Origin of the sequence: Sporosarcina sp. SG10008 (assembly GCF_044569405.1) — a bacterium.
In the GTDB taxonomy this organism is placed as follows: domain Bacteria; phylum Bacillota; class Bacilli; order Bacillales_A; family Planococcaceae; genus Sporosarcina; species Sporosarcina psychrophila.
The window spans coordinates 966543-1427915 of record NZ_CP172607.1 but is presented as its reverse complement, the minus strand read 5'-3'; the positions used below and the strand labels follow the sequence as shown (position 1 = coordinate 1427915).

The window sequence follows — 461373 nt, the reverse complement described above, 5'->3', positions numbered from 1 at the left end:
GTTTTGAAAGAAATCTATTTTTCAACCTTTCAGTTGATTGAATACGCATCTTTATCCCCACCTCAACATATAGCGGACTATATTGAATAGTCTTTCAAAGTATAGTACACTATACTTAATTAAATTAATTTATTAACTTCGGGAGGTAACACCTTTGACTAATCCAGATCTGCCAAATAAATTCCGATCAATCTTCGACTCTACCGAAACACCACGCACGTTTTTTGCACCAGGACGAATTAATCTAATTGGTGAACATACGGATTATAATGGAGGCCATGTATTCCCCGCCTCAATCTCATTTGGAACGTACGCACTTGCTCAAAAACGCAATGATCAAAAGTTACGTTTTTACTCGTTGAACTTCCCCTCTATTGGGACCATTGAATGTGATCTTGCCGATTTAGACTATAATGAAGCACATGATTGGGCGAACTTCCCCAAAGGTATGATTCATTATATGAAGGAAAGCGGACTCCAAATAACGACTGGAATGGATATCTTATTTTATGGTGACATTCCTACCGGCGCCGGGCTCTCCTCTTCTGCTTCTATTGAAATGGTCACTGGTGTCCTTTTGGAAGGACTATTTGATTTAAATATTGATCGTGTAAAGATGATTCAACTTGGGCAAAAAGTAGAAAATGATTATATCGGCGTCAACAGTGGAATTATGGATCAGTTTGCAATTGGTAAAGGTAAAAAAGGGCATGCCATCCTATTAAACTGCCAAACTTTAGCCTACAACTATGCCCCTATCGAGCTTGCTGACCATGTGATTATCATCATTAATACCAATAAACAACGAACACTTGCTGGTTCAAAATATAATGAACGTCGCGTGCAATGTGAACAGGCTTTGACGAACTTGCAAACAGATCTTCAAATTAAGGGGCTTGGTGACTTGACGAAAGAACAATTTGAACAACACAAACACCTTATTACTGATGAAACAAACCAAAAACGTGCAAAACATGCTGTCTATGAAAATCTACGGACTGTTGAGGCTCTTCAGCAATTACAACAAGGCAATTTAGAGGCATTTGGGCAATTAATGAATGAGTCACATAAATCTCTTCAACTGGATTATGAAGTAACAGGCATCGAACTAGATACGATTATCCAAGCAGCATGGGATCAACCAGGCGTTGTGGGCGCCCGCATGACAGGCGCAGGTTTTGGTGGTTGTGCAATTGCAATTGTTGAAATAGACAAAGTTGATAGCTTCAAGAACAATGTAAATAAAATATATAGAGGAAAAATTGGTTATGAGGCATCATTTTACACCGCTGCAATTGGTGACGGAGCAAGAGAACTTACTGAAGGAGTGTACTAAATGAGTGTATTAGTTCTAGGTGGAGCTGGATATATCGGTTCACATGCGGTTTATCAGTTAATTGATCAACAGACGGACGTCGTAGTGATTGATAATCTACAAACTGGGCACAGAGAAGCTATCCATCCTGATGCGACATTTTACGAAGGTGATAGTCGAGACATCGAGTTTATGCGTAATGTATTTACTAATGAACCTATTGATGCAGTTGTCCATTTTGCTGCGAATTCCCTTGTCGGTGATTCCATGGCAAATCCATTGGAGTATTATGATAATAATGTCTATGGCACACAAATATTACTGCAAGTGATGACAGAGTTTAATGTCAAAAAAATTGTCTTTTCATCAACAGCAGCCACTTACGGGGAGCCAGAATCTGTCCCAATCACAGAAGAGATGCCAACCAATCCGACAAGTACTTATGGCGAAACAAAACTGACGATGGAAAAAATGATGAAATGGTGCGAACAAGCCTATGGCATTCGCTATGTTGCTTTACGCTACTTCAATGTGGCAGGTGCACGGGAATCTGGAGAAATCGGCGAGGATCATCATCCTGAAACACATCTCGTACCAATCATTCTCCAAGCAGCACTCGAACAACGTTCAAATATCACTATTTTCGGAGAAGATTATGATACACCCGATGGCACATGTATCCGTGATTATGTCCATGTAGAAGACCTTATTCAAGCGCATCTTCTAGCACTTAATTATTTAAAAAATGATGGAGAAAGCGATATTTTCAATCTTGGCAGTAATCAAGGATTTTCAGTCAAAGAAATGATTGATACAGCACGAGCAGTTACAGGTAAAGAAATCCCTGAGAATTCAGGTAAACGTCGTGCGGGTGATCCTAGTATCCTAATCGCAAGCTCTGATAAAGCTGCCACTCTTTTAGGTTGGCAGCCAACGCGAACTTCAATTGAAAAAATCATTCAAGATGCTTGGAACTGGCATGTCAACAACCCAAATGGTTACCAGAAGGACGTGACAGCTAAATGATTTACTCAGATATTAGAGGACTCCTTCAAAAAGGTATCGAAGTGGGACTAATCGATACCGCTGATCAGAATTATGTGACGAATCAAGTACTTGCACTGCTCCATCTCGAATCTATGCCTGCAACAACTGAAGGCACAACAGATGATTCAATTCCAAATCTACTCGACAAAATTATTGCCTATGCTACCGAAAATAATGTCATTGACAATGTTTTTGATGACAAAGAAATACTTTCAGCCACAATCATGAATTGCTTTGTGGAAAGGCCATCTGTTATCAATGCAATTTTCCAGAAAAAATATAGTAACTCCCCAAAAAACGCAACAGATTATTTTTATGAATTAAGTAAAAACAGCAATTATATTCAGATGAACCGCATCAAGAAAAACATCCATTTTAAAGCTACAACAATCTATGGTGAAATGGATATTACCATTAACATGTCAAAACCCGAGAAAGACCCTGAACAAATCAAGAGAGAAAGCGAATTGAAACATGATGTTGATTATCCAAAATGTCTATTATGTATCGAAAACGAAGGATACGCTGGCCGGACAGGTTATCCAGCTAGGGCAAATCATCGTATCATTCAAGTACCACTTGTAAATGAAAATTGGTATCTGCAATATTCACCCTATGTTTATTATAATGAACATAGTATTTTACTTGCTGAAGAACATCGTGATATGAAAATTGGTAAGGATACTTTTAAACGGTTACTTACTTTTATAGAGAAATTCCCACATTATTTTATTGGCTCAAATGCCGATTTACCTATTGTCGGTGGCTCTATTTTGAATCATGATCATTATCAAGCAGGAAGTTATAATTTTCCAATGACAACTGCAACAACTGCACTTTCGTTTACGTTAGAAAACTTTCCAAACATAACTGCATCTGTCCTGGAATGGCCGTTAACAACCATTCGCTTGCAGAGCGATGAGATTGAGCCATTGATTCAAGCAGCTGACCATGTCCTTACCACATGGAAAAGTTATAGTGATGAGGAAGCGGATATCAGAGCCTTTAGTAATGAAACTCCACATAATACAATTACACCGATTGCCCGAATGCGTGCTAACAAGTTTGAACTCGATCTCGTCTTACGCAACAATCGAACAACTGAAGAACATCCACTAGGGATTTTCCATCCCCATGCAGATGTCCATCATATAAAAAAAGAAAATATTGGGCTTATTGAAGTAATGGGTCTGGCAGTTTTACCGGCTCGTCTTAAAGATGAATTAGCTGAAATCAAGAAGTTTTTACTCGATCAAACAACTTCTGTAGCCCCCTATCATCAACAATGGGCAGAGCAAATGAAAGCTAACTATGGAGAATTATCAAACCTAGAGCAAATTGAGTCCATTTTAGAAAAAGAACTTGGGATTAAATTCGCCAAAGTGCTTGGAGATGCAGGCGTTTTTAAAGTACAAAGTGAGTGTGAACGTTTCATCCAAACATTAAATAGGTAGGTGGCTAGCCAGATGAAAATAGAGACCCAAGATATACTGAATAAGTGGAAGTTGTATACATTAACAAATAATAACGGTATGACAGTAAGTTTTTTGAACTTCGGTGGTATCATCACTGACATAAGCGTTCCAAACAGGCATAATCAACTAGAAAATGTGGTCCTTGGCTATACAAATTATACCGATTATGAAGAAAACCCAAATTTTTTTGGTGCGATAATCGGCCGCGTTGCCGGAAGAATTCAAGATGCTTCATTTACTATCCAAGATCAACCATATTCATTGGCAGCAAATGAAGGTGGCCATCATTTACATGGAGCAGACGAAGGATTTCATCAAGTAATCTGGCAGTCTAGTCCCTTTCAGTCAGATGATACAGTTGGCGTGAAATTAAACCATAAAAGTTTAGATGGTGAAGGTGGATATCCTGGTACTATTGAAGTTGCTGTTACCTATACATTGACTAATAATAACGAGCTCATCCTTGATTATTCAGGAACATCCGATAAAACGACTGTGCTTACTATGACAAATCATTCCTATTTTAACTTAAGTGGAAATCTAGCCGCCACGATCCACAACCATCATGTTACAATGGAGAGTGATGACTTTGTTGAACTTGATACGGAACTAATTCCAACAGGTAAAAAAATCAATGTAGTGAATACGCCATTTGATTTCCGAACTGGAAGAAAACTTGTTGACGGCATTAACTCCATATCAACACAAAATAGGGTTGCTAATCATGGATATGATCATTACTTTATTCTCAATCAAACTCAACAACAAAACATCCGTGTAAAAGAAGAAACGAGTGGCCGCCTGATGACGATTAAGACCAACCAACCAGGCGTGGTTATGTACACATCGAATACTCTCGATGAAGGACTTAATCTAGCAGAAGGTAATTCAAAACCTTATTTAGGTGTCTGTTTTGAAACACAAGCCTCCCCTGCCTCATTGCATCACAAGGGCTTTCCTTCCGTTATCTTAGAGGCCCATGAATTATATGACAAACAAACAGTGTTTTCATTTGGCATTGAGGGCTAGATCCGCCTTATAGGGCAAGAACTACTTATTATCAACTATATATTGTATAAATGAACATCTATATAAACTGAGCGAAGCTGCTCGTCTTAGAGCGTGAGGCATCCCCGAGCGCAGTAGCGATTTTAATGAAATTCTTTACATCAACATATATAACTAAAAGGGGCTATTTCTATGAAGTTTGGAATTATCGGAACGAATTGGATTACAGATCGATTACTGGCAGCAGCTAAAGAACATCCCGAATTTAGTGTCGGTGCAGTCTATTCAAGGACTGAGGAGACAGGGAGAGCATTTGCAGAGAAACATAATATCGAACATGTGTATACAGATATGATAGAAATGTTTCAAAGCGGTGATATTGAAGCCGTTTATATTGCATCACCCAATGCGTTTCATGCAGAACAAAGTATTTTAGCTATGAATAATGGCATTCACGTTCTTTGCGAAAAACCCGCTGTCACTTCCTTAATTGAAATGGATCAAGTAATTAAAGCATCTAATGACCATCAAACAACCTATATGGAAGCAATGAAATCAACAGTTACACCTACATTTCTCAACTTAAAAGAGAACCTAGCTAAGATTGGTCCACTCCGACGATTCGTATTTCATTATAACCAGTATTCTTCGCGTTACGATAAATATAAGGATGGCATTATTGAAAATGCTTTTAAACCCGAACTGGGGAATGGCGCTAAAACAGACTTAGGGGTTTACTGTATCGCGCCTATTGTGCATCTAGTCGGCGAACCTAAATCTGTACTTAAAAATACTTATTTACTATCCACTGGTGCAGATGGTCAAGGAAGTATGATCTTAAATTACGATGAATTTGAAGCTGTTATTATGTACTCAAAAATTTCAGATTCCCATTCACCAAATGAAATACAGGGCGAGAATGGCGTCATCGAAATCGATAAAATCAGTGATCCGGAAAAAATTATTATTAAATACAAAGACGGTCAAACTGAGGATATTTCTATTAAACATGAATTTAATACTATGTACTATGAAGTTGAAGAGTTTATAAAATGCGTGAAAAATAATCAAATAGAATCTACAATTAATACGCATGAAATTTCTCGCAGTGTGACAAAAGTTCTTACTTTATAAAAAAAGGTTGTGCAGTATGAATTCAACATTCATACTGCACAACCTTTTTTATTACTTGTTACACTTATTCGATCTTTACTCAATCCTTACACTTTTCCCCGTTTCCGCGGCTTCGATAATACCCAATACTACTTTCAATGAGGCCAATGCATCTAACCCAGTAACAATCGGCTCTTGATCTAACCGGACACTATCAATAAATGCATCGATAACACCGCTATTTATTTGATTGTCATTCGTCTGGATTGATTCAAGCTGGTAGTTGATTCTTTCTCCTTCTTTCATAATCACTTCAATTGGGTAGTCAGGGTTATTATATATTTTTAATATGCCATTTGCACAGTAGATTGTCGTACTATTATCTTCTTCTCCATAATATGTCCATGAAAAGGTAGCCGTTCCAATTCGTCCTTGTTTCGTTTTTAACACACATACGATATTGTCGCATACTTCAATTGGATTTCCGTCTTTATCCACTTTATCAAGTGTTCCTTGCATAGCATTTACTTGATCAATTTCATCGTCTAATAAGTAGTGGAGTAAATCGATTTTGTGAATGCCTAAATCACCTGCTACACCAAAGCCAGATCGATCTTTTTTAAAGAACCAAGTTGAGTTTGTTTTATCCACTCCCCACTTTTCCGGTCCCGAGTGTCCAAACGTCGTCCTAAAAGTGAGCACATCACCCAATTGGTTTTTCTCTATTATTTCCTTCGCCCTTTGATGTGCCCGAGTTAATCGTTGATTATGATCAACCATCAGTTTTCTCCCCGATCTACTTTGGGCTTCAATTATTTTTTCTGCATGTTCGATTGTTAAAGCGATTGGTTTTTCACATAATACATGCTTTCCACTCAGTAATGCTTTTGTAGAAAAAATATGATGAAATTCATTCGATGAGCAGTCACTGATCACCAAAATAGAAGGGTCGGCTAGTAATTCTTCCACAGTTTCCGCTACACCACCGCCGAATAAATCTGCTAACGCTTGTGCACGTTCTATATTTCTATCATAAAAAATAATCTCACTAACATATGGATTGGCTTTATATTCTGGTGCATGCCGTAGTTTAGCGATTGAACCGCATCCAATAATTCCAACTTTTATTTTCAATTATACTCCTCCCCTCTATATTCTTTTTTGGAATATCAAATCATTTCTAATCGTTTTATGGTATTTTATCAAGATTATATTCGAGGTCTGCAATCTGAACAATAGCCCCGCTGTTTAATACCTATCTCATCCATCTTCGCTACCTTTCAATCATCCCCAATTTATCCTTTTCCACTTCTTCTCGAATGGACCAAAATTGTAAATCTAGTGCACCCGTGCTTTTTCCTCATCTAAATACTTCAAAACACTATCGCTTTCCCAGTCTCCGCAGATTCATAAATCGCATTAACAATCTTTTGAATAATTAACCCTTGTTCTGGCGTACTTAATGGGGTCTTGCCTTCCAAACAGCACGCTACAAATTGATTGATTTCAAGTTGATGTCCATTTACTTCTGGTAGATAAGCAGGAGTACTATCGATTAATGTGTTGTATTTCTCTTGATAAATTTTCAAAGGGAAAATATCGGCTCCCCCTTTATTCCCCATCAAGGAAACCTGCATCGTCTCATCTTTTTCGACATTTGCAGCAAAAGCAGTTTCCAAAGTTAAGGTAGCTCCATTTTTAAATGTCACCATACCAACAGCCATATCTTCTACTGTATAGTTTTCAAAGTCCCACTCACCAAACAGCCCTACTCCTTTTTTATGGCCAATTTGTTGATGGATTTTCCCCAATACAACTTCAGGCTCTGGATAGCCCATGAGATAGAGCGCGGTATCTAGCATATGAACGCCAATATCGATTAGCGGACCACCGCCTTGTAATTCCTTATTCGTAAATACCCCCCAACCCGGAATACCTCTCCTACGGATAGCATGAATGCGTGCTGAGTAAATATCGCCCATTTCTCCAGCATCAATAAACGATTTTGCGATTTCTACTTCAGGTCGATAGCGATAATGGAAACCGTACGTTAAAATTTTCCCTGAATCGCTAGCCGCTTTTACCATCAATTGTGCTTCTTCCACAGTCATTGCCGGTGGTTTTTCACACAACACATGACAACCTGCCTCAAGCGCAGCAATCGTGGCTTCTGCATGAAATTTATTAGGCACGCAAACGCTTATCGCATCTAATTCTACGTTCTTAAGCATTTCTTTATAGGAAGTAAAGACATGAGGAATTGTAAATTGTTCTGCAACTTGTTGTGCACGTTCCTCTACAACATCAGCAATAGCGACTATTTCCACCTTATACCCGCTGTTCAAATAATTAGGGATGTGTACACCACTTGCAATTCCCCCAGCACCAATGATTCCAACTCTCAATACACTCATTCATAACACTCTTTTCGTTTTGGATTGTCTATAAGTTGTTGTTGATCATTCAATACAGGTCTACTATATGAATACATGCATTAATTTACTCGTCAAAAAAATTGCGCTGCATGAAAATCTACCTCATACAACGCAACTTTTTTCCGTTTGTTACACCCACCACATATCAGTAGGCTGATCTTTTATCATTACAGATTTCAAATTCGTCACTGCACGTGAAAGCCCTTCATCAACTGACATTAACGGATCCTCATGTTCAATACTCACAACATAATCATAGCCATATGTGCGTAATGCACTCATCATATCCGACCAATCTTGGATACTATGCCCACATCCGACAGATCTAAATGTCCACGCGCGAGATTGCACATCTCCGTAGGGTTGCATATCTGTTAAGCCATGCATGTTCACATTGTCCTGGTCAATAAAAGTATCTTTGGCATGGAAATGATGAATGGCATTTTCTTTCCCTAAAATTTTAATAGCCGCAACCGGATCGATCCCTTGCCACCAGAGATGGCTTGGATCCAAATTGGCTCCAATGGCCGGTGAAGTTGCTTCTCTTAATTTCAACAGGGTATAAGGTGTATGTACTGAAAACCCACCATGAAGCTCAATCCCTATTTTTACACCGTGATCTTCCGCGAATTTCCCTTGTTCTTTCCAGTAAGGAATGAGTTTTTGCTCCCATTGCCAGTTATAAATATCCGAGTACTCTGTTGGCCATGGAGATATCGGCCAGTTTGAATGTTTTGAGCCCTCATGTGATCCCGGCGTTCCTGAGAATGTATTGACAACGGGCACATTTAATAACTGTGCTAGTTTAACCGTTTTCACGAATGTGTCATGAGCGTTTTGTGCGACTTGTTTATTTGGAGAAACTGGATTGTCGTGACAGCTGAACGCACTAATCGTTAATCCGCGGGACTGAATTTTATCAAGATACGCCTTCCGTTTATCCTCACTTGCAAGTAGCTCATCTACATTACAATGGGCATCCCCTGGATTTCCACCCGTTCCAATTTCTATTGCTTGTAAACCTGCATCTTTTACATAGTCTAGCATCTCTTCAAATGGCATTTGTGAAAATAAAACTGCAAATACGCCTAGTTTCATGAATCGTACCTCCAATGGTTAGTCAAATTTTGGTAAATCGTTTTGTTTCCATTGATTCCAAAGCCGCCAGAATTACCTCTAATGACTTCATACCTTCCTCGCCATTAATGAGTGGTTCAGTATCTTGCACAATCGAGTCCACAAAATGTTCGATGATGTGTGTTGTTGTTTGACCACCTTCGGCATTAGACTGAATTCCACCTAATTCATAGTTAACGACTTCACCATTTTTATACTGAACAATTAACGAATAGTTTGGATCATCTTCTAGACGTAATGTAGCATGTTCACCATAGATAATCGTGGAATTATCTTCTTTTGCCGTATAAGCCCAACTAGCTGCAAGTGTTCCAATCACACCGCTTTCAGATTTCAAAATACAAACGGCATTATCATCAACATCTGTATTTTCTTTCGCACTTGTTTCAATAAAACCAGCTACTTCGACAAATTCTTCACCAAGTAAGTAGCGAAGCAAATCAGCTTTATGTACGCCAAGATCCCCCATCGCACCAATAAAGGCTTGCTCTTTATTGAAGAACCAACTGTCTTTACCGTCAACACTCCATCCTTCAGGCCCGCCATGTCCAAATGCAGTTCTGAAGCTATAGATTTTACCTACCTCACCTTTTGCAATTAAATCTCGGGCCTTAGCATGCGATGCTACAAAGCGTTGATTATGCGCGATCATTAATTTTTTATTATTATTTTTTGCAGCTTCAATCATTTCCGTAGCTTCAACTCTCGATGTTGCCATCGGTTTTTCGCATAAGACATGACAGCCCGCTTGTAAAGCAGCAATGGAAACAGGAGCATGTAAATAGTTTGGTAAACAAACACTCACTGCATCCGGCTTTTCCACTTCAAATAACTTTTCATAGCTAGTATAAGCTTTTGCTCCATATTGTAGTGCAATCTCTTGTGCTCTTTCTTCGATAATGTCACAGACTGCGACAATTTCTACTCCGGAATGGCTATTAAATTCTCCTAAATGTCTATTTTTAGCAATACTTCCACATCCAATAACAGCAACTCGTAATTTCGACACTTTTTTCACTCCTCTTATTGTTTTCATTGAATATGAATATATATGTTGAAATTAAGAATCCCATTACATCCGCTACAGCGTGAGAGGCTGCTTCCTGCCTAAACCAAGGATTTTCCCCGCCAGCCTTAGGATTGCGGCTATCCCTTTAAGAGGGCTTCACTGAGTTATAAAAGTATTCATTTGTTCAACATATTAGTAATTTTCTCTAACGGTTTAGCATTGCCATAGATTGGCGTTGGTGTGTTCGAATTGGTAGCCCATTTTGCTGCATTACGAATCACCTGTTGCACATCTTTATTGTAGTATGTAGGATATGTTTCATGTCCTGGTCGGAAATAGAAGATCTTCCCTTTGCCACGCTTAAATGTTGCGCCACTTCTAAATATTTCCCCACCTTCAAACCAACTAACAAAGACTAGCTCATCAGGTGCTGGGATATCAAAATGCTCCCCATACATCTCTTCTTTTTCAAGTTCGATATACTCCCCGATGCCTTCTGTAATGGGATGGCTCGGATCAACAACCCATAATCGTTCTTTCTCATCTGCTTCGCGCCATTTAAGATCACAAGTCGTTCCCATCAACGTCTTGAATATCTTAGAAAAATGAGCCGAATGCAAAACAATTAAGCCCATACCTTCCAATACACGCTTCTTAACTCTTTCTACTACCTCATCTTGTACTTCATCATGCGCAAGATGACCCCACCAGACGAGTACATCTGTATCATTCAAAACCTCTTGCGTTAAACCATGCTCTGGTTCATCGAGTGTTGCTGTTTTTACATGTTGAGCGTCCTGTTGTAAGAAATCTGCAATTGCTCCGTGTATTCCTTTTGGATAAATACCCGAAACAACTGGATTTTTTTGTTCATGACGATTTTCATTCCATACGACGATATTCATAAATAGTTCCTCCTTCAAATAGTCTGTTGCACGAATTTAAGCAACCGGTTGCATTTATATATAAAATTACGTATTCTCCTTATTTACAAAGCTGAACACGAATTTCTTTCCACAATAACAGTTGGTATGATAACACTTTTTCTAAACATTTGCGGATCTTTCACCAGTTCGATTAAACAGTTTGCCGATTCATACCCTAATTGAAATATTTGTGTATCCACAGTTGTTAATGGTGGATTGGCTACTTTTGATATCACTGAATTATTAAAAACAATCATACTCATATCGTCTGGTACTTTAATGTTTTTCTCACTCAAAGCAGTCAACACAATTAACGCATTTAAGTCATCTGAGACAACTAATGCAGTAGGCGGTTCAGCTAAGCCCATTAATTCAGTGATAACTTGTTTCCCATGATGAGGATCGAATTGAATATTTTTGATATAGCCCTCTGATACAGCCAACCCCTGCGCTTTTACCGCTTGAATGAAGCCATTTAACCTGGCTTCACTTACTTCAAACTGATCATCTTCACCAATAAATGCGATCTTTTTATGTCCAAGGTTTAGTAAAAAATCAGTAGCTTCTTTCGCCGCTTGGACGTTGTCATTATCTACAAACATGATCTTACTGGATTGAATTAGAGGTTTGCCTATGACGACGAATGGAATACCAGATTCTATTAAATAAGGAACGACTTTATCATCTTTTTTTGAGTATAAAACGATCATGCCATCCACTCTTTTTCCGCGTACCATTTTTACAGTATCAGCAAAGATTTCTTCCTCAGATTCCCCTGTGGTTAAACTGATACTAAAGTCATGCTTGCTGCACAAGGCGCTGATACCCCGAATAACTTCTGGGAAAAAGGAGCTATGCATAAACTCTGACGTAGAGTTTTTCATAATAATACCGATTGTCTTCGTTGATTGTGTAGCAAGCATTTGCGCATTATAGTTTAAATGGTAACCCATTTCATCCATAACTTTTTGGACTTTTCGTTTCGTTTTCTCACTAATGAGGGGGCTATCTGAAATTACACGTGAAACCGTAGATGGGGCTACATTTGCTTGAGCCGCAACATCTTTGATCGTTACTGACATAACCTTCATCCTTTATAGTTTTATTTAACGGCACCTTCTGATACCCCTTCGATAATTTGCTTTTGCGCAAAGAAATAACCGATAATAACTGGAATCACGGCGATTGTTAACCCTGCTAATGCTAAATGCCATTGTTTTGTGTATTGACCAAAGAATAGGAACATTTTTATAGGAATTGTCGCACTCGAGTCCGATAATATCAGAGATGGTAATAAGTAATCATTCCAAATCCAAATCACATTTAATATTCCTACTGTAACTGAAATAGGCTTAAGTAATGGGAATATGATCTTCCAAAACACTTGAAATCTATTCGCTCCATCGATAATGGCAGCCTCATCCATTGAACTTGATATTCCAGTCATTGCACCATGATATAAAAATATAGATAAACTAGAACCAAATCCTAAGTACATAAAGATAAGGCCTGGACGATTCAACATATCCGCTTGTCCAAATAATGAGACAAGTGGAATCATAACTGATTGAAATGGAATTAACATAGCAGCAACAAAAACTAAGAAAATAATGCCACTAAGCTTACTCTTATTCCGTGCCAATGCATATCCCGCCATAGATGAGAAAATAATGATAATTCCTACACCTGAAACAGTAATTAGTATAGAGTTCAAAAGGGCACTCATAAAATCTAAATCAATAAAAGCCTTCACAAAGTTATCCATCGTATATTCTTTAGGTAATCCGAGTACATCCGTGAAAATTTCCCGCTTTGTTTTAAATGCATTAACAATCATTAAGTAAAAAGGTGAGAGCCATAATAAAGCAAGCAATAGGCCAAAAAATTCTATAATATATAAATTACGTTTACTTTGCTTCATTACAAATCCACCTCTCTTTTTTTATTAAAGTAAACTTGCGTGACGGCAACAGCGGCTATAATCAGGAAGAAAATAACGGCTTGCGTCTGGGCATAGGCCATTTTATTTTCAGTAAAAGCTGCTTTAACAATACTCATCGCAACCATTTGCGTGGAGTTATAAGGTCCGCCATTAGTCAACGACAGGTTTTGGTCATAGATCTGAAATGAACTAGACAGTGTTAAAAACATACTAACCGTAAATGCAGGTGCTACTAGTGGAAAAGTGATTTTCCAAAAACGCTGATAGCTAGATGCTCCATCAATTTCTGCCGCTTCAATCAAATCTTTTGGTATGTTTTCCAAGTAAGCAATATAAATAATCATAATGTACCCAGCCATTTGCCAAGATGTTAAAATGACTAGTCCCCAAAAGCCAGTTGCGGTCGTAGACAACCAACCTGTTAAGGCCTCAATTCCCAGCAAATCTCCTAATCTCCCAAAAACACTTATGAAAACAAACTGCCAAATGAATCCTAAAATGAGCCCACCAATTAAGTTTGGCATAAAGAAAACAGTTCGCATAAAACTACTCGTTTTCATTTTCCGTGTCACTAGCAAAGCTAGACCTAGTCCTAAAAAGTTAAGGAGTATGACGGAAGTTACTGCAAATTTAGTAGTAAACCATATCGCTGCTCTGAATTCTGCATCTTTAAATAAAGTGATATAATTCTTAAAGCCGACAAAGTCAGTTACTACCATACCATTCCAATTTGTAAAGGAGTAAATAACACCATAAATAAATGGGATAATAATCACAATACCTAAACTTAAAATCACTGGCATTAGAAATAACCAAAATGATAAATCACGGTTACGCATTACTTGCACCCCCAATATGTAGTACAGCTAACAAAAATTTGCATGAATTTTTGTTAGCTGTATTTTTCTGTAGATCAAATCATTTTCGTTCTTCTTCCCATTTAACTTGTACTTCATTAATCATTTCATCCCAAGCGATACCACCACTTAAATACTTTTGCATGCTAGCTCCAAGTACATTTTCACTCCAGCCCGTTGGAGCCCCCTGGAACACCCATCCTTGTATAGTGTTCCCCTTGGAAGCATATTCATAAATTGTTTGAGAAAGAGGATCTGCTATTTTAGATGAATCATAATCTTTATACGCAGGAATAAATTTAAAGTCTTCTAATACAGCATTTTTACCAGTCTCAGATGTATACATCCAATTCAAGAAATCTTTACTTGCTTGAACTACTTTTTCATCACTATTACTATTTACAGCCCAATACATCGGAACTCCGGCTGGAATATGACCTTCCAATCCTTCAACAGGAACTGGAATAATACCGATGTTATTTTCAGCTAATTCTGGATCCATATCATAAATCGAGTTATAAACCCAGTTACCTTGTTGAATGATAGCAACTTTTTCTAAAGAAAATAATTGTTCTACTTGTTGGGAGTAATCTAAGCTGAGAACAGGTTGAACAGAATATTTATTCTCCAGGTCAAGATGCCTTTTCAATTCATCACTTTTTTCAAATGCTATCGTCTTACCATTAAAAGCCTCTATAGCATCATTATTGAATTCTGGTGCAAAGAAGATGTTTGCTAAATGGTTTCCAATTACCCATTTTTCTTTAGCTGCAAGTGCAAATACAGCGTCGATGCCTAGTTTCTTCTTTTGGCTGTCCAATGACTCAACCGCATTCTCTAAATCGTCAAAAGTAATAATTTCATCTGGATTAATTCCAGCCTCTTTAAAAATTCTTTTATTATAAATTAAGCCATAGCCTTCTTGATTAAACGGCAATCCCAGAACTTCATCACCATTTCGCACAGTGTCTAGTGTACCTTCAAGGGCAATTTTTGCTGCATCTGTATCGGATACGTCTGCTAAATAGTCTTTATACTCTTCAACAGCAGATGGCCCACCTACATTAAAAATATCTGGTTCTTCACCTGAAGAAAATGCCGTTTTTAAAGATGCGCCATAATCATTTCCCCCACCGACAGTTTTAACATTAATCTTTACATCAGGATTTTCTTTTTCATATACTTCTACAAGATTTTCAAATTGATCTTTAATTTCTACTTTAAATTGAAAAATATCAACTGTTACCTGATCCCCAGATGCATTGTCTTTTCCTTCGCCTTCCGAACCTGAGCATCCGACTAATGCAAGACTAGAAATTAGAAATACGGAAACTAAACCCCAAAAACGCTTCTTTTTTCTCAATATAATCTCCCCTTTTTTGTTTTCCTCCAATGAAAGCGGTTGCACAATTTAATTCTAGTAGCCATTAATTATCGACTTATCCCCCTAGACCAATCATGAAACCGGTTGCATTGATTTACATCTTTAGACTAACATCCAATTTCTAATTGTGCAATACAAATAATTGATTTATTAGATTCCATTAAATTTTAGGTGATTTCAGTTTTTACTTTTATCAATTATTTTTAGGTAATTTCTATAAAAAGCGGAAAAGCATAAAAAGGCAATAAGCGAGCCTGTTAAAAAGGGAAGGAAGAATCTGAAAACGTTTAGGCTTATATATAGGACTACACCACTACTAATTGCCACAGCAATAAATAATACTGGACTTCCTATCGTTAGGAGAAATGTATTTTTTAATGCAGTAATCAACTTCATATGATAATGAACTGTAACCGAAAAAAGATTGATTGAAAAGACAAATAAGATAATACCCAAAATCATAAAAAGAAACATCAAAATACTACTTTTATCAACAAAATAATAGACATCTACCGCCCAAATCATCCAAGCTATTGTTAAAATAAGGCCACTTGAAGCACTTCTTTTATAATTTTCTTTATAGTACCGCCAATAAGTCTTGAAAAGATGACTACTATCTTCATCTTTAATAATCCACCCTCTTACCATCCCAAACATTGCGGTCGTTGCAGGGAAGAATAAAATTGGCATTAATAGTATTAAGGGAATCAATAAAAGGGGTAATTCTTCTATTTGTTCAATAAATAATAGATTTAAAAGCAAAAAAACAATTGGTATATTAAAGAGAATCCAAAATAGATTAATCAAAGAAAACTTCATAATCCATTCACTAATGGCATACAAGCCACCCATAAAACCCGTTTTGTTGTTCATACTTATATCACTCCCTATTTTCTAAATTGAATGGTGTCATCGTGTACAAATACCAAAAAGAGAGTTAACCACTTAATGTGATCACTCTCAATCATAGAAGTAACAAAAGGAGCTATCTCTCAAAGTTTCGACCTTCACAAAGCTTTATAGAGTATACTTTCTCTAGTCCTTGCTAGGAAAATGCAATGATGCCGCACCTAATAATCCTGCTTTATTACCAAGCGAAGCTTTCAATATTTCCACATTAGAAAAACTTTTCAACATTAATTCTTTTGCTTTATTAGTCACCATTGCTACTAATCTTTCTTGCTCCATGACCCCACCGCCTATAATAATCGCAGGAGGATTAAAGATATGTGTTAGTGAAACGAGGCCATATGCTACTTCAAGTACCCAGTCATTAAGAACCTCTTCTAATTTCACATCACCTTGTTCAAGGCCTTCAAAAATCTTTCGACCATTGATATATTTTTTATCAAGTTGCGATGCTTTTTTTACTAAAGCTGTGGTCGATCCATACATCTCGTAACATCCCACACAGCCACAATTACACTTCTCGCCTCCAGGATGCAAAATCATATGTCCAAATTCACCTGCACCTCCATTAAGCCCCTTATAAACAGTGGAATCAATTACTATTGCTCCGCCTATACCTGTTCCGTAAGTTAAGCATAAGAAATCGTTAAAGTTCTTACCAGCACCAAAATAGTTTTCCCCTAGTGCAGCCGCATTCACATCGTTCTCAACTTTCACAGGAACGCCGAACTTAGCTTCAAAAATCGCTTTTATTTTCATACCCGTATAATTTGGAAAATTTTCATTCGCATAAATGATAGAGCCCTCTTCACTATTTACTTGACTGGCTGTACTAATACCGATGGCATCAAATCCTGTATAAGCGTCTATGATTTTCGTGATTATATTATCAACTAAATGTGGTCCACCCTTCTCAGCTTCAGAATCGAATTCTTTAAAAGCAGAAGCATTCCCTTTCTCATCAGCTATACACATCTTAATAGATGTTCCCCCAATATCCACTGCTACTATTTTCATATATTCCATCCCTACATTTCTTATTTTTTATGCACTAAACTAGTTGAACTTGTCTGCGAATTAACTGTAGCACAAGTTTCTGATTCTATCCACCCAAATAAGAGACCTTTTAATACTTCTATCTGACACTCTAACAAATACTTCATACGTACTACTAGGACAACTACAAGGCGAAGTTTATGCAATTAATAAACGGGAGATTCCCCAACTAAAGGATTCTCCCGTTTCACCTAGATATCTGTATCAAATTCATTATAAATATATCTCTCGCCACTTTTTCCGTTCTTTTTCATTTAATTGTGCTTCGAGCGTCTCATCCCAGTGTTCTGACAGCGTATTCCACACCCTTGCATAGAGTAAATCCTCTGCCTCGTTATACATATGAAATTCAATGCATGGAACCAAATCGACTTGAATGTCAGAAGCAGATACAATTTCAGACACAACAATCTGAACGTTTCCTTCTCCTGATTCTACGCCCATCGCTTTAAGCGCATCTATGAGAACCGAATCCTCAAGCTTCGCTACAGACCAATCATCAATTTCGCTTTTAAAGCGATAAAGTTCCTTCTCTTCATACGCAATATTCTTTATTTCTCCATTCAGAAATGCTTGATGGCATGGACTGTAAAGCGCATGTGTAGAGCCATTTTCTGGTTCATGTACGAAAATACCCGTTTTAAACTGCCGGACCCCAACTTCTGTTAAAGAGTAAAAACCTTCTCTTTTTTCGATTACACCAGTTCTCGACATTTTATCAATCAAATCATTGATAAAAAGCTGTTCAACGAGTAGAATATCACTCAACTCTTCAGCAGTTGCAATATCGGCTTTTCCAAAAGCAATCAACATCATTTTCATCAGAATATCCACTTTCGTGCGCATAACGGTTTGGTAGACAATTTCGACTGAATTAACAGGTAAACTCCATGATAGAGAACCCTTTATTTTTACATTAAAGTCCTGTTGAAGTTCTTTTGTTAACCGTCCCTTTAAGTCATTCATACACAGGGATCCCCCTATAAATCATACTTTTGCAGTTCCTTCAAGATTCCTAAGCCCATTTTTCAATTTGATGCTTTCTAAAAGACGTCCATACATTTCCCTTGAACTTGGATGTTTTGTCCTCATCGTGAACATACCCGAACTCCCCACGATTATGAGCAACTCGCGTGCACGTGACAAAGCAACATTTAGACGCCTGTAATCCCTCGCAAACCCGATGTCACCACCCTTATCCTGGTGATTCCGAACGAAACTTAAAATAATGACGTCCATTTCCATGCCTTGAAACTTGTCCACTGAACCTGTTCTGCAATGTAGATGCTGCGGGATTAATTCTTGCTGAATTAACCGGTCTACTCTTTTCACCTGTTCACCATAGAAGCTTATTACACCAACACTTTTTTTGTCTTCCTGCTTCATTCTTCCAGCATTTTTCGCATTTTCAGTTGCCTTATCTAAATCCATCAAGAGTTTTTTTATCATCGTCAATTCAGCCTGATTAAAGCGACTAGTACCCCCTTTAACCTTCTCCTCGAAATACTTCGGTTCATTTGGCATGTCAAACCAGAGAAGATGATCTTTCCTATGCACATAGCGGGATTCCATCAAGTGATCACGAACAGAATCTGAGTCCGTTAAACCACACTGAAGACCATAATTTCCTTCTTTGTAAAAAGGCGTAATTGTTTCCATTATACTTTCGTGCATACGATACTGGATGGCTAGCATCGTTTTGTTTTGCTTCGGTAATGTTCTAAAAAGACGTTCAAATAATGATTCTTTCAACAATTTTTCTAGTTCATTCTTTTCTTCAGTATTGTCGCTCTCCTCAAGTAATTCCTCCAGTGTATCTTGCCCCATAAGTGGTGGTAACTGATGATGATCCCCCACTAAAATAATCTTTTTCCCTTTTAACATTGGTAGCAATAATTCGGGAGGTGTTGCTTTAGAAACTTCATCTATAATGACCACATCGAATGTCGGATACTCCTCCATGAAATCACGTCTCGCAGACGCGACGCAAGTTGTCCCTATGACATTCGCATGCTGTACATATAGTTTTCGGATTTCGTCAAGATCATATTCATTCGCTTCCGTGAGCAGTGTCCTCCATTCATTTTGAAGTGAATGGTTGATAGGCAAACGTTCTTTATCGATTTTGAGTTTCTTCACTTTTTTCGATAAAGTCATGAGTGAAGTTTGCGCTTGTTGACGCTGTTCTTCGGGATTCTGGGCTAGCAATTCCACTAAAGGTGCTAGTTGACTTTCCTGCTCCAGGCGCTCTGCATTTATCGAATCAAGTTCTTCACTTATGACTTGAAGCCTAGCTCTATTGTTTTGTAATCTTTGAGTATTAACGTCGACTTCACTGTTTTTAGCATCCAACTCATTGATATATCGTTTAAGTGTCGCCTTCTTATCCATATAGTCGGCATAGACTTGTTCTTTTTGCTTCAATTTTTCTTTCGCTGCTCTAAGTGATACCGTTTCATCGACAGTTCCAACTTCTTCTTGAATTTTTTCAGCAGTTCGCTGAAGGTCACTTAGCGTTATTTGGTGACTCTCCGCATTGCGCTGCATTGCGCTTCTTTCCTGTTCTATTTCTGATATAAATTGATTGGTATGATCAATTATTTCTGTCTTAATAACAGCAAACATTTTTTTGGCATCCAACCTAATTTGATTTTGTTTTTCCAAATTTCCGCCCTGTGTCTGCACATAATTCTTTCTTTCACGTAACATTTCTAAAGCAATCGCGATTTTATCAAGATTATCATATTTTTGAGCCGAATAATTCCTCGTTTCAAGACTACTTTTAGTCGCTGGATCGATTAGAAATTTCCCAACACGATCAATGAGCCCATGAATATCTGTTACTGAACTATACTTTTGGTTCACAGTTCTTTTAACTGCATTTGGCAAAAATCCATGCTCTTTCAACAAACGCTCTATCATCTCAATAGCCGCTAAAAGTCTTTTTTGTAATTCTTGCCATTCACTGTATTCGCCACTAGACGTGTCGGATTTAATTGAATCAATCAACTTATTTAATTCGGTCATTTTCCAATTCGTATTGAATGTCGGCACTATTCCGAAAAACTCTAGTCGATTTTTCAATAAGTCAATTTTGGTTATTGAATCTAACTGTTTCACAAACACATGAATAGTATCAATTTTATTGCTTTTTAGTTCCAGTTCTTTACCTATACTTGCGATAGCATTTTCTGACTCGTCAATCATGTGTATTGTTTGACGATAGCTTATGTAAAAACGCATTTGCTCTAATTGAGGTTCTAATTTCTCCATCTGTTCAATTGTCTCTGGACTCATGTTTTCAACTTGTATAACTTGTTCAAGTTGAGTGATTTCCTTGTTTAATGCGTCCGCTAATTTGTTGAAGTCAGCTTCATTTCCTACTAATTCTTCACATTCCTTTTTATAGATTACTGCTTTTTTACTGAGCTTCATGATTTCGCTAGAGAGGAGAAGATGTTGTGCTTCGGCCTCTTCTTTTTGCTTTATTTTTTCATCTAGCGACAGCAGGTCCTGTTGAAGTTTTTTCAATCGCACTTCACAATTCACTAACTCATCTTGAAGCTGTGCTTCTTTTTCAGTATTTGACTGAAGTTGATTATTCACTGCATCTAACGTTACGTTTTTCCAGTTCAAAGCTACATTTTCTTCAATAAACTTTTTTCCTTCTTCTTCAATACTATCTGTCCGACCGTAACGTAAAATCCGAATATCTTGATGCGTTAATAATCTACCGAGTGCATTGTCCACCGCTAGATTTGCTTGTGAGGCGACGAGTGTACGCAACCCCGCCTTGACATTTTGATGACAAATTTCAGAGATAACTGTCGTCTTTCCGGTCCCCGGAGGCCCTTGAATCACGTACAAATCATTTGACGTCATGGCCCCAGTTACAGCTTCTTGTTGAAACTCGTTTAATTCATTATGAAAAACAAGCTCTTGCTGTTTTTTTGAAATACGAACGACTGGCCGCTCCTCGAAAAGGACCTTTTCTAAATTTGCATTGGCAGCTAGACCATCTTGGAGATCTTTAAAACCTTTCCTTAATCTTTTTACTTGACTAAGTTCAGCAAAGTTACTAAATACAACTTCCTTATACGATTTCGGATGCCATTCATTCCGTCTTGCCATCTCTTTATAATTCCGACTCAGTTCGATTTCAATAACTTTCTTAGACCTATCTGTATTTATGACGCTACCTATGTCATTTGATAGCCCTTTCATCTTGGCAACAAAACCTTTAATTGTATTCCATTCATTTCCTTTTAACCCACTGCAAACAATACTCAGTTTACTGAAATCTTCATTAAAACTGGCCATTGAAAAAGTTGCTGTCAAATCTGCAACATCCGCATTACTTTCTTGAATTCGTAAATAACCTTCCCAGCTGGCAATTCTTTTCTTCACGTACTCAGAACGTTCTTGTGCAATCGGTAATTCTCTAATGCTTGTGTACAAATCGATAGGCATCGCGACGCCGGCACTACGGCCTACAAGAAACTTCAATCGTACTGGAAGACGTCTGTTCGTCTGTACGGGTTCTCTACGGCCCCTAACGTGGAAACCAGTCGCTAAAAAACCATCATTTTGATAAACACATTCCATTACAGCTACTCTATCGTTTAAACGCTTCGATAAAGCTTCGTTTGAGCCATTGTCGAAGAACAACGAAAAGGACATATTGCCCTGTCTATTATTGGGACGCTTTTCAATATGTACATCGAAGGCAACCTGCATCGAAAAAAAGGCGTGCTCATCCGTTGACCATTTTATGAGTTCTTTGCGTGCGTTAGCCGTAATTTCAAGCCCACAGCGCATCGCCACATTTATGGTTGATTTATGTCCCATTAAGCATGCCTTCCTTTCGTAAATTGGGTCTATTCTTAAGTATGACACTGTATTCAGGATAAATGTATACAATCACTCAATTGGTTCAATTACTAATAGAGGTGACAGTTAATCTGATTTATAAAGGCCACATTTCCAGACCTATATTTGGACAACTAAAAACTGATTGCTCCATATTCGGAAACAATCAGTCACAGGTTTTTCAATCTTATAATGAAGACAAGGATATTGCACCTAAAAGCCCTCGAATGTCTTCAACTTATAATTAAATCGTGATACTTATATTTTCAGGAATCTTGTACTCGATCTTTAATTCCTTTGTTGAAATAGTTTCTTCGATTACTATATTTAATAAATCCCCTTTAGTTAATTCAGGGATATAGGCATCAATTAGTATATAATTTTTCTGCTTCGTAGGCTCTCCGTTAAACGAATTACTGTTCTGATCAATTATCGTTATACGTGCTAATTCAAATTCTTTAGTCGGTTTCTCGAATCCCAATGTTAATTTTCCATCATTCACATTATAGGATGATGAAGAAATTTCTATATTAGACTGATTCTCAAGTTGCTTAGCAGTCTCATTATTACCAAGGTTCAACATGGCGACAACAATTACAAACAATACGCCTGTGGCAATCAGAACATTTTTTTCTGATAATTTCATTGGACACTCCTAAATGAGTTTTTATTTACAAATTAACATTTTACACTTTTTTTTGTATAAGTAAAGCCCTTTTCGTGGTACTATACTTAAATAGTATTTAAAAGGTACTTTATATCACTATTTTTTGCGCTCATTGGACAACTAATTATGAACTCTTTAACGCAAATAATAAACAGGAGATGTCCAAATGCGGCAAATTAATTCAAATCCCACACTTCTTAATAAGTTTATAATTCTTATTTCAGCGTCATTAAAAGGCTTTTCGCAAGTTATTTTAGTTGATAATGCTTTTTCAGGGTTTTTAATACTAATGGGGATTACGCTTCATTCACCATTTCTTGGTCTAATGGCTTTTCTTTCTTCTATAATAGGAACCCTAACCGCGCAGTATTGCGGTGGAGATCATTCGCTGATTCGGGCTGGAATTTACAGTTTTAATTCCGTTCTAAGTGGAATGGCGGCAGTTCTTTTTTTAACTGGGGGAAATCGCTGGCTGATTGCACTGATTGCCGCTGCAATTGCTGCTTTATCAATGGCTATACTAACGAAATGGATTGCTAAATGGGGAATCCCTATACTAACAGTGCCGTTCGTTTTTATTACTTGGATTGGGCTACTTGTTACTTACAGGACCGACGTGCTTCACATGGATCCTGGTTTCGTCATCAGCTCCCCCGCGCGTTGGAATTTACAAACTGAGGGAACGCCAACTTTATTAGTTGGATTGATAAAAGGAATCGGTGAAGTTTTCATCATTGACTCTCTTTTGACAGGCTCCCTAATTCTTGTAGGGCTTTTCTTGGCAGGTTGGCGATTTGGAGTTTATGCAATTATCGGTACGTTTGTATCCTGGCTTGCTGCTTATTTTATGGGTGTAGATGCGCAATCATTGAATTTAGGTTTATATAATTACAACGCTGTTTTGACAATCATAGCCGTCAGTCTCGTATTTGATAATAAACCAGAAAAAACGCCGCTGACTGGAATAGTAGCTGCCACCTTGACAGTTCCAATTACTGCAGGATTGGAGTTCCTTCTCGATCCACTTGGTCTGCCTGCGCTAACGTTCCCTTTCATCTTATGTACTTGGTTATTTATAGCAGCAAGAAAGTTATTTCCGAAAATCTAAAAAGTGCGCGTGCAGATGAGCTAGTTCTGCAGTCGCACTTTTTTAATGAATGGAACTAGTTCTGTGTGCCAATTATTGCTGATGTTAAAAGTGTAAACCATGTTATACTATCATCCAATAGAAAATTTTAATTTGTAAAGGATGAAATTTTTATGATATATGATGTATTTTTATTTGATTTAGACGATACATTGTTTGATTTTGGCGAAACAGAAAAACGTGCGTTCACTCACTCTTTCGAATCAAACGGCTTTCCGAATGGGTTGAAGGACTATAGGGATAGTTACAACGCAATCAGCAAGTTGCTATGGGATGATTTGGAACAAGCGCATATCACACTGATGGAGTTAAAAACAGAAAGGTTTAAGCGATTGTTCATGCAACACGGCCTCGATATGAATGCGGAAGTTTTTGGGCAAACTTATCTTGATAACTTGGGTAAAGAAGTTCATCTTATTGACGGTGTGACAGAAATGCTGAGTAGCCTTAAAGGTTCCAGATTGGCGATATTGACGAACGGATTTAAAGATGTTCAGTTAGCTCGAATCGGTGGATCAGTCTTAAAAAACTCTTTCGAAGCTATTATTACATCTGAAGAGGCAGGTTACCAAAAACCACAGTCAAAGATATTCGAGTATACATTCAATAAATTGCAACTAACAGATAAGTCCCGTGTCCTAATGATTGGGGATTCACTTTCATCTGATATTCAAGGCGGAAATAACTTTGGTATCGATACTTGTTGGTTCAATCCGCAACAAAAGAAAAACTCAACTACCGCTAAACCTACATATGAAATTCAGAACTGGAACGAATTCAATTTCGGTTTCCGGAACATTTATTGAAACAGAAAATCATGTCTTGTAAAAGCGTATTGGACAGCAAAAGTTGCTGAATCGGTACGCTTTTTTATACTTATGTCCTATTTTAGCCTAGTCCGGTGAATTTGGTTCTTTCAATTCACTATACCAACCTCTTCAGAATCAAGCGTAGTTTGAAGTTCAAAATAAAACAATAAAGAAGCATTACTGCAGAGACCTAGAATAGTTTTGGATAAAACTTTTTTATCGCAATATAATGACTATTAACCCCTCTATTGTTCGGTTAACTGAAAACATGTTAAACTTTCATTAGGGTATTAATTTGCAATTGTAAGATATTTTAAACAAGACATATAACTAGTAGAGAGTGGGAAATTCGTATGCAGGAACAACAATTGGCAAGAGGCCTAAAAAACAGGCACGTACAACTAATTGCCATTGGGGGAGCAATCGGAACAGGATTATTCCTTGGTGCCGGAAAGTCGATTCATTTAGCAGGACCCTCCATTTTATTTGCTTATTTGATTACAGGCATAGTTTGCTTTTTAATCATGCGCGCACTTGGAGAACTGCTCTTAACCAATTTGGAATATAACTCTTTTGTTGACTTTGTACAAGACTATATGGGGAATATGGCTGCGTTCGTTACAGGCTGGACTTATTGGTTCTGCTGGATTTCAATCGCAATGGCTGACTTAACTGCCGTTGGTCTGTATACCCAGTTTTGGTTCCCTACAGTGCCACAGTGGATGCCAGGATTAATTGCACTTGTCATTTTGCTATTTATGAATCTTGCAACTGTTAAACTTTTTGGCGAAATGGAATTTTGGTTTGCATTAATTAAAATCATCGCGATTCTTGGACTCATTGTTATCGGAATCTTCATGATTATAAAAGGTTTTTCTACCGATTCAGGTCCATCCAGCTTCTCTAATCTATGGAGCCACGGTGGTATGTTCCCTAATGGCATTCATGGCTTTATCCTATCATTCCAGATGGTTGTATTTGCATTTGTAGGCATTGAACTTGTAGGACTGACAGCAGGGGAAACCGAAGACCCGGAAAAAGTTATCCCGAAAGCAATCAATAATATTCCTATTAGGATTTTAATATTCTATATCGGTGCTCTGATTGTTATTATGAGTATTTATCCGTGGAACGCTATCAATCCACTGGAAAGCCCGTTTGTCCAAGTCTTCGTTGCAGTCGGTATCGCTGCAGCTGCTGGTATCGTTAATTTCGTCGTCCTAACATCTGCAGCTTCGGCATGTAACAGCGCCGTCTTCAGCACAAGCCGTATGATATACTCGCTAGCTAAAGATAATAATGCACCTGTACCATTTACAAAACTGACTACCAACAAAGTCCCTTCCAATGCACTGTTCTTTTCAACCGTTATTATTCTGATCGCTGTTGTTTTGAACTATGTGATGCCGGAAGGCGTATTTACACTGATTACAAGTATTTCTACAGTGTGTTTCATCTTTATTTGGGGAATAACTGTCATCTGTCATTTGAAATACCGTAAAACTAGACCAGACCTTGCGAAAGTGAACAAGTTTAAAATGCCACTTCATCCATTTTCCAATTACTTAATCCTTATTTTCCTTGCATTCGTTCTTGTCGTACTAGCACTTGCAGAAGATACACGTGTTGCTTTGTTCATTACTCCTGTTTGGTTCATTTTGCTGATTGCTATTTATCAAATACGAAAAAATAAGAACCAACGGAACAAAATACAAGTCCTGTGATTCGTAAATAGTCTTTTATAGTAAAAATGAAAATGCCCTGTCTCTTGTTTCGAGACAGGGCATTTTCTATCTGGTCATACCAATGTGTTGAACACCTAAAGTCTATTTGGTATTTTTCTTTTTAGCTCTTTCTTCCAGTTTGCTTTTTGGCTCTTCAGCGAATTCAGTATCTCCATAACCTTGAGGCGTTACACTAGTGGCTTTCTTCCCTTTATCGTTATTGTGATCACTATTGATATTTTTGTTTTTCGTCATTAGTTCTTTCACCTCCATTTAGACATTCTACAATTTTTTAGTTCAAATTATAGTATGTCCAAATGTTGTATATACACTCCCGTGAATATGCATTTAATCATACAACCTTTCATTTTAACCCAGCTACTTCTTCTTTCGATAATTGACGCCATTCACCAAGAGCTAACGTACCAAGGGGGAGTTTTTTAATCCTCACACGTTGTAAACGAGTGACATTAATTTGAAACCGTCTACACATTCTTCTAATTTGTCGGTTCAATCCTTGTGACAAGGTGATTCTAAAGCAATTATCATCTATTTGAATGACTTTACACGGCTTTGTTAGTACATTCCCCTTTTTTCTAGGGTTATAAATTTCCACGCCTTTAGCCATTTCATCTATAAACGCCGCGGTTATTTTTTTATCAACTGTGACCATATAGTCTTTTTCATTATTATTTTCTTCCAGTAAAAGCTCGTTTACAATGCTGCCATCATTCGTCAGAAGAATTAACCCTTCAGACTGCTTATCTAGACGTCCAACAGGAAAAATCCTTTCCGGGTAATTGACGAAATCGATAATATTCCCTTCAATTCGGCTCGCCGAGGTGCACGTCACACCCGGTGGTTTATTGAGCATAAGATAAATATCATTTTCTTTCGCTTTGATAAGTTGCCCATCCACTTCTACCCGGTCCCCTTCACAAATCACATGTCCTAGTGAAATCTGATTCCCATTCACAGTCACTTTCCCCTCTTTTATCAACACATCGACCTTTCGCCTGGAACAAAGCCCCGATGAACTAATAAATTGATTCAGCCTCATATTGTTTCCTCCATTTACATCGTAAACAATCTGTTTGCTCTTGATTCCGTTCAACTCCACAGATCATTGCTTACCCTATTTTACCACACTAAATTTACCGTATTCCCCCACATATATAAGGACCGTCTCATGACAGTAAATGACTAACAATTTCATTTAAAAGAATAAAAACACAAAAATAAATCAGCCATTCACATAAATGGCTGATTTTAACTATATTTCCGGAACCTAATTCTGAATTATGTTAGAATCCGATTCCATTCTCTTTTGTATGATTTTAAATACCAAATACATACTATGTTATTAAATTTAGGTTCATAAACGATCATCGGAATCCTGCTTATAATCCTCTTCCCAAAAATCAGCATTTTTTATGCCCAGCTTCTTGGGATCAAAAACAGGATCAAGCCCTAATTTCTTCTGACTTTCATAATCTTTCAAGGCAAGTAGCGCTGGTTTGGTCAGTAGTAAAATCGCAATGACATTCAGCCATACCATAATACCTAAACCCGCATCTCCAAGTGCCCAGGCCAACTCTGCCGTTCTGATTGTTCCCCAAAAAGTCATGATTAGAATGACGATTTTCAATATGAGCATGGCCATTTTCGTGTTCTTTTTTCGTATTAAATAAGCTATGTTTGTTTCTGCAATATAATAATAGGCCATGATTGTTGTAAAAGCGAAGAAAAAGAGCGCAATGGCTACAAAGCCTGCTCCAAAACCAGGAAGAGCACTGTCAACTGCTGCCTGTGTATATCCTGGGCCCTGTTCTACACCAGGGATATTATTGACGATATATGTTCCATCCTCTGCCTGTGTGTTATACATTCCCGTAAACAGGATCATAAATGCTGTCGCTGAACAGACGAACAATGTGTCAATGTAGACGGAAAAAGACTGAACCAAACCCTGTTTGACTGGATGGGATACTTCTGCCGCCGCGGCCGCATGAGCTCCAGTTCCCTGTCCTGCTTCGTTTGAGAATATTCCCCTCTTCACGCCCCACATAATCGCCATACCAATGATACCGCCAAAAGCGGAATCTATGGCAAAAGCACTTTTAAAAATCAATGCAAAGACTTCAGGTAATAGATTGATATTCATTACAATAATTACGAGTGCAACCAGCATATACCCCAATGCCATGAATGGAACGATAATCTGTGCAACGTTCGCAATTCGCTTGACTCCACCTAAAATGATGAAACCTAAGATAGCTACAATTACAAGCCCTGTTCCCCATTGGGGAATACTAAATGCATTATTCATCCCAACGGCAATTGAATTGGATTGGACACCTGGCATGAGGACTGCCATCGCAATTAGAGCAGCAATTGCAAATAGAGTTCCAAACCACTTCCATCCTATCCCTTTCTCAATAAAATAAGCTGGACCACCGCGATATTGTCCATCTTGTTTCACTTTGTATATTTGTGCTAGTGTGGATTCAACAAAGGCACTTGAGGCCCCAATGAAAGCGATTGCCCACATCCAAAAGACAGCTCCTGGTCCTCCGTAATAAATTGCCGTTGCCACACCCGCAATATTACCTGTCCCAACCCGCCCGGAAAGTGCAATCGATAACGCCTGGAAGGAGGAAATACCAGCATTTGAACTTTTCCCCTGAAACATCAATGTAACCATCTCTTTAATGTGCCTCACCTGCAAAAAACGCGTCAATACAGAAAATAATAAACCGACCCCAAGTAAAATATAAATGACTGGCGTACTCCATAAAATGTTATTCAGTCCATTTACAAAATCCTCCATTAAACACCCCTCCACCCTTTTTTAAATTTCCAGACAATACCTTCTGATTATATGATAGAATTTCAGTTTGTAGACGAGTTCTATTCGGTTTTTAGTAAGGCATTTTCTTTATGCGAAATTACTATCAACTCACATATCCATATAAACATACAAAAGATACCAGACATTCACTTACATACCTGATACTCTAATTATTAATATGCAACTGTAGTTTCTGCATAGCCTTTTAGTTATTTTGAAAATGAACGTAACTGTTCAGAGCGATAGATCATCATTCTTTGCTTGTTCAATTGGGCATTGTAATACATAGAAAGGGTGAAATTCTCGGCTGCAATTACTCTGTATTTTTTCAGAGGACCTCGAATAATAAATGGAATGGCATTATTCGAGGTCCGCTCTTCGCTCGCCAAATCTGAATTCAAACCGATTGCCAAGTAAAAGTAATGGACGTAAATTCGAGATTGTCTCATACATAATCATAGCCAGTATCTGTTTCAATTCGCCTTTCATTATTAAACAGAAAATGACGATTCAGGATTGGCATTCATCGCACTGATTATAAAAAATCACCTCGGCCGATTTGATTAAGCAAAATTTGAATTCGTCAATGCATCCTCAATATCGACTTTATATAGCGCTTCCTTTGACGTAGCTTTCTTAATCGTAAAATTGATGCAAACATATAAAGGTTTAAAAATTTCCCGATATCAATTACTAATCGGTATCCGAAATTTCTGGCTCCTAGTTCGGATGAAATACCAATTTGTATTTGTATCAGATACTTTTTCCCAAATAAATATCCCTGTCTATGTTCTGTTGACATAGACAGGGATATTTCCAATAATATCGCAACTTCACTCTGTTTCCATTATTTCTTCTTTTTTGAAGAACCTTTACTCTTACCCTTAATATTATTTTCAACAGATTTCTTTTCGACTGATACCTGTTCTTTTGAAAAGTCTGTCTCCTCCCCGAATTCTGTGTCGTAGTTGAGATTGTTAAAGTTGCGATGATTTGTATCCTCAACTACTTCTTCCATTGGTTTAAACAAAATCCCTAAGCAAACCAGTCCACTTAGACCAACAAGAACATAAATCACCCTTGACAAAAATGCCTCTTGCCCACCAAATATTGATGCTACTAAATCAAATTTAAAAATCCCAATTAAACCCCAGTTAATAGCACCAATAATTACTAATGCCAAAGCAATCCGTTGTATCGCTCTCATGAATTAACACCTCCTCCATATTACTATTCCGTTTTATAAACTAATCGCCGCCGCAATCACTAATGAAATGTTCTTTTTTCTCATCGTAAGATCTTTCCCGAGTGCTGTCTGGATGATACCTTCAGGAATGGTCACAATAAAAACAATTCATCCGTAAATCGCTAAGACTTGTTCTTATCTTCTGCCAATAGAGTGTTTTAATACATTAAATTATAATTCGTGAAAATCTAAAGACTAATCACGTTATTTTAATTTTCGATACCTATTAAGCAGGTCTAACGGGAGGATGTGAATGCTTAGCATTGACTGAATCCAATTATGCATTTATTGGTATGACAGGAAATATTACTTTTCAATAGTTCTTGTAAACTACTTTTTTGGGCCGAGTGCTTGTTCTTTTCTCCATAGATTGATTTCCTGTCGATTCACTAATTTGAGTGTGAATCAATGCATTAGTGTTTGTCTAGGTTAAATTTCAACGCCATATGACATGGATTAATGAAAAAATAGCCACTTTAAGATTTGGATTTCCATCTCTCAAAGCGGCTATTCGTATTGAATTAATAATCTACGCCTGATGCTTTTCCAAAAATGCCAGCATCAAGCTATATACTTTAATTTCATTCTCTTTTTTCGAGAACCCATGTCCTTCATCTTCCAAAACAAGATACTCGACATCACGGCCCTTTTCTTTTAATTTTGCAACGATTTGGTCAGACTCTTCTTTGACGACTCGTGGATCTTTTGCTCCTTGAATGACAAGCATAGGCTTTACCATGCCGTCTAAGTAAGTAACAGGTGAGTCTTTGATGAAACGTTCTTTATCGCGCTCGGGATCCCCAAGCCATCGTTCCATTATCGGCTTCCAGTGTGGTGGAACAGAGTTGATGAAGGTAAATAAATCAGACGGCCCGAAAATATCAACAACTGCTCTGAAATAGTCTGAATGTCGCCCATGCAATAATAGTGCCATGTATCCGCCATAGCTACCGCCGACAAGGAACAGCTTATTTCGGTCTGTAAACCCACTTTCAAACAACCACTCGATTCCAGCGATACAGTCAAGTCTTGGTCCCTCGCCCCAATCCAGCTCAACTAGCTTTGTGAATGCCGATCCATATCCTGTACTTCCACGGAAGTTCGGCGCAAAAATTGTATAGCCTCTATTAATGAAGCATTGGAACATCGAACGGAACATTTTCCGCTCAGCTGATTGCGGTCCACCATGTGGCCAGAAAATCGTATAACCGTTATCATTTTCGGGCTTCGCTTTGAACAATAAAGCCTCGATTTCCATTCCATCAAAGCTTGTATAGGAAACAATGTCTGGCTCCACCATATCCTCTTGACTTAATCCCAAGACACGATTGTTCGTCAATTGCTTCCACTCTACACCGTTAGACGATTGATAGACATTATGTGGTACGGTTGCACTGCGTCCTAATATATAAAGATTTCCCGATTTCGCCACTTGTATTTGTTCTATTATATCAACAGGCAACGAGCATTCTTCAACTTTGTCGGTGGCAACGTCATACCGATATAAAATATCTGTAACACCTTTGACAGTGATAAGATAGAACGCTTTGTTGTCCTTATCCCATTTAACCGATTGAATACTTTCCCCATCAAAGGCTAGGACTTTGGAAAACTCTTTGGATGTCAAATCGAACTTAGCCAAATACATTTCGTCGCTGTCGTAATCCGTTGCAAAGTAAATTGTTTCATTATCTGTGAAAACTGGTTCCATGGCAACATGGACCTTCTCTGGGTCCGGTGTAATGTTGAAGGTCTCTTCCCCCATCTTTACAAAGCCAACGATATATGTATTGGCAAATGCTCGTAAATAAACAAATGATTCTTCATTCTCGGATACTGCAGCTAGTTCGGTAGTTGATACTTCTCCGACATTCAGCAGTCTATCCTCTCCTGTTTCCAAGTTACGAATCCGTGTGTTCAAAAAAGATGGATTCTCTTTTGATGTCTCATAGTACACGCGCTTTCCGTCTGCACTCAGATGGCTAAAATAATACTTTTCAGATGCATCTCCTGTAATAAGCGGATGCGGCAATCCACCATCGTTTGGTATCGCATAAATTTGATAATTCTCATCTCCATCCTTATCAAATCCCGCTAACACATACCGGTTCTCTGGATCGAATTTTATAAAATTACATGATTCATCCCTATGAGCAAATAGATATGGATAAGTGTCCGGCAAATCCATCGCCCACAAATTCATTTTGCCATTTAAATTAGCGTTAAACACTAATCGCTTTTCATCGCTACTTACTGCAAAGTTTGTAATCGTATACGTACGGAAAAATTGCTCGACTGTTGGTTTCGGAAAATTAATCATTATGAACCCCCTAAATGGTAGTAAAGCAATTTCATTTCTTCCTATTAGTATACCATTTATCAGATAAAATAGAATACCACAAGGATTCCGCTTTTTGAGAGTGGTAATGACTTATTTTTTATTACACACATAAGCAAGCTGTGCCAAAAAAATTCAATAGAGAAAGGACATAAAAAGTAGAAATGATTATTATAGGTGCATTTTTTTGCAACTGTATATTCTAACGGAACTAATAGTCCACCATAGCCTACGGTGACAACTTTGACCTCTACCTCTTATAGGTGTCTCCTATACAATCGGGGGTACTATTTTAGTATTGCTTGGTGTACCAGCGTTCCCCCCCACCAACCAATGTCTAGATGGTTCTTCCATGAATGGTGCTAACACTATTTTCACCATTCATGGTACCGACCACTATCATCAGACGTATCAAGTTACTACAACCGTCTCACTACTTGCCGGCGCTAGACTGATGCTAAATGGTATTTCCTGATTCAATTGTTTCCCTCGCTTCGCTGTAGCTGCTGCATCAAGTTATATTTATAATTGATTTTCCCCTTGTCATACACACGTAAAAAAAGGTACTCATGTAATTCAATATACTTTAAATCATACTTAGTCCAGATACCCATAAGTTGAATTTCAAAATAAAAAAGCAGTGATTATCGCTTATTACCGACAATCACTGCTTTTTTAAGTAGCTCATTGTTGAATAGTGCTGTGTTCCCTATCGCTTGAAAAAAATTACCGAAAGCTTCAATTGTACTTCGTTTAGCAACTAACTCCTTGACTTTCATCTCCGGTCATTTTTTCTTTCGTTATTCCTATAGCGGTGACACCAGACTAACCGCTATAATCTAGGCTCTAGAATAAATAAGTTCCTCTCCATGATTCTTCAGCATATACAGACCTATATATGTTGCACTAATGATTCTATATAATGTCCAGCGAAGGCGCCTCATAGGGGTAGCCGAAGCAATAAGACTGACAGCGGTTTTCTGTCTGGCTTATTGCGAGAGGCATCCCCTAGCGCGGGCATTGTTGAGAGAATTCTTTATGTCAACATATATAGTCTAACTTCTGATTTCACCCATTCAAAAATCTTCCAAATCAGCAACAGAAATAGGAAATAACCTATGAACGAATAGATATGGTTCCATTGATTCTCATGATAAAAAAAACCTAATTGCATTGACTTTTTCTCAATGAATGGCACGAGTGCGCTAAGAAAAAAAGTAAAAATCAGCCTACTCCATTTTGACATTTTATCTACCAAATAAAGATATAGCCCTATTAACATAGGTAGGATGATTAATGTAAATACAATATTAATCGGAAATACATCTGGGAAAGGGCGAACCGGGAACTCATATAATTGTTTTCCAACAAAATACAAATCTAAATAGGTACCCAGTAAAGAAGCCACTAAAATAGATGGCAAATACAAGAATGCATTACGTGAAGATAGCCGTTTTCGCGATAGCGGCGAGTTCAAGCCTTTCAAGTGTTTCACAGTATTCACCCATCACCTTTCCATTAATCGGTTCTTTTACTTCTACTAGGTAATCAACAACACGCCAATGCTCGAACCAATCTCCAGTTTCCGCTTCGTGATGAGGGATGTTTTCCCACACATACTCAAGCCGCGGGCTATACAACCTAAGCGCTCCTTTTCTTAGCGCACAAGACTTTAACCTCCTCGTAATAGCCAATCCTGGCACCCCTTCGAACACATCATTAAAAACATCCGGCCAATAGTCCTTACGCGAACCAGTATGTGGGTGGGTAGTTGCCCAGCGATAAACTTTTTCTAATAGGTCTGCCTCATGAAATAGTAATCGATACAAATCCTTTCCGAGCATAATACGTTCATGTAGCGATCCAAATTGATGAAGCGTTAATCCCGTAAGAGGTGCCTTTTCAGTTGACTTTCCACTGTCAGTAAAGGGAAACAAAATTTGATTGAATGAAAGCAGATCCTGGAGTACGAATTCGAACGTCTGAAAAACCTTTCTTTGATAGAAGGAATTTCGCACGATTCTGTTCTCCAAATAATTTTGTTCATTAATTATGAGTGCAATCGCAAGCGTATAGGAATCACTTTCCTCCCAGAAACGATTCCAAATCACTTCCATAAAAGCAGAAACATTTAAGTAAGGCAACAAATAAAACAAATTCCGACTTTGAAATAGACTTTCTTCATATAATAAGAACTGCGGATATACATCTTGGAATATAAGCCAGTTCCCACGTTCCAAGAATGAATAGAAATCTTGTTTTGTTTTTTCATTCATAAGTCTAGAAAGGAACTCTCCTTTTAAATCCGTCATATTCCATCCGCCATTTCTCGAAACCATATGTCCTAGGAATGCCCAGTGAATTTCTGGCCGAAAAATATAGAAATCGAGGTAAGCTTTTGTTCTCGTCACATTATTCAGGTTCAACTGTTTCGTTTTTAAACGAATCAGTTGAAGAAGTTGCTGATCCCCCCAAGATAAGTGCTGTTCCTCCAGAATAGGAACAGAGTTATACTTCTTCAAATCAGCTTTAATTAATAGTAAACTTTCCGGAAGTTGTTGTTTTCCCCCTATTTTTCTTAATAAATTAAACACGGGCCGCCCCCCTACTAAAAATCATTCCTCCTTTAGGATTATGAATAGGGATATATAGATATGAATAACCTTTACTAAGGAGATGATGAGACGTTGACATATCGTACCGAACAGTTGATTAGCCAATTAGTCCAACAACTAAAAACTGACCAGACACCCGATGGTTCGTGGGATTACCCCTTTGAAACGGGTATTTCAACAGATGCCTATATGATTATTTTAGTAAGGACACTGGAAATAGATGATGAAAATTTAGTTCGCGAATTAACTGAAAGAATATTGAGTAAACAGGAGGCAAATGGCGCTTGGAAACTTTTCCATGATGAAGGTGATGGGAACATATCCGCTACGGTTGAAGCCTATTACTCACTTCTTTATTCAGGCTATGTCAGCAAGGAAGACTATAGATTGCTTGCGGCAAAAAAGTTTATTTTGGCAAACGGTGGTCTTGAAAAATCACATATGTTAACAAAAATCATGCTGGCGTTAACCGGTCAATATCCATGGCCCGCATATTTCCCAATACCGGTTGAAATTATCCTCTTGCCGCTCAATTTCCCCATCAATTTCTATGACCTTTCTGTGTATGGAAGAGCAAATCTTGCTCCAATTATGATTTTAGCAAATAAGAAATACGTAAAAACAACAAAAAGCAGCCCTAATCTATCTGAATTATTCCTTCCAGAGACAGCTGATGATTTTTTCAATATACAAGATATCCAAGAACTTTTTTCTATAATTGAACATGACCTTAAAAGTTTTCTGGGTTTATCTCAAACTTTCAATTCTTTAGCCATCAATCAAACAAAACAGTATATGCTCAATCACATTGAGCCAGATGGAACCCTTTACAGTTATTTTAGTTCTACGTTTCTTATGATATTTTCCCTGCTCTCTCTTGGTCACTCCAACAGCGACCCGATAATTTTAAAGGCGGTCCAAGGACTAAAAGCGATGCAATGCACGATTCATGGTCAGCAGCATATACAATATACAACTGCAACGGTGTGGAATACGTCCTTAATTAGCTACGCTCTTCAAAAAGCAGGAGTTCCTTCGACTGATTCAGTAATCGAAAAGGCAAGCGAATACTTGTTAGAGCAGCAGCAAACTAAATATGGCGATTGGGCGATTCATAATCCTGGAGTTTTATCCGGGGGCTGGGGATTCTCAGCTGTAAATACGATGAATCCTGATATAGATGACTCAACGGCTTCACTAAGGGCTATTTCACAGCTAGTTCAGAAAGACACTCGCATTCATCAAGCTTGGGACAAAGGAATTCTTTGGGTAATGTCTATGCAAAATAGTGACGGTGGATGGCCTGCATTCGAAAAAAATGTTGATAATCAATTATTGAACTTGCTTCCAATTGAAGGCGGTAAATTTTTATTGACAGATCCAAGCAGTGCCGATTTAACCGGTAGAACACTTGAATTTCTAGGTGAATATACGAACTTACCGAAAAATCATGACCTTATGAAACGCGGGGTAGATTGGCTAATTCATAATCAAGAAGTGGATGGTTCATGGTACGGGCGCTGGGGAATTTGTTTTATTTACGGAACATGGGCGGCAATTACTGGTCTTATCGCGGTAGGTGTAAGCCCAGGGAGTCCAACTATTCAAAAAGCTGTAAACTGGTTACTTTCGATACAAAATCATGACGGCGGTTGGGGAGAATCTTGCAAAAGCGACCTCGCATCTAAGTACATCCCTCTTGGTTCCAGCAACCTAACTCAAACAGCATGGGCACTGGATACACTCATTGCGGTTTCAGAAAAGGCAACACCCGTAATTGATGCAGGGATTTCCTATTTGCTAGAAACCTATAATAAAGTCGATTGGACGTTATTCTATCCGGTTGGACAAGGAATGGGTGGAGGTTTTTATATCCACTATCATAGCTATCAATATATCTTTCCTTTGCTTGCGCTTACCAATTACGAAAAAAAATTTCAAGGATAATTGTTTTTATTGTATATATAGGGCTTTTACGCCCAAAGTGATACGACCATCATTTTCTTTATAAAACCATGTATACGAATAATCGCGTCACCTGGGAGATTTTCAAAACTATATTGAATATCTATTTTTTCCACTGAATATGTTCCAGACCTCGTCAATAAACTTTAAATAATAACAATGAAGGGATGGAGAATTGAAACAAGTATTAATATTTGGTGCTACCATAATAATTGGAATCATTCTTGGGATAATCGCAACCTATATCATGAAATGAAAGAAAAATGACTGTTTGACTATCACAAACCATTTCTCAATCAAAGTATTCGTAATAGTCCAGTGAAAGGGAGCAATTATTCTTATTAGAAGGCCAGAAGTAACTTAGCACCCTTAATACTAAGTTATTTATGGTCCTTTTATTTTTCATCAAAATCAATATTATTAATAAAAGAGTTTTCTTTTGTAAACTGTTGGAATCTGCAGAAGGGATACTCTTTTTGAAAAGAAATTCAAAGAAGTTGACGGACTCTTTTATTAAGTCCATCAACTTCTTTGAATCATCTTTAAAACTATAATGCTACTTTTCCAGAATACTCATAACAATCTCCAAGCCATTCGGTAGATTTCATGAATAATTCATTTTCAAATGTGTAGCTTGAAAATGTATGATCTGCATCCTCAATATAATGCGTGTTTACTCGTTCAGGAACAAGTCTTTGTAGCAATGATGCAGAATAACGCGCAGCATGTTCTTTCGGTATATCCTTATCCTGTTGTGCATGAATGATCAACGCTGCCTCTTGGTACGAACGAATCGCTTCAAGAGGGTGATGGTTTTTCAAATCAGTTAAAAATGATTGACTCACATAAAACCCATGATAATCAACTACCCCATTTAGTGCCGCTGTTTTCATAGCGTTCTCGCCTAAAATTCCGGTAATATCTTTATAAGGTTTCCCAACTGGTGACCATAAAATAAGTTTACGAATTCGACAATCTACTGCAGCAGTTAATGAAGCTACAGCACCTCCAAGACTATGACCGATTAATATAATATTGTTTGCATCTATTTCAGGTAACATGGATACATAATTTAACACCGCCTGAACCTCACTTAATTGCTTCGTGACCGTAACATCCGCATAATCCCCGTCGCTTTCCCCACAACCACTAAAATCAAATCGAAAAACCGCATAACCCTTCTCTGTGAAATACCGTGCTGCTTTCACAAATAACCGATGTTCTCCGACTTTGCTACCGACAAATCCATGTAATAATACAATAAGCGGAACCTTTCTATGATGCACTCTTTCTGGAAGATGAAGAACCCCCGAAAGATAAAGTTGATTAGCATAAATTGAAATCGCTTTACTTGTCATAGTAAACACCCTTTCAAGGATACTCTCCAAATAAACTATTCTTACCTGTTTACTCGGTATTATACGTATGTAATTTAGAGAAGTCAATGAGTTGGCGCGAGATAGTTAAGCTTTCAATGGTACATCTTGTATAGGTTCCTTAAAAAACTTTGATATAAAAATGCCACAGGAGTTTTTATGTCCCCTGCGGCATTTTACTTATCATTCAAAAAACTAACTACTATTCAATCCACTAATCATTAATGGACTTCTTCACCAGCGATATTGATTAATGTAACAGATTCTTTTCTCGATTTCGCTACGACTAGACCAATAACAAATCCAATGATCCCCGTTACAACCCATCCCGCACCATTTTCAAATAAAGGGATAAATCCAAACATCGTATTGATGGCTTCTGGAAAAATAGTCGCCTCCTTTAAAGCATCAAGAATTGCAACAAAACCGACACCAATCACAGTTCCTACATAAACCGATTGATGGCCATTAAACAAGTTGTTTGCAAATATTAGAACGATTAAAGCAATTGCTATAGGGTAGAGTAAAAGCAAAATTGGAGACGCCAACGTCAGAATAGTCGTAAGTCCAAAGTTTGTAATAACTAGACCTAAAGTAGCGAATACTATCAACCACTTTTTATATGAAACAGTAGGCATAATTCTTTCAAAATACTCCGCAACAGCTGCTAAACAAGCAACGTTTGTTGTAATTCCTGTTAACAAAATAACAGTTCCAATAATATAAATTCCAAACTGTCCAAATAAGACGATAGCACTTTGCGCTAATACTTCTCCACCATTAGCCATATAGCCAATTGGATTGACACTGGAAGCACCTATCCATGCCATCGAGACTTGTAAAGCCACCAAACCAATAATTGTAATTATTCCAGCTTTAATAAATAACTTGGATACTTCTTTTTCAGACTTTATACCAAAGGCACTAATTGATTTGATGAATATTCCACCGAATACAAAAGCCGCGAGAACATCCATTGTATAATAGCCTTGGGTGAATCCTTTTAAGAAGGCACCCTTTATATAATCGCCCTGAGGTTCCCCAAAACTCCCCATAGGTGTAATAATGGACTTGCCAACAAGTACAATTAAGAGCACTACAAAAATCGGCGTTATGATTTTGCCTAAGCGATCCACAAACTTTGTTGTGTTCCATGATAGGTAAATCGTCAGGACTATAAATAACAACGAGAAAATAAAAAGAAAGAGACTGGTGTTTGATTTATCTAGCACTAACGGATTGATCGCAATTTCATAGACCACCGATGTTGTTCGTGGAACCACATAAATCGGTCCAAGCGTTAGGAATAATAGTATAGAGAATACTGTTGCAAATAGGGGATGTACCCTCCCCGCAAGTTTTTCAACAGTTCCTCCCCCACGTGTTAATGCAATAATTGCAAGAAGAACCATTCCAACACCTGTTATTAAGAATCCCCCCATCGCAATCCATGTATTTGTTCCTGCCTCTTGACCTAACATTGGCGCAAAAATAACGTTTCCAGCACCTAAGAACATAGCAAAAAGCATAAAACCAATCGCTATTAATTGTGAAAACGGCATTTTTTTCTCCATGTAAATTCCCCCTAAATTTCGCATCTAAAAATGCATATTTTCATATAAGATCGTTTAGCACATCCCCAAAAATAGCTAGCTGATATGCTTAGATCCTTTTCTTTTTACTGACTCTACCTAATAAAAATGCGCTAGCCCCAATACCAATCATTGTATTGGTCTTTTTATTGAACATCTGCTTCGCAACAAGATTAAGGTTTTGTGGACGCTCCGCCAGTCGACGCATGAAATAGCCATACCAATCTACTCCAAATGGTACATATGTACAGAATTTATACCCCTCATCCGCAAGCTCCAATTGTAATTCATTCCGAAAGCCATATAGCATTTGGAATTCAAACTTGTCCTTAGAGATATTATTATCTTTCGCAAACTTTTTAACATGATTGATAACATGATGGTCATGTGTTGCGATAGACGAAAATTTACCATTCAGCAAATGATATTCAATCAATCGAATGTAATTCTGATCAATGTCTTTTTTATCTTGATACGCTAAGTTTTCTGGCTCTTTGTAAGCACCTTTAACAATTCGCATGCGGTAGTCTTTGTATTTCTGAAGGTTTTCATCCGCCTCATAAAAATAGGCTTGGATAACTGTCCCGATATTTGTATAGTCATTTGAAAGCTCATCAATGATGTCAAAGGATGGCTGTAAATGTCCATAATCCTCCATATCGAAATTGATGAATATAGCATATTCGTTTGCTTTCGCAACAATTTCTTTTAGATTATCTAAGCAGAAATCATAGTCAATATCTAAGCCCAGCTGAGTAGGCTTCAAAGAAATATGCGCGTCCAACCCATGTCCATGAATCGCTTCGATGACTGCTAGGATTTGTGTTTTTGCCTCAATCGCCTCTTGCTTCTCGAAAACAAATTCCCCAAGGTTATCGATTGTTGCAGCAATACCTTTTGCATTTAATTGCTTTACGCTTTCTACCATTTGTTCAACGCTCGTTCCTGCAACAACTGACTGTGCCCCTAGTTTTAACCCCCATCGTTTTGCACCGCTATTCAAAACTTTGTTTTGTGACAGTAAAATAAAGAAATCTCTTGTTAATCCCATGATCAATACCTCCATTTTGTGTGATTACTATTAATTATTTTAATAAAAAACCTTCTACATATGGGTCTGTTGCATCCAATGAAAACTGATGAATCCCTGTCATCCATGCAGATCCAGTAATCTTCGGTATAATTGCTTTAATATTTTGGACTTCCGTATAATCAACGACTGCCCCTTTAAATCGTGATCCAATGATACTTTCTTGGATGATTTCTTCACCTTTGTTAAGATCTAACGTTGCTAGTTTCGCGCATGTCCCTGTTCCACAAGGCGATCTGTCAATTTGTCCGTCTCCAAAAACAACTGTATTTTTATAGTGATTCTTTTCTACTTCTAAACTAAATTCCACAAGGTCAACTGTATTAATTTCTGGAATTTCAGGATGTACTATTGTTAGTTGCTCATTCACAGCTTTCCTAATCGCAATACCGAGTGCCGCAATTTTATCTTGTTCTTCAATATTTAATTCCAAATTGAATTGCTTGGCATCCACAATTGCAAAGAAACTTCCGCCGAAAGCTATATCCAATTTGACATGCCCTACGCTATCTACTAAAACGCTTACATTCCTTTTCAACAAAAATGCGGGTACGTTAATAAAGGAAACTTCTTTAACTTTGTCATTTTCGTACACGATATAACATTCAACAACTCCAGAGGGTGTATCCAATATTACCTTGTCCCGTTTCTCAATCAGCCCTTGATCGATTGCTATTGTTACAGCCGCAATCGTTCCATGCCCACACATATTTAGATAGCCGCCACTATCCATAAATAATACACCAAGATCACATTCCACATTGCAAGGTTCGGTTAAAATTGCACCAAACATATTCAAATGACCTCTTGGTTCATGCATCAGCAGCTTCCGTATATGATCCATTTCAGTTTGCATATAGTTTTTCTTTTGCATCATGCTATTCCCTTGGATTGATGGGATCCCATCAATCACTATTCTGGCTGCTTCACCCATTGTATGGGCATCAATCGTCCGTATACTATTCCCTATCATCACCATAAAGCGTTTATACCTCCCAAGTACATAGTTATTTCTTGCTCACTACTATAATTGCAAGAAGCGTGCCAACTCAAAAAAGTATATCTAATCCCCATATTGCAATCGTTCGTATAATTCATTACAATAAGAACTGTTCATTAAGTTTACAGTATTGTAAATACAAAATTAACACTAACAACTTTACTCAGGGAGGATGTTGTAAGCAATGAATACTATCCCCATTGAACATTCGCACTATTATTTGAACACATTAATCGAAACGAGTTCTGATGCAATTGCCATTATTAACGCCTTAGGAGAAGTAGAATATTGGAATTCTCAAGCTGAACAAATTTACGGAATACCGCTGGCAGCTATAAAAAACAACAAGATTAGTACCTTTTTTAAAAAGGAAGATTTAAAGTTATTAGAGATTCTTGAAACGAAAAAGCCCGTTTATAATGTCTATCATCAACCCCTCCCGGATAAGCATGTCCTCATAAGCTCATCCCCTATTCTAGATAGTGATGGGAACTTAATCGGAGCCATTTCAATCGATCAAGACATAACAAGCATTGTAAAATTAAATGAAAAGTTATCATTAACAACTACAGAATTACAAAAGGTCAAACAACAATATAATTTACAGGGACAAATAGGTCCTTTCTCTGAAATTAAAGGACATAGTAGTGCCATACAATCCACAAAGGAATTAGCGTTAAAAGTTGCGAAGACAGATGCGACGGTGTTAATTCAAGGGGAAAGTGGTGTAGGTAAAGAACTTTTTGCACAAGGCGTACACGAAGCAAGCTTACGTAAAGATCAACCTTTTATCCCCATAAATTGTGGTGCAATTCCCGAAGCTCTTTTTGAAAGCGAGTTCTTTGGGTATGAAAAAGGATCTTTTACAGGCGCTCACAAGGACGGAAAAGCTGGAAAAGTGGAGATGGCTGACGGCGGTACATTATTTCTAGACGAAATTGGGATGTTACCTCTTGATATGCAAGTAAAGTTACTTCGTGTCTTACAAGAAAGAGAAGTTTCTCGAATAGGAGGCAACGTATCAATAAAAGTAAATAGCCGAATCGTCGCTGCAACTAATAGTAATTTAGAAGACATGATTAAAAAAGGGCTATTCCGCGAAGATTTATATTACCGCTTAAATGTTGTTACTTTGAAAATCTCCCCACTCCGAGAGCGAATCGAGGATATCCCAATTTTAGTCACTAGTTTCGTTCAAGAGTATTGCGCAAAATATCAAAAAGAAATACCCACACTTCTGAACAGCGCCATGGAGATGTTCATAAACTACCAGTGGCCAGGTAATATTCGAGAACTACGAAATGTTGTTGAACGAATGATTATCATTATTGATAATTCAACGATTCATGCAGAAGACATTATGGCTATATTCCCCGTCACAACTGACAACCTTGTAAACAAAAAAGGATTAGCCCAAGAGAAAGCTCAATTGGAACATGAGCGTATCAAAGAAGTACTTATTGAAACATACGGAAACAAAAGTGCCGCAGCAAAAAAATTAGGTATTTCGAGAGTCAGTCTTTATAATAAAATTAAACAGTATAATATTGATGTTTAAATTAAGGCGAACAGTTTCTACCTATAGTTCTTCGCAAAAAACAGAGTGAACTACCAAAATTGGTAGCCCACTCTGTTTTTCATCTTAATCAACAATATCCCATAGCTTTGCTTGAGCAAGATATGACTTCCGTACCTGCAAAGTGACTGTAATCACACCCGGATGACGACCGATTTCTATGGAGCCTAGACCGTAACACCGAATAGTTTCGCTGCATGCGCAAGACCATTGTCGGTCGCCACGTTTAAAGTGGGTCCTGTTCCGAAGATTCACTGAGCAAATGATTCCTTAAGCACTTTCATCCCCATATAGAATCGTCGAACTAATGATACAGCTTCATTTAATATTTCTTTTGTTTTAACCGGTTGGAACTTCACTAAATAATCGCTCCCTACACGCAATGACCGACTGATCATTGCGTTTTCACACTTTATTTAGGTTAGAATCCGCAAAAGGATACTCTTTTTGAAAAGAAATTGATTATATATGTTGATTTAAAGGATACCATTGAATTTACTGTGGCGCTCAATAAGGAGAGAGTTGTATTTCGGGGTGTGGATTGTAGAACACTTAGCGCTTTGGAGATGCCTTTTCCATACCTTCGATAGGGTGTTCATTATCGAGAGAAATGTGATTTTGAGATGAATATGCCGAGATTACAAGGCGATTACTACTTGATACTAATTGTATTCAAGAAAGACGCACTCTAGGTTGCAGATTCCATCACAGATAATGAAATGCGCTTTCTCAAATAGACCATCCAGCGCAGGCGCGTCTTCGTGCTAGCCGGAGCGATAAGACTGAAAGTGGTTTCCTTTCTGGCTTATCGCGGGAGGCATCCACAAAGCGTCGAAGCGGTATTAGGGGGAATCCTAATTCATTCCAATTACAAGGACTTTTTCCGAGATTCAAACTCCTATATACAGAAATGAAAATAACCCTAAGCACTCCATAAAAGGAGCCCTTAGGGTTATTAGTTGAATTAGTTGAAGAAATTGATTATATATCCTATTAGAATACCTATAACACCGAAATCAGAATCACCAAAAGTTGTACCTTCAAATCCAAGTGAACCTAGAACGGGCATCAACATTGCGGGAAGGAAACTGATTAACAATCCTTGTACAAAAGCACCAATTATAGCACCTCTACGCCCACCCACTGCGTTGCCGAATACTCCGGAAGCAGCTCCACAGAAGAAGTGTGGAACGAGTCCGGGGACGATAACAGCTAACCCTGCAAGCGGTAGTAAAAACATACTTAACAGTCCTGCTGCAAAGCTTGATAAGAATCCAATGATAACTGCGTTTGGTGCAAATGGGAATACGATAGGAACGTCTAATGCAGGTTTCGCATTTGGAACAATTTTATCTGCGATTCCCTTAAATGCAGGAACGATTTCCGCTATTAACATACGAACACCCGCCAAGATAATGAATACACCCGCGGCGAACGTAATTGCCTGTAACAATGAGAACACTAAGAAGTTTGCACCATCGCTCAGGTTTTCTTCAATGTATGTAGGACCAACAACCAAAGCAACCACAAAGAACATAATTGCCATTGTTAATGCCAATGCTACAGAAGAATCACGTAAGAACCCAAGTGATTTTGGCACTTTTACATCTTCAGTCGATTTCGTTTTGTCTCCAGTCAATTTAGCAACTTTAGCTGCTACAAAATAACCGAATGAACCGAAGTGACCTACAGCAATATCATCCGAGCCCGTAATTTCTCTTACTGTAGGTTGTAGCATTGCAGGTAGTAGAACCATTAATGCACCTAAAATAAGTGAGCCTACGATTACTATCATTACACTACCCATGCCCGAAGTTGACAGAACAGCAGCAAGTAAACAGGCCATGAACATTGTGTGATGCCCAGTTAAGAAGATGTATTTAAATTTCGTGTATCTTGCTATGACTATGTTAACCAGCATACCAATTAACATAATCATAGCTGTTTCAGCACCGAAAGCAGTTTGTGCCATAGCTACAATTGCTTCATTGTTCGGGATAACACCTTGAATATTGAATGCTTTTTCAAACATATTTCCGAAGATGTCAAGTGAACCTACTAATACAGCCGCACCTGCTCCAAGAATAATGAAGCCCATTATGGTTTTTAATGTTCCAGAAACAACATCAGTAATTGCTTTCTTCTGCAATAGTAAACCAAATAAAGCGAACAAACCAACCAAAATGGCAGGTGTTCCTAAAATATCCTTCATTATCAGATCAAACATATTATTGCTCCCCTAAGATATGAGAAGTCAACGCTTTCTGGATTTCAACTGCACTGACCATATTAATGATACCAATTGTTTTTCTATTACCGTCTTGCAATTGTTCCATAATTTCAGGGGTACCAATGTAGTAATCAGCTGCCTCTGATTTTGCACTCGCTAAGTCCATATTTTTGCATTCGGCATCAATATTCAATTCTTTTAGTGCTTTATTTACGTTCATTGACAGAATAAAACTCGTTCCTAATCCGTTCCCACACACTGCTAAAATTTTCATCTTATATTCCTCCTATGATTGCTTGTTTTAATCGTACTTTTCAATTTCTTATATAGAACGTTACAAACCTACTGAACTGAGAACTCTGAAACCAAGTCAAGAATATCCTGTTTTGTCTCCGCCTCCTTTAAATGTTGCAATTTAATAGGATCACTTAACAACTTTGTCAATTGAGCCAACGCCTTTAGGTGTGTTTGATTATCAATCGCAGCTAAACAAATAAATATTTCAACTTGATTGGCTTCACTGTTTAATAAGTGTGCAGATTTTTTTAGTTTCAACAAGCTCATTCCTAATTTTTTTACACCGAATTCTGGGCGTGCATGTGGGATTGCAATTTGCTCTCCAATGATAATGTACGGTCCCATTGTCTCAACGTTCTCAATCATTACCTCAATATATTGATTTGTAATTGAATCGTTTAACAGTAGCGGTTCTGCTGCTTTCTTGATTGCATCTTTCCAATTTTCGATTTCATCCATAAATTGAATATTTTCTTCGATTAATAAATCTTTTAGCACCGGTTGTTTCCTCCTCGTATTCAAGCTATCCTTTTGAAATAACGCGTGCTGCAATGCACTTTTTAACAACTCTGGCTGTTTGATGTCTGCATATTGGCGAACGATTTTCATTAATTCATCCGAAGTTGGATAATGGTAAGGCTGTTGAAGCGTCATCCCTTTTACCGTTTGGACGAGTTCATTCTTTTCCATTTCGCTCATGATCGGTCTAATCATATACAACGGTTTTTTTGTTTTAAGTAAAACAGTGGAAAATACTAAATCATACTTCGCTTCATCGAGATGCTGAAAGTCATAGGATGAAAGCGATGAAGTCCAATGAAATTGCGGAAAAAGCGATTTTAATTGGTTTTCTAGCATTATGCTTGAACTAATCCCATTTGGACAAACAATTAGAGCCCTGAATACTTTGCTTTGACTCTCACTATCCAATTTAAGTAACCCACCAAAATGAAGGGTAAGGAAGCCAACCTCATCTTCAGGTATTTTAATATTCAGCATTTCTTCAATAGGTTTTAGTACTTCCTTTACAACTGTAAACAAATCATGATGCTCTTCCTTAATTTCAGCAAGCAACGCATTTGTAATTGGTATTTTAAAGAGCATTCGGTAATAAGCCGGTTTAAAATGCAAATATAACGTTTCAATTGCTTTGTTTCTATCTAGCAATTGGATACATGCATAACGTTCAAAACTAACAACAATTTGTTCCGTGATTTCAAGCAGAGTATCAGTCCTAGTAGGGCTAACTTCTCCTTGGCATATACCGAGCAGCTGGATTGTTAGAAAGGATACTTCTTCCGGGTGAGTCGTATATCCTAAACGTTGCTGAATCAATCCCGAAACTATGAAAGCTTTTTTCTTTTCTAGAAAACTCACCGTATCCGGATAAATCAACACCCTTTTTTGTTGCCGTTGGCGAATATGGATCATTTGAAGTAAGTAAATAAATTCATCCAATCTTTCTTCAATGAATGCAAATGAATATTGCTGTTCAAAATCCTTCAAAATTTGCTGATAAAGATCATATTGATTCTCAAACTGTTGCTGCTGAAATATAAAAGTGAATTTCTCATGTGCATGTGGCTTAACTTTCAATATTGAAATCGCCTTGAGCATCAAATTCCGCTTATCTTCTTCTGATCCTTTTAAATGATATCCTTGCTCACGTGTATAGCGCATCTCAACTCGGAAATCGATACAAAACCGATTGACCCGTTTTACATCTGCACTGACAGTATTTTTACTAATTCCAAAAGTATTTTGAAAGTGAAAATTAGAAAGGGGTTCGCGCCTGATAAAGGTATATAACAAGATAATGATCACGCGTTCTTCCTGGTCAAAAGAAAATTGATTTGTTGTAAAATCTGTGTTGTTATCTTTCCAAAAATTAATAACCTCAGTTGGTATGAGAATTCGGTCATTTGAAATGCGAATCGGTGACATTCCCTCGCCAATTAAGTAGTTATTTATTTTTTCTACATCATATTGAAACTGACGTCCGGATAAGTTCAGCATGTCAATAAACCAGGATAGCTGTACTGGCTTCAATTTCATTAATTGGAAATATGTATTCAAGCTTCTGCTCTCCAACATAACTAGCTCCCCCTTACAAAAACTATACTCGAAAACGCTTTCACTTAATATTACATTTGGTCACAAAAGTTGTCTGAGTGTTCGTGTTCTATTGGTATTCACTTTTCTATCGTATTTAACTTTGGGCATTTCCACTTAATTTTAGGGATCTATATATGTTGAACAAATGAATACGGCGTATGCGCTTTACAAGGGCTTTTGGGAGGCCGCTAAAAAAAGTCCCAATACTTAGAACTAATTAGAATTCCCGCCAATACCGCTTCGACGCTTTGTGGATGGTCTATGTGAGAAAGAGCATTTCATAATTTGTGATGAGATCTGCAACCTGGAGTGCATCTTTCTTGAATAGAATTAGTAGCAACTAGTAATCACATTATAGTCTCGGCATATACATCTCAAAATCACATTTCTCTCGATAATGAATACCCTAGCGCAGGCGCGGAAAAGGCATCTCCAAAGCGCCGAGTGTTCTACAATCCACACCCCGAAATACAACTCTCTCCTTATTGAGCGCCACAGTAAATTCAATGGGATTCTTTAATTCAACATATATAGTACTAATACGTTAGTCCCAGGCACCCTTCACAGCGAGCCATTTGATAACAATAATTTGTCCATATAAACTTTCAAGTACTCTTAAAATACTTCAGTCAAAACTCCTTTATTGTAAAACATAAATACATGAATCGAGACCAAAGTAAGTAGACTTTCGTCCTCCATCCCCAGAAAATAGTATGCCCTTTTCAATGTACGATACGAAATCCTCTGGTCAATCAGACAGCGTATTCCATGCTCGTCCTATAATTTCCAAATCCTCTCCAAGCATAAACAGGCTCTAGCTCTTCATCCGCTAAAGAGACTGTAAATATCATGTATTCATCAATGTATTCGATCGATATACAGCGCTCTTGAAACTGATCGAAGTTTCCAGCTAGCTGCTTGTGGCATTTAGCATACACTTGCAATTCAACCTGACCCAATTTTCACCGCCAAAACACAGTACTGCTGCCCCAATTATACCTCGATTTCACTTTAATTCACCAAGGAAGCTTTAACTCCACTGACACATCAAACTTCATAAAAACATCGAAAAATATGGCTTTGTCGATTAATCCATGTGACACATCGTCATAATAATCGAATAGATTGAGCGGGGATCATTGGTTTAAAGAACTTGAAACTAACTTTCAAAGGAAGCAATTGAGAAATTCAGAAAGATGAATTGATTTTATTGCTTAATATAGAGTGCCACATGTGAAAGTGATTTTGTTTGGTATCCGTAGGTAGCATCCACTAACAAAAACGACCTCATCTATAAATAGATGAGGTCGTTTTTGTTAGTTAGATCAATTAATCTTCTTCTATTTCTTTACGGTTTTTCTTGAAAAGCTTGGATAATAGTTCGTAAGCGATCGGAACAACAATCAGTGTCAATAACGTTGAACTGATTAAACCACCGATTACTGTAATACCAAGACCTTTGGAGATCAAACCGCCACCGCCGCCTGATCCAATTGCTAATGGAATTAGTGCACCGATCGTAGCAATCGCAGTCATAAGAATTGGACGTAAACGCGTCACACCCGCTTCAAGAACTGCTTCACGCATTTTCAAACCGCTACGTTCCATACGGATAATACGGTCTACTAGTACAATCGCGTTCGTAACAACGATACCGATTAACATTAATAGCCCCATCATGACCGATACAGAGATTGTTTCACCCGCGATTAATAAACCAACAAATGAACCAATGACTGCAAATGGTAACGAGACGAGAATCGCGAATGGTGCGACGCCCTCACGGAATGTTACAACCAGGATGAAGAAGACAATTGCTACTGCCGCAAGCATTGCCACAATAAGTTGTGTAAATGTTTCCGTCATATCCGCTGCCACACCAGCAACACCGACCGTAACACCTTTAGGTAAATCAAGTTTATCAATTGCTTTATCTACTTCAGATGTCGCTTTTGAAATATCAGCATCAATGATTGTTCCTGAAACTGTTGCGTAATATTCACCTTGGCTTCGAGCAAGTGCATTTAACGTTGTCCCTTCCTCAACTGTTACCAGCTCAGAAAGTTTCATTGTCGTACCGAGTGCTGTCGGTATCTCTGTCGCCAAAAGATCATCGATTGATTTTGGTTGTACAGCTTCTTCTTGCTGCACGATTACTTCTAATGTATTTTTATCTTTTTCAACCGTTGTTAATACATCGTTTGTACGCATCGGGTTTAGCATCATGACGATTTGCCCCGTTGTTAAGCCATACTGCAGTAATTCATCTTGCTCTACTTTGAATTTGTATTCAACGTAAGCATCTTTTGCACTTGAAGAAACATCTTCTAAGCGATCGTTTTCATTTATAACACCTTCTACCATTTTTACAGCTTCATTTAGTTTATCTAAATTTTCACTGTAGAATGTGTAGCTAACCCCACCCGTAGGCATTGACATTGAAGTGAAGTCTTGGCTCTTCCATTCGCCTGATTGACCAATGTCGAACACATAGTCTTCAATTTCCGTACGAGCTTCCGCAAAGTTCTTCATATCCGGGTCGAAAATGAGGTACATTAAAGCGCCACCAGATCCTCCGCCCATCATCGCGGACATTGCATCGCCGGAATCAGTAACAGATAGTTGAACAATGTCAATATCTTTATTTTTCAATAACTTTTGTTCTACAATTTCAATATTTGCTAACGTATCTTCCATTAGCTCGCCTGTTTCCGGCGTGTACGTTAAGTACATCACTTTTTCTTCTTCACTACCCATAAAGCTAAAACCAATTAATGGCGTTAATGCCACACTGCCTGCCAACATAACGACAGCAATTAGTGAAGTAATGACTTTATGGTTTAATGTCCAGCCCAGAACACCTTTGTACCATGTAGCTAATTTACCGACCTCTTTATGGCGGCTTTCTGTCTTCTCACTATATAACTTTTTCTTAAATAAGAAGTGAGATAATGCAGGTACAATTGTAATGGCAACAATTAACGAAGCAACAAGCGCAAACGTCATTGTTAATGCAAACGGTAAGAATAGCTCACCGACCATACCACCAACGAAAATAAGTGGCGCAAATACCGCAACTGTCACTAATGTTGAAGACATGATTGGTTTGAACATTTCAATCGTCGCTTCACGCACAAGTGCCCGGCCTGATAATTTTTCTGTTTTTAAATGCAAACGACGATAAATATTTTCAACGACGACAATCGAGTCATCGATTACACGTCCGATGGCAACCGTAATCGCACCAAGCGTCATAATATTTAACGTAATACCCAACCAGTTTAGTAACAGTAAAGCCATGAAAATCGAAACTGGAATGGATATGATCGAAATAATTGTTGATTTGAAATCACGAAGGAACAGAAGAATGATTAAAATGGCGATCAAACCACCAAATAACGCTTTTTCAATCATCGTTGATACTGAAGCTTCAATTGGCGCACCTTGGTCAAGTGATACATCGATGACAAGACCGTCTATTGTTTTCTGTTCTTCTTTAATTAAGTCCTTCACAGCGTTTACAACATCAACTGTGTTTGCTTGTTGCCCTTTAATAATTTGAATGGCAATGGCATTTTCACCGTTTGTACGTGAAACCGACTCTTCTCTACCTACGACATCAATTGTAGCAATATCGCTAAGCTTCACAAATGGTGCTGTGTTTGTTGCGGATGGTGTTACAGGAATAAGCATTTCCTTTAATTCATCAGCAGTCATGAACTTGCCGTCTACTGAAACAGCTTGCTCACCTTCTTCAAACTCGTAAAGACCCAGTGACACAGCTAAATCACTTGCTTCGATCATTTGCTTGACTGTATCTGGCGTTATGCCCAGTGCAGCCATCTTTTCATCTTTATACGTAAGTTGCACTTCTTCAATATGCTGACCTGCAATCGTTGCAGATGCAATTCCATCGATTTTCTCGATTTTCGGAAGTAGTATTTCCTCTACTGTTGACGTTAATTCAACAATATCTTCTGTTTGACTACTTACACTTAGTGCGACAACCGGCATCATATTCATGCTAATTGCTGTAATCGTTGGCGCTTGTGCTCCTTCTGGTAAAGACACTGCATCTAGTGCGGAAGTTAATGCACGTTTCGCCTCTTCCATATCTATGCCATATTCGTATTCCACTTGAATACTTGACATATTAGAATAAGAATTTGAAAAAACGGCTTTCACATGTTCAAGATTGTCTACCGCTTTCTCTAATGGAATGGAGACATCTTTCATCACTTGCTCTGGAGTAGCTCCAGGATAGACACCCATTACCATTAAGTAAGGAATTGATATATCTGGCAACGTCTCCGTTTTCATTTGTGTACTTGAATATATACCGGATACAACAATGATAATTGTAAGTAGCCATACTGCTAATTTATTCTTTAGGACAAAATTGACTAACCCTTTCATTCTTACACCTTCCCCAAATTGACTTTACGAACTCAAATATTTATACTAATGACTAACGAGTCAGTTGTCAATGATAAACCCTAGGAGCGATATAATCATAATGATAAAAAAACAACTAATTATGGATAAGGCTTTAGAACTTTTTGCAGAACAAGGTTTTGAAGCTACCTCTGTACAACAGATAACAGCACATTGCGGGATTTCTAAAGGCGCCTTCTACCTATCTTTCAAGTCAAAGGACGAATTGATTTTAGCATTGATTGATCATTTTATGATCCAATTTATAACCAGTATTGACTACGAAGTCAATACCACGAAAAATGATGAAGATTTGTTATTCAATTTTTATTACACGACTTTCGATTCTTTTCATAAGCACTCTGACTTTGGCAAAATTCTTATTAAAGAACAAATGCAATCATTTAACGAAGAGTTCATCTTAAAAATTCGTGCATACGATCAATTGATGGAGAAAGTAATTTTATCGATGGTTGAACGATTATACGGCGAAGAAATTGAACAGATAAAGCACGATTTAATTTACTGCATTAAAGGCTTTATGAAAAACTATTCAGAGTTATTTTTATTCTATAACTTGCCATTAGATTCGAAATTACTTGCTCAATCGCTGGTTGAGAAAACGAATATACTAGCCAAGCACATTACCCTTCCATTTATTTCAAACGAGCTAGTTCAACTGTTTAAACAACCAATGCAGGAAGAAACAACAAAGGAGCAAATCCTTGAAATCATTGAACAAAATATAAAAGAAATTGAGGATTCTATTGAAAAAGAATCGTTAATTCTGCTTAAGCAACAGCTACTTAAACCTACTTTAAGTCCTGCTCTTGTGAAAGGGTTACTCGAAAACATTCGAAATCATCCTCATTGTAAATGGGTGGCTTATTTACTTCGGAATTATTTTGGGTTTTAAATGACATAGGATTAGACTTTTGGGCAGGTCAATTGTACTCGCCATTAATTATGGAAATACGAAACAAATCCTTGAATCTGCTCGGAATTTTTACAAAGATAACACTGACTTTAATGATAAAATCACCACTATTGATAGGAACGATGAAATAATTGCCCCAAAATCAACAAGACATAGTTGAGGAAGCAACAAAAGCGTTAATGCAAGCAGATAAAAATTCGATAGTCTATCAGACAAATAATGAACGCATTGTTATCGAAGTCCAAAAATCTACTGAGCTAAGAGGATTGGTCAGTTGAAAATTTGTATGAAGGTGTGCTACTTCTCACTTCATTTGAAATCTCCTTTAAGGGAAAACAACAACACTAGTGAATATCCCATAACACAATACTACAAAGAGCCCTTGGAAACTCTTACTGGAGTTCCCAAGGGCTCAAAATCTATTAAACATACTATTCAAATATAGGGCATTGTTTTGCTAAGATCTACACTAAGAAAAGGACAACAGGATCGTGAAAAATCAGTTGCAAAATGGAATATCCAGCGCGATCTTTTGCTTTGACATCAAGGACACCCAATAAAGGTAACATAAAGAATGGATTTATCATGTTGGGAAGTGCTTCTGAAGCATTGTATACTTGCACAATCCAGGCCATGCTCATATTTAATCCTTTTGCGGCAGCGAGCAAGTACGGCGCTTCCACAATCCACTTTCCACCGTCTGAAGGGAGTAACAACCCTAGAATGGCTGAGTATATTCCGGCAATAAATGGAGATTAGGTATTAAAACGAAAAAAGATGCGTATAATTCTTTTACGCTAAGAAATTTTCTGCAACTATTTACAGAAGATAGCTCTTTCTCTAAGTGAAAGTATTTATATACTAAATTAGGCATATAATTACGACACAATTCAGTATTAAGTGAGTAGGATATAAAGAAATTCCGAAATCAACGCGAACCCAGCCTTCTTAACTAACGCAATGCTAATACGTACCTAATACATCTGTTACAACACCTAAAAAAACGCTTGGATATTTAATATCTAAGCGTTTTTGAATAGATTGGCTACAAAATCCTAAACTTAAAATCTTACTTGCTACTATGCCAAATACGCTTCGCGGACTTCTTCATTAGTAATCAAATCATAGCCGTTTCCTTGAAGTTTTATTTCTCCTGTTTGAATAACATAACCTCTATGCGCAATTTGCAGCGCTTGATAAGCATTTTGTTCCACAAGTAAAATGGTTATGCCTTCTCGATTTAATTCTTTTATGATTTCAAAAATTTGTTCCACAATTATTGGGGCAAGCCCCATTGAAGGTTCGTCTAGCATTAATAAATCCGGTTCCATCATGAGTGCTCTCCCAATGGCAAGCATTTGCTGTTCCCCTCCGCTCATCGTACCGCCCTTTTGCTCGATACGATCTTTTAATTTCGGGAAATAGTGAAATACTCTTTCCATTCTTTCATTAATCACATTTTTATTTTTCACAGAGAATGCTCCCATTAGCAAATTCTCCTTAACCGACAGTTTCGAAAAAATCCTTCTACCTTCGGGAACATGAGCAATTCCTAATAAAGTCGTTTCATGGGCAGGCTTGTTTGAGATTTCCTGTCCATTATATATAATGTTGCCAGTCTTTACTTTCACCAATCCGCTTATGGTTTTTAGTGTGGTTGATTTTCCAGCTCCATTACTACCTATAAGTGTTACAATTTCTCCCTTTTTCACTAACACGTCTATACCCTTTAAGGCATGTATACCACCATAATAGGATTCAACATTTACTAATTGAAGCATATAGTGTCCCCCTATCCCGTTTGAATAGCTCCCGATCCTAGGTATGCTTCTATAACCTTTGGATTATTTCTGATGTTCTCAGGCTTACCTTCCGCAATTTTTTCGCCATGATCCAATACAACAATATGTTCGGAGATTTCCATGACGAGCTTCATATCGTGCTCAATCAAGATAACGGTTAGATTGAATTCATGTTTCATGCTCTGTATAAGCTGAGTTAGATTTTTTGTTTCTTTTGGATTCATGCCTGCCGCAGGTTCATCTAATAATAAAACCTTTGGATTAGCAGCAAGGGCTCTTGCAATTTCCAGTCTTCTTTGTGCGCCATAGCTTAGATTACATGCTTTTTCATTTAAAAGATGAGCTAGTCCTACATATTCCAATAAGTTATATGCATTCATTTCTGAAGCCTTCTCTTCCTTCCGAATGGCAGGAAGATTTAATAAAATACCCATTAGACCTGCTTTTAAATGGGTATGCATACCAACGAGGACATTTTCAAGTACTGACATTTCATTAAACAAACGGATATTTTGAAATGTCCTCGAAATCCCTTTTTTTGAAACGTCATGCGGCTTTAATCCGTTTATTTTTTCATTTTCAAGGAGGATTATGCCCGACGTTGGCTGATAAATACCGGTTATCATATTAAAAAATGTTGTTTTTCCAGCACCATTCGGTCCAATAACTGCTGTAATTGAGTTTTTCTCTACTGTCATTGATACATCTTGATTTGCTGTTAGACCGCCAAATTTTTTTGTTATATTTCGAACTTCTAAAATAGACAATTACTGCACCCCCTTCTGCTACAGCTTCTCATTTTCCGATTGTTCCTGCGTTGTTACTAACTTAGCTTTCCTATTTACTCCTTGTAAATCCTTTTCGATAAATATACGGTTTTTTGCTGGCAAGAGTCCCTTTGGTCTATATAAAGCAAAGAGGATTAATAGGGCTCCAAATATGAAACGTTGCATTTTAGCTGGTGATAATGCATATGGAATCGAAATTATCCCCGACAAGCTTAGTTGATTTAACCAATTTGTCATTTCCGTCAATACTTGGAGATTCAGAATCGTCATAACGGCCGCCCCAAGAATAACGCCCGGGACACTTCCCATACCACCCAAAACCACCATTACTAATATCGTAATTGACTCAAGTAGTGTAAAGCTTGTAGGGTCTACAAATGCTTGTTTAGCAGCAAAGACGACACCCATCATCCCTGAGAAGGTAGCACCAATCGCAAACGCCATTAGTTTTGTCCGAACTAAAGGTACACCCATAGCTTGAGCAGCTATTTCATTTTCCCTAACAGCCTTCCACGAACGCCCTATTTTGGAGTGTTCAAAACGACGAACTGTAAAGATCGTGAAAAATAGGAGAACAAGTACAATGTAATAAAATTGGCTAGGATATAGGAAATCGATCCCAAATAATCTAGGTGGAGTTACGGAAGAAATTCCCATTGCACCGTTTGTTATATTAATGGGGCGATCTAGATTATTAAATATAATTCTAATGATCTCTCCAAAACCTAACGTAACAATAGCTAGATAATCTCCCTTAACCCGGAGAACTGGAATTCCAAGTAGAATTCCAAACAACGCAGCTACCAATCCACCTATGATAATAAATAGCCAAAAGCTTTCTCCCGATAAAGGGAAAGTTCCAAATGGCATAAAATTAGATGCTTGCGCTGTAGCAAAAATACCATATGTGTATGCCCCAACTGCGAAAAATGCTACAAAACCCAAATCAAGAAGCCCAGCCATACCAACTACAATATTTAATCCTAAAGCCATAGCAATATAGATACCAACAAGTGTCGAAACTTCCATGTAAGATTGATAAGCATCACCATTACTAGCTGTGAACGGCAGTAAAAACACTAGTACAAAACCCGCTATCAACCATTTTGTGAGATTAGTAAACTTTGTAAAATATAGTAGTAATAACGAAGTTAATAGAAGTAGAAAGGCGGCAACTGACTTCTGTGCCGTATATAAACTTAGTGATGTAACTCCGATGTAAATTAGAAGAAAGATTCCATGCGCAAGTTTGTTTTGTTCATATTTTTTCCATAGAGTTTTCAATCTTCTCACCTACACTTTCTCAGTGACCGGTTTGCCTAATAAGCCCTCCGGTTTAAAAAGTAACACGATGATCAATATCGCAAACGCAAACACATCTTTGTATTCGGCACCAAATACTCCACCAGTTAAAAGTGTTAAATTAGCAGATGCAAACATTTCTAATACCCCAAGTAGTAAACCGCCAATCATTGCGCCACGAATATTTCCTATGCCCCCTATTACTGCCGCGGTAAATGCCTTCAACCCAAGAATAAATCCAATATAAGGATCTATGGTTCCGTATTGTACAGCAAATAATACCCCCGTTGCGCCCCCAAGAGCAGATCCTACAAAAAAGGTTATTGAAATAACTTTATTCACATTTACTGTCATCAAGGAAGCTGTTTCTCGATCTTGTGCAACAGCCCGCATCGCCATTCCCCATCTTGTCCTATTCACAAATATATCTAGAGCAATCATCATAATTACCGCTGTAACTAACACAATAATAAATGATGTTTTTATAGATGCATCATTAAAAATGGAACTTATGGAAGAAGTTTTAATCAAAACTTGTTCTGTAAAAAGACTAGGTCCCGTTACAATGTAGTTTCCTTTTGTTAATTCTGCTATGAATCTTACAACATCTTGTAATAAAAATGAAATGCCAATCGCTGTAATAAGCGGGATTAATCTAGGTGCATTGCGTAATGGTCTATATGCCAATCTTTCAATACCCATCCCCAAAAAACCTGTAAGGAAAGCAGTTACAATGAGTACAATAATTAGCATAACAATGGCAGGTAGCGCCGCCCCCCATCCAGTGCCTGTCATAAAGATTAATAGGGCTGTCCCAATAAAAGCACCTGTCATAAAGATTTCCCCGTGTGCAAAGTTAATTAATTCTAATATCCCATAAACCATTGTGTACCCTAAAGCAATTACAGCATACACAGTTCCTAGGGCAAGGCCATCAATCAAGACTTGCGGGATCGTTTGTATTATTTCGTTCAGCATAAGCTACCTCCTTGTCCAAGGTGTATAAAAGAAAGCGCAAGGCGCCGCACAGCTCCGACAGACATAAGCCGGTCTGACTTATGACCGAGGAGCTGGCGCCTGGAGCTAGACAGTCAAAATGAATCGTACCCTTCCAAGCTACTTAATTTTCGACTTCACCTTCTAATTGCGGTGGATAACTAGCTTCTTTATAATTAAAAATAAATACTTTTGCATACTTATTGTCGCCAATGTCATCAAAGCTTACTGTTGTCAACACACCTTGATAATCTTTTATTCCACGAACAGCATCTCTTACTTGCTCGCGTGTCGGCAATTTATTATTATTTGCTGTAATTGCATTCTCGATACCTTTTAATACCACTCCCATAGTGTCATAGCCGTATACTGAGTATGCTTCTGCATCACGATTGTTAATTTCTTTGTACCTTTCCATAAACTCTTTTCCAGCTTCTGATTCAGCAGGATCTCCTGCTAGAGTAGTAATGTACGTATTTTTAATTGCATCTCCAGCAATTTCAACGAGTGTAGAAGAATCTAATCCGTCTCCACCCATAATCGGGATATCAATACCTTTTTCTCTCGCTTGTTTTATTAATAGCCCGCCTTCTGCGTAGATTCCCCCGAAGTATACTAGATCTGGTTTCTTAGAAAGGATTTGGTTTAGAACTCCATTAAAATCTTTCTCTCCAAGCGTAATCCCTTCAAACCCAAGAATTTCAGCTCCTGCATCTTCAGCACCTTTTTCGAAGGCTTTCGCAAGCCCCGTACCGTATGCTGTTTTATCTTGAACGATAAAGATTTTCTTTGCTTTTAAAGTGTTAACTGCATAATCAGCCCCTGCTGGACCTTGAGAATCATCTCGAGCAACAATACGATTCACTGTTTTTAATCCTCTATCTGTAACTTCAGTTGCTGAGTTGGCTGGTGAAACCATTGGAATACTGTATTTTTCATATACTTCTGAAGATGGGATAGCAACACCTGAGTTGAAGTGACCGACAACTGCGAATATAGATTTATCTGCACCTATTAATTGAGCATTGGCCACCCCTTTTTTGGGATCGGCTTGGTCATCGAAAGGGACGAGTTGCAACTCAAATCCTAATTCTTTAAACTTTTCCTTTTGGTCGTCTAATGCAAGCTGTGCACCTAGCTTAATTACTTCTCCAATTGCGGCACTACCTCCTGATAGTGGTGTCTGAGTAGCGATTTTAATAATCGGTAAATCTTTTCCCCCAGTCGTTTTGGGCTTTGAACCACAGCCCACTAACATACCTACCACCAAAACTCCCGCTAACAATAAAGCTAAAGATTTTTTGACCTTCATGTTGACCCCCCATTCTTCTTAATTGAAGTACAAGCCTTTGTATATGTATATTGATTAGAAACAAGAATTAGGACAGATTATTCATTTTTATTTTCAGGAATTTAGTTCCAGTTAAGCACAATAATGAGAAATCCACAAAAGAATGTTTGTTTTGTGCCATATTCAATAAAAAAACCTCTCCCCAGTTCAACCAGTGAACCGAGAGAAGTCTATGATTTAAGCTGCCTACGGCAAATGTTAACTAAAGTTGGATGCAAGTCCAAGATATCCCGTTATTTTTACGGACGCGTAATGAATCTGTAATCAAATTGCTGTTGTACTTGCATATTCAGTTCTCTACTATTAAACGTATAGGCATTGACCAGTCAATGATTAATAGAAAAGGTGGCTGAAATACATAATGAGAAAAATTGCATGTTCACTACTTTTAGCAGGCACTTTAGTATTCGGAATGGCAAATAGCGATGTAGAAGCGAGCACGCATACAGTTAAAAATGGGGAGTCACTATGGAACATTTCAAAATCAAGCAAGGTATCCATAACCAATCTAAAAAAATGGAATAACTTAACGTCAGATTCACTCTATCCAAATCAAATCTTACAAACATCAGCTAAGAAAACCAATTCAGCGTCTAACGGCATTTCAGCAAAAAAGGGAACCTTTAAGACAAAATCCAATGTCAATGTGCGTTCCGCTGCTGGTACAACAAATAAGGTTGTTGCTAAGGTAAAAAAAGGGACGACGTTAACTGTTTCACAGCAAAAAAAGTTGGGGAACGATGTTTGGTTTCACGTAAAAGTTAACAAAACATCCGGATGGATACTTAGTTCTCTTTTAACAAGTGCAAACAAATCAACTTCCAAATCATCCACTGCTTCTCAAAACGTTGTTGATCAGGCAATGAAGCTAAGGTTTATACCCTACCTATTTGGCGGGACGACAAAAAACGGCTTTGACTGTAGTGGTTTCGTACAATATGCTTTCAAACAATCAGGGAAAAAAATCTCACGCACCACGCTTAGCCAATTTGCGCAATCGAAGAAAGTAACCTCGCCCAAACCAGGTGATTTGGTCTTTTTCAAAAATACATATCGTAAAGGCATTTCACACGTCGGCATTTACATTGGCAATAATAAGTTCGTGCATGCTGGGGGCAAGCAGTCGCAAGTAACAAGCTTAAGTAACAGCTACTGGAAATCAAAATTTGATAGTTTTAAACGGCTGTAAAAAGAAACCCTGACTCGTAAAACCAATGGAATCCGTTATGAATGCGATTATTCTAACAGCCGTATTATCTGCAGGTAACTCTGGCATGTATACGTCCACTCGCGTTCTTTGGGACTTGGCGCACGAAATAAAAGAGCTTCCAAATCGTACAAAATGGTTCCTGCTTGGTCCATTATTGGTGCTATTTCTATGTATTTTCATTATTTTAGATCAAAACTTTCAAGCTTTCATGGGTAGCGGAATTGATTGGAATAGCGTAGTCATTCCCTACGTCGGTTTACTATTGTTCTTAATCGTTTGGCTAGTCTATAAAGTAGAACACAAATCAAAATTGATTCCATTGAAAGACTGTGATTTTGAAAACAAATACCCATAAGTAAAACAGCTGAAAGAAAAGGAAATCCTTTTCTTTCAGCTGTTTTTTCCTTTTTGTAAAGAACCCCAACTTTCAGCTTGCCATTGTCTCAATGTCTCCTGTTATTTTGCGTTTCATTTCTGGAATTTGAGATTGATTTCAACGATTTCAGCACGGCTACCGATTCTAAGAGGGGGGCCCCATGTACCAAAACCAGAAGTTACGATTGAGTGAAGCTGACCTTTCATTATGTGGCCATAATGATTTTCAAAAATCCATCGAGTAATTAGATTAGCTGGAAATAGTTGACCTCTATGCGTATGTCCCGATAACAGTAAATCGATGCCACTGTCACTTGCCTCGTCAAATTCAACGGGCTGGTGGTCCATCATAATCATTGGTTTGTTTTGGTCTAAGTCGGCAACTAATGCAGTTGTTGTAATCCTACTCTTTGCCGCCAGATCTTTTCGACCAATGATGTAAAAGTCATCGGAAACGAGTGCTGTTTCGTCTGCTAGTACATGGATGCCGATTTTATCCATTTCGATAACTAATTGATCAACATCATTGCCATAATAATCATGATTCCCAGGTACTGCGTAAACGCCAAGTGGTGCATGAAGTTTCCCTAATATTTTCCCCATCTCTTTATCCAGGTATGGAGCAATGTAGTCATCGATAATATCACCAGGAATTAAGATTAGATCGGGGCGTAATACCTCAATTTCGGCAACTAAACGTTCCAAATGCTTTTCACCGACAATGCTTCCGAGATGAAGATCGGATACAACGACAAGTTTTAACTCTTTTTCTGTAGCTGGTTTGTCAATAGCTACCTCATACGTTGTGACAACGGGACTCCAAGCATTGTACGAACCGTAGATAAGCACAACAACAAAGAATAATATCGTCCCTAATCCGATTTGAAAAATCCATTTCTTTTTCAATAAGCAGATCGCGAGATTGATCAAAGGTAATAATAGTAAACTATAGCCAAAAATCACGAGCCAAAATCCGCCGATGAATTGGATAGGTACCCATGACCAAAACCGTCCGATGAAAAAGGACAAACTAAGTAAGATCATGAGCATTATATAGGTTTTCTTGAAGGCAGCAAATTGCGTTGTTTTCAGCCATACCCAGCCATTGTATCCGATATAAAAACATAACAGTAAATAGATCACTAAGACGAGCAAAATTAATAAAATAGTTGTAAATGACATCTGTTGTTTCCCTCACTTTATCACATCAATTACCGAACAAAGTTAGAGAGTAATGGTAACCGTAAAAATTGTTCCCTTCCCCTTCTCGCTTTGTATAGTTTTTTTAGCCATGAAGATCAATGATTATTTTTGCGATAGATAATCCTAGTCCGCCACGGTATTCACCTAAAAAAAGTACCTAAGTAACATCCAAAGATGCAACCAGGGTACTTTACTTTTAACTATTCTATCGTATTATTGTTCGCCGCTCAATTTAACAAGAATCTTCGCTTGCGTTTTGTCATTCGTTAACGCATCAAAACCTTTTTCAACAAGCTCTTCAAGCTCAATACAGCTCGTAATAATTTCTTTAGGGTTAATTTCGCCAGAATCCATCATATCAATTGTTTTCTGGAATACTGCAGGCTCATAAGCTAGTGTTGATGTAATTTTAATACCGGAAGCCGTTAAATCCATTGGTGAGAAGGAAACTGGTTTCGGGAATATAGATACAATAACAACCGTCCCCCTCGTTTTTGTGATTTTAATTGCCTGGTTCAACGTAATTTCTACGCCAGCTACCTCGAACGAGACATCAAAGCCTTCAGGTTCAATCTCTTTTCCAACTTCCAAAGGATTCACTTTACCTGAGTTGAACATATGTGTAGCTCCTACTGCCAACGCCTTTTCCAAGCGCTCTTCAGACAAGTCAAATACAACAATTTTGTTAGCACCCTGTGCTTTTGCAGCAATGATTGTCAATAATCCAATCGGGCCAGCACCAAATACAGCAACCGTTTGACCAGCTTGCAATCCGCCTTCTTTCACGGCCTGTACAGTAACTGCCATCGGTTCTACAAGTGCGCCTTCTTCAAGAGATAAACCTTTCGGAAGTGCATAAACGTTTTTCTCAGATACGACTGCAAAGTCTGCAAATCCACCGTCAGAACCTAGTCCAACAAACGTGAAGCCATCATATATATCATACTCAGACGATTTAGTGCCATATGTAATCAACGGATTGATAACGACACGATCTCCTGCTTTAAAGCGTGTCACATCAGAACCAACTTCCTCAACAATACCTGAAAACTCATGCCCTAACGTTAGTGGCGCTTCCTGGTTTGTCAATGGATCCGGACCATTTCCTGGAATTAATACTGGGCCTTCATGGTATTCATGCAAGTCACTGCCGCAAATACCAGTCCATGCCACTCGTACTTTTACATCATTTGCAAGAACTTCTTTCACTTCACGCTCTTCAACACGAATATCATTGGCTTTATACCATACTGCTGCTCTCATTGATAATTCATCTCCTTAAGTTGTTTGCATAGTTATCATACACCTAATTAAACAATTCATTAAACGATAGACTTATAATACGCGGATTGTATTATAAGAATTGTGTGCGCAACTGTTTCCAAACCCCTCTTCTAATCCCTTCCATCACCTATTTATGTTATCATTAACGTTGTTCAAAAAAAGAGGTTCGAAAACTCCCTCTCTAAAAAACTAAGGAGATGTTTTATAGTGAAAAATGAAAAAGCGGTTGTCGTCTTTAGCGGCGGCCAAGATAGTACGACATGCCTGTTTTGGGCATTGAAAAATTTCCGTGAAGTTGCTACGGTGACGTTTGACTATGGTCAGCGCCATTCTGAGGAAATCGAGTGTGCTAGAAAAATTGCAGATGAGCTTGGAGTATCGTTTAAAGTACTGGATATGAATTTGATCAACCAACTGTCAGCAAATGCCTTGACGCGAGATGATATCGAAGTGAATGAAGTAGTAGGTGAATTGCCGTCGACTTTCGTTCCAGGCAGGAATCATTTATTCCTGTCATTTGCCGCGGTCTATGCAGATGCGATAGGTGCTCGGCACTTAATTACGGGTGTCAGTGAAACGGATTTTAGCGGTTATCCTGATTGCCGTGACAATTTTATAAAATCGTTGAATGTGACACTGAATTTAGCTATGGACGGGCGGTTTGTCATCCATACGCCTTTGATGTGGCTCGATAAGTCCGAAGTTTGGGCTTTGTCTGACGAACTTGGTGCGTTCGACTTTGTGCAGAACAAGACACTTACTTGCTACAACGGAGTTCCGAGTACAGGCTGCGGGAAATGTCCTGCCTGTGTGTTACGGAATGACGGTCTCGCTACCTATTTATCTAAAAAGTCTGTAGGTGTCTCTGAATGATGCAGCAATTTTATCCGCAAGTTCAGCATTCATATCGTTTTGAATTAAACAAAGACATGCATTTTTCTGCGGCACATTTCATTCCAAGCGAAGATGCTGGAAAATGCCAAGTAATGCACGGTCATACGTATTACTTAAACATAACAATTGGAGGAAATGAACTGGATTCAATCGGTTTCCTGATTGATTTCAAGGAACTCAAAAACCTCATTCATGATAAATACGATCATTCTGTGTTGAATGATCATCCTGAATTTAAGAACAATTTCCCGACGACCGAGAAATTGGCAGAACAGGTTTGCAAATCAATCCAGGAAGTTCTTCTAACTAGAAACAACAAGCCTGTCTGCCTTCAAGTCATAGTCCGAGAAACGCCGACTAGCTATGTCATCTATCGTCCTGAACAGGAGGTAGTCCTATGAAGATTCCTGTTATGGAAGTATTCGGTCCGACTATTCAAGGCGAAGGAATGGTCATGGGGTTAAAGACGATGTTTGTTCGAACAGCTGGATGTGATTATTCTTGTTCTTGGTGCGATTCCAGTTTTACTTGGGACGGTTCGGGAAAAAGCACTTCGAAACAGCCGGCAGAAATCATAGATGAACTTAAAGCAATAGGCGGACAGTCATTTTCACATGTCACAATTTCAGGTGGGAACCCTGCCCTTCATAAAGGAATTGGGGAACTTGTCGATTTGTGCCACGAACAAGGTTGGAAGGTCGCAGTTGAAACGCAAGCTTCTTTTTGGCAGGATTGGTTATTGAAAATTGATGACATCACGCTTTCCCCAAAACCACCAAGTTCAGGGATGGTGACGGATTTCAGTAAACTGGATACGTTCATGGAGAAACTGATTGAAACGACTGCTACTTTGAAAGTCGTCATTTTCGATGAAAAGGATTTCAAGTTTGCGGAAGAGGTCCATCTGCGATATCCGGCGTTTCCTTTCTTTCTACAGACAGGAAATGACGATACGACGACAACTGACGATGCACTTCTCGTTTCGACATTGTTACAACGATATGAGTGGTTAATTGATTTAACAGTCCACTCCCCTATAATGAATGATGCCAAAGTGTTGCCACAATTGCATACTCTGCTATGGGGGAATAAACGCGGCGTCTGATAAGACTTATTCATTTCTCTGTGATCAGTATTGCATCTCTATTTTTGACATATAAAGATGATTTAATAAAGAACCAAGCGTCGGAATTGTTCTAATCCGACACTTGGTTCTTTTACTTGTGAAATTCACTATAAATCGATGAAGGCAGTTTTCTAAATTGATCGGTTTGTAAAGGCAATAAAAATAATAAAAGGTCCTCTTTTGTTCCCTTCCAATCTTCCATTCTCCCCATTGAAATCACTTCAACTATTACTTTTACAACAGATTGAGCCGACACGTTGTCATTTTCCACATCTAAATTTCCTCACTATTAGCCACAATATTAACGAAAAGATCCCAACATTAAAATGGTTACCAAATTTGCGATATGTTAAAATTCTATGATAAAATAAAATCATTCAAAGAAGAAACTATAAGAGCATGCTCTTATAATCAAATATTTGAAGTGAAAGTAGACCGTTAACACGTATAATCATTACCAATAAAGTTAATCTTCAATCAGAGGGGGGTTCTTCATCCCCCACTGATTGTTTAAAGAACTTAGGCTAAGTGCGCCACGTCCTGTGGCAAAGCCTAAGTAACCAACAGGGAGGAATGAACTGCAATTCCTCCTCGTTGGCCCTAACCATTCGGGCTTTTACGGGCATTTGATCCCCCACTTATTCTTCTTGTGTCCTTTAAGACTTGAAGTGGGGGTCTTACTGCCCGTTAATGCGGGATAAAACGTACTCGTTCTGAAAATTAGATAGTTTAAGGGGTCGTTTGAAGATGATAACGGAGAATAAAGAACAAACTATATTTGATCACGCTGGAAATAAAATAAAAACAGACAGAGAAATTGATATAATCACTAGATTCGAAGAGCCATTGATAGTAATTTTAGGTAATGTTTTAAGTAACGAAGAATGTGATGAACTAATCAAATTGTCAAAGGACAAAATGCAACGTTCAAAAATTGGGAAGACTCGTGAAATAGATGAACTGAGAACAAGTAGTAGTATGTTTTTTCAAGAAAGTGAAAGTGAAAACGAAACTGTTGCTAGAGTCGAAAAGAGAATTGCGACTATCATGAATATTCCTATTGAACACGGAGAGGGAATTCAAATCCTTAAGTATACTCCTGGTCAAGAGTATAAAGCTCATTATGATTTTTTTTCATCAACAAGTAAAGTAGCAAACAATAATAGAATTAGTACGCTCATTATGTACTTAAATGATGTAGAACAAGGCGGAGAAACTTTTTTCCCTAAACTGAATCTCTCAGTAACCCCACACAAGGGTATGGCAGTTTATTTCGAGTATTTCTATAGTGATGATGATTTAAACAAGTTAACTTTACATGGTGGAGCACCAGTTATAGCCGGAGAAAAGTGGGTCGCAACGCAATGGATGAGAAAACAAAAATTAAGATAAAAAGCGCTCAATATGAGTGCTTTTTATTTTGTTAAATTCCATCAAAATTGTAAAAAAAGCAGGAATGATAATAGAAAAAAGAAAGGAGTAGATAAGGGACATTGTACTTAATTTACGAAAAACGGAAACTGTTGCATCTCAATAATTGCGGGTATACTTAGCATAAGGGAGTCTAAAAGAAACGGAGGTCAATGAGATGAAGAGGAAAATTAGTAAATCAGAGTACCGTATCCTTGAGAAGGAATTCCTCTTTTTGGAACAAACAGGACAATTGGAAACAAATCAGGCACGCAAACTTCTAGCAGAATATTTGCCTACTGAGCGACTAAGTTTTGTACGGGTATTGCTAGTCATCGGAGCGATTTTAATCGGCGTTGGCATTCTTAGCTTCATCGCAGGTAATTGGCAAGAAATACCGAAACTTGCGAAGTTCTTACTATTATTCCTTGGGACAGCCGGCTTTTATGCAGGTGGTCATAAGATGGAAGATATTTACCCGAAAACTTCACGAAGTCTCTATTATATTGGTGTATTTGTGTTTGGCGCCGGGATTTTTCTAATTGGTCAAATGTTTAATCTGGGTGAAGGTGTTTATACAGATTTCTTCATGTGGGGCCTCGGTATTTTACCACTCGCCTATCACTTGAAAGACAAACTCATTTTTGCGTCTGCTAGCTTATTCTTCATCATTTACGGTTTCAAAGTGTTGAATGGAACGGTTGAATTACCTTATCTGCTTCTACTAATTATTCCGCTACTATTTTGGATGAATGAAAGACGGATGGGTCATTCCAAAGTTTTATTTATTTCCAATGTCATTTTGACTTTACTATTTTCATTCAATTTATTCATTTATTTTGATCTGCATGAAGTACTAATTTTATGTACATTCTTTGCACTTGGATTGTTTCTTGCCTTCTATCCATTTGGCCGATACCAGTTGCCATCCGAATGGCTTGGTTCAGTAGTCTATGGAATGGCGGGGCTGTTTCTGACTTTCCCAAGTACATGGGGGGATTTTATACCGGCAAACAATACAGGAATAGCAGCGATTATTTTCACAATCATTTTTTCAATAATACTGTTGTACTTCTTGAAGATTGGCAGTTTGCCAGCGGTTCTTATTGTGTGCACATTGATCTTCCGCTTCTACGCCGATTTGTCATATAATTTTATGCCAAAATCGTTATTCTTTATCGTTGGAGGCTTGATTTTAATCGGTTTTGGTTTTTGGTTCGAGAAAACTCGGAGAGGAACGGTGATTGCACATGAACATGATGAAAAATAAGGGTATTGGTTTCATTGTTGCACTAACTGTCCCCCTTCTCCTATTAATCGGCCTGACAGTCAAACCATTATGGACATTGACATACGGAGATGATATAGCATTGCTGACAGTGCCAGTAGATCCAAGAGATTTACTGTACGGTGATTATGTCACACTCCGTTATGAAATTGAGGAAGTTCCGAAAAATGAAATTTCGACTGTGATTTTGGACAAACTCAACAAGTCGGTGAATTCCAATGGGTTAACTGTTTACGGAAAACTTGTTAAGCAAGACGATATCTATGTGTTGGATAGTTTATCTGATAAAAAGCCTAGAGGTAGCGTCTATTTAACCGGGAAACTGAGCAGTTATGATTACCAGAATGTTGATGGTGTTAACGTCCATTCCATCGATTTTGGCTTGGAACGCTACTTCGTACCGGAAAACACCGGCAAAGAACTTGAAGATTTATCAGCGAAAGGCCGATTGATGGCGCACTTGAAAGTGAAAAATGGCTATGGGATTTTGCAGGAGATTTCTGCGGTTAAATAATGCATACACGCCTTCTATAAATTCACAATAACAGCACTAAGCACGGAATCAATTCAGATTCCGTGCCTAGTGCTTTTTAGCTATTCATTCAAAACCATGTCCTCGTTACCCAATACATCACTGCGTCTACACCGCTTGTTCGGTTAGCCCACAACGTAAATCGGCATTCCACTATATGTTACAAGTACTAGTGTCTCCATTTTCATTGATAATAGCAAAATCATGTTTTAGATTTCTGTACAAAAGTTATTCAGTGAAAGGATGCTACTCATAAATGGAAAAGGATTCATCTGTTACCCAAGTTCGGATATTCCCCAAATTTAATACAGATCTACTTGGTAAATGCACAAGGTGAAAGTAGACGCAGAATGATCGTGTTACGAATGTACATACAGATTGAACCACATCTGTTGATTAACTACATTCTTACATAAAGCACTTGTAAGAAATGCATAAAAGTCTACATTTTCGCTTGAACATTTCTTGCTCGCTTTGGACGAAACGATCACAACACCTTTACCGCGTGTCTATATTGTTCAAGTAAAAAATGCAACTATTTTTCAAGAAAGGTTGCAAGTGTAACTGCCTTACATTCGAAAAAGATATGCTATAAAGAAGGAGTAAGCAGTCATTTACTGATTAACTTTGGCCAATCAACACATGTAATATTGAACTGATGGATTGCAATATTTACTGAGTGATGACGCCGCAGAAGCTGATCTAATTAGGCATAATGCATCCCCTAGTGCCATATCAATCCAATGGATTTCTTTATTTCAACATTACTATTTAGAATTATTCGCGTTCAAATCTAACGAACAAAAAAAATTCACCTTATTGACACATAAGATAGTTTAATGTTAAATTAATATGGCTGTAAGTATTATCGTGGAAAAAGGTAATGAACATTTCGATATACGGAACGATCAAAGTACAAGAAAAAAGGATGGTTTAACTTAATGAATAACAAGAAAAAAATTCACTTTGGCTGGTGGTTACTCATCGGTGTGTCACTTATGGCGGCATTTACACGAGGTGGAATTAATAGCTCAGGTGCATTATTTTTAACACCCGTTTCTCAGGACTTAGGAATTGGTATGGGTAGTTTGACATTATACTTTAGTGTTTCTTCAATTGCTACAATGCTATTTTTACCGATTGCCGGTAAGATGATGGCGAAATATGACATCAGATTACTACTTATTGTCGGTGTAATTTTACAAGCTGGTTCTTTTGCTATGTTTGGCTTAATGGATTCAGTGTGGGGATGGTATTTATTCGCTATTCCAATGGCAATTGGTTCGGTTTTCGTTGCAACAATGGCTGGGCCAGTATTGATAAATAACTGGTTTAAAAAACATAATGGATTAGCAATGGGGGCCATGATGGCATTTGTTGGAATAGGTGGCGCTATCATCTCACCTATCGTTGGAAACCTTATTGCTAACAACGGTTGGAGATCCGCTTACATTACATTAGGACTTGTCGTAATGGCAATCGTTATTCCCATTATTATTTTAACAATCAGAATGGCACCTCAACAAAAAGGTCTGCTACCAATTGGCATGGACGAAGTTAAAAAAGGTGCAAGTGAAACTATAGTTGAGCCTAATAAAGGTGTAATTGCTGCTGTAGCAAGAAAATCTACTGCATTTTATGCATTAGTTATCTTTTTCTTCTTCATAACAGCAATTGCTAGCTTTGGTCAACATATTCCCACATTCACAATGGGTCTTGGTTACTCCGTTCAATTCGCCGGTAATGCATTAGGTATTTGGATGATTGGTATGCTAGTTGGATCTATCGTTTTTGGTTTCTTAAGCGACAAGATTGGCGCACGAAATACAGCCATCTTCTCAATGATTACGGGATTGGTTTCAATCGGAATGTTGCTTACGATTGCAGATAACTCAACAATTTTTATGATTGCAATCGGGATTTTCGGTGTTGTATCTGCATCGGTTGGAACACTCGGACCTATTCTTACAACTTCCCTTTTCGGCAATAAAGAATTCAGTCAAATTTATTCTACTGCTGCATTAGGACTAGCTGTTGCGGGTATCGTAGCTTTACCTGGATATGGGTTTGTATTTGAATTAACTGGTACTTACACATTAGTACTTTATACAATCGTTGCAATGCTTGTTTTCAATATAGTCTTTATCATCTTAGCGTTTAGAGGTAAAAAGAAACTTGAAAAAGCAGGGTTATGGAATTAATCTCATCTTACCTACTTGAATGAAAAATGCGTTAGAGCCTTCCGGGATACTTTCCAGAAGGCTCTTGTTTTTATTCAAAATTAAAAGTATTTACCGTCACCAAGGGCGATACTACAGCTCGGCTTAGTAACTATTTCTACGGATTACAAGCGAATGCCACCTGTAACGTTTGATTATCATAGACTGCAAGCGACTCTTCATTATCCATTACTGTCCAATTACTTTCATGAGTCATCATATCTTTTGTTAGATCATCTGACCATCGACATATGTTTGTGTTTCCATCATTCCTTTTTTATACTTGAGAGACTATGTATCGGAGGTTGTTATATTGAAGACTAACAGTAAGTCCATATTAATCAAAAAAGATTTAGAAACAGTTTGGAATGCCATTGCCAATGATGAAGTTTTTTCAATTTGGTATGCTCCAGGTTCCAAGTGGAACATACCCATTTTTAAGGCTGGAGAGCAAGCCACTTTCACATTGATGCCAAGTTCATACAATGATCTTAAAAAAGAGGAGAGCATGACAATGAAATTTACGATTAAAGAAGTCGTGCAAAATCAAAAATTTTCGTATTACTGGGATTCAAATCAAATACTTTTTTCGATTGAATTAAGCTCTGAACCTGACGGAACAAGAGTAGAATTTAACCAAGAAGGATTCGCCTATTCATTGGAAAATCTAAACGCATATTTGGAAAATCAAGAACTTCCCTATTCTTAATTTAAATCACACCTGTTGATTAACCAAAAGTAACCAGTTAATAACATGATTGGCAGCTTATTTAATTACGATGTGGGCGTAGAAAGCTCCAAAGTTCCAAAACGTATATATGATTAAAAAGAATTCTTTATTTCAACTCTATTGACGATTTTTCATGCTTAATCGGAAATGTTTGTACTTCATTATCAGGCTTGATTACTATTTTATTATTATCCGTTAATGTTATCTCAAGAGGATAGATGGCAGCTTTTTTATCAGAAAATAACCACTTCCTTCCTGGTTGAGTTAATAAAATGAATACCCCATTCTTTCTTTCACCCAAAAAATTAAGCATGTTTGTACTTATTGCATTATTGTCACGTTCAGTCACACCAATAACGGAAAGTTTTTCGCCCACACTTATAGCATCATCTACAGTTAAACTGATTTCACTAATATTTAAAATGCTTTTAATCGAAAATGCTTCCTTGCTATCTTTGGATACTGACTGTCTCGAAATGAACTCTACTATATTACCGGCTGGGTCATAAAAGTACAACGCATGAGCTGGTAAATGAACAAATTCAACTTCATCTTCCCCCTCTTCAACTAGTAGACTTACTCTTTCTTTCGTCCATACTTTTGCTTCATTAAATTTGTTAGCTGGTATGTTAAATGCAAAGTGGTAATAGGGATTGCCTTCTACTACTTTTGAGGAAAACTCTAATTCGCTTGTACCAATAGTGATTCGGAAGCTATTCTTATCTTCATTCAGTAAAGAAAAACCTAGTATATTAATATAGAAATTTTTCATTTGTACTAAATCTTTTGTAAACAAAACAACCGTTTTGATTTCCATTGCTATACAATCCCTTTTTTTAGTTTTTTGTGTTCTCTATTCCGCAACCAACTTGTTGAATGAACTGCATAACCAGCACGGAATTGCGGATTACCTCAAATGGGTCTTGCATCCAACTGATACGCCCTCACTATTTTTGATAATCAAGCAAAATCCCAGCAAATGTCTTAGTAATCATTTCCATTGCTGGCTCATGAAAATCAAATTTTTCATGGTGATGTGGGAACACCTTTTTAGTATCCTCCATTTTTGCACCGACAAAAAAATAGGCACCTGGAACTTGTTGCAGGTAATAGGAAAAGTCCTCGACTGGCATAATCGGTTGTGTTTCAATTACAGCATCACTACCAAATGTATCCGAAGCTGCTTTTCGAACGATGTCCACCTGCTCGGCATGATTCCAAAGTGCATCGTACCCTCTTTCAATTTGCACATCCACCTCACAACCAAGTCCGCGACCCACAGAACGTGCAAGATCCGTCAGACGTTCGCCGGCCAACGTACGCAACTCTTCATCAAAAACACGAATCGTCCCTTCCATCACTGCTTTTTCTGGAATGACATTATCTGCATCCCCAGCATGAAACTTCCCAATTGAAATAACAAGCTCTTTCATTGGATCTGTATTCCGGCTCACAATGGATTGAAGTGCAACCATGATGTGACTGGCTGCTAAAATTGGATCTGCTCCTTTTTGTGGTTCTGCCCCATGTGCTCCAGAACCATTTATAATAATCTTGACGGTATCTTCACCAGCTTGTAAATAACCGTCACGTACATAAACATGACCTGAATCCATAGTAGACTGAAGATGGGCACCGTAAATCGCATCCACTCCATCTAAACAACCATCCGCAATCATGGCTCTCGCCCCACCTGGCGGCAATTCCTCCCCGAACTGGTGAATGAGGATAATGGTTCCTTGCAATTGATCTTTCACTGCATTTACCGCTTTTGCAAAGCCTAATAATGCTGCAGTATGACCATCGTGTCCACAGGCATGCATAACGCCCGGTACGGTTGACTGGTACGGGATATCCTTTGCATCCTGGATTGGCAATGCATCGAAATCAGCTCGGAAAGCAATCGTTTTCCCCGACTTTCCTCCGCGTATTATTCCTACCACACCTCTCCCCCCAACTCCCCGGCGCACTTCGATTCCTAAGTCATCCAAGTAGTTGGCGATGAAGGCTGGTGTTTCAATTTCCTGATGTGATAATTCTGGGTGCATATGTAAATGACGACGCACCTGAATCATTTCTTCAATAGATTCCTCTATACTATTGATTAGTATTTCTTTTAACATCATCTAATCCCCTTTCCTTCAATGCATTTCTGAATAATAAACGAGTCACTTGACCTGTATCTAATCATAGATAAGCGAAAAAAGGAACTTCTCAGTACTTATATCTCCTATTTGTATAATTATACTTGTAAATGCATTTGAATGCATGTTATAATTTTCGACATCGCCAATACAAGTATCTAGTACATTCACCAATGAGTTAAAAATATATTGCTAATCTTCCAATAATAACGTATATTTTATTTACAAACAAATAATTATTCATTATTGAATACTGTTACCTCTAGGAAAGGTGGTCGTATGACAGGATTTTTCTTACATCCAAATTCAAAAGAAGAAATTATTGATTCGTATGATGAAGATATCATTGTTACTAATCACGCAGGTATTATCGTAAAAGCTTCACAAATTAGTGGACGCTATTACGGGATACGTGCTGAGGATCTCCTCGGAAAATCCGTATATGATTTAGAAAAAAGGGGTATTTTCTCTCCAGCTATTACTCCACTCGTCCTTCTACAAAAAAAGAAGGTAGTTGTCATACAAGCTACCCCTTCTGGACGAAAAGCACTTATTACAGGCGTGCCATTCTTTAATGAGTCAGGCGAAGTTGAATTTGTCCTTAGTTATTCCTATGAAGTAGCCGAACTTCTCGTCATTCAGGAATATATGAAAGAACTTGAAAATGAAATGTCCCTGGCAAAAGAGGAACTCTCGCTACTCCGAAAAGAGAATCTTACAATCGATGGATTGACGATGGAAAACAGGACGACACGAATTGCTTATGAAACCGCTAGGAATGCGGCCGCACTCGATGTTTCTGTCATCTTTTATGGAGAACAAGGAACTGGGAAAACAACAATGGCAAAGTTCATTCATAACGAAAGTAAGCGAAAAAATGGACCTTTCATTGAAATTGACTGCGAAACAATGCCGGAAGCGATGTTTGAACGTGAACTGTTCGGTGGAGAGTTCGAGCAAAGGGTAACGGGTCTGTTGACGTTAGCCCATGAAGGAACCCTCTATTTAAAGGGAATCGATAAGCTTTCGGTTCATCTTCAAGGAAAAGTTGCCAATGTACTGAAAGAACGTAGATTTACCCCTATAAATGCAACTACATTTTCTCCACTTGATGTGAGGCTAATTAGCTCAGCTGAAAATGCATTGACAGAATCAATTGCTGATAAAAAGTTCCATCAAGATTTGTATTACATGCTCCATATTGTTCCAATTCATTTAAAACCGCTTCGTGAACGTAAAGAAGATTTGAGTGCTTTGATTTCCATCTATTTAAGTCAGTTTTCAATTACACACACTACTACAAAGAAGCTCTCAGATGATGTCTTTAACCAGTTACTACTTCTTGATTGGCATGGAAACCATAGCGAACTCAAAAATGTTATCGAACGGTTGGTTGTCCAAAGTACTTCCCCTATTATCACGGCAAAAGACTTGCCTCCAGAATACCGTAAAAAAACAGACGATGACTTGTCTATTATTCATCTTGAAGGACGAACACTACCAAGTATTTTAGATGATGTTGAAATGAAAGTGTTAAGGGATGCGCAGGAGCGCTATCGTACAACGACTGAAATCGCTAAGTTCCTTGGAATAAGCCAACCTTCTGTCGTTCGCAAACTGAAAAAATATACCGATATTGAGTAGGAGGATTTACTGTGCAGCAAAAATTAGGAGAACAACAAGACTGGCTTCATATGGTCGACAACATTGGAAACTTTCTCGCACCAAGTATGGCAAAAGATCACCCGAACTTACCTGTTGTAAAAGCAGAAGGATGTTATTATTACGGCGCTGATGGTAAGAGGTACCTAGATTTCACTTCTGGCATTGCTGTCGAGAACGTAGGACATCGGCACCCTAAAGTCGTACAGGCGATCAAAGATAGTGCAGACCACCTTATTCATGGTCCATCAGGTGTTATCATATACGAATCCATCTTAAAACTTGCAGCCGAACTGCAAACGATTTTACCACCAAAACTCGATAACTTCTTTTTCGCGAACAGTGGCACTGAAGCAATTGAAGGTGCGTTAAAACTTGCAAAATATACGTCAAGAAGACCTTATATCGTTTCTTTCACTGGCTGTTTCCATGGACGTTCAATGGGCGCATTAAGTGTGACAACATCGAAAAGTAAATACCGGAAACATTTGCAGCCCACATGGCTTTCCTATCAGTTGCCATATGCACTGCCTGAATACCTTCCTGAAGGAGCAGATCCTGACGTCTTCTTCCCTGAAAAACTTGAGCAAGATGCGAAAAAACTATTCAACCACCAAGTAGATCCGGAAGAAGTCGCTTGTATGATTATCGAACCGATTCTCGGCGAAGGTGGATACATCATTCCACCAAAAGCTTGGCTGAAAAAAGTTCGGGAAATTTGTGACCGCCATGGCATTCTACTTATTTTCGATGAAGTTCAAACTGGATTCGGCCGCACAGGCAATTGGTTCGCTGCACAGACATTCGATGTCAAACCGGATATCATGGCGATCGCTAAAGGGATTGCCGCAGGGCTTCCGCTTAGCGCTACTGTTGCCTCGAAAGAACTAATGGACCAATGGCCGCTCGGCACACATGGAACGACCTTTGGCGGCAATCCTATCGCTTGTTCCGCTGCTCTCGCATCTCTTGAAGTGATGAAAGAAGAAAAGCTATTGGAAAACGCAACAGCAATGGGCGCCCATGCAGTGGAACGCTTACTTGAAATGAAACTACAACATCCAACCATAAATGACGTTAGAGGTGTTGGTTTGATGATTGGTATCGAGCTTGGCAATCCAGAAACGGGTGAACCTGACGGCGAAGCAGTAATGGCTGTCCTGGATGGTTGTCTCCACAAAGGTGTACTGTTCTATTTGTGCGGCAACTCTGGTGAAGTTATTCGAATGATTCCCCCGCTTACAATAACAAAAGAGCAGATCGATGACGGATTGACTGTATTGGATGAAGCTTTAACGGAATTTGAAAATAAAACAAATTAGAAATGGAGTGATTTATTATGAAAAAGTGGTCAGGGATTGCACTTCTACTCGTTCTAATGATGAGCGTACTTGTGGCATGTGGAACCAAAGATGAAGCAGATGGTGAGAAAACAGGTGCATCAGATACGAAGATACTTAAAATGGGAACTTCAGCAGATTATCCCCCATTCGAATATGTCGACACAGCAGTAAGTGATGAAATCATCGGTTTTGATATTGATTTGGCAAAAATGGTTGCCAAAGAACTAGGTTATGAATTAGAAATTGAAGACATGGATTTCAATGGTTTAATTCCCGCGCTCCAAGCAAAAAGCATTGATATGGTCGTTGCAGGTATGGATGGCAACAATGAAGAACGTAAAAAAGTAATTGATTTCTCAACTGCTTATTTTACAGCTACAAATCTAGTTATTACGATGAAGGACAGCAACATCAATAGCGCGGAAGATCTAAAAGGCAAAAAAATTGGTGCTCAAACGGCATCTGTTCAAGAAAAAGGTGCGAAATCACTTGAAGAACAATATGGTTACTCTGTTGAAAGCCGTGACCGCGTTCCGGATCTTTTCCAAGAAATCAAATCTGGTCATCTTGATGCAATCGTCATTGCAGATGTAGTGGCAAATGGCTATATCGAGTCAAATAAGGAACTGTCTAGCTTTGAACTTCCAGAGGAGCACAAATTAGGTTTATCAATGGCTTTCCAAAAAGACAGCGATTTAACTGCTGAATTTGACCGTGTCCTCAAGGAATTACAGGATAAAGGTGAAGTAGAGAAATTAGTTTTGAAATGGTTCAGTAACTAATTCACTCGGGAAAGAAAGGGATGTTAGCCCATGAATTTAGACTTTTCCCAAATTGCCCCCTCAATTCCTTATATTCTACAAGGAATTGGGGTCACTCTGAAAATTGTCGGCGTTGCAGCAATTATAGGTTTTGTAATCGGAATTCTTTTAGCGTTATGTAAAATTGGGAGATTTAAAGGACTAAAATGGTTTGCGGACATCTATACGTCCATTTTCCGTGGAACCCCATTGATTCTCCAACTTCTTTTAATCTATTATGGTACCCCACAGTTATTCGATATTAAAGTCACTGCATATACTGCAGCTGTCTTGGCATTCGGTTTTAATTCGGGCGCATACATTTCTGAAATTATTAGAGCCGGTATTTTAGCTGTAGATAAAGGGCAACTGGAAGCTTCAATGGCCCTCGGCATCCCTTATAAGAAAATGATGATGGATATTGTTTTACCGCAAGCTTTGAAAAACATCTTACCTGCTTTGATGAATGAATTTATTACCTTAACGAAGGAATCTGCGATTGTCACCGTCATTGGTGTAACAGATATTATGAGAAGATCGTATATCGTAGGCGGCAATACTTATCGTTATTTTGAATCGCTAATCTTCGCGGGTGTTATCTATTATCTGATGGTAATTGTTTTAACACTGATTGGTAAAGCGGTTGAAAGGAGGATGAGACGAAGTGATTAAAATTCAGGATCTTCGTAAAAACTTCGGAAAAGTTGAAGTGTTAAAAGGGATTTCAACCACCATTCAAAAAGGGGAAATCATTGCAATTATTGGTCCTTCAGGTTCTGGAAAATCGACATTTCTTCGTTGCATTAATTTACTTGAAACACCTACAAGCGGACATATATGGGTGAATGAAGCTGAAGTAACAAATCCCAAGGTCAATATTATGAAGGTGAGAGAGCAAGTTGGAATGGTATTTCAACAATTTAACCTCTTCCCCCATAAGACTGTTCTTGAAAACATTATCTATGCACCGATGATGGTCAAAGGAACTTCTAAGGATGTAGCAGAAGAACAGGGGCGAGAATTATTAAAAAAGGTAGGACTCGCTGAAAAAGAGAACGAACATCCAGTTCGATTATCGGGCGGACAAAAACAACGTGTAGCCATTGCAAGAGCTTTGGCAATGTCACCCGAAATGATGTTGTTCGATGAGCCAACTTCTGCCCTTGACCCTGAAATGGTGAAGGAAGTACTGGAAGTTATTAAATCGTTAGCACTTACCGGTATGACGATGGCGATTGTAACCCATGAAATGGGATTTGCGCGAGAAGTCGCAGATCGCGTGTTATTTTTGGACGATGGGCAATTAGTTGAAGACGCCCCCCCTGCCGCATTCTTTTCTGCACCAAAAAGTCAACGTGCACAAGACTTTTTAGAGAAGATATTATGATTGTATTAAACTAAAAAACCCAGTAACTCTGTCGATTAATTTCGCCTGAGTTGCTGGGGCTTTAGTTATTTACCTCGTTAAAATTGCATATCCACTTTACACCGAGTCAAATAAATGCCACTTAGATAGTAAAACTCTAAGTGACACGCTTTATATATTATTCAACTGTTCCAAGTTCTATGTTTGACTATCTGTATTCACTGACGACTCTTTTTCGGCGATACAAGAGCGTATCTTTCCCATTTCCTACTCTTCCATCGGTAATACATAATAATAGCACGCGTCCATTCATCTACAGTAATCGCTAGCCATACTCCAACGAGTCCAAGGTTTAATTCGAACACTAGAAAATAGCCTAATGGCAAACTCATCGCTACCATTGAAAAAGAACCAATGATAACCGGATATTTTGCATCTCCAGCTGCACGCAATGAGGAGATAATAACAATGTTCAACGTACGCCCGGTTTCTAGTAAAATACTAAGAAGTAAAACGGATGCCCCTATTTCAATGATTTCAGTGTTATCAGTAAACAACCTCATCAATGGATAGCGGAATATGATAACGAGTGTCACCATACATAACGTAAACAGAAATGCCCATTTGACACTTGTCCAAACACTCGTATATGCCTCGTCTTGCTCGTTTCCGCCAACAAACCTTCCAACAATAATCGCCGTTCCCATACCAATCGCAATCGCGAATAAATACGTAAACATTGATATGTTCACAGCATATTGTCTTGCTGCTAATGATTCCGCTCCTAAGTAAGTTACATAGTATAAGAAGACAATTTGACACCCTTGATACATCACCTGTTCGAATGCGGATGGAATGCCTATCTGTAATATTTTACGAATATATTCTTTTGACAATGTAATATAATAGCGGAACTCTACACGGTATTCCATTACTCGATAAAGTATCCAAAAGAAAACAATCAATGCAAGCAAGCGACTGACAACAGAAGAAATTGCTGCACCCTGTACCCCTAACTCTGGAAAACCAAAATTCCCGAAAATTAGTGCATAGTTGCCGACTACGTGAACAATGTTCATACCTAATGAAACAAACATCGTTTGTTTTGTAAAGCCATGTACACGAATAATCGCTGATAACGAATTAATAATAGCTTGTAAGAAAATCGCTCCGCCCACAATGATTAAATATTTTGAAGCATGCTCCAGTACATCGCCTTGTAAATTCATAGCAATCATCATGTTTTTTGAAAATATAACGAAAATAACACTCATAAGAAGACCGACAATTAAATTTAATGTAACCGCTAATGCTGAAATTTTGGATGCTTCAAGATACCTTTTCGAGCCGAGATATTGTGATACAACAATTGCCGCCCCGTTCCCAACAACTTCTAGGATGAGAATGGCAATATGAACATACTGATTTGCCGCCCCTACACCTGACACAGCATCATCTGACAATGCACTCAACATGAATGTATCCGCGATACCCATCAACATAAAAAGAAAGACTTCTAAAAAAATTGGCCATGTTAAATGAAATAAATTCAGTTTTTTGTCTGGTCTTTTTGCAGTTTCGGCTGATGCCATTACTACACTTCCCTTCTTTATCCAATTACATTCAAAGTATCTTACCATAAACCTTGAATGTAAACTATAAAGAATGTATGTTAATCGCTTTCATTTTTTCTGCAACAAAGCTATGTATAAACTGCGGAAATTTCACCGCAATTAAAAAAGTCTTCAATCAGTGGGGATTCTTCATCCTCCACTGATTGTTAGCATAACCATACGGGCTATTACGATTAGTTGACTCTCCACTTATTCTTCTCGTGTTTGAAGTGGGAATCTTACTGCCCGTTAATGCGGGATAAAACTTATTTAGGCCACCCCATCGATGTCTGGCCCTATTCAAGAAATGTTTCATAAGCCAATTGGATCACCTGTTCAAACAATTTGGTTCCGTGTTGGCGGACCCCCATTACTCACTACACCTTCTTTAAAATCTTCACTTCAAATCCTTTAAATAAACGCCATATATTTTCCATGGATTAAAGTCTAGTTTTTTATAAAAGTCCACTAAAATTGTCCAATCAATAATGATAGTTTCAGTGTTTCGTTCTTGTAAATAAGCTATTGCTGCTTGAACAATCGCTAATCCGTACCCTTGCTTTTGTTCATTCGCATCAATCCCTAATGGACCAATCCCACCGACCTCTTGTTCAAAAAGGGGACTCCAATAAATATTTTGTGCAATGAATGGCGAGTGGCTATCATTTATTCTACAAAAACCTATGATTTGACCTTTCTTTTTGACGACAACAAATTCTCGTCCATCCCCATTCATTTCAAAGTACTTCATCGTTTCATAGACCCATCTTCCGGGAAAACATCTTTCTAGAAATAAAATTAGATCAACTTCTTCCTCCTTTTTAAGGATTGTAAATACAACTGAATTATCAACAGGTAAGTCATATTTTTTATCCAGGTGATTAATCAAGTCATATGTGTCTACTCTTTTAGTGTAGCCATGTTTTTTCGCCAACTTTTGAGCATTCTTATATTGATCCGGTATACCCGAGAAATAGTGAAAGGGGTCACCACCCAATTGCATCTCCTCAACACCATTTCCTTTTAATTGTGCTTCTGCACGTTTAAGAAGCTTTGTTCCAAGCCCTTTCCCCCGGTGTGCACTGTCTATTAATAACACTTGGATCCACCCCCTTTTAGGATCCATTTTCACGTCTATTGTTTCTTGCCATCGTTTAGCAACTACAAATCCAATCACATGGTCTTGATCATCTACTGCGATATAAGAACCTTCATAGCTAACGTTCACGTCATTGAAACTATTCTGTATAAACAGCTCTTTACGCATCGGAAAATCTACGGCTAATTCTTTATTCCATAACTCTACTAGCTCTTCTAATCTATCGCGTTTCCAAGCAATGATTTTCATCTAGACCCCTCCACTACTGTAATGGTTATTCCTTTCCGAACGTTTCTTCCATTCGTTTAATCGGATCATCCATCATCTCCTCTCCCCATTCGACAACTTGATCCGCCTTTAGAAGTTCCTGTTTCAATTCTTCATAATCTACATTTTGGACAGCTATTTCATGTTTATAGGCAAGAGCTGCCGCCGTTCCTGCTGTCTGCCCAAGAATCATAAATATCGGCTCCATTCGAATCGAACCATAAGCAATATGTGAACTTGATAAGCAAACGGGAACAAGTAAATTCGTACATTCCTCAAACTTTGGACGAATGGAACGATACGAAATCGCATAAGGAGCAATTGGTACTTGAACATCTCCCTCATTCACACACCTGCCATCAATCACGACACGTCGGCAGTTATGAGAATCCATATGGAATGATGCCAAACCGATCGGATCATCAACAAATGTCTGCTTTAGACAATTATGATCTGTCATGACATAATCAGAAATCATTCTTCTTCCTTCACGGATATACAACTGATGTGGCCAGTTTCCCGTTTTTTCAAATTCATCTTTCGGTAATCCCCAGGCAGCTACTTCCTCACCGATTTCTACTGGTACACGTAAATCATTAGCTAAAAAGTACAACATCCCCAAATCATAATTCAAATGATCTTGAAAAATCTCCTCACGTCTATGATAACTACCTTCAGGCCAGTCATAATTCATCCCAAGATTGTCCGTCGAAATGGCGCCATAATTATTTAAATCGGATTTTCCGTTTGGCAACATCGTGTGAAGGTTCATCGCATCCCAAACACCCGCTTGAATATAACGAAGTAGAAGCTGATATCGATCTGATTCATAATGTGATGGCTTTGGAAATGGAATACGATTCTTTCGTTCCTTCGTCAAGCAAATCCGGAAATTATACGCTTGAATTCGATGATCTCCTTGCCCTTGATAACCTAACTGTTTGGGATCATCTTCTGTAATTCCCGGCAACAAACCACTCTCTGCCTCCCCCTCCACAACATAAGGATCAATCCACTTTTCAAATTTATGATGCGGTGCTCCAAATTGGACGCCATTATAAATCTCTTGATACGTTGCATTTGATTCTCGTCCAACAAAATAACTAACATCTGATTTAGCTAATAAATCACCTTCATAACTACAATCCATAAAGACTTTCCCTTTATAGCGAGACCCATTTTCCATTATAATTTCAATGATTGCCCCATTCTCTTTACTTACCTCTGCTAGATGTTGGTTTAAATAAACCGGGATATCATAATCTTTCATCCATTTATCAAATACATACTGAGCCGCCTTCGGTTCGAATTTCCATTGTTTCTCTTTTCGGTAGTACTTCGCTATTTCATTATAAAATTCTCTTGAAAGACCACCAACAGCATTTTCAGCGCCAAGATCTGTAGCTCCTAATCCGCTCGCAGTCATCCCACCAATATTTCTGCTAAACTCAATGATTGCTACAGTGAGACCCATTCTTGTCGCTTGAATAGCTGCCGTTATTCCCGCTGGTGTTCCTCCGTATATAATCAGGTTTTTTTCAATTAACGTTGGCTTGTTGACTTTTTTTGTTGGTACATAATAATGCAGATTACTAAAATCCATAAGTAAAACCTCCGTATATTCTGTTAGGCTTTATTGTTCTTCTTTTAATGCCCATGCAGTTGAATAAATCTCGGTTCCTTTTTTTAAATAATAGAAGTAGATCGACATCATTTCTTTTGTTGTAAATGATTTAAAATTATCCTTTGTCTGAATGACAAGTAATGATTCAGTCTCCGTCATATCCAGCTTCGCCAAATGCTCATATACATCGCGTAAATAGGAAGGTATCTTTAATTGACTCATCGGCTCACGGACTTTTTCTGGATCCACTACTCGAGCAGGAAAAAGTGGTGCATTCCACTTCGTATGCTGTGATAAAAGTTTTTCTAATTCGAGCAGCATCTCATGAAATGCTGCTTTATCCTCATTAAAAACAGTGAAATATTCTTCTGCAATCACTTCATATTTTTCACCCCAGGCAATCCTTGTGTATACGTAATTATTAAAATGGTGAATCCATTTCCAGGGGTAGTTAACTTCTAGCTCTGGATAGTGTTGTTTTTGATGCGTTGGTACAATTAAATTTAATACACCGTTTATAGTCAATTGTTTATAATCATGTAAATCTTGCTGTATTCTCATAAGAAGTGGCGGGAATAGCTCCGTTAACATAAAATGATCACTATAGTACTCAAGAACTGTTAACGATTTCCCGCATTTTTTCGTTTGCTCATTCCAGTCTTGCAATGTTTGATAGGCTCTAACTTGCCTAGAATCACTTGAATTTATGGCTGATGAATAATCCCTTCCCCAATAGGCATATAACGCATCGACTTGATCAGATGCTTCTGTTTGTTTTTCCCTTTCCAGCATGTTCCAAGACAACCCAGCATTGTACACAATATATTCTACTTCTACGTGTAATCCTTCTTTATCAAGCGCTTCTTTCATTTTTTCAGTAAATCGAATATATGTCGGTAAAAATCCACTCGCGTTTTTCTCGTCAATTCCGATATCTTCAGGCCACAACGATATTCTAGTAATCACTTTGTTTTCCAAACAGATAGCGACTATTTTTTGAATGACTTTATCCTGAAGATATGTATTTTCAGCAAAGAACTTTAGTTTCTCTTCTTGCTTGAGCATATTCTCGTTCGTATCCTTTTGTATCTCTCTAAGCAAGTAACTTAAACTATGACCGCCTAACGTCACTTGAACATCTCTTTTACGTAACGCAGAAGTTACGTATGATTTAACCTCATTCCATAAGAAGAACGTGAAGAAATATTCATTTTGTCCGTTTTTAACTCCCCAATCTATGAGGGTATTGATATAACCGGGATCATTAATGGTTTCAATAATATTTCCACGTCTAGCAAACATCGGTTCATGGATATATAGTTCTTCTTTCTTTGGTGAATGAGGGTTAACGATTGTTTCTTTGTCCAAATCAATCCACTGGTAACCAAACTGCTTTTTACAATACATATAAACACCATAGAGAATAGAACGGGGCTCATTCCCAATAATCCACATATCATGCTCTGATCTAATCAATGCAAAACCATCATCATTTAGTATGATTGTTTTTCTCATATCCTTCAAAGAATGATATTCGTTTGTTGTTAGCAGGATAACTCTATTCATGTTTTTATTAAGTGCAGTGAATTCCGCCTGGGCATCGATTGTACTTTCATGTCCTGCTTCTCTCATTAACCTTCTTAACTCTTCAACAGCGAACAAAACCGTTTCGTGATTATTCCAGTAAATAATTTTGTCTATGATTAACAACACCTTTCTTAAATATAGAAGTTGAAATAAAGATTCCCTTCAAATCCGCTACGGCGCTAGGGGATGTCTCCCGCACTCCCCCTTGTAAAGCGCCTTCACTCAGTTGATATAGTTATTCATTTGTTCAATATATAATGGAAGGTTTTACCCCTTTTCCATCAAACAACAAAAGGACACTACAGCTTCCTATCTTAATTGACGAAAACTAGTGCCCTTATTAGTGTCTATAACCTAATCGCCTTTTTAAATTTACTTGATTCATAGGCCGCCAATGAAACCTCTAATGATTTCAGTCCGTCATAACCTGTGATAGAAGGTTCTCTTCCTTCTTTTACACAGTTGATAAAATCATTTATTAATCCAAAGTCCATATCGTTTCCATAAAAAACATGTTGCAATGATTTTTCTCCACTGCTGAACATCCTAATATGTTCTTTTAATGCATCTACTTTCACTGTTTGCTTTGTCCCAATCACTTCAATCGTTACATCCCCCCATGTTGGGTACTCTGTAAAACGGGACCAACTTGCATCATGAGAAGCAATCACGCCGTTTTCAAATTCTAGTGTGAGAAGACCAGCATCATCAATAGCAATATCATGAAAATAGGAATCAATAATTGCATTGACCTCCGTTACTTCTACATTTAAATACCAGCGCATGATATCGACCATATGTACGGTATGATCTAATACAGCACCACCACCAGATTGTCCTTCATCAATAAACCAGTCACCAGGATTCTGCCCCCGATTGGTTGTCCGGAAAGCTATAATATCACCAAGTTCTCCGTTATCAATCATTTCTTTTACTTGTTGAATCGGTGAGCTAAAGCGTACAGGGTAAGCAATTTGCAAAATAACAGCATGATCTTTACATACCTGAATCATTTCCTTAGCATCTCTAAGATTCGTTGCAATTGGTTTTTCACAGAGGATATGTTTCTTTGCTTTCGCGGCATTTACAACCATTTCTTTGTGACGATTGTTTTCACTGCAAATAATGACAGCATCCATTTCCAATGCTAAAAATTCTGCTTGGTCACTGTAGTGGTCCGTATTATATGTTTTGACGACTTCTTGGCCCCTTTCAATATCTTCATCAAAGATGCCCACTAACTCAACGTTCGGTATTCTCTTTACGCCATCCGCATAACTGTATGCATGCATATGTGCAAAACTCATCATGCCAACCTTCATGAATGAGCACCTCCATTGAATAGGTTACTAAAATAATTCAATCGATTAACGAGCACCTGATCTACTTTCTGAGCTGTTGCTAAAATGGCATCGACCGAATAGGCTAATGGTAGAGACGCCTTACTTCCTTGCTGAATCGGTCTCATCTGATCACTATCAAATTCTAAGATCGTTTTAATTCCGCTCCATTCAAGCTCTATTCGCTCCTGATTAGTCACTGTATATTCAATATGCGCCATTGTTCCTCCACCAAAGTCCATCAAAATAATCGTATGTACTGGAATCACAGTTTGATCCGTTTGTTTTACTTGAATACGTTGAGGCTCCCCAAGCAATGACGATAATACATATAAATCGCCCGTGAGTAATGAATTGTTTTCATATTGCTTCACCATGCGTCTAAAACGAAAAACGCCTTTAGGTTTTTCTTCTTTATCGATCAACCCTTTTACTTTTTGATAAAATGGATAGTTTTCTAAATCAAAATACACATGCCATCCTAGACTTTGATGGTCAACTGTTAATTCAGTGAATGGAATATAAACTTCATTTCCGGCATCCGCTATAATTCCCATATACTCTTCAGAAACAGGTAACACATATGTAGTATCTTCATAAGTAGTATTATTTAATTGTTCAACCGACTCTATTAGAATTACATTTTCAACTGTATTACGAAAGTCGAGTTTCTCTAAGCTAGCAAATACAATTTTCATGATTACTTTCAACTCCCTATCTCAATAGGTTTCTTAAACGATTAACCGCTTCTTCATTAGCCATTTTCGCGTCGTCATGTCCTTCATATTCAATAGATAACCAACCATCATAATTCGAATTTTTTAATCCATTTACAATATAAGCGAGATCCACTTCACCATCACCTGGAATAACGCCGATTAGTTCCACCCCTTCTGATGAACGAAAGCCACGAAGTGACTCATTTTCTACTTTTTCACGAAAATCTTTAAAATGAACATGAACAATTTCATCTTTCAACCGCTTAAATGCTTCTGTCGGCTTTTCATGGACAAGCAAAAAATTCCCCGTATCAAACGTCGATTTTACAAAAGGACTATTCACCGCCTTTATAATCTCGCTTACTTGCTTACTCTTACCGGCTAATAAGCCATGATTTTCAATAGCTAAATAGATTCCCTCTTTTTCAGCTATTTCTGCACATTTCTTCAAACCTTCTATAATCCAGGCCGATCCATTTTCATATGTTAAGTCACCTTGGATATCGCCACAAAATACGCGAACAATTGTCGTTCCAAGTTTTTTCGCAACTTGAATACCGTGTAAAACCTTTGCCACTTCTTCAGCACGTTCTTCAACTGCTTCTTTCACAAAATTATTCGTGATATCATATGCAGACACTTGTAAATTATAGCTTTTCAATGCGGTAAGTACTTCTCCGATTTCTTCGTCTTTTTCGTCCTTATTCGTCCAATAAATATCGAGCAATTCCACCCCTTCCGTTGAAATACTGCTGGCATAGTCAATGAAATCGACAATCGACCAGTTTTCCTTCCGGATAGTGGATACCAAGCTATACATACTTACACTAATATTCATGCGATCCCTCCACGTCGATTGACTTTCACTAACGATAAAATTCTGCTGGCCACTCTAATTCAAAACCATCTGCTCTTAGCTGATCTTGAAACTCTGATAACAACAGTTTATTTTCACGAACTGTTTTGGGATCTGTGTTGTTCTTCATACAAAATGCAACTAATGCACCGCATGCCTCCCCTATACTCCACTCTGTTGGATGAAGGCGATAGCAACCGTTTGTTATATGTGTTGTTCCAATATTTTTACTACCTGCTAACAGGTTATCTGTTTCTTTCGGAATCAGCGCACCTAAAGGGATATGGAAGGGTAACGCTTTTATATCTAGATAGGTTCTCCCGGTCATACTTGGATGTAAATCGATGCTATATGAGCCAATCCCTATACGATCAACATATAACTTTCCTGTCTTCCCTTCATTAAAATCAGGTGAAACATCCTGCTCTACGATTGTGTATTCCGCTTTGATCCGTCTCGATTCCCTAATATAGGCTGCTTTTGCTAAGCCATCTTCAGTTGCGAATAGATCTTTACGAAGTTTCAACCCTGGATATCCTTTACTGCCATCAGGCCGCGGCGCTTCGGTTTGTAACCAATACAAAAGGGACAAGCTTAACTGTTTTGCTTGATAGATATGTTTCTCTTTTTCTACATCGGGCACATCGTAAATGTTACCTAAGAAATAATCACTTTGTGGCCAATTCATTAAGCTGACATCACCAGCATCGACTGGCGTATTAAACTGTTGCTTATCAAAGCTACGTCGGTATTCCCAAAGAGGGAAGCCTGTTTCTTCACGAAAAAGCGTATATTCTCTTTTCTCTTTCGTAATCGGATGTGGCGCAAAAAAGCTTAAATAGTTATCGGGCCATATAGCTGGATGGAATTCTTTCCAAAACTCGTACATCTCCGGCTTCGGTATCGTATGATTTTCTCCTAGCCGGTATTCCATACCAAGTACATATGTGAATGCTTGAATATCGTCAGAATCGGCTACTTTCATTGCATGCGGTTCATGTGTATCTGCTTTCGCTTCCGCACCTGTTACGTAATCGACAGCTGCTAACGGCAATAGATCCCCAGCTTCTGTAGCATCGATGAAATAGGGTGCAGTAACCACTTCTTCTTTTCCAGTTACAGTATTTTTATAGGTTACGCTAGTTAATGTTCTGCCATTTCTTTCAACCGAGGTAGCTACCGTGTTCAATACAATCGTAAGCTGGCTAGTTAAGACATATGGCAGGAGCATTTCATTCAATACATGTAGACTGACTCTCGGATCATGGCAAATGCTACTGACCAAACCATTCCCCGGATTAAATAGTGTTTTAGTAACTTTTACATCCATTGTTCGTAAATAAGTGTCTCGAACTTTTTTACGATAGTCTTGGTATCTCTTCGTTGAACCAAATTCTTCAATCCATTGATGTTCATCAGGCGGCACCCCTTGCGAAGTGACTTGACCACCGATCCAGTCGGTTTCTTCTGTTAACAAGACGTGTAATCCATTGGCACATGCCGATAACGCTGCTGCACAACCACCAAGTCCACCACCTATGATGACAACATCTTTATCCACCGTTTTCATTTATAAATATACTTCTTTGCCTGTTTTTGCTGACTCATAGACGGCATTCAACATTCTCATGATTTGCACACCATCAGCAACAGGTGCAATGGTTTCTTTTCCTTCTTTACAACAGTCAACGAAATGATTGATTTCGTTTTTAAAGGCTTTTTCAAAATCGAAGCTCAAATTATCAACTTGTGGTGTAACATTTAAAATCGTGTTGCTTTTCTCCGTTACCATCACTAATTTCGGTTCAATTTCTGCTCCACCTTTTTCACCAAACAATTTAACGTATAACTCATCCTCTTTGGCATGAAGTGTAAAGCTAACATCTACAAACAAAGAGGCTCCATTGTCAAACCGAATGAGTGCATTTGCTAAATCTTCCACATCATTTAATGCAGGGTCGTAATCAGCTGCTTGGTAGAACGATAGATTTTGTATATGGCTACGATTGCCTAACTTTGAATATGTATTACCACTAACTGAGACAGGTCGTGGTTTCCCCATCAGATACCAACAGATGTCAATCATATGGACACCTAAATCAATAAGCGGCCCACCACCAGATTTCGACTGATCGCTAAACCAGCCACCAGGATTACCCAGCCTTCTTAAACATGAAGCCTTGGCGTAATAAATTTCACCAAGTTCATCTTGGTCAATAAATTGCTTGAGTAGCTTTGTATTGTCTCCATGACGTCTGACAAACCCAACTTGTAGTACTTTACCGGATTTCTTAACCGCCGCTTCGACAGCTAATGCTTGTGCAACAGTCATAGATAATGGCTTCTCAACCAAAACATGCTTACCTGCTTCCAATGCCGCATTTGCAATCACTGCATGTGTGTTATTCCACGTACAAATACTAACCGCATCAATTTCCGGATTTTGCAATAACTCTTCATAGTTACTATATAGTTCAGTGACACTATAGCGCTCACCAACTTTGGCTAGACGCTGTTCATTGCTATCACATAACGCCACTAACTCTACTCTATCGTTTTTCATATATGGAATAATATGAAACTCGGAAATAGAACCTCCTCCAATCACACCAACTTTCAACATAGACATAACTCCCTTCTATATAATAGGAATAGTACGCGTTTAAATAGTTAAATTATTCAAAATACTAATTATATAAACTGAGTAAAGGCGCCTTACAAGGGATAGCCGAAGCGGATTTGATGGGAATCTTTACTTCGACTTATTAATAGTTAATAATCTTCGTCAATGTCGTTGACTTTTTATTGAACAACTCATCATAAGCAGCTGGCGCATCCTGAAAATCAACTTCATCCGTTAAAAATGATTGGACATTAATCCGCTTGTCATTTACTAAACGTAAGTACTCTGCCACATTTCTTCCCTCTGTCCAGCGTACGTAACCGTATGGATAATCGATTGCCTGTTTCTCATAAACTTGGTCATATCGTCCTGGCCCACCAGCGCGTGAAATAAGTATTTGCGCTTCCTTCGCAAACAGTAAATTTCTAGGAAAGTCCGGTTCAATGTCACCGACAATTACGACTTTCCCTTGATGTCGAATCCACTCTAAACTTTGATTTGTCAGCGATGAACGTTTACCACCTGCACATAATAGAACCGCATCTGCCCCATATTTTTTCGTACATTTCTCGATTTCGCTTTCCATCTCTGGGATAGTAGAAAAAGAACGAATACTCGTTTCTTCATGAAGCATTGCGGCTCTTTCTGCTTGAATATCGAAAGCAATCACATTATATGCAGCAGCATTGGCTATTTTAGCGATCATTTGACCAAGTAATCCTAGGCCAATAATAATAATTGTTTCCCCGAATTCTAGTTTTGCAATCCTTAGTGCATGTATTGCAATCGCACCAATTCCTGCTAAAGCTGCTTCCTTTGCCTCCACGCCAGACGGAACCTTTGCACATAATGTCGTTGGAACTAATAGACAGTCAGAATGCCCTACATATGGAGCACCATAACAGGCAACAATATCCCCTTTTTGATAATCTTCCACACCTTCACCACACTCCATAACAACACCAACCGCACTATAGCCTAATGTGATATCTCTATCCTCACTAATTCCAATCAAGCTTAGTTCAGTCCCAGGTGAAATGACCGAGTGCAGTGTTTTAATTAATAGATAGGAAGGTTTAATCGCCGGTTTCATACACTTAACAATATGAACATTTTGATTTCTCGTGACAATTGATTTCATTTCATCCGCTCCTTACTCTTTAAACCATTTGTCTAAGTTTTCTTTCACAAAAGCATCATCATGTAAATGCGGATAATCGACATACACACGATCTATTTCCTCCGATTGATTTGGGCTTAATTTTTCTTTATCAAGTAAGCACCAACGACCTTTCAACAGCCCTTGTCTTGCCAACACTTCACTAATACCTGCAATGCTCCCTTTAAATTGATTATTCGGGTCAAAAAAAGCAGCGTTTGCATCGGTTATTTCTTGCCCTAAGGTTAATAATTCGCTTGGAATGTCCTCTTTAGATCGAATGTTTTTTATCTTATTAAACATATCTACTGTTGTTTTCGTCCAGACTGACCAATGCCCAAGTAGCCCCCCGACAATCTGTTTCTCTATCTTTTTACCGTCTACATCAATACGGTAGGTCGTTAACAAGTCATTAACGATATTGTCATCATTTCCAGTGTAAATAGCTATTTCTTCATTTCTTTTGGAATGGCAAACCGCTCGAATCACATCGTGAGATTGATATCGATTAAAAGGTGCGATCTTTATGCCATGAACATTCGGTATATCAGCAAGCTTCCTCCAAAAATCATAGGAAAGAATCCGTCCCCCTACCGCCGGCTGCAAGTAAAATCCAATAACCGGGATAATCTCAGCAATTTTTTCAGTCCGATCAAGTAGCTCTTCCTCAGAAGCGTTGTGTAAACCTCCCATACTTAACAATCCAAGGTCATAGCCAATCGCTTTTATAAATTCCGCCTCATTAATCGCCTGTTCTATGGGACCACTAATTCCGCCAATTTTTATGAATGAATCGGGAACTAGTGCCTTCCTCATCTCTTCAATCGCAAGGGTTAATACTTTTTCAAATAAACTAAACTGCGGATCACGAATTTCAAACTGAGTTGTATGGACACCAACTGCTACCCCACCCACACCTGCATCAATATAATAGCGAGTAAGTGCACGCTGACCGGCTTCATCTAGTTGCCGTTCTTCTGTTAGGGCTAATGGATGCGCCGGAATAACAGTTCCCTCAAGTAATTGTTTTTTCACAGCAGGATTCAACATTTAAAATGCTCCTTTTCGTTCTTGAAAATGGGTTGGTTTATTATATGTTTCTCCATTATTCACTAACCACTCTGCCGTCATATCAATCATTTGTTGAAGTGTTACTTTTGGATAGCCAAATAACCGATGCGCTTTGGAAGCATTATTTAACAATGCTGTCGGCTGTTCTTCATTGTCATATATAGGTTTCTTATCAAATCGCGTTCCAAATTCTTCAGCCAACCAACGGACTGAAATAGTCTCCGGTCCAGTCACATTCACTATTTTCGGTGGAGTATCACAATGTAGCAAGGACCGTACTGCGTATTCGTTTGCATCTCCTTGCCAAATTACGTTTACACTCCCCATTGTTAAATCAATAGTTTTACCTTCTAAAACTTGTTGAGCGATTTCTACTAACACTCCATATCTCATATCAATTGCATAATTTAGTCGAAATAGAAGCAGTGGCGTTTCATTTTTACGAGAAAAGTTTGTTAGGATACGCTCTCTCCCTAAACAAGATTGTGCATACTCACCAATCGGACTAACAGCTGTCTCTTCAGAACAATTACCACTCACCACACTCGTCAGTGGATAAATATTACCAGATGAAAATGCAACGATACGTGAATTTTTAAACTTATTTGCAATCCTACCCGGTAAATAAGCATTCATTGCCCATGTGAAATGTTCATTGCCAGCTGTTCCAAATTTATTCCCTGCCATTAAAATAATATTTTTTACATCCGGGAGTGATTGTAGTTGCTCATCATTTAGTAAATCAACAGCGATTGTTTCAATTCCAAAGTCCTCTAACTCTTCTTTTAAACTGCCATTTGAAAACCGAGAAACGCCAATCACCTTCTTATCCAAACCCGCTTCATCAATCGCCCGTTTCGTCATCTTCGCTAATGTTGGTCCCATTTTTCCACCAATACCTAAAATTAAGATATCACCATCTACTAATCTAAGATCATTGATTAGTTCTGTTGATGGTTTCGTCATAAGATCTTCAAGCTCTGCAATTGTCTTCATTTCAACACTCCCTATTTTCATTTAATAAAAACTAGTTATCTGATACTTCTAAATTGCTATTCAATAGTATTGTATGTAGACTTTCATTAAAAGACAAGTCTTATTTGAGTCCTTTTATGTCGAATTTCTTTTATCATGCATTAGCGCTGTTATTTCTCATTTTTGACAGAATTACTAGAAGAAAGTATTATAAACAAAACATTAAGTTAAGAGACACTATCCCGTTATTTCACTTTTCTACAACGATAAGGAGGGAACTATTTATGCATAGAAAGAATAATGTACAAGATAATTCAGATATTAATATCGGTATCATCGGGCCAAAAGCACTTGTCGATCAAACACGGGAAACACTGAAAACGTTTCCAAACTTTAAACCTGTTTTTCGAATCATCGAACCTACTAGTCTTATCACAGAAATAACTAGGGAATTAATGAACGATGTCGAAGTATTAATGTTTACTGAATATCACTCATATAACATCGTCAAACAAGTTGTCGATTTTATAATCCCTGTGCATCATATGCCCTTAATGGGCACTGGACTTTACAGGTCATTATTTATCATTAAAAGTAGGTACAGTTTAAAATGCCTGTCCATTGATACAGTTGAAGAAAAGTATGTTGAACAAATTTTATCAGAACTTGAAGAAGTTAATTATGAACTTCTTATCTATAAAAACCCTTTACAAAGTACAATCATTGAGGAAATAGTACAATTCCATATTGGCAATTATCAGGACTATAATGCAATTGCACTTACAGGGATTCAGGACGTAGCGATTCAATTATCTGCTCGCCATATTCCCCATGAATGGGTAACACCTACTCAACAGGACATGATCGTTTCTTTGGAACGAGCCCTCTTAGCAACGAATACACGCAGAAATAAAGAATCGCAAATTGTTTTCGGTTTAATTAATATAGATAATTTCAAAGGCGTAACGGAAAAGTATTCTTCTGAGCATGATGTTCAATTATTAAAATTAACTATCCAACAAATGCTACTTGATTATATTAAACTGCTTGATGGGCATCTAATCAATTTAGGTGGAGAAGAATATTCATTCATTACCACCCGTGGTATTTTCGAACGTGAAACAAGGGGCTATAAATTCATTCCCTTACTCCAAGATATTAAAAATGAACTTGGCATTACGATAAGTCTTGGTGTCGGCTTTGGCCGTACCGCTGCCGAAGCAGGCAATCACGCACGATTAGCGCTCCGTCAATCAAAAGATTTAGGTGGAAACGTTTGCTATATTGTTCGTGAAGATCGCAGTGTCTTGGGGCCTGTCGATATAACAAGCCATAAACAATATGAAAGATATAATTTAGCCATTACAGACCCACATTTGTTAGATAAAGCTGAAAAGGCCGGGATGTCAGCTTCCTATATGACAAAATTAATGGCACGCGTTTCTAGGCATAAAAAAATTGATTATACTGCCCAAGAATTAGCTTCGACATTAAATGTAACCATTAGGAGCGCCAACCGAATTCTATTAAAATGGATGGATGCTGAACTGGTTGATATTGTTGGCGAAGAAAAATTATCGCACAAAGGAAGGCCCCGTCGTATTTATCGACTAAGCTTTATTGAGGAAGAGCAAAGATAACAAACAACTTTATAAGTCGATGGGAAAATCACTGTATTTTTCATCGGCTTTCATTTGACTACTAAAACCTCAGCTCTGAAAGATATAGTATTTTCACTGTTTGTTAAATAATTATTGTTTTTCTATAATGACTACTTTCGTTAGCCGCCTCAACGAAACGGATAACCTCTTTTGTTTCACTTAAAGGAACCCTCGAAATTCCATAGTGAAAAAAATCCATAATTTGCTCCAATAAACTAGCGTAATAAGGTTTTTGGTATAAATTAATATCGACATATTCGGTACCATTCTCAAAGTGAATCAATGCGCCAAACTGAGCGTTTCCTTTTCGATTACCTCTAACCGTTCCTATACGCCCATCCTTCCAAATGCCTGTAATAACGTCATGTTCTTTGTCTGTTATGGTCGTTACCGACTTTGCGCCTTGACCTAGAATAGTAAACAGCATCTCTATCATATGAATCCCATACCAAAAGAAGCCTTGTTGTTTATCCAGTAGTTCCATTGGTCCAAAACAATCAGCACCTATAACTCTTCCTCTATCCGAATTTCTAAGAACGTTTATTAAATTTTCTGCATAACGTAGCGCAGATGTACTCATAATGGGTGTCTGATTGCCCTCAGCTAATTGAATCATGGCGATAGCAACTTTTGAACTTAGACTAAAAGGTTTATCGATAAAAATAGGTTTTTTAAACGCAACAAGCTTTTGTAATTGCTCATGATGCACTGCCCCATCGACTGATTCCAACAAAATCGCATCACTTTCATGCGCAACTTCCTCAATAGAATCCACGATTTCAACATCAAAGCTATCCCTGAGTTCTCTAGTAAAGCCGTCAATCCGGGACATGCTAAGCTCGAAATTAGGTGATCCTCCTGGAAAAGCAATCACTACTTTTCCACCTTGCACATGGTATCTTTCACTCGGATCATTTAATAACTTGGTAAATGCCAACACATGCGATGTATCTAGCCCAATAATGCCGATTTTCAAAGTACAAACGGTATCCTCCACTCCTTTCTAATCATTTTCACCTATATAAGTTGAACAAATGAATACCTTATATACACTGAGCGAAGACGCTTTACAAGAGGCAGCTAAATCTCTAAGACTAGCGGCGAAACTGCTTGGCTTATGACAGAAGGCATCCTCTAGAGCCGAAGCTTATTCAGTGGGACACTTTATTTCAATCCTGACATTTGAATTCCTTCCGTAAAGTAACGCTGGAAGAATAGGAATATGAGGAAAGTCGGTATAAAAGAAACTGTCGAACCAGCCATTTCAATACCAAAGTTCCCTTCTTTCCCAAGCATTGAAGCTAATCCAAGCGTCACTGGGAACATTTTCTCTTGTGTTAAGTAAATCAGTGGTTGGAATAAATCATTCCAGTTTGAAATAAATGAAAATGTTCCCACTGTAGCTACAACAGGTATCGAAAGTGGCAAAATGACTTTGAAAAATATTTGTATATCATTCGCCCCGTCAATATATGCAGCTTCTTCCAAATCATTCGGTATATTTTGTAGAAATTGTCTAACTAAAAATACACCCATAATTCCCCATAACTCTGGAACAATCAATGCCCAATAAGTATTTATCCAACCGAAATCAGAGAACATAATGAATTTAGGTATAATTAATAGTTGCTGCGGAATCATGATAACTGCCATGAAAACCCAAAATACGATTTCTCGTCCTGGGAATTTCTTCTTCGCAAAAATATAGCCTAAAACCGCACAAAATATCATTTGACTCGCTACTGGAATGACGGTAATAATAACAGAGTTGAAAATCCATCTGATAAATATTCCGTCTCTCATTATATATAAATAGTTTTTCATTGTAGGATGGTCCGGTATCCAGAATAATGGATCTAATTGTGCATATTGAACATCCTTAAAAGATCCTAAAATCATAATAAGAAACGGCAATAGAAAACAAAATCCCAAAACAATTAACGCTATATACGAGATCATTTTTTTAAGCATTTTTTCAATCTCCTTTCTGCGGTCATCTACACATTAGTAATTATTCGATTCTTGTCCTAGATATTTTCTCTGTATAAGCGAGATAACTAGGATAATAAAAAATAATACATAAGAAAGTACAGCTGCATAACTTAAGTTAAGACTTGTAAATCCTTGTTCATACAAATAATATACAATGGTTGTCGTAGCATAATTCGGACCTCCACCTGTTAATAAATAAGCTGAATCGAAAATTTGGAACGAACCGATTGTTGTTGTTATTGCGACAAAAAAGTGAATGGGCTTTAATAATGGAAATGTTATCGTCCAAAATATTTTAAATGATGATGCCCCATCAATTCGTGCCGCCTCATACAATTGTCGATCAATCGACTGAAGTCCAGCAAAGTAATAAATCATCGTACTTCCGGCAACTTTAAATATACTCAAACCCGCTAAAACTGCTAGGGCTTGGCTAGAATTAGATAAAAACAATTGTGGTTCGATACCAATAAAACTAAGCAAGTAGTTGATCATTCCCGCCTCTGTACCTCTAAATAACCAACCCCAGATCCCGGCAATAATTACGAATGAAGTGATCACTGGCAAGAAAAAGATTCCTTTAAAAAATCCTGCTGATTTAACACCCGAATTGATAATTAACGCTAAAATTAACCCTAAGCCCATCGTTGGCACAATATAATATGCTGAAAATTTCACTGTATTCCAAATAGCTTTCCACGCCAATGAATCGGTCAAGAAGTACTTCCAATGTTTAAGTCCTACAAATTCCGGGTCACCAATTACTTTCCAATCCATAAATGTTAAATAAAAGCTCAATGCAAAAGGATATATCTGAAAGATTATGAAATGGATTAAAACAGGGATGAGAAAGATATATACGATAGCATTACGGTTCCACTCACGCTTCACTCTTTCTCCCAGTGGCAATTTACTCTTTTTAGAAGCTACTGCATTACTCAGTGTAATCACCCTTTCATATGTAAGTTAGTAACAGAGAGCTTGATCGTTTATTGATCAAACTCTCTGCTTTACTAACATTTTATTTGCCGATCTTACCTTCAATCGCTTTTGCGGCGGCATCTGCTGCTTCTTTTGGTGTTTTCTTCCCTTCCATCATTGTTTGAAGTTCAGCTTGTATTAACGGCATGATTGTACGTCCTTCTGGATGGATAACTCCCGGTAATGCAAATTGTGTATAATCCGCTAGCTGTGCAAGATATTTTTGCTCTCCAAAGATATCTTTAGCTGATTCTCTAGTAGGGATATACTGTGTGACTGTGTTAAATTTCTTCTGATTATCCGAATCCGTCACGACTTTGATAAATTCTGCTGCAGCTGCTGGATTATCCGTATTAATTGGCGCTACAAACATCCCTGTTGTTCCATATGTTAATTGTTCCTTATTTTTCATTGGTGGAGCAATAACGAATTCAAAAAGGTTTTGACTTAACATACGACTTACTGAAATACCTGAACCTTGAACTGCTAACATTTTTCCGCCTTCCCATAGTGCATCATGTTCTAATGCAGTAATTGAATCTTTCGGAATCCAGCCCTCGTTATACATTTTATTGATGAACTCAAATGCTTCCACTCCTGCTTCATTGTTAATTAATACTTCATTATCTGCCGTAATAACATCTCCGCCAGCTTGCCATAGGAATGGATATAACGTTCCATTCATTGATCCTCCACCTTGAAAACTTGTTGCATAAAAGCCCTTGTCTTTTGCTTTTTCAGCCCACTTTTCAAAATCTTCCCAAGTTGCAGGTAAATTTGCAGGATCTTCACCAATCGCTTTGATTACATCGACATTATATAAATATGTGTAGGCTTCTTGTAAGATTGGCAGTCCATATAACTCATCTTTCCAAGTTGTAGAAACTAACGCTGTATCTACAAAATCATCAATATCAAAGCCTTCTAAATAGGGATCTAACGCTAGTAACATACCCGCATCAGCGTACTGTGGCATCTGATCAGGTATTACGTAAAACACATCAGGACCATTGTTTGCTGCTAAAGCTGTAAGTACTTTTTGATCACGATTGGCCCATGGTATCTGTTCAAAATTTACTTTCACACCTGTTTGCTCTTCATAAGAAGCGATGACTTCATCCCACATCGCGCCCTCAGTTTCTTGATCGCCGGTAAATGGATGTGCCCAAACTGTTATTTCACCAGAGAGCCCCGTTTCCTTTTCTGTTTCTTCTCCCACCACTTCTGGTTTTTCTTCACCAGTTTCTTCTTTTTCAGCGCCAGTGTCAGTATCAGTAGAACTACATCCTACAATTAAAGCTCCAAGTAATAGTAATAATAGAAAAAATCCAATTCTTCTCATCTAAATAACCCCTCTCAAATTATATTGATTTGATTTAGTTATAATTGGTCTATTAAACTACAATATGAATTACCCCCCCTTTGCAATTCGGTAGCGACTCTCACTGCACAATATACTTTTCTCGGCTCTAAACCGATTGGGTAAGAATCTTTTGAGTACTCCTTCAAACTTTCTCTACTACAGTTAACAAAAATACTTGTGATTACCTTTTCAAAACAATTAAATAGACTGAAGTAATTGAATTGCGCGTCCATTTTTATCAGATTACATTATTTCTCATCAAGAGACAAGTCTCTAAAGCGTCTTTAATTGGGGACATGCGATTATTAATTTTTTAAAATCCTTCCATATTTGTGCATATTAATGGTTGCTAATTTCAATGTTTTTAATATATAGTTAACTATTGAGAGGTGATAGACATGGTTGGTTGGGAAAAATTTAATAGAATTTCTTATAGAATGATCGAGTTAGCTTATATTAATTTGCTTTGGATCTTTTTTACATTAGTTGGCTTAATTGCTTTCGGTATCTTTCCAGCTACAGCTGCCATGTTTGCAGTTGTCCGTAAATTAATTCGAGGTGAAGAGAAATTCAAAATACTTCCTATGTTTTGGACTTTATTTCGGACTGACTTTTTAAAGACAAATGGTTTTGGACTTATTTTTCTAGTCATTAGCTACTGCTTTTATTTCAATTTTTATTTCTTACAGTTAAATAGTGGTGAATTACAGTTTTTATTCCCCGTACTAATTTTCATACTTATTTCAAGCATCATCACATTACTATTTTTCTTCCCAGTCTATGTACATTTCAACTTAAAGTTCTTTCAATACATCAAACAGTCTTTCTTAATCGCAATTACATCTCCGATTGAAGTCATCACTATTGGCGCTTTAGCTGGTGGTATCTACTTTGTCTCTACACTTTTCCCTGGGATTATCCCACTATTTACTGGTAGCGTATTTGCATATATAGCTACACTAATAAGTTTCAAATCATTTGCTCGAATAGAGAAGAAGATAGGAGCACTAACTTAACGCTTTTTCCACAGATTTTTACATTGGCCCCATAAATGGTGCTCCTCTTCCCAAAAAGTAAACGCAGATGGGACTTTTCAGTAGTACTTTGTGAACGAATTAATTATAAACAAGCCAGCGGTTCAGTCGGATTAATCGACTGAATCGCTGGCTTATTAATTACTATTTGTGTGAATTACTATCAAGAAAAAGTACCAGATATAGAAACAAATAAGATTTATTTCCTTACCCATAGTTGTGCTTCTCACCTACTAATTATTCACCCTTACTGCAATTCGGCATGCCAGGAACTTTCCCACTCGCTGGCGTCAGTCTTTTTTTTCTGCACTGCTCTTCAAGCACCTTTGTTAACACGCGTTGAATAATAGCCGATTCGATTGTTGCAAATGCTGGATCGGCAAGGTTTGTTTTTTCTAGTGGATCCTTAGTAAGATTGTAGAGCTCATATTGCTCCGGAACTGGTTCTGTTTTTGTTATCGGCTCATAACAACCATTTTGTTCAGTTATGACTTTATCACTAGATCCTGGATTCGTCCAAAATTTTGGGTTGTCAAAATATCGGGCGAATTTCCATATCTCATCGCTCTTATCTATTCCAGTTTCTAGCTTAGTAATCACCGCCTCGATGTCATTCGGTTCAACAACCGATTTATAGGGTTTGCCCGTGATTGCATTTGTTTGATGTAAACCTTTGAATACATCATCATCTGTCATGAAATAGAGTGGTTCATTTGCACCAAAAAACCTTTCATGCCCATAAAATAATGGAGTCAAATTTCTACCAACTAACGGAAGTGCTTCGGTGTGATCTTTTGAAAGATTTTCACGGATTAAGTCTACGTTTATTCCCGTTAGTCCCAGCAATGTTGGAAGTATGTCGACATGGCTTGTTAGCATATTTGTATATTTAGCTCCTCTGAATAGGGTTGGATTATGAATGATTAATGGGACATGAATCGATTCTTCATACATATTATACCACTTTTGATAGAGTCCGCCATGCGCTCCCAGTTGTTCTCCATGATCAGACGTGAATACAATAATTGTGTTGTCATAGAAACTTGAGTTTTGAAGTGCGGTTAGGACCTTAAGCATTTCATTGTCGGCCTTTTTTTGTAAGCTGTAATACAATTGACGATAAAAATTATTGTCAATTATCGGTTGCAATGCTTTTGGATACGTAACACGATAGCTTTCCTGAGCAGATGGTTTAGTAAACAATGATTCCCCTACTGTTGGTGCCGGTGGGATGTATGGGAGAGTTGGGTCGACTTCAAAATTGAAATTCGGGGAAACTGCGGATAGCACTCCATATAACGCAATATCATGAGGGTTTATGAAGGAGCACTTTATAAACCAAGGTGTCATGTTATTCGTACACTTTGAAATTTCATGTAGGGATTCGATAAGCTTTACTGTTTCAGCAGCGTACACTTCATCCCGCCCACTTGTGCCTATTCCCGCAGACGAACCGGAATTTCGAGGATCCGCGCCATGGGGTTCCGGTCCAATCCAATCGGAGTATCCAAAGTTTTCGAGTCGGTTCGCTTTTTCATATATTTTTTCTTGCTCTTTATTTGGAACGCCAGTTGCTGGATTATAGCTAGGTAATGCATTATTCGTGCCCGGGATTAAGATATCCTCGTCTGAAGCATGCCATTTCCCTTTCCAAAATGTATCATATCCTGCAGATCGAAAGTAATCCCCCATCGTTGGAACAGTGTTTGGATCAAGCCAAAATACATCTGGGTCAAATGATCCCTTAGCAGCACCTGGCGTTTGAGTAACGCCGTGAAGCGAAGGATATTGTCCAGTATATAATGTTGCCCGGCTTGGTGAGCAGGCTGTACTCCCAGCATAATGATTATAAAACTCCATACCATTCTTCCGTAGTAATTCTTGCGCAACTAAATTTTCTTTTCGCCATTCCTTCAATTCCTTTGTTTCATAAACCGATGGAAAGCGTTCCTGATCAACCATTAAGAACAGAATGTTGGGTTGTTTCTTCTTGTAGGGATATTTTCTTTTGTAGGAATCCATTGTTATTATCACCCTTTCTAAAATCATAAGTACTTATATACCATATGTAGAAAGGCGTCGTATTGTATCAGTGATTTGCATAAGTCTTCTTAAATCAAAAAACTGACGTACCCATTTATAGGTCGTCAGTTTTCACTTCCAAGACATTCTCCATATAATCTTTACCCCATTCATACATTGTTTCTAGAATTGGCATAAGACTTCTACCATGTTCAGTAAGTGAATACTCAACTTTTGGAGGAACAACAGCATATACTTCGCGATGGACAATCAAATGGTCTTCAAGTTCACGCAATTGATTTACAAGCATCCGTTGGGTGATACCAGGTATGAGGGTCTTTAATTCACCGAAGCGTTTAGTTCCTTCCTTGCCAAGATGCCATAACACAAGCATTTTCCACTTGCCGCCAATAATAGCAAGCGTCAATTCTTTTTCACAATTAAACGCTTTCTCCCCTAAGTTCGGCATTTACTCCACCTCCATTCTCTATCATAGTATACTTTTCACCACTATGTATGAAAAAAGTACGTACTTTGAATTCAATCATATACAGACTTTATTAAAAACTAAATCATTAACTATTTCCTATTCGATAATCAGCGCTCTCTTTTAATTCCTTTCCTGCTTTGCACATTGCAATACCTAACTATCCTCGCATGTTATTCAGTTAGCTGTCTAGTAAAGCAACTTTGGTTACAGGATAGATATACTAAAAAAGTACACCGATAGTATGAATGAACAAAAGAACTGATTTCCTTTTCGAAAAAGCGAAATCAGTTCTTTTGTTTATTCTTTTAACCATCGCAGATTTGGTTGTACGATTAGCTCACATAAAGTTTGCACACTTTGGACTAGAAACAAATAAGTACCTTTATAGTCCGAAAATATCCCCATACAGGCTCGGTACATAGGTAAGAGATATCATTCCAAATTAGCATGTCGTCCATACATCACTTCAGAATTCAATCCTTTTTTCTCCATAAATCTCAAAATAACTGCATCATAAAATAAGAGAAGCGATTGCTCGAACAGTGATCCCATCGGTTGGATTGACTTCCCACTATTGCCTTCCCCTTTTGCTTGGGCGGGTATTTCAATTTTAATATCTGCCAACTTCCCAATTGTAGAATCAGGATTAATGGTAACAGCTACCACTGTTGCACCAATGCTCTTCGCTTTTTTAGTCATTGCAGCCAAACTTTGGGTCTCACCGGATCCAGAACCGACAATGAAAATATCATCTGGTTCTAGATTCGGAGTTACCGTTTCGCCTACAATATACGAATCAAGACCTACGTGCATCATTCGCATTACGAATGCCTTAGCCATGAATCCAGATCGTCCCCCACCTGCAACAAATACCTTTTTCGCACATAAAATTCCTTCTACTAATTTTTCGGCTTCTTCACTATTAATTAGATTAATGGTTCGCTTTAGCTCAGCCAAAATTTCATCTGCGTAACTTGTGGTGTTCATGTTACACCATCACGCCTTCTTTAATTAGCTTTTGAATTTGTGCAGCTTCTGCTTTTTTGTCGTCTTTACTTGTGATTCCACCACCAACAATGATTAGATCTGGTTGTGCTTTAATCACTTCTGGTAATGTCTCAAGCTTAATACCACCAGCAATAGCAGTTTTAGCATTTTTTACAATGCTTTTAATTGTGCGTAGGTCTGCGAATGAATCTTTACCTTCTGCTTGCAAATCATAGCCTGTGTGTACACAGATATAATCTACGCCCATCAAATCAAGCTCTGCAGCACGTGTTTTAATGTCTTTTACTGCAATCATATCGACCAATATTTTTTTACCAAGTTTTTTTGCTGCTTCAACAGCACCTTTAATAGATGAATCTTCTGCTTGCGCAAGAATAGTAATAATGTCAGCGCCTGCATCAGAAGCATTACCTACTTCATAACCTGCAGCATCCATGATTTTAAGGTCTGCAAGAACTTCTAGGTTAGGATATGCAGCTTTTACTTCTGCAACTGCTTTTAGTCCTTCTTTGTTTATAACTGGCGTACCGATTTCAACGATATCGATATATTCCTCTACTTCTTTAATAAGTTCGATGGCCTCTGGGATGTTAACAAGATCTAATGCTAATTGTAATTTCATTTTTTCATTCTCCTTTTATTCGTTTTTCGGTGCAAACTTAGTGTATATCCTAAAGTCAAAATTGTGAAGTACGCACTTTTAAATCACATACAGACAAATAGTATACTGTGAAAATCCTTTTAAGTAATGGAGTTACAAGATAACAAATTGATTTCATCATTTCATTACTGCCTCTAAGTCAATATATTGATTATAAAAAAGTTAAGTTTTCTTGAAAAAAATGAGTTCAGTGTCTGTTGACATTACTATCCTCTATATATGTTGAACAAATGAATACGGCGTATGTGCTTTACAAGGACTTTTGGGAAGCAACTGAAAAAATCCCGATACTTAGCACTAATTACAATTCCTTCCAATACCGCTTCGACGCTTTGTGGATGCCTCCCGCGATAAGCCAGAAAGAAGATCACTTTCGGTCTTCTCGCTCCGGCTACCACGAAGTCGCGCCTTCGCTATATAGTCTCTATATAGGGAAGCTCATTTCATTATCGGAGATTAGTGCAGCATGTAGTGCGTCTTTCTTCAATGAAGTTAGTATCAAATAGTAATCACATTATATTTCAATCCATACATCTCTAAATCACAACTCCGTTAATAATGAATTCCCCAGCGCAGGCGCGGTAGAGGCATCCCCAAAGCGCCAAGCGTTCTACAATCCACACCCCGAATTACAACTCTCTCATTAATGAGCGCCACAGCAGATTCAGTGTGATTCTTTAATTCAACATATACATAAGCCAACTGTTTCATTTTCACACTCCTTATCATTTCTTTTATAATTACAAGCTACAGTATACTTTTAGTCACTATATGATGGTAAAGTGCGTACTTACATTAATTGATCGCAGTTAGTATAGTGAGAACTGTTGCGATTATCATTCAAAGCTTAAACGGAATATTAATTGTAAAAGTAGGGGGAATCGAATATGGATACCGAAAATCCCTCTGAAAGAATTGATGTTAAACATTGTTTAACGGAATCCCAAGAGGAATGGATCATGCAAGACATGACTTTTATTTTATTTGGAGCAACGGGAGATTTAGCTCAACGAAAGCTATTTCCTGCTTTATATAATTTATTTCTCGTTGGAAAAATGCCGGATTCTATCTCAATAGTCGGTTTAGGTAGATATTATTGTTCTAACGAATTTTTTCAATCTAAAGTGGAAAAAGCACTCCGGTTATATTCCAGAAGAGCTGTTCAAACTTCTGGTTTGCAAGATTTCCTAACTAAGTTTCGCTACTTTGCATTTGATGCAACAGACCGTGGATCCTATCTGAATTTGTTCGAACTCATCAAAAACAGAGAAAACGAGTTAGATATACCAGAAAACCGACTTTTCTATTTGTCTGTCGCACCGAAGTTGGTTGATTTTATTACGTCAAATCTTTACGCAAATGGTATAAGTCAAACTTTAGGCTGGAAGCGAATCATAGTTGAAAAACCGTTTGGAAGTGACCTGAAATCGGCACAGCAATTGAATGATACTTTGAGCAAAGCCTTCAGCGAAAAAGAAATCTATAGAATCGACCACTATCTTGGAAAACCAATGGTCCAAAGTTTTGAAACCTTAGTACTAGCCAACCCAGCATTAGAAGCTTTATTAGATCATAAACAAATTTCCAATGTTCAAATCACAGCAAGTGAAACGGTTGGGGTAGAAACACGAGCTGATTATTATGATCAGGCTGGAGCCTTACGTGATATGGTTCAGAACCACCTTTTTCAGTTAGTGATGATGACAGCACTGCACCTCCCCGGGGAAGTAACGACCAAAGAAAACGAAATCAAGAAAATGGAAATCATAGAATCTCTTCGACCAATTCTTAAAGATAAAGTTTACCTGGATGTTGTTCGTGGACAGTACGAATCTGGAGCGATTCTTGATACACCAGTTGCTGGCTATAAAGAGGAGCCCGGGGTGAATGACTCTTCAATGAATGATACTTATTTTGCAGCGCGTTTATATATTGATAATCCGTCTTGGAATGGAATCCCAATTTATATACGCACGGGGAAGCGGATGGATAAGAAGTCTACACGAATTGTCTTTGAGTTAAAGAATAAGGTAGAAGAATCAAATGTACTTCAAACTGAAGAGATAACTCCTAATTTATTAACATTCGAGATTAGTCCAAACGAAAGTATATCTTTAAGGGTGAATATGAAAAATCCTTCTAGTAACCGTTTTTATCCTGTTTATATGAACCACTCGACCAATTCTAAAGACCAACCAGAAGCATATGAACTACTTCTATTTGATGCAATGCTCGGTAATAAAACATTCTTTGCCCATTGGAAAGAAGTCGAATTATCATGGAAGTGGATCCAACCGATTTTGGAGGCATTTCAGGAGGATATGTTGCCTTTATATCCTTACCCTGCTGGCTCTACAGGTCCAGAAGCAGCCAATCAACTATTGCAATCCAATCAATTTAATTGGTGGTAAATAAAAGATAAAGTCCAAAGGAGATAAAAAAATGACAGTTTCATTTGATTACACCAATGTTTTATCGTTCATGAAAAATAGTGAACTTGAAAATCTAAGCGGATTTGTAAAACAAGCTCATAACCAAATCCATCAACAAACAGGACCAGGTTCTGATTTCTTAGGATGGGTTGACTGGCCAGTTACCTATGATACAGAGGAGTTTACCAGGGTGAAGATAGCTGCTAAACGAATTCAACAACAGTCAGACGTGCTAGTTGTTATTGGTATTGGAGGTTCTTATCTGGGGTCTAAAGCAGCAATTGAAGCATTATCACATACGTTTCATAACCAAATCAAAGGTAATACGGAAGTATACTTTGCTGGACAAAATATCAGTTCTACCTACATCGAACATTTACTACATGTGTTAGAAGGGAAAGACGTTTCTATAAATGTTATTTCCAAATCAGGTACAACAACAGAACCCGCTTTAGCATTCCGTATTCTCCGTGAATATATGGAACAAAAGTATGGAAAAGAAGAGGCAAGAAGTAGAATTTATGTAACTACTGATCAAAATGAAGGTGCACTTCGAAACCTTGCTTACGAAGAAGGTTATGAATCATTTGTTATTCCGGATAACATAGGTGGGCGGTACTCAGTTCTGACGCCTGTTCGCTTACTTCCAATCGCAGTAGCCGGTCTCGATATTGACAAAATGATGGCAGGAGCAAAAGCCGCCTATATCAAATACGATGATCCCGTTCTCGCAACGAATGAAAGTTACCAGTATGCAGCGGTAAGAAATATTTTCTATAATAAAGGGAAATCAATTGAATTACTTGTGAATTATGAACCTGGTCTACATTATGTAGCTGAATGGTGGAAGCAGCTCTTTGGAGAAAGTGAAAGTAAAGATGAAAAAGGACTCTTCCCTGCATCAGTTAATTTTACAACGGATTTACATTCGATGGGTCAGTATATACAAGAAGGGCGTCGTCTTTTCATTGAAACAGTCCTACAGATAAAAAAGCCCCAAATTGAACGAACGATTCAAGATGATATAGACAATATTGACGGTTTGAATTTCCTATCAGGAAAAACAGTGGATGAGGTAAATAAGAAAGCTGCACTGGGTACTGCCCTCGCTCACATTGATGGAGGTGTTCCAAACTTGCTTATTGAGTTGGATGAACTCAATGAATTTACCTTTGGGGAAATGATATATTTCTTCGAAAAGGCTTGTGCAATAAGTGGAACATTGCTCGGGGTAAATCCATTTGACCAACCAGGGGTAGAAGCTTATAAACAGAATATGTTTGCGCTACTTGGCAAGTCTGGTTTTGAAGTAGAAAAACAAAGTTTAGAAAGTCGCTTAGATAAAATCAAATAACGTATACAAAGGAATGAGAGTAAAATATGATCAAACAACAAATGGGCGTTATTGGTTTGGGCGTAATGGGGATGAACCTTGCGCTAAACATCGAAAGTAAAGGCTATTCGGTAGCCGTCTATGATTATTGGACAGATCGAACAGATGAATTTTCCAACAAAGAAGCGAAAGATAAAGCTATTCATGGGAGCTACAGCATTGAAGATCTAGTCGCTTCGCTAGAAGTCCCACGTAAGATCTTATTAATGGTTAAAGCCGGGGAAACGACAGATACAGTGATCCAGTCCCTTGTCCCTCATCTTCAACAAGGGGATATTCTTATCGATGGAGGAAATACATTCTTTAAAGATACGAATAGACGGACAGCAACCTTAAAAGAATCAGGCATACATTTCATTGGTGCAGGTGTTTCTGGTGGAGAAGAAGGAGCTCGTAACGGCCCATCGATTATGCCTGGAGGCTCAAAAGAAGCTTACGAACAAGTGAAGCCCATTCTTGATGCTATTTCGGCAAAAGTTGACGGCATTCCCTGCAGTGCATATATGGGTCTCGATGGAGCAGGACATTATGTGAAAATGGTTCATAATGGCATTGAATATGGCGATATGCAACTGATTTCCGAAGCCTATTTCATCATGAAACATGCACTTGGTCTTGAAGCGCAGGAGTTGCATGAAATATTTTCAGAATGGAACAAAGGAGAACTCGACAGCTATCTCATTGAAATCACAGCAGATATTTTCACAAAGATGGATGAAGATACTGGGAAACCGCTCATTGATCAAATTCTAGATGTAGCCGGACAAAAAGGCACAGGAAAATGGACTAGCCAAAATGCGTTAGACTTAGGCGTATCCCTTCCAATCGTCACAGAGTCCGTATTTGCACGATTTATTTCTTCTATTAAGGGAGAGCGCGTTGCAGCAAGTAAACTACTAAAAGGCCCTGAACTGAAAAAGTATGTAGGTGATCCAAAAGAGTTGATTGAAGCGATTCGTAAAGCTTTATATATGAGTAAAATTTGTTCATATGCCCAAGGTTTTGCGCAAATGCGTGCAGCATCTGAGGAGTATGATTGGAAAATCCCTTACGGAGAAGTAGCCATGATTTTCCGTGGAGGATGTATCATTCGTGCCCAGTTCTTACAGAATATCAAAGAGGCATTTGATACTAACAGTGACTTGCCAAACCTTTTAGTTGATCCCTATTTCCAAGAAATAGTAGGAGACTATCAGATTTCGCTTCGCGAAGTAGTAGCCGTAGCCACTCAACATGGGATTCCAATTCCTGCTCTCTCAAGTGCATTGGCTTACTATGATAGTTACCGTACGGAGACATTACCGGCCAATCTTATCCAAGCTCAACGCGATTATTTTGGCGCACATACCTATGAACGCCTGGATAAAGAAGGCCATTTCCATACTGAATGGGCAAAAAACTAATTTTAAAGTAAACAAAAGTGCAAGCCCCTAGGCGCTGGAGTCTAGACGTGAAATAGCCTATTTCGCAGGTTATCCATAGTACGAGATTTTATAGTTTCCTAAGCTCTAAAAAAAGTACCGGGTACCGAAACGACTCATAATCGTTTTGGTACCCGGTATTTTTCACCATGTTTTCAAAAATTGAATCGTGCTGTTGCGTCCCGCTTCTATAAGTCCCTCTTTTGTTTCTTGATCCATATCAAATTGGGTTGCACTATAATCATCAACTGGGATGAAAATGATATTTCTTTCATGCTTTCGCGAAATATACCTTTCATCATGCGAATTTTTCATCGTCGAAAAAAGGGCTTCAAATAAATCTAAGGCATTGTCAATTTTATGTCCCGGCATTTCTTCTTGGCTACGACTTAACTTCAAACCAAGGACTGGACGTTCTGTATTTCCACCTTCGTCGTTAAATATCCACATAGGGAAGTTGCTCAACACCCCCCCATCCACAACAATCGTCTCTCCTTTCCCTACTTTTAATCGTACCGGTTCGAAGAAAAATGGAATTCCGCAACTCATGCGTAATGCACGAGCAATTGGAAACGTTTCTGCTGATATTCCATAGCCCTCCAAATCGTCGGGAAGCACAATCATTTTTCCATTCGTTAAATCCGAAGCAACAAGCTTTAGTTTTCCCGGCGGTAAATCTGAAAATGTATAGACATCTTTTGCTGCTAATTTTTCTAAAAACCAATTCTCCAAAGCATTACCTTGGTATAAACCAAGTCGCCAATACAGTTGAAACCATTTCATTAACGGTAAAGGAATTATTGTTTTCCGTGGATCAAGAAGCACCTGAAAATCTTGTTCATCCAGCATCTTTTCAATTTCCTTAGCCGAATAACCAGCCGCAATGAAACTGGCAAGAATTGCGCCCGCACTCGTTCCAGCTACACGATGAAATCGATACCCCTTTTCTTCGAGGACTTGATAAGCCCCAACTAACGCGAATCCTTTTAATCCTCCTCCTGAAAAAACTCCATCTATTAACATAGATAATCTCCCCCATTTCTATGCCTTGTTACACTGTAGGAGGAACGGGAGGAAATTAGAACGAACTTGTGGATTCAAACGCTAGGGAATGGGATGATTTTTATAGATATGCTTGGTTGAGTCTGACTTATGATTGGTTAAGTAGTATATATGATTGGTCGGGGCTGACTTATGATTGGTTGAGCAGCATATTTGATCGGTCAGGGCTGACTTATGATTGGTTGAGTAGCATATATGATCGTTCGCCTTAAAGATATAGTCGGTTTAACCAATTATGATGAAAGCTCAACCAAACGGCTTTCTATCGTTTTCTACTGCATAAAAAAAGAAGAGGCAAATGCCTCTCCCGTTGATTACTTTTTTTAACACATTTATATTTCGACTACGTGCCTGCTAACAATCTGTTGTATTTCTGAGCCGTCCAGTGTTTCCTTTTGCATTAATAGATCCACCAACTGTTTGAATTCTGACGCGTGTTCTTGAATGAGGTTTTCTGTTTTGCGAAGTGCTTCATCAAAAAGAATTTGCATCTTCGCTTCTTTCTCGCTTTTATTGAAAGTTAACGTGAAGCCGTTTTGTAATAAACCTGTATCAACCATGCGCTCGATGATTTCTTTCGCTTGTTGAACATCGCCACTTACGCCAATACTGTGTTCGCCAAGATATATTCGTTCGGCAACGCCACCAGCAAGGATCATACTGACTTGGTCTAATAATTCACTATACGTAGACAAGTGAAGCTCTTTCTGAATCGGTGCTACATACCCAAGTGCTTGGCCGCGTGGAATAATTGTTGCTTTCCTTACTGAACCAGGCTTTGTTACTGCAGCTACTAGCGCGTGACCGGATTCATGAATGGCTACTCTTCTCTTCGTCTCCGGGTCATTCATCGAACGGGAGGCGCTTCCAAGAATGGTGCGGTCAATTGCAAAGTCAAGATCACTCTTAGCAATTTGTTCACGTCCATCTCGAATTGCTCTTCTGCTCGCTGTTTTAAAGAGAGAACTCAGTTCAGCTCCTGAAAATCCTGATGTACTTTCGGCAAGAGTATCTAATGCAGCAAAGACTTCATCAGCCAACAGCTTACCTCTCGTGTGAATATCAATAATTTCTCTTCTTCCAGTCGTATCAGGTAAGGGTACTTGGAATGAATAATCGATTCGACCTGGACGAAGAAAAGCTTCATCTAACATATCTTTTCGGTTCGTTGCTGCAATGAATAGCACACCGTCGTTATTATTGCCACCATCTAGCTGAACAAGAAGTTCCGTTAATGTTTTTTCCGCTTCTTCCCCACCATGTGTTTTCCGTTTACCTGCAAGTGCATCGACTTCATCAATAAATATGACTGCTGGTCGTTGCTTTCTTGCATTTTCAAACAGAGATCGTACACGGGAAGCACCTACACCAACAAATAGTTCTGTGAACGCTGACCCGCTGGACGAAAAAAAGGTTGCTCCTATTTCGCGTGCAATTGCTTGTGCAAGTAAAGTCTTCCCAGTACCCGGTGGACCATATAAAAGAATCCCGTTGGGTGGCTGAATACCTACTTGGGCCGACCGTTTCGGATCTTTCACAATAGATAACGTCTGTAAAATCTCTTCCTTCATTTCTTCAGGAAGCCCACCAATATCTTGTAATGTTATATCGGGTAAAGGCGTCGATTTAGATGCGCTATTTTTCATAGAAGAGGCACCTACGCCGATCTTTCCTTTTTTATGAAGCACAATTAATGTAATGAGCAGCGTAATGAACACTCCTCCGAACAATAAACTACTTAATTTGCTTTGATCGGAATAGTTATATGATATATTATATTTTTCGACTAATTGTTCGACTAACTGGCTTTCAGGACGAACTTGAGTTACGTATTGCTCATCTTTCGTCTGTAAGAATAATGTTCCGTTAGACGTTTCTTTAAGCGATACAACTTGATCGTTTTGAGCTTGAATTGTTTTTTCCAATTCGGAAAACGATACTGCGATTCCTTTATTTGCATCAAAGAAGTACCACCCCACACTTGCTACTGTTCCAGTGACTAAGAGGACGAGAACCATAATCTTTGTTGCAAACTTCGAAACATGCTTCAAGCCTACGACAACTCCTTTTAGAATATACTTCTATTATAAGGGCTGATGAGCTATTATAACAGGTGGAATTATTGGATATGCTTGTACAAAGTATGAACGCTTGGTCGTTGGTATTAAACCCCATTAATTTATCACATAATAACAATGTTATCCACAGCACCTATGTCTGCTACACTATACTAGTAAGAAAATACCCGAATGATAGAGGAGAAAAAATGATTAAGAATATATTTACCAGTCTTTATTTAATCGCGGGCCTACTTATTTTTGCAGGTTGCGGTCAAAGTACAACACAGTCACCTATACCTGATAATGTAAATGGGGATTCCGAATTAGTAGAAGAACAAGCAAACGAAGAACAGAACAAAGTTGTTAAAGTGGAAGATGCAGATTCCATTGAACAGCAAAATCTACCACTCTCGAGGATGAAAGTTCATTACATAGATGTCGGACAGGCAGACGCCACATTGATTGAATACAACCAGGGTGATGAAGCATTTGCAGTACTCATCGATACCGGAGATTGGAGCTCCACAGAAGTTGTGTCCTATCTTCAAGCCCACAACATAACAGACATCGATATTGTCGCGATTACGCATCCCCATGCAGATCACATTGGGCAACTGGATAAAATCATCCGTACATTTGATGTATCAGAAGTATGGATGAATGGTGAAACTACGAATTCGCAAATTTTCACGAGTGCACTTGCTGCAATTGAAGACAATAACGTAGATTACTATGAGCCGGAGGTTGGCGATGTATTCGACATTGGGCCGCTAGAGGTTGCAGTACTTCATCCGAAATCTCTGTCAGGCGATACAAATAACAATTCGATTGCGATTCGTTTACAATACGGAGAGATTTCCTTCCTCTTTACTGGTGACAGTGAAGAGGAAGCAGAAAGTGAAATGCTTAGTAGTGGTGCAAACCTAAAGGCAGATATTTTACAAGTTGGTCACCATGGCTCGAAAACATCAACAACCGATAGTTTTCTAAAGGCCGTTCAACCAGATATAGCGATTTATTCGGCAAGTGTTGACAATCAATACGGACATCCGCATATCGAAACGATTAATCGGCTTGAAAAAAGCGGTGTTCTTGTTTATGGAACGGATATTCATGGAACAGTTATTGTCGAAACAGATGGCAAGACTTTTAGCGTCCATACAAATAACCAAGGGACTATAAAGCACACACCACCTGAAGTAGAAACTGAAGTTGTACCTACACCTGAACCAAAAAATGAGACACAGCCAGTTTCAAGTGCCTCATGTGTTAATATCAACTCAGCAAGTGAAGTGGAGGTACAGCGCATTATCCACATCGGTCCCGCCCGTTCACAAGATTTGATCCAACTCCGCCCTTACCAATCAGTTGACGATCTTAGTAAAATAAAAGGCATCGGACCTGCCCGGATTACCGACATTCTCACGCAAGGCATTGCGTGCATAGGAGGATAATTATGTATTTAGCATATCTCGATCGGTTCACAGACGACGATAAAGCACTTCTTTTAGTTGAAAAATTGCAGAAAGAATTCCATGTCGACATAAACACGCTCCCAATTGACAGCAAGGCTGGCACATGGTTTTCAGTTGAAATCCAAGGTGATGAAATCATTTCATTCCAAGTAGATGAAGGAAAAACAGCTGAAATGGAACAAGAAGTAGACGACAGAATACAACGGTTAAAATCCAAGAAAACCAGTCGCTTCAAACGAAACTAGTTGTAGTAACAACTGTCATAAATCAAAGAAAAGCTGTCGCGCCCATTGTAAAAAATGGATGTGACAGCTTTACTGTTTTACTGTTTTTTAGTTACATCTAGTCTTTCATTACCCATATAGAAAACGGCAATAACTGCAATTCCAACTGGTATAAGTGACCAGAGATATGTGGCTGAAATTGATGTAGACATTGCACTTACAATCACATCCAATATATCTGGGGGGATGTTGGCGCGAGCTTCTGGCTGAAATACCGTTTGGATATTTCCAAGTGATTCCGGACCGCCCTGCCCGTTTCCGCCAAGTTTCGCAAAACCAGTGGTCATTTCACTTGTTAGCAATTTCGTTTGAATCGCACCGAAGATGGTAATCCCGAGGGCAAGGCCTAACGAACGGAAAAACGAGTTCGTTGAGTTAGCCGATCCCCTATAGCGGTAGTCCATTTCATGCATCGACGCAGAGGGCAATAATGAAAATGAAAACCCTACCCCAAATCCAACAAGTACCATAAATAGGGATAATGCGATTCGTGATGTATCAGGTGTGATTGTGCTCATTAACACCATACCGATTGAATAAGCGATAACCGAGATCACCATGATATTGCGATACGATGTTTTCGTCTGCAATATTCCTCCAAGTGCACTTCCAGCGACCGAACCAAGAAGCATCGGCATAAGAATAATTCCCGCATTTGTGGCAGATCCACCGTATACAGCCTGCACAAAAAGAGGGATGAAAATTGTCAGGCCAATAAATGTAGCACCATATAAGAATGCCAGGGCCTGGGATGAAGCAAAAAGTCTGTTCTTGAACATCCAAAATGAAATGATTGGTTCTTTTGCTCTCGTTTCAGCCCATATGAAGACAATAAAAAAGACAATAAATATACTAAAAAGGGAAATACTTTGCCACGAAAACCACTCAAACTTTTTCCCACCCAACTCAAGCCCAAACATTAGGCTGACGACAGCTGTAACAAGTGTAATTGCGCCTAGCCAGTCGATTGTCTGCTTGATCGGTTGTGCAGCTTCTTTATAATAGCGAATGATCAAGAATAAAGAAATCGCGCCGATTGGAATATTGACGTAAAATACCCAGTGCCAGCTTATTGATTCCGTAATCCATGCGCCTAGCAAAGGACCTAGAACACTTGAAGCGCCAAATACAGCACCAAGAAGGCCTGTCATTTTACCACGCTGTTCAGGAGGAAATACATCAAAGACAATAGTGAATGCAATTGGTAATAATGCCCCTCCCCCAATCCCTTGGATCGCCCGGAATACCGCAAGCTGCGGAACCGTTTGTGCAAGCCCACAAAGAGCAGACCCAACTAAGAAAACAATGATACCAAATAAAAAGAACCTTTTTCGTCCATACATATCGGATAACTTTCCGAAAATCGGCATACCCGCAAGTACAGCTACTGCATAAGCAGACGTAATCCAAATGTAGCTGTCCACACCGCCCAAATCTCCCAATATTGAACCGAGCGCTGTCGCTACAATTGTATTATCCATTGCAGCCATTAATATTCCCAATAAAATCCCCGTCAAAACGAGGCGTAATCGTATCTTATCTTCCAATGCAGTCTCTCCTTCATTAAACACCGTTGTGAATTTTATAATGCTTTGCTTGTAAAAATGCCCAAACATTTCATAACTAAGTATACGAATTATAGCAGCAGAGTTTCTACATTACAATGCTGTTTCAACACTTATTTAAGTACTGATGCGAATTGTATTCGAGTAAATTTCAGGCTCTAAACTGTAAGAAACTAGAAGTCTTACTAATCTAGCTGGATCTTTCTTAATCTAATTGAAACTTAGACGTAAGGTTGAGCGTCTATATCCAGGTACACTTTTTCGAATGACACCAACTGGAGGAACTATAATGAATCGAGCAGATATGAAGAAAAATAAAAAACGTAGAAAATGGCCATGGGTCATTGCAGTAATCAGCCTAATAATCGGCGGTTTTGCATTGAATGTCTATTTTGACTTGACGTCAACGTTGAAAGCTATGTATAAACCAATTGACCGCGAATTATCTGAGAAGCGAGCAGAAGGAATTACTTTGGGTAACCAAGATCCGTTTTCAGTGCTTGTCTTGGGTGTTGATGAACGCGAAGGTGATAAAGGTCGCTCGGATACGATGATTGTAATGGCCGTTAATCCTAAGTTAAAAACGACGAAAATGGTCAGTATTCCAAGAGATACGTACACAGAGATCATTGGCCATGGAACCACAGATAAATTAAACCATGCGTATGCATTCGGTGGCATTCAGATGTCACTGGATTCGGTCGAGAATCTACTGGATATTCCCATTGATTATGTTATGGAAGTCAATATGGAAGGTTTCCAGACAATTGTAGATACCGTCGGCGGTATCAGTGTTAACAATCCTTTTGAATTTACACAGGATTCGATTCATTACGCTACTGGTGACATCACCTTGGACGGCAAAGAAGCACTATCCTATGTGCGGATGCGGAAAGGCGATCCTAACGGCGACTTCGGGCGTCAAGATCGACAGAAACAGGTAATTGAAGGAGTACTGCATGAAGGAACCTCCATAAAGAGTCTGTTAAAATACCGCAGTGTCTTCAATGCCCTGGGTGACAATGTAAAAACAAATATGACGTTCGAAGAAATGGTAGACGTCCAAAAGAATTACCGTGACGCGGCTGGTAAAGTGGAGCAACTTCATTTTGAAAAAGGTGAAGGCAAGCGAATGAACGGCGGTATATGGTATTACATTATGGATGAAACAGAATTACAGGAAGTTACAGGTACCATGAAGCAACATTTGGAATTGAATTAAAGTAATCCGCGGAATGTTAAACTCCGCGGATTTTTTGATGTTGTTTGCTATGGGTTTCCACTTGCTGCTTTTGAGTGTACCTACTGTTTCACGGATTTACCCGTCATTTCCGAACATACCCTCGGATCCACCAATAATTCTCTCTATACCCGCACTTGCCCATTTCCACGGATGACATACTTTGTCGTTGTCAACGCCTTTAATCCCATCGGACCCCGTGCATGCAATTTCTGTGTGCTAATTCCAATCTCCGCGCCATAACCAAATTCAAAACCATCCGTAAATCGAGTCGAAGCATTATGATAGACTGCGGCGGCATCGACATAATTCAAGAAAATCGTAGCATGCTTTTCATCATTGGTGATAATCGCTTCGGAATGCTTTGTCCCGTATTTGGTAATATGAGTAATTGCTTCCTCCATACTCGTTACAATTTTGACACTAACTGTTAACCCGAGATATTCCGTTGACCAATCTGATTCGGATGCAGCTCGCACCTTTTCACATTCTCGAACAACAGTTTCATCTCCGTATATCTCCACATCGTTCTCCTGCAATTTTTCGATAAGTCCTTTTCCATACAACGTAAACCACTTGTCATGGATTAAGATTGTCTCAATGGCATTGCAAACGGATGGACGCTGAATCTTTGCATTCAATGCAATATTAGTAGCCATTTCTAGCTCTGCTGATTCGTCAATATAGATGTGGCAATTACCCGCCCCAGTTTGAATGACCGGAACTGTTGCTTCACGAATTACTGTTTCAATAAGTGTTTTGCCACCCCTTGGAATTAGAACGTCCAAGTATTCATTAAGCCGGAACAGTTCTTTTGCCGTCTCCCTGCTCGTATCTTCAATTAATTGGATAGATATTTTGGGAACATCACTTTTATCAAGAGCAGCATGAATTGACTTTATAAGAGCCAAGTTCGAATATTTCGCAGAAGAACTTCCGCGTAAAATGACGGCGTTCCCCGTTTTAAGGGCAAGCGTCGCCGCGTCAACAGTGACATTCGGTCTCGCTTCATAAATCATACCGATAACGCCAATTGGTACCCGCTTCACTTCAATAAGCAATGCATTGTCTTTTTCAATGGTCTCCACTGTCTCTCCAATCGGATCCTGTAATTCGATTAACAGATGGATGGCATTCGCCATGTCTTCTATTCGTTTTCCAGTGAGTAGGATGCGGTCAAGAATTGCGTCAGTAAAACCTTTCGCTTTTCCATCGTCCAAGTCTTTCTGATTTTCAGCAAGTATGGACGTTTGATCGGCCACTAATTGTTCGGCAATTAATGCCAGTGCTTTGTTCTTTTGGTCGGTTGTGATGTTCACCAACGAATAACTTACTTCTTTTGCAGCTTTCCCTTTTAAGTGTACTTCGCTCATGCTAAATCCCCTCATTTCATATTTGTGCCCAGCGGTCCCGGTGAATGACTTCAACAGCCGATGAAACTAGTTCACCTTCTTTTTCCTTGTTTCTGTCTTCAATCGCGTTTCTTAATTCACCAGAAGAATAACTTACTTCTCCTTTACCTAAAATCCCATTCACGCCAAATACTTCAACAACGTCACCTTTGTGAAAATCCCCGTTTACTTTAACAACACCTGCAGGTAATAAGCTTTTTCCGTTATATAAAATAGCCACTTCCGCCCCTTGATCAACGTGAAGTTCACCTGTCGATTCGGAATGCAACACGATCCATTGTCTGCTCGTATTAATCTTAGCGATAGCTGGATTGGAAATATAGGTGCCGTCGCCTCCCCCCTGTAAAATCGTTAGTAGTTTATTCGAACCTTCTCCCCTTCCGATGAAAACGGAAACACCTAGTGATGTTGCTGTTTTTGCAGCTAGTAGTTTTGATTTCATGCCACCTGTTCCCACTTTTGATCCCGTATCGGCAGCTCCTTTTAGTAAGTCATCTGTAATCTGTTCAAGATAATCAAGTCGTTTCGCTAATGGATATTTGCGTGGATTTGATTCATAAAGTCCATTAATATCCGTTAAAATAATAAGCTGGTCCGCATGGAGAAAGCCACTGACAAGTGCTGACAGCATATCATTGTCACCGAAAGTCAGTTCTTCAACAGAGACTGTGTCGTTTTCATTAATAATGGGCACGATTCCGCGTTCCAACAGTTCCGTCATAGTCGCAAATGCATTTCTATAGCGCTCACGATTCGAAAAATCGATTCGTGTCAATAAAATCTGAGCTGGCACGATTCCATGAACACTAAACTTTTCAATATAAGATTGCATTAACAAACCCTGGCCCACCGCCGAAGCCGCCTGTTTCCCTTTGATTGTTATTGGCCGCGATGAATAGCCTAACTTTGCAAACCCAGCCGCGACTGCACCAGAAGAAACAAGGATCACTTCATGCCCTGCTTTACGTAGTACGGCAAGCGCATCGATATGATCGTTGAATTTCGTTTGATCGATTTCACCTTTAACATTTGTTAAAGAACTGCTTCCTATTTTCACGACAATCCGTTGTTTTTTCATTCCAATACCCCATTCCTTCTTGTGGTGGAAAACAAAAAAAAGCCCACTCGTCCTGATATTAAGGACGAAAGGGCTTAGCTTCCGCGGTACCACCATAATTGGATGCATGCGAACACATCCCACTTATCCCCATAACGCCGAGGGGGGCGCCTATGTTTTACATAAGACTACGAAGGTAGGTTCTGCGATTGTCGTGACGGAATCTTCCAGCTGATAAATTCCGCTCTCTTTCACAACATGGATTCGCATAGTAATCCTTCATCACCGTTCAAGTTTTAGAAGATTTTAAACTATCATACAACACTTAACTGAATTGTCAAGCGTGTATGAGTGAACTACTTTTACTTCAGATATTATGAACGGACAATGAATATCGTCACTGCCCCTCTAAAGTAATGACAAATAGTAATACTCCCATATGTCGGTGCCTTTTCAGGTATTGAAGTTCATTTTATTATGAGCAAGATGGTGACGAGAACAACAGGTAGAATTGCGAATAGAACGAATTTCTTATACATTTTTTCGTTAGTTCAAGCTTAGAACGTTTTTCAACTATTTAGAGCACCCTATAGATTATCCATAACATTTAATCTTTTAAACCATTCAGCATAGTTTCTTAAAATTAAACCGGCTTGCGCTGCGCTAACCAATTCAAAAGTTCTGTCGAAGTCATTGGCTTAGCAAAATAATAGCCTTGGAAGATTAACGACTCCGACTCTTGGCTTAGAAATTGTACTTGCTCTTCAGTTTCTACACCTTCTAGTACAATATCTAAATTTAACGTTCGACCGATTGCGAGAATTGCCTTGAGAATAGATGAATCTTTCTCAGATTGTGGTACATCGTCAATAAATGACTTATCTATTTTCAAAGTCGAAATCGGCAATCTTTTCAAGTAAGACAAAGATGAAACTCCTGTTCCGAAATCATCCAATGCTACAGAAAAACCTTTTTCTCGAAACGTATCGAGGGCTTTCACCGCATCTTCAATCGAATTCACTACACTCGTTTCCGTAATTTCTAATTCTAAATTATACGGTTCCAACTTATACTTTTTCACCATTTCCGTTAATACATTAAGTAGGATTGGTGATGTAACATAATCCCCAGGAATATTAATTGAAACGGGGTGTACTTGGAAAGTCGTTTTTCCCCACTCTGCAATCTGTTTGCAAACTTGCTCGATTATCCAGTTCGTGACGTCTCCTATTCGTGTGCTTTGTTCAAGTATTGGTATGAAAGTTACTGGAGATAGCATACCGTATTTCGGATGCTTCCAACGAATCAAAGCTTCAAACCCCGACAATTCATTAGTACTAGCCCTTACTTTCGGCTGATAAACCATGAATAATTGTCCTTCGTGCATCGCACCTTCTATACTCTCTAGGATTTCTTCTTCGAATGAATGAGAATGGATTGCATTATCAAAACGAATCACCTGGTAATCATAGCGTGTCGATGGATGCTCTAACACAGTAAGCGCTTCTGTATACAAACGCTTCGGATCCCGATGTTCTTCCGTAGTTGACATCGCGCAGACCGCTTCAATCTTAATTAATTTGCCATCGATTTCAGTCAGTGCTTTAAGTTGCTCTGCAACCTTATTCATGGTGCGTTCAAACTCAACGATTCCGTCCACCCCCTGAAGAAGAAAGACAAAACGCTTGCCCTGAAGCTGGTAAAGTTTCATAGAGGATGATGACCACTGAGAGAAAAAACGACCCAAATACTGAATAACTTTGTCTCCGAAAATATACCCTTGTTCAACATTGATTTTTTCAATGTCGGGGATATACCACATTGCAAGACTTCCATCATAAGAGGGACTGTTCAACATTTTCTCAAAGCTCCGCCTGTTTGGGATTCTCGTTAAGGACTCGAAATAGTTTACGCGGTAATCAATATACCGATCAATAAAACTCGATAATAGTAATAATAGCAGCAATAGACCCAAACCAATTGAAACTGTAATGTTAAGATAGTTCATATCCATTTGATGAATCTCATGCAGACTATCAATCTTGTCACGATGAATATAGTAAGTAGTCCCCATGAGTCCGGTATAATGCATGCTAGAAATTGCTAACCCCATAACGAGCGAAGTAACTGTTTTCAGGAGTTTATTTTTCAAAAGATGCTGAAGAGAAGAAAAAATGTAGATTGCGATAAAAGAAATACTAATTGCAATCGCCACAGATGCAGTAAAAATTGTGCGATCATATGTATAGATAGTATCTGATTCCATAGACGCCATCCCAATATAATGCATGGCAGAGATACCAATTCCCATTGCGACACCCGAAATCAAACTTAATCCAATCGTTTTTCGCGTGCGGTTGACTAAAGTAAACACTAAAAATGAACTTGCAATTGCTGGAATAATCGACAAAAATGTGAGCTCAGGTTTGTAAGTCATCGAAATGGGTAATAAATAGGCACCCATTCCAATAAAATGCATGGACCATATCCCGAACCCCAAAGCAACCGATGCTAATATGAGCCACAAATTTCGATGAAAAAAGCTATTCTCTTGCATTCGCTCATTCATTGATATCGCGGTATAGGAAGCAAAGCTCGCAATGATAACGGACAAAAGAATGATTGAAAAAGAGTATTCACCAACAACTACACTATATGATTCCATGGAAGGATGAGTAAACAAAATCGGTTCTCCTTTACAACTATTATAAGATAATTCTCTACTAATTATAGTTCTATATAATCATGTGTCAACCTGTTCCATTCTACCTTCAAGATTATTTCACAGCATTTCGAAAAAAGTTCCTATCTTCAGGTTAACTTTGGTTAATCAACACATGTTCAATCCGTAACAATAACATTCTGCAATCTAAGATATTACTATTTTGTTATTGTTGTAAAAAGTAGCAAACCCACCTTCTCTTCTTCCTATACCCAGTAAAAGCCCAATCGTCCTGGTATTAAGGACGAAAGGGCTTAACTTTCGCGGCGATAATTCCCTCTATGTTTTTGCATAAGATTACGAAGGCTAATGCAGGAGTTTGTGATGTTGGGATTCGCTAGCTGATAAATCCCATTCTCTTTCACACCTTATTGCCACATATTACTCCTTCTTCACCACTCAATTACCGATAGTTTCAAATAACCAAACAATACTAAATTTGATTTGTGAAGCATTGATTAATTCGAAGAATCTATTTTACCAACTGTTCCTTTTTTCCTTGCCCATGTGAAGATAATTGCAGCAATTAATGTGAAACCTAGGTAGCCCATCACTGGATAGACAGTACCAACAAGTGTGATGAATCCAATAAAACTCGCGCCGAACGCAGCTACACCAAAAATTGTAACGGCACCTTTAAAACGCACTGTTTCAGTTTTAACGATACGAGCTGAAAATGCGTATAACATTCCAACCGCTGTATTGTAAATCATCCCCAATAAGATAATGGACATAATTGCCCCCATTATAGGGCTAATATTATTTGCCAAAAACAGCATTGGCATCGGTACACTTGCAATCGCTTTTAACTGAGTCAGCATTGAGACATTGATAAGCAGGATGAGTAGTCCCAATCCAAGACCACCGATGATTCCACCCCATGCCGCAACCTTCTCATCCTTTACAGTGCCACCCATAACCGTGAGCATCGCGGCTCCAGCTGCCAAATTATAAGAGACATATAAAATTGCGCCCAGTAGCCAATGGGATGCACCTCTATTTTGAGTGACAACAGCGGCTGACAGATCAGCAGTTGCAAAGTCAAAATTTATTAATGAGTAAACTGTAATTACGATCACTATTAATAGTAAAAACGGAGTAAATGCTCCGATGAGTGTAATCACTTTTTGAACACTCAACGTTACCGTCAATATGGTTACAATCGCCATCAAAATACTTCCAATGAAACTAGGAATGCCAAATTGCTGTTCAAAAATTGCTCCAGCCCCTGAGAACATGACTACAGTTACCCCGAAAAGGAAAAATGTAATAATAACATCAACAAGTACCCCTAAATAACGACCACATATATGATAGATTACACGTTGATGAGACTTAGTTTGCAAACGACTTCCCAATTGTGTCAAGTTCATCCCTAAAAATGCAAATAAGACAGTTGCTACAAGTGTTCCAACGATACTAATTGGTCCAAAACTAGTGAAAAACTGTAAAATTTCCTGACCTGATGCAAATCCTGCTCCAACAATCACTCCGATAAAAGCTCCAGCGATTTGAAAACTTTTTCTCATAACTCATCCCCCGTTTTAGCCGCAGTGTCTCTTTATAGTCAAACTACTACAATAGATTTTATTTTCTGATTTCTCCAGTCAGAAAGGACGATTTAAGTCATCCTTCCCTACACCTATTCAGCCTTTCTCATCACACCTCATTCAGCTTTGAAGTGTAACTCGTCTACCGTGAATTTATTCATAGCTTTCAAGTTTGGTTCGTAACCTATTCCATATGCGGTTGGAACAGTAATATAGCCGTCCTCCACTACAACTTCTGGAGTAATAACGTCTTCCTCCCAGTAACGTGAGGATCCAGCAGTGTCCCCTGGTAATATGAAGTTTGGAAGTGTTGTGAGCGCTACATTATGCGCACGGCCGATTCCTGATTCCAGCATTCCGCCGCACCAAACAGGTATTTGACGTTCCATGCAATAATCATGAATTTTCTTCGCTTCAGTAAGACCTCCAACACGACCGATTTTAATGTTAATGATTTGCGTACTACCAAGCTCAATCGCTTTTCGTGTATCTTCAAGGGAGTGAATGCTTTCATCCAAACAGATTGGTGTTTTCAATTGTTTTTGTAATTTCGCATGGTCGATAATATCGTCTGAAGCAAGCGGCTGTTCAATCATCGTCAAGTTAAATTCATCCAGCTGTTTGAGAAGTTCAATGTCGTCCAATGTATAAGCCGAGTTGGCATCTGCCATAAGTGGCACATCCGGGAAATTCTTGCGCAACTCGCGGATTACATCAACGTCATAGCCCGGTTTGATTTTCACTTTAATACGCTTGTATCCCTCTTCCACAAAACCACGTACCGTTTCGACTAGATTAGCAATATTTTCATGGATCCCGATACTGATACCCACTTCAATTTTATCGCGTTCGCCACCAAGAGCCTTCGCCAATGTCAATTTGTTACGCTTAGCATAAAGATCCCAAATTGCGCCTTCCAAAGTGGATTTCGCCATATTATTTTTACGGATGGCAGCGAACAATTCACTTACTTCGTCGGGATGTCCGATTTCCCTTCCTAATACGATAGGTATCAGAAAATCACGGATCATATGTAAATTCGTTTCAAGTGTTTCTTCGCTGTACCAAGGCGAGTGAAATGCCACTGACTCCCCCCATCCCGTATTACCCAGCTCATCTTTCACTTCAAGTAACAGAAAATCTTTATCTTGGAACGTACCAAAACTAGTTGTGAACGGGTGCTTCATTCTCATTTTCATTTTTCGGATGTTGATTTCTTTTATAATCATTCGGATTCTCCTCTATTTTTTATTGTCAGTGGAATTGTGTTTCTTTTTACAAATTGATAATAATGAACGCCTTCTTCAGACCTATTCACTCCTAATAGCGCATAGCCAGAACCAAATAACGATTGAAAAACGGTCCTAATTTTCAATCGCCAGTCGAGCGCTAGTTCAGGTTCATTCTTTTTGATCGACTGAAATTGTTCTGGTACCGGAACTTCAACACCAACACTGTTTAACAGGACATTTTCCGAATCCACAACTAGTGTTGGATTTCCTTTATGGGATTTCTCAACTATAAATGGTCGATCATAGTCGGAAACTTGCGGTGTCCACTTGTCCTCGACCCTTTCGCTCGAAACCCACCATTCGACTTGAAGACGGTCTGATGGTAATCCTTTGTTCAAACCATCTTCCATTTCACCGTAACAATTCACTAAATAAGTATCGCAAATTGCGTACAGTTTCGACACATTTAAATAAGCATTGCGACTTTCCAATGGATCGAATGTCCAAGTAATCAAATTGTATCCCATTTCCTTGGCAATTTTACGCTGTTCATCCTTTAGCAACTTTCCGATTCCCATCAGTTGATAGTTCGGAAGAATGCCAAGCATATGTGAACATAAATACGGCTTACCATTGGTGAAACCCGGAAAACCATATGAAAAGCCAACGATTTCATCACCTAAGAAAGCGCCTAACAATAACCCGCCATTTTTCGCTGCCGTATAGGTTTGATGAGTCGGTATCGGTTCAAGGCCCCAGATTGCTCGTTCAAGCGATTGGACCAGGCGCATGTCTTCATTGGTTTCTAGTTTGCGAATGGATAGGTTGACGTCCATTTGGTTCACTTCCTTCTCTCTAACTGCCCGAATGAATGGATGACCGTTCGAACGAGTATTTCAATTCCGGTCAGTATACTATCATGATTGAATGTCATGTTGGGATGATGAAGGCCTGGCGATAAGTCGCAGCCAAGACCGAGCATTGTCGCTTTAACAGAAGGTCTTTTTAATGTGTAGTAATGGAAGTCTTCTCCGCCTGGTGTGACAATAGGCGGCACCAAAAATTGTTCCCCAACTGTTTCCCTTATCGCTTGTGCCATCATTTCGACAGCAGTGTCATCGACTTGGGCAGCTGCAATTTCCGCGATTATTTCATAATTAATGATAACATCAGACAGTTCTGCAACCGAACTAATCGCTTTATCAACTAAATTCATCAGTTTGTCCATAACCACGTTTGTTTGGGCGCGTAAATCCAGACTAAATACTGCACTTCCGGGAATGATGTTGGCTGACTCTCCACCCGCTTGGAACATCGTCATTTTTGCAGAATGCGGGACCATTGGGTCAACGTGGATGGAGTGGATTGCCTGTACGAGAAGTGCCATCACTTCTATGGCGTTTTGTCCAAGATGCGGTCTTGCTCCATGCGCATCTGTCCCCACGATTGTTCCTTTAATCATTTTTGCAGCACCATGCATAATGGCTGGGGATGCATAGCCATGACCGATTTCTTGAATCGGACGGAGATGGACACCATACAAATAGTCGATATCGTCAACGATCCCTTTTTCCACAAATGATAATGCGCCCGTCCCCTTTTCCTCAGCTGGTTGAAAAATCACTTTTAGTCGCCCGTTTTTCGGATACCTAAGCTTTTTCAAAACGAGTAAAGCGCCAATTGCAATCGTCATATGCGCATCATGTCCGCATGAATGGTTCGCTTGAAAGACCCCATCCACTTCCTGCCAGAGTGCATCGATATCTGTTCGAAGTCCAATACAAGGATCACCAGACCCCAGTGTTACTACAAGTCCCGTTGAATCGTCGAATGTCGTAACTTGAAATCCTTCATTCTCTAACAATTGTTGCAAATAATTTGTCGTCTCAAATTCCTGCCAACTAATTTCAGGATGTGAGTGTAAATGGTTAAAAACCTTTTCAACAATCGGCTTCATTTCTTGTAACACTGCTTTCATTTTCAATCAACTCCTTCAACAAATAAGAAATCGCTTGGTATCGATTGATACGTTTCACGTCTTTTTTCGAAACTGTCCTTCTCCTTCACGGACAATCCTGCAATAATCGCATTCATGAATGAAAATAGAGAAGCCGTTGCATCGAGCGTCGACTTGTTAGGCGAATAAATTGGAAATAACAAATCACTGAATGTATGAATTGGGGCTAACATTGAATCAGTAATTCCGATAATGAAAGCTTGTTGTCTATGTGCCAATTCCGCAATTTGAATTGTTTCTTTCAAGTATCGATGAAACGAAATGGCGATGACAACGGACTTATCGTTCATTTGACTGAGCGTTTGGATTACATCCTCCGTTTCTGGTCGTAACAGTCTGACATTTCCTTTCACTAAACCAAGCGTGTATGAGAGCCAATTAGCTGCAGTATACGAAGAGCGCAGGCCAAGAATATAAATGGTTTCTGCTTGAGAGAGCTGCTCGATTGCCTTTTCGTAGTCTTCTTCTTTAATTTGTTTCATCGTCTCTCCAATCGCTATTCGATCCCGCTCCATCACTTTTGTGAAAAAATGCGGTACCTGTTCAAGTTCCAGTTTAGATTTCTGATATGTTGTGAAGCTACTCTCTTGAAATAGCAATTGTTCACGGATGACCTTTTGTAGTTCCCCATAACCAGAGAGATGTAGGCTATAGCAAAAGCGAATGACTGTCGTTTCGCTGACACCGATTGTCGCCCCAATTTCTTGTGCCGTAGACATCGCAATATTTCTTGGGTTATCGATTATATAAGTCGCGACTTTTTTCTGGCTTTTTGACAATTGGTCGTAATACTCGTGAATCAGGTCCTTTAATTTCATCTTCACTCTTCCTTTTTGAAGTTATTCCGTCATTATCTTTACAAATGAAGTGCTGACTTCACAATTAATTATTTTATTACCTTAACATACTTGTTCGCGGAATACAATGTATTTTCTGATACTTATGCTTTCCTGGGAACCTTTAGCCTCTGTTTCAATTACTACTCGAAAATTATTTGCTATATATGTTGAATTAATGAATCCCATTGAACCTGCTGTGACGCTCAATAAGGAGAGAGTTGTAATTCCGGATATTAGGTTGTAGAACGCTTGGCGCTCAGCGAAGGCGCGACTTCGTGGTAGCCGGAGCGATAAGACTAAGGAGGGATGCAGTTCAATCCCTCCCAAGCGGTCTTCTTTCTGGCTTATCGCGGGAGGCATGCACAAAGCGTCGAAGCGATATTGGCGGGAATTCTAATTAGTTCTAAGTATTGGGACTTTTTCAGTGGCCTCCCAAAAGCCTTTGTAATGCGCATACGCCGTATTCATTTGGTCAACATATATAGAGGGGTTATACATACGTTAAATATGGTAAAATAGCTATGCGAGGTGGTTATATAATGAATGAAAACGAAAAAATTCTTGGGGATGAACGTCGCCAATTAATCGTCGATACGTTACAGACGTCCGATAAACCTATTACAGGAAGAATACTCGGAGAAATGACAAATGTCAGCCGTCAGGTGATTGTTGGAGATATTACATTGCTGAAAGCAAAAAACGAACCTATTGTCGCAACAAGTCAGGGCTATATTTATATGCATGTGCAAGCGGCACCCAAGAGAATCGAAAAGACGATTGTTTGCAAACATACTCCGGACCAAACGATGGAGGAGTTGAACATTTTTGTCGATAACGGCGTTACAGTAAAGGACGTCAAAATTGAGCATCCTGTCTATGGAGATCTTAGTGCGTCAATAATGGTTTCCAATCGGAATGAAGTAAAAGAATTCATCAAGCGAATCAAAGAGGCAGATGCTATTTATTTATCAAAGCTAACAGAAGGTGGTATTCATCTTCATACGGTATTGGCGGACGACGAAGAAAATATCAGAAAAGCGGAAGAAGCACTTAGAAAAGCTGATATTCTCGTCGAATGAAAAAATAAATCGGGAGTTTTATTTACAATCGGAGCAATTAGCATACAAACTTGAAAAGGTCGATTTCCCATACGAGAAATCGACCTTTTCAAGTTTACCAAAAAGTAATTGCCATCCATCTTCTCAAAATTGAATAGGGTATTCTTTTGATTCATTATCATCAACAAATTCTAAGTCCCTATATGACTTCATTCCATAATAATTTTAATGAAAAATTCATGTTCTTCATCTATACCTACGCAATATTGTTTATCAAGTGTTATTTTCATTGGAAAAATTTCAGATTTCTTTTCCGAGAACAGCCATCTTCTACCTATGCTAGCTAAAATAATAAAAACACCATTTTTATTTTCTTGCATAAAGTTTAAAGAAGAAGTAGTAATTGGATCATTATCACTATCAAAAATATTTATTTCTTTGAATTGCTCGCCAACCCTTTGTGAATCTTTTACAATTAAACCAATTTCACTGATATTCAAAATGTTATTTACTGCAAATGTCGATTCACTATTTGGATTTACATAGTATCGAGCTATGAGTTCTACTATATTTCCTGCTGGATCTTCAAAATAGCAAGCATGTGCAGGCCAAAATGAAAAATCAGCCTCGTCTTCTCCGTCTTCTAATAAAAGCGTTGTTTTTCCTTTTAACCATTCCTTCGCTTCTTGAAATTGATTGGGTGGAATATTGAATGCAAAATGATAATATGGTTCCCCTACTACATTTTCATTCGTGAATTCTAAAATGCTTGTTCCTACTTGAATTTGAAAACTTTTTGAACTTTCACCACAAAGAGGAAAACCTAAATATTGCGTATAAAATTCTTTCATTTTTTCTAATTTACCTGTTTGTAATGTCAGTATTTTTATTTCCATAAACAATATTCTCCTCATCAAGAAAATTTAATAGTTCATTTTTTAAATTCTATGTCACTTTTCCACTTATAATGCGTGTAAAATAATTGAATAGGCAAAGTAACTATTAATGCCAAAGTTAATACTATTTTTAGTGAATCAGAGATCTCAGAAATAAGTAGCATTATAATCAGAATAATACTAGGTGGAATCATCCATAAAGTCCTAATAAACTTTTTTCTATAATTCAATCTCCAATAAATTAAACCGCTATTACGACCATTTTTCAATGTAAATACCTCCGCATTATAAAACCACTAAGTAACATTAAGTAATAAAAGATTCTTTCTTCTGTTTTCGTCATAAAGTTAGTGCCATACATAAAAAGTTATCCCAGCTATTAAAGGTAATGAACCTGTATTAGCATCGATAAAGCATTCTCATAAATTCAAATCTACTTCCATTTGTCTCCTGCATAAATGTATCAACTTCATCAAACCCGATTTCCCTATATATTTTTATAGCTCTTTGATTGAAAGTTGCTACTGATAATGTTATTTTTTCTGGTCTGTATTTTGATTTAGCAAAATCCAAACCTGCTTGGACAAATCCCAAACCGTTGCCATTACCAGTTAAATCTGGTCTCATGCCTAACCCTATATCAATGGCGTTGTTAGCTACTTCATTAAAAGTATAGAAGCCTATAGCATCATTGTCTTTAGTAACAAAGAAGTTTGAGTCACCCCGTTTTTGAGCTTCTAAGAACTCAACTAAATCTTCTTTATCTGCTACCATATCGTAAAAAGAATATTCCGCATTATAGTGCCAATTATATGCAATCTCTTCCGCTTGTTCTTGTGTCATAATTTCAAACTTATATCCCACAATTATCCCCCTCTCAGTATTTCCAGACATTTCCAATCACAACTAACTGTCCGCAATAGATAAGTATTTATTGTTATCCCTGCCTTTTTCCTGTTCCACACGAAACGTGCTAGTTTTCTAGCAATCTGTGTTCCATCCCTTCAATCACTTTCTGTTGGTCAAGAATAATTTATAAGAGTCATAAACCTTTTTTATAATAAATAAGTGTCGTGCTGTCATTTATTTTCTTGGTTTCTCCTGTTTTTATAAAGCCCATCTTTTCATATAAATAACAATTACGTTTTTCTTCCGCTATAGTAGCCAACTCCCAACTAACCGCTTGAGGAAAAAGTCCCTCTATTTGTGATATTGCTTTCTGGGCAATTCCTTGCCCCTGGTATTTCGGTTGTATAAACATTGGGCTGATCCAAAATTCAGTTTCCTCTTTCCACCAGATACTAATAGCGCCAACAAGAATAGTATCCGATTTTATTTTATAAACTCCTCCTGACGTGTTGTTTATCCTTGTTATCATTCGCTCGATCGTTTCATTCGCAGGATTAGTATTGTAATCCTTATAAACTTCAAGTAATGGTAAAAATGCATTTACTTGTATATCAAAAAGAGATTGCGCATCAAATTCGTTTGCTTTTTCTAACGTAACTTCCATAACTGGTACCCCATTTCTACTAATAAAATCATTGTTATAGTGAATCAAAAGACAATATAGTGCTTCCAGTTCACAGTGAAATCTCCTACTACTAAAATCAATATTATCAATAGAAATAATCCAACTGGAATCATTAAGCTTATATAAGTTTCGCTCCATTTATACAGAGTTTTTCGCTTGCTTAAATACCTATCTATCATAAAGTAAATTAGAGCCGCGGGCAGACTAATCCAAAGTAATAATAATCCGAAAATCAAATGAAAAAGTAACGATAGAAAACACTCTAACTTTACTGACTCATTTTCCGTGAATTTGGATGAAAGTAAGTCGCTTACTAGAGAAGTAAACACCCCATATAGAAGAATGGCCGGAAAACTGTATAGAATATACCCTTGCGTTGTAACTAAAATCTTTCCCAAATATCGCCATAGTGAATACACGTTACTTTCGTAGAAGTATGGTGTTACTAACGCTAATAATATTGCATAAATAGGAACTGTAATCGCCGCAGTTATTAATTTTCTCGGCAACGCTCTGCTAATAACTTCTTTAACGCTCAATCTTCCCACCCTATCTGATAAGCAATTCGATCAGGCATTTCGTTTAATCATTTCTTCTACATAATCTACCAAAGTGCGATAAGATGAAGTTCCGTTTAGAAAGTGAGATGCCTCAATTACAGCCCCTAGCGAATTTAATTGAATTCTTTGTTTCGACATATTTAGTTCTTAATTTACTAATTTTCTAAAAAGATTTTTTCGGTAATCCCGTTCCATACTACCTTCAAAACCAGCTTCTCTTCTTGTTTCGTTGAAGGGCTATTAGAACTTAAACTTTTGTGTTGAAACTTACCTTTTTCGTTCAATGAAACATTGTTTGTACCAAAATTCAGCACTCCATCGGTGCTTGTTTCAACGAAATAATCAAAGGTTTTAACACTTTCTAACTCATTACCTTTATAAAAAATCTGAATTTCATATTGTTCATCTCCGTCAGTTTGGGCCACAGTCACTTCTGCCCACCAATTTTCGCCTTCACCAATGAATGTCAATTCTTTTGTTTGCCATGCACTAAAAAATACACTCATTGAAACTATGAGAATGAATAAAACTTTTTTCAACGCCTCCCCTTCCTTGCGAAACGATATAGTAAAATAAGAACTGCGATTGCAAACAAAGCAATTACGCTGATATATAATGGATTAAATATATCTGAGTTCTCCTTGTCAATAAGCGCTACATTGTTTCCACTGCTAGGATTCTTGTAACTTGTTTTTAGAAATTCAGCATAATAAGTTGCGATTTCTTCATTTTCATTATTTATTATGCCGTGAAGGACTTGAACCATACCATTTGGCCCTCCTACAGGTGTAAGAAATGTCGCAGAATCACTCTTTTCTAAAAACAGAAGAAACTCACCGCCTTCGTTCTGAAATCCCTCAGCCCAACCGACATCATACATGTCAATTCCAGCGATTATTTGTTTAGTAGCCTCTCCTTTATAAACATTTTCAACGGCAAACGTATATCCTTGAAAAATAAATTCACTGTCTATCGGCTTACTTGAAAAGTCGTAAGTTCCACTTATAACTACTTCAGCTTCGTCGCTAACTTCTTGCGGGTCCATCTCGATCCAACTTGTAGCAGAAACACTTACGCTTACTATCATCATTGATAAAAAGACAGTCATTACGAAAAGTCGATACACTAATCTTTTCATAAAGGCACCTTCCTTTTATTTATTTGACGCCTCTCGAGCAAGAAGGTTCATTATTAAGAATAATTTAATAACAATACAATGGAAATAAAAAAGCAATTCAAATTAAAGCAGTATAGCTTTAATATTTTTTTACAGGCTAATTAACCCCTAATAATTCCATGACTCATTCCAATCAGAACTTCTTTTCCGCTTTGATTATGATAAAAGGTAATCATGGTTATTGTCTTAAATTCAACTTCTGTTATCGTGAATTCACAAGTAATCGTGTCCCCTGACAGGGCGAAGGTAACCACTTAACATCTCTCTTGCAATATTAACTGAATCCCCGATACTCGCAGTAAAAGACCTTGTACATAAAGCTCCCTTTTTCATCTCATTCCATATGATATTTTCCCTTATCACCTATTACCTCTGAAAACTGTTGTGTTTCTTCCACATTAAACGTTTTTAATCACGTGAAAATAGCCCCAACTTTAAGCTTCATTATTCAATCGCTCCCACAATTAATCTGACTTCATTGAATAAAGAGTATCACTTTCAAGCTTGAATGAATAGTCACTCATTAACAATTACCTGTTAAAGATTACTTACTCTTATCGAAAAAGTTATTCCATTTTAAAATTTCCTCAACTTTGGAAAAGGTATTTAATCTTTAATATATAAAATAACCTTGTCTATGTAACTATCTATTTGTTTTCCGTAATTTACTTCTAAACATTCAAGGTTTAAAGGATTTTTACTAGCCTATCCCTGTTCCCTAAATGCAAATTCAGAGTCAACTTGACTTATTTGGCTAATTATACGTATACGTTCCTTTAGCCTTATTTGAATCACCTTAAAACCATTCAGATAGTATTCCACATATTTATACCTAACATAATGTTTCTTAAACAATCCTACTTTTTTAGTGATAAATAGCGTCCTCAAATAATTGGTACGATGAACTTTGGAATATCTAACTTCCCTTCCCGCTTTTACGATCAAAAATTATTCCCCTTTTTATTCCTACTGTCTAATTGTTTTAAGGACAAGGGGAAGACAATAACCCTTACACGAGGAATTTAGTTTCATACTGTAATTAAGAATAGGAGGTGAAAAAAATGGGATATCATGAAAATAATCATTTTGAGAAGAACTATTGTGAGAAGAAAAAGGATTCAAAAAGCATGGAAGCAAAATTAGAAGATATTTTGATACAACTTCAACAACAAAAGCAATGGCAATTACAGTATCAAAATCAAAATCAATACCAAAATCAATTACAGTATCAAGATCAAGACCAGAAGCAAGCTCAAGTCGATACTGATACAAGTACCTTCGAAAATATCGGAAGTCCAACAATCACAATTACTAATAACGTAGATGTTGTTGCAGTCGCTGTTGCCGTCGCAGCATTATTACAAGGTCCATTAGGAGCAGGTCTTTCTTTTGATACAGTAAAAGAATTGAAGAATATGCTTCAAGCATAATAGTATTTGTTTCACCTATATATATTGAATAATTGAATAGCTATATAAGCTGAGGGAAGGCGTCTTACACGGGTAGCCTCCTAGCGAATTTAATAGAATTCTTTATTTCAACATATATGATGAAATTTTTCTGCCACAAATTACTGAACTAACGTCCGTGAATACGAATAGCTTTGTAAGGTCTGACTTCTCTTTCCGCTTCTAGCTATTAAAACCCCAGTTTCCTTTTAATTTTTAATTATTAGTTTTTCAGGGTCAAAGAAGAACATAAAACTTACATGATGGATTTGATTTCATATTGTAATAAAGAATAGGAGGAGAAAAAATGGGAAATCATTCAAAAAAGTGTGATTGTTATCATTGTAATGAAAAGAATCATTATGATAAGTACGATTGTTGTGAGAAGAAAAAGGATTTAAGAAACATGGAAGCAAAATTAGATGATATTTTGATACAACTTCAACAACAAAATCAATGGCAATTCCAATATCAAAATCAATACCAGAAACAATTCCAGTATCAAGATCAAGATCAAAACCAGAAGCAAACTCAAGCTGATACTGATACAAGTACCTTCGAAAATATAGGAAGTCCAACAATCACTGTTACAAATAACGTTGATGTTGTTGCGGTCGCTGTTGCCGTCGCAGCATTATTACAGGGACCATTAGGAACAGGCATTTCTCTTGATGCCGTCAAAGAATTGAAGAATATGCTTCAAGCATAATAGTAATCGTTTCATCTAATTTGAATTTTCTCAGTAGCGGAGAATGCTTAGTTATATTCTCTGCTACTAATTACATAACTAATGTGTAATTAACATATACAATTCCTCTTTATCTTTTTGATGCAATAACTCGATTTCTATTTGTTCATCCACTTTAGATTTTATTCCATTCAATAAAACAACCAAGCTATCACCGGTCCAACGATAGAACCAATGATAGCGGAGAGCGTCATTGCAATGGAACTATAGGATGCTTCCTGCTCCCCGATTTCAATTGCTTTAGATGTCCCAAGAGCATGAGCTGCTGCTCCCAGTCCGATGCCACGACCGATTGCAGTATCGATACGAAACCATTTCAAAAATGTTGGTCCTAGAATGATACCGGTAAATCCTGCAATCATGACAAAAGCGATTGTTAGCGAAGTTGCTCCACCCAATGCCGAAGCAATCTGTATAGCTATAGGTGTTGTAATCGATTTAGGTAATAATGACAGAACGATTTCTTTTGAGAATCCTGCCATTTTTGCAAAAAGCACACCGCTTACCATACCAAAAAGAACGCCCGTCAATACACCACCAAGTATGGGAAGCATATTCTGTTTGATTAACTCCCTTTGTTTATATAAAGGGATGGCCAATGATACAATCGCGGGTCCCAGCAACAGGTCAACCCACTTTCCACCAAGCATATAGGTTTCATAAGGGACTTTGAAAAGAATGAGAATCAAAATAATGCCAACTGTTGTGGTTAGTATTGGTATGAAAAATGCTTTACGATACTTAAAGTATAACAAGTTCATAACAAGATAAACTGCAATCGTTACAATAACAAAGAGGATTGAATACATCATTACTTGCATGAAATTCCCTCCTTGTTAGCAGATTTCTTGGCAAGAAATTGACTTATATAACTAGAAATCCACATCGTCAAAAACGTGCTAATCATCGTGATTGGTATTAACAGAAATCCTTTTCCTGCAAAAACATGTCCGTAATTCATCACACCGACAGTCGCTGGGATAAAATATAATGGTAAATAAGATAAAAGAAAGAAAGAACCTGATTCAATCCATTCAAGCTGAAATACTTTCAATGAAAGGGCCGCCAACAATACTAAAAGTCCTATTATGCTTCCCGGAAGCGGCAAATGTAGAAAAACTTGAAGCCAGTTCCCCATCAAGACAAAACTGTACAAGACTATTATTTGAAGAACTATTTTTATGTATTTCATAGATAAATCCCGTCTCCTTTCGTATCAGTATAAAGATATATAAGTAAAATATCAAAGACGTAATGAAACTATTTCAAAAATAGAACGTATATTATCTATAACTACCACTCAAAAAACATAAGGAGGTTTTGTACATGTTTTCACCTTTTGGAGAAGCTATGTTTACGTTTGTTCCCATCTTTATCGGCGGAGTTGCAATTATCATTTTTGGTGGAATTATTTTCATTGCTGTGAAATCTATCGGTACGTGGAATTCAAATAATAACTCCCCTATACTGACAGTGCCAGCGGAAGTTGTTACAAAAAGAACCAAGACTTCCGGCGGATCAGGCGATTCATCGGCAAGTACTTGGTATTATGCTACATTTCAAGTCGACAGCGGAGATCGTATGGAATTAGCTGTAAACGGTTCCCAATATGGTATGTTGGCTGATGGCGATGTGGGAATGCTCACTTTCCAGGGGACTCGTTTTAGTGGATTTGAACGGGTAAATAATGGATAAATATTTTTTTACATAAGTTCAAGTATTGAATACGATGGATAAACCAAGCGATGGCATAGAAAAAACTGTAAGACTAGTCTGGCCAAGGGCAGAAGGCTTCCCCTAGTGCCCAAGCATATTTGAATGTAATCTTTACTTCAATTTATTTCTATATAAAAACCCCGAATCTAGACCCTTTTTCATAGGATCCAAGGTTCGGGGTTTATTGTAAAGAAGACTATTCGTCACTCTCTTTTGGTTTCTCTTTTCTAGGTAGCAGTTCGGGTGTCGAGTCGAGCTGATCAAGGAATGATCTCGATTTTAATCGAATCCCTACTTGCTCATCGTAAATTGTTCGGACGAGTTTTTTCATAAAGATTTTTGTCGTCTTCTTTAACGTCAAATTACCGACCCGATTAATGGGAACTGTATAAAAGGTTCGGATCAATTTCAATTGACTGGGTGAAATTCGAATCGCATGCTTATCTACATGGAAGCATCGATGACAAATGAAGCCGATTTGCATAAATGAAAAAGCAAATTCACCTTCTGTCGCTCCACAATTTGCACACTGATGAAGTATTGGATGGATACCAGCGATCGGCAACATTTTCCATTCAACAAATAATGCAATTGCTTCTGGATCATATTGTTCATTGATAGCGTGAAGCGCTTCATACAACAAGCTGTATATACCAGAAATTCGCTCATTATCCTCCGTTAACTTATCAATCAATTCAACAACATAACTTGCATAAGCTGTTGCTTCCAAGTCTTCACGAATATGCCGCATCGAATCAATGGGTTCGCCTTGTTCAAGCGTCCCCATTCCTCTACCCGTACGGATCAAGAATGAACCATGTGTGAAAGGCTGCGTCACAGCAGCTAGCCTGCTCGCCGGTTTCTTCGCTCCACGGGCCATTGCTGTCATCTTACCGCCTTCACGAGTAAACAGTGTCACAATTTTATTGGACTCACCGTACGGGATACCTCTTAGAATGATTCCTTCCCATTTGTTCAGCGAAGCAATCACCTCTTTGTCTAGCTTCAGGTGCCAGCTCCTCGGGTCACAAGTCATTTTACTGCGGAGGCTAAAAGACGCCTCCTCACACACTACTTTGTGCCTGTCGGAGCTATGCGGCACCTTACGCTTTTCTTTGTCTAGCTTCAGGTGCCAGCTCCTCGGGGTCACAAGTCATTTTGCTGCGGAGGCTAAAAGACGCCTCCTCACAAACTACCTTGTGCCTGTCGGAGCTATGCGGCACCTTATGCTTTTCTTTGTCTAGCTTCAGCGACCCAGACGCTCGGGTCATAAGTCATTCCAGCTATGCGGCAAAGTACGCCGCTCCGCAGGACGCGGCGAACTTAGGATGCGTTCAATTCATTAATACTCGTCTTCCCTAAATCCGAATTCCTTCAGATGGCCGGGTTTATTACGCCAGTCTTTCTGCACTTTTACCCACAACTCAAGAAATACTTTCGAACCAAGTAGCATTTCGATGTCATGTCTAGCATTTGTTCCAATTTCTTTTAGCAATGCACCTCTTTTACCGATGACAATACCTTTTTGGGAATCACGGTCGACAACAATTGTCGCCATAACATTTACCATTTCCCGTCCTTCTTCGCGTTCAATCTTCTCAATTACAACCGCTATGGAGTGTGGAATCTCTTCTCTCGTTAAATGCAATACCTTTTCACGAACTAATTCAGAAATGATGAATCGTTCCGGGTGATCCGTTACTTGATCATCTGGATAGTATTTTGGTCCCTCTGGTAAATATTTTATCATCGTCTCGAGAAGGCGTTCAACATTATTTCCGTTGATCGCGGAAATTGGCACGATTTCAGCAAAGTCATATTCTGCTGTATACGAAGTAATGATTTTGAATAATTCATCCGGATGAACAAGATCAATTTTATTAATGATAAGGAATACCGGTGTCTTTGAATTCTCAAGAAGTTCCATGATGAAGCGGTCACCACGGCCAATCGGCTCATCTGCATTGACCATGAACATGACCACATCTACTTCTTTCAATGTGTTACGGGCCGTTTTCACCATGAAATCACCAAGTTTATGTTTTGGCTTATGAATCCCCGGTGTATCGATGAATATGATTTGAGATTTTTCTGTCGTGACAACACCTTGCACTTTATTGCGAGTTGTCTGTGGTTTGTCACTCATAATCGCAATCTTTTGTCCGACTACATGGTTAAGAAATGTCGATTTACCTACGTTTGGACGTCCAATAATCGAGATGAATCCCGATTTGAACCCCTTTTTATTGTTCTGCTGCATATGAAAGATCCTCCTTTGAAAATGCGCCTGGTAATAATTTTGCTACAGTTGTTTCTTCAATGTCCCCTTTTAGGTTCGTGAGGTAGACAGGCATCGAGCCATTACAAAACTCCGCAATTACTTGTCTGCATGCTCCACACGGGGAAACAGGTCCTTCTGTATCTGCAACTACTGCAAGCGCTTTGAAGCTACGTACGCCGTCGGAAACAGCTTTAAAAAATGCTGTTCGTTCTGCACAATTGGTCATGCTATAAGCGGAGTTTTCAATATTACAGCCGTGATAGATAGTCCCATCGTCGGCTAACAACGCCGCTCCAACTGGGAATTTTGAATACGGGACATACGCTTGCTCCCGTGCTTTTTTCGATTCAGCAATTAATTTTTCTACATCCATAAAGACACCTCTTTAATTTAGTTAAACCATTTCGGAATAAATAACATTAAACCGATTATTGCACTTCCAATCGCATACACTAAGACCGCGCCTGCTGCGAGGTCTTTCGCTTGTTTCGCGAGTATATGACGTTCAGTTGTTAGTAGATCGACGACACGTTCGACTGCAGAATTCATCAGCTCAAGCGCCAGCATTCCGCAAATCAGAATAATGACGATGAACCACTCTGTCCGCGAAAGACCCGTCATAAAACCCGCTACAATGACGAGGATTGCGGCCATCACATGCACTTTCGTATTCCGTTCCGCTCCTATGCCATAACAAATCCCATTCCATGCGTAGACAAAAGATTGAAGGAACTTCCGCATTGATCAATCACCTCTCGAGTCCGAATGATGCGAGGATCTCCTTTTGCCTGCCGAACATCTCAGCTTCCTCTTCTTCAGTTAAATGATCATAGCCGAGAAGGTGAAGGAAGCCGTGAAGCGCAAGAAATCCAATTTCACGATTAAAATCATGTCCGTATTCCCCTGCTTGCCGCTCAGCTGTTTCTACTGAAATAAGTATATCACCTAAAGCGGTTGGCATGCCTTCTTCAGGAATAATAGCTACTTCACCTTCCGTTAATTCTTCGAGCGCAAATGAAATGACATCCGTCGGTACATTTTTACCGCGATAAGTTGCATTCACTTCCTGAATATCTGCATCTGTCATGAATGTTACCGAAACCTCTAATTCGCCTGCTAGTTCCTCTTCTTTAGCGGTATGGTTTAACAGCTTTCGGATTAAATCCTCGATTTTGTCATCAACTCTAGCTGTTTCATCCTCAAAATGTATTTCCAACATCTACTACTAGCTCCCTTCGTACTCACTTCGGATATTCAATCCGGTTATGGAAAATTCCATTTAACGTTTCACACATAACTCTTTCCGCTTTCTTCAATTCTTTCATAGAAAGATCGCATTCATCGAATTGTCCATCGTTCATTTTATCATTAATGATAGATCGTACGAGAGCTGCAATTTTTTCTGAAGTCGGTTCTTTCATTGATCGTACAGCGGCCTCAACACTATCTGCTATTGAGATAATTGCAATTTCTTTTGTTTGAGGTTTGGGTCCCGCATAACGGAAATCCTCTTCTTTTACATCTTCCCCAGATTCCTTAGCTTTAAAGTAAAAATACTTCAATGTACTTGTTCCGTGATGCTGACGAGCGATATCAATGATTTCTACTGGCATTTTATGCTTTTCCAGAAGTCTCGCACCGTCTTCTCCGTGGGCAATAATGATGTCCCTACTTTTTTCTGGTGGCAATGAATCATGTGGATTTTGACCAGCATGCTGATTCTCGATGAAGTAACCCGGTCTCAGCGTCTTTCCAATATCATGATAATAACTTCCCACTCTGGCAAGAAGTCCATTCGCACCAATCGATTCACATGCTGCGTCGGCTAAATTTGCGACCATAACGCTATGATGATAAGTGCCTGGCGTTTCGGTTAGTACTTTTTTCAGTAGCGGGTGATTCGGGTTCGATAGTTCGATAAGTCGCATATCCGATAATAGTCGAAAGGCAGATTCAAAAAATGGCATAAGCCCAATTGTAAGAGCTCCTGACAATATACCCGAAACAATTGCCGCTATCATATAATACACTAATTCCGTCAAATCGTAAGATGACTGTGTCATTAAGAGGTAAAATCCAATGAACATCATATTTGAAACAGAAACCCCTAAGCTTGTTCGTAAAATATTCGAACGTCTGCCGTTGTCACCGAGTAAATACAAACTGACAATACCTCCGAAAAGTATGTACAATGCGACTTCCATCTGAATGATTGCCGCGTAACCTTCTTGAAGAAGAATTCCTGCTGTTGCTGCTGTGATAATTGTCGTCATTAGTGCAAGTCGCTCGTTCGTCAGAAGCTTAATAAGCATTGGAGCGAGTGCTGTCGGAAACAAGAATGCTAATAGGACATCAAAGTCTTTTTCAATAAGGGAAATGAGTTTCATTATGATGACGAGCAGGAAAAAAACAACTAATACAATGAGCAATGCCTTTTTCTTTACAACCCTATTTTCACTCCAGGATAGGAAATGCATATAAATAATCGCACCGACAAACAGGACAAATAAAATGAGACCTGCCAGCGGTTTCATGGACGACTGATTTGACAATACGCCCGCAAGCTCTAATTGCCTGTATATTTCTTTGTCAATGACCTGCCCTTCACGGACAATCACTTGTCCTTGCAAGATACGGGTAGGTTCAACGCTTTCCCGCGCCTGCTCAACCCTAGCCTTTGTCATTTCCTCATGAATCGATTCCGTCTCTACTACCAGAGAGCGGCTAAGCGTTATTAGAGTCTGTAAGATTGAAGATGAAACTGAATCTGTGAGCCTAATTTTCCGATCTACCTCATAGCGGACTGTCGACAGATCCGCAGTTCGTACCGGCTTCGATAATTCCTCACCTAGTACACCTACTAATACGCTTTGCGCGTTCAGTAAAGCATCTGTACTCTGGGATAAAAGATTAACTATGGCGTCATCACTAAGTCGCAGACTAGGTTCTTCCTTTTCCAAACTGGAAAGTTTAGTGCGCATTTCTGCTACTAATTCTTTAGAGGGCTTAGTAGCTATCTCCGATGTAGTTTGATCAGGCTCATCTTGGTTTTTTACTTCGATTAGAAAATCGAATAAAGACGTAGCGATTGCTTGTCTATTTTTTACAACATCTTCTGAAAATACATAGGAAGGTCCTACTTCATTAGCGGCACGTTCTCTGTCCTGTTCGGTTTTTACTGCGTCCTCAACCGTTTTTAAGGAACGGATAGTATCTGGTGCAATTTGAAAAGCTTTCAATTCATACGTTTCTTTTTTCACACTGCCATACATGAATGAAAAAAGGAGTACAGTGGATAGGCCGATTAAAAATAAGGATAAATAATTGAATTTAAGTGATTTAAATAACTTTCTAATTGGTTGGAACATTGGAATCTCTCCCCCTGCTTCTCTATAGATATAATCAGAGTAGCGATGATTCTAAAGAAAAAGCAGTCACTTTCTATGACTGCTCCTGTTCGTATGCTTCAATTATTTTCGCAACAAGTGGGTGACGAACAACATCACCTTGCTCTAAGTACTGAAAGTGAATATCTCCAACTTTTTTAAGGATTGATTCTGCAACGATTAAACCGGATTCAGTGTTTCTTGGTAAATCAATTTGTGTTTTGTCGCCGTTGATAACCATTTTCGACCCAAAACCGAGACGTGTTAAAAACATTTTCATTTGTGCTTTTGTCGTATTCTGTGCTTCGTCCAGAATAATGAATGCATCATCGAGTGTCCGTCCCCTCATATAAGCGAGCGGCGCAATTTCGATTACCCCTCGTTCCATAAGTCGATCCGTTTGTTCCGCTCCCAGAACATCGTGTAGCGCGTCGTACAGCGGACGAAGGTATGGGTCAACTTTCTCTTTTAAGTCACCTGGAAGGAAGCCTAGACTCTCTCCTGCTTCAACAGCGGGACGGGTTAAGACAATTCGCTTCGCAGAGCCCGTTTTCATAGCTAAAACAGCTAGTACGACCGCTAAGTACGTTTTCCCCGTCCCAGCCGGCCCGATACAGAATACAAGATCTCTCGATCGAATTGCGCTGACATATTCACGCTGACCGATTGTCTTCGCACGAATCGCTTTACCTTTCATATTCCTTGAAATTTCTTCATCGTACAACTCTGCAAAGTATTCAATTGTGCCACTTTTCACCATCTCGAGCGCAGTCGAGACATCTCGTTGATTGATATTAATGCCTTTACGTATTACTTTCAACAACTGTTCCAAAAGCTCTTTAGCCGAATTCCTACTATCTTCAGCACCACTGATTGATATCGTGTCGCCTCTAGTTAATACTGAAACATTTAACTGCTCTTCAATCAGTTTCATATTCTGATCAGAAATTCCGAGAAGCATTACTGTTTCATTCGGGTCTTCAACATGTAGTTGAATCATTTGCTCATCCAATAGGCTCAGTCTCCTTGGGAATCAGTCTTTTTTCAGCAATATTGTCATTGATAAGAAACAATATAGTCCCTCTAACTTTATCATTATCGAATGTCACGTGTAAAACTTTTTCATCTTTAATAATTGCTTTCGAAAAAGATTCCGACATTAATTTGTTTTTTAATAAGGGAATTATAACTGTTTCTTCCATTCCCTCAATCAATTCAAAGTGCCCTGCGGTTTCCTCCATATATCTTTCTGTTTCGATGAAAGACCCTAGAGACCATCCTTCTTTACCTTGCTGCTTCCATGGGAGGTTAAAAGAATAGTTCACAATTTCCTCACCCTGTAACTGGAATTTAATTTTTTTCGGAAGAGTAAAGGTGTATTCAACCCAATAATCCGCATACACGGCACCATCCGCTCCAACAACTGTCGTTTTATCACCTTGTTCCAATATACCTGTGGCTAGCACGTCCCCTTTCTTTACAGTCTGATGAACATGGCCGACCCTTTCCCCTTTTTCTAACGCAAAACGCGTTATAACGCCTCCTGTACGCGCTACAAGGTGTGACGGTGATTCGTTCTCTTCAATAATGTTAGTTGTGGGTGGTGATAACATCGGAATAATTGTCAGAGACGTTCCAACTCGTCTAAATCTAACCCACGATAAAGCAGGATCATCGAGCATGAGCTCTCGTCGAATTTCACCTTCATCAGGAATTAAAGCTAAGGGTCTTAACAAAACGATAGAGCTTTTTTCAAGTTTCTGCTCAATTCTGTCCACTACTTCCGGCATATCCGATTCAACATCTACTGTCCAAAGGAAAAATGAGGCAACAAAAGGAATGAGACATGCGATTAGGAAACGGCTAGATGTGAAAAGTCCAATTGAGCCTGATTCAAGATTCGCAATTGAAATGGCTACTTTTAATCGATAATGCCTTCTGTTACGCCGGATAGCACGAAGTCCGCTACGATCTGTTTGAAAATATGCCACCCCATCGACAACTGATAGCGATGTAATTTTTGTTCCAATTGTGACAAGTTTAGTGAGGAATCCGGAAAGGTTGCCGTCGCCTGATATTTTGATAGCATACCTTTTACGCATTGCGCTCCGCTTCCTTGTCTGCACCTGTAGTCACATTCATTGTGGTAATTGAAGTGAATGTGAAAACAGCAACTTCTTCTGATAAAGTTTCAACTGTTAAATCAGTGCCTATCGCCTCAATCCTGTATTCACCACTGCTAATGATCGCGAAATCGGGGCCAAGTTTCAACAAAGAATAAGGGCCATTAATTCGTAATGAAGCGAAATCTTCAATTGTAACTGATGAACCGGTCTGAAATAGTCTTTTCAAAATATAAAACCCCCTATCCACATCGTATGATTCGGATAGAGGGTCAATGCTTATCTTTTTGATTTCGGTGGGCCATAAATTTCAGAGAACACAATGCCTTTCAGCAAGTCCCCTTGACTTTTCGGCATTAAATCGTGCGATTGTATAGCAGACACAGTTGGACGTTGACCACCATGTGCAGACAATCTTCCACTATGTCGATTCACGGATGAATCTGGGCGTTCGATGTGACGATTCGCTGATGAATTAGTACGTTCTTTTCTGTCAGCAGTTGGTCTTGCAGGTGGTACTACTACAGGAGCTGAAGGAACCGTTACTGTTGCCTGTTGCTGCTGTTTTGGCAGCTGGCGGATAGGTGGTTCCGCATCTGCTCCTGCCATTTCTCTCTGCAATTCACGGTACATCTCTTTTAATTTAGTTGTAGGACCCTCTGGAGCGTTCCCCGTTGCCGTGGACGGCTTAGGCTTTGGCTCCTCAGCTGGATCTTTTTTCTTGCCCCTAAAAAAAGATCCGACAATTGCCAAAATGATAAAAATGATTATCTGTTCCATTCGTGCATCCCCTTTCCAGGAAATGGCTCCTCAAGTATTAGTTCTTCTTAATTTCTGTAGATTCCTTATCTCCGCCAAAGTTACTGATGGAGTCACGCATTCCTGTATCTGCCTGGATATTTTTATAATTCACATAATCCATGACACCAATATTGCCCTTACGTAGCGCTTCTGCCATAGCAAGCGGAACTTCCGCTTCAGCACTGACAACTTTCGCACGCATTTCTTCAACTTTCGCTTTCATTTCCTGTTCGTTTGCAACTGCCATTGCACGGCGTTCTTCTGCTTTTGCCTGTGCAATGTTTTTATCAGCCATTGCTTGTTCAGTTTGAAGTTCTGCACCGATGTTTTTACCAATATCAACGTCTGCGATATCAATCGATAGAATTTCGAATGCAGTACCTGAGTCAAGACCTTTTGCTAGAACAGTTTGAGAAATCATATCAGGATTTTCCAATACTTTTGCATGGTCGATAGATGAACCGATTGTCGAGATAATACCCTCACCAACACGGGCAACGATTGTTTCTTCACCTGCACCACCGACAAGACGGTCGATGTTTGCACGTACTGTAATACGCGCTTTTGCTTTTACTTCAATCCCGTTCATTGCCACACCGGCGATGAATGGTGTTTCAATAACTTTCGGGTTAACGGACATTTGAACCGCTTCTAGAACGTCACGTCCTGCAAGATCGATTGCAGCAGCACGTTCAAATGTAAGTTCGATGTTCGCACGGTGTGCAGCGATCAGAGCATTGACAACACGGTCAACGTTCCCTCCCGCAAGATAATGACTTTCAAGCTGATTAATTGAAACATCGAGTCCAGCTTTATGTGCTTTAATAAGCGGATTAACAATTCGACTCGGAATAACCCGGCGAAGACGCATACCGATCAATGTGAATATACTTACTCTAACGCCTGCTGCCATTGCTGAAATCCACAGCGCCACAGGAACGAGTGTGAAAAATGCTGACAATACGATGATTGCTACAACTGCTATTACAACGACCATTACTAAACTTCCTGAACCTAAGAGTCCTGCCATTATTTAATTTCCCCCTTTTCTACTGATTCCCTGACTACAATCCGGGAACCTTCAACCTTTACAATGATAACATGTATTCCTTTAGCGATGTAGCTTCCTTCAGAAACAACATCGATTCGTTCTCCATCTAACTCAATTGCACCAGATGGTCTAAGTGCAGTCGATGTTTTTGCAATGCGTCCAAGCAATTCAACCCTGTTCACATTCGAAACATAACCACTTTCCGTATCAGTTGTATCCATTAGCACAACCTTGTTGAGCAAGTGCAGTTTTTTACCGAAAAATTTCATAATAATCACCATCCCTATAACAGCGATAGCAACCGCGATAAGGACAGAAATCGCCATATACATCGGATTGCCGCCCGCCATAATGATACTACCTATAATTGCGAGCGTTCCAATGACACCTGCTATACCATGGGGCAAGAAGAATTCCGCTACGATGAGAACGACCCCTATTAGAAACAGGATAATCGTTTCATAACCCGCAAGCCCGGCAACAAGATGTCCGTAAAAGAATAGAGCTAATGAACTAGCAGCCATCGTTCCGGCTACACCAAATCCTGGCGAGTACATTTCCAACACAAATCCAAGTCCCGCAATTGATAAAAGAATCGGTACAACGACCGGATGGGTGATGAAACGAGCAATACTTTCCGTAAATGTTTCATTTGTTGAAATGATTTCTGCATTTTCAAGCCCTGTTACTTTTAGCAATTCATTGAAAGATCCAACTGTTCCTTGACTGTAACCGACTTCTTTTGCTTCATCCGCTTTAAGCGTTAACAGTTTCCCAACTCCAGCCCGATATGCGGGTAAGTCAATATCAGGTTCTGCCATTGCTTCTGCATATTTCGGTTCTCGGTCTTTCTTCGACTCAGCAGCCGTTTTCATTTCCGCGACCCATAAACTATGAGCCTTAGCATCCGCCGCATTTCCCTCCGAATCAATTACTTGTGATGCGCCCATTGTGGCTGTAGGTGACATATAGATTTCATCGGCATAAAGCGCTATGAATGCACCAGCAGAGATTGCTTTATTATTAATGTAAGCGATTACCCGCAAATCACTTTCATTTATCAGCCTGGCAATTTGGTCGGCCGCATCAGTAAATCCACCCGGTGTATTAATCTCCAAGATGATCGCCTCTGCTCCCGCCGCCTCCGCTTCTGTAAATGACCGCTGTAAAAATGCGTACAATCCTTTCTCAACTACGTTCTCAACTGGCACTTTATAGACTTTCGAAGCTGCAGCTCCCGTTTCTAAGAGTGGGAATGCTAACACAGATACGAATAAAATGAACAGGAGAACCCTTCCTATCATTTTATGCATAGTATTTTTCACCTCTCTCTATAGATTCTATTATATCTCTATATACGTTCCAAATGCTCAGAAGTTTCACTTTCCCTTAATTTTTTTGTTTTATCTCATATACAAATAAACCGGAAAACCCATAAAGGATTTTCCGGTTTACCAAATTTTAATTTCAAAACAAGGTCGAACTCATCACCACAGGAAATCAGAATTTACGTTTCCTTGCAGCTTCAGATTTCTTTTTACGTTTTTCACTCGGCTTATCATAAAACTCACGCTTTCTTACCTCTTGTATTGTTCCACTTTTGGATACAGTACGTTTGAAGCGGCGAAGAGCATCTTCAAGCGATTCGTTTTTACGAACAACAGTTTTCGACATATCTCTTGTCCCTCCCTCCAAACACACTTCTAGAACATGACCAAGTGCCATGTACTCATAAATTATACCGCGGATTTAACTATAGGTCAATATAAAACTTTTAAATTAATAATCAGATTGTGATTCAAGACCCTGCATAATCTGAACGCCTGAACTGGCACCAATTCTTGTAGCTCCTGCGTCAATCATTTTCTTCATATCCTCTAAATTCCGGACACCACCTGAAGCTTTAACACCCATTTCAGGTCCGACAACTGCTCTCATTAACTTCACATCATCTTCAGTCGCACCGCCTGTTGAAAAGCCTGTCGATGTTTTCACGAAATCAGCACCCGCAAGGACAGAAAGTTCACATGCTTTCCTTTTTTCCTTATCCGTTAAAAGGGACGTTTCAATGATGACTTTAACAATTGCTTTTCCTTTTGCAGCATTAACTACCGCTTCGATTTCTTTTTTCACAGTTTCATCATCACCGCCACGAAGTGCGCCAATATTGATAACCATATCAATTTCATTAGCACCGTTTGTAATTGCGTCCCTAGTTTCAAACGCTTTTACTTCGGAAGTTGAAGCTCCTAGAGGGAAACCAATAACTGTACACACTTTAACAGGTGATCCTTCTAGCGCAGCAGCTGCTGTTTTCACCCATGTAGGGTTTACACAAACAGATGCAAACGTGTATTTTCGAGCTTCTTCACATAATGTTACGATTTCATTGTTCTTTGCGTCAGCTTTCAATAATGTATGATCAATGTAAGTTGCAAAATTTGTATTCAAATGAATACCTCCTCGAGTTGTCCGTACTTCTCACATCATATCAAGAACAATTCATTTCTGCACGAAAAAAGCTGTTTCTACTCAAAATAAAGTAGGAACAGCTTTTATGGAAACCTTAAACAAGTTGTATTTCTTCCTCCATAATGCGGACAAATTGCCCTTCGTTATATGGATAACCTGCTTGTGCAATTTTCACACGAACAATTTTCCCTACCATTGATTCATCGGCAGCGAAAACAACTTTCAAATAGTTATCTGAATAGCCTTCATACAGACCACTTTCCGGTTCAAGTTTATACTTCTCTTCTGGGATGACTTCAAGTACTTCATCTTCAAAAGTAGATGCATATTGTTTCGCTAGCTGATCATTCAATTCAATTAAACGGTGAACACGCTCGTTTTTCACTTCTTCCGGAACCTGATCTTCCATTCTAGCGGCAGGAGTACCAGTTCGTTTTGAATAAGGAAAAACGTGAAGTTCGGAAAATCTGTGATCACGAATAAAATTGTACGTTTCCATGAACTCTTCTTCTGTCTCACCTGGGAAACCGACGATGACGTCCGAAGTGATTGCTAGGTGCGGCAACGCTTCACGAAGTCTGTCTAGACGTTCTGCGAAAAACGCCATTGTATATTTCCGGCGCATACGCTTAAGCACCGTGTCTGAACCGGACTGAATCGGAATGTGCAGGTGGCGGACGATAGTTGTTGAATCTCGAAGAACATCAATTACTTCATCCGTCAGCTGACTCGCTTCAATCGAACTAATGCGAAGGCGTTTCAGTCCTTTGACTTGTGTTTCAAGGTCCCGAAGAAGACGAGCAAGATTGTAATCTTTCAAATCTTCACCGTAACCGCCCGTATGTATACCGGTTAATACAATTTCAAGGTAACCCGCATCAACAAGCTGTTGCGCTTGTCGAATGACTTCTTGTGGATCACGTGAACGCATTAGTCCACGCGCCCAAGGAATGATACAGAACGTACAGAAGTTATTGCACCCTTCTTGGATTTTGAGCGATGCACGTGTACGATCCGAAAATGTAGGTACGTCGAGTTCTTCATAAATCCTGTTTTTCATGATGTTGCGGACTGCATTGATTGGCTGACGCTCCGTACGGAATTCATCAATGAGTCCGAGGAGCTTTGTCCGATCTTGTGTTCCAACAACGATATCTACTCCCGGAATCGCCATAATTTCCGCAGGAGACGTTTGTGCATAACAACCTGTTACGCAAATTACAGCGTCCGGATTTTTCCGAACAGCACGACGGATGACTTGCCGGCTTTTTTTATCACCGGTATTCGTCACTGTACATGTATTAATGACATAAACATCAGAATTTTTTTCGAAATCCCCGCGGACATAACCGGCTTCTTTAAAAAGTTGCCAGATTGCCTCGGTTTCGTAATGATTCACTTTGCAGCCCAACGTATGGAATGCGACCGAAGACACAACTGCTCACCACTTTCATTCAAATTCGTATGACATTGCGGACAATAAATACAATGGAGCCGTTTCCGTCCGCAGTATTCGCGGACCTAACGCTATCGGTAAAAAACCTGCCGAACGTAGTGTTTCGGCTTCTGTCCTAGACAATCCGCCTTCAGGACCAAATACAGCAAGTACTGTTTGACCAGGTAATACACTTTTTAAACGGTCCGAAATTTTATGTGGATCCCCACTTTTCGCGTCTTCTTCATCAGCAACTAGAAGGACATCAAAGTTCTCTGATTCAGCGATTAACTGCTTAACAGAAAATGGATTTCGCACTTCCGGGATAACTGTGCGATGACATTGCTCAGCAGCTTCTTTGGCAATTTTGCGAAGCCGTTCAACTTTTTTGTCACCTTTTTTGTCATCCCATTTTACAATAGATCTCTCGGCTTGAAACGGAAAAATCCCTGCCATGCCGAGTTCCGTTCCTTTTTGAACGATTAAATCGAGTTTGTCACCTTTCGGGAGACCACAAGCTACCGTTACTTTAACAGGCATTTCGTTTGACTGAAGAGGTTCTCCTTTGCGACGGATTACGATGCCATCAGGTAAAAGCTCTGTAATTTGGGAGACGAAGGCTTCGCCATTAGTAACAGCGATGACGTCATCATCAACGGTCATTCGCATAACACGCGCGATATGTTTAGCGTCATCACCAGTAATTATTGCATTTCCATCTTCATCAAAAGGAGATTGCAGAAAATAGCGTTGCAAATCGTTACACGCTCCTTTTTTGAGCGATGATAGCAACCCAGTCTTCCATAAGTACAGATTCGACAATCTCAAATCCTTTGCTGATTAGGTCGTCTTTTACTAGATCACGTTTTTGTCCAATGATTCCCGAAACAATAAACAAGCCATTTTCCGGTAAAATTGAATACGCATCTTGCGAAAAGGAAATGATAACTTCTGCAAGGATATTCGCGATGATGATTTCAGCCGGCTCTTTTACAGAATCCAGAAGATTGCCGTGCTTCACTTCCACTGTTTCTTCAACATGATTCAGCTCAATGTTTTCTTTTGCAGCTACAACTGCAACCTGGTCCAAATCAAGTGCGTGGACACGTGAAGCACCTAGAAGTGCTGCCCCGATAGATAACACGCCTGAACCTGTTCCCACGTCAACAACTGTGTCTCCCGGCTTGACGTATTTCTCAAGCGCTTGTAAACACATTACCGTTGTAGGATGTGTGCCCGTTCCAAACGCCATGCCAGGATCAAGTTCAATAATCAATTCATCTGATTCAACAGGTTCATATTCTTCCCATGTCGGTACAATTGTAAAGCGTCCAGAAATTTTGACAGGATGATAGTATTTTTTCCAGGCAGTTGCCCAATCTTCTTCATCGACTTCATTTGTCTGAATGGCATTTTCCCCTGCGTCTATTCCGAATTCCGATAAACCTTTGATAGATTGGTCGATATCTTTCACCGTTTCAATAAGAAAAGTAGTGACTGGTAAATAGGCTTTTAAGATAACGCCATCTACTGGGAAATCGTTCTTGTCGAGTGCCCATATTTCACCGAACCGGTCTTCGTGGATTCGACTTGGATCTGCTGAATCTTCGATAACGACTCCACTTGCACCTGCTTCGTGTAAAATATTCGCTACTGCTTCAGTTGCTTCATGCGTCGTATGAATAGAAATTTCCGACCACTTCAAATGAATTCATCCCTTTCAGTCGCCTTTAATTGAACGTTTGATTTTATCGAACAGTGAACTTGAATACTCGTCAAGCGAATCGCCGCTAATTGCCGCAAATTCACGCATCAGTTCTTTCTGTTTTTCTGTCATCTTTTTAGGCGTCAACACTTTCACAACAACATGCTGATCTCCAATACCGCGGCCATGAACGTTTTTAACACCTTTACCTTTTAGGCGGAATCGTGTTCCTGTTTGCGTGCCTGCTGGGATTTTCAAATTCACATTGCCTTGTACAGTTGGCACTTCAATCTCATCACCGAGTGAAGCTTGCGGGAAGGAAAGGTTGAGTTCCAAATAGATGTCGTCGTCTTCACGGATAAATTTCTCATGAGCCCTGACGCGGAATACGATATATAAGTCGCCCGCAGGTCCACCTTTATGACCAGGTTCTCCCTGTCCAGATACCCGAAGCTGTTGTCCATCATCGACCCCCTCAGGAATCGTTACTTTAATCTTCTTCCTTTTCGTCACTTTACCTGCTCCGTGACAAGTCGAACATTTCTCAGGAATTATTTTTCCAGTTCCTTGACAATGCTGACACGCTCGACGATTAACCATTTGGCCAAGTGGCGTGTTTTGCGTAACGCTGATTTGACCCGAGCCGCCACAATGTGTACACGTCTTAGGTTTAGTCCCTTTTTTAGCGCCTGACCCATCACAAGTATCACAGTCTTCTTCTTTCGGTATTTCAACTTCCGTTTCCTTACCGAAAACAGCTTCCATGAAATCAATGTTCATCGAATACTGTAGATCGTCGCCTTTTCTAGGTGCATTTGGATCACGTCGTCGTGTATTTCCACCGAAAAACGAACTGAATATATCATCGAAGCCGAATCCATCAGCTCCGCTGGCTCCGCCACCAAAACCACCAAATCCTTGATTCGGATCCGTATGTCCGAATTGATCATAATTCGCTTTTTTCGAATCGTCGCTCAGCACTTCATATGCTTCGGTCACTTCTTTAAACTTATCAACTGCATCATCTGCTTTGTTCAAGTCTGGATGATATTTTTTTGAAAGCGAACGATATGCTTTCCTAATCTCATCTTTTGATGCCGATTTTGTTATACCAAGCACGTCATAATAATCTCTTTTACTCATTACTTCACTCTCCCGAAATACTTTGAATATCATCTATTATATCATTAAAAACTGAAAAGCGTAAGCGCCTGTTCAGCCTAAAAAAGCGCTAGAAGGCTTGAATTTAAAGGCATTCTTTGCCATTAAAGACTAGACTGAAGCTAGGTACTGAAGTATAGAACGCACAATAAAAATCGGAAAAGCCAAAGCCGGAATATCGGACTTTGACTTTTCCGTCAACGATCATTCTTATTTACTTTTTCTCGTCGATTACATCTTCAAAATCTGCGTCGACTATATCGTCGTCTTTAGGTTCGCCTGCGTTTTCAGCGCCTTCAGCAGATTCAGCTGCAGCTTGTTCATACAACTTCATAGTCATCTGTTGGACAATTTCATCCAATTTTTCTTTTTTAGTACGAATTTCGTCAAAGTCAGCAGCTTCGAGCGCAGTTTTCAACTCTTCTTTTGCTTCTTCGACACTTTTCACTTCTTCTTCTGAAACTTTTCCTTCAAGATCTTTCAATGTCTTTTCAGCCATGAATACAAGTTGGTCCGCTTCATTTTTCAAGTCCGCTTCTTCTTTACGCTTTTGGTCCGCTTCAGCATTTGCTTCAGCATCTTTCACCATACGTTCGATTTCTTCGTCAGTTAGACCTGAACTTGCTTGAATTGTAATATTATGTTCTTTTTGTGTTCCAAGATCTTTCGCTTTAACAGTAACAATACCGTTTTTATCAATATCGAATGTTACTTCGATTTGTGGAACGCCACGTGGTGCTGGCGGAATGTCCGTCAATTGGAAACGACCAAGCGTTTTGTTGTCCGCGGACATTGGACGCTCCCCTTGCAATACGTGAATATCAACCGCTGGCTGGCTATCAGCCGCTGTTGAGAATACTTGTGATTTGCTAGTCGGGATTGTCGTATTACGTTCGATTAGTTTAGTGAACACGTTACCCATTGTTTCAATACCAAGTGATAGAGGTGTTACGTCTAGAAGTACAACGTCTGTAACGTCTCCGCTTAAGATTGATCCTTGAACAGCTGCACCAAGTGCAACTACTTCATCCGGGTTAACACCTTTATATGGCTCTTTACCCGTTTCTTTCTTGATTGCTTCTTGAACTGAAGGAATACGAGTCGATCCACCAACAAGAATTACTTTGTCAATCTCAGATGCAGTAAGACCAGCATCTTTCATGGCCTGACGAGTTGGTACCATTGAACGTTCAACAAGGTGAGCAGTCAATTCATCGAATTTCGCACGTGAAAGTGAAACTTCAAGGTGAAGTGGACCTGCATCTCCTGCTGTAATGAAAGGCAATGAGATTTGTGAAGTTGTTACGCCTGAAAGGTCTTTTTTCGCTTTTTCAGCAGCATCTTTCAAACGTTGCATCGCCATTTTATCTTTCGATAAGTCAACGCCATTGTCTTTTTTGAATTCTTGAACAAGGAAGTCGATGATAACATCGTCAAAATCGTCTCCGCCAAGCTTGTTATCGCCCGCCGTCGATTTAACTTGGAATACACCGTCGCCAAGTTCTAGGATTGATACGTCGAACGTACCGCCACCAAGGTCATAAACAAGAATAGTTTCGTCTTCGTCCGTTTTATCAAGGCCGTATGCCAGTGCAGCTGCTGTTGGCTCGTTGATGATACGTTCTACTTCAAGGCCTGCAATTCTACCAGCATCTTGTGTTGCTTGGCGCTGTGCATCGCTGAAGTAAGCAGGGACTGTAATAACTGCTTTCGTTACTTTTTCTCCGAGATACTCTTCTGCATAACCCTTCAAATACTGAAGAATCATTGCTGAAACTTCTTGAGGTGTATATTCAGTGTCTTCTGCTTTCACTTTGAAATCTGTTCCCATATGTCGTTTTACAGACATGATTGTGTTTGGGTTTGTGATTGATTGACGTTTTGCTACTTCTCCGACTTGACGTTCGCCGTTTTTGAAAGCAACGACTGATGGAGTTGTACGGTTACCTTCCGGATTTGGAATAACTTTAGGCTCTCCGCCTTCATAAATTGCTACTACTGAGTTTGTTGTCCCTAAGTCAATACCGATAATTTTGCTCATAATCAAATTCCTCCTATATATATGCTACATTTTTTATTCGTTTACTTTAACCATTGCTGGTCTTAATACACGATCTTTCAACATATAACCAGCTTGCATTTGTTCAAGTACGATGCCTGCTGGTTTGTCTTCATCTGAACCCGTCATAATTGCTTGATGGAAATTCGGATCAAACTCCTGATCCAGCGCTTGGATTTCAACAAGACCTTCATCTTCAAGGGCTTGAAGGAAAGTACGATAAATCATATCTAATCCCGTCATCATCGTTTGAGCCTCTTCAGTTGTCGCTTCCACAGTAAGTGCCCGTGCAAAGTTATCAAGAACTGGTATTAGATTCGTCACGACGTTCTGTGCACGATACTTCTGTAGCGCTTCTTTATCAAGCGTAGCCCGTCTCTTGAAGTTTTCATAATCTGCTAGAAGTCGAAGTCGTTTATTCTCTTCTTCTTGTAGCTTTTCAGTAAGTTCTTGCACAATAGTCTCTTCCCCGTTTTCAACGATTTCAATCTCCTCAGTATCTTCACCTGATTCGATGATGTCGTCTGTATTATCGGGCGTTTCCATTACTACTTCTTCGTTCTCTTTAAATTCGTCGTTTACATTTGTCATTAGTCGTTCCTCCCTGCTGTTCCGCCGATTGTCAGTCTCGCCAATTCTCTGGACAAATCACTGCTCATTAAATCAAGCATCGTGATAACTCTTGCATAATCCATCCGTTTAGGTCCGATGATAGCGATGGAACCCGTCATATTGTCGCCGGCCGAATATGTCGCTGTAATCACACTACAATCTTCCATCGCATTGTGATTATTTTCAGAACCGATGCGGACATGAATTCCTGTCATACCTTCCTGAAAAAACGTCATTGCTGGTGCGCCCTTGTCCATTAATTCAAAAAATGTTTTCATCTTGTGAATATCATTGAATTCGGGTTGCTTCATCATATTCATTTTGCCGCCAAAAAACAGCCGTTCTTCCGGTTCGATTGAAATCGCCCGTTGGAATGAAGCGAACAAGTCGCCTGCATGGTGGATATGACGTTCCAGCACCATTTGCGTCTCCTGAGCAAGTATCTTCTGAATATGGACAAGCGGAGTACCAATGAGCCGCTCGTTCAGAATGTTTACCATTTTCTCAATATCTGACGCGGTGAAGCCTTCCGGTACATTGAAGAGTCTATTCTCAACACGTCCATTGTCCGTGACAATAATAGCGACAGCTGTCTTCTCATCTAGTGGAACGATTGAAAAACGCTTCACTGCATGTAGCGATGTATCGGGGCCGAGGAGAATCGACGTGTAATTCGTCAAATCAGACAAAATTGTCGCTGACTTTCGTATTAACTCTTCAGTCTCCACAATTTTTTCCCGAAAAACCGAACGCAGGTGAATACTGTCTTCCGTGTTCAACTTTTCTTTTGTTAATAGATTATCTACATAAAACCTGTACCCTTTTTCAGATGGTATTCTGCCGGATGAAGTGTGGGTCTTTTCAAGATAACCCATTTCTTCTAGGTCAGCCATTTCGTTCCGTATTGTCGCAGGACTAAATGGTGCTTCCGGCTTTTTGGATAGCTGCCTCGATCCGACAGGTTGTGCGGATTCGATGAAATCGTCAACCGTCAGTTGCAATATAAGCAATTGTCTGTTCGTCAACATAGTCATCACTCCTGTTAGCACTCTATAACTGCGAGTGCTAATACTACTGATAATTTAACAAATGCAGATCGAAGTGTCAACGAATTGACTCTGGATTATTTAAGAAATTGCTGAAATACATCGTTTCCTCTATAAACACCACGGTGCGTTAACTTAACCGCATCATCCAATCGCTCGACAAGTCCATCTTTAATAAGCGAGTGTAACGTTTCCCCGTAAACCTCTTCAAGTGACCGTCCGAACTTCTCTTGGAATAAAGAGATGGATACACCATTTGATTTGCGTAGGCCAAGAAACATTTCCTCCTCCATTGCTTCGATTGCAGTAACTACATGTGTCTGTTGGACGGGTCGTTCGCCCAATGCTGTTTTCTCCATATATTTCGCAATTGGTCCGATATTGGAATATCGGGTGCCATCTACATAACCATGTGCGCCTGCACCAACACCAGCGTACGTAGCATTTTCCCAATAGATGAGATTATGGATTGATTCGTGACCTGGAATTGCAAAATTACTAATTTCGTAACGTTTGCGTCCTTTACGCTCCATCTGTTCGATTAACATCGTGAACATTTCCGTTTCCATGTCTTCGCCTGGGAGTGGCAATTTGCCTTTATTCATCAAATTATAAAAGACTGTTTTTGGCTCGACAATCAACGAGTACCCTGAATAATGGGGTAGATCAAGGGCAAGTGCTTTATCAAGAGTATCCTGCCATTGCGCGATTGTTTGCCCCGGCAACCCGTAAATTAGGTCGATACTTATATTATCAAATCCGGCTTTTCTCGCTTCTCCTACAACACGTGCAGCGTCGTCTGGACCGTGCGTCCTACCGATTTTTGTCAATAAGTCTGCGTCGAATGACTGAACACCGATGCTCAATCGATCCACGCCGCCATTTTTCAGGACAATCAATTTGCCGAATGTTAGCTCGTCCGGATTTGCTTCCGTCGAAAACTCTTTCAATGAACTGACATCTACATATTCATGGATTATTTCAAGCAACCGTTCAAGCTGTTTTTCAGACAGCGAAGTTGGTGTGCCGCCTCCTAAGAATACCGTTTCCACTTCTTTGAATGAAATACCTTCCTGCCGCATGATCGCCAGTTCCTGACCCATTGATTCGATATATTCATCGACAGGCTGATTTTTGAAAAACACTTTATTAAAATCACAGTAATGACAAATTTGGTGGCAAAACGGAATGTGGATATACATACCCCTCATACCGTCACTTCCTTCCTTTAGTTAACGCCTTGATCAGGGCTTATGACCCCGAATTCCTACGCCTTAGAGTCTATACATGGAAAAGAAGAGGGCTCGTCGCCCCCTTCTTCATTTATTAATCCTCGTCCATCTCCAAGATAGCAATAAATACTTCTTGCTAATTGGATGTACTAACTTGTATCATACAGCATTATGATGTGTCACACAAAGCTTAAATCCCGTACACGACTACCCATCACTTCAACATATATAGATACCAATTGTAATCGTTATAAAATCAATCGAAAGAAGTGGTTTATAGCAACTTAAATGTAGAGGAGTTTTGTTTATGAAAAATCAAAAAGTCACATTAGCTATCTTATTACTGAATTTATTTATTGCCTTTCTTGGTATCGGGCTCGTTATTCCCGTTCTTCCTACGATCATGAATGAGTTAAACATTAACGGGACGGTCGTTGGCTACATGATGGCGGCATTTGCGATTACACAACTTATCGTCTCACCGTTTGCCGGGCGATGGGCTGACAAATACGGTCGCAAAATTATGATCGTGCTTGGCCTGTTTGTATTTGGTTTCTCGGAGTTTTTATTCGGGTTTGGTAAATCCGTTGAGGTACTATTTATCTCGCGCATGCTCGGCGGGGTCAGTGCGGCATTCATTATGCCTGCTGTAACAGCCTTTATCGCAGATATTACAACGAACGCCACAAGACCAAAGGCAATTGGCTATATGTCCGCCGCTATTAGCACTGGCTTTATTATCGGACCCGGGATTGGTGGTTTTTTAGCTGAAATTGGTACACGTGTACCATTCTATTCAGCCGGTGTACTCGGAGCGGTTGCTGCGATTCTTTCACTTATTCTATTAACAGAACCAGAACGCGTGACTGAAGATGCGCCTATCCCAGGACAAAAAACAGGATTTCGCCGGCTCTTCATCCCAATGTACGCTATTGCTTTCATTTTAATTTTCGTTTTGTCGTTTGGCCTTGCAGCGTTTGAATCATTTTTCAGCTTATTCGTCGACCATAAATTCGGCTTCACGCCAAAAGATATCGCCATCGTCATCACGGGTAGCGGAATTGTCGGTGCTCTTGCGCAACTATTGCTTTTCGATCGTTTATCAAAAAGCATTGGCGAAATTAATCTTATTCGCTACAGCTTAGCTGTATCAGCGATTCTTGTCCTATTGATGACCTTCGTAAGCTCGTACTTCACAATATTACTGACAACATTCTTCCTGTTTGTTGGTTTCGATTTAATACGCCCAGCCATTACATCCTATTTATCTAAAATTGCGGGCAATGAACAAGGCTTTATTGGCGGTATGAACTCAACCTTCACCAGTATTGGCAATATTTTTGGCCCGATAATCGGTGGTGTGTTATTTGACATCGACTTAAACTACCCATACTATTTTGCCGCAATCGTATTAGCAATCGGTACGATTATTGCACTGTTTTGGAAGAAGCCGAAGCATATAACGTTATAAATTGCATGAAGTGTATTTCTTTAGTAAAAAAACAAACGCAAAAGGTGACCGTTCCGTATGGAATGGTCACCTTTTGCTTGGAAATTCTTGTTCGCATCAGGATTTTCTTTATTTCATTTTTTAATCTCTACTACGTTTACCAGCCAAAGTTACAACGTTTGCGACGAGATTCTTTACAGTGACATTTCAACCTATCGTCGCGGTCACGATTACGGTCACAATGATGTTTATTATCACGATCAGACCTTACTTCACGACATTCACAAATCAACTCTACCCGCCGATTTCGATTTCGATTTTGATTTTCAAAACACATTTTCTATCCCCCCTTTGTTATTCTTTAAAGCTGGCCAGCCTTCTACGTATTATATGGACGAGTACGCGTAATGATTGGACGAACCATCTGGTGCAAACGAATTTTTTTATTTCCAACTCTTGTTTATTTCGTTAGAGAAAAGTGAACTATGTGAATACCACTAAGAAGGTGACTGTGTCTTGACTCATAAAAAAGAGACCCATCCACTATTGAATCTGTGGATGGATCTCTTTTTCTTTGAATGACTATGGAGGTCACTTTATACGCTATATAACAACTTTAAATTAACTTTTCCATCGTTATATTTGTAATTTCGTAGCCCAACTTTTCGTATAATCCTCGCGCAGTTTTGTTATGACCAAAAACATGAAGTCCAATCTTTTTCATTCCTAAATCCTTTGCAATACATTCAAGTTCTCGCATTGCTTCCTTACCGTATCCCAATCCTTGATATTGCTCAAAAATATTGAAATCATAAATAAAACCTTCATCCTTATTTGTAGGTGATTTTTGTGCGATCCATATCATTCCAACAATCTGTTCGGCGTTAAAGATAGAGAATAAGTAATTAAATTCGGATTCCTCATCTTTTGGCAATAGATCATCAAATGACTGCTTAGATAAATCAATCGCCTCATCTTCCTTCCAATTTCCAGAAGCGACCTTGTCTTTTGCATAGTCATCAATTGCACTACTAATATACTGCTGAAATTCCTGTTGATTCATTGATTTTAAAATAACCACTTGTTTTCCTCCCACTCCGGCGACCTATAGTTAAATATAATGATTATGGGGTACACATATCGCCATCTTTACTTTCATTATACAATTTTTATTAGTACAGATACATCGCAACATTCTTTAAAAATGAGCAAATTAACATCTACTTAATTAAGTTGATGGCTTTCGCATCATATATAGTTAATTAACAGACTTTATCGTACTATGAAACTACTATCAAATAGGAGGAGTAGTCTATTTGGATAGTATACTTTCACTCATCACTTTATTATCGGTGTTTGCATTTTTTTACTTTTTCATACAAACTATTATTGCCATAGTAAAAAAGGACAAGGTGCTGCGCAAAAAGCAGTTGAATTTTTTAGGTATCGCATTTGTAGTAATGTTCGTAGTAGTCAACCTATCCGATACTCCGACTAAGCCCGCAGATATAAAAGAGAGAGAAAAAACTACTGTAGTATATTAATAGCGGCGGAATCAGCTAAATGGGATGTATGGAACTACAACTGCTCAATCTGCTTTTCAGTCATAAATCCTCCCCTAATTATCGTCTACGAATTACCAAGCTTGTACGTCTGTTGATTAGTCCCTATCAATTCAGCCCCTTCCTTACCAACCAGCTGTTCTTTTGACTTACCTCTTGCCCTGGTACTCTTCTTGACTAACTAGCATGCATAAGCATCAGGAAGACCTTTTCAATCATCTCTTTTGATTAATTTCTACAGTCTTTTCCTCCTCAGTTGCAAGAATCTGTACTAAATTGCAGATTAGTATACATCATCTTTCAAAATCCCCCCTCATCCCAATTAACACGGAGTCACCTTTCTCTTTATGCGTCTTATTAGCATGTGGAGGATTCTCTGCACCTGGGCCTTACCGCCACTGATTACAATTCCGATAGTTCCGTTGTATCAATATTCAGTACCCCTTGGGAATTAATCTGCAATTCTTTCATTTTCTTAAAGAGGCTCCATTTATTAATCAATATCAAACCAGCTAGGTTTTGTATCTTTCAAGGATTTCCCTACCTCATTAATATCACTCAGCTTAGCGGACCACCTTTCCATTCAATAGCCTGTGTCAAATAAGGTATCCGCAATAAACACTCTTAGCAATTTGATGTGAGTCCTCTTTCTAGTAATCCAGCTAAACCATGAATACCTCGATGAGAAGTTTTAGGAGAAATCCGGATATAACCTCGAACTGCAGAAATATTAGCAGGTGTGTTATGTAAGTTGTTGAATTCACCAGTTGCAATTACACGATCATTGATTTCTTTGAATAAATCAGCATCACCATTAGATGCAAATGAGTATAAGAAACCAGTTGGCTCTGGATTATCTAAATTAACTCTATCGACAAAATCAACGAATGTTGGATAAAGTCCATTAGTTTCTGTTGCACTTGCATTCTTAATGTAGTTTTGGAACTGACCAAGATAAGCTGTTAATGCTAAACCATCATCAGACTTAGATGCATGATGCATTGCGATAGGATTGTTAAGTGTTGTGTTACTTAGCTTTCGACGGTACTCATGACCAAGCTGTTTGGCAACTGTGAAAGCAGTCCCACTTAATTGAGGTGCAGTAGCATATCGATCAGTTACAGTTTCGGTTCCAGATGCATGTGACAGCCATACTAATGCCATAGACACGTATGAATCGTAACCATTTGAGCCTAAGTAGCCTCTCATATGATCTTGAGAGTAATAAGTATTCCCATCGGTAGTACTTGAAGCGTTCAACTGAGAAACAGAAGATACACCAAGTTCAGTAAGACGAGCCTCAGATATTTGAGAAGAAATAAGAGCGAACGTTTGACTTACACCACCAACCCCAAGAGCAAGACCGATGATCGAGCTGAAAGTTGTTGGATTTCCGATTTTGTTAAGGTAGTCAGGGAATTGTTCGAAGTATTGATTTAATTGACCAGTACGCAATGGTGAGTTTGTAGAAATTCCACTTAACAGTTCAGATGTTTCAATAGTCTTGAGTTGTGACTTTGATTTTCCTAGTCCAACTGCTAAATAATAAGCCAATGAAGCAATGTGCGTGTAGATTGTGTTTAGTACACCAGTTGCTGCTTTGAAACCATCAGTTGTAGAAAGATCTGTAGCAATACCAATATCGAAGATTTGTAAGTCAGAAGAACCGTAGTTCTCTGCTAAACGAGCGATAGTTGTATGTGTAAAATCAAAGTCAGAAGTAGCTTGATTTTTCTCGGTAAATTTAGGGTTTTGAGCATAATAAATTGCGAGCTTTTGGAACATAATTTTTGCCCCTTCTTCTACATGAGTTCGGACTGTAGGGTCTAGGGATGATAGTAAAGTTAAATTAGCTAAGATGTTCGTATATCCCACTAAAATAAGACCAAATCCCGGATCTGTTTCAAATCCACCATCAATATAGCCAAGATCTTTTGAGTAGTTATCTAACGTCGGTTCAATAATACCATCTGAAACCGTCGGAGTTGAAAAGTACTTATTGCTTGTAGATACTCCATTGACTATTTCTTTCGAACCCGTAACACCGCTTGTGTTTTTAGTATAGCCAGTGATAGTAGGCGCTAGAGTAATGAAAGTATAAGACTTAGTCCCAACATGTGATCCTACACCAGAGACAGTTTCACCATTAATAATGGCTTCAATCTCTTGAAGGACCCCGGATTTTGTTCCCTTATCAGTAGTTTTTTCGTATAAAGCTGTTAGGAAAATTAATTGATGACCGATACGTTGTAGGGTCAAAGCAAAAAATCCAGTTTCGTTTAAACGTGATTTAAAAATACCAGCTTGTTCATGACGAGCCTGCAACGGTGAAAAGCCTTTTTCAAATTGTTCATCGAATACTTTACGTGACTCTGCAGCTGTTTCAAAATATGTCAAAATAAAATCTCTCCAATTCTATATATATTTTCAGAAGATAAAGTCCATTGCTTGTTTGTATTGAACTTAATTACTTTCAACGATGGCTCGTAGAACCAAAATCGCTTTCCTTTTGACGTTGTAGAAATTTCATTCGTGGATCGTGTAGAAATTCTTCTTCTAGGAATGTTCTGCCCATACACAACCGTTTTGACATTTCATTGATATCCCAAAACTTCGCGATTAGCCTCGTCCATTTTTCCATTCAAGTACTCTCTAATCAGATCCTAGTCAACTTCTACTCTGTCCTTCGCAATCGGCATGCAACCTTCATCTCCTTTTTACCCACGATACAGAATATACGTTCGTATTGCAAGTAAATAAAAAACACCTCGTGAGAGCTGCTTTTTTAGATAAATTTATTTAAACGATTCTAAAATTATTAACTTCATCTTTAGTGATTCCGTTTTCAGAGCACAGCTCATTTATAGCTCCTAATGCCCAATATTTTCTTGACTCGGCCTGATGTTGCGTAATCCAATTATCACTATCCAAGTTAAAAGCTGATTTCAATGATGGTGATATAATCCTATAAAGCATTAAAATCCCAACTTTTAATTGCTTGTCAAATGGAACACCTTCACCTAAAAACTAGTGCTATAGTGATAAATTTTTTCATTAAATTCAATGTTATTGAATTATTCAGAATACCATTTTTCATCAAATTCCAGGTTTAATGCTTTCCCTAAATATTCTCCAAATCTAACAAATCCTCTTCCTCTAGCTGTAATTATGTTACCATCCTGTACTACAATTTGTTCTGAATAATTCTCCAGGTTAAATACACCGGATTTTTCCATGTTTTCTTTTATAATCCCTACAGTATATTTTTTATCTCCTAAAACACCCGCTTTTGCTAATAAGAATGGTGAGCTAGATATACTTGCAATCACCGTTTCTTTAGTAACTACTTGTTTAATGAAATCAACTATTCTTTCTTCTTCATATAGCGACATAATATCCATACAACCTGGTAATAAGAGGCTATCTATTTCTTCGAAATTAATTTCATCAACTGTAGCGTCAGCTACACAAGATAACCCTGACTCACCTTTTATAGGTTGTTTGTTTAATCCAACCGTAATAACTTGTTTTTTTCCTTGCATTAATATAGATAAGGCTACAGTTAGTTCATACTCACTGAACTGTGGATACAATAAAACAGCTGTTTTTTTCACTAAGATTCCTCCTACTTAATATCTCTACTTAACCATACAAAGTATTTTACTTTCATATAAAAGTACACTTTCCTCCTTCAACCAATGGGCAAGTTTGGTGAAGGAGGAGAAGGTTTGGCTACATGAGATCAAACCATAAAACCATCTATTTGATCCTTGAACGGGTTTGTATACGCAATACACAACAGGTTTATACAACTCCGGTTCACGAAAGTCGTCATCCCCTAATTCTCCCTTTAATTAAATAAGAAAAAGAAGTTTGTTTTAAAAAACATTAAATATTTCGGCAATATCTCAATGAAGTATATCTTTCTCCATCAACAATTCCATGTCCATCAAATTCATGATTAAAAATAAATCCTTTTGCCTCATAGAAAGGAATTCCTTTTTGATTTTCCTTCGCAACGGAAACCCATTGTTCCGTTGCATTAAGCTCTTCTTTTTGTTGTTTGGTAATAGCATCTAATATCATTGTGCCAATACCTTCGTTACGTCTAGCAGGATTTAGATACAATACAAAAACTTCTCCAGAGGTATCCTCAATCATACCACCTCCACCCGCCCCAATCACTTTGTTCCCTTCTATTGCAACAAAATATCCTCCCCATTCCTTACTGGTTTCTAAAACCTCTTTTAGTATTCTTTCATGATTATAAAACTCTTTAATTATTCCTTTGATGTACATTTCAGAATGTGTTTCGCTGTATGTCGCCCAATAACCATCACTACAAACTTTTGATATTCCCTCAACATGATTAGGTTTGGCTTTTATAATATGTATCATAATTAATTCTCCTTTCGAATAATTAACCATCACTATTAAATATAACATTTATTGAATTAACTGCCCCGTCAATTAAAGAAGAACTGAGCTTTGTTCCCTATTCAATCTTATAAATATGAATACCTCTCTATTTCGACATACAAAAAAGCGACCTATCCATAATCAAATCTCCAGGCAGTTCTTATTTAACTCTTCCACAGACAACTGGACAAATAAAAAGAACCTCAATGGACGATCCCCCGTTGTCCGACTAAATCACCCTTTGGTGCAACAAGGTTTAGATTAGGAAACAGTCTAATTATTTAATTTTTCATTTATTTGTTGTAAGTGGTGAATATCATGTTTTAAAAAAAATTTTATAAAACATTCTACTGTGAACTGTCGTTTGCCTTTTCCAATTGTAAATCTAACATTACCCTCTTCTTTTGAGATACTTTCGATAAGTTCTTTTCGTGTTACAACGAAAGCACTTATAATAGATTTTACTGATTGGCCACTTAGAAATGATATTGCTTCCGTATTATGTTGGTCATGGTTTGGATATTCCGGCAAGGTTGCTCCATTTTTCATTTTCGGAACCATTATTTCCAAATTATACTTATCCCAATAATATAAATGCCCTACAATTTCTCTAATCGACCATTTTTTCTTACTAATAGGTTCAAGTAGCCGGGATTCTTGTATATCTTTTAATTTCGAAATGTCATCAATGGTTTTTTCGAATTGGATTAGTGTTTTATTCATTTTTTCCTCCTAAGTAAATATTATTTACCTCCCAGAATCCAATTGTACTTGTTGAACAAGAACAGAACAACGTTCTATATTCGTCCTTATCCATACGAATACCTCTTTAATTCGACAAACAAAAAAGCCCCTCGCGAGAGATGCTTTTTTCCGGGTAAAAGATATCAACTTATTTTTTGTCGAATGTTCTTCTTCCAAATAATTATTAATTATTTTCCTATGTTCATCGGAAGTTAATCCGAATTTATTATTAGGAATATTTATAGAAGTTAATATCCCCTCTATTTCTACTACTTCAGACTTTTCGTTGCTATTTTTCAATAAATTCGGCGGTTTCGGGTTATTAAGTTCGATCAACAACTTAGCAATACGGCTTCAACAGTCTGAGTACCTTACTCGCCGTTGATCCTATGTAGGTATTTCTTGCCACTCCAATCACAATGCCATTTCACACGATCAATTCCCCATCCGTATAGCTTCAAGACTTGAGCGACGTATTCAACAGTATTTTCTTCTGCAGCTAAATACTTCTGTTCACCACTTTCGCTGTAATATATTTCAATTCTGATGGATGCTCGATTGCCTTTGCCCTTACCATCCCTTGCATGATAAATACTACGTGTAAAAGGAATGGCTTGTACAGCTTGCTTGTCATCAATGGATACGTGAAAAGCCTACAATTGTGTCATTGCGAGTCATAGATGGCGCTACGTCGTATACATGATCTTTTAAAGCACCTTCTCTAGCTATTTTACCTGACATTCCTTTTTCGTAATTTGTGGAGATTGCTAAACCACAAATGGGATACAAGACCGGATAAAAACGAGATTTTGGAATGATGATTCCACTCCTGGTGTTGCTCCCTTACTTTTGCAAATCCCAGTTTTGACGACAATTAGTGAGTAGCTGCAAAATCACACCTATCTCCTTCGCAATCGCTGCATACTTCATACCGCTTCCCTCATTTCGTTTACCGCTTCTTCAGTAATTTCAGCAGGTTCTTTCCTCGCCACCTTTTTCACTTTTTCCACTTCTGCTTCAGAACATTCAATTATTGAATTCAATAACTCCTGACCGATTTCACACGTGTAATCAACCGCCCCGCAGCCGCATATATAGAGCGTGCTTTTATTATTACTTCCGACACCCTTACACTTTTCACATAACTCTTTTTTCAATGACTCAAGTTCAGCTAGTGAGTTCAGAAGAGCTTGCCGCAATGAAGCTGATTATTGTCTGCGCTGTTTTCTTTTTGGAATGGATGGCATATGGATTCACTCTTCCGTTGGTACATGAATCTCGTTATCCTGCAGTGAGTGGCACTTATTTTGGTCCTACTATTTTTATTTCTTTCTGAGTTGAATCCCCAGCATTCTTAATATATTTGAATATACTATTTAAGAGCTGTAGGTACACATGCGCGCTCTCTCTCACACTCGCTCATCGTGCCTACAGCGAATAAAGAATATTTTTTTACTAAACAAATGAACCAGACAATCGATAATTACCGGCATAGAATGAATTAATTCGTTTTAGGAGGTGTACTTTATGGGTTATGCAGGTTACGGATACGGTTGCGGACCTGAAAATCGTTCAGGGTTCGGTTCAGGATTTGCCTTACTAATTGTTCTGTTTATTCTTTTGATTATTGTTGGCGCATGTTTCTTAAACAACGGAGGAGACGACTGTTGAGTTTTGAGCTGATTACCAAATTTCGTTTCCCCTCCCTGTAAGGAATTAGCAGTACCTTCCCTTTATAAGTCAACAGTCCAGGAGTTAATACCATTTGGTACGGGGTACTACTTTTCTATGGAAACAGCACCCACTACTAAAATCCAGTCATTTAGGATATAGTGGTGACATATAGTATTGGGTTACCCCCACTTTTTGCTCACTTTCTAAGTTACAGCTTAGAAAGTGAGTTTTTTATTTCACGACTTTTAAGTATTTCGGCCGTGGTTTTCTTGCTTTTTGTACTTCATCAGTATCATTGTTCACGAGGATCTACTTACCATTGTCGTCCTCAGTCATCGTTTAAGTAGTGATGTCTTTCTCTTCAAGGAACTTCCTTCCATGATTCCTTTGCCGCCTTCTAAATAGCGTATATCACTCATGATGTCCATGTTTTCAATCGCGAAGAAACTAATTTTCCAGTTGTGAAATCCCCAAAAAAATTCTGATAGAGGTACGCTAAGGATTGAACAGGCAATGATTAACAAAGAAGGTGTTTGGGTTTTAGATCCAACAAAGGCTGCTTCCTCAGAAAGAGAAATTCATATTGGTCAAACCTTAGTGTATATATTAAAAAAGCACCGCATTTGGCTTATAAAGAATAAGCTAAAATACGGTGCTCACTATACTGAATCAAATCATGTATGCGTGAAGGAATGTGGAAGCATCGTCACGCCGTCTGTTATTAAATATAATACACAAAAAATGCAAGAAAAACTTGGAATTGAATTCAACTTCCATTCGCTACCCCACATTCATGCCACGATGCTCATGGAGAACGGCGCAAAGGTGAAAGACATCCAAGCGCGTCTTGGTCACAGTAGGTCTGCTATCACGATTGATACCTACTCACACTTAACGCAGAAGATGCAAAATGCGTCAGTTGATATTTTCGAACAAGCCATGCGTGATATTGAATAACTTGCCATCCCACTTTTTCAAAGGATGGCAAGGGGATGGCAAACGACCATTTCCGCAAGTTCTACAAACTCCAAAAGCCTATACCTAAAACGATTAATCCTCGTCCATCTTCAAGACAGCCATAAATGCTTCTTGAGGCACTTCAACCGATCCTACTTGTTTCATACGTTTTTTACCTTCTTTTTGTTTATCAAGAAGTTTACGTTTACGGGAGATATCTCCGCCGTAACATTTAGCAAGAACGTTTTTACCCATTGACTTGATTGTTGAACGTGCGACAATCTTTTGTCCGATAGCTGCCTGTACAGGCACTTCAAACTGTTGTCTTGGGATTAGTTTACGTAACTTTTCAACAATCGCTTTTCCGCGATCATATGAGAAGTCTTTGTGGACGATAAAACTGAATGCATCGACGTGCTCGCCGTTTAGGAGAATGTCCATTTTGACGAGTTTCGATTGTTTGTAGCCAATCAGTTCATAGTCAAGTGATGCATACCCTTTTGTACCAGATTTCAATTGGTCAAAGAAGTCATAGACGATTTCTGCAAGTGGCAGTTCATAAATGATATTGACACGTGTTGAATCCAGGTAGTCCATTGTCATGAAGTTCCCCCGTTTATGCTGGCACAGTTCCATAACAGAACCGACATATTCGTTAGGCACCATAATAGATGCTTTTACATATGGTTCTTCAACATAATCGACTTTTTGTGCATCCGGCATCATTGCAGGGTTGTCCACTTTCATTTCAGAACCATCTGTAAGTACGACATTATAAATAACACTCGGTGCTGTTGTGATCAAGTCTACATTGAATTCTCGTTCAATCCGTTCCTGAATAATCTCCATATGCAAGAGACCAAGGAATCCACAACGGTAACCGAAACCAAGTGCTTGTGATGTTTCTGCTTCGAATTCAAGTGCTGAGTCATTCAATTCTAATTTCTCAAGTGCATCACGCAGTTCATTATATTTTGATGTATCAATTGGATATAGTCCACAGAACACCATCGGATTCATCCGGCGATAACCAGCTAGCGGTTCGCTTGCAGGGTTTTTCACGCTTGTAATCGTGTCCCCAACTCGTGTATCTCCAACATTCTTAATCGAAGCGGATAAATAGCCAACGTCTCCGACAGTCAATTCATCTCGGGGTGATATTTTTGGTGTGAAGACACCTGTTTCAAGTACCTCGAAATCTTTACCAGTCGCCATCATGTGAATCTTATCGCCTGGCTTAACCGTACCTTGCATAATTCGAATATTAACAATAACCCCTTTGTATGGGTCATAATGCGAGTCAAAAATAAGCGCTTGGAGCGGAGCATCCGGATCCCCCAGTGGAGCTGGAACCTTTTCTACAATCTGTTCCAAAATATCTACGATTCCGATACCTGCTTTTGCCGATGCAAGGACTGCTTCTGAAGCGTCCAGCCCAATAACATCTTCAATTTCTTTTCTCACACGTTCCGGATCTGCTGCGGGTAAATCAATTTTATTGATAACCGGTAAAATTTCAAGCTCATTATCAATTGCCAAGTAAACGTTTGCCAGTGTTTGTGCTTCAATTCCTTGCGCCGCATCGACAACAAGGATTGCACCTTCACAAGCTGCAAGGCTTCGAGACACTTCGTATGTAAAGTCGACGTGTCCTGGCGTATCGATCAGGTGGAATGTGTATTCCTGCCCGTCTTTAGCTGCATACGTCAACTGCACCGCATTCAATTTGATTGTGATTCCGCGTTCTCTTTCAAGATCCATCGAATCCAACGTTTGTGTCTTCATTTCTCTTGCTGTTAACGTTTGGGTTTGTTCTAGAATACGATCCGCCAATGTTGATTTCCCGTGATCGATATGAGCGATGATGGAAAAGTTCCGGATATTCTTTTGACGTGCTGCTCTCTGTTCATGATTCATAGTCAGTTCACTCCTATTTTAGCTATATGAATTATAGCAGTGAACCGCGCATACTTCAATATTCGGCACGATTAGAATTTTCAATGACAGTTGTAGCCGCCTTCGCTAAGACAGCAATTGTTCGATTTAGTTGATCTTCAGTGTTGCCGATTCCTCCTAGTTCCACGACAAGAAGAGACGGATCAAGGTCCTGATTATACTTTCCATCAACACCTGGCCCGTGCTTCATGACTAGGTTTCGTGTTATCCCCGGTACAAGCAGTTCCATTTCATTCTTCAGTAGCACAGCATTTGCTCGATTACGCTCAAAGTTCGAATGTTCCATGCCTATAACAAATGCCACTTTCGCATATTGTTCATCATTGAACGCAATTGTTGTTATATCCGGACCAGCCGAATCCCTGTGAAGATCGATTATCAAATCATACTTTTTTTCCTGTATTTTCTTCTTGACATGTGGTCGGATTGCATTATAGGCACCGGTATGGGGCACCTCTACAGCTATCATATCCGTTTCAATTCCGTTGAATTGTAGTTGCGTTTTTAATTTCTCACCAAATTTTGTAATGTTTTCAGTTTGGTGGGATACAGTGATTTTTCCTTCTTTCGCCTGTGTCACAGGTTTAAAGGCTTCGTGGTAATGGGTGAAATAGAGTAACGCTTTCCCTTCTGCCTCTGATGCTTGTATTGGCATTAGCTCCGACTCTGGTTCTGGCTCTTTTTCTGTTTCTGTTTCTGTTTCTGTTTCCTCTTCCAAAATATTTGCGGCGTATACCATGTAAGTAGACTCTTTCACGAGATTAGAAGATTTCGCCGACTGTCCCTTCGGAAATGTTGTGATAATCATTGGAAACAGGAAGAGAAATAAGATAAGTGTGCCCCATATTTGCAGTGTTTTTTTCAAATGGCATCCCTCCGTGTTCCAACTATATGCGTTGGAACACGAGTTAATGACTGTTTTTTATAGTCGAAATCCAGTTCGTCAATGAATCGGCAAGTGATTCCGCATAAAGTGAAACCCATGAATCAATCTCTTTCGGAGAGACAAATGTCCGTAATTCATGGTTCGTCAACACTTCTTCAAACAACTGGATACGGTCTTCGTGCGGCCACGTCGCCCAATCACCAAAGATTGGTAGCAGATTAGCTCGGTCAGCATCCTTATTTTCAGTGTGCAGCCACGGCGTAACGGAAAGTCTTGATGAAGGACTGTCCTTCTCCTCTATTTTTGAAGCAATATAACCAAACATGGAATTGATGGCATCCGCTATTAGAACAGGACCGTCAACGACAGTCGGAATTCCGATTGCGATTACAGGTATTCCAAGTACTTCTTTTGAAATCTCTTTACGGCTATTGCCAACACCAGATCCTGGATGGATACCCGTATCCGTCAATTGAATCGTTCGGCAAAGCCTTGAACTATCTCTTGCCGCAAGTGCGTCGATGACGATAAGTAAGTCGGGTTTTATTTCAGTAACAAGAGCTTTTACAAAGTCCGATGTTTCCAAACCCGTTTGAATCGTCACACCAGGCGCATAGACGAATACTTCGCTGCCCTCTTCGGAATAATAGCCAGGCACAATATCTCGCAACCTGTCCATCGTCAGTGGGCCCACAGCATCGGGCGTGATGTCACGATTCCCAAGACCTATTAAAAGAATCTTTCCCGTTTTGAGCGTGGTAATATCCACAAGGATTTCATCCAGTTTTTCGATTAACACACGCGACATATCAGCAAGTCCTTCTCGATCATCCGCTGTAAGTGCCGGAACTGTCAGCGTAATATAAGTTCCCTGCTTCTTCCCGATCTTTTCCTCACCTTGCGCATCGACTTTTACAGAAGTCACAATGACCCGACCTAATCTTTTTTCGCCAAACAAAACCCCATCTGATTCTTTCAACTTATTTTTGTCATCCGCCGTCCGGTGACGGACTACTTCTTCACTCTCATCTAGAAGATCCGTTCGATAAAAATCATACTTCTCCATACAATCACCTCACCTTTAAGTTTGTGCGATGTGACTCAGAAATATTCTTTGTTCTTTGATTAATTATCCTGTCTCCAGCATGCTCTATGCTCAGGGCCGACAGAACGCTACGAACTATGCCACCACTTCTTTAAATTTCTAGTTGCTGGGGAATTAATAAAAATCTCGACTTGTAGATATTTTCTAACATAAGGATTTCACGTCCAGTACTTGATGGGGCTGAACAGATGCTTGCGCATTTGTTCTTGCAATCTGGCGCTTGATTTGATAAAATAATGCTTGTTGTGAAAGAGATATCCGAAACTTCGTGGAAACACTCTTGCCTTACCTGAAATTGGAGGTGAATGAAATGCCAAACATTAAATCTGCAATCAAACGCGTAAAACAAAGCAATGCTGCGAACGAGCAAAACTCGAATACAAAGCACGCGATGCGTACTGCTGTACGTAAAGCTGAAACTGCTCTTGACGCTAAAGACGAGAACGCTACTGGCCTACTAAGAGATGCGATCAAAAAAATGGATACTGCTGCACGTAAAGGCCTTATCCATAAAAATACTGCATCACGTCAAAAAGCACGTCTTACTAAAAAAGCACTTTAATTTTCAACCTAAGAAAGGCCGCCCGATTATCGGACGACCTTTCTTTTTTTATTGTCATTTTTTATTTTCTCAACGGCTCCATAAAGAACAACTCCAGAATTCGTTCTCTTTTCCCACTAGATGATTTCAATTTATAGTCAATGGCCGCAAGCTTACTTAAGATCAATAGCAAACGTTCAGAACTTGGCAGACTTCTATTCTCCATCATTAATTTCACACGGTACGGATGAACACTTAACGTTTTTGCAATTTGATGTTGCTGGTATCCTTTTTTCTGAAGTAAACCCACATGGACCATGAGCCTAACTTGACTTGCAATAAGTGAAGTCAACATGATTGGCTCTTCACCGTTACGTAATAAGTCATGGTAGATGGCCACGGTATTCGACACTTTTCCAGAAACGTAGGCATCTGTTAATCGGAAGACATCCATTTCTGGAGTCCGTGGTACGAGCGACTCAATTACATCTGCCGTAATATCCCCATTACCATTCAAATAGGTAGCCATTTTACCAATTTCAGATGACAAAGCAAGCAGGTCATCCCCCGCCATTTTCACGAGAAATTCTGCTTCAGTTGGTCCAATTCGTGATCCATTTGCCCCCGCTTCCTGCTGAATCCACGTGAACAGATCCTTCCCTTGCAGTCGTTTTGATTCTATGACAGTCGCATGTTCTTTTATTATTTTGGTAATCCGTTTTCGTGCATCCAGTTTTTCATATGGTGCTATAAATACAACTGTTGCCGTTGGTGATGGATTTGCCAGCCAAGCTTCCAACAGCTCCAAATTATGTGTCACTTTTTCTCTGGTTTTATCTGATGCTTTTAAAAATGATGCGTTTCCAGCTATAATTAATTTTCGGTCTTCAAGGAATGGTAGTGTATCCGCCTCTTCAATGACTGCTTCTACAGGTGTCTCATCCAAATCAAACCGAATGACTGATGCAGCATCAATGTCAGGTAATGCTTTTTTCAGCCGTGTAATTGTGGAGTCGAATAGATGTTGTTCGAGACCAGTCAATAAGTAGACCGGATCGATTTCCCCAGCAGCTATTTTTTTCCATATTGCATTTGCCACATTATTCACCTCTTCCAAATCGATTACGCCTCAGCGCAATTTCGTCCAAATTTTTAATTGCACTTGTGCCCGCAGGACCCGGCGATTTTAGTCTGGGTTCCCCTAATCAGCAAGAAACTTGCCCACCATCGATGTATAAGCGTTTTACCATTCATCCCACTGCTTATAATAGGGGGAACTTCTATATCTGACGCTTCGCTTTCAGTACAAAAAAATTGCTGAATCAAATTAAATACATTCCAATTATACAGTATAGCAAAACGACTGTATGGACAAATTGTGTCAGTTCCAGCCGGACATGTTTAAAAAGTTGATTGCTATGGATTTTTACCATGGAATCATCTATACTATAATGGAATCAGGAGGTGTAGCAATGAATGAGTTTGAACATGATGTACAGTCCAAACGTAATGATTTAATCGATTCAGGAATCGGCTTTGTAGTCGCTTTCGTAGCATTCTCAGCTATTTTTGTTATTGCTACTATAATCGACGTAGTCGCTGGCTAATATGTTTGAAAAAAACGGACAACACATCCTATCCAGGGTGTTGTGTTCGTTTTTTTATTTTTTCATACTCGAAACTTCGAAATGATCTTTTTTAACAGTTACAGTAACCGACCCGAATTCAGCGGTTGACATTGTTGGTAACCCCTTCTTTTCAAACGTTGCGACGACCTCAGGGTGAGGATGTCCGTATCTGCTGTTTCGACCTGCCGAAAAGATGGTTAGTTCTGGACGAAGCACGTCGACAAATGGCTCCGTACTCGATGTCCTGCTGCCATGATGCCCTGCTTTCAAAATGACGGGACCGAAATCAGAATGCCCGTAGTCGCGAAGAAATTGAGCTTCTCCCTCTTTTTCCATATCTCCTGTCAATAAAAACGAAGGTCCCGATGTTTTCATGAAAAGGACAAGTGAACTTGCATTCCCATCATATTTCCCTTCTTTAGGTGCCACATAATGAAAATCCGAGCTTCCTTTTGTCCAAGAGACTCCTTCTTTCATCGACAACATCGGAATGCGTTTGTCCCCTACAATCTGTATGATTTCTTTCATCGCTACTTCAAATTCACTTCCTGGTGCAATATGAATTTCACCAACTGTCAGCTCTTCTAAAACTTCATCTGCCCCTTCCATATGATCCGCATCGGCGTGAGAAATAATTAGTTTATCAATTTTTGCAATACCTCGGCCTTTCAAATAAGGAACAACGATTTTTCGACCTACTTCAAACTGCTTTGTAGGCGTTTTCCAATTCGGGTCGCCAAATGTAATGGTTCCGCCCGCGTCAATCACATATACCGCTTGCCGATAAGGCAATTCGATAACGATACTGTCCCCTTGTCCGACATCTAAAAATGTTACCTTTAACGAGCTGTCCATGTAAGGTATGAAATGAATGACGAGTGCAGGCACGAGCACAATTGGCAACGACTTAAAAACATTGGCCCCTTCTTCACTGCGCATAAAGAACAGCAAGACTCCTGCTACAGCTATAGATGTCCAAAGCGCATCCGGTTTTCCTGGAGTCCATAGTTGATAGGGTAAAGAAGATATCCAACTTGTTACTCCTCCTACGATTTCCCTGAAAGGCTCATATACCATGAATAATAGACCAGCAACCTTCGGCAATATCGATGTCATGATTAGTAAAACAATGTTTGCTGGCAAAATAATGAGTGAATATAGAGGTACATAAACAAGATTAACAACAAATGATGAAATCGACAGCTCATGAAAATGAAATAGTAATACTGGATACAAAGAAAGTTGGCTGATTGACGTGACGAGAAACGATACACCAAAAGCAGTCTTTGCCTTGGCTAAAATACCGGAAGAATAGACGAGTGAACAAGCTGCCAAGTAAGACAACTGAAAACCTGGCTGAAATAGAATAAATGGTTGATAGAGGATAAAACAAGCTGCACTTATCGCCAGTGCATCATCCAGTCTCACCTTCACCCTCCCTGACGACGCGAGAAGGACGAGTATAGTCACCGATACCGCACGCCAGACTGAAGGTGCCCCTCCAGCCATAACGGCATACAGAGGCAACAGTGCCATAACAAGTGTATCAATTGTTTCTTTCCTTATAGTTGCTCTTAGTAGCAATTCCCGCAACATGAATGTAAGCAGTCCGACGTGCAACCCTGAAATCGCAAAAAGATGTGTAATGCCAAGCGTCCGATAACTTGATGCCAGTTCTTCATCCATCCCGCTTCGATCACCAATAAGCAAAGCTTCAGCTTCCACTTTCAGCGTCTCAGGGAATGTAGCCCCGATATGATTTTTCACTTTCCGCCTCTGTCCAGATAATCGTGTACTGATACCAGAATTTTTTTCTACCTGAATAATCGTCTCCGATTCAAATAGCCCTGATGCTCCATACATTCTCATATACTTCGTCATGTCGAAAGAATAATCATGTGAAGGAATATCCGGTTTGCGAAATGAACCTGACATCGTGAATGTCACGGACGGGATATTCATCTCAAGAAAACGAGTTTTTTGTTGTTCACTGCTAATTGTATAGATGGCGTATACTGTTTCACCGGTAGATGTTTTAGCAAATCCCTTCATCTTGCCACCATCAATTTTCACATTATCGGTCCAAGAGATGCTAAGGGTTGCATCGCCGGGTTCTTTGATTATAGGAATCGTCGCTGAAATATAGAAAAAAGAGAAGGTAGCGGTCGCAACCGCGAGGATAGGTGTGAGGAAATCTTCTTTTCTACTCAAGAAGATGGGAAGAAGAAATAAATTACAGAGTAATAGATAAACCGGACCGTATACAGCAAATGCTGATACGGCGACCGGGATTGCTAAATACATGAAACGTACACGTGAAATCATTTGTCGAATAAGCTATCCACCCTTTTTTTATAGGGGGCAAGTTCTTCATTCCCAGCGCCTAGTGCCTGCATTTTTAGAAGCATTTCATTGATAAGTTCTAACTTACTTTCGCTGGAAAAGTCGACTTTCTTTTCATCGAACGGAATATGCTGAACGGAAACATCCGACTGTGTAAATAACTTTAATGCATATTCGTCGTTTTTATAATCTGTTGCATAGATGACATGCTTAATGCCTGCTTGAATAATTGCTTTCGAACATTGTAGGCATGGGAAGTGCGTCACATACAGCGTTGATCCTGCAACAGGTATGCCATACTTCGAACATTGCAGCAATGCATTCATCTCTGCATGGATTGTCCTCACACAGTGGCTCTCAATGACATAGCAACCATGGTCAATACAGTGGTCTCCCCCTGATATGGAACCGTTGTAGCCGCCTGCAATGATCCGGTTATCTCTTACAATTGATGCTCCGACAGAAAGTCTTGTACATGTACTTCTTACTGCTAATAGATGGCACTGGGCCATAAAAAACTGGTCCCACGTTATTCGCTCCATTGTGAATGCCTCCAATATTTATTTCGTTTAATATGTTTCCCTACTATATAGGCTATATGAAAGATTCCACTCCATACCGCTTCGGCTACCCCTGGAAGGCGCCTACGCTAAGCTCTTATATGAAATTCAATAGTTCAATTAATATAGAATGTACTCCATTTAATTCACAGTAATCTGAGATTCTAGTTTTTCAAATGTTTTCTGACCGATTCCAGACACTTCCATCAATGATTCCGGTGATTTAAAATCGCCATGATCCGTTCGGTATTGAACAATTGCTGCCGCTTTTGAGGGTCCCACACCTGGGATCGTCATCAATTCTTTTTCATCCGCGGTATTAATATTGACTTTTCCGTCATCTTGGGGCGCACTTGCACCGCTTAATGGAGTGAAAGAAATATCTAGTACTTCTTCTCCTATGATCGGTACATAGACGACGAATTCATCCGCCAGTTTCATAGCATGGTTCAACATTCTAGAGTCAGCGTTTGGTAAATAGCCGCCTGCTGCGTTTATAGCATCTATCAGGCGGTCTCCATCTTGCATCGAATAGACACTGGGGTGCCTAACAGCGCCTTTCACATCGACAACGATGGGAGCTGGAGCAATTTGAATACTACTTACAATTTCTTCTTCAATCTTTTCTTCAATCAATTCAGGGAATGGGTTTTGTTCGCTCATGACAAACGTATTATCGTCAGCCTGTCCTTTGGGGAAGAACAGAAAAGCGGATATGACAGCGATTGCTGCAATTGGGGTTATAATCTTACGCCATTTACCGGATACAAACGAAAGAAACAGTACAGTCACCCTTTCTTCGGCGGCATCCATATGGAGTACATTCAACTATAAATGAATGCCGACCAAAAATCAAATCTGCCTTGGCGTATTTGCGTCCAGATCAAGTAAAGAAGTTAGCCAAAGAACGTCGCATCCTTGCGACAATGGCTAACTGACCTGCATCACGCAGGCCTGACCTTGCTCGATAATTCATCTGAAAATCTGTGACATCCGTCGGAGGCTTAATTTTATTCAGTGAGGGCTAACCCCTCACCGAATAAAATGAAAAGGTTTATTTTCTGACTTGGAAAAATATTCGTTCGCTTTCTTCGTGTGGCGCTTCATCTTCCCAATCTGCAAAAATCCGTTCAATCGAAAAACCTGTGTCCATAAGCATATCTGCATAGTCACTTACTGGAAACGTTCGTTGCGTGTGAACCTCATCAAAACGCCTATACAACCCACTTTCGCTCTTAACGAAAAAAGCCAGTTCAGAATAAACGGAGTGAAGTTCTTCGCCTTCTTCCGTTATCCATATGTATGTTATTCGACCATTATCAAACGTAAAAGGACCTTCCATGAAGATGACATCCGTTTTAAAAGTTGAATGGACATCAAAGATCAATTTTCCACCAACCGCAAGGGCCGAATGGATTTGCCGAAATGTCGATAGCACATCTTCACGATTCGATAAATAGTTTAACGAATCAATGGCGATAACCGCGATATCATAGTCCGCAAACCCCTCTAGCTGTTGCATAGGTTGTTCGATAAATTGCACAGGCAAAGAAAGCGACTGTGCACGCTCTTCTGCCACCACTAACATGTCGGCAGAAAGATCGATCCCAGTCACTTGTGCTCCTTGCTTAGCAAGTTTCATGGATAAAAGGCCTGTTCCACATCCGATATCTAGCACACGTTTACCATCAATCCCCCCTGCCGCTACATCAATAATATCAATGTAGGCGTCATAGGGAATATCGGTCATTAGTTCATCGTAGACAGAAGCGAATTCGGAATAAGCCTGATTCATCTTTCTTCAGCCATGTCCAACATTGGTGCGTCTCCCCAAAGCTTTTCAAGGTTGTAGTAACCGCGTTCATCTTTATGGAATACGTGAACGACAACATCGCCTAAATCAACGAGTACCCATCTTGCCATATCCATTCCTTCGATTCTTTTTGTAATAAATCCAGCTTCAGAAGCTTTGTCAGCTACTTCTTTTGCAATTGCTTGGACTTGGCGTCCTGAATTTGCATGACAGATAATAAATTGGTCCGCGATAAGTGATACCCCTTCCATATTCAGTACAACAATGTCCTCGCCTTTTTTATCGTCGATTGCTTTATAAGCTGTTTCTAGTAATGTAGTAGTCATAATTTCACTGTTCCCTTCTTATTAACTGATTGTAACAGTCTATTGAGTCCGGAAAAACCGGTACTCTTTTATTCACAAGAAACTGCACTGACTGATAAATGCAAGCTTCCATTGCTGTATCAAGGTTTTCTTCAGCTTTTACTCTTAACTCATCCACTCCTGGAAAGCTGCGTCCAGGTTCAATCATATCAGAAACATAGATCAACTTTTCGAGCGGGGACATAGTCACCCGACCGGTTGTATGATAGCGGATTGCGTTTAGGATATCCGCGTCACTAATCCCAAATTCATCTCGTGCGATAATCGCCCCAACTGGAGCATGCCACAACTCATGATGAAATGACAAGAGCCGTGAATCTTCGTTTGCTGTGTTTAAAACATGATGCAGGTCAGCCTTGTCCATGAATTTTGCAATATCATGAAATAGCGCCGCTTGCTCAGCTTTAATCACTGGAAGTCGATACTTCTCAGCTAATCTTTTTGCCGTTTCCGTTACCCGTAAAACGTGTTCATAACGTTGTTTCGGCATACGTTTAGCGATTTCTATTTTCAACTGTGCAACTTCCATACAAACCCTCCTCGCGAATAAAAGCTTCCACTGCAGGCGGGATAAGCAATTGGACGGCACCATTCTCAGAAAAGCGTTGTCGAATCAATGTTGAAGACAACTCAATTTGTGGGATATCCACCATAATGATTGGATAATCCGTTGTTCCGTTAGTCCCTGGACGTCCAACACCTACGAAATTGACAAGCGTGACAAGTTCTTCAATCCGGTGCCATTTAGGCAACAAATCAATCATATCACCGCCGATTATAAAGTAAAATTCAATCTCCGGTTCAATTTGTGTCAATTGTCTCATTGTATCAAACGTATAAGAAACACCGCCACGTCCTACTTCAAAAGCAGACACAGTCAAGCCATCAATAGCCATCACAGCAAGTTCCACCATCTGCAAACGCTGTTCAGCAGTCGCATCACCAGGTGCAGTTTTATGCGGTGGAACCGCCGTCGGCATTAATCGAACTTCATCAAGACCGAGAGATTGCTTTACTTCATTCGCAACAATCAGATGACCGATATGAGGCGGGTTAAATGTACCGCCAAGAATGCCAATCTTTTTCATATGGGCTTACCTCACTTATGGAAGTTCGATCCGTTTTTTCTCAACTGATTCTTTATATAAAACAATGATCTTGCCGATAACTTGAACGACTTCAATGCCTACTTGTTCTTCAAGTTTCGCTGCAATTTCATTTTTATCTTGGTCACAGTTTTGTAGAATTGTTACTTTGATTAATTCTTTTGCTTCAAGCGCTTCTTCAATCTGCGTGATGACCGATTCTGTTAAACCACTTTTACCAATATGGACAAGAGGTTGTAGACGATTCGATTCGCCGCGAAGAAAGCTTTTTTGTTTATTAGTTAACATAGTTATTTATCCTCCAAGAGTTGTCGTTATTTTGTCAATCATAAATCCTGTTTCAGGGCGGACTTCTGTCCATGTCTCGAACGCAAGCGCTCCTTGATGGACGAACATGCCGACCCCATTCATTGTGCTTGCTCCCCTTTTACGGGCTTCTGCAAGGAATGCCGTTTCAAGTGGGTTATAGATAATATCAGCAACAACAGTTCCTTCAGACATATTTTCCGGGTTTAAAGGCATTCCTTGTTGTGAAAAGTTCATGCCAACGGATGTCGTCTGGACGATTAAACCAAATTCGGTTAAAGATAATTCTGCCTCTGCTACCGATAGAACCGCCGAATCGGATAGTTCAGTTGCTAATTGTACGGCTTTTTCCAGAGTACGGTTCGTGAAAAAGATAGGGCCGTATCCCGCGGAATGAAGTGCAAAAGCGATACCGCGAGCAGCACCGCCTGCTCCGATAACGAGAACTTTTTTATCCTTACACTGATCAGCACAGGCTTCTTCCAAAGACTGGACAAATCCCTTACCGTCCGTATTGTAGCCCACAAGTGTGCCATCCTCGAGTACGTGGACAGTATTTACAGCGTTCATTTGTCGCGCGGAAGAATCCAACTGATTAAGAAACGGGATAATAGCACTTTTATGCGGAACAGTGACGTTAAATCCTGAACAGCCTAAGTTCTTTAAGCCCTCTACTGCTTCCCGGAGTCTGTCTTCAGTTACATGTATTGGGATATAGGCTGCGTCTATACTTTCTTCATCAAACCAAGCTTCGTGCATGCTCGGAGACATTGACTGTTTGATTGGATCTCCGATAACCGCATACCACTTTTTCATAATGAGTCCCTCCTTAGATTAATGAAGGGCGTAGTACAACGTCTACCCCACGAGGTGCATGAATTGCGACTACTACATTAGGATGCTGAATCGTGATCCAACCTAGCCCTGAAATTACAATGTCTGTTTTCGCTTTTTTAATCGAAAATTCATGACGGACAAATGGTGGTAACGTTTCAAGTGATTCACCAGACGGCGGCGCTAGCATCCCACCAAGGTGTTCTTTGTACAAATGATCCGCATTGGAAAGCTTTGTCCGGTGAATTGATAATTCATTCGAAACATGAATTGTAAACGACGAACGGTCACCAGAAATAAAGTCAAAACGTGCAAGACCAGCGATATATAGTGTCTGTTCAGCGTTCAGCTGGAATACTGACGGTTTCAATTCTTTTTTAGGTGTGATTGCCTTCAAATCATTTGCATCCAAATGATGTGCAATCTGATGATGATTAATAATACCAGGTGTATCATAAATTGCTTTGCCATCTTCAAATGGAATTTCAACAAGATCTAAAGTTGTTCCTGGGAAATGAGAAGTCGTAATTACTTCTCCAATACCAGTCGCCCCTTTAATGATGCGATTGATGAACGTTGATTTCCCGACGTTCGTGCAGCCGACTACATAGACGTCTTTCCCACGGCGATGTTTATCAATCGCTGTGAGTGCTTCTTCCATTCCTTTGCCTTTATGAGCAGAAACAAGTAAAACATCAACAGGTTTTAAGCCAAGTTTAGCCGCTTCAGCTTTCATCCAGTTGATAAGACGGTTCGGGTTAATTGATTTCGGTAAAATATCTGCCTTATTACCGATTAATAAAATATCTTTATTGCCAACAAAGCGGTGCAGACCGTTTATCCAGCTACCATTGAAGTCGAAAATATCGACGATTTTAACGACCAAACCGTCTTTTTGACCAATACCATTTAAAATAGCGAGGAAATCATCGCCCGATAATGATACGGGTTGTAATTCATTATAATTGCGCAGTCGGAAACAACGCTTGCAAATAACGTCTTCTTTTTCTAAAGAAGCTGGTGGCGTATAGCCTTCCAATTTCGGGTCTTCAGTCTGGATTGTTATTCCACAACCGATACATTTAATTTCTTCCAAGCTTATTCCTCCCACTTAATCAAGCCACGGCGTTTCAATCCCGCCATGATCCTTCTTTCAATCTTCCTGTTGAACTTCGTAATAGCGGCGTCTGACGTCGCGACAGGCACTACGAGTATCGTATGTAGCCCTTTTCTGTTACCGCCGAGTATATCGGTTAGCAACTGGTCACCGATGACGACGACTTCCTCTTTTTTGACGTTCATAGAAATGAGTGCCTTTTGGAATGATTTCCGCATTGGCTTACGTGCATCATTTATGAATGGAATGCCAAGAGGTTCGCAAAAGGCTTTAACACGCATTTCATTGTTATTTGAAACAATGGTAACCTGTATGCCCGCATCTTGCATTGATGTTATCCATTCGATGATTTCAGGTGTTGCATCCGGCCTGTCCCACGCGACAAGCGTATTGTCCAGGTCCGTGATTACCCCTTTGATTCCTTTATCTTTTAATAATTCAGGTTGAATATGAAAAATGTCTTTTACATACTCATCTGGTAAAAAATACTTATACACGATATCCACTCCGATATAGTACTTAATCTGAAACGATTATAACATAACAATGCAACTTACACGCATTGATAAGAAAAGCGCAAGGCGCCGTTTAGCCCCGAAAAGCGCTGAAAAGCTTAACGATAAAGGTGCTCTTTGCCTTTTCGGCAAGACCGAAGCGACTCGAGGGGCTGGCGCCCGGAGTCTAGACACTAAGAAAAGCGCAAGGCGCCGACTCGATTAGAGAAACGCAAGTTACGTTCATCTCACATCAAGCTGGCTTAAATTAGGACATCCTTTATCGCCTGTCCGACTAAAAAAACGGTGATACGGCAAGAGCCGACCGCATATGCTGTCATACAACGACACAGGAGGTGGCCCGATGAGCGGGTTTGTCATGGCGATTGTCCAGCTATGGCTCGAAATTCCTGCAGTGATTGGCTATATTAGAGGGCAGGCTTTCCAGCGCCCTCTATCCAAAGAGGAAGAAGCAGCTTGCCTGCAACGTCTTGCAGAAGGCGACGAAGATGCTCGAGATGAATTGATTGAACGTAATATGCGGCTCGTCGCCCACATCGTAAAAAAATTCCACCCAAAACACGAACTACTTGATGATTATATCTCAATTGGAACAATTGGACTCATGAAGGCGGTAAACAGTTTCACTCCGGATCGCAAAACGAAACTGGCCACATACGCCGCCCGCTGTATTGAAAATGAAATACTCATGTATTTACGAACACAGAAAAAGGTACAAAAAGACGTCTCCCTCTTTGATCCGATCGGTATGGATAAAGATGGCCAATCCTTGCAAATTGCTGATTTGCTTCAAACAGATGATGAATCGCCGGTCGATGCAGTCGAACAAAAAGAAAGAAAAGAAAGGCTGTACAGACATCTTGGAAAACTTGACGGCCGGGAACTTGAAATCATTCAAAGACGATATGGTCTGTTAGATGACCTGCCTATGACGCAAAAAGAAATTGCCGAGCAGCTCGACATTTCGAGAAGCTATGTCTCTCGTATCGAAAAACGCGCAATCGTTAAACTGTACCAGCTATTCAAACATGAATACAATGATTCAAATTAAGGACCAAAAGCGCAAGCACCTGTTCAGTGGCACTAGAGTCTTGACGTGAATTACCTTCATTTGTAGGTTATCCACAGTGCAAGATTTTATAATTCCATAAGTAATAAAGAAAAGGCGTTTCCACGCGGGAGTGATCCCAGCATAGGAAACGCCTCTTCTTTTACAGCTCAGTCCGCGCTAACCTCACGGGAGATGACAACTGCAATAATTGTTGTTGCGATAAACACGCCTGCCATTAAAAATAACATAGTTAAATCCCTCCTCGAAAAAGAATATCTGCAAGATCTATTCATATACCTATCTTACCATGAAATGCTTAAAGTTTCGAGATGACTTTTAAAACAATATCTGTGGAATGACGTGCCGCAACCGGAAGGAACTCATCAAAACTAATTGGTGACTCTTTTCCTGCAATATCTGATAATGCCCGAATGACAACAAACGGCGTACCAAACTGATGGCATACTTGAGCGACGGCCGATGCTTCCATATCCGCAGCGATCATCAGAGGGAATGTCTCTTTCACTTTTTTAACATGTTCAGTATTGCTCATAAACGTGTCACCCGAAGCGATAAGTCCTGTAGCATGTGCATGTGCTCCTACTTCATCGACAGCAGCACGAGCTGCATCCACAAGCCCTAAATCTGCTGGATACGCTGCTGGTTGTCCTGGAACTTGACCATGCTCGTAGCCAAAAGCAGTTACATCGACATCATGATGACGCACTTCATTGGAAATAACGACCGTGCCGACTTCAAGTGAATCATGGAATCCCCCTGCTGAACCTGTATTAAGAACAACATCCGGCTTATAATTGCTTAGTAATAACGTCGTTGCAATCGCGGCGTTTACTTTACCAATCCCACTTTTTACAAGTACAACATCATGCTCACCGATTTTCCCTTCGATGAATTCACACCCTGCAATTGTTGTCGCAAGACCTGAATCTATTTGTTCACGTAAGAGTATTACTTCTTCTTCCATTGCGCCAATTACTGCTATCTTCATAGTATTCCCTCCACTAAACTGCATTTAATAATCAAAGTCCAATGTTGTTAATTTATCCATTTTTACAGGTTTCCAGCCTTCGCCATCCACCCATTCGAGATAGACACGGTATTTCTGTGTACTATCTCTTGACGAAACGATTCCAATAGACTTCTGTGGTCCACCGCCGTTTTTAATCTTCAAAAAGATCATTGAATCTTGTGGTAGACCAGTTGCATAGGCAAGTGCTTGCTTTTTCTCATTCCAATCCACTGAAGTGCCATCATACTGGGATACGTGCTCGCCTGTTTGTGTCGTACCTACAGGCTTCCATGCATTATTGACAATCGTCTCGGCAATGATTGCGTCGTCTGAAGGAACGGATGTAACCGAGCCAGATTCCTCACTACCGTCTTCATTAGTTGTTTCTTCGACTTGTTCGGTTTCTGTAGTGTTTTCTGGTGCAGATCTCTCTTCGTCCTTTGTTGGATTACTATCTTCTGTCGCATTATCCTTATCGTCATCTTCAACGTCTTTTGCCTTATCATCATTGACAGTGGTATCATTTGCAGTTTCTTCAATATCGTTCGGTTCATTATCACTCTTGTTGCCAGAGAAAATGGCCACTGTAGCGATAACAATAAGAACTATAACAACTGCAATCATACTGTTCAAAATTTTATTTCGGTTACGACCTTTTTTTCGTTCAACTCTCGAAAGATCAGGTTCTCGTTCTGTCATTCACATATCAACTCCTGTTAAGATTTTGACGATTGCCAGTATGTAATAGACGAGTAGCAACGTAATTTGTTTCATAAAGTTCTAAAAAGGTATTTCATTGAATTCGCTGCACTGCTCGGGGATGGCATCAGCCTAAGGGCCTCGGTTACTCCTGTTAAGGTGCATTCTCTCAGTTTATTTATAGGCATTCATTTATTCAACTTTTATTGTAAATCATAAAGTACGAAAACCGCCCTCACAATAGAGGGCGGCTATCAGTAAATCATTTTATATCAAGAATTGTAACTGACATTTCTCCACCCGGTGTAATAATTTTCACTTGATCACCTTTAGAACGACCGATAAGTCCTTTTGCAATCGGTGAATCATTTGAAATAAGACCTTCGATTGGATTCGCCTCTGCAGAACCAACAATCGTATACGTCTCTTCATCTCCGTCTGGCAGTTCTTTAAATGTGACGGTTTTCCCAAGGCGTACTTCGTCAGTATTTAGTTCGTCTGCTGTGATGATTACCGCATTGCGGATCATCGACTCAATAGAAGCAATTTTACCTTCAAGGAAACCTTGATCTTCTTTCGCGGAATCGTATTCCGAGTTTTCCGAAAGATCCCCGTGACTACGCGCGATTTTTATGCGCTCGACAACTTCTTTTCGTTTAACTGATTTTAGAAAGTCTAGCTCTTCTTCAAGCTTTTGTTTACCTGATGCAGTCATTGGAAATTTCTTTTCTGTAATCATTACACACACCACTCCCTAATATTCCTGTTCATAAAAATACTATGCCGCTCCTACGACAGGTATGCGACATAGTGCTAAATCTGTATAGAATTCTGTCATTATCATATTACAATTCTGTTCCAGATTCAAGAATTGTTTTTATTTTCGTAACCATTAGGTCGATTGCGACTTCATTATGACCGCCTTCTGGAATAATAATATCGGCATACCTTTTCGTTGGTTCGATGAATTGATTGTGCATTGGGCGTACAACAGACAAATATTGCTCGATGACCGAATCAATTGTTCTACCCCGCTCATTAATGTCACGCATAATACGACGAATGATACGCAAATCCCCGTCTGTATCGACAAATAATTTGATATCCATTAGATCACGTAACCTCGCGTCCTCAAGAACCAAAATCCCTTCCAGGATAATGACATCTTTCGGTTCGATAATAATCGTCTCTTCAGACCGCGTGTGTAATGTATAATTATACACGGGTTTTTCTACGAGCTTTCGGTCAATAAGGGTTTCAACATGATGAATTAGTAGATCTGTATCGAACGCCAGCGGATGGTCATAATTCGTTTTCAACCGTTCCTCAAATTCCAAGTGAGACTGGTCTTTATAATAATAATCCTGTTCGATAACAACCACAGAATGCTCTTTAAACACATCGTAGATTGAATTGGTAACACTTGTTTTACCCGATCCTGAGCCACCTGCAATACCGATGACGAGAGGTTTTCTAGATTTCATTTCAAACTCCCTTTACGCATCAGAATATCCCGTTATTCTAGGATATCCACATTAATGTCTTTTTATTTTTTTACCGCAATTAAAAGCCCGTCTCCAACCGGAAGCAAAGACGTTTCGTACTCAGGATTATTCATAACCCATTCAGTGAACTCTTTCAAGTTGCGTATCATTGTGCGATTTCGCCTCGGGATATCCTTATCTTCGAGCAGCACTATACCATGCATGAACATATTATCGCAATAAATAACGCCCCCGGCTTTGAGGCTAGACGCATATTTTTCAAAGAATCGTTTATATTGCCCTTTAGCAGCATCAATGAAAAGCGCATCGTAAGTCTTATCGAAAATCTCAGCACTGTCAGTTAACAGCGCGTCCGCTTCAATAATAGCAATCCTTTGTTCAAAACCACTCCGCGTGATGTAGTCAACCGCTTTCAAATACCGATCAGTATCTCTTTCAATAGTCACAATAGAAGCCTTAGGTAGTGCCCCAGCAATCCGTATCGCCGAATAGCCGATTGCACTACCAATTTCAAGGATACGTTCCGGATTTTGAATTCTTAATAGGCTAATAAATAAGTCGATGCCCTCATTATCCATGATTGGAACATGATGTTCTTTCGCATATTGTTCTATCTCAACAATGAGTGTATCTCTTTCTTTCACAAAACTTGCAAGATATGTCTTATAGTTATCCATTGCGTTCATCTCCAGTTCAAGACCGTCAATCCCCTGATAAATAAAGTGTCCGGTTTTTCAAATGCTGATCATAAGAATCCGTAAAATGATTGACACCTTTCTTATCGGCTAAGAAAAATAGATAGTTCGTTTTAGAAGGGTCTATAACTGCTTCGATTGAAGACCTTCCTGCTCCCGCAATCGGTCCAGGCGGCAATCCTTTGACGACATACGTATTATAGGGATCTTCTATTTCAAGATCTGAATAAAGTACTCTATCTTTGTGCTCACCTAGTGCGTAAAGGACTGTTGGATCCGTTTGAAGCGGCATATCTATCTCCAAGCGATTGTAAAATACACTGGCAATCGTTTCTCTATCTGATTGCGCCGTCGCCTCTTCTTCAAGCAGCGATGCGAATGTCAACAACCAATGAACTGATTTATCATTGCTTTGCAGATAATCGAGATAAGGCGTTACATTTAGCGCAGTCCCCTGAATCATCGAATTGACTATTGTTTCAAGAGATGGTTTTTCTTCAAAAAACGGATAAGTTGCTGGGAATAAATAACCTTCCAACGGATATTTAACGTTTTCTGCTTTAATATCTTCTGTCAAGATTTTCGAATATTTCCCCATCAACATATTGACGGTTGCTTCGTCATTTACATAAGCAAGGAATTCTTTCTCTGAAATCCCTGTACTTTTTTCGACAATTTTAGCAATTTGTTTCAATGTCAGTCCTTCTGGAACAGTCATTGTAAAGACTGGTTCTCTATAAACTTTTCCTGTTTTTAAACTTTCGATGATTTCGTCAAGCGTCATCGATTTCGTTAAGCCATACGTCCCTGCTTGAAACTGAGAATTGTTATTGAACTTCACGTAATATTTGAACAGACGAGCATCTTTAACAATCCCATTTTCTTCAAGTTTCGCTGCAATAGTGTCTACACCAGACCCGATAGGAATTTCTACTTCAATGACTTTTTCGGAATCTGGGTCCATGGGTTGAAGGGCCCCTGTTATGTATTTATAGACGTAACGGCCACCAATTAAGCCAATAAGCACTAGAACAAGTACGATTACTAGCACAATCCTTCTAACGATTTTCACTTCTTTCTTCTTTTCACGCATCCGCTCGAACATGATATCTTTTTTCGAACCATCATCCATGCGTAATCCACCTCTTTCGTTCGAAGCATAATAAGAAAAGCGCAAGGCGCCTACCTATAGGGAACGCAGCTTAAATGCGCCACTTCCTATGGCAACAGCTGCATGACCTACATCCTGTAGGCCCGCGACGGGCATAAGTCGATCCAGCGACGTGGCGCTCTTTGCCACATAACTGGATTGCTTATGACCCGAGCGGCTGGCGCCTGAAGCCTAGACACTAAGAAAAAGCGCAGACCGACTAAATTCGCGATGTTCTGTGGCAACGTCGACACTAGTACGTCCTGTATGTCGGAGGGCCTTAAGGACTGAAGCGACTCGAGGGGCTAGGCGCTCGAGTCAAGACATTGCTCAAGGTTCTGACCTACTCTTTCTCATCTCTCAATGAAAAAACGGAACGGCCTGTACCGCACCGTCCCGTCCGTGCACATATAGTTTACTCTTCGTCTTCTTCGTCCTCTTCTGCAAGGAACGTGTTCAACATTTCTTCAATCATTTCCCACTCTGCGTCGTCTTCGATAGGCATCAATTCGCCATCTTCATTGTCTTCAGAAGGTACAAATGCAGATGCATGGATTTCGACTTCTTCGTCGTCATCCGTATCTTCTTCACCAAGTACATGATAAAGAACGTATGATTTACCGAATTCCTCTGAATCAAATGTAAAGATTACTTCACATACGTGTTCCTCGCCGTTTTCATCTACAATCGTCATTGTTTCTTGTCCGTGTTCCATTACGATCACCTCATCTATTTTTTGAATCAAGATACCCTTGGAGTATCATGATTGCTGCCATCTTATCGATAACAGTCTTTCTTTTCTTACGACTAACATCTGCATCGATTAGCACGCGTTCCGCTGCCATCGTCGTCAATCGCTCGTCCCATAATGCAACAGGAAAGCCGAATGTTTGTTTCAAAAGCTCAGCATAATCTTGAGATGCTACTGCTCTTGGTCCGACTGTATTATTCATGTTCTTAGGGAATCCTACCACAAATCCGCTCACTTCGTATTCTTTCACGAGTTCCTGGATTCTTTCCATGCCAAACTGGCCAGCACCTTCATCGACCTTTACTGTTTCAATGCCTTGGGCAGTCCACCCAAGCGCATCACTGATCGCGATGCCAACCGTTTTGGATCCAACATCCAACCCCATTGTCCTCACTCTGTTTTCCCTCCGTTTTCACGAACGTAAAACTTCACAAGTTCTTCTAGGATCTCATCCCGTTCCAACTTTCGGATTAAGTTACGTGCATCGTCATGACGTGGTATATAAGCTGGATCGCCCGAAAGAAGATAACCTACAATCTGATTAATTGGACTGTAGCCCTTTTCGTCAAGTGCCTTGTGCACATGAAGCATAACCTGCTTCACTTCTTGCTCCATTGACTCTTCAGGAAAGTTAAATTTCATCGTCTTATCGTATGACTCCATAATCGACACCCCGCTTTCAGATCATCCGTTTTATGAATCGGATATAATTACATTTCTAATTATACCCGATTTGATTCACCAGTTAAACAGATTTGACATAATCATACACGGATTGAAGGGCATCATCAAGTTTAGACACATCTTTCGCACCTGCCATTGCCATATCCGGGCGACCGCCGCCTTTTCCATCGCACTGTGTAGCTACATGATTGACGATTTTCCCAGCATGATAGTTCCCTGATTTCAAATCTTCTGTCACGCCTGAAACCAGCATCACTTTACCGTCTGCCGCTGCACCTAGGACAATGACTCCTTTTGATAACTTCTGTTTCATTTCGTCCATCATCTGACGAAGTCCATTATTATCTTTCACATCAACACGTGCAGAGATCACTGTCACGTCATTGATTTGCTGAGAGGATGCCATAATGTCCGCCAATTGACTGTTTCCGAGTTTAGCAGATAGTGATTCATTTTCACGTTGAAGTTCTTTCATTTCAGCTAACACTGATGCGATCTTCGTCACAACGTCTTTTGGATTCGATTTTAAAAGGCTTGCAGCGTTAACGAGCACTTCCTCTTCATCTTTGAATGAACGGTAGGCTTGCTGCCCCGTAAGTGCTTCAATGCGTCGTGTGCCTGCGCCGATTCCACTTTCAGATACAAGTTTGAACAAACCGATGACAGACGTTGAAGCGACGTGACATCCACCGCAAAGTTCCAATGAGTAATTCCCAACTGAAACAACGCGAACCACTTTGCCATACTTTTCACCGAAGAGTGCCATTGCACCAAGTTTTTTGGCTTCGTCAATCGGTCTTTCTGCAATATCGACAGCGATGTCTTCCCAGATTTTTTGATTGACAATCTGCTCAATTTTCTCAAGTTCTTCTTTCGTCACTTGACCAAAATGCGAGAAGTCAAAACGCAAACGGTCAGGACCGACGTAGGAACCTGCCTGGTTAACGTGTTCTCCAAGTACTTCTTTCAATGCTTTGTGAAGAAGATGCGTTGCCGTGTGATTTCGAACCGTTAGTTTTCTAGCTGCTTGATTTACTTCTGCTTGAACGGTTGCACATTTATGCATTTCACCCGAACGAATGATTGCCGTATGCAAGTTTTGACCGTTTGGAGCTTTTTGTACATCTTTAATATCCGCAACAAATGTTGCGCTGCTAATTGTTCCTTTGTCCGCTACTTGTCCGCCACTTTCCGCGTAGAACGGAGTACGATCCAAGATGAATTGAATTTCATCACCTTCTGATGCAGTGTCAACTAATGTTCCTTCGAGTAAGAGCGCGACAACTGTTGCATCACATTGCAGTTGATTGTACCCAATGAATTCGCTTGAATCATGAATTTCACCAAGTACACCCGACTGAACATGCATTGAATCGACGTCTTGACGAGCTGCACGCGCACGCTTACGTTGGCTGTCCATTTCCGAATCGAACCCAGCCCGGTCAACCGTAACCCCTGCTTCTTCAGCAAATTCTTCTGTCAACTCGAATGGGAAGCCATATGTGTCATAGAGACGGAATGCGATAGCTCCTGGAACGATAGAAGTTCCCGATGATTTTGCAGTTTCGATCACGCCAGAAAGGATTGTCATTCCATCCGTTAATGTTTCATGGAAGCGTTCCTCTTCATTTTTAATAACTTTCATGATGAACTCTTTCTTGTCAGTCACTTCAGGATAGAAGTCTTGCATGATTTCTCCTACAACTGGTACAAGTTCAAACATAAACGGCTTGTTGATGCCCAGCTGTTTCGCAAAACGAACAGCTCTGCGTAGCAATCTTCTAAGCACATAACCGCGACCTTCATTGGACGGAAGTGCTCCATCACCGATTGCAAAAGCCACTGTACGGATATGGTCTGCAATCACTTTAAATGCAGTATCTTTTTGTTCATCTGTACCGTATCTCTCTTCGGTAAAGTTTTCAATAGCATTCATGATAGGCATGAATAGATCTGTATCAAAGTTTGTCGGAACGTTTTGGATAACTGATGCCATCCGTTCGAGTCCCATTCCTGTATCAATGTTCTTTTTCGGAAGTGGGGTGTATGTATTATCCGGATTATGGTTAAATTCCGAGAATACAAGGTTCCAAATTTCTAGATAACGTTCATTTTCTCCGCCTGGATATAATTCAGGATCAGAGAAATCGTCGCCGTATGCCGGTCCGCGATCGTAGAAGATTTCTGAGTTCGGACCACTCGGGCCTTCCCCGATGTCCCAGAAGTTTCCTTCAAGACGGATGATACGATCTTCTGCAATCCCTACTTTGTCACGCCAGATTCCATATGCCTCTTCGTCTTCAGGATGGATTGTGATGGATAGCAGCTCAGGGTCAAAACCGATCCATTTTTCATCCGTTAAAAATTCCCATGCCTGAACAATTGCTCCTTCCTTGAAATAATCACCTATTGAGAAGTTCCCAAGCATTTCAAAAAATGTATGATGGCGAGCTGTTTTCCCAACATTTTCAATATCGTTTGTACGGATTGACTTTTGTGCATTGACGATACGCGGATTAGTTGGAACAACACGACCATCGAAATACTTTTTCATTGTTGCAACGCCGCTGTTAATCCAAAGAAGTGATGCATCATCGATTGGTACAAGCGGTGCAGATGGTTCAACACTATGCCCCTGTTCCTTGAAGTAGTCCAAAAACATGTTACGTATTTGTGACGTTGTTAGTTTTTTCATGAATGAATCCTCCTTTTAAATTGAAAACATGTGGATATCGGGTGTGGGCCTCTTATTGCAACTTTCGAATCGTAATGTCAACTTGGAGGCTCTAATGGCAACTCCGAAATTCTAATCACAACTTTTGATTTCTAATGGCAACTTTCGAAACGTAACGGCAACTCCTGATTTCCAAGCGCGACGTCGGGATATAATTGCAAACCGCTGAAGGAATGCAGCCTAAGTGCGCGACGTCCTGTCGAAAAGGCTGCATACCCGCGTCCTGTGAGCACAAAAAAATCCCCGCCCCTAATGCAAGGGACGAAGATGTTAGTCTCGCGGTACCACCCTAATTACCGGAAGAATTAAATCCGGCATCTCTGGTTGCCTTAACGCGGCGGACGGCAGGGATGAGCTGCACTCGGGAGTAGCTTTTCAACATTTTCGCTCGAGAACCCTTTCAGCCAAGGGGCTCCTTTCTGGACGAGTAAACTTGTCTACTTTCTCCGTCAACGTATTACATATGAATAACATTTCTAACTGGATTATAGAAAAGTTCCGCCTTGTTGTCAATCTGAAACTTCAAGAAATTCATAAGGCGTTACCCCTTTCATGCCAATCAGCGGATCGATTGATAGGAAAGTTTCCATCGTAAGTGAGAAAATGACAGGTTGGGAATCCTCTGAACTCACATGCGCCTCATTAGAAACCTTTGCACGCTCAGGATCAGGAGACTCCATAGCTACCAGTTCAACGACATCGCCGTTTAACCGTTCTTTTAATGTCGTCTGCCTCTCCAATTCGTCAGTTCGTGCTATACCTGCCCTGAACTCTTCAGGCTCACCACAGAGGATAAGGAAGTTTTTTGCACGAGTGATGCCGGTATACAGTAAATTACGACGCAACATTTTACGATGACCGCGGACGATTGGCATAATGACGATTGGGAATTCGCTGCCCTGGGATTTATGGATTGAACAGCAATAAGCAAGTGTCAGCTGGTTAAGATCATTGCGTTCATAGGTAACTTCAATTCCATCGTACGAAACAACTAGTAGTTCTTTTTTATCAATTGTTTCTTTCGCTTTGATAATCGCAATGACTTCACCCATATCTCCGTTAAAAACATTACTCTCGGGTTGGTTGACAAGCTGAAGCACTTTATCACCAATTCGGTAAATCGCTTCGCCAAAAACCACTTCTTTGCGTTTTGGTCCTGGTGGATTGACCATTTCCTGAATCATTTTGTTTAAACCATCAATACCCGCCGGTCCTCTATACATCGGCGCAAGAACTTGGATGTCTTTAATGCGGTGACCTTTGGTAATGGCATTTTTCACGACTTGTTCGACGACTTCGAGAATTCGATCGCTACCCGCTTTGATAAATGAACGATCCGATGTTTTCTTCGTTATGTCATCTGTCCATTCTGACCGTTTAATCATATGAGCCATTTCAATAATCGACGAACCTTCACTTTGCCGAAATACTTCAGTCAACTCAATGATAGGAACTTTCCCAGAGTCTAGCATATCCCGAAGTACTTGACCGGGTCCTACAGGCGGCAGCTGGTCTTGGTCACCAACGAATAACAGTTGTACATCATTGGCAAGTGCCTTTAATAACTGATGGGCAAGCCATGTATCGACCATCGACATTTCATCAATGATAATGAGACGCCCTTCAACTTCCCGCTCAGTCTCTTCATCCTTTTCCTGCCCGTTGAATCCAAGCAAACGGTGAATTGTCATCGCAGGTAATCCAGTCGATTCCGACATACGCTTAGCTGCACGCCCAGTAGGCGCCGCTAATACAATCGGAAATGGTTCTTTCTTTTTGGCATACTCTTTCGGGTCGAGCGACAATCCGTGAAGTTCTGCATACACTTCGACAAAACCACGAATAACAGTCGTTTTCCCGGTTCCAGGACCGCCCGTTAATATCATTAATGGCGAATGAAGGGCTGTTTCAATCGCTGCAACTTGTGTTTCTGCATAATTAACACCTAGCCGCTCTTCAACTTCCCCGACCGCTTTTCTTATTTCAGACACAGGAAATTGATCCGCTGTGTCATTTTCCATAATGCGCTCAAGCTTCGCAGCGATACCGATTTCTGAAAAGTAGAGGGAAGGTATGTATAATCTACGTTCTTCAGCAGATAGCTTGCCTTCCTCGACAAGCACAATAATTGCCTGGGAAATATCTGCAAATGGAATATCAATGCGCTGACTCATTTCGAGCAGGCGTTTGACATCTGGCAAAATGGCTTCCGCTTCAACGTATACATGCCCCGCTGATTGCACTGCTTGGTTCATTGAATGAAGAATGGCTGCCTTGATTCTTGAAGGGTGGTTTCCTGTAATGCCTAGGTTTTTGCCGAGTTCGTCCGCACGCTGAAAACCTACCCCTTCAATTTCTTCAATAAGTCGATATGGATTTTCCGACAGCAATGAAACCGATTCTTCACGATACTTCTGATAAATGCGCATAGCGATTTGCGGTCCGAATCCCCATTCATTCAATTGGATAATTGTCCGCTCAAGCCCCATATTCTGCTCCAAAACGGAAATCAATGTCTCTTTTTTATCATCCGCTAGTTTCGGAATAGTACCAAGAACAGACGGATCGTCAAGTATTTTTTTAATAGCATCCTTGCCTAGCTTTTTAACAATTGTTTGAGCTGTCTTCATCCCGATGCCCGGAAACAAATCACCTGACAGATAATGGACCAGTCCCGTTTCTGTTGCCGGCATCTCTTTCGCAAAGGTATGCACATCAAACTGCGCACCGTATGTCGGATGATTAACTAGTTTACCTGTAAATTTATAGTCATCTTCTGGATTCAGTTGTGGAAAACTGCCTTTAACGATGATTTCTTTATCTTCATTCCCACTATTCGTTTCACGAACTTTTAATTTCGCGATTGTAAAAAGGCTGTCGGGGTTATGGAAGATTGTCACGACTGGTCGTCCAATCAAAAAAACTTCATCCGTATTTCCCGCCATGTTGTTCCCTTCCATCACCGCCACCCCTTCTTATTTACCTTCTTCGCCCAGCTTGATCATGTCATATATATAGCGTGCTTGAACGTGTTCTGGATCGATTGTGAATGCTTTTTCAAGATGATTAAGCGCATCTTGTTTCTCTTCTGTTGACACTGCATATAAGAAACCGAGGTTATAATGAGCATCGGCACTTGCTTCGTCCTGTTCGATGATAAAACGGAATTCATTTCCGGCTTCTTTAAATAGCTCCAAATTGGCAAGAACAATCCCATAAGATAACCGAATTTCAAGATCCTCCGGCGCCAGTTCTGTCGCTCGCTGTAAATAAGGCAACGCTAATTTCTCATTACTTGAACGTTCGAGACTTTTCCCGAGCATGAAATAAGCGTCCGCCTCTTCAACACCTTTGCGGACCGCCTTTTCATATAATTTTGCTGCTTCTTCAAAACGATCTTTATTGTAATAAAGATTGGCAAGACCATAAAACGCTGTGCCAGCTTCAGCATCAAGTGTAATCGCTTTTTGGAAAAATGGTTCTGCTCTTTCAGCATCTCCAAGTGAAGCGAAAACATTCCCTAAATTGATATAACCGACTGCATTTTCGGGGTCCTTTTCGACCCCTTGCATAAATGATTCGACTGCTTTTTCATATTCGCCATTTTGTAGTGCGGCGATTCCAATTTCATTGTATTCCATAGTTAACTTCCCCTTATCCAACATAATCAAGTTGTTTACCATTTTTGATAACTGTATCGATTGTTCCCCCGCCGAGACATTCGTCTCCATCATAGAAAACGACGGCCTGTCCAGGTGTAATTGCACGCACTGGTTGTGCAAAGTGGACGATTGCACTTCCGTCTTCAGTTAGTTCAACTGTGACGTTTGTATCCGGTTGACGGTAGCGGAATTTCGCTGTACAACTGAATGTTTTCGGCAGTTCACGTACAGTCGAAAAACTGACGTCAATTGCTGTCAAACTATCGGAATAAAGTGCATCGTTATCAAAGTTTTGACCAACGAGAAGGATATTTTTCTTCAAGTCTTTGCCAATAACGAACCATGGTTCTCCAGCTCCGCCAATACCAAGACCGTGACGTTGACCAATCGTATAGTACATAAGCCCATCATGACGGCCTACAGTTTCGCCTTCCATCGTCGTCATATCTCCTGGTTGAGCAGGAAGATATTGACCAAGGAATTCCTTGAAATTTCGCTCTCCAATGAAACAAATGCCCGTAGAATCCTTTTTCGCCGCTGTCGAAAGCCCAGCTTCAACCGCTTTTTCGCGCACAGCGCTTTTTTCCATATTGCCAATTGGGAACATCACTTTTTGTAGTTGATCTTGTGTCAATTGATTCAAGAAATACGTTTGATCTTTATTTGCATCTTTCCCGCGCAACATTGATACGCCGCCTTCTACTTCTACGACTTGTGCATAATGACCCGTTGCTAAATAGTCTGCACCTAGACTCATTGCATGCTCAAGAAACGCTTTGAACTTGATTTCTTTATTACACATGACATCGGGGTTCGGTGTACGACCCGCTTTATATTCTTCAAGGAAATACGTAAATACTTTATCCCAATATTGTTTTTCGAAATTGACCGCGTAATAGGGTATTCCGATATCATTACAAACACTGATAACATCTTCATAGTCTTCCGTTGCAGTACAGACACCGAATTCGTCTGTGTCGTCCCAGTTTTTCATGAAAATACCGATAACTTCATAGCCTTGCTCTTTCAGCAATAGTGCTGCAACAGACGAATCTACGCCGCCCGACATACCGACAACAACGCGTGTTTCTGCTGGTGATTTAGTTGTTTTCATTCTATTTTTCATCCTTTATATTTTCATTTCACAGACCGTTTGACGATTTCAGCCGTTAGTTGCGCTGCTTCCTTAATCGTTTCCTCAGTAAGACCGAGACCAAAACTAAATCGGACCGAATTTCGTAATTTGGAAGACCCTTTACCAAACATAGCAGTCAAGACATGCGACGGATCAAGTGAACCCGCAGTGCATGCAGATCCGCTAGACACGGCAATACCCGCCATATCGAGATTCACTAGGAGTGATTCAATATCTGTCCCAGGGAAGCTGACATTCATTATATGCGGCAGTTTTTCCGCACTTTTTACATTCATTTCGTAAGTGACATCTTGTTGGTTAAATACGTCAGTCATAATGGTTGCGTAGTTAGAATAATTCACAGTATTTTGTTCCATCGCCTGTTGTGCAATTAATACTGCTTCAGAAAAAGCAACAATCGCTGGAATATTTTCGGTTCCTGCGCGTCGTTTGCGTTCCTGTTCCCCCCCGAAAAGAACTGGTATTGTATCAAGTCCTTTACGCTGATAAAGGAAACCGATTCCTTTTGGACCGTTCAATTTATGAGCTGAAACTGATAACAAATCAACGCCGAGTTCATCCACATGAAGTGGAACGATTCCATAAGCTTGAACAGCATCCGTATGGAAAACGGCTTGGTGTTCCTTCAGCAATGCCCCAATTTCACGAATCGGCTGAATGGTACCCACTTCATTATTGCCATACATAATCGAGATAAGAACCGTTTTGTCTGTCAGTGCTTTTTGCACTTGTTCCACAGTTATTTGTCCATTGTCATCGACTTCTAAGTAAGTTACTTCGAAACCTAGCAGTTCTAGTTGTTTACATGGATTTAATACAGCGTGATGCTCAATATTCGTCGTGATAATATGGTTCCCCTTGACCTTCATCGCCATAACAGTCCCAAAAACCGCGGTGTTGTCCGCTTCCGTACCGCCCGAAGTGAAAATGATTTCCGACGGTTCTGCGTGGATTGACTGTGCTAGCGTTTTCCGTGCGTCATCTAGCCATTTTCGTGCTTCTCTTCCAAAACTATGGATACTGGAAGGGTTACCGAAAACAGATTCAAGTGTTTCTATATAAGTAGCGCTTACTGCCGGATGAACCGGTGTCGTCGCCGCATGGTCAAGATAAATTTTAGTCATAATAAGACTCCTTTAAATGTAAAACATATAACTATCGCGCTCATCTTTTTCACCCGACTTCATCAAGTCTTCAATCGTTGTTGTATCGAGGACACTGCGTACCGCCTCGCCAATCCGTTTCCAAAGTTCTTGTTGCGGAATATCAGATCCCTCTAGTCCCTCTACAACTTGGATGGGTCCTTCAAGAATTCGGATAACATCTCCCGCAGTAATTTCCGTCGGCGGCTTAGCCAGCATATATCCGCCATAAGCGCCGCGAACACTTTTCACAATTCCACTGTTACGAAGTGGGGGAATAAGTTGCTCCAGATATGCTTCAGACAACTTCTGTTCTTCCGCAATTTTCCGTAGCGGTACTGGACCTTCCCCGAATTTAGAGCCAAGTTCAACAACTATTGTTAATCCATATCTACCTTTTGTAGAAATCTTCATATCTATCCCGTCCTTTTACGATTGCTTCAAAATATTATAGCATAACTGACCCTCAAGCTTCCTTAAAATGATTTACGGTTGTCTAACGTGTATAATAGAGGAACGGATGTACTAGGTAAGGAGTGAATAAGTTGCAAAATGAGCCATTGGCGTTTCGCATGCGCCCAAGAACTATAGATGAAATTGCTGGACAAAAGGATATTATTGGTGAAAAGACGGCACTTTACCGGATGATAAAAAACGGTCATGTTCCATCTATGTTGTTGTACGGGGAACCCGGAATCGGTAAAACGTCACTCGCCCATGCAATTGCAGGTACTAGCAATCTGCCTTTCATCGCCATGAATGCAACAGTTTCAGGGAAGAAAGATGTCGAAGACGTTGTAGCAGAATCACGCATTACAGGGAAAGTTCTACTATTCTTAGATGAAATTCATCGTTTCAATAAATTACAGCAAGATACATTACTCCCACACGTCGAAAGTGGAGCAATCGTCTTAATAGGAGCAACAACTGAAAATCCATACCACGACGTCAATCCCGCCATACGTTCCAGATGTGGTGAAATCCGACAATTATCCAGATTAGAGCCAATAGACCTAATGGAAGTGCTTCAAAAGGCGATGGCAGATGAAGAACGCGGGCTTGGAAAAATGCCGATTACCATAACTGATGAGCAGCTTACATTGATTGCGGAAGGTGTTAACGGTGATGCACGAAAAGCGTTAACTGTTCTTGAATCTGCCGTTTCCGCAAGCGATGAAGTCGATGAAAAAATAATCATCGAAGACTGGCTACTTGAAAATCTGCTTGGACGTATCGGGTTATTTGGGGATAAAAAAGGTTCACACTTTTATAATTTATTGTCAGCACTTCAAAAATCAGTCCGTGGTAGTGACGTTAATGCCGCTATTTATTATCTTGCAAATCTTCTCGAGACTGGCGATTTAGTAGCCGTCAATAGACGCTTGCTTGTGATGGCCTACGAAGATGTCGGATTAGCTTCACCAGAGGTTGGACCACACGTATTAGCGGCGACAGACGCAGCGGTGAAGCTCGGCATGCCGGAAGCGCGTATCCCACTCGCAAACGCTGTTATCGAAATGTGCCTGGCCTCTAAGTCGAATTCAGCTTATAAAGCATTCGATGCGGCTGTAAAAGCGATTAACGAGGGCAAAACCGGAGATATTCCATTGCATTTACGGGACGCACATTATGCCGGTGCGGCGAAGCTCGGTCACGTCGGCTACAAATACCCGCATGACACACCACTCGGTTCCTTCGGAGGCTGGACTAACCAGCAGTATTTACCCGATAAATTAAAAAACACGGAGTTTTACAAGCCGGTTATAGCAGGAGAAGAAAAAAAGATGGCTGCAATTTATGATAGGTTGAAAGAATTTCGGAAAAAGAAGTGACTGGAATATCTAAAACCCCACCCTAAATGAATTTCCCAAGCGATATAAGACCCATATAAACCCCCAAATAGGCAGTCTATTCTCTACAATCTAATAGAGAATAGACTGCCTATTTTTCTTGAATATGATTTCCATAATACAGTCTTCATGCTCATTTCTGTATTCTTCTTACACAGAAGGGAAACAGTCAAAAGTGTAATTTTTCACTTATTCCCATCTAAATTGCCAGTTACAAAAAATGCGCCTCTACTTTTTTGTAGAAACGCACCCAGTTATATAGTCTGTACTTAACGAATGGGATGTTCTTCCAACTATGCTTCTTCTTTTGGTGATGGCCTCACGCTTGTCGCTCCTTCGCTAGATTTGTTCGTTATCTGGGAGAGGTATACCACCTAGTTTACCCAAAATGAGTAGTGCCGCATTTTTAGTTGAGGAATTGTTATTTTTTTAAGCTGTCTAACAAAACATAACCAAATACAATCCCAGCTGTTGACGTGAATGTAGTATCTCCTAATAGCAGAAACTCTTTTGCGAATAACAAATTCAACCCGAAATAAATAGACAGAATAGGTATCATTGCTATATAAAGAGACGGAATTCCAATTGCAACAACCTTAATCCAATCAAACGACCATTGCTTTTTTTCTTTTATCTCTATAATTAATTTAGGGAATCGTAAAAAAAATCCAATAAAAACAGGAAAAATAGTTATAAAAATTAAAAAAGGCATTAAATTAAATGTTGTTGCCGACTCTTCTCTTAATCGCACTTTATAATCCATTCCTAGATAAAAAATAAATCCCATAACTACTACGGAAACGAAATAAAATAAAAATCTTTTAATTTAAGACTCCCCCCTTCAACTTTCCTCTTATTAAAACGGTCCATTTTGCTGGTCATTCCGCGCCACTTCTCGTAGAGAACCGGCTACCGCTGAGTTTTGATTCACTGACTTTTCCTGTTCTTTAAAATCATATTTTCGCCCAGTCAAAAAATCCACAAGATATCCACCTACAAGCAAAGTTACAATGGAACCCCAGAAAACCCACATCACCCAATGCATTACATTCCCTCCCCTTTTCACAATCCAAATACCTAATAAGAGAAGTGTGAATTAATTATTTCAACCTTATAAACTGGAATTTGACATCCTACTTCGCTGCTCGGTCACGATATACAATCAGCGTAATTACATTTAATAGGATGGTAACGATGAGAAGAACTGCCGCAACGAACGCCACAGCACCCGTTGTGTCCATAAGAGCAGACCAATCCTCAATCTTTACCAAGTGATAGTTATAAAAAATCTGGAAACATAGCGAAATAGCACAAGCACTGATGCTCATAATAGTAAGAGGGACCCAATTCTTTTGGTTCTGCTTTTCATATCGCATCAGATTAACAACAGGAAGTATCCAAGCAATTAGCCCAAGCACTAAGCTGCCAAGATTAAGCAAAACAATCATATCTAATCCCCCCTTTATATTTTTCGTTTCTTCATTCTTGTTCAACAGTCCTGCCCCTAAACCAAACAAGAGTCGTTAGTTTTGATAGCAAGTCTCATACTGATCTTTCATTATCCAGCTTTGACATACTAACCCACTTTCGTGATAAATTTCTTTGCCGATTTCCAACTCAATACTTCTATTTGAATTTGGATACTTAATTTCTTCATTTATAATATATAAAGTGTTTTCATCCTTCCACTCCATAGAAAAATAACTTTTTGCATCACTATAATAAACTGTCTCAATTTTATCATCCACTTCATTATAAGTGATTTCTATCCATAGATTGACACCTCCAGCGGCACCACCATATGTCATGTAGTAAGCATTAGCTGTATTTTTTTCTGTCGGAGAATTGACAGGTCCCTTGTACAATCGATCTACACATTACTTAAATTAGAAATCTCTCTACTACTAGTACGTTCATTGTGACTGAATAGTTTCAATAAATAAAAATCATCTTTCATTTAACGTTACAAAAATTTGATATTAATTACTCTAAGACCGATAATTAAGTCCATTTACTCTATACTGTTAGTACCAAAAGATTAATCGCTATCTAACTCTAGCTATAAATTTTAAGCGGAAAATTACGAAAAAAGAGAGATAACAGTATGTTTAAAAACAAAAACACTGAAATCTTATATGACCGTTTTTGATTCTTGGAATAGCTTAATTAACTATCTACAAAAAAGTATTCACCTTATTACTTTTTCTGGTTAAAAACTACATTTTGGATAATATACAATTAATTGAAAGAGTAATAACAATCTTCAACTACAATATCTTTACAGTGGAGGGTTAACATGATTCCAGAAGTGATGATCGTCGGGGTGTATCATTTAGGAGACACATCGGATTTAATCAATGTTGAACGCAAAAACGATATTGATTTAGAGCTAGAAGCAAAGGAAGTTGTTGACGCACTAAGTCGGTTTAATCCGACAAAGTTAGCTGTCGAAGCTGATCGGGAAGTACAATCGAAGTTAAATGAAAGTTATCGAAAGTATCTATTGAATGATCCGACCCCAATGAAAAATGAAATAGAAACGATTGGTTTCCCTTTAGCGAAGGAATCGGGCATAAGCGAAGTTTCTTGTATCGATTGGAGGGGGGACGATAATGAAATAGCAACAATAGGCGATATTTTTCAGTATGCAAAAGAGTATGAACCCGAACGCTATAAGAAAATAATGACAACGTACATGGAACCCATGCAACGTGAGGCAGAAGAATGGTCCAAACTCCCGATTTTAGAAGGCTATAAACGTGTGAATGAAGCAGAAACTGTTAAAAAGATGCACCAATTTTACATGGAATTTGCGATGATTGGAAAAGAGAAAGATTATTACGCAATGGATTGGTTAACTTGGTGGTACAAACGAAATTTAATACTCTATACAAATGTGAGAAGGTTGATATCAACTCCACAGGATCGAGTTTTGCTATTAATCGGCGGCGGCCACGTTCATCTTATTAAACAGTTTTTGGAGGAATCCGGAGTATGTACGGTGGTTGATGCGAATAAATACTTAAATTAAATAGGTGGAGTGTTCTTTCAGTGGGTAACATTAAATTAGATTATGAGTAAGAATATAATAAGTACCCCTTTTTCTGGGGCGCTTATTATATGCTTTACTTGGTTTTATTTAGGATTTGATAATCAAATGAAATACGTTTTTCCACAGAACCTACCCCAATCTGTACTTATCTTCATGTTCCTAAAATCCAGGAAATATTAATTACATTCGAACATATTTTATCAACAAAGAAATTAGGAATAAACTTAGTAAAGAAGAGTCTATAATTCTAACGACCAATATCCCATAACTGGTTATCGAAACAGGGTCAATAAGACACCACAACGATACAAATAATACTGTTAAAATGAATAAAGAAAACCAAAAAATAATTTTTTTCTTAGGATAAACAGTAATATGCTTATGTTTTCTCTGGGTCAATGCTCTATAATACATGTAAACTAAAATCATTGTTATTCCAAATAATGTACTCCCATGTTGTAAAAATTTATACAAAGGTATAGCAAAACCATAGATGTTATAGCTGTGAGTGAATAAAGCCGGAAATTTTAACACCATATATCCGTTTATATGAGTGAAAGAATCCCATACAACGTGAGTTAACATACCGAACAGTGCAGAATAACAAAATACAACTACCTTTAATATAATAGTCGAATCTACTCTTTTCACATAAGTATCTTGTAGAATAGTTGGTAAATGATTGAATAGAATTTGGTGTACAAATATATGGTAAATTACATAAACGATTGTCACCAAGGGTAAATTAAACAAAACGAGCCCAGTAAAAGTATGTCCAATGTCCCCCATTGGTTGGCCTCTCAAAAAGCATTCAAAATCAGGAGCCATACTACCGAATACCATTGCAGAAAAGTTAATATATTTACTTTTTCTTGAGAACGGAAGTATGGCTGCTGGGTGAGCAAAAGTTAGTGGCATGCTATTACACTCCTAGTTGTTTTGTTAAATTTTATTCCAGTTAAATATTGATAGTCTTAATCTATCATAAGAAACTTCGAAATAAACAGTGGAGTAATCCCTCATGATTGAAATCCCAGTTATCAACCATATTAATATGTAATTAAATGAAAGTTCTTTCATAGTAATGTTGATGGTTATTCAGCCCAATTAGCATAAAGCTTGTTATGCCCGCCACACTTTCAATATAAGCTCCTGCGAGACAATTACTCGATATTCAAAATAGCATATGCAAAACCCTCCTAAAAGTTAAACTTTCAGGAGGGTTTTTACTGAGTATTTTTTAGTTAGCTGCAGCTTCTAATAGTTCTGCCGGAACCTTTACATCATCCACGTTGTCGTAGTGACTATAAACTGCATTGATCGTTTGTTTAACTCGATGGGAATTACCATCAACTTGTACCATTGAGTACGTTGTTGTATCAAGTGTCATTTTGAAATCAGTTACATAGAATGATTTGCTATCAATTCCAATCACAATGTCGAATTTATTAATAAGGGGAAACTCACTGTCCACTACATCTACATCCGTATCGCTACCGTTGTTCGACAGGTACAGTGTTTTTTTAAATTCTTTATATTGTTCTCTCGATAATGACAGCCTTAAGTTATAACCATAGTCAATCGGTTCTAACACAAAATCGTTTTCAAAGTCGTTAAAAAACGCGAGGTCCAGTGTTGGCTGAACATTTTCAATCATCGAACCGAATAATTCGGCAATCGAACCGGACTGCAACTCTTCCCATTCCTTTACTTTCGTATCCTTAATGAAAACACGGTCATCTACTTTATATACTTCCGCATCCCATGGATCCCCATTTATCGGTTGCGGTCGCACTTTTACGTCCTGTTTAACTATTTCTGGTTGTAACGCAGCATCTGAAGTCATTTCATATTTCACGCTATATCTTTCATCAGGTGCTGTTGTTTTCCAAAAATCATCATAAGAGATATGTGTACGCACATTTTTCAATTTAGCAGAGGCATCTTTCGCTTTTTCGAAAACGTCTTGTGCCGTCATCCCCTGTTTCGCTTCCACATTGCCACATGCTGTTAATAAAAGGGCAACTAACCCAAAAACAAATACCTTAAACACTTTATTCACACATAAACACCCTTTCTAGCAATCCAAGTTCATTTTCATAAGCAATCACTCTATTATACCTCTACCCATATTTTGGTGACAACCAAAAAGGTACCGCATGAAAAAGCTTATCCACACGGTACTATTCATTATACTTTATCTTTCACTCGCCGGATAGGAATATCGGCAACGATATCATTCATTACCCAGCTGGCGCAAACAAGACCAGCAACTGATGGAACGAATGCGTTCGATGCAGGTGGCATTTTCGCTTTTCGAATGAAGGCATCAGGTTTACCAACTGTGTCAACAACTTCCGGTCTCACGACAATGGGGCTTTCATCAGAAAAGACCACTGACACTCCTTGATAAATACCTTCTTTTTTAAGTTTGCGGCGAATTACTTTCGCTACCGGATCTGTATGCGTCTTTGAAATATCCGCAATTTGAAAACGGGTCGGATCCATCTTATTAGCAGCACCCATACTCGATATAATTTTTACGTTACGTGCGACACATTCTTTAATCAAATGAATTTTAAAGATGATTGTATCAGATGCATCGATGACATAATCAGGTTTGTAACTGAAAAACTCTTCAGCTGTCTCTTCCGTATAAAACATATGGAGCGAAATCACTTCACACTCTTTATTAATATCAGCAATGCGCTCTTTCATCACTTCTGCTTTAGAACGGCCGACTGTCGACAAATTAGCGATTAGCTGTCTATTAATATTCGTTATGTCAATATCGTCCTTATCGACAAGGATAATCCGTCCAATTCCGCTCCGCGCACATGCTTCTGCCGCAAATGAACCGACTCCTCCAACACCAAGTATCGCGACAGTCATGTCCCGCATACGATTTACACCTTCTGTACCTATGGCTAATTCATTTCTTGAAAATTGATGTAACAATTGAAATTCCGCCTTTCCATCCATTATAAATTTAAATTTTCCCCAATAAAAAACCCCTCCGCACGTAAGTCAGAGGGGTGTATGATCATGTAAGTAACGAATCCCAAATGTGCCGTCTTTGTAGTATCGCTTTGAACCCGCTCTCAGCAGGTGGGTGTCCTATCCGATTCTTTTGAGGTCCCGACTAAAGGCATGTCATCCGACTCGAAATGCGGACTCCCGACGAAAAAATGTTCGGTCAAAACTGATTGGCAAATAACGAACACTTCAGGATTCGTATTACTTGTATAATAACATACATCTTTAGTCAGTTCAACGATTTCACGGAAATAGTTTTTACATTTTTCTAACTTAACTGATTACTGATTACCGTTTACTCTTTGCCATCACTCGAATTCCAAGTTCAGCTAGTTGAGTATCGTCAACGTGATCAGGCGCTGACGTTAACAGGCAGCTTGCACTCGCTGTTTTCGGAAATGCAATAGTGTCGCGCAAGTTCGTCGAACCAGATAACAACATTACAATACGGTCGAGACCGAATGCAATTCCGCCATGCGGAGGTGTTCCATAGTCAAATGCTTCAAGAAGGAATCCGAATTGTTCGTTCGCCTGTTCCTTACTGAATCCAAGTGCTTCGAACATTTTTTCCTGAACATCACGTTTGTAAATCCGTAGTGACCCACCACCAAGTTCATACCCATTTAAAACAAGGTCATAGGCTTGTGCTTTAACTGTCTCAGGGCTTGCTACTAGTTCTTCCACATCTGCTGGCATTGTAAATGGATGATGTGCTGCCTGGTAGCGACGGGCTTCTTCGTTATATTCGAACAGAGGCCATTCAGTTACCCAAAGGAAGTTGAACTTCGATTCGTCAATTAAGTCATGATCTTTGGCAAGCTTAGTACGTAGTGCTCCTAATGTATCTGCGACAACTTTCTTTTTGTCTGCTACAAATAACAATAGATCTCCTACTTCAGCATTCGCTGCAGCTTTTAGTCCTTCGCCCTCTTCTCCTTCGAAGAACTTCGCGATAGGTCCTTTCAGACCTTCGGCATCGACTTTCAACCATGCAAGGCCTTTTGCGCCGTAGACTGCTGCAAACTGGCCAAGTGCGTCGATGTCCTTACGAGAATAGCTATCCGCTACTCCTTTTACATTGATGAGTTTAACTTGCCCACCTGACTCGATTGCTGCCGTAAATACTTTGAATGAAGAATCTTTAACGACGTCAGAGACATCTGTCAGTTCCAATGCAAATCGCGTATCCGGTTTATCTGAACCGAAACGCGCCATTGCTTCGTCATAAGGAAGACGTTTAAATGGAATTTGAACATCGATTCCTTTTACATCTTTCATTACCTTTTGCATCATTCGTTCATTCAATTCAATAATATCTTCAATTGACATGAAACTCATTTCCATATCGATCTGAGTGAACTCCGGCTGGCGATCAGCGCGAAGGTCTTCATCGCGGAAACAACGTGCAATTTGATAATAACGGTCGAATCCGGCTACCATCAGCATTTGTTTGAATAGTTGTGGTGACTGTGGCAGCGCGTAAAATTCGCCTTCGTGAACTCGGCTAGGTACTAGATAGTCGCGTGCGCCTTCAGGTGTAGATTTCGTTAGAATCGGCGTTTCTACTTCGAAAAATCCTTCATCGTCAAGGAAGTTACGGACTGTTTTAGTGATGTCTGAACGCATTTTGAACGTATTCGCAAGTTTTGGACGGCGTAAATCAAGGTATCTATATTTCAGTCTAATTTCTTCATTCACGTCTGTTTCATCTTCAATCATGAACGGCGGGTTTTTCGCCTCATTCACGATGTTCAATTCAGTAACTTGAATTTCAATCGAACCGGTTTTCAATAGCGGATTTTTCTGGCCTTCTGCGCGCTCAACAACTAAACCTGTTAGCTCGATTACGAACTCATTGCGCAGTTTGTCTGCCGTCACGATTGCTTCGCTTGAAAAACTCGGGTTAAATACTGCCTGAACGATTCCTGAACGGTCCCGTACGTCGACGAAAATTAGTCCCCCAAGATCCCTTCTTTTTTGAACCCATCCTTGTAATGTAACCGGTTGTCCGATTACCTCTTCTGTCAATTCACCACTATAATGTGTACGTTTCATTGCCTTCATCCGCCTCTCTTTAGCCAATCAATGTTTCTTTAAGTTTTTGAACCAGTTCAGCAACAGGAACTTTTACTTGCGCCCCGTCAGCCATATTTTTCAATAAAGCAACGCCTTCCGCTACTTCATCTTCACCGATTAGTACGACTGTCCGTGCATTCAATCTATCTGCCGATTTCATTTGCGCTTTCATTTTCCGGTCCATATAATCCATATCCGACCGAATACCAGCTTCTCGAAGTGCACCAAGCAATTTAAAGCCTGGACGACGTGCTGTTTCCCCAAGAGTAACGATATAAACGTCAAGTACTGGCTCAGCTTCAAAAGATTTCCCTTCAGCAGCCATCGCAAGAAGTAAACGCTCAATACTCATCGCAAAACCGATACCTGGTGCAGAAGGTCCACCGATTTCCTCAGCGAGACCATTGTATCTACCACCGCCGCACAAAGTCGTAATCGCTCCGAATCCTTCCGAAGTGCTCATAATTTCAAATGCCGTGTGATTATAATAATCAAGGCCACGCACAAGATTTGCATCGACCTCATAAGAAATCCCTGCATCGTCGAGATAACCTTTTACATCTGCAAAGTATTGAGCAGACGTTTCATTCAAATAGTCAGCTAAGGATGGTGCTGAAGCAATGAGCGGATTGCCTTTATCGACTTTACAATCTAATATGCGTAGTGGATTTTTTTCCAATCTAGATTGACAATCAGAACAGAATTCCCCTATATGCGGATTGAAGTGCGCAATAAGCGCTTCGCGGTGCGCTATTCTGCACTCTGTATCCCCTAGCGAGTTAATAACAAGTTTCAACTTTGTCAATCCCACACGCTTATAAACATCCAGTGCCAACGCAATCACTTCTGCGTCAATCGCAGGATCTGCACTGCCAATTGCTTCTGCTCCAAATTGAACGAATTGACGGTAACGTCCTGCTTGCTGACGCTCATAACGAAACATTGGACCTGTGTAAAAAAGCTTTACAGGCTGATCCGGGTAACCAAACATTTTATTCTCCACGAAAGAGCGTACGACAGCTGCAGTTCCTTCAGGTCGTAGCGTCATTGAACGATCGCCTTTATCCGTAAAGGTATACATCTCTTTTTGAACGACATCAGTTGTCTCACCTACGAGACGTTGAAATAATTCCGTTTGTTCAAATATCGGTGTACGGATTTCTTTATAACGGTAGATATCGCATACTTCGTTAATGATTTTTTCTGCTTGCTGCCATTTCCATGTTTCAGATGGCAAAATATCCTGAGTTCCTCTTGGCACTTTGAAAATCATATAAATTCCCCTTCCTAAATAAGAATTGCAGTCTAAGTACACCACGACCTGTAGCAACTAAGAGGGATGAAGTTCAATCCCTATCCACTACATAACCTACTTCCTGTAGGCACGCCGAAGCCTAGACACGCTTAGTCGGTACACAAAAAAAGACCCCCATCCCTTGCCTATGCAAGGGACGAGAGCCTTTATAGCTTCCGCGGTTCCACCCAAATTGACGCAAAAGTTTGCGCCCACTCTAAAACCGGATAACGGCCGGTTCCGTCTGTACTTACTGAATTAGAAATCGTTCAGCACAGAGCCTCGATGGTGTTATTCATTGTAAATCGCTGTAGGATGGATTTCAGCCACGTCCGTCCCTCTCTTGTCAGTCAATTATACAATTACTTTCCATGTCGTTGGCATAAATATAACACGTACTATCCGTGTGAGTTAAATTGTTAATTAATCATCATCTTAATGATTCTGCGTCATAGTGTCAACCTTTTTCGATTAATTGTAGTTTTTTGTAGTGAAAACTTCTACAATGGACTGTAGGGGGTATGATATTTTGTCAAAAATGAGCAAATGGATGATCGCATTCATACTTTTATTCAGCGTATTCCACGACATTCCAACGACTTACGCTAATACGGAATCAGTCGTCGTTGATGCAAAATCCGTACACATCCGGTCCGGTGCCGGGCTTACTTCTGCTGTAATCGGCTCGCTAAAACAGGGTGATCGGGTAGACGTTATTGCTGTTTCTGGAGACTGGTACCAAATCCAGCATGGCAACAGTTCTGGATGGATTGCATCTTGGCTAACTGCTTCCGCAGATCAAGCTACTGGGACAAGTACCGCAGTCGTTTCACGCGTCAGTCAGTTAAATGTGAGATCCAGTCCTTCCACCAATTCAGCAGTACTTGGTCGGATGGCCGCTGGGGACGAAGCAATTGCCACTGGAAATGATGGTGAATGGACTTCCATTACATTTAACGGCACAAGCGGTTGGGTACATACAGATTATATTACACCGGTGGCAGATCAAACTGAACCACTGACAACCAATCAAGCCGCAACACCCGAGTCATTTACCGTTTCAGTTGAAGCACTCAACGTCAGAAAAAATGCAGACCTTACCTCCAAACGAGTAGGACTCATCCGTCAAGGTGAATCGTATGACGTTAAGGTAGTCAATGGCAATTGGGTACAAATTTCATTAGATGATAACGAATTGGGTTGGGTCTACTCATTCCACGGCACGCTGACATCGAATGGCAACCAGACTTCCGAAAGCTCAAATTTAGGAACGGTTACCATCCTGTCAAATGGGACAAATATCCGTGAAGCCGCTACGACTTCTTCACAGATTGCCGCTCGAGCAGATGCAGGAGAAAAGTTTCCAATTGTTAAACAAGATGGCGACTGGTATGAAATTTCTTTACCGACAGGGGCTTCTGCATTTATTGCTACATGGGTAGTCTCTACGGGCGACGAGGCACTATTGACAGAACCCGTTATGAAAGAATCAATCCCACGTGTTGCCGGCACTTTAAAGGGGCTTACTATCGTGATTGATCCTGGACACGGCGGTAATGACCGCGGCACAACAGGAGCCCGTGGAACAGACGAAAAGGACATTACAATTCTTACTTCTGAATTATTAGCAGCTAAATTAAAAGCTGCAGGCGCGAATGTGATCACAACTCGTGAAACAGACACTTATGTATCGCTGAGAAAACGAGTCGCTATCAGTAATCAGCATGCTGCGGATGCATTCATCAGTCTCCATTATGATGCCAATCCCGATTCTAGCGTAGCGGGCTTTACGACGTATTACTCACACGCACATCAACAAGCGCTAGCTTCTTCGGTTAATGACGGGCTTGCCTCATCAGTGAATTTGCGTAACCGAGGATCACAGTCTGGCGATTTCCTAGTTCTTCGTGAGAATAGGCAAAATGCTATTCTGATTGAACTAGGTTTCCTATCGAATTCTGCTGAGGAACGAACGGTCACAAGCGACATGTTCCGTGAACGTGCGACGCATGGTATATATCAAGGGCTTCTCGACTATTTCAATGCTAATTAACTAGAAATGTTGAGATAAAGAATCCCATTGAATTCGTTACGGCGCTCGGGGATGCCTTCGCTTAGTTTGTATAGAATACAATCACTAGTAGTATGAAGAAAAATGCGTGGTGCCAGTTACTGACACCACGCACTGATTAGAAAAAGACATACCAAACACTCTCCAAAAACATAAAGGACCTTCCCAGGTATTGAGGAAGGTCCTTTTCCATGTCATTTCGAGTCTAGAATAATCGTTACAGGCCCATCGTTAATGAGCTCGACATCCATCATTGCGCCAAAAACACCGGTTTGAACTTTCAAGCCTTCTTCTACTAATTTTTGGTTGAAGAATTCCCAAAGCGGTTTTGCCTGTTCGGGTCTTGCCGCTTCAATGAAACTTGGGCGACGTCCTTTTTTCACGTCTCCGAACAAAGTAAACTGGGATACTGAAAGAATATCCCCCCCTACCTCAAGGATTGAATGGTTCATCTTCCCCTCCGTATCTTCCCATAAACGAAGGCCTGCAATTTTCTTCGCAAGATAAGCAGCGTCTTCTTCGCTATCCGAGTGAGTTACACCAACAAGGAGCACGTATCCCTTATCAATTGAACCCGTTGTCTCCCCATCGACGCGGACAGCAGCTGGACCCGATCGTTGCAACACAACTTTCATCTGTTACACCTTCCAATCAATTAATGACACGTTCTACAGAATAGATATCGCGGATTTGTTTAATCCGATCAACAATTCTTTGCAAATGTGCAATATCCATAATTTTAATCGTCATATGAATGCGGGCGATTTTGTCTCGGTCCGCTTTGCCACTGACCGCAACCATCGGCGTTTTCGTATCGGCGACAACCATCATCACTTCATTCAACAACCCTTGTCGATCAAAAGCTGACACTTCTATATCAACCAGGAACTCTTTCCTTGAACTAGAAGGCCCTATCGCCCATTCGACGTCGATAATTCGATCATGCTCATCATCTTCGACCACAATATTAGGGCAGTCGGTACGATGGACGGAAACACCGCGACCTTTTGTGATGAATCCTACAATCTCATCACCTGGGACTGGATTACAACACTTCGATAACCTAATTAGCAAATTGTCGATCCCTTTAACAATAACACCTGATTCAGTCATTTTTTCCGGTTGAGGGGATTTCATGTCTGAAACGATTTTGTCAATTGTATCTTGTTGTTCACGTACTTTCCGTAACTTTTCAGCAAGACGATTAACTACCTGCTGAGCGGTTATACCATTGAACCCAACAGCTCCATACATATCATCTTCGGAAGTGAAGCTGAATTTTTCGATTGTGCGTTTAATATTTTCCTGTGTTAGTACTTCTTTCACATCAAACTCTTGTGATTTTATTTCTTTTTCAATCATTTCTCGGCCTTTTAGGATGTTTTCTTCCCGGAGTTGTTTCTTGAAAAACTGCCGGATTTTATTTTTCGCCTGCGATGTATTGGCAAGTTTTAACCAATCACGGCTTGGTCCAAGCGATTGCTTCGATGTCAAAATTTCAATAATATCTCCCGTAAACAATTCTGTATCAAGCGGGACCATTTTTCCATTCACTTTTGCACCTATTGTCCGATTCCCAATTTCTGAGTGGACACGGTAGGCAAAATCGATGGGGACTGAACTTGCCGGCAGTTCAATAACGTCTCCGTCCGGCGTAAAGACATAGACCATATCCGAGAATAAATCGAATTTAAGTGATTCCATAAATTCTTCAGCGTTAGATGATTCGTTTTGAAATTCGAGTATCTCTCTGAACCAAGTCAATTTCGAATCAATATTACTTGGGGTTTCGGCTACCGTTTTTCCTTCTTTATAGGCCCAGTGTGCTGCAACTCCGAATTCAGCAATTTTGTGCATCTCTTCGGTCCGAATTTGTACCTCAAGCGGATCGCCAGCCGGCCCTACTACGGTCGTATGCAACGACTGATACAGATTCTGTTTTGGCATCGCAATATAATCTTTGAATCTGCCAGGCATCGGCTTCCATAATGTGTGAATGATACCAAGAACCGCATAGCAATCTTTAATACTTGAAACGAGAATTCTGACAGCCAGAAGGTCATAAATCTCATTGAATTCTTTCTTTTGGATAACCATCTTGCGGTAAATTGAATACAGATGTTTTGGACGTCCTGAAAGATCAGCGTCAATTTCCATCTCTCCAATTTCCGTCTTGATTTGCTCCATAACGTTTACTAAATAGTTTTCTCGTTCGACGCGTTTGCGCTTCATCATATTGACAATTCGATAATATTGCTGTGGGTTTAAATAACGTAATGCTGTATCTTCTAACTCCCATTTGATAGCTGAAATACCTAAACGATGGGCAAGTGGTGCGAAGATTTCCAGCGTTTCAGCCGCAACCCGGCGCTGTTTTTCTTCCGGGACATGTTTTAACGTTCGCATATTATGGAGCCGGTCCGCTAATTTAATAAGTATGACACGGATATCCTGAGCCATTGCTACGAACATTTTACGATGATTTTCTGCCTGTTTCTCTTCTTTGGATTTATATTGTAATTTTTCGAGTTTCGTCACACCATCGACAAGCATTGCCACTTCTTCTCCAAAATCTCGGATGATGTCGTCCCTGCTGATGTCTGTATCTTCCACAACGTCGTGTAGAAACCCAGCTGCAACTGTCGAAGGGTCCATTTCCAATTCGGCAAGAATACCCGCTACTTGGACAGGGTGAATAATATATACCTCACCTGAACTTCTATGCTGTCCTTCGTGTGCAGTTTTCGCTGCCTCATATGCTTTTTTGACGAACTCAACATGTTCTTCATTCATATAAGAGGCAACAAGTGTGAATATTTCTTCCGCCGTCATGTCACGATTTTTCGCCATACGATTACCCCTTCCGACTTTATCCGCAAAAATGATTGTATTACCTATTGTATGTATAAATACATGCTCGTGTAAAGGGTTAGTATATGGTAAAGTGGTTCGCACCTTCATTCTGAACATATGAAAAGATCCCCCGCTTATTATCGCGGAGGACCTTTTTCAATATGTGATCAGTGAACGCATGTCATAACCTTGCAATTTTTCACGACCGCTTAAATACGATAACTCTATGATAAACGCACAGCCCGCAACAACTCCGCCTAGTTTTTCAACTAGCTCGACTGTCGCTCCCACCGTACCGCCTGTCGCAAGAAGATCATCGACAATCAATACACGTTGACCAGGCTTTATGGCATCTTTGTGAATTGTTAATGTATCTTTTCCATATTCAAGATCATATTCGACTTCAATTGTTTCTCTTGGCAACTTTCCGGGTTTACGGACAGGAGCAAATCCTACTTCCAGTGCATAGGCAACTGGGCAACCAATGATAAATCCACGCGCTTCAGGGCCAACAATTATATCAGTATTAACCTCTTTCGCAAACTTAACAATTTCATCTGTTGCAAATTTATAAGCTTGACCATTATCCATGATTGTTGAAATATCCTTAAAGCTGATTCCCTTTTTCGGATAATCCGGTACAATCGTCACATATTCTTTCAAATCCATTAGTGTTCCTCCCTGTCGACAATTCCATTTCGCACAGTATCGAACCATTGTTTCAATTCCATATAAGGCGCATATAGCAGTCTTTTCTCAAGCTCAATTTGACGTTCGCGCTCTTTATAAGCTGGTGCTTCCGTCAAATCGCGTTTACCGGCTGTTTCCTGAACGGAAACAAAACCATCTTCAATCTTAACAAATCCAAGCTCAGAAAACACCTTTGACATGAAATAAACCGTATCTTTTTTCCATGCTTTATGTTTTGTGAGCTGAGCACCGTTCGTAACGAAGTCAAATTTCTCACGTTTTTTCAAGAAACTGTAATACCAGCCAAACTGCTCACGATCAGGAATCCCATCAAAATACCTTGATTCGGAAGCATGGAAATGTGCATAGACGCGGTCAGGATGGACAGAACCTACAAGTTCTTCAAGTTGGATAACATCATCCGGTATATCTAGAAGGACGAGATTTTCAGCCTTCGCTATTGCTTCTTGTCCAAATAGAGTAATATCAATCCCCTTCATGGATGATTGAAAATGTGTCACCGTTTGTTCATGGAAAGCAACAAACACTGTATCGTCTAACGGAATGGTTGGTAGCCATCTTGTTGCTTCGCGTACGCCGCGCAAATCGAACAGTTGCCAATCATCAGAACGGATATCGCTGATTAATAACTGCGGCTTCTTATTACCGTTCCATTCATTCACCTGCAAATCGCCCGTAACCGACAACTTTACACCCGGTGTCAGTTGGTCCGCAATAGGACCCAGTCCGAATCCAATGGCATCAAGTGAAACATCCTCATCCGCTAATTCCAGCTTCATATGATTCTTTGCCGCACCAATTTTCCGCACAGTCGTGGCTGTAATATCTTCGATCATATAAACAGGCTTTTCAAAAGCCATTCCAAATGGACGCAGCAGTTCCAATGATTCCAAAACGCTAACATCAATTTCACTAATTGACAACGGAACATCGATACGAACTTCAGGCGTCAACATTTCTTCAGTCAACACCTCAACTGCCTGTTTATTCAGGTTTTCACGTAGCGTAACAACGTCTGTCACTGCAAGAGACATTCCCGCCGCCATCTGATGACCTCCAAAGTGAGGTAGAAGCTGTGCATTTTTGGTTAGTTCGGCAAACATATCAAAACCAGCAATACTTCTTGCAGATCCTTTCGCAATTCCTGTTTCCCTGTCAATCGACAAGACAATTGACGGACGGTAATATTTCTCAGTTAATCTTGACGCTACGATTCCCACCACACCAGAATTCCAGCCTTCTCCTCCGATAACGAAGACGAGCGGAACTGTATCACCATACATTTTTAATATCATGTCTTCCGCTTCTTTAGCTATTTCAGCTACAATCGCTTGTCGTTCCTTATTCAGCGTGTCAAGTTCTTTTGCCAATGTTGTCGCCAGCGTCGCGTCTTCTGTTTTCAATAGTTGAACTGCCGGGGTAGCATCGCCTAGACGCCCAGCTGCGTTCAAACGAGGCCCAATCATAAATCCGATTGACTCCTCTGAAAGTGTTGCTTGTTCAGTGCTAGCGATGCGTGCGAGCGCCTGGATTGCAGGACGTTTTGAAACACGCATCTGCCTGATGCCCTCTTTGACGAAATATCTGTTTTCATCGCGAAGCGGAACTAAATCTGCAACTGTCCCGATAGCAACAAGTTCAAATAAGTCTTCCGGAACATCTTCAAGTAATGCGCACGCAAGTTTGAATGCTACACCAACCCCAGCAAGCTCTCCGAACGGATACTCCCCTTCTGGATGTCGAGGATGGATGATGGCATCTGCTGCTGGTAACACTTCTCCGATTTCATGGTGGTCTGTAATGATGATGTCCATTCCGAGTGATTTCGCATATGCAATTTCATCAACACCCGAAATGCCATTGTCGACAGTAATAATAAGCGAGGCCCCTTTTTCGTATAGCTCCAAAAAAAGGTCTTTATTCGGTCCATAGCCGTGCTGGAACCGATTGGGTATCGCATAGAACACATCTGCACCCATTCGCTCCAAAGCCGTTGTAAGGACCGTCACACTCGTCACACCATCACCGTCATAATCGCCATAAACAGCAATTTTTTTATCTGAAGCGATTGCTGTTGTTATGAGCGACACCGCTTTGTCCATATCATATAGTAAAAAAGGGTCATGCATGCTAGATGCATCCATATGTAAAAAATCTTTTGCCACTCCGGAATCTATTATTCCCCTTGAAGTAAGTATTTTTGCCTGGACAGATGAAATACCGAGATCCTTTATCAACATTGCTACAATTTCTTCATCCGGCCGTTCCACTTTCCATCTTTTCATTGATTCGATCAAATTCCTTCACATCCTTACATTCATTATAACGGATGGGCTCCGACTCTAAAAGAAAAGACTGCTAAAATTCCCTGAAGTAGAAGTCTGCACTAAATTCGTTAACAAAAAAGAGCATCTTCCCTGTATTAATAGCTGGAAGACGCTCTTTGCTTATACATTTTTATTTTCGATAATTACTTCATCATTGGATGGTAAGGCTGTGTACTTTTGCAGTTCCGCAATTTCATTCTGTTGTGCTGCAATTGTAAGCTCTTTGGTGGTCATTTCTTTCATAAGTTCTTTTATGCGGCGGCTTGATTGAAATGACAGGAACATCGCGACAAACCCGCTGACTACAGCACCAAGAAGAGCTGCACCTAAAATAACAAGAACGAGTGGCCACTGTGCTTTGCCAAACACATAATTGACTTGTACCGCGTCAACATTAAAGACAGCAAAGATGGCGATAATAATGGCGAATAATAGACCTAGCAACAAATTCCATTGAAACTTCATATAGTTTTCCCCTTTCATTAAGAAAAAAATAGAACAGAGTATACATAAAGTATACCCTGTTCCATGAATAACCGAAACTTATCATAATAGGTGTTAAACGATAGGTTCGTCTGAACCCCATTGTTTCTTCTTGTCTTCGACTTTAATGGCACCTTTTTCATTGATTTCACGTTTCTTCAGATCAAACCAGATTTGAGCTGAGATGAAAATCGATGAATAAGTTCCCGCAAACAATCCAATTAGAAGTGCGATTGAGAATGTCCGGATTGATTCTGCACCGAATAGCATAAGCGCTACTACGACAATGATAACAGTGAGTACCGTATTTACAGAACGTCCAAGTGTCTGACGCAATGATTTGTTAACGATATCCGCCAGTTCTGCTACATCATCGATACGACCTCGATGGTTGATATTTTCCCGTATCCGGTCAAATGTCACAATCGTGTCATTGATGGAATAACCAACAATCGTCAACACGGCGGCGATGAAGGTGATGTCGACTTCTAGACGCAAAAGACTAATTGCTGCTACCATAAAGAACACATCGTGGAGAAGTCCGACGATGGTCGCGACCCCCATACGCCATTCGAAACGAAGTGCAACGTAAATAACGATACCAAGCATGGCAATAAGCAATGCTTTAATGGCGTTTTTCGCAAGTTCCTTACCAACTGTTGGTGAAACAGTTGATATATTTGGATCTTCGCCATACTCTTTTGCAAGATCAGCTTTAAATTTGTTGACTTCTTCTTGTTTAAACTCATCTACGTAACGCATGACAGCCATATTCCCCGTATCGCCAGAAATAACGATATCAGTTGAAGGGTGCCCGATTTCATCTAGATAAGTAGATATTTCATCTTTCGTCACTGGATGGTCTGCAAGCACTTCAACACGTGTACCACTCGAGAAATCAATACCGAGGTTCAGCTTGAAGATTCCAAGCGCAATGACACCACTAATTAGCAATACTGCTGAAATGGCATAGAATTTTTTGCGCGAAGCTACGAAATCGAAACGATCAAATTTCGTTGTCAGTTCCAATGTTTCAATATTTTCTTCGGGTGCATGAACCCTACTTTTCGGAATGCCGAACCATGCTGTTTTCCCATCAAACACACCACTATCGACGAGAAGACCCAAGAGTATACGAGAGCCCCATACAGCCGTCAAGAAGCTGGCTAGAATACTGATGATAAGGATTGTTGCGAAGCCTTTCACTGAGCTTGTCCCGAATATAAACAGGACAACTGCTGCAAGAAGCGTCGTGATATTAGCATCTAGAATGGCGGTGAAAGAATTTTTCGCTCCTGCCATAAACGATGTCTTGATAGATTTACCAACACGTAATTCTTCTCGTATCCGTTCATACATCAAGATATTCGCATCGACTGCCATTCCAACCCCGAGCATGAGTGCCGCAATACCAGGCAGCGTAAGCACACCATTAATCAGCGTGAAGACGAGCAAAATGATGAAAATATAAACCGACAATGTAATAACTGCCACAAAACCTGGCAGGCGGTAATACACAAGCATGAATAGGAAGATAAGCGAGATACCGATTACTCCCGCAAAAATTGTCTTGTTAAGCGCTTGTTCACCGAACTGCGCGCCGACTGATGTCGAGTAGACTTCCTTAAGATTAACAGGTAATGCACCTGCGTTTAATATTCCAGCAAGATTTTTCGTCTCTTCTAAAGAGAATGATCCCGATATTTCAACGTCTGATGAGTTAATCGGGTTTGCCACATAGGGTGCGGAAACGAATTTAGGTTTTTCTTTCGTTACTTCCGCTCTAAATGAATCTTCACCTTCTATGAAGTCTAACCAGATGACCATTACGTTCTCTGGTTTTTTTTGTGAGATTGATGTTGTCACTTCACCGAATTTAGTCGGTGATTTCATTTCAAGCGTAACAACCGGGTTACCATTTTCGCCAAAGTTAGCCTTGGCCTTCCCCTCTTTCAAGTCGTTTCCGTCTAGAAGGAGATTGTCATCGGCATCCCTGAACGTCAAATTTGCCTGAGTCGAAAGTAGCTCCCTAGCTGATTCTTGGTCCTCGACTCCCGCAAGTTGCACGCGAATCCGGTTACCCGACTCGATTTGGATACTTGGTTCACTTACCCCAAGTACGTCAACCCGATTTCTTAGTGCATTCGCTGTATCTTTAACCATTTCTTCTGTTATATCTGGGGCGCCGTCTTTCAAAGGTTCAACTTGATAAAGGACTTCAAAGCCGCCCTGTAAATCTAGACCCAGTTTTACATCGTTCACTACCGGTTTCGCAGTCGTTCCAATCGTCAAGCCAAACACGACGATTAATAATAGAAACGCTACGATCCGTCCTCTTCTTTTCATAATCCAATTTCCCCCTCTAAATATGGAGTGCAACTGTACGACATTTATCTATGTACATACTCCGAGAATAGCGACAGCGCCCCGCAACAACTAGGCGCTGAATACTACACAATTATAAAAACACAATATGTCTATTATGAAACACAGTCATTCATGTGTCAAATTGTCACGTTTGACTCTATCATAACTCACTTTTCGATTTATGTGGTGTCAGTAAGATTTGAAGTTCTTCACTGTTCAAGTCGGTAAACCAGTTTGCACCACGTTGTTCTTCAATCTGTGTAAACGTCATATATTCTGCTGGTGAGATTTTGAGGATTCCATTTGCAATTTCATGCATCCCCATGTCCTCGATATTTTTTTTACGCCATTTCTTCTGGACGCAAAATGTCCAAATGTCCTCTTCGGTTACTGTTGTATAGCCGTACAGATGAAATTCAGTCTTTTTGCTTTCAATTGCAGGCAGCATATGTGTGAACAGTTGTCCGAATCGTCTTGGCATCTTTTCCATCCCTTTCCTGGACAGTCGTAAGTATGGATATTTCTGCATAGGTTTAGTGTATACGAAATGACCGGAATTGAGAAGGAGTTGTTTAAATTGTCTTCATTCATCCGCGGAACTGTCGTACTGATGGTTGCCGTCTTCCTAACCAAGCTTTTAGGATTCGTCTTCCGGATTCAATTCATGCGGATTGCAGGCGAAGAGGCGGTCGGCATCTACATGACCGCTTATCCCGCTTTTATCTTTTTCCTGTCACTTGTTCAGCTTGGTGTACCGATTGCCATAGCCAAAGTGATTGCCGAACTCGAAGCGAAAGGGCAATCCGTAAAAATCCCTTCTCTTATGAAGACAGCTTCCTTCATCACTATCTTGACGGCAGTAGTATTCATTCCAGCTTCTATTTTGTTCGTTCCCTACTTAGCTGAAACACTTCTCGGTAATTCTGCTTCATCCACCACACTGTATGTCGGAATCGCAATCGTACCTATCGCTGCTATAGGGGGATTGATCCGCGGATATTTCCAAGGTATCGCACGAATCGAAGAAACCGCATGGTCACAAATCATAGAACAAATATGCCGTATCACGTTAATCACATGGCTATTACCACATCTCCTCGTAGCTGATAATACAGCACTGAGTGCCGCTTATGCGATGGGCGTTACGCTTCTTGCGGAAATGCTATCCGTCCTTTATTTGTTGTTCAAATATAGTCAACAAAAGAAGCGAATACCAAAACAGCAGGAGAAACTCAAGCGCTATCCAATGGAACCTTTGCTAGCCATCGCTTTGCCATCGTCTGGTAGCCGCCTATTCGGTACGTTCACTTGGTTCCTTGAGCCGATTATCTTCCTCCGAGCACTCGCATTTTCAGGTGTTTCAGCTGTAGCTGCCACAACGTTGTACGGCATTGTATCCGGTGTCCTTGTCCCGTTGCTCCTATTTCCGGCGTTCATCCCATATGCCTTGTCTGTTGTCCTAGTGCCCGCCGTAAGCGGAGCAGTCGCATCAAATAATACGAGAAAACTGAAAGAACGAATTCATCTATCGCTCCGCCTGTCCGCTTTAACAGGTACGTTTGCAGCAACTGTGTTTTTCATTCACGGTGAGGATTTGGCAGTAAAGTTATTCCATGTCACCCAGGGTGCTTCCTATATGGCGTTACTTGCTCCAGTTTTTTTCTTTTATTATATCCAAGGCCCGCTCTATTCAATTTTACAAGCAACGGGCGATGCCAAGGCAGGGATGATGAACTCCGTATATGGTGGTATTGCTAAACTGGCGGTCATGTTCATCCTCGCTTCCCAGCCTGGTTTACAGGTGACAGGGGCAGTCCTTGCGATCGGCTTTGGCGTGCTTATTACATCATTCCTTCATATAGCAACACTTCGGAAAAACAAATCGACCGCTTCCGGCTTCACCATATTTGCTCTGCCTTATGCTTCATTTATCATGACCTGTATTATGCGACCAATCTTCATCCCAATTGGAGATTTTGGTTTATTCACAGAATGTGCAATCACAAGTGTTTTCCTTCTTGTGATACTTATTTTGACGGGTCAAGTTAAAAAAAGTGATCTGTTTCTGTTCAGGAGACTACTGAAAAGTCATTGATAACTCTCTTTCAACTGAAACTTCAGTCCATCATTTTCAAATGAACAATAGAAAATCTGTTCAACATCATTTATTCCGAGGTTCAGTAGTTCTTCTAAAAGCCACTCTTCGGTTTTATCGATAAGTTCAAGATGTTTACCTTGGATAACACCATCGGAAATAAGCGAAAGTACAGGTTGGATACTGTCGTGTTTAAAGACGGACAAATTTCCTGATGGTTCCAAATAAGCGAATGAGACTTCATGAACAGAGCCAATCTGTTGTTCACGAAGTTGCTGAAATAAATCGTCAAGATTATAACGTTGTTTCCGCATTTCATGCTCAATTATTTTACCGTGCCTAATAATAAGTGTTGGTTCACCATCGACAATATCTCTAAACCTCTTACTTCTCATTGAAAAATAAGAAGAAACGACTTGAATGACGAGTAAAATAAGCATCGGTATGACGGATTGAATCAGATCTTTGTCGGGGGAATCGAGTGCAAATGCAGCAACCTCTGCCATAAAGACGAAGACCACAACATCGATTACACCCAGCTCGCCGACTTCTCGTTTACCCATAATCCGTAAGATGATCAAGATGAGCACATAAAGAAATACCGTCCTAAAACCGATAATTAATAAATCGTTCATAAAGATCTACCCCTTTTACGAAAGGATGCCCTTTACACTTCTGCTTATATACACGTTAAGTACGGAAAAAGAGGCGATTGCCTGAATGGGATATTTCCCACTCAGCCAATCGCCTCTTCAAATTCTTACAATACTTAAATTGATTCTGTTACACGTCCAACAGCTTGTCTATCGAACTGAAGTGTCGTGCCTTCAGAAACTTTAAGAAAAACCGATGAATCATCTACAGCGTCAATCGTGCCGTGAATGCCACCAATTGTGATGACCTTATCTCCACGTTTCAAATCTCCTTGCATCTGCTTCGTCGCTTTCTGTTTCTTTTGCGCCGGTCTGATTAGCAAGAACCACATCACTGCGAACATCGCAACGAATGGCAATAGTTGTGTTAATGAACCCATATATATATCCCCCCTTCAATCAAGATTCATTATACTAGATTTAAAAGTTTTTTGCATTCGGTTTATTAAATCCGTAGCTCTCAAAAAATTCTTCACGGAAATCTCCCAGTCGATCATGGCGAATTGCATCCCTTACTTGCTCCATTAAATTAAGTAGGAAGTGGAGATTATGATAAGAAGTCAGCCTGATTCCGAAAGTTTCATCCGCTCTGATAAGATGGCGAATATAAGCCCTGCTGTACGTTTTACAGACATGGCAGCTACATTTTTCATCAAGAGGACGGAAATCACGCTCGAATTTCGCATTGCGGATATTCAAACGTCCTTCACTCGTCATAAGCGTACCGTTTCGAGCAATACGAGTCGGTAGGACACAGTCAAACATGTCTATACCGCGGATAGCACCGTCAATAAGTGAGTCAGGCGAACCTACACCCATCAAGTAACGCGGCTTGTCCTGTGGTAGAAGCGGTGTTGTGTGTTCAAGGATACGGTTCATAATATCTTTCGGCTCGCCAACAGACAAGCCGCCGATTGCATAACCTGGGAAATCAAGTGACACAAGATCTTTTGCACTTTGAGCACGTAAATCCTCAAACTCGCCACCTTGTATAATGCCGAATAGTGCTTGATCTGCCGGACGTGCATGTGCTCCTAGGCATCTTTCAGCCCATCTAGATGTCCGTTCAACGCTGGCTTTCATATATTCACGCGTTGCAGGGAACGGCGGACATTCATCGAAAGCCATCATAATATCTGCGCCTAGTGAATTCTGAATTTCCATCGCTTTCTCGGGGCTAAGGAACAATTTACTACCGTTCAAATGATGTCTGAAATGGACACCTTCCTCTTCGATTTTACGGAATTCGCTTAGTGAAAACACTTGAAAACCGCCTGAATCGGTCAGAATCGGTCTATCCCAGTTCATGAACTTATGTAGTCCGCCTGCCTCTTCAATGATATCCTGACCCGGACGAAGCCACAGATGATAGGTATTACTTAAAATAATGCCTGCTCCGACTTCTTTCAGCTCTTCAGGTGATAATGTTTTGACAGTTGCCTGTGTACCAACCGGCATAAATGCTGGTGTTTCAAATGAACCGTGTGGTGTATGGACGATTCCAAGACGTGCTCCGGTTTGTTTACAAGTTTTGATGTGTTCGTATGTAACTGCTGTCATTTTATGATTCCTTCCTTTGTGACGGTTTTATGAACATTGCATCTCCAAAGCTGAAGAAGCGATATTTTTCCTCAACCGCCCTGTTATATGCTGCTAAAATATGTTCTCGAGTTGTTAGCGCTGAAATCAGCATGATCAACGTCGATTTAGGTAAATGAAAATTGGTTAATAGTCCATCCAAAATACTGAATGTATAACCTGGATAGATGAAAATCGACGTCCAGCCGCTTGAAGCCACAATTTTACCGGCATTTTCCGAAGCGATTGTCTCTAGTGTTCTCGCAGACGTCGTACCGACCCCTATGACGCGTCCACCTTGTGCTTTGGCTTCATTTATTGCATCCGCTGTTTGTTCAGTGACATGATAATATTCGGAATGCATCGTGTGATCCTCAATTGTATCTGCACTGACTGGACGGAATGTGCCAAGACCGACATGCAGTGTAATGAATGCGATATTGACGCCTTTATTCTGGATACTTTCTAGGATTTCATCGGTGAAATGAAGTCCTGCAGTCGGTGCTGCTGCCGAACCTCGTTCTTTGGCGAACACAGTCTGATAGCGTGCTTGATCATCCAGCGTTTCAGTAATATATGGTGGTAGTGGCATCTGCCCAAGTTCATCTAGGATTTCATAAAAAATACCGTCATAGATAAATTTGAATGTACGGCCACCTTGTTCCAAAATCCCCGTGCACTCTGCTTTCAGACGTCCGTCACCAAAAGTGACAATCGTACCAAGTTTCACACGTTTCGCAGGTTTTGCTAGCGTCTCCCACTCGTCATCTGCCGTTTGCTTCAATAGTAACACTTCAATCATGGCTCCAGTATCTTCTTTCACACCCATTAATCGAGCAGGCAGCACCCGCGTATCATTGAGTACGAGCATATCTCCCGACTCTAGCTCTTCGAGAAGATCACGAAAATGACGGTGCTCTACTTCCCCTGTTTTTGGGTCAAGCACCATAAGACGGCTTGCTGTGCGATCTAGTAACGGTGTTTGTGCTATTAGATTATCTGGTAAATCGAAATCAAAATCATTTACATCCATCGTCTATAAATTCTCCCTTTATAATTGAATTAGAAATCGTTGTGCTCGGGAATTGGATAGCCAAAATGTTCATATGCAAGACGAGTCGCAATCCGCCCACGCGGTGTCCGTTGGATAAAACCGATTTGAAGGAGATACGGTTCGTAGACATCTTCAATCGTTACCGATTCCTCGCCAATACTTGCAGATATCGTATCAATTCCAACAGGCCCGCCACGAAAGCGCTCAATCATTCCCGTAATCAACTTATGGTCAATATGATCAAGACCACGTGAATCGACTTGCAGCATTTCTAGTGCTTCATTTGCCATTTCCATTGTAATGCTCCCGTTGCCTCTTACTTGTGCATAGTCACGCACACGGCGCAACAGTCGGTTTGCAATACGCGGGGTGCCGCGAGAACGGCGTGCTATTTCTACTGCAGCCTGTTCATCAATTGCTACTTCAAAAAGGCCTGAGCTTCGAATGACAATTTCCTTGAGCGGCGCAACTTCGTAATACTCGAGGCGCAGTGGAACACCGAAACGATCACGTAGCGGCGCCGATAATGCTCCTGCACGGGTTGTCGCACCAATCAGTGTGAATGGCGGCAAATCAAGTCGGATAGAACGCGCAGAGGGCCCTTTTCCGACAACGATATCCAAACAGAAATCTTCCATGGCAGGATACAGCACTTCTTCGATTGTACGGTTCAGCCTATGGATTTCATCGATGAATAATACATCCCCTGGTTCGAGAGATGAAACGACCGCTGCGAGATCGCCAGGGCGTTCAATTGCAGGGCCACTGGTCATGCGGATATTGACGTCCATCTCATTGGCAATGACCGTTGCAAGCGTCGTCTTACCGAGACCTGGTGGTCCATACAATAGGACATGATCCAAACTTTCGCTACGGCCTTTTGCTGCTTCGATGAAAATACCGAGGTTTTCCTTCACTTTTTCCTGTCCTATATACTGACTAAGAAATTGCGGTCTAAGCGATTGTTCAAAACGTTCATCGAAATCCGATGCTTCTCCGGAAATAACACGTTCCTCCATTGTCCGCCCCCCTTTCTGCCGTTGCTATATATGTTGAGATAAAGAATTCCATTGAATTCGCTACGGCTACCACTTGTAAGGCGCCTTCGCTTAGTTTAAACACGGGATTCATTACTTCAATTTATCCATACAATTAGTTCTGTTTTAATAATAACCGAAGTGCCATTTTCATGTAGCCTTCTGTATCGAGTTCTTCTTTTTCTAATTTAGGTTTCACTTTTGTCAGCTCGCGCTGTGAGTAACCGAGTGCTTCTAGTGCAAGTATTGCTTCATCAAGTGCACCATTTTCCGCCATTGTCAGAAGTGTGATATCCTCATCTGGCATGTCCATCGCATTAAATAGATCATACAACTTCCCTTTCAAATCGAGGATCATCTGTCGTGCCGTTTTTTTCCCAACTCCCGGAAATTGAACAAGGAACGTTTCATCCTCCCGTTCGATTGCACCAATTACTTGTGAAGGGACGCCGCTAGCAAGTATTGCCAAGGCACCTTTTGGACCAATACCGGATACCGTGATCAATTTTTTGAACAACTCCCGCTGTTCCAAGGATTTGAATCCAAGAAGCAACTGAATATCTTCACGTACATGCAGATAAGTAAATACTTGTTGGATTTCTTCTGTTTTATGAAAAGCATACGGATTGGGCGTCATGATGAGCCAGCCAATCCCACCCTGTTCGAGTGTGATATGTTCAGGCGTCACACGTGTGACCTGCCCTTTTATGTAGTCGTACACGCTACTCTCCCCCTATATATAGAACCGATTATACCATACGAACGCACTTTCTACCTTTAACTTGAATCTTCAGAAGTTCCTGCTGATTAGTGGAACTCAGACTGAAAACACCGTATCCAGTGGCAAGCCCATTTCAAAAAGTGGACATAATTATAACCAGGCGTAGTTGATTGATGGTTGGTATGCAAAAGAAAAGATGACCGCTTTATCGGCGGTCATCGGTCATTCACTCACATTAATCTAGATTACACTTATCATAGCAATTACCACACTATTTATCAATACAGTTATACAGGTATGTATAACAGAAAAGTTGTTCCCTTCCCTACCGTACTTTTCACTTTAATTTCCCCTTTAACATTCCTGATTGTGCTATAAACCATGAACATTCCAAGGCCTGTTCCTTCTGTTTTTGTAGAATAATAAGGTTTTCCCATTTGTGAAATCCCTTCTCTTGTCATGCCGCTCCCACTGTCTTGAATCTTTATCAAGATTTTTTTCTTGTGTTCCGACACATCGACATAAAGCACACCACCGTGATCCTGCATTGATTCGATACCATTTTTAACTAGATTAATGAGACATTGCTGCATCTGATTTTCATCATATGTTGCTTTCAGCGTATTTGTTGAACGAACAAGGATTTCAACTCTATTCCTCTTCGCATACGGTTGCATAATATTCTCAACATACTTTATATCTTTTGCAAAATCAGAGAAAACCATATTTTCACATTGTGGTTTCGAAAACGTTAAAAAGTCACTGACAATAGTTTCTGCTCGTCCTAATTCTTTCAACGAAAATTCGATATATATTTTTTCATCCGCATTAATCGTTTTGGACTCATTTAACAGTTGGAGAAATCCGCGTGTTACAGTAAGTGGATTTCTGATTTCATGAGCAATACTTGCCGAAAAATGACTAACGTCTCTCATTCTTTCTGCTTGCACATATATTTCGCGCCTTTTGATGTTAGAGATAATTTTTTCAATTAAAGCCATTAGTATAAAGGTCGCCATTAGATAAGTGCTAAGCGTATAAAATACCAAGTACCAAAATTCGCTTGTCAGTTTCGGAAATTTAAAGCTCAATGTGAAAAAGTAATACGTCATAGTAAGAAAAGTGACGCAGATTGCAATAAAAATTCGCCATCGCGAGTTTTGTTGCTTAAATTTCGCACTTAATAACGGTACCAAAATAAGGACCGCCGTCGAGAGAGCAAGCGACTGAAAAATCCCATCTCCACCGATAAAGAACCGATACACATTTAGAATTATATAAAGTGGAAAGGCCATTTTGTATCCGCCAAAAAGGGCGACAATAATAAACGGAACATATCTTAAATCAACGATATATCCTAACTCCAATTTAATTGGGAATGCCATACAAAAAACGAGCGTCACAGAGGACAGTAACATAAGCAAATATTTATTAATATTAGTCAACCCATTTTCAATGAAAATTACAGCAATCAGAATCGGAAAGAGTAAAAACAAAAAGTTCAATAATAATGTTTCAATCAAAAGAAATCACCTTCCCACGACTCCTATTACGTAATTACTGTTTTTCTAGATGCACAGACACAATTAGATTGTACACTAGTTTACTGATTGATATGTATATTATTTTCACTGTTCATCTATCACAATAAATATCCATCCACCATTCTTAAACGGTGGATGGATATTAGAATGAATCCTATTTAAAGGGTTTAATCTTGGTCTTCCGCATTATGGTAGATATCCTGAACGTCCTCATCATTTTCGAGTACTTCGAGCATCTTTTCAAATTGCTCTTCAGCATCTTCGCTAAGGACCGTGTACATAGAAGGAATCATCTCGATGTCCGCCGAAATGAATTCGATTCCTTCCGCTTCAAGGGTCTCTTTCACTGTTAAAAAGTCCGTTGGTTGCGTAATAATTTCAAAGCCATCTACTGTCGACTCAATATCATCTGCACCTGCTTCAAGCGCCGCCATCATAACTGCATCTTCATCAGTACTGTCCGTCCGTTCGATGAAAAGACGTCCCTTTCGGTCAAACATATAGCCTACCGAACCACTTTCACCGAGATTACCGCCGTTTTTGCTGAAGGCGACACGCATATTCGGCGCAGTTCGATTACGGTTTTCTGTTAAGCAGTAAACAAGTACTGCCACTCCTCCAGGACCATATCCTTCATAGATTACTTCCTCATAATTTTCATCCGCGCCAGCACCCGTCGCTTTATCGACTGCACGTTTAATCACGTCGTTTGGAACATTAACGCCTTTTGCTTTTTCAATAGCCAAACGAAGAGATGCGTTCGATTCTGCATCAGGTCCGCCTGCTTTTGCGGCTACAAAAATTTCTTTCGACATCTTTTGGAAAACCTTACCGCGTTTTGCATCTTGTGCGCCTTTACGGTTTTGGATATTTTTCCATTTAGAATGCCCTGCCATAACCTTACCCCCTATGTGTTAATCCGTTCTACATCATACCATAATTTTGGCCAATGTGAGAGTGCGGACTCAGTAAAGGGGACCAGTTGCTTCGCCTGTCTTTCTCTTCCAGACGGTGACAATGTGAAGAAATGAAGCCATTCCCGAAGAATTTCATTTGGAAATAGAAGCAGTGTCTTGGAAGCATAATTCAGTCTTCGAAGCGACGGCTGTTCATCAAACAGAAAATCAATGTCGTATCCTATTTGTGGCAACACTCGATGAATCCAGAGCGCAATTTCAGTACCGGCTGGCCCCGTACTCGCTAGATCGAAATCGATGAAACGGATGACGCCATCTCTATCACGCAATATATTATGATGGACGACATCACCGTGAAGCAATGTACCATTCAGATTGTCTTTATAAGTTTTCTTCACTGCGCTAATCGCGTTCAATGCATAAAATAAGATTTCATCGACAAGGCCTTTTCCAATATACGCCTCACACTCTCCACCAATTTCGCGGAAACGGCTGATCCGGTCTTCCCACTTCGCGATAAGGGGGTACGGATGCAGATAGGGTGAGGCGTGCCAGTCGAGTTGTGCTTTTGTTTCATGAAGTGCATGAAGAGCAGCAAGCGAATCCGTCCGATCTGCCCTTTTCTTGAAGTTGACTGCCTTCGCACCATCCAACCATGGCTGAACAAACGTCAGTTGATTCTCTTGGGACACTACATCTACAATATGCGGGAAAGAAACAGAATGAAGAGCTTCATGTACACGTTGTACTTTCATCGCGGTGGAGTTGGACTGATATCGTTTCACCGAAAAGCGCTTGCCATCACTCTCTAACTTCCACACATTATCTTTTATTTTTTCTAATTTCCCATCCAGCGCCATATGCCGGTCAATACGCTCCGAACCAGTTGGAACCTTGATTAGGAGGCATTCCAGAATAAGGAGTTGCCTGTTGCATGCATGAAGGGCAATTGCATGGATGACCATAAAAGATCGGGACCATCATTTGCTGACGATGTTGTTGGTGCTGACCCTCGCAGCCACACCCTTGATGATAACCTGGTTGCGGCATTGCAGGATAACCGAATTGTCCGGGATTCCATTGACCTTGTACAGCTGGTGATATAGCCTGCGGTACGTAGCCCGGCCCAGGTGGACACGGAGCAGATGGTTGCAGGTCAATTTCAGGTGATTCTTCATACATATACTCTGGTGAATACTCAGCGGCTGGTTGCATAACCATTTCAGCCGTCTCTTCAAACATAAAATCAGGCGATTCGAGCAACTGCCACCCTTCTACCATAGGTATTTCTAAAGGAGATGTTGCAGGGCCTTGGCCAGAGAAAATCGGTGATTCTTGTTCATACATCGGAAATTGAGTCGATGGTAAAGGAGCGTGGTGCATCGGTTGTTCTTGCCTTGGCATCGCCTGGATTTGCCCCGAATGCATGAACGGGAAACAATCTGCGTCAAAAATCGGCATCCACCCACACGGAATACCTATCATCGGATGAGCAAATGTTTGTGGCGGATGCATTGGCATTGGCATCGGCATTGGTGTTGGTGTTGGCGTTGGTAACGGTATGGGAGCTGGCACTGTTGGTTGTACTGCTGGTGGTGGTGCTGGTTTTGGTGGTGTTGGTTTGGATGGTGGTACTGGTGTTGGCGGTCTTGGCGTTGGTGCTGGTGGTCTCGGTGCTGGTGCTGGCGGTATTGGGACTGGTATCGGCTTTGGTGTCGGTGGTTTTGATGTTGGTGGTTTTGGCACCGGTATTGGCGGCGACGGTTTTGTACCCTTTGGAGGATGCGGCGTCACCGGCCCTTTCCCTTTTTCAGGATGTTCAGCATTATGCTGTCTTTTTGGCAAGAAAATTTTCATTCCAGGAACAATATAATCTGGATTAGCAAGATGCGCATTCACCCGCTTTAAATCTTCAAACGGGATACCGTATTGACGCGCAATCTTCCATAGCGTATCCCCTTTTACAACAATATGGACTTCCACTTAAAAATTTCCCCCTTCCGTCAATCCATCGTATGAACGGACGCCCGTCTGTGTGACGCTCATCTTTAACGAGATATCCTCTCTTGCCATGTATATGCGGATGTGGGTTATTTATTCTAAAGAAAAGCGGAAGACGCCGTTTAGCCCCGACAAGTAGGAGGGATGGAGTTCAATCCCTCCCTGCTGTAGTTCTTGAAGATAAAGGCGTACTATGCCTTTTCTGTAAGACTGAAACGACTCGAGGGGCTGGCGCTCAAGTCTAGACACTAAGAAAAGCGGAAGGCACCTTGGTAGACCCGAAAAGCGCTGGAGTGCCTTAAGTGAAAGGCGCTTTTTGCCTTTAACTTAAGGACTGAAGCGACTCGAGGCGCTAGGCGCTGGAGTCTAGACACTAAGAAAAGCGGATACTTTATTTCCCAATAAAAAACCATCACTGTCATATTGAATGACGTGACGGTAGTTGGTCGTATATGAAATATGAACCGAATGAACGAGCAGTACAATTCAGTGCGCTGAGTTCTTCCATCGCACCTTTCATCATCGGGTGGTCTTCGGATTCCATTACATCGATAATGAAGAAGTAATTGCCAAGTCCTGTTTTTAATGGCCTTGATTCAATTTTACTTAAATTGAGTCTGCGCCATGCAAAAACGGATAAAACCTGGTGCAGCACACCTGAACGGTCATCTTCTGGTAATTTTACCATTAATGTCGTTTTTAGATTTGCAGAATGGCCATTTGTTTCCAAACTTTCTTTTCGCAGGGATAATACGACGAATCGCGTATGGTTAAAATGAAAATCGTGAATATTCTCCTCTGCGATATGTAGACCATATTTTTCAGCCGCCAACTTATTTCCGATTGCCGCAACCTTCACTTCCGGGTTTTCGGAAATATATTTGGCAGCTGCCGCCGTGGAGGTCGTCTGGATAAGCGGGACACGACGGTAATGGTATTGCAAATATTTATGGCATTGCGCAAGGGCATGGGGATGGGAATTGATGGATTCGATTTCAGTGATAAAAGGAACTTGCTTTTTATTGACCATAAGATGCTGTTCGATTGGTATCGATATTTCAGCATTGATGAACAAATCTGCTCCATGGAACAAGTAATCGATGGTCATCGGAACGGATCCTTCCAACGCATTTTCAAGCGGGACAATCGCATAGGCGACACGCCCTTCCGCCACAGCCTCTATACAATCCGGTATCGTAGGTTGAGGTATCAATCCCGAATTTCCAAAAAGAGTGCTTGCCGCAACGTGCGTGAATGATGCTTCCGGCCCTAAATAAGCGACAGTCGGCGTATATCTTTCATTTCCCATACTAGTATCCTCCCATCAGAGTGCACCTGAACTGATTAAGACAACTGAATCGACAAAGTCAGGTGCTTTCAACCGTTGCAGGAACTCTTCCATTTTTATGATCATTTCTGTTACATCGAGTGACAAAGTAATATTAGCCCGTGCTTGAACAGGAATGGTCTGATGAATTGTCAAGACATTACATTTTGACTCAGAGACAATCTGCAACAATGTCGCAAGCGATCCTTTCCGGTCTTCCAGCTGAATGAAAATCGTTAGGATACGCTCACGTGCAATTGATTCGAACGGATAAACAGTGTCACGGTATTTATAAAATGCACTACGGGATAATCCTACCCTCTTCGTGGCATCTTGTATCGTCGATTCCTCTCCGCTTGCCAAAAGCCTTTTCGCTTCTAACATTTTCAGCATCGATTCTGTCAGTACGTCTTCCCTTACAAGATAAAACTGACCTTCCCCCAACTGCTTCATAGGATATCCCCCTTCGTGCGTAGCTTTTGTCATTTTTTAGTCATTCATTCCACCTGATTAATCTACGAAGTCAAATTCGAAGTCAAGAAGTCGCACAGTATCTCCATCTTTCGCGCCACGTTTACGGAGTTCATCATCTACACCCATAGCACGCAATTGTCTCGCGAATTTACGTACGGATTGGTCAAAGTTGAAGTCGGTCATTTTGAACAGACGCTCAATTGTATAGCCCGACAATACGAATGCGCCATCATCATCACGCGCCACTTTAAACAACTCTGCTTCTCCATCATATTTGTACAGAACTGAGTTCTCTTTGTCTTCGTCCTCAATTTCATGCATCGGGAATTCCGGTGTCGTTTCAAGGAGATTTGCAACCGCATGTAGCAATCCGTCAAGTCCAGTTCTTGTGAGTGCTGAAATTGGGAAGATGAGTGCATTGCTGTCATTCAGTTTTTCCTTGAAGACTTTTAGATTCTCTTCCGCTTCAGGCATGTCCATTTTATTTGCAACAATGATTTGCGGACGTTCTGTTAAACGTAAGTTGTATTGTTCTAACTCCTCATTAATTGTCAAGAAGTCCTCGAATGGTTCACGTCCTTCAAGGCCGGACATATCAACAACATGGATGATGACGCGTGTCCGTTCGATATGGCGTAAGAACTGATGACCGAGACCAATACCTTGGTGCGCTCCTTCAATCAATCCCGGAAGGTCAGCTAGCACGAAGCCGCGGTGATCATCCGTTTCAACCATGCCCAAATTCGGAACAAGTGTCGTAAAATGATAATCTGCAATTTTCGGTTTTGCAGCGGAAACAACAGATAATAACGTCGATTTCCCTACACTTGGGAAGCCAACTAGTCCTGCATCCGCTAGCACTTTCAATTCCAGGTTAATTTCTTTATTAGCGCCCGGCTCACCTTTTTCAGATAGTTCAGGTGCAGGGTTTGACGGAGTTGCGAACCGGCTATTCCCACGTCCTCCACGACCGCCCTTAGCAATGATTGCTGTCTGACCGTGCTCAACGAGGTCAGCGATGATTGAACCGTCCTCTGCGTCTGTCACAATCGTACCAGGTGGGACTTTGACAACTACATCAGTTGCGTTTTTCCCATGCATATTTTTACTGCCACCGTGCTCACCGCGTGGCGCCTTGAAATGACGTTGGTAACGGAAATCCATAAGTGTCCGCAATCCTTCATCCACGATGAAAACAACGTTAGCACCTTGTCCTCCATCACCACCGGCTGGACCGCCATATGCGATATATTTTTCTCGACGGAAAGCAACCATTCCATCACCACCGTCGCCGCCTTTTACATAAATCTTTACGTGATCGACAAACATTTATTTTCCTCCTATTGTCCACTAATTGTGAACGTCCATTGATTTTGCGAAAGTGTCTCTTCAACTGTAATGTTTCCGAGTGCCACCGGTTCTAACAGATTTTTTTTCATGTGGGCATGCACAGTAATCGTAATTGACCAACTTTCGGCTGTTGCCTGCACATCGATCTGCGTTTCGTACTCAGAAGTCGGGTCCAATGTTTTTTCAGCTTCACTAAACATTCGTTCTAAATAAGTTACAACTGCCGCATCATCAGCTTCCCGGATTCCGGATGCTATTGTACACGTCATCGTTTTTGTAAAAGCACCATATAGCCAGTCGAACGTAGTGAGCCATATCTCAACGGCTGGAAGTCCGAGCCTTTCTAATAATGCCACTTCACGCATACGATTGGTTGCTTCCAAGATCTTTTGTTTTGCTTCCGGTAGTTTATCAAGATCGATATAGAGCAAGACTAATTGAAGTTCATTTAAAAAATCATGTCTTGCAAATTTCAGCGCTTCCGCCGTGGTAAGTTTACTGTTCCCCATTCCCATTCACCGCCAACAATTTTCATGTATATAGTATAGCATCTGTTGCCTAGAAATGCGCAAGACGCCGTTTAGACGCTAAAAGCGCTGGAAGGCTTGAACATAAAGGCACTCTTTGCTTTTTCATCAAGTAAGAGGGATGCAGTTCTAATCCCTTTCCACTGAAGCGATGCGAGCAGCTGGCGCCCAGACAACAATCTAAGTAGAAAAAACACATTTTCTTCTCTCGGAAAAAAAGAAAAAGGACTGCATATTCGTATGCAGTCCTTTCTGTCGTACGTATATTAAGCTTCCTGAACTTCAGGGTATACGCTAACTTTCTTTTTGTCACGACCAAAACGTTCGAAACGAACGACGCCGTCAACTTTTGCGAAAAGAGTATCGTCACCACCGAGACCGACGTTTTCACCTGGATGAATTTTCGTTCCGCGCTGACGATAAAGGATTGAGCCGCCAGTAACAAACTGTCCGTCCGCGCGTTTTGCGCCAAGACGTTTCGAGTGAGAGTCACGACCGTTCCGAGTAGAACCTACCCCTTTTTTCGATGCGAAAAACTGGAGATCTAAACGTAGCATGTATGCCACCTCCTACTATTTAAGAATAATTTTTATATGTTGCCCATAGTCATTTTCAATCGTCTGCAATGAAACAATCATCGCCTTTACAATCAACTGTGTATCGTGATCGTTTTCTTCAGTTTCAGGAAAACTGACTTTCAAATAGCCACCGTCAGATCCTTGTTGAATCTCAGGGGTTTTGCCTGTAAGTGCAATAATTGCATTGACAGCACCAAATGATACTGCAGATGCAGCTGCACAGACAAGGTCTTTTCCGTATTCTGCAAAATTAGCGTGGCCTGTCATCTCAAAAGAGTTGATACGACCGGATGATTGTTTCTTGATGATGATCTTGATCATGCCGGCTTACAGGTTAATACCGTCAATGACGATTTTAGTGTATGGCTGACGATGACCTTGTTTTTTGTGATAGTTCTTTTTCGGCTTGTATTTGAAAACAGTGATTTTTTTAGCACGGCCCTGTTTAACAACAGTTCCTGTAACTGTAGCGCCTTCCACGAATGGAACGCCTACTTTCACGTCTTCTCCACCTACGAATAGAACTCTGTTGAAAGTGACAACTTCGTCAGTTTCACCAGCTACTTTTTCAATGTAGATTTCCTGGCCTTTTTCAACTTTGATCTGTTTTCCACCAGTTTCAATAATTGCGTACATACTTGCACCTCCTCTATAATTACAGACTCGCCTTCCAAGGTGATCCATACGGATACTTGTACCTTATCAGCGCGGTTGTAGCACGGGTGCTACAAACAATAACATTTGAATATTACCACGTATATTTAATTACGTCAACCTATTTAATTTTATTTCTGCAAATGCTTTTTCATATTTTCGGAAACGAAAAGCGGAAATGTTTTGAAGCAAGAGGAACGTTGCCAGGAGAATGTAGGGCAATGTCTTAGGTATATCAATTGATAATAGGATAATACTAGCGCAAAGAAGTAGAATTGAATGCAACAAAACGAGCGAGCGTGTGCGATAAACGGAACCTTCTGTTTCGAGCAGCGCACATATTGCCTGTCCACCATCAAGCGGTAGAATGGGAAGTAAGTTAAGCACTAGCAATGCAACTTGAATCCGGATAACTTGGTCGTCACCCGGAAACGGAATCCAAATCGCCATTAATAATAGGAGCAACGTTGCTAAAGGACCGCTGAGCGCGACGAGGAGACGATCTCTTCTTGGTGCCATATGTTTATTCCAAATAACGATTTCGCCACCGTAAGGCATGATTGTACAAGATCGTATGCGCATTCCAGTAAGATAGGCAGCAAGGAGGTGCCCAGCTTCATGAATCAGAAGCGAAATAAAGATAATGGCATAGATCGAAATGCTGCCGGTCATGATTAAAAATAGAAAAAAAGGCAAAAGAACAGGATGAAGCTTAAATTTCATTGTTCCCCGCCCGAAAGATATGTCGGCAAAAGTGACGCATCCATTTTCACACCATCACGCTTTACCTTCAGATAAATCGCCCCCTCATCCATTAGCGCCAGCGTGTCCCCTTTTTTCACAGCTGTATACGGCAGTTTGACAACTTTTCCAACGTAACCATACGTCACTTCATCCCCACTATCATATAACACCGTAACGGTTTTCCCCGATTCGCGGGTGAAACCTGTAAAAATGACAAGCCCGTTCTCTTGCGCATCAATCGTTAACGGTTGTGTATAGGATACAATCACACCCTCTTTATATGGCTGCATTGATTCATACGCGGAAAAAGGGTCTTCCTGATGGGGATCTGCCATGACCGCGATTTGGTCAGCAGCCGGATCTTTAATTATTGTTGCCACCCATTTTTTCATCGCTATAAAGTCCTTGCCAGACGTGACATACTGCGTAACAGGTTCCCGTATCACACCCGCATCCTCCAACTTCGCCACACCAATCACCCCGAGCGTCAACACAATTGCCATCATCCACTTCGTTCTCCATTTCAACCGGTCACACCACCCGTTTTTTTTAGTATATGACGTAGGTGGGGGGAATATTATGGGCGGTTGAACGGAATTTATCGAAAGTGGGGTTCGTATAGTTCTATTTCTTCGAGAAAAGTTGGGCAGCAAATACCCGTTATCTCTCTTTGGTTGCAACTTTTTGGTTCTAATTGCAACTAGCGAGTTTTAACTGCAACTTCGGGATTTCAATTGCAACTTTCGAATTCTAATTGCAACTAGTCAAACCTAATTGCAAACCTCCTATTTCAACAACTATTTTTTCAACTCTTCCCGAATAAATTCCGATAATAGATGTTTTTCATCTCTAATTTGAAATAATCTATACCTTGTCTTCGCTTTTTTTATTTCAGCATTATTATTAAGAACACGTATCGCAAAGTAAATGGAGTCATGCTGCATGAATTCAATCGCACTTCTACTCGTAATTTCCGGTCCAAATAATAAACGATATTCCTGTAGGGTATTGAGATGAGCATCACGTGATTCCTTTCCGCATTTCCCACAACACCATCGCGAATGCTTTCTTAGCATTGGAATGTAATCACACTTTGGACATCTGACCCCTTTCTTCACTTTATCAACCGAAATATTATAATAGTCAACGATACTAAATGGTTTTTCTAGTCTATCTTCGGTCAAAAGCTCAAATGCCAAACGCTTGCATATTTCATTCGCAATCACACGTTTAGTACGACTCTCTAAAAATTCGATATATTCCACCAGTGAATCAATCGGAATCGTTTTCCAGTTTTCCGATGCTTGCATAACGATCCCCGCACGGCTAACGAATACGATAAGTCCATTGGCGGACATCTCGATCCCTATATTACGAAGAAATGAATTGATAATAGTTGTCGACCGACTTAGCTGCGCTTCCGGGTTCCTCATTCCTTCCTTTTTCCCTTCGTCGTTCAGCCTATAAAAATGTTTATTAACGGGATCAAAATAAAATTCCCCCCGCATATTTTTTATTTCTATTACCAAAATGAAATTAGGATGGATAAGTAATGTATCAATTTGAACTTCCTTTTTTCCAACCTTGATATTCAGATTCTGCAAAACGTAATAGGGCATCTTTAGTTCAAGCTCTTTCAAATAATTATCAACTTTCAATTCACCCGCAAATCCCGCTCGACTATTTTTATAATCAGACTTAATTCTTTTAAACATTTCATCGGATTCCGATATACGTGAAACAAGCGATGCTAGCCCTGCAAAAGCCCCTGGAATACCTCGTTTTTTAATTATCAATCAAAATCTCCTCCTATTTTGAATTTCTCATTGAAAAAGTATCGATTTCTAACTTCAATCGCGGAACCCAATTCATTTACTATCGCTAATTGCAACTCTCAATGCTTAACTTCAACTCTTGAAACCTAATTGCTACAATCCACGTTTAATTGGAACTTTCGAATTGTAATTTCAACTCTTCCATTCTCACCACCTAAAATTCACAAAAAACCCCCAACACAATAAATATGTGCAAGGGGTTTTAGGGTTACTTCACAAATATCGATTTAAGTTTACCGAAGAATCCAGGTTTTCCCGTGGTAAGAGACATAAGCGGAACTGATTCGCCGAGGATACGGCGCGCAATGTTACGATAGCCAATTGCTGCAGGATTCGCTGGATCCATGACGACGGGCTCCCCTTTGTTTGAGGAGGTGATGACGTTCTCATCGTCTAGGATGATGCCAAGCAAGTCGATAGACAAGTGTGTCGTAATATCGTTTACATCAAGTGCATCTCCGCTATTCATGAGATGCCGTCTGATGCGGTTGATGATCAGTTTCGGGGGTTCTATGTCTTCCTGTTCAAGCAAACCAATGATTCGATCGGCGTCACGAACGGCCGAAATTTCAGGAGTAGTAACGACAATGGCGCGGTCTGCACCAGCAATGGCATTTTTGAAACCTTGTTCGATTCCAGCCGGACAGTCAATCAATATATAATCATAATCCCGTTTCAGTTCAGTAACCAAGTTTTTCATCTGTTCAGGATTGATTGCGTTTTTATCAGTAGTCTGAGCAGCCGGCAATAAAAAGAGACCGTCCTCGAAACGTTTATCCTTCACGAGTGCCTGTTGAACTTTGCAGCGTCCTTCAATAACATCCACTAAATCATAGATGATACGGTTTTCAAGGCCGAGAATGACGTCAAGATTGCGGAGGCCGATATCAGTGTCAATCAGACACACTTTTTTACCTTGGAGAGCCAGTGCAGTTCCAAGATTTGCGGATGTCGTCGTCTTGCCGACACCACCTTTACCAGATGTTATTACGATTGCTTCTCCCAAACTAGCTTCCTCCTTTGAATGATGACAGACCAGGCCGAAGAATCCGGAGTTCCTGCAGACGGTCGATGGCAATGAAGCCGTTCGGATGCAAATAAGCACATTCCATTTCTGGTTGTTCCGACAAAATCGTTAACTCATCCGTCATCGTTTCCATTTTGTCCGCGATTATAAGATGTGTTGCTTCAAGCCAAGAAGCCGCGATCACAGCCTTCGTATTGCCGCTCGATCCTGCATGAGCGATCCCCTTCAGTCTACCAAGTACATAAATGCTGCCCGCAGCGACGACGCGGCCATTGGGATTCACGTCACCAATGACAACGAGATCCCCTTCTGCCTGCACAACTTGACCCGATCGCACGATGCCGATGTAGGTTTCAGATTGATTTTCAAGTACTTTTCTATTGCATTCTTCCATCGTGATAACATCACTTTGGATTTTTGATACACGTAAATTTGGAGAATCATGAATCGCGTTCATTATCTCTCGCAATTCTTCTTCATTGCAGTAGCGACTACCCGTATGAACCTGCACTTCCGCAAGTCCTTCCAAGCCGTCTTCCTCCACTTTTCTGCGGAGCTCGGCAATCATGTCCGAATAAGCGCATTTGTCGTCAAGCCGAAGAACAAGACCGTCTTTTGTCCCTTTTATTGTTACATATTGCTGTTTCGTCATTTGCGTCACCCCGCATTTTCTTTTACAAAGTTTCGCCCTGTCGCTCTACTACTCTTTTATAAATAAGTGTTTTGAAAAACCAACCGAACATACCAACGAATATTGAGTTGGCAATTATCGTTGGAATAAGTCTCCCTGTAATGAATTCATCCAATCCAATAGATGTCAATGAAACGAGACTAGCAAAAAAGTATGATAGTACTTCGAGCACGATAATCAGAAGTAAGGCCAAGAACATCACCGTAACAATATGGCGGTGGATTTGGCGAATAATTAGTGTTGCAATAAAGCAGATCAAAGGATAGAGAAATGCATATAATCCAATAATATCAATATGGTACATATCATACAAGAGTCCAAGCACAATTCCGTAAATGATTGCATGTTTTCTACTGTAATAGACAGCTATAAAAATAAGGTACACGATAACAAACCGCGGAACAAGCGTATAGCTATCACTACCAATGTTCACCGGTGAAAACAGACTGAATACAGGCTCTAGGAAAAACAACAATACGGCAATAAGAGGGATGACGGATCGGATCATGATCCATCCTCCCCCTCAGTATCCGCAGAGCTGTCCCCGTCTGTCCCCTGAACAATGGATGAGCGCTTAGCAATGATAACATGGTCCAACAACGAAAAGTCCGCTGCCGGCCGGATATATGCCAACTTCGTCAGTCCATAATCATCTGTCGATACTTCTGTTACTTCTCCAATTAAAAGCCCTTTCGGAAAAATACCACCAAGACCGGATGTTATGACTTTCTGACCGACTTTGACTTCGAAACTAGAGTCAATACGTTTCATAATAAGCTCACTGCGTTTAATGTCGTACCCCTCGATAAGTCCGTAAGTCTTTTCACCTGCAACAACTGCAGCAACACGGAAATTACGATTCTCCGTCGACAATAGCTCAACTGTGGAAGTAAACTTTGTAACAAGTACAACTTTTCCAACTAGGCCATCCGCTGTAATGACCGCCATATTCTTTTCGATACCTTGATTTTCGCCCTTGTCTATGATGATTTTCTCTTCCCACTGGTCAGGGTTCCGCGAAATGACCGTCGCCTGGACCGGATCATAAACACGCAATTCATCTTTTTTGCCGACAATTTCGAGCAGGCGTTCATTTTCTGCTTTCACATCCGCCAGCTCGGCTTGTCCAGAGGCGTATTCGCTTAATCTTACTTTTAAATGTTTGTTTTCTTCATATGTATTCAAAATCCCATCAATATTCCCAATAACGTTTGTTATGTAAAGCGCCGGCTTCGAGAATAGTGACTGCCCGAAGCCGACGACATCTTTCACAACTTGTTCTGGAAGGGAGGCATTCTGCCGGTCTTTGAGGGAGAATGAAATTAATGCCACAAGGATAATGACGCCCACGAGCAGTAATATCAAACGTTTATTTGAAAAAAATCGCGGCATTGCCCATGTCCTCCCTTACTTATCTACCTTGCATTTTTTTGATCAATTCAAAATTATCAAGTGCTTTACCTGTACCGATTGCAACACAATCAAGTGGATCTTCAGCTATGAAAACAGGCATTTGTGTTTCATCAGAAATGACTTTATCAAGATTCTGGAGCAATGCACCACCACCTGTTAGCACAATTCCGCGTTCCATAACATCCGAAGATAATTCCGGAGGTGTTGTTTCAAGCGTCTTCTTCACACCATCAATGATTTGTGCAATTGACTCACGCAATGCTTCTGCGATTTCATCAGAAGAAATTTCGATTGTTTTCGGCAGACCAGTCAAAAGATCACGTCCACGAATTTCCATCTTCTGTGTATCGCCGATTACTTTTGCAGAACCAATTTCAATTTTAATAGCTTCTGCAGTCCGTTCACCGATAGTCAAATTATACATTTTGCGGATATAGCTAATAATCGCGCCATCCATTGTGTCGCCACCGACACGGATTGACTCGCTTGTTACGATGCCGCCAAGTGAAATGACCGCAACTTCTGTTGTACCGCCACCTATATCGACGACCATACTACCAGTAGGTTCCCAAACAGGTAGATTTGCGCCGATTGCAGCCGCAAACGGTTCTTCAATTGTGAACGCTTCTTTTGCACCGGCTTGACGTGAAGCATCGATAACCGCACGCTGTTCAACGGAAGTAATTCCGTAAGGTACACAAATTAGGACGTTTGGCTTTTTCCATGCTCCGCCCGACGTTTTCGTTGCCTCTTTCATGTAATGCTCAATCATTGCTGTCGTAATTTCAAAATCAGCAATGACGCCGTCTTTCATCGGGCGTGTTGCCACGATAGATCCAGGTGTACGACCAATCATATTTCTCGCAGCGCTACCGACTGCTACAATTTCACCAGTATGTGTATTTTTCGCTACTACTGAAGGCTCTCTGAGGACAATGCCTTTTCCTTTAATGAAAACTAATGTATTTGCTGTGCCGAGGTCAATCCCGACATCTCTAGATCCAAATCCAAACAATTGTGTTCTTCCTTTCTGCTAAACCGTTAATTACGGCATTCATGAAATCATACACCATAGTATAACGGATAGAAGAGCAAATTCACAGCGTCACATGTACCCTTATTCATTTTTCGTGCCATTCGAAGCATTATTTCAGAATAAATTTACATATATCCCTTCTCTTTCAGGCTTAAAAACTGGTGATCTCCAATGATAACGTGGTCGAGAACTTCGATGCCCATAATCGAACCCGCTTCAATTAATCTTTTCGTTACTTCGATATCTTCTGGAGATGGTGAGGGGTTTCCACTCGGATGATTATGCGCAACTACAATTGACGCGGCAGACCGCTTTACTGCTTCGCGAAAAATTTCACGCGGATGAACTATGCTGGAGTTGAGGCTACCGATAAAAATAGTCTGTTTATGAAGGACCTCATTTTTAACATTCAAAAAGAGCACTACGAAATGCTCTTGATTGAGTGAGGCCATATCCGTCATTAAATAGGCAGCTGCATCTTCCGGGGATCTTATCGTGTATCGTCCCTCTGAATGCTTACGATACATCCGCTTGCCAATCTCTGCGGCAGCAAGAATTTGGACAGCCTTCGCCTTACCGACTCCTTTTACCAGCATCAGTTCTTCAATCGTAGCGTCTTTCAAGTCTTGGATTTTATCGAATGAGGATAAGATTCGGTTAGCAAGAACAAGAACAGATTCCTGTTTTGTACCTGTGCGTAACAATATCGCAATCAGCTCTTGATTGGACAAACTTTCCGCACCTTGTCTGATGAGTCGTTCACGTGGCCTGTCCGCAATATGTACATCGCGAATCATCATTTTGGGCTGAAGATCAATTGTCAATGAATGATACACCACCATTCAATTCCATAAAGCCCAACTTCCGCATATACTCAGTTAACTTCGCAATTGGCAATCCCATAACATTGTAGTAATCACCATCAATTTTATCCACCAATAATGCGCCAGCCGTCTGAATACCGTATCCGCCAGCCTTGTCCATTGGATCTCCGGATTTCACATATGCGTTAATCAACATATCATCAAGTTCACGAAAAGTAACTTTTGTCTGGACGGAAAATGTACATATTTTATCATCCATAAATACTCCAACGCCTGTTATAACTGAATGCGTTTTCCCTGAAAGCTCTTTTAAAAATACTTGCGCTTGTTCTTTACTTTCAGGTTTCGAATATAATTTGCCTTCATGCACAACAATCGTATCCGCTCCGATTACAATACAATTGGGCTTATCATTCGCTACTGCCTGCGTTTTCATCGCGGCAAGTTGCCGTGCATAGCCTTCAAAGTCGTCATTTTCTACAGCTAAATCCTCAGCCACATTGCTTGGCACGACTGTAAACGGGAAGCCAAGCAAACTTAGAATTTCTTTCCTGCGCGGAGATGCTGAAGCTAGAATAACTGGTTTAACAACTGTAAATTTCATTAGTAATTCCCCCTTTAGCCAATCATACTGGATAAAAGGATTTGTGAAAATTGTCTCAAAATCCTCACAACTCAAATCCGTCCCCTTTTCAAGCCTCAAAAAGTGATTTTAACGCAGTTTTCTGTATGTGAATACTGGGAAAGAAGAAGCAATCTAACGACACGTAAATCCTTCGTAAATGTTGTAATGGTGGTAATATTCTTGTAAAAACCTTTTGTCTTATCATCATCTTTCCCCTCCTTTGTAGTTTCGTCCAAATTATTAATTTTGGCTATTTCTGTTTGCATGAGGACCTCACGCAATTTCCCTGCACCGATTGCCCCGCAGGATGAGGTATCTGCCCTGAATGTTTTCCGATAAGTACCTTCAGACTCACTAGAATCAATCTCATTTTCCGTCAATCCAACAGCGGTCCAAACTAAGTATTTATCGGCCGCCTTTATAACGGCCGCTTTCGATAGAGTTGGATCTTCTGCAATAAATAGAGTTGCAGATTCCGAGGACGAGAATGCCCCATGCTGTTTTGCAAATAATTGTAACGGCTCTTCATCAGGCTTTGCTGAATTTTCAACAGGTGCTGGACCCGATGCGGCTAATTCTTTGCCACTGGTCTTTACATCGTCTTTCCCTTTGGTCCCAGCAAGTAGTAGACCAATCACTGCAACAGCTGCGACACCTATGAGGACACCGTGAAGCATCGCCATGAAAACTGTCCCTTTCGAATAACGTTTTCCGAATTTCATTGCTGACCACCCCGTTTTAAGTTTATCTAGCGCCTAGTTGCTTGGGGCATAAGTCTGCCCTAACCAAGGTACTTTTATAGTTAACGGTATCAGAGTGGACATGAAAAAGAACAAGACGTATGTCGCCTTGTTCCAATAAATTTATCGACTTAATAGAATAGATTGCCATACCAAGCGACAAAATCAGCTCCCCAGAAATAAGAGATGACAGCAGCCACTGCAATCGAGGGACCGAATGGGATTGGTGTTTTTCGTCCTTGCCCTGTCCGTTTTAACACGATAAGCCCAACAATAGACCCGATGAACGCCGCTAAAAACAGTGTCACAAGTGTATTCGTCGTCCCCAGCACAAGACCGATAACGAAAAACAATTTGATATCCCCGCCACCCATGCCACCTTTCGACACAATAGCGATGAGATAGAGTACTCCAAAGCCCACTATAGCCCCAAGGAAGCTATCCCACCAAGGTTCAAGGGGAATGATTAACCGCAGTCCGATAAGCACTATAGCGAACGGCAGCAATACCTTATTAGGGATAAGCATATACGCGATGTCCGACACTGTAATGACGACAAGAAGCGACATGAATAAAATTGCGACGACCAGTTCTGAACTGAAACCGAGCATATAAAATGATAAAGCGAACAACACACCTGTCACAAATTCCATGAACGGATAAATAGGGCTGATTTTTGAACCGCATCTTCTGCACTTCCCCTTTAGGAAGATATAGGAAAAGACCGGAACGAGGTCAAGAACCCCCAGTTTTCGGTCACATGTCGTGCAATGGGAAGGCGGTGACACAATTGATTCCTTTTTAGGAACTCTTAGACCCACAACGTTGAAGAAAGAGCCAAAAACGATTCCATAGATGAAAAATAGGCTTGTGATTACAATCGTCATTTGGTATCCCCTGCTTCCACGCCATCATTGAAAGGTGTCGGATCGATTTTCTCACTAGGCGGAGGTGCATCTATTTTCGGAACCTCGTGCTGTAAACCTACTAAATCAGGACGATAAAAAGCGGAAAACGCCACCGTCATCTCTATCAGTCCCTCGTCTAATTGCTGGTCACGAATTTCACCAGGTACATTGATACTGATGGAATCAACGATAAAAACACGTTCCATTTTCTCAATTTCATCGATGAATTTTTCAATCCCCGTGTACGAATCGGATTGAAGAACCACTTCAGTCAACAACTGGTTAATATTCTCAACATTTTCAACAGGATTTTCTATGATAAATTCGCCTTGCGCAAATGTTATGTCTTGTACTAGAGTGCCAGATTTGATTTCCGCTTTGCCGATTTGGAGAAGTACGGCATCTTCTAATGGCATTGACGGTACTTTACGCTGCAATGGCTGCGAACTGGTCGTATCAGTCTGCCCCTTAGCCGCGGACTGCTTGCGAAGAGCAAACAACACGTCCCGCTCATTGGAAGTCGTGAACTTCATCTGCTCATTCGTATCTTTAACAGGTACATACACTTTGAAATAAGAATAGGCTGCAAGTGAAATGAATAACAAAACGGAGAGGATGACTAGGACTATTTCTTTTTGGCGTTTCGTCAAATTAGTCACCCGTATCATCTCCCTCATCCGAACTTTGTGCCTCGTCAACTCCAGCTGTCCCCTCGACCGCAACCCGTTGATCAGTAAATAAAATTGAATAGGTAGCCATATAACGCGGCAGAACATCAGTTGCGCGATTAGTTTCTTCAGTCGATACATTTTCAACTTTCACAGAATCAAGATGAATCTCTGATATGACCTGTGATGATTTTAATCGCGTGTAATAATATGCACTGTCTGGTTTTGTGTCGAATTGGACTATAACCGTCGCCAAATTGGAACCTGTAAAATCAAACGTTTGGAAAAATCCACGTTCTGGCAATAAATTTATAAGTTCATGTAAAAGAGGAACTGTATCAAACTGATAGTCCTCCGCCCAATCTACAGTGGATGCGAGCAACTTTTTCTCGTCACCTGAATCAGTTTGCTGGAGCTCAGAACGGATTTCTTCCTGACTTTCTTGTAGAACTATCAGCTGCTGCTCAAGCGTTTCCGTCTCTTTTGCTAGACTATTAGAAAGCACGAATAAAGCCAACCATAAAAGAACAGCTGCACCTAGAATAGCCAGTGCAGCGATGAGGAGCGTCGACCGCTCCTTCTCTTTTTCAGGTAATAGATTAATATCAACTAACATGTCTACACCTCTTTCAATGCCAACCCGATTGTTCGGTTGAAGCGCGCTGGCAGCTTTTCCCCGGTCGCAAGTTGTAAAGGCTCCTTAACCAATACATCTGCTTTGACGTTCAGCCGTTCTCTGATTCCGGAAAGGAGTGCATCCATTTGAGAGTACTCCCCATTCACGAGAAGATGCGTGATGGAAGCGGAACCATTCCACATATTATAGCGGTAAAAATTAATGAGTTTTTCTAACTCCATAACAACGGTCGATGGCGTGACATTGCCCACTTTAGCAGTCACATCTGTCACAACGGATAAATCAGTCGAGTTTTCCAAATCAACTGGCCGCATAAAGAGTGGGAAATGCTCATGGAAAATGGATACCGTCAGTTTACCATCTTTTAGATCTGCTAAAAGAACATGCTCTTTACCAGTAAATGAGTGCTGTCTATATGCAAGACGATATAAGGCAAGTGGTGTAATATCAGCCGTTATCGGATTTAATTTCGCTTCTTTCAGAACCTCTTCGTAACGGTTTAGTACACTTTCTTTCGAGGCAATGATAATCGCTTCGTTCGTTTCGGTATTGGGTAGGTATGGGACGACATCAAAGACAGGGTCATCGAATGGGAGATAGAGTGTTGAACCAATCTCAATGAAGAAATGGCCCTTCAATTCATCCATCATGACATCGTCGGGGTATGGGACTTTGCGGATAATAACATATTGATCCGGGGCGAGGAATTGGACGGATCTTTTGGAGATTCCCCACTGTTCAATCGCCCCGTCCAATATCGTCGCAAGCGTTTCGGAATCGACAATCTTCCCCTCAACAACGACGTTCGGAGGAAGGGAAACTTCCTCCGCAACATCGATAACAAGCGGTTCAACCGATTTCAGCCGAACAAACCGGACTGCATCTTCTTCAATTGTCATGGATTCCGTGCGCTTGCGGCGAGTGAATATGGACATGGGCATTGGAACAGCTCCTAATCTTATTAATACAATAAAAATAAAATCAAAATTTTATTATGATGTGGGTGCTATAGAATACGCCGCTTTCCCACTTTCACTTAATTCCTTGTTTGTTTTCGCCGTTATTGTCACTGTATTTTTCCCTGCTTTACCAGTAGTTGTAATCGTAACTTTTCCATCTGCCGCTATATTAACGGTACCATCTATGAGGGATCCAGCATCTTTAATGAAACCGGACGCTTCAAGGCTTTTTACATCTGTACCAGTTCCTTTTATTAATACTGATGTTTCACCATTGTTTTCAGTGAAATATAAGTTAGCTGCCGCTAAAGCATTTTGCGCATCCGCAACAACTGCTTTCTCACGTGTATTCTGAATAATATTACCAATCGAAGGAATCGCAATCGCCGCAATAATCCCCAAAATAACAATAACAGCCAATAGCTCGACTAGCGTTAATCCTTTTTCATTGTTCAATCGTTTTTGTAAAAGTTTCTTCATGTCTGTTTCCTCCCTTTTTCATCTTCTTATTCTACTTACTTCTTAATTATACCTAATTCTACAAAATATGAAACTACTATATCAATAATTAGTGCGTCATTTTTACTAATTATTGAAATTACCCCTTACATTCCGTCTATGTTATTAAACATTTCGAACATCGGCATCATAATAGCTAAGACAATAGTCCCGACTAACCCTGCTAACAGCACAATCATCAAAGGCTCTATCAAGGCTTTCAACCGATCTGTTGCAGCTTCCACTTCTTTCTCGTAGAAATCGGCAACTTTCGCCAACATCGCGTCTAAAGACCCTGTTTGCTCACCTATCGCAATCATATGAGGAATTAACGGTGGAAACGCCCAGTGCCCGTTCATTGGCTCCGTCAACGACCCGCCCCGTTCTAACGATTCTCTTGACTTCGCAATCACCCGTGAAATGACTTCGTTTTCTACTATCTTTTCTGTCATGGACATCGCTTGTAGAATTGGGACAGAACTCGCAAACAACGAACTTAACGTCCGCGTCATTGTCGCCAAAACAGATTTTTTCATAATGTCACCAAATATCGGTAGCCTTAAAAGAAACGTATCTAACAAAAGCTTACCTTCTTTATTACGCTTCATCATCCAAACCCCACCGACGACAATCACCGCGAATAAAACCAGCAAGTACCAGTAAGTGGTCACAAAAGTACTCGCGTTCATAACAAAGCGCGTAATCCAAGGTAACTCTCCTCCGAAACTTGCAAACATTTCGACAAACATAGGAACGATTGTCGTCAACAAAAAGATAACAACTCCGATTGCCAAAACTGCGACGACTAATGGATAGGACATCGCAGATACAACCTTTTGCTTCAGCTGATGTGATTTTTCAAAATGATCAGCAAGACGATCAAGTGAATCATCAATCGTACCGGACATTTCGCCTGCCCGAATCATATTGACGACGATTGGTTCGAACGCTTTCGGGTGTTTTGTGAATGCCCCCGACAATGAACCGCCTCCACGTAAATCATCGTTGACCGTTATAAGTATCTTTTGAAACGGTTTCGATTCCACTTGCAAGGCCAGAATGCGAATTGCATCAATGATTGTAACACCCGCCCTGAGAAGCGTTGAAAATTGACGGAGGAACATAATTAAATGTTCTCGTTTCACCGGTTTTCCGATGACGATTTCTTTTGTCAGCGCAGTTTCTGCTTGGACAGTTAAGTTCGTCACACGTATTCCTTGACTTTTTAGTTTTATCGCAGCTTCCCGCTTGTCCACTGCTACGATGACACCTGTCCGGATTGCTTTTGCATCGCGTCCTTCATACTTGAAACGAGCCATCGTTACTCATCACCTTCTAAATACGGCGTGGCTGTTTCATACGAAATAATCCCTTGATCGAGGAAGGTGCGGACAGAAGAGGCCATCATATGCATACCTGCCGCACGGTTTGTTTGAATGATAGTTGGAATCTGATGGACTTTCTCTGTCCGTATCAAGTTAGCAATAGCAGGATTATTAATCATTACTTCCGTCGCAGCACGTCGTCCTTTGCGGTCAGCTGTCTGGAGTAACCGCTGTGAAATAACAGATGTCAAAACGCCAGCAAGCTGGACACGAATTTGCGACTGCTGACCATGCGGGAATACGTCAATAATCCGGTCAATAGTCGATGCAGCACTCCATGTATGGAGCGTAGCCAGAACAAGGTGACCCGTTTCGGCCGCAGTGATCGCTGTCGATATTGTTTCCAAATCTCGCATTTCCCCAACAAGGATGACATCCGGATCCTGCCGCAACGCAGCACGTAACCCCGATGTAAATGAAGCAGTGTCAAATCCTATTTCCCGCTGATCAATAATCGATGTACCATGCGCATGCATATACTCAATCGGATCTTCCAACGTAATGATGTGTTTGTGCATTGTTTCATTCATATATTTGATCATCGCTGCAAGTGTCGTCGATTTACCCGATCCCGTCGGCCCTGTCACAAGGATGAGTCCTTGCTGCGTCTCCGCCAACACTTTTAACGTTTCTGGCAATTGCAAGTCATCGATTGTCGGTATTATCGTTGGTATCGTCCGAAAAGCAAGTGATATAGAACCGCGTTGCTGAAATGCGTTGACACGAAAACGAGCCGCTCCCGGGACTTCATAGGAATAATCGATTTGGCCATGCTCAACAAAGTCTGGGTACATCTTGCCTGGAATCGTCAATTGTGCGACTGATTCAGTAAATTCTTTATCAACCAACACATCGCCATAGCGTTTTAAATCCCCGTGAACCCTGAATATCGGAGGCACGCCTACCGTTAAATGAATGTCTGAAGCATTTAACTTAAACGCCGTCTTTAGCAGCTCATCAATCTTCCTGTTCATGTACAAAACCCCTATTCAATCAATGCGACGCGCAATACTTCTTCTGTCGTCGTAATCCCTTGTTTTACTTTCAATAAACCATCATCCATCAAAAACATTGTCTTATTGCGAATTGCAATTTCTCTCAAATCTGCGGTCGTTCCGCCTCTATTAATAACGTCTCGCATTTCGTCGTTCAAAACGAGCACTTCGTGAATGGCAATCCGTCCGCGATACCCAGTCATATTGCATACCGCACAGCCGGAACCTCTTATCACTTTTTCAATCGGAATACCCCGCTTCGCAAAAATCTCCACTTCGCGACTAGATGCAGCCATTTCTCGTCCACAATCTCGACAAACACGGCGGATGAGCCGTTGGGCGATAACAGCATTTAGCGATGAAGTTACGAGAAACGGTTCGACACCCATATCTAACATCCTTGTAATCGTAGCAATCGAATCATTCGTATGGATTGTACTAAGAACTAAATGACCAGTTAATGATGCCCTAATGGCAATTTCAACTGTTTCACGGTCACGTATTTCCCCGACCATAACGATATCTGGATCTTGTCTCAATATAGACCTTAGACCTGCCGCGAATGTCAATCCGACATTCGGGTTCACTTGTATTTGGTTTACCCCTTCTAGCTGATACTCAACCGGGTCTTCTACTGTAATTATATTCACTTCTTCTTTATTCAATTTATTAAGCGCTGCATAAAGCGTTGACGATTTACCCGATCCCGTAGGCCCTGAAATAAGGACAATTCCATTAGGTTTTTCGATTTGTTCAAGGAACCGGTCCAGATTCAACTTATTGAAACCAAGTTTCGTCAGGTCGTTCAAAGAACTGCTGAGATCTAGAATACGCATGACAATTTTCTCACCGTAAACTGTCGGTAACGTGGAGACACGAAGGTCAATCGGTCGAAAATCGACATTTGTCTTGATGCGTCCATCTTGTGGTATCCGGTGTTCTGTAATATCTAGATTTGCCATAATTTTAATACGTGCACTAATCATCGCCTGCATATGCTTCGGTAAAAATCGCTCCGATTTCAACAAACCGTCAATCCGGAAGCGTATAGCGACTTGATGCTCTTGGGGATCGAAATGAATATCACTAGCCTTTTGAGTGATAGCCGAAGACATGAGTTGATTGACAAGCCGGACAATCGGGGAATCCAAATCCGTCAACTCATCTTGTTGTTCTATCTGTTCAGTTGTTTGTTCGATGAAAAGCTCATCAAATGACTCCTCATCGTAATACTTTGAAATAGTCCGCATTATATCATCTTTTGATGCAATCGCAGTTTCAATATGGAACCCAGTAGACAACCGCAAATTGTCGACTGTAATATAATCCATCGGGTCAGACATTGCGACAAAAAGCCTGTCCCCCTCAGCTTTCAACGGGACAAGCAAATTGCGTTTAGCAAATTCTTTCGGTACAACATTAAACAGCTTCGGATCAAAAGGGTATCTAAACAGATTGACGTGTGGAATGCCCAGTTGGAATTCCAATACTTCAATCAGTTGCTGCTCGGTGATAAAACCGTATTGAAGGAGCGAGTCGCCAAGTTTCTGATCGCGCGGTTTTTCGCTCAATGCTGCTTGCAATTGTTCATTTGTAATGAGACCAGACTCAACGAGCAGGTCACCTAGTCTTTTACGTGTAGTCGACATGCTATTCCCCCACTCCGTTCTCACGTTTACTCAATTATATTTCCACCTTTATCATATTGAACTTCTATCTCATCTTCGCCTTGTAATTGTGAAGGGTCTTTATCAACGTTAGACTCCAAACCATTTTGGGAATCGGCAGAGTTTTGATTGTCCTGAGAATTGACTGTTCCATCATTGCTATTTCCGGGAATTTGTTGCGAATCTTTTTTCAATGGATGGAGTTCGATTTTAGGCATCGGAGCATAAAAGTCAGATGAAATCATTTCATCCACTACTACCGAGCCTTCGTATGAAATCGTTCGGTGGACTTCCACTTCCATTCCTTTTCTGCCTTCATCAGCTACACTTACTTGTCCATTTGGTACAAATGCGCTAAATTGCTGCACTGTTTTTGGCTCGAATGATTCTAGTTGCCCGACAAACGGTGAGTAGGAATAGAGTAAAGGCATACCGGTAATTGATGAAACAATTGTTCCATTGGCAGATTGAACATGCAATTGGAAAGCCGTCTTATTTGGATTGGTGAAGACGAAATTTAGTCCAAGCTGCTCATTGACCGCTGCTTCGAACCCTGGTTCGGCTAATGGTGCTAGCATACTTCCTATATTGCGTTCATCGATAACAAAATTCGTCTGCAAAATTGTCGCATAGAGAACAGATGCAAGAACTGTTAGTTCCTCATCAGACACGACACCAATCTCATTATTTTTAATGAAATCAAATAAAGAAAACGTTGCAAAAGATGTGATTTCCGTACCATTTAAAGCATTGATTAAATTCGTCAACGAAGTCGAGGGCTCTGTTACTGCAATCGATGATGTTGCGATTTCTATTTCCGTGAAATCAGAGTAATCCGTAATATGAATAGTCAGTGGCATAATACCTGTTCCTAACTCCCGTTCGATACCAGTTGCAATCGATTGAAGACTATCTTCACTAAACAGGATTGAAGAAAACTGTTGTGTCAGAATCGTTCGAAGTCCATCGACTGAAACTGTTGCGACAATGGGATTTTCTTTACCAGAATTCGATTGTTCAACCGTTTTTTCAACGTCGAAAGTAACTACTTCGGCAGGCAAAGCAACTGTGATATCCTGATAAGTTAAATCGACTGCAAAATCTGTTTGAAGTGTTATGAAATCTGCTGCGAGTTTTTCTTTCACCGCTTGTTCTTTTTGTCTTGAGATATCGAAAGGACCGACAAAGGTTTGATCCCCAAAGTCCTTTGATGACACATTAGTAAATGCAAGGGCACCAACAGAAGAAAACCCGTAAAAAACGAGCGTCGACGTCAAGACTATGATAAACGTATTTAAGAATCCTTTACTTCCCATCAGAACGCTCCTCTCTATCGTTGAATTCACTCTGCCCACTTTCAATTTCTTCTCGATTTGCGCTCATCCATTGATTCAAATCATCCTCAATCGGTTCCATCGCAAAACCAACTTCCTTGTTAACTGACGCAGCTATTTCTTCATTCGCATTGATACGGTTAGTGTTGATAATTTCACGAGGGATATCTTTTACTACGGGGCGCTCAGAAACGGTTACTGCCTCCGGTTCAGATCGCTTGTCCAACAAAACTGAAACAGCGAATGCAAGTCCGAACATCGCTACTAGGACATAGAGCGGATCAAATGCGCCTTGCATCAGTAGACCAATAACAGCTATAAATAATCCAGCCATCGTTCCCAATAAAACCCGATTACTTATTCTTTTCCGACGAACTAAATAGATTACTATAGGAAGGGCTAGAATCGCAGCTACTAGTAGAATGATGTATTCCATATGTGGTCTCCTCTTACTCGTTTAATAATTGATAGTTTCTTTTTAATTAGAACAATATAATTGTGGATAGTTATTATGTTTACTTATTGATTTACCTATTACTATTATCATAGACTTTCCACAGTTTGTCACTGTAAAGATTGTCAAACGGGAATAAAGATATATAAAAAAGACCGGTTTCCCGGTCTTTTTTTATAAATTAATTTTATAAAATTAGGACAATCTACGATTTAGCATCATAATGTTTCAACGTATTCCCTTCCATAAACCCCTACTTTATTTCTTCCTGCTTGCTTGCCACCTATATACAATGCTCGGTCGGCATTACGCAAAAGCTCTTTTGCATCTTTTGCGTCTTTAGTTACATTAGCAACGCCAATGCTAACAGTCATACAGACATCGACAGGCTCGCGGTCTTTAGAAAGATCTGGAATGATACGAAATATAGATGATTCCACTTCTTCACGAATTTTTTCTGCGAGTTCACCCGTTTCATTTTCCCCATAATTCGGCAAGACGATGACGAATTCTTCCCCTCCGTATCGTGAAAGTGTTGCGTCAATCGGAACAAATGATTCAAGCAGTCTAGCAAGTGCCTTAAGAAGATCATTTCCACTCTGGTGTCCATGTGTATCATTAATCGATTTGAAATGATCGATATCTAGCATTAAAACCGCAAGTGAATTGATAGTCCCAATATGGAATCGTTGGATTTCTTCGTCAAGCTTTGTATCGAGGTAGCGGTAGTTATGCAAGCTAGTCAAACCACATCGTACACTTTGCTCAACAGTCTTTTCATAATAGCGCGCCTTTACTAATGAAATTGCAAAGTATCCGGTCAAAACGTCAACGATTTTCATTTCCATCGCTCGAAATACATTTTTCCGCTTGGAAGTTAGGATTAGAAATCCTTCTGTTTTCTGATTTCGCTTGATTGGAGCGGTCATGACACTTTCCACTGGTTGGTTGAATTTGAAGTTATTTAGCGCCATTGCTTCTTTTTGGGTCGCAAAGATTTTCGGATTGTCCATATCCAATCCATCGTCTACAGTTTTTTCTAGATGAAATGAAAGTCCAGTCATATCTTTTGTAATCATCCCATTTTCAGAAGCCATCAACGTGATTAAATGCTCCCCATTTCGAAGATCTAGAACATAAGCATTGTCATAAGGAACCACATCTTTTAGCTTTCCGATGAATGTCCGAATCACATCTTCAAAGCCCAGTCGCTCAGCAAGTTCACGCCCGATAATACCCGCAGAAGACAGTTTGTCATTTAAATTATCAGACCGATGATACAACCTTGCGATTAATAATACGAGAAGGAATGGGATGCCAATCAAAAGTATTGCATTATTACCAAATTGTTTATTTAGAAAATACAGGGATATGCTGAACGGAAACAACAACATTGTAGAAGCAAAATCCCATACTACAAATTTTTCTTTAAAAGAATAAATGCCAAGTTCGAAATATAAATAGACTTGCATCAAAACGCTATTAATCAGCGAATAACTAATCGCATAAATAAGGCCAAATAAGCAGATGTTCAAGAAATCCGTCGAACCAACTTCTCCACCTGCATAATGAAATAGAGTTCCGCTCGCTAGTGAGATGAGTGTAAAAATTAGGGAATTAACAAAAAAACGATGCATATGGGGTAAATCTGACTTTTGGCTAAATACTAGGATAAGCATTGCAATCTGTGTAAAAACCAACTCCGCGAATACTCCGTATTGAAAAAAAATGGTGAAGGTAATCCAGCGTTCAAAGGAAACTGTTATATTTTTCAGTTGTAAAGGCATTGTCATCGTTACGAATAGCAGTGCAAACAAAATGCTCAAATTTAACCATTCTATTTTTATTGCAGGAAATAAAGTGAATGCAAGAAAGATGCCAGGAGGAACGATAACAATCCACGCTATTAAAGTACTAATCTGAAACCTTTTAGATATCTCCATTTCCCCTGGCACTACCTTTCATTAATTCATTTCACATATTCAGCAACCCTATTTCGCCCTGCCTGTTTGGCTCCTAAATAAAGTGCACGATCCGCATTGCGCAAAAGCGTCAGCACTTCATCCGTATCAATTGGAGCCGATGAAACACCGATACTGGATGTAATTCGGACGACAAGCGGATGCTTATCCTCAACTAGATCTGGAACGATCGTAAAATCATGTTCACCAATTTCAGCGCGTAGACTTTCAGCGAATTCCACAGCTTCCTTTTTTGCAATACCAGGCAAAATGTAAACGAATTCCTCTCCTCCATAGCGGCCAACTGTCCCACCAATAGGAAGTGCAGCTTCAAGTTTCTTTGCAAGCATACCTAAAATATCGTTCCCACTTTGATGCCCATACGTATCATTCACTTGTTTAAAATGGTCAATATCAAGCATAACGACTGAAAGATTTTTTATTGCGTTGTTTTTAAGCCTGTCCATCTCATACGTTAACCGTTCCTCCAGATACCTATAGTTATAAAGTCCAGTTAACGCACAACGCTCATTTTTTGTAACTGCTTCTTGCATATAGCGTGCTTTTTCCACCGAAACAGTGAAATAGGAACATAGTAAGTCTAAGATTTTCAATTGATAGCCATCAAAGAATGCCTTCTTTTCTGAGGCCAAAAACAAAACTGCCTCGATTTTCTGGTTCCGTGAAATTGGGACACAAAGTATACTTTGCATTCCATTAGGCGAATAATCTTTTGAAATCGATTCCCACTCTTTCCTTTCCGAATAGATGATTGGCTTGTTTTGTTCAAGAACTGATCCCGCAATTCCTTGTCCCGCAGATAAAAGGGCAAAATCGATATCAATGAATTTATCATGTTCATAGGAACGGAGGAGCTCTAGCCAACCATCCTGATGGTCAAAAAGATACGTATACTCTGCATCAAACATGTCCGACACTTCCATGACGAATTGGTCAATTACAGCCTTTTCCGTTAATAATTCCGAAAGGCCGTTACCAATATCCCCCGCTTGCCGCAAATCACTATTAATTTTTTCCGAATTATTATAAAGACGGACAATTAATGAGATAAAGAAAAAAGGAATTCCCATTAAAAAAAAGGAACCTCCCCCAACTAGTTGCAATAAATAATAGAACGTGAGTGATAAGGGTAGAACAACCAGGATCATCGCATAGTCGACCAATAGATCTTTCGAAAAGAAAGGCGAGTTAACTTTTTTGTACATTACATATAATCTCAGCACTATGTTGTTAAATGCTGTATGAATGAATTGATAGCAGAACACCGCAACGATAACTGGCCAAAATTCGATTGAGCCGATTTCCCCACCCACTATATCAAAAAAGATCGCGGCAATAATCGATAAAAAAGTAAAAAGCATCGAGTTAATAAAAAAACGTTGTATCAATGGTAACTTACTCGGTAATGACAAAAGGATTGCAAGGATTGAAATTTGCATGACTATCATTTCAATAAACAGTCCATACATTAAAAAAGCGGGCACAGTCACCCAAAGTACTAGGAATATCGGTATACCGTTCCATAATATCGGGAAATAGGTAGTGAGAAATCCGAATACTATAAAAACCGCCACGTACATCCAGTTTACTTGCACTGGAGGATAATTCAAAAAAACATAAATCAATCCAGTTGGAACGGTCAATAACCACAAAATAAAATAATGCATAGTGGACCTATTTGCAACCTTCATTACATTATCCACTCCCAAATAAATAAGTCAGAAAAGGTAGAAGTCTTCAAAAGTTTATCAGACCATAATACATTTGTCACTATTACCCAAAAAAGTTTTTCGAGTAATCAATTCTTTCGATAGTCCATTAGACTACTCAGTAGGTATAGTGAACCCGTTACTATTTTCTTCTTTTTTCTTACATTAGATAGTATTATAGTATTACTTTCGGCAGTTGTCACCTTTTTTACTTCATGGTGGCAATATTTCATTAATTGCTCGCCGGTGGCCGCTTGAGGATGTGGAAACGTCAGGAATGTGAATGATGCCGCAACGTGGATGAGCTCATTCAGCGTTTTCTCAATGTCTTTCCCTTTTAGCATCCCAATAATGAAGTCCACTTTCTCCCCCGGGAACTCCGAACGAATTGTGGCTGCTAACGCCTTTGCAGCTGCAGGATTATGTGCCCCATCCACGAAGACCCCTGGTGATATTTCCTGGAAACGATGTGCGAGTTGCGTGATAGCAACTGCCCAAGAGACCGCTTCTTCAGCAAGCTGAATGCCAGCCACTAGAAGTGATTGAATCGCAACCGCGGCATTTACACCTTGGTGCAGCCCTTTCATTTTTCGTCCAGCCAACTGGAACGTTTCAGTTCCGTTAAACAAATCATCCTTCATATCAAAACGCTCACCGTACATAAAAAGGGCGCTACCTTGCTGACTTGAAATAGTACGGACAACTTTGAGTGCTTCCTCTTCAAGTAACAGCCCTGTTACAACAGGAATTCCCTTTTTTATAATGCCTCCCTTATGCCTTGCCACTTCCGCAACAGTCGTCCCTAGAAACGCAGTATGATCAAGTGCTATTGAAGTAATAACCGAAACAAGTGGTGTCACGACATTCGTACTGTCTAGCAGTCCACCCATTCCTGTTTCTAGTAAAACATAATCGGGCGCAAGTCGTCTAAACGTTGTAAATGCTGCTACAGTTAGCAATTCAAAATCTGTCAGGAACCCGCTCAATCCTGCTTCCTTCATCGCCTGAAATGATTTATCTAATTCCTCTTCCGTTATCACTTCCCCATTTATACGTATTTGATCATGTATGTCGATAATTGCTGGCGACGAAAAAACACCTGTCGACAATCCATGCTCTTTCAAAATTGCTTCCATAAATGCAATCGTAGAACCTTTCCCATTCGTCCCTGTTACATGGATAACTTGCAATGGTTTTTCGGGACTACCCATTTTTACAAGCGCTTCCTGCACTGCCTCAAGACCAGGCTTAATAGAGTCATCACTATCAATTCCCCATCGTTTTTTATATACATTCATTTTTGGAATCAAAACTATCCCTCCGTATGTTAGAATCTAGTTAGAAAAAGTATATCATTCCCGGAGGGTTCCTAATGCAAAGTTGTTGGGTTATTTATAATGGAAGTTTAACAAGCGATAAATTTAAGGATCAAGCTGAACTGATGAAAGAAGCTGCGGAACGCGCGGGTGTTTGCACTGAACTCAAGAAGAACTATGAAGTGATGATGAATTTGGATACGGTTTTAGAGAATCGTCCCGATTTTGTTATCTTTCTAGATAAAGATATTCTACTCGCTAATTTCTTGAAAAACTCAGGAATCCCTGTTTTCAACGATCCCGATGTCATTGAAACATGTGATAATAAAGCCATACAATATCTCGAACTTTCGAAGCAGGGCATTGCGATGCCCGAAACAATTATTGCACCGAAAGTGTATCCGAATTTCACAATCAAAGATTCAGGTTACTATGAACAAGTGTTGGGACGTCTAGGACTGCCAATGGTCATTAAAGAAGGTCATGGTTCATTCGGCATGAAAGTGTATTTGATTGAAACAGAAGAGCAATTTTATGAAAAGACGGATGAATTGCGCGGTATCGACTATGTATTTCAGAAATTCATCGCAACAAGCAGAGGTCGTGATATTCGGGTGAACATCGTCGGGGACGAGATTGTAGCAGCAATGCACCGTCACTCTGAAACTGATTTCCGGGCGAATATAACGAATGGCGGTGTGGCAACAGTAATCGAACTAACAGACCAACAGAAAGCGTTAGCGATACAAGCTGCCCACGCAGTCGGTGCAGAGTTTGCCGGTGTCGACTTATTGTTCGGTGACAACGAAGAACCCCTCGTCTGTGAGGTCAATGCGGCCGCCCACATTCGTAATATTTACAATGTGACCGGGATCAATGTTGCAGATGCGATGATCGCCTATATTTTGAGGAAGTTAGGTTGAAGGGCTATGTTTATTATTCAAAGGCTGAATCAGTTAGAAATCATGCGTTTATTGATGATTTGATAATCGAATCCGAGAAAATTGGAATTGAACTGCAATTGCTAGTTGAAGATGAAAAACCAAATTCAGATGCAGATTTCATTCTTTTCAGAGATCGCAATCCTGAACGCGCTGCTACATTTGAACTAAAAGGTTTTCGAGTATTCAACCGAGCAGAAGTGAACCGAATTGCAAACGATAAATTGCGGACATTTGAACTTGCTAACCTGCTCGGCGTTCCAGCTGTGCCTACGCGAAGAATTCGTTCTATCGAAGAAATTAATTCGTATCCTTGCGTGTTGAAAACGGTCGATGGCCATGGTGGGAATGAAGTTTTTCTTTGTACATCAACTGCGGACGCGAAGTTGTTTTTCACCAAATTCCACGACCGAAAACTAATTGTCCAACCCTTCATCGAATCCGGTGCCCGAGATATACGCGTATTTATGATTGGCAATGAAGTTGTCGGAGCCGTAAAACGCACTGGTCATGGGACATTCAAATCAAACTACACACTTGGTGGCTCCGTCGAAAAATACATACTTTCTAGCTGGCAGGAAAAAGATGCGCATACTATTTCCCGAGCAATAAAAAGCGATTATGTGGGGATTGACTTTTTGTTGTTGCCTGAAGGAAGATGGCTGTTGAATGAGATTGAGGATCCTGTCGGGGCACGGTCATTGTATGTTACGTATGAGCTTTCGGTAGCGGAGAAATTGATGGGGTATATTAAGGTGAAACTTTCCCGGGACACATAAAGACAAGCAACTTGAGTAAACATGCAGAAGATCAGACACTTACGTAGATGTCTGATCTTTTTTCATTATTTTAATTGTATGAGTGACTTTGCACCATGGATGAAGTTGATATACAGATTCCCTTCAAATCCACTTCGCTCAGTTTTCACTTGTGGTCGTATGTTTAATATATATAGTTACCTTAATGACAGATAGAATTCCAAAGCAGTATAGTCGGCACTTAACAAATGGAATATTCCCCTAATACCGCTTTGTCGCTCCTTCTCTAGACTTTTTAGTTATACGGGTGAGATATACCACTTAATTAATTCTAAATAAGTAGTGCCGAATATATAGTTTTAGCCAAAGAATGAATGACATGAGCATCTCACGATTTAATAATCTTGGACTCTTTAAGAATCCCAAAATCCTCGGAAATCAAAATTACTTTATCTACCTTGTACCTCGAATCTAATGTCTTGTCATTGAAATAATACAAAATGCCACTCCTATAATTGTATGCTTTCGAATCAAAGCTATCCCCCTTAGATTGCACAACAAATACCCGACCACTTTCATTAATAGTGGCAGATGAGCCTGATACCGAATCATACCAAGTTGTTTCGAAAACACTTCCGAAGTTAAGATACATATATTGATCCACTTCTTTTTTTATGAAGGCTTCTAAGTCTGGCTGCGTTCCATCACTTCTTCACTCATTATAAGGTTCTTGAGTGTCAATCTTATTATTAAAAAAGTGGCTTGACTCCAAAGTATTCTTATTCGCACTCAGGTAAATTGCAGCAACTGTGATAATTAATATTATGATTGCATGGTATCTCTTCTTCACAATAAAGTCCTCAGAATTTCATGATTCTATAAGTGAATTGTGTGAGCGACTTCACTTAAGTACAATACTATAGGGACACCCCAGACAACGTTCCTCATGCGACCAAGACAGACACTCGCAAATCTTCAGTACCGACGATTTTCAATTTCATAGACCAAAACCAAGTTCCAATGTTCGAAATAAAGGTTCCCTATAAACATTCCTAGTTGCCCCCTTAATACAGGAATAATTTCAAATCCATCTCCAAATCAAGAACTCATTAAAGTTTCTGGATCAAGACCTGATGACACGAATGAATCTCCCTCAATAATGCTCACTGTTTGAATATCCTTATTTTCAAAGTCCGTTGTTTCGATAATTAATTCTCGATTGCCAATATCGAAACTAATATAAGCCTCCTAGGTGATAACACAATTAAGACGAAGAGATGGAATTTCATCTTTTCCTCCATTCGTAAATTGAATAAGTTTATAATTCATATTTGACTATTTTTATGTAAGTGATAAACAAAGAAGAGCTTACTACAAAAAATCTCCCACTGTCACTTTTGACACAAAGAGATTTTTGTAGATACACCTTTTCCTATAATTGTAGAAAAGACATAAATGGTTTGAGTGACTGGCACCAGAATATTTTTAACCCAATATTCACTTCTCTCTCTCGGCTTTTTTAACAATCTCCACTTCTCCAGAACTTCCGAATCCGGGAGCAAGTGAACCATCAGTTAATAAAGGAGATTTATAGTGGACTTCTCCACCACCAAATATGTTAATCGATTTCCCAATAATTGAACCATAAACCTTGCCACTACCTGACACTTCAAAATCGGCATTCGGCGCAAAATATAATGATGGCTGTACATTCCCATTACCTGTCACTTTAAATGACCTTCCACCAGAAAGAATATTTCCAAATATAGATGAACTACTTGTTATAGAAACATTTGCAGTTTCCGTATATATAGATGCATATATTTTCAAATTTGAACTAACTGAAAATGTATTTGATCCTTTATAATAAATTTCAAGTTTTCTGAGATGGTCTTCACTAATATTATCCGCATCGACTTTCTTTTCCAATTTCTCAGTAAGGGTTTGTGGGTTCAACATTCCATTTGTAATGTTAAGCTTGTTTTTGATATATAATTTTAGTTTCCCTTTTCCTCTAATAAAGATCACACCACTTCCACCAAGATCTAACTCATCCAAAACAAGTTCTTTATCAGAATCTCCTACATCTATTGTTAATTTATGACTGCCACTTACAATTAACTTCCCCATTGTTGAATTCCCATCTAACTTCATGGTTTCATCCCCATATTCAAGAGATATATAGTTAAACTTATTACTATTAGGGTAAGTCGGTATTGACGGGAATCTTGGCAGAATAAATTCAGGTAAAGTGTTGATTCGATGAACTACCGGATTAAATTTCATCCAGTCCTTTCTTGATATTGCACTCTGCTCATAACCAGGTGGAACATAAATTTCGCCAAAAAACACTTCATTTCCAGCCCAATCTACTTGTACACTACCCACTCCCTTTTTAAGAGTCGCTATATCTCCCACAACTTTTCCGTTCAAAATAATATCTTCCTTCATAATAATCGCCATTTCACCAAACCCACTGCTTTTAGGTACCCATGTCACTGAAAATTCACGTTCCACTACCCTACTTTTTTTATCGATAATACCTGTTGAAGTAAGTTTATATAATCGAGTAGGATTCCCACTATTTTGTTCTACTACATCTATTTTTGCTTTAGGAGTTATTTCTCCCAAAGTCTTCTCAAATGATGTTGAAGAATATTTCCCTGAAATGATAATTTTTTGGAATAGTTCATTAAAAAAGCTATTTGCATCGTTTGTATTGCTGTAAGTTGACTGTATCTGACCCTCTATCTCATCCATTTCAACAGTTAACCCAGCCTCAGCAATATAAAACACAGATTGATCATCTCTTTCCCCTGCAGACAATTTCACAGAGTTTGATGTGATCATCAAAATACTTAGTCCAAGGACAGATAAAACAACAAGTACCATTAATACACCAACAAGGGTGAATCCGCTATTGTTTGTATGAAAATGATTTCTTCTTGGCGGCTTTTCCAAATTAGTCACCCTTTCTTAGTGTTATCTTAGTGTTAATTTCTTCACCAGTAATACTAATAATTCTAAGAACCACTTCACTACTAGACTTACTTACATAAAAATTTTCAATATCTTTAACAAAAATCGTTCCATCTTTATTCTCAATAGATTTATTCGCACTATTATATTTATACTCAATAACACTTGTCAATTTGATGTGATCGCTCTTTGAACCAATATTTGCTATTCCCTTCTCGTCAGCTTTCCGAATCTCCTTCGTAATCACCTTCGCTGCATAGGTCACATCATATAAATGCCTTGATTTTTCTGATTGGCTTTTATATTGTTTCTGGCCAAATAAATGAACATTTGAAATTAATAACATAATAATCGAGCCAATGATTATAACTGCAAGGATTTCAACTAAGGTGAGTCCTCTTTCATTATTTAAATACTTTTTCATTTTTAATCAGCCCTCCAAACTACTACATTTTCCATTTGGGCTTGAAGGTTATCATCAGGTATACCACGCACTTCCACTAATACACGATCCATGTTACCTTTTTTATTTTGTAATTTAACTTTTATTAAAACATTAGAATTATACTTTTTTTCAAATACAATCCAACCATTTTCCTTTGATCCATTTGTATAACCTAAACCTTTAATAGTCGCTTCTTTTGCACCATTTTTAGTAGTTTTACTTAGCGCATATATATTTTCCATCTCAGTCTGCGCAATATAAGTCGCATCAATAATATGCTCAGATGCCTTATTAACCTTAGCTGACTGTATGAACATCATTAAAAAGGTTGTTAGTAAGAGGGTTAAAATAACGAAAGAGGCAAGCACTTCAACAAGTGATAACCCATTTTCCCCCAAAGCCTTTTTAAGTTTAAACTTCCCCATGTCTATCATCCTTTTCATTCGTGCTATTTATATTGAACATATGCATACATTTAAAAGTTAATCGAAGGCGCTTAACAGTGATAGTCGAAGCCTATTCTAAAGAAATATTTACTTTGCCTTATATAGTTATTTATCCCTATGTTTGTACTATATTATTAAATATTCATAGACTAATATAAATCTATATTACCACATTCTATAATTCATAATCAAAACTGATATAACAATAATTCAAATTACTAGCCTTAAGCAACTCGATGAATAATTTATCAAACGAAAAGACCTCATCGCATATTCGCGATAAGGTCTCTTTGCTTTAAAATCAGATTTCCTTCAATTCCTGCATACGCCGCTCTACTGCCGCGTATTTTTCTAGATAGTCACTTTCTTTAGCTCGCTCTTCTGCAACTACTGCTTCAGGCGCTTTTGACATGAAGCGTTCGTTGGAAAGTTTGCCTTGAACGCGTTTTACTTCACCTTGCCATTTCGCAAGTTCTTTTGTCAGACGTGCGAGCTCTTCGTCAATGTTCAAAAGACCTTCAAGTGGTAAGAACAGTTCTGCTCCTGTAACGACAGCTGACATCGATTTGCCTGGTGCTGTGATGTTGTTGCCTAGCGTTAATGTCTCAGGGTTACAGAATCGTTCGATGTAGCTGCGATTTGCTTCCAACACGGCTACAGTTGCATCGTCTTTAGCTGAAATATAGAGTGGTACTTTTTTGCTTAATGGTGTATTTACTTCTGCACGGATATTACGTACTGCGCGGATGATATCCATCAGCAGTTTCATATCTGTTGCACGCGTTTTATCAGTAAGATCAGGATCTGCAACCGGCCATGCAGCGATTGTGATTGACTCGCCTTCATGCGGTAGGTTCTGCCAGATTTCTTCTGTAATAAACGGCATGAATGGGTGTAATAGACGCATTGTATTATCGAGTACGTATGCCAGTACTGAGCGTGTCATTTTCTTCGCTGTTTCATCTTCACCGTATAATGGCAGTTTCGCCATTTCGATGTACCAGTCACAGAAATCATCCCAGATGAAGTTATAAAGTGCACGGCCGACTTCACCGAACTCATAACGATCTGCAAGTTTCGTCACTTGGTCGATTGTTTCATTCAACCTTGTCAGAATCCATGCATCTGCAACGGATTTTTCACCAGTCAAATCTATTTCTTCGTAAGTCATGCCATCCATGTTCATAAGTGCGAAACGGGATGCATTCCAGATTTTATTGGCAAAGTTCCAGATGGCTTCAACTTTTTCAGTTGAGTAGCGAAGGTCCTGCCCTGGCGATGAACCGGTTGACAAGAAGTAGCGCAGTGCATCCGCTCCGTATTTTTCAATAACATCCATTGGGTCGACGCCGTTACCAAGTGATTTAGACATTTTACGACCATCTTCTGCACGTACGAGTCCGTGAATTAAGACGTCTTTAAATGGACGCTGTTCTGTAAATTCGATGCCTTGGAAGATCATCCGTGATACCCAGAAGAAAATGATGTCATAGCCCGTTACGAGTGCATCTGTTGGGTAATAACGTTTAAATTCTTCATTGTCGAGATCCGGCCAGCCCATTGTTGAGAACGGCCAAAGCGCAGATGAGAACCATGTATCAAGAACGTCATTGTCCTGGCTCCAGTTTTCACTGTCAGCAGGCGCTTCATGACCGACATGTATTTCGCCCGTTTCGTTGTGGTACCAAGCTGGGATGCGGTGGCCCCACCAAAGTTGACGCGAGATACACCAGTCATGGACATTTTCCATCCATGTTAAATACGTTTTTTCGAAACGGTCCGGGACAAAGTTTACTTTGTCTTCTGCTTCTTGTAATTTAATCGCTTCATTAGCAAGTGGCTGCATTTTAACGAACCATTGTGTTGATAAATACGGTTCAACGACAGCACCACTGCGTTCAGAGTGACCGACAGAATGATTATGTTCTTCAATGTTGAATAGAACAGCCATCTCCTGCAAGTCTTTAACGATTTCTTTACGGCATTCGAAGCGATCCATTCCTTCGTATTTACCAGCAAGCTTATTCATTGAACCGTCTTCATTCATCACAAGAACACGTGGAAGATTGTGACGGTTACCGATTTCAAAGTCATTCGGGTCATGTGCAGGTGTAATTTTCACGGCACCACTTCCAAATTCCATGTCGACATAATCGTCTGCAATAATCGGGATTTCACGGCCGACAATCGGTAATTTAACCGTTTTGCCGATTAAATGCTTGTAGCGCTCATCTTCAGGATGGACTGCAACAGCAGTGTCCCCAAGCATTGTTTCAGGTCGAGTTGTCGCAATTTCGATACTGCCCGTTCCGTCTGCTAGTGGGTAACGCATATGATAGAAAGCACCCTGTATGTCTTTATGGATAACTTCGATATCGGATATAGCTGTTTTCGTTGCCGGATCCCAGTTGATAATATATTCGCCACGGTAGATAAGCCCTTTGTTGTAGAGTTTAATGAAAACTTCCTGTACTGCTTTCGAAAGTCCTTCATCCAGGGTAAATCGTTCACGTGTATAATCAAGACCCAAACCAAGTTTCGCCCATTGCGCACGAATATGTCCTGCGTACTCGTCTTTCCATTTCCATGTTTCTTCAACGAATTTTTCGCGGCCTAAATCATAACGTGTCGTTCCTTCTTCACGAAGTTTTGCTTCAACACGAGCCTGTGTCGCGATTCCCGCATGATCCATTCCTGGAAGCCATAGTGCATCATAGCCTTGCATACGTTTCATACGCGTCATGATGTCTTGTAAGGTTGTATCCCATGCATGGCCTAGGTGAAGTTTACCTGTGACGTTCGGCGGCGGAATAACAATTGTATAGGGCGTTTTATCGCTTTCTGGTTGCGCTTCAAAGTACTTCCCTTTCAGCCACCATTCGTAACGACCTGCTTCAATTGTCTGTGGATCATATTTCGTCGGCATCGACGTGTTGTTTTCAGTTGACATGTTATTTCCTCCTTTATTTTTGGGTACAAAAAAACTCCTATCGCCTTAAAGGACGAAGGAGCTGTTCGCGGTACCACCTTTATTCGTGCACACAAAAGAGCTGTGCACCTCAAACTTCGATAACGGCTTCAAACCGGCTTCCGCTACTACGCTCAAAAATGTTTTTCTTTTTGAACACACTTTCACGGAAACTGCTCATGGGTTACATTCGGTAAATAATCGACAGGTCCTTTCAGCACTCGAACCCTCTCTTTAGTCTAATCCATTCACGTACTATCCCAATCATCGCATCCATATACAATTGCAATAATTGTAACGGAATAACCGGTTGCTCGTCAAGTATATAACGAAAGGATTGTGTTATGCGTAGAGGATATAACCCTTACCTACTTCCTCCTTGGCTTCGAAGATGTCGATTTTACTGTAAAGGAATCATTATCCCTATTTGCCTTTTTCAGTTGGTACGATTATTGATCATACCGACGACAGGCGACTTTCTATTGTTCTGTTTCCTGTGTGGTTTAGCTTTCGTTCTTTACAAAAACATCATTTGAACGGTAGGCTGTCGTCGATATGCCATCCGTAAGCTCCGCAATGAACGACAGCACTTCGTCCATCTCGTCTAACGGAGTGCTGTCAATTGCTGCTACAATCGGCGCTGCAACCGCGACCGCTACTTGCACTTCCTCAGGCTCTTCCACTATTGCAACCGCTTCTGTGTACGTACATTCTACATTCCAGACAACTCCATAAGTACCTTGTCCGTCTGATTTACCTGTTGCTTGCGTTGTTACAATCTCCAATGGGCTCTCTGCTACTGAAGGCAAGTCAATATTAAGCGGTACCGCGTATTCAAAATAACCGTCTTTGCCATCCACTTCGACATCGTCAATGAGGATAAATGAATCGTCCCATTCCTCCGCCCTTAGCCCTTCACCGAATTCGACATTCGCCGCAATATGATAAATGCCTGTCAACCGGACTGAGTCTTCTGTACGCTCTTCAGTATACCTTGGCGTCACTGTGACTGACTGTACACCAGTCGGTACACCAGCATGTTCTGGGAAATAGAAACTTTCCTCCATTGACCACTGTTTTTTCTCCATACCTGTTCCCTCCTTCTATTCCTTCACAAACAATTGTATGCGCGGCATGGTTACAATAGAAGATTAAATAGATCGAACGCAAATATCCTCCGACCAGTAAACTAGTCGGAGGATATTGTCTTTATTATTAAAACAAACACAACTATCGAATTCGTATTTGAATTGACTAAGCTTTTTTTACGCACGAAGTTTAGCAAACACCGTATGGAACGCTTCAATCGTCTTTTCAATATGCGCTTCTGTATGCGCAGTTGATAGGAACATGCCTTCAAACTGAGATGGTGGAAGGAAGATACCCTCTTCAGCCATTAAGCGATAGTAATCAGCAAATAATTCAAGGTCAGCCGTTTTCGCTTTGTCGTAATTCGACACTTTTTCGTTGGTGAAGAAAAAGCCGATCATCGAGCCTGCACGGTTTACCGTGTGCGGGATATCAAACTTTTCAGCCGCCGAACGGAAACCGGCTTCTAGCTGATCACCAAGTTTAATGAAGTGTTCATAAGATGCAGGCGTTAGTTTTTTCAACGTTTCAATACCTGCAGTCATCGCCAGTGGATTACCTGATAAAGTTCCTGCCTGATAAATCGTTCCTGCAGGAGCCATGTTTTCCATAATTTCACGTTTCCCTCCATATGCACCAACTGGAAGGCCGCCGCCAATTACTTTTCCGAGACATGTAATATCCGGCGTCAAACCGTAATAACCTTGTGCGCAATTATAGCCAACACGGAAGCCCGTCATTACTTCATCAAAAATAAGAAGCGTGCCGTTTTTCTCTGTCAACTCACGCAATCCTTCAAGGAAACCTGGTTCAGGTGGGACAACACCCATATTACCCGCGACAGGCTCAACAATAATTGCCGCTAAGTCGTCACCAAATTCTTGAATTGCGACTTTAATGCTTTCTAAATCGTTATAAGGAACAGTAATTGTGTTTTTCGCAACCGATTCAGGCACACCCGGGCTATCTGGTAGGCCAAGTGTTGCAACGCCAGAACCCGCTTTAATGAGCAGTGAGTCAGCGTGACCGTGATAACAGCCTTCAAATTTCAAAATCTTATTGCGACCAGTATAACCGCGCGCCAAACGTAGTGCGCTCATCGTTGCTTCCGTACCGGATGACACCATACGAATCATTTCAATTGAAGGAACGCGTTCAATAACAAGTTTCGCAAGTTCATTTTCCGCTAACGTTGGTGCACCAAAGCTTGCTCCAGTTTCTGCAACGCGCTTAATGCCTTCAACTACGTCTTGATCAGAATGACCGAGAATAAGCGGACCCCAAGATAGTACATAATCGATATATTCATTGCCATCGATGTCTGTAAGAATAGCGCCTTTTCCGCTCTTCATGAAAATCGGGTCCATATTGACAGATTTGAATGCACGAACAGGAGAGTTAACTCCTCCTGGCATAAGATTTACCGCTTCAGCAAATGCTTGTTTCGACTTTTCATAATTTCTACCCAATTATTTCTCCTCCAGCCAGCGTGCCGCATCTTTCGCATGGTACGTCATAACGAGATCCGCACCCGCACGCTTCATACTTGTCAACGTTTCAAGAACGATTGCTTTTTCATCAATCCAACCATTTTGCGCTGCTGCTTTAACCATTGCATACTCGCCGCTCACATTGTATGCAACTACTGGCAATGTAAAATTGTCTTTGACATCACGCATAATATCGAGATACGAAAGCGCCGGTTTAACGATTAGGAAGTCAGCACCTTCTGCAACATCTGATTCCGCTTCACGCATTGCTTCTATGCGGTTTGCTGGATCCATTTGATACGTTTTGCGATCGCCTGATTGAGGAGTGGATTCCGCAGCGTCACGGAATGGTCCGTAATAGGCGGATGCATATTTCACTGCATATGACATAATCGGGATATGCTCAAAACCAGTTGCGTCTAACCCTTGGCGAATAGCTGCTACAAAACCGTCCATCATATTCGACGGTGCAATGATGTCCGCTCCCGCCTTCGCCTGGCTTACTGCAGTACGCGTCAACAGTTCCAATGACGGGTCGTTTAATACGTTACCGTCTTCTAGAACACCGCAATGTCCGTGATCTGTATATTGGCACAGGCAAGTATCCGCAATGACGACAAGTTCAGGATAACGTTCTTTCGCTAAACGAGTGGCTTTTTGGACAATCCCTTGATCAGAATAAGCTTCCGACCCCAATTCGTCCTTAGTTGCCGGAAGACCAAATAAAATAATTGATGGAATTCCAAGTGACACAACTTCGTCGAGTTCAATTGTAAAATGGTCGAGTGATTTCTGGAACACACCCGGCATAGAAGCGATTGGATTATTGATGTCTTCCCCATCTATAACAAAAATCGGATAGATGAAGTCCTCTTTCCTCAGAACAGTTTCTCTCACCATAGAACGCAATGTAGTTGAAGTGCGCAAACGTCTGTTGCGTCTGAATTGTAAAGTATCCAAAATTACCCTTCCTTTCGCCCCGCCAATTTCTCGACGAGATCCATAAGTGTGTATGTATCGGGTCTAACATGAACGACCGCACCAACTTCTAGCAATGCTTTTTCCGTCACATGTCCGATAGCCCCGATTGTAAAGCCGTTCCAACCTGTCCGCGGAGCCACTTCTTCAGCAAAAACTTCAACTGCCGAAGGACTTGCGAATAAAACGCTCAAATGCTGTTGTTGTTGCAATAAATCTACGAGTGAATCGATGAAATCATTTGCACGCTCTGTCGCATAAACTGTCCATTCATCCACTTCAAAAGGAATTTCCTCTTTGATGGTGACGCCTGCAATTGATCCGCGTAGAAAAAGAATACGTCGAATATCTGTTTCAGCAGGATTAAATTCCTTTACGAATGTATCTGCACTGAACACGGTTGGGATGAAATCGACTGTAAAACCAATTTTTTCAAGCGCTTCTGCAGTTCGAGTGCCTACGGCTGCTATTTTCGCTGGAATTGATTCCGAAGAAACACCATGACGATTGAGTTTTGCACCAAACGCCGCAACCGCACTTTGACTTGTGAATATTAACCAATCATACATCGGACAAGCGGTCAAACGAAGTTCATCTGTCTGTTCCACTAACTCCGCCACTTGGATAAGCGGCAATGAAACAGGCGTCCCTCCGTAGCGCTTTACCAATTCAAAGACATCTTTAGACTTCGGAGTCCCTGTAAAGATGACCGTTTCAGCTAACAGCGGTTGACGATCACGCATCCATATCCGCCTTCACTTTCTCAATCACTTCTGAAGCCCCTTCGGCACGCAATATTTTTGCAACTTCCATACCCGCTTCAACGGGATCCGTGCTTGAGAAAGTCTTTTTAAACACTTGTGTTGCGTCTGGAGAAGCAATATAGCCCGTCAATTCGATTTCGCTACCGTTATATTGCGCAAATCCGGCAATCGGAACTTGGCACGAACCATCCATTTCAGTTAGGAAAGTACGCTCTGCTTCAACTTCTTTCCATGTTTTTTCATCCGTTAATTTCGCAAGTTCTGCAAGTAACTCTTTATCATCAAAACGGCATTCAATTGCTAGTGCCCCTTGTCCTACTGCTGGAATACAATCTTCAACGGACATATATTCCGTAGTCACATCCGCGCTCCAGCCCATTCGCTTCATGCCGGCAGCTGCAAGAAGAATCGCATCGTATTCACCGTCAACCATTTTTTTCAGACGTGTATCGATATTGCCACGAATCCATTGGATGTCAAGATCGGGACGCAGAAGCAGTAATTGTGAACTACGACGTAAACTAGACGTTCCAACTTTAGCACCTACTGGTAAGTCCATGAATTTCACATGACCATTCGAAATGAATGCATCGCGCGCATCTTCACGCGGAGGAATACAACCGATAACAAGTCCTTCTGGAAGAACGGCTGGCATGTCTTTCATGCTATGTACAGCGAAATCGATTTCTTTATTAAATAATGCCTGCTCAATCTCTTTCACGAAAAGCCCTTTACCGCCAACTTTCGACAGCATTACATCTAGGATTTGGTCTCCTTTTGTAACGATTTCTTTCACTTCGAATTCAAATGGAGCACCGGCAGCTTTCATCTGGTCTATAAACCAGTTTGTTTGTGTCAATGCAAGTTTACTTCTTCTTGAACCTACGATTATTTTTCTCATATTAACTAATCCAACCTTTCTTAATCGAATACACCTTGGCGTATTTGTGTTCAGATTTTTTCGAGTTTGCTTGATAATAAATCCAAAAAAAATCTGTAGCATCCGCCAGAGGCTTTAACTTAATACAGCTGGGGTTTGAAACCCGGCTGTATTAAGTTATAACCAAAAATGGAACCCGGATAACTTACTTCCAAGAAAAAAATTGATGATAACAAAAAGGAATGCAAATACGTTCGCCCATGCAAAGTCATTTCCTGTTAGCTTGCCACTTCGCTTCAAGAATAATACAGAACCGTAAATGGCAAGAAGGATAAACGAACCAATAATCTTCATATCAAAAAAGGACCATACATCGAGTGCAACTATCGCCCACTGCATGCCGAGAATTAAACTGACGAGCAGAAACGGAATACCTGTATAAAGAGACGCCTTCATGCCTATCTCTGTTTGATGAAGAGAAGGAAGCCTATTAAATTGTTTTGACCATTTCTTCTTCTTTAAAACTTTATAAACAAGAAGATAGAGTATCGAAAAAACGAATGACATCGCAAACGCTGCATAAGACAAAATCGCGAATGTAATATGGATGAATAGCAGCTCTGAAATAAGCGCTTCCCCAATCGGCGACTGTTCAATTTGTTCAGGTCCAAATGTATGAATTGTCATAAAGATGAATCCAATCACATTTAAGAAAAAGACGGCGTGACCAACTTTGTAAAACAGATGCATGACAATTGATAAAGTAATCAACAACCAAGCGTAAAAGTAAATCCCCTCAAAAAGAGTGAGTACAGGGAACCTTTGCCATTCGATTATATACATCACAAGAAAGAATGTTTGTAGAAAGTAGACGACGGTTAAAATCCAAAAAGCGCTTCGGTGTGCAAACGTATCCTTATTCAAGTAATCTATAAAATAAAAAACAAGGCTTACTGCATAGAGTACGACCATTACTTCATGCAGTCTCGCCATCATCATTTCAGCCATGATAACCTCTCTGCCTTTCCGAACTAATAGGGGCGTTTCTGCATCTATAGTGTATCACACTGATGCGGAAACGCCCCTTTGACAAACGTTCAAAATGTCAAATCCGGTTGTGCCGTCGCATGTCTTTCAGCTCTGACTTTTAACCGTTGTTTCGCCTGTTTTGCAAGCGTTTCTTTCTCATTTACTACATCTTCATCAATACCGAATATTTGCTGGAACAATTCCAACTTTTCGGATGCTTTCGGATCCATTGACAGCTCTTTCGCCTGTAGAATAGGATCTTTCAATAATTGATTAACGATAGATTTCGTATGCTTGCTTAATACTTTCTTTTCACGTTCAGTTAAATTTGGCATTTTGTTTTCAATACTCGCCATTGTCTCCGATTGGATGCGATTCGCTTTTTGACGAAGTGCCGATATAATCGGAACCACTCCAAGTGTAGCAACCCATTCTTTAAATACGACAAGTTCCTGCTCAATCATAAGGCCAATTTCTTCGGCTGCTCGCTTTCTTTCCGCGAGATTCGCTTCCACAATTCCTTGTAAATCATCGATATCGTAAAGGAAAACATTTGGTAGATCGCCGATACGTGGATCCAAATCCCGCGGTACTGCGATATCTACCATAAATATTGGTCTTCCTTTACGCAACCGACCTACTAACTGCATAAGTTCAAAATCGATAACGAAGTCGTTTGCACCTGTTGAACTAATCAGTACATCTGCTTCCAGAAGTGTACATTGCAGTTCTTGCATTGACTTCGCAACACCTCCGAATTTATCGGCAAGGACTTCCGCTTTCGACAGTGTCCTGTTAACAACTGTCACTTTGCTTGCACCGCTTCCGTGCAAGTTCTTAACGGCAAGTTCACCCATTTCGCCTGCTCCAAGAATGGCCACATGCTTTTGGTCCAATGTACCGAAGATCTTTTTACCGAGTTCTACAGCAGCATAGGAAACTGAGACAGCGTTATCGCCAATTGCAGTTTCAGTGTGGGCTTTTTTCGCAAGCGTTACGGCTTGTTTAAATAGCTCATTGAAAACAGTACCTGTTGTACCAATTGTTTGGCCTTCAAGGAAACTGTCCCTCACTTGACCTAAAATCTGTGTCTCACCAAGTACCATAGAATCGATGCCTGCCGATACGCGCATCAGATGCTCAATCGCACCATCATTTTCCATGATAATTAAATGAGAAGAGAAAGACTCAAGTGGCAAATCGAACCACTCAGCCAAGAAATTCTTCACGTAATAACGACCCGTATGCAACTGATCAACAACTGCATAAATTTCAGTTCGATTACAAGTTGATATAATAATATTTTCTAATATACTTTTTTGCTGTTGCAATGTTTGCATCGCCTGCGGCAGTTCTGTTTCAATAAAAGATAATTTCTCTCTTATTTCAACAGGTGCTGTCCGGTGATTGACACCGATTACGATTGTATGCATCAGGTGTTCACACCTCTCACGTTCTATTTCACGCTTCCCATTATACCATATAGTTATCACTTTTCTTGTTGGAAATTGTGAACAACCTATGACTACGAACGGTTAAACGTAACTATTTATAATGATTATAATCTAATCCTAACAGCCTTCGATTTCACATGCAATTAATGTGCAATCCTAAATCAAATTTATTGGAACTGCATTACCGATTACTAATACTATACGACAGATTGACTAAACTATACGACTGGATAAGAAAACTGAAGAACAAATTATTATAGTATACGACTGAATTACTAAACTGTGCGCCAGCACACTATAAAAAAACGGAAAACGATGTATATCTCGTCTTCCGGATTTTCCAATTCTACAATTACATTCTGCTTTCAATCTCTTTCCATGCTTCGTCCATTCCGATTCCCTTTTCAGATGAAAAGACAATTAATGCATCGTATGGTCGCATTGCAAGCGTTTCACGAACGACTTTTTTATGCTTTTCCCATTTCCCTTTTGGAATCTTGTCCGCTTTCGTCGCAATGATGATCGCAGGCATATTATTCTCTACAAGGAAATCGTACATTGCACAATCATCAGCACTTGGAGCGTGACGTAAATCTACAATTTGAATGACAGCTCGAAGTGGTTCCCGTTCAGTCATATATTGTTGAATGAATTTCCCCCATGTTTCACGAGAAGACTTGGATACTTTTGCATACCCGTATCCCGGTACATCGACGAAAAATAATTGCTCTTCAATTTTATAAAAATTTAATGTTTGTGTCTTACCTGGCTTCGAAGAAGTTCGAGCAAGGCTTTTTCTACCAATCATCTTGTTTATGAAAGATGATTTACCGACGTTCGACCGGCCTGCTAACGCAAATTCCGGATACCCTTCCGCCGGATATTGTTCGGGGCGTACAGCACTCATTATCATTTCTACGTTATGGACTTTCATTTGGAAGTCTCCTCCAATGCAATTTCGAGGACCTCTTCTGCGTCAGAAACGAGTTTAAATGTCAGTTCCTCTCGGACGCTTTCTGGAATATCTTCGATGTCGCGCTCATTTTCTTTTGGCAAGATAATTGTCGTCAAGCCAGCTCGATGGGCACTTAATGTTTTTTCTTTCACGCCACCAATCGGTAAAACTCTACCGCGCAGTGTAATTTCACCAGTCATCCCGACTTCACGGCGTACTGGCCGTGAGGTCAATGCAGAGACCAGTGATGTAGCAATCGTCACACCGGCTGAAGGACCATCTTTAGGGATCGCACCTTCAGGTACATGGATATGAATATCACACTTTTCATGGAAATCTGGATCAATACCGAATTCCACAGTTTTCGAACGCACGTAGGACAATGCAGTTTGGGCAGACTCTTTCATAACATCTCCAAGTTTACCCGTCAGTATAAGTTTACCTTTTCCTGGCGATAAAGAAACCTCAATCTGCAATGTATCTCCACCAACTTGCGTATAAGCAAGTCCTGTCGCGACGCCTATTTGATTCACTGTCTCCGCCTGTCCATACCTGTATTTCTTTTTACCAATAAGAGATTCAAGTGTTTTAGAACTAACCGTGATACTTTTCTTCTCTCCCGTGACAATCAGTTTCGCAGCTTTACGGCAAATACCTGCAATTTGTCGTTCTAGGCCACGTACACCTGCTTCGCGTGTATAATACCTTACAATGTCCTGAATCGCAGGATCATTGATACGTACCTGCGATTTTGTCAGTCCGTGCTCTTTCAACTGTTTCGGGATCAAGTGATTTTTCGCAATAGCGTGCTTCTCAATTTCTGTGTAACCGGCAATTGAAATGATTTCCATCCGGTCACGAAGTGGTCCCGGAATTGCACTTAAATCATTGGCAGTCGCAATGAACAATACATTCGATAAGTTATAAGGCTCTTCGATGTAATGATCACTAAATTTATTGTTTTGTTCTGGGTCAAGTACCTCAAGCATCGCGGACGATGGATCCCCACGGAAGTCATTCGACATCTTATCGATTTCATCCAGTAAGAACACGGGGTTAATCTTGCCAGCTTTTTTCATACCTTGAATAATCCGCCCAGGCATTGCGCCCACATATGTCCGTCTATGACCACGAATTTCCGACTCGTCACGCACTCCGCCAAGTGAGATTCGAACAAACTTCCTACCTAGAGATTCTGCAATAGACCTAGCTAAAGACGTTTTTCCGACACCTGGTGGACCCGCAAGACAAAGGATTGGTCCTCGTAATGAATTCGTTAATTGACGAACTGCCAAATATTCAAGTATACGTTCTTTAACAGCTTCTAGTCCATCGTGGTCGCGATTTAAGATTTCTTCCGAGCGATTAATGTCAAGCTGATCTGTTGATGCATCGGACCATGGCAACGTAACGAGCCACTCGATATAATTACGGATGATTCCGCTTTCAGCTGCAGCAGATGGTAGTTTTTCATATCTGTCGAGTTCACGCAACGCGGCTTCTCTAACACCTGCCGGCATACCGGAACTCTCAATTTTTTCAGTCAAGTCTATTACTTCTAGACCTTTACCGTCTTTATCACCGAGTTCAGTCTGAATCGCCTTCATCTGCTCACGCAAATAAAACTCTTTTTGCGTTCGCTCCATGGCTTCCCTGACACGTTCATTAATTTTCTTTTCAAGGTTCAGCACTTCTTGCTCATTATAAAGTCTACTCATAAGCCATTCAAGGCGTTCATTGACATCTTTTATTTCAAGTACTTCTTGCTTTGCAACCAATTTCAGCGGTAAATGAGAAGCGACCGTATCTGCCAGTCTTCCCGGTTCTATAATTGAAGCGACAGAATCATATGTTTCTTCTGTCACTTTTTTCGAGATTTTTGAGTACTTTTTGAAATATGTAAGTAGCGTTCTCATTAGCGCTTCTGATTCAGCATCAATTTCCTCATCATCTGGATAACCAATTACTTTAACCACGGGATAAAGATCCGCTTCCTCATAATCCGACCATTCTGCACGTTCAATTCCTTCAATAAGTATACGATACGTCCCGTTTGGTAGTTGTGTCATCGATTTAACAAACGCCAATGTCCCTACTTTATACAGATCCTCCGGTTCCGGATTTTCTATACTTATATCTTTCTGCGTAGCAAGAAAAATAAGGTTATCCTGTGCGATTGCGTGTTCAATGGCAAATACGGAGCGCTCTCTTCCAACATCAATATGTAAAATCATCGTAGGGTATACGAGCAGCCCACGCAGCGGCAACAATGGTATATTGTTCAATTCATTAGTTAACATGCGGAAGTCACCTCCATTAATTATGTATATCCAACTTTTAGTTCAATCAAATATTTAAAAAAAGCTGACATCCGAAGAGCGCATTTTCACGCGCGTCATCGGAGTCAGCTTCATCCTTCAGGCGTTACGCCGAGTCTTTCTCATTATCCAGATGAACTCGGGTACCGTCCGCTGTTAAAAGAATTGGATTTGATTGCCCCAAGACGGAGTCTTTAGTAATGACACACTCAGTCACTTCTTCAAGTGAAGGCAGTTCATACATTACGTCGAGCATGATATTCTCAATGATTGAACGCAGACCACGAGCACCTGTTTTTCGTGTGATTGCCTCTTTTGCAATTTCAAGCAAGGCATCATCTTCGAATCGCAGTTCAACATTGTCCAGCCCAAACATTTTTTGGTATTGTTTTACAATCGCATTTTTCGGAAGCGTCAAAATCTGATACAGCGTATCTTCGCTCAACTGCTCCAAACTTGCAAGAACAGGTAAACGACCTACGAACTCTGGTATCAGACCAAAACGTTGAAGATCTTCTGGAATCAGTTTAGCAAGGTAAGACTCCTCTTCAATAACCAAGTTCGGCTCAGCACCGAAACCAATTACTTTTTGTCCGATACGGCGTTTAATGATTTCTTCAATTCCGTCGAATGCTCCCCCAACAATAAAGAGAATATTCGTCGTGTCGATTTGGATAAATTCTTGATGTGGATGTTTACGTCCGCCTTGTGGTGGCACGCTCGCAACTGTCCCTTCAAGAATTTTAAGAAGTGCCTGTTGGACACCTTCACCTGACACGTCACGTGTAATGGACGCATTTTCGGATTTACGCGCGACTTTATCGATTTCATCAATATAGATGATCCCTTTTTCCGCACGATCTACATCATAATCTGCAGCCTGAATCAGTTTCAATAGAATATTTTCTACATCTTCACCAACATATCCCGCTTCCGTCAAAGATGTAGCATCTGCAATCGCGAAAGGTACATCGAGGATTCTAGCAAGCGTTTGAGCAAGTAATGTTTTACCGCTCCCTGTTGGTCCGATTAAGACGATATTGGATTTCGATAGCTCGACATCATCAATCTTACTGTTCGAATTAACACGTTTATAGTGATTATAGACAGCAACTGAAAGTGATTTCTTTGCACGGTCCTGTCCAATAAGGTATTCATCGAGTATACTTTGTATTTCTTTCGGCTTCGGAACGTCTTTAAGCTCGAAACCTTCTTCAAGTCCGACTTCCTCTTCAACGATTTCAGCACAAAGTTCAACACATTCATCACAAATATAGACGCCTTGACCAGCGACTAACTTACGAACCTGTTCCTGGGATTTCCCGCAAAAAGAACAGTTCAAGTTATCTTTTTCATCGTTAAATTTGAACATTATGCTCACCCCTATTCAAGTGACAATCTTACAAGATTCCCCCGTTTTTATCAACTAATTAGAATTCTTCCCTATTCAAGAAGGTAATTCTATGTCTTTCTATGAAAAACAAGGTACGGTCTTCCGTACCTTGTCCTTATTTCACTTTATTATTCAGTAATCTTTGCATTTTCAACAAGGAATTCAACTGTTTTATTGAAACGAAGGTCATTTTCAAGAACAGAAGTTCCACCAAGTGTTGTTTTAATTTGCTCAACATCCATACCGAATTGCGCGGACATTTTTTCAAGTTCTGCGTTAATATCAGCTTCTTCAACTACGATGTTTTCAGCTTTACCAATCGCTTCAAGTACAAGTGAAACGCGAACACGGTTTTGTGCATCGTCTTTCATTTGTGAACGAAGTGCTTCTTCATCTTGTCCAGAGAACTGGAAGTAAAGCTCAAGGTTCATACCTTGTGATTGAAGACGTTGTCCGAACTCTTCCATCATACGTTCAATTTCAGAATTGATCATTACTTCAGGAATTTCGACTTCCATATTTCTCGCAGCCGCTTCGACAAGATCGTCGCGAAGTGCTACTTCAGATGCCGATTTCTTCTCTTCCAAAGTAGTTTCTTTCAGCTTCGTACGTAATGCTTCAAGACTTTCTACTTCTTCATCAATTTCTTTTGCAAGTTCGTCATCAAGTGCTGGAACTTCTTTTGACTTGATTTCATGAATTTTCACTTTGAAAATCGCTGGTTTACCAGCAAGTTCTGCTGCATGGTATTCTTCAGGGAAATTCACTTCGACGTCTTTTTCTTCGTCTTGTTTCATGCCAACCAATTGTTCTTCGAATCCAGGGATAAATGAACCTGAACCGATTTCAAGGTCGTACCCTTCAGATTTTCCGCCGTCGAAAACTTCTCCATCAACAGAACCTTCGAAATCGATTTTCACTGTGTCGCCATTTTCAACTGCGCCATCTTCTTTAATAGCTAATTCAGCGAATTTTTGTTGACGATCTTTCAGTTGCTCTTCGATTTCTTCGTCAGTAACTGTTGTTTCCTGACGTGTTACTTCAAGGCCTTTATAATCGCCAAGTTTCACTTCTGGTTTCAATGTAACAACCGCTTTGAAAATAAGGTCTTTTCCTTTTTCCATTTGCTCGATGTCAATTTCAGGACGATCGATTGGTTCAACGCCTGCTTCGTCAAGAGCATTTGAATATGCTTCTGGAAGGATGAAATCAAGTGCTTCATTGTAAAGTGATTCTACGCCATACATTTTTTCAAACATTTGACGTGGCATTTTCCCTTTACGGAATCCTGGTGCTTGTATTGTTTTCACAACTTTCTTGAATGCTTTATCAAGACCTACCGTTACTGCTTCTGCAGGTACTTCTACTGTTAGAATCCCTGTGTTCCCTTCTTGCTTTTCCCATTTAACTGACATAATTAAATACCTCCGAATCGTTTTGGCCAATATCTTTTGTTCCGTATATACTCCATTGACAACCATTTCAGTATATCATAGTCTCTTCATCTTTCAACAGATTTCACACTTTGTTAAAGGTCCGAATCGTTGTCAATCTGTTGAATAAGTAAGTTCAGTGCTGTCTCGGGTAACTGCTCACCTGAAAACAGACTTTCTATGTAGTTTACATAGGCTGTTGCGACTTCTTCTGCTTGATGAGTCCCCCAGCCGAAAGGGAAAGCAGTAATTGCAAATTTCTCAATGAGACCTTGAGCCATTTCTAATCTAGATGGATCCTGCAGTAACCGACGATCCACTTCTTCAAGAACTTGTTTCGTTAAATCATCTTGCCCAGGTAATGTCATAGCTGCTGGAACAATACGCTTCTCCCAGCCGAATTTCCGCACTGTAAGTTCATCAGAGTGCCCTGTCTGATGCAGTAGCGTTAATGCGAACGTAATTGCTAATGGTGCCACATCGTCCCGCGCTACAATTATCGCAAGTAAAGGGACTAAATCAGTTAAATCACTACCTTCAAGTGAAGCCAGTGCATACTGTTGTGCCAAAGCATCCATCTTCATGAATTCGTCTAGTGTGAATAATTCCATTCGATAGCTGGGCTCGTCCTGTGCATAGCGGTCAGACAAACGACCATTCAATTCCCGCAGATAATTGAATTTGTTCAGCATATCAGGCGGAACGATTCCTTCATCAATTAGCGCATCAATTGTCATTTCAACTTCATCGTACTCCTGCAGTTGAATGCTAATTGTCAAATACAGCTCCATTGCATCGACGTAATCGGCGGTTCCGCTATGAAGGAGCCTTGCTGCAATTTCTTTTGCACGTTGAAAGTCTTTTGTCTCATAAAGGGCAACCGCGTATGGTCCCAGAAATTCCGGATTGTCAGGTTCATATACAATAGCTTGGTCAAATGCTTCCACCGCTAACTCATAGTTCTCCTGTTCGACGGCTACATGGCCATTTTCAACAAGCTTTTCAAATGTTCCTGGAAAGACGATAACATTTTCTTTTTTCCTGAGTCTTCCGTATTTCTTTCTCAATACGCACACCTTCTTTCATCATTTCCCACTATATCACAGCGATTTCTGTTTTAACATTGATAATTGGTCAATTAGGTAAAAAAAGTCGATGAGCTATCCCGTAAAACAGTAAAGCGTCACCCGACTAGAGCTCGGTGACGCTTTCACAAGGACTTGAAACATCTTTGTTTTATATTTGACGAAATAAATAATCCCATTGACTTCGCTTCGGCTACCCCTTGTAAGGCGCCTTCGCTTAGTTTATATAGTTTTTAGTAGTTCAATATATAGATGCATTCAAAACGCTAAAAGCATGCAAAAGTGGAATGCCTTAAATCGTTGAAATCACTCACCGATTCCTTCTGATTTTATTACTTCATCCACTTTAGCCATTAATGCTTCTTCATCCTCACCATCAGCGATGATTTTAATGTCTGCCCCAGCTGAAATTCCCAGTGACATAACACCCATAATCGATTTCAAGTTCACCGTCTTTTCCATGTATGCAAGTTTCACATCTGACGTAAATGGTGTCACCGCTGATACTAATACGGATGATGGACGGGCGTGAAGTCCCTCGTTGCTAGTAACTTTGTAATTTTTCTCAATCATTTTAAACTCTCCCTTTTAATAGATTAGTCGAATCAAGTTAAAACTTAATTCGCTTGCTATAAGTAGCAATCATTTGCTCATTATGTGCTGAGCTTCCATCCAAATTTGCGCTTTTAAATATTGGAGGTTCTATACCACTTTCAATCATCATACCAATCACACGACTGAATGTCGCATGAAGAAGCATATTCCCAATGACGCCAGAAGCCGGTGCATAAGGTGTTCCCTCCGATAGCAGAAGCCCATCCCCAACCGTTACATGCGTATTCAAAACAGCTTCAGTAACATCTTCAAGTCTATTTCCTGAATGGTGTTTAGATGGCTGTTCAGACGCGTTGTAGTAAAGAGACTGGAGAGAAACAACATAAGCCCCGGACTCTTTTGCAATATACGCCACATCTATTGGTACCACATTTCGTCCAGAAGTTGAAATAATAATGACTACATCTTCAGAACGAATGTCTAGCTGACCCGCAAATGTTTGGGTAAATTCAGGGTCTTTTTCATTCGTAGATGCCTGTGAAGCCCCATTATGAAGCATCAAAGTCTCGACAATAATTGGTCGTACTGGTACTAAACCGCCCGCACGGAAAAACGGCTCCTCCGCTATTAAGTGAGAATGACCTGAGCCGAATAACTGAACAATACCACCACGCGAAAGGCGTTTCATTATCTCTGCTGCAATCTTTTCAACAGATTGCTGTTCTTCTTGAATAACTTTTTTCATCAATGATTCGATTTCCTTGAAATACGCATTCATTCAATCATCTCCGAATCTCGCTGATAAATTTATAACGATCTGCCCGATATGTACTTCGAACAATTTCAATCGGAACATCGTTCGTTAAATAACTGATTCGTTCTATCAACAAAACTGCTGAAGGCATAAAAATTTGAAGGAACTCTGCATCTTCCTTTTTCACTAACACAGCTTCCATGCGTTGCGAGGCATGGCTAATTATTAGCCGTTTATCCTTCTCTATAAACGAATACAGTGATCCTTCTATGTCATTCAATTCAAGATTTGGGACGAGCTTAACAGGAAGATATGACCTTTCGATCGCCATCGGTTTGTCGTCCGCATACCTAATTCGCTTAACGACGAATACTTCTTCATCTTTAGCCAACTGTAACTCATGCATAATATCTATTTCAGGTATCATTTTCTCAAAACTAATAAGTTTGTTACTAGGTTTCATCCCACGTGACAGCATATCTTCCGTAAAGCTTGTAAGACCACTAAGAGGCTGTTCAATCTTGGGTGTCGCCACATATGTTCCGCGCCCCTTTTCACGATAAAGGAGCCCCTCATTTACTAGATTCGTTATGGATTGGCGGACAGTCATGCGACTTACGTCAAACGTATCCGTCAGTTCACGTTCGGAAGGGATTGCCTCTCCAATTACAAAATCCCCTTGCAGAATTTGATTTTTCAAATAGTCCTCGATTTGGACGTACATGGGTATCGGTGACTGTTTATCTAGCATAATACTCACTTCCCTTATGATTTAACCAGTTCATATGCATCCCTATCAACAATAAGTGTAACATTATCGTGATTCCATAAAATTGATGCTGGAAAACTTTCAGTCACATCTTTATTTAATAATGTTCTCACAGCTTCTGCTTTATCTTTTCCGGATGCCAGTAAAATAATTTCCTTACTTTTTAATATCGATTTGATGCCCGTTGTAATCGCATGTGTTGGAACTTCATCAATGGAAGTAAAGAAGCGTGCGTTACTTTCTCGGGTAGATGCAACAAGTTCAACGACATGTGTCAGACTGTTTGAATCCGTTCCCGGTTCGTTAAAGCCGATATGCCCATTTCTTCCTATCCCCAATACCTGCAGATCAATCGGCCCTACGCTATCAATTACTTGTTCATAACGCAGACATTCTTCTGCTGAATCAGATGTCCCATCCGGAATATACGTATTTCCAATTACAATGTCAATCTTATCAAATAAGTTTTCAGTCATAAATGTGCGGTAACTTTCCGGATGCCCTTTATCTAGACCTAGGTATTCATCTAGATTAATCGTGCACACATTTTTATACGATATCCCACGTAATTTAACACCTTCAACTAATCGTTCATAAAGCCCTAGTGGCGTTGATCCTGTTGCAAGTCCAAGCACCGAGTGATCATTTCCAAGAATTTGTGCTTCTACCAATTGTGCGGCCTTTACGCTTACTTCATCATAATTAGCACATATGACTACCTTCATCCCATTACCTCCTTTGTATAAGCAATTTCCCCCCTACAAATAGTCATCTGGACATTCCACTCCCCATCGATGATGGTAAGATCCGCATCTATTCCAGGCTCAATCCTGCCTTTATTGGATAGGCCAAGTTGTTCGGCAGCATTTGTTGAGGTCATTGCAACTAATTCAGCTAATGAACAATTTGTAATAGCCTTCATATTCTGCGCCGCTTGTTCCATCGTTAATATGCTTCCTGCAAGCGTTCCATCGCGAAGCCGCGCATCTTTGTGTGATACTTCTACACCTTGGCCTCCTAAATCATAAATGCCAGGTGGAAGCCCTTTCGCACGCATTGCATCCGTAATAAGAATAATTCGATTGGAAGTCTTTTGACGATAAGCGAGTTCAACCGATTTCGGATGACTATGAATGCAATCGACGATAATTTCAACGAGAAGTGAATCCTCTAAAAAAGCAGCTCCAACAACCCCTGGTTCTCTATGATGTAACGGACTCATTTGGTTGTATAAATGAGTCACATGAGTAGCACCCTCCTCAACCGCATTACGAACGATATCCGATGTTGCATCCGTATGTCCAATAGATGCAATCACACCACTCGTCGTTACCTTTTCAATGAAAGCAAGACCGTTTTCCACCTCAGGAGCAACAGTTACAATTTTAATGCGGTTACCACTCAGCTCTTGCCATTGTTCAAAAAGGGCAAAAGACGGTGTTGTAATATGCTCAACCGGTTGTGCACCCGCTCGTATAGCTGAAATAAAAGGCCCTTCCAAATGAACCCCCAACATTTCAGCTTGCCTTTCATCCGCATTGAATAAACCCGCATTGCGTAACGCCCCTGCTATCGCTTCATCCGACTGCGTCATTGTTGTTGCTAAAAAACTCGTCGTCCCTTCACGGGGAAGCGCGCTCGCCAAACCATTTAATGCTTCCGGCGTCGCATCCATTACATCAAAGCCTGAAGAACCGTGAATGTGAATGTCAATAAAACCAGGCACAACAATCCAATCCTTACCCGCCGCATCGATTCGTATATCTGCAACTTTATTTATAGAAGTAGCGATTTCTATAATTTCGCCATTTTCTATATAAATGTCTCCCGATATACCATCCTTTGTTGCATTGGCAATTGTAATATTTGAAATCAACAATGTCTTCATCAAATTCCTCATCCCTTTTGAATATCCTGTATAAATAGAAATAAATCCCATTCAAATCCGCCGCTTACAGCGCCTTCGCTGGTTTATATAGGTATTATTTGTTCAACATGTCTAGTATTCTTAATTTTCACTATACACTCAATCGGTATAGTTGTCTATACCAGTTTATAATCTAATAAAATAAATTATATGTACTCACTAGAAAAAATAACCCTAAAGAAATTGTTCTTCTTACAACAAAAAAGTAGTACAGACCAATCACTTAGTCTGCACTACTTTTTTCATATTTATCCCCCAATACCTTCTAGATATGTTAAACAAATGAATATGGCGTATGCGCTTTACAAGGGATTTTAGGAGGCCACTGAAAAATCCCTAGTAATTGGAATGAATTAGTATTACCACTAATACCGCTTCGACGCTTTGTGGATGCCTCCCGCGATAAGCCAGAAAGGAAACCACTTGGGAGGGATTGAACTGCATCCCTCCTTAGTCTTATCGCTTCGGCTACCACGAAGACGCGCCTGCGCTGGATGGTCTATGTGAGAAAGAGCATTTCATTAGCTGTGATGAAAACTGCAATCTGGAATGTGTCTTTCTTGAATAGAATTAGTAGCAAAAAATAAACACATTATAATCTTGGCATATACATCTCAAAATCATATTTCTCTCGATAATGAACACCCTAGCGCAGGCGCGGCAAAGGGGTCGCCGAAGCCGTAAGACTGGATGCGAAGCGCTAATCCAGGCTTAGGGTGAGAGGCATCCCCAAAGCGCCAAGCGTTCTACAATCCACACCCCGAATTACACATCTCTTATTATTGAGCGCCACGGCAGATTCAATAGGATTCTTTAATTCAACATATATAGGTTATTTCTCTTACAACATTCCTTATAAAGTCACATCTCAATTGTTCCATTTTTTGTGGTAATAATAAATTGTCATCAGAACGATGAATTCCGATATTGGTATAGCGAGCCAGACACCTGTTAATCCAAATAGCCGTGGCATGATGGCGAGCAAGATTAGCAAAACAACAATTTCCCTTGCTGCAGTAATCCACGTTGCCATTCGGATCTGTCCGATGGATTGATAATACGTCATCATGACAAAGTTTGTGCCCATAAAAAGATAGGCGATAAAGAACAGTTTAATACCCGGAACCGCAATTTTCATTACTTCTTCTGGAAAATCGCCGAACAAACTTGCAATTGGAGCGGCTGCAAATTGGCCGACAAGCAGAAAGAAGATGCCGGCCCCGAGTGCTGTCCCAATAGCCATACGAACAGTCTTTTTCATCTTGATTTCGCTACCTGCCCCACGGTAATAGCTAATCAGCGGTTGAATCGCCGCACCCATACCTAAAAATAACAGCAACATAACACTGTGAACATAATTCAATATCGTAAATGCAGACACGCCTGCGGTTCCAGCGAGGTATTCAAACGTAATATTATGCGAGATTGTAAAGACCGAAAATCCAACTTCCGCAAGAAAACTCGGAAATCCAATCACTAATATTAATAGAAAAAGCTTTCGATTGAACTTAAAGCGAACAAAACGCAAATTACTTTTCTTTCTGAAAAAATGCGTGCTCAATATGACAAGCCCCACAAATGCACCAATGACCGTTGCCGCTGCAGCACCCTCTACACCATAATCAAGTATGAATAAAAACACATAATTCAATCCGATATTGACGACTGCCGTAGCAACAAGTGCAATCATTGATAAGTTCGGTCCACCGTCATTTCGCACCAAAATACTGAATGCATTTTCAACAGTGAAGATGAATCCAAATAGCAACATGACCTTCATATAACCTGCAGTGTACTGAAATGTGTCGGCATTCGCGCCCAATAAATACGCAAGTTCCGTCCTAAAAACAAAGGCAGTAAGCCCGACAATCAGCGTTAAAATAAATATAGAGACAATGGCATGTGAAAAAATAACACGCGCCTTATCAGGTCGTTTAGCTCCCATCATTGCGGAATAACGGGTCGCTGCACCAATTCCAATCCACAGTGACATCGCGACAAAAACCGTATAAACTGGCGCTGCAATCCCTACCCCGGCAAGAGCGACTGGGCCTAAGCGATTGCCTACCATAATTCCGTCGATCACAATATTGACAGCCATCAGTAGCATCCCAACCATCGACGGGATTAAATACCTCAAAAAAGATTTCCCAACAGATTCCGTATCTAAGCGATTTACTACTTGTTCCTTTTTCATTACCAATTCAATTCCTTATCTTTTGTCGTTCCATAAAACACGGAAACGATTTTAGTTTTTATAGTTTCGTCAGTCAAAAAAATAGACTGGCAGTTAAAATGCCAGTAAGCTCACCTTATTTTTCCTTCACCATACCTGTCAATAACACATCCACAATCGCCCCGTACGCTTCCGTAACTGAAATACTATGTTCTAAAAAAAATTGTCGGTCGAGCGTTGCATTCGAAGCTTCAATAATCAATTTCATCAGCAGATCGATATTTCGATCCACAATAATACCTGTTCGGATCCCTTCTTCAAGAAGACCCTTTAAATCATCCCACTGATGCAACTCACGGTTCACCCGTTCCCACTGTACAGGGTAAGTCCGTTTTAATTGGTTCAGAATCCGGAGATCGTAAAACTCATTGTATTTTGGCATGACGACAATCGCCTTACGGATTTTTTCTAACAGCGTAAGTTCTGGATTGTCAATTATACGCCGTGTTTGTTCATCGAACTCAACGAGCGTCATATCTATAATTGAGTCAAGGATATCTACCTTAGATGAAAAATTTTCATATAACGTCCGCTTGCTAATTCCAAGACGCTTTGCCAAATCATCCATCGTGAACTTAATGCCATTATTTCGCGTTTCTTCAATAAATGCATTTCTGATTCTTGTTTTCAATTTTCGACCTCCCCAGAAACTAATAATCCGTTTGTAGTTTTACCAGTTTCATTATACAACCTCTGTGAGATGAATGTCTACAGAGTTAAGTAGGTCAAGTTCTAAACGATAAACCAAAAAACATTATAAACTTTTCACCATTAGCTTTTCATTATTACTATCCACTTCACCATTGAACTTAAAGCCAAATTTCTGATACAAGTGAAGTGCTCCTTGATTATCGGCAATGATGCTTAAATAGATTTCATTGCAACTATATTCTTGTTCTAACCGTTGAATTAATGCGCTTAACATAATGCTTCCTAATCCAAGACCTTGATATTTAGAATCGATTAAAAACCGATCCAGCCACACTCGTCCATTTATTCCTTCATCAGGAAAAAATCCATACATAGCAAAACCAACTAAATTCTTTTCCCAATAAAGCCCTACTGGTTGAAAGTTGCTGCATACCTTTGCCTCATCTAAACATTGTTGCGGCGTTTCAATAAAAGACTGTTGTTCTTCATTAATACGCAGTCTTAGAATATCGTTTATATTGTCTTTTGTAACTTCATTTATAATTACTGTCATCATTTTTCCTTTCATATTTAAAGACTAGATTTATATAAGAATATACAACTAATAATGGCCGTCTAACACTTTAACATCTATATATGTTGAACAAATGAATACGGCGTATACGCTTTACATGGGCATTTGGAAGGCCACTGAAAAAGTCCCAATACTTAGAACTAATTAGAATTCCCCCAATACCGCTTGGACGCTTTGTGGATGCCTCCCGCGATAAGCCAGAAAGAAGACCGCTTTCAGTCTTATCGCTCCGGCTACCACGAAGTCGCGCCTTCGCTGGATGGTCTATGTGAGAAAGAGCATTTCATTATCTGCGATGAAATCTGCAACCTGAAGTGTGTCTTTCTTGAATAGAATTAGTAGCAAAAATAATCACCTTACAATCTCGGCATATACATCTCAAAATCACATTTCTCTCGATAATGAACAACCTAGCGCAGGCGTGGCAAAGGCATCCCCAAAGCACCAAGCGTTCTACTATCCACACCCCGAATTAAGAGGGCACTGAAAAAGTTCTTTTTTATAGTAAGAACTAGTTGATTGTAGTGAAGAGCGGCGACTCCAGCGGGAACAGCGCGAGCTGAAGACCCCGCAGGAAGAGCCGTTACGAAGAACGGCTCTTGCGAGCAAAAGCGCTAGCGTTGGGAGCACGGGGCAAGAATGCCTTAATTTCTGCAAAGAACGCAGAAATACGGCAAATCGAACCCTCTGCTGTTCGATTGGCTGAAGCCGTGCCCGCGGAAAGCGTCCGCTCGGAACGGAAATCAACGGGATTGAAGGATATCGTACTTTTTCAGTGCCCCCCGAATTACAACTCTCTCCTTATTGAGCGCCATAGTAGATTCAATGGGATTCTTTAATTCAACGTATATAGTATTCTGTATTGCCTGTCACAGCATTATTAACGATTCGATCTCTTCTAATGCTCACATTCATTATCTTAGCAATATAGCTTTCGTCGAAATAAAAATTCCATTGAACTCGAGGTGGCGCCTTCATTCAGTTTATTTAGGTATTCATGTGTTCAACATATATACAACCTTTTTCACACTCTAAATTCATAACTGATGCAAATGTAGGAGATAAATCTTCTTCCCTAATTTTTAATATGCTCGATTCCTTCTTTAAATGCATTTAAATTTCTTGTTTTCAACTTCAACTATCGAGAAAACTAAAAAACCCATTTTAGTTTTCTTGGTTTTATTGTACACCATCTGTGTGATGAATGTCTATCGAGTTAGATTGAAATGATAAAATGACAATAATAGTAGAAATAAAATAAACGTCACACCTGAGGAAAAACCCCATGCGTGACGTTATTTATTTCATAATAGTGTCAGTAATGAACCACCGATAGCTCCTGTAACTACAATAATCCAAGGTGGAAGCTTCCAAAAGGCAAGCATACTAAACAATAGGGCAGCTAAAGCAAAATCAATAGGCGCTAAAATGGAACTCGTCCAAATAGGAAAATAAAAAGCGGCTATTAATATCCCTATAACTGCTGCATTTACGCCCATGATGGCTCCTTTAATTTTAGGATTGCTTCGTAAACTATCCCAAAAAGGGAGTGCACCGAGAATAAGCAGGAATGCAGGTAGGAATACTGCAAACGTAGCTACTAAACCACCTTGCCAGCCCTTCATTACCGTTCCTAAATAAGCTGCAAATGTAAATAAAGGGCCTGGTACTGCTTGTGTAGCACCATAACCAGCTAAGAATGATTCTTCGCTTATCCATCCAGTTGGTACAAATTCCTGTTCTAGTAAAGGTAAGACGACATGACCGCCACCAAAAACTAAAGCACCTGACCGATAAAAACTATCGAACATAGCTACCCAGTAGGATCCAGTTACTTCCCTGATTACGGGTAACAAAAAGAGTAACCCGAAAAATAGCAGTAAACAGATCACTGAAACACTCTTAGCGATTGGAAATTGCGAACTCACTTCATCATTTTCTTTGTGTTGCTTGAACAGAATGAACCCCAAAAATGCAGCGATTACAATGACGCCTACTTGAGCAAAAGCTGTTTGCAAAAAAAGAGTACCTATTAGTGCGAATAGAGCAATGGATTTCCTTGTTAAATCCGGTGTCAAATTTTTAGCCATTCCGATAATAGCATGCGCAACTACCGCCACTGCTACAATTTTCAAGCCATGTATCCATCCAGCATTTCCGACGTCACCCCCTGTGAGCAACAAGGCAAATAAAATAAGTGCAATAACTGAAGGCATTGTGAACCCAATGAAGGATATAATTCCACCCAAAACGCCCGCCCGCATAACACCTATACCAATACCTACTTGACTACTAGCTGGGCCAGGTAAGAACTGAGCTAAAGCAACTAAATCTGCATAGCTTTTTTCATCCATCCATTTTCTTCTTCGTACATATTCTTCATGAAAATACCCCAAATGAGCTGTTGGCCCACCAAAGGAGGTCAATCCAAGTCGTGTTGAAACTAAAAATAGTTCCAAAAGTGATTTTAATCCCCTATTTGATTTAGCTTTTTTCATATTGACTCCTCTTAATACTTTATCTTCTATGCCACTATTCCCTTAATATCGATATTGTTTTGCAACAAGACAAATATACCATTTCAAATAATACATTCAAGATGTAATCAAGAAGCTTTACATACTCTTAACATGTTTTCACGATTAATGTCCGCTATTTTCTTTTCCTGCGATTAACACCATCCAGATACGACACGATACCGACCACTGAAAAGGACGGACTTTCTTGTTTGAATTAGTCCGGAATGCCTCTTACTGTTTATTGGTCGATAAAGTTAACCATTTCAACTCTCAAAAAACCATTATACCCCATTAATTAACCTCCAAAATAAATAGTATCCCTTAACATAGGGATACTATTATCAGTTTTAAATTGGCGTTATTGTCTCTCTACTCCATGCTTTGCACATTTGTGATAGCAGCTACCCGTATTATTTCTGTACCGAGCGGATTCTTTAATTCAATGCACAGCTTCCTCAAATCGATGTCTTCAACTATCCCGTGATGTTGAATAATCCGTCCACTATCCCAGGTTTTAATTAGCGTTTCACATTGCCTCTTATACGCTAATTCAAGCTCTTCTTGAATCGATTGAAGATCCCACTCGTTTAGTTCCGGTCTTTCAGTGTAATTATCCTGATCCATCCATTTTCGTAACTCCCTTACATGCTCCGACAGCATCATCGCTGTCCATTTAATATTTCCTCGGTCCCTAATCATAGTACAACTCCTATCCCTGATGACCGCCAACTAATGTAGATCTCTTAATAGATGTTCCTGCATTTGTGAGTGACACCGCCCTTAATATAGCGGTATCCCCATAACGAGTACGAATAGTATCCATTGTTGTACCTAGCTTCCGTACTTGCCACTTTTTCGTGTCAAATAAACTTAATTGCATTGAACGCTCATCTTCTAACTTCGTAATCGAAACGGTGACCTGCCGCACGGCTTGATTGCCATGATTTTCATTCAACAATTCTTTGCAAACGTTATAAATTTTCATTGTGTCGTTTGTGGCTTCCACAATAGTACGAGAACGACGAAATCCACCTCCAAAAGCATTTTTACTATATCCGATACCGAGCGATATAGTGCGTCCGGCCTTGTATTCTTCCCTTACTCTTCTGGCGATATCCTCGCACATCTCTAACAAGACCACGTTTACTTCTTCCCGCAAATTATAATCTCGCATAAGTATTTGACTCTTCCCATAGCTAACCTGGCCTTCAAGAATTGGTGCACCCATCTTGGAGAGGTCTATTCCCCACGCATGATGGAATAACTGATTGCCCATTACTCCAAACTTTTTTTCAAGCCTTTGTAAATCGGCATTGGCCAAATCACCAACTGAAAATATCCCCATATTGTTTAAATTTTTTTCCGTTTGACGACCAATCCCCCACATTTCACTTAATGGAGAAATTGGCCATAATTTCCCCGCTACATCCTCAAAGGTCCATTTCGCAAAGCCTGTATCCTTTGCCTCTAGATCTAGTGCAAGCTTTGCCATTAACATATTCGGTCCCATGCCGACAGTTGAAGGTAAGCCTAGCGTCGCAACTATTTCCTGTTGAATAACTTTAACAGTTTGCACTGGGTCGCCCCACAACTTTTCGGTTCCAGTTAGATCAATAAAGCTTTCATCTACACTGTAGACATGAATCGCTTCAGCCGGAACGTATTTATGAAGTAGGCATGTAATAGCCATCGACATTTCTAGAAAATAACTCATTTTTGGATTGAATAGCCTAATGTCAGGATGTTGTGGAATTTCGTACAAACGAGAACCTGTTTTAACGCGAAATCTTTTTTTCATTGGAGGCGATGCCGCGAGCACAACAGACCCTTTTCTTTCAAGATTCCCAACGACCGCAATCGGCACCTTTTGTACATCTAAGCTATACAACGAAGCCATACAACTAGCATAAAAACTCACCATATCAATACAGGCGATGTGCCGATTTGGAAACTTACCGTAGTCAATCATACAACAATCCGCTCTCTTGGAGTAACGGGAACGAGTGCAAGGATAGTGTCGATTTTAAATATACGATCGGATTTTCGTGAATAGCAATTGGCCCTAAATGAGACATCACCTACTTGTAGTATTTTAATGCTTCGCTTGCCTATCGCATCGTCTTTCGCCGCGGATATCATATCTGAGACGTGATTCCATTCCATTGATTTAATTAACTCAACACGCACACTCGTTCCCTCCTCTTTTAGTCATCATATAGAATGCACGTTCGTATTGCAATGAAAAATAAACACTTAGCAAGAGTTACCAAAAATGGTCTCTCGCTAAGTGTTGGCACCCGATTTACTTCGATGTTACTTGATACACATCTTTAAATGAATGAAATCCATCGAAAATCACCGTACTATCTAGGTTGTGTTCATTTACAGCGATTGGTGTTAGTAGCACGGAAGGAACTTCGATCTTCCCATTATTAACTTTCTGTTCAGCAGATACTTTCTCACCTTTTGCCATCGCAACCGCTAATTTCGCCATTTCCTGTGTAAGCATCTTGATTGGCTTATAGACTGTCATCGTTTGTGTTCCAGTAACAATTCGCTGCACTCCTGCCAAATCCGCATCCTGTCCGGCAACTGGTACTTGACCTGCTAGTCCAACAGCCGCGAGTGCTTGAATAACACCACCTGCCGTGGCATCATTCGCAGCAATTACCGCATCAATCTGCTTGTTCGTTGTCCGAAGAGCTTCTTCCATATTGGCTTGTGCATTCACTGGAGTCCAATCCTTCGTCCACTGATCATAGACAATCTTAATATCACCTCGTTCAATATAGGGACGCAGCACATTGAACACACCTTTTTTCAATAAATGTGCATTGTTATCGGTAATCGCACCACCAATAAAGACGTAATTCCCCTTCGGTACGAGAGCAGTGATGGCTTTCGCCTGCATTTCGCCCACTTGTTCATTATCAAAAGAAACATATAGATCGAGATCTGCATTTTTGACGAGTCTATCATAGGCAATTACTTGGATATCTGCAAGATGCGCCTTGTGAACAATCGCGGCTGTTGCCTCAGCATTATGTGGGACAATTACCAAAAGGTCGATCCCGCTTTGAATGAGCGCCTCTGCCTGTGAAATCTGAAGCGCATCATCTCCATTCGCAGCGACAATCTCGATTTCTGCTCCTAGTGCTTCAACGGCTTCTTTAAACAAATCACGGTCTCTCAGCCATCGTTCTTCAAGTAGTGTGTCCATCGAAAATCCAATACGGATTGGACTGTCGATTGCACTAAAAGGTATCGTTTCTTCTAACTCAACGGTCTCCAATGTCTGCTTTGGTATAGCTATACAAGTAACTAGTATCAAAATCATTCCCAAAAGCCATACGATAATAGCCTTTCGTTTCATCTACTTGCCCCCTATCAGACTTCAACTTTTTTACTCAATAACGTTTTTCGGTACTCCTTCGGGGACACTCCGCACATTTTCTTGAACACCTTGCTGAAATAATTTGGCTCATGATAACCAACCTCAAACGTAATTTCTTTTAGGCTTCGCTCTGGATCATTCAATAGCTTCTTTGCTTTTTCAATTCGGCACTCCGTCAGAAAATCGATGTAGTTAATGCCCAACTTCTCTTTGAACATTTTACTAATATAAATCGGGCTTAAATCGACTTTTTGCGCGAGAATGTTCAGTGAAATGTCTTTATGTGAATGCTCACTGATAAATTGTTTAATTTGATGTATCTTATCAGCCTCTACTCGTTCGTAATGTGCCTCATAGGCAGCATTCATCCGTTCGAGTAGCAGGAGCGTCTCCGTACGCAATTGTCGGTAGTCCTGTGCTTGAAACGAAAAAAATGGGGCATTCGCTTCCATTCCCATTTCATCCATCACTCTGTTCGCAATCCAAAGCAACTCAAGCATTCGCTGTTGCGTGTAAATTAGGGAATTCCCCTCATTCTCATGCTGTTGTATCAAATCCAATATCCCGGAGCGAATGGACACCCAGTCCCCTAAACGAATTTGGTCAAAAAAGTCTTTCTGCTGCTGCTTGATAACCTGATTATCTGTCTCTAAACTGAGCACTGGAGCGTCAGCATAAAACCGACTCTTGACCGCTAGCGTTGTATCCATAGTCGCAATAAGCGCTTCTTGGTACGACTGACGAATCTCGTCTAATGGTTCGCAAACCTGACCAATCCCAATAAACCAGTCTAAGCTCATTTGTTCCTTAGCCAACGATAAAATCGCTTTGGCTAATGTCATTGCTTGCGAACGAAAGGATTTCACTGGATCACGAAACACAATGATGGGCAGCTGCCGTCCATATAACGCACCTACCCAAGCATTTCCCGCTTCACGCACCTTTTCCTTAATCCTCACATAATAGTGTTCTGCTCCCTCTGGCAACAACACTACTACTACAAACTTTTCATGAGTAGAGCGAATATCTAGCATCTCGACGAGCATATCGATATGAACTTCATGAACATGATCAAATAATAGCTGTGTCACGATATCTGTTTCCACTAATGTCAACGCCTTTTGCCACTTTTCATGCTGCATTTGGCTCGTAGCCTCTGCAATACGTTCTAGCCTGCATTCCTCTAATACTCTCCCTACCGTTGCAACAATCTCACTTGCTCTACTGGGTTTCAGTAAGTAATCCTTCACACCGAGCTTGAGTGCTTGTCTCGCATAATCGAACATATCAAAGGCCGTCACCATAACAAATTTGATAGTAGAATGCTTATCTTGAATCTTTTCTAAGGCTTCAAGTCCTGTCATACCAGGCATCTTAATATCCATTAAGACCAAATCTGGTTGAATTGTATCTGCTAATTCTATTGCTACTTCCCCATTTCTTGCTTGGTAAATGGAAAGTTCAGGGAACGCTTTTTGTAAGATTGCCTGCATCCCTTCTCGCTCAATCGGTTCATCATCAACGATTAGAAGCTTCATCATCATTTCCCTCTTCCCTGGCCCTTGGAATTTGTATGACCACCTTTGTCCCCCGACCTTCTCTACTTTCAATCGTGACCAAATCCTCTATTCCATAGAATAAATGCAATCTTTTCACCACATTTTGAAAGCCTATTCCTGTAGAATGTCCTTCGATTGGTATAATGTGCCCCTTCAGCAACTGCTCCACTTTCTTTGGGGACATCCCTTGCCCACTATCCTCGATTTCAATGATGACCCATGGACCATCATTCTTAATCCTAAACCAAATAACGCCTCCATCCTGCTCCGGCTCAATAGCATGAATTACCGCATTTTCAATGATGGGTTGAAGGGTTAGTCCCGGAATTTTTACATCTAAGCAAGATTCGTTGATGTCAGATTTAAATTGTAAGCGATCCGTAAAACGAGCCTTTTGGATTTCCATATACTGATTCAAAACGACTACTTCTTCATACACCGTCACAGAGCGGTCAATCCGCTTCAAATTATAACGTAGCAAGCCGGCTACACTGACTATAAGATCGCTCGTCTCCTCCGCACCATCTAAATACGCCTTTTTCGACAATGTGTTCAATGTGTTGAATAAAAAATGTGGATTTATCTGGTTCTGCAAGCTTCTAAATTGACTCTCCTTCAATAACAACTTACTTTGCTGAAGCTCATGCTCGAGCTGTGCCTTTTGTTGAATTTCTACTATTAAATCATTAATGTTTACACGCATCTCATCAAAGGTCTTTGCTAAAAAGGCTATCTCATCATTAGACTTCACTTCAATCTGTTGATTAAAACTACCTTGAGACAATGCGTTAGCGGCCTTCGTGAGCTGATGAATCGGCCGCGTAATACTAAGTGAAAACCAGTAGATAGCCAAAAGTAACACAGCAGTAATCAATAGCAACAGCCAGATTCCTAGCTTTTTCAACTCCTCCGATTGCTTGATAATACCTCGATAAAACCGGTTAGAGGTCTTCAGCTCTCGGTCTAAAATCGTTAAGGTCATTTCAGATATGTACATAGAAATACGGTTTGCTTCATTAAATTCGTTCGTCGACCCTTCCATTTCTTGCTCCTCTGAAAACATAATGGAGCGATTCGTCGTCTCAATAAGACTATCGATTAAATGAATATAGTTGGTTATTGAAAATGCATTTTCCACATTCCGCAACTCCGCTACATCCTGTTGTACCTCCTCAATAACGGCTACGCTTTTCTCTATCTGTTGCTTATGATTAGCTGTTGGGTCAAGTAAATAGTTATTTAAGTTGGTAATTATTTGCTGACTTGCTGTTGTTACTTCATTCATCCGCAAATAGCGTTGTAAAATATCATTGGATTTTTCCTGAGTTTTCTGATTATAAGATGTAAGCGTCAACCAAATAATTCCCATTATCAGCAACACAACGGAAACAAGTATCCAAATCTTTTTTTGAATCGTCATCATAGTTCTTCACCTTCCGCGTCAACCATGCGCGTTTCAGTGAGGTAACCATTTGAATCGAGCGGGACGGTCTCGCCAGAAATCCACTCCATCAACCGCTTCACACTCTCGCTGCCCATCGCTTCTGGCTTTTGCTCTAAAATTCCATCGATCTTGCCTTGCTCTAAGAGGGCAGTTAATCCAACGCCGTCATCGAAGGTATAAATATAATACGGCTCTACTTGAGTACGTCTTCCGATCTCTTGAATCATTGGACCTGTATAATTTGCATTGATGGCTATAAATGCAGTGACTCGCGGTACTTCATTCATCAGCTGTTGCGTCGTTGTCATTACTTGTTCCTTTGCATCTGCCGTTCCTTTAACAATCATTTCGATGTCTGGATAGCCACCCAATACATTCTGGATACCAGCTAAACGTTCTTTTTGATAATATGCTTGCTCTTGATCACCAAGTATAATCACTTCTCCTGTGGTGCCCATTTCTTTTATCAATTGACGAGCAACCATTTGTCCTGCCCCAAATTGATCTGAACCAACATATGTTTTTCGCAAGCTCTCTTCCACTGGTACATCATTAGCGATGGTAATGATAGGAATCCCATAAAAAGCCGCCTTAACCTTTGTCAGTTCTTTAAATTCTTCATTATCTAGCCCCTGAACGATAATACCATTCACCTTAGAATGAATCGCAATCTCCATTGTCTTCAAAAAATCATCTTGGTTATTTCCATAGCTTCCCCACACTTCAAGCTGAACATTTTCTTCTTGTGCCTGCTTCAATGCCCCTTGACCGACCTTATTCCAAAATGGAGTATCAAGCTCTTGGGTAATGAGCACGAGACGAATAGATTCCGGGGAAATGGGGAGGTTAGCTGGCCTATCACTAGTTAAACGATACGCTTTAGTTGCGGATACAATAGTCAAATAGCTAAAAATCATAATGAGTGCGACAAGTATTAAAACAACCTTTTTCCGCATATCCCTTCCCCTTTCCTAAAGCTTGTTTCTTTCATCTTATCAACCTGTCTAGGAATTAACAATGTCTTACAAAACGACATCAGGCACCCTACAAATAGGGTGCCCAGTTATTCTACTATTCTCTTTTAACCCCGTTGCTTCCGTGTCATGACGTCAAAGATTACCGCTCCAGCTAAAACACCACCGCGAATCATATATTGATAGGAAATTCCTACACCTAGTAAGTTCATCCCACTCGATAACGAGGCCATCACGATGGCTCCGATAATAGCACCTGTTACTTTACCGACACCACCTGCAGAAGATACTCCACCAACATATGCCGCTGCAATCGCGTCAAGCTCAAAGAGAGTTCCAGCTGTGGTCGTTGCCGATTGAAGCCGAGATGTAAATAGAATTCCTGATAACGCCGCGAGCATCCCCATGGAACCGAAGACGATATATGTAATCTTTTGTACATTGATCCCACTCAAATGCGCGGCCTCAGGATTACTACCGACTGCATAAATGTGACGACCGAGTACTGTTTTAGTCGTTAAGAAGTGATAAACTATGACAACGATTATTATAATGACAACCGTCCAAGAAAAACCGTTATAGCCAGCTAAAATCCAAGTAATGTAAGCAATAATCGCTGATATCAAAACAAGCTTTACACTAAATATCCCCTTAGACATTACATCAAAGCCATACGTCAATTTGTTACGACGATTGGCGATTTCATTGTATATATATAAAAGTACTCCGACAAACCCTACTAATAACGTCAGTAGATGCAAGCCATTAATTTGCATAATCGATGGAATAAATCCATTTCCAATCGCATTGAATTGTTCATCCCTAACAATAATCGTTCCCGTTTTTTCTGTAACCTGAAGGAGTGCACCACGGAAAATCAACATCCCCGCCAGCGTAGCAACGAATGATGGAATTCCAATTTTAGCAACTAATACCCCGTTAAATAATCCAATGATAGCACCTAAAATTAAAATCAGCGGAATAGTAATCCATACTGACAAGCCCATTTGCGTCAAGAAAATGGCTGTAATCGCACCTAGAAATCCTGCTAAAAAGCCCACCGATAAATCAATATGACGAATGACGATAACAAGGGTCATCCCAACCGCCAAAACCGCAATATAACCAGCGGAATCCAGTAAGTTACTTATGTTTCGAGAAGACATAAACAAGCCGTTCGTCATAATCGTAAATGTTAACAAAATAACGATTAACGCAATATACATCCCGTAATCTCGAATATTGGCTTTGACGAGCGCTTTAGTTTCTTTATAAAATCCCATCGTTATCCCTCCTATTGCGTCGCAAGTTCCATAATCGCCTCTTGTGTCGCTTCCTTCATGGCCAGTTCTCCTTTGATCGAGCCATTTGCCATAACATAGATACGATCACTCATCCCTAGCACCTCACCAAGTTCAGAGGAGATCATAATAATACTCATACCTTCGTCAATCAACTGATTCATAATCGTATAAATTTCGAATTTCGCCCCAACATCGATTCCCCTTGTCGGTTCATCTAAGATCAAGATCTTAGGTCCAGTAAACAACCATTTCCCAAGCGATACTTTTTGTTGGTTTCCACCACTCAATTTGCCAACTATTTGCTCTAGTGAACTCGCTTTAATATACAACGAGTCTTTGTACTCTTTACCAACCTTCACTTCTTCATTTAAGTTGAGAATCCCCTTCGTCGAAATACCTTTCAGATGTGCCGCCGAGACATTACTCTTAATATCCTGTAATAAAAACAGTCCGTCTCCTTTTCGATCCTCCGTCACATACGCAATACCAGCCTTAATCGCATCACTTGTATGCTTCAGTACTTTTGGCGCCCCTTGAATTTCCAAATCCCCTTGTAACTTATAGTTTTTCGGATTCCCAAAAATACTAAGAGCAAGTTCTGTACGACCGGACCCCATCAGACCAGCGATCCCAATAATCTCGCCTTTTTTTACGTGAAGATTGATGTTTTTCACAACATTTCTTCCTAGTTGCGTGTCATACGCTGACCAGTTATCCAATTTGAGGACAGTATCTCCGATTTTCTTATCAGGATGTTTCGGGTAAATGTCTTCGATTTCACGTCCTACCATATTTTTGATAATGACATTTTCCGCTACTTCCCCTTTACTTGCATCTAGCGTACAAATCGTCTTGCCGTCCCGCAAAATCGTTACTTTATCCGCTATCTCGATAACTTCCTTCAGCTTATGAGAAATCATAATGCAGCTAATTCCTTGGCTTTTTAATTCCTTTAGGAGTTTTAACAGATTTTCACTGTCATCTTCATTCAGTGCTGCCGTCGGCTCATCTAAAATCAGCAGATTTACATCTTTACTTAATGCTTTGGCAATTTCTACGAGCTGTTGTTTTCCTACACTTAATTCCCTAATCAGTGTTTCCGGCGTCACCTTCAGCTTTACTTTTTTCAGTATCTGCGTAGCTTGAACGATTGTTTGATTCCAATCAACGAACGGACCCTTTTTCACTTCATTGCCAGCAAATATATTTTCATAGACGGACAAATCCGGAAAAAGTGCCAACTCTTGATAAATGATGCCAATACCAGCCTTCACACTATCGCTAATCTCATTGAACTGTTGAACTTGATCTTCAAATACGATATCTCCGTCGTATGTGCCATATGGATAAACTCCACTCAACACTTTCATCAGCGTCGATTTTCCTGCACCATTCTCACCAACCAAACAATGAATTTCTCCTTTTCTCACTTTGAAATTCACGTTCGATAGGGCCTTGACTCCCGGGAACTCTTTAGATATGTCATTCATCTCTAAAATATATTCGCTCATTCTATCGCCTCCCTAACCCAAACAAAATAGAAATGGAGAAATAGTGATAGATTACACTATCACTATTTTCCATTTTCCAATGTGATACTTTTACTCTAAACCTGTGAATTCGCTTGCCTCGTAGTATTCAGAATCGATTAGCTCAGATTTCACGTTATCTTCATTCACCACGATTACGTCCGTTTGTTTCGCTTTAACTTCAACTGAACCATTATCATAAGAACCTGTTGTTTCTGGTGTATTGCCATCTAAGATTTCAACTGCCATACCCATCGCATCTTTCACCAGTGCACGAACGTCTTTGAATACCGTCATCGACTGTTTTCCGTCGATTATATATTGGATAGATGCTTTCTCTGCATCTTGCCCAGTCACAAAGTAACTTGAAATTACACTATCAGAAGCAAATACGTCTGCGATTGACCGAGCTGTTCCATCATTCGGAGCTAGAACTGCAACATCACCTTTTAAGTCGTCACCCGCAGCTGTTAAGTGTGTTTGCGCTTTGTTTTTCGCATCATTTGCATCCCAGTTCGTTGTAACTTGACCAATAATTTTTCCCAGTTGGTCGCGCGAAAGTTCGGCTGAATCTTTTAACCCCTCTGCTTCACTTGAGTTAGCAATTTTAAAGGTACCATCTGCAATTTTCGGTTGAAGCACTTTCCAGGCCCCTTCGAAGAATAAAAATGCGTTGTTATCTGAAGCCGCACCTGCATAAAGGTAAAGAGGAACGTCAGACCCCTGTGCATTGTCCACTAAATACTGTGCTTGTGCAGCACCTACTGCTAAACTATCGAATGTTACATAATAATCTACTGCATCCGTATCTGTAATTAAACGGTCATACGCAATAACAGTTACACCCTCTTTTTTCGCTGCTTCTACTGCAGATGCAGCTGCCGCACCATCATGAGGAGTGATAATTAATACCTTGATGCCTTTATTTAATAATGCCTCTACATTTTCTTTCTCTTTCGCTGAAGATCCTTGACTAAATAGAATTTCCGTTGAATAATCTGAATCTGCTAATGCATCCTTGAAACGTTGCTCATCCTGTACCCATCGAGGTTCATCCTTCGTCGGTAATACGATACCTACGTCAACCGAACTACCTCCGTCATTGTTACATCCAGCTGCGACGAGTGCGAACACCATCAAGATTGCCAAAAATGTTAACCCCTTAAATTTCTTAATCATTTTTTTACCCCTCTCTTTTCGAATAAAAAGTATTTACTACTTAATCATAAACTCTGAAAATTCAATATGAAAGCGCTATCAATAGCATTTTTTCAACATTTACTATACTTTTTTAGCTTTTCGATGAAAGAGGAGTTTTTCAGCTAGTAAAAGGGGCGGAATAAAATCGTTTATGCAAAATGAGATTAGCATTCGACCAGTACTATTTTATATGTGCAAATGGAGGGCTATCAAAAATAACCAAACAAAAATCTCCCACCAATTCGCAAATTGTGAGAGACTTTTGTTTGGTTCATTATTCTATTCGAATTAATTTCAACTACCTAAGTTCAAGCCACTCAAAACATCTTGGTCGTCCAATTTTCGCCGTTCCAAACATCAGTTACAAGGCCTTCATAAAAATCAGGTTCATGAGAAATAAGTAGCACGCTGCCTTTGTATTCCTTTAAGGCACGTTTCAATTCCTCTTTCGCGTCTCTATCAAGGTGATTTGTCGGTTCGTCAAGGACGAGCAAATTTGTTTCGCGGTTAAGCAGTTTACAAAGACGTACTTTCGCCTTTTCTCCACCACTTAGCACCTTCACCTTACTCTCAATATGTTTGGTCGTTAATCCACATCGTGCAAGGGCTGCACGTACTTCGTATTGTGTGAAATGCGGGAAAGCTTCCCATACTTCTTCAAGACAAGTATTGTTGTTTTCCGACTTGGCTTCCTGTTCGAAGTACCCGATTTCCAGATGGTCACCACGAGTAACAGAACCGGCAAGTGCAGGGATTTCTCCTAGAATGCTCTTTAAGAGAGTTGTTTTCCCAATACCATTCGCACCAGACAAAGCGATTTTCTGCCCACGTTCCATCGTAAGATCCAAGGCATTTGACAACGGTTCATCATAGCCAATCACAAGTTCCTTTGTTTCGAACAGATATTTCCCCGGGGTCCGTGCCTGTTTAAAGGAGAATTGTGGCTTCGGCTTTTCAGCATCTAATTCGATGACATCCATCTTGTCCAGCTTCTTCTGGCGAGACATGGCCATTTTACTCGTCGCTGCATTCGCTTTGTTACGTGCCACGAAGTCTTTAAGGTTTGAAATTTCCTTCTGTTGCTTTTTGTAGGCGGCTTCCACCTGTTGCTTCTTCATTTCATGCACACGTAAAAATTCATCATAATCCCCAGAATATCGAGTGATCTGCTGATTTTCCATATGGTAGATAAGCTGAATAACACTATTCAAGAAGGGTATATCATGGGAAATCAATATGAAAGCATTCGCATAGTTCTGCAAATAATTGCGTAGCCAGTCAATATGCTCAACATCCAAATAGTTCGTCGGCTCATCAAGAAGAAGAATGTCCGGTTTTTCCAATAATAACTTACCAAGCAACACTTTTGTCCGCTGCCCTCCACTCAAATCATGAACGTCCCGATCTAGACCAAATTCATTTAATCCTAGTCCGTTCGCTACTTCATCGACTTTGGAATCGACGATATAAAAATCATTGTTCGTCAATTCTTCCTGCATCTGACCCGTCTCCTCAAGAAGGGACTCCAGTTCATCTGCATCGACCTCAGCCATCTTGGCAAAGAGCGCATTCATTTCTGTCTCCTGGTCATAAAGATATTGAAAAGCGGTCCGCAGCACATCACGAATGCTCATCCCTTGTTTTAACGCGACGTGTTGATCCAAATACCCGACCCGCACCCGCTTCGCCCAACTTACCGTTCCCGCATCTGGCTCTAGCTTACGCGTAATAATGTTCATGAACGTCGACTTACCTTCGCCATTGGCACCGATTAAGCCGATATGCTCTCCTTGCAATAACCGAAAAGAGACGTCTTCGAAAATCGCACGATCACCGAAGCCGTGACTTAAATTTGCTACAGTCAATAAACTCATATGTTTTACACCTGTTCCTTCACTAAGAATAATTCTTCAAAATTTAAAACTGTCCACAACCGGGACCCATATTCCGTTTCTACTATATTATATAGGGATTTCATTGATGAGGAAAGCTATGATTTCACACTCACCTTACCCTGAATTTTTAATGCGGATAGGAATTCGTCTATTTTAAAGTCTGATATAACAAAAAAAAGGTTAAACTAATTTTATGTGCTATTATTAAGTTAACTTTGATTGCCTTTTTCCACTTTAAAAATGATGATTCAATTACGTAAATAGTACAATTTCACTGGAGGTTTATACATGAATAATAATGATATATTAATTAGACTACGATATGCTCTCGATATAAAAGACTCGGTTATGGTAGAGATATTTAAACTTGGCGGCGTTGAAGTAACACAAGAAGAAGTGTCAATGATGCTCATTAAGTCAAATGACAATTATCATGATGAAGCTGAAAATGAAGGATCCATAAAGTGTAGTAATAGTATGTTAGATTCATTTTTAAATGGCTTTATTATTTTTAAAAGAGGGCAACAAGATCCAAAAACGGGACAAGCAGAAAAACCAGCACTGTCTATAAAAAATTATGAAAGTGTTAATAATATCCTTCTAAAAAAAGTGAAAATAGCACTAGCATTAACAAGTGATGATATGCTCGAAATATTAGCAGAAGCAGGAGTCGTTATTACAAAAGGTGAATTAGGTGCTGTATTAAGAAAAGAAGGACACAAGAATTATAAAGAGTGCCTTGACAGATACGCAAGGAATTTCTTAAAAGGATTAGCTATAAGATATAGAGAATAAAGGACCGTCCGCATTAATAACTGCAGCTTCAATTATTCAGCAGGGGTGCAGTTCATAAATAGGATTTTGTTTAAAATGGACCGCAATTCAACTGGCCCACGGTTTAAAGTACTTACAAGCCCTTTTCTAGCGGCATCGGCCACACTGTTGCTTGATGTTTCATTACAAGTGAATTGAAAATAGAAAAAACACCACTCAGATTTGAATGGTGTTTTTTTATATTCGGATACCAGAGAGTCATCCTAATATCCATTATCCTTTCCCGTGAATAACATAATCACCTACTGGGCGCTACTTGTATAGTTGCATTTTCCGATTGCGTTGGTTGAATGGCTTCTAAACAATTACCGGGATGTCTGTCTGTGTAGAGATGCGACTTTATCGCATCTCTACACAGTTTTTTCGGTAATCGTCTGGTGGCCCTTCATCCGCCCTGCTCCAAATGCATAAGTATTCGTAGTGCAGAAAATTTTTTTGACTAAAGAATAGCTGACATCTAAGCTAGAGAAAAACCGCCAAAGATGCAATTTTGGCGGCTGAAGCTTTCTATATGGTTTTCCCCTTTTTTAGTAAAGAAGTGTCACTTTCTATAAGGTATCACATGATTAGGAGCATACTTTTTGCTAAACAGTATTACCTCTCGCCACACTCGGTCCCCACAGTAAATCTATCCTGAATAGTTAGTCGAAAGCGGGCCGAAAATAGTGCAGTGAAAATGAAATTCATCAAGCCCGACTCACCAGTATTTTTGCAAATAAATGGTTAATCAACGGACGTGTTATGATTTATTTTTAACTTGCGCATAGGCTTCTAACGCACGGATTCTGGCAAGTGAATGATCGATGATTGGGAGCGGATACGTTTTTCCGAGTACGATACCGGATTCATGTAGTAAATTTGTGGGTGCTTTCCAGGGTTCATGGATATACTTTGAAGAAATTACAGCAAGTTCAGGAACCCATTTTCGGATATATAGTCCTTCCGGATCAAACTTCTGACTTTGAAGAACTGGATTGAATATCCGGAAGTACGGCGCCGCATCGATCCCTGACCCAGCGACCCACTGCCAACCCATTGCATTGTTAGCCGCATCAAAATCAATTAGCGTGTCCTTGAACCAGCTAGATCCTTCTACCCAGGATATGAGTAAATGTTTAACTAAAAATGAGGCGACAACCATTCGAACCCGATTATGGATTACACCCGTCTGCCATAATTCTCGCATTCCCGCATCGACTAGAGGATAACCCGTCAAACCTTTTTGCCATTTAGCAAATTCTTCATTAGAACCCTGCCAAGGAAATGCTGTGAATTTTTCACGTAAAGGGACTTGTAGCATTTCTGGAAAATGAATGAGCTGGTGATATGCGAACTCACGCCATACTAACTGCCTCAAAAAGGCATCGATGGATGATTGCATGTACTCTCCTGTTTCCGTTTCGTTCAGCCGCTTAGCTGAATACCAAATTGCTCTAACACTTATTTCTCCCCAGGCTAAATGGGGCGACAATAATGAAACCGAATCTGAAGAGGGGATATCACGCCCCTCAACGTATCGGCTGAGGCCATCATGGGTAAATTTTTCCCATCTCGTAATAGCGCCCTTTTCACCTGGCTCCCAGTGCGGATGGAACTTTTCATTCCAGCGATTCACTGGCAACAAATCAAGTTCTTCCACTTGTAGAGACGGAAGAACTTGATTGAATGGATTAATGTCAACTGGAATAGGAAGCGGACGATTAACAGACTCCCCCATCGTCCTTTTCCAAAAAGCTGTAAACACTTTATAAGGTTCATTCTTTTGATTCAGTAAATCACCAGGTATGAAGAGTAGATTTGAAGGAAATGAACGAACTTCCATCCCATTAGAAAAGAGGTTTTGAGTAATCGCGTTATCTCTTCTAATAATAGATGGCTCATATCTTTCACCAAAAAAAACAGCATCTGCTTTTGTTTGTTTACAAAGTAAAGAAAGCTCTTTTAAACTGCTACCTCGTCTAAAAATGAGGGATAAACCAATTGATTCTAGCTTTTTTTTCAAAGCTATCAATGAATGATGAAGCCACCATTGCCCTACTAAGTTTGATGTGTTTTCATGCTCTTCTTCTTCCGACCAGATAAAAACAGGAATAATCATTCCTTGCTGGGCTGCTTCCCACAAAGCGGGGTTGTCATGTACTCGTAAATCTTTTCTAAACCAGACAATTATTTTTTTCAACTACATCTCATCCTTCAAATCAGTTATCCGTAGTATGTCCAATTTGCTTACTATTTTTGGAGGCATTGGTACAAATTTACTCGTTCGCATTGCATAGTCAGCGAATTCAGGATGATTCTTATATTTCTTTTCGAGCAAAGGTACTCCTGATACAAATAATAGAAGCAAAGTAATGATGATTGGACTAATTATTCCTATCCATCCATTAGGTGAAGAGAAGGCGATTAGAAAAATTCCCCACCACATGGTTGCTTCTCCAAAATAATTAGGATGACGCGTATACTTCCATAAACCATACTTCATCAACTTCCCTTTATTCTCAGGTTTTTTCATGAAAGATTTCAACTGATTATCTCCTACGACTTCAAAGAAAAATCCGATTATCCAAACTATCAATCCAATATAATCCAGCGTTCCAAGACCTTTTGTAGAAGATACATTTGTCAGTAAAATAGGTTGCGCAATGATAAATAGCAATACTAACTGGAGTACATATACATTTAGAAATATTTTTAAATAGACAAAATTAGTTCCCCATCTTTTCCTCATATTAACATAGCGGTATTCCTCAGGCTTATTCCAATTTCTTTTGAATAAGTAATACGCTAACCGTACTCCCCAAATAATAGTTAAAATTGTTATGAGAGTTGCGCGATCAGTTTGGAACCCTCCAGCAAAGTAACTAAAAATCGCCGCTATGACAAATCCAAGTCCCCATGCAATATCGACTAGACCGTTGTTTTTCTTTTTCTGAGCAACCAGAAAAAAAATGAAGAAAAATAGTAACAAGGTAATGAACGTACCCAAATAAATAGCTGACATCATAAAACCTCCTTTATTCTGTTGTCAATGCAATTGCAACACATCCCACACCCGCATTCATAGCTACAATTGAAGATATTTCAGTGATGTATTCAGGTGTTCTTCCTATAAGAGGCGAGAAAATTTGTTCATATTCATTCGCCCGATCAATCGCATTTGCATGAACGATTGAATAACTGACAATCTTTTTCGTACGAGTAATTTCCCTTACCAAAGCTTGCATTTTTTTAGTATTAGCTTTCACACTAATTGCTTTACCAATAACTATGCCATCTCCAGTGTTATTAATGGATACAAGAGGTTTTAAATTCAGCATTTTAGCAGCAAGACCTGTATATTTTTTAATGCGTCCTGAACGAACCATGTACTTCAACGTATCAACGCTCACAAAGATTTTTGTTTTCTTGATTGTATCGTTAATTATTTCAATTACATTCGTAAATTCTACGTCTTTCTCAATCGCTTCAGCAGCCTTTAAAACAACTAGACCTTGTCCACCTGAGTTTAACATCGAATCTATTACCGCAATTTTTGCACCGGTGCTTTTAATTTTCTTCGCTGCATTGACAATCGTATCGTATGTTCCGCTCATTTTATTAGAGACGGTAATCACAATGATTGATTCATAGTAAGGCACTATAGAATTCAAATAACTTTCTACTGCTTTTACAGTAGGTTGTGAAGATGTCGGATATTTTTTGGCATCATCCATTGATTCATACAAATAAGAAGGACTAATTGTCAATTTGTCTAAATAACTATTATCACCTATAAGTAGATTCAAAGGAATCATATGGATTTGGTGCTTGTCCATTAAATCTTTTGGTAAGTCAGCAATTGAATCTGTAACTAGCGCAATTTTATGTTTCCTACTATGAACAGTTTCAAATTGTCTAAGCATATCATCTGCTTTTTGCTGAATAATCATTCCAAATTCTCTTAGTCTATCAAACAGTATCTCAGGATGGTTTGTATGGATATGAATCTTGACCTTCTCCGGACTTCCTGCGACAATCAGCGACTCTCCTAGATCTAATAGATTATTTCTCAACATTTCCAAATCTATCTGCTCGCCTTTTATAAGCGCCTCCGTACAATATCTGTGACTTGGTTTTGTATTCTCATTCGAATGAAGTCCACTATCCTTGAATTCCACGTCAGCAGATACGTAGTCTGTTTCTTCAACCTCTACTTTCAAAAAGTAATTAGTTATACCTTCAAGAAAACAAACAAATCCTTTTCCACCGGCGTCTACCACTGAAGCATCTCTTAATACTTTAAGCTGCTTACGCGTGGATTGTAGTGATTGGGTGGCGGCTTCCAGCGAGATGGTAAATAGTTGAGAAAAGTCGGTTACACGATCTTTTAGTAAACGAAGAGAGTTACTCCAATCTTTCATAACCGAAATAATTGTTCCTTCTACTGGATTGGAGATTGATTTGTATGCATAGAGTACAGCACTTTCTACTGCTTCAGAAAAACCAGATAACGTTATCTCCTTTTCATCGTCCAATCCTAGATGAAGTCCATTCAGAAACTGCGCAAAAATAATACCAGAATTCCCTCTCGCACCTGTTAATGCCGCATCTGCAATCGATCCTATTGTTTCTTTTGCAGAGCCTTTCATTTGTGTTTCTTCAATAATATTTTGCATCGTAAATGTTAAGTTTGTTCCGGTATCACCGTCAGCTACTGGAAACACATTTATTCTATTAAGTTCATTCTTATGTTTAATAACCCTATTTGCGCCTGAGACAAAAGCATAATATAGCTTCTCACTGTCCAAGTGTTTACTGTTCATTTGATTTCACCACCTTTTCAAGATTCCCTCTACATAATTCATTTTCTATGTATGGAGAAAGGTGCCTTAACCATTAGTAAGGCACCAGACTTCTTTATTTTTCTTGCACAAGTACACCGTCTGTCATTTTGAATACCTTGTCGCAATAGTCTACGAGACGTATATCATGTGTGACGACAATGGTCGTTGTGTTTTTGTTCTTTGTTTCGTTTTTCAGTAGTTCCATTACTTCATAGGCACGATCTGAGTCAAGAGATGCTGTTGGTTCATCAGCTAAAATAATGGAAGGGTTACTGTATAACGCTTTGGCAATTGCCACACGCTGACGTTCTCCGCCAGACAAGTCTGCAGGGTATTTAGTTCGTAAATCCCCAATACCCAAGTCATCATATAACTCTTCTAATTGTTTTTTCGTCATATTTTCTTTCTTAACTTGGTCCAATAGTTTTAACTGATTGGCGACTGTTAAAAATGGAACTAGATTCGATGCTTGTAGAATGAACCCAATTTCCTTCAACCGAATCTTTGAACGCTCTTTCTCATTTAAATCCGCTAGATTCTTATCATTTATGATCACAGACCCTGAAGTGGGTGTAAGAAGCCCGCCGACAATTGTTAGAAATGTGCTTTTACCGGAACCAGACGGACCGATAATAGCTATCAGCTCACCCCTGTCTGCAGTAAAATTTGTTTCCTTCATTGCTTCTATTTCTTTATGGCCACTGCCGAATGTCTTTTTCACTTGTTTTAATTCTAAAACTACCATCATTTACCCTCCTATTGCTTTCAATGGATCGATTCGAACAATTGTAAGAACTGAGAACACCGCACCCAATATCGCAACTCCTATTAGTACGAGTCCGTAGATGACCATTGTTACAAGATCGAATGCTACTGGTACCGCACTTGGTAGAAATGAACCGGTGATTAACGTCAATCCGAAACCTACTGCCACACCAATCGCAGCTAATATAAATGTTTGTGCAATGACTGAACGTGACAGATAGTTATTAGAAATACCTTGAGCTTTCATGACGCCAAACATACTGATTTTTTGGACGGTCAATACGTAAAGGAAAATTGCAACAATGACCGCTGAAATACCAAACAAGAAATAAATCATGAAGTTTAATGTTAAACTCTGTTCCGTGTACCCTGGTAAACTCCGTATAAATGTTTCAATTTCAATGGATTCCAATGAATCATTTTTCATGTCAGCAATTGGTTCATCCCCGCGAACAACAATTCCACTTATACTTTCCTTATTTGCTTCTGCTGCTTCACCGAATTTCACTGATTGGAAAGTAGACAAATCTCCATATAGCACTGGAGCTGCATTAAATCTTGCATTGTCTGTGAAACCTACAATAGTTAATATTTCGTCAGATGATGATAATTGCAGTTCATCATCTACTTTAAATCCATCTTCTTTTAATGCATCACTGGCGATAACTTCATTGCCTTCTGCAAATTCTTTGCCTTCCGTCACATTCGGCATAATGAATTCATCTTTGTTTATCCCAAAAATAGATACGTTCGTCTTATTATCACCATTGCCGGCAACTGCATTTATTTGACCGATTACGGCAATTTCTTCAGCATCGATTTCATTTGCATCTTGAATTGTTAATGAAGATTGGTACATGCTCTTATCCGATTCCTCTGTCAAAATGATTTCTGTTGCTTTCCATTTATCAACTGATTCACGATTCAGATTTTCTAAGCCTGTAGCAAGTCCCGATAGAAAGAACACTAAGTATGATACGAGCATTAGAACACCAATGATCAACGTAAAGCGTAATTTGTTTTTCTTAATTTCATTTAAAGCTAAAAACATTTCTTCACATCCTTATGTAATTTTGGTTTAAGTAGTTTACATTTTCGAGATTATTTAGCAGCTATCTATCCATTAATTTAATCGATTCAAAACTGTTACCCCTTTCCTAACTTCTCAATTCATTTCTATTTCTGAACTCAATTAAAACAGAGTAATAAAAGTTTGTCAAACCTTTGTACACTCCAAACTATAAAACGTTATACAAATGATAAGGGTTGTTATATACTAGATGGAGAGGATTCTAGCCAAAGATTAGGAGGAGACTATATGCACATTTGTACTTCATGCAATCCAACGGAGCTGTTTTACAAAATCCGTATTTCTGGAGAAAGAAATTTAACTCACCTTCCCCAACTTATGTCTTACCTTAAAAGTAACGACTTATTGGTCAACTCCCGTGATAATATCATTGTTGTAAGAGAGGCTGCGGTTGCGGGGCTATACGATTATTTCAGTGATGTAATGGAAGTAAAGTCTATTTATTTTAAAGTGGACGACAGTGACTGGAAACCGATTAATGAAATAATTGAATTGCTAGAATTCAAATGGATTGACCAGGTCATACTTAAAAACAACGTCACATTTCACATACAGCCAATCGTTACGAAAAGCCAAGAAGTCTTTGCTTATGAAATGCTGGCCCGTTTCCAAGATGATAACGGAAATTCTGTGGCTCCAAGTAAAGTATTTACAGCAGCAAAAAAAAGAAACCGTACTTATGCGCTAGATCGCGTTTGCAGAATTGCTGCCGTTAGGAACGCCGCCGCTATTCATAAGAAAGTGTTCATTAACTTTATCCCGACTTCAATCTACTCTCCCGAACATTGTCTCAGAACTACCGTTCAACTTGCAATTCAGTTGGGGATCCCTTTTTCTCAATTAGTCTTTGAAGTAGTTGAGACAGAAAGTGTGGATGATATTGAGCATTTGAAAAAAATATTAACTTTTTACAGAGAAAGGGGTTTACACTACGCGCTGGATGATGTGGGTGTAGGCTTTAGCACAATTGAAGTCCTTGAACAATTAATGCCCAATTATATGAAGTTAGACATGAAATTTGTACAGGGGGTATCTGGTGATTTAACAAAACAGGCAGCTGCTAAAAAGTTTTTATCGAGTGCCTTACAAGTTGGTGCAATTCCGCTTGCTGAAGGGATTGAAGAGCGAGAAGACTTTGAATGGTTGAAAGAGGTCGGATACGAATTATTCCAAGGCTATTTGTTTGGAAAGCCAACACCTATCCCAACAGACCTAGCCAAATGATAGGCTGTGTTGGGATCGAATTTCCCCATTGTATAACGTTAAAACTACAACATTGTACAAAACATCCAAATTCCCTATACTTACACTAAGACTTCTAGTTTGTCGAAAGGATGTAATGAACATAATCACTCCAGCAGATTCTAATGGTTTATATTTTATACAACAAGTTTCAGACATGACAGGATTATCGAAACAAGTAATCCGCAAGTGGGAAGAACGTTATAATCTTGTACAACCCAATCGATTAGAAAATGGCTATCGTATATATAGTGAGGCAGATATCAACTCCCTATTAAATGTGAAGACTCTTTCTGGGCAAGGACATTCCATTAAGCGTGCTGTCGAACTTACAAAGGATAGACGTAAGTTGTTAGATACTGTTCCAGATCCAATCCATGCGATTCAACATCAAAAATTGCTAAATGATTATGTCTTTCAACTTCTAGAAAAAGGATCCTATTGTGATGAATTGGAATTATATCTAGTGTTGCAGCAGGCTTATCATTCTTTCGGATTAAACGATTTTTTAACATCAGTGATTGTTCCATTTTTAAATGAGGTCGGTAATAAATGGCACATGAAGGAATGGAGCGAGTATCAGGAATCTGTCTCAAGCTTGGTCGTACGAGACTTCCTAGTGCAAATTCGTCGTAACTATCAAAGCAGTGACGATGCACCTTTAGTCTTAGGAGCATGCCTGCCTTATGAACGTCATGAAATCCCTTTGCACATACTATTATTGCAATTTATGATGAAAGGCTGGAAAACAGTATTGGTTGGTACTTCTCCTGCTCCTGGCGCTATAGAGTCTCTGGTAGAAAAATTGAAGCCTGCAAAAGTACTGCTATCAGCAACAACAACAGCCCCTTTTATAAATGATCCGGATTTACTGGAGAGTTTAGATCAGTTTGCAGCTAATAATAAACATATTGATTTTTACCTAGGTGGCATGGGTGCACTCGACTACGCAACAAACAAAACACTTCAGGCAATCCACGTCACCAGTTCACTTGAAGAAGCCTTACGCCAATAAACCAAAAAAAGGTACCAGCTCCTAATGCTGGTACCTCTTTGATCATAGTGTAATCTCTTTTGGTTCGTCACCTTTTTTATTCATCAGCCTAATTGAATCTGGTGAAATTTTCAAGATAACAAGATCGGAATCCTCAGGACCACTGAACCATGGTTTCAGATGCTCATTCCATACTTTTTCTTTTACACTTTCATCGTCGGAAATACTGACAGTTCCTTCTATTTCAAGATATTCGTCACCCACACCTTCTCCTTCATAACCAATTAAGATATGGGTATGTGGATTCACTTCAAGTTCATCCACTTTCTGCGTTTGTTTTGATGTTGCGGTGTAAAGCGTAAATTCATCACTGAAAAAAGTCATATAACGAGTGTGTGGCTTGTTTTGTTGAACTGTAGCCATCGTACCCACGAAGCTTTCTTTCAATATTTTCAGTGCTTGTTTTTTTTCATCCATCATTATCTACTCCCTTTTTTAGCCCTATTGGAGTTTACCTCGCTAAGAAGTGAACTAAACATCATTTACTGAAATGGAAATAAATAAGTGCAAGGGGTGAAAATATGCTTTTAACAAGACGGGGCCTGCAAAGAGCTTTTTTATATGGACTGATTTCAGGTTTATTCTTAGCTGCATTATTAAAAATTATTGAGCACATTACTCGTTTTAAAGTTTACACGCTATTATTAAACGTCGATTATATTCCTTACATCAAAACGTTTGTCTTTCCAGAACTTGTTGAAGTAGGTTTTCATCTAATTGTCTCGATAGCTTTATCGATTTGTTTGTATTTGATGATTATTAATGGAAAGATTTCATCTAGTAGGAAAATCATTGTTTTATGTACCTTCGTCTCTTTCATCATTGGTGTAGCAATATTCCCTACGACCACATTTTCCGACAGAACGCCTGCATTTACTAGTATTCCCTCATTTTCATACTGGATTGTAGGGCACATTATGTATGGCTGTATAATGGGTATATTGTTTGCTCGTTATTTAACAAAAGAAAAAGGATTTTAAGCCGTCAGAAGTCAAGGTGCAGAAACAGTATTCCTCCGCCAATCGTTGTAAAACGGCATGCGTAGCCAATATTGAAATATCCGTGAATAATTCAATATACAATGTACAGGCTTTCCCTTTTGATGGTCCCAAATTCATATAATAATTTAGGTGTTTATAATTGATAATTTGTTCTAACAAGAGTTAAACAGTAATTTTTTTCTACTACAAATCGCCTTTTCATTCGAAAGCTATTGTCCTGTCATTATTCATCATAATGAGTCACCTATTTCCAATCAAAAAGAAGAGAGGTAAGTATGACTACTCCCTCCCTTCCTCTCGAATATAATGATTAGGTTATAATGTTGCTTGCCAACCTCCGGTACCCGAAGTCCGGTAAGTGTATCAAGTTTTCACGGTGCCTAATCATCACCAGATTTTTAACCTCAGGATTCCACAAAAGACACCCCGATGCCCATTAACCTTTCCTTTGAAAAAATCTTAGTCATGGCCAATGGTCAACTTTATTATATGCATCGTCACATGAAATATGCACGATAGCCTGATCTAAGTAATTATATCTAAATACATAGCTTCCAAGTCTTACTTATACATCAATGTTTGGAGTGTTTAATCCAAATTAGTTCTATCAACTTATACTGATTTTTAAACATTTCTGCATTAATCAAGGCATCAGAAACAGATAGGTGAATGTTTTTAGTTTCCGCCGTCTGTTTTCTTGATTCCAAATAGCGCAAAGAACTCCAGGTTCATCCTTTTTTTAAAAAAAATTCTGAGTTTTTTGTTATGCATTATTATCACTGAGAGTTTTTTGATTTTGTAAGAGTAAAGTGACGAAAATTCATTTCCCAATTCCAGAAGGGATATTAAAGCGGCTAGATTACACTATTGAGTACCAATGAATCGTGGAAATCAAAGAAGATTTGGATACCTATTCCCTCCCAACCGTACATCGCAAGTAGCTCTAATAAATTTTCATTGACAACCTATCAAAGTAAATATACATTAATAGAGAATGATTATCATTATCAATTATAAAAAGGAGACAATTAAAGAAAAATTTTATCCCCTTACTGATTCTTTGATCATCTTCGGAAGGTAAAGTTAAAACATCTTTCAAAAAACTTTACAAAATAAATAATGTAAGTTTATTCCGTAAAGTTAGTCACCAATCACTAAAAATACATTTTACGATAAGGAAGGTTATGAAAATGAATACGAAACTAAAAATCTCATTAAAAGCATTACTAATTTCGGCAATGGCTATGATACTACTAGTTGGTTGTTCAGGTGAGAAATCAAGTTCAACACCTGATTCATCATCGGAAAGTACCGAAACATCTAAAACAGAAAAACCTGCTTCTCAAGATGAAAATACTGAATTTCCGATCGTAATAAAGCATGCATTTGGCGAAACTGAAATTGCTAGCAAGCCTGAACGAGTTGTTACAGTTCAATGGGCTAATCATGATGTTGTTCTCGCTCTTGGAGTTATACCTGTAGGCTTCTCAGCCGCTAATTACGGGGTTCAGGATGACAGCGGACTTTTGCCTTGGACAGCTAAAAAACTCGAGGAACTCGGCGCAGATGAACCTAATATCTTCCAGGATACCGATGGTCTTGATTTTGAGGCTATTTCAGATGCAAATCCTGATGTAATTCTTGCAGCTTACTCGGGTATAACACAGGAAGACTATGATGTTCTTAGTAAAATCGCTCCAGTCGTAGCCTATCAGGACGCTCCTTGGGCAACCGAATGGCGTGACCAAGTTATATTAAATTCAACAGGTATGGGAATGAAAGCAGAAGGCGAACAACTTATTAAGGACACTGAGAAACTAATTGAGGAGGAATCAAGTAAATATCCTGAGATGGAAGGCAAAAAAGTTGCCTGGGTCAACTTCTCGGCTAAAGATATGTCTAAACTCCATCTTTATACACCTAAAGATCCTCGAGGTGCTTTTCTAATTGAGCTAGGTATGGAATATCCTGAAAGTATCACGAATCAGATTACTGATCCTACTAGCTACTCATTGTCATTAAGCGCTGAGAATGCTGACATTCTTAACGACGTTGATATCATAATTGGATATGGTGATGAAAGCCTTTATGAAGCAGTTAAAGCTGATCCCCTGTTAGGCAAAATTCCAGCGATTCAAAGAGGTTCTGTTGTGTTCATTGGTAACGATACTCCTATGGCCGCTTCTGGAAATCCAAATCCACTTGCGATATCTTATACGATTGATGAATACCTTGAATTAATAGGAGGAGCCATTAAGAAATTAAATGAATAGTATATCGGTTTCCAAAATAAAAAAGTCAAGCTTACATATTCCGAAGAATTTTATAACAGTTCTGGTGATCTGTTTTGTCCTGCTCGGCTTGTGCATGTTTGCATCCCTGGCTTTAGGTTCTCGTATGGTGGGATTAAATGAAGTGATGGACGGTTTATTTCACCCTGACGTAAACTCCTACGAAGCAAATGTGGTTCGCAAAAGGATTTCACGAACAGTTTTCAGTTTACTTTGCGGTGCAGCACTCGGAGTTTCAGGAGCGCTTATGCAAGCGGTCACTCGCAACCCGATTGCAGACCCGAGTATACTGGGAGTTAATACAGGTGCATCATTGTTTGTCGTTTGCGGAATTGCATTCTTTAACATAAGCAGCGCCAATCAATATATATGGCTAGCTTTAGCTGGTGCTGCGCTTACTGCGATTTTCGTATTTGGTATTGGCTCTATGGGGCGTAGTGGAGCTACGCCCATTAAGCTTGTTTTGGCGGGAGCCGCTACAAGTGCCGCCCTTTCTTCCCTAGTCATCGCAATAATGATCCCACGTTCTCATGTCATGGATCAATTCAGGTTTTGGCAGGTAGGAAGTGTTGGCTCAGCAAACTGGAGCGCTATTACGACTTTTACCCCTTTTTTGATAATTGGAATACTGATAGCTATTATTTCTGCACCAGCACTAAATGCACTTGCCCTGGGAGACGATGTTGCAACCGGACTCGGCGTTAAAACAGGAATACTGAGGCTTGTTGCAGCTCTTGGGGCCGTTCTTTTGTGCGGCTCAGCTACTGCCCTGGCAGGTCCAATTGGCTTTGTTGGGCTTTTATCAACCCACGTCATGCGCCTTATTCTTGGCCCTGACCTGCGTTTTGTTATACCGATGTCTGCTATTTCAGGAGCCATCATTTTGACTGTATCAGATGTAAGCGGCAGGCTCATCGGTAGCCCTGGAGAGCTTGAAGTCGGTGTAGTTACAGCATTTATAGGAGCACCGATACTAATACTATTAGCTATGAAATCGAAAGTGCGGTCATTATGAAAAATGAATCTGTTAAGTTTATTATGGCGGGCAGACGTCAAAGACACCGTCGATGGATACTTGTTACCGGCTCCCTGGCAGCACTTGCATTCATTCTTTGCTGTGCGATGCTTTTACTGGGGAACACCATCTATCCCGTAATAGATGTAATCCGAGTACTTTCTGGAGAAGAACTCCAAGGTGCTTCTTTTGCCATTAATACCATACGTCTACCAAGAATGCTGGCAGGTCTTTTCGCTGGATTCGCTTTCGGCATTGCCGGAAACACCTTTCAGACTATGTTGCGCAATCCCCTAGCTAACCCGAATGTAATCGGTATTACTAGCGGCTCGAGCGCAGCGGCTGTTTTTTGTATAGTCATACTTCATACTAGCGGAGCTGTTGTTTCCATTGCTTCCGTGATTGCTGGCCTTGCTACTGTAATACTAATTTACATATTATCTAGGGGAAAGTCATTTTCAATCGGGAGATTAATTCTTATCGGAATAGGCATACAAGCCATGCTTGGCGCTTTGATATCCTATCTTTTGCTGATCGGTGCAGAACAAGATCTCCCCGCAGCGTTCAGATGGCTCAGCGGTAGCCTCAATGGCTCACAAATGCACGAACTTCCGCCTTTGATACTATCAGTTTTCATCTTTACGCCTATTATTATAGTCCTAGGAAAACACCTAAGTATATTGGAACTTGGAGAACAGTCGGCCACTTCTCTCGGAGTGAACACGGACAAGACAAGAATTGTGCTTATTTTTAGTTCCGTCTGCATGATTTCTCTTGCTACTGCTACCACGGGCCCAATAGCATTTGTCTCCTTCCTCTCCGGACCGATTGCAAAAAGACTAGTCGGAGTTGGCTTCTCAAGCGCAATTCCCGCAGGTCTTGTTGGCGTTAATTTAGTTTTGGCGGCAGATCTAATCGGACAATTTGCTTTTGTGGCCAGATACCCCGTGGGCGTCATTACTGGAATACTCGGAGCGCCGTATCTGATCTTCCTGCTAATCCGAATGAATCGAAGGGGAGAATTATAATGAAACCGACACATGTTTTTCAAGCCGAAGAGATAGTAGCGGGCTATGATAATAAAACGATCATCCATGGAGTCAGCCTTATTATCCCAAGTAATAAAATAAGCGTTATTATTGGAGCAAATGCCTGCGGAAAGTCTACGCTTCTTAAAACACTATCAAGGCTTATAAAGCCTACGTCTGGAAAAATCACCCTTGACGGAAGACCCATCAGCAAAATCCCATCAAAACAATTAGCTCGTGTTTTAGGACTGCTACCGCAATCCCCCATTGTTCCAGAAGGAATTTCTGTCGCTGATTTGGTTGGACGCGGAAGATTTCCGCACCAATCATTGCTCAGCGGTTGGACAAAAAAGGATTATGATGCAGTCGCCGAAGCTATGAGTATTATGGATATAACTGAGCTTGCAAATAATGATATTGACGAGCTTTCTGGCGGTCAAAGACAGCGCGTCTGGATCGCAATGGCTCTGGCTCAACAAACAGATATTTTATTTCTTGATGAACCGACAACCTTTTTAGATATCACATATCAAGTCGAAATTCTTGACCTACTCACAGACCTTAACCGAAAGCACGGAACTACGATTGTAATGGTTCTTCATGATATAAACTTGTCCGCTCGCTATGCAGACTATATTTTTGCACTTCGTAAAGGAAAGCTTATAGTTGAGGGTGAGCCATCAAAGGTTATTACAAGCACATTAGTTAAAGACATATTCGGCCTCGATTGTATGGTAATAAAAGACCCTGTTTCAGGCTCTCCTTTTGCCATACCAAAAGGACGTTATCATGTTAATAATGAATGTACTCCTTAAATGACCCAAACAGTGAATCAAACTACACGATTTTATTTAAGCATTCATCATTGCCCTTATGCTTATGTGCACATTCACTTCAGCATTGCCAGTATTCCTTTCGACCTCCACTGCTTTGATTCGACACCAATACAGTAGAGGATTTTGAAAGGCAACAAGCTTTTTTATTCTTTAAGTTGCATAACACTATAAGTAAATATAAAAAAGTCCAATTTCTCAGTATTATAATTGAGAAATTGGACTTTTTTCGTTACTCCGGAAAAGTGCCCTTTGATGGAATAACCTTAATTCTGAAGCAATGCTGATTAACCGCTCAGTGAATCACTAGCTAGTTTAAATAAAAACTCCCTACATACGCAGATACTCAGTTCTTTCCTATACCAAACGCTTTGGTGCCACGCGTTAATAGGTTGCTTAGCTTAACTCTATTCTGTTATCCGCATAAAGTTACTGCTGGATTATCTGAATATGGTTTCCACATGTATCGTCGAAGACAGCTATTGTAACTTCGCCCATTTCTGTTGGCTCTATAGAAAAGTTCACGCCGTGTTTCAATAACCTATCGTACTCTTTGCGAACATCTTCAACACCAAACATTGTTACAGGTATGCCTTCTTCAAATAGTTTCTTTTGATACTCCTTGGCTGCTGGATGATTATTTGGTTCGAGCAAAATCTCAGTACCTTCTTGCTCCTCGGGAGAAACAAGTGCAATCCATCTAAATTCTCCGGTAGGAACGTCATGCTTTTTTACAAAGCCCAACGTTTCTGAATAAAACTCTAGTGCCTTGTCTTGATCTTCTACGAATATACTAGTAACAATAATTTTCATACTGTTTTTTGCCTCCTTTGATATTTGCGATGTATAGTGCTGTGCTAACAATCTGGTTGCAAGTGAAAAACACAAGTTCGTTCGAAACCCTATTTCTATAATATCCTTTTTTAATAAACCATTCAAAATACACTCAGTGACTTCATCCGCTTTTTATCCCCTTACTTACGTCTGCGGAATATTTTTTCTTGTTTTTCCACAAAATCACTTTATCCATCCATTCAGCAAGTTTTTAAGTGGTTCGGTGTTGAACATAAGTACTCGATATTTTCCCTTTCGTTTTGATTTTACAAGCCCTGCATCTTCCAATACAGTAAGATGTTTAGCTATCCCTTGTCGCGAAATGGTAAGGTTGTGCTTCGTAATGAGACGTACCGTAAGTTCATACAACGTTAGCTCGTTGCGTTCGGATAGTTCGTCTAATATCAGCCGCCGAGTCGAGTCGCCAAGTGCTTTGAATATAGCGTCTTTGTCCTTCATACATTAAGTATAAGCAACCGTGTAGTTGCTTGTCAATCGAACCGGATGCATACAATCCTTTTTCCAACTACCAAAGTTCACTTCATAAACTCAAGAAGTAACCTTAGCCCGAACCATCATGATTTTCACTTTCCCCAATAATTTGCGCTTATTTAAATTGTTATTTTGCACATCCAACTTTAAAAACCCAGCTACCTTCAAATAAGAAGATTGCTGGGTTTCATAATTATTTATAAAAAAATCCGGATTTCCCTAATTAGAAAATGACTGCTCATACGTCCTAGTCACAGGGTTCTAAACATAGACCCCAAAGCACCATGATGTCAATGATTCTTCTAATTCGTATGCTCTTCTTTTATGATTTAAATGTAATGAATTATATTATTTCTATATACCCTTCTGTTCCATTTACTCGAATACGTTGTCCATCTTTTATCAGCTTGGTAGCATTCTCCACTCCGACAACTGCTGGTAAGCCGTATTCACGTGCGATAACTGCTCCATGGGTCATCAGTCCACCAACTTCGGTAACAAGACCTTTTATGGAGACAAATAATGGTGTCCAGCCGGGATCAGTAAAGGAGGTGACTAATATATCTCCTTCTTTTAAAACAGCTTCTTCCATGTTTAAGATGACACGTGCTCGTCCCTCAATAACTCCAGAAGAAACAGGTAGTCCTACAATCGCTTCGGCTGGGAGATTTTCTCGTTTGTAGTTACCTGCAATGATTTCACCATCAGACGTGAGTACACGTGGGGGCGTTAGTTTTCCATAAAATTTGTAGTCGTTCTTACGTTTGCTGATAATCTCGAAATCCAGTTTTTTTGTTCGTACGACTTCACGAAGTTCTTCAAATGTGAGATAGTATATATCTTCTTTTTTATGAATAACGTTGGCTTGTACGAGTTGTTCGGCTTCTTTCAGTAACGCCTGCTTATAAACGAAGTAGCGACTAATCATGCCGTATTTTGGATATTCACGATAACCGATGAAATTCCGGATTAGGCTAATCACTCGTTTTGTCTCTTCGGCTTTTCGTTTGCCATCCGGTAATTGCATCAATCGATCTACTAACTCTTGTTCTTTTTTCAAAGCTGCCTGCCGCCCTTGCTCAAATTTCCGTTTGCCCGAATTAGGCTCAAGTTCTTTGATGTTGCTGAGAAGCATAGGGACAAGTGTAGTTGGTTTTTCACTCCAACGAGTTTTAGTTATATCGATTTCTCCAGCACATCGCATTCCGTATTTGTTGAGATAAGCTATTATTGCATCTTGGCTTTCCTGTCCACCTTCAAACGTAACGATTCCCTCCAAAAAGTTATCATCTTTTACATGCTGTAAATAATGAATTACTTCTGGATATGGACGAATCACATCTGCGACATCCAATAGCGCCAGACCCATTTCCGAAGTAATATTGTTTGGTACAGATTGGGAAAGCGTATCTGCTACGTTCTTTTCACCTAACCACATATTCATTTTTTCATTGATCCATGATGAAGCATCCATAGCAGTCATAATCACACCCAAACTTTGTGGGTCAAATAGAATCTTCTTTAATTGCTGCAGATCTTCTAGTATAAAATCAAATAAATCTGATCCTGATTTCGTTTGGATGGTTTGTTTTAACTCGTTTATCGATGTTTCACTACTATTTATCAATTCAGAAACGATTGTAGGATCGTTTTTGAATTGTGTTTGAAAACCCGCAGAAGACATACTTTTATTACTACTACTTGGACTCAGCTCTTTGTCATCAGTTGGTAACAATTTAATGAAATCCCGCTCGATTATGGTCATTAGTGCGTCTTTTATGAGCGGATCGGATTGTCCCAGCGTATCTACTAAAATTTCTCTGCTAACAGGTGAAGCCAGACTATGTGTGATATCAACAAACAGCCTTCCACCAGCTTTACGCATGGGTGCAGGGGTCGTTAACAGGTAAAAAGCCAATCCTAATGGTTTCATGGGGTCGGTCATCATTTGTTGATGACCGACAGAAACGTAAACGTGATTTTCTTGATCATTCGCTTCAGGGACAGGGAATAAAGTAGTGATTGGGCGACTCTGGACAATATAAAATGTATCTTCAACCAAACACCATTCGATATCTTGTGGGCAACCAAAATAAGCTTCAATCTGTCTTCCTTTGCGTGCTAGTTGTAAAATTTGTTGGTCAGTAAGTGTTTGAGACTTTTGCAGATCAGGATTGATCTGCTGCGTCTCTGTTCCGCCTTCTTTTAGCCCATAGATAGCCAGTTTTTTGGTTGCTATCATCTTATCGACGATTTCATCTTCTTGCACCTTATAGCAATCCGCCGATACCAAGCCGGAAACAAGGGCCTCCCCTAGTCCAAAGCTAGCATCGATCGATAGTAGCTTTCGATTAGAAGTAAGCGGATCAGCAGTAAATAAAATTCCTGAAGCCTGTGGAAAAATCATGCGTTGAATGATAACGGATAGGAAAACTTGGCTGTGATCAAATCCATTTTGGATTCGGTAAATTACTGCGCGATCAGTAAATAGGGAAGCCCAACATTTACTGATGTGGCGCAATACTTTATCTCTTCCGATGATATTTAAATAAGTGTCATGTTGACCAGCAAAGGAGGCAAATGGAAGATCCTCGGCTGTTGCACTTGAACGAACAGCATATGCATGCTCTAGGCCAAATGTTAAGAGACATCGATCGATATCTTGTTCGATCCCCTTCTCGATTTCAATCCCCTCAATCAGCTCACGAATCTTCCAGCTAATTTCACTAATTCTTTTTCGTTCGTCCACTTTTTGAACTGCTAGTTGATCTAGTAATTGTTGAAGCTCCTCATTTTCCCCAATGACTCTTTTATATGCCTCAGTGGTAACACAAAAACCTTCTGGTACAAGTGTTCCTTCAATCCTCGAACACTCACCCAAATTCATCCCTTTGCCACCAACCACCATTTGACTCATTTTATCGATTTCCCGTAACTCTAGTACATATGGTTTCATTTCTTTCCCTCCCATTTATCGCTCAATACCAAGACGAATCATATGACAAAAGTTGTTCATCTGATCAACCAATTACGCTGTCCACTCGTTCTTGCTCCTGGCGAAGTTCCATATTCACATCAAACACTTCTTTTTTCAAAAAATGATTGACTAAAAAGGGCTTTATGATGTATAATTAAAATAGGTTAATCTATACATAATCCACTTAAATAGCGTATAACTATATAAATTTACCACAGTTCCTCATTTTTTTCAATGAATTTATGCAATCATAATTGTTGCGAATTCGAAGATGAAAAATGATATCAAATTATTTAGTGTAGCATCAGGAAAACACGGATTTAAAACATTAAGAAATTCCAATATTAAAAAGCCTAATTCCTTAGTATTAATATTAAGATATTGGGCTTTTTTCGTTCCCCCTTATTAAAGAGCCTAATCACTGAGCACACTGCTGTTCAATTTGAAAGAGACGTTTTTTTCACTTTTTATAAACAATCAATTCCAACCAAATTCTTACCATAAAAAAACACCTAAAACATTGAAATCAACAATGTTTTAGGTGTTTTTTATTGAATCAATTTTCGTTACATAATGTCCCACGAGGACGTTTTTAGAGCGTTTAATTCCTGATATACCTAGGTTTCTTCTATTCAATCTCTATAATATGTGTAAGGCTTTTCATGACGTTATTTGTTATAAAGACTTACTTTTCCGAGTTAACGCTACCCAATATTCTCTTTAACTATATACACTGACCACTTATGTATTTTGCAACTTCAAATACTCTTTTTCGAATTCATTCGTCTGGCATAGAATAGCATTACTAATTGAATGGAAATATACAAAATACAGCTTGGGGTATTCGAGAATACGATTCGTTATAAATAAAGCGCGAAACGAACATTTTTTATTTAGAAACTTTAAATCTTAGCACAGTCTTTAATTTTTCTGGAGCTGTTCTTCTTGCATCTGTAATATAGATTTCTCTATGGCTTTTTTCAATTCGTATCAAACCTTGTTCCTCACAATACTTTTCCATCTTAGAAAACGTTTCTGGTTCTTTATCGTAGCTACCATGGTGCATCATCTGAACACATAATCCATCAGATAAAGATTCGAGTGTTGCTGTATCAACTGGTAAATGTTTCTTTTTTGCTCGTACACTTTCAACAGCCCTTTGAAAAAGTTCCCTCGTCACAAAGTCAGGCTGTCTGATCATTAGTTGATAGACAAAATGATTTTTATCCAGGTAATCTAATTTTCTTCCCTCTTCATCTAAATCCCAAATTCCTTCAAGCGGAAATACTGTATATTCATAGTAGTCTTTTGGTGTGTAGCCACCCTTTGGCATCATTCGAATACTATAAGACAATGCATATAAAATTTCCACATTTACCCGGAATGAATCGCTATCTGGATCTCCTGCACCTTGCAATTTGATATACGACTTTTCGGTATCATTGTAAATAGTAGGTATCTGTTTTGGTAAATAGATTTTTTTATCGTTTTTTCGCCACTCATACTTTATCAATAAATTGCCCCCCTCATACTTCGTTTCTCTATCTACTACATTGTGCCAATTTGCTTCTTCCCATCCCAAGCGGGCTTCCACACGTGCATACTTTAACCGCCTTTTCTATTTATAATTGCTGCCTAGTTTTGTATGGTATTATCTTCGTCAAAATCGCCACCACTTCAGACTAGACTTGTTCCTTCTATAATAGGGGATTCAAGTGAAAGTATCAAAAAAACTCAAACTATTCTAGCCTGTACAATCTAGATAGCATATCTTATCTTCATTTCTCATATTTCTATTCCCTCTTTCAGTAACGTACTCGTTAGTTGAATAAGTGTTACCCATAAGAGTGAAATACCATATTTTTTTACAATGCCATTGTATGTTTGCAACCTTTTAGATAACAATATATTTGTGAGTAGTAACTTAAATAGACTCAGAATAACTTCTGAGTCTAAACTTCTTATCATTTTCTCCCCAGTAGCGCCATTAAACCTTTATACATTAGGACAAGGGAGAAAATCACAATTGCCAAAATACCTATTAAGTTAGTTATCGGCTCTAAACCCGCTAAAAAAGTATCTGATAAGGGAACCTTTAATAATGCAAATCCAGCTAAAATACTAGCCAACATCAAAAGAATAAATCGATCCATTTAGTTTAACCTCCTCTCAATACATTATATGAACAAGTAAAAGGAAGGTTGAACCAATTGTCTCTCATGGACCGTTAGCTTATATAAAGCCTACTCAATTAACGAAGCGGGTTAACCATTCTCATTTTGTGTATACATAAATGGATTTATGCAGATAATATTTATGTATAAATTTCCCCTCACTGTTTAAAATGCTCTTAGAAATTATGTGTCATATTAGATTTCAACCTCAAAGTATTGAATAAAGGGGAAAAGTAGATGAAAATCCGGTTCGGATATGTAGGTAATGCACTAGGCTTATGGGATGCGAGTCCATCAAAAACTCTAACTTTTACACGGTATTCAACGCTCCCTATAAACGAGAGAATGGAAAAATTGAAATCGATAACAGCACAAAATTTACAGCACACAAAAAGAATTTTGTATTATAATATCGCGCATGAAATAGAATTATACCGGTTTTCAAGCTCACTTGTCCCTTTAGCAACCCATCCGGAAGTGATGTGGGATTTCTTAACTCCATTCAAAAACGAATGGGAAGAAATCGGGAATTTAGTCCAAAACTTCAAGCTTAGAGTAAGCTTTCACCCAAATCAATTTACACTTTTCACAAGCCAAAGAGAAGAAGTCACAACGAATGCAGTAAGAAGTATGGAATATCATTTTAGGATGCTCAAAGCTATGAACATTCTTGATACGGGATTAATTAATATTCATATTGGCGGAGCCTATGGGGATAAAACTGCGTCATTAAACCGTTTCCATCAAAATCTCAAAAAATTGCCAAAGGAAATTAAGAAGCAGATGACGCTAGAAAATGATGATAAAACGTATGATGTTCGGGAAACACTTATTACTTGTGAAAAGGAAAACATTCCAATGGTACTCGATTATCATCACTATATGGCGAATAACGTGGAGAGTGACCTCCCTCTTTACTTAGACCGCATATTTAAGACTTGGAATACCTTTAATATTGTCCCAAAAGTTCACATTTCTTCACCGAAATCAGATCAAGCCTATCGTTCTCATGCCGACTTTGTTTCTTTAGACTTTGTCCTCCCCTTCTTAAAGATGGCAAAGGAGCTTAATAAGGACTTTGACATAATGATAGAAGCAAAACAAAAAAACCTTGCCATGCTGAAACTTGTAGATGAAATAGCTGCAATTCGAGGAGTCAAACGTATTTCAGGGTCATCTGTGGAATGGTAACCGCGAAGAATAGAGTTATTCAATTATTGAGTCCAGATTTTGAATCGAGCTTGAGGCCTACAGGATGTAGGTCATGCAACCGTTGCCGCAGGACGCGGCGAACTTAGATTGCCATTCTTTCTTTGGTCAGCGGACATTTGGACACCCGCTTAACAGGTAAAAAAACGCATTCATCTCCCACCTATGGAGGTGAGAGTCTTCTGTAGCTGACGCTTCGCTTTCAGTACAAAAACATTTGCTGAATAATGATAATACAGATGAGGTGGAATAAATGACGATTGTACGTCTTGGTTATGTCGCAATGAGTATGGAACTTGATAATGCATCCCCTTCGCAAACAATGACTTTTACCCAATTCAAAAAAATTGATGATCGGGAAGCTGCCATCCGTAAATTAGAACGTATTGCACTTTCGAATTTACATAATACACTAAGACTGTTAAAACATAATGTAGCGTCTGATATTCATTTTTATCGGCTAACCTCTCGCCTTATTCCTTTAGCAAACCACGATGAGCTTCTTAAATGGAATTATATAAAGCCATTAATAGAACCGCTTCGTGAGATTGGAGATTTCGCAAAAAAACATAAGATTAGAGTTGATTTTCATCCAGATCACTTTGTTCTGATTAATTCTAAAGAGAAGCATATCTTAAAAAATTCAATTAGTACCTTAAAGCTACATTACTTATTACTAAAGGCGATGGGGATTGACCCGACTCATCGCTGTGTCATGCATGTTGGTGGTAATTATAAAGAAACCGAACTCTCACTTGAACGTTTTGTTGATAATTGGATGGACGTCCCGAAAAGGATTCAAAATATGCTTATGCTTGAAAATGATGATACTTCTTTTACGTTAGAAGATACACTTTACTTATGTGAAAAACTAGATATACCTCTAGTTTTCGATTATCATCATCATCTGGCCCATCACCTAGGTACAAATTGGGAAACCAACTGGAATAGAGTTATTCAGACATGGAGACATTCTCCGCTCTCAATAAAAATGCATATATCAAGTCCAAAGAGTGATAAAGCTTTTCGCCATCATTCAGATTATGTAGACATCGATATGTTTTTTAGATTCCTTCATGAAATAAAGGGCAGTATTCCACGAATTGACTGCATGATTGAGGCTAAGAAAAAAGATGAGGCGCTTTTCAAATTAATGGATGAAGTAAAAGCAAGGAAAGACGTTGAAATTATTGATGGCTCTTCATTCTCTTTAAAGTAAATGAAAAAGAGGTTACTTCCACAATTAGTTGAATTGTTTGTACATCGTTTTATAATGAAGTGGAAAAGAGCACAATCTGTAATTTTCAAAAAAGCATATTGGTAATAAATAAAGAGGACATTGAAGCCATTTGTATCGCTGATTTCGCAATGAAAAAGAGAAAGAGTTACGCTACCATCATGGTGAACCTAGCCGATGGTCGGGTCATTAACCCCGTAGAATCAAGAGAGATAGAAGATGCAGTTATCTAGCTTTCTTTTTTTGCTAATATAAATTATGTCTCAAGAGATGGCTCTCTTACCACTGAGATTTGGAAAGCCCCTCCTGAAGCCCACCATATCAGTGATCGATTTCAACTAGTGATAAATTTGACGGACGCAAACACTCATTTGAATAAAATGTATCTCTATTCTACAGGACAGACAAACAATTACTTGAATGAAAATAAAAATGAACCGTTATTTCCTTATGCAAGGACGTAACGATTCATTTAATAAAGTAATTTTCTTTACCCAAAAGACTTCTTTAGTTTGATAAAAACCATACAGTAAGCAATAATCATAAAAGCTGATACCAACATAACTCATATAGAATAAACCCTTTAATTACACGGAAGTACAAGCTTCCAATAGCGTTAGATTCATTCATCCAATTATATTTTTCTTTGTTTTATTAGGTCTATCAACACTTCAAGCCAGCTCGCTGTATGCTCGGCCTTGCTGGGGAAATAATCGCCCATAAATTCCATGAGCTTTTCTTTTTCTTTTCCAACATCTACGTGCTCATTTAAACTTTTCAAATACTCCCAGCGGTCTTTATGATCGGCTAACTTCCTTTCAAGAATGGCAATCACTTTGTCGCGATCAACGTACTCGATACTGGCTAAGCCCACAAGCATTTCACTGATTTTGTCGGCTTTTTCGAATAACTTGTATATTTTTTTCGGCAGTTCTTCACGGCCTTTTGCAGTAATTGAAAATACTTGCTTGTCAGGCCGATGTTCTTCTTTGATGATTTCCACTGCCTCGATAAGTCTTTGTTTTGCTAAAGTATTAAAATTATAATACAACTTACTTTCTGTCAATCCGGCAAGTTTATCAAATGGAATCGGATCCGACAGCTGTCTTTTTAATTTATATGGATAATTATTGCCTTCGATTAATTTACTCAAAATGTATATTTGGATTGTCATGATCAATCTCCTTCGGCAAGTGACTCCCTCATTGTAACAAAATCATGCAGTGATTTCAGCCGTCTCAATACTTACAGACTCTGTTTCAGGTTCCGATACAGGCTGCGGCTTGTGAAGGAAAGCCACAATTAATATATTAATTAACATAGCCCCGGCTCCCACAGCCACCATCATCCACTGATTAGGCGCTGCACTGACGCTGCCATATAACGTCGCGAAGTACGCTTGGACAGAATAGTACATCGGCGAAATATAGCTCATCCATTCATATGGCAAGTACATCATTTCCCGAGGGATTGTCGCACCGTTGGCAAGTGTTTGGACCAATAGTATTGGCAAGTTGAGAACCATTCCGCCTTCACCCATCAAGAAAATTAAAATCGCCGTGAAATTGAAGCATACCATATAGTTCAAAATTTGCTGTGCAGTCAGGCTCACAAATATGTCAGCTCCATGGCTGCTGACTAAATATGCTATACCCAAAGCTACAAGGGATGATACAACCGCGATTAACAATGCTGTTAATTGAACATATAAGAATAGCCGCGTTTTGCTTGCTTTTCCGCGACTGGCTCTAAATGCTCCGACTAATTGCATAGCGCCAATCATTGCACCCGTGTATCCGGCCATTGTTAAGAACATTGGTAGCATAGTATTATTCATGCCCGCTGGAATCTCATTGATCGTGACCAAATTTCCAGCATATGCAGTTTCGATCATTTCCGCCATTTCAGTTGCTTGCTCTTCGGGTATATTCAAATTCATCAATACACCTTGTGCTGTTTGTGTGGAAAACTGTGCGCTTAATTGATTATTGATTTCGTTAACGATGGAAGTCATTGTCGAAGAAACAACTGTCGCACTTGCTCCATTGGTTGTAAAGTCAATGCTTGATGCTGTTTCCCCATTTTGCATGTCTTCAGAAAACGTTACAGGAATATGGATGATTAACGCCAATTCATTTTTTTCTAATTGTGCTAACGCTTGCTTGTTTGTCAAATCCGTTTCAATTTCTTCAAATGGTAGTTTCTCTGCAAGTTGTTCTGCAATCATTATCCCATATTCGCCTGCATCGTCATTCACCATAGCGATCGGCATTTGATCAATATTATTCGGAATGGCTGAATACCCGGGGATAAATATTCCGAGCATGGCGATTGCGTAAAAAATCCCCATAAAAATAGCGGCAATAGCCCCTTTTGTTTTTAAGAAATGTATAAATTTCATGTATTTCTTCCTTCTTTCCAATAAAATATGTTTTTCGGTTTCAACAAAGTACTCTAATTAGAGTACTTCCGTATCTTACTCTTCCCTTTTTTAAAAGTCAATTGAATCGATTTCATATTACGTACTCTTAAAAAATCATAAAGAAACAGAGTCCAAATGATTTCTTTAAAAAACGAATGAAAATTCCGATTACGCTGTTGTGAATAGTTGAAGCTGGATGAGTTGATTAACTGCAAGTTACTAGTGTTGCACTCCATATGAACTCCGACGAAATGAACTTTGGCTTTCTCTCCTGTATAATGTTAGATCTGATTTAGTAGAAAATAACCTTTGAGATTGGTGTTTACACGTTCACTGGAATTTCGTTCCTTATAAGAATTCATTCCATCTCATCAATCCTCTTACAGGCGCTGTATATCGTCTGAGTTCATAATCTGTCTACTTTCTAAATCGACTTGGAAAAAGGATGGACACCAATATTTACAATTTTTTAGTAATCCTCTAGAGCTACATCCATTGAAGATAATCATGTTAATTGCTCTTTACGCTACAATCAATTTTATTAATTGATAAACAGAAATAGCTTTTTACTCCGTCCCTCTTCAGCCGTTTGCAGTAAGTGATCAGTATAGTCAACCCATTTCATCTTTCCACACCTTGTTTCGATTTTTCCAGTTAATTCTACTTCAATAGCAGTCATCAGATGTACCACTTTTGTTATGGGCAATTTAAAATGACGGCCCGCGAGTTCGTACGGAGAATTTTCCACTAGAAGACTAAGAAAATGATCAGCCGTTTCAGCACTTTCAGCCAAAGAATCCTCTAACTCAATGACAAACTGATACAGGCTCCTTTTTTCTTCCGTAAGCTTTTTAACCTCGCTTCTTAGTAAAAACTCCATTAATCGATCATGCATTTTCCTCACCTCACGTATTTACAACTTAAAAACCCAACCATTCTTTAATTAAAGAATGGTTGGATAGACTTTACTAACTTGCTTTTTAAACGTCCGTTAGGTGACATTTTACACAGAATCAGTGGAATGGAAGAATAAATGATTTATTCGACTGTGCATCTTCTATTAAGCTGACTTTCACATTGTAAACATCTTTAATCGTTTCAGCGTTCAATACCTTTTTCGGTTTTCCGCCAATATATAGCGAGCCGTTTTTCATCAATAAAATTTCGTCCGCATATTGAAGTGCTTGGTTTAAGTCATGTAATACCAATAAAATTGTTTTTTGTTCTTTTTGATTAATCTCTTTTATCAATTCAAGCATTGCTAATTGGTGTTGGATATCTAAAAACGTTGTCGGCTCATCCAATAATATAATCGGTGTATCCTGAGCAAGCGCTAAAGCAAGCCATGCCCGCTGTCTTTCTCCACCAGACAAGTTGTCCAATAATTTATTCTTCAAATGATTAACTGAAGTCATCTCCATAGCTTTTCCGATGGCAATATGATCTTGTTTTCTGAGCATGCCAATTGCACCCATATGGGGATATCTACCCTGCTCGACCAGTTCTTCCACCGTTATCCGAATCGATGCATCGTAAACTTGCGGGAGCAACGCCATTTTTTTTGCCAGGTTTTTAGCAGAAAGGCTTGAAATCAGTGTATCTCCAAGCAAAACTTTACCTGTTTGAGGCATTACAATATTTGAAATAGCTTTTAATAGCGTTGATTTCCCACAGCCATTCGGGCCTAAAAGAACAGTGATTTTCCCTTCTTTAATCGTTGCAGTAAATGCTGTCACTACGTCCTTTGAGCCAAAAGAAATCCCGATATCCTGCAATTGTATATCTTGTTGACTCAACTGACTTTACCACCTTTCATGTTTTTAGAAATTAAGTACATAAAGAAGGGTCCGCCAATTAAAGCTGTTACAGCACCCGTCGGCAATTGGATAGTAAACGGTACCCAAGCATCCGGCAGTAATGGAACTGCAACTTGAGCAATTATATCTGCAGCCAATAAAAGTAAAGAGGAAGTCAAGAAACTTATAGGCAGGAATAGTCGGGCATCTTCTCCAGCTAGGTGTCTGGCGATGTGCGGTCCAATGAGTCCTACAAACGCAATTGCTCCAACTGTTGAAACAGCACCTGCAGTTAGTAATCCCGCAACAAGCAGTATGTATTTTTTTGATGATTGTAAATTGATGCCCAATTTTTGAGCTTTCTCGTCACCTAGACGCAAGCCGTTCACTATACCTGCAAAAGAAAGTGCTATCAGTATCAAAATCAGTGCAAAAGGTACCACCATATAAAATTGCGACCATGTACGTCCGTTTAGCGATCCAATCACCCATAGTAAAATGCTCCCCATAGCTTGTTGTTGCTGCAATAGAATGAGAGAAATAAAAGCTTGTATAATAACTGAAAAAAGTACACCAATCAAAGCCAATTTCTGCATCCCGATATGAGGAAACTTCGAGATTCCATAAAGCAACGCAACAGAAAGCGTTGCTCCGATAGCTGCCACTACAGGAAGGCTATAACTCATAAGAATGGAAAATGGCGAGTAGGTAATCCAAAGAACAGCAAACAGCGTACTCAAAGCTGTCACACCAATAACACCGGGTTCAGCTAATGGATTTGAAATGACACTTTGCAATAAAGCACCTGCTAACCCAAGCATCCCCCCACAAAGAACAGCAATAATCGCTCTTGGTAAACGCAGGTTTAGAAGAATATTCCGGACTGTAGAATCATGATTAGGATTCATGAGCTCTTTAACAACTGTTTGAATTTCCACACTCAAACCACCTAAAATCAAATGAAGAGAAAAGAACAGCAAAAGTAAGATACATAGAATAGACCATAATCTTTTAAAAGTATATATATTCATAAGCCGGTTCTCCTTTTTATAAACATAAACAAGAGCCAGCTCCCACCAATTATGGAAGTGAGCAATCCTACAGGAATTTCAACCGGATAAAAATAAATTCGTGTAATTAAATCCATTCCTGTCAAATATGTTCCGCCCGCAAGAATACTTAATGGCATAACAACATAGCTGTTTGTACTTTGAACACCCCGACGTATTAGATGAGGGATAATAAGCGAAACAAAACCAATTGGACCACAATAAGCGACAACAGCAGCAGTTAAGGTAGCGCTTATTCCAAATACCAAAAGTCTGATGCGATCTACGGAAACTCCCCGCGCCTTTGCCGCTTCATCTCCCAAACGGAAAACATTTAAAGCTTTTCCGGCAAGTAATGCCAAAGGAACGCTGATGATAAACCAAGGTAAAAGGGCCAAAACATGCTCTTGCGTTCGGTTCGCTAAACTGCCGGTGAGATAGAAAAACAACAATCCGATGTCATTTGGACTTCCAATGCTTATCACCACAATCACCAGTGCATTTATTGTTGCGGTCATAGCAGCGCCGACCAGTAAGATAGAAGATCGTCGCAATTTACTGGAGGCTACTGTGACCACAATAATTCCGCTAAACATAGCGCCAGTCAGTGCTGCTAACGGATAAAGTGAAAAAGATAATGGCAGGCTAAATATAGTAACACATGCCATTACCATCGCAGCACCCGCTGACACTCCTGTCAATTCCGGTCCTGCTAAGTCATTTTGAAGGACGTCTTGAAGCATTGTACCAGCAAGTGCTAAAACAGCCCCTGCAATCCATCCCACAACCCATCTTGGTAATCGTATCTCAAAAACAACAATTTCCTCTAACTTCGTGGCCTGCCCATCCAACACTTGTAACAAGGAAGCAAAAGAGAGTCTAGGCTCGCCCAACATTAAACTTAAAATGAGTAGAACAAACGATAGAACCAAACATAAAAGTGCGAGGGATAAACTAATGGATAGTATTTTTTGCCCACTTCTTGGCTTATTTACCGTTTTCAATAATCCCAGTCACTTCATCTAAAACAATTGATAATGAACCTATCCCTCTACCGTTTGCCCAGATATTGGTCCTAACTTCATAGACCTCATCATTTCGAACAGCTTTTAATTCTTTCCAAATTGGACTTTCAGAGAGTTGATTGGACAATGTCGGTCCTTTCTTATCAAAGGAAAATGTTTCGACAAAGATGATATCTGGATTTTGCTTAAGGACTTCCTCTAAGGAAAATTGAGCTCCCCCACTAGTATGACTTTCAGCATCTCCACCAGTAGACCATGGATAGCTGACGCCTTCGGCTAATAAAGAGCCGACAACGCTTTCTTTTGTATCAATACCAAAATTCACATCAGATCCGTACATCACTAATGTGGCAATATCCATAGATGCTTGTTCTTTAAATAATTCAATTTTTCCCTCAAAGTTCTTAATTGCAGCCTCGGCCAAGTCCTGCCTTCCTGTTATGCTTCCCATTACACGTACGAATTCAATAGAATCTTTGTATGACAATGGACTAACTATATATAGCGGTATATCTCCTAAACTTTCACGCAAGCTATCATGAACGCCACCTAAACCAATAACCAGTTGCGGATTCTTTTGATAAATATCTTCAATGTTTGGCTCAAAAAAAATTCCGCCTATCAATGGGATAGCGGCACCCGCTTCTCCAAAAAATTCTGATTCCTGCGTGATTCCAGCAGCTGATACAGCACTGGGTTCGATTTTTAAAAGATGCAGGGTATCCACACAGATTTCTGTTAAACATATAATTTCAGAGGGTATCTTGTCTAATACAATCTCTGTACCCGTGCTATCTAGTTGCTTCTTCTCTTCCTTTGACTCAGCAGACGATTCCTCCGTTTTATTACTACAAGCTCCTAAAACAAGTAAAATGAGTACCAAACCGCTAAGCAGTTGTTGTTTTATTAGCATGATATTTAATCTCCCTTCCGTTTCCTGAGTTAAACTGATACAGGCTCATTTATTCCCCGCACCTCACATTGGAATAATTCAACCATTCTATAGTAACTGAATGGTTGAATAGCTTTTACCAACTGGCTTTTTTAACGCCTGGTAGTTGTCCTTTATGTGCAAGCTCCCGAAAAGCTATACGCGACATGTTAAATTTCCGCATATATCCTCTTGGTCTCCCCGTCAGTTCGCATCGATTTTTCAATCGTGTTGGGGAAGAATCCTTAGGTAGCTTATTTAACGATTCATAGTCACCTTTCTCTTTCAATTCTTTACGAAGTACCGCATAGTGAGCAACCAACTTCCGTTGCCTCTTGTCTTTCGCTACCTTAGATTTCTTCGCCATTCTATTTCCACTCCCTAATTAGTAATCATTACGATTTAAAACTTTACAAATTTTTTTACTTTGTTTCTCTATGAATCGTGACTTTTCTCAAGCGCGGGCTGTATTTCTTTAATTCAATCCGTTCGGGATTAGTGCGTTTGTTTTTTGTAGTTGTGTAATTGCGGTCTCCTGATTCTGTACAAGCTAATGTGATATTTACCCTCATACTAGTTCCTCCTATAGGTCAAATTTCGATTTGAAAATTAGGCAATGGATCCACAAAACTTGTCCAATCTTGCACTAATTCTTCTTCCGTAAGCAAGCATTTATCTAAGCCTTCCGTAATTTCCTGTTGATTCATCCGAATGCCAATCATTAACAATGACGGCGACTTTCAGCCCGTGTCGATTGTGTAAAATATGATTCAATAAGGTCGTCTTCCTCGAACCTAAGTAGCCGCTTAACAACGTTACGGGTATCCTTTTTTTCATTCTCCCACTCCTTACGCTTTACTTATTACCCAATGCTTCCGCAAGTGTTGCAATGTTGTATTCCATCAAAGATAAATAGTCTGCTTTGTTTTCCACATCCTCACTTGTTAGAACACCAAGATTATGCAACATCAGTGAATTCGCTCCAATTTCCTTTCGAATGACATCAGTTAGTTTAGAGGAGACGTTTTGTTCGAATAAAACATATTTCACTTCATGTGCTTTCGCGTATTTAACAAGAGCAGCCAATTCCTTTTGTGAAGGTTCACTTTGCGAATTTAATCCGGCAACTGCTACTTGTTCAAGTCCATACGAATCAGCGATATAACCAAAAGCTGCGTGTGAAACGAAAAATGTTTTTGTAGTAGCATTGGAAGCCATGTCTTTAAATTTCAGATCGAGGGCGAGTAAATCCTCTTTTAACCCTTCAAAATTTTCTTTAAACATATCCTTTTTTTCAGGAGATGCTTCGATGAGTGAGTCTTTAATTACCGTTGCGAGTTCTATACTTAATAAAGGAGAAATCCAAACATGAGGGTCGAATTCGCTGTGCTCATGGTCGTCATGATCATGTGAATCGTTTTCTTCAAGGTCCTGTTCGTGTGACTCATGCTCTTCTTCATCGTGCCCATCAGACTCATGCCCCTCCTCTCCGTGATCATGATCATGTCCTTCACCTAGCGACTCTTCTGGAATATTGTCAGCGACCGCTATCATTTTGACATGCTCGCCTTTCATTGTCTTTTCGGCATTCTCCACAAATCCTTCAAGTCCAAGTCCGATATAAAAGAATAAATCTGAATCAGCGAGTGCCATCATATCCTTTTGTGTTGGGTCAAACGTATGCTCATCTGCCCCCGGCGGATAGACAGTAGTATAAACGGATATGAGGTCTTCGTTACCTTCCGCTTCTACCCTCTCATTCATTTGCTCTTTGTTGCCGCATGCTGCGAGCAATAGTAGAGTAATAATTGAAAAAATAGATAAAAACTTTTTATTCACCACAAAAAACTCCTCCTTTATTCCCTTAAATCGTAATCATTACGTTTTAAGTATTTATTTATCATACAAGAGCATTTTTGAATTAGCAACTGTTTTTATTTCATATTGTGAAAAGTAATTCCTTTAAACTAAGCACACCTGTACTTTCAGGTCATGAATGATCTCTTTTTACTTTGCGAGTGATAAGGTAACCTTCATTATGATTAATGAATTCTTTAAATACTGTTTCACAAGATTATTGGAGTTAGTATAGAAGTTTGAACACACGTTGGTTAAGTCTACAACCTAAAAAGTAGAGATGACCGTTACCACATTAGTTCAGGCAATGGCGGTGGCATTTATTGAGTATTATTCCTTTCGTTGTATCAGGTCCATTTATTTCACGATAGCTATAAACAGGTTTCCGCACATTATCACACCTAAAAAACATAGCCCTTGTCCGGTTGACAAGGGCTATGTTTAATTTATATATGGATTTTCGGGCTCTTCTACCTTCTCTATGTCAGTTATCTGCAGGTAAGGATAATCCCAATCTTCTAGGGTTATTTTCGATAAATAGCCCGTTGCCCTAATCCATTCATCTTCCTCTACTTCAAACATTTCACCAGAAGTCGACAAAATGCCAAAGACAGAAGCATCTGCAACACAACAAGTAATTCCGAATCGTGCAACTACAAACTGATCTTCTTCCAAGTCAGGTTGCTTGTATACAAACCCAACAATTTCTATTTCCTTACCAAGAAACCAATCGAGATAAGCATAAATATTATCGGTAATATCCAGATATCTTGCTTCACTTACAATGATTTTATCGTTTTCTAATAGTTCATCTCTCAGACTTTCCATACGAGTAGGGTATTCATCATTTTCATAGTTCACATCTTCATCAGTCTTCGTTCCATCAATGGATTCTTCTACAATGTCAGGATCTGTTCCTGGCAAGTCATAGGAGGTATCTGTTTCATCATTTCTAACGGCTGGCAGTGTGGTATTCAAACCTGTTCCATATATAACCCCTCTTTTGGCGACAATTGAACTATCTAAAACGGTCATTGGAAACCACAATCCAGTCAGAACAGGTAAGACAAACAAAGTGTATATAAAAAATGTTTGTAAGGGTGTTCCAGTTTGAGTATGGCTAAAGCCACAATTACAGTATAATTCCTCCAGATTCTTCGATCCACTTCTCCATAGTTGCATAAGCCCCAATACCAATAAAATCACAAGTGCAAAATAAGAAAAAGGAATCATTTTAGGAGCAATATAATAAGTAATATCCCCTGATACTAGCAATCTAAATAAGAGTAGAAAAAAACCTAGTAATATAATTCCTCTAAACAAAGCATGAGAACTGTAATCCCGTTCTTCCTGCATAACGCACCTCACATAAATAAGTATTGGTATATCAAAATCATCACATATACAGACACAGTAATAATAGCCATTAAGCCTATAACGAATTTAGCACGGAAATAAGCAAATAGCATAATCGTACCTTTCAAATCTAGCATCGGCCCATAGACTAAAAAAGCAAGGAGTGATCCTGCGGAGAATGTGTGTGCAAACGAGGATGCTACAAATGCATCCGCTTCGGAGCAAAGTGATAAGATGAACGCAAATCCCATCATAACAAGAGGTGAAGTCATGTCATTGGCAGCAATACTTACCAATAGACCCCTATCAAAGAACGTCTGAAATAAACTGGCAATCATTGCGCCCATGATCAAAAATTTCCCCATATCGAAAAACTCATCACTTGCATGATAAAATACAGCTTTTATTTTAGGGACTTCCCTGCCACCCGACTGTATAGGTCTATCCAACAGTTCCTCTGTTGTCCACTTTAATTGATTACGATTCCGATAGAAAGCATATATGAGACTACCAATTACAATGGCCAATACGAACGCCAATCCCATCCGGGCATACGCAATTGCTGGGGTAGATTGGAAGGCATAATAGGTAGATGCAAAGACGATGGGATTTAATACAGGTGCCCCAACAATAAAAATAATACCTATATGCAACGGCATTCCCTTTTTCATCAATCTTCGCACCACTGGAATAATTGCACATTCACAAACGGGAAAAATTGCACTTACTAGTACAGCTGGCACGATTGCTATAATAGGATTTTTAGGAATAAACCGTTGTACAGCCTCTTCAGACACAAACGTTTGGATTAGAGCTGATGTAAACACCCCAAGAAACACAAAGGGTAATGCTTCTAATACGATGCTCAGAAAAATGGTATTTACATGCAATATGCTTTTTGGAATTGCCGCTTGTATTTCTGTGAATCCTATTGATAAAAAGAAATAGAGGAGCACTCCTATGAAAAGTAAGCTCACCCCTAAACTTCGTTTGCTTGTCATGAATCGTACTCCTATCTCTCTAATATCCTTAATTTCTGTAAAGTGCTACGCAAAAAAATACGATTTTCATTGCTTTACGAGTTGCTTCCAATGATCGTTTATCTGCTCTGTGTCAAGCCCCAAGCCAATTAAAATAATAACTGGTTTTCTATTTAAAGCGGCGGGGACTGGAGTAAATGCTACCTTCCTTGAAGCATATTGGAAACTGTAAAGTTGGTGTGAGCTTTCGATTTCAACGAACCCCTTTCCTCGTAGTACATTGGCTGGAAGGTGTTTGAGCCATTTTTCGAATTCTTTCTTTCGAACTACAGGGCAATCCTCCAACTTAAGCGCTTGCAATGTCGAGTGATGATGATGATGTTCAACATCCAAAGGCGATTTTCCAATCGTAACAGAGTGGATACGCTTTTCAAAAAGCAATTCAGCATCAATTTTACCGTAGACACTTTCCATAATAGTTTTTTCTTGTTTCGATTTCTTTGTGATTTTTTGTTTAATACTTTCAAGTTGATTTAAAGGAACTAAATCCGTCTTATTTAACACCAGTAGACTTCCACAAATCATTTGTTCATGTATTAAATTCCGGACTTCTGTTGAGCTTGAAAATATGCTTTGATACTCCAAATAATTACTAGCATCCAAAACTGTAATAATAGACATTAAGTCAAATTGATCAGTATATGGATGACTCAGAAGAACTTCTTGTATTTCCATCGGATTGGCTACTCCGGTTCCTTCAATAAATAAAACATCGAGTGGACTGTGTTCCATTTCCGTTATCAACTCGTTCATTGTTTCTTTTAAATCTTCTTGGATCGTACAACAAATACAACCGTCTAACAGTTCAAATACCTTTTGATTTTCAAATAAATGACCTTCTACGTTTGTTTGGCCTATTTCATTTAAAATAATTCCCGGCTGTAGCCCCTTTTTCTTACAATGTTCTAGCATATTTAATAACACGGTGGTTTTACCACTCCCAAGAAAACCGCTTAGTACATATACTGGAATCTTCTTACTTGAGTTAATAAAAATCTCTCCTCTCAAATTAGGTTTATATCTATCCTTCTCTCATCAACGACCAAGACAGTTAAAATTATTATGCTCTGTAACAACTTTAGCCGGCACTATTTCTACTTCACCAATCCCAAACAGTAATGTTTACGATTTACTTGTTTGTTTATCATACAAGAGAGTTTTTAAATTAGCAACTGATTTTTTCGTAATGCGTATTTCTAAAAAAAACCCCTAAAAAAGGTATATCTGACGATCCAATTGCATAGTTTCAAAATACAATCCAAGTCAACAAATCACTAAAATCACGCATTTTCTTGGTTTATCTAGAAACTTATCGTTAAGAAATTGACCTACTTTAGTTGCATATTTATTGAACATTAAAAGGAATTGATGAACCTTGCCGCATCTTCGCATTGTGTAGAGAATTAATCTTGAAAAGGAAAAGATCATAGTGAATTCTCCTTACTATTTGTGATATCAAAAAAGCCGACTACCCCGTTTTGGGTAATTCGACTTTTAAAAGAAACGTCCCCTATTTTACTTTGACTAACCTAACTTTCTTTTGGCACTCATTTTCTATTTTAAGTAGTCTTTACCAGCATCAGTAAGTGTCGCATTCTGATGATGACTGTTCTTTTACTCTACTTACTAAAAAAACTAGTTTGATATCATTCATATATTTTTTGTCCAAGGAGGGATTCGAGCCCCCGACCGACGGCTTAGCTAGACGCCAGGAACCTCACGATAATCTTTTGCAAATTTTACGTTGTGTAACTGATTATTCTTCGGTGCATCTACTCTCAAGCTAAATGACTTATCAAATCGTTTAGGCTCAAAGTAATAGCATTTCATCGGTTTGTGGACAATAAACGCAGTACACATCAATTTCGTTTTTGTCGACAACTGATGTAACTATTCCTTTTGTGTTGCAATAAGATGAACGAAATCTCACTTCTAGAATCCCTCTTGAAGTTAACTCCCTATAGGAACACTTTGATATCCAGCTTCTCGAAAAGCGATCTAGCCGGTTCCAGAGTGACCCCTGCATACATCTGTTCAGCTTCCTCCAACGCTGCCGTATTAGCAAATGACTGACTGCTTACTTACATACTCATTGACTTTTTTCGCTACATCTTGCCCTTCTTTAATGGCCCAAACGATAAGACTTTGACCTTTTCTCGCATCTCCTGCAGTAAATACGCCATCTACATTTGTTGCATAATCTTTTGTTGTTGCGGCAATTTTTTTGTTTACAATGTTCACGCCCAATTGATTTGGTAATGAAAGCTCTGCTCCTTCAAATCCAATTGCAACAAACACAAATTGTACAGGCCAAATTTTTTCTGTACCAGGTATTGCTTTAAAGAAATGAACCCCATCTTCCCCTAGTATTTTTTCCATATGAATTGTATGAAGCTCTTTTAAATTTCCTTTCTCATCTGCGACCATTCTCGTTGTTTGGATTAAGTATTCACGAGGATCTTTGCCATATTTAGCTTCCGCTTCCTCATAAGCATATTCCAATTTGTAAATATTCGAATCGGTTGGCCACAAATTGTCTTCCGCTCTTGTATCTGGTAGCTGTGGATGTTTTCCGAACTGGACAACTGATTTACAGTTTTGACGAATTGCAGTTGCCACACAGTCTGCCCCCGTATCTCCTCCACCAATTATGATGACATCTTTCCCTTTTGTATTGATAAATTGCCCGTCAGCAAAATTAGAATCCAGCAAACTTTTGGTAGTAAAAGTTAAGTAATCCATTGCAAGATGAACTCCATTTGAATCGCTACCTTCCATGCGAAGTTCACGTTGTTTCTGTGCGCCGATACATAAAATAATCGCATCGAATTCAGCTTTTAATTGATCTGATGAAATATCTTTACCAATTTCCGTATTTAACACAAAATCGATTCCTTCTTGCTGGAGTAACTGAATTCGACGTTCAACTACATCTTTTTCTAGTTTCATATTTGGAATGCCATACATGAGTAGTCCACCAACACGGTCCGCACGTTCAAATACAGTTACAGAATGACCCGCTTGATTTAACTCATCTGCGCTTGCAAGTCCAGCAGGTCCAGAGCCGACTATAGCAATTTTTTTCCCTGTGCGCTCTACTGGAATTCTAGGTACTATCCAGCCATTTTCAAATCCTTTATCGATAATAGTACGCTCAATATTTTTAATCGATATTGCTGGATCTGAAATGGCAAGTGTACAAGATCCTTCGCAAGGAGCTGGACAAACACGACCAGTAAATTCTGGAAAATTATTTGTCATGGATAATCTTTCTAGTGCTTCCTGCCACTTTCCTTTATACACTAAATCATTCCACTCAGGGATTAAGTTATTAATAGGACAACCGGCAGTCGCACCTTGTATTTCAATCCCCATATGGCAAAAAGGAGTCCCACAATCCATACATCTTGCACCTTGTGTTTGAAGTGCTTCATCTGTTAACTTCGAGGCATACTCTCCCCAGTTTTTAATACGTCTGAGAGGGGCTTCTTCCTTTCCTTTTTCTCGTTTATAATCCATAAATCCAGTAGGTTTACCCATTTACTATTCCCCCTCCCTTATTTTTTCACAAGCGCGAGTGGCTTTATTTCTGGGTTCACGGAAGTTGCTAAAAATGCTTGCATTGCAGCTGCATCATCCGTTAAACCATCCCTTTTAAAGTCAGCGATTTTTTCGAGCATTTTCTTATAATCATTTGGCACGACCTTTACAAATCTTTGAACATTTTCCTCCCATTTATCTAGTATGTTCATAGCTTTCGTGCTTTTCGTGTAATAATAATGATTCATAATTAATTGGCGAATCGCATGTTTTTCTTCTGATAATTCAATTCGTTCAAATCCAATCATTTCTGTGTTACATTTTTGTTTTAATCCATCCAAGTCATCAACAAGTACATACGCAATGCCGCCAGACATTCCTGCGCCGAAATTTTTCCCAACATCCCCTAATATGACAGCACGACCACCTGTCATATATTCACAGCCATGATCCCCAATGCCTTCTACGACAACATCTACTCCACTATTTCGAACTGCAAAGCGCTCTCCAGCACGTCCATTTATAAATGCAGTTCCACTTGTTGCACCGTATAGCGCAACATTTCCAGCAATAACATTTTCTTCAGCAACACCTTGAATAGGTGCAGTGACAATCAGTTTTCCACCAGATAATCCTTTGCCAAAATAATCATTTACATCCCCTGTTACATACATAGACATCCCTTTTGGTATAAACGCACCAAAACTTTGCCCGGCTGCTCCGGTAAATCGAAGTGTGATCGAATCGGGGGCTAATCCTCTAGCACCATATAGTTTGGATATTTCGCTTCCAATAATCGTGCCTACTACACGGTCCGTGTTTGCAATTGGATAATTCAATTCCACTTTGGATTCACTTAGAATAGCATGTTCTACTTTTGGTAATAATTCACGTAAGTCAAATGATTGTTCTATTTTATGATTTTGTGGAATTTTAAACGTACGTGCTCCTTCTGGCTGATAAAGCAATGCCGTTAAATCCAATTGTTTTGCTTTCCAATGTTCTTTTGCACGATCACTAACTTCTAGCACATCCGCACGTCCTACCATTTCTTCTACTGTTCTGAATCCAAGTAACGCCATATACTCACGAACTTCTTCCGCTACGAATTTCATAAAATTCACAACATAATCAGCACTTCCTGTGAATTTATTGCGAAGTTCCGGATTTTGAGTCGCAATTCCGACTGGACAAGTGTCTAGATGACACGCACGCATCATAATACAGCCTAAAACGATTAATGGAGCTGTTGCAAATCCATACTCCTCAGCTCCAAGTAAGGCAGCCATTACAACGTCTTTACCAGTCATCAATTTCCCATCTGTTTCCAGTTTCACTCTATCACGTAAACCGTTTAATATTAATGTTTGATGCGCTTCTGCGAGTCCTAGCTCCCAAGGTAGTCCCGTATGTTTAATGCTCGTTTTAGGAGATGCACCTGTTCCACCGTCATATCCACTAATGACAATCACATCTGCTGCACCTTTTGCCACCCCAGCAGCAATCGTTCCAACACCCGATTTCGCCACTAGTTTCACACTAATACGAGCAGTTCTATTCGCATTTTTTAAGTCATGAATTAATTGCGCCATATCTTCAATCGAATAAATATCATGATGTGGAGGTGGAGATATTAATCCAACTCCAGTTGTCGATCCACGAACATCGGCTACCCACGGGTATACTTTATTACCTGGTAACTGACCACCTTCGCCCGGTTTCGCACCTTGCGCCATTTTAATTTGCAGTTCATCTGCTTGCACTAAATAATGACTTTTCACTCCAAATCGACCAGACGCTATTTGTTTAATGGCACTTCTTCGGTTATCTCCATTTGCATCTAGTTCATAACGGCTAGGATGTTCTCCACCTTCCCCACTATTACTTTTACCACCTAGGCGATTCATCGCAATAGCAAGTGTTTCATGGGCTTCTTTGCTTAATGAACCAAACGACATCGCTCCCGTTTTAAATCGTTTGACAATGGAATCTACAGACTCGACTTCTTCCAGTGGAATACATTTAACATCTTTTTTAAATGTCAATAAATTACGCAAAAATCCAATACGCTCTTCATTTGCCATTTCTGCATATTGTCTATATAAACCGTAATCCGCTTTTCGAGTAGCCCACTGAAGTGTGTGGATTGTTTTCGGATTAAATGCATGATGTTCACCAGTACTTCTCCACTGGAAATCGCTACCTGAATCTAAAGAAGCCCCAGTGGAATCTATAGCTGCTTGATGTCTTTTATGCGCTTCTTCCACGATTGTTTCTAGATTAATACCTCCTAATTGAGAAACAGTTCCTGAAAAATAACGTTCAATCACTTCTTTACTAATCCCTACTGCTTCAAAAATTTGAGCTCCGCGATAACTTTGAACAGTTGAAATACCCATTTTCGACATTACTTTCACTACACCATCTGTAATACCTTGACTATATTTCGCAACCGCTACTGCATAACTACTATCAATATGCCCTTCTTCTATTGCTTCTGCAATCGTTGCATAAGCAAGATATGGATTAATCGCATCTACCCCAAATCCAATCAGAGCAGCAAATTGATGTACTTCTCTTGCTTCACCGGATTCCACAATAATACTTACCTTCGTTCGATTTCCTGTGCGAAGTAAATGTTGATGGAGGCTACTTGCAGCTAGTAGGACTGGAATTGTAAATTGCTTTACATCCAACAGTCGGTCGGAAAGTATGAGCAAGGCTATTCCTTGTGCTATATATTCATCCGCTTGTTTAGAAACATGGCATAAATCGATTTCTAAATTTGCAGACATAGTTAAATCTATAGTTGCACTTCGGAATTTGTTTGATTTCATATCGTTTAATTGGCTAAACTGGCTATTTGTTAAAATAGGTGTGTCTAAAAAGATTCGTTCGCTATTAGATCGATTTGGATGCAGTAAATCTCCTTCTGCTCCAAGTAGCGTCATTGTAGATGTCACAATATGCTCACGAATTGAATCTATTGGTGGATTTGTTACTTGTGCAAAGAGCTGTTTAAAATAATTAAATAACGATTGTGGTCGATCTGATAAAACGGCTAGTGGTGTATCATTCCCCATTGATCCAATTGGGTCTTTGCCATCTAACGCAATCGGAATCATGTATTTTTGAATATCTTCATATGTGTAGCCAAATGCTTTTTGTTTGAACAATAAATCATCTATTTGCTCTGGTTCTTCCATTTCAGATGTAAAAGTTACTAAATTTTCGTCTAACCATTGTTGGTAAGGTAATGCATTAGCCATATCTGATTTAATTTCTTCGTCTGAAATAATACGACCTTGTTCTAAATCAACAAGTAGCATTCTTCCAGGGGTTAAACGTTCTTTGTATAAAATATTTTCTTCCTCTACATCTACTACCCCTACTTCAGAAGAGAAAATAATATAATCATCTTTTGTCACATAGTACCGAGCTGGTCGTAAACCATTGCGATCTAAAATTGCTCCAATTTGTTTCCCATCTGTAAATGAAATAGCTGTTGGTCCATCCCATGGCTCCATTAAACTGCTGTGATAAGAATAGAAAGCCTTTTTCTCCTCAGTTATATGAGGGTTTTCTGTCCAAGGTTCTGGTATTAACATCATGGCAGCGTGAGCTGGTTTTCTACCAGCAAGTACAAAAAATTCAAATGCATTATCTAACATGGAAGAGTCGCTCCCATTTGTATCAATGATTGGCAATAGTTTTGGAAGATCCTCCCCAAATGCTTCTGATACAAATTGCTGTTCCCGTGCTTTCATCCAGTTAATATTTCCACGTAATGTATTTATTTCACCGTTATGAACAATATATCTGTTTGGATGTGCTCTTTCCCAACTTGGAAAAGTATTGGTACTATAGCGAGAATGTACTAATGAAAAGGCAGATGTAAATAGCTCATCTTGAAGATCCACGTAAAAAAGATTCACCTCTTTGGGAGTAAGTAATCCTTTATAGACGATTGTCTGACTTGATAGACTTGCACAATAGAATTTTTTATCCTGTTGTAGTGCCCAGTGCTCCACTTGTTTTCGAATGATATATAATTTACGTTCAAATGCAAGTGAATCAGTTGCGTTTATTGCTTTGATGAATACTTGACGAACGACTGGTACTGTTTCTTTTGCTTTTTCACTTAGAACACTAGCGTTAATTGGAACTGTTCTCCACCCGATGAGTTCTTGCCCTTGCGCAATAATCATGTCGTTAATTTTTTGTTCAATGCCCGCACGTTCTTCATTATTGTCTGTAAAAAATAGCATTCCTACGCCATAAGCTCCTTTTTCCGGCAAATCCCATTCATTACACACAACACGAAAATAAACATCTGGTATCTGTACCATCAGTCCTGCACCATCACCCGTTTGACCATCGCTTCCACGTCCCGCACGGTGATCAAGTCGACATAACATTTCTAATCCTTTTTCTACGATATCATGTGTTGCATTTCCTTTTATATGTGCATATAAACCTATCCCGCATGCGTCATGTTCAAACGTTGGATCATACATGCCCTGTGCTTTCGGTAATTGATGAAATGTCATTTGAACCCCTCCATTTTCCATAAAAAGTAACTTACTAATATTATATGTTTTCAAACTAATACAAACAATATATAATTTGGATATAAATGATCTGTTTTTGAGATAGATTAGGAGGGAAGTATGGAAATACGCCAGTTGAGGTACTTTATCGAAGTAGCAGAACGTGAACATATTTCAGAAGCAGCTATTCATTTGCATGTAGCCCAATCAGCTGTAAGTAGACAAATTGCAAATTTAGAAGATGAACTTGGAGTAGAATTATTTGAACGTGTTGGTAGAAATGTGAAGTTAACACAAATTGGCAAGATTTTTTCAGAACATAGCATTTCTGCTTTGCAAGCGATTGATTATGCGAAAAAACAAATAGACGAATATTTAGATCCAGATAAAGGGACTATCAAAATTGGATTTCCTACTAGTTTAGCTGGTCACCTATTACCTACTGTCATTTCAGCGTTTAAAAAAGAATATCCCAATGTAGCGTTTCATTTACGTCAAGGATCATATAATTATTTGATCGATGCTGTGAATAAAAGGGAACTAAATCTTGCCTTTTTAGGACCGCTTCCTCCAAAAGATGACTCGATCAACACATCTATTTTATTTACTGAAAATTTCTCTGTACTTTTACCTTCGAATCACCCCTTTGCAAAACGTGAGAAGCTACAACTTATTGATTTAAGAAACGATGATTTCATATTATTTCCAGAAGGATATGTACTAAAAAAAATCGCAGTAGAAGCATGTAATAGCGTTGGCTTCACACCGAAAACTTCATCAGAAGGAGAAGATATGGATGCCATCAAAGGGTTAGTAGCAGCAGGTATCGGTGTAACTATTTTACCCGAAAGCTCTTTTTACGATTCTACACCACGATTTACAGTTAAAATACCAATAGAAACACCAATCATTCGAAGAACCGTTGGAATCATTAGCCCCGCAACTCGAGAGCTTTCGCCATCTGAAAAGGTATTCCATCAATTCGTCACCCGCTTCTTCTCTATACTTGGTCAGTACCAGTAAAACCCCTGTAATATTGGCTAAAAAATTATTAATAATAGGAGACAAAATTGTGAGTTTCATGTTTCACATGTTTTTCATTACTCATAAATATTCTGGATGGTTTTTACCCCATCCAGAATTTACGGTAAATAAAAAACTCTAATCGGACTGTATTTATTGTTCTCGACAGCGGAGAATTTCTTGCGCCCCCTTCAGGTCAACCCCCATGAGAATTAGTTTAAGACCCCGCTTTTTTCAAAATCTCCCCAATTCTTTTACCAGAATTCGACATCTGTTCCCTTAAGAAATACAGCCGTCTTCATTTTCACACAATACATTTCGTTCTTTGCCTAAAATCTTGTATTTGAAACAGCGTTTATCCGGACAAAAAAACGTCAAAACCTTATCAAAAGGGTTTGACGACTTTACGTGAATACTTTTGGAATTAGCACAGTGCCTCGGCAATCTACAGTTAAGATTGCAAAGGGTCAAATCTCTCCACCTTACTTAATAAGAAAGTCACGTCTGTTGATTAACCATTTTCTTGCATAAATAACAGATATGCATAAGCTTGAAAACCCATTTTCACTGGATCATTTCCGGTTCGCTTTCGGCACACTATTCAAGTGAAAAATGCTGTTGCTTTAGAAGTAAAGAAGAGCAACCTTTTTCACAAGGTATCGGTGCCCGAAGATGCAATTTCGGGCACTCTGGTACATTGCACAATGTGTTCTTTAATAAGGCTTAAACTCCACATCAGGTAAGCTCCTATAGAAAGTGACACTTCCTAAAATAAGAAAAGACCATAGAGAAAGCTTCAGCCGCCAAAATTGCATCTTTGGCGGCTTTTACCCAGTTAGGAACCCTCCATTCCCTCGTTCCCAAAAGCATTAGCACTTCGTGTACCTTTGCCTTTGGGGCGCGACGGATGAACGACCACCAGACTATTACTGAAGAAGATGTATAGGAATGCGGCGAAGTCGCATTCCTATACATCAAAATAGCTCAGTTATATAAAGAAGTTGTTCAATTCAATGCGAGCCAGAAGCAACTGTACACCGAGCGCCTAGTAGTCAATTAAGTTATTTATTGGTTATTTTTAGTTAATGAACACATGTGTAAGAAAGTTTTCTATTCTATAATTTATAAGGTTAATAGATATTGTTGATTAGCAAGCTCTATTTTTTTACGCCCGAATCCATTTCCAAATTTCGCCCGGTGTAGCGTTCTTGCCATACATCAGGATGCCAATCTTGAAGACTTTGCCCGCAAGTTTCATGAAGACCCAGACGCTGACGACAAGAATTCCGATGGCGATAATGATTTGCACCCACGGCCATTCTTCAAGAAGTGACAGGCGCATAATGAGAACGCCAGGTGATGTAAACGGGATATAGCTTCCAAGCTGCGCCCAGAATCCGCTTGGATCGCTGAAGACTGGTCCAATGAAAAGGAATGGGCTGAATGGTAACATCATGACCATGCCCTGGAAATTCCCCGCTGTCGAGATATCAGCCATTGTGGCACCGATTCCGACGAATAGCGCCGCATAGAGCAGGTATCCGAGGATAGAAATGAATATTAGCACTAGAAGTTCGGGCACTAACAGATACTCAATAATCGGAAAATCGATTTTCCAGATGAGCACCGGCAGCGCGATGACAATATAGACAACGACCTGGATGATACCGAGGACAAAATAGCCGATGATCTTGCCTTGCATCAGTTCTGCAGGCGTTAAAGACGACAGAATAATCTCAGCAATTTTGTCTTTCTTCTCCTGGGACGCGCTTTGGAAGATTGCCATTCCGGTGAAGACAATTGACAGCATGACGACAGCCGCAAATGCTCCTGGAATCACACGTTCCAGCATGTTTTCACTGAACAGGCCGCCTTCTTCCGGTTTTTCTGAAGCATCTTCAAAGACGACTCCCTGCGCGACAACTGCCGCTTCTTCCTGTGTCAGGCCGAGCTGTTCGATCTGCAGCATCTGTAGCGGACCACCGAGGATCTGGACTTCATCCATGAAGGCTGAACTCGTATCTTCATGCGTGTAAACTGCAACTTTTCCGGTTTCAATTGCCTGTTCGTCGATGAAGATATACGCAGCGTCTTCTTTGCCTTCAAGCGCTGAGGTGGCTTCCTGTTCTGTGGTGTCTGTCTGTTCCATCTGCCATTCGGTATTTGCTACCGCTGCTTCCAATTGTCCGTAGACCCCGAGCTGGTCATTGACGTAGACTGTCGTTGTCGCTGCTTCATCATCCGAACTGAACAGGTCCGGCAGCAGGAAAAATGCTAGGAAGATGATTGGTGTCAGGAATAGGCCGATGATGAACGACTTGCTTTTCATATTGCGTTTGATTTCCCATTTAGCGACTTTCATCGTGTTACGCATGCAACTCACCCACTTCCTTCAAAAGATTCTTGTCCGTGGCGATATCTATGAAGATTTCATGGAGCGAAATCCGGTCAATCGATAGTTCCTGAATGTCGAGTTCATCTGGAAGATTTTTCAGCCAGACAGCGGGTTGCACATGTTTTGTGAGATAAAGCACAGCCGTTGCCCCGTTCTGTTCGACCCGCTCGACTTCTGGCAGGTTTTCAAGCAGGCTGCGGCTGTTGCTGCCGTTGATCGTGCATTTGAAATTAGCATATTCCTTTTTGACATCACTCAGGGTCCCGTAGATCACTTTCGTGCCGCGGTGAATCAGGAACAGCCGGTCCGCCATCTCTTCGACAAGGTTCATCTGATGCGAAGACAATAGAATCGCCGTGCCTTTTTTGGCCAATGAACGGATTTCTTCTTTGAACAGCTCCTGGCTGACCGGATCAAGACCTGAGAACGGCTCATCCAGAATCAGCAGTTCCGGTTCATGAAGAATGGAGGCGATAAACTGGACTTTCTGACCCATCCCTTTCGACAACTCCTCGACCGATACTTTATCCTTGCCCTCTAGGCCGAACTTTTTCAAGTACTCGAGCGCGCGTTCTTTAGCTAGGTCCAGCGGATAATCCTTCAGGTCCGCAAGATACAGCAGAATGTCCATGACCTTGACGTTTTTGTAGAGCCCCCGCTCTTCCGGCAGATAGCCAATTTTATCACGCGGGATATCTTTCGTAGAGCGGTTCCGGAAAGCGATCGTACCTTCATCGGGATACAAGATGCCCATGATGTTGCGGATTGTCGTCGATTTCCCCGCCCCGTTCGGTCCGAGCAACGCCATAATCTCTCCCTTTTTCACTTCGAAGGAAATATTTGAGACAATCTTCTTATCCTTGAAGGATTTTCCTAAACCTTCTACAGTAAGCATTGTTTCCATTTCTCTCATCCTCTCTTAGTTCTCTACTTCAGCAGAAGGCTGATGATTTCTTCCAGTTCCAAGGCTTTGACGTCAATGACACTGTGTTCGTGTTGCGTGAAATACTGTTCCGTTGTGTCAGGATTATCTGATATCAGCTCGTTTCCGGAACGGGAAAGCTCACCCGGTACTCGCACCGCCGGCATTTCTTTGAGCCAATAGCGGCGGAATCCGGCAGCGAGCATGTCTTTCTCATACCGGCCGACCGCCTGCCCGTCCTTCATCAGAAACAAGTAATCCGCCAGTTTCTGAAGATCCTCCGGCTGATGAGTTGTCAGGATGACAGCACGGTCCTCCTTTTCCATCCACTCGACAAGCAAATCCATGAATTGTTTTTTTGATGGGATGTCGAGTGACACGGTAGGTTCATCGAGAATCAGGATATCAGTATTCCGCGGCAATGCGAGCGACAGGCTCAGCTTCTGCTGGAGACCTGGCGATAATTTGCCGAAACGCTTATCGAGCGGGATGTTGAGTAGCTGGATCATGCGTTCAAAAAGCTTCTCATCCCATTTCGTATATAAAGGGGCAATCAGCCTTTTCAGGTCCTCTCCTGTATAGGCGTTCCAGCCAACAGCGTTTTGCGGTTGGTACGTGACATGCCTTTTCCAGCTTTCGTCTTTCCCGTCGACCGATTTACCAAAGACCCTGATCCCTCCTCCGTCCAGATTCGCCAGATTCATGATCAGCTTCAGCAAGGTGCTTTTGCCAGAGCCGTTATTGCCGACCAGCGCCGTGATGGTCCCCGGCTCAATCGCTAGACTGACAGGCCCGAGCTGAAAATCATCAATCTTTTTATTCGCGTCTTTTATTTCAATCCATGGCTGCATTGTCATTCCCCTTTCGCGAGTTTTTCTAAAGTCTCTTCAAAAACCGTTTTGATTTCATCGACAGTATAGTCGTAATCCATCGCGTTGCGGATGGCCCGTTCGAATTCCGTTTGGACGGAAGCCGTCATCGTTTCCTGTTTCATGGAGTTCTGTATTTCCGCGACAAAAGTCCCTTTGCCATGGACTGTTTCGATGAAGCCCTGTGACTCCAGGTCCTGATAGGCGCGACGAATCGTGATGACGCTAATCTCCAGGTCTTTCGACAGCACCCTGATTGATGGAAGCGGCGTTCCTGCAGGTAAATGGCCTCCTGCAATCAGTGCTTTCAGCTGCTTTTCAATCTGGTGATAAATCGGTTCACGAGAATCTTTGGATAAGCGTATCGGCAGCAAAGTCCAGCCCCCCTCTCACAGATATTCCGTTTTCTTAATGGTTTTTCTCATATCCGCTTGCCAGTATTTACAGCCCGCAATGCTCAAGACAATAGCCACGATGACTGACAGCAGTGTCCATTCAGTTGCAAGCGACATCGTCCAGTGGATAAAGCCGTTCTCTGATAAAAGCGGGAACATGAAATAAAGTGCAACGGCGCCAATCACCAAGTAAATAAACGATTTTACGATGGTACTCGTATTGAAATTTCCTCCCGCTTCGCTCGCCGCCATGATAAAGCCAACTGAAATCGATAAACCCAGCCAAATCAGCAGGAATGCGATGTAAGCGATAGGCGTCATCATGTCCCGGAAATTCTCCGACATCAGCGGCATCGCGATGAACAGAACCAACTGGAACGGAAATGAACAGAATGCATGAATGATGAAGCGGCTTTTGACGATGATGTTTTTGGAGATCGGCAGCTGCTGCAGCATGATAATTGAGGGCGCTGTCCATAAATCCCCATCCATCTTCTGCATCTGGAATTCCTTACCTTTCATCCAGGCCGGAAACATGAAGAAAATCAGCATGAACATAAAATCAAAGAATTTGAATTCGCCTTCCAGGTAAACATCGAACGACAGCATGAAAATCAGGCTCATCACAATATAGAAAATCAAGATCAGTAGAAAGCTTTTTATTGAAGCCTTTATTTCAAAAGCTGCGAGCCTGTATGCTTCTTTCCATTCATTCATATATAAACACCCTTCCTTAACTGTTATACTGTTTATACTCATATACACAGTAACACATTCTTTTTAGAGTGGTCAATTCATTTTAAAAAAGAATAAACAGTAGTTGAGGAGCGTGGCATAATTTTCTTGAAGAGAAATATAGTGAAAACAGTTGAAATAGATGGAAATATCTATATTACAACTGGTGATGTTTTATTGCTTATTAAATAGCAGTGGACGCAAGTTATAAAAAACTTGCGTCCACTTTTTATTTATGATCAGATTTTATTCTCTATCTACAAGTTCTAAGAATTTATCTCTCCAAGCTACAGCAACTGCACGACCCTCTTCCGGCAAATCGTTTGCAAATGGAGATAAATACAGTACAGTTGGTATCCTGTTCTTTTACCCTACTTACTAAAAAGACTGATTTGATGTCATTCATACATCATTTTTTAATGCCCAAGGAGGGATTCGTCACCCGACCGACGGCTTAGCTAAACACTAGGAACCTCATGATAATCATTTGCAAACTTTACGTTGTGGGCCTGATTATTCTTCGGTGCCTCTACTCACAAGCTTATGACTTATCAAATCGTTTAGGGTCAAACTAATAGTATTCAACGGTTTGTGGACAATAAACACAGTACACATCAATTTCGTTTTTGTCGGCAACTGATGTCACTATTCCTTTTGTGTAAAAAAAAGATGAACGAAATCTGACTTCTAAATTCCAACTTTATAAACAACATATCAATCGATATTTCTTTCAAAAGCATAGTGTCGAAACGCGCTAATCAATTGTCGTGTGAGAAATCCGCGTAGTTACTGTTCAAAACAATCAAATTCAACCAGGCTCTCAGCAAATAAAAAACACCTGAAACATTGAATTAACAATGTTTCAGGTGTTTTTTATTCAAATTAATTTTATTACATTATGTCCCAGGAGGGATTCGAACCCCCCCACCCGAAATCTTAGTAGGCCGTTGCTCTACCCAGCTGAGCTACTAAGACAACACAGTCATACCAACAATTTGAGACGTTTTTAAACTCTAATAGGGATTCGGTCAATTTACTTTTTCAGACCGTAACTACCTTTGAACCAATGATAACCTTATACAAGCCTATTGCAAAGCCCAGTTCGTTTCGATAGCAACTTCAATTCACATGGGTGTATGAGGTCACTTATATATAGAAAGTTACCCTTCCTATATATCGGAAACTATGCCCCTCTATTTCCACAATAAGCTCTTTTTTCGCTTATAAGGAGAAAACAATGAAAGCAAGTCAACATTAAAGCATAGGAACGCTCACAGGATATTCTCAGATGGTATTATCTGTTTTGGCAATACAAATAAAAAACGAGATAAACACTTGGTTACCTCGCTTCATTGCTACTCGCATTCTCTTGCTTCTCAACCGCCTGAACTTGTTCTATACGCTCTTTTAAACTCACCTGAGCAACATACATATATATATACATTTGCCTTCGTAGGAGCGCTCATAAATCTATTCTCTGACCTCGCACTTACCCTATATCAATGTTCTACCTGCTCATGTAAAAGAATGATTTTACTTTAATCCTCTTTAAATACTTAAACAAGTGTTATACCATCACTAATTCTAAAATAGCCTTTTGCCATTGGTCTATTTTTGATGATTTTGAAGATATATCATCCTTTTATTTATCTGTTTGTTTTTGCTTCTTTTTCAAATACTCCGCACGTATTTTTTCAAGTTGCTGCTTTTTATCAAATTTGGCAGGTATGTTTTTTTCATGATACTTCGTCACAGCTGCATGACCTTTGGTGTCCAATTGATATTTCCCCACTTTGTTCACCTACTTTTCTTGTTTTTAAAGAGAATCTATTCAACAAATATAATATACCTTATTTTCGGAAGATCATTTCGTGTCTTATTACACGTAAAATACTAGGGTACAAAAAAAGGATTCTGCACCAGTGACCGAAGCCCTGACCGAATCCCTAATCTGTCTCAAACCCTATCACATCAAGGCTTGAACTGCGCTTTTTTAATGTCCCAGGAGGGATTCGAACCCCCGACCGACGCCTTAGAAGGGCGTTGCTCTATCCAGCTGAGCTACTGAGACGTGCGTTTCAAACTTTCATTCATTCCCTAAGGACAATACTTAGTATATATTGCATTAGGAATAAAGTCAACGCTTTTTTAAATCTTTTTTATTTCTATAAAATCTACTATTTCCGATGCCATATTCTTGAATGTAACGCGCACTGTTTCATCCCATTCTACAACAGCATAAGTCGCATCTTTCCCGCCCCGCGGCTGCATTGTGCTGCCTGGATTCAAGAACAGTATTCCGTCTTTCATCTCAGCACCATACAAATGCGAATGGCCAAATAGAACGATATCTGCTCCAGATTCTTTTGCATAATAATAAAGCCCCATCAACGATTGTTTCACATCATGCTCATGACCATGTACAGCTAAAACTGTCTTCCCCTCTACCTTGACCACAACAGATGCGGGAAACCTAGCATCCCTGTCACAGTTTCCACGGACTCTATGCATTGTCTGTAAAACTGAATCATCGAATGACAGCTCACTATCACCGCAATGGAAAGTCGCGTCCGCAGAAAGTGCAGAAACGGCTTTCACCGTTTCCTTATCTCCATGCGAATCACTCATAACAACAATCTTCATTCTGAATCACCTGCCACTGTCATATATTGAGGTAATTTGAATTTCAACTGAGCTAAAGCTGCTCCCCTGTGTGAAATCTCATTTTTCTCTTCAGGTGACAATTCCGCCATCATTCGATTCTTTTCAGGCACGAAGAAGACTGGATCATAGCCGAAGCCGTTCTTTCCTTGACGTTCATGGTGAATCAGACCTTCACAGCTACCCGAAAACGTTTCTGTAATCAAACCAGGACCAGCCACTGCTAGCACGCAGCGGAATCGAGCGGTACGACCATCCACAGGCGTCGTTTCTAGCTCCTGTAGTACTTTGTCGATATTTGCATCATCATTCTTCTCAAGACCCGCATAACGCGCGGAGTAGACGCCTGGCGCGCCGCCAAGCGCATCGATTTCAAGTCCACTATCATCTGCAATAACGATTTTGCCAAGCAAGCGTGCGACCGTCTCTGCTTTCAGAATCGCATTCGCCTCAAATGTGTCGCCCGTTTCTTCTACATCGATATCCCCTTCGATATCATTTAACGTAAGAACTTTTACTCCCAGTGGCTTAAACAACGCTTCAAAGTCTTTTGCCTTGCCCACATTATTCGTGGCTATCAATACTTCCTTCATGATTCACCTTGTTCTTTCGGTTTGATCAACTGCGCAACAAGTCCAAGTGCTTCTTTTTGCACTTCAACTAGTTGGTTAATTCCTACTTCTGCAAGCTCCACAAGACCGTTCATCTCAACGCGCGTAAATGTCGATTCTTCGCCTGTCCCCTGAAGTTCGACGAAAGCGCCGGCACCAGTCATAACAACATTCATATCGACAGCAGCCGACGAATCCTCGATGTAGTCCAGATCCAGAATGAGTTCACCCTCAACCGTCTTCCCTACACTCGTTGCAGCAAGGAAATCAGTTATCGGGAATTTAGCTAATCCTTTTTCGATGTGTAGTTTCGAGATTGCCATTGCTGTTGCGACGAACGCACCCGTAATCGACGCTGTACGCGTACCACCATCTGCCTGGATAACGTCACAGTCCACCCAGATAGTTCGTTCACCAAGCGTCTCCAAATCGATGACAGCGCGCAGTGCACGGCCTATCAAGCGCTGTATTTCCATCGTACGTCCGCTAACCTTACCTTTTGAAGCTTCACGTTGCGTTCTTTGTCCAGTAGCGCGTGGCAACATAGAATATTCCGCTGTTATCCAGCCTTTTCCGCTATTACGTAAAAAATGTGGAACCCGTTCTTCTATAGAAGCTGTACAAATCACCTTCGTATTTCCGACCGTAATAAGAACTGAGCCTTCGGGGTGAATTAAATAATCTGTTTCAATTGTTACCGGCCTAATCATGTCGGCCATTCTTCCATCATGTCTCATATCGTGTACCCTCCATCATTCAGATTGCGCATTCATCTTATCATAACTCATTTCATATACGCAAAAACCCGGATGTCCAAATCTGGACATTCCGGGTTTCTTACAATTCAATATAGCTTACATTAGGCTTTTCAATCGACAACCAGTCTTCAACAATGCCTTGAAAAGTTTCTGACTCCCCTGTTGTATAAAAAACAGGTGCCACTACGCTGTCAGCAATGCGCTCAATGCCTTTAGAAAGTAGAATACGTTCAACATCACACACTGTTTCTACCGCGGATGAAATAATTTTTACATTATTCGGAAGGGAGGTTGTAATATGTTGCTGCAATAATGGATAATGTGTACACCCCAATATCGCCGCATCAAAATCTTTCCCCTCAAGTTCACGGAGTGTACGGTCAACAATGATACCTGCATTATCTGACTTATACTGACCACTTTCGACAATTGGAACAAATTCAGGACACGCAAGTGAGTAAACCATCGCATTCGGTGAAAGAACATGGATTGCATCATTATAAGCGCCACTTTTAATCGTTCCAGCAGTCCCAAGCACAGCAATTTTTCCCGCCACGGACGCATTAACTGCAGCCCGTGCACCTGGCACGATAACGCCGATGACAGGAAATGAAAATCGTGCTCGGATATCATCGAGTGCAACAGCCGTAGCCGTATTGCAAGCAATGACAAGCATTTTTATACCCATTTCGGAAAGTGCTGATGCCATCTCCATTGTAAACTCCCGGACTTCGTCAATCGGCCGGGGCCCATATGGACAACGAGCATCATCCCCTATATAGACAATGGGTTCATGTGGTAGTCGATTGAGCATCTCTTTAACCACGGTTAGCCCGCCGACGCCCGAATCAATTACTCCAATTGGTGCTTCCACTAAAATCCCTCAATCCTTTTTCATCTCTTGATGTAGTTTACTCAGCAAATCTGAGAAGTCCTTCACTTGTTGTTCATCGAAGTCTACTAACACCGAATTCAAATAATGACGGCGTTTATCAATTACTTCTTCGATTACCCGTTCACCTTCGCTAAGAAGATGAATTCGGACAACACGGCGATCTTGATCATTGCGGACACGCTTCACAAGCGAGTTCTTTTCCATCCGATCGACCAAATCAGTCGTAGTACTGAATGCAAGGAACATCTTGTTCGACAAATCCCCAATCGTCATATCTCCATGTTCAAATAGCCACTGTAAAGCAACGAATTGAGGTGGAGTGATTGTATAATTACTAAGAATTCTACGGCCTTGTTGTTTGATGATTGCTGCAACATACCGTAATTCTTTCTCCATATGTGCAACTTCATCTGTATATTGAATTTTTGGTGGGTTATTTTCCATCAACTGAACCAGCTCCCTGAAAACAAATACTGTCTACCTATTGTCCCCCTTTTTTGCGCTTATGGCAATACCTAATAAATTGATGGTAAAAAACGTTAAAAAAAAGCTGTTTGAGAGCTGCATAATGCAGATCAAACAGCTACTGTTACAAGGCATCAATCACCTACACTCGGCTATGATCACCCTTCATCATTAACACCTGCTTCAACGCAATTGTAACTCTCCCAACCGTAACAATTCGATTACCGCTTGTGCTCTGCCGGAAACACCTAGCTTTTGAATTGTGTTCGAAATATGGTTGCGAACAGTCTTTTCGCTGATTCCGAGCCGCCCCGCAATATCTTTTGTCGTTTGATCTTCAACGAGCAGATTAAAAATTTCTCGCTCTCTTGCCGTAAGCAAAGAACGGTTTTTAGAGTCCTCTATCAAGACGCGCCCTCCTATCCACTTTCACTTTAAAATATGTGAAGAGGCGGCGAGCTGTGCCGGCTACATGGTGATTTAGTTAACAAAAAGTATTTTCTCCTCTTCAGACCACGCAACACCTTTGCCCGTCTGTCTGCCAATCTGAACCATCGTACCTCGTCCTGTGAAGACGATATCATCTTTACTGTTCTTCGCCATATAGTGAATATCAACAGAACTGTTACCAACTGCGGCAGCTTTAACGAATATTTCCAACTTTTCATCAAAAAAGACTTGCTTCAAAAAATCACATTGCAAATCAGCAACGACCGGAAAATTTTCACCCTTTGGATCAAGCCAATTATTCATAAGCCTAATCTCTTTTAAGAACTCAATCCTCGCATGCTCAAAATAAATAAATGGGACCGTGTTGTTCAAATGACCATACATGTCCGTCTCAGAAAAACGAACGGATATAGGTACAGAAAACTTGAATTCCGATTCCCATGTCGACAACTCTTTTATGTACACTGCTTTCACTCACCAAACATCTCCTCTTCTAAAATGAATACTCATTCATCTATTCTATCAAATACCCCCTAATAAATGAAGGTGCTAAACAAAAATAGAAAAAAGCCCCGCCAAGGCATAATGCCGTAGCGAGGCTAGGGACTGAAATCAGTCCACCATATGGTCACTTCCGAAGAAGTTTTTGAACATTTGTACGTTCGTTGCACGGTTCATTGCTGCAATCGAAGTAGTCAAAGGAATTCCTTTTGGACATGCAACTACACAGTTTTGTGAGTTACCACATTCGCCAATTCCACCGTCTGTCATAATCGTAGCCAGACGTTCGTCTTTGTTCATTGCACCAGTTGGATGCGAGTTGAACAGCCGTACTTGTGATAGCAATGCAGGTCCCATGAAGTTCGTATTGTCGTTAACGTTCGGGCATGCCTCAAGACATACACCACACGTCATACATTTTGAAAGTTCATATGCCCATTGGCGTTTACGCTCAGGCATACGAGGTCCTTCACCAAGGTCATATGTGCCGTCAATCGGAACCCATGCCTTAATTTTTTTCAACGAATCAAACATGAATTCTCTGTCAACAATCAAGTCGCGAACGACTGGGAATGTCTTCATTGGTTCAAGTTTAATCGGTTGTGTAAACTGATCTACAAGTGCCGTACAAGATTGGCGTGGACGTCCGTTGATAACCATTGAACATGCCCCACAAACCTCTTCCAAACAGCTCATTTCCCAGTTAACTGGTGTTGTTTGCTTACCTTCTGCGTTGACCGGGTTACGACGAATTTCCATTAAAGCAGAAATGACGTTCATATTCGGTCTATATTCTAATTCAAAACTTTCCCAATAAGGTTGTGATTCAGCAGTATCCTGACGTCGAATTTCAAAAAGAACCGTTTTCTGTGACGTCTGCTGTTCACGTTCTTGTACTGCCGTATTGTTCTCGCTCATTTAGGTCAATCTCCTTTCTTCGCGGAGTAATCGCGTGTACGTGGTGGAATCAAGGAAACATCTACTTCTTCATAATGGAAGATTGGTGCAGAATGTCCATCGAATTTCGCCATTGTCGTTTTCAAGAAGTTCTCATCATCACGATTCGGGAAGTCCGGTTTGTAATGGGCTCCACGGCTTTCATTACGGTTAAGTGCACCAAGTGTAATAACACGAGCCAAGTATAGCATGTTTTTCAGTTGACGCGTAAATGTTGCACCTTGGTTAGACCATAGTTGTGTATCCGTAATGTTGATGTTTTCATAACGCTCAAGAAGCTCAACGATTTTATCGTCTGTCGCTTGTAGTCTGTCATTGTAACGAACTACTGTTACGTTATCAGTCATCCATTCGCCAAGTTCTTTATGAAGAACATAAGCGTTTTCAGTACCGTTCATTTTAAGCGTATCATCCCACTTCTGCTGCTCTTCTTTCACTGCTGCGTCGAAGATTGTAGAAGGAAGGTCCACTACAGAACGTTTCAAACCTTTCATGTAATGAATAGCGTTCGGTCCTGCGACCATACCGCCGTAAATTGCTGAAAGGAGTGAGTTTGCGCCAAGACGGTTTGCACCGTGCTGTGAATAATCACATTCCCCCGCCGCGAATAGACCTGGAATACTTGTTTGCTGATTATAGTCAACCCATAGTCCGCCCATTGAATAGTGGACAGCCGGGAAGATTTTCATCGGTAATTTACGTGGATCGTCGCCTGTGAATTTCTCATAGATTTCGATGATTCCACCAAGCTTAATATCAAGCTCTTTTGGATCCTTATGGGAAAGGTCCAGATACACCATGTTTTCACCGTTGATACCAAGTTTTTGGTTAACACAAACGTCAAATATTTCACGTGTTGCGATATCACGCGGTACTAGGTTACCGTAATCCGGATACTTTTCTTCAAGGAAGTACCAAGGCTTGCCGTCTTTATAAGTCCAGACACGTCCACCTTCACCACGTGCCGATTCACTCATAAGACGCAGTTTATCGTCTCCTGGAATTGCTGTTGGGTGAATTTGGATAAATTCACCATTCGCGTAGTGTGCACCTTGCTGATAAACGATAGAAGCTGCAGAACCTGTATTGATGACAGAGTTTGTCGTTTTCCCGAAAATGATTCCAGGTCCACCTGTTGCCATAATGACTGCATCACCTTTAAAGGCTTGAATCTCCATCGTTTTCATGTTTTGCGCTTTAATACCGCGACAAACGCCTTCTTCATCAAGAATAACACCAAGGAATTCCCAGTGTTCGTATTTCGTCACAAGTCCAGCAACTTCATGACTTCGAACTTGCTCGTCTAATGCGTAAAGGAGCTGCTGTCCTGTCGTCGCACCAGCGAAAGCCGTACGGTGATGCATTGTACCTCCGAAACGTCGGAAATCCAACAATCCTTCTGGCGTACGGTTGAACATAACGCCCATCCGGTCCAATAGACTGATGATTCCTGGTGCTGCATCCGTCATTGCCTTAACTGGTGGTTGATTCGCAAGGAAGTCTCCGCCGTATACAGAGTCATCGAAATGAATGTCAGGTGAGTCGCCTTCCCCTTTTGTATTTACTGCACCATTAATGCCGCCTTGTGCACATACAGAGTGGGAACGTTTAACCGGAACAATGGAGAACAAGTCAACCGGCGTACCTTCTTCAGCGGCTTTGATAGTTGCCATCAGGCCGGCTAGTCCACCGCCGACGACAATCAATCTGCTTTTTGCCATTATTGTTTCACTCCTCAAATTATAGGTGATCTCGTAGTCATTTAGTTAAGTTGTTATTCAATTACGCCTCGGCGTAATTGCGTCCAAATTTGAATCAGCAGGGATTTCTGCTGATTCAAATTAAACAAATGCAAGTAGTGCTTGTATACCGATTACAGAAAGCACTAGGAATATTGCCATTGAGATATACGTAACGATGGTTTGTGAACGTGGAGATTGTGTAATTCCCCAGCTTACTAGGAATGACCAAACGCCGTTCGCCAAGTGGAATGTAGCTGCAAGGACACCTGCAATGTAGAACGCAAGCATGAATGGACTCGATAAGATGTCAGCCATCATATCGTAGTCCACATCAGCTCCCAATGCTTTTTGAACTCTTGTTTGGAAGATGTGCCATGCGATGAACACGACTAGGAATACTCCCGTAATTCGTTGTAGCATAAACATCCAGTTTCGGAAAGTCCCGTAACGCTTTACGTTATTTTTCGCTGTGAAAGCTATGTACACACCATAGAACGCATGGAACATAAGTGGGATGTAGATGATGAACCATTCAAGAAACAATACGAACGGTAAGTTACCCATGAAATTGGATGCAGTGTTGAATGCCTCTGGGCCGCGTGTGGCAAAATGGTTAATCACTAAGTGTTGGGCAACAAAAAGCCCCACTGGAATGATTCCGAGCAGTGAATGAAGACGACGCAAATAAAAATCTGATTCTCTCGACAAGTCTTTTACCCTCCTTTATTAACTGAGTCCTTCAGTGCGCCTCTGTCATCATTTCGACATGAAGCGACCGTTGACGACGTACCTCTTCGTGGTACAATATTATGACATAACCATTGTACTCCTCAGTTTTGAAGAGGTCAAGACGATGTGGGCTTTTCGACACGCCCGAATTTAATATATTATTATTCTCTTGGATTCACTAACGCTATCATTTAACCGAAAGGGTTGCATATTCGATTGGAAAATACTACATATGATTCACCAACCCGTTTTGGCTATGAAATTTTACGAGATCACGTGTTGCCAAGTATCCTCGGGAAACATGAAGATGAAATCCTCTATTGGGCCGGAAAAGAAGTAGCTCGAAAATTCCCGATTTTTGGTGTTGATGAACTTCCTGAGTTCTTTCAAGAAGCCGGATGGGGGCCCCTTCAACTCGAAAAGACGTTGAAAGACGAGGCTTTTTATTCTTTAAAAAATGATTTCGCTACAAATGCCCAAAACAGATCTTGCCAACTTGAAGCCGGTTTCATTGCACAACAGTACCAGAAATTTAGTGGATTGCTCACTGAGTGCTACGGAGAATTTAACGCAAAGGATGGTCTCATCCATTTCCAAGTCAAATGGGACTTAAAAACGAAAGTTGAGGCATGAAAAAGAAGATGCATCCTTTAAATCGGGCGCATCTTCTTTTTCATACAACTAATCTATATATGTTGAACTATTGATTCTATATGATCTCCAGCGAAGGCATCTCTATGCGCCGTGCGTTGTACAGGGGTTTCTTTATGTCAACATATATAACTAAAAATAACCAGTAAATTACTGCTTATTTTCATGATGAAACACCCTATGTACAGTTTCCGTAGGGTTGCACCTCTCGCAGTTTTCTCGTTAATCACATGAGGGGTTTTTGGGAACGAATGAATAAGCACTTTCCAATCCATAATAGAGCAGCCAAAGATGGAATTTTGGCTGCTGAATCCATCTATATAGCATTTCCTTTTTGATTTTAAGGAAGTGTCACTTTCTATATGGAATTGCACTGTAACTTGTATAGTCTTAACTAAAATTTACAAGGAAGGCTTTATTAAAAGTGATAGAGCGCCCTTTGTCTTCAGGCACTTGCAATAAAATGGTTAACAATAGACATAACAAATTATTTCAGTCGTTGTCTAACCCGAATTGTTTATGAAGCGCCGCTACCGCTATTTCCATATCCGATTCTGGAATAACTACGGATACCTTGATTTCAGACGTACTAACCATTTTCACAGGAACTGATGCACTACGGAGTATCTCAAACATTTGTGCAGCGACTCCTGGGTTGGATACCATTCCACTTCCAACGATTGAAACTTTCGCAAGACCCACTTCAAAGTCGGCTCTGTTGTAACCAAGAGCTTCTTTTTCCGTCTCTAAAACATTAATAGCTTCTGCAAAATCCTCTTTCTTAATGGAAAATGACACAGACGGCTGTACGCCTTCCATAATTGTCTGGACGATAATATCGACGTTAACATGGTGATCCGCAAGTGCAGTGAATATATTCGCAAGCGAGCCATTGTATGGAACGTCATACATAACTGTAATCCGAATGATATCTCTTTCAAAGGCGATGCCCCGAACAATTAAATTGTTTTCCAAATCAATTTCCTCCTTGATAATCGTTCCTTCACCTTCCATATGTGCAGGTCTGACCCGAAGCGGCATTTGATGGTTCTTGGCAAACTCAACCGCTCTTGGGTGAAGTACTCCTGCACCTAAATTCGCGATTTCAAGCATTTCATCATATGATATTTCCTCAAGCTTCTTCGCTTGTCCAATTAATCTTGGATCTGTCGTAAATACCCCTTCAACGTCTGTGTAAATATCACAGATAGCTGCATCTATTGCAATCGCAATCGCCACAGCACTTGTATCAGATCCCCCGCGACCAAGTGTTGTCAACTCACCTGAGCTGTCAGCACCTTGAAAGCCGGTAATCACTGCAACAGCACCCGATTCAAGCGTCGATACAACCTTATCTGCATTGACTTGCTCGATTCGCGCATTGCCGTGAACTGACTCTGTCGTTACACCCGCTTGCCACCCTGTATATGAGCGAGCCTCCAAACCTTGTGCCGCAATTGCCATCGCTAAAAGGGATGCTGTTACTTGCTCACCTGTCGCAAGTAGCATATCAAGTTCGCGGCGGCCCGCTTTCGGATTAACTTCCACGGCGAGCTTTAGAAGATCATCCGTTGTTTTCCCCATTGCAGAGACGATAACCGCAACTTGATTCCCCCGACTTACTTCACCTTGTACAAGCTTTGCAGCGCGTGCAATCCTCTCGGGGTTCGCAACTGATGTGCCACCAAATTTCATTACAATTCGTTCCATGATTTTCCCTCCAATTTCCGCCTGAACGCAAAAACGGCCCTCATAAGTATGAGAGCCGGTCCGATTGGAGCGCTCGCCGAAGAGCCGCCCCGTTCAGATAGCTCTCCAGGTATTTTTATACCTGACAGACTTCCATTTATTCAATGGAAATCCAGCAGGACAATCGTGACAGCCGATTGGTCCGCTTCGGCGAATACTCCTTTCAATCCCGTTCATCAGGCTGCCGCCTTCCGGAGATTTACTATTGGTATCCGCACCTCTATCTTCACTACATATGCAATTTTTAGTGAAAAAACTCAGTGCGTTCACTCTATCACATTACTTCTCTTCTCGCAATGCCTCTTCACGGAAATACGTTTCCACTGATTCTGCAACCACCTTCGGCAAGCCCGCTTGTTGCAGCTCTTCAACGGATGCTTCACGAATCTTTTTCATAGACTCAAAGTGTTTGAGTAATAATGTTTTTCGTTTCGGTCCGACGCCTGGTAATCCATCGAGCGCTGATGTCAATGAATTCGTTTCGCGCCGTTGCCTGTGGAACGTAATTGCAAACCTGTGCACTTCGTCTTGAATTCGCTGTAACAAGTAAAATGCTTCACTCGTTCTCTTTAGCGGGATCATTTCAATCGGATTGCCATAGAGAAGTTGCGCCGTCTGGTGTTTATCGTCCTTCGCAAGTCCAGCAATTGGAATCGACAAGTTCAACTCATCTTCAATGATTTCCCTGGCCGCTTCCATATGACCTTTACCACCATCTATAACGATTAGGTCAGGTAATGGCAAATCATCCTTTAGCACACGGATATAACGCCGCCTTACAACCTCACGCATCGCCGCGTAGTCATCGTGTGCAGCTGCAGTCTTCGTCTTATACTTTCGGTAGTCTTTACGATTCGGTTTCCCATCAAGGAATGACACCATTGCAGAGACGGCATCTGAACCGTACATATGTGAATTATCAAATGCCTCAATACGGTACGGTATGGTGATATTCATCGCCTTGCCAAGTTCTTCACATGCGCCAATTGTACGAAGTTCTTGTCGTTCAATAAGTTGGAACTTTTCTTTCAATGATATCTCGGCATTCTTGATGGCTAGATGGACGAGATCTTTCTTTTTACCGCGCTGTGGAATGAAGACATTGACATCTAGAAGTTGACGGACGATTTCACTATCCATTCCCTGAGGCAACAAGATTTCTTTCGGGATTAAATGTTGGGACTTACCGTAAAACTGTCCGATGAACGTTAGCAGTTCTTCTTCCGGTTCTTGATAAACCGGGAATAGCGATACATCCCGTTCAATTAGCTTTCCCTGACGGACGAAAAAGACTTGAACACACATCCATCCATTGTCCACAGCAAATCCGAAGACATCACGATCAGTGAAATCACTCATCGTCATCGCCTGTTTTTCCATAATCGCTTCAATATTAACAATCTGATCGCGGTATTCTTTCGCGCGCTCAAACTCCAAATTCTCCGCAGCTGCAGCCATTTTTTCCGTCAATTCTTTTTTCACACTTTTATAGCCGCCATTCAAAAAGCGGGTAATATCATCAACCATTTCCTTGTACGTTTCCAATTCCACTTCATTGACACAAGGGGCGAGGCACTGGCCAAGATGGTAATACAAACAGACCCGATCAGGCATCGTATGACATTTTCGATAAGGATAGAGCCGGTCAAGCAACTTTTTCGTTTCACCGGCGGCAAAAGCATGAGGATACGGACCGAAGTATTTCCCTTTGTCTTTTTTCACTTGTCTCGTAATGATTAGTTTCGGATGACGCTCTGCCGTTAATTTTAAGTAGGGATAGGTCTTATCATCTTTTAACATGATATTATATTTCGGATCATACTGTTTGATAAGGTTCAACTCGAGGACAAGCGCTTCCAGATTGGTTGAAGTGACAATATATTCAAAGTCTATGATTTCTCCCACAAGTCGCTGTGTTTTAGCATCATGGCTACCCGTAAAATAACTACGAACCCGATTTTTCAACACTTTCGCTTTTCCCACATAAATGATTGTCCCTTGCCTATCTTTCATCAAATAACAGCCTGGCAACTCCGGTAATATGGCCAACTTTTCTGCGATTAACTCATTCATCTAATTCACCTACCAAAAAACCGGGTGCCAATGAAGGACCCGGTTATTCTATCAAATACATCTCGGCTATTTGCGACTGCCGCTTCGCTTTCATCGCAAAAAATAATTCGCCCAGATTTTGAACTTCTGCTAAATTAAGTTACTAATTAAGCGTGTTTTGCAATCAATTCAGCAAGTGCTTCTTTTGGTTTAAAGCCGACAACTTTGTCAACAATTTCTCCATCTTTGAAAAGAACCAAAGTAGGGATTGACATGATACCATATTTACCTGCTGTTTCTTGGTTGTCATCAACGTCAACTTTAACAATGTTCGCTTTACCTTCGATTTCGCCGTTTAGTTCTTCAAGAACTGGAGCGATCATTTTACAAGGTCCACACCAAGGTGCCCAAAAGTCAACAAGGACAAGTCCTTCTTTAATGTTTTCGTCAAAATTCTGATCAGTCGCGTGAATAATAGCCATAATAAATTTTCCTCCTCTTAATAGATAACCTATGTCTGTATTATAGCATGCAGCTATATGACGGGCTAAATATATGCTTAGTTATTGAAAGAAGCTCCCCACTGTTGAGGGAGCTTCACTTTAAATTAGTTTGTCTTAATTTTTTTAATTTCTTCAATCATCATCGGAATAACCTCGAATAGGTCACCAACAATTCCATAGTCTGCTACTTTGAAAATATTCGCTTCTGAATCTTTATTGATTGCCACGATTACTTTCGAGTTAGACATTCCCGCCATATGTTGGATCGCCCCCGAGATACCTGCAGCAATGTACAAGTCCGGTGTAACAACTTTACCAGTTTGCCCGATTTGTAGAGAATAGTCACAGTAATCCGCGTCACATGCTCCGCGAGATGCACCGATTGCTCCACCTAAAAGTGTCGCAAGTTCTTGCAATGGTTCGAAGCCTTCCGCACTTTTCACGCCACGGCCCCCAGCAACAACAACTTTCGCTTCTGAAAGATCGACACCCTCTGTCGATTTACGAATAACTTCTGAAATGATTGTACGAAGATTGGTAACATCAACAGATAGTGCAGCTACTTCGCCTGTTCTGGCTGCGTCGTGCTCTAAAGGCGCAATGTTATTCGGACGTACTGTGATGAATAGAAGTCCGTCTTTGTTCTTCACTTTTTCAAATGCTTTACCAGAGAAGATTGGACGGATGAATACCGCAGCATCGCCCTCGCCTTCAATAGTAGTTACATCAGAGATTAAACCTGATGCTAGTTTACTAGCAATCTTAGGTGACAAATCTTTCCCTAAAGCTGTGTGACCGAACACAATAGCTTCCGGTTTCTCTTGTTCGTAAACTGCCATAAACGCTTGGCTGAATGCGTCAGAAGTATATAGTTTCAAATGTGGATGTTCCACAGTAACGACACGGTCAGCTCCGTAATGAATCATTTCTTCTGCAAGTGACTGAACAGCATCGCCGAGCAATACCCCGACAACCTCTCCGCCTCCCGAAATCTTTTTAGCAGCTGCAATCGCTTCGAATGAAACGTTACGCAAAGCTCCTTCTCGTGCTTCCCCAAGTACTACTACTTTTTTAGACATTTATAGTCCCTCCATTACAATTAAAAGTCTGATTAGATTACTTTAGCTTCATTTTTAAGCAGATTTACAAGTTCATTCACTTGATCAGAAATATCGCCTTCAAGAATACGTCCAGCAGCTTTTTGCGGCGGAAGGTAAATTTCGATTGTTTGTGTTTTCGCTTCTACGTCATCTTCTTCTAGGTCAAGATCATCTAGTTCAAGCTTTTCAAGCGGCTTTTTCTTCGCTTTCATAATACCTGGAAGTGACGGGTAGCGTGGTTCGTTAAGACCTTGCTGAGCAGTCACTAGTAATGGCAGTGACGTTTCAATTGTTTCAGAATCCCCTTCAACATCACGAATGATTTTGACGGATGTACCGTTGATTTCAAGGTTCGTAATTGTCGTTACGTAGTTAATGCCTAGAAGTTCAGCCACACGTGGACCAACTTGTCCAGAACCGCCATCAATTGCAACGTTTCCTGCAAGAATCAAATCTACTTCTTTATCTTTCAAATACTCAGCAATAATTTTAGCAGATGTGAATTCATCCATTTCATCAAGGTCATCTTCAGTATCGATTAGAACCGCTTTGTCTGCACCCATTGCAAGCGCTGTGCGAAGTTGTTTTTCCGCGTCTTCTCCACCGATTGTAATGACAGTTACTTCGCCGTCATTTGCGTCACGTACCTGGATAGCTTCTTCAATTGCATATTCATCATAAGGATTGATGATGAACTCCGCACCATCCTCAGAAATTTTACCGTTAGAAACCGTGATCTTTTCCTCTGTATCAAATGTCCGTTTTACTAGTACATAAATATTCATATTGCAGGCCTCCCTAACTTTTTAATTATTTCCCTTTAAATACAGGTACACGTTTTTCAAGGAATGCTTGGATTCCTTCTTTTGCATCCTCAGAGACGAAAACTTCACCGAATGAATCAGCTTCTGCCTTCACGCCTTCATAATAAGAAGGATGCTTCGTAAATTGCAGCATCTCTAGTGCAGCTTTCACTGCGACAGGACCCTTCTTAGCAATCTTCTTAGCAAGCTCCATTGTTTTAGGTAGGAGTTCTTCATCTGTATAAGCATGATTGGCTAGTCCTAGACGGGCTGCTTCTATCCCACTGATTGGATCACTCGTTAATAACATCTCCGCTGCTTTCGGCATGCCGACGTAACGCGGAAGACGCTGTGACCCAGCAAAACCGGGGATTAGACCCAATTGCAATTCCGGCAAGCCCAGTTTCGCATTTTCAGTTACAATCCGCATGTGACAGGCCATCGCTAGTTCAAGCCCACCACCCAGTGCCGCGCCATGAATAGCGGCAATAACCGGTTTAGAGAAACGTTCAAGCCGTTCAAAAACTTCTTGTCCACTTGCGGAAAGTTTTGAAAATTCTTCGCCTGAAGTGACAGATGTAAATTCTTTAATATCTGCTCCAGCCGAGAAAAACTTGCCTTCTCCGTGAAAGACAATGACTCGTACAGAATCGTCGTTCTCCACTTGATCAAGTAATGCATTCACTTCCAGTATGAGTGCGCGTGAAAGCGCATTCGCGGGTGGCCTGTTAATTGTCGCAACAGCTACCCCATCATCAATTGCTACTGTTAGAAACTCCATTTCATCCCCACTTTCCATCAATTACGCCTCGGCGTAATTGCGTCCAAATTTTGAATTGTGCCTGCTGGATGCAGGTATGGAACCTTTGCCGCAGGACGCGGCGAACTTTGGTTGCCTTCCCGAACCCACTTCAAAATTTGCGACATCCGCCAGAGGCTACTTAACTTGATTCAAGTTACGCTTTCATTCCATTCATAATCAGCCTATGTACTTCGGGTGATAGTTTCATTAAATCATATTTTTGATCATTCATCACCCATGAAGTGATTGTTTCGTCAATTGTACCAAATACCATTTGTCTAGCAAGCCGGATATCAAGGCCTTCGTCTAGCGCCCCATTCACGATTCCCTCTTTCAAAATTGCATCTAGGAGCGTTAAATATTCTTTTAGGACTTCGTTAATACGAAGACGTAATTCTTTATTCGATTGACGAAGTTCTAGTTGCGTAACAATTGCCAAGTGACGGTCTTCATGCAGAATGCGAAAATGACTGTCAATCAGTCTGAATAGTTTTTCAGATGTATCAATATCCTGTTTCAATATAACTTCGACGTTATTTACGAAAATCGCCATTTTTTCTCTAAAAACAGATATCAGGATATCTTCTTTATTTTTGAAGTAAAGATAGATTGTCCCGTCAGCAACCCCCGCTTCTTTTGCTATCTTCGAAACTTGGGCTTGGTGGTATCCATTCTCAGCAATGACAATGACTGCCGCATCTACTATTTGCTTATATTTTGGTCTATCTCGTTTCATATCTATATATCACCACCAAAAAGAAAATATGAATGATGATTCATTCATATTTTCATATTAGTTGTTAACGTCTGCTATGTCAAGCATTACATCACAGTGGAAGTAATTCCTTTTCAGCTTTCTTTTTTTCTTCATCAATCAAAGCACGGCGTAAAATTTTCCCGACAGCTGTTTTCGGCAATTCTGTACGGAATTCATAAAGTCGCGGTACTTTAAACGATGCTAAATTCTCTCGGCAATACTTATCAAGCTCTTCTTCCGTTACAGTAGCTCCTTGTTTCAAGACAATATAGGCTTTGACAGTTTCGCCCCTGTACGGATCTGGGATACCCGCGATAACACATTCCTGTATCGCTTCATGTTCATAAAGAACCTCTTCAATCTCCCGTGGATAAATATTGAAACCGCTTGCAATGATTATATCTTTTTTACGATCAACAACATAGAAATAACCCTCGTCATCCATATATCCAAGATCCCCAGTTAAAAACCAGCCATCGCGGAAAGTTTGTTCCGTATCTTCCGGTCTATTCCAATAGCCTTTCATCACTTGAGGGCCTTTTACCGCAATTTCACCAATTTCTCCATTCGCAAGCGGTTCTGATAACTCAGGACCAAGTATGCAAGAATCTGTATCTGGCCATGGAACACCAATTGATCCTTTAGCTCGTTTGTCTGCCCAGACGAAATTTGAATGGGTAACAGGAGATGTTTCCGTAAGGCCATATCCTTCAACTAGTTTTCCACCGGTGATTTTCTCGAATTTTTCCTGCACTTCGACCGGTAATGCAGCAGAACCACTAATACATGCTTTAATTGAAGACAGATCATATTTTTTAAGATTAGGATGGTTTAATAGTCCAATATAGATCGTAGGTGCGCCAGGAAATAAGGTTGGCTTCTGTTTATCGATTGCTTTCAAAGCCGTTTCAAAATCAAATTTAGGGATAAGTACCATTCTATTCCCTTGCATGACAGAAAGAATTAATACGGTTGTCATTCCATATACGTGGAAGAATGGCAAAATACCCATGACCGTTTCTTCGCCTTCTTTACACTTATACAACCATTCGCCACACATTTTAACGTTAGAAATTAGATTAGCGTGTGTCAACATGACTCCTTTTGGAGGACCCGTTGTGCCACCCGTATATTGCAGCAACGCAATATCTTCATCGTAATCAAAGTCATAACTAACCGGATCTGATTTTGCGACTTTCATAATTTCCGTGAATAGATGGTTCATTCCACGGTGCTCAACTTTCACTGTAATCCCGTGTTCTTTTTTCTGAATGAATGGATAGATGAGATTCTTAGGAAACGGTAGGTAGTCTTTTATTCCCGTTATTATTACATGCTCAAGTTTTGTGTCTTTAACGATTTTCGAAATTCGCGGAAATAGAATGTCGAGTGAAATGATTGCTTTCGCTCCAGAATCAACCATTTGATAAGCCACTTCACGCTCCGTATAAAGAGGATTCGTCTGAACGACGATTGCACCCACATACAATATCCCATAGTAGGCAATTGCCCCTTGTGGACAGTTTGGAAGCATGATTGCAACCCGGTCCCCTTTGACAATTCCGATAGTCGTCAAATAGTTCGCGAACTTCAAAGCTGATTCATGAAACTCTTTAAATGAGATGTCTTTACCAAGGAAATGCATAGCCGTCTTGTTAGGATATTTCTCGCTGGATCTTGTCAAGAATTCCTGAATAGGAATATGTTCATAGTCAAGCGTCTTTGAGATTTCAGCGGGATATAAGTCCAGCCAAGGTTTCATTGTCAAATAAAAGCCTCCTTTTTCCTCTTCTTCAATTCTTTGAATATTCCTAATCTAATTATAGTAGTAATTGAGTCAGGTTTCAAATAGAATATTTTATGTCAATAAAAAAAGCCTTGACCAGAATAAACTGGTCAAGGTGTATTTGCCGTCATCCAATAAATACCTACTGCGATAAATAATACGCAGACAACGAGTAATATTTTAGCTAATTTTTCCACAACTTCACAACCCTTATGAAATACTTGCTCCTATAACGAATGAAAGTCCCACTGATATCGTCAAGGATATGAAACCGACCGCACGATTATCTGCTTCGATTTCCTTATCAATATTGAATTTAGGTGTCAGGAATTCAAACAACAAATAGGCGAAAATAAGCAGGGTAAATCCAAACAAGCCCCAGCCAATCATTTGAGGTAATGAATTATGCTGTTCGATTGAGTATCGAAAAATGTTTGCTACCCCAAATATTTTACCACCTGTCGCAAGTGCCACTGCAACGTTTCCTTTTCTAATTTCTTCCCAATTCTTATATTTCGTGACGAGCTCAAAAAGCACCATTGAAACGATAAGACATAGGACTACTACACTGAAATAGCCTGCTGATTCTACTAATGGATGATTCCAAAATTCGGTTTTATTCAAAGTTTTAGACTCCTTTTACGTTCGGTCATTCCTTCCTATACGGATAAGCACGTAAAAGGTTTCAAAAACGGGAATATACTTTTTCATTAGCGCATGAAACTTTGAGAGAATCTTATCCACTGAGTAGGTGGATATAGAGATTCCTTTCAAGTCGCTGCGGCGCTCGGGGATGCCTTCCGCCCTTAGCGAGAGCACTGAAAAAGTACGATTTCCTTCAATCCCGTTGATTTCCGTTCCGAGCGGACGCTTTCCGCGGGCACGGCTTCAGTCAATCGAACTACGAAGGGTTCGATTTGCCGTATTTCTGTGTTCTTTGCAGAAATTAAGGCATTCTTGCCCCGTGCTCCCAACGCTAGCAAAAGCCGCTCTTCACTACAATCAACTAGTTCTTACTATAAAAAAGAACTTTTTCAGTGACTCCCCCTTGTAAGGCGCCTTTGCTTGGTTTATACAGGTATACATTGGTTAACTTAAACAGTGGAATTATTTCAATTCAACAACAGTAACGCCGTGTCCGCCTTCACTGGCTTCGCCAAATCGGTACGTTTTCACGCGGCTGTGATTTTTCAAGAATTGCTGGATACCTTGCCTTAACGCCCCTGTCCCTTTGCCATGAATAATCGACACTTGGTGATAATTTGATAGGAGCGCATCGTCCAAATATTTCTCTGTGCGGAAAATTGCATCTTCATAGCGTTCTCCCCGCAGGTCGAGTTCCATTTTAACATGTGTATCTCGTCCCGCTACTGAAGTTGATACATACTGTTTTTTCTCTTTTTCAGGTTTAACAAATTCCAGTCCTGATTGATCAAGCTTCATCTTCAAAATACCAATTTGGACAATCCATTCATGATCTGAAACTTTATCAATGAGCGTCCCTTTTTGACCATAACTGAGCACTTTCACTTCGTCACCTGTTTGAAGGGCCCTTGGCGCTGCCTTTGCTTTCACTGCCTTCTTCTTCGCTTCAGCAGGAGCAGCGCCTTCAAGACGTTTTCGAGCTTCAATCAATTCGTGTTCTTTTACGTTTGCCCCCACATTCAGGCGCATTGCACGTAAATCTGAAATGATTGCTTCCGATTCACGCTTCGCATCTTCGATGATTTTTTTGGCTTTCTCTTTTGCTTTTTCTTCCATTCGTTCTTTCTTGTTATCGAACTCCGCTAGTTTTTCTTCCAATTCACGTTTCAAACGATCCGTTTCTAGTAAGATGTCATGCGTCTCTTCTGCATCTTTTTCTGATTGCACACGGCTTGTCTCAAGCGAAAGGATCATTGAATCGACTTCACCGCGATCTGTACCCGTGAATTTTTTCGCCCGATCAATAACCCTGTCCTGCAATCCTAGTCGCTTTGAAATTTCAAACGCATTACTGCGTCCTGGAACGCCTATTAACAAACGGTACGTAGGACTAAGCGTGTCAACATCAAATTCAACACTTGCATTGGCAACGCCTGGACGGTTATAGCCATATGCTTTCAACTCTGGATAATGAGTTGTTGCCATTACTCTTGCACCACGTCCATGCACTTCATCCAGAATCGAGATGGCAAGTGCCGCCCCTTCCTGCGGATCCGTACCCGAACCGAGCTCATCGAATATAATAAGGGAACGGTCATCGTATTTCTCTAAAATATCGACGATGTTCACCATATGTGAGGAGAATGTACTAAGGCTTTGCTCAATCGATTGCTCGTCTCCAATATCAGCATAGATCGAATCGAACACTGCAACTTCAGAGCCGTCGAGTGCCGGTATAGGAAGTCCTGCCTGTGCCATTAGCGTACATAATCCTACCGTTTTTAATGTGACCGTTTTCCCGCCCGTATTAGGTCCGGTAATAACGATGGTTGTGATATCTTTACCGAATTCAATTGTATTCGCAACTGCTTCTTCCATCGACAACAAGGGATGTCGCGCTTTCGTTAGACGAATATAGCCTTTATTGTTCACTTCGGGCTTCGTGCATTTATGCGCTTTGCCAAATTTTGCTTTCGCAAGGATAACGTCGATTTCAGACAGTATCGCAACAAGGGTGAATAAATCATGTGCGACTTCCTGCACTTTCGCGGACAGATCGATAAGGATTTTCTCGATTTCTTCCTGTTCCTGCAGTTTTAATCTTCTAATTTCATTATTTGCCTGTACGACTGCATCAGGCTCGATGAAAAGCGTTTGACCAGACGACGACATATCGTGAATAACACCACGGTAATGCGAACGATACTCCGACTTTACTGGAATCACATAACGGTCATTCCGGATAGTGACAATGGCGTCGGATAACATCGTTGCAGCATTTTTCCCACGTGTATAACTTTCCAGCTTTTCACGTACGCGGCCTTCCTGCATTCGCAAACCTTGCCGAATTGTACGTAGCGATCCTGAAGCGCTGTCGACAACATGCGCATTGTCATCAATGCATGCATTGATTTCGTGTTCCAAGCCTGTCAAAATCGGAATGGCATCTTTTTTCGCAATGAAATGCGGAATTTCAATATCTTCATCTGCCACAATCGCTTCAATGAATTGACGCAGGTTCCGGCTTGCACGGATTGTGTTGGCTGTTTCCATCAATTCATAAGCACTCAGCATGCCGCCCATTTGTGCACGTTTGGCATGGGGTCTAATATCGCTAATTCCGCCCATTGGCACATTGCCACGAACGCGAAGTATCGATAACCCTTCGTCTGTTTCTTCCAGCAGTTTTACAACTTCGTCAAAATCACTGACGGGTACTAATTTCTCCATATAAGATCGACCGGCGAATGATGTGCAATGAGTTGCTGCCATATCCCGGATTTTATCGAACTCAAGTGTTTTTAAGACACGGTTTTCCAATGTCTTACACTTCCTCTCACTTCCGCACAATTTCGCGGATAAATTTATCGAGCGGCCACGTATTAACGACCGTCTCTTTTTTCAACCATGCTTTTTTACCGTAGTTTACACCAGTAGTCATATAATTTAGTTGTTCAATTGCATGTGCATCTGTATTAATGGCAATAGTAACTCCAGCTTCCTGCGCCATAATCAGATGATCAGTCGCAAGGTCGAGCCGATATGGGTTCGCATTCAACTCAAGTATTTTACCATACTCCTTCGCCCACTCAATAAGTTGAGGTACATCAGGATTATACCCTTCCCGTTGACCAACGATTCGGCCAGTCGGATGTGCTATCATATCGACGTGCGGATTTTTAATAGCCGTATGGAGCCGTTCCATAATCAATTCCTGTGATTGACTGAAATTAGAGTGAATAGATGCAATGACAAAATCTAACTCACTTAGCAGTTCATCATCAAAATCTAGTGTCGCGTCAGGTAGGATGTCCATTTCCGTTCCGCAAAAAATTTCGATATCATCATATTCTTTATTCAACGAACGGATTTCCGCGATTTGTTCACGTATTCGTTCAGGTGTTAGTCCGTTCGCAACTTTGAGATACTGCGTATGGTCTGTGATAACCATATAAGAATAGCCCTTAGCACGGCAGGCCTCAACCATTTCACGGATTGAGTACGCTCCGTCCGACCATGTTGTATGCATATGAAGGTCCGAACGGATGTCCTCGATCGCTACCAAGCCGGCTAGTTCATCGACACGATCGATTTCACTGCCATTTCTGCGCACTGCAGGCGGGATGAACGGCAAACCGAAGTGAGCGAAAAATTGTTCTTCTGAATCGAATGTCTCGATGGAACCATCTTCATTCTCCACTCCGTATTCACTTATTTTCATTCCTCTAGATTTCGCAAGTTGGCGCATTTTGACGTTATGGTCTTTCGAGCCAGTGAAATGATGAATAGCACTTGCGAATTGTTCTGCTTTCACGAAGCGGAAATCGGCGTCAATCGCCTCTTCCAAGTCGAGTGTTACAGACAGTTTCGCATCCCCTGCCGCAATCGTCGCAACCAGAGGTAATGTGGCAAGTAGCTTTTCCCGTACAGTTGCGGGATCGTCCGTCACAATGATGAAATCGACGTCACTACTTTCCTCTTCCGTTCGACGGTAACTTCCAGCGACAGAAAAATGTTTAATCTCTGGTATCAAACGAAGTTCCTGCTCAACAAATGTAACAACCTTCTCCATTTGCCAATGCGGAAATTTCCCTTGACGAGTTCCTAAGATTTCAATTTCGCTCAACATATTCTCTTCTGTCTTCTTGCCGAAACCAGCTACTTTACTTACTTCCCCTGCCATGCATGCCGCATGGAGCGATTCAACCGAATCGATGCCAATCGCTTCCCGTAGTTTGGCGATTTTCTTGCCACCTAGGCCTGGTATTTTCAACAATGGAATAAGCCCTTTTGGCACAGCTTCTTCCAGTTCTTTCAGCAGATCAGACTCTTCTTTTTCTAGCAAATCGGTAATGACAGCACCCGTGCCTTTGCCAATCCCTTTCAACTTTAAAATATCATCCATTTCGGATAAACTGCGTGGATCTAGTTCAAGCACGTTGGCCGCTTTTCTAAATGCTGCTACTTTGAAATGGTTTTCCCCAAGCAACTCCATATATAAAGCGATTTTTTCAAACGTGCGAATGATTGTTTTTTTATTCACTAAAAGCCCTCCTGTTCTGATATACGGAAGCGTCCTTTTGCATTCGGCCGCTGCGGATAGACAATTCTAGAAAAAAGCTTCCCTCCAAAAAGGGGGAAGCCGTCAGTTTGTATAAATGTACCACCATTTTTTCACAGTTTCAGATAACACCGGCGTATGTTCAAACATCGACTTAGCAAGCAATGAATTGCTTATCCTTTCTTGGATAAACTCTATCGGTAGCATAGCCAGCAGATAGAGAACAAGGAACATAAGTATATAGAATTCGATAAATCCGAACAAAGCTCCCGCAATACGTGCAACGAAACCGAGGACGGGCAAATACTTCAGGAAATCAAACATAGATGCAATGAGCTGCAATCCAAATTTGACAACAAGAAATATCAATACAAATGCCAGTAATTGATAGAACGTCCCATCTAGATCAAGTTGTTCGACTGTCATGGATAATTTTGAACCGGCAGTCACACCTGGATAAGGAACCCAAAGAACAAATGCTTCCGCAAGTTGTTTATAGTACGTATAAGCGACGACAAGTGCGATGATGAAACCTGTCATATGTATAATTTGGACAATGAGTCCCCGTCTGAATCCAGTTACGAGTCCCCCAAATAGGAGGATAATAATTAATAAATCAAGCATGTAATACCGTCAACCCTTCAGCTTATTCAATTCTTCTTCTAATTGTTCAATTTGCATTTTTAATTTAAGATTATCATGTACACTATTAACGGCGGTTAGCACAGCGATTTTTGTACTGTCGAGATAAGGGTTATGGGCACTGATTTCCCTCATCCTTTCATCGACCATCGAGGCGACCAGCCGCATATGAGTGCTTGTTTCGGTACCGACCATTTTATAGGTCTGTCCGTATATGTCAACTGCTATGCGTGTCTTCTGTTCGTCTGCCAATGATACGACCTCCCACATAAAAAACTCTGTTATTAATCATACCACGAAATGGTTTTAGTTGTGAATTAAGTCGACGAGAGGAAGTTATAAATTGAGTAATCAAGTTATTATTGTAAACAGTCAAGATATGAAAAAAGTGATAAATCATTACACGTCTTCAAAAGTCGTACGCAATGCTCCTGGCGTCGTCTTTGCAGCGAAACTACCTGATACCTCAATCACAGCCTACAAGTCCGGAAAAGTACTATTCCAGGGCGCAGGATCTGAACGGGAAGCCGCACGCTGGGGTACTGCAGAAGTTAAAGCGGGGTCGGCCGCATTGAAAACAAAAGGTGATGTGCTGCCAGACCGCTTAGCACAGTTATCCGTTCTCGGGTCAGATGAAACAGGAACGGGTGATTTCTTCGGGCCTGTTACTGTTGCAGCTTGTTTCGTCCGTGCCGATCAAATAGAGCTTGTTCGCGAACTTGGTGTAAAAGATTCAAAAATGCTAACAGATGACCTCATGCGAAAAATCGCACCTGATTTACAGGAGGCGCTCATTTATAGTGTGCTGACGCTTGAAAACGAGAAATACAATGATGTACAAGCGAGCGGCTGGTCTCAGGGAAAGATTAAAGCCCTCCTTCATAATCAGGCACTTAAGCATGTACTCCGGAAAATGGACGGAGAGAAACCCGATTATATTTTGATTGACCAATTTGCGGAGCGCGGCATTTATTATAATCACATCAAAGCGGAGGCTGAAATTGTGCGAGAGAATGTGCTGTTTTCGACAAAAGCGGAAGGTCTTCATATGTCGGTTGCAGCTGCGTCAATTATTGCACGTGTTGCGTTTTTAGAAGAGATGGACCGGTTGAGTGGTATTGCAGGAATGACACTGCCGAAAGGCGCAGGACCGCGAGTGGATGAGGTGGCCGCCAAGATTTTATTGAAAAGCGGTGAAGATACTTTGAAATCACTGACGAAGTGGCATTTTGCGAATGCAGGGAAAGCTAAGAATCTCGCGGCTAGGAAAAGACGGTGAGTTTTTGACGTGTAATCACAACTTTCGAATTCTAATACCAACTTTGAGAATCTAATACCAACTTTTGAATTCTAATCTCAACTTCGATATTCTAATCACAACTCTTCGTTTTCGCGAAAATCTAAGCAACAAATGCCAAGGTAATTACTGTAATTGCAACTTTACGTTTTTAATGGCAACTCTAAGATTCTAATTTCAATTTTTCAAACGTAGTTGCAACTTTTCTTTTCTAATTGCATTTCCCCAAAAAGAGGCACACAGAATAGAATTCTGTGTGCCTCTTGATTTTAGTTATCCGCGAAGCAAAGCTCCTGCTTCTGTTGTTAATGCGTTCAATACTTTGTCATGCGCTTTGACAACTTCTTCGTCTGTCAATGTGCGCTCAGCATCTGAATATGTCAGTGAGAACGCAAGTGATTTCTTGCCATCTTCAACATTGTCCCCTTCGTACAGGTCAAACAATCTAACGTATTTCAACAATTTACCACCAGCGCTGCGAATAACGTTTTCAAGCATACCTGCTGATGTATCGCTCGAAACGACAAGCGCAATGTCCCTTGAACTCGATGGGAAACGTGGAACCTGGGTATATAAAAGTTCTTCCGTTTCAACTGCCAAAATTTCAGCAAGGTTCATTTCCATTACATATGTGTTTTTCAAATCACGTTTTTTCTGTTCTGTCGGGTGAATTTGTCCAATCAAACCTATCCGTTCGGCATTATAGAAAATGTTTGCTGTCCGTCCAGGATGCATCCCGTCAAGAACAGTTTGTTCGAATGACAGACCTTCAGAAAGACCGAGACTATCCATCATGCCTTCGACAATTCCTTTTAGAACGAAGAAGTCGACCGATTTCGTTTCAGCTTGCCATGCATGGTCAACCCATTTCCCAGTAATAACAGCTGCAACATGTTCAACTTCTTGCGGCAGTCCATCTTCCTCTTCACCAAGGAATACCGATCCAGTTTCATAAAGTGCTACCGAATCCATACGGCGTGCAACGTTGTATGTTGCAGCCTCAAGGAGATGCGGGATAAGACTTTGCCGAAGGATACTGCGGTCTTCACTCATCGGCATCAGAAGTTCTGTAACAGGTGCTGTTTCAAGCGCGTAGCTTTGTGCCTGTTCCTTAGATGTTAATGAATACGTCAGTGCCTGGAAGAGTCCTGCGCCTTCAAGGAACGCTCTAACTGTACGACGTTTCGCTTGATACGGCGACAACCCACCCGGCGTCGATTCCGTTATTGGAAGTGTCATTGGAATCAAGTCATAGCCGTACATCCGTGCAATCTCTTCGATAATATCTTCTTGGATTCGAAGATCCTGCCTGCGTGTCGGTGCATCTATGATCAATTTTCCGTTCACCGCTTCTGTTGGGATTTGTAATCCGTCTAAAATAGCTAGCATTTCTTCAAGAGGGATCTTCATACCAAGGCGATTGTTAATATAATCCGGTGAAACAGTAATGCGTACAGGCGTTTTATCGAGTTCATCAACAATGACAGATCCAGCAAGCACTTCGCCCCCCGCAATTTCAGCCATAAGCTGTGCGGCACGTTCTGCTGCTGCTTCGACTCGATTAGGATCGACTCCTTTTTCAAAACGTGTACTCGCATCACTACGAAGTCCAAGCTCTCTCGAAGTACGGCGGACAGATCCTGATGAGAAGTAAGCAGATTCGATGACAACCGTCGTCGTTCCATCATGTACTTCCGTATTTAATCCGCCCATTACGCCAGCAATCGCTACAGGTTCTTTACCATTCGTAATAACAAGTTGATGCGCTTCCAGTGTCCGTTCAGTATCATCCAATGTCGTGATTTTTTCACCTTGTTCCGCAAGACGGACAGCGATTTCACCTGTTCCAAGACGGTCATAGTCAAATGCATGAAGCGGCTGACCGTATTCCATCAGGACAAAGTTTGTAATATCGACAACGTTATTATGTGGACGTACTCCAGCAGCCATTAAACGGTTTTGAAGCCATAACGGCGATGCTTCTACTTTAACGTTTTTAACGACTTTCGCTACGTACATCGGATTTTCTTCTTTTGCATCGATACGCAGTTTCAGCATATCTTCGGCTTTTTCATTTGAAGCCGTGTAGTTAATTTCAGGGAGTTGTATACCTTGTGATAAAATCGCTCCAACTTCATACGCAACGCCTATCATGCTGAGTGCGTCTGAACGGTTAGGCGTTAAATCGAATTCAAGCACTTGATCATCAAGACCAAGCAGCGGGAGTGCGGATTCACCTGGTACAGCTGATTCAGGAAGCACATAGATTCCTTCTGCATATGCTTTTGGTACAAGCTTGCCTTCAATTGCAAGCTCTTGAAGTGAACAGATCATTCCGTTCGATTCCTCACCACGCAGTTTTGCTTTTTTAATCTTCATGCCGCCTGGTAGTACTGCACCTGGACGTGCAACAATGACTTTTTGCCCTTCTGCAACGTTGGGAGCACCACAAATAATTTGTGTAGTTTCTTCCCCAACATCCACTTGACAAATATTCAACTTATCCGCTTCAGGATGTTTCACACATTCCAACACATAACCCACAACTATGTTCGTCATACCATGCGAACGGTCGATGATGGAATCAACTTCAATGCCCGAACGTGTAATTTTCTCCGCAAGGTCTGCCGTAGAAATTCCCTCTATATTTACATATTCACTTAACCATTTTGTAGATACTAACATATTCGTCTCCTCCTCAAGCTTCCGTCCGGTGGAATTGCGATACGAACCGCACGTCATTTGTATAGAAATGACGGATATCTTCCACACCATATTTCAACATTGCAATACGTTCAGGTCCCATACCGAAAGCGAAACCTGATACAACAGCGGGGTCATAACCAGCCATTTCCAGTACATTCGGGTGTACCATACCGGCACCTAAAATTTCGATCCAGCCTGTTTTCTTACAAACGTTACAGCCGTTTCCGCCACATTTAAAACATGAAATATCCATTTCAACAGACGGTTCCGTGAATGGGAAGAAGCTCGGACGCAGACGGATTTCACGCTCATCGCCAAACATTTTTTTAGCGAATAAAGAAAGTGTCCCTTTCAAGTCGCTCATGCGGATATCTTCACCAATAACAAGCCCTTCAATTTGCGTGAATTGATGAGAATGCGTCGCATCGTCACTATCACGACGGTACACTTTACCTGGGCATATAATCTTAATCGGCGCGCCGCCTTTCGCTTCCATCGTCCGTGCTTGAACTGGAGACGTATGTGTACGAAGAAGAATATCTTCGGATATGTAGAACGAATCTTGCATATCACGTGCTGGATGGCCTTTTGGCAAGTTCAGCGCTTCAAAGTTGTAATAATCTTTCTCAACTTCAGGACCCTCAGCAATTTCATAGCCCATGCTGATGAAGAAGTCTTCGATTTCCTCAACAACACGTGTTAACGGATGGTGATTTCCAGTACGTGCAGGACGTCCAGGCAATGTTACATCAATCGATTCTTTTTCAAGCTGTTCGTTGATGGCTAATTCTTCAAGTTTCGCCATACGGTCTTCGAGCACTTCTGTCACTGCCTCACGAATAACATTGACAAGCGCCCCCATTTTCGGACGTTCTTCAGCAGGAAGTTTCCCCATGCCTTTCAGCAAATCAGTAATTGGCCCTTTTTTCCCTAAGTAGGCTACACGAACTTCATTCAATGATTTTACATCTGAAGCTGCTTCAATTTTTGCAAGCGCCTCTACTTTCAACAGTTCTAATTGTGCTTCCATGTCAATTCTCCTTTCAAAATAAAAAAAGTGTAGGGCGTCTGGCGCCCGAAACTAGACGAAATAAAAACCCCGCCCCTTAAAAAAGGGACGAGGACGATTTCGCGGTACCACCCTGATTATCATACCCGAAGATATGATCACTCAAATCGGAATAACGGTCCGGCACCGGCACACCTTTACAGCTTACGCTGGTCCTGGCGGCAGCTCACGGGGTGAACTTCGACAATCATTTACCCATCTGCGCTTTCAGTCAAGGCGCGGACTCCCTTTCGGCTCATGTATTGTTTACTTTTCCCGATCATTGCTTTTCATTTCTATTCATAACCAATAGTATACCCGATTATGATTTGATCATCAACAACATGCTAATTTTCACACTTTAGAATACGTATATAGCAGGATGCCCGTTGCCACTGCGACGTTTAACGATTCTGCTTTGCCGTACATTGGAATCTTGACCGTATTATCCGCCATCTCAAGCAAATCCGGATTGACGCCACTGCCTTCATTTCCAACAATCAATGCAAATTCGTCTTGTGGCCAAATATCGGAATGATTCACAGCATTTTTCAATCCTGTCCCCAAAACTTGGATGCCCGCTTCTTTCGCCTTAGCCGTCCATTCAATAAGATCACCCTTGACGATTGGAATATTGAAATGTGAGCCTTGCGCAGAACGTACTGTTTTCGGGTTATACGAATCAGCGGTCCCCATTCCAAGAATAACTGCATCCATTCCAGCAGCATCTGCCGTCCGAATCATCGTTCCGACATTACCAGGATCCTGGACTGCGTCAATTAATAAAAGTTTTTTCCATGCTGAATAATCCTCTTCGGCATGCTCCGGCTGACGGCAATGTGCATAAATACCCTGCGACTGCTCCGTTTCCGAAATTTCTTTCGCAATTGCCTCTGTTACCTCAACAAGCTTTACACCTTCGATAGACCATCCTTGAGGTATTTCAACTCCGTCACGGGTGATTAACGCGAGAATTGCCCCATTACTTTTTAATGCTTCTTCAACGAGATGAAAACCTTCGACAAGGAATTCTTTCGACAGATCGCGTTCTTTTCGTGTTGTGACAAGCTTTTTCCAATGTTTCACGAGTGCGTTTTGTGATGATTCAATTCGTTTCATATGTACGTTACCGCCTTTTTCTTTTCAGTGTATCAAATGACGGTATAGTTGGCGATTTTTGTGTCCAAAATGAAAGTGGGAGGTTGATAAAATGGATTTTCAAATAAGAGATGCCATTTCAGCAAACATGACGAATAATACAGCGGATGATATCCGTAACGTTGTGGAAGATGCCATTAAACGAGGTGAAGAGCACCTGTTACCTGGACTAGGGGTGTTTTTCGAAAAGCTGTGGAATCATGCAGGAGAACAAGAAAAAACAAAGATGGCCGGAGAGCTAGCACAAGTATTTGCGGCAAGTTAAATTATTCAAAGATTGCACGGAGCACTATCACCGGCGCAATCTTCTATCACGGCGTTTGGATAAACGTAAAGCCGCTCATTAATTGAGCGGCTTTTGTATTTTAAGAACTAGCTATTTTCCAAAAAGAAATCAAAGCCCATCGCCGTTACAAAGCCAAATACAAGTATCCATAATGCAATACGGATGGTCATCCATATGGTTGTGTTCACTTTGCTTGCTCCAAACAATAACCCGATGAGCGCCGCGGTATGCGTACCAATCCATGTATGCTTTATTTACTTCAAATTCATTTGTCCCATTCGGTCCACTTCGAATCCCCTTTTCCATCTTCCTTTTTCCACAACCCCATCTATCCACTTTTTAAAAAGAAGTGAAAATAGAAAGAAAAACTCGAAGAAAAGTATATTGGATAATCTGAAAAACTTTATAGTCGTTTTAGTATTTGCAGTGATTAATGTTATATTGTATTTGTTCATGAAAAAATCAAAAAATGTGAATTCAAAATAACTACAACTGATTTATTACATAATTTAAAAAGGAGATTATGACTAATGGCAACTGGTTATAAAAGTATTGTAGTAGCTGTAGACGGTTCAAAAGAGGCCGATTATGCATTTCGTAAATCACTTGAGATTGCATATCGAAATAAAGGATCACAATTAAACATCGTTAACATTATTGATACGCGCTACTTGGGACCTCTTGATAAAGAAATTGCTGGGCAAGTCAAAGAACAATCTCAACAAATTTTAGAACGCTATAAAGCACGCGCAGCAGCTGCTCGCGTTGAAAATGTAACTATCATTATTGAATATGGTTCACCTAAAACGGTGATTACAAAAGAGATTGCTAAATTGGTGAAGGCAGACTTAATTATTTGCGGCGCTACGGGGCATACGCCAGTAGAGCGCTACTTAATTGGTTCTGTATCTGAAGCAATCGTACGTTCAGCTAAATGCGATGTTTTAGTCGTCCGTACGCCTGCTGAATGAATAATAAAAAAATCGCTCAGACTTTTTGAAAAGTCTGAGCGATTTTTTTAGATATTTTGTGTATTCGTTTGAACTGCGGCTTTTCTATCTTGCGCTGCGTGCATTTTAACCATTACTAAACGTGCAAATGGTTGGATAACTACGCTCTCTAAAAATAGGGCGAGTAAGAAGTTACGGGGCCAGATTTGGATAAAGTGTGCAAAGATATCAGTTGTAAAACCATCCCCAATGATAACCCCAACAAATGTCATTGTAAATGACATACCTAATACTGTGAAAATTGTACGGAACATAATACGAGCAGCAAAACCATCTGTTGGCGAAATGAATTTAGATGATAAAAATTCTGCAAAACGACCGATTGCTACCGGTTCAATTATCATGACGAAAACCCAAATAATAGGTAACACGATTAGCATGTTCATTGCAACATCTTTGTTGAAGCCTCCAGCAGCAAGGATCATATTGATTGGTCCCATTGTTAATACTGATAATGTTACGATAATTGCGCCAAATAACGCGCCCTCTTTACTGTTTTTCGGTAGTCTGTTTTCTTGATGCATAGTTTGTTTTTCTTCCTTTCAAAATTCATATTTGAGACCTACGTTAAATACATCGATGAATATGCCAATAACAAATCACGCTATGGAGTGAATAATCGTAAGATATATCAATAAAACCGCAGTAAATGTAATTTACACTAAAGATGCACTCAGTTTAACAAACACAATATTAACGGGTTCTGTCGAATTTACTTGTTCACTTTTAATATACCCGGCAATAATGTGGCAATTGTTTTCAAAGGTGTTGCGGATTTTTGCGTCAAACAAAGCATCATTGCACCCTCAATCGAAGCTGTCATCAACAATGCGATAGCGGAAGCTGATTCACTCGAATAGCCTTCCGTTATAAGTTTCTCATAGTAAAGGTGTTGAATGTTTTCATATAGAGCACTACAAGCAGTACGGACTGGTTCACTCATCGTTGCCATTTCACTGACAATGCTACTAAATGTATAGCCGATAATGGTGCCACTTTTTTCAAAATCCCGAATTAACTTATCAATCATTGAGAGTATGGCGTCCTTAGCTGATAGATGCCTGCTGAAAATAGCTTTGATATCTGTGGTAATGGCCTCATTTAAACCTTGTAAACAAATAATCAATAATTCTTCTTTTCCGTTTGGAAAATGATGATAGAGCGCTCCTTTTGTAACATTACAAGCTTTTAAAATCTCGTTAAGTCCAACATTTTTATATCCTTTTTGTTGAAAAAGGGTCGTAGCAGTATCAATTAATTGCGATTTTATATCCATATTTGATGTATCTCCTTCCGCATACCAACTGGTCTGTTTGTAAGTATAACAAAATTTTACCCAGAATTATAGTTTTCAGTTTTTTCGAATTTCAGATGACAAAGAACACGCCTTATTTGAAGGGGTTATTTTAGAATTCTAGGAGTTTTTTCTTAGCGATAGGCGGAGGAATATCCATGAATATTCTTTTAAAATTAATTGACAAGAAGACTGTACGTATTTTATAGGAGCGGATTCTCTTTTCGAAGAGCTTAATTTCATTTTCATCATAAATAGCGGCTTAGGCTTTTATCTATTGAAAAAGTAGGGAAACCATTCTTCTGGTTTCCCTACTTTTATTTTTCAGATTCTTTTTTAGGTGCCTGTATAATTGGTTGCTCGGCTGCTGTAGAAATTTCTTCTTTAGCTCTTTTTACTTTTAGTTTAAAATATTCGTCTACTGCTTGTTGGATAATCTTATTTTGAGCACCAGCCGTGTGATCTCCTGGCTTTGTAGTAATGTTTGGGATAAGAACCGCATAAGCAATTTCCGGATTTTCGTAAGGTGCAAACCCCACATGAGATAGATTGATTGTCGATTTCCCTGAGCTGAATGCTTGTGCGGTTCCCGTCTTCCCTGCTCCATCATAGTCTTTTCCAGCAAAATGATTCGAGGCCGTTCCTTTAGGTGCATAATACACGTAATGCATACCACGCTTCACTTGATCAATTTCCGCATCAGTACTATGAATCCTATTTAAAATATTGACCTCTGTTTCTTGAATGAGAGAACCAAGAATTTCACCATCCTCAGATGGTTCGCGTATTTCTTTTAATACTTTTGGAGCTATCCGATAACCGCCATTTGCAATTGTTGAGACGTATTGAGCCAATTGAAGTGTTGTATAGGTATCGAACTGCCCGATGGATAAATCCATTAAAATACCGATTGAATTACTTTCGCCAATCAGACCGGGTGACTCCCCCGGTAAGTCAATGCCAGTTTTTGTTCCAAGTCCAAAAGACGCGAAAGATTGTCGGAACGTATCAAATGCATTTTCCCTAATGCGTTTCGCTCCTTCAGTGCTGTTGTTAGAATCCGCCATAGCCATTGCGATACGGAACATATAAACGTTCGAAGACTTGCCGATTGCTTCAATATCAGTTACAGCAACCCTAGAGTCTTGATTAAACAGCGATCTTTTTGTAATTCCACCGATTCTAATCGGTTCATCTATCTTCGTTTCGCCGATACGTACCACATTTTCCTGATACCCCGTAAGAAGCGTCGCCATCTTCACTGTTGATCCCGCTTCATGGTTCGCAGTAAATGTACCATATGCATAGTCCCATATTTCGAGTTTTCCTGTTTCTGGATTCGTAACAACTTGCTTACCTACAAGCGAAAGAACTTCACCGTTATTTGGATTCATCATAACTACAAAAGCCCTGTCCAATTCTCCGGTATTTGGCCCTCTTTTCAATTCCAACAGTTTATCCGATACAATACTTTCAATTGTCTGATTCAGTTCACTATCAATCGTCAGAATAAGATCCTTACCAGGTTCGCCTTGTCGGATTGTTTTCGTTTCGACGACACGCCCACTACGATCTTTAATATTCTTCACAATTGTTTTTTGCCCTTTTAACAAATCCTCATAATATTGCTCAATATAACTTTTTCCAACACGGTCATTTCCTGAATAATCCCGTGCCAAGAAATAATTCTCACGGGATTTAGGAATACCTTCAATGGGGCTCGTGGTTGTCCCTAGAATCGTATTGTCTGATCTTCTCACACGTTCCCAATCTGTCGTTGTATCCACGCCCGGTAACTCTCCTAGACGTTCAGATACAGTTGCGAATTCCTCGTCCGTCACATTTCCACTTTTCACTATTTGCGGTGAGTATGCATAGCCCGACATCATTTCTCTGTAAATCGCAAGTACTTCTAGCTCCTCTTCCGTAAAAGAATCAATTTCTTCGTCCGTAATTCGTTTTCGTGTAAGCCTATTAATCTTCTTCTGCAATTCCGTCCGTGAAAGCTTACTATCCTTTTCAAGTCTCTCTTGTTCCTTTATAGAAACTTTTTCCGTTGCTGCTTTTGAATTCTTTAAAATCCAAAAGTCTCTCTTATCTCCAGGGGTAATCCTTTTCGTCTCTTGTTCAATCAAGACCGCAAGTTGCTCAGCAACTTTAAGCATCTCGGCTGAAGTCGTCGACGTCATTTTCGTATATGTAATGGCGTTCTTCGGATCATTATCAACTAGAACAAACCCCATACGGTCAAATATTCTTCCCCTTGGCACACTTGTGTTGACGGGTATTTCTTCCTTTTTTTCCAACTCACGGGAATACTCTTCACCTTTAACGATTTGTAAATAACCAAGGCGGAAAATGAGCAATGAAAATAGGACAAAGATTGAAAAGAATAGGAAGTTCATTCGCAATACGATCTGTTTTCGTTGGCGTATTTTAGCCTGATCCGCCTTGCGTATCTGTTTTTTCATTACGCCCCTCCCTCCGTTACTTATTTTGAATTATATCATTCATAATAGAAAATTCACATATTTTTACGTTCACGGAAGTATTTACCTCTCACTCAATAAGAAAAAGCTCCCCCGTAAGGAAGCCGATTCTTAAACTAAAGCATTCGGTAGTGAAATAAATTAGATGCAAAAATAATCCAGTAACAAAAAAGTGAAAAAACAATAAAGACAATAGTATACAATTAACGTTTAAAAGAGAATTACACAATCATAATTGAAATTATAAAAAGGAGCTGCTTAAGCTCCATTACTTATGCTAATGCGCTCGTTCGCTGAAAAAGAGATATAAAAACAGACCATTTAACTGGTCTGCCTATTCAAAGGTTAATTATGTCTTACATTCCCAATCTTTTCTAAGTAAACCCATAATATAAATATCATGATACTTACCAAATCTAAAGAGTTCTTCTTTTAGAGTACCTTCCAAAAGAAAACCACATTTTTCATAAGAACAAATCGCCCTTTTGTTATAGCCAAATACTTGAAGTTTCACTTTATTTAAATTCATATAATTAAAAATAAAATCTACCAATACTTTCATTGAATCGGTTCCATAGCCTTTTCCTTGGTTTTCAGGTCCTATTGAAACACCAACGTGACAAGTACTACTTTTCCAGTTCACTAAGTAAACAGCGATAGTTCCAATGAATAGTTTTTCGTCTTTAAGTTCGATTGCAAACATGTAGTCATCTTTCTCAGAACTAATCTCACTAAGAAATTTCTCGTGGTCCGCCTCAGTAGGTGGAAATGGAATACCATCATTCATTAATAAACGACTTTCCATTATATCTTCAATTGCAAAGAAATTCGCATAATCCTCTTTTGTAATTTTACGTAAAGCAATTTTATTTCCTGATAAAAAACTCTCACTATAATGCTTAATCAATTTAATGTCCCCCAATTAAATTGCAGGGGTCAGCAGTAAGGGTTTGCGATATTCTACTGTGCCCTTGCGAAGTTTTTTTGTTCACTTAATTCTTTTAAAACTTCTACTGCAATGCTCGATAACATAGGCTAATCTCCCTTTTTTTTGATACTCAAAGTATACATTGAATTCGCAGAAATTTCCAACCAATTATAGTTTTTTAATTTTCAAGGGAGTTCGATAAGATAAAACAAGCCCAAGAAACCTAAGTAGCTCCGGTAATGTGGATATAAGGTTGGAAGACAACAAATAACATATTGTTCAACAAGTTAAATAACATTAAACTTAGCACAAAAAATCGCTTGGATATCAATGCGGCCACTGAAAAAGTTCTTTTTCATAGTAAGAACTAGTTGATTGTAGTGAAAAGCGGCTTTTGCGAGCAAGGGTCAAGAATGACTTAATTTCTGCAAAGAACACAGAAATACGGCAAATCGAACCCTTTGCTTTTCGATTGGCTAAAGCCGTGCCTGCGGAAAGCATCCGCTCGGAACGAAAATCAACGGGATTGAAGGAAATATGACTTTTTCATTGGCTTCATATCAATCCGAGCGATTTTCATTTTAGCGTACTTATCTTTTTCAATTAAAGCCATCTTTGCTTAAACAAGGGATTTATTCACCTGGCATATAGCCAATTACTTCATTGAGATTGGGGTCAATAAGTATTAAAGGGGTACCAACCACAACATTCTCTTTGTCTTCAAAAGAAACGATTAATATCTCTTTTCCTTCATAAGTTTTATCCAACAATTCATAGCTATTATTCGCAATCATTTTCTTCACTTTCGCACTTTTCCAGTCTTTTTTAGCATTGTCATTCCAACCTTTTTCTTCGATAAACGCCCAAGCAACTTCTCTGACATTTTCATAACTATCTGTATCAGTGATATTCCCTACTTCTTGGTTATTTGAACAACCAACAATCAAAAATGCTGTTATTGCTAAATATAAAAATTTCAACTTCATATACTTTTCACCCACTTTTCTTATTACTCGCCAGGTTTACCAGTATAAATCACTACACCTTCACTATTGTAAGCAATATATTCAGCTTCATAGACATCATTACTATCAATTCTAATGATTCAAACCTTTCAGCAGAACCTTTGGGTAGAAGTTCAAAGTCATAGAAAATGTCCGTAAGTCATTGATGATTGGAAGCAAAGTGTGTTTTGCTAGTTCCTTCACCATTTAATTGTTGAAGTGGCCGTGGTCGATCCAACAATTAAAAAGACAAACTAAACAAACACGAAAGTTTAAACTTTCGTGTTTGTTTCTGTATTATTAGATTCAAAGGTTTTCCACGAAGAAATCGAAGCCCATCGCTGTCGCAATGCCGAATACAAGCGTCCATAACGCAATGCTAATCGTCATCCAAATTGTCGTGTTCACTTTACTTGCCCCAAATAACAATCCGATAAACGCCGCAATATGTGTTCCGATTAAAACCGGACCGAGCAACGCGAGTCCAGGCATACCATATTTATTCCAGATTCGTTTCCCCCGCTCAGTCCGCTTCGATTCTTCTTTTCCATCCTTCTTTTTCCTTGACTCCATCCATTCCTTCACTTTTTGGAATGCAATAATGAGAATCAGCACCGTCAACATATTACCAACGAATGCAAGGATCATGACCCAAATCGGGGACAACCCTCTAATGATGCCTAGCGGGATGACAAGTGCGATTTCTAACCACGGAATGGCAGCACCTAGAAACACTAAAAAATATTCAAACATCATTCATCTACCCCCGTATATTTCCTGACTTCTGTGTAATAAATTAAATATTGCCCCATTGAAAGAAGTAAAAGAACCATTACCACACCAATCGTTCCAACTTGGAGTCCTAAAGACAAACCAGCAAAAAGGGGGATGGACCAAACAAAATAAGTATAGACTTTCTTTGTCGCCCGTTTCGTAACCTCTTGAAATAGTTCGTCATCCTCCATATATTCTTGCGGCTTCCATGAGAATACATTAATTTTATGATTCGGCATCCGTTTATTGTGCTTGACAACATTCCAAGTAAATAACGCTAAATAGAAAACGAAAACAAGCAGCGCAACTCCCCAAATCACTCCCCATTCCCCTTGCACATTAACCTCGAAGCTCCTATCTCCCACTGTGAAAACAGAAGATAAACCAACCAGCCAAGTGAGGAGCATTGCTATAACGATGACACCCATTTGCCATAGAGGATACGTAATTCTCATATCATTCTTCATTGTCATTCCTCCCCTTCTAACCAAAATAATTCGTTAATGTCACATTCCAATGCACGTGCCAATCTCAATGACAGTGTCACGGACGGTGAAAATTCCCCTTTTTCGATGAAGCCAATTGTTTGTCGTGTCACGCCAACACGTTTTGCCAGTTCAATTTGTGTGAAATCATGTCGTGCTCGCAATTCTTTCAGCCGATTCTTTAACATCGTGACACCTCCTATTCATAATGTATACTAAACTTAACATTATGTACAGTATTATTAACATTAAGTTAGGTTTAATATACAAAAAAAGCCCAGGCATTAAAACCTGGACTTGTTAATCTATAGAAGTTGGATGTAAGTACTTGCCAATTAGTTACAAGTCATTTATTGATGTAGTCAGGACTGTCGATTACGTTATGACCGGCATGGGGCTAGTTATGCTCACCACGGGTGTACTTATGACCGCCACGTAGCTCCTTATGCTCGCCATGGAGGCGCTTATGACCGCCACGTGCTACTCACATCAAAACCTGGACTTGTTAATTTATTTTATTACAACAATGAAGCAAGAACCGCTTTTTGCGCATGCAGTCGATTGCCCGCTTGCTGAAATACATAAGAATTCGGTCCATCAATAACAGACGTCGCAACTTCTTCTTCACGGTGTGCAGGTAAGCAATGCAAGAACATATAATCTTTTTTCGCATGTGCGACCAATCCGTCGTTAATTTGAAACTCTTTGAATGCTTCTAGGCGTGCAGCCGCTTCCTCTTCTTGGCCCATACTCGTCCAGACATCTGTATAAACGACGTCAGCTCCAGCGACAGCCTCTATTGGATTCGTTGTTTCAAAGACACTTCCGCCATTTTTAACAGCAATGGCTTTCGCTTTCACTAAGAGGTTCGGATTGTATTCGAACCCTTTTGGCGTCGCGACAGCTACGTTCATACCCATATGTGCCGCAGCAATTACAAGTGAATGCGCTACATTATTACCGTCTCCTACATAAGCTAACTTCAGCCCCGCTAATGAACCTTTCACTTCCAAAACTGTCAGCAAGTCTGCTAGCGCCTGACACGGATGGAAAATATCCGTCAAACCATTGATGATTGGAACCGAAGTGTGTTGTGCTAGTTCCTTCACCATTTCATGTGAATTCGCACGGATCATGACGCCGTCCAAGTACTCAGACAATACATGACCTGTGTCATAAACGGACTCCCCACGGCCAATTTGCAAGTCACGTGCATTCATGAACATTGCATGCCCCCCAAGTTGGATCATACCCACTTCGAATGAAATACGTGTACGCGTTGAATGCTTTTCAAAAATCATCCCCAGTGTTTTTCCGGCCAATAAATTCGGCATCTTGCCAGCCGCCATATCTTTTTTCATCGCATCTGCTTTATGCAATAAATACGATACCTCTTCATGTGTATAATCAAGCAGGGTAAGTAAATCTCTCCCTTTCAATCCTTCTACTATTTTCGCATTATCCATTTCAATCTTCACCATTCCCTCATCCCCTATCGTTTATTTCAATTGGTATCTCTGATTATATGTATGCATAATTATAAAGTCAAGTGTATTTTTATAGATTTATTCAAATAAAAAAACTGCCCAGACCATTTAATTGGCCTGAGCAGAATAATCGTTCAATTATTCAAATGTAATCTTATTCACCGTGTCACGGTCTAATTTCTTAATGACTGCGACAATCAGTTTCACTGTATTTTCATAATCGTCGCGGTGCAGGATACCTGCATGAGAGTGAATATAACGTGTTGGAATACAGATTGCAAGTGATGGTACGCCATTGCCTGACAGATGAATTGAACCTGCATCTGTATGAATCCTACACCTCTACCATTTCCACTTATAAATACAGTATATATGCGACTTGGCTGTTGAAAGAACGTACTTTATCGGAAGTAACTATATCAGAACAAGGTTTTGCCTTCATTATTTTTAGTCTACTATGTAAGATTAAATTGTTCAAGTTTCAATCTTCTACTATGTGCTATCGTTTCGTTAGTAACTTCTATTCGTGTGGCCGTCAGAGGTCACTTCTTTAAAGCTAGATACCCTACCTTACCCTCTGCTCTAAAGCTAGTAATCGCTTAATACCGCTTCTATTGATTACCTCGAAAGATGATGAATCAACCTCAGTAACAAACCTTGTCCCAGAAGCTCACAATGGCTCTTCGAAGCGGTTTAAGGACATTCGGTAGCCGTATATAAAAGAATGATTTTACCTTTTCACTCCTCTGCAATATCCGAAAAATTTTAAATCAACTATATCTAATTCTGCTAAGGTTACATTGAAATTCTTTTTTGTGGATATTTTGTAGAATTTAGTATTTTTGTCCACAAAAGTAATTACGGGTGATAAACTTGCCCAAGTAAATTTAAAAGAAGGCTTATTCATAATGGTAAGGATATTAGGGTGATTTATTGCCTCACCAAAATTTTTCATTGTATTTAAGAACTTTATAGCTTCATTTTCAATAAAATCCTTACGTTTATAACTATTTCCTTCAAAACTCAATTCATACATCTCCAGATAATCAATAAAAGACGGTATAAATTCTATTGTTAAAGTTTGTTTTAAGTCTTCTCTTGTTTCCTTAGACCGTTCTATATCAGTTTCTTGCATGTAGGCAATCATTAGTCTTAAAAGCATTTGAATATTTTCTGATTTTTCATAATATAATTTGCGTGTAATTTTGCATTTTTCCGTAATGTCTATTTTTAAACTTGAATTTTCTAGTTTCAATTTCTCTATTTCAACACGATTTTTCTTTGCACCTAAAAGCCAACTAATAGTAATAGATAACCCGTATATCAATAAGATTAATATATATATCCATTTTAAGTCATTTTTCTCAATAAAAGAAATTAACTCGCCAATCCCATTCTCCTTAATAGAAGAAGAACTATTTAATAAAATCAAACTCATTTATTATCCCATTTGTCTGCTTCGACTGTTAATTGGCTTAACAAATCATCAATATTGTCAAGAGATGAAGCTGATTTTTCTAATAATATTTCATAAATCTCTCGATTGAATGTTTTTTCAATAGCTTCCTTTACTCTACCTAAGCTACCGCTTTGTTTAGATTCATTAAAATAATCTATAACTTCATTTTTTTCTTCATTAGTGAGTCTACTTCCTTTTACATTCTCAGCATAAGAAAATATAATCTTTTTAAATCTTTCTTCTTGAGCCATTCAAAACACTCCTTTTTTTACTAATTATTACTTTTACACCTACTGTCGTAAATAAACAACAATACAATGTCAATATTTGCATTATTTCATACTAGCAACTTATAATCTAGTTTCTTATTCAATCTGTATCACTTTTCTCATAGCGCCTCACGTTTCAAGGTATTCATCGATTTATTAATTCATCTATGTTCCATTTCCTTCAACCCGATAGAAAGACATTTTTTCTAATAACTTCAATATAATAAAACTCTTGTCCATGTCATATCGTTTCGCTTCTTCTCTCTCGGTGTGTATGTATAGATGGTTATACTCATTTTGCTCTCTGTAAGCTCAAATATCGGAATAAATACAGTAAAATTATTGAGGAATCCTTCTTTTGGGGAAGATTTTGGCTAATTAAGTATTCCACACAGTACAAGCTATCTAATAACATAATAGTGAAATTTATTAACTTCCTAATCATTTTTTTGGGATTTGTTTCCGCGATAGTTACTATCGTTTTAGGATGGGAACCTTTTAAGGAATTACTACAAAAATTTCTATAAAAGGAAAGGACTTTACTAATCTAGGTAGAGTCCTTTTATAATTGGTTCTCTAAATCAATTCTTATATTTTTCTTTTCTTTAAATACTCTTTTAAAAGTTTCTCCTAATAGCACAAGACAATCATAGTATTTTTCCATTTGTTGTTTGTCTAAACTAAAATCAAGTTCTGCTTCATGAATAAGTTTATGGCGTTTCTCCAACAACTCTGACAAGATGGAAATCATTGATAATTCTTGTCCATCAATCATCATTTTATGTGAAAATATATCTTTAAAAAGGTCTATACCTATAAAATGCGTATATGCTTTATTGGCCGAGTTAAAACTTTGGAAAGAATAATTTTCCATTTCCACCTCTATAATGTTTTTCTCATTATTAAGTAATTCTTTAACCACCGCATAAGATAGTTTTTCTTTTCTTTTAAAGATTAGATTTTCTGCTTCTTCATTTGAACTAATATAGTTTTGAAGAAACATTCTTAAAAAACTCTCCATAATAGACACTAGAAAAGGAACTAAAGTATTGTTTCTCAATAAACTTTTTTCAAATGTAGGTAGTATTCCAAGTTTTTGATATTCTAATAGTTTAGCACTATCTACTTCTTCCATTAATTGTTCAGCCATAGCCAAATTTCTTTCAAATGTGATATAAGCGTAACCGCATGCGATTTCAGTTCTAGATAGATTAGGGAAGTCATTTTCGTAATACCCAATTTCACCATCGCTATAAACTATCCCGCCAAACGCCTCTTCAAATTTTTTAATAATATCTATTTGCATTTGAAAATCACCGTAACTTCTACCTGCATTTGTTGTAGTGCTACATACCGTCCTAATTATTTTGCTGTCATCTCCATAAAAAGATTCAACATCATAAGCAAATGAAAACCAACAACCTCTTATGGAAATAAAATCGCCATTGAACCAATAGTATCTGTTATCATTTCTTTCTTTCTTGAAACCAACCGAATATATAATTTCCTCAATATCACGTTTATCTAGATGTTTATCTATTAATATCTGAATATCAATACTCACTATTCCACCCCTTACTATATTCATTATATACTTTATGATTCTTCTTATATATCAATTTAACCAATAAGCTAGTTTCGATTTTGCACATTAGGTACATCTTATAATACAAAACCCGATTGAGTATTATCTGTTAATGGAATTAGAGATTGATGAAGAGATTGTAATCAATGCAACTTGGGAAAAATCTAAACAAATTTCAACACGAAGTTCATTATATAGAAGTAACTCAAAATGGAAAGATGAAATAGTTGGATAATTAGCCAATCAAAAAAGAGAGAGTAACATTTTTTCACTCTCTCTAATGATAGATGAGAAATGGAGCAGTCTACATAAAAGGTACATGATAACGAAAACCAATACATTTGCGGGAGTGGTAGTGCCACTGTGGTTTTCACTAAATTAGAAACATTTTTTTGGTAATTAGCATCCCCCACTATAGGAGCCAATGAGACCCACAACGGATGGCTACATCACTTTCTAATATTTCCCAATCATTTTGTAGAAGATGTTCTTTTTCAACTCTAGTTTTGTTCAAGTGTCTGACTTCGGTGTTTAGATATGGTTCTTATATCTAATTTGCGTCTGCCTAAATGCTTTCCTTGTACTTTCACTATCACTGTTCCTTCCGATTGTCGTTGCAGAACGTTATCACGTTCCCATTCACTTACAAACGCCAACACTTTAAGCGCTAACTTTCCCTGTTATTTGAACAAGAGAATCAATAATATTGTTAAACAGAGCCTAAATATAAAAGGCTGTGATTTTCTACTTCCCGCTTCGCTCTGTTAAAGAATGACTTGTCTATATTTAATTTTAATGATGACATAGGGCATCACCTTATTTCCTTTTCACTTAAATGAACACAAATAGGGCCAATCCCATGTCTGAGATTAGCCCTGTAGTGCATTTAGATTTAGTTTTGTGGGTATTTATTGCTCACTTAAATGCTTCTGAGAGCATTCAATAAGACACCACTAATTAAGTATGTCCTCATAACCCTACCTTCCTTTTGTTAATAGCTCTGTATAGACTGCCTTGTGATACACCTGTTGTCTTGATGATGTCTTTGATTGACCATTCATTTGAATCATACAACCTCAATGCAGATGTGATTACATCACTGTCCACTGTAGGTCTACCAAGCTTCTTACCTCTAGCCTTTGCAGATGCCAACCCTTCCTTAACTCTTTCAACAGTAAGGTTTCTTTCAAGTTCTGCAATCACCATCATCATCTGTAGCATCGCTTTCCCTGTTGGTGTAGATGTGTCCATGCTTTCCTTTAGTGAAACAAACTTCACACCCATATTGCTGAATTGTTCAACCACTGTGAGTATGTCTAGTGTCTTCCTACCAAGCCTACTGATTGACTCCACAATAACTGTATCGCCTTCCCTTACTGTTTCAAGGAGTTGATTGAGTCCGTCTCTGTCCTTCTTAGTTCCTGTATACTGCTCTGTGATAAGTTGGTCATATCCATATGCTTCAAGCGCATCTGTCTGTCTATGTAATTCCTGTTGTAAAGTGGATACTCTAGCATAAGCAATCCTTTTGTTCGTCATGTCACCATCTCCAATCCAATAACCTATTACCAATAGTATAACATTTTGGAAATACTTTTGGTAATGGTTACTGGAAATATTATTGGAAATAGTTTTTGGTAACAAAGGAATGCAGTTGTACCAAGGGTTTCGTATTGTCAGATAATTCATTTCAAATACAGGTGATTCTGGTAACTTAGGTACCTACTAGAATAGATAGATAAAAACCGAATTTTATACAGACAAAAAGAGCAGTCGCTGTGACTCCCCCCCTCAACCTTCACGCTCTAACAATCTGTATATCGTTCCTGTGCCTACTATGTAAGTTTTTCTTATGTCTGCTATTGAAGTGCCATTTGGGTATGCTTCAAGAATTGCATTTCGTCTTACTTCTTCCTCTCCACCTTCAACCAACTTAGTCTTACGACCTTTGTATTTACCTTTTTCTTTAGCGATTGCGATTCCTTCCGCTTCAACTTAATATCATCAAGTTCTTTCTCATGTGCCTGTTCCTCCATTAACGATTTGTTACCATATTTGTAACTATTTATACAGTAATGGTCAAACGGTAATTAAAAAACGTTCTCTTTTTTGCAAGAGAACGTTTAACAATTAATTTATTTTATGAAATATGTTGAATATCTTTTTCTAATTTCTTTATTGTTTTAAAGACATAACTTCTAAATTTTTTATCAATCGCTTCATCGTTTAATTTATTTATATTTTTTAGACTTACAACATTAATCAAAAAATCCTTTTTTTGATTAATGGTATATTTATCGAAATTCGGTATATATTTACTTGTAGACCTTTTATAAAGGATTTCATGATGAGTCTTCACAAAGGACTTTATTGTTTTAGGACTAATATTTTTTATATTGAAACGTTTAAAAAGCTTTAATATAAAACTATCTAATTTATATAGAGTTTCTATATCATCAATTTGAGAATAGAAAAATACCCATCCATACTTTTTTTCATCTATTATTCCTCCTGTTATTTTTAGGTTTAAACTCCAAACGAACTCACTTGATCTAGTGTAATTTGAATATTTATATTTCGTGAACACTTCTATTAATGACTTTTCTAACTTATATACATTCTCCTGCCTTACACCAGTTTTTTTATTATTAAATCTATAACCCAAAAAAGTAAATTCCTCATGTAAATAACCATACTTATTTTTATCGGTGTTTATACTTAAATTCAATTTTTTTATTTCATTTATTAAGTTTAGTTCTATCATATTTTTATCTTTATCATTACAGATAATTAGAATGTCATCTACATACCTAAAATATCCACATTTATTCTGCTGAGAATATTCATAATCTAATTGGTTCATATATATGTTTGCTAAAATGTTTGATATTGATAAACCTTGTGGAACACCCAGATTATTAAAAGGATAAGGTTTTTGAGTATATGAAGTAATAGTCGGTGTTCTAATTGCTTTTGTTACAAGATTAATTATTTCTTTTTTTCTGATTTTTTTATTTAGTTTTTTAAGTATTAATTCATGTGAAATATTATCATAAAATTTCTCTATATCTATTTTAATAAAGTAATTATAATTGGGATTATTTATTGATTTTTTCATTTTAAAAATCACTGTTTGAACAATTTCATTATTAATTTCCTTGATATATACTTTTGATAACAAGGTATGAAGAATAGTCAGAGTTAATTTATCTCTAAGTGAAGGTATTGATATAATTCTTGGGTATTTACCTCTTCCTTTGTTTATTAACTTTTCCTTGTAAGGTACAAAATTGTATGTATTATTATTCACTTTCCTATGTATAATGTCTAAATATAAATCCATATTTTTTTCAAATGATACGTCATTAACACCGTCAATTCCCGTTGAAGGTTTTAATTTAATTTTTTCTTCATAAATTTTTCTAATACTCTTTAGTTTATATAATCGATTAAATATTTTATATGCACTCATTTAATCCAACCTCTAAATAAATTAATTATGGGCTTATAGAATGGGAATAAAGTCAAAATTAATATAATCAAAATATATCCTAAATTATATAAAGTATATTTAACATAACGAAAAGCATATTTAACATAATCAGTCTTTTTTTTAAAATCTTTCTGACTAACTTGAAATTTTAGATAATCATACGCATTATGATTTTCTACTTCATCAAGTATTTTTTGATAACTACTTCTTATAATTTCAAACCTTCCTCTAACTATATCCCTGTGTAATTGGGGTAAATCATTCTTCAGAATCTCTAAATCACCTATTAACTCGTCTAACTTAATATAACAAGACTTCAAGTTAACTATTCGTTCCTTATAATTTAGTGAATTTACACCAATTGTTCCAGCAAATAAAAACAATGAGGCAATTACAGTAATAAATGAGAGTTGATTACTGTCAACATTAGAATAAAGCGTCCAAATAGAAATACTTAAAACTACTAATGTAAAATAGTTTATTGAAAATTTAGCTATTCGATTTGTTGAAATAAGTCTCTCTGATGAGTTAATTCTGCATTTTCGAGTTATCCATATTTTATCTGATAATCTTCTAATCATTTCTTCATTCAATAAATTCACGCCCATATCTAAATTGAGACCCCTAAATCATTTACATTATCATCTTAAAAAAGACCGAAGGGTAGTTAATCAAACCACCAAACTTTAAAGGATATGTACATCCTTGTTAATTAGCCACATTCCCACGTCAAAATAGGAATCTTCTGTTAAAAAAACCAGAATAGGGGTCTCATTATAAATCTATCAGTTTTGTTTCTTTATGTAAACATATTTCAGTCTATATGGACATATTTAGTTTAACATTTTACTTACTGGAAGAAATATATTTCCTGTTTGGGAAGCATGACGTCTCTTTCTTACTATTAAAGAAACAATATCAATTTGATTTTCCAAAACGGCTAATAAATCCATACCATCCATCAATAATATTGAACTTCTTCCAGATGAATATATCTTGACTGCATCTTTTGAAAAGCCATTTATCGAAAGAAATAATCCTAAAGTATTATCTAACTTCCTACCAATCTTTCCAGAAAAAGCATCCAAATCTGAAGCATTTACAGAAAAACTTTGCCACTTTGCCTCAAATAAATAATCTGTACCCTCAAGACTAAAAGCACCATCTATCTGCTCACCAACATTTCTAAATGACGCCTTTGGGTCTAAATCAAACAAATCAAATATGTCATATAAAACCTTTTCAAGTTCGAACCCTCTATTTTGAAATTCTTTAGATATAACTAATTTTGAATATCTACTATTTATTTCATCTAAACGTGTTAATATTGCTTGTTTTGCTCTAATTATTTCTTGATTTTTTAAGCGTGAATCAATAATTCCCTTTTCTTTTTTTATTTTTTCATCATGGTTTTCAATCAATACTCTTAAATCATTTACAGACATCCTTGCTTTTGCAACTTTTTTTCTACCATCTTCAAGTTGTTCTAGATGTCGGAAATTATCCATTTGAGACACTGCATATAGCAATCTCCTAATATCCCCCAAGTTCTTCTCTTGCTCTTTCATTAACTCATCAATAACATCCGAAACAATTTGTCTTTTAATATCATTCTTCCAATCGGCATTATTAATAATTGAGCGATTAGATATACAATTGATTAGAAAACTTTTCAAATCATTTTTATACCAATATACGTTGCAAAGTGCTTCTTTTAAGGATTGTATAGCTAAAACCGAAATTTTTACCTCCATTTAACGAACACTCCTTTTTTTAAACAAAAACTTTAGTACTAATATTGTATCTATTATAACCTCTTCTTCCAAACTAATCCTATCACTTTCTCGTTATCTAATGTCATCAAATCTTATTTGAGATAAAATCATTCATTTATACAAATAAAAACCCCATAAAATGGGGTTTTAAACTTTTTACTTTGTGTTTAAATTCTGTTAGCATTACGTTTACCCTACTTGGAATGAGAATACACAGGCTAAATGAACATCTATACCATAGAGTTTTTAATACTTATTCAGTTTATACAAATTCTAAAAACAACATCTCTTTCTTTGGTAGGTCACTCTAATAATTCTTTTTTTAATATATCTTCAATACTATTGAAATTTAAATAATGTATCTCTAAAAGCTTCAATTTATTATCTATACAATAATTACGTTTAATCTCGTCATTTCTTTTTATATACTTATATCCTTCTTCACCACCAAAATAAGCGATAGGTTTAAAATGTTGAATCCCTTGATATTCTATGAGAAATGATAGTTTCTTATTTTTAAAAACTGCAAAATCAAAAGGAAGCTGTGCTTGGTTTTTACAATCTGGAAATCTAAACTGCCTTTCATATGTTATATGATGATTACCATCTAGAAAAGTAGATATTCTTTTTTCCCCCTTACTTTCTCTACATTTTGGACATCTCCTACCACCCAAAAAGTTGTTCGGCAATACTGCATACTCATATCCACAGACATTATGAATTATTTTAATATGAGTATTATTGTTAATATATTTACTTATAACTTTATATTCATCTCCGACCAAATTATCAATACTCTCTTCAAATTGCTCTTGTGTTTTCCTGAAAATATTGCCTATTTTCTCATTACCACAATCATTGCACCCTTGACCAGACTTGATTTTCGCATATGTAATATAATTTTCCCTATCTGAATGATGAGGGCATATATATCGCATGGGAGTTAAGCTGTTTATAAATTCTTTTTCTAGTAAAATATAGTCCTTTTCTTCAAAGGCTCTTTTAATCTCTTCAAAATCAGTTCTATTCTTTTCTGCAGAAGATTCTCTTCCGCAATAATAACACCCCTGCCCCCTAAGTAAATTAGTTAGATACATTTTTTGTTCTTTATCTGGGTGTATATGACATACATATCTAAGGGGTGTTATGTTATTAACATATTTATCATCATTTAATATGAAACCTCTTTTTTCAAATTCTTCTCTAACTTCTTCATACGTGTACTTAACAACTCCAGCACAGTATGGACAACCATAACCACTTTTTAGATTATTCAGATGGATAGACAAATCTTTATCTGGATGATGAGGGCATTTGTATTTCATTTTTGTTTTTGCACTTCTGTATTCTGTTTCTAGTAGTTCATATCCTCTCTTAGAAAACTCTTCTCTCGCTTGCTCTATATTAAGCTTATTTCTTTCACCTGTGTGTTTATAACTACAATATTTACACCCTTTTGAATTCCTCATTGAATCCCAAGAGGTTTCAGTTTCTCCATGAATTTCACATCTATATCTGATAACCCATTTCACTTTGCCATTAAACTCTTTTCTTCCATGATGAACATAGGTAATATTTAATTCATCACACTTTTTAACAACTTTTTGTAATTCTAATTTTGGAATACCTACCATTTAAATCCTCCCATTTCATTTAATAATTAGTCTATTCTTACCAAAGCAATGTTTTATATTTAGAATTATTTTTAAGGCTAATCAAAGATTTCTCTTGTACGTTTTTACCTATAATAGGTTATTAATATAGACGGTTGCATTAGCAATGCCATATAACTAAATAGAATCACTAGAGCAATATTACCAAGCAATAAAACCAATGATTCTAAGAGAAACTGATATGAAATGTCATAGTCATAAAAACAAAATGTAACTTTCCTATCATGAAGAGTAAGAAGGCATTGGCGAACGCCCTCTCACTTATGTAGTCTATGCTTGTGTAAACCTTGATTAGCATTACGTTTCAATCCATATGAATATTTGTATTTTATTTAAACTCATACTTAAGGCTATTCAAAGATTTCACTTGTACGCTTTTACCTATAATAGGTTATTAATATATACGGTTGCATTAGCAATACCATATTAGCTAATTAGCTTAACAAGACTCTCATAATGTCTTCTAGGTAGCATACTCTTTAAAGTCTTTTTATCATAGAAGTGCAAAATACAAGAATTAAATGAATCAGTATAATTCAAACCACTGTATACTACTCTGAATGAAGCATCCTCTTCTTTTTCATACTCAATATTCATATTATAAATGTTTGGCTTTTTTTCTTTTTTAATAACCTTGCCATTCTCATCCTTTACTTTGCGATTACGTTCGATAATTTCCAAAATACCACTATGTTCAAGTTTATTTATTAGATTTCTTGTCGTTTTTTCAACTAAACCACTTGCATCGCTCATTTGCATATATGTCATATAAAAATTTCCATTCTTCATTGCATATCTTTTACTATGTATGAGTAAGCAATAGGTCAACAGTTTTTCATTTTTACTTTTCAATTGCAATATCTGTCTCATTTCCTCATATGTAACAAATAAATCCTTTTCTTCTATCGTTAAACTTATCTCATTTTCATATATGTACTTGACGATTGATTGTATATCTTTAATTCCATCGTCCCATTTAGTTGTATAGTTCCTTGTATCTTGCTCGCCCATCCATTCAACTAACGCCTGGTAACATTCTTCATTTGTTAAGCCTTGAAAACGGAAATATTTACCTAATTTATACAATGAATTATGTCTCATGCCTGTTGTAGTTAATCCTGTATGTAACAATTTCTCAATTGCTTCAATCGTTTCTTTTTCACCTATGTTTTCTCTATATATTTTTAAGGGTGTATACTTGCTTTCAATAAATCCTCTTACTTCTTCAACCTCTCTTACTTCTACTTCTTCAAGCACATCACGTTCACGTTCTAAGATATTGTATATAATTCCAACATCCATTTGTTTAATCTTTAGAATATATTTCTTACTCCGAATAGGCTTTAATCCTTTGTCATAATTTACATACCAACAACGAAGTTTACGCTTATTTTTAAAATTAATACCTAATGGAATTTTTACACCTTGCTTCATTGCGTTAGGTCTATATTCTACTTGTCCATAGTCAATGTTCGCCAAGTCTCCTGCATTCATTACTAATAGGTATAATTCATAAGCATCTCCATTTTTGATTGGGTTATTGAAATACAATTCTACGTGATAGCCTTTATTCCCGCTTAAGGAGATATGTATATCATCATCTGGAATCCCAATTTCTATTAAACAATTAACTAAACGATAAACAGTCCATTTAGCTTTATCCTCGTCTTCAGCATCAACATCAAAACATATAAATTTCGTATGATTATTAGAAGAAAAAACACCTACCGTTGCTGTTCCTTCTAAATGCCTCTGTATTACATAATCATTTAGTGGATATACCTTTTTATTTTTATATATGTTAAATGTTTGATAATTACCAAGTTCAGATAGAATCAAATACTGATACCTTGCCAAAATAAACAGCTCACTTATTTTTTCTATTATATCCTTGTCTTTATTAACCATATTGTTCCTCTTTTCTCTTAAAAAGAGTAAAGAGGTAATTCCATATATGTTTAATTATTTGCATTATATATTTTCAATAATTTTATGTTTTATATTTGATGTTCTTGGAACACCCCTTTAACCTTCAGTAAATTGAATTTATTTATTCTAACTTTAACTTTGATTTTGACATTCTCATGTTATCAAGCATTAAATTCATGCTGTAATCAATTGGCTTCCATCAATCCAAATACCATAACTATCAAAGCTATATTGATTATTACTTATTATGTATTCCTTTCCTGTATCGTAATCTACAAGTATTTTCTGCTTAGTAACAATACCTTTATAAAGTGGGGAATCCTGTTTTTCCAACATGCCATTAGGAGTTTGTATAAGTATAGAGTAACCATTACCTACGCTAAGTATCTTCCCACTATCCTTAAAGAGATTTATAGTGCTATATGCAGGAATACTCAATTCTTTCATAACATCCTTCGTAGATTCGTAATCTGTTATTCTCACAACATTTAAACCCTTGATAAATACCACTTTGCACTTTATAGAATTAGCTTTGATTGAGTTTTCTCCATGAGATAATACTTGAATATTTCCCATTGTATAATGACCGCCTTTTTCAATATTTGATTCTATGCGGTCTATAGTTGGTCGTGAATTTGGTAATCTCCTACCTTCATTGTATATTTCGCTTAGTTCTACCCAATTACTCCAAAACTCTGTATTATTCATTAAGGCTTCCTTCATTTTTACAGGCTTTTTCCAGTCACACTTAACTCCTTTATACGCTTCTTTTTTATCACTTCTTACTCTCTCTAGTACCCTTATACAAGACCTATGTAATAAATACTCCGCTAATTCAATTCCTGTATAGTCGTCAATTTTACTTCTGTTTATATCACTTCTACATTCTTTACAAATTTCCCCTTGATGATAATATTCCTCTCTCTTAACATAATGATTTCTCTTGCTACAATAAAACTTCTGTTGGTTCATAATAATGATTCTCCTTAAATTTTTTCTCCCTTTCTCGCTAATCTGTTGACAAAGGATTTCACACCCTGTACAATAAAGGTAAGGTAATACAATTTTGTCCACAGTCAAGAAGTGAGAGTTCTATAAATATACCATTAATCGCTAATTTTGTCAAGTTCATATCTTACGATAAAAAACTACTATCAATTTATTGATAGTAGTTTTTTTAGTTCTCCCTAATCAAGGTTAAATATTCTTAAGGTTTCTCATGTACTAGGATTGCATCATAGTTTTTAGGCGAATATATCATTTAAATAGTAATATGCCCTCCAAAAACTCTTTTCATTTGTAGTCCTTCCAAGATTTTGCTCATTCTAGTTCAAAATCCTTGCTCACTATTTTACATAGAAATAAAGACTTCCCATGTTGCAGAGAAGCCCTTGGAAGCTTGAACTATTTGATTGTGAATTGCCCCCCCTATCCCACGTACGTAAGAAACATCTCAATTAAGGTGTTTTAAGAGCATTTAATTCACTTTCATACGCTGTATTAATTAACAGAATGCGGGGACTGTATAGCTATTGGGGTTTCTGTGACAATGAACGTTTCGAATTGGTTATAACTATCCCGCACATCCACAATAATCTTGTTCTTTTAAAGTGTGCTTCTCCGCTAAATACCCTTCATAAGCATTTAATTTAATATATTCGCTGTGACATAAATAATTTGAGTGGCGGCGCATTGTCTTTTATATAGAAGTTATAAACTGACATATCAAATTGCTGCATTAGTATTAGTATTAGCATTGAAAAAATAACTGCCTACATCAAAGACACAAGTAATCTTGAGTCAAAGACATAGTCAGCCATCACAACATGAATCCATCATTTGCATTATCGCTCTACGTTCTGTCACATAGCATCAATGTTCATCCCACTAGCTACGAGGGACTCAGACAGCATGTAGTGTCTCCTACACAACCCGTTCCACTCAGACCGCCTAACTCATATCATTCAATCCCAAGAACCGACAAGGAAGCCCCTAGAGGTGTCCTAGACTTAATTATTACATTTAGCTACGTTCAAATTTATTTGATTGATTTTAAACAACTACCAAAGAGCTATACCCTCAACCTGCATAAAAAAAGACAATAGGAAGCTATACTTTGCAAATCCACTTTTTTGAAGAAAAAACAAAAGCATATTAATCGCTCTATTCAGTTGTATTCCCATACTACTAAAAAGCGTGTAAAGACTAGTTACTGCAACAACCATTCTTCTTTTTTGTCTAAAGATAGTCACGTAAGTTCTCTGCAACTGTTTCCTCGTCTAAATACAAATATCTACTTGTTGTTTGAAGGCTATCATGACCAAGAGCATGTGAAACAAGATTAATATTTGCACCTCTCTTTATTAAATTTTGCGCATACAAGCGTCTAATACTATGTGCATTGATATTCTTTAACCCATAGCGTTTACTATACTTCCATAAATTTTTCGCAATTAAATTTGATGGTGAAACCGTGTCTTTAATCGGCGTCGCAGTGCTTGTTAAAAAGATATTAGTATTCTTATTCTGATACTCCCTGCGCATTTCTGAATTTACTTCAATTAATTGTTGAAGTAGCGAACACATATCGTCATCTAAAGGTAATTTCAAGGCTCTGTGGCTTTTCATAATATCTCCTGTCAAATAAAGCACTTGATTATTAAAATCTATATGCTTTTCTTCTAATAAGCCTAAGGTTGTAATACGAATCCCTGTCTTGTAGAGCAGTAATACTGCAACACTATCTCGAAATCCTGAGTATGTTGTCTTGTCTAGCAGTGATAGTAAAATACTCAAATCATTTTCCTCAGAGGGCTTCTTAATCGTCTTATTTACTTTGATTTTGATATTTTTCCAATACTTCACCTTAATCCACCCATTGTCATAACAACGCCCTAAAACCGCCGTAAGCGTCTTTAAGCGGTTGAGCTTGGAAATGTCTTTAATATCACCAAGGAGCGATAAGTACTCGTAAATCTTATCTACATTGATTTCATGTAAATACTCTACCTTTACCAATTCAGCAAACCGTTTAAACTGGTAATTATAATCGTCAATTGTTCGCTTGCGTAAACCATTCAACTTCATTTGCTGATTGAGTACGAGCATTGCATGGTGAATAGTAATGTTCTTAATACTCTTTTCATTTACAATGGGCATATACAATTTATCTAAAATGCTTTGTTCCTCTGAAATTGGCTCTTCTTCCTTTTGAGCTTGAATTGCTAAAATCCTCGTATCAATATCAATATTGATATATTTTTTTGGTCTGACCAACGCAAAAAGCCTCCTAACATTTTAGTTAGAAGGCAAAACAATGATATTTCCTCTTAGTTCTTTCCGATGTTCTTTCCGCAGCTTATTCAAATGTAATCTTATTCACCGTGTCACGGTCTAATTTCTTAATGACTGCGACAATCAGTTTCACTGTATTTTCATAATCGTCGCGGTGCAGGATACCTGCATGAGAGTGAATATAACGTGTTGGAATACAGATTGCAAGTGATGGTACGCCATTGCCTGACAGATGAATTGAACCTGCATCTGTTCCTCCGCCTGGAATCGTTTCAAACTGATAAGGAATGCTATTCTCTTCAGCTGTGTCAACAACAAGTTCACGCAACCCTTTATGCGATACCATTGAAGCATCGAATAATAGAATTTGTGGACCATCGCCCATTTTACCAGTAGCTTCTTTGGACGTAACACCTGGCGTGTCGCCAGCGATTCCTACATCAACTGCAAATCCGATGTCCGGCTGAATTTTCGTTGCCGCTGTGCGCGCACCACGAAGACCTATTTCTTCTTGTGCAGCCCCCACTCCGAAAACGATATTTGGATGTTTTTCATCTTTAAGCGCTTTCATTACGTCAATCGCAATTGCACAGCCGATACGGTTGTCCCACGCTTTTGCAAGAAGGTATTTTTCATTATTCATCACTGTGAATTCGAAATACGGTACAACCATATCTCCAGGTAGAATGCCCCACTTCATTGCTTCTTCTTTCGAAGTTGCACCAACGTCAATGAACATATCTTTAATATCGACCGGTTTTTTACGCGCTTCAGGCGATAAGATATGCGGTGGTTTCGATCCAATAACACCTGTAACTGTGTCCCCTTTGCGTGTAACGATTGTCACGCGCTGTGCAAGCATCACTTGTGACCACCAGCCGCCTACTGTTTGAAATGATAGGAAACCTTTATCGTCAATTTTAGAAATCATGAATCCAACTTCATCAAGATGTCCCGCTAGCATGATTTTGGGTCCATTCTCATCGCCAGTTTTCTTCGCGATTAATGAACCGAGACCATCCTGTTCAATATTATCTACAAATGGCTCTATGTACTTTCTCATAACTTCACGGGGTTCACGTTCGTTACCAGGAATCCCTTTTGCGTCTGTAAGTTCTTTCAGCATTACTAACGTTTCATCTAATTTCGTCAATTCCTTCGACCTCCTAAATAAATCGTACATGAGTAGTATATGCGAAAAGTGCACTATTATCAAAACATTTAGGATTGAGAATCAAATAAAGTAGAGAGTTGATTGAAATCACTATATAGTCGGCACTCAACAAGTGGAATGTTCTTCCAAAAAAACTTAGTCGCTAGATTTGTTCGTTATACCCTGCAAGATATACCACCTTGTTAACTACAAATAAGTAGTGCCGAATATATAGTAATAAACAAAACATCTCCATAAAAACAGCGTTACCTCAACTATAGAGGTAACGCTGCCGTTGTTTATTCAAAAAGCAATATGCATTTCTATTTCCAAGTACAATTACAGCAATTCTTTCCGTAAATCTGCAGCACTTTTTGGAGAAAGCAATCCAGGCGCAATGTCGAAGACTGTTTTCGCACCCGTCTCACCGTTCTGATGCAACCTATAAGCTGCGCGTGCGTACGCAACAAGCACGCTTGATGTGAATTCAGGGTTGCTGTCGAGTTTCAAGGAATACTCCATCACTTGTGCGCTGTCTTCTCCTGTCTTACCGCTGCGAATCACGAAACCGCCGTGTGGCATCGCAGAGTGATCCTGTTTCAATTCTTCTTCAGTAATAAAAGTCACTGTCGTATCGTAATCTGTAAAGTAGTCAGGCATCGTGACAATCGTTTCTTTCACTTTGTTGCCGTCAACGCCATCTGCTAAGACTACATAACATTCGCGGGTATGCTTCTCACGCGTAGTCAATTCTGGTAACGAACCGCTACGCACTTTGTCAACTGCGTCCGGAACAGGAATTGTATATTGGACAGCACCTTTTACGCCTTCAATTCTTCTAAGCGCATCGGAATGTCCTTGGCTCAATCCTTTGCCCCAGAACGTGTAAGTAGCACCTTCCGATAAAACTGCTTCGCCGTACAAACGATTGATGGAGAACAAACCTGGATCCCAGCCGACTGAAATGATGGCAATCTTACCGTTAGGTTTAGCCGATGCATCTACAGCTTCAAAATAACCCGGAATTTTCGCATGTGTATCAAAGCTATCCACCGTGTTGAATAAAGCTGATAGTGCCGGGCCTTGCTCTGGTAAATCATTTTTCGATCCGCCGCAAAGGATGAGTACATCGATTGCATCAGTAAATTTATGGATGTCATCCATCATATGTACGGATACATTGCCATTCAGTAATTTCACATCTTCCGGATTTCTCCTTGTAAACACACCAACCAGTTCCATATCTTTATTCTGATTGATTGCAGACTCAACACCGCGTCCCAAATTTCCGTAACCTGCAATTCCGACTCTAATTGTCATCGTCGTATTTCCCCTTTCAATCTGTTGCATTCAATTTCAGCAATTTATAGTATAAGTTTATCTCTTTATTGGTCATTTTTCTATATAACTCGTCCGCTTTCGTAAAAAAAACTTCATCAATGGCAACAAACCCATAGCCACCGCCATTTTGTCTTAGCACAGGAAGGCCCTCGTATTTTAAGGGATAGCCGCCTTCCTCGCGAATAAACCCTTTTAACGACTTCATATATTTCATAATTTCACTATGCAATTTTTCATTACCATGCATCGGTTCCGATGATGTAAAAATAAGCGTCGTCGTCTCACCGTATGAACCCGTTCCGATTGAATCTGCCACATTTTCTGCAATCCATCCTGTAAACCGACCTTTGACACCTAGACGACTAATTTTATCAAAAGCTGAGCTTAGAATTTTAATTTTCATCAAAGTCAAGTCTGATTCCTCTTCCTTTAGCTTCTCATTATCAAAATGCATGACCCATCCTCCAGTCGTCATTTCTCGATCTGATACGCTTTCTAGGCCGACAAAAGGTCCGAATTTGCTGGGTTCATCACTATACAGCTCTGCGAAAGTGTTTTGCATATCTTCTTGGACCGCTTCGGGCATGTTCACAAGCAGTTGCTTTTCTATTGTGAACACTTCATTCACAATCTGCCCAAAATAGAATGGTATCTCTTTTTGAATACTGATTAATGCTGCAGCCAATCGGGAGCTCTCGTCTTCAAGACGGAGATTCAGCAAAAATGGAATTGTTTCCACCTGACCGTTACGCTTCCAAATAATTGCTTCCATCATTATCCTATCAACAGAAGATTGCACATGTTTCACAGCAATACCCGCTTTGATGATTTCCTCCACATCGAAATAATCCGTTAGAATGAACAATTCGATAGAAGTATCTGCTTTAAGATGCGGGATTAATGACACTCCTGCAGCAAATGATTTGTGAACGCCCCTATATTCAGGTTGTTTCAAATCGGGAGAGGGCATGTTTACTAAATCCCTCGCAAAAAACGGTTCGGAATAATGTTCCAAGTCTAGTTGAACGAAAATATATCGCTTTTCAATTTCATTTACAATTTCGCTATCATCTTGTTTTTTAAATAAGTTTGTAAAAAAGCCCACTCACCGTTTCCCCCTTTACCCATTCATATATTTCATTAATCTTATCGTTATCTTTCATTAATTGCTAAAGAATATGTTTTGTTCACAATCTCTCCTTTTCCCCTTAGGTCCAAATAATGCTAAAGTATAGGGTAGGATGTTATCTATTAATTGAAAAGAGGCTTCATTATGCGTGGTTTTGTTTACCTCATCGTTTTCTTCTCGTTTTTTGATTTATTTTCGCAACTGCCTGTCATGAGCCCATTTGCATTATCTCTTGGTGCTACACCATTTTTAGTTGGACTTGCAGTTGGTATGTATTCATTTTCAAATACTATCGGGAATGTCATTTCCGGTTTCATGACTGACAAAAGAGGACCTTTTTTCATACTCGTACTTGGACTATTTGCTTCGGCACTCTCTCTCTTCCTCTACGCGTTTGTTGATGGACCAATGTCATTGCTCGGTGTCCGCTTTGTCCATGGTTTTATGGAAGGGCTAATTGTACCAGCTGCGTTCACTTTCCTGGCAAATCGTGCAGAAGAATCTAAACGAGGTAAAAGTGTTGCAATTTCAGGTGCATTCGTTGGATTGGCAGCGATTATCGGTCCAGCTTATGGTGGTATTGTGGCAGCTAAAACAAGTACACCTTTCATTATGGCGGTCAACGGCGGCATCATGATGCTACTGGCAATACTTGCATTCTTTGTTCTCCGATCGTTTACATATGTACGAAAACAGCCTTCAAAAGGAGCTGACAGTTTCCGTGTCAGATATCTTTTCCAACATCCGGGGATGGTCAGAGCATTCGCGGGAGCATTCTTCTTAATGTTCTCACAAGGTGTACTTGCCCTTGTGTTGCCGCTAAAAGTTGAATCACTTGGATTTGATACCAAAACAACGGGGTTGTTACTAAGCACATTTGGCGTCGTCGCTATTCTCATCTTCTTATTGCCAATCAATCGAGTTTTTGACCGTGTACGGCCAGTTGTGACACTTGCATTCGGAATAACACTTATGGGATTAAGTATGCTGTTCCTGAGTCAAGTTGAGGAATTGAATTACTTATATATTGCAATGTGTATTTATGGGGCTGGATTCGCTTTCCTCTTCCCATCCATCAACTCGCTGCTAATCGATTCTTCATCTCCTGAATTTCGCGGGAAAGCATATGGTTACTTTTACGCGTTCTTCTCGATTGGTGTCGTTGCAGGTTCAAGCTTGATTGGATTCTTGGACTTGGAGTACCGAGGCGCTTTCATGCTGACAGGATTCATCCTCCTCGCTGTCGCTTTATATGCCTTGATTGGCTTGAAGAAAAAAGGATCTATTGACAAATCATCGCACGTCCTATAATGTCAGATACGAAATGAATACCCTGTTCGGGAGAGGTTCATAGCGACCCTCTATAAAAAACTATGGATGACGGAATTTACGCCATGTGCATTCGATATGGCCGTTTTCCCGGCGCCTATGGACCTCCCTGACAAAATATACGGGAGGTTTTTTTAATTGGCTGGAAGAGATGAAGCAACATTGACCGACTTAACTTTGCTCGGCAATCAAAACACGAAATACGTGTACGAGTACAACCCCGATGTTTTAGAGGCTGTCGACAATATGCATGTGGATCGCGATTACTTTGTTAAATTCAACTGTCCGGAGTTTACATCACTTTGTCCGATGACAGGGCAACCCGATTTCGCGACGATGTATATCAGTTTTGTGCCGGATAAAAAACTTGTGGAGAGTAAAGCACTCAAATTATATCTATTCAGTTTCCGAAATCATGGCGACTTTCATGAAGACTGCGTCAATATTATTATGAATGACATAATCAAACTAATTGAACCGCGTTATATCGAAGTATGGGGGAAATTTACGCCGCGTGGCGGCTTGTCAATCGATCCTTATTGCAACTATGGCAAACCCGAAACAAAATATGTACAAATGGCGGAACACCGGATGATGAATCACGATATGTATCCGGAAAAAGTTGATAATAGATAATTTGATAACAAAAAACCATCCGGACTGTTCATTGTCCGGATGGTTTTTATGCGTTTTGCATTTGAAAAGTCTTGATTTCTTCCATGAAAGCTTCCCCGTATCTTTCCAATTTCGCAAGACCAACACCATTTACTTCGAGGAAATCATCATTTGTAACAGGCATTCTTGCCGCCATATCACGCAACGTTTTATCTGAAAAGACGACGAACGGCGGTACACCCGCTTCTTGAGCCAGTTTCATACGTAGTGCACGAAGCTGGTCGAATAGTGGATCATCATTCGCAACTTGCATTGTAATAACAGTCACTTTTCGATTGACTGTCACTTTACCTGTCAGCACATCTTTCCCTTGTTCACTGACGTAAATGGTTGGAAACTGCCCATTCTCCACGCCAAGATAACTTTCTGAAATGATGAACTCGATGAAATCAGATATATCTTTTGCGCTACGCCCTTTCATTAAACCGTATGTCGTTAATTTATCGAAACCGAATTCAATCACCTTCTTGTTCCGAGATCCTGTTAATACTTGTGCAATCATCGCCTTGCCAAACCGTTGTCCCATTCGAATGACACATGACAATACTTTTTGAACGTCTTCAGTCACATCCGTACTTTCACGTGTGTCGGTACAATTTGCACAGCGACCGCAGTCCTTCACATCTGTCTCTCCGAAATACAAAATAATGAATTTCTGAAGGCATGTTTCTGTATGGCAATAGTCAATCATTGACTGCAATTTTTCAAGCTCTGCCGGAATTCTGCTTGGGTCTTGTGATTGATCAATCAAGAAACGCTGGGTTTGTACATCCTGTGATGAAAATAGCACAGTACAAGCACTGTCAAGCCCATCACGTCCTGCACGCCCTGCCTCCTGATAATAGCTCTCCATATTTTTCGGCATCTGGTAATGAATAACATAGCGGATATTGGATTTATCAATTCCCATGCCGAATGCATTTGTCGCAACCATGACTGACGCCTCATCATTCAAAAAACGGTCTTGTCCAGACTGACGTTCAATATCTCCAAGTCCAGCATGATATTTCGCAACAGACACTCCACTTTTTTGAAGAATGTCGTGCACATGATCAACCGCTTTTCGTGTAGCAGCGTAAATAATGCCCGCTTCTCCTTCATTTTTACGGACGTATTCTTTTACAAATTTTTCACGGTCTTGCCCTTTGACGACCGAAAAAGTGAGGTTTGCCCGCTCAAATCCTGTCATAACCGTATTATTTTCACTAATTCCAAGCTGACGGCAAATATCTTCCCGGACAGCTGGTGTGGCAGTAGCTGTTAGTGCAAGGAGAACCGGCTTTTTATCAAATAGAGAAACAATACTGCTTATATTGCGGTAACTTGGACGAAAATCGTGACCCCATTGCGAAATACAATGTGCTTCGTCAATAGCGACCATCGGAATTGTCATCCGCCGCAACTGATTTTTGAAAGACGGTGAGTCAAGACGTTCAGGGGCGACGTAAAGAAGCTGATACTCGCCCAACACGGCTCTCTCCATTGTTTCAAAGTATTCCTCTGATGAAAGTGAACTATTGATATACGCTGCGGGAATCCCTACTTGGTGGAGTGCATCGACTTGGTCTTTCATCAGTGAAATAAGTGGTGAAATAACAAGAACGGTGCCATCCATCACGAGTGCGGGCACTTGGTAACAGACAGACTTCCCGCCCCCCGTCGGCATAACACAAAGTGTATCCTGATAGCTCATAACGCCCCGGATAACTTGCTCCTGACCTGTCCTAAAAGAAGGATACCCAAAATATGTTGTCAATATCGATAAAGCTTTTTCGATTTGGACCATCTCCTAACTATATATCAAAGAAAAAAGCACCGGTTAATGGCGCTTAAAGTAGTATTAGTTTTCAAAAAGCATGCGTTCTTCATCGCGGCTATGTATTTCATTGACGACGATTAATGCATGAAACCTATGAAGTACAGCAGGACTCAGATTTTCGTCCTCACGCAGTTGTTCAATATCCTTCACGATAATCCGTAGCAAATCATGGTCTCGTGTCAATTGAACAACAGTTTCCTTCAGATCAGGATTCCGTTCGGCAACTTCTCCGTAAAACCCTTGTTCTTCGGCATCCGCGTGACTGATAACACGTGTCTTCCAGTATTCAATTAAATCATCAGCCGCCTGGTTCGCCAACGCAAGATCACCCTGTTGAAGAAATTCCATCATACCCTCTGTCTTACTAACTGCCCCTGAAAGTCCGCCTTCATGAATTGCGCGGTGGGAGTGTAGTTGCTTAAGTGCTGGTCCAGCCATTTCAATCATCCTTCCGTTTAGAGCTTTGCTTTAAGAATAACAGATTATGCGGCGTATTGAAATGAAAGTCCGTTCGCCATTATATGAATTTCGTTTTCATTGATGTTTTACCTTTTGCCACTTCGATTTCCATATAAGCACCATTAACTAATGTATTTCCCAGTCCGTGAACCTTTACCCCGTTGGAATTTAGACGAGAAAAAACCCCACAATCGAAAATCCGATCGCGGGATAATACTACTTCTAACTACTGGTTATCACTTAAACATACCGTCGATATACCTTGTTCCGATCATATGAATAGACGACTTGCAAATTCTCTACATACGTTTCTAGATGTACAATCCGTCCCCATAATTGATAAATATAAGGAAGCACACTTTCTAAATACTTAAGATCCAGCTCTGTCCCCTCGTATTTATGCACCAAATACAGTTCTCCGTTGCGCAAGTAATCCCCATTTTCAACTACGATATATGGAAAACCACCGTTTACACGCATGGATACTAGTTGATTTCTTACATTTTCATAATCTTTAGTAGTAATTTGATAGTTGCCGCCCTTTTTTTCAAAGAGATATAAATCTTCCTGTTGAACTAACTCTTTGGTGACATAGTTGCGGATAAAGGATATATCCGATTCAATTTCTCTCACTTCAAAGATTTTTTCTATACCCGTGTTAGGCTGGACCCCTAACCTTCTCAATTTCTCCGTCGGATTATTGTATCTCTTTTCAATATCCTCGTAAATTTTCAATCCTAGATAATAGGGATTAATCGAGGTTTTCGAAGGCTGGATAACATTCGCATTCAATGTAGCAAATTCGATTGTTTCATCTGAGGTTAAATCCATTTCCCTCAAAATACGTTGATGCCAAAAAGATGCCCAGCCCTCATTCATAATTTTCGTTTCAAGCTGTGGCCAAAAGTAGAGCATTTCCTCTCGCATCATCGTTAATATATCACGTTGCCATTCTTCCAGTTCACGACTATACTCCAAAATGAATAGCAAAAGATCTTTTTCCTGATTTTGAGGTACTTTCTTTCCCTTTGGTGTTGTTACTTTCTTCTCTGCCGCTTTTCTATCCAAATTCCATAAATCATCATAAGGCGTTTTCCGTATAATTTCTTCTTCAACACTTTCCTCATCCAAATCATCAGCTGGCCGTTGAGGCCTTAGTATAGAAGGATCAATATGTTCCTGAATGGCTAATACAGCATCTAAAAAACGTTCTACCTCATCTTTACCATGGATCATTTCATAATTCGCAATGCGCTCAGCCGTTGCAGTCATACTCTCTACCATGTCTTTTCTTGTGTTAGAGAATCGAACATTATTTTTGAAAAAATCACAATGGGCAAGAACATGGGCAACAATAAGTTTGTTTTGAATAAGGCTGTTCGTATCCAGCAAAAACGCATAACAAGGATTTGAATTAATGACTAACTCATAGATTTGACTCAAACCAAGATCATATTGCAACTTCATTTTATGAAATTGCTTTCCAAAACTCCAATGAGTAAAACGGGTTGGCATCCCATAAGCTCCAAATGTGTAAATTATATCGGCAGGGCAAATTTCATACCGCATGGGATAATAGTCGAGACCAAATCCAGTTGCGATCTCTGTGATTTCATCAATCGCACGGTGAAGCGCTTTTATTTCCGTCAATCGAATCCCTCCAAGTTTTTATGGAAGAAGCTTTTAAGCGCAAAGTAAACATCTCGTTTTTCTTTCAATATATAATGACGGAATTTCGGGTCATCGATTTTTTTAAATGAGGACATCATTGTTGAAAAACGATTATAGGCATTTACCTCACCGTAACCAAACATATTGGAAACAGCCATAATTTCTTGAACAAGCTTTATACATTTTTCATTATCAGATGACATGTTTTCTCCATCGGAAAAGTGAAATGGATAGATATTATAGCGTACAGGATTGTATTTATTTTCAATCAATTCAAGTGCTTTTATATACGCGGATGAACAAATAGTACCCCCACTTTCCCCTTTCGAGAAAAAGTCCTCTTCAGTTACCACTTTTGCTTCTGTATGATGCGCAATAAATTCAAATTCAACTGTTTCATATTTCGTGCGCAAAAAATTAGCCATCCAAAAGAAAAAACTTCTCGCCATCATTTTTTCGAAATTGCCCATTGATGCACTCGTATCCATCATGGCAAGAACTACTGCTTTAGATTCAGGTTTTTTCACATCATCCCATGTTTTAAAACGTAAATCATCATTGTGAAAGGGTGCGATTTCAGCTTTCCCTTTGATGGCATTCCTTTTAATAGCAGTTAAAATCGTGCGTTTTTTATCAATATTTCCGATAAGTCCTTTTTTTCGGATATCATTAAACTCAATTTTTTCAGCCGTGTTTTCGGCCTGCTCTTTTTGTTCCAAATCCGGTAATTCCATTTCTTTAAACAAGGCATCCTCTAATTCAGCAATCGAGACTTCTGCTTCATAATAGTCTTCCCCCGCTTGATCCCCGGCTTGTTTCCCTGTCCCTGGCCCACTTTTCCCCTGCGATCCATCTTTCGCAACCACATCACCTACTTGGCTATCTCCATTTCCTTGCCCTACATGCTTTGATTTGTCATGATTGTAACGAATTTTATATTCATCTAGCGAACGTATGGGGATTTTAATAACGTCCTTACCTTTTGACAAAATAATACTTTCCTCACTGATTAAATCAGGCAAGTTATTTTGAATAGCTTCTTTCACTTTATCTAAGTGACGTTGCTGATCTTGATGGCCCTTTCGGTGAAGAGACCAGTTTTCTTGTGAGATAGCAAAATGTTCATTGTCTTTTTCACTCATCTTCATCCACACCCATCTTTTAGCCAATGTATGCTTGTGATTTTTAGAAAAAAACAAGACCAATGCTTCATCAGTCTTGCTCCTTTATCTTCCAGCATTTATCGATTTAGTAGACTTCCAACATAGCGCAACAATTCATTTGCCGAAATTGAATTATAACCATACTCATCGATAAGTCGTGCGATGACTTCATTCACCTTTTTAAGATGCGATTCGTCTGGAGTTTTGGATGAAGTCGTAATTTTGACAACATCTTTTAAATCTGAAAACAGTTTCTTTTGAATGGCTTCTCGCAAACGCTCATGGGAATTATAGTCAAAACGCTTTCCTTTCCTTGCATAAGCGGAAAGTCGAATGAGAATTTCCTCTCGAAAAGCTTTTTTAGCATTTTCCGAAATACCAATTTGTTCTTCAATGGAACGCATCAATTTTTCGTCCGGATTCATTTCTTCTCCTGTTAAAAAATCTCGCAATTTGTTTTTATTGCAATAGGCTTCAACATTATCGAGGTAGTTATCCATCATCGATACCGCGGACTCTTCATATGAATAAACGAATGCTTTTTGGACTTCTTTCTTTGCAATTTCATCAAATTCTTTTCTTGCGATTGCAATATAGTTCATATACTTTTCACGGTCTGCTTGCGAAATGGAAGCATGCTGGTCTAGCCCATCTTTCAAAGAACGTAAGACATCTAGTGCATTAATTGAAGAAACTTCTTTTCGAATGATAGCCGATGAAATTCGGTTGATGACATAACGTGGATCAATGCCGTTCATTCCTTCATTCGGAAACTCCTTCTTCAATTCCTCTACATCCATTTGATTAAATCCTTCAACACTTTCCCCGTCGTAAAGACGCATTTTCTTTACAACATCGATTCCTTGTTTCTTAGAATCTTCCAGACGTGTCAACACTGAAAATATCGCAGCTACCTTAAATGCATGTGGAGCAATATGAACATGCGTCATATCACTTTCTTTAATCATTTTTTCGTAAATACACTCTTCTTGGCTAACTTTTAGATTATAAGGAATCGGCATTACAATAATTCTTGAGTGAAGAGCCTCATTTTTTTTATTGGCAATAAAAGATCGGTACTCTGTTTCATTGGTATGCGCAACAATTAGTTCATCTGCGCTAATCAACGCGAACCTGCCCGCCTTAAAGTTACCTTCCTGGGTCAGCGATAATAAATGCCATAGAAACTTCTCATCCAGCTTCAGCATTTCCTGAAATTCCATCATGCCTCTGTTTGCTTTATTCAATTCACCGTCAAAGCGATAAGCACGCGGATCCGATTCGGAACCAAATTCGGCAATTGTAGAAAAGTCGATACTTCCCGTTAAATCCGCAATATCCTGTGATTTTGGATCGGAAGGTGTAAATGTTCCAATACCGACACGTTTGTCTTCCGAGAAAAAGATTCGTTCTACCAGTACATTTTCAATTTCACCATCGTATTCTTGTTCAAGTCGCATAGAATTTAACGGCGACAGGCTTCCTTCAATACGAATACCATACCCCTCTAAAAAATCTTTGCGTAAATGTTGCGGGATTAAATGTAGCGGATCTTCATGCATTGGACAGCCTTTGATGGCGTAAACCGCACCCTCGTCTGTTTTGGAATAGTTCTCAAGTCCGCGTTTCAATAAAGTCACGATTGTAGATTTACCACCACTCACTGGTCCCATCAACAACAAAATCCGTTTACGAACCTCTAGTCTTTTAGCTGCGGGATGAAAGTATTCTTCCACAAGCCTTTCAATTGACTCTTCAAGTCCAAAAATCTCTTCTCCAAAAAATTGATAGAGCCTGTTACCATCTTTCTCCACTAATCCAGAGCTTTTAATCATATTATAAACACGTGAATGTGCTGTTTGTGCGACTTCTTTTCTGTCCTTCACTATGGCTAGGTACTCAGCAAACGTGCCTTCCCACTTAAGTCTGTTTTCTTCTTCTCGGAAATTTCTTACTTTGTTTAATATATCCATCAATTTCCCTCCAGTCAGGGCATGTTTTATCCATAGTATGCGAGGAGGGAAGTTATAATGACGGTCAATATGAAAAGTGCCACATCCAGAAACGGTTCAATCCGTTTCAGATGTGGCACTTTTCACTACTTATTGACGATTGATGTTTTGCTCTGTGAACTGAACATATTCGCGACGACGAGACCTGTAAAGAACGCAATGACACTCATGACAAACGGTGTTCCACTTTCAGGAATCCCGGGATAGATGACGAATAACGAACCTACAATAAGTCCGATAATCACAGCAAACATGATGTACTTAAAATGCTTCAGCAAATAACTGATTGCTTTGTTGCTGACGATGAACCCCACAATGATTCCTGCACCGATAACAGCGATAATTGATAAATTAAAGTTCGATAATGCACCAATTACCGTCGAGTAAACGCCCAAAACCAGCAAAATGAATGAACCGCTAATACCCGGCAATAACATGGCGATACTTCCCGCCCATCCAGCGAAAAAGAGTCCAATCGCATTGGAGGCAGTCAGGGATGTAATGACTGCTGTATCTTGTGGTTTAATGAATGCCAGTGAAGCGAGTGCTCCTCCAACTAATAGAATGACTATGAAATGTTGCCATGTAAAATTTCTTTTCACACCCGCTTGCTTTGTAATGAAAGGTAGTACGCCGACGACAAGACCCATAAAGAAATACTGAGTAGGCGCAGGCTGATTTTTAAGTAAGTATTCGATTACCTTACTGAACAATAGAAGTGTGATTCCGATTCCAATACCTAACGGCAATAAAAATCCGATGTGTTTTTTCCAATTACGGCTGAAAAACCCGCTAATCGATGCTAGTAATTCATCATAAATACCCAAAATGAACGCAATTCTTCCTCCGCTCACACCAGGAATAAGATCGCTAATCCCCATAAAGAATCCACGATATAAATTTCTCCACTGCATAACTATAGTTCCTCCAATATCAATTGACTGTTCTTAGTATAACACTTTGACGTGCCTATAAGTAAGAGGGTAAGTGACAATTTAAGCCTACTACATGTAAAGCAAAGCATCCTTTTTGTATAGTTAACTTTACAAAAGGAATATCATACTATACAATCAACTTAACATTCAGCAAGGAGGAATCCATTTGCTTACAAACCGCGTGAAGGAATTAAGAGCGCGTTTCAATTTGACACAAGGTGATCTCGCCGACAAGGTTGGGGTAACAAGACAGACAATCGTCTCGCTCGAAAAGGGTAGCTACACCCCTTCCCTACTATTAGCTATGAATATCGCAGAAGTGTTTGAAATGCCGATTGAGAGAATTTTTTCGAAAGAGGAGAAAAATAAATGAGTATGTACATTACAGTGTTTTTAAGGATTATGCTACTGCTATCTCTAGCGGTAATGGTTTTTGATTATTTAAGGGTGGAGCAGCTATATATTCAAATGGACCGAGGCTTTATTGATGGGTTTGAAGTCTTTATCACTCGATGGCCAGGGTTTATTTTTATAATTATTGTCATTTTATTTGTCATCATAAATACCATACAATTTATTCTCGTCCGTAAAAACAAACACTCTATTTTGAATGCATTCTTAGCCGTAGAATACGATGTTTCAGACGAACGAGCTGTTCAAATTACACATAAAGCAGTCAGTAATGCATTCGTCTTTATTTTAGTTTACTCATTTTTTATTGTTGGATCTTATATGTTCATTCCAAATTATTTTGTTGATTATATTTGGTATCCGCTCTTTACAACAGTCTCCATTCCTATCGTTGGATTGCTGACGTATTTAATTTCATTTAAAGTACTGCAACATAAGTAATGAATGTGTGCGGATTTCAGATGAGAAGCTTAACCTAACCTTATCTCTTAGAATTTGACAATTATTACATTTAGTCTTCATGTATCGGGCACCTTTTATTATGATTCAACTATATATGTTGAACAAATGAATACGGCGTATGCGCTTCACAAGGGATTATGGTAGGCCACTGAAAAAGCCCTTGTACTTGGAATGAATTAGGATTCCCACTAATACCGCTTCGACGCTTTGTGGATGCCTCCCGCGATAAGCCAGAAAGAAGACCCCTTTCAGTCTTATCGCTCCGGCTACCACGAAGTCGCGCCTTCACTAGAAGGTCTATGTGAGAAATCGCATTTCGCTATCTGCGATGAAATCTGCAACCTGTAGTGTGTCTTTCTTGAATAGAATTAGTAGCAAAAAGTAATCACATTATAGTCTCAGTATATATATCAAAATCACATTTCTCTCGATAATGAACACCCTAGCGCAGGCGCGGCAATGGGGTCGCCGAAGCCGTAAGACTGGATGCAAAGCGCTAATCCAGGCTTACGGTGAGAGGCATCCCCGAAGCGCCAAGTGTTCTACAATACACACACCGAATTACAACTCTCTCATTATCGAGAAGCACAGCAGATTCAATGGGATTCTTTAATTCAACATATATACATCACACAATAGTCTAAGTCCTTATTTCACGCTCTCCTTTTGGATTGTATTAGGGCTCATTTGTTTTCAGCAGTATAAGCATAGAAAGAACAGTCCTGACGGTCGGTTTATTATGAAGGAAATGATTTTGCCTGAATTTTATTCGAATGATGAGCGGGAAGCAGTAATAACTGGAAGAGCGGTAAAAGATGCGCTTTCAGCCATACTTCTTTTCACTCCTATCGCCCTAGCGGCAATGGCTTTGGCCCTGATCTTCGAGGGGGAATTCCGGCTTATGTTGTCTTTATTGATTGCTTCTTCCATCCCGATTGCCGGTTTGATCGCTTATTACTTTTCTTTTCGCCACCATTATTTACGATAAAAATCTGACGAAATATTTTCTATACTTCCAACAAAAAACGCCTAAACAGAGGAATCTGTTTAGGCGTTTTTCATTTAAATAGCTTGCATTTCATTTTTACGACGTTCAATTGCTTCGAGACGCTCGTCATATTGTTCTACTGTCAAGTTATGCTCAACGAAGTAACGGTTCCGCGGGTGTGTACGACATTCGTCCGTACAACTGCGCATATACAAGTGCTCATTTTCTTCAGAACAAATGATTTTTGCGTTACATATCGGATTTGCACAGTTCACGTAGCGTTCACACGGCGTATCATCAAAATGATCACGGCCGACGATTACATGCTCCACTTGATTGATTGGAACCGCAATTCGCTCGTCAAATACGTAACATTGTCCGTCCCAAAGCTGACCTTTGGCAACAGGATCTTTTCCGTACGTGACGATTCCTCCGTGCAATTGACCAACATCTTCAAAACCTTCACGTACAAGCCAACCGGAGAATTTTTCACAACGTATTCCACCAGTGCAATACGTCAGGATTTTCTTCCCTTCGAACTGTTCTTTGTTGTCGCGAATCCACTCAGGCAGGTCGCGGAAGTTTTCAATTTCTGGACGAACTGCTCCACGGAAATGTCCAAGATCAAACTCGTAATCATTACGTGCATCAATGACAACTGTATCTTCATCTTGCATCTGCTTGAAGAACTCTTCAGGACTTAAGTAATTACCCGTTAATTCATTTGGGTTAATATCATCAGGTAAGCTCAAGTTAACGATTTCTTCACGAGCGCGCACATGCATTTTTTTGAATGTATGTCCATCTGCTTCGTCGATTTTGTAAACGATATCTTTGAAACGATCATCGCTTTTCATCATGTTCATGTACGCTTCCGTCTGTTCAACGGTTCCCGAACATGTACCGTTAATTCCTTCAGTACCTAAAATAATACGACCTTTTAAACCAATTTCATTACATGCCGCCAAATGTTCAACAGCTAACGTTTCAGGATCTTCAATCGTTACATATTTGTAATAGAGAAGAACCTGGTATGCGTTTTTTTCCATTTTTTCCAACCACCTTGTTTTTATAATTGCATGTTATAGCAACAACCGGCTCGGATTATTCACAAATAATTGTAAATATACAAAAGCAAACCCGTATTTGCAAGATCCGGGACGCTGATATTATATCACAAATAGACAAAAGCGCAAGCGCCTGTTCAGAGGTGGCAGGCATAAGACGAGCTGGCGAAGCCGATTTTTTACCGCACAGCAGGACCGACTTATGACCCGAGCCTCTAGGCGCTGAAGTCTGGACGTAGCAAGCTTCTTTAGCTACGTTGGTCAAGAATTATTCCGAGTCTATATATACCCAAATTACCCTTCTATTAACTAAGGTTAATTAGTTTTCCCGAATTTTATGTCAATACTTGGTACATTTCTTTTTTTCATGTATACTATAAAAGTATGTTTAATGATAGATTTCGACATATATATAACTTTTTGAAACTATTAACGAGACTCATCCGTCTAACTTTTTATAAACAGTAAGGGAGCCTACAACATGAAAAATATGCACCGAAAACGTCGTTCATCCTGGATTGACATTACATTTTCAATAGCTATCATCGCATTAACCGTATCGGCCATCTATTTAATTTCACAAACTACTAAGAACGAGGCTTCTTCGCTTCCTGAAAAGAACAAGGCTTCAACTTCGGTCGTAATCGATACGATTGACTCCCATTATCCAGGTATTAAAATTATTACGGAAACTTCTAATGATACATATATTCCATTTGCCATTCAATATCCGCAAAGTTTACATAGTCCATTCAATGAAGCTATTTCCAAATACATAACAACAGCTAAACAAAACTATTTAACTACAATGGCAGAAAACAAAAAAAACGGTAGTAAATTCACAGGTGAACTCAACATTTCTTTTGAAACCCTTTCCCATTATTCAGGAAACTATTCGTTTGTTCTTGTTAACAGTAGTTCAACCGGCGGGGCAAACGGTACAACCGATATTCGATCATTCCATTTGAATCCTGAAACAGGAGAAACGTTTACAATTGCGGACCTCTTTGGACGTGATCCAAAAAATCTCGAACAACTTTCTACTTTAGCACGCGAAGCAATTTACAACGATCCTTTACTTGCAGATCACGTTTTCCCGGAAGAAGTGCATCTCCAGACTGAACCAATCTGGGCAAACTTCGATAATTTCGCAATCACGGATGAATCTCTTATTCTTTATTTCGATGAATACGAACTAGCAGCGGGAGCAGCCGGTCCACCGATTATCGTAATTCCAGTGAGTGATATAAACAGCTTACTTTCCGAAAAGTTCCAATTAGTAGTTGAAGATACTGATGAGAATACGATTACCAAAGATCCGGTGAAGGAGGAAAATCCAGCTACGCCTCCTAACGATACAGAATCCTCTACAAATCAAGGCAACAACGATAGTGATACTTCTGAAGATGAAACGGAAGGATCCACTGAAGAAGTCGATGATGGCATTAAACAAATTGCCCTTACATTCGATGATGGGCCCGATCCTAAAGTGACCATTCAAATTCTTGAGACGTTAAATAAATACGATGCAAAAGCAACATTTTTCATGCTTGGTAGTCGGGTTGAATACTATCCGGAAATCGCAAAAAAAGTCCAAGAAGCAGGTCACGAGCTTGGGAATCATACCTGGAACCACCCCGATTTGACAAAGGCAAACGTCGAAAAGGTGCGCAGTGAAATCAACGAGACGTCATCCATTATTGAAAATGTCACCGGTCAGAAAGTAACTGCATTCAGGCCCCCTTATGGTGCAGTTAACAAAACTGTTCGTAGCCAAACAAACTTACCTGTTGTTCTATGGGATGTAGATACGCTTGACTGGAAACACCGTGATCCAGACAAACTTCTTGCACATGTAAAAGGTGCGACAAAAGATGGCAGCATTATTCTTATGCACGATATTCACCAATCGACAGCGGATGGTCTCGATGCAGTTCTAGCTTACTTGCAGAGTGAAGGCTATACATTCGTCAAATTTTCAGAGCTACAATAAATAGTCACTTTACTCCCCTGGACTGGATGTTCAGGGGTTTTAGTTTACTAATCTATCACATGTGTTAATTAACCAAAATTAAACGGCAAATGACTGACTGCTTTTGTGACAAAAGACTAGGTGCCCTATGTACAGGTGCTTTCGGATTGCTTTGGACTGAACGACTACTATACAATTATCGGGATTTCTTGCTGCGTAGGGATGCGACTTTGTCGCACTCCTTCGCAGCTTTTTCGTTAATTGTATGGTGGCCGTTCATCTGTCGCTCCTCAAAGGTAAAAGTACACGAAGTGCTAAAGATAAAGCTTTTTGGAACGAGTGAATAACCAATCGCAACAAGATGACCTAGGAGGAATGAACCGCAATTCCTTCCAAAACCTGTCGTGATTATTTTAGCCGAGAGCGAGCAGGAAACGTACTAGTCTAAATGAAGACTTTTTCGCCTACCTTTCCAGTATCTTATGCAAGAAAGTGGTTAATTAATGAACATGATAATCTATATTAGTAAAGTGTATGAATAACTAACTTTTGCTCTATACACAATAGAACACTTTTGTTATAATAGAATTAGAACAGTTAGGAGGTAATCAAATGTTCATCCAAATCGAACCGGAATCGGATATACCAATTTACGCACAATTAGCCTCCCAACTAATCGAAGCGATTGCTCGCGGAATACTGGTAGGCGGGGATGCGCTACCATCCGTTCGATCATTAGCAGCAGACCTTGGCATGAATATGCATACCGTCAATAAGGCTTACCATGAACTTGAAAGAAAAGAAATCATTCGGATTGTTCCAAAGTCAGGAGCTATCGTCAATCCTCTTTCACAAGATGACATTCGTGGGGATCATCTTGAAAGAATTTCCACAGAAATAAAACCAATCATCGCAGAAGCAATCGTGCTCGGGATGAAACCTGAAGCTATTAATAAATTAATTTCATCTATCATTTTATCTATTAAGGAGGAGTAAAGGAATGGAACTTACACTATTTTTAGTCATAATCGGTTTTCTCTTTGTACTGCTATCCGCCACCCCATTTTTATCGAGACGGACAATTGCGTTCGGCGTAACGATTCCAGAAGGACATACAGACGACCCTACAATTGCTTCTTTCAAGAAAATATATGCCGCAACTATTTTCATTACCGGTCTCATTTCACTGATTGCTTATTTTACCTTGGCCAACACCAGTAGCCTAACGGAAGAAAAAATTATCTTAACCGGATTAGCGATTCAGTTCGGTATCATCTTTTTGAGTATGGGGCTCTATTTTTACTTTCATGCAAAAACAACACGTCTTAAACAACTCAATGAATGGGGCTTACATTTGAAACAGGTCCGAATCGCTGATTTAGCTATCCGAACAAAAGACGAAATGCTTCCTTCATTTCTTTATGCTTTACCAATGATTATAACTATTGGCCTAATTGCCTATACTGCAACCCAATACAGTAGTATGCCTAGTATGATTCCAACACATTGGGGACCAAGTGGCCAAGCAGATGCCTTTAGCCCGAAAACACCTTTCTCCGTAATTGCCCTTCTACTCATTCTGTTGGTTATGCAAGGGATGATGCTTGGGATCAATGCATTCACAAAAAAATCCGGCATTAAATTGAATGCCGCAAAACGAAAAACATCTCAAATTCAACAATTATCGTTCCGTAAATACACGAGTTGGTTATTATTTATGATAAGCGTACTCATGACTGTTCTTTTGGGATTCCTACAGCTTACGACAATCCATGAAGGACTTGGTAGTGCAGTACTTATGCTTGCATTACCGTTGGGTTTCTCACTAATCGTCCTTATAACGACAGCTATCTATGCTTTCAAAGTCGGTCAGAGTGGCTCACGGATCAATGTTGACATTGAAGATGATTCTATTGCCGGTATTACTGACGTCGATGACGATAAGTATTGGAAAGCTGGGATCTTTTATGTGAATAAAGACGATTCCTCCATTTTTGTTGAGAAAAGATTCGGTGTCGGTTGGACCATCAACTTCGCCAACCCGATTGGATACATCATCCTATTTGGTCCATTGCTACTCATCCTGGCTATCACTTTCTTTTTATAGTTTTAAAAGCAGTATGTTTCAGAGATTAACGTATACACTACAGCTGTATATAAGCTGAACTAAAACCCATTATGAGCTACAAACCATGCAGAGTATTATTTTAGAGCAACAGAAAACCCACCTTGGCCAAGGTGGGTTTTCTGTTGCTCATTCTACTAAAGCCCTCATTAGTGAAAAACCACTTAACAGCTAGTCCATCCACTTGAAATGATTGACCAAAATGGCGCACCACTAAATTATTTTTACTTTTGAATTTCATTTCTCCATTTCAAATAAGTGTAGAGCAATTGAACAGGTAAAGTAATTAATAATGCCGTAATCCAAATCTTTTTCTCTAGTTCAGGTATTTCTGAAATTAGCAGTACTATGATTGCGATAATACAAATTGGAATATATCATAAAGTTCTATATATGTTGAACAAATGAATACGGCGTATGCGCTTTACAAGGACTTTTGGGAGGCCACTGAAAAAATCTAGTACTTTGAATGAAATAGAAATCCTACGAATACCACTTCGACGCTTTGTGGATGCCTCCCGCGATAAGCCAGAAAGGAGACCGCTTTCAGTCTTATCGCTCCGGCTACCACGAAGACGCACCTTCGCTGGATGGTCTATGTGAGAAAGCACATTTCATTAGCTGTGATGAAATCCGAAACCTAGAGTGCGGATTTCTTGAATATAATTATATATGTTGAATCCGGTATATATACTGAGCCAAGGCGCCTTAACAGGGGTAGCCAACTGAACAACGAAGAGTTCGGTTTGTATAATTTCTGCGTTCTTTGCAGAAATTATACAGTTAATGCCAAGAGGTTATTCCAGATAGATTAAAGAATACCTCATCTGACTTATGGTGAGAGGCATCCCCTAGCGCCGTAGCGGTTCAATGGAATTCTTTATTTCAATTTTTATAGTATCAAATAGTAATCACCTTACAATCTCGCCCTATACATCTCAAAATGATATTTCTCTCGATAATGAACAACCTAGCGCAGGCGCGGCAAAGGGGTCGCCGAAGCCGTAAGACTGGATGCGAAGCGCTAATCTAGGCTTACGGCGAGAGGCATCCCCAAAGCGCTAAGCGTTCTATAATCCACACCCCGAATTAATACTCTCTCCTTATTGATCGCCATAGTAAATTTAGCGGGATTCTTTAATTCAACATATATGATAAACTTTTTTCTATAATTCAACTTCCAGTAAATTAAACCACTATCACGACCATTTTTCACTGTTAGCATCCCCTCTTCATGTACTACTACTATTACGTTCTATATCGCAAGGTAGTTTCAAGCAAATCACTACTGATAAATATTTTCCCGAATTCCACGCAAAAAAAAACCGCGCAAGGCGGTTTTTCAATTTACCATAAACTATATTTAACTAAAGATACTTGTACTATGAAGTGGTTGCAATCTTGCTTTTGGATCGACATAAGCTTTCGCATGATTCACCGCAATCGGCGCTTCGCCAAGTCCGACAGCAATTAGCTTCACCTTGCCTTCATAATTTGTAACATCTCCAGCTGCATAGATACCTTCGATGTTTGTCTCCATACGCGTGTTAACCATAATCGAGTTACGATCCATTTCTAGACCCCAATCTTTCAAGGGCCCAAGAGAAGATATATTACCGTAGTTAACAATTAAATGATCGACGTCAAGACGTTCCTCAGTTCCGTCTTTTTCTGCTAAGACGATGCTACTAACCTTGCCATCTTCCCCTTCAATCACTTTCACAGCACGGGAAGTTTTCACATCAACTTTCGATTCCATCAGTTGATTAACGCTCGTCTCATGTGCTGTAAAGCGTTCACGACGGTGAACCAGTGTCACAGTTGAAGCGATATCCTCCAACATAAGTGACCAGTCAACCGCGGAGTCCCCACCGCCACAAACGAGTACATTTTTATCTTTAAAAATCGTTAGATCCTTAATGCTGTAATGAAGTGTATTTCCTTCAAAAAGTACTTCTTCAGGAAGACCAATCTTACGTGGTTGGAATGCACCGATTCCAGCAGTCAAAAGAATGGTACGTGTCAAATGAACGCCTTTATCTGTTTTAAGAATGAAATGATCTCCATCACGCGTTGCTGACATAGCCGTTTCACCGAGAAGGATTTCTGGTTTCGAATAATGAGCTTGCGTTACTAGATTCGCTACGAAATCTTTCGCAAGAATTTTAGGGAATCCGCCCACATCATATATATCTTTATCAGGATACAGTTCGATCAGCTGACCGCCAAGTTGTGGCAAGCTATCGATGATTTTTACCGACATTTCACGCATTCCAGCATAGAAAGAAGCGAAGAGTCCTGTCGGTCCTCCCCCGATAATTGTAATATCAACGATTTCGTTATTCATAGTTAAACACTCCAATTAGATTAGTCTCGGATAAAAGTTTTCTTCTTCTCTATCCACTCTACACATTATCTAACAAAATACAATAAAATACACATAATCTGATTTTCGAATTAAAGGTACGCAATAAAAGGCCTGTACACATCAAATGTGTACAGGCCTTTTATTTCTTCCTATTCGCGATGCGCTCTGCAATATGCAAGAACAGTTTCTTTCTCGTCATCTTCCAATTCGAAATCAAGAACTTTCTCACTTGAACGCTCAAAGAAGTGATATGAAGCAATTCGACCTTCATCCTCGTCAATTGCAAAGATTACTCGAAGGCCAGTTCCACCTTCAGAATAAAGCTCGTCTTCTTCATCAAGATTAATGTACAATCGGTATTCATAACGTTCTCCAGCAATGATCCCAGTAGGATCGTTAATTTTTTTGATGATATACTCAGTAATTTCCATAGTAGTACCAACCTCTCACTTACAATTTTAGATTCCCCGGCTACAAAGCCACTACACTCCATAATACATCATTCAACACCAAAAGGGTTAACTTTGGCACATACCTTATTTTTTAATGAATTTAATCATTTCGTTTATCAAGAGAGGCAGCAGACTTAAAGCGGCAATAACTAGCCATTCCATAGGCCCTAGTGAATGCACACTAAAGACTTTTGCGATTGGACCAACTGACACGATAACCACTTGCAAAATGATTCCAAGAAAAATTGAGTAAATTAAGAATTTGTTTTTGAAAATCCCTGCGGTAAATACAGACTTATCCATCGACCTGAAGTTAAGGGAGTGAACAAGTTGGGAGAAACTTAGTGCGATGAAAGCCATTGTCTGTCCGTGAACTAGTGCACTTTCTGGAATTCCAGATGAAAACAGGGCTAGGAAACTACCTTCATGCTCACCTGACATGTATACTCCAACCATGAAAGCGACGAGCGTAATCGCCCCAATCAAAATTCCGTTTAAAATCAAAAATGGAATAGATCCTCTGAATATACTCTCATGCCGGTGTCGTGGTTTTTCTTTCATTACTCCAGGCTCTTCAGGATCCACGCCGAGTGATAGCGCTGGAAATGTATCTGTCACAAGATTTATCCATAAAATATGAATCGGACGCAATAGTAACGGCCATCCTAGTAAAATCGCGGCAAAAAGCGCTATAATTTCACCAAGATTACATGACAATAGAAATATGACGGACTTCTTAATATTACGGTAAATCACACGTCCCTCTTCGACAGCTTTCACGATTGACGAAAAATTATCATCTGTCAAAATCATGTCTGCTGCACCTTTTGCAACATCAGTTCCCGTAATCCCCATCGCTACGCCAATATCTGCCGCTTTTAATGATGGTGCATCGTTGACTCCATCCCCTGTCATCGACACTGTATGACCTTTTGCTTTAAGTGCTTGTACAATCTTCACTTTATGTTCTGGCGAAACACGGGCATAGACATTAATCTCTCCGGTTTTTTCTATCAATTGATCCCCCGTTATCGAATCAATTGTTTTCCCTTCAATTACTTCAGATTTCTGAGTCGCAATTCCTAGTTCTTTCGCTATTGCAAATGCCGTGTCCTGATGATCACCAGTAATCATGACTGTTCGAATCCCAGCTTCTTTCGTCACTTTAATCGCGTCTTTCACTTCTTCACGCGGCGGGTCAATCATTCCGACAAGGCCTAGGAATGTCAATCCTTCTTCAGCTTGGTCTAGTTCCATGGCTTTGGCTTCTTCTACAATCTTATAGGCGGAGCCTAATACACGTAACGCTTTAGAAGACATCGTCATGGCCGCTTCCAGAATTGATTGCCGGTCGGCTTCATCAAGTATCCTTGACCCATCAGCTACTTCAATATGTGTACACTTCTGTAGGATGCCGTCAATAGCACCTTTTGTATGTGAATAAATTGCATCTGCAGATCGATGTACCGTAGTCATTCGTTTCCGATTTGAATCGAATGGTAACTCCGTGATTCTAGGATAGTTATTATCCAACAGTTCTTTTTCCAGTCCGGATTCTGTCGCCGCTACGACAAGCGCAATCTCTGTTGGATCTCCTGTTTCTCCTGTTTTAGAATACGTCGCATCATTACACAATGCGATATTCTCAAACAACAATTTTTGTACCGGGTTTTTCAGATTAGCTTTACTTAACTCATTTAAAGTCCCATCTGCAAAAAACGTTGTAACCGTCATCCTATTTTGAGTCAACGTCCCGGTTTTATCAGAGCAGATAACATCCACAGAGCCTAGCGCTTCCACAGCAGGGAGTTTTCGGATGATAACGTTTTGCTTAATCATCCTTTGAACGCCGATTGCAAGGACGATTGAAACGATCGCAGGCATCCCCTCAGGTATTGCTGCAACTGCAAGACTGACCGCTAACATAAACATTTCCAAATAGCCACGCCCTTGAAGTATGCCAATCGTAAATATGATGACACAGATGGCAACAGCAGCAATGCCAAGATATTTACCTAATTGGGCAAGGCTTTTCTGAAGAGGCGTCTCGTCGTCCACTTCCTGGTCAAGCATGGTAGCCACTTTCCCTATTTCAGTCTTCATGCCTGTTGCAATAGCAATTCCAGTTGCACGCCCATATGTAGTCAATGTCGACATAAAGGCCATGTCTTTTCGATCTCCGATTGGCATTGAGGGATCTCCACTAAAATGTGCATCCTTTTCAACAGGCACAGATTCACCTGTCAGTGCCGCCTCTTCAATTTTCAAATTTACTGATTCAATTAGTCTGATATCACACGGAACATACCTGCCTGCATCAAGGAGAATGATATCACCTGGAACGACTTCTTCCGACGGTATCTCTTGCTTGACACCATCCCTCCTTACAAGTGCTTTAGGTACTGCCATATTTTTCAACGCTTGAAGCGCTTCCTCCGCTTTCGATTCCTGAACGACCCCCACAACTGCATTGATGATAACGACCAATCCAATAATAATTGAGTCTGCCACTTCCCCAAGTATTCCGGAAATAACAGCAGCAACGATTAATACATAAATTAACACATTATTGATTTGTGCAAAAATCCGTTGTATCAGCGTACGGCTTTTACTACCCGTAAGTTTATTCGCCCCGTATTCATCCAGCCTTTTATTCACTTCCTCTTCACTTAATCCAAATTCCACATCCGTATCCATCAATTGTTCAGTTCCATTTTGCATTTTATTGTTCCCTCCATATACCTCTTAAATATCCAATCTATCACATGTGTTGATTTACCAAAAGCAACCAGTAAATGACTGAATCCAACACTAGGCACTTCTTGTACAATTACTTTTGGATTGCTTGGATTGAACGACCTCTATACGATTAACGAGGTGTCTTGATGTGAAGAAATGCGACTTCGTCGCATTTCTTCACATTTTTTCGGTAATCGCATGGTGCTTATTCATCCGTCGCTATCCAAATACATTCGTACACAAAGTACTAAAGATTTTCGGGACGAAAGAATAGCGGGCTTCTTATCTGGATAATAGTCGCCAAAGATACAATTTTGGCGACTGAAGCCTTCTCCATAGTCTTGTCTTTTTTAGTTAAGAAAGAGTCACTTTCTTATAGTCCATTTCATGATAAGATGCATACTCTTTACTAAAAGTAAGCAAGGAACACATTGTAGAAAGTACTAGAGTGCCCGAAATTGTATCTTCGGGCACTTACAACCTTTATAAAGAGTCATCTATTCTTTTTTTCTAAAGAAGCTGTATTTTTCATTTGAACGTTGTAGGAACGCGACAGGCAACTATTCGTAACAGGATTACTTAGGAGGAATGAACTGCAATTCCTCCCCAAAGGGTGTGGCTAGGAATGACGAAGTCATTTCTAGCCACACTTGCCCCTCAGTAAAGTTGTCATGAATAGCTCACCGAAAGCGGACCGGAAATGATCCAGTGAAAATAGAGTTTTTCAAGCCTTTCTTACCTGCTCTTTATGAAAGAAAACGGTTAATAAACAGACGTGCCAATGTAGACGACTATTTTCATACTTCTTCTATTACTATGCTTTAGTCATGATACTTCTTTAACAAGCTAATTTGACAAAATACATGAAAATCGTAAATTTCTTTTGCAATATTCCGGAACTTCGTGAACAATATAAAGAGTGAAGTAATTCACTAGTAAACTAGCAGGGGGAATCATTTTGATTAAATTTGAAGACTATCAATACTCAAAGCTCAATATGGCAGAAGTAAAACAAGACTTTGACGAGTTGCTACAGGAATTCCGTTCCGCAAGTTCTTATGACCAGCAAAATGAAGTCATTGAGAAGATCAACACGATTGGTAAAGACTACTCAACAATGGCCAACCTTGTCTATATCCGCGCATCCATCGATACAAACGATGAGTTCTATCAGAAAGAACGCGATTATTTCGACGAAATCGGACCTGAGTACCAAGAACTTGAAACCGCTTACTACAAAGAACTGGTTTCCACTCCTTTCAGAGCACAACTCGAAGAAAAATGGGGCACTCAACTATTCGCTTTAGCTGATAATGCCATAAAATCGTTTTCTCCAGAAATTGTTGGCTTGTTACAAAAAGAAAACAAACTAACTTCCGATTACTCGAAACTGGTCGCATCTTCACAAATCGAATTCGATGGTAAAACACTTACACTTGCTCAAATGGGACCCTATGCAGAATCTACGGACCGCTCCGTTCGTAAGTCAGCTATGGAAGCTTCCTACAAATTCTATGCTGACAACGGTGAAAAGTTCGACGTAATTTATGATCAACTTGTTAAGCTCCGTCATGAAATCGCGACGACACTTGGTTACAAAAACTTTGTGGAGCTTGGTTACCTAAGAATGGACCGTATCGACTATGATGCAAATATGGTGAAGAAATTCCGTGATCAAGTACGCGACCATATCGTTCCGCTCGCAAGCCGCCTTTATGCGCGCCAAGCTGAACGTATAGGCGTTGACGAATTGAAGTTTTACGATCAGTCCTTAGACTTCCTTACAGGCAATGCAACACCCCAGGGATCTCCTGACTGGATCATTGAAAACGGTAAAAAGATGTATGCTGAACTTTCACCTGAAACTGATGCATTTTTCAAATTCATGACGGACAAGAACTTACTAGACGTCGAAGCGAAGACAGGGAAAGAAGCGGGCGGCTATTGTACATTCATCGATAATTACGATTCGCCTTTCATCTTCTCTAATTTCAATGGAACTTCTGGAGATATCGATGTGTTAACGCATGAAGCCGGGCACGCATTCCAAGTGTTCTCTAGCCAGAATATTGGTATATCAGAATATATGTGGCCTACATCTGAAGGTGCAGAAATTCACTCAATGAGTATGGAGTTCTTCACATGGCCTTGGATGGAACTCTTCTTCAAAGAACAAACGGATAAATATAAATTCGCACACCTTAGCAGTGCATTGCTCTTTTTACCATACGGTGTCGCAGTCGATGAATTCCAGCATGTCATCTATGAAAACCCTGAAATGACAGCTGCAGAACGAAAAGCTGCATGGAAAAAGATCGAGAATATCTATCTACCTATGCGTGATTACGATGGCATTGAATACTTGGAATCGGGTGCTGTTTGGCAGCGTCAGGGTCACATTTATGAAAGCCCATTCTATTATATCGATTACACCCTTGCACAAATATGTGCGTTCCAATTTTGGAAACGCTCATTCGAGGACCGTGATGCGGCATGGAAAGATTATTTACATCTTTGCACACTCGGTGGTTCAAAATCATTTACAAAACTAGTCGCCGAAGCCAATTTAATATCACCTTTCGAAGACGGCTGTGTTGAGTCTGTTATCGGAACAATCGAATCATGGCTCGATTCGATTGACGATAAAGCACTTTAAAATAAAGTAAGTAGAAGCAGAAATGCTTCACGGTTTCTCTTCGGAGGTGCAAACAAGCAAATAACATTAAATTTCGTAGCCAAAACCACATTGTATTAGAGCATAAATTAGCACTGCAATTCGCAGTGCTTTTTTGATTTATATAGAACAACGAAAGTTCGCTTTTGGGCGTAATAATAAAAATCCTCCCAATTTATAAACGGACGGGATACTCTAAAGTGATGGAAAATTTTAATTTCTAAGTATTGTTGGTATAATAGAATATTGGAATTATTTATTATTGAACTAACGACAGTTTTTCTCAATGAAAATATTGACTTAGATCCAACATTTCAGGAGGTAGATATAATGACCAATATACTAATTGTAAAAGATGAAGTTCATATAGAGGCTACTCCTTCAAAAGTATGGGAGGTACTCATTAACCCAAAATATATTGCACAGTGGGATGAACTTCCAGAAAATTATCCTAGTGAAAATATGAGTAAGGGAAGTAAAGTGGTTTGGGAGCATCCTAACGGTGACCAGACTGTTACAACAATTATAAAAGCAGAAGAATTGAAGGAATTAAAACTTGCCTTATACTCATCAAATTGGGAAGTAAAACCGAATGAAGGTGATGTGGCATATCTGTTTAAGTTAGAAGACCTAAACGGTAGTACTTTACTAAAAATTGAAATTGGTGATTTTTCACTCCTAAAAGATGGGCAAGACTATTATGATGCCTCGGTAGAATTTGCATCTGAAGCAAAAAAAGTAATTAAAGAATTAGCTGGAAGTCTATAGGTATATTCTAATAATAGCTACACCTCTTATTATGCTAATCAGTGCTTTAGTTCAAAAGGGAGGAAATTATTTCGTTGTTTTAAATACAAACACTGAATTACTGTTCAGTGTTTTTTATCGTTTATATTTAATTATCATACCACGTATACACTCGCTTACTAAATTGCCACCTAAATAAACTGATTTAAATATGTGTGCTTCTAAGCGAAACATGATTCGAGACTTACTTAATTAACAATGAGGTTGTCCCCAATTATTTGGACAACCTCATTAAATTTATTACCTATCCACAATTTCAAAAATCACATTAAACCTACTGCATTGCCTTGTAAATCGATATCCATCTGAAGTGCTGCAGGCGTTTTCGGCAATCCTGGCATCGTCATAATATCCCCCGTCAGACAGACAAGAAATCCTGCTCCAAGTTTCGGAATGATTTTTCTAACAGTAATAGTAAACCCTTCAGGGCGCCCAAGTATTTTCGGATCATCTGAAAATGAATATTGGGTTTTGGCCATACAAATCGGCAAAATTCCCCAGCCATTGTTCTCGATATTTTTGAGATCTTTTAACGCTTGTTCTGTAAATACAACACCCAATCCACCATATACTTTTTGAACAATAGCTGTAATTTTATCACTTACGGGCTGTTCTACATCATAGAGTGGAGCGAAATTATTTGGTTCATCTAGAAGCTTTAAAACTTCCTGCGCCAAAGCAATGCCGCCATCTCCACCGCGTTCCCAGACATCAGTGAGTGCTACCCTTATTTCGTTTTCCTCACACCACTCAAAAATGACTTCCAGTTCTGCACCAGTATCCGTGATGAACTTGTTCAACGCAACGACCGGTTGGACACCGAATGCACGAATGGTATCAATATGCTTAGCTAAGTTGACTAATCCATCCGTGACAGCCTGTACATTCTCCTCTGCAAGCTGGTTTTTCGGAACTCCACCATGCATTTTAAGTGCACGTACTGTTGCCACAATGACAACTGCATCGGGTGAGAATCCACCTTGACGTGCTTTTATATTCATGAATTTCTCAGCACCTAAATCGGCACCGAATCCAGCTTCCGTAACGACGATATCAGCAAGTTTACGTGCCGTATTTGTTGCAATTAATGAGTTACAGCCGTGCGCAATGTTCGCAAAGGGTCCACCATGTATAAGTGCCGGAGTCCCTTCAATTGTCTGCACAAGGTTTGGTTTGAATGCCTCTTTCAGTAGAAGTACCAATGCCCCTTGGACACCAAGGTCTCGTACCGTTACCGCCTCTTTATCATACGTATAACCGATAACGATACGTGCAAGTCTTTCTTTCAAGTCTTGCAGGCTTGTCGCTAAACAAAAAATCGCCATAACTTCAGATGCGACTGTAATATCGAAACCATCTTCTCTTGGAACTCCTTGTGTAGGGCCGCCGAGTCCAATTGTTATGTTGCGTAATGCGCGATCATTCATATCCAAGACGCGTTTCCAAGTAATTCTCCGCGGGTCAATCCGAAGCACATTTCCGTGGTGAAGATGATTATCTATAAGTGCACTAAGCGCATTATTCGCAGTCGTAATTGCATGAATATCACCATTAAAATGTAGATTAATTTCTTCCATTGGCAACACTTGAGCATAACCACCGCCTGTAGCCCCACCCTTCATCCCCATAACAGGTCCAAGGGATGGTTCGCGTAAAGCAATCATTGTCTTTTCTCCGAGCTTTGAAAGGGCATCAGCAAGCCCTACAGTGACAGTCGACTTCCCTTCCCCCGCCGGCGTTGGGCTAATGGCTGTGACAAGAACCACTTTTCCATCCTTGCTACTCTCGGCTAACTTAGTTACATCAATTTTTGCTTTGAATCTGCCGTATGGTTCGACCGCTTCTTCAGGTATACCTGCCTCTTTGGCTATAGTCCAAATCGATTTCATCGTGGCCTGTGATGCTATTTGTAAATCAGTTAATGGCGATACTTTTTTTGTCATGTCTGTCCCACCTTTTTTATTTTAAGTATACCCCGGCTATATCCAAATAGCGGGATATCTCAGTGAATTTTATACGACATTAAATTAACTGAAGTACTACATCATTTCGTTACTTGCAGTACCACTTTTCCAAATTGCTTACTCTCTTCAATATAATCGAATGCCTCTGCCGCTTCGTCTAAATTGAAGACTTTATCGACAATTGGACGTGTTCCATATTTTTCGACATGCGCAATCATGTCACGTAACTCTTCTCGACTACCTAACGTAGAACCGAAAAGTTGGTACTGTCCGTAGAAAAACGCGCGCAAATCTAAGTCGACTGTATCATCAGTCGTTGCTCCAAAAATGACGATACGCCCGCCTTTTTTCAATAAACTAAGCGAACGATTAAACGTCGCCCGGCCAACACTTTCGATAACGAGGTCGATTGTCTCTCCTTCTAACTCCTTGTTCCAATCCCCATTCGTATCAAGAGCGATGTCCGCGCCAAGTTCAAGCGCCTGTTTTCGCTTAGCTTCACTGCGGGAAGTTACAATTACACGCGCCCCAACATTTTTAGCGAATGAAATAAGATAAGTGGCTACTCCACTGCCGGCACCTGGGATGAAAACTGTATCCCCGGCTTTCAATCCCCCTTTAGTAAATAGTGCACGATAACCTGTTAACCCGGCTAACGAAAGTACCGCTGCCTCTTCCCATGACAAGTGAGCGGGTTTCCTTTCAATTTGTTCAGCCGAAATTGCAATCTTCTCAGCAAATGTCCCATTATCAGGCATTCCTAAAATATCAAATTCTACCGGTGGGGCATCGCTGTTTTCAAACCAACGTAGCGAAGGATTAATCATTACTTCATCCCCGACTGCAAACGCCGTTACTCCTTCACCAACTGACTCAATAATTCCTGCACCGTCAGATCCTAGCGTCAATGCTTGTGCCTCATTCCCCCTACGTCCAGGTATATATAAGTCTCGACGGTTCAAACCTGCCGTCTGAATCACAACGACGACTTCACCACTTGCTGCAACTGGTTCTTTCATGTCACCTATTTTCAACTGCCCTAATTCATGGATAAATGCTTTCATCTTAATCATCCTTTCTTAAGTGCATACTATCTCTATCATACCTTAATAGTTACCTTTTTTCACACTCTTCTAAATAGTAAACGAAATGAAAGAAGGCAAGAAACCAATTATAGTTCAAATAGGTTTCTTGCCTTCTTAACAATTGAAGTAATCTTTTATTTGCCGTCGCTTATCTTTTCATCTTCCCAACATTCTGCACCTTTTAGCCCGGGAATCGTACTAGCCTTGAATATAGGATTGAGTCCTCTTTTTCGTTGTTCTGTATAATCATCTAGTGTTTTGAATGCCACTTTTCCTAGAAGGAAGATAACTATTAGATTAATGACTGCCATCATCCCCATGAAGAGGTCCGCCATGTTCCAAACAAGATCCACTTTTGCAAGCGTTCCAAACATTACCATCGCGAGTACACCAAAACGGTAAAGAGTTAACCATATTTTATTCGCGTTGATAAATTCAATATTCGTCTCGCCATAATAATAGTTTCCAATAATCGAACTGAAAGCAAAAAACAAAATGGCAATTGCCAAGAAATAAGGTGCCCACTCTCCTACATGGACACCAAGGGATGTCTGCGTCAAGAGAATCCCATCCACTTCACCTGTATTATAAAGATCGGCAAGAATAATAATGAACGCCGTTGCAGAACAGATGATGATTGTATCAAAAAACACACCTAGACTTTGAACAAGACCCTGTTTTGCCGGATGCGATGTACTTGCAACCGCAGCAGCATTCGGTACACTCCCCATACCTGCCTCATTGGAGAATAGTCCACGTCGCACTCCTTGCATAATCGCTGCCCCGACTGCCCCACCGACCGCTTCGTTCATTCCAAATGCGCTCGTGAAGATTAGTTTAAATACTGCGGGAACCTCATTTATATTCATAATAACGACATATAAAGCAACAATAATATAGAAAATAGCCATAATCGGAACGATAACTTGTGTGACATTGGCAATCCGTTTAACGCCTCCGAAAATAACAAGAGCCGTTATAAAAATAAGAACTAATCCAATAACCCATTTTTCAATATGAAACACACTATTGAATGATAAACTTATTGTATTTGACTGTACAGCATTAAAAATAAAACCGAAGCAAAGTGTCAGCAAAATAGCGAATATGATACCCAGCTTCCGATTACCCAAAGCCTTTTGCATATAATAAGCAGGCCCTCCCCTGAATGTATCGCCGTCCTTCACTTTATACACTTGCGCGAGCGTACTTTCGATAAACGCAGTCGCCATTCCGATTATCGCAATGACCCACATCCAGAAAACCGCGCCTGGCCCTCCAATGCCAATTGCAAGGGCAACCCCAGTAATATTCCCTGTTCCAACCCGTGATGCAGCACTAATTGTAAACGCTTGAAAGGAGGATATCCCGCCCTTCACTTCCGGTTTTTCCACTATAAGTTTAAACATTTCACCAAACAGGCGAAACTGTACAAATTTCGTTCGAATCGTAAAATAAATACCTAAACCAATTAACAAACCGATTAGGATATACGACCATAAAAGGTTATTCCCTGTCGTTACAATCCACTCTAAAGCACTTTGAATCATTTCTAGTTCCTCCCTATTCCATTTTTAACATTCGCAGTGTAATTTTTATACACATGTCAAAAATGCCTTTACCTTAACTACGGATACTTTCACGTTAAGTACATATCATATCCTATTTCGACAAATGAGAATAGCAGTTATTTAATGGGATTTCACGGTAGATTCTATTATTATTTTCAACAAAAAAACCTCCTTCTATAATCGAAAGGAGGCTAGGACTATTCTATTGTGCGTAATGTGACAACTACTATTTCCGGTTGATTGAACAGCCGCACTGGAATGATGCTATTGCCCAGGCCGCGACTGACTACCAAGTCGCTGCCATTCTTCTCATGGACGCCTGATGAATATTTGGGAAACCAACCTTGTCCGGGTGAAACGAGGCCACCGATCCCTGGTATACGAAACTGTCCGCCATGAGCATGACCACTGAACGTCACATCTATCCCGGCTTCAGCGTACTCATCAAATTGCTCAGGCCTATGTGACAATAGCACTTTAAACATCTCATCAGGTATATTTTCAAATGCTTGTTCTATCGATATTTTAACGGCTTCATCATCTTCAAGCTCACTTGCCAGCGGATCTTCAATTCCTCCTATTGCTATTGAACTATCGGGAAACAATGTAATTACATCCGCTTCGTTCGATAAGACACGAACCCCCAAGTCTTCGAGAGCCCCCTGAATACGGTCCATATCCTGCGTAGCGATTTCATGGTTTCCTGTCACGTAATAGATTGGAGCGACAAATTGAAGCTCTTCAATAAGAATCAGACTTTTTTCAAGATCGTAGCGGTTACTGTCGATAAAATCACCCGTAATGAATATCGCTTGGGGCGTGATCATTTTCACCCTATCAACAACATGTGAATGGTTTTCACCCAATTCGGCATCATGTAAATCAGAAATCTGGACGATAGTGTATTTGTCGTAATTAGCAGGGATCTTGTCCGACACAATTTCATAATGCGTTACCCCGACTGTTGTATTTCCTTTATATACGACAAAGCAAAGAAGGACAAGTATGAATAAGATGAAAAACCATTTACGTCGTAAGGGCATCTTTTTTTTCGTTGTATTCGTAGTCGTTTTCATTACAACCAGCGTTTTTTCAACCTTGCAAGTTCTAAAAGTTCTAGGACCTCTTTTTTCGGCAGTTCTGTCAGTATCGCAAGCATTTCGATTTCTGCACGTTTTCTGCCCTTTCCGCTTCTATACGTTTCTTTGTGTATAGCATCAAGTTCTGCATACAGTTCGTCTGTATGACTCGTTTGTTCTTGTTCTTGCGTTTCTATATCGCTAATAACATTTTCTCTCAATTTGTCGTAAAGCATATCTACATTTGCAGATCCCGTGCTTTTAAACGGTTTTGACGTCTTCGAATTCCCTAGAATCAGCTCATCAGTTGTAACATTAAAGCGTTCAGATATTTTTGCCACCCAAGCCGCCGATGGAGCATTCTTCCCTTTTTCCCAATCTTTAATACGACTTGCTGACGTTCCTATAGCTGCTCCGAATGCCATCATTGATAATCCGCGTTCTTCACGCAATTTCTTTAACCTTATACCAAAATCCTCTTTATTCCAATCGTTCACATTTACGCCCCCTAAAAAGTTTATATACAACTCTATTATTTTTTATCTGGAGGCTTCTGTCAATCTATTTTTTGATTTTTCTATAAAACAATTAATAACCTGTTTTTTGACGGTTATAATTTTCTTCATTCTTTGCTAAGTACGCACCAATAATATCTTCATTTGTGAAACCAAGTTTTTTAGCAATGGCCCCATAATGAATCCAGACTTTCTCATAAGCCGTCATGCTAAGTTCATTCAGGAAACAGTGAATAGCAGCCGTAGTTTCTAGGAATAATTGTGTCAATTCTCCTTCAACTTCACCTTCCGGCCAGTTTGTTAGCGTATGTAAGTCCTTTTCTATACCCAAGGAAAGTAGAAAATGAATCGAATCTACATATTCTTCAAGAATCACAGCATCATCTGAAGGACCTTTTGTGCTCCAAAATTTGAAACAACGCGTTTCATTTGCAAGTTCCGCGAGTTCAATTAAGAGTGCAAGTCCTTTTTCTAGAAAAACATCTGTTTTTTCCTCTCTGTTATTTTGGATAAATAAATCGAGTTCACGTTGCATGGTAAATAGTTTTGACAGTTGCATAAAAAAAACCTCCATTTTTTTAACTATATTGAAACTTTTTAGATTGTCATCCGTATAAGATAGTATCTATAAATTCATAAGGGGGATCCGTTATGGGATTACTGATCCGCTTGATCATTATTGCTTTTATCATTTATTTAGTCTACCGCGGGATTCGTTATTTGACGGACCCCAAAAGAAAGCTTGATGATGCATACGCGGAGGAAAAGTATTATTTCTATGATGAAGTAAATAATGTGCGAAAAAATTTCTTCCTATCGTATAAAGGCGCTATGTTTGAGGGTGAAAAATACTTAGATACAACAGATGATTCCATTGACGTCATCTCCATTTTCGTTTGGGTGAAAGATGAAACAAAACTTCAAGATTTCACAAAAGCGGATTTTGATTTTCTTTCATCCACAATCTTATCCAACTACCCCAAAGCCGCTATTAGTTGGAAAAATCCAATCGAACGACTAATGGAACAATAGAACAAGCCCGTTGAAAAGCGGGCTATTTTACACTTCCATCATTCCTGGTAGGGTAACACCTAGAAGATAGAGTATGCCAATACCATAGGCAATTGCTAAAATAAGAAAGCCGATCCGGAAAGATGTACGTCTTGTCTTATGACGGAATGTTTGCATCCCAAGATATGCACCAATGCCTCCACCAAGCAGTGCAAGCGTCCATAAATTCTTTTCAGGTATTCGTTGTCCTTTTCTCTTTGCCTGACGCTTATCATACCCCATCGTAATAAATGCCCAAACGGACATAATTGCAATCCATCCTAATAGTGTCGTTTGCAAGTATGATTCCCCTCTTTTCTTTCTCTACTTACATTTTACACTGTTTAGCAGTCAGAGAGTAATAATATAATTCTTTAAGACTGTACGACAGATTCACGGATCTATAAGATCCTCTTCCTAAACTCCTCAATACGAAAACTTTACCGTCGCCGTAAAAAAACAAATAAAAAAGTCGCCTCGCACCCAGATTAACTCTGGACCGTTTGGCGACTTTTATTGACGTTCTTATTTTGCGATTGATTTTTTCGCTGCATCTGCAAGTTGTGTGAACGCTTGCGCGTCAGTCACTGCAAGATCAGCAAGCATTTTACGGTTAACATCAATGCCAGCTACTTTCAAGCCGTGCATAAGAGTGCTGTAAGAAAGACCGTTGATACGTGCAGCCGCATTGATACGTGTAATCCAAAGTTTACGGAATTCACGTTTCTTCTGACGACGGTCACGGTATGCATAGTTGAATGATTTCATTACCTGTTGGTTTGCTACCTTGTAAAGTCTATGTTTTGAACCAAAGTAACCTTTTGCTAATTTCAATACTCGATTACGACGCTTGCGCGTCACTGTTCCACCTTTTACGCGTGGCATAGTTCATTACCTCCTGCTTTTCTGTCCGATTGTGTTTTAAATTATTTCATGTAAGTGATCATTTGACGAATGCGTTTGAAATCGCCTGAAGAAACTAGTGAAGCTTTACGCAGGTGACGTTTCGCTTTTGTCGGTTTGTTTGCAAACAAGTGACTTGTGTAAGCACGGCCGCGTTTCAATTTACCAGAACCGGTTTTTTTGAAACGTTTCGCTGAGCCGCGGTGAGTTTTCATTTTTGGCATGTTCTGTTCCTCCTAAATCATTCATTGTTACTCTTTTTCAGCAGTTGGTGCAAGCACTAGGAACATGCTGCGGCCTTCCATCTTCGGTCGTTGTTCAACCGTAGATACATCTTTGCACGCTTCTGCGAAACGGTCAAGGACACGCTGTCCGATTTCCTTGTGCGTAATCGCACGTCCACGGAAACGGATTGAAGCTTTAACTTTATCGCCTTTTTCAAGGAACTTGACAGCGTTCCGTAGTTTTGTCTGGAAATCATGCTCATCGATTGTCGGACTTAACCGAACTTCTTTAAGCAAAATGATTTTCTGATTCTTACGGACTTCGCGATCCTTTTTCTGCTGTTCAAATTTGAACTTTCCGTGGTCCATGATACGAGCCACTGGGGGTTTCGCTGTTGGTGCTACAAGGACAAGATCCAAATTCGCAAGAGCGGCAATTTCAAGTGCCTCAGTGCGTGTTTTGATTCCGAGCTGATCGCCGTTGTGATCAATAATGCGTAGCTCGCGGGCACGGATGCCCTCATTTACGTACATGTCTTTGCTAATAGTAATCCACCTCCGGATATTTCTCGAATACATGGTTTGGGTATACCGTCCGGTTCGGGTCGGCCCCACAGGTCCATCCAATTAAAAAAGGTAGACAAATTGGATTTGTCTACCCGCGTATGTGTACGTGCAAATGCACGGCACTTCACTCATGTTTTAACCCGTCAACAACGTCTAGGCGTCGAACAGGTGAGAAGCGGGTAGCCTCTTCTTATACCACAAACTGTATTCAGTCATTACTAACCTTAATTACTTTACCATGTGACAATAAACTTGTCAACATGTTTTAATCTGCGGCTTGGCGAATTCACGGTTGCCGCATCGCTTTCATCGCTGAAAACATGCGTTAAGATTTATATAGTTAGTGTTTGACCACTGCTGTATAAATTTAAATACTTGTAACTTCTTCTTTTAGTCTAGCAAGGAATTCGTCGAATGGCAAGCTTTCAGATTGCTGTTCGCCGTATTTACGAACGTTCACTTCGCCTGATTCAACTTCTTTGTCTCCAAGAACGAGCATATAAGGTACTTTTTGCATCTGTGCTTCTCGTATCTTGTAACCAATTTTTTCATCACGGCTATCAATATTAACGCGGAATCCAGCAGCAACCAATTTTTCACGAACGCCATCTGCATAATCAAAATGTGCATCTGGTGAAACTGGAATTACTTCTACTTGGACAGGTGCCAACCAAGTTGGGAATGCCCCTTTGTATTCTTCAATTAGGAATGCAACAAAACGTTCCATAGTTGAAACAACGCCGCGGTGAATGACGACTGGACGATGTTGTTTTCCATCTTCGCCAACGTATGTTAGATCGAAACGTTCAGGAAGCAAGAAGTCGAGTTGCACTGTTGACAATGTTTCTTCCATACCAATTGCTGTTTTCACTTGAACGTCAAGTTTAGGTCCGTAGAATGCAGCTTCCCCTTCTGCTTCAACATAGTCAAGACCAAGTTCATCCATCGCTTCTTTCAGCATTGTTTGTGCACGATTCCACATTGCATCGTCATCAAAATATTTCTCTTTATCCGCTGGATCGCGGTAAGAAACACGGAATGAATAATCCTCGATATTGAAATCTTTATAAACGTCAATAACAAGTTGGACAACGCGTTTGAACTCATCTTTAATCTGATCCGGACGAACAAAGATATGCGCATCATTCAACGTCATTCCACGAACGCGCTGCAAGCCTGATAGTGCTCCGGACATTTCATAACGGTGCATTGTACCAAGTTCCGCAATACGTAACGGCAGGTTTCTGTATGAATGAATTCCATTTTTATAAATCATCATATGATGAGGGCAGTTCATTGGACGCAAAACAAGGTCTTCGTTGTCCATACTCATTACAGGGAACATGCCGTCCTGATAATGATCCCAGTGGCCTGAAGTTTTATATAATTCGACGCTACCGAGAACTGGTGTATAGACATGATCATAGCCAAGCCTCTGTTCCTTATCAACGATGTATCTCTCGATGATTCTGCGAATCGTAGCTCCTTTAGGCAACCACATTGGCAAGCCCTGACCCACTTTTTGAGAGTTCATGAAAAGATTAAGTTCTTTCCCTATTTTACGGTGATCTCGCTCTTTAGCTTCTTCCAAAAGACGAAGATGTTCTTTAAGTTCATCTTTTTTAAAGAACGCTGTACCGTAAATTCGTTGTAGCATTTTGTTATTCGAATCGCCGCGCCAATAAGCGCCTGCGATGCTAAGGAGTTTGAATTCCTTTAACTTCCCTGTAGATGGAACGTGAACACCACGGCACAAGTCGATGAAGTCGCCTTGTTCATAAATAGACACTTGCTCGCCCTCAGGAATCGCTTCTAGAAGTTCTAGTTTGTATTCGTCATCGATTTCTTCAAAACGCTTTTTCGCCTCTTCACGAGATACATCATGACGAATTACTTCCACGTTTTCAGCAATAATTCTTCTCATCTCTTTTTCAAGTTCTGGTAAGTCTTCTGCTGTAATCGGTTCAGGCGAATCAATATCATAATAAAATCCGCTTTGGATAACTGGCCCAATACCTAGTTTTGCATTAGGAAACTTACGTTTTACAGCTTGTGCTAGAAGATGTGCTGTACTGTGGCGTAATATTTCAAGCGCTTCCGGTGATTGAGGTGTGATAATCGCGATATCACCGTCCTCATTAATTGCTGATTTCAAGTCTACTAACTTGTCTCCAACTTTACCTGCCAGCGCACTTTTTCGCAGTCCCGGGCTAATTGATCCTGCTACGTCTTCTGTAGTTGTGCCTTGTGGAAATTCTTTCACGGCACCATCTGGAAATTTCAAATTAATCATATTTGTCATTGTTAAGCACTCCTCATTTATTATTATTGGAAAACAAAAAAAGCCCCATCCCTGGAAAGGGACGAAGCTTTAGCTCGCGGTTCCACCCTTCTTCCTTCAATCCGGAACACTTGAAAAGCGTAAGTGGCCTGTTTAGACCGCTGAAGCTAGACAAACGTACCGAAAAGATGAAGCTTGACGTCGGGTAACGGACCGGATTCCGTCATCGGTTACTGCACTGTTCACCGATGCTGCTCCAAGGTGGTAAATCATCCTTCTATCCTTCAGGGCTTCCAGCCAATGGCCCCGTTCTCTTTAGGTAGACGAAAAGATTGTTGTCCTCTTCCAAGCATTTCAGATTATTAATTAAAACTGAGTATACGTCGATTACGTAATAAATGCAAGTTCGTTCTACATGTATCTCCATAATTCATTGCAGTAATAATTATAAAACAACCTAATCCTCTAGGTTCCTCCAGCTGTTTTTCTATTTATTTAGATTGCAGTGTTGCCAGATAATCAAAAGTATAGTCCTTAGATGAACGGGAAGCCTACTAGTATCAAGATATTGAATGGAGGATTTACCATGGAACAAAGTGATAAAGCTGCCGTAGATTGGCCTGAACATCTTCAATTAGTTAAATGTATTGCATATGAGGAAAAAGAATGAAAAAGATCATTTACATG

412 protein-coding genes, 1 tRNA gene, 1 other RNA gene, 4 pseudogenes, 3 riboswitches and 4 other annotated features (1 of these 425 cut by a window edge) are annotated in these 461373 nt (G+C 39.8%); of the genes and pseudogenes, 78 read left to right on the top strand and 340 right to left on the bottom strand.

Translation table 11 applies throughout. From position 1 onward, the window contains the following. The first annotated feature begins 154 nt into the window (after nucleotides 1–154). The 5 genes from ACGLYD_RS06855 (at nucleotide 155) to ACGLYD_RS06835 (ending at nucleotide 5979) form a co-directional block, all read left to right on the top strand. Complete coding sequence (locus tag ACGLYD_RS06855; protein ID WP_187047589.1) at nucleotides 155–1336, top strand: galactokinase; 1182 nt, start codon at nucleotides 155–157, stop codon at nucleotides 1334–1336. After that, on the top strand, nucleotides 1337–2341 hold the full coding sequence (gene galE / locus ACGLYD_RS06850) for a UDP-glucose 4-epimerase GalE (protein ID WP_187047588.1): 1005 nt from the start codon (nucleotides 1337–1339) through the stop codon (nucleotides 2339–2341). Next, complete coding sequence (gene galT / locus ACGLYD_RS06845) at nucleotides 2338–3816, top strand: UDP-glucose--hexose-1-phosphate uridylyltransferase (RefSeq protein WP_187047587.1); 1479 nt, start codon at nucleotides 2338–2340, stop codon at nucleotides 3814–3816. The genes galE and galT overlap by 4 nt, the downstream gene beginning before the upstream one ends. Before the next feature lie 12 nt (nucleotides 3817–3828). Further along, the gene (locus ACGLYD_RS06840; protein WP_187047586.1) at nucleotides 3829–4866 is read left to right on the top strand and encodes an aldose epimerase family protein; all 1038 of its coding nucleotides are present in this window, start codon (nucleotides 3829–3831) and stop codon (nucleotides 4864–4866) included. A 171-nt stretch (nucleotides 4867–5037) separates the two neighbouring features. Beyond that, entirely contained in the window at nucleotides 5038–5979 is a 942-nt protein-coding gene (locus ACGLYD_RS06835; protein WP_187047585.1) for a Gfo/Idh/MocA family protein, read from the top strand. A 75-nt stretch (nucleotides 5980–6054) separates the two neighbouring features. Here ACGLYD_RS06835 and ACGLYD_RS06830 read toward each other — a convergent pair whose 3' ends face one another. The 14 genes from ACGLYD_RS06830 to ACGLYD_RS06765 all read right to left on the bottom strand — a co-directional run bounded on the left by ACGLYD_RS06830 (nucleotide 6055) and on the right by ACGLYD_RS06765 (nucleotide 23128). Continuing rightward, nucleotides 6055–7092 carry a Gfo/Idh/MocA family protein gene (locus tag ACGLYD_RS06830; protein ID WP_399632075.1) on the bottom strand — a complete coding sequence of 346 codons (1038 nt, stop codon included), beginning with the start codon at nucleotides 7090–7092 and terminating at the stop codon, nucleotides 6055–6057. A 239-nt stretch (nucleotides 7093–7331) separates the two neighbouring features. Continuing rightward, a complete protein-coding gene (locus tag ACGLYD_RS06825) occupies nucleotides 7332–8372 on the bottom strand; it encodes a Gfo/Idh/MocA family protein (protein WP_187047583.1) in 1041 nt (346 codons plus the stop codon). 150 nt (nucleotides 8373–8522) lie between these two features. Further along, nucleotides 8523–9491, bottom strand: coding sequence for a sugar phosphate isomerase/epimerase (locus ACGLYD_RS06820; protein WP_067208664.1), 969 nt, complete (start codon nucleotides 9489–9491; stop codon nucleotides 8523–8525). 22 nt (nucleotides 9492–9513) lie between these two features. Continuing rightward, complete coding sequence (locus tag ACGLYD_RS06815) at nucleotides 9514–10539, bottom strand: Gfo/Idh/MocA family oxidoreductase (RefSeq protein WP_340741998.1); 1026 nt, start codon at nucleotides 10537–10539, stop codon at nucleotides 9514–9516. A 176-nt stretch (nucleotides 10540–10715) separates the two neighbouring features. Next, a complete protein-coding gene (locus ACGLYD_RS06810) occupies nucleotides 10716–11444 on the bottom strand; it encodes a ThuA domain-containing protein (RefSeq protein WP_187047581.1) in 729 nt (242 codons plus the stop codon). An 83-nt stretch (nucleotides 11445–11527) separates the two neighbouring features. After that, nucleotides 11528–12547 (bottom strand): LacI family DNA-binding transcriptional regulator, encoded by a 1020-nt coding sequence (locus ACGLYD_RS06805; RefSeq protein ID WP_340741997.1) that lies wholly within the window; start codon nucleotides 12545–12547, stop codon nucleotides 11528–11530. 20 nt (nucleotides 12548–12567) lie between these two features. Next, nucleotides 12568–13386: a carbohydrate ABC transporter permease gene (locus tag ACGLYD_RS06800; RefSeq protein ID WP_067208654.1), complete on the bottom strand. Its 819-nt coding sequence runs from the start codon at nucleotides 13384–13386 to the stop codon at nucleotides 12568–12570. Then, a complete protein-coding gene (locus tag ACGLYD_RS06795) occupies nucleotides 13386–14246 on the bottom strand; it encodes a carbohydrate ABC transporter permease (protein WP_067208651.1) in 861 nt (286 codons plus the stop codon). The genes ACGLYD_RS06800 and ACGLYD_RS06795 overlap by 1 nt, the downstream gene beginning before the upstream one ends. A gap of 79 nt (nucleotides 14247–14325) precedes the next feature. Continuing rightward, nucleotides 14326–15627 carry an ABC transporter substrate-binding protein gene (locus ACGLYD_RS06790; protein ID WP_187047579.1) on the bottom strand — a complete coding sequence of 434 codons (1302 nt, stop codon included), beginning with the start codon at nucleotides 15625–15627 and terminating at the stop codon, nucleotides 14326–14328. 198 nt (nucleotides 15628–15825) lie between these two features. Next, complete coding sequence (locus ACGLYD_RS06785; RefSeq protein WP_067208645.1) at nucleotides 15826–16521, bottom strand: YesL family protein; 696 nt, start codon at nucleotides 16519–16521, stop codon at nucleotides 15826–15828. A gap of 162 nt (nucleotides 16522–16683) precedes the next feature. Next, the gene (locus ACGLYD_RS06780; RefSeq protein ID WP_067208642.1) at nucleotides 16684–17574 is read right to left on the bottom strand and encodes an ROK family protein; all 891 of its coding nucleotides are present in this window, start codon (nucleotides 17572–17574) and stop codon (nucleotides 16684–16686) included. A 252-nt stretch (nucleotides 17575–17826) separates the two neighbouring features. Then, nucleotides 17827–18579, bottom strand: coding sequence for a hypothetical protein (locus ACGLYD_RS06775; RefSeq protein ID WP_067208639.1), 753 nt, complete (start codon nucleotides 18577–18579; stop codon nucleotides 17827–17829). A 21-nt stretch (nucleotides 18580–18600) separates the two neighbouring features. Further along, a complete protein-coding gene (locus tag ACGLYD_RS06770) occupies nucleotides 18601–22461 on the bottom strand; it encodes an AAA domain-containing protein (protein ID WP_399632067.1) in 3861 nt (1286 codons plus the stop codon). A 265-nt stretch (nucleotides 22462–22726) separates the two neighbouring features. Further along, on the bottom strand, nucleotides 22727–23128 hold the full coding sequence (locus tag ACGLYD_RS06765; RefSeq protein ID WP_067208634.1) for a hypothetical protein: 402 nt from the start codon (nucleotides 23126–23128) through the stop codon (nucleotides 22727–22729). Between the two features lie 187 nt (nucleotides 23129–23315). Between ACGLYD_RS06765 and ACGLYD_RS06760 the strand changes: the two genes are divergently transcribed. From ACGLYD_RS06760 to ACGLYD_RS06750, 3 genes are all read left to right on the top strand, one after another. Then, complete coding sequence (locus ACGLYD_RS06760) at nucleotides 23316–24257, top strand: urea transporter (protein WP_067208631.1); 942 nt, start codon at nucleotides 23316–23318, stop codon at nucleotides 24255–24257. Nucleotides 24258–24409: 152 nt separating this feature from the next. Next, nucleotides 24410–25102 (top strand): YjjG family noncanonical pyrimidine nucleotidase, encoded by a 693-nt coding sequence (locus ACGLYD_RS06755; RefSeq protein ID WP_067208628.1) that lies wholly within the window; start codon nucleotides 24410–24412, stop codon nucleotides 25100–25102. Between the two features lie 356 nt (nucleotides 25103–25458). Next, nucleotides 25459–26829 (top strand): amino acid permease, encoded by a 1371-nt coding sequence (locus tag ACGLYD_RS06750; protein WP_067208625.1) that lies wholly within the window; start codon nucleotides 25459–25461, stop codon nucleotides 26827–26829. Nucleotides 26830–26931: 102 nt separating this feature from the next. Here ACGLYD_RS06750 and sspL read toward each other — a convergent pair whose 3' ends face one another. The 5 genes from sspL to ACGLYD_RS06725 form a co-directional block, all read right to left on the bottom strand. Next, entirely contained in the window at nucleotides 26932–27084 is a 153-nt protein-coding gene (gene sspL / locus ACGLYD_RS06745; protein WP_067208623.1) for a small, acid-soluble spore protein L, read from the bottom strand. Between the two features lie 109 nt (nucleotides 27085–27193). Then, complete coding sequence (locus tag ACGLYD_RS06740) at nucleotides 27194–27889, bottom strand: pseudouridine synthase (protein WP_067208619.1); 696 nt, start codon at nucleotides 27887–27889, stop codon at nucleotides 27194–27196. A gap of 315 nt (nucleotides 27890–28204) precedes the next feature. Next, complete coding sequence (locus ACGLYD_RS06735; RefSeq protein WP_067208616.1) at nucleotides 28205–29659, bottom strand: sodium:alanine symporter family protein; 1455 nt, start codon at nucleotides 29657–29659, stop codon at nucleotides 28205–28207. Between the two features lie 868 nt (nucleotides 29660–30527). After that, nucleotides 30528–30887 carry a DUF378 domain-containing protein gene (locus tag ACGLYD_RS06730; protein WP_067208613.1) on the bottom strand — a complete coding sequence of 120 codons (360 nt, stop codon included), beginning with the start codon at nucleotides 30885–30887 and terminating at the stop codon, nucleotides 30528–30530. A 568-nt stretch (nucleotides 30888–31455) separates the two neighbouring features. Then, nucleotides 31456–33246, bottom strand: coding sequence for a prolyl oligopeptidase family serine peptidase (locus tag ACGLYD_RS06725; protein ID WP_399632058.1), 1791 nt, complete (start codon nucleotides 33244–33246; stop codon nucleotides 31456–31458). A gap of 316 nt (nucleotides 33247–33562) precedes the next feature. Here ACGLYD_RS06725 and ACGLYD_RS06720 point away from each other — a divergent pair, with 316 nt between their 5' ends. Continuing rightward, complete coding sequence (locus tag ACGLYD_RS06720) at nucleotides 33563–33739, top strand: BclA C-terminal domain-containing protein (RefSeq protein WP_187047572.1); 177 nt, start codon at nucleotides 33563–33565, stop codon at nucleotides 33737–33739. A gap of 561 nt (nucleotides 33740–34300) precedes the next feature. On the opposite strand, the gene ACGLYD_RS06715 is transcribed toward ACGLYD_RS06720, so the two are convergent. Together ACGLYD_RS06715 and ACGLYD_RS06710 are read right to left on the bottom strand one after the other, a co-directional pair. Further along, the gene (locus ACGLYD_RS06715) at nucleotides 34301–34672 is read right to left on the bottom strand and encodes a CBO0543 family protein (protein WP_304627129.1); all 372 of its coding nucleotides are present in this window, start codon (nucleotides 34670–34672) and stop codon (nucleotides 34301–34303) included. Nucleotides 34673–34700: 28 nt separating this feature from the next. Continuing rightward, nucleotides 34701–35858 carry a DUF2515 family protein gene (locus ACGLYD_RS06710; protein WP_187047571.1) on the bottom strand — a complete coding sequence of 386 codons (1158 nt, stop codon included), beginning with the start codon at nucleotides 35856–35858 and terminating at the stop codon, nucleotides 34701–34703. A gap of 93 nt (nucleotides 35859–35951) precedes the next feature. Here ACGLYD_RS06710 and shc point away from each other — a divergent pair, with 93 nt between their 5' ends. Next, a complete protein-coding gene (gene shc / locus ACGLYD_RS06705; RefSeq protein ID WP_399632054.1) occupies nucleotides 35952–37826 on the top strand; it encodes a squalene--hopene cyclase in 1875 nt (624 codons plus the stop codon). A gap of 566 nt (nucleotides 37827–38392) precedes the next feature. Here shc and ACGLYD_RS06700 read toward each other — a convergent pair. The 4 genes from ACGLYD_RS06700 to ACGLYD_RS06685 all read right to left on the bottom strand — a co-directional run bounded on the left by ACGLYD_RS06700 (nucleotide 38393) and on the right by ACGLYD_RS06685 (nucleotide 42881). Beyond that, nucleotides 38393–39202, bottom strand: coding sequence for an alpha/beta fold hydrolase (locus tag ACGLYD_RS06700; protein ID WP_354312893.1), 810 nt, complete (start codon nucleotides 39200–39202; stop codon nucleotides 38393–38395). 239 nt (nucleotides 39203–39441) lie between these two features. Beyond that, nucleotides 39442–40794, bottom strand: a complete 1353-nt coding sequence (brnQ, locus tag ACGLYD_RS06695) for a branched-chain amino acid transport system II carrier protein (protein WP_354312892.1) — start codon at nucleotides 40792–40794, stop codon at nucleotides 39442–39444. Between the two features lie 88 nt (nucleotides 40795–40882). Further along, the gene (locus ACGLYD_RS06690) at nucleotides 40883–41863 is read right to left on the bottom strand and encodes a proline dehydrogenase family protein (protein ID WP_399632049.1); all 981 of its coding nucleotides are present in this window, start codon (nucleotides 41861–41863) and stop codon (nucleotides 40883–40885) included. 34 nt (nucleotides 41864–41897) lie between these two features. Beyond that, the gene (locus ACGLYD_RS06685) at nucleotides 41898–42881 is read right to left on the bottom strand and encodes a proline racemase family protein (RefSeq protein WP_354312888.1); all 984 of its coding nucleotides are present in this window, start codon (nucleotides 42879–42881) and stop codon (nucleotides 41898–41900) included. 205 nt (nucleotides 42882–43086) lie between these two features. Here ACGLYD_RS06685 and ACGLYD_RS06680 point away from each other — a divergent pair, with 205 nt between their 5' ends. Next, on the top strand, nucleotides 43087–44460 hold the full coding sequence (locus ACGLYD_RS06680) for a sigma 54-interacting transcriptional regulator (RefSeq protein WP_342538091.1): 1374 nt from the start codon (nucleotides 43087–43089) through the stop codon (nucleotides 44458–44460). Between the two features lie 982 nt (nucleotides 44461–45442). Here the strand turns inward: ACGLYD_RS06680 and ACGLYD_RS06675 are convergent. The 5 genes from ACGLYD_RS06675 to ACGLYD_RS06655 form a co-directional block, all read right to left on the bottom strand. Continuing rightward, entirely contained in the window at nucleotides 45443–46705 is a 1263-nt protein-coding gene (locus ACGLYD_RS06675) for a PTS ascorbate transporter subunit IIC (protein WP_067208586.1), read from the bottom strand. Between the two features lies 1 nt (nucleotide 46706). Continuing rightward, a complete protein-coding gene (locus tag ACGLYD_RS06670; RefSeq protein ID WP_067208583.1) occupies nucleotides 46707–46982 on the bottom strand; it encodes a PTS sugar transporter subunit IIB in 276 nt (91 codons plus the stop codon). 68 nt (nucleotides 46983–47050) lie between these two features. Continuing rightward, on the bottom strand, nucleotides 47051–49099 hold the full coding sequence (locus tag ACGLYD_RS06665; protein ID WP_354312886.1) for a BglG family transcription antiterminator: 2049 nt from the start codon (nucleotides 49097–49099) through the stop codon (nucleotides 47051–47053). 773 nt (nucleotides 49100–49872) lie between these two features. Continuing rightward, nucleotides 49873–50079, bottom strand: coding sequence for a hypothetical protein (locus tag ACGLYD_RS06660; protein WP_340741989.1), 207 nt, complete (start codon nucleotides 50077–50079; stop codon nucleotides 49873–49875). A 370-nt stretch (nucleotides 50080–50449) separates the two neighbouring features. After that, on the bottom strand, nucleotides 50450–53536 hold the full coding sequence (locus ACGLYD_RS06655) for an efflux RND transporter permease subunit (protein ID WP_187047566.1): 3087 nt from the start codon (nucleotides 53534–53536) through the stop codon (nucleotides 50450–50452). A 100-nt stretch (nucleotides 53537–53636) separates the two neighbouring features. Here ACGLYD_RS06655 and ACGLYD_RS06650 point away from each other — a divergent pair, with 100 nt between their 5' ends. After that, nucleotides 53637–54470 (top strand): TetR/AcrR family transcriptional regulator, encoded by an 834-nt coding sequence (locus ACGLYD_RS06650; RefSeq protein ID WP_067208575.1) that lies wholly within the window; start codon nucleotides 53637–53639, stop codon nucleotides 54468–54470. A 485-nt stretch (nucleotides 54471–54955) separates the two neighbouring features. Here ACGLYD_RS06650 and ACGLYD_RS06645 read toward each other — a convergent pair whose 3' ends face one another. From ACGLYD_RS06645 to ACGLYD_RS06620, 6 genes are all read right to left on the bottom strand, one after another. Beyond that, complete coding sequence (locus ACGLYD_RS06645) at nucleotides 54956–55174, bottom strand: TIGR00366 family protein (RefSeq protein WP_255428653.1); 219 nt, start codon at nucleotides 55172–55174, stop codon at nucleotides 54956–54958. 396 nt (nucleotides 55175–55570) lie between these two features. Further along, the gene (locus ACGLYD_RS06640; RefSeq protein WP_187047565.1) at nucleotides 55571–56272 is read right to left on the bottom strand and encodes an ABC transporter ATP-binding protein; all 702 of its coding nucleotides are present in this window, start codon (nucleotides 56270–56272) and stop codon (nucleotides 55571–55573) included. A gap of 11 nt (nucleotides 56273–56283) precedes the next feature. Further along, nucleotides 56284–57060 carry an ABC transporter ATP-binding protein gene (locus ACGLYD_RS06635; protein WP_067208570.1) on the bottom strand — a complete coding sequence of 259 codons (777 nt, stop codon included), beginning with the start codon at nucleotides 57058–57060 and terminating at the stop codon, nucleotides 56284–56286. 18 nt (nucleotides 57061–57078) lie between these two features. Continuing rightward, nucleotides 57079–58365, bottom strand: coding sequence for a branched-chain amino acid ABC transporter permease (locus ACGLYD_RS06630; protein WP_067208567.1), 1287 nt, complete (start codon nucleotides 58363–58365; stop codon nucleotides 57079–57081). A 9-nt stretch (nucleotides 58366–58374) separates the two neighbouring features. Continuing rightward, on the bottom strand, nucleotides 58375–59361 hold the full coding sequence (locus ACGLYD_RS06625; protein ID WP_354312882.1) for an ABC transporter permease subunit: 987 nt from the start codon (nucleotides 59359–59361) through the stop codon (nucleotides 58375–58377). 142 nt (nucleotides 59362–59503) lie between these two features. After that, the gene (locus ACGLYD_RS06620; RefSeq protein ID WP_187047563.1) at nucleotides 59504–60691 is read right to left on the bottom strand and encodes a branched-chain amino acid ABC transporter substrate-binding protein; all 1188 of its coding nucleotides are present in this window, start codon (nucleotides 60689–60691) and stop codon (nucleotides 59504–59506) included. 400 nt (nucleotides 60692–61091) lie between these two features. On the opposite strand from ACGLYD_RS06620, the gene ACGLYD_RS06615 reads away from it, so the two are divergent. Continuing rightward, nucleotides 61092–61919 (top strand): C40 family peptidase, encoded by an 828-nt coding sequence (locus tag ACGLYD_RS06615; RefSeq protein ID WP_187047562.1) that lies wholly within the window; start codon nucleotides 61092–61094, stop codon nucleotides 61917–61919. Between the two features lie 31 nt (nucleotides 61920–61950). Then, nucleotides 61951–62295: pseudogene (locus tag ACGLYD_RS06610) on the top strand (hypothetical protein); the annotation flags it as partial. A 113-nt stretch (nucleotides 62296–62408) separates the two neighbouring features. Here the strand turns inward: ACGLYD_RS06610 and ACGLYD_RS06605 are convergent. Then, nucleotides 62409–63497, bottom strand: coding sequence for a metallophosphoesterase (locus tag ACGLYD_RS06605; protein ID WP_338652569.1), 1089 nt, complete (start codon nucleotides 63495–63497; stop codon nucleotides 62409–62411). Nucleotides 63498–63731: 234 nt separating this feature from the next. Next, nucleotides 63732–64781, bottom strand: a complete 1050-nt coding sequence (locus ACGLYD_RS06600) for a 2,3-butanediol dehydrogenase (RefSeq protein WP_399632039.1) — start codon at nucleotides 64779–64781, stop codon at nucleotides 63732–63734. A 176-nt stretch (nucleotides 64782–64957) separates the two neighbouring features. Beyond that, nucleotides 64958–65001: riboswitch (PreQ1 riboswitch) on the top strand. 8 nt (nucleotides 65002–65009) lie between these two features. On the opposite strand from ACGLYD_RS06600, the gene queC reads away from it, so the two are divergent. The 3 genes from queC to queE are packed head-to-tail and all read left to right on the top strand — an operon-like array spanning nucleotide 65010 to nucleotide 66801. Continuing rightward, on the top strand, nucleotides 65010–65675 hold the full coding sequence (gene queC / locus ACGLYD_RS06595; RefSeq protein ID WP_067208551.1) for a 7-cyano-7-deazaguanine synthase QueC: 666 nt from the start codon (nucleotides 65010–65012) through the stop codon (nucleotides 65673–65675). Further along, a complete protein-coding gene (queD, locus tag ACGLYD_RS06590) occupies nucleotides 65672–66097 on the top strand; it encodes a 6-carboxytetrahydropterin synthase QueD (protein WP_067208550.1) in 426 nt (141 codons plus the stop codon). The genes queC and queD overlap by 4 nt, the downstream gene beginning before the upstream one ends. Beyond that, nucleotides 66094–66801, top strand: coding sequence for a 7-carboxy-7-deazaguanine synthase QueE (queE, locus tag ACGLYD_RS06585; RefSeq protein ID WP_067208547.1), 708 nt, complete (start codon nucleotides 66094–66096; stop codon nucleotides 66799–66801). The genes queD and queE overlap by 4 nt, the downstream gene beginning before the upstream one ends. A 112-nt stretch (nucleotides 66802–66913) precedes the next feature. On the opposite strand, the gene ACGLYD_RS06580 is transcribed toward queE, so the two are convergent. Then, entirely contained in the window at nucleotides 66914–67093 is a 180-nt protein-coding gene (locus ACGLYD_RS06580) for a hypothetical protein (protein ID WP_340741983.1), read from the bottom strand. Nucleotides 67094–67569: 476 nt separating this feature from the next. Here ACGLYD_RS06580 and ACGLYD_RS06575 point away from each other — a divergent pair, with 476 nt between their 5' ends. The 5 genes from ACGLYD_RS06575 to ACGLYD_RS06555 all read left to right on the top strand — a co-directional run bounded on the left by ACGLYD_RS06575 (nucleotide 67570) and on the right by ACGLYD_RS06555 (nucleotide 72980). Beyond that, nucleotides 67570–68214 (top strand): 2OG-Fe(II) oxygenase, encoded by a 645-nt coding sequence (locus ACGLYD_RS06575; RefSeq protein WP_067208541.1) that lies wholly within the window; start codon nucleotides 67570–67572, stop codon nucleotides 68212–68214. Nucleotides 68215–68410: 196 nt separating this feature from the next. Further along, entirely contained in the window at nucleotides 68411–69502 is a 1092-nt protein-coding gene (locus ACGLYD_RS06570; RefSeq protein ID WP_187047555.1) for a DUF2157 domain-containing protein, read from the top strand. Next, nucleotides 69483–70034 (top strand): GDYXXLXY domain-containing protein, encoded by a 552-nt coding sequence (locus tag ACGLYD_RS06565; RefSeq protein ID WP_255428685.1) that lies wholly within the window; start codon nucleotides 69483–69485, stop codon nucleotides 70032–70034. Before ACGLYD_RS06570 ends, ACGLYD_RS06565 begins: the two co-directional genes overlap by 20 nt. 959 nt (nucleotides 70035–70993) lie before the next feature. Further along, on the top strand, nucleotides 70994–72253 hold the full coding sequence (locus ACGLYD_RS06560; RefSeq protein ID WP_399632033.1) for an MFS transporter: 1260 nt from the start codon (nucleotides 70994–70996) through the stop codon (nucleotides 72251–72253). 331 nt (nucleotides 72254–72584) lie between these two features. Then, nucleotides 72585–72980 carry an SRPBCC domain-containing protein gene (locus ACGLYD_RS06555; RefSeq protein ID WP_354312877.1) on the top strand — a complete coding sequence of 132 codons (396 nt, stop codon included), beginning with the start codon at nucleotides 72585–72587 and terminating at the stop codon, nucleotides 72978–72980. Between the two features lie 127 nt (nucleotides 72981–73107). Here ACGLYD_RS06555 and ACGLYD_RS06550 read toward each other — a convergent pair whose 3' ends face one another. Then, entirely contained in the window at nucleotides 73108–73818 is a 711-nt protein-coding gene (locus ACGLYD_RS06550) for a VOC family protein (protein WP_399632030.1), read from the bottom strand. Nucleotides 73819–73948: 130 nt separating this feature from the next. Further along, nucleotides 73949–75124 (bottom strand): M20 family metallopeptidase, encoded by a 1176-nt coding sequence (locus ACGLYD_RS06545; RefSeq protein WP_399632027.1) that lies wholly within the window; start codon nucleotides 75122–75124, stop codon nucleotides 73949–73951. 300 nt (nucleotides 75125–75424) lie between these two features. Between ACGLYD_RS06545 and ACGLYD_RS06540 the strand changes: the two genes are divergently transcribed. Genes ACGLYD_RS06540 through ACGLYD_RS06520 form a run of 5 tightly spaced genes read left to right on the top strand, consistent with a single transcriptional unit; the run spans nucleotide 75425 to nucleotide 80337 of the window. Next, nucleotides 75425–76789 (top strand): sigma 54-interacting transcriptional regulator, encoded by a 1365-nt coding sequence (locus tag ACGLYD_RS06540; protein ID WP_399632025.1) that lies wholly within the window; start codon nucleotides 75425–75427, stop codon nucleotides 76787–76789. A gap of 50 nt (nucleotides 76790–76839) precedes the next feature. Continuing rightward, the gene (locus tag ACGLYD_RS06535) at nucleotides 76840–78129 is read left to right on the top strand and encodes an aspartate aminotransferase family protein (RefSeq protein WP_399633133.1); all 1290 of its coding nucleotides are present in this window, start codon (nucleotides 76840–76842) and stop codon (nucleotides 78127–78129) included. 17 nt (nucleotides 78130–78146) lie between these two features. After that, the gene (locus tag ACGLYD_RS06530) at nucleotides 78147–78932 is read left to right on the top strand and encodes a transporter substrate-binding domain-containing protein (RefSeq protein ID WP_354312872.1); all 786 of its coding nucleotides are present in this window, start codon (nucleotides 78147–78149) and stop codon (nucleotides 78930–78932) included. Nucleotides 78933–78962: 30 nt separating this feature from the next. Then, entirely contained in the window at nucleotides 78963–79622 is a 660-nt protein-coding gene (locus tag ACGLYD_RS06525) for an amino acid ABC transporter permease (protein WP_187047547.1), read from the top strand. Then, on the top strand, nucleotides 79615–80337 hold the full coding sequence (locus ACGLYD_RS06520) for an amino acid ABC transporter ATP-binding protein (protein WP_067208515.1): 723 nt from the start codon (nucleotides 79615–79617) through the stop codon (nucleotides 80335–80337). Before ACGLYD_RS06525 ends, ACGLYD_RS06520 begins: the two co-directional genes overlap by 8 nt. 197 nt (nucleotides 80338–80534) lie before the next feature. Here the strand turns inward: ACGLYD_RS06520 and ACGLYD_RS06515 are convergent, their stop codons facing one another. The 12 genes from ACGLYD_RS06515 to ACGLYD_RS06460 form a co-directional block, all read right to left on the bottom strand. Continuing rightward, a complete protein-coding gene (locus ACGLYD_RS06515) occupies nucleotides 80535–81908 on the bottom strand; it encodes an MATE family efflux transporter (protein ID WP_187047546.1) in 1374 nt (457 codons plus the stop codon). A 418-nt stretch (nucleotides 81909–82326) separates the two neighbouring features. Beyond that, nucleotides 82327–83277 (bottom strand): GNAT family N-acetyltransferase, encoded by a 951-nt coding sequence (locus ACGLYD_RS06510; RefSeq protein WP_187047545.1) that lies wholly within the window; start codon nucleotides 83275–83277, stop codon nucleotides 82327–82329. 25 nt (nucleotides 83278–83302) lie between these two features. Beyond that, entirely contained in the window at nucleotides 83303–84898 is a 1596-nt protein-coding gene (locus ACGLYD_RS06505; protein ID WP_399632021.1) for an FAD-dependent oxidoreductase, read from the bottom strand. 30 nt (nucleotides 84899–84928) lie between these two features. Then, nucleotides 84929–86632 (bottom strand): alpha-glucuronidase family glycosyl hydrolase, encoded by a 1704-nt coding sequence (locus ACGLYD_RS06500; RefSeq protein ID WP_399632018.1) that lies wholly within the window; start codon nucleotides 86630–86632, stop codon nucleotides 84929–84931. A gap of 221 nt (nucleotides 86633–86853) precedes the next feature. Then, complete coding sequence (locus tag ACGLYD_RS06495; protein ID WP_399632016.1) at nucleotides 86854–87828, bottom strand: Gfo/Idh/MocA family protein; 975 nt, start codon at nucleotides 87826–87828, stop codon at nucleotides 86854–86856. Then, complete coding sequence (locus ACGLYD_RS06490) at nucleotides 87825–88544, bottom strand: hypothetical protein (protein ID WP_338652608.1); 720 nt, start codon at nucleotides 88542–88544, stop codon at nucleotides 87825–87827. The genes ACGLYD_RS06495 and ACGLYD_RS06490 overlap by 4 nt, the downstream gene beginning before the upstream one ends. 16 nt (nucleotides 88545–88560) lie before the next feature. Continuing rightward, nucleotides 88561–89403: a sugar phosphate isomerase/epimerase family protein gene (locus ACGLYD_RS06485; protein ID WP_399632013.1), complete on the bottom strand. Its 843-nt coding sequence runs from the start codon at nucleotides 89401–89403 to the stop codon at nucleotides 88561–88563. Between the two features lie 28 nt (nucleotides 89404–89431). After that, on the bottom strand, nucleotides 89432–90991 hold the full coding sequence (locus ACGLYD_RS06480; RefSeq protein WP_399632010.1) for an FAD-dependent oxidoreductase: 1560 nt from the start codon (nucleotides 90989–90991) through the stop codon (nucleotides 89432–89434). After that, nucleotides 90992–92044, bottom strand: a complete 1053-nt coding sequence (locus tag ACGLYD_RS06475; protein WP_399632007.1) for a Gfo/Idh/MocA family protein — start codon at nucleotides 92042–92044, stop codon at nucleotides 90992–90994. 142 nt (nucleotides 92045–92186) lie between these two features. Beyond that, nucleotides 92187–93185, bottom strand: coding sequence for a zinc-binding dehydrogenase (locus ACGLYD_RS06470; protein ID WP_354312854.1), 999 nt, complete (start codon nucleotides 93183–93185; stop codon nucleotides 92187–92189). Nucleotides 93186–93197: 12 nt separating this feature from the next. Then, a complete protein-coding gene (locus tag ACGLYD_RS06465) occupies nucleotides 93198–94253 on the bottom strand; it encodes a dihydrodipicolinate synthase family protein (protein ID WP_399632003.1) in 1056 nt (351 codons plus the stop codon). Continuing rightward, nucleotides 94254–95270 carry an NAD(P)-dependent oxidoreductase gene (locus ACGLYD_RS06460; protein WP_187047535.1) on the bottom strand — a complete coding sequence of 339 codons (1017 nt, stop codon included), beginning with the start codon at nucleotides 95268–95270 and terminating at the stop codon, nucleotides 94254–94256. A 263-nt stretch (nucleotides 95271–95533) separates the two neighbouring features. Here ACGLYD_RS06460 and ACGLYD_RS06455 point away from each other — a divergent pair, with 263 nt between their 5' ends. Next, nucleotides 95534–96889: a hypothetical protein gene (locus ACGLYD_RS06455; RefSeq protein ID WP_187047534.1), complete on the top strand. Its 1356-nt coding sequence runs from the start codon at nucleotides 95534–95536 to the stop codon at nucleotides 96887–96889. 103 nt (nucleotides 96890–96992) lie between these two features. Here ACGLYD_RS06455 and ACGLYD_RS06450 read toward each other — a convergent pair whose 3' ends face one another. The 4 genes from ACGLYD_RS06450 to ACGLYD_RS06435 form a co-directional block, all read right to left on the bottom strand. Then, the gene (locus tag ACGLYD_RS06450) at nucleotides 96993–97886 is read right to left on the bottom strand and encodes a Gfo/Idh/MocA family oxidoreductase (protein WP_399631999.1); all 894 of its coding nucleotides are present in this window, start codon (nucleotides 97884–97886) and stop codon (nucleotides 96993–96995) included. Between the two features lie 188 nt (nucleotides 97887–98074). Further along, on the bottom strand, nucleotides 98075–98881 hold the full coding sequence (locus ACGLYD_RS06445) for a carbohydrate ABC transporter permease (RefSeq protein ID WP_067208479.1): 807 nt from the start codon (nucleotides 98879–98881) through the stop codon (nucleotides 98075–98077). Nucleotides 98882–98914: 33 nt separating this feature from the next. Further along, nucleotides 98915–99793 carry a carbohydrate ABC transporter permease gene (locus ACGLYD_RS06440; protein WP_399631997.1) on the bottom strand — a complete coding sequence of 293 codons (879 nt, stop codon included), beginning with the start codon at nucleotides 99791–99793 and terminating at the stop codon, nucleotides 98915–98917. 130 nt (nucleotides 99794–99923) lie between these two features. Next, nucleotides 99924–101225, bottom strand: a complete 1302-nt coding sequence (locus ACGLYD_RS06435) for a sugar ABC transporter substrate-binding protein (RefSeq protein ID WP_067208477.1) — start codon at nucleotides 101223–101225, stop codon at nucleotides 99924–99926. A 419-nt stretch (nucleotides 101226–101644) separates the two neighbouring features. Between ACGLYD_RS06435 and ACGLYD_RS06430 the strand changes: the two genes are divergently transcribed. Continuing rightward, a complete protein-coding gene (locus ACGLYD_RS06430; protein WP_067208475.1) occupies nucleotides 101645–102262 on the top strand; it encodes a YesL family protein in 618 nt (205 codons plus the stop codon). A 255-nt stretch (nucleotides 102263–102517) separates the two neighbouring features. Here the strand turns inward: ACGLYD_RS06430 and ACGLYD_RS06425 are convergent, their stop codons facing one another. The 5 genes from ACGLYD_RS06425 to ACGLYD_RS06405 all read right to left on the bottom strand — a co-directional run bounded on the left by ACGLYD_RS06425 (nucleotide 102518) and on the right by ACGLYD_RS06405 (nucleotide 107172). Next, complete coding sequence (locus ACGLYD_RS06425) at nucleotides 102518–104302, bottom strand: sulfatase-like hydrolase/transferase (protein ID WP_399631994.1); 1785 nt, start codon at nucleotides 104300–104302, stop codon at nucleotides 102518–102520. Between the two features lie 115 nt (nucleotides 104303–104417). Next, the gene (locus ACGLYD_RS06420) at nucleotides 104418–104771 is read right to left on the bottom strand and encodes a helix-turn-helix domain-containing protein (RefSeq protein ID WP_067208470.1); all 354 of its coding nucleotides are present in this window, start codon (nucleotides 104769–104771) and stop codon (nucleotides 104418–104420) included. 453 nt (nucleotides 104772–105224) lie between these two features. Then, entirely contained in the window at nucleotides 105225–105779 is a 555-nt protein-coding gene (gene hxlB / locus ACGLYD_RS06415; protein WP_399631991.1) for a 6-phospho-3-hexuloisomerase, read from the bottom strand. Nucleotide 105780: 1 nt separating this feature from the next. Continuing rightward, nucleotides 105781–106422, bottom strand: coding sequence for a 3-hexulose-6-phosphate synthase (gene hxlA / locus ACGLYD_RS06410; protein WP_187047530.1), 642 nt, complete (start codon nucleotides 106420–106422; stop codon nucleotides 105781–105783). A gap of 591 nt (nucleotides 106423–107013) precedes the next feature. Further along, nucleotides 107014–107172, bottom strand: coding sequence for a hypothetical protein (locus ACGLYD_RS06405; protein WP_338652620.1), 159 nt, complete (start codon nucleotides 107170–107172; stop codon nucleotides 107014–107016). 248 nt (nucleotides 107173–107420) lie between these two features. Here ACGLYD_RS06405 and zwf point away from each other — a divergent pair, with 248 nt between their 5' ends. From zwf to gndA, 3 genes are read left to right on the top strand one after another with little or no spacing between them, the layout of a single operon-like run. Beyond that, nucleotides 107421–108872: a glucose-6-phosphate dehydrogenase gene (gene zwf, locus ACGLYD_RS06400; protein WP_399633130.1), complete on the top strand. Its 1452-nt coding sequence runs from the start codon at nucleotides 107421–107423 to the stop codon at nucleotides 108870–108872. Nucleotides 108873–108903: 31 nt separating this feature from the next. Then, nucleotides 108904–110247, top strand: a complete 1344-nt coding sequence (locus ACGLYD_RS06395) for a glucose-6-phosphate isomerase (RefSeq protein WP_399631988.1) — start codon at nucleotides 108904–108906, stop codon at nucleotides 110245–110247. Between the two features lie 26 nt (nucleotides 110248–110273). Beyond that, entirely contained in the window at nucleotides 110274–111689 is a 1416-nt protein-coding gene (gene gndA, locus ACGLYD_RS06390; RefSeq protein ID WP_399631986.1) for an NADP-dependent phosphogluconate dehydrogenase, read from the top strand. 162 nt (nucleotides 111690–111851) lie between these two features. Here gndA and ACGLYD_RS06385 read toward each other — a convergent pair whose 3' ends face one another. Then, nucleotides 111852–112730, bottom strand: a complete 879-nt coding sequence (locus ACGLYD_RS06385) for a patatin-like phospholipase family protein (protein WP_342538075.1) — start codon at nucleotides 112728–112730, stop codon at nucleotides 111852–111854. Between the two features lie 371 nt (nucleotides 112731–113101). Then, on the bottom strand, nucleotides 113102–114820 hold the full coding sequence (locus tag ACGLYD_RS06380) for an AAA family ATPase (RefSeq protein ID WP_399631982.1): 1719 nt from the start codon (nucleotides 114818–114820) through the stop codon (nucleotides 113102–113104). Between the two features lie 215 nt (nucleotides 114821–115035). Between ACGLYD_RS06380 and ACGLYD_RS06375 the strand changes: the two genes are divergently transcribed. Further along, nucleotides 115036–116283, top strand: a complete 1248-nt coding sequence (locus tag ACGLYD_RS06375) for an MBL fold metallo-hydrolase (protein WP_399631979.1) — start codon at nucleotides 115036–115038, stop codon at nucleotides 116281–116283. Nucleotides 116284–116285: 2 nt separating this feature from the next. Beyond that, nucleotides 116286–116549, top strand: coding sequence for a DUF3006 family protein (locus ACGLYD_RS06370; RefSeq protein WP_067208454.1), 264 nt, complete (start codon nucleotides 116286–116288; stop codon nucleotides 116547–116549). 77 nt (nucleotides 116550–116626) lie between these two features. Here ACGLYD_RS06370 and ACGLYD_RS06365 read toward each other — a convergent pair whose 3' ends face one another. Beyond that, nucleotides 116627–118078 (bottom strand): MDR family MFS transporter, encoded by a 1452-nt coding sequence (locus ACGLYD_RS06365; protein WP_399633129.1) that lies wholly within the window; start codon nucleotides 118076–118078, stop codon nucleotides 116627–116629. Nucleotides 118079–118442: 364 nt separating this feature from the next. On the opposite strand from ACGLYD_RS06365, the gene ACGLYD_RS06360 reads away from it, so the two are divergent. Then, nucleotides 118443–119375 (top strand): LCP family protein, encoded by a 933-nt coding sequence (locus ACGLYD_RS06360; protein ID WP_399631976.1) that lies wholly within the window; start codon nucleotides 118443–118445, stop codon nucleotides 119373–119375. A 143-nt stretch (nucleotides 119376–119518) separates the two neighbouring features. Here the strand turns inward: ACGLYD_RS06360 and ACGLYD_RS06355 are convergent, their stop codons facing one another. The 8 genes from ACGLYD_RS06355 to ACGLYD_RS06320 all read right to left on the bottom strand — a co-directional run bounded on the left by ACGLYD_RS06355 (nucleotide 119519) and on the right by ACGLYD_RS06320 (nucleotide 130201). Further along, a complete protein-coding gene (locus ACGLYD_RS06355) occupies nucleotides 119519–120766 on the bottom strand; it encodes a glutamate-5-semialdehyde dehydrogenase (protein WP_340741960.1) in 1248 nt (415 codons plus the stop codon). A 16-nt stretch (nucleotides 120767–120782) separates the two neighbouring features. After that, nucleotides 120783–121883 (bottom strand): glutamate 5-kinase, encoded by a 1101-nt coding sequence (gene proB / locus ACGLYD_RS06350; protein WP_340741959.1) that lies wholly within the window; start codon nucleotides 121881–121883, stop codon nucleotides 120783–120785. Between the two features lie 622 nt (nucleotides 121884–122505). Beyond that, the gene (locus tag ACGLYD_RS06345) at nucleotides 122506–124545 is read right to left on the bottom strand and encodes an EAL domain-containing protein (RefSeq protein ID WP_399631972.1); all 2040 of its coding nucleotides are present in this window, start codon (nucleotides 124543–124545) and stop codon (nucleotides 122506–122508) included. Between the two features lie 497 nt (nucleotides 124546–125042). Further along, nucleotides 125043–126113, bottom strand: coding sequence for a hypothetical protein (locus ACGLYD_RS06340; RefSeq protein ID WP_067208441.1), 1071 nt, complete (start codon nucleotides 126111–126113; stop codon nucleotides 125043–125045). Between the two features lie 137 nt (nucleotides 126114–126250). Beyond that, nucleotides 126251–127363 carry an o-succinylbenzoate synthase gene (gene menC, locus ACGLYD_RS06335; protein WP_067208439.1) on the bottom strand — a complete coding sequence of 371 codons (1113 nt, stop codon included), beginning with the start codon at nucleotides 127361–127363 and terminating at the stop codon, nucleotides 126251–126253. Continuing rightward, complete coding sequence (locus ACGLYD_RS06330; protein ID WP_399631968.1) at nucleotides 127360–128202, bottom strand: GNAT family N-acetyltransferase; 843 nt, start codon at nucleotides 128200–128202, stop codon at nucleotides 127360–127362. Before ACGLYD_RS06330 ends, menC begins: the two co-directional genes overlap by 4 nt. Before the next feature lie 5 nt (nucleotides 128203–128207). Continuing rightward, on the bottom strand, nucleotides 128208–129344 hold the full coding sequence (locus tag ACGLYD_RS06325) for a M20 peptidase aminoacylase family protein (RefSeq protein WP_187047522.1): 1137 nt from the start codon (nucleotides 129342–129344) through the stop codon (nucleotides 128208–128210). Nucleotides 129345–129346: 2 nt separating this feature from the next. Next, a complete protein-coding gene (locus tag ACGLYD_RS06320; RefSeq protein ID WP_340741956.1) occupies nucleotides 129347–130201 on the bottom strand; it encodes a MurR/RpiR family transcriptional regulator in 855 nt (284 codons plus the stop codon). Nucleotides 130202–130761: 560 nt separating this feature from the next. Between ACGLYD_RS06320 and ACGLYD_RS06315 the strand changes: the two genes are divergently transcribed. After that, nucleotides 130762–131301: a transcription repressor NadR gene (locus ACGLYD_RS06315; RefSeq protein ID WP_399631964.1), complete on the top strand. Its 540-nt coding sequence runs from the start codon at nucleotides 130762–130764 to the stop codon at nucleotides 131299–131301. Between the two features lie 188 nt (nucleotides 131302–131489). Here ACGLYD_RS06315 and ACGLYD_RS06310 read toward each other — a convergent pair whose 3' ends face one another. The 5 genes from ACGLYD_RS06310 to ACGLYD_RS06290 form a co-directional block, all read right to left on the bottom strand. Beyond that, nucleotides 131490–132176, bottom strand: coding sequence for a VOC family protein (locus ACGLYD_RS06310; RefSeq protein ID WP_399631961.1), 687 nt, complete (start codon nucleotides 132174–132176; stop codon nucleotides 131490–131492). 399 nt (nucleotides 132177–132575) lie between these two features. Continuing rightward, nucleotides 132576–133040 (bottom strand): GNAT family N-acetyltransferase, encoded by a 465-nt coding sequence (locus ACGLYD_RS06305; RefSeq protein ID WP_399631959.1) that lies wholly within the window; start codon nucleotides 133038–133040, stop codon nucleotides 132576–132578. Between the two features lie 178 nt (nucleotides 133041–133218). Next, the gene (locus ACGLYD_RS06300; RefSeq protein ID WP_399631956.1) at nucleotides 133219–133689 is read right to left on the bottom strand and encodes a GNAT family N-acetyltransferase; all 471 of its coding nucleotides are present in this window, start codon (nucleotides 133687–133689) and stop codon (nucleotides 133219–133221) included. A 736-nt stretch (nucleotides 133690–134425) separates the two neighbouring features. Beyond that, nucleotides 134426–134809, bottom strand: coding sequence for a hypothetical protein (locus tag ACGLYD_RS06295; protein WP_399631952.1), 384 nt, complete (start codon nucleotides 134807–134809; stop codon nucleotides 134426–134428). Further along, nucleotides 134806–135408: a hypothetical protein gene (locus ACGLYD_RS06290; protein ID WP_399631951.1), complete on the bottom strand. Its 603-nt coding sequence runs from the start codon at nucleotides 135406–135408 to the stop codon at nucleotides 134806–134808. The genes ACGLYD_RS06295 and ACGLYD_RS06290 overlap by 4 nt, the downstream gene beginning before the upstream one ends. Before the next feature lie 1100 nt (nucleotides 135409–136508). Between ACGLYD_RS06290 and ACGLYD_RS06285 the strand changes: the two genes are divergently transcribed. Continuing rightward, complete coding sequence (locus ACGLYD_RS06285) at nucleotides 136509–136877, top strand: hypothetical protein (protein ID WP_340764813.1); 369 nt, start codon at nucleotides 136509–136511, stop codon at nucleotides 136875–136877. 325 nt (nucleotides 136878–137202) lie between these two features. Continuing rightward, on the top strand, nucleotides 137203–137604 hold the full coding sequence (locus ACGLYD_RS06280; RefSeq protein WP_067208406.1) for a hypothetical protein: 402 nt from the start codon (nucleotides 137203–137205) through the stop codon (nucleotides 137602–137604). Nucleotides 137605–137774: 170 nt separating this feature from the next. On the opposite strand, the gene ACGLYD_RS06275 is transcribed toward ACGLYD_RS06280, so the two are convergent. Continuing rightward, nucleotides 137775–138464 (bottom strand): LrgB family protein, encoded by a 690-nt coding sequence (locus tag ACGLYD_RS06275; RefSeq protein ID WP_067208403.1) that lies wholly within the window; start codon nucleotides 138462–138464, stop codon nucleotides 137775–137777. Beyond that, the gene (locus ACGLYD_RS06270; RefSeq protein ID WP_187047513.1) at nucleotides 138455–138835 is read right to left on the bottom strand and encodes a CidA/LrgA family holin-like protein; all 381 of its coding nucleotides are present in this window, start codon (nucleotides 138833–138835) and stop codon (nucleotides 138455–138457) included. Before ACGLYD_RS06270 ends, ACGLYD_RS06275 begins: the two co-directional genes overlap by 10 nt. A 134-nt stretch (nucleotides 138836–138969) precedes the next feature. Between ACGLYD_RS06270 and ACGLYD_RS06265 the strand changes: the two genes are divergently transcribed. Then, nucleotides 138970–139338 (top strand): DUF2500 domain-containing protein, encoded by a 369-nt coding sequence (locus tag ACGLYD_RS06265; RefSeq protein WP_340741950.1) that lies wholly within the window; start codon nucleotides 138970–138972, stop codon nucleotides 139336–139338. A gap of 217 nt (nucleotides 139339–139555) precedes the next feature. Here ACGLYD_RS06265 and recO read toward each other — a convergent pair whose 3' ends face one another. The 22 genes from recO to hemW all read right to left on the bottom strand — a co-directional run bounded on the left by recO (nucleotide 139556) and on the right by hemW (nucleotide 160702). After that, nucleotides 139556–140395, bottom strand: a complete 840-nt coding sequence (gene recO / locus ACGLYD_RS06260) for a DNA repair protein RecO (RefSeq protein WP_354313165.1) — start codon at nucleotides 140393–140395, stop codon at nucleotides 139556–139558. Between the two features lie 306 nt (nucleotides 140396–140701). Continuing rightward, nucleotides 140702–141619, bottom strand: coding sequence for a GTPase Era (gene era / locus ACGLYD_RS06255; RefSeq protein WP_067208394.1), 918 nt, complete (start codon nucleotides 141617–141619; stop codon nucleotides 140702–140704). Next, complete coding sequence (locus ACGLYD_RS06250; protein WP_399631945.1) at nucleotides 141603–142013, bottom strand: cytidine deaminase; 411 nt, start codon at nucleotides 142011–142013, stop codon at nucleotides 141603–141605. Before ACGLYD_RS06250 ends, era begins: the two co-directional genes overlap by 17 nt. A gap of 17 nt (nucleotides 142014–142030) precedes the next feature. Then, entirely contained in the window at nucleotides 142031–142381 is a 351-nt protein-coding gene (locus ACGLYD_RS06245; RefSeq protein WP_067208388.1) for a diacylglycerol kinase family protein, read from the bottom strand. Between the two features lie 7 nt (nucleotides 142382–142388). Continuing rightward, complete coding sequence (gene ybeY / locus ACGLYD_RS06240) at nucleotides 142389–142859, bottom strand: rRNA maturation RNase YbeY (RefSeq protein ID WP_067208386.1); 471 nt, start codon at nucleotides 142857–142859, stop codon at nucleotides 142389–142391. A gap of 22 nt (nucleotides 142860–142881) precedes the next feature. Continuing rightward, a complete protein-coding gene (locus tag ACGLYD_RS06235; protein WP_187047509.1) occupies nucleotides 142882–145008 on the bottom strand; it encodes an HD family phosphohydrolase in 2127 nt (708 codons plus the stop codon). 73 nt (nucleotides 145009–145081) lie between these two features. Further along, nucleotides 145082–146026, bottom strand: a complete 945-nt coding sequence (locus tag ACGLYD_RS06230) for a PhoH family protein (protein ID WP_370569999.1) — start codon at nucleotides 146024–146026, stop codon at nucleotides 145082–145084. Nucleotides 146027–146030: 4 nt separating this feature from the next. Beyond that, on the bottom strand, nucleotides 146031–147128 hold the full coding sequence (locus tag ACGLYD_RS06225; RefSeq protein ID WP_067208381.1) for a sporulation protein YqfD: 1098 nt from the start codon (nucleotides 147126–147128) through the stop codon (nucleotides 146031–146033). Further along, on the bottom strand, nucleotides 147121–147378 hold the full coding sequence (locus ACGLYD_RS06220; RefSeq protein WP_067208378.1) for a hypothetical protein: 258 nt from the start codon (nucleotides 147376–147378) through the stop codon (nucleotides 147121–147123). The genes ACGLYD_RS06225 and ACGLYD_RS06220 overlap by 8 nt, the downstream gene beginning before the upstream one ends. Before the next feature lie 50 nt (nucleotides 147379–147428). Continuing rightward, entirely contained in the window at nucleotides 147429–147929 is a 501-nt protein-coding gene (locus ACGLYD_RS06215; RefSeq protein WP_399631940.1) for a hypothetical protein, read from the bottom strand. 37 nt (nucleotides 147930–147966) lie between these two features. Continuing rightward, the gene (floA, locus tag ACGLYD_RS06210; protein ID WP_156476156.1) at nucleotides 147967–148947 is read right to left on the bottom strand and encodes a flotillin-like protein FloA; all 981 of its coding nucleotides are present in this window, start codon (nucleotides 148945–148947) and stop codon (nucleotides 147967–147969) included. Nucleotides 148948–148979: 32 nt separating this feature from the next. Continuing rightward, nucleotides 148980–150314, bottom strand: a complete 1335-nt coding sequence (locus tag ACGLYD_RS06205; protein ID WP_067208371.1) for a nodulation protein NfeD — start codon at nucleotides 150312–150314, stop codon at nucleotides 148980–148982. Between the two features lie 187 nt (nucleotides 150315–150501). Continuing rightward, nucleotides 150502–150675 (bottom strand): 30S ribosomal protein S21, encoded by a 174-nt coding sequence (rpsU, locus tag ACGLYD_RS06200; RefSeq protein ID WP_067208368.1) that lies wholly within the window; start codon nucleotides 150673–150675, stop codon nucleotides 150502–150504. A 105-nt stretch (nucleotides 150676–150780) separates the two neighbouring features. Further along, complete coding sequence (gene deoC, locus ACGLYD_RS06195; protein ID WP_067208365.1) at nucleotides 150781–151452, bottom strand: deoxyribose-phosphate aldolase; 672 nt, start codon at nucleotides 151450–151452, stop codon at nucleotides 150781–150783. A gap of 115 nt (nucleotides 151453–151567) precedes the next feature. Next, on the bottom strand, nucleotides 151568–152908 hold the full coding sequence (mtaB, locus tag ACGLYD_RS06190) for a tRNA (N(6)-L-threonylcarbamoyladenosine(37)-C(2))-methylthiotransferase MtaB (protein WP_067208362.1): 1341 nt from the start codon (nucleotides 152906–152908) through the stop codon (nucleotides 151568–151570). Nucleotides 152909–152923: 15 nt separating this feature from the next. Then, entirely contained in the window at nucleotides 152924–153664 is a 741-nt protein-coding gene (locus ACGLYD_RS06185) for a 16S rRNA (uracil(1498)-N(3))-methyltransferase (protein ID WP_067208359.1), read from the bottom strand. Nucleotides 153665–153668: 4 nt separating this feature from the next. Then, on the bottom strand, nucleotides 153669–154613 hold the full coding sequence (prmA, locus tag ACGLYD_RS06180) for a 50S ribosomal protein L11 methyltransferase (RefSeq protein WP_187047504.1): 945 nt from the start codon (nucleotides 154611–154613) through the stop codon (nucleotides 153669–153671). A 15-nt stretch (nucleotides 154614–154628) separates the two neighbouring features. Then, nucleotides 154629–155756 carry a molecular chaperone DnaJ gene (gene dnaJ, locus ACGLYD_RS06175; protein WP_399631935.1) on the bottom strand — a complete coding sequence of 376 codons (1128 nt, stop codon included), beginning with the start codon at nucleotides 155754–155756 and terminating at the stop codon, nucleotides 154629–154631. A gap of 232 nt (nucleotides 155757–155988) precedes the next feature. Continuing rightward, complete coding sequence (gene dnaK, locus ACGLYD_RS06170) at nucleotides 155989–157815, bottom strand: molecular chaperone DnaK (RefSeq protein WP_067208349.1); 1827 nt, start codon at nucleotides 157813–157815, stop codon at nucleotides 155989–155991. Nucleotides 157816–157848: 33 nt separating this feature from the next. Continuing rightward, nucleotides 157849–158424 carry a nucleotide exchange factor GrpE gene (grpE, locus tag ACGLYD_RS06165; RefSeq protein WP_067208347.1) on the bottom strand — a complete coding sequence of 192 codons (576 nt, stop codon included), beginning with the start codon at nucleotides 158422–158424 and terminating at the stop codon, nucleotides 157849–157851. Next, on the bottom strand, nucleotides 158424–159473 hold the full coding sequence (gene hrcA, locus ACGLYD_RS06160) for a heat-inducible transcriptional repressor HrcA (protein WP_067208344.1): 1050 nt from the start codon (nucleotides 159471–159473) through the stop codon (nucleotides 158424–158426). Before hrcA ends, grpE begins: the two co-directional genes overlap by 1 nt. Nucleotides 159474–159568: 95 nt before the next feature. Next, entirely contained in the window at nucleotides 159569–160702 is a 1134-nt protein-coding gene (gene hemW, locus ACGLYD_RS06155) for a radical SAM family heme chaperone HemW (protein WP_067208341.1), read from the bottom strand. A 328-nt stretch (nucleotides 160703–161030) separates the two neighbouring features. On the opposite strand from hemW, the gene norA reads away from it, so the two are divergent. After that, nucleotides 161031–162194 (top strand): multidrug efflux MFS transporter NorA, encoded by a 1164-nt coding sequence (gene norA, locus ACGLYD_RS06150; RefSeq protein ID WP_187047502.1) that lies wholly within the window; start codon nucleotides 161031–161033, stop codon nucleotides 162192–162194. Between the two features lie 595 nt (nucleotides 162195–162789). Here norA and ACGLYD_RS06145 read toward each other — a convergent pair. The 7 genes from ACGLYD_RS06145 to ACGLYD_RS06115 form a co-directional block, all read right to left on the bottom strand. Further along, on the bottom strand, nucleotides 162790–163254 hold the full coding sequence (locus tag ACGLYD_RS06145; RefSeq protein WP_187047501.1) for an N-acetyltransferase: 465 nt from the start codon (nucleotides 163252–163254) through the stop codon (nucleotides 162790–162792). A gap of 1105 nt (nucleotides 163255–164359) precedes the next feature. Further along, nucleotides 164360–166132: a hypothetical protein gene (locus tag ACGLYD_RS06140; protein WP_338652658.1), complete on the bottom strand. Its 1773-nt coding sequence runs from the start codon at nucleotides 166130–166132 to the stop codon at nucleotides 164360–164362. Nucleotides 166133–166208: 76 nt separating this feature from the next. Next, nucleotides 166209–166376, bottom strand: coding sequence for a hypothetical protein (locus tag ACGLYD_RS06135; protein ID WP_399631929.1), 168 nt, complete (start codon nucleotides 166374–166376; stop codon nucleotides 166209–166211). 433 nt (nucleotides 166377–166809) lie between these two features. Further along, nucleotides 166810–167349, bottom strand: coding sequence for a DJ-1/PfpI family protein (locus tag ACGLYD_RS06130; protein WP_399631926.1), 540 nt, complete (start codon nucleotides 167347–167349; stop codon nucleotides 166810–166812). 274 nt (nucleotides 167350–167623) lie between these two features. Then, nucleotides 167624–168133 (bottom strand): GNAT family N-acetyltransferase, encoded by a 510-nt coding sequence (locus ACGLYD_RS06125; protein ID WP_399631923.1) that lies wholly within the window; start codon nucleotides 168131–168133, stop codon nucleotides 167624–167626. Nucleotides 168134–168427: 294 nt separating this feature from the next. Continuing rightward, entirely contained in the window at nucleotides 168428–168877 is a 450-nt protein-coding gene (locus tag ACGLYD_RS06120) for a DinB family protein (protein WP_399631921.1), read from the bottom strand. A gap of 392 nt (nucleotides 168878–169269) precedes the next feature. After that, a complete protein-coding gene (locus tag ACGLYD_RS06115; protein ID WP_399633126.1) occupies nucleotides 169270–169491 on the bottom strand; it encodes a hypothetical protein in 222 nt (73 codons plus the stop codon). Between the two features lie 934 nt (nucleotides 169492–170425). Between ACGLYD_RS06115 and ACGLYD_RS06110 the strand changes: the two genes are divergently transcribed. Both ACGLYD_RS06110 and ACGLYD_RS06105 read left to right on the top strand, forming a co-directional pair. Beyond that, complete coding sequence (locus ACGLYD_RS06110) at nucleotides 170426–170569, top strand: YjcZ family sporulation protein (protein ID WP_082786542.1); 144 nt, start codon at nucleotides 170426–170428, stop codon at nucleotides 170567–170569. A 516-nt stretch (nucleotides 170570–171085) separates the two neighbouring features. After that, nucleotides 171086–171529, top strand: coding sequence for a tyrosine-type recombinase/integrase (locus tag ACGLYD_RS06105; protein ID WP_399631917.1), 444 nt, complete (start codon nucleotides 171086–171088; stop codon nucleotides 171527–171529). A 93-nt stretch (nucleotides 171530–171622) separates the two neighbouring features. Here ACGLYD_RS06105 and lepA read toward each other — a convergent pair whose 3' ends face one another. Genes lepA through gpr form a run of 3 tightly spaced genes read right to left on the bottom strand, consistent with a single transcriptional unit; the run spans nucleotide 171623 to nucleotide 175437 of the window. Continuing rightward, the gene (gene lepA / locus ACGLYD_RS06100) at nucleotides 171623–173446 is read right to left on the bottom strand and encodes a translation elongation factor 4 (protein WP_067208324.1); all 1824 of its coding nucleotides are present in this window, start codon (nucleotides 173444–173446) and stop codon (nucleotides 171623–171625) included. 55 nt (nucleotides 173447–173501) lie between these two features. Continuing rightward, entirely contained in the window at nucleotides 173502–174350 is an 849-nt protein-coding gene (gene spoIIP / locus ACGLYD_RS06095) for a stage II sporulation protein P (RefSeq protein ID WP_399631914.1), read from the bottom strand. Nucleotides 174351–174393: 43 nt separating this feature from the next. After that, the gene (gene gpr / locus ACGLYD_RS06090; protein ID WP_067208319.1) at nucleotides 174394–175437 is read right to left on the bottom strand and encodes a GPR endopeptidase; all 1044 of its coding nucleotides are present in this window, start codon (nucleotides 175435–175437) and stop codon (nucleotides 174394–174396) included. 349 nt (nucleotides 175438–175786) lie between these two features. Between gpr and rpsT the strand changes: the two genes are divergently transcribed. Continuing rightward, on the top strand, nucleotides 175787–176038 hold the full coding sequence (gene rpsT, locus ACGLYD_RS06085; protein WP_067208317.1) for a 30S ribosomal protein S20: 252 nt from the start codon (nucleotides 175787–175789) through the stop codon (nucleotides 176036–176038). Nucleotides 176039–176099: 61 nt separating this feature from the next. Here the strand turns inward: rpsT and holA are convergent, their stop codons facing one another. Then, nucleotides 176100–177116 carry a DNA polymerase III subunit delta gene (holA, locus tag ACGLYD_RS06080; protein WP_067208314.1) on the bottom strand — a complete coding sequence of 339 codons (1017 nt, stop codon included), beginning with the start codon at nucleotides 177114–177116 and terminating at the stop codon, nucleotides 176100–176102. 373 nt (nucleotides 177117–177489) lie between these two features. Here holA and ACGLYD_RS06075 point away from each other — a divergent pair, with 373 nt between their 5' ends. After that, nucleotides 177490–177624: a YqzM family protein gene (locus ACGLYD_RS06075; RefSeq protein ID WP_082786541.1), complete on the top strand. Its 135-nt coding sequence runs from the start codon at nucleotides 177490–177492 to the stop codon at nucleotides 177622–177624. A gap of 54 nt (nucleotides 177625–177678) precedes the next feature. Here the strand turns inward: ACGLYD_RS06075 and ACGLYD_RS06070 are convergent, their stop codons facing one another. The 11 genes from ACGLYD_RS06070 to ACGLYD_RS06020 all read right to left on the bottom strand — a co-directional run bounded on the left by ACGLYD_RS06070 (nucleotide 177679) and on the right by ACGLYD_RS06020 (nucleotide 186589). Beyond that, nucleotides 177679–179970 carry a DNA internalization-related competence protein ComEC/Rec2 gene (locus ACGLYD_RS06070; RefSeq protein WP_399631908.1) on the bottom strand — a complete coding sequence of 764 codons (2292 nt, stop codon included), beginning with the start codon at nucleotides 179968–179970 and terminating at the stop codon, nucleotides 177679–177681. Continuing rightward, nucleotides 179967–180530: a ComE operon protein 2 gene (locus ACGLYD_RS06065; protein WP_067208309.1), complete on the bottom strand. Its 564-nt coding sequence runs from the start codon at nucleotides 180528–180530 to the stop codon at nucleotides 179967–179969. The genes ACGLYD_RS06070 and ACGLYD_RS06065 overlap by 4 nt, the downstream gene beginning before the upstream one ends. Nucleotides 180531–180689: 159 nt before the next feature. Further along, nucleotides 180690–181361 carry a helix-hairpin-helix domain-containing protein gene (locus tag ACGLYD_RS06060; protein ID WP_255428639.1) on the bottom strand — a complete coding sequence of 224 codons (672 nt, stop codon included), beginning with the start codon at nucleotides 181359–181361 and terminating at the stop codon, nucleotides 180690–180692. Nucleotides 181362–181602: 241 nt separating this feature from the next. Then, entirely contained in the window at nucleotides 181603–182343 is a 741-nt protein-coding gene (locus ACGLYD_RS06055) for a class I SAM-dependent methyltransferase (RefSeq protein ID WP_067208305.1), read from the bottom strand. Beyond that, nucleotides 182340–182687 carry a ribosome silencing factor gene (gene rsfS, locus ACGLYD_RS06050; protein WP_067208302.1) on the bottom strand — a complete coding sequence of 116 codons (348 nt, stop codon included), beginning with the start codon at nucleotides 182685–182687 and terminating at the stop codon, nucleotides 182340–182342. The genes ACGLYD_RS06055 and rsfS overlap by 4 nt, the downstream gene beginning before the upstream one ends. Nucleotides 182688–182691: 4 nt before the next feature. Then, nucleotides 182692–183255 (bottom strand): bis(5'-nucleosyl)-tetraphosphatase (symmetrical) YqeK, encoded by a 564-nt coding sequence (gene yqeK / locus ACGLYD_RS06045; RefSeq protein WP_399631904.1) that lies wholly within the window; start codon nucleotides 183253–183255, stop codon nucleotides 182692–182694. Continuing rightward, the gene (locus tag ACGLYD_RS06040; RefSeq protein ID WP_067208296.1) at nucleotides 183221–183814 is read right to left on the bottom strand and encodes a nicotinate-nucleotide adenylyltransferase; all 594 of its coding nucleotides are present in this window, start codon (nucleotides 183812–183814) and stop codon (nucleotides 183221–183223) included. Before ACGLYD_RS06040 ends, yqeK begins: the two co-directional genes overlap by 35 nt. A 15-nt stretch (nucleotides 183815–183829) precedes the next feature. Next, complete coding sequence (yhbY, locus tag ACGLYD_RS06035; RefSeq protein ID WP_067208293.1) at nucleotides 183830–184120, bottom strand: ribosome assembly RNA-binding protein YhbY; 291 nt, start codon at nucleotides 184118–184120, stop codon at nucleotides 183830–183832. A gap of 6 nt (nucleotides 184121–184126) precedes the next feature. Continuing rightward, nucleotides 184127–184954 (bottom strand): shikimate dehydrogenase, encoded by an 828-nt coding sequence (aroE, locus tag ACGLYD_RS06030; RefSeq protein WP_399631899.1) that lies wholly within the window; start codon nucleotides 184952–184954, stop codon nucleotides 184127–184129. Nucleotides 184955–184967: 13 nt separating this feature from the next. Next, complete coding sequence (yqeH, locus tag ACGLYD_RS06025; protein WP_187047491.1) at nucleotides 184968–186068, bottom strand: ribosome biogenesis GTPase YqeH; 1101 nt, start codon at nucleotides 186066–186068, stop codon at nucleotides 184968–184970. 2 nt (nucleotides 186069–186070) lie between these two features. Beyond that, complete coding sequence (locus ACGLYD_RS06020) at nucleotides 186071–186589, bottom strand: YqeG family HAD IIIA-type phosphatase (protein WP_067213911.1); 519 nt, start codon at nucleotides 186587–186589, stop codon at nucleotides 186071–186073. A gap of 358 nt (nucleotides 186590–186947) precedes the next feature. Here ACGLYD_RS06020 and sigK point away from each other — a divergent pair, with 358 nt between their 5' ends. Further along, a complete protein-coding gene (sigK, locus tag ACGLYD_RS06015) occupies nucleotides 186948–187655 on the top strand; it encodes an RNA polymerase sporulation sigma factor SigK (RefSeq protein WP_067208284.1) in 708 nt (235 codons plus the stop codon). Nucleotides 187656–187971: 316 nt separating this feature from the next. Here sigK and mtnN read toward each other — a convergent pair whose 3' ends face one another. From mtnN to cymR, 15 genes are all read right to left on the bottom strand, one after another. Further along, on the bottom strand, nucleotides 187972–188664 hold the full coding sequence (mtnN, locus tag ACGLYD_RS06010; protein ID WP_187047490.1) for a 5'-methylthioadenosine/S-adenosylhomocysteine nucleosidase: 693 nt from the start codon (nucleotides 188662–188664) through the stop codon (nucleotides 187972–187974). Between the two features lie 24 nt (nucleotides 188665–188688). Further along, the gene (locus ACGLYD_RS06005; RefSeq protein WP_399631894.1) at nucleotides 188689–189384 is read right to left on the bottom strand and encodes a YrrS family protein; all 696 of its coding nucleotides are present in this window, start codon (nucleotides 189382–189384) and stop codon (nucleotides 188689–188691) included. 262 nt (nucleotides 189385–189646) lie between these two features. After that, complete coding sequence (gene greA, locus ACGLYD_RS06000; RefSeq protein ID WP_067208276.1) at nucleotides 189647–190123, bottom strand: transcription elongation factor GreA; 477 nt, start codon at nucleotides 190121–190123, stop codon at nucleotides 189647–189649. Nucleotides 190124–190229: 106 nt separating this feature from the next. Beyond that, nucleotides 190230–190868: a uridine kinase gene (udk, locus tag ACGLYD_RS05995; RefSeq protein WP_067208274.1), complete on the bottom strand. Its 639-nt coding sequence runs from the start codon at nucleotides 190866–190868 to the stop codon at nucleotides 190230–190232. Between the two features lie 62 nt (nucleotides 190869–190930). After that, a complete protein-coding gene (locus ACGLYD_RS05990) occupies nucleotides 190931–191566 on the bottom strand; it encodes an O-methyltransferase (RefSeq protein ID WP_082786540.1) in 636 nt (211 codons plus the stop codon). A gap of 25 nt (nucleotides 191567–191591) precedes the next feature. Continuing rightward, complete coding sequence (mltG, locus tag ACGLYD_RS05985) at nucleotides 191592–192716, bottom strand: endolytic transglycosylase MltG (protein ID WP_340741937.1); 1125 nt, start codon at nucleotides 192714–192716, stop codon at nucleotides 191592–191594. A 433-nt stretch (nucleotides 192717–193149) separates the two neighbouring features. Next, on the bottom strand, nucleotides 193150–193449 hold the full coding sequence (locus ACGLYD_RS05980; protein ID WP_067208268.1) for a DUF1292 domain-containing protein: 300 nt from the start codon (nucleotides 193447–193449) through the stop codon (nucleotides 193150–193152). A 10-nt stretch (nucleotides 193450–193459) separates the two neighbouring features. Then, a complete protein-coding gene (ruvX, locus tag ACGLYD_RS05975) occupies nucleotides 193460–193879 on the bottom strand; it encodes a Holliday junction resolvase RuvX (RefSeq protein ID WP_067208266.1) in 420 nt (139 codons plus the stop codon). Next, the gene (locus ACGLYD_RS05970; protein ID WP_067208264.1) at nucleotides 193876–194148 is read right to left on the bottom strand and encodes an IreB family regulatory phosphoprotein; all 273 of its coding nucleotides are present in this window, start codon (nucleotides 194146–194148) and stop codon (nucleotides 193876–193878) included. The genes ruvX and ACGLYD_RS05970 overlap by 4 nt, the downstream gene beginning before the upstream one ends. Nucleotides 194149–194230: 82 nt before the next feature. Next, entirely contained in the window at nucleotides 194231–196864 is a 2634-nt protein-coding gene (alaS, locus tag ACGLYD_RS05965; RefSeq protein ID WP_399631887.1) for an alanine--tRNA ligase, read from the bottom strand. Between the two features lie 548 nt (nucleotides 196865–197412). Next, nucleotides 197413–199863, bottom strand: a complete 2451-nt coding sequence (locus ACGLYD_RS05960; protein ID WP_338652726.1) for an ATP-dependent RecD-like DNA helicase — start codon at nucleotides 199861–199863, stop codon at nucleotides 197413–197415. A 15-nt stretch (nucleotides 199864–199878) separates the two neighbouring features. Continuing rightward, entirely contained in the window at nucleotides 199879–200544 is a 666-nt protein-coding gene (locus ACGLYD_RS05955) for a lipopolysaccharide assembly protein LapB (RefSeq protein ID WP_067208256.1), read from the bottom strand. Between the two features lie 13 nt (nucleotides 200545–200557). Next, nucleotides 200558–201679: a tRNA 2-thiouridine(34) synthase MnmA gene (gene mnmA / locus ACGLYD_RS05950; RefSeq protein WP_338652729.1), complete on the bottom strand. Its 1122-nt coding sequence runs from the start codon at nucleotides 201677–201679 to the stop codon at nucleotides 200558–200560. Between the two features lie 23 nt (nucleotides 201680–201702). Further along, nucleotides 201703–202845: a cysteine desulfurase family protein gene (locus ACGLYD_RS05945; RefSeq protein WP_340741934.1), complete on the bottom strand. Its 1143-nt coding sequence runs from the start codon at nucleotides 202843–202845 to the stop codon at nucleotides 201703–201705. Nucleotides 202846–202857: 12 nt separating this feature from the next. Further along, the gene (cymR, locus tag ACGLYD_RS05940; protein ID WP_067208248.1) at nucleotides 202858–203277 is read right to left on the bottom strand and encodes a cysteine metabolism transcriptional regulator CymR; all 420 of its coding nucleotides are present in this window, start codon (nucleotides 203275–203277) and stop codon (nucleotides 202858–202860) included. Between the two features lie 131 nt (nucleotides 203278–203408). On the opposite strand from cymR, the gene ACGLYD_RS05935 reads away from it, so the two are divergent. Continuing rightward, nucleotides 203409–204695 carry a replication-associated recombination protein A gene (locus ACGLYD_RS05935; protein WP_067208245.1) on the top strand — a complete coding sequence of 429 codons (1287 nt, stop codon included), beginning with the start codon at nucleotides 203409–203411 and terminating at the stop codon, nucleotides 204693–204695. A 439-nt stretch (nucleotides 204696–205134) separates the two neighbouring features. Here the strand turns inward: ACGLYD_RS05935 and ACGLYD_RS05930 are convergent, their stop codons facing one another. From ACGLYD_RS05930 to ACGLYD_RS05915, 4 genes are all read right to left on the bottom strand, one after another. Then, nucleotides 205135–205464 carry a hypothetical protein gene (locus tag ACGLYD_RS05930; RefSeq protein ID WP_399631882.1) on the bottom strand — a complete coding sequence of 110 codons (330 nt, stop codon included), beginning with the start codon at nucleotides 205462–205464 and terminating at the stop codon, nucleotides 205135–205137. 105 nt (nucleotides 205465–205569) lie between these two features. Beyond that, nucleotides 205570–205758: a hypothetical protein gene (locus tag ACGLYD_RS05925; RefSeq protein ID WP_340741932.1), complete on the bottom strand. Its 189-nt coding sequence runs from the start codon at nucleotides 205756–205758 to the stop codon at nucleotides 205570–205572. 88 nt (nucleotides 205759–205846) lie between these two features. Next, nucleotides 205847–206161 (bottom strand): hypothetical protein, encoded by a 315-nt coding sequence (locus ACGLYD_RS05920; protein ID WP_067208236.1) that lies wholly within the window; start codon nucleotides 206159–206161, stop codon nucleotides 205847–205849. A 75-nt stretch (nucleotides 206162–206236) separates the two neighbouring features. Next, nucleotides 206237–206578, bottom strand: coding sequence for a DUF5412 family protein (locus tag ACGLYD_RS05915; protein WP_399631879.1), 342 nt, complete (start codon nucleotides 206576–206578; stop codon nucleotides 206237–206239). Between the two features lie 431 nt (nucleotides 206579–207009). On the opposite strand from ACGLYD_RS05915, the gene ACGLYD_RS05910 reads away from it, so the two are divergent. Continuing rightward, nucleotides 207010–207744: a DUF5694 domain-containing protein gene (locus tag ACGLYD_RS05910; RefSeq protein WP_187047483.1), complete on the top strand. Its 735-nt coding sequence runs from the start codon at nucleotides 207010–207012 to the stop codon at nucleotides 207742–207744. A gap of 201 nt (nucleotides 207745–207945) precedes the next feature. Here ACGLYD_RS05910 and ACGLYD_RS05905 read toward each other — a convergent pair whose 3' ends face one another. From ACGLYD_RS05905 to hisS, 6 genes are all read right to left on the bottom strand, one after another. After that, nucleotides 207946–208683: a DUF4184 family protein gene (locus ACGLYD_RS05905; RefSeq protein WP_399631877.1), complete on the bottom strand. Its 738-nt coding sequence runs from the start codon at nucleotides 208681–208683 to the stop codon at nucleotides 207946–207948. Between the two features lie 322 nt (nucleotides 208684–209005). Continuing rightward, complete coding sequence (locus ACGLYD_RS05900) at nucleotides 209006–209827, bottom strand: DUF6612 family protein (RefSeq protein WP_399631874.1); 822 nt, start codon at nucleotides 209825–209827, stop codon at nucleotides 209006–209008. Nucleotides 209828–209955: 128 nt separating this feature from the next. Beyond that, nucleotides 209956–210723: a ThiF family adenylyltransferase gene (locus ACGLYD_RS05895; protein WP_067213910.1), complete on the bottom strand. Its 768-nt coding sequence runs from the start codon at nucleotides 210721–210723 to the stop codon at nucleotides 209956–209958. A gap of 96 nt (nucleotides 210724–210819) precedes the next feature. After that, nucleotides 210820–211000, bottom strand: a non-coding RNA gene (gene ssrS, locus ACGLYD_RS05890) — 6S RNA. Between the two features lie 89 nt (nucleotides 211001–211089). Then, entirely contained in the window at nucleotides 211090–212856 is a 1767-nt protein-coding gene (aspS, locus tag ACGLYD_RS05885) for an aspartate--tRNA ligase (protein WP_067208224.1), read from the bottom strand. 19 nt (nucleotides 212857–212875) lie between these two features. Beyond that, nucleotides 212876–214150, bottom strand: coding sequence for a histidine--tRNA ligase (gene hisS / locus ACGLYD_RS05880; protein ID WP_067208221.1), 1275 nt, complete (start codon nucleotides 214148–214150; stop codon nucleotides 212876–212878). 171 nt (nucleotides 214151–214321) lie between these two features. Further along, nucleotides 214322–214558: a binding site (T-box leader), on the bottom strand. A 151-nt stretch (nucleotides 214559–214709) separates the two neighbouring features. Here hisS and ACGLYD_RS05875 point away from each other — a divergent pair. Next, nucleotides 214710–216224 (top strand): N-acetylmuramoyl-L-alanine amidase, encoded by a 1515-nt coding sequence (locus tag ACGLYD_RS05875; protein ID WP_399633123.1) that lies wholly within the window; start codon nucleotides 214710–214712, stop codon nucleotides 216222–216224. A gap of 212 nt (nucleotides 216225–216436) precedes the next feature. Here the strand turns inward: ACGLYD_RS05875 and dtd are convergent, their stop codons facing one another. From dtd to ACGLYD_RS05840, 7 genes are all read right to left on the bottom strand, one after another. Beyond that, nucleotides 216437–216877 carry a D-aminoacyl-tRNA deacylase gene (dtd, locus tag ACGLYD_RS05870; RefSeq protein WP_399631870.1) on the bottom strand — a complete coding sequence of 147 codons (441 nt, stop codon included), beginning with the start codon at nucleotides 216875–216877 and terminating at the stop codon, nucleotides 216437–216439. A 16-nt stretch (nucleotides 216878–216893) separates the two neighbouring features. Beyond that, nucleotides 216894–219092, bottom strand: coding sequence for a bifunctional (p)ppGpp synthetase/guanosine-3',5'-bis(diphosphate) 3'-pyrophosphohydrolase (locus ACGLYD_RS05865; protein ID WP_067208213.1), 2199 nt, complete (start codon nucleotides 219090–219092; stop codon nucleotides 216894–216896). Between the two features lie 159 nt (nucleotides 219093–219251). Then, complete coding sequence (locus tag ACGLYD_RS05860; protein WP_067208211.1) at nucleotides 219252–219764, bottom strand: adenine phosphoribosyltransferase; 513 nt, start codon at nucleotides 219762–219764, stop codon at nucleotides 219252–219254. Continuing rightward, entirely contained in the window at nucleotides 219764–222103 is a 2340-nt protein-coding gene (gene recJ / locus ACGLYD_RS05855; protein ID WP_399631867.1) for a single-stranded-DNA-specific exonuclease RecJ, read from the bottom strand. Before recJ ends, ACGLYD_RS05860 begins: the two co-directional genes overlap by 1 nt. 150 nt (nucleotides 222104–222253) lie before the next feature. Then, nucleotides 222254–222598, bottom strand: coding sequence for a lipopolysaccharide assembly LapA domain-containing protein (locus ACGLYD_RS05850; protein ID WP_067208205.1), 345 nt, complete (start codon nucleotides 222596–222598; stop codon nucleotides 222254–222256). A gap of 93 nt (nucleotides 222599–222691) precedes the next feature. Next, the gene (secDF, locus tag ACGLYD_RS05845) at nucleotides 222692–224962 is read right to left on the bottom strand and encodes a protein translocase subunit SecDF (RefSeq protein WP_067208203.1); all 2271 of its coding nucleotides are present in this window, start codon (nucleotides 224960–224962) and stop codon (nucleotides 222692–222694) included. A gap of 181 nt (nucleotides 224963–225143) precedes the next feature. Further along, entirely contained in the window at nucleotides 225144–225464 is a 321-nt protein-coding gene (locus tag ACGLYD_RS05840) for a post-transcriptional regulator (RefSeq protein ID WP_067208200.1), read from the bottom strand. A gap of 96 nt (nucleotides 225465–225560) precedes the next feature. Here ACGLYD_RS05840 and ACGLYD_RS05835 point away from each other — a divergent pair, with 96 nt between their 5' ends. Next, a complete protein-coding gene (locus ACGLYD_RS05835) occupies nucleotides 225561–227078 on the top strand; it encodes an oligosaccharide flippase family protein (RefSeq protein ID WP_354314538.1) in 1518 nt (505 codons plus the stop codon). Here ACGLYD_RS05835 and ACGLYD_RS05830 read toward each other — a convergent pair. The 41 genes from ACGLYD_RS05830 to ACGLYD_RS05630 form a co-directional block, all read right to left on the bottom strand. Next, nucleotides 227072–227713, bottom strand: coding sequence for a DUF421 domain-containing protein (locus ACGLYD_RS05830; protein ID WP_067208196.1), 642 nt, complete (start codon nucleotides 227711–227713; stop codon nucleotides 227072–227074). The two genes, ACGLYD_RS05835 and ACGLYD_RS05830, sit on opposite strands and share 7 nt — an antisense overlap. A gap of 134 nt (nucleotides 227714–227847) precedes the next feature. After that, the gene (gene yajC, locus ACGLYD_RS05825) at nucleotides 227848–228111 is read right to left on the bottom strand and encodes a preprotein translocase subunit YajC (RefSeq protein ID WP_067208193.1); all 264 of its coding nucleotides are present in this window, start codon (nucleotides 228109–228111) and stop codon (nucleotides 227848–227850) included. A gap of 40 nt (nucleotides 228112–228151) precedes the next feature. Then, entirely contained in the window at nucleotides 228152–229291 is a 1140-nt protein-coding gene (gene tgt / locus ACGLYD_RS05820) for a tRNA guanosine(34) transglycosylase Tgt (protein ID WP_067208191.1), read from the bottom strand. Nucleotide 229292: 1 nt separating this feature from the next. Continuing rightward, the gene (gene queA / locus ACGLYD_RS05815; RefSeq protein WP_067208188.1) at nucleotides 229293–230342 is read right to left on the bottom strand and encodes a tRNA preQ1(34) S-adenosylmethionine ribosyltransferase-isomerase QueA; all 1050 of its coding nucleotides are present in this window, start codon (nucleotides 230340–230342) and stop codon (nucleotides 229293–229295) included. Between the two features lie 29 nt (nucleotides 230343–230371). Continuing rightward, nucleotides 230372–231382: a Holliday junction branch migration DNA helicase RuvB gene (gene ruvB / locus ACGLYD_RS05810; protein WP_187047471.1), complete on the bottom strand. Its 1011-nt coding sequence runs from the start codon at nucleotides 231380–231382 to the stop codon at nucleotides 230372–230374. A 133-nt stretch (nucleotides 231383–231515) separates the two neighbouring features. Then, nucleotides 231516–232121, bottom strand: coding sequence for a Holliday junction branch migration protein RuvA (ruvA, locus tag ACGLYD_RS05805; protein WP_187047470.1), 606 nt, complete (start codon nucleotides 232119–232121; stop codon nucleotides 231516–231518). A gap of 287 nt (nucleotides 232122–232408) precedes the next feature. Continuing rightward, nucleotides 232409–233644, bottom strand: coding sequence for an ATP-binding protein (locus ACGLYD_RS05800; protein ID WP_354314540.1), 1236 nt, complete (start codon nucleotides 233642–233644; stop codon nucleotides 232409–232411). A 188-nt stretch (nucleotides 233645–233832) separates the two neighbouring features. Next, a complete protein-coding gene (locus ACGLYD_RS05795) occupies nucleotides 233833–234561 on the bottom strand; it encodes a YebC/PmpR family DNA-binding transcriptional regulator (RefSeq protein WP_067208179.1) in 729 nt (242 codons plus the stop codon). A gap of 11 nt (nucleotides 234562–234572) precedes the next feature. Next, nucleotides 234573–235442 carry a phosphotransferase gene (locus tag ACGLYD_RS05790; RefSeq protein WP_067208177.1) on the bottom strand — a complete coding sequence of 290 codons (870 nt, stop codon included), beginning with the start codon at nucleotides 235440–235442 and terminating at the stop codon, nucleotides 234573–234575. 7 nt (nucleotides 235443–235449) lie between these two features. Then, nucleotides 235450–236565 carry a LysM peptidoglycan-binding domain-containing protein gene (locus ACGLYD_RS05785; RefSeq protein WP_399631857.1) on the bottom strand — a complete coding sequence of 372 codons (1116 nt, stop codon included), beginning with the start codon at nucleotides 236563–236565 and terminating at the stop codon, nucleotides 235450–235452. A 436-nt stretch (nucleotides 236566–237001) separates the two neighbouring features. After that, nucleotides 237002–237892 carry a prephenate dehydratase gene (gene pheA / locus ACGLYD_RS05780; RefSeq protein WP_067208171.1) on the bottom strand — a complete coding sequence of 297 codons (891 nt, stop codon included), beginning with the start codon at nucleotides 237890–237892 and terminating at the stop codon, nucleotides 237002–237004. A 15-nt stretch (nucleotides 237893–237907) separates the two neighbouring features. Then, a complete protein-coding gene (locus tag ACGLYD_RS05775; RefSeq protein ID WP_067208168.1) occupies nucleotides 237908–238363 on the bottom strand; it encodes an ACT domain-containing protein in 456 nt (151 codons plus the stop codon). Between the two features lie 57 nt (nucleotides 238364–238420). Continuing rightward, nucleotides 238421–239713, bottom strand: coding sequence for a GTPase ObgE (gene obgE, locus ACGLYD_RS05770; protein WP_067208165.1), 1293 nt, complete (start codon nucleotides 239711–239713; stop codon nucleotides 238421–238423). Between the two features lie 11 nt (nucleotides 239714–239724). Then, nucleotides 239725–240243: a Spo0B domain-containing protein gene (locus ACGLYD_RS05765; RefSeq protein WP_067208162.1), complete on the bottom strand. Its 519-nt coding sequence runs from the start codon at nucleotides 240241–240243 to the stop codon at nucleotides 239725–239727. 284 nt (nucleotides 240244–240527) lie between these two features. Continuing rightward, nucleotides 240528–240818, bottom strand: a complete 291-nt coding sequence (gene rpmA / locus ACGLYD_RS05760) for a 50S ribosomal protein L27 (protein WP_067208159.1) — start codon at nucleotides 240816–240818, stop codon at nucleotides 240528–240530. A gap of 15 nt (nucleotides 240819–240833) precedes the next feature. Then, entirely contained in the window at nucleotides 240834–241160 is a 327-nt protein-coding gene (locus ACGLYD_RS05755) for a ribosomal-processing cysteine protease Prp (protein ID WP_067208156.1), read from the bottom strand. Nucleotides 241161–241166: 6 nt separating this feature from the next. Continuing rightward, nucleotides 241167–241475: a 50S ribosomal protein L21 gene (rplU, locus tag ACGLYD_RS05750; protein WP_399631851.1), complete on the bottom strand. Its 309-nt coding sequence runs from the start codon at nucleotides 241473–241475 to the stop codon at nucleotides 241167–241169. A 13-nt stretch (nucleotides 241476–241488) separates the two neighbouring features. Continuing rightward, nucleotides 241489–241562, bottom strand: a sequence feature (ribosomal protein L21 leader region). A 42-nt stretch (nucleotides 241563–241604) separates the two neighbouring features. Beyond that, a complete protein-coding gene (locus tag ACGLYD_RS05745; protein ID WP_067208151.1) occupies nucleotides 241605–242216 on the bottom strand; it encodes a M50 family metallopeptidase in 612 nt (203 codons plus the stop codon). Further along, nucleotides 242213–242764 carry a hypothetical protein gene (locus ACGLYD_RS05740; protein WP_156475998.1) on the bottom strand — a complete coding sequence of 184 codons (552 nt, stop codon included), beginning with the start codon at nucleotides 242762–242764 and terminating at the stop codon, nucleotides 242213–242215. Before ACGLYD_RS05740 ends, ACGLYD_RS05745 begins: the two co-directional genes overlap by 4 nt. Before the next feature lie 270 nt (nucleotides 242765–243034). Beyond that, nucleotides 243035–244033 (bottom strand): NERD domain-containing protein, encoded by a 999-nt coding sequence (locus ACGLYD_RS05735; RefSeq protein ID WP_354314546.1) that lies wholly within the window; start codon nucleotides 244031–244033, stop codon nucleotides 243035–243037. A 247-nt stretch (nucleotides 244034–244280) separates the two neighbouring features. Next, on the bottom strand, nucleotides 244281–245078 hold the full coding sequence (minD, locus tag ACGLYD_RS05730) for a septum site-determining protein MinD (RefSeq protein WP_067208143.1): 798 nt from the start codon (nucleotides 245076–245078) through the stop codon (nucleotides 244281–244283). 1 nt (nucleotide 245079) lies between these two features. After that, the gene (gene minC / locus ACGLYD_RS05725; protein WP_067208140.1) at nucleotides 245080–245751 is read right to left on the bottom strand and encodes a septum site-determining protein MinC; all 672 of its coding nucleotides are present in this window, start codon (nucleotides 245749–245751) and stop codon (nucleotides 245080–245082) included. Nucleotides 245752–245773: 22 nt separating this feature from the next. Beyond that, a complete protein-coding gene (gene mreD / locus ACGLYD_RS05720) occupies nucleotides 245774–246298 on the bottom strand; it encodes a rod shape-determining protein MreD (protein ID WP_067208137.1) in 525 nt (174 codons plus the stop codon). Then, nucleotides 246295–247182 (bottom strand): rod shape-determining protein MreC, encoded by an 888-nt coding sequence (gene mreC / locus ACGLYD_RS05715; RefSeq protein ID WP_067208135.1) that lies wholly within the window; start codon nucleotides 247180–247182, stop codon nucleotides 246295–246297. Before mreC ends, mreD begins: the two co-directional genes overlap by 4 nt. A gap of 19 nt (nucleotides 247183–247201) precedes the next feature. Then, nucleotides 247202–248218 carry a rod shape-determining protein gene (locus tag ACGLYD_RS05710; protein WP_067208132.1) on the bottom strand — a complete coding sequence of 339 codons (1017 nt, stop codon included), beginning with the start codon at nucleotides 248216–248218 and terminating at the stop codon, nucleotides 247202–247204. A gap of 146 nt (nucleotides 248219–248364) precedes the next feature. Next, nucleotides 248365–249036, bottom strand: coding sequence for a DNA repair protein RadC (radC, locus tag ACGLYD_RS05705; protein WP_082786810.1), 672 nt, complete (start codon nucleotides 249034–249036; stop codon nucleotides 248365–248367). A 16-nt stretch (nucleotides 249037–249052) separates the two neighbouring features. Further along, entirely contained in the window at nucleotides 249053–249667 is a 615-nt protein-coding gene (locus ACGLYD_RS05700) for a Maf family protein (RefSeq protein WP_399631843.1), read from the bottom strand. Nucleotides 249668–249762: 95 nt separating this feature from the next. After that, complete coding sequence (locus tag ACGLYD_RS05695) at nucleotides 249763–250410, bottom strand: hypothetical protein (RefSeq protein ID WP_067208126.1); 648 nt, start codon at nucleotides 250408–250410, stop codon at nucleotides 249763–249765. Between the two features lie 149 nt (nucleotides 250411–250559). After that, a complete protein-coding gene (locus ACGLYD_RS05690) occupies nucleotides 250560–251315 on the bottom strand; it encodes a prepilin peptidase (protein ID WP_399631840.1) in 756 nt (251 codons plus the stop codon). After that, on the bottom strand, nucleotides 251312–251995 hold the full coding sequence (locus ACGLYD_RS05685; RefSeq protein ID WP_399631838.1) for a pilus assembly protein PilO: 684 nt from the start codon (nucleotides 251993–251995) through the stop codon (nucleotides 251312–251314). The genes ACGLYD_RS05690 and ACGLYD_RS05685 overlap by 4 nt, the downstream gene beginning before the upstream one ends. Further along, nucleotides 251988–252620, bottom strand: a complete 633-nt coding sequence (locus ACGLYD_RS05680) for a fimbrial assembly protein (RefSeq protein ID WP_399631835.1) — start codon at nucleotides 252618–252620, stop codon at nucleotides 251988–251990. The genes ACGLYD_RS05685 and ACGLYD_RS05680 overlap by 8 nt, the downstream gene beginning before the upstream one ends. 2 nt (nucleotides 252621–252622) lie before the next feature. Further along, on the bottom strand, nucleotides 252623–253582 hold the full coding sequence (gene pilM / locus ACGLYD_RS05675) for a type IV pilus biogenesis protein PilM (RefSeq protein ID WP_399631833.1): 960 nt from the start codon (nucleotides 253580–253582) through the stop codon (nucleotides 252623–252625). A 51-nt stretch (nucleotides 253583–253633) separates the two neighbouring features. Beyond that, nucleotides 253634–254080 carry a prepilin-type N-terminal cleavage/methylation domain-containing protein gene (locus ACGLYD_RS05670; RefSeq protein WP_399631830.1) on the bottom strand — a complete coding sequence of 149 codons (447 nt, stop codon included), beginning with the start codon at nucleotides 254078–254080 and terminating at the stop codon, nucleotides 253634–253636. Nucleotides 254081–254205: 125 nt separating this feature from the next. Continuing rightward, nucleotides 254206–255417: a type II secretion system F family protein gene (locus ACGLYD_RS05665; RefSeq protein WP_399631828.1), complete on the bottom strand. Its 1212-nt coding sequence runs from the start codon at nucleotides 255415–255417 to the stop codon at nucleotides 254206–254208. 2 nt (nucleotides 255418–255419) lie between these two features. Continuing rightward, on the bottom strand, nucleotides 255420–256457 hold the full coding sequence (locus tag ACGLYD_RS05660) for a type IV pilus twitching motility protein PilT (RefSeq protein ID WP_399631825.1): 1038 nt from the start codon (nucleotides 256455–256457) through the stop codon (nucleotides 255420–255422). A gap of 11 nt (nucleotides 256458–256468) precedes the next feature. Beyond that, nucleotides 256469–258127 (bottom strand): GspE/PulE family protein, encoded by a 1659-nt coding sequence (locus ACGLYD_RS05655; protein ID WP_399631822.1) that lies wholly within the window; start codon nucleotides 258125–258127, stop codon nucleotides 256469–256471. Nucleotides 258128–258153: 26 nt separating this feature from the next. After that, nucleotides 258154–259461 carry a hypothetical protein gene (locus tag ACGLYD_RS05650; protein ID WP_354314563.1) on the bottom strand — a complete coding sequence of 436 codons (1308 nt, stop codon included), beginning with the start codon at nucleotides 259459–259461 and terminating at the stop codon, nucleotides 258154–258156. Continuing rightward, nucleotides 259451–259915, bottom strand: a complete 465-nt coding sequence (locus ACGLYD_RS05645; protein ID WP_067208100.1) for a hypothetical protein — start codon at nucleotides 259913–259915, stop codon at nucleotides 259451–259453. The genes ACGLYD_RS05650 and ACGLYD_RS05645 overlap by 11 nt, the downstream gene beginning before the upstream one ends. Nucleotides 259916–260151: 236 nt before the next feature. Further along, on the bottom strand, nucleotides 260152–261759 hold the full coding sequence (locus tag ACGLYD_RS05640; RefSeq protein ID WP_338652777.1) for a GGDEF domain-containing protein: 1608 nt from the start codon (nucleotides 261757–261759) through the stop codon (nucleotides 260152–260154). A 143-nt stretch (nucleotides 261760–261902) separates the two neighbouring features. After that, complete coding sequence (locus ACGLYD_RS05635) at nucleotides 261903–263606, bottom strand: sensor domain-containing diguanylate cyclase (RefSeq protein WP_399631818.1); 1704 nt, start codon at nucleotides 263604–263606, stop codon at nucleotides 261903–261905. A 107-nt stretch (nucleotides 263607–263713) separates the two neighbouring features. Continuing rightward, nucleotides 263714–264934 (bottom strand): bifunctional folylpolyglutamate synthase/dihydrofolate synthase, encoded by a 1221-nt coding sequence (locus tag ACGLYD_RS05630; protein ID WP_399631815.1) that lies wholly within the window; start codon nucleotides 264932–264934, stop codon nucleotides 263714–263716. Between the two features lie 62 nt (nucleotides 264935–264996). Here ACGLYD_RS05630 and ACGLYD_RS05625 point away from each other — a divergent pair, with 62 nt between their 5' ends. Together ACGLYD_RS05625 and ACGLYD_RS05620 are read left to right on the top strand one after the other, a co-directional pair. After that, entirely contained in the window at nucleotides 264997–265863 is an 867-nt protein-coding gene (locus tag ACGLYD_RS05625; RefSeq protein ID WP_399631814.1) for a RimK family alpha-L-glutamate ligase, read from the top strand. Further along, a complete protein-coding gene (locus ACGLYD_RS05620) occupies nucleotides 265860–266660 on the top strand; it encodes a RimK family alpha-L-glutamate ligase (protein WP_399631812.1) in 801 nt (266 codons plus the stop codon). The genes ACGLYD_RS05625 and ACGLYD_RS05620 overlap by 4 nt, the downstream gene beginning before the upstream one ends. Before the next feature lie 1476 nt (nucleotides 266661–268136). Here the strand turns inward: ACGLYD_RS05620 and ACGLYD_RS05615 are convergent. The 36 genes from ACGLYD_RS05615 to ACGLYD_RS05440 all read right to left on the bottom strand — a co-directional run bounded on the left by ACGLYD_RS05615 (nucleotide 268137) and on the right by ACGLYD_RS05440 (nucleotide 311608). Then, a complete protein-coding gene (locus ACGLYD_RS05615; protein WP_399631809.1) occupies nucleotides 268137–269600 on the bottom strand; it encodes a PilX N-terminal domain-containing pilus assembly protein in 1464 nt (487 codons plus the stop codon). Between the two features lies 1 nt (nucleotide 269601). Then, complete coding sequence (locus tag ACGLYD_RS05610) at nucleotides 269602–270042, bottom strand: PilW family protein (RefSeq protein WP_399631807.1); 441 nt, start codon at nucleotides 270040–270042, stop codon at nucleotides 269602–269604. A gap of 2 nt (nucleotides 270043–270044) precedes the next feature. Next, nucleotides 270045–270488, bottom strand: a complete 444-nt coding sequence (locus tag ACGLYD_RS05605) for a hypothetical protein (protein ID WP_399631806.1) — start codon at nucleotides 270486–270488, stop codon at nucleotides 270045–270047. Between the two features lie 322 nt (nucleotides 270489–270810). Beyond that, the gene (locus tag ACGLYD_RS05600) at nucleotides 270811–273459 is read right to left on the bottom strand and encodes a valine--tRNA ligase (RefSeq protein WP_399631803.1); all 2649 of its coding nucleotides are present in this window, start codon (nucleotides 273457–273459) and stop codon (nucleotides 270811–270813) included. 45 nt (nucleotides 273460–273504) lie between these two features. Continuing rightward, nucleotides 273505–273754, bottom strand: a binding site (T-box leader). A gap of 226 nt (nucleotides 273755–273980) precedes the next feature. Continuing rightward, on the bottom strand, nucleotides 273981–274565 hold the full coding sequence (locus tag ACGLYD_RS05595; protein WP_399631801.1) for a hypothetical protein: 585 nt from the start codon (nucleotides 274563–274565) through the stop codon (nucleotides 273981–273983). A 177-nt stretch (nucleotides 274566–274742) separates the two neighbouring features. Next, a complete protein-coding gene (hemL, locus tag ACGLYD_RS05590) occupies nucleotides 274743–276035 on the bottom strand; it encodes a glutamate-1-semialdehyde 2,1-aminomutase (RefSeq protein WP_399631799.1) in 1293 nt (430 codons plus the stop codon). Then, nucleotides 276036–277016, bottom strand: coding sequence for a porphobilinogen synthase (gene hemB, locus ACGLYD_RS05585; protein WP_082786533.1), 981 nt, complete (start codon nucleotides 277014–277016; stop codon nucleotides 276036–276038). Nucleotides 277017–277018: 2 nt separating this feature from the next. After that, nucleotides 277019–277777: a uroporphyrinogen-III synthase gene (locus ACGLYD_RS05580; protein ID WP_399631796.1), complete on the bottom strand. Its 759-nt coding sequence runs from the start codon at nucleotides 277775–277777 to the stop codon at nucleotides 277019–277021. Continuing rightward, nucleotides 277770–278699 (bottom strand): hydroxymethylbilane synthase, encoded by a 930-nt coding sequence (gene hemC / locus ACGLYD_RS05575; protein WP_399631793.1) that lies wholly within the window; start codon nucleotides 278697–278699, stop codon nucleotides 277770–277772. Before hemC ends, ACGLYD_RS05580 begins: the two co-directional genes overlap by 8 nt. Before the next feature lie 156 nt (nucleotides 278700–278855). Continuing rightward, nucleotides 278856–279686 carry a cytochrome c biogenesis protein gene (locus tag ACGLYD_RS05570; RefSeq protein ID WP_067208068.1) on the bottom strand — a complete coding sequence of 277 codons (831 nt, stop codon included), beginning with the start codon at nucleotides 279684–279686 and terminating at the stop codon, nucleotides 278856–278858. Nucleotides 279687–279775: 89 nt separating this feature from the next. Beyond that, a complete protein-coding gene (hemA, locus tag ACGLYD_RS05565; RefSeq protein ID WP_187047445.1) occupies nucleotides 279776–281140 on the bottom strand; it encodes a glutamyl-tRNA reductase in 1365 nt (454 codons plus the stop codon). Between the two features lie 373 nt (nucleotides 281141–281513). Beyond that, a complete protein-coding gene (gene yihA, locus ACGLYD_RS05560; protein WP_067208063.1) occupies nucleotides 281514–282095 on the bottom strand; it encodes a ribosome biogenesis GTP-binding protein YihA/YsxC in 582 nt (193 codons plus the stop codon). Further along, nucleotides 282092–284416: an endopeptidase La gene (gene lon, locus ACGLYD_RS05555; RefSeq protein ID WP_338652793.1), complete on the bottom strand. Its 2325-nt coding sequence runs from the start codon at nucleotides 284414–284416 to the stop codon at nucleotides 282092–282094. The genes yihA and lon overlap by 4 nt, the downstream gene beginning before the upstream one ends. Nucleotides 284417–284540: 124 nt before the next feature. Then, nucleotides 284541–285806 (bottom strand): ATP-dependent protease ATP-binding subunit ClpX, encoded by a 1266-nt coding sequence (gene clpX, locus ACGLYD_RS05550; protein ID WP_067208057.1) that lies wholly within the window; start codon nucleotides 285804–285806, stop codon nucleotides 284541–284543. 149 nt (nucleotides 285807–285955) lie between these two features. Continuing rightward, nucleotides 285956–287242 (bottom strand): trigger factor, encoded by a 1287-nt coding sequence (gene tig, locus ACGLYD_RS05545; RefSeq protein WP_067208055.1) that lies wholly within the window; start codon nucleotides 287240–287242, stop codon nucleotides 285956–285958. Between the two features lie 113 nt (nucleotides 287243–287355). Beyond that, nucleotides 287356–288327: a tetratricopeptide repeat protein gene (locus ACGLYD_RS05540; protein ID WP_067208052.1), complete on the bottom strand. Its 972-nt coding sequence runs from the start codon at nucleotides 288325–288327 to the stop codon at nucleotides 287356–287358. A 324-nt stretch (nucleotides 288328–288651) separates the two neighbouring features. Then, a complete protein-coding gene (locus tag ACGLYD_RS05535; protein WP_304627122.1) occupies nucleotides 288652–288918 on the bottom strand; it encodes a phosphocarrier protein HPr in 267 nt (88 codons plus the stop codon). A gap of 37 nt (nucleotides 288919–288955) precedes the next feature. Beyond that, on the bottom strand, nucleotides 288956–289678 hold the full coding sequence (locus ACGLYD_RS05530) for a sugar isomerase domain-containing protein (protein ID WP_187047444.1): 723 nt from the start codon (nucleotides 289676–289678) through the stop codon (nucleotides 288956–288958). A gap of 4 nt (nucleotides 289679–289682) precedes the next feature. Beyond that, nucleotides 289683–290405, bottom strand: a complete 723-nt coding sequence (locus ACGLYD_RS05525) for a GntR family transcriptional regulator (RefSeq protein WP_067208044.1) — start codon at nucleotides 290403–290405, stop codon at nucleotides 289683–289685. A 14-nt stretch (nucleotides 290406–290419) separates the two neighbouring features. After that, nucleotides 290420–291148, bottom strand: coding sequence for a glucosamine-6-phosphate deaminase (gene nagB / locus ACGLYD_RS05520; protein ID WP_067208041.1), 729 nt, complete (start codon nucleotides 291146–291148; stop codon nucleotides 290420–290422). Beyond that, complete coding sequence (gene nagA / locus ACGLYD_RS05515) at nucleotides 291145–292314, bottom strand: N-acetylglucosamine-6-phosphate deacetylase (RefSeq protein ID WP_399631785.1); 1170 nt, start codon at nucleotides 292312–292314, stop codon at nucleotides 291145–291147. Before nagA ends, nagB begins: the two co-directional genes overlap by 4 nt. 904 nt (nucleotides 292315–293218) lie before the next feature. Next, nucleotides 293219–294547 carry an MATE family efflux transporter gene (locus tag ACGLYD_RS05510; protein WP_187047443.1) on the bottom strand — a complete coding sequence of 443 codons (1329 nt, stop codon included), beginning with the start codon at nucleotides 294545–294547 and terminating at the stop codon, nucleotides 293219–293221. Nucleotides 294548–294662: 115 nt separating this feature from the next. Further along, entirely contained in the window at nucleotides 294663–295217 is a 555-nt protein-coding gene (locus tag ACGLYD_RS05505) for a TetR/AcrR family transcriptional regulator (protein WP_067208035.1), read from the bottom strand. Between the two features lie 123 nt (nucleotides 295218–295340). Further along, nucleotides 295341–295790 (bottom strand): GNAT family N-acetyltransferase, encoded by a 450-nt coding sequence (locus ACGLYD_RS05500; RefSeq protein ID WP_399633120.1) that lies wholly within the window; start codon nucleotides 295788–295790, stop codon nucleotides 295341–295343. A 1325-nt stretch (nucleotides 295791–297115) separates the two neighbouring features. Then, a complete protein-coding gene (chrA, locus tag ACGLYD_RS05495; RefSeq protein WP_067208029.1) occupies nucleotides 297116–298309 on the bottom strand; it encodes a chromate efflux transporter in 1194 nt (397 codons plus the stop codon). Between the two features lie 390 nt (nucleotides 298310–298699). Continuing rightward, on the bottom strand, nucleotides 298700–299029 hold the full coding sequence (locus ACGLYD_RS05490; protein WP_399631780.1) for a YolD-like family protein: 330 nt from the start codon (nucleotides 299027–299029) through the stop codon (nucleotides 298700–298702). Nucleotides 299030–299039: 10 nt separating this feature from the next. Then, nucleotides 299040–300299, bottom strand: coding sequence for a DNA polymerase thumb domain-containing protein (locus tag ACGLYD_RS05485; RefSeq protein WP_399631777.1), 1260 nt, complete (start codon nucleotides 300297–300299; stop codon nucleotides 299040–299042). Next, a complete protein-coding gene (locus ACGLYD_RS05480) occupies nucleotides 300296–300517 on the bottom strand; it encodes a transcriptional regulator (RefSeq protein ID WP_399631774.1) in 222 nt (73 codons plus the stop codon). Before ACGLYD_RS05480 ends, ACGLYD_RS05485 begins: the two co-directional genes overlap by 4 nt. Before the next feature lie 115 nt (nucleotides 300518–300632). Further along, nucleotides 300633–301703, bottom strand: coding sequence for a D-xylose ABC transporter substrate-binding protein (gene xylF, locus ACGLYD_RS05475; RefSeq protein WP_187047438.1), 1071 nt, complete (start codon nucleotides 301701–301703; stop codon nucleotides 300633–300635). Between the two features lie 14 nt (nucleotides 301704–301717). Then, complete coding sequence (locus tag ACGLYD_RS05470; RefSeq protein WP_399633118.1) at nucleotides 301718–303265, bottom strand: response regulator; 1548 nt, start codon at nucleotides 303263–303265, stop codon at nucleotides 301718–301720. Continuing rightward, complete coding sequence (locus ACGLYD_RS05465) at nucleotides 303243–304706, bottom strand: histidine kinase (RefSeq protein WP_340741891.1); 1464 nt, start codon at nucleotides 304704–304706, stop codon at nucleotides 303243–303245. Before ACGLYD_RS05465 ends, ACGLYD_RS05470 begins: the two co-directional genes overlap by 23 nt. Next, nucleotides 304703–305683 (bottom strand): substrate-binding domain-containing protein, encoded by a 981-nt coding sequence (locus tag ACGLYD_RS05460; protein ID WP_340741890.1) that lies wholly within the window; start codon nucleotides 305681–305683, stop codon nucleotides 304703–304705. Before ACGLYD_RS05460 ends, ACGLYD_RS05465 begins: the two co-directional genes overlap by 4 nt. 125 nt (nucleotides 305684–305808) lie before the next feature. Then, entirely contained in the window at nucleotides 305809–306984 is a 1176-nt protein-coding gene (locus ACGLYD_RS05455; protein WP_067208008.1) for a sugar ABC transporter permease, read from the bottom strand. An 11-nt stretch (nucleotides 306985–306995) separates the two neighbouring features. After that, nucleotides 306996–308516: a sugar ABC transporter ATP-binding protein gene (locus ACGLYD_RS05450; protein WP_187047436.1), complete on the bottom strand. Its 1521-nt coding sequence runs from the start codon at nucleotides 308514–308516 to the stop codon at nucleotides 306996–306998. A gap of 90 nt (nucleotides 308517–308606) precedes the next feature. Further along, nucleotides 308607–309713, bottom strand: a complete 1107-nt coding sequence (locus tag ACGLYD_RS05445) for a sugar ABC transporter substrate-binding protein (RefSeq protein WP_067208002.1) — start codon at nucleotides 309711–309713, stop codon at nucleotides 308607–308609. Nucleotides 309714–310051: 338 nt separating this feature from the next. Further along, nucleotides 310052–311608: an ABC-F family ATP-binding cassette domain-containing protein gene (locus tag ACGLYD_RS05440; protein ID WP_342537996.1), complete on the bottom strand. Its 1557-nt coding sequence runs from the start codon at nucleotides 311606–311608 to the stop codon at nucleotides 310052–310054. Nucleotides 311609–311917: 309 nt separating this feature from the next. Between ACGLYD_RS05440 and ACGLYD_RS05435 the strand changes: the two genes are divergently transcribed. After that, nucleotides 311918–312424 (top strand): DUF1456 family protein, encoded by a 507-nt coding sequence (locus ACGLYD_RS05435; RefSeq protein WP_342537995.1) that lies wholly within the window; start codon nucleotides 311918–311920, stop codon nucleotides 312422–312424. A 778-nt stretch (nucleotides 312425–313202) separates the two neighbouring features. On the opposite strand, the gene ACGLYD_RS05430 is transcribed toward ACGLYD_RS05435, so the two are convergent. The 5 genes from ACGLYD_RS05430 to ACGLYD_RS05410 all read right to left on the bottom strand — a co-directional run bounded on the left by ACGLYD_RS05430 (nucleotide 313203) and on the right by ACGLYD_RS05410 (nucleotide 319102). Beyond that, a complete protein-coding gene (locus ACGLYD_RS05430) occupies nucleotides 313203–314642 on the bottom strand; it encodes a cryptochrome/photolyase family protein (RefSeq protein WP_399631768.1) in 1440 nt (479 codons plus the stop codon). After that, the gene (locus ACGLYD_RS05425; protein WP_399631767.1) at nucleotides 314643–315464 is read right to left on the bottom strand and encodes a DUF1295 domain-containing protein; all 822 of its coding nucleotides are present in this window, start codon (nucleotides 315462–315464) and stop codon (nucleotides 314643–314645) included. A 13-nt stretch (nucleotides 315465–315477) separates the two neighbouring features. Then, the gene (locus ACGLYD_RS05420; RefSeq protein WP_399631764.1) at nucleotides 315478–317265 is read right to left on the bottom strand and encodes a DAK2 domain-containing protein; all 1788 of its coding nucleotides are present in this window, start codon (nucleotides 317263–317265) and stop codon (nucleotides 315478–315480) included. 94 nt (nucleotides 317266–317359) lie between these two features. Further along, nucleotides 317360–318031, bottom strand: coding sequence for an ABC transporter ATP-binding protein (locus tag ACGLYD_RS05415; RefSeq protein ID WP_399633115.1), 672 nt, complete (start codon nucleotides 318029–318031; stop codon nucleotides 317360–317362). A 3-nt stretch (nucleotides 318032–318034) separates the two neighbouring features. Continuing rightward, the gene (locus ACGLYD_RS05410) at nucleotides 318035–319102 is read right to left on the bottom strand and encodes an ABC transporter permease (RefSeq protein WP_340741884.1); all 1068 of its coding nucleotides are present in this window, start codon (nucleotides 319100–319102) and stop codon (nucleotides 318035–318037) included. Between the two features lie 267 nt (nucleotides 319103–319369). Here ACGLYD_RS05410 and ACGLYD_RS05405 point away from each other — a divergent pair, with 267 nt between their 5' ends. Next, nucleotides 319370–320365 (top strand): EAL domain-containing protein, encoded by a 996-nt coding sequence (locus ACGLYD_RS05405; RefSeq protein ID WP_399631761.1) that lies wholly within the window; start codon nucleotides 319370–319372, stop codon nucleotides 320363–320365. Between the two features lie 115 nt (nucleotides 320366–320480). After that, complete coding sequence (locus tag ACGLYD_RS05400) at nucleotides 320481–321398, top strand: MerR family transcriptional regulator (RefSeq protein WP_187047427.1); 918 nt, start codon at nucleotides 320481–320483, stop codon at nucleotides 321396–321398. Nucleotides 321399–321440: 42 nt separating this feature from the next. Here the strand turns inward: ACGLYD_RS05400 and ACGLYD_RS05395 are convergent, their stop codons facing one another. Then, a complete protein-coding gene (locus ACGLYD_RS05395) occupies nucleotides 321441–321854 on the bottom strand; it encodes a pyridoxamine 5'-phosphate oxidase family protein (protein WP_187047846.1) in 414 nt (137 codons plus the stop codon). A 104-nt stretch (nucleotides 321855–321958) separates the two neighbouring features. Between ACGLYD_RS05395 and ACGLYD_RS05390 the strand changes: the two genes are divergently transcribed. The 5 genes from ACGLYD_RS05390 to ACGLYD_RS05370 all read left to right on the top strand — a co-directional run bounded on the left by ACGLYD_RS05390 (nucleotide 321959) and on the right by ACGLYD_RS05370 (nucleotide 327587). Continuing rightward, nucleotides 321959–322417, top strand: coding sequence for a hypothetical protein (locus ACGLYD_RS05390; protein WP_187047426.1), 459 nt, complete (start codon nucleotides 321959–321961; stop codon nucleotides 322415–322417). A gap of 1211 nt (nucleotides 322418–323628) precedes the next feature. Next, nucleotides 323629–324711 (top strand): iron-siderophore ABC transporter substrate-binding protein, encoded by a 1083-nt coding sequence (locus ACGLYD_RS05385; protein ID WP_067213905.1) that lies wholly within the window; start codon nucleotides 323629–323631, stop codon nucleotides 324709–324711. Further along, nucleotides 324704–325744 carry an iron ABC transporter permease gene (locus ACGLYD_RS05380; RefSeq protein ID WP_338652824.1) on the top strand — a complete coding sequence of 347 codons (1041 nt, stop codon included), beginning with the start codon at nucleotides 324704–324706 and terminating at the stop codon, nucleotides 325742–325744. Before ACGLYD_RS05385 ends, ACGLYD_RS05380 begins: the two co-directional genes overlap by 8 nt. Then, nucleotides 325741–326772: an iron chelate uptake ABC transporter family permease subunit gene (locus tag ACGLYD_RS05375; RefSeq protein ID WP_067207974.1), complete on the top strand. Its 1032-nt coding sequence runs from the start codon at nucleotides 325741–325743 to the stop codon at nucleotides 326770–326772. The genes ACGLYD_RS05380 and ACGLYD_RS05375 overlap by 4 nt, the downstream gene beginning before the upstream one ends. Then, complete coding sequence (locus ACGLYD_RS05370) at nucleotides 326772–327587, top strand: ABC transporter ATP-binding protein (protein WP_067207972.1); 816 nt, start codon at nucleotides 326772–326774, stop codon at nucleotides 327585–327587. The genes ACGLYD_RS05375 and ACGLYD_RS05370 overlap by 1 nt, the downstream gene beginning before the upstream one ends. A gap of 447 nt (nucleotides 327588–328034) precedes the next feature. On the opposite strand, the gene ACGLYD_RS05365 is transcribed toward ACGLYD_RS05370, so the two are convergent. The 5 genes from ACGLYD_RS05365 to ACGLYD_RS05345 all read right to left on the bottom strand — a co-directional run bounded on the left by ACGLYD_RS05365 (nucleotide 328035) and on the right by ACGLYD_RS05345 (nucleotide 334061). Further along, nucleotides 328035–328418, bottom strand: a complete 384-nt coding sequence (locus ACGLYD_RS05365; RefSeq protein WP_067207969.1) for a VOC family protein — start codon at nucleotides 328416–328418, stop codon at nucleotides 328035–328037. Between the two features lie 204 nt (nucleotides 328419–328622). Further along, nucleotides 328623–328898 (bottom strand): helix-turn-helix transcriptional regulator, encoded by a 276-nt coding sequence (locus tag ACGLYD_RS05360; RefSeq protein ID WP_067207967.1) that lies wholly within the window; start codon nucleotides 328896–328898, stop codon nucleotides 328623–328625. A 376-nt stretch (nucleotides 328899–329274) separates the two neighbouring features. Then, nucleotides 329275–331887 (bottom strand): phosphoenolpyruvate synthase, encoded by a 2613-nt coding sequence (gene ppsA / locus ACGLYD_RS05355; protein WP_399631756.1) that lies wholly within the window; start codon nucleotides 331885–331887, stop codon nucleotides 329275–329277. A 910-nt stretch (nucleotides 331888–332797) separates the two neighbouring features. Next, entirely contained in the window at nucleotides 332798–333421 is a 624-nt protein-coding gene (locus tag ACGLYD_RS05350) for a GyrI-like domain-containing protein (protein WP_342537990.1), read from the bottom strand. Between the two features lie 451 nt (nucleotides 333422–333872). Next, nucleotides 333873–334061: a hypothetical protein gene (locus ACGLYD_RS05345; protein WP_067207961.1), complete on the bottom strand. Its 189-nt coding sequence runs from the start codon at nucleotides 334059–334061 to the stop codon at nucleotides 333873–333875. 258 nt (nucleotides 334062–334319) lie between these two features. Here ACGLYD_RS05345 and uvsE (ACGLYD_RS05340) point away from each other — a divergent pair, with 258 nt between their 5' ends. After that, complete coding sequence (uvsE, locus tag ACGLYD_RS05340; RefSeq protein WP_338652832.1) at nucleotides 334320–335273, top strand: UV DNA damage repair endonuclease UvsE; 954 nt, start codon at nucleotides 334320–334322, stop codon at nucleotides 335271–335273. A 271-nt stretch (nucleotides 335274–335544) separates the two neighbouring features. Then, the gene (uvsE, locus tag ACGLYD_RS05335; protein WP_399631751.1) at nucleotides 335545–336510 is read left to right on the top strand and encodes a UV DNA damage repair endonuclease UvsE; all 966 of its coding nucleotides are present in this window, start codon (nucleotides 335545–335547) and stop codon (nucleotides 336508–336510) included. 652 nt (nucleotides 336511–337162) lie between these two features. Here uvsE (ACGLYD_RS05335) and ACGLYD_RS05330 read toward each other — a convergent pair. From ACGLYD_RS05330 to gltB, 17 genes and pseudogenes are all read right to left on the bottom strand, one after another. Further along, the gene (locus ACGLYD_RS05330; RefSeq protein WP_338652836.1) at nucleotides 337163–337702 is read right to left on the bottom strand and encodes a helix-turn-helix transcriptional regulator; all 540 of its coding nucleotides are present in this window, start codon (nucleotides 337700–337702) and stop codon (nucleotides 337163–337165) included. 42 nt (nucleotides 337703–337744) lie between these two features. Beyond that, nucleotides 337745–338929, bottom strand: coding sequence for a YhgE/Pip domain-containing protein (locus tag ACGLYD_RS05325; RefSeq protein WP_187047417.1), 1185 nt, complete (start codon nucleotides 338927–338929; stop codon nucleotides 337745–337747). A gap of 562 nt (nucleotides 338930–339491) precedes the next feature. After that, nucleotides 339492–339845, bottom strand: a complete 354-nt coding sequence (locus tag ACGLYD_RS05320) for a hypothetical protein (protein ID WP_187047416.1) — start codon at nucleotides 339843–339845, stop codon at nucleotides 339492–339494. Between the two features lie 118 nt (nucleotides 339846–339963). After that, on the bottom strand, nucleotides 339964–340746 hold the full coding sequence (locus ACGLYD_RS05315; RefSeq protein ID WP_342537983.1) for an ABC transporter ATP-binding protein: 783 nt from the start codon (nucleotides 340744–340746) through the stop codon (nucleotides 339964–339966). After that, entirely contained in the window at nucleotides 340743–341777 is a 1035-nt protein-coding gene (locus ACGLYD_RS05310) for a FecCD family ABC transporter permease (protein WP_399631748.1), read from the bottom strand. The genes ACGLYD_RS05315 and ACGLYD_RS05310 overlap by 4 nt, the downstream gene beginning before the upstream one ends. Then, complete coding sequence (locus tag ACGLYD_RS05305) at nucleotides 341774–342799, bottom strand: FecCD family ABC transporter permease (protein ID WP_399631745.1); 1026 nt, start codon at nucleotides 342797–342799, stop codon at nucleotides 341774–341776. Before ACGLYD_RS05305 ends, ACGLYD_RS05310 begins: the two co-directional genes overlap by 4 nt. Next, on the bottom strand, nucleotides 342783–343733 hold the full coding sequence (locus ACGLYD_RS05300) for an ABC transporter substrate-binding protein (protein WP_399631742.1): 951 nt from the start codon (nucleotides 343731–343733) through the stop codon (nucleotides 342783–342785). Before ACGLYD_RS05300 ends, ACGLYD_RS05305 begins: the two co-directional genes overlap by 17 nt. 115 nt (nucleotides 343734–343848) lie before the next feature. Next, nucleotides 343849–344118 carry a 30S ribosomal protein S14 gene (rpsN, locus tag ACGLYD_RS05295; protein ID WP_338652844.1) on the bottom strand — a complete coding sequence of 90 codons (270 nt, stop codon included), beginning with the start codon at nucleotides 344116–344118 and terminating at the stop codon, nucleotides 343849–343851. Nucleotides 344119–344173: 55 nt separating this feature from the next. Further along, nucleotides 344174–344323, bottom strand: coding sequence for a 50S ribosomal protein L33 (gene rpmG, locus ACGLYD_RS05290; protein ID WP_187047410.1), 150 nt, complete (start codon nucleotides 344321–344323; stop codon nucleotides 344174–344176). Nucleotides 344324–344468: 145 nt separating this feature from the next. Further along, nucleotides 344469–344588: pseudogene (locus ACGLYD_RS05285) on the bottom strand (GTP-binding protein); the annotation flags it as partial. Nucleotides 344589–344606: 18 nt separating this feature from the next. Continuing rightward, the gene (locus ACGLYD_RS05280; protein WP_399633112.1) at nucleotides 344607–345590 is read right to left on the bottom strand and encodes a metal ABC transporter solute-binding protein, Zn/Mn family; all 984 of its coding nucleotides are present in this window, start codon (nucleotides 345588–345590) and stop codon (nucleotides 344607–344609) included. 459 nt (nucleotides 345591–346049) lie between these two features. Further along, on the bottom strand, nucleotides 346050–346964 hold the full coding sequence (locus tag ACGLYD_RS05275) for a TIGR03943 family putative permease subunit (protein WP_340741870.1): 915 nt from the start codon (nucleotides 346962–346964) through the stop codon (nucleotides 346050–346052). An 8-nt stretch (nucleotides 346965–346972) separates the two neighbouring features. Then, a complete protein-coding gene (locus ACGLYD_RS05270) occupies nucleotides 346973–347965 on the bottom strand; it encodes a permease (RefSeq protein ID WP_187047407.1) in 993 nt (330 codons plus the stop codon). Between the two features lie 66 nt (nucleotides 347966–348031). Beyond that, nucleotides 348032–348928, bottom strand: coding sequence for a GTP-binding protein (locus ACGLYD_RS05265; protein ID WP_342537971.1), 897 nt, complete (start codon nucleotides 348926–348928; stop codon nucleotides 348032–348034). Nucleotides 348929–349705: 777 nt separating this feature from the next. Beyond that, nucleotides 349706–349967 (bottom strand): annotated as a pseudogene (locus tag ACGLYD_RS05260) (group I intron-associated PD-(D/E)XK endonuclease); the annotation flags it as partial. Between the two features lie 95 nt (nucleotides 349968–350062). After that, the gene (gltD, locus tag ACGLYD_RS05255; protein ID WP_342537969.1) at nucleotides 350063–351544 is read right to left on the bottom strand and encodes a glutamate synthase small subunit; all 1482 of its coding nucleotides are present in this window, start codon (nucleotides 351542–351544) and stop codon (nucleotides 350063–350065) included. Nucleotides 351545–351561: 17 nt separating this feature from the next. Continuing rightward, entirely contained in the window at nucleotides 351562–356094 is a 4533-nt protein-coding gene (gene gltB, locus ACGLYD_RS05250) for a glutamate synthase large subunit (RefSeq protein ID WP_399631738.1), read from the bottom strand. A gap of 120 nt (nucleotides 356095–356214) precedes the next feature. Here gltB and ACGLYD_RS05245 point away from each other — a divergent pair, with 120 nt between their 5' ends. Continuing rightward, nucleotides 356215–357117 (top strand): LysR family transcriptional regulator, encoded by a 903-nt coding sequence (locus tag ACGLYD_RS05245; protein WP_067207950.1) that lies wholly within the window; start codon nucleotides 356215–356217, stop codon nucleotides 357115–357117. A gap of 1165 nt (nucleotides 357118–358282) precedes the next feature. On the opposite strand, the gene ACGLYD_RS05240 is transcribed toward ACGLYD_RS05245, so the two are convergent. From ACGLYD_RS05240 to ACGLYD_RS05160, 17 genes are all read right to left on the bottom strand, one after another. Then, nucleotides 358283–359491 (bottom strand): ABC transporter permease, encoded by a 1209-nt coding sequence (locus ACGLYD_RS05240; protein ID WP_187047403.1) that lies wholly within the window; start codon nucleotides 359489–359491, stop codon nucleotides 358283–358285. Beyond that, nucleotides 359484–360416, bottom strand: a complete 933-nt coding sequence (locus ACGLYD_RS05235; RefSeq protein WP_067207944.1) for an ABC transporter ATP-binding protein — start codon at nucleotides 360414–360416, stop codon at nucleotides 359484–359486. Before ACGLYD_RS05235 ends, ACGLYD_RS05240 begins: the two co-directional genes overlap by 8 nt. A 23-nt stretch (nucleotides 360417–360439) precedes the next feature. Beyond that, nucleotides 360440–361285, bottom strand: coding sequence for an ABC transporter ATP-binding protein (locus ACGLYD_RS05230; protein ID WP_067207941.1), 846 nt, complete (start codon nucleotides 361283–361285; stop codon nucleotides 360440–360442). A gap of 2 nt (nucleotides 361286–361287) precedes the next feature. Next, the gene (locus ACGLYD_RS05225) at nucleotides 361288–361677 is read right to left on the bottom strand and encodes a GntR family transcriptional regulator (RefSeq protein ID WP_067207939.1); all 390 of its coding nucleotides are present in this window, start codon (nucleotides 361675–361677) and stop codon (nucleotides 361288–361290) included. A 15-nt stretch (nucleotides 361678–361692) separates the two neighbouring features. After that, nucleotides 361693–362415, bottom strand: a complete 723-nt coding sequence (locus tag ACGLYD_RS05220; RefSeq protein WP_067207936.1) for a hypothetical protein — start codon at nucleotides 362413–362415, stop codon at nucleotides 361693–361695. 1660 nt (nucleotides 362416–364075) lie between these two features. After that, entirely contained in the window at nucleotides 364076–364225 is a 150-nt protein-coding gene (locus ACGLYD_RS05215; RefSeq protein ID WP_399631732.1) for a hypothetical protein, read from the bottom strand. 205 nt (nucleotides 364226–364430) lie between these two features. Continuing rightward, nucleotides 364431–364504, bottom strand: a tRNA-Arg gene (locus ACGLYD_RS05210). 77 nt (nucleotides 364505–364581) lie between these two features. Next, the gene (locus tag ACGLYD_RS05205; protein ID WP_399631729.1) at nucleotides 364582–365076 is read right to left on the bottom strand and encodes a metallophosphoesterase; all 495 of its coding nucleotides are present in this window, start codon (nucleotides 365074–365076) and stop codon (nucleotides 364582–364584) included. Then, nucleotides 365073–365687 carry an XTP/dITP diphosphatase gene (locus ACGLYD_RS05200; RefSeq protein ID WP_399631726.1) on the bottom strand — a complete coding sequence of 205 codons (615 nt, stop codon included), beginning with the start codon at nucleotides 365685–365687 and terminating at the stop codon, nucleotides 365073–365075. The genes ACGLYD_RS05205 and ACGLYD_RS05200 overlap by 4 nt, the downstream gene beginning before the upstream one ends. Further along, a complete protein-coding gene (rph, locus tag ACGLYD_RS05195) occupies nucleotides 365684–366442 on the bottom strand; it encodes a ribonuclease PH (protein WP_067207874.1) in 759 nt (252 codons plus the stop codon). The genes ACGLYD_RS05200 and rph overlap by 4 nt, the downstream gene beginning before the upstream one ends. 100 nt (nucleotides 366443–366542) lie before the next feature. Beyond that, entirely contained in the window at nucleotides 366543–367337 is a 795-nt protein-coding gene (racE, locus tag ACGLYD_RS05190) for a glutamate racemase (RefSeq protein ID WP_067207871.1), read from the bottom strand. Nucleotides 367338–367346: 9 nt separating this feature from the next. Further along, complete coding sequence (locus ACGLYD_RS05185) at nucleotides 367347–367802, bottom strand: MarR family winged helix-turn-helix transcriptional regulator (RefSeq protein WP_067207869.1); 456 nt, start codon at nucleotides 367800–367802, stop codon at nucleotides 367347–367349. A gap of 204 nt (nucleotides 367803–368006) precedes the next feature. Next, nucleotides 368007–368231, bottom strand: coding sequence for a LuxR C-terminal-related transcriptional regulator (locus ACGLYD_RS05180; protein WP_067207867.1), 225 nt, complete (start codon nucleotides 368229–368231; stop codon nucleotides 368007–368009). A gap of 72 nt (nucleotides 368232–368303) precedes the next feature. Continuing rightward, on the bottom strand, nucleotides 368304–368747 hold the full coding sequence (locus tag ACGLYD_RS05175) for a thioesterase family protein (RefSeq protein WP_067207864.1): 444 nt from the start codon (nucleotides 368745–368747) through the stop codon (nucleotides 368304–368306). 138 nt (nucleotides 368748–368885) lie between these two features. Then, entirely contained in the window at nucleotides 368886–369692 is an 807-nt protein-coding gene (sdhB, locus tag ACGLYD_RS05170) for a succinate dehydrogenase iron-sulfur subunit (protein WP_067207861.1), read from the bottom strand. Nucleotides 369693–369697: 5 nt separating this feature from the next. Beyond that, nucleotides 369698–371452, bottom strand: coding sequence for a succinate dehydrogenase flavoprotein subunit (sdhA, locus tag ACGLYD_RS05165; RefSeq protein ID WP_067207858.1), 1755 nt, complete (start codon nucleotides 371450–371452; stop codon nucleotides 369698–369700). Nucleotides 371453–371572: 120 nt separating this feature from the next. Then, complete coding sequence (locus ACGLYD_RS05160) at nucleotides 371573–372181, bottom strand: succinate dehydrogenase cytochrome b558 subunit (RefSeq protein WP_187047345.1); 609 nt, start codon at nucleotides 372179–372181, stop codon at nucleotides 371573–371575. Nucleotides 372182–372418: 237 nt separating this feature from the next. On the opposite strand from ACGLYD_RS05160, the gene ACGLYD_RS05155 reads away from it, so the two are divergent. Beyond that, nucleotides 372419–372835, top strand: coding sequence for a YslB family protein (locus tag ACGLYD_RS05155; RefSeq protein WP_340741844.1), 417 nt, complete (start codon nucleotides 372419–372421; stop codon nucleotides 372833–372835). Nucleotides 372836–373345: 510 nt separating this feature from the next. Here ACGLYD_RS05155 and ACGLYD_RS05150 read toward each other — a convergent pair. From ACGLYD_RS05150 to zapA, 13 genes are all read right to left on the bottom strand, one after another. Continuing rightward, the gene (locus tag ACGLYD_RS05150; protein ID WP_399631721.1) at nucleotides 373346–374563 is read right to left on the bottom strand and encodes an aspartate kinase; all 1218 of its coding nucleotides are present in this window, start codon (nucleotides 374561–374563) and stop codon (nucleotides 373346–373348) included. A gap of 90 nt (nucleotides 374564–374653) precedes the next feature. Continuing rightward, a riboswitch (Lysine riboswitch) is annotated at nucleotides 374654–374833 on the bottom strand. A 48-nt stretch (nucleotides 374834–374881) separates the two neighbouring features. Further along, the gene (gene uvrC / locus ACGLYD_RS05145) at nucleotides 374882–376675 is read right to left on the bottom strand and encodes an excinuclease ABC subunit UvrC (RefSeq protein WP_187047343.1); all 1794 of its coding nucleotides are present in this window, start codon (nucleotides 376673–376675) and stop codon (nucleotides 374882–374884) included. 146 nt (nucleotides 376676–376821) lie between these two features. Beyond that, on the bottom strand, nucleotides 376822–377136 hold the full coding sequence (trxA, locus tag ACGLYD_RS05140) for a thioredoxin (RefSeq protein ID WP_067207845.1): 315 nt from the start codon (nucleotides 377134–377136) through the stop codon (nucleotides 376822–376824). Nucleotides 377137–377261: 125 nt separating this feature from the next. Beyond that, entirely contained in the window at nucleotides 377262–378236 is a 975-nt protein-coding gene (locus tag ACGLYD_RS05135; protein ID WP_399631720.1) for an electron transfer flavoprotein subunit alpha/FixB family protein, read from the bottom strand. Nucleotides 378237–378268: 32 nt separating this feature from the next. Continuing rightward, a complete protein-coding gene (locus tag ACGLYD_RS05130) occupies nucleotides 378269–379042 on the bottom strand; it encodes an electron transfer flavoprotein subunit beta/FixA family protein (protein ID WP_067207839.1) in 774 nt (257 codons plus the stop codon). Between the two features lie 25 nt (nucleotides 379043–379067). After that, nucleotides 379068–379841: an enoyl-CoA hydratase gene (locus ACGLYD_RS05125; RefSeq protein ID WP_067213902.1), complete on the bottom strand. Its 774-nt coding sequence runs from the start codon at nucleotides 379839–379841 to the stop codon at nucleotides 379068–379070. 175 nt (nucleotides 379842–380016) lie between these two features. Further along, nucleotides 380017–380598 carry a TetR/AcrR family transcriptional regulator gene (locus ACGLYD_RS05120; protein WP_067207836.1) on the bottom strand — a complete coding sequence of 194 codons (582 nt, stop codon included), beginning with the start codon at nucleotides 380596–380598 and terminating at the stop codon, nucleotides 380017–380019. A gap of 91 nt (nucleotides 380599–380689) precedes the next feature. Next, the gene (locus tag ACGLYD_RS05115; protein ID WP_399631715.1) at nucleotides 380690–382387 is read right to left on the bottom strand and encodes an AMP-binding protein; all 1698 of its coding nucleotides are present in this window, start codon (nucleotides 382385–382387) and stop codon (nucleotides 380690–380692) included. A gap of 228 nt (nucleotides 382388–382615) precedes the next feature. Then, nucleotides 382616–383029, bottom strand: coding sequence for a DUF350 domain-containing protein (locus ACGLYD_RS05110; protein WP_067207831.1), 414 nt, complete (start codon nucleotides 383027–383029; stop codon nucleotides 382616–382618). A 483-nt stretch (nucleotides 383030–383512) separates the two neighbouring features. Continuing rightward, complete coding sequence (locus ACGLYD_RS05105) at nucleotides 383513–385822, bottom strand: endonuclease MutS2 (protein WP_067213901.1); 2310 nt, start codon at nucleotides 385820–385822, stop codon at nucleotides 383513–383515. Between the two features lie 64 nt (nucleotides 385823–385886). Further along, nucleotides 385887–387593 carry a DNA polymerase/3'-5' exonuclease PolX gene (gene polX, locus ACGLYD_RS05100; protein WP_399631712.1) on the bottom strand — a complete coding sequence of 569 codons (1707 nt, stop codon included), beginning with the start codon at nucleotides 387591–387593 and terminating at the stop codon, nucleotides 385887–385889. 102 nt (nucleotides 387594–387695) lie between these two features. Further along, nucleotides 387696–388235, bottom strand: coding sequence for a CvpA family protein (locus tag ACGLYD_RS05095; protein WP_067207826.1), 540 nt, complete (start codon nucleotides 388233–388235; stop codon nucleotides 387696–387698). A gap of 9 nt (nucleotides 388236–388244) precedes the next feature. Then, nucleotides 388245–388523 (bottom strand): cell division protein ZapA, encoded by a 279-nt coding sequence (gene zapA / locus ACGLYD_RS05090; RefSeq protein ID WP_399631710.1) that lies wholly within the window; start codon nucleotides 388521–388523, stop codon nucleotides 388245–388247. 73 nt (nucleotides 388524–388596) lie between these two features. Here zapA and rnhC point away from each other — a divergent pair, with 73 nt between their 5' ends. After that, nucleotides 388597–389532, top strand: coding sequence for a ribonuclease HIII (rnhC, locus tag ACGLYD_RS05085; protein WP_338652864.1), 936 nt, complete (start codon nucleotides 388597–388599; stop codon nucleotides 389530–389532). Between the two features lie 291 nt (nucleotides 389533–389823). Here the strand turns inward: rnhC and pheT are convergent, their stop codons facing one another. From pheT to ACGLYD_RS05070, 3 genes are all read right to left on the bottom strand, one after another. After that, entirely contained in the window at nucleotides 389824–392235 is a 2412-nt protein-coding gene (gene pheT / locus ACGLYD_RS05080) for a phenylalanine--tRNA ligase subunit beta (RefSeq protein WP_399631707.1), read from the bottom strand. 13 nt (nucleotides 392236–392248) lie between these two features. Next, nucleotides 392249–393286, bottom strand: a complete 1038-nt coding sequence (pheS, locus tag ACGLYD_RS05075) for a phenylalanine--tRNA ligase subunit alpha (RefSeq protein WP_354314311.1) — start codon at nucleotides 393284–393286, stop codon at nucleotides 392249–392251. 80 nt (nucleotides 393287–393366) lie between these two features. Then, nucleotides 393367–393597: a binding site (T-box leader), on the bottom strand. A gap of 61 nt (nucleotides 393598–393658) precedes the next feature. After that, on the bottom strand, nucleotides 393659–394423 hold the full coding sequence (locus tag ACGLYD_RS05070; RefSeq protein ID WP_399631703.1) for a TrmH family RNA methyltransferase: 765 nt from the start codon (nucleotides 394421–394423) through the stop codon (nucleotides 393659–393661). A gap of 91 nt (nucleotides 394424–394514) precedes the next feature. Here ACGLYD_RS05070 and sspI point away from each other — a divergent pair, with 91 nt between their 5' ends. Beyond that, complete coding sequence (gene sspI / locus ACGLYD_RS05065; protein WP_067207810.1) at nucleotides 394515–394727, top strand: small acid-soluble spore protein SspI; 213 nt, start codon at nucleotides 394515–394517, stop codon at nucleotides 394725–394727. Nucleotides 394728–394856: 129 nt separating this feature from the next. Here the strand turns inward: sspI and ACGLYD_RS05060 are convergent, their stop codons facing one another. Beyond that, entirely contained in the window at nucleotides 394857–395054 is a 198-nt protein-coding gene (locus ACGLYD_RS05060; RefSeq protein WP_342537927.1) for a hypothetical protein, read from the bottom strand. Between the two features lie 224 nt (nucleotides 395055–395278). Between ACGLYD_RS05060 and ACGLYD_RS05055 the strand changes: the two genes are divergently transcribed. Beyond that, nucleotides 395279–395719: a universal stress protein gene (locus tag ACGLYD_RS05055; protein ID WP_399631700.1), complete on the top strand. Its 441-nt coding sequence runs from the start codon at nucleotides 395279–395281 to the stop codon at nucleotides 395717–395719. Between the two features lie 47 nt (nucleotides 395720–395766). Here the strand turns inward: ACGLYD_RS05055 and ACGLYD_RS05050 are convergent, their stop codons facing one another. The 24 genes and pseudogenes from ACGLYD_RS05050 to ACGLYD_RS04935 form a co-directional block, all read right to left on the bottom strand. Beyond that, nucleotides 395767–396282, bottom strand: coding sequence for a DUF2798 domain-containing protein (locus ACGLYD_RS05050; RefSeq protein ID WP_067207801.1), 516 nt, complete (start codon nucleotides 396280–396282; stop codon nucleotides 395767–395769). A gap of 188 nt (nucleotides 396283–396470) precedes the next feature. After that, the gene (locus tag ACGLYD_RS05045) at nucleotides 396471–397034 is read right to left on the bottom strand and encodes a TetR/AcrR family transcriptional regulator (RefSeq protein WP_067207798.1); all 564 of its coding nucleotides are present in this window, start codon (nucleotides 397032–397034) and stop codon (nucleotides 396471–396473) included. A 335-nt stretch (nucleotides 397035–397369) separates the two neighbouring features. Beyond that, on the bottom strand, nucleotides 397370–399523 hold the full coding sequence (locus ACGLYD_RS05040; protein WP_067207795.1) for a penicillin-binding protein 2: 2154 nt from the start codon (nucleotides 399521–399523) through the stop codon (nucleotides 397370–397372). Nucleotides 399524–399890: 367 nt separating this feature from the next. Continuing rightward, on the bottom strand, nucleotides 399891–400448 hold the full coding sequence (locus ACGLYD_RS05035) for a GNAT family N-acetyltransferase (RefSeq protein WP_255428630.1): 558 nt from the start codon (nucleotides 400446–400448) through the stop codon (nucleotides 399891–399893). A 653-nt stretch (nucleotides 400449–401101) separates the two neighbouring features. After that, on the bottom strand, nucleotides 401102–401455 hold the full coding sequence (locus ACGLYD_RS05030) for a hypothetical protein (RefSeq protein WP_067207792.1): 354 nt from the start codon (nucleotides 401453–401455) through the stop codon (nucleotides 401102–401104). A gap of 324 nt (nucleotides 401456–401779) precedes the next feature. Next, nucleotides 401780–402226, bottom strand: coding sequence for a small multi-drug export protein (locus ACGLYD_RS05025; RefSeq protein ID WP_340742591.1), 447 nt, complete (start codon nucleotides 402224–402226; stop codon nucleotides 401780–401782). Continuing rightward, nucleotides 402226–402714: a hypothetical protein gene (locus ACGLYD_RS05020; protein WP_340741833.1), complete on the bottom strand. Its 489-nt coding sequence runs from the start codon at nucleotides 402712–402714 to the stop codon at nucleotides 402226–402228. The genes ACGLYD_RS05025 and ACGLYD_RS05020 overlap by 1 nt, the downstream gene beginning before the upstream one ends. A 2-nt stretch (nucleotides 402715–402716) precedes the next feature. Further along, nucleotides 402717–402920 (bottom strand): helix-turn-helix transcriptional regulator, encoded by a 204-nt coding sequence (locus ACGLYD_RS05015; RefSeq protein ID WP_187047331.1) that lies wholly within the window; start codon nucleotides 402918–402920, stop codon nucleotides 402717–402719. A 330-nt stretch (nucleotides 402921–403250) separates the two neighbouring features. After that, nucleotides 403251–404213, bottom strand: a complete 963-nt coding sequence (gene argF, locus ACGLYD_RS05010) for an ornithine carbamoyltransferase (RefSeq protein ID WP_340741832.1) — start codon at nucleotides 404211–404213, stop codon at nucleotides 403251–403253. Between the two features lie 144 nt (nucleotides 404214–404357). Next, a pseudogene (locus tag ACGLYD_RS05005) lies at nucleotides 404358–404546 on the bottom strand (peptidase M28); the annotation flags it as partial. A 403-nt stretch (nucleotides 404547–404949) separates the two neighbouring features. Further along, nucleotides 404950–405657: a hypothetical protein gene (locus ACGLYD_RS05000; RefSeq protein WP_399631694.1), complete on the bottom strand. Its 708-nt coding sequence runs from the start codon at nucleotides 405655–405657 to the stop codon at nucleotides 404950–404952. After that, complete coding sequence (locus ACGLYD_RS04995) at nucleotides 405654–405929, bottom strand: hypothetical protein (RefSeq protein ID WP_399631691.1); 276 nt, start codon at nucleotides 405927–405929, stop codon at nucleotides 405654–405656. Before ACGLYD_RS04995 ends, ACGLYD_RS05000 begins: the two co-directional genes overlap by 4 nt. Before the next feature lie 580 nt (nucleotides 405930–406509). Next, complete coding sequence (locus ACGLYD_RS04990; protein WP_399631689.1) at nucleotides 406510–407511, bottom strand: HEPN domain-containing protein; 1002 nt, start codon at nucleotides 407509–407511, stop codon at nucleotides 406510–406512. Nucleotides 407512–408501: 990 nt separating this feature from the next. Beyond that, complete coding sequence (locus ACGLYD_RS04985) at nucleotides 408502–409071, bottom strand: recombinase family protein (RefSeq protein WP_399631686.1); 570 nt, start codon at nucleotides 409069–409071, stop codon at nucleotides 408502–408504. A 601-nt stretch (nucleotides 409072–409672) separates the two neighbouring features. Then, the gene (locus ACGLYD_RS04980) at nucleotides 409673–411004 is read right to left on the bottom strand and encodes a reverse transcriptase domain-containing protein (RefSeq protein ID WP_399631683.1); all 1332 of its coding nucleotides are present in this window, start codon (nucleotides 411002–411004) and stop codon (nucleotides 409673–409675) included. Further along, a complete protein-coding gene (locus ACGLYD_RS04975; protein ID WP_399631681.1) occupies nucleotides 411001–411633 on the bottom strand; it encodes an SLATT domain-containing protein in 633 nt (210 codons plus the stop codon). The genes ACGLYD_RS04980 and ACGLYD_RS04975 overlap by 4 nt, the downstream gene beginning before the upstream one ends. Before the next feature lie 225 nt (nucleotides 411634–411858). After that, nucleotides 411859–412779, bottom strand: coding sequence for a hypothetical protein (locus ACGLYD_RS04970; protein ID WP_399631678.1), 921 nt, complete (start codon nucleotides 412777–412779; stop codon nucleotides 411859–411861). Between the two features lie 323 nt (nucleotides 412780–413102). Then, nucleotides 413103–414434 (bottom strand): DUF723 domain-containing protein, encoded by a 1332-nt coding sequence (locus ACGLYD_RS04965; RefSeq protein ID WP_399631675.1) that lies wholly within the window; start codon nucleotides 414432–414434, stop codon nucleotides 413103–413105. A 465-nt stretch (nucleotides 414435–414899) separates the two neighbouring features. Next, nucleotides 414900–416381 (bottom strand): TOTE conflict system archaeo-eukaryotic primase domain-containing protein, encoded by a 1482-nt coding sequence (locus ACGLYD_RS04960; protein WP_399631672.1) that lies wholly within the window; start codon nucleotides 416379–416381, stop codon nucleotides 414900–414902. Nucleotides 416382–416576: 195 nt separating this feature from the next. Further along, complete coding sequence (locus tag ACGLYD_RS04955) at nucleotides 416577–417374, bottom strand: hypothetical protein (RefSeq protein ID WP_399631671.1); 798 nt, start codon at nucleotides 417372–417374, stop codon at nucleotides 416577–416579. 1266 nt (nucleotides 417375–418640) lie between these two features. Then, on the bottom strand, nucleotides 418641–419678 hold the full coding sequence (locus ACGLYD_RS04950; RefSeq protein WP_399631668.1) for a tyrosine-type recombinase/integrase: 1038 nt from the start codon (nucleotides 419676–419678) through the stop codon (nucleotides 418641–418643). A gap of 82 nt (nucleotides 419679–419760) precedes the next feature. Then, a complete protein-coding gene (locus tag ACGLYD_RS04945; RefSeq protein ID WP_067207781.1) occupies nucleotides 419761–420849 on the bottom strand; it encodes a M42 family metallopeptidase in 1089 nt (362 codons plus the stop codon). 339 nt (nucleotides 420850–421188) lie between these two features. Beyond that, nucleotides 421189–422169 carry a diaminopimelate dehydrogenase gene (locus ACGLYD_RS04940; RefSeq protein ID WP_067207779.1) on the bottom strand — a complete coding sequence of 327 codons (981 nt, stop codon included), beginning with the start codon at nucleotides 422167–422169 and terminating at the stop codon, nucleotides 421189–421191. Between the two features lie 16 nt (nucleotides 422170–422185). Then, on the bottom strand, nucleotides 422186–423295 hold the full coding sequence (locus tag ACGLYD_RS04935) for a hypothetical protein (protein WP_399631663.1): 1110 nt from the start codon (nucleotides 423293–423295) through the stop codon (nucleotides 422186–422188). 168 nt (nucleotides 423296–423463) lie between these two features. Here ACGLYD_RS04935 and ACGLYD_RS04930 point away from each other — a divergent pair, with 168 nt between their 5' ends. Together ACGLYD_RS04930 and queF are read left to right on the top strand one after the other, a co-directional pair. Further along, the gene (locus tag ACGLYD_RS04930) at nucleotides 423464–424630 is read left to right on the top strand and encodes an MFS transporter (RefSeq protein ID WP_067207773.1); all 1167 of its coding nucleotides are present in this window, start codon (nucleotides 423464–423466) and stop codon (nucleotides 424628–424630) included. A gap of 26 nt (nucleotides 424631–424656) precedes the next feature. Then, nucleotides 424657–424700: riboswitch (PreQ1 riboswitch) on the top strand. A gap of 86 nt (nucleotides 424701–424786) precedes the next feature. Further along, nucleotides 424787–425284 carry a preQ(1) synthase gene (queF, locus tag ACGLYD_RS04925; protein WP_067207771.1) on the top strand — a complete coding sequence of 166 codons (498 nt, stop codon included), beginning with the start codon at nucleotides 424787–424789 and terminating at the stop codon, nucleotides 425282–425284. A gap of 46 nt (nucleotides 425285–425330) precedes the next feature. On the opposite strand, the gene recQ is transcribed toward queF, so the two are convergent. The 6 genes from recQ to ACGLYD_RS04895 all read right to left on the bottom strand — a co-directional run bounded on the left by recQ (nucleotide 425331) and on the right by ACGLYD_RS04895 (nucleotide 433361). Next, nucleotides 425331–427109 (bottom strand): DNA helicase RecQ, encoded by a 1779-nt coding sequence (recQ, locus tag ACGLYD_RS04920; protein ID WP_067207768.1) that lies wholly within the window; start codon nucleotides 427107–427109, stop codon nucleotides 425331–425333. A gap of 54 nt (nucleotides 427110–427163) precedes the next feature. After that, nucleotides 427164–427580, bottom strand: coding sequence for a hemerythrin domain-containing protein (locus ACGLYD_RS04915; protein WP_067207765.1), 417 nt, complete (start codon nucleotides 427578–427580; stop codon nucleotides 427164–427166). A gap of 261 nt (nucleotides 427581–427841) precedes the next feature. Next, nucleotides 427842–429251: a SpoVR family protein gene (locus tag ACGLYD_RS04910; protein WP_067207763.1), complete on the bottom strand. Its 1410-nt coding sequence runs from the start codon at nucleotides 429249–429251 to the stop codon at nucleotides 427842–427844. Continuing rightward, on the bottom strand, nucleotides 429248–430414 hold the full coding sequence (gene yhbH / locus ACGLYD_RS04905) for a sporulation protein YhbH (protein ID WP_340741823.1): 1167 nt from the start codon (nucleotides 430412–430414) through the stop codon (nucleotides 429248–429250). Before yhbH ends, ACGLYD_RS04910 begins: the two co-directional genes overlap by 4 nt. 98 nt (nucleotides 430415–430512) lie before the next feature. Then, nucleotides 430513–432408, bottom strand: coding sequence for a PrkA family serine protein kinase (locus tag ACGLYD_RS04900; RefSeq protein WP_067207760.1), 1896 nt, complete (start codon nucleotides 432406–432408; stop codon nucleotides 430513–430515). Nucleotides 432409–432533: 125 nt separating this feature from the next. Beyond that, nucleotides 432534–433361: an undecaprenyl phosphate translocase family protein gene (locus ACGLYD_RS04895; protein ID WP_342537918.1), complete on the bottom strand. Its 828-nt coding sequence runs from the start codon at nucleotides 433359–433361 to the stop codon at nucleotides 432534–432536. A 187-nt stretch (nucleotides 433362–433548) separates the two neighbouring features. Between ACGLYD_RS04895 and ACGLYD_RS04890 the strand changes: the two genes are divergently transcribed. The 3 genes from ACGLYD_RS04890 (at nucleotide 433549) to ACGLYD_RS04880 (ending at nucleotide 435243) form a co-directional block, all read left to right on the top strand. After that, on the top strand, nucleotides 433549–433755 hold the full coding sequence (locus tag ACGLYD_RS04890) for a helix-turn-helix transcriptional regulator (RefSeq protein WP_370569981.1): 207 nt from the start codon (nucleotides 433549–433551) through the stop codon (nucleotides 433753–433755). After that, nucleotides 433752–434234, top strand: coding sequence for a hypothetical protein (locus ACGLYD_RS04885; RefSeq protein ID WP_338652880.1), 483 nt, complete (start codon nucleotides 433752–433754; stop codon nucleotides 434232–434234). The genes ACGLYD_RS04890 and ACGLYD_RS04885 overlap by 4 nt, the downstream gene beginning before the upstream one ends. 760 nt (nucleotides 434235–434994) lie before the next feature. After that, complete coding sequence (locus ACGLYD_RS04880) at nucleotides 434995–435243, top strand: hypothetical protein (protein ID WP_342537916.1); 249 nt, start codon at nucleotides 434995–434997, stop codon at nucleotides 435241–435243. Between the two features lie 74 nt (nucleotides 435244–435317). On the opposite strand, the gene ACGLYD_RS04875 is transcribed toward ACGLYD_RS04880, so the two are convergent. Beyond that, nucleotides 435318–436292, bottom strand: coding sequence for a rhodanese-related sulfurtransferase (locus tag ACGLYD_RS04875; RefSeq protein ID WP_187047323.1), 975 nt, complete (start codon nucleotides 436290–436292; stop codon nucleotides 435318–435320). Between the two features lie 499 nt (nucleotides 436293–436791). Here ACGLYD_RS04875 and ACGLYD_RS04870 point away from each other — a divergent pair, with 499 nt between their 5' ends. The 3 genes from ACGLYD_RS04870 (at nucleotide 436792) to ACGLYD_RS04860 (ending at nucleotide 440389) form a co-directional block, all read left to right on the top strand. Further along, the gene (locus ACGLYD_RS04870; RefSeq protein WP_354314364.1) at nucleotides 436792–438303 is read left to right on the top strand and encodes a polysaccharide deacetylase family protein; all 1512 of its coding nucleotides are present in this window, start codon (nucleotides 436792–436794) and stop codon (nucleotides 438301–438303) included. Nucleotides 438304–438894: 591 nt separating this feature from the next. Next, nucleotides 438895–439278 carry a GntR family transcriptional regulator gene (locus ACGLYD_RS04865; protein ID WP_067207742.1) on the top strand — a complete coding sequence of 128 codons (384 nt, stop codon included), beginning with the start codon at nucleotides 438895–438897 and terminating at the stop codon, nucleotides 439276–439278. Between the two features lie 4 nt (nucleotides 439279–439282). Then, on the top strand, nucleotides 439283–440389 hold the full coding sequence (locus ACGLYD_RS04860; RefSeq protein ID WP_399631653.1) for a DUF1648 domain-containing protein: 1107 nt from the start codon (nucleotides 439283–439285) through the stop codon (nucleotides 440387–440389). A 1381-nt stretch (nucleotides 440390–441770) separates the two neighbouring features. Here ACGLYD_RS04860 and ACGLYD_RS04855 read toward each other — a convergent pair. From ACGLYD_RS04855 to ACGLYD_RS04845, 3 genes are all read right to left on the bottom strand, one after another. Next, complete coding sequence (locus ACGLYD_RS04855) at nucleotides 441771–442754, bottom strand: NAD(P)/FAD-dependent oxidoreductase (RefSeq protein ID WP_338652888.1); 984 nt, start codon at nucleotides 442752–442754, stop codon at nucleotides 441771–441773. A 170-nt stretch (nucleotides 442755–442924) separates the two neighbouring features. Further along, the gene (locus ACGLYD_RS04850) at nucleotides 442925–443206 is read right to left on the bottom strand and encodes a DUF6509 family protein (protein ID WP_067207728.1); all 282 of its coding nucleotides are present in this window, start codon (nucleotides 443204–443206) and stop codon (nucleotides 442925–442927) included. 105 nt (nucleotides 443207–443311) lie between these two features. Next, nucleotides 443312–445948, bottom strand: coding sequence for a cation-translocating P-type ATPase (locus ACGLYD_RS04845; protein WP_399631649.1), 2637 nt, complete (start codon nucleotides 445946–445948; stop codon nucleotides 443312–443314). A 1015-nt stretch (nucleotides 445949–446963) separates the two neighbouring features. Between ACGLYD_RS04845 and ACGLYD_RS04840 the strand changes: the two genes are divergently transcribed. After that, a complete protein-coding gene (locus ACGLYD_RS04840; RefSeq protein ID WP_399633108.1) occupies nucleotides 446964–448622 on the top strand; it encodes a M3 family oligoendopeptidase in 1659 nt (552 codons plus the stop codon). A gap of 348 nt (nucleotides 448623–448970) precedes the next feature. After that, nucleotides 448971–449408, top strand: coding sequence for an SRPBCC domain-containing protein (locus tag ACGLYD_RS04835; protein WP_067207723.1), 438 nt, complete (start codon nucleotides 448971–448973; stop codon nucleotides 449406–449408). Nucleotides 449409–449710: 302 nt separating this feature from the next. Here ACGLYD_RS04835 and ACGLYD_RS04830 read toward each other — a convergent pair whose 3' ends face one another. The 6 genes from ACGLYD_RS04830 to ACGLYD_RS04805 form a co-directional block, all read right to left on the bottom strand. Next, a complete protein-coding gene (locus ACGLYD_RS04830; RefSeq protein WP_187047318.1) occupies nucleotides 449711–451390 on the bottom strand; it encodes a formate--tetrahydrofolate ligase in 1680 nt (559 codons plus the stop codon). Between the two features lie 101 nt (nucleotides 451391–451491). Continuing rightward, entirely contained in the window at nucleotides 451492–452475 is a 984-nt protein-coding gene (locus ACGLYD_RS04825; RefSeq protein ID WP_399631645.1) for a zinc-binding dehydrogenase, read from the bottom strand. 155 nt (nucleotides 452476–452630) lie between these two features. Further along, nucleotides 452631–454046: an alanine/glycine:cation symporter family protein gene (locus ACGLYD_RS04820; protein ID WP_399631644.1), complete on the bottom strand. Its 1416-nt coding sequence runs from the start codon at nucleotides 454044–454046 to the stop codon at nucleotides 452631–452633. A gap of 218 nt (nucleotides 454047–454264) precedes the next feature. Continuing rightward, entirely contained in the window at nucleotides 454265–455143 is an 879-nt protein-coding gene (locus ACGLYD_RS04815; protein ID WP_399631641.1) for a metallophosphoesterase, read from the bottom strand. Next, entirely contained in the window at nucleotides 455143–455643 is a 501-nt protein-coding gene (locus ACGLYD_RS04810) for a helix-turn-helix domain-containing protein (protein WP_067207712.1), read from the bottom strand. Before ACGLYD_RS04810 ends, ACGLYD_RS04815 begins: the two co-directional genes overlap by 1 nt. Nucleotides 455644–455734: 91 nt before the next feature. After that, a complete protein-coding gene (locus tag ACGLYD_RS04805) occupies nucleotides 455735–456220 on the bottom strand; it encodes a dUTP diphosphatase (protein ID WP_067207709.1) in 486 nt (161 codons plus the stop codon). Between the two features lie 92 nt (nucleotides 456221–456312). On the opposite strand from ACGLYD_RS04805, the gene ACGLYD_RS04800 reads away from it, so the two are divergent. Further along, complete coding sequence (locus ACGLYD_RS04800; RefSeq protein WP_187047315.1) at nucleotides 456313–456693, top strand: sigma-w pathway protein ysdB; 381 nt, start codon at nucleotides 456313–456315, stop codon at nucleotides 456691–456693. Nucleotides 456694–456720: 27 nt separating this feature from the next. On the opposite strand, the gene ACGLYD_RS04795 is transcribed toward ACGLYD_RS04800, so the two are convergent. The 5 genes from ACGLYD_RS04795 to thrS form a co-directional block, all read right to left on the bottom strand. Then, on the bottom strand, nucleotides 456721–457011 hold the full coding sequence (locus ACGLYD_RS04795; protein ID WP_231885791.1) for a DUF1294 domain-containing protein: 291 nt from the start codon (nucleotides 457009–457011) through the stop codon (nucleotides 456721–456723). 225 nt (nucleotides 457012–457236) lie between these two features. Beyond that, entirely contained in the window at nucleotides 457237–457596 is a 360-nt protein-coding gene (rplT, locus tag ACGLYD_RS04790) for a 50S ribosomal protein L20 (protein ID WP_067207704.1), read from the bottom strand. A 41-nt stretch (nucleotides 457597–457637) separates the two neighbouring features. Further along, on the bottom strand, nucleotides 457638–457838 hold the full coding sequence (gene rpmI, locus ACGLYD_RS04785) for a 50S ribosomal protein L35 (protein ID WP_067207701.1): 201 nt from the start codon (nucleotides 457836–457838) through the stop codon (nucleotides 457638–457640). 27 nt (nucleotides 457839–457865) lie between these two features. Continuing rightward, nucleotides 457866–458372 (bottom strand): translation initiation factor IF-3, encoded by a 507-nt coding sequence (gene infC, locus ACGLYD_RS04780; protein WP_067207698.1) that lies wholly within the window; start codon nucleotides 458370–458372, stop codon nucleotides 457866–457868. A gap of 400 nt (nucleotides 458373–458772) precedes the next feature. After that, on the bottom strand, nucleotides 458773–460707 hold the full coding sequence (gene thrS / locus ACGLYD_RS04775; protein ID WP_067207695.1) for a threonine--tRNA ligase: 1935 nt from the start codon (nucleotides 460705–460707) through the stop codon (nucleotides 458773–458775). 645 nt (nucleotides 460708–461352) lie between these two features. Between thrS and ACGLYD_RS04770 the strand changes: the two genes are divergently transcribed. After that, nucleotides 461353–461373, top strand: the 5' portion of a protein-coding gene (locus ACGLYD_RS04770) for a polysaccharide deacetylase family protein (RefSeq protein ID WP_399631635.1). It continues 942 nt past the right edge of the window; the window shows 21 of its 963 coding nt (coding positions 1–21); its start codon is at nucleotides 461353–461355; its stop codon lies beyond the right edge, outside the window.

Coding starts and splice junctions, on each gene's coding strand:
- galE (WP_187047588.1), top strand. CDS start 1,337: ATGAGTGTATTAGTTCTAGGTGGAGCTGGATATATCGGTTCACATGCG.
- galT (WP_187047587.1), top strand. CDS start 2,338: ATGATTTACTCAGATATTAGAGGACTCCTTCAAAAAGGTATCGAAGTG.
- ACGLYD_RS06840 (WP_187047586.1), top strand. CDS start 3,829: ATGAAAATAGAGACCCAAGATATACTGAATAAGTGGAAGTTGTATACA.
- ACGLYD_RS06835 (WP_187047585.1), top strand. CDS start 5,038: ATGAAGTTTGGAATTATCGGAACGAATTGGATTACAGATCGATTACTG.
- ACGLYD_RS06825 (WP_187047583.1), bottom strand. CDS start 8,372: ATGAGTGTATTGAGAGTTGGAATCATTGGTGCTGGGGGAATTGCAAGT.
- ACGLYD_RS06820 (WP_067208664.1), bottom strand. CDS start 9,491: ATGAAACTAGGCGTATTTGCAGTTTTATTTTCACAAATGCCATTTGAA.
- ACGLYD_RS06810 (WP_187047581.1), bottom strand. CDS start 11,444: ATGAATATCGTCGTATGGAATGAAAATCGTCATGAACAAAAAAATCCA.
- ACGLYD_RS06805 (WP_340741997.1), bottom strand. CDS start 12,547: ATGTCAGTAACGATCAAAGATGTTGCGGCTCAAGCAAATGTAGCCCCA.
- ACGLYD_RS06800 (WP_067208654.1), bottom strand. CDS start 13,386: ATGAAGCAAAGTAAACGTAATTTATATATTATAGAATTTTTTGGCCTA.
- ACGLYD_RS06795 (WP_067208651.1), bottom strand. CDS start 14,246: ATGCGTAACCGTGATTTATCATTTTGGTTATTTCTAATGCCAGTGATT.
- ACGLYD_RS06785 (WP_067208645.1), bottom strand. CDS start 16,521: ATGAACAACAAAACGGGTTTTATGGGTGGCTTGTATGCCATTAGTGAA.
- ACGLYD_RS06780 (WP_067208642.1), bottom strand. CDS start 17,574: ATGAAAATAGTAGCAGTGGATATTGGGGGAACATCTATTAAGATGTGT.
- ACGLYD_RS06775 (WP_067208639.1), bottom strand. CDS start 18,579: ATGAATGACTTAAAGGGACGGTTAACAAAAGAACTTCAACAGGACTTT.
- ACGLYD_RS06770 (WP_399632067.1), bottom strand. CDS start 22,461: ATGGGACATAAATCAACCATAAATGTGGCGATGCGCTGTGGGCTTGAA.
- ACGLYD_RS06765 (WP_067208634.1), bottom strand. CDS start 23,128: ATGAAATTATCAGAAAAAAATGTTCTGATTGCCACAGGCGTATTGTTT.
- ACGLYD_RS06760 (WP_067208631.1), top strand. CDS start 23,316: ATGCGGCAAATTAATTCAAATCCCACACTTCTTAATAAGTTTATAATT.
- ACGLYD_RS06755 (WP_067208628.1), top strand. CDS start 24,410: ATGATATATGATGTATTTTTATTTGATTTAGACGATACATTGTTTGAT.
- ACGLYD_RS06750 (WP_067208625.1), top strand. CDS start 25,459: ATGCAGGAACAACAATTGGCAAGAGGCCTAAAAAACAGGCACGTACAA.
- sspL (WP_067208623.1), bottom strand. CDS start 27,084: ATGACGAAAAACAAAAATATCAATAGTGATCACAATAACGATAAAGGG.
- ACGLYD_RS06740 (WP_067208619.1), bottom strand. CDS start 27,889: ATGAGGCTGAATCAATTTATTAGTTCATCGGGGCTTTGTTCCAGGCGA.
- ACGLYD_RS06735 (WP_067208616.1), bottom strand. CDS start 29,659: ATGGAGGATTTTGTAAATGGACTGAATAACATTTTATGGAGTACGCCA.
- ACGLYD_RS06730 (WP_067208613.1), bottom strand. CDS start 30,887: ATGAGAGCGATACAACGGATTGCTTTGGCATTAGTAATTATTGGTGCT.
- ACGLYD_RS06725 (WP_399632058.1), bottom strand. CDS start 33,246: ATGATTAATTTTCCGAAACCAACAGTCGAGCAATTTTTCCGTACGTAT.
- ACGLYD_RS06700 (WP_354312893.1), bottom strand. CDS start 39,202: ATGACAAGTAAAGCGATTTCAATTTATGCTAATCAACTTTATCTTTCG.
- brnQ (WP_354312892.1), bottom strand. CDS start 40,794: ATGGAGAAAAAAATGCCGTTTTCACAATTAATAGCGATTGGTTTTATG.
- ACGLYD_RS06690 (WP_399632049.1), bottom strand. CDS start 41,863: ATGGGATTAACAAGAGATTTCTTTATTTTACTGTCACAAAACAAAGTT.
- ACGLYD_RS06685 (WP_354312888.1), bottom strand. CDS start 42,881: ATGGTGATGATAGGGAATAGTATACGGACGATTGATGCCCATACAATG.
- ACGLYD_RS06680 (WP_342538091.1), top strand. CDS start 43,087: ATGAATACTATCCCCATTGAACATTCGCACTATTATTTGAACACATTA.
- ACGLYD_RS06675 (WP_067208586.1), bottom strand. CDS start 46,705: ATGTTTGATCTGATAATGAAGGATATTTTAGGAACACCTGCCATTTTG.
- ACGLYD_RS06670 (WP_067208583.1), bottom strand. CDS start 46,982: ATGAAAATTTTAGCAGTGTGTGGGAACGGATTAGGAACGAGTTTTATT.
- ACGLYD_RS06665 (WP_354312886.1), bottom strand. CDS start 49,099: ATGTTGGAGAGCAGAAGCTTGAATACATATTTCCAATTAATGAAATTG.
- ACGLYD_RS06655 (WP_187047566.1), bottom strand. CDS start 53,536: ATGAAAGGGTTAGTCAATTTTGTCCTAAAGAATAAATTAGCAGTATGG.
- ACGLYD_RS06650 (WP_067208575.1), top strand. CDS start 53,637: ATGATAAAAAAACAACTAATTATGGATAAGGCTTTAGAACTTTTTGCA.
- ACGLYD_RS06640 (WP_187047565.1), bottom strand. CDS start 56,272: ATGCTTCAATTAGTAAATGTTGAATCCTATTATGGTGGTATACATGCC.
- ACGLYD_RS06625 (WP_354312882.1), bottom strand. CDS start 59,361: ATGCTGAACGAAATAATACAAACGATCCCGCAAGTCTTGATTGATGGC.
- ACGLYD_RS06620 (WP_187047563.1), bottom strand. CDS start 60,691: ATGAAGGTCAAAAAATCTTTAGCTTTATTGTTAGCGGGAGTTTTGGTG.
- ACGLYD_RS06615 (WP_187047562.1), top strand. CDS start 61,092: ATGAGAAAAATTGCATGTTCACTACTTTTAGCAGGCACTTTAGTATTC.
- ACGLYD_RS06605 (WP_338652569.1), bottom strand. CDS start 63,497: ATGTCATTTACAACTATTTTATTAATTTTGCTCGTCTTAGTGATCTAT.
- ACGLYD_RS06600 (WP_399632039.1), bottom strand. CDS start 64,781: ATGAGAGCAGCAGTATGGTATAAAGCCAATGATATTCGTGTTGAAGAG.
- queD (WP_067208550.1), top strand. CDS start 65,672: ATGATGCAGCAATTTTATCCGCAAGTTCAGCATTCATATCGTTTTGAA.
- queE (WP_067208547.1), top strand. CDS start 66,094: ATGAAGATTCCTGTTATGGAAGTATTCGGTCCGACTATTCAAGGCGAA.
- ACGLYD_RS06575 (WP_067208541.1), top strand. CDS start 67,570: ATGATAACGGAGAATAAAGAACAAACTATATTTGATCACGCTGGAAAT.
- ACGLYD_RS06570 (WP_187047555.1), top strand. CDS start 68,411: ATGAAGAGGAAAATTAGTAAATCAGAGTACCGTATCCTTGAGAAGGAA.
- ACGLYD_RS06565 (WP_255428685.1), top strand. CDS start 69,483: ATGAACATGATGAAAAATAAGGGTATTGGTTTCATTGTTGCACTAACT.
- ACGLYD_RS06560 (WP_399632033.1), top strand. CDS start 70,994: ATGAATAACAAGAAAAAAATTCACTTTGGCTGGTGGTTACTCATCGGT.
- ACGLYD_RS06550 (WP_399632030.1), bottom strand. CDS start 73,818: ATGGAAATCAAAACGGTTGTTTTGTTTACAAAAGATTTAGTACAAATG.
- ACGLYD_RS06545 (WP_399632027.1), bottom strand. CDS start 75,124: ATGTTAAAAGAAATACTAATCAATAGTATAGAGGAATCTATTGAAGAA.
- ACGLYD_RS06540 (WP_399632025.1), top strand. CDS start 75,425: ATGACAGGATTTTTCTTACATCCAAATTCAAAAGAAGAAATTATTGAT.
- ACGLYD_RS06535 (WP_399633133.1), top strand. CDS start 76,840: ATGGTCGACAACATTGGAAACTTTCTCGCACCAAGTATGGCAAAAGAT.
- ACGLYD_RS06530 (WP_354312872.1), top strand. CDS start 78,147: ATGAAAAAGTGGTCAGGGATTGCACTTCTACTCGTTCTAATGATGAGC.
- ACGLYD_RS06525 (WP_187047547.1), top strand. CDS start 78,963: ATGAATTTAGACTTTTCCCAAATTGCCCCCTCAATTCCTTATATTCTA.
- ACGLYD_RS06515 (WP_187047546.1), bottom strand. CDS start 81,908: ATGGCATCAGCCGAAACTGCAAAAAGACCAGACAAAAAACTGAATTTA.
- ACGLYD_RS06510 (WP_187047545.1), bottom strand. CDS start 83,277: ATGAAAATCATTGCTTGGAAACGCGATAGATTAGAAGAGCTAGTAGAG.
- ACGLYD_RS06505 (WP_399632021.1), bottom strand. CDS start 84,898: ATGGATTTTAGTAATCTGCATTATTATGTACCAACAAAAAAAGTCAAC.
- ACGLYD_RS06495 (WP_399632016.1), bottom strand. CDS start 87,828: ATGAAGGTTGGCATGATGAGTTTTGCACATATGCATGCATACAGTTAT.
- ACGLYD_RS06490 (WP_338652608.1), bottom strand. CDS start 88,544: ATGAAAATTGTATTTGCTAGCTTAGAGAAACTCGACTTTCGTAATACA.
- ACGLYD_RS06485 (WP_399632013.1), bottom strand. CDS start 89,403: ATGAATATTAGTGTAAGTATGTATAGCTTGGTATCCACTATCCGGAAG.
- ACGLYD_RS06480 (WP_399632010.1), bottom strand. CDS start 90,991: ATGAAAACGGTGGATAAAGATGTTGTCATCATAGGTGGTGGACTTGGT.
- ACGLYD_RS06475 (WP_399632007.1), bottom strand. CDS start 92,044: ATGTTGAAAGTTGGTGTGATTGGAGGAGGTTCTATTTCCGAGTTTCAT.
- ACGLYD_RS06470 (WP_354312854.1), bottom strand. CDS start 93,185: ATGAAATCAATTGTCACGAGAAATCAAAATGTTCATATTGTTAAGTGT.
- ACGLYD_RS06465 (WP_399632003.1), bottom strand. CDS start 94,253: ATGTTGAATCCTGCTGTGAAAAAACAATTACTTGAGGGAACTGTTATT.
- ACGLYD_RS06460 (WP_187047535.1), bottom strand. CDS start 95,270: ATGAAGACAATTGCAGAGCTTGAAGATCTTATGACGAAACCATCAACA.
- ACGLYD_RS06455 (WP_187047534.1), top strand. CDS start 95,534: ATGCATAGAAAGAATAATGTACAAGATAATTCAGATATTAATATCGGT.
- ACGLYD_RS06445 (WP_067208479.1), bottom strand. CDS start 98,881: ATGCTTAAAAAAATGATCTCGTATATAGCGTTAATTGTTTTGGGATTT.
- ACGLYD_RS06435 (WP_067208477.1), bottom strand. CDS start 101,225: ATGAGAAGAATTGGATTTTTTCTATTATTACTATTACTTGGAGCTTTA.
- ACGLYD_RS06430 (WP_067208475.1), top strand. CDS start 101,645: ATGGTTGGTTGGGAAAAATTTAATAGAATTTCTTATAGAATGATCGAG.
- ACGLYD_RS06425 (WP_399631994.1), bottom strand. CDS start 104,302: ATGGATTCCTACAAAAGAAAATATCCCTACAAGAAGAAACAACCCAAC.
- ACGLYD_RS06420 (WP_067208470.1), bottom strand. CDS start 104,771: ATGCCGAACTTAGGGGAGAAAGCGTTTAATTGTGAAAAAGAATTGACG.
- hxlB (WP_399631991.1), bottom strand. CDS start 105,779: ATGAACACCACAAGTTACGCAGATGAAATTTTGGCTGAGCTAAAGCGA.
- hxlA (WP_187047530.1), bottom strand. CDS start 106,422: ATGAAATTACAATTAGCATTAGATCTTGTTAACATCCCAGAGGCCATC.
- ACGLYD_RS06405 (WP_338652620.1), bottom strand. CDS start 107,172: ATGAAACAGTTGGCTTATGTATATGTTGAATTAAAGAATCACACTGAA.
- zwf (WP_399633130.1), top strand. CDS start 107,421: ATGCAAGACATGACTTTTATTTTATTTGGAGCAACGGGAGATTTAGCT.
- ACGLYD_RS06395 (WP_399631988.1), top strand. CDS start 108,904: ATGACAGTTTCATTTGATTACACCAATGTTTTATCGTTCATGAAAAAT.
- gndA (WP_399631986.1), top strand. CDS start 110,274: ATGATCAAACAACAAATGGGCGTTATTGGTTTGGGCGTAATGGGGATG.
- ACGLYD_RS06385 (WP_342538075.1), bottom strand. CDS start 112,730: ATGTTAATAGATGGAGTTTTTTCAGGAGGAGGATTAAAAGGATTCGCG.
- ACGLYD_RS06375 (WP_399631979.1), top strand. CDS start 115,036: ATGATTAAGAATATATTTACCAGTCTTTATTTAATCGCGGGCCTACTT.
- ACGLYD_RS06370 (WP_067208454.1), top strand. CDS start 116,286: ATGTATTTAGCATATCTCGATCGGTTCACAGACGACGATAAAGCACTT.
- ACGLYD_RS06365 (WP_399633129.1), bottom strand. CDS start 118,078: ATGGCTGCAATGGATAATACAATTGTAGCGACAGCGCTCGGTTCAATA.
- ACGLYD_RS06360 (WP_399631976.1), top strand. CDS start 118,443: ATGAATCGAGCAGATATGAAGAAAAATAAAAAACGTAGAAAATGGCCA.
- ACGLYD_RS06355 (WP_340741960.1), bottom strand. CDS start 120,766: ATGAGCGAAGTACACTTAAAAGGGAAAGCTGCAAAAGAAGTAAGTTAT.
- proB (WP_340741959.1), bottom strand. CDS start 121,883: ATGAAAAAACAACGGATTGTCGTGAAAATAGGAAGCAGTTCTTTAACA.
- ACGLYD_RS06340 (WP_067208441.1), bottom strand. CDS start 126,113: ATGAGAAAAAGTTTTCAAATCGCTGGAGCTTTTATCGGAGTGATTGTT.
- menC (WP_067208439.1), bottom strand. CDS start 127,363: ATGATTATAAAAGAAATCAACATCCGAAAAATGAAAATGAGAATGAAG.
- ACGLYD_RS06330 (WP_399631968.1), bottom strand. CDS start 128,202: ATGGACGTCAACCTATCCATTCGCAAACTAGAAACCAATGAAGACATG.
- ACGLYD_RS06325 (WP_187047522.1), bottom strand. CDS start 129,344: ATGAAAGCAGTGTTACAAGAAATGAAGCCGATTGTTGAAAAGGTTTTT.
- ACGLYD_RS06320 (WP_340741956.1), bottom strand. CDS start 130,201: ATGAAATTAAAGGACCTGATTCACGAGTATTACGACCAATTGTCAAAA.
- ACGLYD_RS06315 (WP_399631964.1), top strand. CDS start 130,762: ATGAATGAAAACGAAAAAATTCTTGGGGATGAACGTCGCCAATTAATC.
- ACGLYD_RS06310 (WP_399631961.1), bottom strand. CDS start 132,176: ATGGAAATAAAAATACTGACATTACAAACAGGTAAATTAGAAAAAATG.
- ACGLYD_RS06300 (WP_399631956.1), bottom strand. CDS start 133,689: ATGGAAGTTACGTTAGAAAAAGCAAACGAATTTGATGCGCAATCTCTT.
- ACGLYD_RS06290 (WP_399631951.1), bottom strand. CDS start 135,408: ATGAAAAGATTAGTGTATCGACTTTTCGTAATGACTGTCTTTTTATCA.
- ACGLYD_RS06285 (WP_340764813.1), top strand. CDS start 136,509: ATGGGATATCATGAAAATAATCATTTTGAGAAGAACTATTGTGAGAAG.
- ACGLYD_RS06280 (WP_067208406.1), top strand. CDS start 137,203: ATGGGAAATCATTCAAAAAAGTGTGATTGTTATCATTGTAATGAAAAG.
- ACGLYD_RS06275 (WP_067208403.1), bottom strand. CDS start 138,464: ATGCAAGTAATGATGTATTCAATCCTCTTTGTTATTGTAACGATTGCA.
- ACGLYD_RS06270 (WP_187047513.1), bottom strand. CDS start 138,835: ATGAAATACATAAAAATAGTTCTTCAAATAATAGTCTTGTACAGTTTT.
- ACGLYD_RS06265 (WP_340741950.1), top strand. CDS start 138,970: ATGTTTTCACCTTTTGGAGAAGCTATGTTTACGTTTGTTCCCATCTTT.
- recO (WP_354313165.1), bottom strand. CDS start 140,395: ATGACTTGTGACCCGAGGAGCTGGCACCTGAAGCTAGACAAAGAGGTG.
- era (WP_067208394.1), bottom strand. CDS start 141,619: ATGCAGCAGAACAATAAAAAGGGGTTCAAATCGGGATTCATCTCGATT.
- ACGLYD_RS06250 (WP_399631945.1), bottom strand. CDS start 142,013: ATGGATGTAGAAAAATTAATTGCTGAATCGAAAAAAGCACGGGAGCAA.
- ACGLYD_RS06245 (WP_067208388.1), bottom strand. CDS start 142,381: ATGCGGAAGTTCCTTCAATCTTTTGTCTACGCATGGAATGGGATTTGT.
- ybeY (WP_067208386.1), bottom strand. CDS start 142,859: ATGTTGGAAATACATTTTGAGGATGAAACAGCTAGAGTTGATGACAAA.
- ACGLYD_RS06235 (WP_187047509.1), bottom strand. CDS start 145,008: ATGTTCCAACCAATTAGAAAGTTATTTAAATCACTTAAATTCAATTAT.
- ACGLYD_RS06230 (WP_370569999.1), bottom strand. CDS start 146,026: ATGATTCAACTACATGTTGAAGACCCGAATGAAACAGTAATGCTTCTC.
- ACGLYD_RS06225 (WP_067208381.1), bottom strand. CDS start 147,128: ATGCGTAAAAGGTATGCTATCAAAATATCAGGCGACGGCAACCTTTCC.
- ACGLYD_RS06215 (WP_399631940.1), bottom strand. CDS start 147,929: ATGGAACAGATAATCATTTTTATCATTTTGGCAATTGTCGGATCTTTT.
- floA (WP_156476156.1), bottom strand. CDS start 148,947: ATGGTCGTTGTAATAGCAGTTGTAGCAATCATCGTATTGTCAGCATTT.
- ACGLYD_RS06205 (WP_067208371.1), bottom strand. CDS start 150,314: ATGCATAAAATGATAGGAAGGGTTCTCCTGTTCATTTTATTCGTATCT.
- rpsU (WP_067208368.1), bottom strand. CDS start 150,675: ATGTCGAAAACTGTTGTTCGTAAAAACGAATCGCTTGAAGATGCTCTT.
- dnaJ (WP_399631935.1), bottom strand. CDS start 155,756: ATGAGTAAAAGAGATTATTATGACGTGCTTGGTATAACAAAATCGGCA.
- dnaK (WP_067208349.1), bottom strand. CDS start 157,815: ATGAGCAAAATTATCGGTATTGACTTAGGGACAACAAACTCAGTAGTA.
- grpE (WP_067208347.1), bottom strand. CDS start 158,424: ATGACAAATGTAAACGACGAATTTAAAGAGAACGAAGAAGTAGTAATG.
- hrcA (WP_067208344.1), bottom strand. CDS start 159,473: ATGTTGACGAACAGACAATTGCTTATATTGCAACTGACGGTTGACGAT.
- hemW (WP_067208341.1), bottom strand. CDS start 160,702: ATGAGGGGTATGTATATCCACATTCCGTTTTGCCACCAAATTTGTCAT.
- norA (WP_187047502.1), top strand. CDS start 161,031: ATGAAAAATCAAAAAGTCACATTAGCTATCTTATTACTGAATTTATTT.
- ACGLYD_RS06135 (WP_399631929.1), bottom strand. CDS start 166,376: ATGGAAAAATGGACGAGGCTAATCGCGAAGTTTTGGGATATCAATGAA.
- ACGLYD_RS06125 (WP_399631923.1), bottom strand. CDS start 168,133: ATGATACATATTATAAAAGCCAAACCTAATCATGTTGAGGGAATATCA.
- ACGLYD_RS06120 (WP_399631921.1), bottom strand. CDS start 168,877: ATGAATAAAACACTAATCCAATTCGAAAAAACCATTGATGACATTTCG.
- ACGLYD_RS06110 (WP_082786542.1), top strand. CDS start 170,426: ATGGGTTATGCAGGTTACGGATACGGTTGCGGACCTGAAAATCGTTCA.
- ACGLYD_RS06105 (WP_399631917.1), top strand. CDS start 171,086: ATGATTAACAAAGAAGGTGTTTGGGTTTTAGATCCAACAAAGGCTGCT.
- lepA (WP_067208324.1), bottom strand. CDS start 173,446: ATGAATCATGAACAGAGAGCAGCACGTCAAAAGAATATCCGGAACTTT.
- gpr (WP_067208319.1), bottom strand. CDS start 175,437: ATGGAGAAGTATGATTTTTATCGAACGGATCTTCTAGATGAGAGTGAA.
- rpsT (WP_067208317.1), top strand. CDS start 175,787: ATGCCAAACATTAAATCTGCAATCAAACGCGTAAAACAAAGCAATGCT.
- ACGLYD_RS06075 (WP_082786541.1), top strand. CDS start 177,490: ATGAATGAGTTTGAACATGATGTACAGTCCAAACGTAATGATTTAATC.
- ACGLYD_RS06070 (WP_399631908.1), bottom strand. CDS start 179,970: ATGATTTCACGTGTACGTTTCATGTATTTAGCAATCCCGGTCGCCGTA.
- ACGLYD_RS06065 (WP_067208309.1), bottom strand. CDS start 180,530: ATGGAGCGAATAACGTGGGACCAGTTTTTTATGGCCCAGTGCCATCTA.
- ACGLYD_RS06060 (WP_255428639.1), bottom strand. CDS start 181,361: ATGGATGCCGCCGAAGAAAGGGTGACTGTACTGTTTCTTTCGTTTGTA.
- ACGLYD_RS06055 (WP_067208305.1), bottom strand. CDS start 182,343: ATGAATCAGGCTTATTCCGAATTCGCTTCTGTCTACGATGAACTAATG.
- rsfS (WP_067208302.1), bottom strand. CDS start 182,687: ATGACTACTACATTACTAGAAACAGCTTATAAAGCAATCGACGATAAA.
- yqeK (WP_399631904.1), bottom strand. CDS start 183,255: ATGGAAGTTGCACAGTTGAAAATAGAAATCGCTAAACGTATGCCGAAA.
- ACGLYD_RS06040 (WP_067208296.1), bottom strand. CDS start 183,814: ATGAAAAAGATTGGCATTCTTGGCGGTACATTTAACCCGCCTCATATC.
- yhbY (WP_067208293.1), bottom strand. CDS start 184,120: ATGTTAACTAATAAACAAAAAAGCTTTCTTCGCGGCGAATCGAATCGT.
- aroE (WP_399631899.1), bottom strand. CDS start 184,954: ATGAAAAAGTGGTATGCGGTTATCGGAGATCCAATCAAACAGTCAATG.
- sigK (WP_067208284.1), top strand. CDS start 186,948: ATGAGCGGGTTTGTCATGGCGATTGTCCAGCTATGGCTCGAAATTCCT.
- mtnN (WP_187047490.1), bottom strand. CDS start 188,664: ATGAAGATAGCAGTAATTGGCGCAATGGAAGAAGAAGTAATACTCTTA.
- ACGLYD_RS06005 (WP_399631894.1), bottom strand. CDS start 189,384: ATGACAGAACGAGAACCTGATCTTTCGAGAGTTGAACGAAAAAAAGGT.
- greA (WP_067208276.1), bottom strand. CDS start 190,123: ATGATTACAGAAAAGAAATTTCCAATGACTGCATCAGGTAAACAAAAG.
- udk (WP_067208274.1), bottom strand. CDS start 190,868: ATGAAATCTAGAAAACCTCTCGTCATCGGTATTGCAGGTGGCTCAGGA.
- ACGLYD_RS05990 (WP_082786540.1), bottom strand. CDS start 191,566: ATGGATAACTATAAGACATATCTTGCAAGTTTTGTGAAAGAAAGAGAT.
- mltG (WP_340741937.1), bottom strand. CDS start 192,716: ATGGATGATGGTTCGAAAAAAGATATCATGTTCGAGCGGATGCGTGAA.
- ACGLYD_RS05980 (WP_067208268.1), bottom strand. CDS start 193,449: ATGGAACACGGACAAGAAACAATGACGATTGTAGATGAAAACGGCGAG.
- ACGLYD_RS05970 (WP_067208264.1), bottom strand. CDS start 194,148: ATGGAGTCATACGATAAGACGATGAAATTTAACTTTCCTGAAGAGTCA.
- alaS (WP_399631887.1), bottom strand. CDS start 196,864: ATGAAAAAACTAACAACGTCACAAATACGTAACATGTTTTTGGACTAC.
- ACGLYD_RS05960 (WP_338652726.1), bottom strand. CDS start 199,863: ATGGAAGGGAACAACATGGCGGGAAATACGGATGAAGTTTTTTTGATT.
- ACGLYD_RS05955 (WP_067208256.1), bottom strand. CDS start 200,544: ATGGAATACAATGAAATTGGAATCGCCGCACTACAAAATGGCGAATAT.
- mnmA (WP_338652729.1), bottom strand. CDS start 201,679: ATGAAAACAACTAAATCACCAGCAGAAACACGCGTTGTTGTCGGTATG.
- ACGLYD_RS05945 (WP_340741934.1), bottom strand. CDS start 202,845: ATGACTAAAATTTATCTTGACCATGCGGCGACGACACCGGTTCATCCG.
- cymR (WP_067208248.1), bottom strand. CDS start 203,277: ATGAAGATTTCTACAAAAGGTAGATATGGATTAACAATAGTTGTTGAA.
- ACGLYD_RS05925 (WP_340741932.1), bottom strand. CDS start 205,758: ATGCATTGGGTGATGTGGGTTTTCTGGGGTTCCATTGTAACTTTGCTT.
- ACGLYD_RS05920 (WP_067208236.1), bottom strand. CDS start 206,161: ATGATTGTTTTGCTTAATCTTGGCAGCTTAGTGCTTGGGCTAATTGCT.
- ACGLYD_RS05910 (WP_187047483.1), top strand. CDS start 207,010: ATGATTCCAGAAGTGATGATCGTCGGGGTGTATCATTTAGGAGACACA.
- ACGLYD_RS05905 (WP_399631877.1), bottom strand. CDS start 208,683: ATGCCACTAACTTTTGCTCACCCAGCAGCCATACTTCCGTTCTCAAGA.
- aspS (WP_067208224.1), bottom strand. CDS start 212,856: ATGAAACGTACACATTATAGTGGTGAATTGACAGAAGAGGTAATCGGA.
- hisS (WP_067208221.1), bottom strand. CDS start 214,150: ATGATTTTCAAAGTGCCAAGAGGAACTCAGGATATTTTGCCATCTGAA.
- ACGLYD_RS05875 (WP_399633123.1), top strand. CDS start 214,710: ATGAGCAAATGGATGATCGCATTCATACTTTTATTCAGCGTATTCCAC.
- dtd (WP_399631870.1), bottom strand. CDS start 216,877: ATGAAAGTTGTGTTGCAACGATCGGGTCCAGCTGCTGTCCGCGTCGAT.
- ACGLYD_RS05865 (WP_067208213.1), bottom strand. CDS start 219,092: ATGGCGAAAAATCGTGACATGACGGCGGAAGAAATATTCACACTTGTT.
- ACGLYD_RS05860 (WP_067208211.1), bottom strand. CDS start 219,764: ATGGATTTGAAAGAATATGTGACGATTGTACCGGATTATCCGAAAAAG.
- ACGLYD_RS05850 (WP_067208205.1), bottom strand. CDS start 222,598: ATGAAGTTTCAATGGAATTTGTTGCTAGGTCTATTATTCGCCATTATT.
- secDF (WP_067208203.1), bottom strand. CDS start 224,962: ATGAAAAGAAGAGGACGGATCGTAGCGTTTCTATTATTAATCGTCGTG.
- ACGLYD_RS05840 (WP_067208200.1), bottom strand. CDS start 225,464: ATGCCAAGACGATTCGGACAACTGTTCACACATATGCTGCCTGCAATT.
- ACGLYD_RS05830 (WP_067208196.1), bottom strand. CDS start 227,713: ATGAACGATTTATTAATTATCGGTTTTAGGACGGTATTTCTTTATGTG.
- yajC (WP_067208193.1), bottom strand. CDS start 228,111: ATGGGTTCATTAACACAACTATTGCCATTCGTTGCGATGTTCGCAGTG.
- tgt (WP_067208191.1), bottom strand. CDS start 229,291: ATGACAGCAGTTACATACGAACACATCAAAACTTGTAAACAAACCGGA.
- queA (WP_067208188.1), bottom strand. CDS start 230,342: ATGGATGTAAATGATTTTGATTTCGATTTACCAGATAATCTAATAGCA.
- ruvB (WP_187047471.1), bottom strand. CDS start 231,382: ATGGAGGAACGTGTTATTTCCGGAGAAGCATCGGATTTCGATGAACGT.
- ACGLYD_RS05795 (WP_067208179.1), bottom strand. CDS start 234,561: ATGGCAGGGCATTCTAAATGGAAAAATATCCAAAACCGTAAAGGCGCA.
- ACGLYD_RS05790 (WP_067208177.1), bottom strand. CDS start 235,442: ATGGCGCTGGATGGGAAATTAGAAAAAATAAAAGATAATGTGTGGAAG.
- pheA (WP_067208171.1), bottom strand. CDS start 237,892: ATGGGAAATGAAAGATATACGCCGACTGTCGCTTATTTAGGGCCGGAA.
- ACGLYD_RS05775 (WP_067208168.1), bottom strand. CDS start 238,363: ATGAAGCAGTTGGGGGAAGGTCAGTTTTATCTTGTAAGGGAAGACGTA.
- obgE (WP_067208165.1), bottom strand. CDS start 239,713: ATGTTTGTCGATCACGTAAAGATTTATGTAAAAGGCGGCGACGGTGGT.
- ACGLYD_RS05765 (WP_067208162.1), bottom strand. CDS start 240,243: ATGGGGAACAGTAAACTTACCACGGCGGAAGCGCTGAAATTTGCAAGA.
- rpmA (WP_067208159.1), bottom strand. CDS start 240,818: ATGCTACGTTTAGATCTCCAGTTTTTCGCATCGAAAAAAGGGGTAGGT.
- ACGLYD_RS05755 (WP_067208156.1), bottom strand. CDS start 241,160: ATGATCAAGATCATCATCAAGAAACAATCATCCGGTCGTATCAACTCT.
- rplU (WP_399631851.1), bottom strand. CDS start 241,475: ATGTACGCAATTATTGAAACTGGTGGAAAACAGATCAAAGTTGAAAAA.
- ACGLYD_RS05745 (WP_067208151.1), bottom strand. CDS start 242,216: ATGAAATTTAAGCTTCATCCTGTTCTTTTGCCTTTTTTTCTATTTTTA.
- minC (WP_067208140.1), bottom strand. CDS start 245,751: ATGACGAAACAGCAATATGTAACAATAAAAGGGACAAAAGACGGTCTT.
- mreD (WP_067208137.1), bottom strand. CDS start 246,298: ATGATCCGATCCGTCATCCCTCTTATTGCCGTATTGTTGTTTTTCCTA.
- mreC (WP_067208135.1), bottom strand. CDS start 247,182: ATGCCGCGATTTTTTTCAAATAAACGTTTGATATTACTGCTCGTGGGC.
- radC (WP_082786810.1), bottom strand. CDS start 249,036: ATGATTCGCGATGTACATATTGCGGACAGGCCACGTGAACGACTCATC.
- ACGLYD_RS05700 (WP_399631843.1), bottom strand. CDS start 249,667: ATGAAATTTACAGTTGTTAAACCAGTTATTCTAGCTTCAGCATCTCCG.
- ACGLYD_RS05695 (WP_067208126.1), bottom strand. CDS start 250,410: ATGAAATTCGGAAAACGTTATTCGAAAGGGACAGTTTTCATGGCGATG.
- ACGLYD_RS05690 (WP_399631840.1), bottom strand. CDS start 251,315: ATGACGATTGTAATCACAAGCCTATTTTTCATCTATGGAATCGTTTTT.
- ACGLYD_RS05680 (WP_399631835.1), bottom strand. CDS start 252,620: ATGTTAGTTGATATTAATCTATTACCTGAAAAAGAGAAGGAGCGGTCG.
- pilM (WP_399631833.1), bottom strand. CDS start 253,582: ATGCCCATGTCCATATTCACTCGCCGCAAGCGCACGGAATCCATGACA.
- ACGLYD_RS05670 (WP_399631830.1), bottom strand. CDS start 254,080: ATGAAGAAACTTTTACAAAAACGATTGAACAATGAAAAAGGATTAACG.
- ACGLYD_RS05665 (WP_399631828.1), bottom strand. CDS start 255,417: ATGGCTCGTTTCAAGTATGAAGGACGCGATGCAAAAGCAATCCGGACA.
- ACGLYD_RS05660 (WP_399631825.1), bottom strand. CDS start 256,457: ATGAACAGGAAGATTGATGAGCTGCTAAAGACGGCGTTTAAGTTAAAT.
- ACGLYD_RS05655 (WP_399631822.1), bottom strand. CDS start 258,127: ATGTCGACTACACGTAAAAGACTAGGTGACCTGCTCGTTGAGTCTGGT.
- ACGLYD_RS05650 (WP_354314563.1), bottom strand. CDS start 259,461: ATGGGAAGTAAAGGATTCTTAAATACGTTTATCATAGTCTTGACGTCG.
- ACGLYD_RS05645 (WP_067208100.1), bottom strand. CDS start 259,915: ATGGAATACATCATTCTACTAGTAGCTGCGATTCTAGCCCTTCCTATA.
- ACGLYD_RS05635 (WP_399631818.1), bottom strand. CDS start 263,606: ATGAAGGTTGCAAATAGGTCCACTATGCATTATTTTATTTTGTGGTTA.
- ACGLYD_RS05625 (WP_399631814.1), top strand. CDS start 264,997: ATGCAAAGTTGTTGGGTTATTTATAATGGAAGTTTAACAAGCGATAAA.
- ACGLYD_RS05610 (WP_399631807.1), bottom strand. CDS start 270,042: ATGAAAAAGTATTTAAATAATGAAAGAGGACTCACCTTAGTTGAAATC.
- ACGLYD_RS05605 (WP_399631806.1), bottom strand. CDS start 270,488: ATGGGGAAGTTTAAACTTAAAAAGGCTTTGGGGGAAAATGGGTTATCA.
- ACGLYD_RS05600 (WP_399631803.1), bottom strand. CDS start 273,459: ATGTCAACTGAAAACAACACGTCGATGCCGACGAAATATGATCCACAG.
- ACGLYD_RS05595 (WP_399631801.1), bottom strand. CDS start 274,565: ATGGAGAAAAAACAGTGGTCAATGGAGGAAAGTTTCTATTTCCCAGAA.
- ACGLYD_RS05580 (WP_399631796.1), bottom strand. CDS start 277,777: ATGCGTGATCGTCAACCGCTGTTAGCTGAAACGGTCATCTTTACAGGG.
- hemC (WP_399631793.1), bottom strand. CDS start 278,699: ATGAGAAAAATAATCGTAGGTTCAAGAAGAAGTAAACTTGCATTGACA.
- ACGLYD_RS05570 (WP_067208068.1), bottom strand. CDS start 279,686: ATGGCTGAAATGATGATGGCGAGACTGCATGAAGTAATGGTCGTACTC.
- hemA (WP_187047445.1), bottom strand. CDS start 281,140: ATGCATACAATCGTAATCGGTGTCAATCACCGGACAGCACCTGTTGAA.
- yihA (WP_067208063.1), bottom strand. CDS start 282,095: ATGAAAGTCCATAACGTAGAAATGATAATGAGTGCTGTACGCCCCGAA.
- lon (WP_338652793.1), bottom strand. CDS start 284,416: ATGTTAACTAATGAATTGAACAATATACCATTGTTGCCGCTGCGTGGG.
- clpX (WP_067208057.1), bottom strand. CDS start 285,806: ATGTTCAAATTTAACGATGAAAAAGATAACTTGAACTGTTCTTTTTGC.
- tig (WP_067208055.1), bottom strand. CDS start 287,242: ATGTCAGTTAAATGGGAAAAGCAAGAAGGGAACACAGGGATTCTAACA.
- ACGLYD_RS05535 (WP_304627122.1), bottom strand. CDS start 288,918: ATGATTGAGAAAAATTACAAAGTTACTAGCAACGAGGGACTTCACGCC.
- ACGLYD_RS05530 (WP_187047444.1), bottom strand. CDS start 289,678: ATGAATGCGTATTTCAAGGAAATCGAATCATTGATGAAAAAAGTTATT.
- ACGLYD_RS05525 (WP_067208044.1), bottom strand. CDS start 290,405: ATGCTAGATAAACAGTCACCGATACCCATGTACGTCCAAATCGAGGAC.
- nagB (WP_067208041.1), bottom strand. CDS start 291,148: ATGAAGGTAGTCATATGTGCTAATTATGATGAAGTAAGCGTAAAGGCC.
- ACGLYD_RS05510 (WP_187047443.1), bottom strand. CDS start 294,547: ATGAAAAAGGAACAAGTAGTAAATCGCTTAGATACGGAATCTGTTGGG.
- ACGLYD_RS05500 (WP_399633120.1), bottom strand. CDS start 295,790: ATGACAGTAATTATAAATGAAGTTACAAAAGACAATATAAACGATATT.
- chrA (WP_067208029.1), bottom strand. CDS start 298,309: ATGAAAAAAGCTAAATCAAATAGGGGATTAAAATCACTTTTGGAACTA.
- ACGLYD_RS05490 (WP_399631780.1), bottom strand. CDS start 299,029: ATGATTAGGGACCGAGGAAATATTAAATGGACAGCGATGATGCTGTCG.
- ACGLYD_RS05485 (WP_399631777.1), bottom strand. CDS start 300,299: ATGATTGACTACGGTAAGTTTCCAAATCGGCACATCGCCTGTATTGAT.
- xylF (WP_187047438.1), bottom strand. CDS start 301,703: ATGAAACGAAAGGCTATTATCGTATGGCTTTTGGGAATGATTTTGATA.
- ACGLYD_RS05470 (WP_399633118.1), bottom strand. CDS start 303,265: ATGATGAAGCTTCTAATCGTTGATGATGAACCGATTGAGCGAGAAGGG.
- ACGLYD_RS05465 (WP_340741891.1), bottom strand. CDS start 304,706: ATGATGACGATTCAAAAAAAGATTTGGATACTTGTTTCCGTTGTGTTG.
- ACGLYD_RS05460 (WP_340741890.1), bottom strand. CDS start 305,683: ATGCGGAAAAAGGTTGTTTTAATACTTGTCGCACTCATTATGATTTTT.
- ACGLYD_RS05455 (WP_067208008.1), bottom strand. CDS start 306,984: ATGGGATTTTATAAAGAAACTAAAGCGCTCGTCAAAGCCAATATTCGA.
- ACGLYD_RS05450 (WP_187047436.1), bottom strand. CDS start 308,516: ATGAGCGAATATATTTTAGAGATGAATGACATATCTAAAGAGTTCCCG.
- ACGLYD_RS05445 (WP_067208002.1), bottom strand. CDS start 309,713: ATGATTAAGAAATTTAAGGGGTTAACATTTTTGGCAATCTTGATGGTG.
- ACGLYD_RS05440 (WP_342537996.1), bottom strand. CDS start 311,608: ATGAGTTTATTGACTGTAGCAAATTTAAGTCACGGCTTCGGTGATCGT.
- ACGLYD_RS05435 (WP_342537995.1), top strand. CDS start 311,918: ATGAATAATAATGATATATTAATTAGACTACGATATGCTCTCGATATA.
- ACGLYD_RS05425 (WP_399631767.1), bottom strand. CDS start 315,464: ATGTCAGCTATTTATTTGGGTACGTTCATTACCTTGTTACTATTTTTC.
- ACGLYD_RS05420 (WP_399631764.1), bottom strand. CDS start 317,265: ATGAACAGTAAACACTTGGACAGTGAGAAGCTATATTATGCTTTTGTC.
- ACGLYD_RS05415 (WP_399633115.1), bottom strand. CDS start 318,031: ATGGTAGTTTTAGAATTAAAACAAGTGAAAAAGACATTCGGCAGTGGC.
- ACGLYD_RS05410 (WP_340741884.1), bottom strand. CDS start 319,102: ATGTTTTTAGCTTTAAATGAAATTAAGAAAAACAAATTACGCTTTACG.
- ACGLYD_RS05405 (WP_399631761.1), top strand. CDS start 319,370: ATGCACATTTGTACTTCATGCAATCCAACGGAGCTGTTTTACAAAATC.
- ACGLYD_RS05400 (WP_187047427.1), top strand. CDS start 320,481: ATGAACATAATCACTCCAGCAGATTCTAATGGTTTATATTTTATACAA.
- ACGLYD_RS05395 (WP_187047846.1), bottom strand. CDS start 321,854: ATGGATGAAAAAAAACAAGCACTGAAAATATTGAAAGAAAGCTTCGTG.
- ACGLYD_RS05390 (WP_187047426.1), top strand. CDS start 321,959: ATGCTTTTAACAAGACGGGGCCTGCAAAGAGCTTTTTTATATGGACTG.
- ACGLYD_RS05385 (WP_067213905.1), top strand. CDS start 323,629: ATGAATACGAAACTAAAAATCTCATTAAAAGCATTACTAATTTCGGCA.
- ACGLYD_RS05380 (WP_338652824.1), top strand. CDS start 324,704: ATGAATAGTATATCGGTTTCCAAAATAAAAAAGTCAAGCTTACATATT.
- ACGLYD_RS05375 (WP_067207974.1), top strand. CDS start 325,741: ATGAAAAATGAATCTGTTAAGTTTATTATGGCGGGCAGACGTCAAAGA.
- ACGLYD_RS05370 (WP_067207972.1), top strand. CDS start 326,772: ATGAAACCGACACATGTTTTTCAAGCCGAAGAGATAGTAGCGGGCTAT.
- ACGLYD_RS05365 (WP_067207969.1), bottom strand. CDS start 328,418: ATGAAAATTATTGTTACTAGTATATTCGTAGAAGATCAAGACAAGGCA.
- ACGLYD_RS05360 (WP_067207967.1), bottom strand. CDS start 328,898: ATGAAGGACAAAGACGCTATATTCAAAGCACTTGGCGACTCGACTCGG.
- ppsA (WP_399631756.1), bottom strand. CDS start 331,887: ATGAAACCATATGTACTAGAGTTACGGGAAATCGATAAAATGAGTCAA.
- ACGLYD_RS05345 (WP_067207961.1), bottom strand. CDS start 334,061: ATGGATCGATTTATTCTTTTGATGTTGGCTAGTATTTTAGCTGGATTT.
- uvsE (WP_338652832.1), top strand. CDS start 334,320: ATGAAAATCCGGTTCGGATATGTAGGTAATGCACTAGGCTTATGGGAT.
- uvsE (WP_399631751.1), top strand. CDS start 335,545: ATGACGATTGTACGTCTTGGTTATGTCGCAATGAGTATGGAACTTGAT.
- ACGLYD_RS05330 (WP_338652836.1), bottom strand. CDS start 337,702: ATGACAATCCAAATATACATTTTGAGTAAATTAATCGAAGGCAATAAT.
- ACGLYD_RS05325 (WP_187047417.1), bottom strand. CDS start 338,929: ATGAAATTTATACATTTCTTAAAAACAAAAGGGGCTATTGCCGCTATT.
- ACGLYD_RS05320 (WP_187047416.1), bottom strand. CDS start 339,845: ATGCATGATCGATTAATGGAGTTTTTACTAAGAAGCGAGGTTAAAAAG.
- ACGLYD_RS05310 (WP_399631748.1), bottom strand. CDS start 341,777: ATGAATATATATACTTTTAAAAGATTATGGTCTATTCTATGTATCTTA.
- ACGLYD_RS05300 (WP_399631742.1), bottom strand. CDS start 343,733: ATGCTAATAAAACAACAACTGCTTAGCGGTTTGGTACTCATTTTACTT.
- rpsN (WP_338652844.1), bottom strand. CDS start 344,118: ATGGCGAAGAAATCTAAGGTAGCGAAAGACAAGAGGCAACGGAAGTTG.
- rpmG (WP_187047410.1), bottom strand. CDS start 344,323: ATGAGGGTAAATATCACATTAGCTTGTACAGAATCAGGAGACCGCAAT.
- ACGLYD_RS05275 (WP_340741870.1), bottom strand. CDS start 346,964: ATGCAGGAAGAACGGGATTACAGTTCTCATGCTTTGTTTAGAGGAATT.
- ACGLYD_RS05270 (WP_187047407.1), bottom strand. CDS start 347,965: ATGACAAGCAAACGAAGTTTAGGGGTGAGCTTACTTTTCATAGGAGTG.
- gltD (WP_342537969.1), bottom strand. CDS start 351,544: ATGGGTAAACCTACTGGATTTATGGATTATAAACGAGAAAAAGGAAAG.
- gltB (WP_399631738.1), bottom strand. CDS start 356,094: ATGACATTTCATCAATTACCGAAAGCACAGGGCATGTATGATCCAACG.
- ACGLYD_RS05245 (WP_067207950.1), top strand. CDS start 356,215: ATGGAAATACGCCAGTTGAGGTACTTTATCGAAGTAGCAGAACGTGAA.
- ACGLYD_RS05240 (WP_187047403.1), bottom strand. CDS start 359,491: ATGCGTAACACGATGAAAGTCGCTAAATGGGAAATCAAACGCAATATG.
- ACGLYD_RS05235 (WP_067207944.1), bottom strand. CDS start 360,416: ATGGAAACAATGCTTACTGTAGAAGGTTTAGGAAAATCCTTCAAGGAT.
- ACGLYD_RS05230 (WP_067207941.1), bottom strand. CDS start 361,285: ATGCAGCCATGGATTGAAATAAAAGACGCGAATAAAAAGATTGATGAT.
- ACGLYD_RS05220 (WP_067207936.1), bottom strand. CDS start 362,415: ATGAATGAATGGAAAGAAGCATACAGGCTCGCAGCTTTTGAAATAAAG.
- ACGLYD_RS05205 (WP_399631729.1), bottom strand. CDS start 365,076: ATGAAGATTGTTGTTATGAGTGATTCGCATGGAGATAAGGAAACGGTG.
- ACGLYD_RS05200 (WP_399631726.1), bottom strand. CDS start 365,687: ATGAAGGAAGTATTGATAGCCACGAATAATGTGGGCAAGGCAAAAGAC.
- rph (WP_067207874.1), bottom strand. CDS start 366,442: ATGAGACATGATGGAAGAATGGCCGACATGATTAGGCCGGTAACAATT.
- ACGLYD_RS05185 (WP_067207869.1), bottom strand. CDS start 367,802: ATGGAAAATAACCCACCAAAAATTCAATATACAGATGAAGTTGCACAT.
- sdhB (WP_067207861.1), bottom strand. CDS start 369,692: ATGAGCGAGAACAATACGGCAGTACAAGAACGTGAACAGCAGACGTCA.
- sdhA (WP_067207858.1), bottom strand. CDS start 371,452: ATGGCAAAAAGCAGATTGATTGTCGTCGGCGGTGGACTAGCCGGCCTG.
- ACGLYD_RS05150 (WP_399631721.1), bottom strand. CDS start 374,563: ATGGAACGAATTGTAATGAAATTTGGTGGCACATCAGTTGCGAACCCC.
- uvrC (WP_187047343.1), bottom strand. CDS start 376,675: ATGAATGAGTTAATCGCAGAAAAGTTGGCCATATTACCGGAGTTGCCA.
- trxA (WP_067207845.1), bottom strand. CDS start 377,136: ATGGCTATTATTCACGCGACTGATCAGAATTTTGACGAAAACATTAAA.
- ACGLYD_RS05135 (WP_399631720.1), bottom strand. CDS start 378,236: ATGTCTAAAAAAGTAGTAGTACTTGGGGAAGCACGAGAAGGAGCTTTG.
- ACGLYD_RS05130 (WP_067207839.1), bottom strand. CDS start 379,042: ATGAATATTTATGTACTAGTAAAACGGACATTTGATACAGAGGAAAAG.
- ACGLYD_RS05125 (WP_067213902.1), bottom strand. CDS start 379,841: ATGGAGTTTCTAACAGTAGCAATTGATGATGGGGTAGCTGTTGCGACA.
- ACGLYD_RS05120 (WP_067207836.1), bottom strand. CDS start 380,598: ATGAAACGAGATAGACCAAAATATAAGCAAATAGTAGATGCGGCAGTC.
- ACGLYD_RS05105 (WP_067213901.1), bottom strand. CDS start 385,822: ATGGCAGCAACTCATTGCACATCATTCGCCGGTCGATCTTATATGGAG.
- ACGLYD_RS05095 (WP_067207826.1), bottom strand. CDS start 388,235: ATGCTTGATTTATTAATTATTATCCTCCTATTTGGGGGACTCGTAACT.
- zapA (WP_399631710.1), bottom strand. CDS start 388,523: ATGTGGGAGGTCGTATCATTGGCAGACGAACAGAAGACACGCATAGCA.
- pheT (WP_399631707.1), bottom strand. CDS start 392,235: ATGTTAGTATCTACAAAATGGTTAAGTGAATATGTAAATATAGAGGGA.
- pheS (WP_354314311.1), bottom strand. CDS start 393,286: ATGGAAGCACAATTAGAACTGTTGAAAGTAGAGGCGCTTGCAAAAATT.
- ACGLYD_RS05070 (WP_399631703.1), bottom strand. CDS start 394,423: ATGAAACGAATTGAATCATCACAAAACGCACTCGTGAAACATTGGAAA.
- sspI (WP_067207810.1), top strand. CDS start 394,515: ATGGATTTTCAAATAAGAGATGCCATTTCAGCAAACATGACGAATAAT.
- ACGLYD_RS05060 (WP_342537927.1), bottom strand. CDS start 395,054: ATGGAAAAGGGGATTCGAAGTGGACCGAATGGGACAAATGAATTTGAA.
- ACGLYD_RS05055 (WP_399631700.1), top strand. CDS start 395,279: ATGGCAACTGGTTATAAAAGTATTGTAGTAGCTGTAGACGGTTCAAAA.
- ACGLYD_RS05050 (WP_067207801.1), bottom strand. CDS start 396,282: ATGCATCAAGAAAACAGACTACCGAAAAACAGTAAAGAGGGCGCGTTA.
- ACGLYD_RS05045 (WP_067207798.1), bottom strand. CDS start 397,034: ATGGATATAAAATCGCAATTAATTGATACTGCTACGACCCTTTTTCAA.
- ACGLYD_RS05040 (WP_067207795.1), bottom strand. CDS start 399,523: ATGAAAAAACAGATACGCAAGGCGGATCAGGCTAAAATACGCCAACGA.
- ACGLYD_RS05030 (WP_067207792.1), bottom strand. CDS start 401,455: ATGAAGTTGAAATTTTTATATTTAGCAATAACAGCATTTTTGATTGTT.
- ACGLYD_RS05025 (WP_340742591.1), bottom strand. CDS start 402,226: ATGTTTGAATATTTTTTAGTGTTTCTAGGTGCTGCCATTCCGTGGTTA.
- ACGLYD_RS05020 (WP_340741833.1), bottom strand. CDS start 402,714: ATGAAGAATGATATGAGAATTACGTATCCTCTATGGCAAATGGGTGTC.
- ACGLYD_RS05015 (WP_187047331.1), bottom strand. CDS start 402,920: ATGTTAAAGAATCGGCTGAAAGAATTGCGAGCACGACATGATTTCACA.
- argF (WP_340741832.1), bottom strand. CDS start 404,213: ATGGTGAAGATTGAAATGGATAATGCGAAAATAGTAGAAGGATTGAAA.
- ACGLYD_RS05000 (WP_399631694.1), bottom strand. CDS start 405,657: ATGAGTTTGATTTTATTAAATAGTTCTTCTTCTATTAAGGAGAATGGG.
- ACGLYD_RS04995 (WP_399631691.1), bottom strand. CDS start 405,929: ATGGCTCAAGAAGAAAGATTTAAAAAGATTATATTTTCTTATGCTGAG.
- ACGLYD_RS04985 (WP_399631686.1), bottom strand. CDS start 409,071: ATGACGAACAAAAGGATTGCTTATGCTAGAGTATCCACTTTACAACAG.
- ACGLYD_RS04980 (WP_399631683.1), bottom strand. CDS start 411,004: ATGAGTGCATATAAAATATTTAATCGATTATATAAACTAAAGAGTATT.
- ACGLYD_RS04975 (WP_399631681.1), bottom strand. CDS start 411,633: ATGGGCGTGAATTTATTGAATGAAGAAATGATTAGAAGATTATCAGAT.
- ACGLYD_RS04970 (WP_399631678.1), bottom strand. CDS start 412,779: ATGGAGGTAAAAATTTCGGTTTTAGCTATACAATCCTTAAAAGAAGCA.
- ACGLYD_RS04965 (WP_399631675.1), bottom strand. CDS start 414,434: ATGGTAGGTATTCCAAAATTAGAATTACAAAAAGTTGTTAAAAAGTGT.
- ACGLYD_RS04960 (WP_399631672.1), bottom strand. CDS start 416,381: ATGGTTAATAAAGACAAGGATATAATAGAAAAAATAAGTGAGCTGTTT.
- ACGLYD_RS04955 (WP_399631671.1), bottom strand. CDS start 417,374: ATGAACCAACAGAAGTTTTATTGTAGCAAGAGAAATCATTATGTTAAG.
- ACGLYD_RS04940 (WP_067207779.1), bottom strand. CDS start 422,169: ATGACAATTAGAGTCGGAATTGCAGGTTACGGAAATTTGGGACGCGGT.
- ACGLYD_RS04930 (WP_067207773.1), top strand. CDS start 423,464: ATGCGTGGTTTTGTTTACCTCATCGTTTTCTTCTCGTTTTTTGATTTA.
- recQ (WP_067207768.1), bottom strand. CDS start 427,109: ATGGTCCAAATCGAAAAAGCTTTATCGATATTGACAACATATTTTGGG.
- ACGLYD_RS04915 (WP_067207765.1), bottom strand. CDS start 427,580: ATGGCTGGACCAGCACTTAAGCAACTACACTCCCACCGCGCAATTCAT.
- yhbH (WP_340741823.1), bottom strand. CDS start 430,414: ATGAGTGAAAAAGACAATGAACATTTTGCTATCTCACAAGAAAACTGG.
- ACGLYD_RS04900 (WP_067207760.1), bottom strand. CDS start 432,408: ATGGATATATTAAACAAAGTAAGAAATTTCCGAGAAGAAGAAAACAGA.
- ACGLYD_RS04895 (WP_342537918.1), bottom strand. CDS start 433,361: ATGCAGTGGAGAAATTTATATCGTGGATTCTTTATGGGGATTAGCGAT.
- ACGLYD_RS04885 (WP_338652880.1), top strand. CDS start 433,752: ATGAGTATGTACATTACAGTGTTTTTAAGGATTATGCTACTGCTATCT.
- ACGLYD_RS04880 (WP_342537916.1), top strand. CDS start 434,995: ATGAAGGAAATGATTTTGCCTGAATTTTATTCGAATGATGAGCGGGAA.
- ACGLYD_RS04875 (WP_187047323.1), bottom strand. CDS start 436,292: ATGGAAAAAAACGCATACCAGGTTCTTCTCTATTACAAATATGTAACG.
- ACGLYD_RS04870 (WP_354314364.1), top strand. CDS start 436,792: ATGAAAAATATGCACCGAAAACGTCGTTCATCCTGGATTGACATTACA.
- ACGLYD_RS04865 (WP_067207742.1), top strand. CDS start 438,895: ATGTTCATCCAAATCGAACCGGAATCGGATATACCAATTTACGCACAA.
- ACGLYD_RS04860 (WP_399631653.1), top strand. CDS start 439,283: ATGGAACTTACACTATTTTTAGTCATAATCGGTTTTCTCTTTGTACTG.
- ACGLYD_RS04855 (WP_338652888.1), bottom strand. CDS start 442,754: ATGAATAACGAAATCGTTGATATTACAATTATCGGGGGAGGACCGACA.
- ACGLYD_RS04850 (WP_067207728.1), bottom strand. CDS start 443,206: ATGGAAATTACTGAGTATATCATCAAAAAAATTAACGATCCTACTGGG.
- ACGLYD_RS04845 (WP_399631649.1), bottom strand. CDS start 445,948: ATGCAAAATGGAACTGAACAATTGATGGATACGGATGTGGAATTTGGA.
- ACGLYD_RS04840 (WP_399633108.1), top strand. CDS start 446,964: ATGGCAGAAGTAAAACAAGACTTTGACGAGTTGCTACAGGAATTCCGT.
- ACGLYD_RS04835 (WP_067207723.1), top strand. CDS start 448,971: ATGACCAATATACTAATTGTAAAAGATGAAGTTCATATAGAGGCTACT.
- ACGLYD_RS04830 (WP_187047318.1), bottom strand. CDS start 451,390: ATGACAAAAAAAGTATCGCCATTAACTGATTTACAAATAGCATCACAG.
- ACGLYD_RS04825 (WP_399631645.1), bottom strand. CDS start 452,475: ATGAAAGCATTTATCCATGAATTAGGGCAGTTGAAAATAGGTGACATG.
- ACGLYD_RS04820 (WP_399631644.1), bottom strand. CDS start 454,046: ATGATTCAAAGTGCTTTAGAGTGGATTGTAACGACAGGGAATAACCTT.
- ACGLYD_RS04815 (WP_399631641.1), bottom strand. CDS start 455,143: ATGAAAACGACTACGAATACAACGAAAAAAAAGATGCCCTTACGACGT.
- ACGLYD_RS04805 (WP_067207709.1), bottom strand. CDS start 456,220: ATGCAACTGTCAAAACTATTTACCATGCAACGTGAACTCGATTTATTT.
- ACGLYD_RS04800 (WP_187047315.1), top strand. CDS start 456,313: ATGGGATTACTGATCCGCTTGATCATTATTGCTTTTATCATTTATTTA.
- rplT (WP_067207704.1), bottom strand. CDS start 457,596: ATGCCACGCGTAAAAGGTGGAACAGTGACGCGCAAGCGTCGTAATCGA.
- rpmI (WP_067207701.1), bottom strand. CDS start 457,838: ATGCCAAAAATGAAAACTCACCGCGGCTCAGCGAAACGTTTCAAAAAA.
- infC (WP_067207698.1), bottom strand. CDS start 458,372: ATGTACGTAAATGAGGGCATCCGTGCCCGCGAGCTACGCATTATTGAT.
- thrS (WP_067207695.1), bottom strand. CDS start 460,707: ATGACAAATATGATTAATTTGAAATTTCCAGATGGTGCCGTGAAAGAA.